This is a genomic window from Pantoea leporis (genome assembly GCF_028048155.1).
GTDB classification, from domain to species: Bacteria; Pseudomonadota; Gammaproteobacteria; order Enterobacterales; family Enterobacteriaceae; genus Pantoea; species Pantoea leporis.
Window position 1 is genome coordinate 57,672 of sequence record NZ_JALMEU010000002.1, and the last position, 461,373, is coordinate 519,044.

The 461,373-nt window shown below is 54.1% G+C and carries 411 protein-coding genes, 6 pseudogenes and 1 riboswitch (1 of these 418 cut by a window edge); of the genes and pseudogenes, 205 read left to right on the plus strand and 212 right to left on the minus strand.

What is annotated here, in order from left to right:
* Positions 1-325 precede the first annotated feature (325 nt).
* From MWH02_RS07540 to MWH02_RS07555, 4 genes are read left to right on the plus strand one after another with little or no spacing between them, the layout of a single operon-like run.
* Positions 326-1,273, plus strand: a complete 948-nt coding sequence (locus MWH02_RS07540; RefSeq protein ID WP_271460216.1) for a DMT family transporter — start codon at positions 326-328, stop codon at positions 1,271-1,273.
* Positions 1,230-2,480 carry an ATP-grasp domain-containing protein gene (locus MWH02_RS07545; protein ID WP_271460217.1) on the plus strand — a complete coding sequence of 417 codons (1,251 nt, stop codon included), beginning with the start codon at positions 1,230-1,232 and terminating at the stop codon, positions 2,478-2,480. The genes MWH02_RS07540 and MWH02_RS07545 overlap by 44 nt, the downstream gene beginning before the upstream one ends.
* A 23-nt stretch (positions 2,481-2,503) precedes the next feature.
* Positions 2,504-3,031: a type 2 periplasmic-binding domain-containing protein gene (locus MWH02_RS07550; RefSeq protein WP_271460218.1), complete on the plus strand. Its 528-nt coding sequence runs from the start codon at positions 2,504-2,506 to the stop codon at positions 3,029-3,031.
* 11 nt (positions 3,032-3,042) lie between these two features.
* On the plus strand, positions 3,043-4,251 hold the full coding sequence (locus MWH02_RS07555; protein ID WP_271460219.1) for a DUF6421 family protein: 1,209 nt from the start codon (positions 3,043-3,045) through the stop codon (positions 4,249-4,251).
* Positions 4,252-4,332: 81 nt separating this feature from the next.
* On the opposite strand, the gene MWH02_RS07560 is transcribed toward MWH02_RS07555, so the two are convergent.
* The gene (locus tag MWH02_RS07560; protein ID WP_271460220.1) at positions 4,333-5,220 is read right to left on the minus strand and encodes an SDR family oxidoreductase; all 888 of its coding nucleotides are present in this window, start codon (positions 5,218-5,220) and stop codon (positions 4,333-4,335) included.
* Positions 5,221-5,323: 103 nt separating this feature from the next.
* Between MWH02_RS07560 and MWH02_RS07565 the strand changes: the two genes are divergently transcribed.
* Positions 5,324-6,148 (plus strand): helix-turn-helix transcriptional regulator, encoded by an 825-nt coding sequence (locus MWH02_RS07565; protein WP_271460221.1) that lies wholly within the window; start codon positions 5,324-5,326, stop codon positions 6,146-6,148.
* Here MWH02_RS07565 and MWH02_RS07570 read toward each other — a convergent pair.
* A complete protein-coding gene (locus MWH02_RS07570; protein ID WP_271460222.1) occupies positions 6,090-6,521 on the minus strand; it encodes a winged helix-turn-helix transcriptional regulator in 432 nt (143 codons plus the stop codon). The genes MWH02_RS07565 and MWH02_RS07570 overlap by 59 nt on opposite strands.
* Before the next feature lie 111 nt (positions 6,522-6,632).
* Here MWH02_RS07570 and MWH02_RS07575 point away from each other — a divergent pair, with 111 nt between their 5' ends.
* From MWH02_RS07575 to MWH02_RS07585, 3 genes are all read left to right on the plus strand, one after another.
* A complete protein-coding gene (locus MWH02_RS07575) occupies positions 6,633-7,682 on the plus strand; it encodes an NAD(P)-dependent alcohol dehydrogenase (RefSeq protein ID WP_271460223.1) in 1,050 nt (349 codons plus the stop codon).
* A gap of 430 nt (positions 7,683-8,112) precedes the next feature.
* Complete coding sequence (locus MWH02_RS07580; RefSeq protein WP_271460224.1) at positions 8,113-9,948, plus strand: methyl-accepting chemotaxis protein; 1,836 nt, start codon at positions 8,113-8,115, stop codon at positions 9,946-9,948.
* A gap of 172 nt (positions 9,949-10,120) precedes the next feature.
* Entirely contained in the window at positions 10,121-11,197 is a 1,077-nt protein-coding gene (locus MWH02_RS07585) for a diguanylate cyclase (protein WP_271460225.1), read from the plus strand.
* A gap of 1 nt (position 11,198) precedes the next feature.
* On the opposite strand, the gene MWH02_RS07590 is transcribed toward MWH02_RS07585, so the two are convergent.
* Positions 11,199-11,660: an OsmC family protein gene (locus MWH02_RS07590; RefSeq protein WP_192235299.1), complete on the minus strand. Its 462-nt coding sequence runs from the start codon at positions 11,658-11,660 to the stop codon at positions 11,199-11,201.
* 177 nt (positions 11,661-11,837) lie between these two features.
* Here MWH02_RS07590 and MWH02_RS07595 point away from each other — a divergent pair, with 177 nt between their 5' ends.
* A complete protein-coding gene (locus MWH02_RS07595; RefSeq protein WP_271460226.1) occupies positions 11,838-12,386 on the plus strand; it encodes a GNAT family N-acetyltransferase in 549 nt (182 codons plus the stop codon).
* On the opposite strand, the gene MWH02_RS07600 is transcribed toward MWH02_RS07595, so the two are convergent.
* The 3 genes from MWH02_RS07600 to MWH02_RS07610 all read right to left on the minus strand — a co-directional run bounded on the left by MWH02_RS07600 (position 12,367) and on the right by MWH02_RS07610 (position 15,817).
* Positions 12,367-13,446: a mechanosensitive ion channel family protein gene (locus MWH02_RS07600; RefSeq protein ID WP_110867095.1), complete on the minus strand. Its 1,080-nt coding sequence runs from the start codon at positions 13,444-13,446 to the stop codon at positions 12,367-12,369. The two genes, MWH02_RS07595 and MWH02_RS07600, sit on opposite strands and share 20 nt — an antisense overlap.
* A gap of 260 nt (positions 13,447-13,706) precedes the next feature.
* Positions 13,707-14,576 (minus strand): ATP-grasp fold amidoligase family protein, encoded by an 870-nt coding sequence (locus tag MWH02_RS07605; RefSeq protein WP_271460227.1) that lies wholly within the window; start codon positions 14,574-14,576, stop codon positions 13,707-13,709.
* 5 nt (positions 14,577-14,581) lie between these two features.
* Positions 14,582-15,817: an oligosaccharide flippase family protein gene (locus tag MWH02_RS07610; RefSeq protein ID WP_369415262.1), complete on the minus strand. Its 1,236-nt coding sequence runs from the start codon at positions 15,815-15,817 to the stop codon at positions 14,582-14,584.
* Positions 15,818-16,427: 610 nt separating this feature from the next.
* Between MWH02_RS07610 and MWH02_RS07615 the strand changes: the two genes are divergently transcribed.
* Positions 16,428-16,616 (plus strand): YjfB family protein, encoded by a 189-nt coding sequence (locus tag MWH02_RS07615; RefSeq protein ID WP_110867097.1) that lies wholly within the window; start codon positions 16,428-16,430, stop codon positions 16,614-16,616.
* 110 nt (positions 16,617-16,726) lie between these two features.
* Here MWH02_RS07615 and MWH02_RS07620 read toward each other — a convergent pair whose 3' ends face one another.
* From MWH02_RS07620 to MWH02_RS07645, 6 genes are all read right to left on the minus strand, one after another.
* The gene (locus tag MWH02_RS07620) at positions 16,727-17,335 is read right to left on the minus strand and encodes a KpsF/GutQ family sugar-phosphate isomerase (protein ID WP_271460229.1); all 609 of its coding nucleotides are present in this window, start codon (positions 17,333-17,335) and stop codon (positions 16,727-16,729) included.
* Entirely contained in the window at positions 17,332-18,972 is a 1,641-nt protein-coding gene (locus MWH02_RS07625) for an FGGY-family carbohydrate kinase (protein WP_271460230.1), read from the minus strand. Before MWH02_RS07625 ends, MWH02_RS07620 begins: the two co-directional genes overlap by 4 nt.
* 28 nt (positions 18,973-19,000) lie before the next feature.
* The gene (locus MWH02_RS07630) at positions 19,001-19,954 is read right to left on the minus strand and encodes an ABC transporter permease (protein WP_271460231.1); all 954 of its coding nucleotides are present in this window, start codon (positions 19,952-19,954) and stop codon (positions 19,001-19,003) included.
* A gap of 1 nt (position 19,955) precedes the next feature.
* Positions 19,956-20,945, minus strand: a complete 990-nt coding sequence (locus MWH02_RS07635) for an ABC transporter permease (RefSeq protein ID WP_210080148.1) — start codon at positions 20,943-20,945, stop codon at positions 19,956-19,958.
* Positions 20,938-22,458: a sugar ABC transporter ATP-binding protein gene (locus MWH02_RS07640; protein ID WP_271460232.1), complete on the minus strand. Its 1,521-nt coding sequence runs from the start codon at positions 22,456-22,458 to the stop codon at positions 20,938-20,940. Before MWH02_RS07640 ends, MWH02_RS07635 begins: the two co-directional genes overlap by 8 nt.
* A 245-nt stretch (positions 22,459-22,703) precedes the next feature.
* Positions 22,704-23,690, minus strand: a complete 987-nt coding sequence (locus tag MWH02_RS07645) for an autoinducer 2 ABC transporter substrate-binding protein (RefSeq protein WP_192235288.1) — start codon at positions 23,688-23,690, stop codon at positions 22,704-22,706.
* Between the two features lie 640 nt (positions 23,691-24,330).
* Between MWH02_RS07645 and MWH02_RS07650 the strand changes: the two genes are divergently transcribed.
* Both MWH02_RS07650 and MWH02_RS07655 read left to right on the plus strand, forming a co-directional pair.
* Positions 24,331-25,626: an MFS transporter gene (locus MWH02_RS07650; RefSeq protein ID WP_110867103.1), complete on the plus strand. Its 1,296-nt coding sequence runs from the start codon at positions 24,331-24,333 to the stop codon at positions 25,624-25,626.
* Positions 25,627-25,641: 15 nt separating this feature from the next.
* A complete protein-coding gene (locus tag MWH02_RS07655; protein WP_271460233.1) occupies positions 25,642-26,448 on the plus strand; it encodes a substrate-binding domain-containing protein in 807 nt (268 codons plus the stop codon).
* On the opposite strand, the gene psrA is transcribed toward MWH02_RS07655, so the two are convergent.
* From psrA to MWH02_RS07670, 3 genes are all read right to left on the minus strand, one after another.
* Positions 26,423-27,322, minus strand: a complete 900-nt coding sequence (gene psrA, locus MWH02_RS07660; protein ID WP_110867105.1) for an L-proline-binding transcription factor PsrA — start codon at positions 27,320-27,322, stop codon at positions 26,423-26,425. The genes MWH02_RS07655 and psrA overlap by 26 nt on opposite strands.
* Before the next feature lie 134 nt (positions 27,323-27,456).
* A complete protein-coding gene (locus tag MWH02_RS07665; RefSeq protein WP_271460234.1) occupies positions 27,457-28,251 on the minus strand; it encodes a cytochrome c oxidase assembly protein in 795 nt (264 codons plus the stop codon).
* A 12-nt stretch (positions 28,252-28,263) separates the two neighbouring features.
* Positions 28,264-28,740, minus strand: a complete 477-nt coding sequence (locus MWH02_RS07670) for a DUF2243 domain-containing protein (protein ID WP_217547842.1) — start codon at positions 28,738-28,740, stop codon at positions 28,264-28,266.
* Between the two features lie 240 nt (positions 28,741-28,980).
* Here MWH02_RS07670 and MWH02_RS07675 point away from each other — a divergent pair, with 240 nt between their 5' ends.
* From MWH02_RS07675 to MWH02_RS07695, 5 genes are all read left to right on the plus strand, one after another.
* Positions 28,981-29,625, plus strand: a complete 645-nt coding sequence (locus tag MWH02_RS07675; RefSeq protein ID WP_271460235.1) for a TetR/AcrR family transcriptional regulator — start codon at positions 28,981-28,983, stop codon at positions 29,623-29,625.
* A 43-nt stretch (positions 29,626-29,668) separates the two neighbouring features.
* Positions 29,669-30,769 carry an efflux RND transporter periplasmic adaptor subunit gene (locus MWH02_RS07680; protein WP_271460236.1) on the plus strand — a complete coding sequence of 367 codons (1,101 nt, stop codon included), beginning with the start codon at positions 29,669-29,671 and terminating at the stop codon, positions 30,767-30,769.
* Entirely contained in the window at positions 30,766-33,816 is a 3,051-nt protein-coding gene (locus MWH02_RS07685; protein ID WP_271460237.1) for an efflux RND transporter permease subunit, read from the plus strand. The genes MWH02_RS07680 and MWH02_RS07685 overlap by 4 nt, the downstream gene beginning before the upstream one ends.
* Before the next feature lie 832 nt (positions 33,817-34,648).
* The gene (locus MWH02_RS07690) at positions 34,649-34,933 is read left to right on the plus strand and encodes a hypothetical protein (RefSeq protein WP_192235276.1); all 285 of its coding nucleotides are present in this window, start codon (positions 34,649-34,651) and stop codon (positions 34,931-34,933) included.
* Between the two features lie 64 nt (positions 34,934-34,997).
* Positions 34,998-35,249, plus strand: coding sequence for a biofilm development regulator YmgB/AriR family protein (locus tag MWH02_RS07695; RefSeq protein ID WP_192235274.1), 252 nt, complete (start codon positions 34,998-35,000; stop codon positions 35,247-35,249).
* Positions 35,250-35,363: 114 nt separating this feature from the next.
* Here the strand turns inward: MWH02_RS07695 and MWH02_RS07700 are convergent, their stop codons facing one another.
* The 6 genes from MWH02_RS07700 to cspE form a co-directional block, all read right to left on the minus strand.
* The gene (locus tag MWH02_RS07700; RefSeq protein ID WP_271460238.1) at positions 35,364-35,648 is read right to left on the minus strand and encodes a biofilm development regulator YmgB/AriR family protein; all 285 of its coding nucleotides are present in this window, start codon (positions 35,646-35,648) and stop codon (positions 35,364-35,366) included.
* 248 nt (positions 35,649-35,896) lie between these two features.
* On the minus strand, positions 35,897-36,139 hold the full coding sequence (ycgZ, locus tag MWH02_RS07705; RefSeq protein WP_101761241.1) for a regulatory protein YcgZ: 243 nt from the start codon (positions 36,137-36,139) through the stop codon (positions 35,897-35,899).
* Between the two features lie 341 nt (positions 36,140-36,480).
* Positions 36,481-36,750, minus strand: coding sequence for a hypothetical protein (locus MWH02_RS07710; RefSeq protein WP_101761242.1), 270 nt, complete (start codon positions 36,748-36,750; stop codon positions 36,481-36,483).
* A gap of 426 nt (positions 36,751-37,176) precedes the next feature.
* Positions 37,177-37,437: a hypothetical protein gene (locus MWH02_RS07715; protein WP_192235272.1), complete on the minus strand. Its 261-nt coding sequence runs from the start codon at positions 37,435-37,437 to the stop codon at positions 37,177-37,179.
* Positions 37,438-38,073: 636 nt separating this feature from the next.
* Positions 38,074-38,691 carry a dTMP kinase gene (locus MWH02_RS07720; RefSeq protein ID WP_271460239.1) on the minus strand — a complete coding sequence of 206 codons (618 nt, stop codon included), beginning with the start codon at positions 38,689-38,691 and terminating at the stop codon, positions 38,074-38,076.
* A 271-nt stretch (positions 38,692-38,962) separates the two neighbouring features.
* Positions 38,963-39,175 (minus strand): transcription antiterminator/RNA stability regulator CspE, encoded by a 213-nt coding sequence (cspE, locus tag MWH02_RS07725; protein ID WP_007885867.1) that lies wholly within the window; start codon positions 39,173-39,175, stop codon positions 38,963-38,965.
* Between the two features lie 450 nt (positions 39,176-39,625).
* Here cspE and pagP point away from each other — a divergent pair, with 450 nt between their 5' ends.
* Together pagP and MWH02_RS07735 are read left to right on the plus strand one after the other, a co-directional pair.
* On the plus strand, positions 39,626-40,183 hold the full coding sequence (pagP, locus tag MWH02_RS07730; RefSeq protein ID WP_439652366.1) for a lipid IV(A) palmitoyltransferase PagP: 558 nt from the start codon (positions 39,626-39,628) through the stop codon (positions 40,181-40,183).
* A complete protein-coding gene (locus tag MWH02_RS07735) occupies positions 40,173-41,690 on the plus strand; it encodes an alpha/beta hydrolase (RefSeq protein WP_271460241.1) in 1,518 nt (505 codons plus the stop codon). The genes pagP and MWH02_RS07735 overlap by 11 nt, the downstream gene beginning before the upstream one ends.
* Here MWH02_RS07735 and MWH02_RS07740 read toward each other — a convergent pair.
* From MWH02_RS07740 to MWH02_RS07750, 3 genes are read right to left on the minus strand one after another with little or no spacing between them, the layout of a single operon-like run.
* Positions 41,677-42,642, minus strand: coding sequence for an acyltransferase (locus tag MWH02_RS07740; protein WP_271460242.1), 966 nt, complete (start codon positions 42,640-42,642; stop codon positions 41,677-41,679). The genes MWH02_RS07735 and MWH02_RS07740 overlap by 14 nt on opposite strands.
* Entirely contained in the window at positions 42,639-45,701 is a 3,063-nt protein-coding gene (locus MWH02_RS07745) for an efflux RND transporter permease subunit (protein ID WP_271460243.1), read from the minus strand. The genes MWH02_RS07740 and MWH02_RS07745 overlap by 4 nt, the downstream gene beginning before the upstream one ends.
* Positions 45,701-46,696, minus strand: a complete 996-nt coding sequence (locus MWH02_RS07750) for an efflux RND transporter periplasmic adaptor subunit (protein ID WP_304623337.1) — start codon at positions 46,694-46,696, stop codon at positions 45,701-45,703. Before MWH02_RS07750 ends, MWH02_RS07745 begins: the two co-directional genes overlap by 1 nt.
* Before the next feature lie 851 nt (positions 46,697-47,547).
* Between MWH02_RS07750 and MWH02_RS07755 the strand changes: the two genes are divergently transcribed.
* Together MWH02_RS07755 and MWH02_RS07760 are read left to right on the plus strand one after the other, a co-directional pair.
* Positions 47,548-50,235 (plus strand): cation-transporting P-type ATPase, encoded by a 2,688-nt coding sequence (locus MWH02_RS07755; RefSeq protein WP_271460245.1) that lies wholly within the window; start codon positions 47,548-47,550, stop codon positions 50,233-50,235.
* Positions 50,236-50,360: 125 nt separating this feature from the next.
* Entirely contained in the window at positions 50,361-51,401 is a 1,041-nt protein-coding gene (locus MWH02_RS07760) for an AI-2E family transporter (RefSeq protein ID WP_271460246.1), read from the plus strand.
* Between the two features lie 329 nt (positions 51,402-51,730).
* On the opposite strand, the gene MWH02_RS07765 is transcribed toward MWH02_RS07760, so the two are convergent.
* Together MWH02_RS07765 and MWH02_RS07770 are read right to left on the minus strand one after the other, a co-directional pair.
* The gene (locus tag MWH02_RS07765) at positions 51,731-54,775 is read right to left on the minus strand and encodes an efflux RND transporter permease subunit (RefSeq protein ID WP_271460247.1); all 3,045 of its coding nucleotides are present in this window, start codon (positions 54,773-54,775) and stop codon (positions 51,731-51,733) included.
* Positions 54,775-55,863, minus strand: a pseudogene (locus MWH02_RS07770) (efflux RND transporter periplasmic adaptor subunit). Before MWH02_RS07770 ends, MWH02_RS07765 begins: the two are co-directional and overlap by 1 nt.
* Before the next feature lie 506 nt (positions 55,864-56,369).
* Between MWH02_RS07770 and MWH02_RS07775 the strand changes: the two are divergent.
* Entirely contained in the window at positions 56,370-59,069 is a 2,700-nt protein-coding gene (locus MWH02_RS07775; protein WP_271460248.1) for a cation-transporting P-type ATPase, read from the plus strand.
* Positions 59,070-59,105: 36 nt separating this feature from the next.
* On the opposite strand, the gene MWH02_RS07780 is transcribed toward MWH02_RS07775, so the two are convergent.
* From MWH02_RS07780 to MWH02_RS07795, 4 genes are all read right to left on the minus strand, one after another.
* Complete coding sequence (locus tag MWH02_RS07780) at positions 59,106-62,171, minus strand: efflux RND transporter permease subunit (protein WP_271460249.1); 3,066 nt, start codon at positions 62,169-62,171, stop codon at positions 59,106-59,108.
* Positions 62,168-63,313, minus strand: a complete 1,146-nt coding sequence (locus MWH02_RS07785; protein WP_271460250.1) for an efflux RND transporter periplasmic adaptor subunit — start codon at positions 63,311-63,313, stop codon at positions 62,168-62,170. The genes MWH02_RS07780 and MWH02_RS07785 overlap by 4 nt, the downstream gene beginning before the upstream one ends.
* An 89-nt stretch (positions 63,314-63,402) precedes the next feature.
* Complete coding sequence (locus MWH02_RS07790) at positions 63,403-64,587, minus strand: sensor histidine kinase (protein ID WP_222184168.1); 1,185 nt, start codon at positions 64,585-64,587, stop codon at positions 63,403-63,405.
* Positions 64,584-65,279, minus strand: coding sequence for a response regulator transcription factor (locus tag MWH02_RS07795; protein ID WP_101761262.1), 696 nt, complete (start codon positions 65,277-65,279; stop codon positions 64,584-64,586). The genes MWH02_RS07790 and MWH02_RS07795 overlap by 4 nt, the downstream gene beginning before the upstream one ends.
* Before the next feature lie 124 nt (positions 65,280-65,403).
* Between MWH02_RS07795 and MWH02_RS07800 the strand changes: the two genes are divergently transcribed.
* The gene (locus MWH02_RS07800) at positions 65,404-66,189 is read left to right on the plus strand and encodes a MipA/OmpV family protein (protein ID WP_110867129.1); all 786 of its coding nucleotides are present in this window, start codon (positions 65,404-65,406) and stop codon (positions 66,187-66,189) included.
* 71 nt (positions 66,190-66,260) lie between these two features.
* On the opposite strand, the gene MWH02_RS07805 is transcribed toward MWH02_RS07800, so the two are convergent.
* From MWH02_RS07805 to MWH02_RS07815, 3 genes are all read right to left on the minus strand, one after another.
* Positions 66,261-66,491, minus strand: a complete 231-nt coding sequence (locus MWH02_RS07805) for a YgdI/YgdR family lipoprotein (protein ID WP_222184172.1) — start codon at positions 66,489-66,491, stop codon at positions 66,261-66,263.
* Between the two features lie 27 nt (positions 66,492-66,518).
* Positions 66,519-66,752, minus strand: coding sequence for a YgdI/YgdR family lipoprotein (locus MWH02_RS07810; RefSeq protein WP_007885913.1), 234 nt, complete (start codon positions 66,750-66,752; stop codon positions 66,519-66,521).
* A 130-nt stretch (positions 66,753-66,882) separates the two neighbouring features.
* Positions 66,883-67,653: a GntR family transcriptional regulator gene (locus MWH02_RS07815; RefSeq protein ID WP_110867130.1), complete on the minus strand. Its 771-nt coding sequence runs from the start codon at positions 67,651-67,653 to the stop codon at positions 66,883-66,885.
* A gap of 79 nt (positions 67,654-67,732) precedes the next feature.
* Here MWH02_RS07815 and MWH02_RS07820 point away from each other — a divergent pair, with 79 nt between their 5' ends.
* From MWH02_RS07820 to MWH02_RS07845, 6 genes are read left to right on the plus strand one after another with little or no spacing between them, the layout of a single operon-like run.
* Positions 67,733-69,013 (plus strand): M20 family metallopeptidase, encoded by a 1,281-nt coding sequence (locus MWH02_RS07820; protein WP_439652364.1) that lies wholly within the window; start codon positions 67,733-67,735, stop codon positions 69,011-69,013.
* A gap of 20 nt (positions 69,014-69,033) precedes the next feature.
* Positions 69,034-70,632, plus strand: a complete 1,599-nt coding sequence (locus MWH02_RS07825) for an ABC transporter substrate-binding protein (protein WP_271460251.1) — start codon at positions 69,034-69,036, stop codon at positions 70,630-70,632.
* 9 nt (positions 70,633-70,641) lie between these two features.
* Positions 70,642-71,589, plus strand: coding sequence for an ABC transporter permease (locus MWH02_RS07830; RefSeq protein WP_271460252.1), 948 nt, complete (start codon positions 70,642-70,644; stop codon positions 71,587-71,589).
* Complete coding sequence (locus MWH02_RS07835) at positions 71,582-72,409, plus strand: ABC transporter permease (protein ID WP_137387073.1); 828 nt, start codon at positions 71,582-71,584, stop codon at positions 72,407-72,409. The genes MWH02_RS07830 and MWH02_RS07835 overlap by 8 nt, the downstream gene beginning before the upstream one ends.
* Entirely contained in the window at positions 72,409-74,046 is a 1,638-nt protein-coding gene (locus MWH02_RS07840) for a dipeptide ABC transporter ATP-binding protein (protein WP_271460253.1), read from the plus strand. The genes MWH02_RS07835 and MWH02_RS07840 overlap by 1 nt, the downstream gene beginning before the upstream one ends.
* 10 nt (positions 74,047-74,056) lie before the next feature.
* Positions 74,057-75,283, plus strand: coding sequence for a M20 family metallopeptidase (locus MWH02_RS07845; RefSeq protein WP_271460254.1), 1,227 nt, complete (start codon positions 74,057-74,059; stop codon positions 75,281-75,283).
* Positions 75,284-75,458: 175 nt separating this feature from the next.
* Here the strand turns inward: MWH02_RS07845 and MWH02_RS07850 are convergent, their stop codons facing one another.
* Both MWH02_RS07850 and MWH02_RS07855 read right to left on the minus strand, forming a co-directional pair.
* On the minus strand, positions 75,459-76,148 hold the full coding sequence (locus MWH02_RS07850) for an NYN domain-containing protein (protein ID WP_271460255.1): 690 nt from the start codon (positions 76,146-76,148) through the stop codon (positions 75,459-75,461).
* Between the two features lie 336 nt (positions 76,149-76,484).
* Positions 76,485-76,751, minus strand: coding sequence for a DksA/TraR family C4-type zinc finger protein (locus tag MWH02_RS07855; RefSeq protein ID WP_008110643.1), 267 nt, complete (start codon positions 76,749-76,751; stop codon positions 76,485-76,487).
* A 122-nt stretch (positions 76,752-76,873) separates the two neighbouring features.
* Positions 76,874-77,001: riboswitch (TPP riboswitch) on the plus strand.
* Positions 77,002-77,102: 101 nt separating this feature from the next.
* On the opposite strand from MWH02_RS07855, the gene MWH02_RS07860 reads away from it, so the two are divergent.
* The 3 genes from MWH02_RS07860 to MWH02_RS07870 all read left to right on the plus strand — a co-directional run bounded on the left by MWH02_RS07860 (position 77,103) and on the right by MWH02_RS07870 (position 80,511).
* Positions 77,103-78,185: a LuxE/PaaK family acyltransferase gene (locus MWH02_RS07860; RefSeq protein ID WP_271460256.1), complete on the plus strand. Its 1,083-nt coding sequence runs from the start codon at positions 77,103-77,105 to the stop codon at positions 78,183-78,185.
* Positions 78,182-79,630: an acyl-CoA reductase gene (locus MWH02_RS07865; RefSeq protein ID WP_271460257.1), complete on the plus strand. Its 1,449-nt coding sequence runs from the start codon at positions 78,182-78,184 to the stop codon at positions 79,628-79,630. Before MWH02_RS07860 ends, MWH02_RS07865 begins: the two co-directional genes overlap by 4 nt.
* Before the next feature lie 113 nt (positions 79,631-79,743).
* Complete coding sequence (locus MWH02_RS07870) at positions 79,744-80,511, plus strand: SDR family oxidoreductase (RefSeq protein WP_271460258.1); 768 nt, start codon at positions 79,744-79,746, stop codon at positions 80,509-80,511.
* Positions 80,512-80,541: 30 nt separating this feature from the next.
* On the opposite strand, the gene MWH02_RS07875 is transcribed toward MWH02_RS07870, so the two are convergent.
* Positions 80,542-82,017: a Sapep family Mn(2+)-dependent dipeptidase gene (locus MWH02_RS07875; RefSeq protein WP_271460259.1), complete on the minus strand. Its 1,476-nt coding sequence runs from the start codon at positions 82,015-82,017 to the stop codon at positions 80,542-80,544.
* Between the two features lie 210 nt (positions 82,018-82,227).
* On the opposite strand from MWH02_RS07875, the gene MWH02_RS07880 reads away from it, so the two are divergent.
* The 11 genes and pseudogenes from MWH02_RS07880 to MWH02_RS07935 all read left to right on the plus strand — a co-directional run bounded on the left by MWH02_RS07880 (position 82,228) and on the right by MWH02_RS07935 (position 95,167).
* Positions 82,228-84,285 (plus strand): hydantoinase/oxoprolinase family protein, encoded by a 2,058-nt coding sequence (locus tag MWH02_RS07880; RefSeq protein ID WP_271460260.1) that lies wholly within the window; start codon positions 82,228-82,230, stop codon positions 84,283-84,285.
* A pseudogene (locus MWH02_RS07885) lies at positions 84,282-86,309 on the plus strand (hydantoinase B/oxoprolinase family protein). The gene MWH02_RS07880 and the pseudogene MWH02_RS07885 overlap by 4 nt, the downstream one beginning before the upstream one ends.
* Complete coding sequence (locus MWH02_RS07895; protein ID WP_271460263.1) at positions 86,296-87,372, plus strand: ABC transporter substrate-binding protein; 1,077 nt, start codon at positions 86,296-86,298, stop codon at positions 87,370-87,372. Before MWH02_RS07885 ends, MWH02_RS07895 begins: the two are co-directional and overlap by 14 nt.
* The gene (locus MWH02_RS07900; protein ID WP_271460264.1) at positions 87,369-88,451 is read left to right on the plus strand and encodes an ABC transporter ATP-binding protein; all 1,083 of its coding nucleotides are present in this window, start codon (positions 87,369-87,371) and stop codon (positions 88,449-88,451) included. Before MWH02_RS07895 ends, MWH02_RS07900 begins: the two co-directional genes overlap by 4 nt.
* Entirely contained in the window at positions 88,451-89,317 is an 867-nt protein-coding gene (locus MWH02_RS07905) for an ABC transporter permease (RefSeq protein ID WP_137387061.1), read from the plus strand. Before MWH02_RS07900 ends, MWH02_RS07905 begins: the two co-directional genes overlap by 1 nt.
* Complete coding sequence (locus MWH02_RS07910; RefSeq protein ID WP_271460265.1) at positions 89,310-90,116, plus strand: ABC transporter permease; 807 nt, start codon at positions 89,310-89,312, stop codon at positions 90,114-90,116. The genes MWH02_RS07905 and MWH02_RS07910 overlap by 8 nt, the downstream gene beginning before the upstream one ends.
* Positions 90,117-90,352: 236 nt before the next feature.
* On the plus strand, positions 90,353-91,051 hold the full coding sequence (locus tag MWH02_RS07915) for a hypothetical protein (protein ID WP_271460266.1): 699 nt from the start codon (positions 90,353-90,355) through the stop codon (positions 91,049-91,051).
* A gap of 198 nt (positions 91,052-91,249) precedes the next feature.
* A complete protein-coding gene (locus MWH02_RS07920; RefSeq protein ID WP_271460267.1) occupies positions 91,250-91,729 on the plus strand; it encodes an Hcp family type VI secretion system effector in 480 nt (159 codons plus the stop codon).
* 1,039 nt (positions 91,730-92,768) lie between these two features.
* Positions 92,769-93,247, plus strand: a pseudogene (locus tag MWH02_RS07925) (Hcp family type VI secretion system effector).
* 39 nt (positions 93,248-93,286) lie between these two features.
* Positions 93,287-93,805, plus strand: coding sequence for an O-acetyl-ADP-ribose deacetylase (locus MWH02_RS07930; protein ID WP_101761282.1), 519 nt, complete (start codon positions 93,287-93,289; stop codon positions 93,803-93,805).
* A 150-nt stretch (positions 93,806-93,955) separates the two neighbouring features.
* Positions 93,956-95,167 (plus strand): DUF4236 domain-containing protein, encoded by a 1,212-nt coding sequence (locus tag MWH02_RS07935; RefSeq protein ID WP_271460268.1) that lies wholly within the window; start codon positions 93,956-93,958, stop codon positions 95,165-95,167.
* 182 nt (positions 95,168-95,349) lie between these two features.
* On the opposite strand, the gene malG is transcribed toward MWH02_RS07935, so the two are convergent.
* From malG to malE, 3 genes are read right to left on the minus strand one after another with little or no spacing between them, the layout of a single operon-like run.
* Complete coding sequence (gene malG / locus MWH02_RS07940) at positions 95,350-96,240, minus strand: maltose ABC transporter permease MalG (RefSeq protein WP_271460269.1); 891 nt, start codon at positions 96,238-96,240, stop codon at positions 95,350-95,352.
* A gap of 9 nt (positions 96,241-96,249) precedes the next feature.
* Entirely contained in the window at positions 96,250-97,770 is a 1,521-nt protein-coding gene (malF, locus tag MWH02_RS07945) for a maltose ABC transporter permease MalF (protein ID WP_271460270.1), read from the minus strand.
* Between the two features lie 60 nt (positions 97,771-97,830).
* On the minus strand, positions 97,831-99,021 hold the full coding sequence (malE, locus tag MWH02_RS07950) for a maltose/maltodextrin ABC transporter substrate-binding protein MalE (protein ID WP_192235192.1): 1,191 nt from the start codon (positions 99,019-99,021) through the stop codon (positions 97,831-97,833).
* A gap of 363 nt (positions 99,022-99,384) precedes the next feature.
* On the opposite strand from malE, the gene malK reads away from it, so the two are divergent.
* From malK to malM, 3 genes are all read left to right on the plus strand, one after another.
* Positions 99,385-100,494, plus strand: a complete 1,110-nt coding sequence (malK, locus tag MWH02_RS07955) for a maltose/maltodextrin ABC transporter ATP-binding protein MalK (protein WP_101761287.1) — start codon at positions 99,385-99,387, stop codon at positions 100,492-100,494.
* A 41-nt stretch (positions 100,495-100,535) separates the two neighbouring features.
* Positions 100,536-101,837 carry a maltoporin gene (locus tag MWH02_RS07960; protein ID WP_222184232.1) on the plus strand — a complete coding sequence of 434 codons (1,302 nt, stop codon included), beginning with the start codon at positions 100,536-100,538 and terminating at the stop codon, positions 101,835-101,837.
* A gap of 96 nt (positions 101,838-101,933) precedes the next feature.
* Entirely contained in the window at positions 101,934-102,857 is a 924-nt protein-coding gene (gene malM, locus MWH02_RS07965; protein ID WP_192235187.1) for a maltose operon protein MalM, read from the plus strand.
* Between the two features lie 541 nt (positions 102,858-103,398).
* On the opposite strand, the gene malQ is transcribed toward malM, so the two are convergent.
* Entirely contained in the window at positions 103,399-105,441 is a 2,043-nt protein-coding gene (malQ, locus tag MWH02_RS07970; RefSeq protein ID WP_271460271.1) for a 4-alpha-glucanotransferase, read from the minus strand.
* The gene (gene malP / locus MWH02_RS07975) at positions 105,438-107,831 is read right to left on the minus strand and encodes a maltodextrin phosphorylase (protein ID WP_271460272.1); all 2,394 of its coding nucleotides are present in this window, start codon (positions 107,829-107,831) and stop codon (positions 105,438-105,440) included. The genes malQ and malP overlap by 4 nt, the downstream gene beginning before the upstream one ends.
* A gap of 274 nt (positions 107,832-108,105) precedes the next feature.
* Here malP and malT point away from each other — a divergent pair, with 274 nt between their 5' ends.
* Entirely contained in the window at positions 108,106-110,808 is a 2,703-nt protein-coding gene (gene malT / locus MWH02_RS07980; RefSeq protein ID WP_271460273.1) for an HTH-type transcriptional regulator MalT, read from the plus strand.
* A 20-nt stretch (positions 110,809-110,828) separates the two neighbouring features.
* On the opposite strand, the gene MWH02_RS07985 is transcribed toward malT, so the two are convergent.
* Positions 110,829-111,662, minus strand: a complete 834-nt coding sequence (locus tag MWH02_RS07985) for an MBL fold metallo-hydrolase (RefSeq protein WP_304623334.1) — start codon at positions 111,660-111,662, stop codon at positions 110,829-110,831.
* Positions 111,663-111,801: 139 nt separating this feature from the next.
* Between MWH02_RS07985 and MWH02_RS07990 the strand changes: the two genes are divergently transcribed.
* Positions 111,802-112,680, plus strand: coding sequence for a LysR family transcriptional regulator (locus tag MWH02_RS07990; protein ID WP_271460274.1), 879 nt, complete (start codon positions 111,802-111,804; stop codon positions 112,678-112,680).
* Between the two features lie 2 nt (positions 112,681-112,682).
* Here the strand turns inward: MWH02_RS07990 and MWH02_RS07995 are convergent, their stop codons facing one another.
* Both MWH02_RS07995 and eptB read right to left on the minus strand, forming a co-directional pair.
* Positions 112,683-113,219, minus strand: a complete 537-nt coding sequence (locus MWH02_RS07995; protein ID WP_271460275.1) for a GNAT family N-acetyltransferase — start codon at positions 113,217-113,219, stop codon at positions 112,683-112,685.
* Positions 113,220-113,243: 24 nt separating this feature from the next.
* The gene (eptB, locus tag MWH02_RS08000) at positions 113,244-114,911 is read right to left on the minus strand and encodes a kdo(2)-lipid A phosphoethanolamine 7''-transferase (RefSeq protein WP_271460276.1); all 1,668 of its coding nucleotides are present in this window, start codon (positions 114,909-114,911) and stop codon (positions 113,244-113,246) included.
* 564 nt (positions 114,912-115,475) lie between these two features.
* On the opposite strand from eptB, the gene MWH02_RS08005 reads away from it, so the two are divergent.
* Positions 115,476-115,979 (plus strand): DUF2569 family protein, encoded by a 504-nt coding sequence (locus MWH02_RS08005; protein WP_271460277.1) that lies wholly within the window; start codon positions 115,476-115,478, stop codon positions 115,977-115,979.
* A gap of 124 nt (positions 115,980-116,103) precedes the next feature.
* Here the strand turns inward: MWH02_RS08005 and MWH02_RS08010 are convergent, their stop codons facing one another.
* Positions 116,104-117,024, minus strand: a complete 921-nt coding sequence (locus MWH02_RS08010) for a LysR family transcriptional regulator (RefSeq protein WP_271460278.1) — start codon at positions 117,022-117,024, stop codon at positions 116,104-116,106.
* 111 nt (positions 117,025-117,135) lie between these two features.
* On the opposite strand from MWH02_RS08010, the gene MWH02_RS08015 reads away from it, so the two are divergent.
* From MWH02_RS08015 to MWH02_RS08040, 6 genes are all read left to right on the plus strand, one after another.
* Positions 117,136-118,278, plus strand: coding sequence for a M20 family metallopeptidase (locus tag MWH02_RS08015; protein ID WP_271460279.1), 1,143 nt, complete (start codon positions 117,136-117,138; stop codon positions 118,276-118,278).
* The gene (locus tag MWH02_RS08020) at positions 118,265-119,665 is read left to right on the plus strand and encodes a YfcC family protein (RefSeq protein ID WP_271460280.1); all 1,401 of its coding nucleotides are present in this window, start codon (positions 118,265-118,267) and stop codon (positions 119,663-119,665) included. Before MWH02_RS08015 ends, MWH02_RS08020 begins: the two co-directional genes overlap by 14 nt.
* 302 nt (positions 119,666-119,967) lie before the next feature.
* Positions 119,968-124,533 carry an autotransporter outer membrane beta-barrel domain-containing protein gene (locus MWH02_RS08025; RefSeq protein ID WP_271460281.1) on the plus strand — a complete coding sequence of 1,522 codons (4,566 nt, stop codon included), beginning with the start codon at positions 119,968-119,970 and terminating at the stop codon, positions 124,531-124,533.
* A gap of 134 nt (positions 124,534-124,667) precedes the next feature.
* Positions 124,668-125,261, plus strand: a complete 594-nt coding sequence (locus tag MWH02_RS08030) for an NAD(P)H-dependent oxidoreductase (protein ID WP_217547949.1) — start codon at positions 124,668-124,670, stop codon at positions 125,259-125,261.
* Positions 125,258-125,833 (plus strand): TetR/AcrR family transcriptional regulator, encoded by a 576-nt coding sequence (locus MWH02_RS08035; protein WP_271460282.1) that lies wholly within the window; start codon positions 125,258-125,260, stop codon positions 125,831-125,833. The genes MWH02_RS08030 and MWH02_RS08035 overlap by 4 nt, the downstream gene beginning before the upstream one ends.
* A gap of 28 nt (positions 125,834-125,861) precedes the next feature.
* A complete protein-coding gene (locus MWH02_RS08040; RefSeq protein WP_271460283.1) occupies positions 125,862-126,410 on the plus strand; it encodes a pyridoxamine 5'-phosphate oxidase family protein in 549 nt (182 codons plus the stop codon).
* Here the strand turns inward: MWH02_RS08040 and MWH02_RS08045 are convergent, their stop codons facing one another.
* Positions 126,411-127,877 carry an MFS transporter gene (locus MWH02_RS08045; RefSeq protein WP_271460284.1) on the minus strand — a complete coding sequence of 489 codons (1,467 nt, stop codon included), beginning with the start codon at positions 127,875-127,877 and terminating at the stop codon, positions 126,411-126,413.
* Between the two features lie 116 nt (positions 127,878-127,993).
* Here MWH02_RS08045 and ftrA point away from each other — a divergent pair, with 116 nt between their 5' ends.
* The gene (gene ftrA / locus MWH02_RS08050) at positions 127,994-128,998 is read left to right on the plus strand and encodes a transcriptional regulator FtrA (RefSeq protein WP_271460285.1); all 1,005 of its coding nucleotides are present in this window, start codon (positions 127,994-127,996) and stop codon (positions 128,996-128,998) included.
* Between the two features lie 37 nt (positions 128,999-129,035).
* Here the strand turns inward: ftrA and uraH are convergent, their stop codons facing one another.
* Both uraH and MWH02_RS08060 read right to left on the minus strand, forming a co-directional pair.
* Complete coding sequence (gene uraH, locus MWH02_RS08055) at positions 129,036-129,458, minus strand: hydroxyisourate hydrolase (protein ID WP_271460286.1); 423 nt, start codon at positions 129,456-129,458, stop codon at positions 129,036-129,038.
* A 587-nt stretch (positions 129,459-130,045) separates the two neighbouring features.
* Positions 130,046-130,249, minus strand: a complete 204-nt coding sequence (locus tag MWH02_RS08060) for a con-10 family general stress protein (protein ID WP_064740224.1) — start codon at positions 130,247-130,249, stop codon at positions 130,046-130,048.
* Positions 130,250-130,674: 425 nt separating this feature from the next.
* On the opposite strand from MWH02_RS08060, the gene MWH02_RS08065 reads away from it, so the two are divergent.
* Together MWH02_RS08065 and MWH02_RS08070 are read left to right on the plus strand one after the other, a co-directional pair.
* The gene (locus tag MWH02_RS08065) at positions 130,675-131,169 is read left to right on the plus strand and encodes a DUF892 family protein (protein WP_271460287.1); all 495 of its coding nucleotides are present in this window, start codon (positions 130,675-130,677) and stop codon (positions 131,167-131,169) included.
* Positions 131,170-131,599: 430 nt separating this feature from the next.
* Positions 131,600-133,165 carry a methyl-accepting chemotaxis protein gene (locus tag MWH02_RS08070; RefSeq protein WP_271460288.1) on the plus strand — a complete coding sequence of 522 codons (1,566 nt, stop codon included), beginning with the start codon at positions 131,600-131,602 and terminating at the stop codon, positions 133,163-133,165.
* A 43-nt stretch (positions 133,166-133,208) separates the two neighbouring features.
* Here the strand turns inward: MWH02_RS08070 and map are convergent, their stop codons facing one another.
* From map to MWH02_RS08085, 3 genes are all read right to left on the minus strand, one after another.
* The gene (gene map, locus MWH02_RS08075) at positions 133,209-133,991 is read right to left on the minus strand and encodes a type I methionyl aminopeptidase (RefSeq protein ID WP_271460289.1); all 783 of its coding nucleotides are present in this window, start codon (positions 133,989-133,991) and stop codon (positions 133,209-133,211) included.
* The gene (locus tag MWH02_RS08080) at positions 133,991-134,233 is read right to left on the minus strand and encodes a ParD-like family protein (protein WP_008106304.1); all 243 of its coding nucleotides are present in this window, start codon (positions 134,231-134,233) and stop codon (positions 133,991-133,993) included. Before MWH02_RS08080 ends, map begins: the two co-directional genes overlap by 1 nt.
* 112 nt (positions 134,234-134,345) lie before the next feature.
* Positions 134,346-134,531, minus strand: a complete 186-nt coding sequence (locus MWH02_RS08085; RefSeq protein ID WP_101761305.1) for a con-10 family general stress protein — start codon at positions 134,529-134,531, stop codon at positions 134,346-134,348.
* A 242-nt stretch (positions 134,532-134,773) separates the two neighbouring features.
* On the opposite strand from MWH02_RS08085, the gene MWH02_RS08090 reads away from it, so the two are divergent.
* The 4 genes from MWH02_RS08090 to MWH02_RS08105 all read left to right on the plus strand — a co-directional run bounded on the left by MWH02_RS08090 (position 134,774) and on the right by MWH02_RS08105 (position 140,484).
* Positions 134,774-136,222 carry a sugar porter family MFS transporter gene (locus MWH02_RS08090; protein WP_101761306.1) on the plus strand — a complete coding sequence of 483 codons (1,449 nt, stop codon included), beginning with the start codon at positions 134,774-134,776 and terminating at the stop codon, positions 136,220-136,222.
* A 64-nt stretch (positions 136,223-136,286) separates the two neighbouring features.
* A complete protein-coding gene (locus MWH02_RS08095) occupies positions 136,287-136,991 on the plus strand; it encodes a YoaK family protein (RefSeq protein WP_192412774.1) in 705 nt (234 codons plus the stop codon).
* 214 nt (positions 136,992-137,205) lie between these two features.
* Entirely contained in the window at positions 137,206-139,074 is a 1,869-nt protein-coding gene (bglF, locus tag MWH02_RS08100) for a PTS beta-glucoside transporter subunit IIABC (RefSeq protein WP_271460290.1), read from the plus strand.
* A gap of 15 nt (positions 139,075-139,089) precedes the next feature.
* On the plus strand, positions 139,090-140,484 hold the full coding sequence (locus tag MWH02_RS08105) for a glycoside hydrolase family 1 protein (protein ID WP_271460291.1): 1,395 nt from the start codon (positions 139,090-139,092) through the stop codon (positions 140,482-140,484).
* 131 nt (positions 140,485-140,615) lie between these two features.
* Here MWH02_RS08105 and licT read toward each other — a convergent pair whose 3' ends face one another.
* On the minus strand, positions 140,616-141,479 hold the full coding sequence (gene licT, locus MWH02_RS08110; RefSeq protein WP_101761310.1) for a BglG family transcription antiterminator LicT: 864 nt from the start codon (positions 141,477-141,479) through the stop codon (positions 140,616-140,618).
* Positions 141,480-141,772: 293 nt separating this feature from the next.
* Between licT and fliD the strand changes: the two genes are divergently transcribed.
* Positions 141,773-143,185 carry a flagellar filament capping protein FliD gene (fliD, locus tag MWH02_RS08115; RefSeq protein WP_110867167.1) on the plus strand — a complete coding sequence of 471 codons (1,413 nt, stop codon included), beginning with the start codon at positions 141,773-141,775 and terminating at the stop codon, positions 143,183-143,185.
* 48 nt (positions 143,186-143,233) lie between these two features.
* On the opposite strand, the gene yajD is transcribed toward fliD, so the two are convergent.
* The gene (gene yajD, locus MWH02_RS08120; RefSeq protein WP_101761311.1) at positions 143,234-143,581 is read right to left on the minus strand and encodes an HNH nuclease YajD; all 348 of its coding nucleotides are present in this window, start codon (positions 143,579-143,581) and stop codon (positions 143,234-143,236) included.
* A 210-nt stretch (positions 143,582-143,791) separates the two neighbouring features.
* On the opposite strand from yajD, the gene MWH02_RS08125 reads away from it, so the two are divergent.
* Positions 143,792-145,261 carry a glucosyltransferase domain-containing protein gene (locus tag MWH02_RS08125; RefSeq protein ID WP_271460292.1) on the plus strand — a complete coding sequence of 490 codons (1,470 nt, stop codon included), beginning with the start codon at positions 143,792-143,794 and terminating at the stop codon, positions 145,259-145,261.
* Between the two features lie 60 nt (positions 145,262-145,321).
* On the opposite strand, the gene MWH02_RS08130 is transcribed toward MWH02_RS08125, so the two are convergent.
* On the minus strand, positions 145,322-146,353 hold the full coding sequence (locus MWH02_RS08130) for a methionine synthase (RefSeq protein WP_101761313.1): 1,032 nt from the start codon (positions 146,351-146,353) through the stop codon (positions 145,322-145,324).
* Between the two features lie 29 nt (positions 146,354-146,382).
* Positions 146,383-147,363, minus strand: a complete 981-nt coding sequence (locus MWH02_RS08135; protein WP_110867169.1) for a DUF1852 domain-containing protein — start codon at positions 147,361-147,363, stop codon at positions 146,383-146,385.
* Positions 147,364-147,669: 306 nt separating this feature from the next.
* Here MWH02_RS08135 and MWH02_RS08140 point away from each other — a divergent pair, with 306 nt between their 5' ends.
* Complete coding sequence (locus MWH02_RS08140) at positions 147,670-148,209, plus strand: DUF2058 domain-containing protein (protein ID WP_217547971.1); 540 nt, start codon at positions 147,670-147,672, stop codon at positions 148,207-148,209.
* Between the two features lie 20 nt (positions 148,210-148,229).
* Here the strand turns inward: MWH02_RS08140 and MWH02_RS08145 are convergent, their stop codons facing one another.
* Positions 148,230-148,928: an RluA family pseudouridine synthase gene (locus tag MWH02_RS08145; protein ID WP_271460293.1), complete on the minus strand. Its 699-nt coding sequence runs from the start codon at positions 148,926-148,928 to the stop codon at positions 148,230-148,232.
* A 190-nt stretch (positions 148,929-149,118) separates the two neighbouring features.
* Between MWH02_RS08145 and MWH02_RS08150 the strand changes: the two genes are divergently transcribed.
* Complete coding sequence (locus tag MWH02_RS08150) at positions 149,119-149,601, plus strand: cold-shock protein (RefSeq protein ID WP_101761317.1); 483 nt, start codon at positions 149,119-149,121, stop codon at positions 149,599-149,601.
* Positions 149,602-149,654: 53 nt separating this feature from the next.
* Here the strand turns inward: MWH02_RS08150 and MWH02_RS08155 are convergent, their stop codons facing one another.
* From MWH02_RS08155 to MWH02_RS08170, 4 genes are all read right to left on the minus strand, one after another.
* Entirely contained in the window at positions 149,655-150,140 is a 486-nt protein-coding gene (locus MWH02_RS08155) for an Hcp family type VI secretion system effector (RefSeq protein WP_271460294.1), read from the minus strand.
* A 16-nt stretch (positions 150,141-150,156) separates the two neighbouring features.
* Positions 150,157-150,483, minus strand: a complete 327-nt coding sequence (locus MWH02_RS08160) for a DUF1493 family protein (protein ID WP_210080203.1) — start codon at positions 150,481-150,483, stop codon at positions 150,157-150,159.
* Positions 150,477-150,944, minus strand: a complete 468-nt coding sequence (locus MWH02_RS08165; protein WP_271460295.1) for an STM2901 family protein — start codon at positions 150,942-150,944, stop codon at positions 150,477-150,479. The genes MWH02_RS08160 and MWH02_RS08165 overlap by 7 nt, the downstream gene beginning before the upstream one ends.
* Before the next feature lie 215 nt (positions 150,945-151,159).
* Positions 151,160-152,803, minus strand: coding sequence for a methyl-accepting chemotaxis protein (locus MWH02_RS08170; RefSeq protein ID WP_271460296.1), 1,644 nt, complete (start codon positions 152,801-152,803; stop codon positions 151,160-151,162).
* 289 nt (positions 152,804-153,092) lie between these two features.
* Between MWH02_RS08170 and MWH02_RS08175 the strand changes: the two genes are divergently transcribed.
* A complete protein-coding gene (locus MWH02_RS08175; RefSeq protein ID WP_271460297.1) occupies positions 153,093-153,479 on the plus strand; it encodes an ESPR domain-containing protein in 387 nt (128 codons plus the stop codon).
* Between the two features lie 105 nt (positions 153,480-153,584).
* Here the strand turns inward: MWH02_RS08175 and MWH02_RS08180 are convergent, their stop codons facing one another.
* On the minus strand, positions 153,585-153,740 hold the full coding sequence (locus tag MWH02_RS08180) for a hypothetical protein (protein WP_271460298.1): 156 nt from the start codon (positions 153,738-153,740) through the stop codon (positions 153,585-153,587).
* A 63-nt stretch (positions 153,741-153,803) separates the two neighbouring features.
* Here MWH02_RS08180 and MWH02_RS08185 point away from each other — a divergent pair, with 63 nt between their 5' ends.
* Together MWH02_RS08185 and MWH02_RS08190 are read left to right on the plus strand one after the other, a co-directional pair.
* Complete coding sequence (locus tag MWH02_RS08185; protein ID WP_271460299.1) at positions 153,804-154,583, plus strand: hypothetical protein; 780 nt, start codon at positions 153,804-153,806, stop codon at positions 154,581-154,583.
* 9 nt (positions 154,584-154,592) lie between these two features.
* On the plus strand, positions 154,593-156,359 hold the full coding sequence (locus MWH02_RS08190) for an autotransporter outer membrane beta-barrel domain-containing protein (RefSeq protein ID WP_271460300.1): 1,767 nt from the start codon (positions 154,593-154,595) through the stop codon (positions 156,357-156,359).
* Positions 156,360-156,444: 85 nt separating this feature from the next.
* On the opposite strand, the gene glgX is transcribed toward MWH02_RS08190, so the two are convergent.
* The 6 genes from glgX to MWH02_RS08220 all read right to left on the minus strand — a co-directional run bounded on the left by glgX (position 156,445) and on the right by MWH02_RS08220 (position 166,832).
* Positions 156,445-158,517 carry a glycogen debranching protein GlgX gene (gene glgX / locus MWH02_RS08195; protein WP_271460301.1) on the minus strand — a complete coding sequence of 691 codons (2,073 nt, stop codon included), beginning with the start codon at positions 158,515-158,517 and terminating at the stop codon, positions 156,445-156,447.
* Between the two features lie 35 nt (positions 158,518-158,552).
* Positions 158,553-161,039: a malto-oligosyltrehalose synthase gene (treY, locus tag MWH02_RS08200; RefSeq protein WP_110867173.1), complete on the minus strand. Its 2,487-nt coding sequence runs from the start codon at positions 161,037-161,039 to the stop codon at positions 158,553-158,555.
* Positions 161,036-162,820, minus strand: coding sequence for a malto-oligosyltrehalose trehalohydrolase (gene treZ, locus MWH02_RS08205; RefSeq protein ID WP_271460302.1), 1,785 nt, complete (start codon positions 162,818-162,820; stop codon positions 161,036-161,038). The genes treY and treZ overlap by 4 nt, the downstream gene beginning before the upstream one ends.
* Before the next feature lie 589 nt (positions 162,821-163,409).
* A complete protein-coding gene (gene proP / locus MWH02_RS08210; protein WP_101761326.1) occupies positions 163,410-164,849 on the minus strand; it encodes a glycine betaine/L-proline transporter ProP in 1,440 nt (479 codons plus the stop codon).
* Positions 164,850-165,049: 200 nt separating this feature from the next.
* Entirely contained in the window at positions 165,050-165,940 is an 891-nt protein-coding gene (locus tag MWH02_RS08215) for an oxidoreductase (RefSeq protein WP_271460303.1), read from the minus strand.
* 142 nt (positions 165,941-166,082) lie between these two features.
* On the minus strand, positions 166,083-166,832 hold the full coding sequence (locus tag MWH02_RS08220) for a DeoR/GlpR family DNA-binding transcription regulator (protein WP_271460615.1): 750 nt from the start codon (positions 166,830-166,832) through the stop codon (positions 166,083-166,085).
* A 129-nt stretch (positions 166,833-166,961) separates the two neighbouring features.
* Here MWH02_RS08220 and MWH02_RS08225 point away from each other — a divergent pair, with 129 nt between their 5' ends.
* On the plus strand, positions 166,962-167,321 hold the full coding sequence (locus MWH02_RS08225; protein ID WP_271460304.1) for an NUDIX hydrolase: 360 nt from the start codon (positions 166,962-166,964) through the stop codon (positions 167,319-167,321).
* 46 nt (positions 167,322-167,367) lie between these two features.
* Here the strand turns inward: MWH02_RS08225 and MWH02_RS08230 are convergent, their stop codons facing one another.
* From MWH02_RS08230 to MWH02_RS08245, 4 genes are read right to left on the minus strand one after another with little or no spacing between them, the layout of a single operon-like run.
* Positions 167,368-168,147 (minus strand): SDR family oxidoreductase, encoded by a 780-nt coding sequence (locus tag MWH02_RS08230; RefSeq protein WP_271460305.1) that lies wholly within the window; start codon positions 168,145-168,147, stop codon positions 167,368-167,370.
* A 10-nt stretch (positions 168,148-168,157) separates the two neighbouring features.
* On the minus strand, positions 168,158-169,237 hold the full coding sequence (locus tag MWH02_RS08235; protein WP_271460306.1) for a M24 family metallopeptidase: 1,080 nt from the start codon (positions 169,235-169,237) through the stop codon (positions 168,158-168,160).
* Entirely contained in the window at positions 169,230-170,873 is a 1,644-nt protein-coding gene (locus MWH02_RS08240; protein WP_271460307.1) for a GMC family oxidoreductase, read from the minus strand. Before MWH02_RS08240 ends, MWH02_RS08235 begins: the two co-directional genes overlap by 8 nt.
* Before the next feature lie 10 nt (positions 170,874-170,883).
* Entirely contained in the window at positions 170,884-172,203 is a 1,320-nt protein-coding gene (locus tag MWH02_RS08245) for an MFS transporter (protein ID WP_271460308.1), read from the minus strand.
* A gap of 152 nt (positions 172,204-172,355) precedes the next feature.
* Here MWH02_RS08245 and MWH02_RS08250 point away from each other — a divergent pair, with 152 nt between their 5' ends.
* Entirely contained in the window at positions 172,356-173,528 is a 1,173-nt protein-coding gene (locus MWH02_RS08250; protein WP_271460309.1) for an ROK family protein, read from the plus strand.
* Between the two features lie 39 nt (positions 173,529-173,567).
* On the opposite strand, the gene MWH02_RS08255 is transcribed toward MWH02_RS08250, so the two are convergent.
* A complete protein-coding gene (locus tag MWH02_RS08255) occupies positions 173,568-174,314 on the minus strand; it encodes an SDR family oxidoreductase (RefSeq protein WP_271460310.1) in 747 nt (248 codons plus the stop codon).
* A 147-nt stretch (positions 174,315-174,461) separates the two neighbouring features.
* Between MWH02_RS08255 and MWH02_RS08260 the strand changes: the two genes are divergently transcribed.
* Entirely contained in the window at positions 174,462-175,367 is a 906-nt protein-coding gene (locus MWH02_RS08260; RefSeq protein WP_210080217.1) for a LysR family transcriptional regulator, read from the plus strand.
* Positions 175,368-175,402: 35 nt separating this feature from the next.
* On the opposite strand, the gene MWH02_RS08265 is transcribed toward MWH02_RS08260, so the two are convergent.
* The 4 genes from MWH02_RS08265 to MWH02_RS08280 form a co-directional block, all read right to left on the minus strand.
* Positions 175,403-176,299 (minus strand): SDR family oxidoreductase, encoded by an 897-nt coding sequence (locus tag MWH02_RS08265; RefSeq protein WP_101761337.1) that lies wholly within the window; start codon positions 176,297-176,299, stop codon positions 175,403-175,405.
* A 248-nt stretch (positions 176,300-176,547) separates the two neighbouring features.
* A complete protein-coding gene (locus MWH02_RS08270; protein WP_101761338.1) occupies positions 176,548-176,700 on the minus strand; it encodes a con-10 family general stress protein in 153 nt (50 codons plus the stop codon).
* A gap of 116 nt (positions 176,701-176,816) precedes the next feature.
* The gene (locus MWH02_RS08275; RefSeq protein WP_271460616.1) at positions 176,817-177,926 is read right to left on the minus strand and encodes an ABC transporter substrate-binding protein; all 1,110 of its coding nucleotides are present in this window, start codon (positions 177,924-177,926) and stop codon (positions 176,817-176,819) included.
* A gap of 40 nt (positions 177,927-177,966) precedes the next feature.
* Positions 177,967-180,096, minus strand: coding sequence for a TonB-dependent siderophore receptor (locus MWH02_RS08280; protein WP_271460311.1), 2,130 nt, complete (start codon positions 180,094-180,096; stop codon positions 177,967-177,969).
* 196 nt (positions 180,097-180,292) lie between these two features.
* On the opposite strand from MWH02_RS08280, the gene MWH02_RS08285 reads away from it, so the two are divergent.
* Positions 180,293-181,180 carry a MurR/RpiR family transcriptional regulator gene (locus MWH02_RS08285; protein WP_217548007.1) on the plus strand — a complete coding sequence of 296 codons (888 nt, stop codon included), beginning with the start codon at positions 180,293-180,295 and terminating at the stop codon, positions 181,178-181,180.
* Between the two features lie 2 nt (positions 181,181-181,182).
* Here the strand turns inward: MWH02_RS08285 and MWH02_RS08290 are convergent, their stop codons facing one another.
* On the minus strand, positions 181,183-182,100 hold the full coding sequence (locus tag MWH02_RS08290) for a DMT family transporter (RefSeq protein ID WP_271460312.1): 918 nt from the start codon (positions 182,098-182,100) through the stop codon (positions 181,183-181,185).
* Between the two features lie 169 nt (positions 182,101-182,269).
* Between MWH02_RS08290 and MWH02_RS08295 the strand changes: the two genes are divergently transcribed.
* On the plus strand, positions 182,270-183,184 hold the full coding sequence (locus MWH02_RS08295) for an alpha/beta fold hydrolase (protein ID WP_271460313.1): 915 nt from the start codon (positions 182,270-182,272) through the stop codon (positions 183,182-183,184).
* Between the two features lie 39 nt (positions 183,185-183,223).
* Here the strand turns inward: MWH02_RS08295 and MWH02_RS08300 are convergent, their stop codons facing one another.
* Positions 183,224-185,395, minus strand: a complete 2,172-nt coding sequence (locus tag MWH02_RS08300; RefSeq protein ID WP_271460617.1) for a TonB-dependent siderophore receptor — start codon at positions 185,393-185,395, stop codon at positions 183,224-183,226.
* A 659-nt stretch (positions 185,396-186,054) separates the two neighbouring features.
* Between MWH02_RS08300 and MWH02_RS08305 the strand changes: the two genes are divergently transcribed.
* From MWH02_RS08305 to MWH02_RS08330, 6 genes are all read left to right on the plus strand, one after another.
* Positions 186,055-186,951, plus strand: a complete 897-nt coding sequence (locus tag MWH02_RS08305; protein WP_110867191.1) for an ABC transporter substrate-binding protein — start codon at positions 186,055-186,057, stop codon at positions 186,949-186,951.
* Entirely contained in the window at positions 186,948-187,871 is a 924-nt protein-coding gene (locus MWH02_RS08310; protein WP_110867192.1) for an amino acid ABC transporter permease, read from the plus strand. Before MWH02_RS08305 ends, MWH02_RS08310 begins: the two co-directional genes overlap by 4 nt.
* The gene (locus tag MWH02_RS08315) at positions 187,864-188,625 is read left to right on the plus strand and encodes an amino acid ABC transporter ATP-binding protein (protein ID WP_271460314.1); all 762 of its coding nucleotides are present in this window, start codon (positions 187,864-187,866) and stop codon (positions 188,623-188,625) included. Before MWH02_RS08310 ends, MWH02_RS08315 begins: the two co-directional genes overlap by 8 nt.
* Before the next feature lie 34 nt (positions 188,626-188,659).
* Positions 188,660-190,945, plus strand: coding sequence for a molybdopterin-dependent oxidoreductase (locus MWH02_RS08320; protein WP_271460315.1), 2,286 nt, complete (start codon positions 188,660-188,662; stop codon positions 190,943-190,945).
* Between the two features lie 87 nt (positions 190,946-191,032).
* Positions 191,033-191,305, plus strand: a complete 273-nt coding sequence (locus MWH02_RS08325; protein WP_110867195.1) for an AbrB/MazE/SpoVT family DNA-binding domain-containing protein — start codon at positions 191,033-191,035, stop codon at positions 191,303-191,305.
* On the plus strand, positions 191,305-191,670 hold the full coding sequence (locus tag MWH02_RS08330; RefSeq protein WP_222234047.1) for a type II toxin-antitoxin system PemK/MazF family toxin: 366 nt from the start codon (positions 191,305-191,307) through the stop codon (positions 191,668-191,670). Before MWH02_RS08325 ends, MWH02_RS08330 begins: the two co-directional genes overlap by 1 nt.
* A gap of 98 nt (positions 191,671-191,768) precedes the next feature.
* On the opposite strand, the gene MWH02_RS08335 is transcribed toward MWH02_RS08330, so the two are convergent.
* On the minus strand, positions 191,769-195,479 hold the full coding sequence (locus tag MWH02_RS08335) for an FAD-dependent oxidoreductase (protein WP_271460316.1): 3,711 nt from the start codon (positions 195,477-195,479) through the stop codon (positions 191,769-191,771).
* A gap of 329 nt (positions 195,480-195,808) precedes the next feature.
* Here MWH02_RS08335 and MWH02_RS08340 point away from each other — a divergent pair, with 329 nt between their 5' ends.
* Positions 195,809-195,931 carry a hypothetical protein gene (locus MWH02_RS08340; protein ID WP_255421536.1) on the plus strand — a complete coding sequence of 41 codons (123 nt, stop codon included), beginning with the start codon at positions 195,809-195,811 and terminating at the stop codon, positions 195,929-195,931.
* A gap of 114 nt (positions 195,932-196,045) precedes the next feature.
* Positions 196,046-196,270: a hypothetical protein gene (locus MWH02_RS08345; RefSeq protein ID WP_007890034.1), complete on the plus strand. Its 225-nt coding sequence runs from the start codon at positions 196,046-196,048 to the stop codon at positions 196,268-196,270.
* Here MWH02_RS08345 and MWH02_RS08350 read toward each other — a convergent pair.
* The 3 genes from MWH02_RS08350 to MWH02_RS08360 are packed head-to-tail and all read right to left on the minus strand — an operon-like array spanning position 196,267 to position 199,264.
* Complete coding sequence (locus MWH02_RS08350; protein WP_271460317.1) at positions 196,267-197,580, minus strand: MmgE/PrpD family protein; 1,314 nt, start codon at positions 197,578-197,580, stop codon at positions 196,267-196,269. The genes MWH02_RS08345 and MWH02_RS08350 overlap by 4 nt on opposite strands.
* Positions 197,580-198,722: an amidohydrolase gene (locus MWH02_RS08355; protein WP_210080228.1), complete on the minus strand. Its 1,143-nt coding sequence runs from the start codon at positions 198,720-198,722 to the stop codon at positions 197,580-197,582. The genes MWH02_RS08350 and MWH02_RS08355 overlap by 1 nt, the downstream gene beginning before the upstream one ends.
* Positions 198,719-199,264 carry a GNAT family N-acetyltransferase gene (locus MWH02_RS08360; protein ID WP_101761773.1) on the minus strand — a complete coding sequence of 182 codons (546 nt, stop codon included), beginning with the start codon at positions 199,262-199,264 and terminating at the stop codon, positions 198,719-198,721. Before MWH02_RS08360 ends, MWH02_RS08355 begins: the two co-directional genes overlap by 4 nt.
* Positions 199,265-199,598: 334 nt before the next feature.
* On the opposite strand from MWH02_RS08360, the gene MWH02_RS08365 reads away from it, so the two are divergent.
* Genes MWH02_RS08365 through MWH02_RS08375 form a run of 3 tightly spaced genes read left to right on the plus strand, consistent with a single transcriptional unit; the run spans position 199,599 to position 203,222 of the window.
* Positions 199,599-200,669: an iron-containing alcohol dehydrogenase family protein gene (locus MWH02_RS08365; RefSeq protein ID WP_101761352.1), complete on the plus strand. Its 1,071-nt coding sequence runs from the start codon at positions 199,599-199,601 to the stop codon at positions 200,667-200,669.
* 33 nt (positions 200,670-200,702) lie between these two features.
* Positions 200,703-202,004 carry an LLM class flavin-dependent oxidoreductase gene (locus tag MWH02_RS08370; protein ID WP_101761353.1) on the plus strand — a complete coding sequence of 434 codons (1,302 nt, stop codon included), beginning with the start codon at positions 200,703-200,705 and terminating at the stop codon, positions 202,002-202,004.
* An 18-nt stretch (positions 202,005-202,022) separates the two neighbouring features.
* Positions 202,023-203,222 carry an aminotransferase class I/II-fold pyridoxal phosphate-dependent enzyme gene (locus MWH02_RS08375; RefSeq protein ID WP_271460318.1) on the plus strand — a complete coding sequence of 400 codons (1,200 nt, stop codon included), beginning with the start codon at positions 202,023-202,025 and terminating at the stop codon, positions 203,220-203,222.
* A gap of 208 nt (positions 203,223-203,430) precedes the next feature.
* Here the strand turns inward: MWH02_RS08375 and MWH02_RS08380 are convergent, their stop codons facing one another.
* A complete protein-coding gene (locus MWH02_RS08380; protein ID WP_101761355.1) occupies positions 203,431-203,832 on the minus strand; it encodes an H-NS family histone-like protein in 402 nt (133 codons plus the stop codon).
* A gap of 528 nt (positions 203,833-204,360) precedes the next feature.
* Here MWH02_RS08380 and fhuE point away from each other — a divergent pair.
* Positions 204,361-206,556: a ferric-rhodotorulic acid/ferric-coprogen receptor FhuE gene (fhuE, locus tag MWH02_RS08385; protein ID WP_192412832.1), complete on the plus strand. Its 2,196-nt coding sequence runs from the start codon at positions 204,361-204,363 to the stop codon at positions 206,554-206,556.
* A 122-nt stretch (positions 206,557-206,678) separates the two neighbouring features.
* On the opposite strand, the gene MWH02_RS08390 is transcribed toward fhuE, so the two are convergent.
* A complete protein-coding gene (locus MWH02_RS08390; RefSeq protein ID WP_271460319.1) occupies positions 206,679-207,827 on the minus strand; it encodes an acyl-CoA dehydrogenase family protein in 1,149 nt (382 codons plus the stop codon).
* Between the two features lie 200 nt (positions 207,828-208,027).
* Between MWH02_RS08390 and MWH02_RS08395 the strand changes: the two genes are divergently transcribed.
* Positions 208,028-209,086: an ABC transporter substrate-binding protein gene (locus tag MWH02_RS08395; RefSeq protein WP_271460320.1), complete on the plus strand. Its 1,059-nt coding sequence runs from the start codon at positions 208,028-208,030 to the stop codon at positions 209,084-209,086.
* Between the two features lie 66 nt (positions 209,087-209,152).
* Here MWH02_RS08395 and MWH02_RS08400 read toward each other — a convergent pair whose 3' ends face one another.
* The 3 genes from MWH02_RS08400 to MWH02_RS08410 all read right to left on the minus strand — a co-directional run bounded on the left by MWH02_RS08400 (position 209,153) and on the right by MWH02_RS08410 (position 212,405).
* Entirely contained in the window at positions 209,153-210,202 is a 1,050-nt protein-coding gene (locus MWH02_RS08400; RefSeq protein WP_271460321.1) for a PLP-dependent cysteine synthase family protein, read from the minus strand.
* Positions 210,203-210,313: 111 nt separating this feature from the next.
* On the minus strand, positions 210,314-211,321 hold the full coding sequence (locus tag MWH02_RS08405) for an ABC transporter permease (RefSeq protein WP_271460322.1): 1,008 nt from the start codon (positions 211,319-211,321) through the stop codon (positions 210,314-210,316).
* A gap of 10 nt (positions 211,322-211,331) precedes the next feature.
* Positions 211,332-212,405, minus strand: coding sequence for an ABC transporter substrate-binding protein (locus MWH02_RS08410; protein WP_271460323.1), 1,074 nt, complete (start codon positions 212,403-212,405; stop codon positions 211,332-211,334).
* A gap of 194 nt (positions 212,406-212,599) precedes the next feature.
* Here MWH02_RS08410 and MWH02_RS08415 point away from each other — a divergent pair, with 194 nt between their 5' ends.
* The gene (locus MWH02_RS08415) at positions 212,600-213,376 is read left to right on the plus strand and encodes an ABC transporter ATP-binding protein (protein ID WP_137386993.1); all 777 of its coding nucleotides are present in this window, start codon (positions 212,600-212,602) and stop codon (positions 213,374-213,376) included.
* 33 nt (positions 213,377-213,409) lie between these two features.
* Here MWH02_RS08415 and eptA read toward each other — a convergent pair whose 3' ends face one another.
* Positions 213,410-215,053, minus strand: coding sequence for a phosphoethanolamine transferase EptA (eptA, locus tag MWH02_RS08420; protein ID WP_271460324.1), 1,644 nt, complete (start codon positions 215,051-215,053; stop codon positions 213,410-213,412).
* Positions 215,054-215,125: 72 nt separating this feature from the next.
* Here eptA and MWH02_RS08425 point away from each other — a divergent pair, with 72 nt between their 5' ends.
* From MWH02_RS08425 to MWH02_RS08445, 5 genes are all read left to right on the plus strand, one after another.
* On the plus strand, positions 215,126-215,602 hold the full coding sequence (locus tag MWH02_RS08425; RefSeq protein WP_271460325.1) for a hypothetical protein: 477 nt from the start codon (positions 215,126-215,128) through the stop codon (positions 215,600-215,602).
* Between the two features lie 225 nt (positions 215,603-215,827).
* Positions 215,828-217,300 (plus strand): OmpA family protein, encoded by a 1,473-nt coding sequence (locus tag MWH02_RS08430; RefSeq protein ID WP_271460326.1) that lies wholly within the window; start codon positions 215,828-215,830, stop codon positions 217,298-217,300.
* Between the two features lie 15 nt (positions 217,301-217,315).
* On the plus strand, positions 217,316-218,890 hold the full coding sequence (locus MWH02_RS08435) for a hypothetical protein (protein WP_271460327.1): 1,575 nt from the start codon (positions 217,316-217,318) through the stop codon (positions 218,888-218,890).
* 4 nt (positions 218,891-218,894) lie between these two features.
* On the plus strand, positions 218,895-219,731 hold the full coding sequence (locus MWH02_RS08440) for an SANT/Myb-like DNA-binding domain-containing protein (protein ID WP_271460328.1): 837 nt from the start codon (positions 218,895-218,897) through the stop codon (positions 219,729-219,731).
* A 304-nt stretch (positions 219,732-220,035) separates the two neighbouring features.
* On the plus strand, positions 220,036-220,383 hold the full coding sequence (locus MWH02_RS08445) for a CDI toxin immunity protein (RefSeq protein ID WP_271460329.1): 348 nt from the start codon (positions 220,036-220,038) through the stop codon (positions 220,381-220,383).
* A gap of 155 nt (positions 220,384-220,538) precedes the next feature.
* Here the strand turns inward: MWH02_RS08445 and MWH02_RS08450 are convergent, their stop codons facing one another.
* Positions 220,539-221,015, minus strand: coding sequence for a GNAT family N-acetyltransferase (locus MWH02_RS08450; protein ID WP_271460330.1), 477 nt, complete (start codon positions 221,013-221,015; stop codon positions 220,539-220,541).
* Between the two features lie 300 nt (positions 221,016-221,315).
* On the opposite strand from MWH02_RS08450, the gene MWH02_RS08455 reads away from it, so the two are divergent.
* Positions 221,316-221,918 (plus strand): LysE family translocator, encoded by a 603-nt coding sequence (locus tag MWH02_RS08455; RefSeq protein WP_271460331.1) that lies wholly within the window; start codon positions 221,316-221,318, stop codon positions 221,916-221,918.
* A gap of 157 nt (positions 221,919-222,075) precedes the next feature.
* Here MWH02_RS08455 and MWH02_RS08460 read toward each other — a convergent pair whose 3' ends face one another.
* Both MWH02_RS08460 and MWH02_RS08465 read right to left on the minus strand, forming a co-directional pair.
* Positions 222,076-222,252: a hypothetical protein gene (locus MWH02_RS08460; protein WP_271460332.1), complete on the minus strand. Its 177-nt coding sequence runs from the start codon at positions 222,250-222,252 to the stop codon at positions 222,076-222,078.
* Positions 222,249-222,635, minus strand: a complete 387-nt coding sequence (locus MWH02_RS08465; RefSeq protein ID WP_271460333.1) for a hypothetical protein — start codon at positions 222,633-222,635, stop codon at positions 222,249-222,251. Before MWH02_RS08465 ends, MWH02_RS08460 begins: the two co-directional genes overlap by 4 nt.
* A 587-nt stretch (positions 222,636-223,222) precedes the next feature.
* Here MWH02_RS08465 and MWH02_RS08470 point away from each other — a divergent pair.
* Positions 223,223-223,747 (plus strand): phenolic acid decarboxylase, encoded by a 525-nt coding sequence (locus MWH02_RS08470; protein ID WP_110868449.1) that lies wholly within the window; start codon positions 223,223-223,225, stop codon positions 223,745-223,747.
* Positions 223,748-223,933: 186 nt separating this feature from the next.
* Here the strand turns inward: MWH02_RS08470 and MWH02_RS08475 are convergent, their stop codons facing one another.
* Positions 223,934-225,136, minus strand: a complete 1,203-nt coding sequence (locus MWH02_RS08475; protein WP_271460334.1) for an MFS transporter — start codon at positions 225,134-225,136, stop codon at positions 223,934-223,936.
* 66 nt (positions 225,137-225,202) lie between these two features.
* Between MWH02_RS08475 and MWH02_RS08480 the strand changes: the two genes are divergently transcribed.
* Positions 225,203-226,225, plus strand: coding sequence for an AraC family transcriptional regulator (locus MWH02_RS08480; RefSeq protein WP_271460335.1), 1,023 nt, complete (start codon positions 225,203-225,205; stop codon positions 226,223-226,225).
* Positions 226,226-226,702: 477 nt separating this feature from the next.
* On the plus strand, positions 226,703-227,188 hold the full coding sequence (locus MWH02_RS08485; protein WP_271460336.1) for a hypothetical protein: 486 nt from the start codon (positions 226,703-226,705) through the stop codon (positions 227,186-227,188).
* 179 nt (positions 227,189-227,367) lie between these two features.
* Here MWH02_RS08485 and MWH02_RS08490 read toward each other — a convergent pair.
* The 14 genes and pseudogenes from MWH02_RS08490 to MWH02_RS08555 all read right to left on the minus strand — a co-directional run.
* A pseudogene (locus MWH02_RS08490) lies at positions 227,368-227,722 on the minus strand (IS30 family transposase); the annotation flags it as partial.
* A gap of 70 nt (positions 227,723-227,792) precedes the next feature.
* Positions 227,793-228,332 carry a GNAT family N-acetyltransferase gene (locus MWH02_RS08495; RefSeq protein ID WP_271460337.1) on the minus strand — a complete coding sequence of 180 codons (540 nt, stop codon included), beginning with the start codon at positions 228,330-228,332 and terminating at the stop codon, positions 227,793-227,795.
* 152 nt (positions 228,333-228,484) lie between these two features.
* Positions 228,485-229,333: a VOC family protein gene (locus MWH02_RS08500; RefSeq protein ID WP_137386981.1), complete on the minus strand. Its 849-nt coding sequence runs from the start codon at positions 229,331-229,333 to the stop codon at positions 228,485-228,487.
* 23 nt (positions 229,334-229,356) lie between these two features.
* Positions 229,357-230,508: an amidohydrolase gene (locus MWH02_RS08505; protein ID WP_271460338.1), complete on the minus strand. Its 1,152-nt coding sequence runs from the start codon at positions 230,506-230,508 to the stop codon at positions 229,357-229,359.
* 2 nt (positions 230,509-230,510) lie between these two features.
* Positions 230,511-231,608, minus strand: coding sequence for an alkylhydroperoxidase domain protein (locus MWH02_RS08510; protein WP_271460339.1), 1,098 nt, complete (start codon positions 231,606-231,608; stop codon positions 230,511-230,513).
* 12 nt (positions 231,609-231,620) lie between these two features.
* A complete protein-coding gene (locus MWH02_RS08515; protein ID WP_271460340.1) occupies positions 231,621-232,622 on the minus strand; it encodes a putative FMN-dependent luciferase-like monooxygenase in 1,002 nt (333 codons plus the stop codon).
* A complete protein-coding gene (locus MWH02_RS08520; RefSeq protein ID WP_271460341.1) occupies positions 232,619-234,229 on the minus strand; it encodes a dipeptide ABC transporter ATP-binding protein in 1,611 nt (536 codons plus the stop codon). Before MWH02_RS08520 ends, MWH02_RS08515 begins: the two co-directional genes overlap by 4 nt.
* Positions 234,226-235,083 carry an ABC transporter permease gene (locus MWH02_RS08525; protein WP_110868458.1) on the minus strand — a complete coding sequence of 286 codons (858 nt, stop codon included), beginning with the start codon at positions 235,081-235,083 and terminating at the stop codon, positions 234,226-234,228. The genes MWH02_RS08520 and MWH02_RS08525 overlap by 4 nt, the downstream gene beginning before the upstream one ends.
* On the minus strand, positions 235,080-236,024 hold the full coding sequence (locus MWH02_RS08530) for an ABC transporter permease (protein ID WP_271460618.1): 945 nt from the start codon (positions 236,022-236,024) through the stop codon (positions 235,080-235,082). The genes MWH02_RS08525 and MWH02_RS08530 overlap by 4 nt, the downstream gene beginning before the upstream one ends.
* Positions 236,025-236,036: 12 nt before the next feature.
* Complete coding sequence (locus tag MWH02_RS08535) at positions 236,037-237,659, minus strand: TIGR04028 family ABC transporter substrate-binding protein (protein WP_271460342.1); 1,623 nt, start codon at positions 237,657-237,659, stop codon at positions 236,037-236,039.
* Between the two features lie 13 nt (positions 237,660-237,672).
* Positions 237,673-237,852 carry a hypothetical protein gene (locus tag MWH02_RS08540; RefSeq protein WP_210080278.1) on the minus strand — a complete coding sequence of 60 codons (180 nt, stop codon included), beginning with the start codon at positions 237,850-237,852 and terminating at the stop codon, positions 237,673-237,675.
* A gap of 474 nt (positions 237,853-238,326) precedes the next feature.
* The gene (locus tag MWH02_RS08545; RefSeq protein WP_101761395.1) at positions 238,327-239,613 is read right to left on the minus strand and encodes a TRAP transporter large permease; all 1,287 of its coding nucleotides are present in this window, start codon (positions 239,611-239,613) and stop codon (positions 238,327-238,329) included.
* A 12-nt stretch (positions 239,614-239,625) separates the two neighbouring features.
* On the minus strand, positions 239,626-240,132 hold the full coding sequence (locus tag MWH02_RS08550) for a TRAP transporter small permease (protein ID WP_110868462.1): 507 nt from the start codon (positions 240,130-240,132) through the stop codon (positions 239,626-239,628).
* Between the two features lie 48 nt (positions 240,133-240,180).
* On the minus strand, positions 240,181-241,158 hold the full coding sequence (locus MWH02_RS08555) for a TRAP transporter substrate-binding protein (RefSeq protein ID WP_271460343.1): 978 nt from the start codon (positions 241,156-241,158) through the stop codon (positions 240,181-240,183).
* A gap of 368 nt (positions 241,159-241,526) precedes the next feature.
* On the opposite strand from MWH02_RS08555, the gene MWH02_RS08560 reads away from it, so the two are divergent.
* The 9 genes from MWH02_RS08560 (at position 241,527) to MWH02_RS08600 (ending at position 249,946) form a co-directional block, all read left to right on the plus strand.
* Positions 241,527-242,522 (plus strand): MsnO8 family LLM class oxidoreductase, encoded by a 996-nt coding sequence (locus MWH02_RS08560; RefSeq protein ID WP_137386971.1) that lies wholly within the window; start codon positions 241,527-241,529, stop codon positions 242,520-242,522.
* 22 nt (positions 242,523-242,544) lie between these two features.
* Positions 242,545-243,702 (plus strand): amidohydrolase, encoded by a 1,158-nt coding sequence (locus MWH02_RS08565; RefSeq protein WP_271460344.1) that lies wholly within the window; start codon positions 242,545-242,547, stop codon positions 243,700-243,702.
* An 83-nt stretch (positions 243,703-243,785) separates the two neighbouring features.
* Positions 243,786-245,099, plus strand: a complete 1,314-nt coding sequence (locus tag MWH02_RS08570; RefSeq protein WP_271460345.1) for an LLM class flavin-dependent oxidoreductase — start codon at positions 243,786-243,788, stop codon at positions 245,097-245,099.
* A gap of 18 nt (positions 245,100-245,117) precedes the next feature.
* On the plus strand, positions 245,118-246,050 hold the full coding sequence (locus MWH02_RS08575; protein ID WP_101761401.1) for an ABC transporter substrate-binding protein: 933 nt from the start codon (positions 245,118-245,120) through the stop codon (positions 246,048-246,050).
* Positions 246,051-246,059: 9 nt separating this feature from the next.
* Positions 246,060-246,572 (plus strand): GNAT family N-acetyltransferase, encoded by a 513-nt coding sequence (locus MWH02_RS08580; RefSeq protein WP_101761402.1) that lies wholly within the window; start codon positions 246,060-246,062, stop codon positions 246,570-246,572.
* A 9-nt stretch (positions 246,573-246,581) separates the two neighbouring features.
* A complete protein-coding gene (locus MWH02_RS08585; RefSeq protein ID WP_101761403.1) occupies positions 246,582-247,508 on the plus strand; it encodes an amino acid ABC transporter permease in 927 nt (308 codons plus the stop codon).
* Positions 247,492-248,286: an amino acid ABC transporter ATP-binding protein gene (locus MWH02_RS08590; protein ID WP_271460346.1), complete on the plus strand. Its 795-nt coding sequence runs from the start codon at positions 247,492-247,494 to the stop codon at positions 248,284-248,286. The genes MWH02_RS08585 and MWH02_RS08590 overlap by 17 nt, the downstream gene beginning before the upstream one ends.
* Positions 248,286-249,191 carry an ABC transporter substrate-binding protein gene (locus MWH02_RS08595; protein WP_271460347.1) on the plus strand — a complete coding sequence of 302 codons (906 nt, stop codon included), beginning with the start codon at positions 248,286-248,288 and terminating at the stop codon, positions 249,189-249,191. Before MWH02_RS08590 ends, MWH02_RS08595 begins: the two co-directional genes overlap by 1 nt.
* Positions 249,192-249,520: 329 nt before the next feature.
* Positions 249,521-249,946 (plus strand): hypothetical protein, encoded by a 426-nt coding sequence (locus tag MWH02_RS08600; RefSeq protein ID WP_271460348.1) that lies wholly within the window; start codon positions 249,521-249,523, stop codon positions 249,944-249,946.
* Positions 249,947-249,998: 52 nt separating this feature from the next.
* Here the strand turns inward: MWH02_RS08600 and MWH02_RS08605 are convergent, their stop codons facing one another.
* Positions 249,999-251,360 (minus strand): putative bifunctional diguanylate cyclase/phosphodiesterase, encoded by a 1,362-nt coding sequence (locus MWH02_RS08605; RefSeq protein ID WP_271460349.1) that lies wholly within the window; start codon positions 251,358-251,360, stop codon positions 249,999-250,001.
* A 198-nt stretch (positions 251,361-251,558) separates the two neighbouring features.
* Here MWH02_RS08605 and MWH02_RS08610 point away from each other — a divergent pair, with 198 nt between their 5' ends.
* The 3 genes from MWH02_RS08610 (at position 251,559) to MWH02_RS08620 (ending at position 253,331) form a co-directional block, all read left to right on the plus strand.
* Positions 251,559-252,119, plus strand: a complete 561-nt coding sequence (locus MWH02_RS08610; RefSeq protein WP_101761408.1) for a non-canonical purine NTP pyrophosphatase — start codon at positions 251,559-251,561, stop codon at positions 252,117-252,119.
* Complete coding sequence (locus MWH02_RS08615; RefSeq protein ID WP_110866976.1) at positions 252,116-252,910, plus strand: SIR2 family protein; 795 nt, start codon at positions 252,116-252,118, stop codon at positions 252,908-252,910. The genes MWH02_RS08610 and MWH02_RS08615 overlap by 4 nt, the downstream gene beginning before the upstream one ends.
* 73 nt (positions 252,911-252,983) lie before the next feature.
* The gene (locus MWH02_RS08620) at positions 252,984-253,331 is read left to right on the plus strand and encodes a YebG family protein (protein ID WP_110866975.1); all 348 of its coding nucleotides are present in this window, start codon (positions 252,984-252,986) and stop codon (positions 253,329-253,331) included.
* A 42-nt stretch (positions 253,332-253,373) separates the two neighbouring features.
* On the opposite strand, the gene MWH02_RS08625 is transcribed toward MWH02_RS08620, so the two are convergent.
* On the minus strand, positions 253,374-254,480 hold the full coding sequence (locus MWH02_RS08625) for a Fic family protein (RefSeq protein WP_439652367.1): 1,107 nt from the start codon (positions 254,478-254,480) through the stop codon (positions 253,374-253,376).
* Positions 254,481-254,753: 273 nt separating this feature from the next.
* Between MWH02_RS08625 and MWH02_RS08630 the strand changes: the two genes are divergently transcribed.
* Positions 254,754-256,694 (plus strand): methyl-accepting chemotaxis protein, encoded by a 1,941-nt coding sequence (locus MWH02_RS08630; RefSeq protein ID WP_217548093.1) that lies wholly within the window; start codon positions 254,754-254,756, stop codon positions 256,692-256,694.
* Between the two features lie 11 nt (positions 256,695-256,705).
* Here the strand turns inward: MWH02_RS08630 and MWH02_RS08635 are convergent, their stop codons facing one another.
* Positions 256,706-257,923, minus strand: a complete 1,218-nt coding sequence (locus tag MWH02_RS08635) for an MFS transporter (RefSeq protein ID WP_101761412.1) — start codon at positions 257,921-257,923, stop codon at positions 256,706-256,708.
* A gap of 79 nt (positions 257,924-258,002) precedes the next feature.
* Complete coding sequence (locus MWH02_RS08640) at positions 258,003-259,001, minus strand: GlxA family transcriptional regulator (RefSeq protein ID WP_271460350.1); 999 nt, start codon at positions 258,999-259,001, stop codon at positions 258,003-258,005.
* Between the two features lie 108 nt (positions 259,002-259,109).
* Here MWH02_RS08640 and MWH02_RS08645 point away from each other — a divergent pair, with 108 nt between their 5' ends.
* Positions 259,110-259,946: an alpha/beta fold hydrolase gene (locus tag MWH02_RS08645; protein ID WP_271460351.1), complete on the plus strand. Its 837-nt coding sequence runs from the start codon at positions 259,110-259,112 to the stop codon at positions 259,944-259,946.
* Between the two features lie 82 nt (positions 259,947-260,028).
* On the opposite strand, the gene MWH02_RS08650 is transcribed toward MWH02_RS08645, so the two are convergent.
* Complete coding sequence (locus MWH02_RS08650) at positions 260,029-261,237, minus strand: MFS transporter (RefSeq protein ID WP_192234991.1); 1,209 nt, start codon at positions 261,235-261,237, stop codon at positions 260,029-260,031.
* Between the two features lie 137 nt (positions 261,238-261,374).
* On the opposite strand from MWH02_RS08650, the gene MWH02_RS08655 reads away from it, so the two are divergent.
* The gene (locus MWH02_RS08655) at positions 261,375-261,998 is read left to right on the plus strand and encodes a TetR/AcrR family transcriptional regulator (RefSeq protein WP_271460619.1); all 624 of its coding nucleotides are present in this window, start codon (positions 261,375-261,377) and stop codon (positions 261,996-261,998) included.
* A gap of 5 nt (positions 261,999-262,003) precedes the next feature.
* Here MWH02_RS08655 and MWH02_RS08660 read toward each other — a convergent pair whose 3' ends face one another.
* Positions 262,004-263,119 (minus strand): metallophosphoesterase, encoded by a 1,116-nt coding sequence (locus MWH02_RS08660; protein WP_271460620.1) that lies wholly within the window; start codon positions 263,117-263,119, stop codon positions 262,004-262,006.
* A 124-nt stretch (positions 263,120-263,243) separates the two neighbouring features.
* Here MWH02_RS08660 and MWH02_RS08665 point away from each other — a divergent pair, with 124 nt between their 5' ends.
* The gene (locus MWH02_RS08665) at positions 263,244-263,597 is read left to right on the plus strand and encodes an MmcQ/YjbR family DNA-binding protein (protein ID WP_110866968.1); all 354 of its coding nucleotides are present in this window, start codon (positions 263,244-263,246) and stop codon (positions 263,595-263,597) included.
* On the opposite strand, the gene cybB is transcribed toward MWH02_RS08665, so the two are convergent.
* Both cybB and MWH02_RS08675 read right to left on the minus strand, forming a co-directional pair.
* Positions 263,581-264,135, minus strand: a complete 555-nt coding sequence (cybB, locus tag MWH02_RS08670; RefSeq protein WP_271460352.1) for a cytochrome b561 — start codon at positions 264,133-264,135, stop codon at positions 263,581-263,583. The genes MWH02_RS08665 and cybB overlap by 17 nt on opposite strands.
* A 91-nt stretch (positions 264,136-264,226) precedes the next feature.
* Positions 264,227-264,721, minus strand: a complete 495-nt coding sequence (locus MWH02_RS08675; protein WP_271460353.1) for a MarR family winged helix-turn-helix transcriptional regulator — start codon at positions 264,719-264,721, stop codon at positions 264,227-264,229.
* A 204-nt stretch (positions 264,722-264,925) separates the two neighbouring features.
* Here MWH02_RS08675 and MWH02_RS08680 point away from each other — a divergent pair, with 204 nt between their 5' ends.
* Positions 264,926-266,074 carry an MFS transporter gene (locus MWH02_RS08680; protein WP_271460354.1) on the plus strand — a complete coding sequence of 383 codons (1,149 nt, stop codon included), beginning with the start codon at positions 264,926-264,928 and terminating at the stop codon, positions 266,072-266,074.
* Between the two features lie 14 nt (positions 266,075-266,088).
* Here MWH02_RS08680 and MWH02_RS08685 read toward each other — a convergent pair whose 3' ends face one another.
* Positions 266,089-266,280, minus strand: a complete 192-nt coding sequence (locus tag MWH02_RS08685) for a hypothetical protein (RefSeq protein WP_271460355.1) — start codon at positions 266,278-266,280, stop codon at positions 266,089-266,091.
* Positions 266,281-266,310: 30 nt separating this feature from the next.
* Between MWH02_RS08685 and MWH02_RS08690 the strand changes: the two genes are divergently transcribed.
* Entirely contained in the window at positions 266,311-266,733 is a 423-nt protein-coding gene (locus MWH02_RS08690) for a nucleotide triphosphate diphosphatase NUDT15 (protein WP_271460356.1), read from the plus strand.
* On the opposite strand, the gene MWH02_RS08695 is transcribed toward MWH02_RS08690, so the two are convergent.
* The 3 genes from MWH02_RS08695 to MWH02_RS08705 form a co-directional block, all read right to left on the minus strand.
* A complete protein-coding gene (locus MWH02_RS08695) occupies positions 266,720-267,091 on the minus strand; it encodes a RidA family protein (protein ID WP_110866963.1) in 372 nt (123 codons plus the stop codon). The genes MWH02_RS08690 and MWH02_RS08695 overlap by 14 nt on opposite strands.
* A 10-nt stretch (positions 267,092-267,101) precedes the next feature.
* Positions 267,102-267,512, minus strand: coding sequence for a GNAT family N-acetyltransferase (locus tag MWH02_RS08700; RefSeq protein ID WP_271460357.1), 411 nt, complete (start codon positions 267,510-267,512; stop codon positions 267,102-267,104).
* Positions 267,513-267,593: 81 nt separating this feature from the next.
* Positions 267,594-268,289, minus strand: coding sequence for a B3/B4 domain-containing protein (locus MWH02_RS08705; RefSeq protein WP_110866961.1), 696 nt, complete (start codon positions 268,287-268,289; stop codon positions 267,594-267,596).
* 43 nt (positions 268,290-268,332) lie between these two features.
* Between MWH02_RS08705 and MWH02_RS08710 the strand changes: the two genes are divergently transcribed.
* Positions 268,333-268,935, plus strand: a complete 603-nt coding sequence (locus MWH02_RS08710) for a helix-turn-helix domain-containing protein (RefSeq protein WP_192234977.1) — start codon at positions 268,333-268,335, stop codon at positions 268,933-268,935.
* 33 nt (positions 268,936-268,968) lie between these two features.
* Here the strand turns inward: MWH02_RS08710 and MWH02_RS08715 are convergent, their stop codons facing one another.
* A complete protein-coding gene (locus MWH02_RS08715) occupies positions 268,969-269,109 on the minus strand; it encodes a hypothetical protein (protein WP_271460358.1) in 141 nt (46 codons plus the stop codon).
* On the opposite strand from MWH02_RS08715, the gene MWH02_RS08720 reads away from it, so the two are divergent.
* A complete protein-coding gene (locus tag MWH02_RS08720; RefSeq protein WP_225608252.1) occupies positions 269,108-269,278 on the plus strand; it encodes a cupin domain-containing protein in 171 nt (56 codons plus the stop codon). The two genes, MWH02_RS08715 and MWH02_RS08720, sit on opposite strands and share 2 nt — an antisense overlap.
* Positions 269,254-269,601: a helix-turn-helix domain-containing protein gene (locus MWH02_RS08725; protein ID WP_271460359.1), complete on the plus strand. Its 348-nt coding sequence runs from the start codon at positions 269,254-269,256 to the stop codon at positions 269,599-269,601. Before MWH02_RS08720 ends, MWH02_RS08725 begins: the two co-directional genes overlap by 25 nt.
* Here the strand turns inward: MWH02_RS08725 and MWH02_RS08730 are convergent.
* Positions 269,598-269,927: a DUF2000 domain-containing protein gene (locus MWH02_RS08730; protein ID WP_271460360.1), complete on the minus strand. Its 330-nt coding sequence runs from the start codon at positions 269,925-269,927 to the stop codon at positions 269,598-269,600. The genes MWH02_RS08725 and MWH02_RS08730 overlap by 4 nt on opposite strands.
* A gap of 269 nt (positions 269,928-270,196) precedes the next feature.
* Here MWH02_RS08730 and MWH02_RS08735 point away from each other — a divergent pair, with 269 nt between their 5' ends.
* The 16 genes from MWH02_RS08735 (at position 270,197) to MWH02_RS08810 (ending at position 290,378) form a co-directional block, all read left to right on the plus strand.
* Complete coding sequence (locus MWH02_RS08735) at positions 270,197-270,658, plus strand: Lrp/AsnC family transcriptional regulator (RefSeq protein WP_271460361.1); 462 nt, start codon at positions 270,197-270,199, stop codon at positions 270,656-270,658.
* Between the two features lie 176 nt (positions 270,659-270,834).
* The gene (locus MWH02_RS08740) at positions 270,835-271,368 is read left to right on the plus strand and encodes a dCTP deaminase domain-containing protein (protein WP_271460362.1); all 534 of its coding nucleotides are present in this window, start codon (positions 270,835-270,837) and stop codon (positions 271,366-271,368) included.
* A 15-nt stretch (positions 271,369-271,383) separates the two neighbouring features.
* Positions 271,384-272,103: a dCTP deaminase domain-containing protein gene (locus MWH02_RS08745; RefSeq protein WP_271460363.1), complete on the plus strand. Its 720-nt coding sequence runs from the start codon at positions 271,384-271,386 to the stop codon at positions 272,101-272,103.
* Positions 272,090-272,650: a dCTP deaminase gene (locus tag MWH02_RS08750; protein WP_271460364.1), complete on the plus strand. Its 561-nt coding sequence runs from the start codon at positions 272,090-272,092 to the stop codon at positions 272,648-272,650. Before MWH02_RS08745 ends, MWH02_RS08750 begins: the two co-directional genes overlap by 14 nt.
* Before the next feature lie 347 nt (positions 272,651-272,997).
* A complete protein-coding gene (locus tag MWH02_RS08755; RefSeq protein ID WP_271460365.1) occupies positions 272,998-278,973 on the plus strand; it encodes an autotransporter outer membrane beta-barrel domain-containing protein in 5,976 nt (1,991 codons plus the stop codon).
* Positions 278,974-279,165: 192 nt separating this feature from the next.
* A complete protein-coding gene (locus tag MWH02_RS08760) occupies positions 279,166-280,773 on the plus strand; it encodes a hypothetical protein (protein ID WP_271460366.1) in 1,608 nt (535 codons plus the stop codon).
* Positions 280,774-280,840: 67 nt separating this feature from the next.
* On the plus strand, positions 280,841-281,728 hold the full coding sequence (locus MWH02_RS08765) for a LysR family transcriptional regulator (protein ID WP_271460367.1): 888 nt from the start codon (positions 280,841-280,843) through the stop codon (positions 281,726-281,728).
* A gap of 183 nt (positions 281,729-281,911) precedes the next feature.
* A complete protein-coding gene (locus tag MWH02_RS08770; protein ID WP_271460368.1) occupies positions 281,912-282,706 on the plus strand; it encodes an alpha/beta fold hydrolase in 795 nt (264 codons plus the stop codon).
* 15 nt (positions 282,707-282,721) lie between these two features.
* Positions 282,722-283,828, plus strand: a complete 1,107-nt coding sequence (locus MWH02_RS08775; protein ID WP_271460369.1) for an LLM class flavin-dependent oxidoreductase — start codon at positions 282,722-282,724, stop codon at positions 283,826-283,828.
* Between the two features lie 73 nt (positions 283,829-283,901).
* Positions 283,902-284,867, plus strand: coding sequence for a BMP family protein (locus tag MWH02_RS08780; RefSeq protein ID WP_271460370.1), 966 nt, complete (start codon positions 283,902-283,904; stop codon positions 284,865-284,867).
* 4 nt (positions 284,868-284,871) lie between these two features.
* Entirely contained in the window at positions 284,872-286,374 is a 1,503-nt protein-coding gene (locus MWH02_RS08785; protein ID WP_271460371.1) for an ABC transporter ATP-binding protein, read from the plus strand.
* Positions 286,367-287,464, plus strand: coding sequence for an ABC transporter permease (locus tag MWH02_RS08790; RefSeq protein ID WP_271460372.1), 1,098 nt, complete (start codon positions 286,367-286,369; stop codon positions 287,462-287,464). Before MWH02_RS08785 ends, MWH02_RS08790 begins: the two co-directional genes overlap by 8 nt.
* On the plus strand, positions 287,446-288,387 hold the full coding sequence (locus MWH02_RS08795) for an ABC transporter permease (protein ID WP_271460373.1): 942 nt from the start codon (positions 287,446-287,448) through the stop codon (positions 288,385-288,387). Before MWH02_RS08790 ends, MWH02_RS08795 begins: the two co-directional genes overlap by 19 nt.
* A gap of 25 nt (positions 288,388-288,412) precedes the next feature.
* Positions 288,413-288,814, plus strand: coding sequence for a Rid family hydrolase (locus MWH02_RS08800; RefSeq protein WP_271460374.1), 402 nt, complete (start codon positions 288,413-288,415; stop codon positions 288,812-288,814).
* Between the two features lie 56 nt (positions 288,815-288,870).
* Complete coding sequence (locus MWH02_RS08805; protein WP_271460375.1) at positions 288,871-289,887, plus strand: aldo/keto reductase; 1,017 nt, start codon at positions 288,871-288,873, stop codon at positions 289,885-289,887.
* Positions 289,884-290,378: a flavin reductase family protein gene (locus tag MWH02_RS08810; protein ID WP_271460376.1), complete on the plus strand. Its 495-nt coding sequence runs from the start codon at positions 289,884-289,886 to the stop codon at positions 290,376-290,378. Before MWH02_RS08805 ends, MWH02_RS08810 begins: the two co-directional genes overlap by 4 nt.
* A 75-nt stretch (positions 290,379-290,453) precedes the next feature.
* Here MWH02_RS08810 and MWH02_RS08815 read toward each other — a convergent pair whose 3' ends face one another.
* Positions 290,454-290,843, minus strand: coding sequence for a RidA family protein (locus MWH02_RS08815; RefSeq protein ID WP_271460377.1), 390 nt, complete (start codon positions 290,841-290,843; stop codon positions 290,454-290,456).
* A gap of 281 nt (positions 290,844-291,124) precedes the next feature.
* Between MWH02_RS08815 and MWH02_RS08820 the strand changes: the two genes are divergently transcribed.
* Positions 291,125-292,036, plus strand: coding sequence for an ABC transporter substrate-binding protein (locus tag MWH02_RS08820; protein ID WP_271460378.1), 912 nt, complete (start codon positions 291,125-291,127; stop codon positions 292,034-292,036).
* Positions 292,037-292,050: 14 nt separating this feature from the next.
* Positions 292,051-292,725, plus strand: coding sequence for an RraA family protein (locus MWH02_RS08825; protein WP_271460379.1), 675 nt, complete (start codon positions 292,051-292,053; stop codon positions 292,723-292,725).
* Positions 292,726-292,751: 26 nt separating this feature from the next.
* Here MWH02_RS08825 and MWH02_RS08830 read toward each other — a convergent pair whose 3' ends face one another.
* The 7 genes from MWH02_RS08830 to MWH02_RS08860 all read right to left on the minus strand — a co-directional run bounded on the left by MWH02_RS08830 (position 292,752) and on the right by MWH02_RS08860 (position 297,749).
* Positions 292,752-293,156 (minus strand): nucleotidyl transferase AbiEii/AbiGii toxin family protein, encoded by a 405-nt coding sequence (locus MWH02_RS08830; RefSeq protein WP_271460380.1) that lies wholly within the window; start codon positions 293,154-293,156, stop codon positions 292,752-292,754.
* 14 nt (positions 293,157-293,170) lie between these two features.
* Complete coding sequence (locus tag MWH02_RS08835) at positions 293,171-293,671, minus strand: nucleotidyl transferase AbiEii/AbiGii toxin family protein (protein WP_271460381.1); 501 nt, start codon at positions 293,669-293,671, stop codon at positions 293,171-293,173.
* Positions 293,668-294,225, minus strand: a complete 558-nt coding sequence (gene abiEi, locus MWH02_RS08840) for a type IV toxin-antitoxin system AbiEi family antitoxin (RefSeq protein WP_271460382.1) — start codon at positions 294,223-294,225, stop codon at positions 293,668-293,670. Before abiEi ends, MWH02_RS08835 begins: the two co-directional genes overlap by 4 nt.
* A 142-nt stretch (positions 294,226-294,367) precedes the next feature.
* Positions 294,368-295,204: a metal ABC transporter permease gene (locus tag MWH02_RS08845; protein ID WP_271460383.1), complete on the minus strand. Its 837-nt coding sequence runs from the start codon at positions 295,202-295,204 to the stop codon at positions 294,368-294,370.
* Positions 295,197-296,060 (minus strand): iron/manganese ABC transporter permease subunit SitC, encoded by an 864-nt coding sequence (gene sitC / locus MWH02_RS08850; RefSeq protein ID WP_101761431.1) that lies wholly within the window; start codon positions 296,058-296,060, stop codon positions 295,197-295,199. Before sitC ends, MWH02_RS08845 begins: the two co-directional genes overlap by 8 nt.
* Positions 296,044-296,850 carry a manganese/iron ABC transporter ATP-binding protein gene (locus tag MWH02_RS08855; RefSeq protein WP_192234966.1) on the minus strand — a complete coding sequence of 269 codons (807 nt, stop codon included), beginning with the start codon at positions 296,848-296,850 and terminating at the stop codon, positions 296,044-296,046. The genes sitC and MWH02_RS08855 overlap by 17 nt, the downstream gene beginning before the upstream one ends.
* The gene (locus tag MWH02_RS08860; RefSeq protein ID WP_271460384.1) at positions 296,847-297,749 is read right to left on the minus strand and encodes a metal ABC transporter substrate-binding protein; all 903 of its coding nucleotides are present in this window, start codon (positions 297,747-297,749) and stop codon (positions 296,847-296,849) included. Before MWH02_RS08860 ends, MWH02_RS08855 begins: the two co-directional genes overlap by 4 nt.
* A gap of 197 nt (positions 297,750-297,946) precedes the next feature.
* On the opposite strand from MWH02_RS08860, the gene MWH02_RS08865 reads away from it, so the two are divergent.
* The gene (locus MWH02_RS08865; protein ID WP_271460385.1) at positions 297,947-299,275 is read left to right on the plus strand and encodes an NAD(P)/FAD-dependent oxidoreductase; all 1,329 of its coding nucleotides are present in this window, start codon (positions 297,947-297,949) and stop codon (positions 299,273-299,275) included.
* Between the two features lie 38 nt (positions 299,276-299,313).
* Here MWH02_RS08865 and MWH02_RS08870 read toward each other — a convergent pair whose 3' ends face one another.
* On the minus strand, positions 299,314-300,600 hold the full coding sequence (locus MWH02_RS08870; RefSeq protein WP_101761435.1) for a methyl-accepting chemotaxis protein: 1,287 nt from the start codon (positions 300,598-300,600) through the stop codon (positions 299,314-299,316).
* Between the two features lie 448 nt (positions 300,601-301,048).
* On the opposite strand from MWH02_RS08870, the gene MWH02_RS08875 reads away from it, so the two are divergent.
* The gene (locus tag MWH02_RS08875) at positions 301,049-303,028 is read left to right on the plus strand and encodes an autotransporter outer membrane beta-barrel domain-containing protein (protein ID WP_271460621.1); all 1,980 of its coding nucleotides are present in this window, start codon (positions 301,049-301,051) and stop codon (positions 303,026-303,028) included.
* 321 nt (positions 303,029-303,349) lie between these two features.
* Positions 303,350-305,206, plus strand: coding sequence for a putative phage tail protein (locus MWH02_RS08880; protein WP_271460386.1), 1,857 nt, complete (start codon positions 303,350-303,352; stop codon positions 305,204-305,206).
* Positions 305,207-305,261: 55 nt separating this feature from the next.
* Here the strand turns inward: MWH02_RS08880 and MWH02_RS08885 are convergent, their stop codons facing one another.
* Genes MWH02_RS08885 through MWH02_RS08920 form a run of 8 tightly spaced genes read right to left on the minus strand, consistent with a single transcriptional unit; the run spans position 305,262 to position 312,794 of the window.
* Positions 305,262-306,650: an FAD-binding oxidoreductase gene (locus tag MWH02_RS08885; RefSeq protein WP_271460387.1), complete on the minus strand. Its 1,389-nt coding sequence runs from the start codon at positions 306,648-306,650 to the stop codon at positions 305,262-305,264.
* A gap of 54 nt (positions 306,651-306,704) precedes the next feature.
* Positions 306,705-307,505 carry an ABC transporter permease gene (locus tag MWH02_RS08890; RefSeq protein ID WP_101761439.1) on the minus strand — a complete coding sequence of 267 codons (801 nt, stop codon included), beginning with the start codon at positions 307,503-307,505 and terminating at the stop codon, positions 306,705-306,707.
* Positions 307,502-308,335, minus strand: a complete 834-nt coding sequence (locus tag MWH02_RS08895) for an ABC transporter ATP-binding protein (protein ID WP_217548126.1) — start codon at positions 308,333-308,335, stop codon at positions 307,502-307,504. The genes MWH02_RS08890 and MWH02_RS08895 overlap by 4 nt, the downstream gene beginning before the upstream one ends.
* Positions 308,332-309,303 carry an ABC transporter substrate-binding protein gene (locus MWH02_RS08900; RefSeq protein ID WP_217548128.1) on the minus strand — a complete coding sequence of 324 codons (972 nt, stop codon included), beginning with the start codon at positions 309,301-309,303 and terminating at the stop codon, positions 308,332-308,334. Before MWH02_RS08900 ends, MWH02_RS08895 begins: the two co-directional genes overlap by 4 nt.
* A gap of 9 nt (positions 309,304-309,312) precedes the next feature.
* The gene (locus MWH02_RS08905) at positions 309,313-310,191 is read right to left on the minus strand and encodes a creatininase family protein (RefSeq protein WP_271460388.1); all 879 of its coding nucleotides are present in this window, start codon (positions 310,189-310,191) and stop codon (positions 309,313-309,315) included.
* 14 nt (positions 310,192-310,205) lie between these two features.
* Positions 310,206-310,661, minus strand: coding sequence for a RidA family protein (locus MWH02_RS08910; RefSeq protein ID WP_271460622.1), 456 nt, complete (start codon positions 310,659-310,661; stop codon positions 310,206-310,208).
* The gene (locus MWH02_RS08915; RefSeq protein WP_271460389.1) at positions 310,651-311,850 is read right to left on the minus strand and encodes an amidohydrolase family protein; all 1,200 of its coding nucleotides are present in this window, start codon (positions 311,848-311,850) and stop codon (positions 310,651-310,653) included. Before MWH02_RS08915 ends, MWH02_RS08910 begins: the two co-directional genes overlap by 11 nt.
* Entirely contained in the window at positions 311,847-312,794 is a 948-nt protein-coding gene (locus MWH02_RS08920) for a PDR/VanB family oxidoreductase (protein ID WP_271460390.1), read from the minus strand. The genes MWH02_RS08915 and MWH02_RS08920 overlap by 4 nt, the downstream gene beginning before the upstream one ends.
* Before the next feature lie 143 nt (positions 312,795-312,937).
* Between MWH02_RS08920 and MWH02_RS08925 the strand changes: the two genes are divergently transcribed.
* Positions 312,938-313,858: a LysR family transcriptional regulator gene (locus tag MWH02_RS08925; protein WP_101761445.1), complete on the plus strand. Its 921-nt coding sequence runs from the start codon at positions 312,938-312,940 to the stop codon at positions 313,856-313,858.
* Between the two features lie 33 nt (positions 313,859-313,891).
* Here the strand turns inward: MWH02_RS08925 and MWH02_RS08930 are convergent, their stop codons facing one another.
* On the minus strand, positions 313,892-315,229 hold the full coding sequence (locus MWH02_RS08930) for a glycoside hydrolase family 10-like protein (protein ID WP_439652368.1): 1,338 nt from the start codon (positions 315,227-315,229) through the stop codon (positions 313,892-313,894).
* Between the two features lie 176 nt (positions 315,230-315,405).
* Between MWH02_RS08930 and MWH02_RS08935 the strand changes: the two genes are divergently transcribed.
* The gene (locus tag MWH02_RS08935) at positions 315,406-315,732 is read left to right on the plus strand and encodes a hypothetical protein (protein WP_101761446.1); all 327 of its coding nucleotides are present in this window, start codon (positions 315,406-315,408) and stop codon (positions 315,730-315,732) included.
* Positions 315,733-315,764: 32 nt separating this feature from the next.
* Here the strand turns inward: MWH02_RS08935 and gabP are convergent, their stop codons facing one another.
* A complete protein-coding gene (gabP, locus tag MWH02_RS08940; RefSeq protein WP_101761447.1) occupies positions 315,765-317,159 on the minus strand; it encodes a GABA permease in 1,395 nt (464 codons plus the stop codon).
* 94 nt (positions 317,160-317,253) lie between these two features.
* Complete coding sequence (gene gabT, locus MWH02_RS08945; protein WP_271460391.1) at positions 317,254-318,516, minus strand: 4-aminobutyrate--2-oxoglutarate transaminase; 1,263 nt, start codon at positions 318,514-318,516, stop codon at positions 317,254-317,256.
* A gap of 109 nt (positions 318,517-318,625) precedes the next feature.
* Between gabT and pdxR the strand changes: the two genes are divergently transcribed.
* Positions 318,626-320,110 carry a MocR-like pyridoxine biosynthesis transcription factor PdxR gene (pdxR, locus tag MWH02_RS08950; RefSeq protein ID WP_271460392.1) on the plus strand — a complete coding sequence of 495 codons (1,485 nt, stop codon included), beginning with the start codon at positions 318,626-318,628 and terminating at the stop codon, positions 320,108-320,110.
* An 88-nt stretch (positions 320,111-320,198) separates the two neighbouring features.
* On the opposite strand, the gene MWH02_RS08955 is transcribed toward pdxR, so the two are convergent.
* Positions 320,199-321,062, minus strand: a complete 864-nt coding sequence (locus MWH02_RS08955) for an aldo/keto reductase family oxidoreductase (protein WP_271460393.1) — start codon at positions 321,060-321,062, stop codon at positions 320,199-320,201.
* Positions 321,063-321,159: 97 nt separating this feature from the next.
* On the opposite strand from MWH02_RS08955, the gene MWH02_RS08960 reads away from it, so the two are divergent.
* Positions 321,160-322,086 carry a LysR family transcriptional regulator gene (locus tag MWH02_RS08960; RefSeq protein WP_271460394.1) on the plus strand — a complete coding sequence of 309 codons (927 nt, stop codon included), beginning with the start codon at positions 321,160-321,162 and terminating at the stop codon, positions 322,084-322,086.
* Between the two features lie 37 nt (positions 322,087-322,123).
* Here the strand turns inward: MWH02_RS08960 and MWH02_RS08965 are convergent, their stop codons facing one another.
* From MWH02_RS08965 to MWH02_RS08980, 4 genes are all read right to left on the minus strand, one after another.
* Positions 322,124-323,590, minus strand: coding sequence for a pyridoxal phosphate-dependent decarboxylase family protein (locus MWH02_RS08965; RefSeq protein WP_271460395.1), 1,467 nt, complete (start codon positions 323,588-323,590; stop codon positions 322,124-322,126).
* A gap of 12 nt (positions 323,591-323,602) precedes the next feature.
* Complete coding sequence (locus tag MWH02_RS08970; protein ID WP_110866938.1) at positions 323,603-324,988, minus strand: diaminobutyrate--2-oxoglutarate transaminase; 1,386 nt, start codon at positions 324,986-324,988, stop codon at positions 323,603-323,605.
* Positions 324,989-325,194: 206 nt separating this feature from the next.
* Positions 325,195-325,962 carry a prepilin peptidase gene (locus tag MWH02_RS08975; protein WP_271460396.1) on the minus strand — a complete coding sequence of 256 codons (768 nt, stop codon included), beginning with the start codon at positions 325,960-325,962 and terminating at the stop codon, positions 325,195-325,197.
* Between the two features lie 138 nt (positions 325,963-326,100).
* The gene (locus MWH02_RS08980; RefSeq protein ID WP_101761453.1) at positions 326,101-326,310 is read right to left on the minus strand and encodes a hypothetical protein; all 210 of its coding nucleotides are present in this window, start codon (positions 326,308-326,310) and stop codon (positions 326,101-326,103) included.
* Between the two features lie 243 nt (positions 326,311-326,553).
* On the opposite strand from MWH02_RS08980, the gene arnB reads away from it, so the two are divergent.
* From arnB to MWH02_RS09035, 11 genes are all read left to right on the plus strand, one after another.
* Positions 326,554-327,690: a UDP-4-amino-4-deoxy-L-arabinose aminotransferase gene (gene arnB / locus MWH02_RS08985; RefSeq protein ID WP_271460397.1), complete on the plus strand. Its 1,137-nt coding sequence runs from the start codon at positions 326,554-326,556 to the stop codon at positions 327,688-327,690.
* Between the two features lies 1 nt (position 327,691).
* Positions 327,692-328,678 (plus strand): undecaprenyl-phosphate 4-deoxy-4-formamido-L-arabinose transferase, encoded by a 987-nt coding sequence (gene arnC / locus MWH02_RS08990; protein WP_271460398.1) that lies wholly within the window; start codon positions 327,692-327,694, stop codon positions 328,676-328,678.
* Positions 328,675-330,654, plus strand: coding sequence for a bifunctional UDP-4-amino-4-deoxy-L-arabinose formyltransferase/UDP-glucuronic acid oxidase ArnA (arnA, locus tag MWH02_RS08995; protein WP_271460399.1), 1,980 nt, complete (start codon positions 328,675-328,677; stop codon positions 330,652-330,654). The genes arnC and arnA overlap by 4 nt, the downstream gene beginning before the upstream one ends.
* A complete protein-coding gene (gene arnD, locus MWH02_RS09000) occupies positions 330,651-331,535 on the plus strand; it encodes a 4-deoxy-4-formamido-L-arabinose-phosphoundecaprenol deformylase (protein WP_271460400.1) in 885 nt (294 codons plus the stop codon). The genes arnA and arnD overlap by 4 nt, the downstream gene beginning before the upstream one ends.
* 17 nt (positions 331,536-331,552) lie before the next feature.
* Positions 331,553-333,214 carry a lipid IV(A) 4-amino-4-deoxy-L-arabinosyltransferase gene (arnT, locus tag MWH02_RS09005; protein WP_271460401.1) on the plus strand — a complete coding sequence of 554 codons (1,662 nt, stop codon included), beginning with the start codon at positions 331,553-331,555 and terminating at the stop codon, positions 333,212-333,214.
* On the plus strand, positions 333,211-333,531 hold the full coding sequence (arnE, locus tag MWH02_RS09010) for a 4-amino-4-deoxy-L-arabinose-phosphoundecaprenol flippase subunit ArnE (protein WP_101761459.1): 321 nt from the start codon (positions 333,211-333,213) through the stop codon (positions 333,529-333,531). The genes arnT and arnE overlap by 4 nt, the downstream gene beginning before the upstream one ends.
* Entirely contained in the window at positions 333,528-333,893 is a 366-nt protein-coding gene (gene arnF / locus MWH02_RS09015; RefSeq protein WP_271460402.1) for a 4-amino-4-deoxy-L-arabinose-phosphoundecaprenol flippase subunit ArnF, read from the plus strand. The genes arnE and arnF overlap by 4 nt, the downstream gene beginning before the upstream one ends.
* A gap of 329 nt (positions 333,894-334,222) precedes the next feature.
* Positions 334,223-335,659, plus strand: coding sequence for a sugar porter family MFS transporter (locus tag MWH02_RS09020; RefSeq protein WP_271460403.1), 1,437 nt, complete (start codon positions 334,223-334,225; stop codon positions 335,657-335,659).
* A 131-nt stretch (positions 335,660-335,790) separates the two neighbouring features.
* Positions 335,791-336,612, plus strand: coding sequence for a TIM barrel protein (locus MWH02_RS09025; protein WP_271460404.1), 822 nt, complete (start codon positions 335,791-335,793; stop codon positions 336,610-336,612).
* An 11-nt stretch (positions 336,613-336,623) separates the two neighbouring features.
* Entirely contained in the window at positions 336,624-337,634 is a 1,011-nt protein-coding gene (iolG, locus tag MWH02_RS09030; RefSeq protein ID WP_271460405.1) for a bifunctional inositol 2-dehydrogenase/D-chiro-inositol 1-dehydrogenase, read from the plus strand.
* Positions 337,635-337,761: 127 nt separating this feature from the next.
* Positions 337,762-338,982 (plus strand): aromatic amino acid transporter, encoded by a 1,221-nt coding sequence (locus MWH02_RS09035; protein ID WP_271460406.1) that lies wholly within the window; start codon positions 337,762-337,764, stop codon positions 338,980-338,982.
* A gap of 40 nt (positions 338,983-339,022) precedes the next feature.
* On the opposite strand, the gene otnK is transcribed toward MWH02_RS09035, so the two are convergent.
* Both otnK and MWH02_RS09045 read right to left on the minus strand, forming a co-directional pair.
* Positions 339,023-340,303 (minus strand): 3-oxo-tetronate kinase, encoded by a 1,281-nt coding sequence (gene otnK, locus MWH02_RS09040; protein WP_271460407.1) that lies wholly within the window; start codon positions 340,301-340,303, stop codon positions 339,023-339,025.
* Positions 340,297-340,962, minus strand: a complete 666-nt coding sequence (locus tag MWH02_RS09045; protein WP_217548544.1) for an aspartate/glutamate racemase family protein — start codon at positions 340,960-340,962, stop codon at positions 340,297-340,299. Before MWH02_RS09045 ends, otnK begins: the two co-directional genes overlap by 7 nt.
* Positions 340,963-341,167: 205 nt before the next feature.
* On the opposite strand from MWH02_RS09045, the gene MWH02_RS09050 reads away from it, so the two are divergent.
* Entirely contained in the window at positions 341,168-342,415 is a 1,248-nt protein-coding gene (locus MWH02_RS09050; protein ID WP_008106273.1) for an alpha-hydroxy acid oxidase, read from the plus strand.
* A gap of 2 nt (positions 342,416-342,417) precedes the next feature.
* Entirely contained in the window at positions 342,418-343,107 is a 690-nt protein-coding gene (locus tag MWH02_RS09055; protein ID WP_101761467.1) for a molybdate ABC transporter substrate-binding protein, read from the plus strand.
* Here the strand turns inward: MWH02_RS09055 and MWH02_RS09060 are convergent.
* Positions 343,104-344,138, minus strand: a complete 1,035-nt coding sequence (locus MWH02_RS09060; protein WP_271460409.1) for a LacI family DNA-binding transcriptional regulator — start codon at positions 344,136-344,138, stop codon at positions 343,104-343,106. The two genes, MWH02_RS09055 and MWH02_RS09060, sit on opposite strands and share 4 nt — an antisense overlap.
* Before the next feature lie 263 nt (positions 344,139-344,401).
* On the opposite strand from MWH02_RS09060, the gene MWH02_RS09065 reads away from it, so the two are divergent.
* The 7 genes from MWH02_RS09065 (at position 344,402) to MWH02_RS09095 (ending at position 351,977) form a co-directional block, all read left to right on the plus strand.
* The gene (locus MWH02_RS09065; RefSeq protein ID WP_061719470.1) at positions 344,402-345,709 is read left to right on the plus strand and encodes an MFS transporter; all 1,308 of its coding nucleotides are present in this window, start codon (positions 344,402-344,404) and stop codon (positions 345,707-345,709) included.
* Positions 345,710-345,722: 13 nt separating this feature from the next.
* The gene (otnC, locus tag MWH02_RS09070) at positions 345,723-346,361 is read left to right on the plus strand and encodes a 3-oxo-tetronate 4-phosphate decarboxylase (protein WP_101761469.1); all 639 of its coding nucleotides are present in this window, start codon (positions 345,723-345,725) and stop codon (positions 346,359-346,361) included.
* A gap of 35 nt (positions 346,362-346,396) precedes the next feature.
* Positions 346,397-347,545, plus strand: a complete 1,149-nt coding sequence (locus MWH02_RS09075; protein WP_110866921.1) for a lactonase family protein — start codon at positions 346,397-346,399, stop codon at positions 347,543-347,545.
* Positions 347,546-347,587: 42 nt separating this feature from the next.
* Positions 347,588-348,295 carry a hypothetical protein gene (locus MWH02_RS09080; RefSeq protein ID WP_271460410.1) on the plus strand — a complete coding sequence of 236 codons (708 nt, stop codon included), beginning with the start codon at positions 347,588-347,590 and terminating at the stop codon, positions 348,293-348,295.
* Positions 348,296-348,410: 115 nt separating this feature from the next.
* A complete protein-coding gene (locus tag MWH02_RS09085) occupies positions 348,411-349,820 on the plus strand; it encodes a c-type cytochrome (protein WP_101761472.1) in 1,410 nt (469 codons plus the stop codon).
* Positions 349,810-350,328 carry a sugar dehydrogenase complex small subunit gene (locus tag MWH02_RS09090; RefSeq protein ID WP_222183260.1) on the plus strand — a complete coding sequence of 173 codons (519 nt, stop codon included), beginning with the start codon at positions 349,810-349,812 and terminating at the stop codon, positions 350,326-350,328. The genes MWH02_RS09085 and MWH02_RS09090 overlap by 11 nt, the downstream gene beginning before the upstream one ends.
* On the plus strand, positions 350,325-351,977 hold the full coding sequence (locus MWH02_RS09095) for a GMC family oxidoreductase (protein ID WP_101761474.1): 1,653 nt from the start codon (positions 350,325-350,327) through the stop codon (positions 351,975-351,977). Before MWH02_RS09090 ends, MWH02_RS09095 begins: the two co-directional genes overlap by 4 nt.
* Before the next feature lie 71 nt (positions 351,978-352,048).
* Here MWH02_RS09095 and MWH02_RS09100 read toward each other — a convergent pair whose 3' ends face one another.
* The 10 genes from MWH02_RS09100 to MWH02_RS09145 all read right to left on the minus strand — a co-directional run bounded on the left by MWH02_RS09100 (position 352,049) and on the right by MWH02_RS09145 (position 362,329).
* Complete coding sequence (locus MWH02_RS09100; protein WP_101761475.1) at positions 352,049-353,152, minus strand: NADH:flavin oxidoreductase/NADH oxidase; 1,104 nt, start codon at positions 353,150-353,152, stop codon at positions 352,049-352,051.
* Positions 353,153-353,249: 97 nt separating this feature from the next.
* Entirely contained in the window at positions 353,250-354,530 is a 1,281-nt protein-coding gene (locus tag MWH02_RS09105; protein ID WP_217548198.1) for a type II toxin-antitoxin system HipA family toxin, read from the minus strand.
* 9 nt (positions 354,531-354,539) lie between these two features.
* On the minus strand, positions 354,540-354,989 hold the full coding sequence (locus tag MWH02_RS09110; protein ID WP_271460411.1) for a helix-turn-helix domain-containing protein: 450 nt from the start codon (positions 354,987-354,989) through the stop codon (positions 354,540-354,542).
* Positions 354,990-355,142: 153 nt separating this feature from the next.
* Positions 355,143-356,528, minus strand: coding sequence for an amidohydrolase family protein (locus MWH02_RS09115; RefSeq protein ID WP_271460412.1), 1,386 nt, complete (start codon positions 356,526-356,528; stop codon positions 355,143-355,145).
* Positions 356,525-357,298 (minus strand): cysteine hydrolase family protein, encoded by a 774-nt coding sequence (locus tag MWH02_RS09120; protein ID WP_110866915.1) that lies wholly within the window; start codon positions 357,296-357,298, stop codon positions 356,525-356,527. The genes MWH02_RS09115 and MWH02_RS09120 overlap by 4 nt, the downstream gene beginning before the upstream one ends.
* A 1-nt stretch (position 357,299) precedes the next feature.
* Complete coding sequence (locus tag MWH02_RS09125) at positions 357,300-357,722, minus strand: cupin domain-containing protein (RefSeq protein ID WP_271460413.1); 423 nt, start codon at positions 357,720-357,722, stop codon at positions 357,300-357,302.
* A 3-nt stretch (positions 357,723-357,725) separates the two neighbouring features.
* Positions 357,726-358,664 (minus strand): ABC transporter permease, encoded by a 939-nt coding sequence (locus tag MWH02_RS09130; RefSeq protein WP_210080321.1) that lies wholly within the window; start codon positions 358,662-358,664, stop codon positions 357,726-357,728.
* Entirely contained in the window at positions 358,661-359,776 is a 1,116-nt protein-coding gene (locus MWH02_RS09135; protein WP_271460414.1) for an ABC transporter permease, read from the minus strand. The genes MWH02_RS09130 and MWH02_RS09135 overlap by 4 nt, the downstream gene beginning before the upstream one ends.
* Positions 359,760-361,313 carry an ABC transporter ATP-binding protein gene (locus MWH02_RS09140; RefSeq protein WP_271460415.1) on the minus strand — a complete coding sequence of 518 codons (1,554 nt, stop codon included), beginning with the start codon at positions 361,311-361,313 and terminating at the stop codon, positions 359,760-359,762. The genes MWH02_RS09135 and MWH02_RS09140 overlap by 17 nt, the downstream gene beginning before the upstream one ends.
* A gap of 5 nt (positions 361,314-361,318) precedes the next feature.
* Positions 361,319-362,329, minus strand: a complete 1,011-nt coding sequence (locus tag MWH02_RS09145) for a BMP family protein (protein ID WP_271460416.1) — start codon at positions 362,327-362,329, stop codon at positions 361,319-361,321.
* 105 nt (positions 362,330-362,434) lie between these two features.
* Between MWH02_RS09145 and MWH02_RS09150 the strand changes: the two genes are divergently transcribed.
* Positions 362,435-363,334, plus strand: a complete 900-nt coding sequence (locus tag MWH02_RS09150; protein ID WP_101761485.1) for a LysR family transcriptional regulator — start codon at positions 362,435-362,437, stop codon at positions 363,332-363,334.
* Between the two features lie 47 nt (positions 363,335-363,381).
* Here the strand turns inward: MWH02_RS09150 and MWH02_RS09155 are convergent, their stop codons facing one another.
* Both MWH02_RS09155 and MWH02_RS09160 read right to left on the minus strand, forming a co-directional pair.
* Positions 363,382-364,197, minus strand: a complete 816-nt coding sequence (locus MWH02_RS09155; RefSeq protein ID WP_217548213.1) for a creatininase family protein — start codon at positions 364,195-364,197, stop codon at positions 363,382-363,384.
* Between the two features lie 137 nt (positions 364,198-364,334).
* Complete coding sequence (locus MWH02_RS09160; protein ID WP_101761487.1) at positions 364,335-365,258, minus strand: substrate-binding domain-containing protein; 924 nt, start codon at positions 365,256-365,258, stop codon at positions 364,335-364,337.
* A 310-nt stretch (positions 365,259-365,568) separates the two neighbouring features.
* On the opposite strand from MWH02_RS09160, the gene MWH02_RS09165 reads away from it, so the two are divergent.
* Complete coding sequence (locus MWH02_RS09165; protein WP_271460417.1) at positions 365,569-366,573, plus strand: LacI family DNA-binding transcriptional regulator; 1,005 nt, start codon at positions 365,569-365,571, stop codon at positions 366,571-366,573.
* 21 nt (positions 366,574-366,594) lie between these two features.
* On the opposite strand, the gene MWH02_RS09170 is transcribed toward MWH02_RS09165, so the two are convergent.
* Both MWH02_RS09170 and MWH02_RS09175 read right to left on the minus strand, forming a co-directional pair.
* The gene (locus MWH02_RS09170; RefSeq protein WP_271460418.1) at positions 366,595-367,587 is read right to left on the minus strand and encodes a sugar phosphate isomerase/epimerase family protein; all 993 of its coding nucleotides are present in this window, start codon (positions 367,585-367,587) and stop codon (positions 366,595-366,597) included.
* Between the two features lie 150 nt (positions 367,588-367,737).
* Positions 367,738-368,343, minus strand: a complete 606-nt coding sequence (locus MWH02_RS09175) for a helix-turn-helix transcriptional regulator (protein WP_271460419.1) — start codon at positions 368,341-368,343, stop codon at positions 367,738-367,740.
* Positions 368,344-368,739: 396 nt separating this feature from the next.
* Here MWH02_RS09175 and MWH02_RS09180 point away from each other — a divergent pair, with 396 nt between their 5' ends.
* Complete coding sequence (locus tag MWH02_RS09180; protein WP_217548546.1) at positions 368,740-369,243, plus strand: GNAT family N-acetyltransferase; 504 nt, start codon at positions 368,740-368,742, stop codon at positions 369,241-369,243.
* 70 nt (positions 369,244-369,313) lie between these two features.
* On the plus strand, positions 369,314-369,757 hold the full coding sequence (locus MWH02_RS09185; RefSeq protein WP_271460420.1) for a VOC family protein: 444 nt from the start codon (positions 369,314-369,316) through the stop codon (positions 369,755-369,757).
* 101 nt (positions 369,758-369,858) lie between these two features.
* On the opposite strand, the gene MWH02_RS09190 is transcribed toward MWH02_RS09185, so the two are convergent.
* Positions 369,859-370,308 carry an NUDIX hydrolase gene (locus tag MWH02_RS09190; protein ID WP_192234879.1) on the minus strand — a complete coding sequence of 150 codons (450 nt, stop codon included), beginning with the start codon at positions 370,306-370,308 and terminating at the stop codon, positions 369,859-369,861.
* A gap of 82 nt (positions 370,309-370,390) precedes the next feature.
* Between MWH02_RS09190 and MWH02_RS09195 the strand changes: the two are divergent.
* Positions 370,391-370,723, plus strand: a pseudogene (locus tag MWH02_RS09195) (LysR substrate-binding domain-containing protein); the annotation flags it as partial.
* 27 nt (positions 370,724-370,750) lie between these two features.
* Here the strand turns inward: MWH02_RS09195 and MWH02_RS09200 are convergent.
* Positions 370,751-371,014, minus strand: coding sequence for a DUF2798 domain-containing protein (locus MWH02_RS09200; protein ID WP_192412983.1), 264 nt, complete (start codon positions 371,012-371,014; stop codon positions 370,751-370,753).
* A gap of 128 nt (positions 371,015-371,142) precedes the next feature.
* Here MWH02_RS09200 and MWH02_RS09205 point away from each other — a divergent pair, with 128 nt between their 5' ends.
* The 6 genes from MWH02_RS09205 (at position 371,143) to MWH02_RS09230 (ending at position 377,212) form a co-directional block, all read left to right on the plus strand.
* A complete protein-coding gene (locus tag MWH02_RS09205; RefSeq protein WP_110866899.1) occupies positions 371,143-372,060 on the plus strand; it encodes a LysR family transcriptional regulator in 918 nt (305 codons plus the stop codon).
* A gap of 95 nt (positions 372,061-372,155) precedes the next feature.
* Entirely contained in the window at positions 372,156-372,377 is a 222-nt protein-coding gene (locus MWH02_RS09210) for a hypothetical protein (RefSeq protein ID WP_271460421.1), read from the plus strand.
* Positions 372,378-372,573: 196 nt separating this feature from the next.
* On the plus strand, positions 372,574-373,122 hold the full coding sequence (gene paoA / locus MWH02_RS09215; RefSeq protein ID WP_110866898.1) for an aldehyde dehydrogenase iron-sulfur subunit PaoA: 549 nt from the start codon (positions 372,574-372,576) through the stop codon (positions 373,120-373,122).
* A complete protein-coding gene (locus tag MWH02_RS09220) occupies positions 373,119-374,069 on the plus strand; it encodes an FAD binding domain-containing protein (protein ID WP_271460422.1) in 951 nt (316 codons plus the stop codon). The genes paoA and MWH02_RS09220 overlap by 4 nt, the downstream gene beginning before the upstream one ends.
* Before the next feature lie 3 nt (positions 374,070-374,072).
* Complete coding sequence (gene paoC, locus MWH02_RS09225) at positions 374,073-376,271, plus strand: aldehyde oxidoreductase molybdenum-binding subunit PaoC (protein ID WP_271460423.1); 2,199 nt, start codon at positions 374,073-374,075, stop codon at positions 376,269-376,271.
* 17 nt (positions 376,272-376,288) lie between these two features.
* The gene (locus tag MWH02_RS09230; protein WP_271460424.1) at positions 376,289-377,212 is read left to right on the plus strand and encodes an XdhC family protein; all 924 of its coding nucleotides are present in this window, start codon (positions 376,289-376,291) and stop codon (positions 377,210-377,212) included.
* Here MWH02_RS09230 and MWH02_RS09235 read toward each other — a convergent pair.
* Complete coding sequence (locus MWH02_RS09235; RefSeq protein ID WP_271460425.1) at positions 377,199-377,774, minus strand: nucleotidyltransferase family protein; 576 nt, start codon at positions 377,772-377,774, stop codon at positions 377,199-377,201. The two genes, MWH02_RS09230 and MWH02_RS09235, sit on opposite strands and share 14 nt — an antisense overlap.
* 184 nt (positions 377,775-377,958) lie before the next feature.
* On the opposite strand from MWH02_RS09235, the gene MWH02_RS09240 reads away from it, so the two are divergent.
* Entirely contained in the window at positions 377,959-378,441 is a 483-nt protein-coding gene (locus tag MWH02_RS09240; RefSeq protein ID WP_101761502.1) for a MarR family winged helix-turn-helix transcriptional regulator, read from the plus strand.
* Positions 378,442-378,522: 81 nt separating this feature from the next.
* Positions 378,523-378,729, plus strand: coding sequence for a hypothetical protein (locus tag MWH02_RS09245; protein ID WP_271460426.1), 207 nt, complete (start codon positions 378,523-378,525; stop codon positions 378,727-378,729).
* On the opposite strand, the gene MWH02_RS09250 is transcribed toward MWH02_RS09245, so the two are convergent.
* A complete protein-coding gene (locus MWH02_RS09250; RefSeq protein WP_110866893.1) occupies positions 378,730-379,002 on the minus strand; it encodes a hypothetical protein in 273 nt (90 codons plus the stop codon). It abuts the gene before it with no gap.
* Positions 379,003-379,400: 398 nt separating this feature from the next.
* Between MWH02_RS09250 and MWH02_RS09255 the strand changes: the two genes are divergently transcribed.
* Positions 379,401-379,577, plus strand: a complete 177-nt coding sequence (locus MWH02_RS09255; protein WP_158238597.1) for a hypothetical protein — start codon at positions 379,401-379,403, stop codon at positions 379,575-379,577.
* A gap of 254 nt (positions 379,578-379,831) precedes the next feature.
* Positions 379,832-380,053, plus strand: coding sequence for a hypothetical protein (locus tag MWH02_RS09260; RefSeq protein ID WP_101761506.1), 222 nt, complete (start codon positions 379,832-379,834; stop codon positions 380,051-380,053).
* A 41-nt stretch (positions 380,054-380,094) separates the two neighbouring features.
* On the opposite strand, the gene MWH02_RS09265 is transcribed toward MWH02_RS09260, so the two are convergent.
* The 13 genes from MWH02_RS09265 to MWH02_RS09325 form a co-directional block, all read right to left on the minus strand.
* Positions 380,095-381,162 carry an ABC transporter ATP-binding protein gene (locus tag MWH02_RS09265; RefSeq protein ID WP_110866891.1) on the minus strand — a complete coding sequence of 356 codons (1,068 nt, stop codon included), beginning with the start codon at positions 381,160-381,162 and terminating at the stop codon, positions 380,095-380,097.
* 3 nt (positions 381,163-381,165) lie between these two features.
* A complete protein-coding gene (locus tag MWH02_RS09270) occupies positions 381,166-381,990 on the minus strand; it encodes a carbohydrate ABC transporter permease (protein ID WP_271460427.1) in 825 nt (274 codons plus the stop codon).
* Positions 381,991-381,999: 9 nt separating this feature from the next.
* Positions 382,000-382,920, minus strand: coding sequence for a carbohydrate ABC transporter permease (locus MWH02_RS09275; RefSeq protein WP_192234862.1), 921 nt, complete (start codon positions 382,918-382,920; stop codon positions 382,000-382,002).
* Between the two features lie 24 nt (positions 382,921-382,944).
* Positions 382,945-384,216 (minus strand): ABC transporter substrate-binding protein, encoded by a 1,272-nt coding sequence (locus MWH02_RS09280; protein WP_271460428.1) that lies wholly within the window; start codon positions 384,214-384,216, stop codon positions 382,945-382,947.
* Between the two features lie 20 nt (positions 384,217-384,236).
* Positions 384,237-385,403 (minus strand): PLP-dependent transferase, encoded by a 1,167-nt coding sequence (locus MWH02_RS09285; RefSeq protein ID WP_271460429.1) that lies wholly within the window; start codon positions 385,401-385,403, stop codon positions 384,237-384,239.
* Positions 385,390-386,100 carry a FadR/GntR family transcriptional regulator gene (locus MWH02_RS09290; protein ID WP_271460430.1) on the minus strand — a complete coding sequence of 237 codons (711 nt, stop codon included), beginning with the start codon at positions 386,098-386,100 and terminating at the stop codon, positions 385,390-385,392. The genes MWH02_RS09285 and MWH02_RS09290 overlap by 14 nt, the downstream gene beginning before the upstream one ends.
* 214 nt (positions 386,101-386,314) lie before the next feature.
* Positions 386,315-386,779: a nucleoside deaminase gene (locus MWH02_RS09295; protein WP_271460431.1), complete on the minus strand. Its 465-nt coding sequence runs from the start codon at positions 386,777-386,779 to the stop codon at positions 386,315-386,317.
* A gap of 209 nt (positions 386,780-386,988) precedes the next feature.
* Entirely contained in the window at positions 386,989-387,330 is a 342-nt protein-coding gene (locus tag MWH02_RS09300; RefSeq protein WP_101761514.1) for a hypothetical protein, read from the minus strand.
* 158 nt (positions 387,331-387,488) lie between these two features.
* Positions 387,489-387,749, minus strand: coding sequence for a biofilm/acid-resistance regulator YmgB/AriR (locus MWH02_RS09305; RefSeq protein ID WP_101761515.1), 261 nt, complete (start codon positions 387,747-387,749; stop codon positions 387,489-387,491).
* A gap of 442 nt (positions 387,750-388,191) precedes the next feature.
* Positions 388,192-389,544 carry a PTS cellobiose transporter subunit IIC gene (gene celB / locus MWH02_RS09310; RefSeq protein WP_271460432.1) on the minus strand — a complete coding sequence of 451 codons (1,353 nt, stop codon included), beginning with the start codon at positions 389,542-389,544 and terminating at the stop codon, positions 388,192-388,194.
* 31 nt (positions 389,545-389,575) lie between these two features.
* Positions 389,576-390,889 carry a 6-phospho-beta-glucosidase gene (locus tag MWH02_RS09315; protein ID WP_271460433.1) on the minus strand — a complete coding sequence of 438 codons (1,314 nt, stop codon included), beginning with the start codon at positions 390,887-390,889 and terminating at the stop codon, positions 389,576-389,578.
* On the minus strand, positions 390,882-391,223 hold the full coding sequence (locus MWH02_RS09320; protein ID WP_101761518.1) for a PTS lactose/cellobiose transporter subunit IIA: 342 nt from the start codon (positions 391,221-391,223) through the stop codon (positions 390,882-390,884). The genes MWH02_RS09315 and MWH02_RS09320 overlap by 8 nt, the downstream gene beginning before the upstream one ends.
* A gap of 59 nt (positions 391,224-391,282) precedes the next feature.
* Entirely contained in the window at positions 391,283-391,591 is a 309-nt protein-coding gene (locus tag MWH02_RS09325) for a PTS sugar transporter subunit IIB (RefSeq protein WP_101761519.1), read from the minus strand.
* 288 nt (positions 391,592-391,879) lie between these two features.
* Between MWH02_RS09325 and MWH02_RS09330 the strand changes: the two genes are divergently transcribed.
* The 3 genes from MWH02_RS09330 to MWH02_RS09340 are packed head-to-tail and all read left to right on the plus strand — an operon-like array spanning position 391,880 to position 394,537.
* A complete protein-coding gene (locus tag MWH02_RS09330; protein ID WP_101761520.1) occupies positions 391,880-392,827 on the plus strand; it encodes a MurR/RpiR family transcriptional regulator in 948 nt (315 codons plus the stop codon).
* Between the two features lie 58 nt (positions 392,828-392,885).
* Positions 392,886-393,428 carry a TetR/AcrR family transcriptional regulator gene (locus MWH02_RS09335; protein ID WP_101761521.1) on the plus strand — a complete coding sequence of 181 codons (543 nt, stop codon included), beginning with the start codon at positions 392,886-392,888 and terminating at the stop codon, positions 393,426-393,428.
* Positions 393,425-394,537 (plus strand): MFS transporter, encoded by a 1,113-nt coding sequence (locus tag MWH02_RS09340; RefSeq protein ID WP_271460434.1) that lies wholly within the window; start codon positions 393,425-393,427, stop codon positions 394,535-394,537. The genes MWH02_RS09335 and MWH02_RS09340 overlap by 4 nt, the downstream gene beginning before the upstream one ends.
* Here MWH02_RS09340 and MWH02_RS09345 read toward each other — a convergent pair.
* Together MWH02_RS09345 and blaPSZ are read right to left on the minus strand one after the other, a co-directional pair.
* Positions 394,524-394,664, minus strand: coding sequence for a hypothetical protein (locus tag MWH02_RS09345; protein ID WP_167391175.1), 141 nt, complete (start codon positions 394,662-394,664; stop codon positions 394,524-394,526). The two genes, MWH02_RS09340 and MWH02_RS09345, sit on opposite strands and share 14 nt — an antisense overlap.
* A gap of 65 nt (positions 394,665-394,729) precedes the next feature.
* On the minus strand, positions 394,730-395,863 hold the full coding sequence (blaPSZ, locus tag MWH02_RS09350) for a PSZ family class C beta-lactamase (protein WP_271460624.1): 1,134 nt from the start codon (positions 395,861-395,863) through the stop codon (positions 394,730-394,732).
* Positions 395,864-395,979: 116 nt separating this feature from the next.
* Here blaPSZ and ampR point away from each other — a divergent pair, with 116 nt between their 5' ends.
* The gene (gene ampR, locus MWH02_RS09355) at positions 395,980-396,864 is read left to right on the plus strand and encodes a LysR family transcriptional regulator AmpR (RefSeq protein WP_271460435.1); all 885 of its coding nucleotides are present in this window, start codon (positions 395,980-395,982) and stop codon (positions 396,862-396,864) included.
* Between the two features lie 256 nt (positions 396,865-397,120).
* Here ampR and clcA read toward each other — a convergent pair whose 3' ends face one another.
* Positions 397,121-398,503: a H(+)/Cl(-) exchange transporter ClcA gene (gene clcA / locus MWH02_RS09360; RefSeq protein WP_271460436.1), complete on the minus strand. Its 1,383-nt coding sequence runs from the start codon at positions 398,501-398,503 to the stop codon at positions 397,121-397,123.
* Between the two features lie 165 nt (positions 398,504-398,668).
* Complete coding sequence (locus MWH02_RS09365) at positions 398,669-399,145, minus strand: YciE/YciF ferroxidase family protein (protein ID WP_137387363.1); 477 nt, start codon at positions 399,143-399,145, stop codon at positions 398,669-398,671.
* 196 nt (positions 399,146-399,341) lie between these two features.
* Here MWH02_RS09365 and MWH02_RS09370 point away from each other — a divergent pair, with 196 nt between their 5' ends.
* Positions 399,342-399,614 (plus strand): hypothetical protein, encoded by a 273-nt coding sequence (locus MWH02_RS09370; RefSeq protein ID WP_271460437.1) that lies wholly within the window; start codon positions 399,342-399,344, stop codon positions 399,612-399,614.
* A 17-nt stretch (positions 399,615-399,631) separates the two neighbouring features.
* On the opposite strand, the gene MWH02_RS09375 is transcribed toward MWH02_RS09370, so the two are convergent.
* The gene (locus tag MWH02_RS09375) at positions 399,632-399,877 is read right to left on the minus strand and encodes a hypothetical protein (protein ID WP_101761527.1); all 246 of its coding nucleotides are present in this window, start codon (positions 399,875-399,877) and stop codon (positions 399,632-399,634) included.
* Positions 399,878-399,881: 4 nt separating this feature from the next.
* Positions 399,882-400,043, minus strand: a complete 162-nt coding sequence (locus MWH02_RS09380; RefSeq protein ID WP_217548267.1) for a YnfU family zinc-binding protein — start codon at positions 400,041-400,043, stop codon at positions 399,882-399,884.
* Between the two features lie 271 nt (positions 400,044-400,314).
* Between MWH02_RS09380 and MWH02_RS09385 the strand changes: the two genes are divergently transcribed.
* The 4 genes from MWH02_RS09385 to MWH02_RS09400 all read left to right on the plus strand — a co-directional run bounded on the left by MWH02_RS09385 (position 400,315) and on the right by MWH02_RS09400 (position 411,818).
* Positions 400,315-408,912 carry a glycoside hydrolase family 94 protein gene (locus MWH02_RS09385; RefSeq protein WP_439652365.1) on the plus strand — a complete coding sequence of 2,866 codons (8,598 nt, stop codon included), beginning with the start codon at positions 400,315-400,317 and terminating at the stop codon, positions 408,910-408,912.
* Positions 408,913-409,019: 107 nt separating this feature from the next.
* A complete protein-coding gene (locus MWH02_RS09390) occupies positions 409,020-410,390 on the plus strand; it encodes an amidohydrolase (protein ID WP_271460439.1) in 1,371 nt (456 codons plus the stop codon).
* A 134-nt stretch (positions 410,391-410,524) separates the two neighbouring features.
* Positions 410,525-411,235, plus strand: coding sequence for an SDR family oxidoreductase (locus MWH02_RS09395; protein WP_271460440.1), 711 nt, complete (start codon positions 410,525-410,527; stop codon positions 411,233-411,235).
* Between the two features lie 139 nt (positions 411,236-411,374).
* Positions 411,375-411,818, plus strand: coding sequence for a hypothetical protein (locus MWH02_RS09400; RefSeq protein ID WP_271460441.1), 444 nt, complete (start codon positions 411,375-411,377; stop codon positions 411,816-411,818).
* Positions 411,819-411,946: 128 nt separating this feature from the next.
* Here the strand turns inward: MWH02_RS09400 and MWH02_RS09405 are convergent, their stop codons facing one another.
* The gene (locus MWH02_RS09405) at positions 411,947-412,966 is read right to left on the minus strand and encodes an MBL fold metallo-hydrolase (RefSeq protein ID WP_271460442.1); all 1,020 of its coding nucleotides are present in this window, start codon (positions 412,964-412,966) and stop codon (positions 411,947-411,949) included.
* A gap of 134 nt (positions 412,967-413,100) precedes the next feature.
* Here MWH02_RS09405 and MWH02_RS09410 point away from each other — a divergent pair, with 134 nt between their 5' ends.
* The 3 genes from MWH02_RS09410 to MWH02_RS09420 all read left to right on the plus strand — a co-directional run bounded on the left by MWH02_RS09410 (position 413,101) and on the right by MWH02_RS09420 (position 415,267).
* Complete coding sequence (locus tag MWH02_RS09410) at positions 413,101-413,430, plus strand: gamma-glutamylcyclotransferase family protein (protein ID WP_101761533.1); 330 nt, start codon at positions 413,101-413,103, stop codon at positions 413,428-413,430.
* Between the two features lie 141 nt (positions 413,431-413,571).
* Complete coding sequence (locus tag MWH02_RS09415) at positions 413,572-414,375, plus strand: MBL fold metallo-hydrolase (RefSeq protein WP_271460625.1); 804 nt, start codon at positions 413,572-413,574, stop codon at positions 414,373-414,375.
* Positions 414,376-414,466: 91 nt separating this feature from the next.
* Complete coding sequence (locus MWH02_RS09420; protein ID WP_101761535.1) at positions 414,467-415,267, plus strand: MetQ/NlpA family ABC transporter substrate-binding protein; 801 nt, start codon at positions 414,467-414,469, stop codon at positions 415,265-415,267.
* Positions 415,268-415,308: 41 nt separating this feature from the next.
* On the opposite strand, the gene MWH02_RS09425 is transcribed toward MWH02_RS09420, so the two are convergent.
* Entirely contained in the window at positions 415,309-416,418 is a 1,110-nt protein-coding gene (locus MWH02_RS09425; RefSeq protein ID WP_271460443.1) for an SDR family oxidoreductase, read from the minus strand.
* A gap of 348 nt (positions 416,419-416,766) precedes the next feature.
* Here MWH02_RS09425 and kup point away from each other — a divergent pair, with 348 nt between their 5' ends.
* Together kup and MWH02_RS09435 are read left to right on the plus strand one after the other, a co-directional pair.
* Positions 416,767-418,635, plus strand: a complete 1,869-nt coding sequence (gene kup, locus MWH02_RS09430) for a low affinity potassium transporter Kup (RefSeq protein ID WP_271460444.1) — start codon at positions 416,767-416,769, stop codon at positions 418,633-418,635.
* A gap of 350 nt (positions 418,636-418,985) precedes the next feature.
* Positions 418,986-419,291: a YdgH/BhsA/McbA family protein gene (locus tag MWH02_RS09435; protein WP_271460445.1), complete on the plus strand. Its 306-nt coding sequence runs from the start codon at positions 418,986-418,988 to the stop codon at positions 419,289-419,291.
* Positions 419,292-419,420: 129 nt separating this feature from the next.
* Here the strand turns inward: MWH02_RS09435 and MWH02_RS09440 are convergent, their stop codons facing one another.
* The 4 genes from MWH02_RS09440 to leuC are packed head-to-tail and all read right to left on the minus strand — an operon-like array spanning position 419,421 to position 423,384.
* On the minus strand, positions 419,421-420,383 hold the full coding sequence (locus MWH02_RS09440) for a LysR substrate-binding domain-containing protein (protein WP_271460446.1): 963 nt from the start codon (positions 420,381-420,383) through the stop codon (positions 419,421-419,423).
* Positions 420,384-420,414: 31 nt separating this feature from the next.
* Positions 420,415-421,329 carry an alpha/beta fold hydrolase gene (locus MWH02_RS09445; RefSeq protein WP_271460447.1) on the minus strand — a complete coding sequence of 305 codons (915 nt, stop codon included), beginning with the start codon at positions 421,327-421,329 and terminating at the stop codon, positions 420,415-420,417.
* Positions 421,326-421,961, minus strand: coding sequence for a 3-isopropylmalate dehydratase small subunit (gene leuD / locus MWH02_RS09450; RefSeq protein ID WP_271460448.1), 636 nt, complete (start codon positions 421,959-421,961; stop codon positions 421,326-421,328). Before leuD ends, MWH02_RS09445 begins: the two co-directional genes overlap by 4 nt.
* Before the next feature lies 1 nt (position 421,962).
* Positions 421,963-423,384 (minus strand): 3-isopropylmalate dehydratase large subunit, encoded by a 1,422-nt coding sequence (gene leuC, locus MWH02_RS09455; protein ID WP_271460449.1) that lies wholly within the window; start codon positions 423,382-423,384, stop codon positions 421,963-421,965.
* A gap of 456 nt (positions 423,385-423,840) precedes the next feature.
* Between leuC and mqo the strand changes: the two genes are divergently transcribed.
* Complete coding sequence (gene mqo, locus MWH02_RS09460) at positions 423,841-425,487, plus strand: malate dehydrogenase (quinone) (RefSeq protein ID WP_101761541.1); 1,647 nt, start codon at positions 423,841-423,843, stop codon at positions 425,485-425,487.
* Between the two features lie 90 nt (positions 425,488-425,577).
* On the opposite strand, the gene MWH02_RS09465 is transcribed toward mqo, so the two are convergent.
* From MWH02_RS09465 to MWH02_RS09485, 5 genes are all read right to left on the minus strand, one after another.
* Positions 425,578-426,828, minus strand: a complete 1,251-nt coding sequence (locus MWH02_RS09465) for a flavin-containing monooxygenase (RefSeq protein WP_271460450.1) — start codon at positions 426,826-426,828, stop codon at positions 425,578-425,580.
* Between the two features lie 126 nt (positions 426,829-426,954).
* Positions 426,955-427,773, minus strand: a complete 819-nt coding sequence (locus MWH02_RS09470; RefSeq protein WP_192234783.1) for an ABC transporter permease — start codon at positions 427,771-427,773, stop codon at positions 426,955-426,957.
* A 1-nt stretch (position 427,774) separates the two neighbouring features.
* Positions 427,775-428,629, minus strand: a complete 855-nt coding sequence (locus MWH02_RS09475) for an ABC transporter permease (RefSeq protein WP_101761544.1) — start codon at positions 428,627-428,629, stop codon at positions 427,775-427,777.
* 63 nt (positions 428,630-428,692) lie between these two features.
* Positions 428,693-429,724: a polyamine ABC transporter substrate-binding protein gene (locus tag MWH02_RS09480; protein WP_304623335.1), complete on the minus strand. Its 1,032-nt coding sequence runs from the start codon at positions 429,722-429,724 to the stop codon at positions 428,693-428,695.
* On the minus strand, positions 429,714-430,013 hold the full coding sequence (locus MWH02_RS09485; RefSeq protein ID WP_192234777.1) for a hypothetical protein: 300 nt from the start codon (positions 430,011-430,013) through the stop codon (positions 429,714-429,716). The genes MWH02_RS09480 and MWH02_RS09485 overlap by 11 nt, the downstream gene beginning before the upstream one ends.
* Positions 430,014-430,092: 79 nt before the next feature.
* Between MWH02_RS09485 and MWH02_RS09490 the strand changes: the two genes are divergently transcribed.
* Positions 430,093-431,055, plus strand: coding sequence for a LysR substrate-binding domain-containing protein (locus MWH02_RS09490; protein WP_101761546.1), 963 nt, complete (start codon positions 430,093-430,095; stop codon positions 431,053-431,055).
* Between the two features lie 32 nt (positions 431,056-431,087).
* Here MWH02_RS09490 and MWH02_RS09495 read toward each other — a convergent pair whose 3' ends face one another.
* Genes MWH02_RS09495 through MWH02_RS09530 form a run of 8 tightly spaced genes read right to left on the minus strand, consistent with a single transcriptional unit; the run spans position 431,088 to position 437,603 of the window.
* Positions 431,088-432,017 (minus strand): 2-hydroxyacid dehydrogenase, encoded by a 930-nt coding sequence (locus tag MWH02_RS09495; RefSeq protein ID WP_271460451.1) that lies wholly within the window; start codon positions 432,015-432,017, stop codon positions 431,088-431,090.
* Positions 432,014-432,463, minus strand: a complete 450-nt coding sequence (locus MWH02_RS09500) for a type II 3-dehydroquinate dehydratase (RefSeq protein ID WP_137387340.1) — start codon at positions 432,461-432,463, stop codon at positions 432,014-432,016. The genes MWH02_RS09495 and MWH02_RS09500 overlap by 4 nt, the downstream gene beginning before the upstream one ends.
* A 53-nt stretch (positions 432,464-432,516) precedes the next feature.
* Complete coding sequence (locus tag MWH02_RS09505; protein ID WP_271460452.1) at positions 432,517-433,128, minus strand: glutathione S-transferase family protein; 612 nt, start codon at positions 433,126-433,128, stop codon at positions 432,517-432,519.
* Entirely contained in the window at positions 433,125-434,123 is a 999-nt protein-coding gene (locus MWH02_RS09510) for an NAD(P)H-quinone oxidoreductase (protein WP_271460453.1), read from the minus strand. Before MWH02_RS09510 ends, MWH02_RS09505 begins: the two co-directional genes overlap by 4 nt.
* 18 nt (positions 434,124-434,141) lie before the next feature.
* The gene (locus tag MWH02_RS09515; protein ID WP_271460454.1) at positions 434,142-435,290 is read right to left on the minus strand and encodes an ABC transporter ATP-binding protein; all 1,149 of its coding nucleotides are present in this window, start codon (positions 435,288-435,290) and stop codon (positions 434,142-434,144) included.
* Between the two features lie 39 nt (positions 435,291-435,329).
* Positions 435,330-436,481 carry an acetylornithine deacetylase gene (gene argE / locus MWH02_RS09520; RefSeq protein ID WP_271460455.1) on the minus strand — a complete coding sequence of 384 codons (1,152 nt, stop codon included), beginning with the start codon at positions 436,479-436,481 and terminating at the stop codon, positions 435,330-435,332.
* Positions 436,482-436,489: 8 nt separating this feature from the next.
* Positions 436,490-437,164, minus strand: coding sequence for a DUF1028 domain-containing protein (locus MWH02_RS09525; protein ID WP_271460456.1), 675 nt, complete (start codon positions 437,162-437,164; stop codon positions 436,490-436,492).
* Positions 437,165-437,177: 13 nt separating this feature from the next.
* Positions 437,178-437,603 carry a RidA family protein gene (locus tag MWH02_RS09530; RefSeq protein WP_271460457.1) on the minus strand — a complete coding sequence of 142 codons (426 nt, stop codon included), beginning with the start codon at positions 437,601-437,603 and terminating at the stop codon, positions 437,178-437,180.
* Between the two features lie 232 nt (positions 437,604-437,835).
* Between MWH02_RS09530 and MWH02_RS09535 the strand changes: the two genes are divergently transcribed.
* Positions 437,836-438,225 (plus strand): acyl-CoA thioesterase, encoded by a 390-nt coding sequence (locus MWH02_RS09535; protein ID WP_271460458.1) that lies wholly within the window; start codon positions 437,836-437,838, stop codon positions 438,223-438,225.
* A gap of 176 nt (positions 438,226-438,401) precedes the next feature.
* Here the strand turns inward: MWH02_RS09535 and MWH02_RS09540 are convergent, their stop codons facing one another.
* Positions 438,402-439,421, minus strand: coding sequence for a LacI family DNA-binding transcriptional regulator (locus tag MWH02_RS09540; protein WP_271460459.1), 1,020 nt, complete (start codon positions 439,419-439,421; stop codon positions 438,402-438,404).
* A gap of 249 nt (positions 439,422-439,670) precedes the next feature.
* Here MWH02_RS09540 and ascF point away from each other — a divergent pair, with 249 nt between their 5' ends.
* Positions 439,671-441,122: a PTS cellobiose/arbutin/salicin transporter subunit IIBC gene (gene ascF / locus MWH02_RS09545; RefSeq protein WP_271460460.1), complete on the plus strand. Its 1,452-nt coding sequence runs from the start codon at positions 439,671-439,673 to the stop codon at positions 441,120-441,122.
* Between the two features lie 11 nt (positions 441,123-441,133).
* Positions 441,134-442,570 carry a 6-phospho-beta-glucosidase gene (locus MWH02_RS09550; RefSeq protein ID WP_271460461.1) on the plus strand — a complete coding sequence of 479 codons (1,437 nt, stop codon included), beginning with the start codon at positions 441,134-441,136 and terminating at the stop codon, positions 442,568-442,570.
* 174 nt (positions 442,571-442,744) lie between these two features.
* On the opposite strand, the gene MWH02_RS09555 is transcribed toward MWH02_RS09550, so the two are convergent.
* Complete coding sequence (locus MWH02_RS09555) at positions 442,745-444,793, minus strand: FUSC family protein (protein WP_271460462.1); 2,049 nt, start codon at positions 444,791-444,793, stop codon at positions 442,745-442,747.
* A 379-nt stretch (positions 444,794-445,172) separates the two neighbouring features.
* Here MWH02_RS09555 and yfiR point away from each other — a divergent pair, with 379 nt between their 5' ends.
* From yfiR to yfiB, 3 genes are read left to right on the plus strand one after another with little or no spacing between them, the layout of a single operon-like run.
* Positions 445,173-445,829: a regulatory sequestration protein YfiR gene (gene yfiR / locus MWH02_RS09560; protein ID WP_271460463.1), complete on the plus strand. Its 657-nt coding sequence runs from the start codon at positions 445,173-445,175 to the stop codon at positions 445,827-445,829.
* 1 nt (position 445,830) lies between these two features.
* A complete protein-coding gene (gene dgcN, locus MWH02_RS09565; RefSeq protein WP_271460464.1) occupies positions 445,831-447,045 on the plus strand; it encodes a diguanylate cyclase DgcN/YfiN in 1,215 nt (404 codons plus the stop codon).
* Positions 447,042-447,515 (plus strand): outer membrane lipoprotein YfiB, encoded by a 474-nt coding sequence (yfiB, locus tag MWH02_RS09570; RefSeq protein ID WP_271460465.1) that lies wholly within the window; start codon positions 447,042-447,044, stop codon positions 447,513-447,515. Before dgcN ends, yfiB begins: the two co-directional genes overlap by 4 nt.
* On the opposite strand, the gene uvsE is transcribed toward yfiB, so the two are convergent.
* Together uvsE and MWH02_RS09580 are read right to left on the minus strand one after the other, a co-directional pair.
* A complete protein-coding gene (uvsE, locus tag MWH02_RS09575) occupies positions 447,502-448,476 on the minus strand; it encodes a UV DNA damage repair endonuclease UvsE (protein ID WP_271460466.1) in 975 nt (324 codons plus the stop codon). The two genes, yfiB and uvsE, sit on opposite strands and share 14 nt — an antisense overlap.
* Before the next feature lie 83 nt (positions 448,477-448,559).
* Complete coding sequence (locus tag MWH02_RS09580) at positions 448,560-450,590, minus strand: choline transporter (RefSeq protein ID WP_271460467.1); 2,031 nt, start codon at positions 450,588-450,590, stop codon at positions 448,560-448,562.
* Between the two features lie 255 nt (positions 450,591-450,845).
* Between MWH02_RS09580 and betI the strand changes: the two genes are divergently transcribed.
* From betI to MWH02_RS09605, 4 genes are all read left to right on the plus strand, one after another.
* Positions 450,846-451,439, plus strand: coding sequence for a transcriptional regulator BetI (betI, locus tag MWH02_RS09585; RefSeq protein WP_101761563.1), 594 nt, complete (start codon positions 450,846-450,848; stop codon positions 451,437-451,439).
* Positions 451,440-451,452: 13 nt separating this feature from the next.
* Positions 451,453-452,925, plus strand: coding sequence for a betaine-aldehyde dehydrogenase (gene betB, locus MWH02_RS09590; protein WP_271460468.1), 1,473 nt, complete (start codon positions 451,453-451,455; stop codon positions 452,923-452,925).
* A 28-nt stretch (positions 452,926-452,953) separates the two neighbouring features.
* Positions 452,954-454,633, plus strand: coding sequence for a choline dehydrogenase (betA, locus tag MWH02_RS09595; RefSeq protein ID WP_101761565.1), 1,680 nt, complete (start codon positions 452,954-452,956; stop codon positions 454,631-454,633).
* A gap of 408 nt (positions 454,634-455,041) precedes the next feature.
* Positions 455,042-455,944: an alpha/beta hydrolase gene (locus MWH02_RS09605; protein ID WP_271460469.1), complete on the plus strand. Its 903-nt coding sequence runs from the start codon at positions 455,042-455,044 to the stop codon at positions 455,942-455,944.
* On the opposite strand, the gene biuH is transcribed toward MWH02_RS09605, so the two are convergent.
* The 4 genes from biuH to MWH02_RS09625 form a co-directional block, all read right to left on the minus strand.
* The gene (gene biuH, locus MWH02_RS09610; RefSeq protein WP_101761567.1) at positions 455,941-456,648 is read right to left on the minus strand and encodes a biuret amidohydrolase; all 708 of its coding nucleotides are present in this window, start codon (positions 456,646-456,648) and stop codon (positions 455,941-455,943) included. The two genes, MWH02_RS09605 and biuH, sit on opposite strands and share 4 nt — an antisense overlap.
* Entirely contained in the window at positions 456,641-457,951 is a 1,311-nt protein-coding gene (locus MWH02_RS09615) for a purine-cytosine permease family protein (protein ID WP_271460470.1), read from the minus strand. The genes biuH and MWH02_RS09615 overlap by 8 nt, the downstream gene beginning before the upstream one ends.
* Positions 457,944-459,392: an amidase gene (locus tag MWH02_RS09620; RefSeq protein WP_271460471.1), complete on the minus strand. Its 1,449-nt coding sequence runs from the start codon at positions 459,390-459,392 to the stop codon at positions 457,944-457,946. Before MWH02_RS09620 ends, MWH02_RS09615 begins: the two co-directional genes overlap by 8 nt.
* 199 nt (positions 459,393-459,591) lie before the next feature.
* Positions 459,592-460,491 carry a LysR family transcriptional regulator gene (locus MWH02_RS09625; protein ID WP_271460472.1) on the minus strand — a complete coding sequence of 300 codons (900 nt, stop codon included), beginning with the start codon at positions 460,489-460,491 and terminating at the stop codon, positions 459,592-459,594.
* Positions 460,492-460,582: 91 nt separating this feature from the next.
* Here MWH02_RS09625 and MWH02_RS09630 point away from each other — a divergent pair.
* A pseudogene (locus tag MWH02_RS09630) lies at positions 460,583-461,373 on the plus strand (NAD-dependent epimerase/dehydratase family protein) (it continues 60 nt past the right edge of the window).

Consider the following 461,373-nt stretch of genomic DNA (forward strand, 5'->3'; position numbering starts at 1 on the left):
TCAACACATCTTGCGATAACTTCACTTGTCTTATAATTAGGTAGGAAGATTCCCTCGAATTAATTTATTACTCTTTTTTTATAAGTTCATCCAGTTGAAAAAATAATGATTACAATTGAAAGGCAATTTAATGCTCGATGCTGACTCGATTAACTGAGTGTTTTTTTTCTTTTAATTTAAAAGTAATTAAATAATGGTTACAGCTTTAATTATGCTTTGATAAGCTGAGATTAACTTTTAGATCGCAGAGGATTGATTTTAATCTTAAGATGATATCTTTATTCAATCTTATGCATTAATATTCAACGCAGGGAGTGCTCGAGTTATGTCATCTCCATTTAACTTTCTAATAAGAATTCGTTTTTATTTGTTTTTCATCCTTCTTTGCTTTATTGGAGGCACAACATGGGCATTGCAAAAGCTTGGGCTAAATAATAGCCTTCCATTGTGGTCAGCAGGGATGCGGTTTTTGATTGCAAGTGTAATTGTTATTTTTTATTTAATTTTAAGTGAAAGAATTTATATTAATTACGCCGTTTTCAGTCTTGCTGCAGCTAACGGCCTGTTTTATTTTTCGATTCCATTTGGAACAGTTTATTGGGCATCAACATATATACCTAGTGGATTGGTAGCTGTTTTAGCTTCTGGAATTAGCGTATATGCACTGCTTCTAAACCATTTCTTACGCGGAAAGCCAGCAACTGGAAGGCAATTATCAGGTGTTTTCTTTGCCATCATAGGTGTATGTGTGGTTTTTGGTGAAGGAGCATCTTTACCGGGCAATGAAAAAAGTATAATTGCTATGTTAGCAGTGTTAGGAGCTATGGGGAGTTCAGCCGCTATAACGCTCAAAGTTCAAAAGCATATTAAAACTCTTCCACTTCTTAGTTTTGTTGCATTTTCCATGCTGAGTGGTGGTTTTTTACTCTTGATTACGAGCTTAATAATTGAAAGTGGTAACCGTTTCTTTTATGGGGAGAGCTTAGGAGCGCTCATTTATTTAGCAGTAATAGGATCAGTATTAGGATTTACGCTTAATATTACTTTGCTTAAACATTGGCATATTTCTAAAGCTACATCTCATTTATTCATCTCCCCAGTTATTGCATTGTATATGGGCTTCATACTTCTTGAAGAAAATATTACCACGACTGTGATTATAGGCACCGCGGTTGTTGTTCTCGGAGTAATGTTAATCGTTTTGCCAAAACGCGAAAAGGAAACTCTTAATGTCAACTCTACAAAAAAACCTGGCCATAATCTGTCAGAATAGAAAGCTACCATTTGTGTTTGAAGAAGCTAAGGCAATGGGTGTCGAAATTACATTTTTTTATAACGATAATGAGTCTCCACCGCCGGAAATTCCCGGTGTTGTGAGAAGCATTGCTTTGCCATTGTTTGAAGATGAAGATAAAGCACTAAATATAGTCATGTTAGAAAATAAAGTGCGCCGAATTGATGGTGTTTTAACACTATTTGAACCGGCGTTAGATTTCGCCGCTAAAATTGCTAACAGGTTGGGATTACCTTTTTTACCTGAATTCGTAGTAGAGCAATGTAGAAACAAAAATATGACTCGGCGCGTTCTGCATGATAACGGCCTAAATACACCCTCCTTTATTGAGATAAAAGAAGGAGAATACCCAGACATTGATCAAATAAAATTTCCGCTTGTAGTGAAGCCTACTAATGGATTTTCCAGTCAAGGTGTTACACGAGCTAACAACCCTGATGAATTGAGAAATGCTATTGATAAAGTATGGGAAATTAACCGCACGCAATTGAAAAATTTCATCTATGACAAGGGTGGTGTTTTACTTGAGTCATTTATCGATGGGCCGGAGTTCGCAATCGAAACATTTTCGCATCGTGGTGAGGTAACAGTGCTCTCAATCGGCGATAAAGGTAATGGCAAAGGTCCATACTTTGAAGAAGGTGTTTATATTGCACCTGCTGATATTGATGAGAAACTGCGAGATGAAATCGTAGATGAAGTTAGACGTGCAGTTAAGGCGTTAGGAATTAATGAGGGACCAGCACATGTGGAACTGCGTATTGACCAAAAGCAAATGCCTTTTGTTATAGAAGTCGCACCACGCGTGGGTGGATCCGGAATATCACATTATATTGTGAAAGCAAGCACGGATATAAACTTCCTGCAGTTGGTTATTTGCTACGCTTTAGGTATGGAATTTTCCCAAAAAATGGGGGCATTAGTAAAACCGATATCTACTGCCGGAAATTATATTATTCCTGTGCAGGGGGATGGAATCTTTGTCGAGATTGATGGATTAGCAAATGCCCGTGAGAAATCTGAGGTGGAATATGTTTTTGAATTTATGGAGCCTGGGCATAAAGTTCTTCCATACCCTCATTTTTCAGGTTACCCAGGATTTATTTTAACACGTCATACTGACCATGAAGCTTGTGAATCTTTTTATAACGATTTGCAAAAAGATCTAAAAATTAAATATTCATAGATTCCATAGTTAAGGAGAATGATATGGATCGTAAAATAATAATCCACACTTTAGGGCCAGAAGGAACTAATTGTGAGAAAGCAGGTTATCTTTGGCTGGAAAGTAAGAAGGTTTATGGTGATGTTAAGCTTTATTCAACTCTTGAGGATGCTCTCATTGAAGTCAGGAAGAATACACATGATCTATTATTAGGATGTGCCGTCTATCCAGACTTACATAAAATTGTATTTGAGAACTTAGACTTTTTAGAAATTCAGGATAGTTTTGTAATGCCAACATGGAACATGGTATTAGCAAAAAATTATAGTAGTTCGTCAAATATGGAAAAAATTATAATTGCTTGCCATCCTTCGCCATCCTATCTCGCTTATACATACAGCCAGAATGTTCGTTTTGTATCAAGTAATGTACAGGCAGCGCTGGAGTGTGTTAGTGGAAAGGCTTCCGCGTGTATAACAACATTAAAAGCTGCACAAGATAATAATTTAAAGGTCATTCAAGACTTTGGTGAAGTACCAATGTGTTTCACTCTTCATGGTCATAAACGCTAAGGAGTATTTTTATGGAATGGGTTAAGGATAAGGTTATTATTGAATTATGTCCTCGAATACATGAGTTCAATAAATTGCAAAGTGCTACAGGCGCGGTAGTATGTAACATAGATAAAGCTGAGTATTTGCTGGATGAAATTATAGGTTTGGCTGGTGAGATATTGTCTGCTCTGAAACAATCCGATTATGCCCTACAATTGAATACCGACCTTCGTGAATGGAAAAAAGCTGGATTAAATACCGTACCATGTTTTAAACGGTCATTAGATAGCTATGAACCACCTGTAGATGGCGGCAAAACTTTTTACCTGGCTACAATCATTACGCCTAATAGTCATAAAGAAAAAGGATATTGGCTGGAGTGCTTTTTGGCTCAACGAAAACAACCCGATGTCTTGCTGCCAATTATGTCTGATTTACCACACCCACAAAATGTCAGCCAAACAATGCACCTGATTGCTTCGTCTTCTGGTTTCAGTGTTGGACACTGCTTAGTCTTCTTTCCAGAAAACGTAAAAACAAAAAATAGGGTTGTTAAACAACATTTTGCGATGTTCTTTTTTAATAAATTTCATGCTATCTATCAAAAAGACACATTGCGTAGAGTAGAATCATTATTGGAGTTTGAAGGGAAATTATCTCATTTACTAAGCGCAGAGAATTGCTATGCAGCGCGCTCGGTATGGGGATACTTGCACGACTATTATCACCACTGCGGACCCCGTCCTTTTAATAAAAATATTCACGTTAAAATGAATTTTTGGGTAGGTGTTTTAGAAGAAATAAAAGTTGATTGCCAAACCATTATTAGAGTGCAACAGCAGCATTATCCTTGGTGGCGAGAAGTGACCGAGTTTATTTTATTTGAGAGGTTGGTCCGTTACCCTGCTCAACACGATGCGACGAGTAATTTTGATGCGGCAACTGGGGTTTTATTGTTCTCCTGGCTTAAACGCCGAGGGCATGGTATTAGCATTTGCGATTCTTCTGGCAAAGCTATAATGGATTTTGAAAAGTGTTTGACTGGCTTGCATGCCCTTATTAAGGAAATAGAAGGGCTTGAAGAGATCGAGGATGATGCAACTTATAAGCAAGAAGTTGAAAGTTTTGTAATGAAAGAACTTGAGCCAGGTAATCTGAATGATCGATATATTATCCCTGATGATTATCTTATTCATGATATGAATATGAAAGTTAACATACCAATTCTCTTTTTTTAACTGCGCCATATTTTTGAAATTTTTGATAATGAAAGTAGACATAAGCGCACCAATCAAGGTGCGCTATCATTCTTTTAAACCTTATGCAAAGTACCCGCCTTCACGCATATCCTGCAATAACCCCGGCCCGCTCGGCTGCCAGTTAAACGTCTGACGCGTCCACGCGCTGGATGACGGATTATCAGTAGACGCGAAAAATGCCATCCAGCCTAACCACGCTTTTGCTTCTTCCAGCGTCAGGCTTTTCACCGGCAGTGATAATCCGGTGCCGATGGTTTCGGCAATCTGCCGGAATGGCACCCCTTCTTCCTGTACTGCATGCAGAATCGCGCCCGGCTCAGCTTTTTCAGCTGCGAGGCAAAACAGTTCAGCGGCATCATCGCGATGCACCGCGGGCCAGCGATTCTCACCCTCGCCGACATACACCGCTGCGCCTTTTTCCTTCGCCATATTGATGATCATCGGAATAAATCCGTGATCGCCTGCGCCATGTACGGTTGGCGGTAAACGCACCAGCGCTACGCGCACACCGCTGTCGGCCAGCGCCAGCGCGGCGACGTTGGAGTTGGAACGTGGATGCGCGCCCGCTGCTGGTTGAATCTGTTCGGTGGCGAGACGTCCCGGCGACACCAGCGCGGTGCCGGTGGTGACAATCAGCGGGCGATCTGAACCTGCCAATACGTCACCCATCGCCATAATCGCGCGTTGGTCGACTTCGGCGGCATGATCCATGCGGCTGAAATCATGAATATATCCTGCGTGGATCACGCCATCGCTCTGTTCGACCGCCTTACGCAGGCCGTCGAGATCTTGCAGATCGCCGCGAATCACCTGCACACCTTGCTGCTGCAGTTTTTCTGCGGAAGCCTCGCTGCGCGCCAGACCTTGCACCTGATAACCGCGTGCCTGCAGTTTTTTCACAATGGCGGAACCGATAAAGCCGCTCGCCCCGGTCACAAAAATACGCATATTGGTGCTCCACTTTTTCAAAGTTGAAGCACTATCATAAAAGTCTGCAACGCGACGAAAAGTCGTGAGCTTATACAGGTATACGCACTAACAGGATAAAGGCATGACTCCCCAAGATGACAACCAGCTCGGCAACTATCTGCGTGAACGTCGCCAGCGGCTGGATGCGGCGAAACTTGGTTACACCCTACTTCGTCGCCGCACGCCGGGCCTGCGCCGGGAAGAAGTGGCGGTGCGCGCGTGTGTCAGCACTACCTGGTATACGTGGCTGGAGCAGGGCAGAGGCGGCGCGCCATCGGAAGAAGTATTGGAACGCTTAGCCCGCGCATTAGAGCTGAGCGCCGCCGAGCGCGATCATCTGTTTTTGCTGGCGCAAAATCGTCTGCCTGGCGTGACATGGCAGGCGGGCGTGGATGTTTCGCCATCGCTGCAGCGCGTGCTCGACAGCATGGAGAACACGCCAGCGCTGGTCAAAACCGCAGAGTGGCAAGTGGTGGCGTGGAACCGTGCGGCAACCAAAGTGTTTGTCGATTACGCTGAACTGCCGCCTGCCCAGCGCAATATCCTGCTGATGATGTTTCGCAACGAGGAGATGAAAAAGCGTCTGCCGGACTGGCATAAAGTGACACGCGGCATGGTGGCCAACTTCCGCGCAGATGTGGCGCGCACCGGCGCCAGCGAGCATGTGCGCGCGCTAGTGGAGGAGCTGTGCGAGATGAGCGACACCTTCCGCCAGCTTTGGCAATCACAGGAAGTGAGTCAGCATGGCGAAGGTATTAAACAGCTGTGGCTGCCGGACGAAGGCGTGCTCGAGCTGGAATACAGCACCTTTGCGGTTGAAGGTAAACCGGGTTTAAGCCTGGTGGTGTTTAATCCGCGTCAGCAGCACGATCGGGAATGTGTGGCGCGGCTGATGGCGCGTCCGTAGCAGCGCGAAAGTGGGCTTCCATCTCATCCAGCGCCGTCTGATTCTCCAGCCCCCATTGATACATCTGCTCGATCGGTGCCGCGAACGTCATGCCGAGCGGTGTTAGGCGATAATCGACTTTCGGCGGCACCACATCATAAACGTGACGCGCAATCAGCCCGCGCTGCTCCAGCTCTTTCAACGTCTGAAACAGCATCTTCTTCGAAATTCCCTGCAGGCTGCGCTGCAGCTCGCCGGTGCGCGCGCGATGGTTAGGCCAATGATAGAGCGCATGCAGAACCATGCTGCTCCATTTCACCGAAAACAGATCCATTAACCGTCGCGGCGGCGAATCCGCATAAAAAAACAGTTTACCGTCTACCATCGCGGGCATAGTTCTCGTCTCCTGAATGGTTACCAAAAGGTAACTACTATCAATTTTGCACCATGTTAACTATAGTCTGCCGCTTTCAGCTAGCCAAAGCCAACTCATTTCGGAGGCCCTATGAAAATCAATGCATTAGTCGCGCACGACGCGGCCCAACCGCTCTCTTCAGGCCAGATTGCATTGCGACCGCTGCAACAGCAGGATGTCAAAATTGAAATTCTGTATTGCGGTGTGTGCCATTCGGATCTGCACATGGCCCGTAACGAATGGGCGGTCAGCCGCTATCCGCTGGTGCCGGGACATGAAATTGTCGGACGCGTTGTTGAAACCGGCGCGGACGTAACGAATTTCAAAGCCGGTGATGTAGTTGGCGTCGGCGTAATGGTCGATTCCTGCCGCGAATGCCATTTTTGTCAGCAGCAAGAAGAGCAATATTGTGAAGCCGGCTTTGTGGCGACCTATAACGGCATCGACAAATACACCGGCGACAGCACGTGGGGCGGCTATGCGCAGAATGTGGTGGTCGATCAGCACTTTGTGGTGTCCGTACCGCAAACCTTGCCACTGGCTGGCGTTGCACCGCTGCTGTGTGCGGGCGTTACCGTATGGTCGCCGCTGCGTCACTTTAACGTAAAAGCCGGCGATAAAGTCGGCGTAGTCGGTTTGGGCGGATTAGGGCATATGGCAGTTAAGCTGGCGAGCGCAATGGGCGCGGAAGTCACGCTTTTCACCACTTCACCCGGCAAAGGTGAAGATGCGCTGCGCTTGGGTGCGACGCGCGTGGTGGTTTCACGTGACGCCGGGCAGATGGCCGACGCGCAAACTTCACTGGATTTCATCGTAGACTGCGTCTCGGCTCCGCACGATCTCGATCCTTACCTTGCCACGCTGAAAACCAACGGTCGCCTGGTGCTGGTGGGTATCCCGGAGCATCCGCACCAGTCTCCAAATGTGACGCCGATGGTAAATCGTCGTTTGAGCATTAGCGGCTCATCAATTGGCAGCATTCAGGAAACTCAGGAGATGCTGGATTTCTGCGGCAAGCACAATATCACTGCTGATATTGAAGTGATTGCCGGTCAAGAGATCGAAACAGCCTTCGCGCGCATGTTGAAGGGCGATGTTAAGTATCGTTTCGTTATCGATATGCAAGCGACACGCTGGTAAAACCATTAACGCCTGCGCTTTTCCGCAGGCGAGTTCATCCTGAAATCGCCATCTTCGCCGAGACACAAGCTGCTGATATCATTGAATTTTAAAGCAAGCCAGACCAATATTTTCGACAAACGTAGATTTTAGCTCATATAGTTACAACATACTTTAATGTGAAATGCTAACCAGTAGAGCAAACTTTTGCTAACGAGCTGGTTTGGGTTAGTCAGGAAAAAAAGTAAAGTCGTGGGTGATGGGGTTACCACCCCGTTTAGGTTTTAGCCAGTTAGCGCAACAGGTTTGCCCCTAAATTTTGCGCACTGCTCGCAATAGCACGTCACATCCTGCAATCACTTTTTGCCCCATCCTGAATAAACATTTCCCGCAACGCTCCGATAACTCCCTTACAAACCATACAAAAATAATTAACGCAGGAGCAGGGAAGATGGGGCTGGTATCCCGATTACGTAATGTGCGCATCACGCGTAAGCTGTCGGCAGGATTCGGCATCGTGCTGTTGTTAGTGGCGCTGGCAACCGGATTAAGCGTGCAGCGCTTTAACGCCATTCATGACATCTATCAGAAAACCAACCTGATTTATGACATCAACATTGAAGTGTTCCAGGCCAAAATTAACCGCCTCAAATATCTGTATGGCGATGACAAATCCGGCCAGGTGATGGCAAATTACGTCACGCATGCGCAGCAACTCACCAGCGATGCGAAGCAGCTTTCATGGTCGGAACGTGCCAGAGCGCGGGTGGATGAACTGGGAACGCACCTCGCCAGTTTCCAGAACAGCATTGGCGCGATGACGCAAGCCACGCAGCAACTGAATAGCCTGCGCTCGCAAATTGACGCTTTAAGCCAGCAAGACATGACTACGCGCTACACCCAACTGATTCGCACTCCTGTTACTAATCCTGAGCTTACCAATCAAATTTACCAGCAGCTGTTCGCTATCAGCAATGTGCGCGAAGAAGCCTGGGCGTTGCGTTTTAACGTCAGCGATGCGCTGCGTAAAACGCTGGAGAATCATTTCCAGCAGGCGGATCAAGGCATGAACGCGCTGCTGGCGCAGTTGCCGCCGGAACAGCAGGGCGAATTCACCGCACTGTGGCAGGACACCGAGAAATTCAAAAGCCTGAGTCTGCAAGCGGCGGATGCCTATGGCCAGCTGCGTGCGGCGGAAGACACCGTCAAAGTGGCGGGCGACAAGAGCAGTGCAGCGATCAAACAGATCATTACCATCGTCAAAGCGCGTAACGATGAACTGGCCAACGGCTCAGCGGCGATTTCGCTGCTGATTGGTGGTCTGGCGATTTTGTTCGGCGTGCTGGTGGCGTGGTACATCATTCGTCAGATCACGCGTCCGGTATTCCATAACCTGGAACTGGCGGAGCGCATCGCCAATGGAGATCTCAGCTCGCAGTTTGCCACCGATCGGCATGATGAACTCGGCAAGCTAACTTCGGCGATGGGACGCATGAACGAACGGCTGCGCAGCATGATCGGCGATGTGCTGAGCAGCGTTAGCAGTGTATCGCAGGCGGCCAGCGCCATTAATCAAGGCAACCTCGATTTGTCTTCACGCACCGAACAACAAGCGGCGGCGGTGGTGGAGACCGCTGCCAGCATGGAGCAACTCACCGCCACGGTGAAAAACAACGCCGCCAATGCGCGACAGGCGAGTCAGATTGCGGCGGAAGCTTCGTACAACGCCAACAAAGGCGGCATCGCGGTGCGTGATGTGGTGAACACCATGGGCGAAATCTCTGACAGCTCGAAGAAGATTGCCGATATCACCGCCGTGATTAACAGCATCGCGTTCCAGACCAACATCCTCGCGTTGAACGCGGCGGTAGAAGCCGCGCGTGCCGGCGAGCAGGGACGCGGTTTTGCCGTGGTCGCCAGCGAAGTGCGCAATCTGGCACAGCGCAGCGCCGGGGCGGCGAAAGACATCGAACAGTTGATCAATGAATCGGTCGGACGCATCAGCAATGGCCATCAGCAGGTGGCGCGCGCCGGTGAAACCATGGATCAGATTCTCGGCAGCATTGCGCGTGTGAATCAAATTATGGAAGAGATTTCCGCCGCGTCGGATGAACAGAGCCGCGGCATCGAGCAAATTGCCCGCGCGGTCGGCGAGCTGGATACCACCACGCAGCAGAACGCCACGCTGGTGAGCGCCTCTTCGCACTCGGCGAACTCCCTGGAAGAGCAGGCGCTGATGCTGGAGCGATTGGTGTCGCAGTTCCGCCTGCAAGGTGCTGCACGTTAGAAAAACAGCGTGGAAGTAGCTCCAGATTTACTTCCACGGTCTTTCTTTGGGTCAGCTTGCAATACTTTTTTTCGGCCGCAGAAATGCAAGGTAAATATTCTTAAAATAAAGCGACCTGCCGCCGATATTTCCCGTTAAACTGCAATTCTTGTCGTCCTGATACTTTCCCTGCATGAACTACTACTCACCTGACGATAGCCATTTGAAGCGGCGCTCCCAACGCTTCGTCCGCCGCATGTTTATCATGCGTCAACTCGGCACGATGTTATGTTTTTTCCCGATTCTCTCGGTACTGATGGAGCGGGATCGTGGCCTGGCGTTTAGCGCCCTGTTATTTGTGAATGCGTTTCTCTGGCCGTGGCTGGCTTATCAGCGCGCGCTGCGGGCCGAAGATTCCACCGCCACCGAGCGGCACAACTTAACCCTTGATGCCGCCTTTGGTGGCATTTGGGTAGCGCTGATGGCGCTGAGTCCGCTGCCTTCCTATGTCATCATGGCGGTGTTGGCCTCGGACCGCTATGCAGCGGGCGGTGCTGCCCAGTTGATTGCAGCGATGCAGGCATTTCTCTGCGCCTTTGTGCTGGTATGGCTGGTGGATGGCGCAGGCGTTGATTTGGCGTTCAGCACGCGAACCGTCTGGCTGAGCCTGCCGCTGGCAACCTGCTACATGCTGGTACTCAGCGTCACCTCGTACAATCTCACCTGGCAACTGCGCAAACGCAACCGCGAGCTGGAGCGCATTGCGCTGATGGATCCCGGTCTGGGGATTCCCAATCGTCGCTTGTTTGAACGTCGGCTGGAGAGCGAATTTCTCAGCACGCGTCGTGGCGACAGCGCTGGCTATTTACTGCTTATAGACCTCGATTATTTCAAATCGGTAAACGATAACTGGGGACACGAGGCGGGGGATTTCCTGCTGGCGGAAATTTCATCGCTGCTGCGGAATCATGTGGGATTGCAGGATATTCCGGCGCGTTTTGGCGGCGATGAGCTAGGCGTGATTGTGCATCATGCCAGCGACGAATCGGTGGTGGCGCTGGCCCAACGTTTGCAGGAAAAGATTGCGCAGGTGCGTTTACCGGCATCGGCGGAGTTTCGTTGTTCGGTGAGTATAGGTATTGCATCGGCAGCGCATGCAGAATCCATACGTCACTGGTTGCGGCATGCCGATGAAGCGCTGTATGAGGTGAAACGCGCCGGACGCAATGGCGTGCGCTTGTGGCAACCGTCGCTGGCCGGCGCGGCCTGAATTACACGAACTCGGGTTCGCAGTTCACTGGGAAGTTAAGCGAGTTAGCAATAAAGCAGGCTTCGTGGGCCTGATGATGCAGCTCACGCGCGCGGTCCGCATCCGCCGGATCGCGCAGCGCAATGCGCGGTTTCAACGTGATGTTGGTAAACCGACCGCGCGTGCCCTCAATCATTGTCCCTTCTGCTGCATCTTCATAAGCTTCCACCACAATTCCGGCGTCAGAACATAAATGTAGATACCACAATTTGTGGCATGCCGAGGCCGAAGCCAGCAATAACTCTTCCGGATTCCAGCGCGTCGCATCCCCGCGAAACGCTGGATCGGCGCTTAGCGCTATCGTCTCTTTGCCAGCGGCAATCAGCTCCGCGTTACGATCGTAAGCAGTATAAGATGCGGTGCCGTTGCCACGGTTGCCGGTCCAGCGCACCGTGACCTGATAATGGTGTTCTTTTGCTGCCATTACTGATGCTCCTTTTAAAATGAACATGACATCAGCAGACTATCAGGAATTGCTGCTACAACGCCTGCGATCGGTGATATCGATTTTCATGAAAGGAAAGGGGCTGTGTAATTTGTTTATAGCGAAGGCTGTTAGGTAAACTTAAGGAATCGAATAACGTTTAAGGGAAAATTTACCATGTTAGAGACAAACCGCCTGATCCTCCGACAATGGCAGCAAACAGACTTACAACCCTTTGCCGAACTCAATGCCGATCCCGAAGTGATGAAGTATTTCCCGAAAACGCTGAGTCGTCAGGAAAGCGACAACGTCGTTGCAAGATTTAAGGCGATGATTGGTGCAAACCAGGGTTGGGGTTTTTGGGCCGTTGAGATGAAAGCCACCGGCGAATTTGTCGGCAGCGTGGGTTTAGCACAGCAGCCAGATCGCTTCGATTTTTCTCCCTGCACGGAAATTGGCTGGCGTATCAATAAAAAGTTTTGGGGGCAGGGAATCGCCAAAGAAGCCGCCCGGGCATCGTTGGCTTACGCGTTTAATGTTTTGCATCTTCCCGAGGTCGTTTCGTTCACCAGTACTCATAACACGCCATCTGAGAAGCTGATGCAGCGATTGGGGATGCAGAAACAAACTATCTTTCTCCATCCCGCGTTACCTGCCGATCACGCGCTAGCTGAGCATGTGCTGTATAAGATTTTCCACAACAACTTTATTGACTCGCCTCTCTAAATCCGGCATCAGTCAATGTCGCCCGCACATGAGGAAGACTCTGCGGATAATTTTGCTGAATAAATTCAATCATCTTTTCCCGCACGTAACAGCGTAAATCAAAGGCGGTGGGGGAATTCTGCGCCGTCATCAATAATCTGATGGTCATGGTTTTGTCAGTGGTATCCGTAACCTGAAGCACCTGAGTTTGTTGATCCCAGAGTTTAGTTTCACTGAGGACTTTTTCAAAATGCTTACGCAGAGGATCTAATGGCATCGAATAATCGAGGTAAAGAAAAACAGAGCCTAATATTTGGGCGTTATTGCGCGTCCAGTTCTGAAAGGCATTTTCGGTAAAGTAGGTGATGGGCAAAACTAAACGACGCAGATCCCAAATACGCACCACAACATAAGTCAGGTTGATCTCTTCAATCCAGCCCCATTCATTTTCCACCACCACAGCATCATCAATTTTTATCGGTTGGGTAAAGGCGATCTGAATCCCGGCGAAGAGGTTAACCAGCGATTTCTGCAGAGCAAAGCCAATGATTATACCGGCAACGCCGGCACCGGCGAGAATGGTGGTGCCGAATTTTCGCACGCCAGGGAAACTGAGCAAAATTAGCGAAAGACACAGTGTCACCAGTACGACAATCGCGACTTTTTTCACATACATTATCTGCGTGCGAATTTTTCGCGCACGAAGGTTATTCGAAAGATTGATGTCATAGCGAATAAATAGCATATCCTGCGCCACATTAATCAATCGAATAAGTACCGAGCAGAAGGATAAGATAATGAATATATTAACGGTGGTGGTGATAAAACTCAGGGATCCTGGCTGGATATTAACGTAATTAAGTCCAGCACTAATTAACAATAATGGGATAAATAGAAACAGCGATCCGCGCAGATGCTTTTCCAGTGACTTGAACAGTTTTCTGTCACGTTTTTGCCAGTAGCGAATAAATCTAAGGAGGATAAATCGCGCCAGAAATCCTATTGCGAGTGAGAGAGTGACAAGCATAACAGCAGGCACCCATGTTGGAGCACCAGATAACTCATCAAATAATAATGGCATTACTTTCCCTTTTATTAAGCCAACAACCGTGGTTGTCAGATAAGTCAAAAAATTCAGTAACCATTCTGTTATCGGTTATCTGCAGATTATTTATTCATGCTTATCAGTATAGACGCTGTGGCAGGCTTGGTTGTCAGGGGATGGGTGGCGTATGCATCGGTCGCCACCAATGGCGACCCTTAGGCAGTTTGGCAAGGTTTTTGTAGGGTGCGCATTGATGCGCACCTGTTACGAAAGTTGGTAAATCAATCACTTTCAAACTACAACTTTAGCTGGCTGCCTAAAATAGCATCGGCTTCCTGCAGTGTCACATCGAGGCCCGCAGAGGGCGTAAATGTCAATTCGCCAAAAATAACCTTACCGTTGAGAAGGTAGAAGTCAGCACGAACAAATTTAAAATCAGCGGCCAGTTTAACCGCATACTCTTTCATGTTATTGAAACCTTCCGGCATTTTGGGATAGCTGTTGGTATTGATTAATTCAACAGTATCTTCAAAGGGAAGCGGATGCCAGTTCATATCAAAATAATAGAATTTAGGTGTGCCTTTCTCCCGCTCCATGCACACCATTACCGCATAAGGTTTTCCATTGAAACAGTAAAATTTATAATCCTCTGGAAACCCACCACGTTCATTCTCAATGTATTTTTCGCATAAGATTTTGCGGTCAATTTTCTTATACTGCGGCTCAATGAAATGGGAGGAGAAATCCTGCTTCAACCATTTACTGAGTTGCCTGTTGGTTTTTTCAATGTCCAGCGATGCTTTGCTATCACAGATTATGTTGTAACCTGCGCCATGGTTACACTTAAGTGCGAATTTATTGGGTAATGCGCGGTAGTCAATATCCATTGGGTCATCATACACGCCGTAGAGTTCATTCAGGATTTCACCACACCCTTTCGCTATCACATACTCCCGAACCTTATACTTGTCCGCGCACAAGGTATAAATATCGCCATTTAACTCATTGAATTTGAGCCACTGAATTTTTTCATTGAAATTGATTGGATTGGTTAAGTTCAGCTTTTTCTTGAACTTAATATAGTAATGTGTTTTAGCGCAAAATTCTGGGTACATATATGCGCTGATTTTTAACGCTGATTTGACTGTGTGTTTTATCATTTTCATTAAAATTATCTCAGTTTGAAAATGTTAAGATGCATTTTGATGATTGTTTTATTTCTGAAGAAGTAATTGAGTAAAGTGCAAGACATAATCTCAACGATCAAAAAACAGTATGCGGCCCCATTAATGCCGAAGGAATTAATCATTAGCCATGAAAGCGGTATGGTTAAGACACAACATAAAAACATCTTTTTAGCCAGGTAACTGTATCCGGACTCTTTGATCATATAGCGATAACAAATTGTACCTAATGCAGAGAACATAGTGCCGATGATAATGATGGGAATGATACTCACGGAATCCATATACTTATCGCCATACAATAAATGGATGAAGTATTCACCAAAAAAGTAGAATCCAGCTAACGCTATAAGCGAACACAAGATGACAATTCGGTTGATTTTAATGAGTAGCATTTCAACGGTGATTTGATCTTTTTCACTGTATATCTTTGAGAAGAAGCTTGTTATTAATGCCAATACGATAAATGACCAGGCACCTCCTATGGTTAACGCGACGCTATACACGCCCAGATTTGAGTAAGAAAGGATTTTTGCCAAAAAAATGCTCGATATCTGCGTATAGATGTCAGCCGATAGACTTGATAAAATCAGCGCACCGCCGGTGAATAACATATGACGGTTATACATTCCGGCGCCTTTACGATTCTCATTTACATTTGTGGTGTAGTTAAAATAGATAAGACGCAGGAAATAAGGTATGAGCGGGATGATAATAATAGGAATGGTGAAGTAGTACACGGGCATTTTGAAGTATGAAATAGAGAATCGAATCAACAAGGCAACAGATAAGCCGATCACATTGGTGATAGTGTTTATTTTTGATTTTAATTGCGTGTTGTTGTAGATGGAAAAGAAGTCCATCACAATGTAGTAAGTGGCAATACAGTTGGCCATACCAAATAGAAACACAATGATGTCAGTGAAGAAGTAGAGGTAGATCAACACCGCGCTTGATGACAGGAGAAAGAAAAATCGCCGTTGATTTTGTGTGTGTATCGCTAATGCGATCCCAGACTTACTCTTTTCACTCATGCGTTTAAAGATGATGTTCTGACCGCCAAACCACGATAGCGTTTGCACAAATATAAACAGAGAAGTTGAAATGTTTATTTTGCCATAGTCTTCAGGGCCAACGTATTTTGCCATCAGCGCATTAATATATAGTAGCCCGATGATATTGACTGACTTTTCTAACATGATCCATATTGAGTTAGAGTACATTGCATGTCTCTCATCTACATAGCTGTGTTGATAGCGTTAAGGACTGTTTACAAGCCATCCGCAAAAATTGAAGCTTTCTTGTATATGCATTAATGTTGTGTTTTATTGCGAAATATTCATATAAAAAACACCCAATATTACTGTTTATTCTGCAGGCTAAATTAATTGGTTGACAGTGTGGCTGCTGATATCCAATTAGTGAAGGGTTTTTTTATTAATCAGATTAATGACGTGCGTTTTCAAATATTGAGTCCATTATTTAATCGTGTTCGACTCTATATATTGTGATGATGATCATGATTTTCTTTAACGGGACTAATTACCGAGAGCACACAGTGTAGCGGCGCAATTCATTGCGCGATTATGCCCTATTTCATGGGGCTGATTTCTGACCACGTCAGTACCTCTGTGGCTTACAGACTCCTACAGCTGTGCTTTGTTGTGGTGCTGGCCTCGCAGACATTCATAATGCGGTGAGTGGTTTGAGGGGCGATTCTGCGAAATCGCCTTACGAGTGAACGTTAAAGTAATGCGTGCAAATGCCGATAAACGTTTCAGGCTTTTAAAAGCTGTTTTTGTACTCAATATTCGTATTAATCAGGAGAGCAAGATGGATGTATCACAAATTACATCACTGGCTACCGGCCTTGATAACATGGAACTGGCTAATAAAATAAGCACGTTAGTACTGAAGAAAACGTTAGATAATCAGCAATCGATGGCGAGCGGCATTCTGGATTCGATTCCTCAGTTGCCTGCAAACCCTGCAATTGGGCGCAACATTAATACCACTGCCTGAAGTCAGCATTAACGGTTTTATGGAGTGATGTCGATCGGGTATCACTCCTCAAATGATTAAGTAGTGTTGGCATGTTATTAGCGGAAGAAATTACAGGATGAAGGTGTCGATCACATATCCTGTTCGCGCAGTATTTTGCCGACATTTCCGCCCGGATGGACGTTGAGCAGTCGCTGCTGATCGAAGCCGTTACGCAGCATGATGTTACAGCACAGCGCATCGAACACCGCCAGCACCAGCATGATAGAAGTGGTAGCCAGCATATTAAGCGGGTCGATCTCCCGCTGGATATGCGTTTTCACCACCAGCGTAGCGGCGTCGGCAATCGCTGAGTCCAGGTTTTCTGTCACGCTGATGATAGCAACGCCTTTGGTTTTAAGCGTCGGCAGCAGGCGCGTCAGTTCTTCAGAATTACCGCCTCGTGAAATCAGGATTATCAGGTCGTTGTTGCGCATAAATCCCAGGTCACCGTGGGCTGCATCGGTAGCGTTGAGGTACACTGCCGGCTGCTCGACGCACGCCAGCATATGGGCGATTTTCCGCGCGGCAATTCCCGAGGTGCCAACACCGGTCACAACAATTTTACCGTGACATCCGGTAACCAGCATCAGGAGCTGGTGCCAGGTTTCGGCATCAAGATTACGCTGTAACGCCAGTAATTCCTCGCTATAGGTCTGCCAGGCCTGACATGCCTGAGTAAATTCTTCTTCCGCATTCATTCGGTTTTCCCCTGCATCAGGTCACGATATTTCATGCTGTCGTGATACATCTCGTGGAATACGCGGTATTTACGATCGTAATACTCTTTGATTTTGTTGGTCTGTGGTGTGATGGTTTTACCAATGCGGCTCATAGCAGCCATGGCTTCCGGCAGCGAATCATAGACACCCGCTGCAACGGTGCCCATCATGGCGCTGCCGAGCAACATCGCTTCACTCTCTTCCGGCAACAGCATTGCGCAACCTGTCGCGTTGGAATGCTCCTGCACAAAAATCGGGTTTTTAGTGCCGCCACCACTCGCCATCATGGTATCAATGCAATAACCACTCTGGTTCATGGTTTCAATAATATGACGAGTGCCGAGCGCCAGCGCCTGAATGGTGGCGAGATAATGCAGCGCCATGTCTTCCGGCGTGCGAGACAATTTCAGGCCAGTCAACGTGCCCGTGAGTGTTGGATTAGCACGCGGTGAGCGGTTGCCGTGGAAATAGGGCAACATATGAATGTCTTTGGTCAGGAAAGCGATATTTTCTGGCTCACCCGCCATGTTGCGCAAAATACCATTCAGAATTTCATAAATCGTTTTGCCGCTGTCTTTTCCCTGTTTGAGTAAATCCTGATAACACGGGTGTGACTGAATGACATGATCAATTAACGCGCCGGTAGTCGATTGTCCGCCTTCATTCAGCCAGTAATCCGGCAGAATCGCCGAATAATATGGCCCCCAGATCCCACCGATATAGCGCGCGCTACGCGACATCGCCATATGAGCGGTGGACGTCCCGCCAATCAGCGCGATGCGATTATCGAAATCTGCTGATTCGCCGGATGCGCCGCTGGCACCCAGAATGCCGAGGCTACCCGCGTGGGCATCAATAATGGAGACGCTGACCGCCGTACCGGCAATCAACCCCATTTCTGCAGCGGCGCGCTGAGTTAATCCATGCCCCAGCGGCTCACCCATGGTTTTTACTTCACTACCGATTTTTGACGCGTTGTTTTCCAGCAAATCTTCCAGACCGATCTGGCGGAAATAGCTCGAGTCCCAGCGGTCTTCGTGACCGATATAGGTCCATTTGCAGACGGTAGAGCACAACGAACGCGTGGTGTCCTGCGTGGCGCGCCAGGTAAGAAAATCAGGCAGGTCGAACAGATGCCCGACGTTGCTCCAGGTCGTCGGCATGTGTTGCTTCAGCCACAGCAGTTTTGGCGTCTGCATTTCTGGTGAGATGATTCCGCCGACAAATTCCAGCACGCGGTGGCCGGTGGCATTGATGCGTTCTGCCTGCGTGATAGCACGGTGATCCATCCATACAATAATGTTCTGCTCGCTTCGCCCGGACGGGCTGACGGTCAGCGGTTTACCTTCTTTATCCAGCACCACCAGCGAACAAGTGGCGTCAAAACCAATGCCTTTCACCTGAATAGGATTGATATCTGCCTGATTAACCGCGTCTTTTACGGCGTTACAGACGGATTGCCAAATCTCATCGGAAGACTGTTCGACGAAATCGGCTTTCGGGCGGTACAGCGTGATCTCACGGCTGGCCTGGCCGACCATGCGGCCGGTCATATCGAAGACGCCTGCGCGGGCGCTGCCGGTTCCTACGTCTATTCCAATAAAATATGTCGCCATGTTTTTTCCCTTCGTAAAAATCTTTCGCTTATGATTTTCTGTTTTGCAGAGCGATAAACAGGATCAGAACGCAACCCCACAGCGCCATGGTCAGATAACTGCTAACGCCCATCAGGTTAAGGCCGCTCTCGAGCATTTGCAGGACGATCAACGCCAGTACCAGGCCGATGACCCGGCCAAACCCGCCGTCGGGATTAATTCCGCCGAGTACAGAAGCCAGAATGGTCACCAGCAAATAGGAGTCGCCATAGCCTGCTTTGGCCGAGTTGAATTTGGACATCATCAGCAGTGCCGCGCCCCATCCGAGCAGCGCGGAAAGAACATACACCGCGAGGGTAACTTTGTGGGTGTTAACACCACTGAACCGAGTGGCCTGTTCGTTAGAACCCATCAGATAGAGGCTGCGTCCCAGCGTGGTATGTTCCAGTAACACCCACAACAGCAGCGCCACCAGCAGGAATAACAGCAGCGCAACCGGAATGCCGAGCAGGCTGCCGTTGCTGAGATATTGAATGGCTGCCGGGAAACCGGAAATCACAGCACCATTGGTTAGCAGAATATTCAGCCCGCCAATCAGCGTCATGGTTCCGAGGGTCGCCAGAATCGGCGAAACACCGATATAGGCGATCAGTGCGCCATTGAGCGCGCCAATGAGCACAGCGATGACCAGACCCGCGAGCATCGCCAGCGCGAAATATTCTGGCTGGTTCGGGTGCGCGACCAGAATGGCCGCCATCGCCAGCGAACAGGCATTGGCTCCGGCAATGACCGACAGATTGATACCGCCGGTGAGCATGGTGATACCCATACCCAGCGCCAGCATGCCCAGAATCGGTAACTGAGAGGAGATCGACTGGAAATTGCCGGCGCTGTAAAAACTGCCGCCCAGCGTGAACGAGAACAGCACGGCAACGGCGACGATGATCAATAACTGCAAGCGGATGATGCGATCGCCCGGAAAGAAGCGGTTTAAGGTTGTCATGTCACATTCCCTTTGCCAGTTTGCGTTTTTCATTCCACGCGGTGCTGCTGATGCTGACCAGAATGATCACGCCGCTGAAAACCTGATGCCAGTAAGATGAAATGCTCAGCAAGGTCATACCATTTTGCAGGAAGGCCAGCAGCATTACCCCCAGAATGGTGCCGGTCAGCGAGCCACGGCCACCGGTCATGCTGGTGCCGCCTAATACCACCGCCGCCAGCACCGTCAGCTCATAACCCAGCAGGGAATTAGGCGCGACAGACTGGGTGATTTGCGCCTGAACCACGGCCGCTATACCCGCCAGCAATCCCATAAATCCGTATACATAAAAATGCAGTCGCAGGATGTTCAGGCCGAGACGCGACGCAGCGTCACGGTTGCTGCCCATGGCATAAATCTGGCGTCCCACGCGTGTGCGGTTCATCAACACGCCGGTGGCGATGATCACGCCCAGCAAGCTAAGCAGCGGCAGAGTCAGGCCATAGTCGTAGCCGTCGGCGGCGGTAAAGGAGAACCAATTAATACCGTTCATAAACCAGTCGGGAAACCCGTATAACCAGGTGCCATTGGTGACATACACCAGCAGACCGTAAAACAGGTTTAACGTGGCAATGGTGATAATGATGGCCGGAACGCGTAGCCAGTACACCAGAAAACCGTTGACCAGCCCGAGCAGCAACCCGCTGCCCATCGACAGGGCAAATGCCAACGGAAAGCTACCGCCGTGATGGATGATGTAACTGGCCATCACGTACTGACCGATTGAGGTGATGGCCGGGAAGGAGATGTCGATGCCCCCGGCAATTAACACCACAAACAGTCCACAGGCCAGAATGGCAAGAATGGCGTAGCTGGTGGCGACGTCAGTCAGGTTACCCAGGGTCATAAATTCACTGGTGCCGACACTTAAGCCAATCACCAGCAGCAGAACCAGTAATCCCAGCCAGAATTCGTGCTGGGAAAACAGTTTAGACAGAGATTTATTATCCATTAATCACCTCCGCAATCTGCGCTTCGCTGCTTTGGTGCGGCGCGAATTCCGCTACCAGTTCGCCTTTGCGCATCACCAGCACGCGATGACTGTTGTAATACGCTTCCGGAATTTCATCGCAAATCATCAGCACCGCCATGCCAGATTCCGCCAAATCGCGTGCGATGCGATAAATTCCCTCTTTGTTGGCAATATCTACGCCGACGGTCGGCGAATCGAGGATCAGAATATGGGGTTGTGTTGCTACCCATTTGGCGATGGCGATACGTTGTGCGTTACCGCCGGAAAGGGTTTTAACGGGTAACTGGCTATCCGAAACTTTGATGTTCAAATCGCGGATCAGGTCTCTCACCACCGCTGCGGCTTTCTTATGGTCCATTAATCCTGCGCCGGTGTGCAGCTTGTCGAAAATGGACACCAGCGTGTTGTCATAAATGGATTGCTCCATGATCAGACCCTGCGTCAGACGGTCTTCTGAAACATAAGCAATGCCGTGACGGATGGCGTCGCGGTTACTGTGGAATTGCACCACATTGCCGTTAACGCGGATTTCTCCGCTATCTGGTTGGCTCATGCCGAACAGGCTCAGACAGAGTTCCGTCCGGCCCGAACCGAGCAGGCCAATAATCGAGGTGATTTCACCCTGGCGCAGCGCCACTGAAATATTCTGATACTGACCTTTGCGGCTTAGTTGGCTGACTTCAAGGAGTGGCGTTACGTTGGCTGGCGCACGATGCGGCAGATGACTGTAGGTAAAACGTTGTCCGGTCATCAGGAACGCCAGTTCATTACTGTCGAGTTCGCTGGCCGGATAGGTGCCAACCAGTTTGCCGTCGCGCATCACGCTGATGCGATCGGCCACTTCCATCACCTCATCAAGACGGTGGCTGACAAACACCACGCAGATACCGGCGGATTTGAGCTCATTCACCACGCGCAATAGACCATTCACTTCAGTACGAGTCAGCGATGCGGTCGGTTCATCCATAATCACCAAACTGGCGTCAGCGGCGATAGCGCGGCATATGGCGACTAATTGGCGATCGGCGATCGACAGCTTTTCGACTTTACGATCCGGATCCAGAGAGACGCCGACCCGTTGCATCGCTGCCACCGCTTTTTTGCGCATTGCCTCGCGATGTACCCAAAAATCTCCGCCGGGTAAATAACGGTGAATGGCAATATTTTCGGCTACCGACAGATTGGGAAATAAAGACAAATCCTGATAAATAACCTGAATGCCGTAATACGAAGAGAGCTGCGGCGTAAGAGTATGAAATAGTTTTCCGTCCAGCGTAATGGCCGCGCCTTTTTCCGGCTGATAAACACCAGAAATGACTTTAATGATGGTACTTTTGCCACAGCCATTTTGACCAGCAAGGCAATGCACTTCGCCTTTATTTAACGTCAGGCTGACACTGTCTAATGCTAGTACGCCGGGAAATTTTTTGCTGATTCTTTCAAGGCTGATAAAGGCCTCATAAGGGGCAGGGGACGTATTAAGCGTATTCATCACCGATCCTTAAGCATATCCTTTGTAATTCCAGTGGGCATTGGCTGCGCAATTTAGAGCTAATCAATGGGTTATGTTTGCGCATTGGCCGCTTTGCCCTGCTGGAATTATTTAGGGTATAAATTTTCATGTCTGAGTCGAGATCTAAATACGGCACAACATACAACGCCGTATTTATTTCTCTTAGCCTGGTGTGGCGCTGGAGATAATCTGTCTCCGGAATATACCTGAATTAAAAAGCCTGATCAGAATCCAAGTGATTTCGCATTCTCTGGTGTCACTTCCAGAATTTTATTAAAGCGAATGACTTTTTTATCCATATCTACGTCGGCTTTCCCCAGCCCTTCGATAGTCAGATCTTTGGTGACTTCTTTACCCTGCAATAGCTGATCAGCAACCGTTACTAAGGCATAGCCGGCATCTTTCGGATCCCACAGCAGCGCTTTCTTAATATCACCGCGCATTAAATACGGAGCAGCTTGAGCGGGCATAGCGATACCAACAACGGCGATTTTATTTTTAGCGCGTTTCTGTTGAACCGCCTGACCCGCACCAATCGGGCCGAGCGAACCGAAACCGATAATCCCTTTCAGGTCGGGATAGGTCTTCATTAAATCCAACGTGGTGGAGTATGACTTATCAATATTTTCCGCCACCGGCAGGCGAGACGTTACTTCATGCATATCCGGGTACTTTTCTTTCTGATATTTGATCGCAGCATCCGCCCACGCGTTATGCAGCGGCACAGTCAGGGACCCGACATAAATGGCGTACCCTCCTTTGCTACCCATATCTTTTGCCAGTTCGTCCATATTGGCTTCAGCATATTTCTGGCTGTCGATGGTTTCGATATCCCATTGACCAATTTGCTGGTCCGGCGATTCATGGGTTAATACCACGATGCCCTGGTCACGCGCTTTCTTTAATACCGGCTCCAATACTTTGGCATCGTTTGGCACCACGATGATGGCGTCGACTTTTTTAGCAATCAAATCTTCAATCACTTTGACTTGCTGGGCCGGGTCTGGAGTGGAGCCGCCGACTTGATAAGCGTTGACATCCAGTTTTTGCGCGGCCTCTTTCACGCCGACTTCCATGCGGGTAAACCATGGAATGCCGGTGACTTTGGCGACCACGGCAATATCGTAAGGCTTAGCGGCGAAAGAGGGTGTTGTGAATAACATGCATGCTGAAACCACACATGCACTGACTAATGCGAGGTTAAATTTCATTGCGATACCTTTCTTATGATGTTTTGCAGTAGGGAGCGGACGGTTGGTATTCAATTCACACTCAGAGATTAACTGAAGGAGACACCGGTTTTCGCATGGTTGTGGTCAAAATGTGAACAATGCCCATTTTTGTTAAATTTAAAGATTGATCGTGTTAATAAAAAGTAAATAAACACTCTTCCCTTTCCCGGCATCCCGAATTTCAGAGGTGATGAGCCATTTTTATTAACAATTTACCTCCAATAAAGTAACAAAAGAGAAATATTTTGACCGCGTCGTATCTTTCTTGCAGCGAAGAAGGCTATGCCAGAAATTTTATTTGCACGGAATGTGAACAGCAGCGCATTCCTGGCGATTTTAAGATTCCGAAAACGACGTTTCCCGACCGACGTCATTTTCATCCTCACCAGATATGAGCCTTGTCACAAAATAGGTATGACGTTTTTAGCCCTCAAAAAGTAACGCTAAGAAGTGAGGGGCTGTTAAAGGCCCGTTGCAGCTTGTTAATGAATTTGTTAACGCAGATTAATGCATCAAACGCATCAACCCATGAGTTTATTGCGCTTATATAGTTTGTTTTGCTCATCCAGTCTGCAGAAGCAGGCGCTGTAAAAGCGCTAATGACAAACTGGAGATAAACATGCATTCCTCTAACCTACCCATGACGGCCCGAACCCGATGCAGTGCGATACTGCGGGTGACTTCTGGCAACTTTCTGGAACAATTCGATTTTTTCCTTTTCGGGTTTTATGCCACTTATATCGCCCATACTTTCTTTCCGGCCAGCAGTGAATTTGCTTCGCTGATGATGACCTTTGCGGTCTTTGGCGCAGGGTTTTTAATGCGTCCGGTCGGCGCGATTGTGCTGGGCGCGTATATTGATAAAGTTGGCAGACGTAAAGGGCTCATTGTTACCTTGTCGATCATGGCGGCGGGGACCTTCCTGATTGTTCTCATTCCGTCTTATCAAACGATTGGGCTCTGGGCACCCTTTTTAGTGCTATGTGGTCGCTTATTGCAAGGCTTCTCAGCGGGCGCAGAGTTAGGCGGCGTATCCGTTTATCTGGCAGAAATTGCCACGCCCGGCCGTAAAGGTTTTTACACCAGTTGGCAATCTGGCAGCCAGCAAGTGGCCATTATGGTGGCAGCGGCCATGGGCTTTGCACTGAATGCGGCTATGGAAGAAAGCACTCTTCGCGAGTGGGGATGGCGTTTGCCTTTCCTGTTCGGCTGCCTGATTGTTCCGTTCATTTTTGTTCTGCGCCGTAAACTGGAAGAGACCGAAGCGTTCACTGCTCGCCGCAACCACCTGGCGATGCGTGACGTGTTTAAAACGCTGTTAGCAAACTGGCAGGTGGTTATCGCCGGAATGTTGATGGTCGCCATGACCACCACCGCGTTTTATCTGATCACCGTATATGCCCCTACCTTTGGTAAAAAAGTGCTGATGCTGAGCGCTTCTGACAGCCTGCTGGTGACTCTGCTGGTTGCGGTATCAAACTTCTTCTGGCTACCGGTTGGGGGAGCCCTGTCAGACCGCTATGGCCGTAAGCCTGTATTGGTGACCATGGCGATGTTAGCGCTGATGACTGCCTATCCGGCACTTAACCTGCTTGCTGAAGCGCCCAGCTTTTCCATGATGCTGTCAGTGTTGTTGTGGCTCTCCTTCCTTTACGGTCTGTATAACGGCGCCATGATCCCGGCATTAACAGAGATTATGCCGGTAGAAGTGCGAGTTGCAGGCTTCTCTCTGGCCTACAGTCTGGCTACGGCTATTTTTGGCGGATTTACGCCAGTCATTTCAACTGCACTGATTGAGTACACCGGCGATAAAGCTTCACCCGGCTACTGGATGAGCTTTGCTGCGATTTGTGCATTACTGGCCACCCTCTATTTATACCGTCGCAGCGCGTTATCACTTCAAACCGCTGGTTAGTTCAGGAATAACATCATGCAAAAAATACATCGTTCACTTCTCATTACGCTGTTAGTGAGTTCCGTTAGTTTTTCAGCGGCGGCCAAAGATGTCACCGTTATGATTTCGGGCGGATTTAAAGCGGCGCTGGAAAAACTGGCTCCACAATTTGAAGCAAAAAGCGGCGACAAGATCATTTTGATCTCTGGCCCCTCGATGGGGAGAACGCCTCAGGCGATTCCTGCGCGTCTGGCGCGCGGGGAGAAGGCGGATGTGGTGATTATGGTCGGTGATGCGCTAAAAAACCTGGAGAAGGATAACTGGCTTCAGCCGGGCTCGCGCGTTGAGCTAGCCGACTCTTCAATTGGTATGGTCGTTAAAGAAGGTGAGCCTAAACTAAATATTAAAACGGATGCAGATCTGCGTAATGCCCTTTTGCAGGCCAAATCTATTGCTTATTCTGACAGTGCCAGCGGCCGCTATGTCAGCAGCCAACTGTTTAAAAAACTGGGAATAGAAGACCAGGTAAAAACAAAAGCGCATAGGGTAGAGCGCATTCCGGTGGCATCCGAAGTGGCTAAAGGCAATTATGCCGTCGGTTTCCAGCAAGTGAGTGAATTGCTACCTGTGCCGGGCGTCACCTTTGTGGGTGAACTGCCTGAAGATGTGCAATACGTTACCCGTTTTGCCGGTGCGGTGACCGCCAAAGCAATAAACGGGCAGGAGGGCAAAGCGTTACTCAACTTCCTCTCTTCAGCTGAGGCGCAAGATACTGTGCGCGCTACCGGATTGCGATCGGTGACGGCTGAACTGCCAGTTAAACAACACGATACTGTTCAGTGATCAGCTTCTCTAACTCAGCTGCAATGTAGGATTGCATACGGCCACTGCGCCTGATCAGGCCAACCGTACGCTTTACCACCGGCTCAGTGAGTGAAAGGTGTGTGAGTACTGAATGCTCTGACATCGGCATCGACATAGCGGGTACGGCAGCCATGCCGATACCCGCTTCAACCATACCTAGCATGGTGGTCACATGACGGGTTTCGCAGATACTGGGGCGCTCAGGAACGATGTGATCCAGCATCTTATCAAGTAGATGGCGGTTACCGGAGGTCTTATCCAGCTCAATGTAATCCTGCTGATAAAACTCTCGCCAGGTCAGGTTTTTTTTATTGGCTAATGGATGATCCCGCCTGCAGGCCGCCACGTAGACATCGCTCGTCAAGGGTATAAATTCGATAGTGGTTTGCAGATCCCTGGCAAAACAGATGCCGAAGTCTGCCTGACCACTGGCCACTGCTTCAATGACGTTTCCAGCGCTACTATCAATGATTTTCACACGCACTCGTGGATAGCGTGTCTGGAAACGGCGGATAACATCGGGCATAAAATAGTAGGCTGCCGAGGGCACAGTGGCAACGGTGACCAGCCCTACACGATCCTGACTCACCTTATTAATATCCGCTAATACCAGTTCAACATTCGCCAGCAGCTGATCTGAGCGTTCAGCAAAGGTCCGTCCATATAGTGTCAACGTGACACGCCGGGTCGTTCTGTCGAACAACTTGATCCCTAACGCGGATTCCAGCTTTTCTATCCTACGACTCAATGCTGACTGAGAAAGGCAGATGGACTCAGCGGCAAGCCGAAAATTACTGTATTCAACCAGCGCACGGAAGGCATAAAGATCGTTAAGGTCAAAGTTTACAGGCATAGCAGCAGACAGTCCTTTGGAGCCAGCGGGTGTTCAAAGGGGCAATGATAGCCACATTATTGATTACGGTAACCACGTCTTACCTACAAATGTTATTACTTTTCATGTTGGCAAATAATTTTGTCATGAAATGGTCATGATTTCCCCGCCAGCATTTCTGGCAGCGTGCTGCGTTGCCGGAACCACGCGGCAAAAAAGCCGACGATAATGCAAAACTCGGCAATATCTCCGCCGTAATACATCCACTGCGCAGCCTGCTGAATTTCTTCAGCGCTGGCTAAGGTTCCACGTGGATATCCGAAGCCGTACATCAACTTCGCGAGAATAGCGTGAGCGGCAGTAGCAAAAAAAATTGCCGTCAGACGCACAGATCTCGATGGACGGTGAGGCGCGGGATCGGGTCCGGCAACAGACCAGGTAAACAGGTAGCCGGAGAGGACAAAATGCAGATGAAGGAAAATAAACAGGGCAGGAATGGCCATGCTCAACGCATATAACGGAGTGAGATAAAGAAGATACATCCCGCCAATATCCAGCGAAGCAGCGGTAAATGGATGGATTAAAAAGCGTATCGGGCGGGTGCGGAGAATAGTCATCATAGCGCGCGCCCACCGTGCGGATAGAGTGCGTAATATCAGTGAGCCGGGCGCCCCAAATACCAATCCGAGAGGTCCAAACATACCAAGTAACAGATGCTGCAACATATGGCCGCGTAAGTCATGATGCGCCCAGTTAGCCAAAGGCGGCAGCATGGATGCCACGATCATGACGATGCCGGCGGTGAAGCTGGCCATGCGCCAGGCGCTCCAGTGGGCAACCCGGCATAAACGGACAGCGGCGATCAAATAAAAAAAGAGGATGACAGCAGGAGCTATGACCAAAAGAATAAATAGCGCGACTGAATGGGGCATCGCCGCAGGATGCATCATGGGATCCACGGATCAAACTTCCGTTTTAGCGGATAGAGCAGACCGCGCGTGACGATAAATCAGCAAGCCTGCCACCAATAACAGCACAGCAGACAGATTCCAGATGAGGTCATAAAGCAGCACGTTATCAACATAGCGGATCTGATGCAGCCTGAGCAGCTTGTGATCAACAATTCCATCAAACAGTTGAAACGCACCCAACCCCACAATGAATCCTGCCCATGCTGCCGTGCGGTTGAGTTTTCCACGGCTTCGCAGGTCCGCAAACATGAAAAAACCAAGCACGAAAAGAATCAGCTCGCCTGCGTGCAATAATCCATCTGAAAGCAGGCTAAACGCGGGTGTGCCCCAGTCAAAGAAGTGATGCCAGGCCAGAATCTGATGAAATACCACTTCATCAATTGCCGCCATCATACCGATTCCCAGTGGAAGGGTGGCTATGAATGAACGTTTCAGATCGGATTGAGGACTGGAATTCAAAGTTGGCACTACGTTCTCCGGGTAAAAGTTAAATTTCACTTAAGAAGCGTAGATGATAATTCCCGCAGCCCGGCCAATTTACGCCAGCGTTATGTCGGGCAGGGCGCACGACATTACCGAAACCGGTTTTTCAGAGATTCCGCTGAGATTGTGATGATAGCAATCAGGCCTTGAAGCGATGAGAAATTGTGACCAAAATATCCACTGGTCACTCATCGTTTACATCAGCTCACCGAGCAAAGTTGAAATATGACAGAGAAAAAAACTACCGCCGCCACGCGTGGGCCTTCCGACCACACCATCCGCGATCAGATTGTGGCTGCCGCCATGGAATACTTTAGCCACTACGGCTTTGAGAAAACCACCGTATCCGATCTCGCGCGATCAATCGGCTTCTCAAAAGCCTACATTTACAAGTTTTTCGGTTCTAAGCAGGAAATCGGTGAAGTCATCTGCGCCAATTGCCTTACGGATATCACGGAAAGGCTGAACGCTGCGCTGGAGAAGTCACCTTCCGCCACGGAAAAAATAAAGCAGCTGTTTCAGACGCTTGCTGTGGCAGGCTGCGAGCTGTTCTTCCGCGAACGTCGGCTGTATGACATCGCCGCCGCTTCCTCGCGTGAGCACTGGCCTGCTGCTGTGCAATATGAGGATTCCCTGCGTGAAATCGTGCTCGCCATCCTGCGCGCAGGACGCACTGCCGGGGAATTTGAGCGTAAAACGCCGCTGGATGAAACGGCCGCTGCCGTCTATCTGGTACTCAGACCTCTTGCCGATCCACTCCAACTGCAATCCTCACTTGATACGGCCAGAGAAGATGCAAGCCAATTGGCTGCATTAGTACTTAGAAGTCTCACTCCGCAATTTGTGACCATTGACATAATTGGTCACTAGTCAGAGAATGGCGTCCTCATACTTTCCTTGAGTAAGGTAACCCATGCTCCGGCATCTCCCTTTGTTGTCCGTCATCTGCCTGCTGCCGGTCATTCTGACTGGTTGCGGCGAACCTTTATCAGCCGCTGACGATCCGCGCTCCCGGCCGCCACTCATCAGGACGGCGACCGTCGAGCCTGCGGCGGGTCAATCTCGCGTTTTTACCGGCATTGTGGCCGCACGTTTTCAGAGCGACCTGGGTTTTCGCGTGTCGGGCAAGGTGCTTGAGCGTCTGGTTGATAAGGGGCAAAGCGTCAAACGCGGCCAGCTGCTGATGAGGCTCGATCCCGCTGATCTCGCGCTGCAGGTCCGCGCTGCGGAGGGTGCGGTAAACGCCGCCCAGGCACGCGCGCGCCAGACCGGCGATGATGAGAAACGCTATCGTGGATTGGTGGGTTCTGGCGCGGTCTCTGCATCCTCTTACAGTCAAATTCGTGCAGCGGCAGATGCCGCGCGTGCCGATCTGAGCGCCGCGCAGGCGCAGGCACGCGTGGCGCTCAACGCCTCGCAATATGCCGTACTGAGTGCTGATGCCGATGGCGTGGTGGTGGATACGTTGGCCGACCCAGGCCAGGTGGTTAGCGCCGGTCAAACGGTTGTGCGCCTCGCCCGCGCCGGTCAGCGTGAGGCGATGGTCAGTCTGCCGGAGACTTTGCGCCCGCAGGTGGGATCGCCGGCCACAGCCATCCTGTATGGCAGTGGGATCGAGAACGATGCCAGGCTGCGCGAGTTGTCAGACTCGGCGGATGCAGCAACCCGCACCTACGAAGCACGCTATGTGCTGAGCGGTGCCGCAGCCGGTGCTCCGCTGGGTTCAACCGTAACCCTGCGTATCCCGGAATCTGTGGCGACGCAAGAATCCTGGTCAGTACCGCTCAGTGCGGTGTGGGATGCGGGACGCGGTGCTGGCGTCTGGCTGGTGGAAGGCAAACCCGCCAAAGTCACCTGGCGTGCCGTGACGCTGCTCGGCATCAGCGACGACAGTGCGCGCGTGTCGGGGCCGCTTCAGAGCGGGGAACAGGTGGCCGCGCTGGGCGCACACCTGCTGCATGAAGGTGAAGCCGTCCGCATCGGAACGCCTGGGTCGCAAGGAGCCACGCCATGAGCCGCAACCGCTTTAACCTCTCGGCGCTGGCGGTGCGTGAACGATCGGTCACGCTGTTCCTGATCATTCTCGTTACGGTCGCTGGCGTAGTGGCTTTTCTGGGTCTGGGAAGAGCGGAAGATCCCCCGTTTACCGTCAAGCAGCTGACGGTGATCACCGCCTGGCCTGGCGCCACCGCGCAGGAGATGCAGGATCAGGTGGCTGAGCCGCTGGAGAAGCGGCTGCAGGAGCTGAAGTGGTATGACCGCACCGAGACCTATACTCGTCCCGGAATGGCATACACCATGCTTTCCCTGCAGGACAGCACGCCACCTTCTGAAGTGCAGGAGCAGTTTTACCAGGCACGCAAAAAGCTCAGCGATGAGGCGCGCAACCTGCCGGCGGGTGTGATCGGGCCGATGGTTAACGATGAATTCTCGGATGTGGTTTTTGCCCTCTATGCACTGAAAGCGAAGGGTGAACCGCAGCGATTTCTGTCTCGTGATGCCGAAAAACTCCGTCAGCAGCTGCTACACGTTGCGGGCGTAAAAAAAGTCACCATTACCGGCGAGCAGGCAGAACGTATTTATGTCTCCTTTTCCAGCGATCGCCTCGCTACGCTGGGCATTACACCGGAACAGATATTTAACGCCCTGAACGGGCAAAATGCCCTGTCACCCGCCGGTTCGATACAAACTCGCGGGCCCGAGGTGTTTATCCGCCTCGACGGAGCGCTGGATACGCTCGAAAAAATCCGCAACACGCCGGTCGTCTCCGGTAATCACACGCTACGGCTTGTCGACGTGGCCAAGGTCGAACGTGGCTATGTCGATCCGCCCGATTTTCTCATCCGTAATGAGGGTGAACCTGCACTGATGTTGAGCGTGGTAATGAGGGAAGGCTGGAACGGTCTTGAGCTGGGTAAAGCGCTGGAACAAGAGGTCCGAAATATAAATAGCGACATGCCGCTGGGCATGACGCTCACCAACGTTTCCGACCAGGCGGTTAACATCAGTTCGGCTGTCGATGAGTTCATGGTGAAGTTCTTCGTAGCTCTGCTGGTGGTGATGGTGGTGTGCTTTGTCAGCATGGGCTGGCGCGTTGGCATCGTGGTTGCTGCCGCGGTTCCGCTGACGCTTGCCGTGGTATTTGTGGTGATGGCCGCCACGGGAAAAAACTTTGACCGCATCACGCTGGGTTCACTTATCCTCGCACTGGGTTTACTGGTTGATGACGCCATCATTGCGATAGAGATGATGGTGGTGAAAATGGAAGAGGGCTATGACCGCATCAAAGCATCGGCCTACGCCTGGAGCCATACGGCCGCGCCGATGCTGGCCGGCACGCTGGTAACCGCGATCGGCTTCATGCCCAACGGCTTTGCGCAGTCCACCGCCGGTGAATACACCAGCAATATGTTCTGGATCGTGGGGATTGCCCTGATTGCCTCGTGGGTGGTGGCAGTATTGTTTACCCCTTATCTGGGCGTGAAGATGCTGCCCGACATCAAGCCGGTAGTCGGTGGCCACGCGGCAATCTATAACACCCGCCATTACAATCGCTTCAGACGACTGCTAACCAGAGTCATCGCGCATAAGTGGTGGGTGGCAGGCGCGGTGATTAGCTGCTTTGTGCTGGCCATCATTGGCATGGGGCTGGTGAAAAAACAGTTCTTCCCAACCTCCGATCGTCCTGAGGTGCTGGTTGAAGTGCAAATGCCTTACGGCACCTCAATAGAGCAGACCAGCCAGACCACGGCGCGAATTGAGCACTGGCTGAAAAAGCAAAAAGAAACCCGCACGGTAACCGCGTATATCGGGCAGGGTGCGCCGCGTTTCTATCTGGCGATGGCCCCGGAATTGCCGGATCCCTCTTTTGCCAAAATCGTGGTGCTGACCAACGGCGAGCACGATCGCGATGCGCTGAAGCAGCGTCTGCGACAAGCGGCAGCAGATGGGCTCGCGCCTGAAGCGCAGGTGCGCGTAACACAGCTGGTTTTCGGTCCCTATTCGCCTTATCCGGTCGCTTACCGGGTGATGGGTCCCGATCCAGACGTACTGCGCCAGCTGGCCGCGAAGGTGAAAGTATTGATGCAGGCCAGCCCGATGATGCGCACCGTCAACACCGACTGGGGTTCACGTGTACCGGTAATGCATTTCAGGCTGGATCAGGATCGGCTGCAGGCGATGGGGCTAACGCCTGCCGGAGCGGCTCGTCAACTGCAGTTCCTGCTAAGCGGGGCATCTATCACGGCGATTCGTGAAGATATCCGATCTGTGGAAGTGGTTGGTCGTGCAGCCGGAGAGGTGCGCCTCGATCCCGCGCGCCTTGACGCTTTGACGCTAGCCGGAGCCGATGGGCAGCGCATTCCACTTTCGCAACTCGGTGAAATCGACATCCGCATGGAAGATCCGCTGCTGCGCCGCCGCGACAGAACGCCAACCATAACGGTGCGCGGCGATATTGCTGACGGATTGCAGCCACCGGATGTCTCAAGTGCGTTGAGCCGGGAACTTCAGCCATTAATCGCGTCACTGCCGCCGGGGTACCGTATTGAACAGGCGGGCTCGATTGAGGAGTCGGGTAAAGCGACCAAAGCGATGCTGCCGCTGTTCCCAATTATGATTGCCCTGACGCTGCTGATCATCATCCTGCAGGTGCGTTCCATGGCAGCGATGGTGATGGTTTTTCTGACCGCGCCGCTCGGGCTGGTTGGCGTTGTGCCCATGCTGCTGCTATTCCAGCAGCCCTTTGGCATCAATGCACTGGTTGGGCTGATCGCGCTGTCAGGGATTCTGATGCGTAATACGCTGATCCTGATCGGACAAATCCATCAAAATGAGCGGGAAGGCCACGATCCTTTCAAGGCTATCGTTGAGGCAACGGTGCAGCGCGCCCGGCCGGTTCTGCTGACAGCGCTAGCGGCGATTCTGGCATTTATTCCACTGACGCACTCCGTGTTCTGGGGCACGCTGGCTTACACGCTGATTGGCGGGACGCTGGGCGGCACCATTATGACGCTGGTGTTTTTACCGGCGATGTATGCCATCTGGTTCCGTGTCAGGTAGGCTAATGCTGAAAAAAATCCCCGCCTGGAGCGGGGAAGGAAGTATGAACAATATGCAAAGACTCTCGCACGCTGTGCGTGCTGTGTGTAACCTTCGTACCAAGTATGAAGCGATAAAAGAGTAGTAGCAGTAATTAACGCCTGCAACTCAGGTCCACAAATAAAAATGAAAAGGCTCGGGCACGAGGCCTTTATCACTTCAATCATCACAGCAATGGTCTGGTAGACAGTCCTGAAATCACTGCCTGGCTTCGTTTATCCTCGTCAGTAAAACCCGAGCGTTACTTATCAACGTGCTCTTTCAAAAATGAGAAATCGATTAATAAGTGGCATTTATTTGGAATGGCCAAATAAAAATTATCAATATTCTTGATGATTGAGTTCATAAATAACCGAAGCGGTTTCATTTTGATAAAGATGCAATTTAAATGACTGTAATAGGAGTTAAAATAAAAAAATATAACCCGTGCATTTTTTTTAATCTCCTATAAATTGACCCAGCGGTACTCTCCGCACGTAACGAATGATGCTTTGCATCGCCTCTGAAAGCGTTAGAGATTTCCACTTTCAGAGGTCATTTTTTACTGCCATAAAAGTCCAATCCTTTTTACTTGCCCTATCTCATATTAAATATTCATCAATTCACGCCAATAAAGCTGTACAACATTGCGATCATTGTATAAGTTTACTGCATGACGATCTGATTAAAATATGAACACGTGAGGTTTCCTTGCAACAGAACCTGGGAAAATGCCATTCAGTAAATGATATTGCAGCGTTTTTCAGCCGCATCTCTCTCTCTTCTCAACACTAAATGTTGAACAGAGAGTGATATGAAAAATCACCATGAACAAAAGTTGAGTGACCTTCTCATCGGCGAGGCGGTAATAGCATTGCTGCGCGAAAAAGCCGGCATCTCGCGACGTGCGCTCCTCTCGAAGCTTGAATGCATGCTGAAGGCTGAAAAGGATGAAGAACGTGCGCGCGTAATACTTCTCGCTACGCAGGATGTTAAGAAAGAAATTGCCGAGAGTGAATCCCCTAAAGTTGGAGACCGGGAGCACATGGCAAATTTTGATATAGACAAATTCGGTAATGACGACTCAACCCGACATTAACGCCGGCTAAGGGCTTAAGTGCGTGGAAGAGAGACAAAAATGCGCAACTCAGTAAGGATATTTTATGCAGCAGAATACTATCGAGTCAGACCTGCAGAGTTATTTACACAGCACCGGTGACCAGTATGCAGAGGAAAAAGAAGTCATTGGTATCATCGTAAAGTCATTGATCGCAGAGAGAGGAAGAGTGACGAACAAGGCCATCATTATGAGTCTGATAGCGGAGCTGGAGAGTGCGACAGATATTGAGCAACTCGATGTGCTGCGCAACTGCCTTGAAATCGTTGTAGGCCGTACGCCTAATGATGATGATTAATAAAACCAATCTATTCTATTTGCCTATTAGCGGGGAAAGTTGTGTCAATTCCCCGCTTTTCTGACCGCTACATCCATATTAAAAATACTGATCCTCATGCCCCTGAGACTTTACTCACCAATAAAAAAATGCCCAACGTTCTTCTTCACCCGGAGTAAAGCCCACCACCATCTTCAACGCGTTGAGTAACGCGTCAAGTTGCAACGGGTCCGTGGTATTTTCAATTTCCGAGATGAAGTACAAAATAATGGCGCTATTGGAGACACTCTTACCCTGACTCTCAAGCGTCTGGATGGCGGAGTCAATCAGTGTCTTCTCCGCAGAAAGGTTGTCACCTGCGTTTTGGAGATAGTCAGTAATGTCTATATCGCGGGACGTTTGCTGTGCGCTTTGTTGCATTTTCTCTCCTTGTGATCAGATATTTCTGCGGCAACGTTTGAAAGATGTTTATGCTATTGCGTTGGGTGTTGGCTAAACAAACCATGCTTTCTGGGCTATTTACCCAGTTAAAAGTCATTCAAAACTAAATTTAGCGCATATTTCTGTTATGGCACGCCTTTCATGGATAAAAATCCATTAATGAGCGGTTTAAAGCCTGAATCCCTTCGACGGGATCGTGACTGGCTTATCTCGCCAACAGATAAAACTTAGCGATCAAACAGCATGCCGATTAATGTCTGATAATGGCGTTCTTCTTCTTGAGTGGCTGCGACTTCGAGACGTCTTAACAGTTTAGTGCAGATAGCCTTACGATTAAGGTTCTTGCCTGCCCGCAGGATTTCGACAACAATTTGACCTAGCGTTTCTTGCTGAGTTGGCGCGCTTGCTTTGCTAAAATAATGTGCAATATCGCTGGCTGTATCGGGAAATTTAGAAACACTCTGACGCATGCGAACCTCGTAAAAGTTGGGATAGTCGATTCTGTCTGAACATAAAGTTAGACAATCTTTTAAAACTTGTACAGGATTAATTTATCTGTACAGATTTTCTTTTCAAGCAAAAGATGCTTATCCTTTTTATTCAGGTAGTTATGTTTGGTTGTGAGATCGGCTGTCGGGTTCTGGTTGTTGAAGATAAGGGGTAAATTTGTACAAAGAGAGAGGAGGCGATTAACTGGAGGAGGGGGTATTGAAAGGCTCAGGGAATGAAGTCTGTTTAACTCACTTACTTATCGACATAATGCGGAGCGCCCTGAGGCGCATCCTTAACCTGAATCAACGTTAGTCACCCATTAACGATCATTGTTGATAGCGCGTAAATGTCTGGATGCTGAAAGCCAACGTAGCTCTTCGCGGTTTCGTGGGGAGGTTTCGACAAAGGCTTTTAGCCAGCGTCTGGCGTCGGCTATCTGAGCAAGTCTATTGTCGCTGGCATCGCCTTCGGCCATGGTGCCCAACTCAATGATGAGGGAGTGAATGTTGATTTCCTTCTGACTCACAGCAAGATTAATCACTGCCTCGCCAATAATGATATGGCCTTGTTCTTCGTCATGAAATAACACTGCGTTTCCTCCAATATTTTCGATTACCGTAGGAATAGTGTAGTAACAAACTTCCTTAAGGTCTTTAAGATTGTTTAGAGATTACGGTTTATCAAATTTTGCATGTTAACGTTGCTGCTCAACTTGCTGATAATTATCTTAAATTATGCCAGATGTAAACGCATTGCTTGATGATAAAGAAAAGTCTCAAATTTCGAGGGAAAATAATGAAATCGTTTTCAAGACAAAACTTGCCTCAATTAATGAAGATTTTGATACGTAATTTGGGAATGGGAAATGAATATTGCCAAATGACAGGTGGGGATTAATTAAGGAAGGGGAGAGTGTCGTCCCTGACATTTTCTCCAGCCGGTACACGTTAAACGCGACCGTTGAGGTCATCTTCGTCGTCGTCTTCCGGCCAGAGCCGGACTACGTCCTTAGGCGTCAGTTCGTTTCGTCGTTCAAGCCTGCAAGCGTTTGCAGGTATGGCACGTTATGGACAGCGCGATCGGGCTCTTCGAAACTCTTCAGCCATTTTGTGGCTTCAGAAATATCAGACAACCTTGCCTTGCTGCCGCCTGCATTTGCCATATGTTCCAGTTCGTCAATCAGCGATTGTACGCTGACAACTCTCTGTCCCAAGGCAATACTCAGTGCCGCTTCGCCAATAATGACGTAGCCTTTCCCGTCGTGTTGAAAAGACATTAACCATCCTCCATTTTCACGTTTATGACAACCTCGACTTAAACTGTAGGCGCTATTACGGATTTAGCTAAAGGTTAATTCCTAAAAGTCATGAAATCTAGGATTTATATATTTTCTAAGTGACTATTCACTGCCGTTATTAGGTGCTAATGCAGGGTGAAATTATGTGCAATTTTGCATGAAAGAGGTTTAATGTTTAAGGCGTTAAGCGCTTCTCAATGATGGATATTAACTCGGTGAAATAATGGGAAGGCACTACAAAAAGGGGTGATATATTTAATTATAAAGTAATCCGTGAACAGCTGTATAAATATGAAAGCGCAAGGATGCAATAAAACCCTTTGCAGGTAAATATATTGGTTTCGTTACATTTACGGATAGCCAGCTTATTACGCGGAAGTTGGCGGACACCAGCTGCATATTATGCACCGCGCTGTTATATCTGGAGCCCCACCCAGCCATAGCGTAACCACAAGACGTGCGTCTGTAGAACTTTCAGGGATTACACCGATCTACAGTTAGCCCGAGTAGCAACTGATAACCATAGACGGATGTGTTCAGTGCTCAGTCAGAGTGATGAGTTTCCACTATTAGGTCTAACGGGATGCGGCAGAAAAAGTGTCTCAGAACTGATGCCTAAAGGTCATTCAGCAGTTTGTAGATCTCATTGACAACCTGCAGGGTTGCGTGTTCGATCATCCCTTCATTACGGCATAAAACCCAGCCGTGTTTAGCAACGGCTCGCTCGAACGACTGAGTACAAGCGACATGATCTTCCAGCTTATACATCACCGTACTACTTAACCCGCGCGTTCTGGCCGCGGCCCTTGCCCATGAAATTTCAGGCGCAGTAACAACCCCGACATGCAGGTCTGGCGCTTGCACGTTTCGATCAATGTTTAACTGTAAAATCTCAGCAAATGGAACCATCCGGCGAAACGCGGCATCCGACGGGTACCAGCGATCCATCAAAATGATGCTGTACGGTGGCTGTTTAGTCAGCACATGTTGGGAAATCCATGCACGGCTATCAGCAAAGCGCGCACAAACTTCCCACTCTAAATCCATGCAGGGATTTCTGGCCAGCCTGTTCACCAGAGCCATTGTTTCTCTCCTGAAAGGATCGCTTTTTTTCTCGCAAAGCCGGATTACCTTGATGTTATTAGCCCTGAGTACTTTCGTGATGGCTTCCAACAGCGTGGTTTTACCAACGCCTTTGGGTCCATCCAGAGAAACAAATAGCGGACGGCTCATAGTCGAAATGACGGGTGATGTAGCGTTTGTGTGAAATTCAAATCGGGCAAAAGCATCCTATTTCCTTCTTATTAACCGGTGTCCACTTTCTACGTACGGTGAAGCTACCGACTTCGCTGGCGAGCAGTTTATTCACTACGCAAACCTTAGTCACACCAAGTTTCAGGCAATAAAAAACCCGCACAAGGCGGGTATTTTTTATCAACGGTGCTTATCTGCTCAGACTATTGTCTTCATCGCTATTGTAAGCGTTGCTGATAATGAGCGCGGCTTACAGCGGAGTAACGTTGCCCGCTGCTGGGCCTTTGGCGCCATTTTCGATGGTGAAGGAAACTTGCTGACCTTCATCAAGAGTTTTGTAGTTGTCGCTCTGGATGGCAGAGAAATGGACGAAAACATCCTTGCTGCCATCGTTAGGAGTGATAAAGCCAAAACCTTTATCAGAGTTAAACCATTTTACTAAACCAGTCATTTTGTTAGACATAGATAATTCCTTAATTGATGAGCCACTTGTAGCGGCGAAAATTGGCCTGAAGTGAAAGATTTACTTATTGGGCACTTAGGAGGAGGCTCTCGAAGAAGGGTATCTAGGGATAACACTTGAACTGAGGACTGCTTTACTAAAACTGCTTTCATAAGGTCTGTGTTCCAAACCGATGACGCATTAAGACATAGAGATAATAATTTAGCAACGAATATGTTTATTTATTTTAACCATTTAAAGACCTGGATGGCTGAACGGCCGGTCACGCTTCATCCTTGGCTGCGCTTTGCCGCGCCGATTATCACAAGGTGGTTTGTTATCTGCGTGGTGATGCTACTTATAGCAATAACAAGCAACTATAATCTCACCGGTTAAGTGGCTTGATCTGCTTGGTGAGCACATCAGCTTTTCCACTCCTTTTCGCGGCGGTGAATTTCAGAGGCATACATGATGCGTACTCTTCAGGCGGCCTGGTTGCTTACTCTGGCCCTGTTTGTCTGTCCCGCCTCGGCGGCCAACACGATCAGCGATGGCTGGGAATGGCTCAAGCAGGACGTTTCACAAACCTGGCAGGAACCGCAGTATTACGATCTCTATCTGCCTTTCATCAGCTGGCATGCCCGTTTTGCTTACGATAAAGATAAAACCGATAACTACAATGAAACGCCTTGGGGGGGCGGGTTGGGCGTCTCGCGCATCAATGAAGACGGTAACTGGAGCGCGCTCTACGCGATGGCGTTTAAAGATTCCCATAACGAATGGCAGCCGATCATTGGTTATGGCTGGGAGAAAGGCTGGTATCTGGATCAATCGCACGATTTTCGTCTTGGTCTCGGGCTAACCGCCGGCATTACCGCGCGCGATGACTTCGCCAATTACGTGCCGCTGCCTATCGTGCTGCCGCTGTTCTCCGCTGGTTATAAACGCCTCAACGTGCAGTTCACCTATATTCCCGGCACTTACAATAACGGTAACGTGCTGTTTGCCTGGGTTCGCTATGCCTTCTGATTCCGTCAACGCGTTGCATAAAGATCGCATCAGCAAAGTGCTCAAGCGCGTAGCGTTAGGCTTGCTGGTTTTGCTGGTGATGTTCCTGGTGATCCGTGGTTATCAATCCGAACAGGGACCGCCGCTGCATCGCTGGCATACGTGGTCGGCGGATGAAATGTCGGTGGATGAGATTGATCGCGCCAGCTTCGCGGATTATCTGACGCGTGAAGCAGCGATTTTCCACGACATGAAGCTCAACGTGACCGACCAGCTCAGTGACGATGAGAAAACGGCGCTCAACCGCTTTAACGCGCAAAGCCCGGTTTATCCGGCGCGATTCGACACCGACTGGAATCGCTCTTATATCCTTGAGCCGGAAGGAAAAGCGAAAGGTGCGGTGGTGCTGCTGCATGGATTAACCGATTCGCCGTACAGCATGCGCTATCTGGCGCAGGCGTATCAGCAGAAGGGTTTTGTGGTGGTAGTGCCGCGGCTGCCGGGACACGGCACGGCGCCCGGTTCACTCACCAGGGTTGACTGGCAAATGTGGATGGCGGCAACCCGCTTAGCGGTGCGCGAAGCGACACGCCTGGCGGGCAGCAACGTACCTTTGCATCTGGTTGGATACTCGAACGGCGGCGCGCTGGCGGTGAAATACAGCCTCGATACGTTGCAAAATAACGCGCTGCGCAAGCCGCAACAGCTGGTATTGCTGTCGCCGATGATTGGCGTCACCGCCTATGCGCGGTTTGCTGGCTTAGCCGGCTGGCCCGCCATCATCCCCGGCTTCGCCAAAGCGGCGTGGCTGAGCATCATCCCCGAATACAATCCTTTCAAGTACAACTCGTTCCCGGTGCGCGCGGCGCGGCAATCGTGGCTGCTGACTCAGGCGATGCAGGATCAGCTGCTGCATGTGATTCGCGGCGGCAGCATGCCGGCGTTTCCGCCGGTGCTGACCTTCCAGTCAGTGCTGGATTCCACCGTCAGCACCCGCGCGGTGGTCAATGGGTTCTATCGCTATCTGCCGGATAACGGCAGTGAACTGGTGATGTTCGACGTCAACCAGGCGGCGAACTTGCGCGCGCTGTTCAGGCCCGCGCTCTATTCAGCGGTCAATAATTTGTTGCCGCCTGCGCCGCGCCGCTATGCCTCAACGGTCATCACCAACGCGTCATCGACCACCTATCAAACCGTGGCGCGCATTACAGCGGCGGATCAAACGCAAGAGATCGTGCGTTCGATGCATGAAGCGTGGCCGCAGGATACCTATTCGTTATCGCACATTGCCGTGCCGTTCCCGCTCAGCGACTCGCTGTATGGCCGCGAGCCAACGGAAAAGAATCGTTATGGCATTAGCTTTGGCACCATCTCGCTGCGCGGTGAAACCGCCAGCCTGATCGTTGGGCTGGATACGCTGATGCGCAACACCTCCAATCCGTTTTTCGATTACATGATGTTGCAAATCAAGGGGCGCATTGACTGCAGCAGTCAGAGCAATCTGCCGGCCTGCATCAAAGGGTTATGACTTTTTTCAGCCAGCCGCTGGCGAGGATCACTCTGGAGAGCAGCACCGAAGCGGCAAAGGTCACGGCAATCAGCGTCAGCTTAGTCGCCAGCGAGGTGATGGGAATCAGCGCGGTGAGCAGATGGAAAACCGAGTAGTGAAGAATATAGACGCCGGTCATAGTTTTGCTGATGGTCGCCAGAATGGTCTCTTTAACCGCCACATTGCGGCGAAAGCGCACCTGACTGGCGGCAATCACCAGCACCACCACCAGCAGATAAATCTGCGAGCCGGTGAGAATAAAGGCGTTGCGATCGGCTTCAAATAGCGCGAAGAAGAAGTGCTGCTCATAAAACCAGGTAAACAGATAGATAAAGGGCAGGGCGATCACCGCGCCGCGCGCCACGTTTTTGCGCTCCATCCAGTCATTAATCAGCGGATCGCACAACAGCTGGCCGGTTAAGTAAAACAGCAGCCAGGTCCAGAGCCGATACTGCGGTTCAAGCCGGAATAGCGGGTCGTCCGGATGCAGCACCGCCAGCAAATCGTAGCCATATGAGAACGCCAGCAACGCAAACACCAGCGCAACGAACGCGCGTCGATGCTGGCTAATCCAGATCATCAGCGGGTGAAAGCTGTAGATGATAATGAACGAGAAGATGAACCACGGCTGGATCAGATAGCCGCGCTGATACGGTTCCCACAGGTAATAGACCGTCATCCAGAATAGAAACACGATCACCAGATTGCGAATCTTGCCTATCTGCCAGTTAACATCCTGGTCGGAACGGGCATCCATAATCCCGGCGACGACAAAAAACAGCGGCGTGGCGATGGTGGAGATAAAGGTCAGAAACGCCAGAATCCAGTGATAATCGTAATCGTAGCGATCCCAGGTGTTGTACACGGTGAAAAACGTCACCGCCGTCATACATCCCAGCGTTTTAATCACGTTGAGGCCGGTAACATTCATGATGCGCTAGCCACCGATTGGCGATGGAAGCAGGCGTAAATCACCGGCAGCACCAGCAGCGTTAGCACCGTGGCAAAGCCCAAACCAAACATGATCACCACCGCCATGCTCTGGAAGAACACATCGCGCAATAGCGGCGCCAGCCCGAGCACGGTGGTAAAGGCGGTCAGCAGAATAGGGCGCAGACGCGAGGTGGCGGCGTAAATGATCGCGTCAGCCTGCGGCTTTACTAGCTTCTGCTGTTCAATCTCTTCGACCAGCACGATGCCATTTCGAATCAACATACCGCTCAGACTCAGCAGGCCGATTAACGCCATAAAGCCAAACGGAATTCCGGTGATCAAAAAGCCCGGCGTCACGCCAATCAGCGCCAGCGGCACCGTCAGCCAAATGGCGACGGCGTTTTTCAGCGAGCTAAACATCAGCACGGTGATCACGAACATCACCAGATAACCCAGCGGCAGCGAGGTAAACACGCCTTGCTGCGCTTCACTGGAGCTCTCCGCATCGCCGCCCCATTCAATGCTGTAGCCGTGCGGCAGCGAGATTTGCTCAATCTGCGGCTTCACGCGCGCCACAATATCGCCGGACGTATCGTTGCTGAGCGGATTCGGGTCGGCCTGCACGGTGAGTACGCGGCTGCGATCGCGGCGCAGAATCAGCGGGTCTTCCCATTGCAGCGTAAAACCGCTCACTACGTTGCTGAGCGGAATGTACTGCTGCTGGCTCTGGCTCCACACCAGCACGTTATTGAGATGATTGGCGTCCTGCCGCTCGCTGACCGGTGGCCGCACGATAACCGGCAGCAGGTCAGCGCCTTCACGATACAGCCCAACGCGGCTGCCGGTGAAATTCATCTCCAGCGCGTTATCCACCTCCTGCTTATCGACGCCAAGCTCGCGACCCAGCGCCAGATTAAACTGCGGGCGAATAACTTTGCTGCGGTTTTGCCAGTCGTTGCGCACGCTGTCGGTGGCGGGATCGGCGGTGAGGATGTCGCCGACCTGGCTGGCGATCAGGCGCATTGTGTCAGGATCGGGGCCTTTGATACGCACCTCAATTGCGCTACCGCCCGAAGGACCAAACATCACGCGTTTGGTGCTGGCATTAACCTGCGGATACTGGCGAGCAATATAGGCATCGATACGGTGTGACAGCGCGGCGATGTTACGCTGATCGTCCATGCGCACCATGATTTGCGCATAATTGCTGTACTGACGCTGCCCGTTGTAAGTGAGGATAAAGCGCATGCTGCCCTGGCCAATGGTGGTGACGGTAGACACCACGCCTTGCTGCCCGGTAATCGATTTTTCAACGTCGCTGGCCATCTGCTCGGTGGCGTTGATATCGGTGCCGTACGGCAGCCAGAGATCGACAAAGAAGATCGGCGTATTGGCTGAAGGGAAGAAGTTTTGTCGTACCGATCCAAAGCCCCAAATCGCCAGCGCCAGCAGCAGCGCCATCAGCGAAAGCGTGAGGGTTTTTTGCCTGAGCAACACCAGCAACATGCGCTGATAAAGGCGATAAAAACCGCCGTCATAAGGTGAAACTTCAGCCGCAGCTTTAGTAGGTTCCTGTGTTTTAAACAGCCACCATTTGATCAGCACCGGCGTGATGGTAAGCGCCGAGAACCAGCTCAGCAGCAGGGAAATCAGCAATACCTGAAACAGCGATTTGCAGTACTCGCCGGTGGAATCCTGCGAAAGACCAATCGGCGCAAACGCCAGAATGGCGATTATCGTCGCGCCCAGCAGCGGGAAGGCGGTGCGGCGAATCACAAAGTTGATGGTGTTCATCAGCGGCGAGTTTTGCTGACGCGCGATTAACACACCTTCGACAATCACAATCGCATTATCCACCAGCATGCTCAGCGCAATAATCAGCGCGCCCAGCGAAATGCGCTGCAACTCAATGCCGCACAGATACATGATCAGCAGCGTGCCCAGCACATTGAGCGCCAGCGACAACGCGATGATAATGCCGCTGCGCACCCCCATAAAGATCAGCAGCACGCCGACGACAATCGCCAGCGCCATCAGGAAGTTGGTAATAAAGCCATTCACCGAGTGCGCCACTTCGGCGGCCTGATCGTAAAACACGTTGATCTGAATGCCCGCCGGTTTTTCTGCCGACATCTGCTGCAGTTTGGCCTCCAGCGCGCGCCCGACATCAATGACATTCACGCCGGGAACAAACGAAATTCCCATGGTGACCGCCGGACGTCCGCTGGCGTGGTAAATGCTGGAGGGCGATTCACTCAGCCCGCGCGACAGCGAGGCGATATCGCGCAATCGGGTGGTGGCGTGATCGCCAGGCGGGCTGACCAGCAAGTCGCCCAACTCCTCGATGTTCTGAAACTCGCCGGTTGGATGCAGACGGATCGATTCCGTGCCGGCTTTGATGTCGCCCGCATTGGAGACCACGTTGAGTCGACTTAGCACGCTGGCGAGTTGCGGCAGCGTAATGCCGCGCGCGGCCATCATCGTTAAGGAGACATCGATATTAATCTGCTGCGGGATCACGCCGCCCAGCGCCACCTTGCCCACGCCCGGCACCAGCACCAGTTCACGCCGTAGCTGCTCCGCGTATTGCACCAGTTCCGGGTTGCTGAAGTTGTCGCCAGAAATGGCGAAGAAGAAACCAAACACATCGCCAAAATCATCGTTAACGAACGGCGCTGCTACGCCGGGAGGAAAGAAACGCGCCGCGTCGCCGACTCTGCGCCGCAGTTCGTCCCAGATTTGCGGCAACGCGTTGGAGTGATAACGCGAGTCAATGTTGACGGTAATCTGCGACAGGCCGTTGGAAGAGATGGAGCTGACATTGTCCAGATAGGGCAACTGCTGCAGCGCATTTTCCAGTGGCAAGGTGACTTCCTCTTCCACCTGCTGCGCGGACGCGCCGGGATAGTGGGTGACAACCACCGCGGTCTTAATGGTAAAAGCCGGATCTTCGAGACGGCCAATATTGAGCAGAGCAAAAATGCCGCCGACGCCCAGTAACAGAATCGCCAGCCAGACGCGGACCGGATTGTCGATAAACTGCCGGGAGATATCCATTACAGCCCCCGCTCACGCGTCCAGATGCGTACCGGTTGCTGAGCATGCAGCTCGTTGACGCCAGCAGCGACCACGCGTTCACCGGCATGCAGCCCGGCGGTGATCACCACGCCGCGATCGGTCACTTCGCCCACGCTGACTTTGCGATCTTCTAACGTCAACTGATCGCCGCTGCCTTGCACCACCCAGACATGCGGCTCGTTGCGCTGGCTGTTATCGGGATTGAATACCGCTTCCACCGGCACCACTAACGATTCGCGATTCACGTTGGCGGGTAGATTGGCGAGGTTAATGGTTACCGTGCCACTGACGCCGCCCACCGCCGGGAAATCGGCCGGGCGCGGCATAGTTAAAATGATCTGCCACGTCAGCGAGTTGCTGTTACTGCTGCCGGTGTGCTCTTTGTACTCGGCCTGGAATTCGCGATCCGGCAGCGAGTTGATGCGCACCACCGGGCGATAGGTCAGGTTGCGCATATCCAGCGCGGTAAACAGGTTTTCCGGTACGCTGAAAACCACGTCGAGCAGATCGTTGCGAGTCAAGGTGGCAATGGTTTGTCCGGCGGCAACTACCTGATGATTGCGCACGTTAACCACGGCGGCCACGCCGCTGAACGGCGCGGTTAGCGTCATCTGGCTTAACTCCTCACGGGCAATTTGCAGCGCGGCATTGGCCGCATCGCGGTTGGCGCGCTGCACGTCCATGTCTGCCTGCGAAATCGCCTGGCGGCCGGAGAGCGTCTGGAAGCGGGTAAATTGCCGCTGGGCGAGGGTGGCGGCGGTCTGGCGCTCATTAACGCGCTGCTGCGCTTCCCGCGCCGTAAGTCTGGCGATGAGCTGGCCCTGCTCGATGCGGTTGCCCTGGCGAATATCCAGCGATTCAATCTGTCCTGCACGTTTGAACGACAAATCGGTGGAGTCGCCGGATTCAATGCGCGCCGGGAAGATACGTTGCTGAGATTCGCCGGACGCCACAACTTTAACGACTTTCACCATGCGTGGCGGTGGCGTAACTTCCTGTGTTTTTTGATCGCAACCCGTTGTTAAAAATATAACAATGGCAGTCAGCGTAATATAACGAGTCACTGTTTTATCCTCAGCAACAACGAATCCATTGTTGGCAATAATGTGAGTGGATAATTTAATTACCAAGCATAGAGACAACCGCGTAGGTGAATAGTCCTACGGCGGAGCAGGTAACGATCGCAATGACAACATAAAGACTCAGACGGAGCAGGCTATAACCATACATCGTTGCCTCCATTAACCATGACCACAGAAAAACTGCGCCATCGTCTTGAAAGGTGAGAAGTATTAACAGGATGTTTTTGTTATCGATGAGCATAGACGCAGATGTCAAAAAAAGTAAAGCCTGATAGCTTGTAATATTTTTGGTGAAATTAACCAGATTTAAATCTAATAAAACTGATTTTCATGGATATTTAATCCGCAATATCGATATAAAATATCAGATTAAAGTAACCTGAATATTGGCTTTAAATTACCCAGCCTTATGAATTATCACACTATATTTTTATTATTATCCGCGATCGGATAAGTCTGGTGAGATAAATGGTTTCCGCCTCGCGACTTTTATTGAGAAATGAATGCGTTGAATATCCCTGTGCTACGTTTATAGCGTTCATTTTACAAAAAACTTTCAATTTCGTATAGAAAATAGGGCTGCTCCATTGCCGCTGAGCAGCCATTAACGACATATTTTTCAATCTGAAACGGACCGCTTCTTCCACCGGATAAGTCAGGTCTGATCTTTTCGTTCAATGGCGACTTGTTAAATACGGGATATCACCGCCTTGATTTCCGAAACAGGATTTGAGGAGAAAGCGATGAATACTGCTAAACCGGAAAGTACCTATTATCAACTTTCTGTCGATGAAACGCTGGCCAGTACGCAAAGTTCCACCGAGGGAATCAGTAGTGCTGAAGCGGCGGCGCGCCTAACACAGTACGGGGACAATGCCCTGCCACAGAAACCCGGCAAGCCGGTTTGGCTGCGTTTTCTCGCTCACTTCAACGATGTGCTGATCTACGTTTTGCTTGCCGCTGCGCTGCTAACTGCCGTCATGGGACACTGGGTTGATACGCTGGTGATTCTCGGCGTGGCGGTGGTGAATGCCCTGATTGGCCACATTCAGGAGAGCAATGCGGAAAAATCCCTGCAAAGTATCCGCAATATGCTCTCCAGCGAAACGGTGGTGATCCGTGCGGGTAATCACGAGACACTGCCCACCACCGCGTTGGTGCCAGGTGATGTGGTGGTGATCCGCGCTGGCGACCGGATCCCGGCGGATCTGCGCGTCATTGAGGCGCATAACCTGCGCGTTGAAGAAGCGATTCTGACGGGCGAATCCACCGTGGTCGAGAAGGGCACTGACGCGCTCATCGGCGAGCTGCCGCTGGGCGATCGTACCAATCTGCTGTTCTCCGGCACCACCGTCAGTTCGGGCGGCGGCAAAGGGCTGGTGGTCGCTACCGGTGGCGCCACGGAACTTGGGCACATCAACCAGATGATGTCCGATATCGAAAAGCACCGCACGCCGCTGCTGGTGCAGATGGATAAACTCGGTAAAGCCATTTTCCTGATCATCCTGGCGATGATGGCCGCGCTGTTTGTCTTTAGTTTGCTGTTCCGCGATATGCCGGTTTCAGAGCTGATGCTGTCTCTGATTAGCCTTGCGGTGGCATCGGTTCCCGAAGGATTACCGGCGATTATCTCGATCATTCTGTCGCTTGGCGTGCAAACCATGGCGAAGCAGCAGGCGATCATCCGCAAGCTGCCTACCGTGGAAACGCTGGGCGCGATGACAGTGATCTGCTCAGATAAAACCGGCACGCTGACCATGAATGAAATGACGGTGAAAGCGATTATCACCGCCGATCAGATTTACCGCGTTGATGGCGTGAGCTATGAACCGGTGGGCGCCATCCATAAAGCCGATGACGCTGTGCCGGTGAAAGTGGCGCAAGGCTCGATCCTCGAGCGCTATCTGCGCACCATCGATCTGTGTAACGACAGCCAGCTGATTAAAGACGAAAACGGACTGTGGAAAATCACCGGCGGCCCGACGGAAGGCGCACTTAAAGTGCTAGCCGCCAAAGGACATCTGCCTTCAGTCACCACCGAACTGCGCAATAAAATCCCCTTTGATTCGCAATACAAATACATGTCGACGCACTATCTGATTGGCGATGAAGAGTGCGTGCTGCTGACCGGCGCGCCGGACGTACTGTTCAGACATTGTCAGCAGCAGCAAACAGAAGTCGGATTGCAGCCGATCGATCTGCCGTGGTGGGAAGCCAAAATTGAGGAGTATGCGCGCGAAGGATTACGTATGGTGGCGGCGGCCTGGAAACCGGCCACACCAGGACAAACTGAGCTGACGCATCAGGATCTGCATCAGGGCATGATTTTGCTCGGCATCGCCGGGATGATGGATCCACCGCGACCGGAAGCCATAACCGCGATTAGCGACTGCCTGCAAGCCGGCATTCGCGTGAAAATGATCACCGGCGACCATCCGCAAACTGCGATGAGTATCGGGCAGATGCTGGGAATCGGTAACGCCAGCACCGCCATCACCGGACGCGAGCTGGAAGTGATGGATGACCAGCAATTGAGTGAGGCGGCGCAGGCGTACGACATCTTTGCCCGTACCAGCCCGGAAGATAAATTCCGTCTGGTGCAGGCGCTGCAAAGCAAAAAAGAGGTGGTCGGGATGACCGGCGATGGCGTTAACGATGCGCCCGCGCTGAAGCAGGCGGATGTCGGCATCGCCATGGGGATTAAAGGCACTGAAGTGACTAAAGAAGCCGCCGATATGGTACTGACGGACGATAACTTCGCCACTATCGCCAGCGCTGTGCGCGAAGGGCGCCGTGTCTATGACAACCTGAAAAAGACCATTTTGTTCATCATGCCGACCAACCTGGCGCAGGGCTTGCTGATCATCATTGCCTTGCTGGCCGGTAACCTCATTCCGCTGACCCCGGTGCTGATTCTGTGGATGAACATGGCGACTTCCGCCACGCTCTCCTTCGGCCTGGCGTTTGAAGCGGGTGAGCAAAATATCATGCGTCGTCCGCCGCGCGATCCCAAGCTGCATGTGATGGATGGTTTCGCCATCTGGCGCGTGATTTTTGTCGGTTCGATGATCGCCATCAGCGCTTTTGTACTGGAAGCCTGGCTGCAACCGCGCGGCTATTCACCGGAGTTTATTCGTACCGTGTTATTACAAACGCTGGTAACGGCGCAGTGGTTTTATATGCTGAACTGTCGTGTTTCCGACGGCTTCTCATTGAGCAAAGGTTTGCTGATGAATAAAGGCATCTGGATCGTCAGCGGCGTGCTGTTAGTTCTGCAATTGCTGATTATCTACGCGCCCTTTATGCAGCTGCTGTTTGGTACCACCGCGCTACCGTTACGTTACTGGATTATTACCTTGATCATTGGCTTCGTGATGTTTTTAATTGTCGAAATCGAAAAGCCATTAACGCGGAGATTCAGAATCAATTAATAGCGCGTGACATTCAGGCCGTTTCTCTTACGGCCTGAATGTTTTTCGTCACTTGACCTCAAACAAGGCCCAGCGCACAGGTTTTTCTCTATAATACATTTTGTATAGGATGAAGGATCTTAATAATGGGACTGAACGAGTTTCCTTTATGGTCAAGGCTTTTGCGCGTACTGATAATTCTCGCCACGTTGACCATAATTCTTACCGGTATCTATCTGGCATCGGCATTAATTAATCAGGTAATGCTGTCACTGTTTCTGGCGATTATGCTCGATCCGTTAATCAGTCGGCTCGAAAGAAAACGCGTGCCGCGTCTGCTGTCATCGCTGCTGGTGATTGTGCTGCTGTTATTGGTGATTGTGTTCACCATCATCAAACTCACCGTATTAACCCCCGATTTAATCCAGCTGAGCCGTCAGGCACCGCAGCTACTGGCCGAACGCTTCGAGCCGGTGACGCAGACGTTTAGTCATTTGGGCCTGGTTTTAACGCCCAACCACATGCTGGCGTTTGTTGATGCGGGTGCGGTGGTGCGCTTTGTCACGGGTTTTCTCACGCAAATACCCAGCATTCTTTCCTGGTGGCTGATGGTATTTCTGATGCTGTTTTTCATGCTGTATGAAATGAGAAATTTAAAAATCTTGCTACGCAAACAGGCCGAAGGGAAATATCAGCGCTATTATGTGGCGCTTGAAGAGGGTGTGCAAAGCGTTATTGTTTATGCTCAGGTTAAAACCCTGACCAGTATTGTCGGCGGCATTATTGTCTGGGCGGGTGCTCATCTTCTTGGCCTGAAGTTCGCCTTTTTCTGGGGTGTGTTGATGTTTGTCTTCAACTATATTCCAGTTCTGGGTTCATTTATGGCGGCCATTCCGCCAGTGCTGCAAAGTTATATGCTGTACGATATTCAAACTGCATTGGTGGTCGCACTGTTCTTCGTGGCGTTGAATTTAATTCTGAGTTCAGTCATTGAGCCGTTGTTATTGGGCAAAAGATTGAATATGGCACTTACCACACAGCTGCTGGCGTTTCTTATCTGGCAATCTCTGTTGGGCATCATCGGTGCAATTCTGGCAATTCCGCTGACGTTTATGTTGAAAAAGATATTACTGGCGAGCGCTGGGAACGAAAAGCAGGGAGAACATTTTCCAAAAAGGTCGCCATAAATGCCGTTATGCTTGTTTTTTTCAATGGCGAATACGCTGGCCGGGGCCGCCTTTGGTCCGGCGGTCCTCGCGCCGCTTACGCGGTACCTTCATTTCGCTCGTCAGCCTGACGGACCGGCGGAGACGGGACTTCCTTGTCCCGACTCCGCCTTTCGCCCGCGTCCTGCGGGCTCTCCTGGCTTCCTCGCTACATTCAGCGCTGCGGATTGCCTGCCCAAAAGCGGCCCCGGCCTGCTTCTTAGCTTCCATGCGTGGTTTTGAAAACGGCTCAATTTCCAGATGCGTCAGTGCCCACACGGATAATACGGACTCAAGGCAAAATTTCACGCTCAAGACTTTCTACCCCGATAAAAGGTTTGATACAGCACCGGCAACACCAGCAGCGTTAGCACCGTGGCGAATCCCAAACCGAAAATGATCACCACCGCCATGCTCTGGAAAAACACATCGCGCAGCAGCGGTAGCAGGCCGAGCACGGTGGTGAAGGCGGTGAGCAGAATCGGGCGCAGACGCGACGTTGCGGCGTCGAGAATCGCTTGCTGTAACGGCTGATGCCGCGCCAGTTGGTGCGTTTCCTCAACCAGCACGATACCGTTACGAATTAACATGCCTGACAAACTCAGCAAACCAATCAACGCCATAAAGCCAAACGGAATGCCGGTGAGCAGGAAGCCGCAGGTGACGCCAATCAGCGCCAGCGGCACGGTAATCCAGATCGCCAGCGCATCGCGCAGCGAGTTAAACATCAGCACGGTAATCACAAACATCGCGAGAAAACCTAACGGCAGCGAGCCAAGCAGGCCGCTTTGGGCATCGCGTGAACTCTCCAACTCGCCACCCCATTCCAGATGATAGCCGGCGGGCAACTTCAGCTGATCGATGGCCGGCTGCACGCGCGCCACAATCTCTGCGGCGGTGCGGCCGCTGGCGGGATCGGGATCGGTCTGCACCGTCAAGACGCGCATGCGGTCACGACGCATAATCAGCGGATCTTCCCATTCCAGCTGGAAATCGTTCACCAGATTGGCCAGCGGCACATAGCGCTGCTGCGCCTGACTCCACACCTGAATATTGCCAAGATGGTCGATATTCTGCCGCTCCAGCTCGGAGGTCTGCAGCATGATCGGCATCAACCGCGAGCCTTCGCGCAGCAAGCCGACGCTATCACCGCTGAAGTTGATACGCAGCGCGCGGTCGATCTCGCGCTTGTCCACGCCCAGCTCCTGACCGCGCAGCGGTGAATACTGCGGACGAATCACTTTACTGCGCGCCTGCCAGTCATGACGCGGCGGAAACGCGCTGCCCTCGGCGAGGAAAATGTCGTCAATCTGGCTGGCAATCTGCCGCAGCGTAATGGGATCGGGGCCGGTAATCCGCAGCGCAATGGCGCTGTCGCTGGCACTACCGAAATTGATGCGTTTGATGCGCTCCGTCACCTGTGGGAAGTGCTCGCCGATGTGCTGCTCGGTGTGCTGCGCCAGCATTTCCAGCTGCCTGGCGTCCTGCACGCGCACCATGATCTGCGCATAATTGCTGTACTGACGCGTCGCATCGTAGGTCAGTGTAAAGCGCATCGCGCCCTGACCAATGGTGGTCACGGTACTGCTGACGCCCGGCTGCTGGTTGATCCAGCCTTCAACCTCGCGCGCGGTTTGTGCGGTGTAATGGATGTCGGTGCTATACGGCAGCCACAGATCGGTGAAGAAAATCGGCGTATTGGAGGCGGGGAAGAAGTTCTGCTTCACGTAGCCGAAGCCATAGACCGAGGCGGCCAGGCACGCGGCCATCAGCACTAAAGTAGTGATGCGGAAGCGCAGCAGCGTGGTGAGCACGCGGCGATACAGGCGAAACACCACGCCCTGATACGGCTGCGCGGTCTCTTTGCTGATTGCCTGGCGACCATCCACCCACTGCACGAACACCGGCGTCAGCGTCAGCGCGGTAATCCAGCTGAGCAGCAGAGAAATCAGCAGCACCTGGAACAACGATTTACAGTATTCGCCGGTGGAATCCTGCGATAAACCAATTGGCGCGAACGCGATGATGGCGATCACCGTGGCGCCGAGCAGCGGCAGCGCGCTGCGTTTCACCATCTGCATCATCGCCTGTCGCAACGGCTTGCCGCGCTGGCGATCGACCTTGATGCCTTCCACCACCACGATGGCGTTATCCACCAGCATGCTGAGAGAGATAATCAGCGCACCCAGCGACACGCGCTGTAGCTCAAGCTTAAACAGATACATGATCAGCAGCGTGCCCAGCACATTAAGCGCCAGCGAGGCGGCGATCACCATACCGCTGCGGACGCCCATAAACAGCAGCAGCGTGCCCACCACAATCGCCAGCGCAATCAGGAAGTTATTGATGAAACCATCCACCGACTGCTTCACTTCCTGCGCCTGGTTATAAAACACGTTCAGATGGATGCCGAGCGGTTTGGCCTGCTGATGCTGCTGAATTTTGGCGCTTAACGCATCGCCGACATCAATCACGTTGACGCCAGGCGCAAAGGAGACGCCCATCGCCAGCGCGGCGTTGCCGTTGGCGTGATAGAGATTGCCCGGCCGTTCGGTAACGCCATGGCTGAGCGTGGCGATATCGCGCAGCAACACTTGCTGGCTGCTGCCGGGCGCAGAGATTGGCAGCGCACCGATCTCATCCAGTGACTGAAACTCGCCGGTCGGATGGAAACGAATCGCTTCATTGCCGAGGCGAATCTGGCCCGCATCGGAGACGGCATTGACGCTGTTGAGCAAAGCGGCCACGCGCTGTGGCGTCACGCCCAGCGCCGCCATCTTCTGGCTGGAGAGCGTGATATTCACCTGCTCCTGCTCAATACCGGCAATCGCCACTTTTGCCACGCCAGGTACCAAATTCAGCTCACGCCGCAATTGATCGGCGTAGGTGCGCAGCTCGCTGTTGGTGAAGTTCTCGCCGGAAAGGGTAAAGAAGTAGCCGTAGACATCGCCAAAGTCGTCATTTACCAGCGGCGCGCTGACGCCGGGTGGAAACTGGCGCGTGGCATCGTCAACGCGGCGACGCAATTCATCCCACACCTGCGGCAAGTCGTCGGCGCGATAGTGGCTGTGAATCGTAACGGTGATCTGCGACAAACCGTTGCTGGAGATCGAACTGACGTTGTCGAGCGACGGCAAGCGCTGCAAGGCGTTCTCCAGCGGCAGCGTGACTTCCTCTTCCACCTGCTGCGCCGACGCGCCGGGATAGTGCGTCACAATCACCGCCGATTTAATGGTGAAAAGCGGATCTTCCAGACGGCCAATGTTGAGCAGCGCAAAAATGCCGCCCACGCCCAGCAGCAGGATCACCAGCCAACTGCGAATCGGGTATTTGAGAAACGGTTCCAGCAGGCGCATCACAGACCTCGCTCGCGTGTCCACAGGCGCACCGCCTGACCATCACGCAGATTGCTGACGCCCGCGACCACAATGCGATCGCCCACTCGCAGGCCGGAGAGAATTTCGATGCCCTGCGCATTGAGTTTTCCCACCACCACCGGCTGCTGCTGAACGTTAAGCACATCACCTTCACCGCTGATCAGCCACACGTAAGGCTGATTCGGCAGGCTGTGATCCGGGTTAAACACCGCGTTGGCCGGCACGCGCAGCAGCGGCGTGCCGTCGGAAGTGGGCAGGTTATGCATCTGCACTTTCACCGTGCCGCTCAGTCCGCTGACCTGCGGTAAATCCGTTGGACGCGGCATCGTCAGCACCACTTGCCAGGTTAGCGTGGCGGCATCAGCTGCTGCACGATGCTCTTTATATGCCGCGCGAAACGTGCGGCCCGGCAGCGCATTCAGACTGATCTCTGGCTGATAACTCACGTTTTGCACGTCAAGACTGGTGAACAGGTTTTCCGGCACGCTAAAAATCACATCCAGCACATCGTTGCGGCTGATCACCGCCACCGTTTGTCCCGCGGTGACCACCTGATGATTTTGTGAGGCCACGCTGGTGACGATGCCGTCAAACGGTGCGCGCAAGGTGTGATAATCCAGCTCCTATTTGGCGATGTTGAGCGCCACGGCGGCGGAGTCGCGATTGGCCTTTTGCACATCCATATCTGCCTGCGAAACCGCACTGCGCGTGGCCAGCGCACTGAAGCGCTGATACTGACGATCCGCCAGCTGGAATCTGTTCTGCTGATCGTTGACGCGCAGCTGCGCATCGGTATCGATCAGTCGGCCAATCACCTCGCCAGCCTTCACATGGCTGCCTTCACGCACCTGCAACTGCGCCAGCCGCCCGGTACGCTTAAACGCCAATTCGGTGTAATCGCCCGCCGTAATACGCGCTGGAAATACCCTGACTTTCTCTGTGGTATTTTCCGTCAGCGTTAGCGCTTTAATTACGCGAGGTGCGCTGAGTTCATCACCGCTTTTATTGTCACAACCGATCAAAACCAAACAAATTACAAGTGCGCCCAGCACTGGCCAATTATTCATGCCCCTGCCTCAATAAGAAAGAAAGGGCGGAAATATGCCATTGCCTGAAAGAGGGAATAATGACCCTCCGCAAAATAAGGGTCATTAGGTGGAAACAATTATGTGCGTTTAAGGTTGGTTTAATTTAGCGATGTCTGGAGAAATCAATTATGCCACCATGCGCGAAACCACATGATAAGAGAGTAAGCCGATGGCGGTAGCTGATGATACCGCAATGATAATAAAGGAAATGATCATCGGTATTGTCAGGTTGTGTAATTTATTCATAATAATTCCCCCTATGATTAATACATTTCGAGATGAAACTAAAATTAATATGTGTCATGTGCCTTTCTATTTGCGTTTAAATAATAACATTACGCAATCAGTGCTATCACTATTAGCATCACACTTCTGAATCGGTAAAAACATGACCACGGTCAGTATGCTTCGGGAAAATATAATTAAAATGTGGTTTTTATTTTCGCACGCTTTTTTATTTTCAATTCACTGTCACGGGGTTAATTATGACCGTTATTCCTATTCAGCCAAAACGTCCGGAAGCATCCGCGCGTCCCTATTATCAGCAGGATAACGCCGCCGTATTTAAAGCCATCAACAGCTCACCCGCGGGGTTGAGCAGCACCGACGCACAGCAACGACTGGATGCCAACGGGCCGAACGTGCTGCCGCAAAAGGCGGAAAAATCACTGCTGATGCGTTTTCTGGCGCATTTCAAAGATGTACTGATCTACATCCTGCTGGCTGCGGCGGTAATCACCGCGGTGATGGGCCATTGGGTGGATACCTTTGTGATTCTCGGCGTGGCGGTGATCAACGCCCTGATCGGCTTCATTCAGGAAAGCAACGCCGAAAAGTCGCTGAAAAGCATCCAGAACATGATGTCGAGCGATGCCATGGTGCTGCGCGACGGCCAGCAGATCACCGTCGCTACGCAGCATCTGGTGGTCGGCGACGTGGTGATGCTGCGCCCAGGCGATAAGATCCCGGCGGATTTGCGGCTGTTCGAGGTACATAACTTGCGCGTCGAAGAGGCGATTCTGACCGGCGAATCCACGGTGGTATCAAAGAACACCGTGGCACTTGAGGGTGAAAAAGGGCTCGGCGATCGCCTGAATCTGGCCTATTCCGGCACCACCGTCAGTTCAGGTACCGCGCTGGGCGTGGTGATCGCCACCGGCGGCGACACCGAGCTGGGCCACATCAATGCGATGATCTCCGCGATTGAAGAGGCGAAAACCCCGCTGCTGGTGCAGATCGACAAACTCGGAAAAGCCATCTTCGGCATCATCATGTTGATGATGGCGGCGCTGTTTGTGTTTGGTTATCTGCTGCGCGACATCGCGGTGACGGAGCTGCTGCTGTCGGTGATCAGCCTCGCGGTAGCGGCGGTGCCGGAAGGTTTACCGGCGATTATTTCGATCATTCTGTCGCTTGGCGTGCAGTCGATGGCACGCAATCACGCCATCATTCGCAAGCTGCCGACGGTCGAAACGCTCGGTGCCATGACGGTGATCTGCTCGGATAAAACCGGCACGCTGACCATGAACGAGATGACGGTGAAAGCGGTGGTGCTGGCGAACAGCCAGTGGCGCATCAGCGGCAACAGCTATGAACCCAAAGGCGAATTCACCCTTGAAGCGGGCCAGCAGAGCGATGCGCTGATGCAGGGCTTCCTGCAGGTGGTGGATATCTGTAACGAAAGCCAGCTGCGTCAGGATGCCCACGGCAACTGGGGCATTGTGGGTGGCCCAACCGAAGGTGCGCTGAAAGTGCTGGCCGCCAAGGCGGGCATTCACAGTGACAAGGTGCAGATTCTGAGCAAGCTGCCGTTTGACTCGGCCTACAAATACATGGCGGTGAGCTGCCTGATTGATGGCAAACCGTGCCTGCTGATGACCGGTGCGCCCGATGTGTTGCTGTCGCTGTGTCAACAGCAGCAGGGTGCTACCGATGCGGAAGTGATTGATCGCGAGTATTGGGAAGCGGCGATCACCACCTACGCAAGCGAAGGGTTGCGCACGGTTGCCGCCGCGTGGCGCTGGCTGCCGGAAGCGCAGCACCACATCGATCATGAGGATTTACGCAACGGCATGAAGATGCTGGGCCTGGCGTGCATGATGGATCCGCCGCGTCCGGAAGCCATCACCGCGATTCGCGACTGCCAGCAGGCAGGGATTCGCGTGAAGATGATCACCGGCGATCACCCGGAAACCGCGATGGCGATTGGCCAGATGCTGGGCATTGGTAACAGCGATTCTGCCATCACCGGTTACCAGCTAGAGCATATGGACGATGCCGAGTTGGGCGTGGCGGCGCGTGAATACGACATTTTTGCCCGTACCAGCCCCGAGCATAAGCTGCGTCTGGTGAAAGCGCTGGAGAGCAGCGGTGAAATTGTCGGCATGACCGGTGATGGCGTCAATGATGCGCCCGCGCTGAAGCAGGCCAACGTTGGTATCGCGATGGGCATCAAAGGCACCGAAGTGACCAAAGAGGCGGCGGATATGATCCTCGCCGACGACAACTTCGCCACCATCGCAGCTGCAGTGAAAGAGGGCCGACGCGTCTACGATAACCTGAAGAAAACCATTCTGTTTATCATGCCGACCAACCTCGCGCAGGGATTGCTGATCATCATTGCGATTCTGATGGGCAACCTGCTGCCGCTGACGCCGGTACAGATTCTGTGGATGAACATGGCGACCTCGGCAACGCTGTCGTTTGCTCTGGCATTTGAACCGGCAGAGCGCAACATCATGCGCCGCCCGCCGCGTAACGCACGCAGCCCGGTGATGGACGCTTACGCCATCTGGCGCGTGATCTTCGTCGGCCTGCTGATTTCGATTAGCGCCTTTGTGCTGGAAGCCTGGCTCCAGCCGCGCGGCTACACGCCGGAGTTCATCCGCACCGTGCTGCTGCAGATGCTGGTCACCGCGCAGTGGGTTTACATGCTGAACTGCCGTAACAGCAACGGATTCTCGCTGGATGCCGGTTTGCTGAAAAACCGTGGCATCTGGCTGGTCACCGTGGTGCTTATCGCGCTGCAGGCGATGATTATCTATGTTCCCTTGATGAATACGCTGTTTGGCACCGCGCCATTGCCGTTCAAATACTGGCTAATTTCGCTGGCGGTGAGCGCCGGGATCTTTGTGCTGGTGGAGATAGAGAAGCGCCTGACACGCGGCTGGCGCCTGGCACGTTAACGTAACTTGGCTGGCGCCATGCCAGCCAAACCTTTTTCATTCAGCGGAAGACGCTGATTCACGCTGCATCACCAGACTGAGCGCAGCGGGCAATACCGTCAGCGTCATCAGCGTTCCCACCAGTAATCCACCAATGATGGCGTAGGCCATCGGCCCCCAAAACACCTGATGCGAGATGGGAATCATGCCTAAAATCGCGGCGCAGGCGGTGAGAAGAATCGGGCGGGCACGATGCTCAGCCGCTTGGCTTACTGCATCATTGCGCGACATGCCAGCACGCAGATTGCTATCGGCTTCCATGATCAGGATCACCGCGTTGCGGATGATCATGCCAGCCAGCGCAATCATACCGAGCAGGGCGACAAATCCCATCGGCGTGCCGCTGGGCAGCATTGCCAGAACAATGCCAGGCAGTCCAAAAGGCGCCATCGCCAATGCCAGCAACATGCGCGATACGCGTTGCAGCTGCACCATCAGCAGTATCAGCATGACAAACAACGTCACCGGCAAAACGGCAAACACTGAGCCGTTACCTTTATCCGATTCGGCAACCGTGCCCTCTTCATCAAGGGTGTAACCCGGCGCTAATCCGGCACGCAGCTGCTGGACATCTGCGCTGAGCTGCGCGGATGTGGTCTCCGCTTGCATGTCCGCCGCTACATCAGTTTGTACCACCACATAGGGAAAACCCTGGCGACGCCACATCACCGGATCTTGCAATCCCCACTGCAGTGTCGCAACCTGGCCGATGGCAATCTTCGCGCCTGACGCGGTGGTCAGTTTCAACGCAGCAAGGCTGGTTAAATCCAGCCGGTCAGCATCGTTGGCGCGCAACAGCACATCAACCAGCCGGTTATGATCTCTCACGGTAGTCACGCTTTGACCGGACCACACGCGGTTCAGCAGCTGCGCGATATCCTGTGAAGAGACGCCAGCCGCGCGGGCTGCGGTTTGGTTCACCGCAAAGGTGATGACGCGTTCCGGCTCGCCTGCGGTCAGGTTTACGCTGCGCGTCGCGTGGGATTGCCCGAGGATGCTGGCCAGCTTTTCCGCATACTGTTTCACCCGCTCGTAGTGCGGCCCGCTGATGCGATAGCGGATCGGCCAGCCAACCGGCGGACCCAGTTCCAGCGGCGATACGCGCGTCACCACATCGCTGAAATCGCGTGCCAGCAGGCGATCGAGTTCAGCTTTCAACCGATCCCTCGCCGCCAGATTTTTGGCTACCACGACCAGCTGGGCGATGTTTTCATCATCGTTCAGCACGTCCATCGGCAGATAAAAACGCACGGCGCCGCTGCCGCTATAGGAGGAGAAATGGTCGATATTGGTGTTGCCGCTGAGTTTCGCTTCGAGCTGTTCTACCACGCTTAAGGTGCGCGCCTGCGAAGCGTTCGCCGGCAGCGTGAGGCTGACCAGCAGCTCCGGGCGATCGGATGCCGGGAAAAACTCGCCCTGCAGGTGGCTCATGCCCCAGATGGCGAGCAGCAGCGATGCGCCCGCCAGGCCGAGCGTCAAGCCTCGATGGCGTAACACCTGTGAAACCAGACGGCGATAGAGGCGCAGCAACCAACCGGGCTCAGCGTGCGGTTTACCTGGCCTTGATGCCAGGATCCAGCTGCCGGTCAGCGGAGAGAACAGCACCGCAACGACCCAGGAACTGAGCAGCGAAATCAGCACCACCACAAACAGCGAGTAGCAATACTCCCCCGCGCCGGACGCGGCGAAGCCGACGGGAATGAAACCGGCAATCATCACCAGCGTGCCGGTGAGCATCGGAAATGCGGTGGTTTCAAAGGCTACGGTAGCGGCGCGCCAGCGGGAATCACCGGCTTCGAGTCGGGCGACCATGGTCTCCACGGCGATCATCGCGTCATCCACCAACAACCCCAGCGCGATGATCAGCGCGCCAAGTGAAATGCGTTGCAGCCCAATGCCCGCCAGCATCATGCCGGTAAAGGTCATCGCCAGCACCAGAGGAATCGCCGCCGCCACAACTAAACCGGCACGCAGCCCGAGCGAGACGAAAGAGACGGCCAGCACGATAAAGATGGCTTCACCGAGCACCCGCACAAATCCGCTGACCGCGTCGTTGACCACCCGCGACTGATCCGCCACTTTCGTTACCTCAATTCCGTGCGGCAGTTGGCTGGCAATCCGCGACATTTTGTCCGATAACGCGTGGCCAAAATCCAGCATATTGCCGGTCGGCGCCATGGAGATCGCCAGCCCAATCGCTGGCTTACCGTTGACGCGATAGAGCGGCGTTGGCGGTTCCGCCGCCACACGCGTCAGCGTGACGATATCGGTCAGGGGAATGTAGCGATCGTTGATGTGCAGCGTCACGGCGCGCAGGCTTTGTTCCGAGTTGAAGGCACCGCTGACGCGCAGCGCGATGTTATCGCTGTTGGTGCGAATGACGCCTGTGGGTGACAAGGCATTCTGCGCCTGCAAGGCAGCGGTGACCTGTTGCAGGCTCAGGCCCATTCCCGCGAGCTTGCGCGGAGAGAAGCTCGCCACAATCTGCTGCTCCTGCACGCCGAGCAACGTAATTTTGCCGACATCCGGTACGCTCATCAGCCGATCGCGAATCGACTCAACGCGATCGCGCAGTTCACGTGTGCTGAATCCTTCAGCAGTAAAACCGTAAATCGTGCCAAAAGTATCGTCAAAATCATCATTGACCGCCGGTGCCGCAACGCCCGCAGGCAGCGCGGAGCTGACATCCTGCATTTTCTTGCGTACCTGATACCAGATGTCCTGCACTTTGCCGGGCGGCGTGCTGTCGCGCAGATTGACAAAGATAACGGTTTTACCGGGATGCGTTTCGCTCTGCACGTAATCCAGATAGGGCACTTCCTGCAGCTTTTTCTCCAGCGGTTCAGTCAGCAGTTGCACCGTATCGTCGAGATCGGCACCGGGCCATTGCGCGGAGACCACGGCGGTTTTGATGGTAAAGGCGGGATCTTCGTTGCGCGGCAGCGCCTGATAGCTGAGCACGCCAGCGCTAAGGATCATCAGCATCAGAAAAGCCATCAGCTGTTGATGAGCCAGCGCCCAGGCGGAAAGGTTGAATTTATCGCGAGCGGAAGGTTCACTCATGGCTGCTCATCTCCCCGCGCAACCGCTTCGCCATCGCGCAGTGTGCTGACGCCTGCCGTGACCACGCTTTCGCCTGCCGTGAGACCACTGGCGATATAGACTTCGCTGGCGGTGAAGCGGGAAATCACCACCGTGCGGCGTGTGACCTTGCCGCGCTGCGTATCCAGCACAAACACCGCCGGTTTGTCCGCCAGGCGCGTCAGCACGGATGCAGGAAGGATAAAGGTGCGGGGATCGCTCTCCGGTAGTGCCACGCTGACGCTGGCGCCCAACAGCATCGCTGGCGGTGGATCGTCTAGAGTTAATCGAACCCGCCAGGTCCGCGTTTGCGGGTCGGCCTGCGGGCTGATATCGCGCAGATGCGCCTGCGCGGCGATCGCCGGTGAAGAGAGCAGAGTTACGCGAAAGGCATCGCTGGGGAGCGAGGAAAATGCTGCCGGGAAAGGCACATCCAGAACCACATCCCGCCCCGCACCGCTTGCCAGTGACATCACCGTTTGACCGGTGCTCACGGCCTGTCCGGCAGAGGCGCTGACGGCGGTGATCACGCCGCTATAAGGAGCCGTCAGCTGCGTCCAGCGTAGATTTTCCTGCGCGCTGTTGAGTGCGGCTTCGCTGCTTTGCAGGTGCGCCGCAGCGGATTGCCAATCGGATTGCGCGCTGTCGAGCTGCGCCCGTGCAATCGCACCGGAAGGCATCAACTGTTTCATACGATGTAGATTCAGCGCCGCAACGCGTTCAGCTGCCCGCGCGCTGTCGGTGTCCGCCATCGCGCTGCGTAACGCATTGGCGGTAGTGCTGCTCTCTAACGTTGCCAGCACCTGACCGGCGTCAACACGATCGCCCACTTCGGCAGGGCGCGTCAGAATCCGCCCATCCAGCCTGAAACCCAATGATGTTTCGTCGTGGGCATGAATATCGCCGGTCATCTGCACCTGTTGCCCTTGCAGGGCGGGCTTCACGGTGATGAATTTTACCGGTCGGGGAGGCGCGGGTGGTAAGGGATCGCGTGGCCCGCAGGCAGTCAGCGACAAGGCGATGACCACCATGCAGGGCAACAATGGCAGTAACGTTATCAGGCGTTGTGCATCGATAAGATGGTCGGCGGCCTGTTTGACCAGGCCGGTGAAAGAGTCAGTCATGGCGCCACTCCGTACAAGGATTTGGCGCCATTAAAACAGCGAACTGTCGAGATTCGTTGTACGGCGAGTCAAGATCCTGTCAAGAGCGCTTAAAACGGTGCCGGACTGACGTCCGGCAGGAAAATCGCCAGGCTGAGGCCGCCCTCTTTGGGCAGTTTGGCGCTGATCCTGCCGCCGTGCGCCGCGCAGATGGCGCGAGCGATCGACAGGCCCAGCCCGCTGCCGCCTGAGTGGCGCGCGCGCGAGGATTCACCGCGCGTGAAACGTTCAAACATCTCGGGCAGAAACTCAGGCGCCACGCCGGGGCCATCATCCCTGAATTCGATGCTGCAGCCTCCCGGCACCGCGCGGGCAGTAATCTGCAACTGGCCCGCAGGTTTGCCATAGCGCAAGGCGTTTTCAATCAACACGCTAAACACCTGACCCAGGCGGAAGGGATCGGCGCGGCAGGTGAGCGTGCTGTCTGCTGCCACGCTGATGATCATGCCGCTGGCTTCGGCTTGCGGTCGCACCCAGGCCACGCGCTCCCGCGCCAGTTCTCCGGGGTTGATCTCATGCAGATCCAACTTGAGTTGTCCGGCGTCGGCCAGCGACAGCAGGTGGAGCTCATCGATCAGTCGGCTCATGTGGCGCAGCTGTTTCATGATCATCTCCAGCTGCTGCGGTTCCGGCTGAAACACGCCATCCAGCAGACCTTGTAACCGGCCAATGGCGGCCGTCAGCGGCGAACGGAGTTCGTGTGCCAGCGCCACGTGCGAGGCGCGTAGTTCACGATCGTAGAGCGCCAGCTGTTGGCTCATGCGATTAAAGTCGTGTGCGAAGTGCAACAGCTCCGCCGGCGCGCTTTTTACCATGGTGGCGGCGGAACCAAACTGCCCTTCGGATACCCGATCAGCGGTTTTTTTCAGGTGGCTAAACTGCAACGCCAGCGGGCGGGCGTTGCGCAGAACAGTGAAGGCAACAAACGGCGTAATGATGAAAATCAGGATGATCACCATCAGCCAGTCAGCGGCACCCACCGAAGGATCGGAGTAGCGCACGCCCCAGCGTTCATCAACGATCTCGTGGAAGCGCGGCAGATTGGTTTGCGGATGCGCACGCAGCGTCAGAAATTCCTGGCGCATCGCCGGCGGCATATGGTGGATGATCCACAGGTTTTGCAGCGCAAAGCGCAGGAACATAATCCCGGCGACGGCAATCACCGTGACGATGGCCAGCGTCAAAATACGCACGCAGATCCAGCGCCACAGCGTTTGAGGAGGTGACTTTTTCATGGCTGTCTGAACCTGTAACCCACGCCGCGCACGTTGAGTAATATCTCGGATAAACCGGCGTTTTCGAGCTTCTTACGCAGGTTGTAGACGTGGGTGTCGATCACCCTTTCCAGCGCCTCGCTTTCAGGCATACAGGTTTCGATCAGATAGTGACGGCTGAGTGCGCGCACCGGCGCTCGCATCAGGGTCACCAGCAGGGAAAATTCGGTTGGCGTGAGTTCAACGCGTGTTGGCTGTTGCTCTGGCTGCGCGACCATTGCAGTCATCGCGGCGGTATTAACCTCAAGCGCCTGCCAGCGCAGCACTTCATCCTCCGCAACGGCCGCCCGGCTGCGGCGCAGCACCGCCTGCACGCGCGCCACCACTTCGCCCGGATGATAGGGTTTCACGACGTAGTCATCCGCCCCTAAGCGCAGCGCGCCGATTCTGTCGGGCGTGTCGGTCATCGCGGTAATCATAATCACCGGCGTGTCCGCGCGTCGTCGCACGGCAGCCAGCACCTCGGTGCCGTTCATGCCGGGCAACATGATGTCGAGCAGAATGAGATCGGGTTTCCACTTCTCAACGCGCTCAAGTCCGCTATGCCCATCGCCGGCAATCTCCACGGCGTATCCTTCACGTAGCAGATAGGCTTCCAGCACGTCTGCCGCGTCTGCATCATCCTCAATAACCAATACTCGTCTGTTGTTCATGGCTCACCTTGACAGTTTCTTCATAAATCCCTGGCACGTTATTGACAATGCTTCGGGATACTCCAATCCGTGACGCAACGCCCGGGCAAGGGGCTAAAAACAGATGGGTAACTGAGGTGACACGATGATAACGAGAAAAAAGGCGCTGTACAGTGGCTGTTTGTTACTGGTCAGTATCAGTACCAGCAGCCGCGCTGATGACAGCGCAGCGCAGGATGGCGTGATGATTGGCGTGGGCGCGCAGACCACGCCGACATACAGCGGCGCAGATAAGCAACGCTGGCAAGCGGTGCCGATGTTGCAGGCCAGAAAAGGTGCCTTTTTCGTCGATTCGCAAAAGGGGGTCGGCTACGATCTGCAAAGCGACAGCGGCCTGTATCTGGAGCATTCGCTGGGATATGGCCTGGGCAGGGCAGACAAGGATTCCGACTGGCGCGACGGTTCTGACAAGCTGCGTGGCATGGGCACGATCAATGCCACACTCAACACCGCTATTGCGGCCGGTTGGGCGGTCTCGCCGTGGCTGGTCCTCGAAGCGAAAGCCGTGCTGCCGCTGACAGACAGTCAGGGCGTGAATTATCGCACCTCGGTAACGTTAATTCCGCTGCAAAGCCAGCAGGATAGCCTTTCCTTGCAGACGTCCGCGCTATTTGGGGATGCGCGTTACATGCAAACCTGGTACGGCGTCAGTGCGCGTCAAAGCGTGAAAAGTGGCTATGCGACTTACTCACCGGCAGCGGGATTTTATGGGGTGGAAACCGACCTGACATGGAGTCATCAGTTTACCCAGCACTGGGGCGGGGCGCTAAGCGCGGGCTACACGTGGCTGGACGATCACGCGGCGGACAGTCCCATCGTGTTCAGGCAGAATCAACTGACCGCAACAGCGGCGGTGACCTATACGTTTTAAGATTTGAATGGCGTTTAAGCCCGCACCGCTGTAAGGAAATCCACTACAGCGGGCGGCTTGAGTGAGAAAGATTATTTATGCGGGACTTCAGAGATCTCTTTCACGTCACTTTTATTGATTTGCTGCTTCACGCCATTGGCATCGACGTAACCCAGCAGGCCGGTTTCAGCATCCTGTGGTTTGCCATCGGTGACGATGGTGCGTCCATCATTGGTGTGGATAGCGTACGAGGTACGCGTACATCCGGTTAACGCGGACAGGGCAATAAGCGCAGTAATAGAAAGCAAAATTGATTTTTTCATTAGTCTCTCCAGGCTGTTAAAAGGATATTAATTATCCAGTTCGCTCATGTTGGTAATCTTGTCGCGATTGATCTGCTCAGTTTTACCGGTTTGCGCATCCTTGTAAGAAACAAGGCCCGTGTCACTGTCGATTTGCGGCTTACCAGACGTCACAATCGTGCGTCCGTCGGTGGTCTTAATCGCCTGATTTGAAGAGCAAGCGGTCAATGTCATTGCCATAAAAGTGCCAAGAAATGCCGTTGCCAGTACTGTTTTTTTCATCGTGATGAGTTCCTTTCAGTGGAATAAGTTTTAACTACCTAAATAGCTTAGAACATTTTCCCGAAACAGCCAGAAACCCGGCGCATCTGCGCTGTTTAACCCGACTCAGATGGCGGTTCATGCCGCGCGCTTAGCGGATCTCATTCACATACATAAAGTGTTCAGTACTAAAACGGTGGTGCGCCAAAATTACCGGCAGGGCACTTTGATCAAATGAAACTTCATCAATCACCATCACGGCGTGCGGCAAACTCAGCTCCAGCAGCGCCGCATCCTCTTCATTCGCCAGCGTAGCGGTAATTTGTTCACGCACGGCGGCGACGCGCAGGTCGTAGCGCTCAAACAAATAGCGATAAAGCAGCGGCGGTAACTGATCGGCTGCTGGGAAATCGGCCAGTCGCGCCGAGGGCAGCACCAGCGTTTCATGCATCGCGGCGATGCCCTTCACGCGACGCAAACGCTTCAGCCGGATCACTTCATCGCCCTGACCAATTTGCAGTTTCTCTGCTTCGTCGGCGCTGGCAAGACTCAGTTGATAATCCAGTAATCGGGTATCGGATTGCAGCAATCCGCCGGTTTTATCGTGCAGGCGAAAATACTGGAAAAAGTGGCTGAGATTGTGCAGCGGCGCCCAGCCGGTTACCACGGTCCCGGTTTTGCGACGTCGCATCAGCATGCCTTCCGTGGTCAGCGCCGCCAGCGCTTTGCGCACGGTGCCCACCGACACACCAAACTTCGCCGCCAGGCTATTTTCACTCGGCAAAATCGTGCCCGCGGGCAGTTCACCTTGCAGGATCGATTCGCTGATATGGCGCTTGACCACTTCATACAGCGGCGCACCTTCACCTTCGCTGAGTCTGGCGAAAGGTTGAGCGTGGTTCGCGTCATAGTTTTTTTGCATGTTTCCGATTACCGATTGACCTCAGTCGTTGAATTGCATTATCTATAAACTATATAGAAATACAACAGACGATAATCCTATGATGCAAAATCCACGCTTTAACAACGCATTAGCGATGATTGCTCATGACGGCGCGCAAATGACGGATGACCTTAAACAGATGCTGGAGGTGGATACCTGCTTCCCGCCAGGCAACGGTTATGGCGCATTTGCTGACGTGATGACGCACTTGTTAACACCGCTGGATTTTCACTTTGCGCGCGTCTCCGTGCCGGAACATTTATGGCAGGCACCGGACGGCAGCGCGTACGGTGAACGTGTCAATTTGCTGGCATCACTTGATGCTGGTGCCGCTGAAAACTGCAATCTCTATTTCCACACCGATACCGTGCCCGCCGGCGATGGCTGGCGTTTTCCAGCGCTCACGCTGACCGCAGCAGAAGGCAAGCTGTTTGGGCGCGGCGCGGCAGACATGAAAGGCACCATCGTTGCCGCGATGGCTGCAGTGCGCGCGGCACAGGCGGCGGCCATCCCGCTGCGTTTTAATCCGGTTTTTCTGCTGTGTAGCGATGAAGAGGGTGGCTTGTATCCCGGCATTCGTTATCTGGCGGAACAACAGCTTTTCTCCGGTCACCTGCTCAGCTTCAACGGCGGCGCGGTGCCGCGCATCTGGGCCGGTTGCTTTGGCAGCATCGATCTCAAAGTGATTATCACCGGACGTTCGGCGCACTCCGGCGATCCGGTTAACGGCGTTAATGCTATTGAAGCGGCGCTGCCAATGATGAACGCGCTTTATCAGCTGAAGCTCGAAGTGGAACAACGCACCTCGGCGATGCCTTCTCCGCCGCACTATCACGGCAAACCGTTGACGTCGCTGCTAACGCTGGCCGCTGCGCAGGGCGGCAGCAAAGGATCAACCATTCCGGAACGGTTTGAGCTGCTGATTAACCGCCGCTACGCGCCGGAAGAGCGCTTTGACGCGGTGTGGCAGGAGCTGACGCACTGTGTGGAAAGTGCGATGCGCGACAGCACCGCGCTCGACGTCACGCTGCAAATGATTGGCCATCTGGCGCCGGTCGCTAATCCAGACGGTCCGCACTGGCCGCGCTGGCAGGCGGCGCTGAGTCAGGGTTTTGGCTTCCAACCCAGCGAGTTCAAACCCTGGGGATCGTCCACCAGTTCCGATATGGGCTGGGTCCAGCAAGCCGGGATTCAGGAGATTTTACTCGGCGGCCTCGCCCGTCCTGACAACCGCATTCATGCCGCCGATGAGTACACCACGCTGGCAGATGTGATCGCACTTTCGCAGTCCATTCTGGCGTATCTCGCCGATGATTTTCAGCCAACCCAGGGTAATTAACTAATCACGAGGAAGAGAAGATGTGCGCAATGAAAGGGTTAAACCGCAGACAGTTTATCGCCAGTTCTACCGCTCTGACGGGCGCAGCGATGCTGCCCTGGTCGTTCTCGGCCCATGCCGCGCAGGTGGCGAGCGCCACGCCGGGCGGCACGGCGCGTAAAGGCGGTGTGCTGCGCATCAGCGTTGATCAAGCCGTCGGCGTGTTAAATCCACATCAGGTGCGCGTCAACCCGGAATATCTGGTGGCGGAACTGCTGTACAGCGGCTTAACGCGTCTGACGCAGGAGATGGAAGCCGAAGCCGATTTGGCGCAATCCTGGCAGGCCAGCGCCGATCTTAAACAGTGGACGTTTACCCTGCGCCCGAACCTAAAGTTCAGCGACGGTTCCGCGCTGACTTCCGCCGATGTGGTCGCCAGCCTGCAGGCGCTGCTCGATCCGAAAAATGCCTCGCCAGCACTGCATAACATTGGGCCGATTAACGCCGTCAGCGCGCCAGATACCAACACGGTTTTGATTGAAACCGATGCGCCTTACGCCGATTTGCCGGTGATGCTGGCTTATCCGGATGCGAAAATCATCCCCGCCAGTATCGTGCAAGGTCAGTATGACAAGCTGAGCAAAGCCTCGTTCGGCGCCGGTCCTTTCCAGCTGGTCTCCTACGATCCAGAACGCAAAATTGTAGTGAAGCGCAATCCGCATTACTACGATCCGGCGCGTCCCTATCTGGATGGCGTGGAAGTGGTGGTCTATCCCGATGGCATCGCGGAGAGTTCCGCGCTGACCTCCGGTGACACCGATCTGATGCTGAGCGCGCAGTCGAGCGAGTTCGCGCGCCTGTCCAAATCTTCCGGCGTGCTGCCGCTGCGCGTGGCCTCCGGCCAGTTCCTCAATGTGAACATGGGCTGCGACCAAAAACCGTTTAATGATGTGCGGGTACGTCAGGCGCTGGCACTGTGCGTTGATCGTCAGGCGTCGGTGGATTTCGTGGCGGATGGCCTGGGTTCACCGGGCAACGACACGCCGATTAACGGCGCGTATCCGTTCTTCGCCAACCTGGCGAAAAAAGCGGTGGATTACAGCAAAGCCAAAGCGCTGCTGGCGGAGGCCGGTTATCCCAACGGTATCGATTTAACACTCATCGCTTCCGACAAACCGGCCACCCGCACGCAGCTGGGCATTGCCCTGCGCGAGATGGCGAAACAGGGCGGTTTCCGCATCAACGTGCAGACCATGGCGCACAGCACCTATCTCGATCAGGTGTGGAAGAAGGGCAACTTCTACGTTGGCTTCTACAACATGCAGCCGACGCCAGACGCGGTGTTCTCGCTGCTCTACACCTCAACCGCATCGTGGAATGAAACGCGCTGGAACAACGCGGAGTTCGATAAAGCGGTAAGTGCGGCGCGTGAAACCCGTGATGAAGCACAGCGCACCACGCTGTATGGCAAAGCGCAGCAGCTGATGCATGACGAAGTGCCATCGGTGATCCCGACCTTCTTCGATCTGCTCGCCGCCAGCCGCGATTATGTCGGTGGCTATCATCTGCATCCGCGCGGTGCGGTATTCCGTCTTGACCATATCTGGTTAACCGACAAAGCGCCGAAGCGCGCAGCGTAAGGAGCGAACGTGACAGCAAGTTATCTGCTCAAACGCCTTCTGCTGATGGTTTACACCTTGTTAGTGGTGTCGCTGCTGGTTTTTGGCATCACGCAACTGTTACCGGCCGATGCGGCTGTCACCTTGCTGGGACAAAACGCCACGCCGGAAGCGCTAGCGGCGGTGCGTGAACGTCTGGGGCTGGATGCCCCAGCATGGCAGCAATATTGGCATTGGCTGACGCAGGCGCTGCAGGGCAACTTTGGCGTATCGATGCGCAATGGCCTTGAAGTGGCGCCGACGCTGCTGACGGCATTATCACGCTCGCTGCTGCTGGCGGTGTGCGCCTTAATCCTGATGCTGATTATCGCCATACCCCTCGGCATCTGGGCGGCGGTGCGCCGTGGCAAAACCGCCGATGTGCTGGTAAGTGTCATCTCCTATATCGGCATCTCCTTCCCGGAGTTCGTCACCGCCACGCTGGTGCTGCTGCTGTTTGCCGATGTCTGGCAGATTTTGCCCGCCACCGGCTATGTGCCGCTCAGTGAGAACTTCGTCAGCGGGATCCAGCACCTGATTCTACCTTCGGTGACCGTGGCGCTGATTCTGGTGGCGCACGTCTCGCGCATGGTGCGCTCAGAAATGGTCGATGTGTTGCATACCGATTATATCCGCGCCGCGTGGCTGAAAGGCTTATCGCGTCGCCGCATTCTCTGGCGACATGCGCTGCGCAACGGCTTGTTGCCGACCATCACCATTGTGGCGCTGGATGTTGGTTACCTGCTGGGCGGCATTGTGGTGGTGGAGGAGATCTTCGCCATTCCCGGCATTGGCCGCGAACTGATTGTCGCCGTGCAGGCGCGCGATCTGCCCACCATTCAGGCTGGCGTGATGATTCTTGCCGCGACCTATTCAGTGGTGAACTTCCTGGCTGATTTGGCCTATGTCACTCTCGATAAGCGGATCTCCTATGCCTGATATGTTGAAACGTTTGCTGCGTTCACCGCAGGGTGCCGCTGGCGTGCTGATTATCTTGCTGGCGCTGCTGATGGTGGTGGGCGGTGCGCACGTCGCGCCTTTTGATCCCGAATCGATCTCCATTCTGACGCGCTATAAGCCGCCCAGCGCGGAACACTGGTTTGGTACCGATCAGATGGGCCGCGACATCTTCAGCCGCGTAATGGTGGGCGCACGCTCAACCATTCTACTGTCGCTGCTGGCGACCGCGCTGGCGATGGTAATCGGTTCGGTGCTCGGTACCGCCAGCGCCTATCTGGGCGGCAAATTTGATGAGTTCATGATGCGCACCATGGATGCGGTGATGGCGATTCCCAGCCTGCTGTTTGCGTTGCTGATTGTCAGCACGCTTGGGCAGAGCAGCATGAACGCGGTGCTGGCGATCACTATCGCCTTTGTGCCGGGCATGGTGCGCATCTCGCGCAGCGTGGCGTTGGCCGCCCGCCAGCAGGATTACATCAACGCCGCCATCGCGCGCGGCGAAGCCGGGCACTACATCATTCTGCGAGAAATGCTGCCGAATATTCTGGCGCCGATCATCGTGGAAGCCACCATTCGTGTCGCCTTCGCCATCATGCTGTTTGCCACCCTGAGTTTTCTGGGTTTGGGCGCGCAGCCGCCAGAGCCAGAATGGGGATTGATGGTCTCTGAAGCGCGCGCTTACTTCTTTAATGCGCCGTGGATGATGATGATTCCGGGCCTCGCCATCGCATTGGTCGCCATTGGGTTTAATTTACTGGGTGACGGGCTGCGTGATGTGCTCAACCCAAGGAGCCACTGATGAGTGACAAGCTTACACCGGTGCTGTCGGTGGAAAATTACAGCCTCGATTACGCGTTAGCCAAAGGACATGCGCTACCGGTACTGCGTGACATCAACCTGCAGGTGATGCCCGGCGAAGTGTTGGGGCTGGTGGGCGAATCGGGTTCCGGCAAAACCACGCTCGGCTGGGCGATCATGCGCTGGCTGGCGGGCAATGCGCGCGAGCTGCAGGGCGATATTCGTCTCAACGGCGAGAGCCTGCTGACTTTATCCGCGGCCAAACTGACAGCGCTGCGCGGTGCCAAACTCGGCATGATTTTTCAGGATCCCAGCGCCTCGCTCAATCCCACGCTGACATTGGGTGAGCAGGTCACCGAAGTGTTACGCCGCCATCGCGGTTTATCGGCGCGTGAAGCGCAGGAGATGGGCGAATCGCTGCTGCGTGACGTTGAACTTAAAAATCCGGCGCGCATGATGCGCCGCTATCCGCATCAGGTGTCGGGTGGCGAGAAGCAGCGCATCCTGATCGCCACCGCGTTTGCCTGCCAGCCGGACTGCATGATTTTTGATGAGCCAACCACCGCGCTGGATGTGATCAGCTCGGCGCAAATCCTCGATCTGTACGAGCGTTTGCGCGAAGAGACCGGCGTTGCGTCGCTCTACATCTCGCACGATCTGGCGTTGGTGGCCAAAGTGGCCAATCGCGTCTGTGTGCTGGAACAGGGACGCATTGTCGAACAGGCCGACACGCGCAGCCTGTTTAGCGCGCCGCAAAACGCCTATACGCGCAAGCTGATTGAGGCGGTACCCAATCCGCAGCACCGGCTAGTGCAGGACGCGCCCGGCAACCAACCGTTACTCGGCCTGAAGCAGCTGACCATCGATTACGGCAAACAAGGTTTTTTTGATCGTCTACTGAAGCGTGAAGCCAATACCACGCGCGCCGCCAATGCGGTTGCGCTCACCGTTCATCAGGGAGAAATTCTCGGCGTGGTTGGCGAATCGGGTTCCGGCAAATCCTCGCTCGGTAAAGCCATTACCGGCCTGGTACCGTTCAGCGGCGAGCTCGACTTTTGTGGCTACGCGCTGCATGGCCGGGCGCAAATGGATAAAGAGTATCGCCGCCGCGTGCAGATGATTTTCCAGCATCCAGATGCCTCGCTGAATCCGCGCATGACCATTGGCGAAATCATCGCACGGCCACTGCGGTTGTATGGTTTACCCGCAGGTGAAACCGAAGCGCAGGCGGTCGCGCGCCTATTGCAGGAAGTGCGTTTGCCGGCGGAGTTTGCGCAGCGTTATCCGCATGCATTGTCGGGCGGGCAGAAGCAGCGCGTTGCTATCGCCCGTGCGTTTGCCAATCCGCCGGATTTGGTGATTTGTGACGAGATCACCGCCGCGCTCGACGTCTCGGTGCAGGCCACCATTATCGAACTGCTGCTGGAACTGCGCCGCCGCTACGGCACCGCGTATCTGTTTATTACCCACGATCTCAACCTGATTCGCCAAATCGCCCATCGTGTCGCCGTGATGTATCGCGGTGACGTGGTGGAAGTGCTGCCCGGCGACAACATGACGGCGCTGGCGCAACATCCTTATACCCGTGCACTGCTTGATGCGGTGCATATTCCCGACTTATCCAAGTCCGTTGCATGACGAGAGAAACATGAAGCCTGAACAGTTGATTCATCATATCGATCGCGATTTTTGCCTCTCATTCCTGGCAAAAATGGTGCAGCACAAAAGCTACAGCGCCACCGATGGCGAGCGTGAATTGGCGAAATACATGGCCGCGCAGATGGCGCAGCTGGGCCTGGAAACCGAACTGCAGAATGTGCCCTGCGACAGGCTGAATGCCATCGGACGATTGGCAGGCAGCGGCGGCGGCAAAAGCCTGCTGTTCAACGGACATCTGGATACCAATCCAGTCACCGAAGGCTGGACCGTCGATCCCTGGGAAGGAAAAATCGACGAACAGTTTATCTACGGTATCGGCGTTTCGAACATGAAAGCGGGTGATGCCGCCTATTTTTGCGCGTTAAAAACGTTGATTGATGCCGGTATAAAGCTAAAAGGCGATGTGATTTTGACCTACGTGGTGGGCGAGTTGCAGGGCGGCATTGGTACGCTGGCGGCGATTGAGCAAGGTGTGCGCGCCGACTACTTCATCAATGCCGAACCCACCGATCTGCAAGCGCTGACCATGCACGCCGGTTCGCTGATGTTTACTATTGAGCTCACTGGCGATACGCGGCATCTGTCAAAACGGGAAGAAGCAGTGGATGCGATCAGCGCCGCCGTCGAGCTGATCCCGCAGATTAACGGCATAACCTTTAGCGGCGCGAAAACCGCTGAGCATCGCAAGATTAATCGTGGGCATATCGGTACCGTGCATGGCGCGTTAGGCCGCGATCTGGAAGAGTGGCGACCGCCGCAGGTGGCTGACTTTGTGCGCTTAAAAGGCTCGGCACGTTTCGCGCCAGGACAAACGGTGGAAGGTGTGCTCGCCGATCTGCAGGCGCTGCTGAATGCCTTATGCCAACGCTATCCGGGCCTGAAAGCCGAGCTTTATGATGATGGCATTCGTGATAAACCCACCATGTTACCGTTCGAAGTGTCACCGGAGTCCGCCATCGTCAAAGCGGTGAATCGCGGCTGGAAAACCGTGCGCGGCACCGAACAGCCCACCGGCGTGATCACGCCTCCGGCGTTCTTCGGCACCGATGCGGCACATCTCTATCAGCATGCGGGCATGGAAGGGATCGTCTGTGGGCCAGGCGGCAAATACAACACCATGCCGGATGAGCGCGTTGAAATCAGTGAATTCCTCGATATGGTGCGCATCTATCTGCTGGCCATTCTGGAGATTTGTCATCCGGTTGAGGTCGCGTAATGCAGGTTTAAGCGCTTTGAGAGCTGATAGGATTTAGCCTGACGCAGGACGTTGAACTGAATGATTTATCACTAACCGTTCCCGCATTACGTTTCGATATGAAATAGGCCACCACGGAGAGCATCGGGAGCTATGCCATTTACCGCGAGGCGCATCAAATGGCGTGGTTTGATGCTTACCAATATTCGGGTTTAACCGCAGGTTTTTTACGCGTCGCAACCCGAACAGGAAACTGGCATGCATCAAGCTCTTCATTGGTGATCGTTCTGCGTATCCAGTGACTATGATTCTGCAGTGAACCCGGAACACCACGTACGTTGCCCTGGCGGTGCGGCAAAATGATCCCGATGCGAACGTCGGGAAAATCTTCGCGAATAGCCTTGAGTGCTGGCGTCATGTCGGTGTCAGCTGAAACTAACACCAGCTGCGCGATTCTCTCTTCGGTTGCCAACTTCTGCTGTTTTGCAAATAAACGGTACATACTGATGGCAATATTCACATCGGTTTCTTTTTCTTCCAGCTCCCAGATATCCACCTTATCCAAGCGTGATGCTGGCACGCTTTTACTGATGAAACGCGGAGCCCGAGCGTGCTCAAGCCGATGACGTCCGGTAAATATATTAATTCCGGTCGTCTTCAGCGCGCGAATATAAGTATCCTGAGCGTGTCGGGATTCAATACCGCGTGTGGCGAGGTGGGGAATAACCGAGGAGGTATAATAATTTATTGTTTCAATTATGGCAGTCGGATCCTGTACCCGGCATATATGCGACAGCAGCAATGACAAGTTGAGCCATTTATAAGGCGTACCTGCAAGGAGTCCATAAAATACATTGTATCCATCAATGAATATTGCAGTACGCACTCTTATCCTTCCTTAAGATACGAAAAAACCGGCCTGAGCCGGTTTTTTCACCCTAACGGCCAGCGAACTGAATCGCTGCGTACAGGGTTGAGTTGTGTGGCTAACTTATCAGCATTACTGGCTAAACTCAAGTTGCTCAAGGTGAAATCTAAGCCATAAAGTTTGTAAAATTAGGCTCTTCTTTCGGCTTCAGCAATAGTGCTGCAGTATTTAACTTTGAAAAATCGGGAGATATGCGAATGGTCTTGCTTAAGATTAATGGTAATTCTAATTAAAAGTAACGAGTGCAAATGAAATTTTAAAATATCCATTAACCTGAATTGCTAATTTAAATAACTATCTCAACTGACTATCCTTACTTCCGCGGCGGTTATAACCGCTGATCGCCGCCTGTTTTTTATCGATCTTGCTCTGGCAATTCACGCAGTAACGCACGCCAGCCAATGCTGCGCGACGCGCTTCCGGGATCGGTTCGCCGCACTCGTCGCAAAATTCAGCACTTTCACCGTGCCCAAGATTTTCACGAGCGCGGGCCACCGCATCATCTACCGTGGCATCAATTTGTTTGTGCACCGCACCGTCTTCTGACCAACCGCCAGCCATACTTACCTCCGCAAATACCCATGCTCTGAGTATAAGACATGACGTGATTTGTGCCGGGCAGCTCAAATTTTCACGCGTATTTAACATGGTTGACACATCATCGCGCGCCATCCTAGACTGCGGCTTGTTCCAAGGGGTGCTCTGTTAAGGGGCTGAGATTCTACCGGCTGGCGTGTATGCGCGGGCAACGTAGTGACCCTCCGAACCTGATCCGGCTAATACCGGCGTAGGGATGCGGAACCGCAGGGCGATATCGCGCCCTGATTCCCTCTTTGTGCTTTGTAGCGGACAGTTCGCGCTCTTCAGGCGTTGCCTGAGAGTCTCTGCGCAATCGCAAAGGTGGCGACGCACATGAACGAAACACACATCATCCAGGCTCTGCTGACATTCCTGCAGCGCGAAGATAGCTCAGACGACGACTTCAACCAGCTGGCCCTCGAAATCTTCGCTTATCAGTTCACACACAATTCCCCTTATCGCCGCTTCGCGACTCAGCGCGGACGCACGCCGCTGACGGTGAAAAACTGGCGCAACATTCCCGCCATCCCGATTAATGCCTTCAAAGATCTGACGCTCAGCTGCCGTCCCACCGAGCAAATTACCGAGATCTTTATGACTAGCGGCACCAACGGCACGGTAAAAGGGCGCAGTTACCATTCGACGCTGGAGGTGTGGAAAAAATCGATGCTGCTCAATTTCCGCCGTCGCTTTATGGCGGGCCGCGATCGCATCCGCATGGGCATTTTGTTCCCGGATACCGTGGCGATGCCGAACTCCTCGCTGGCGACCTATCTTGATTTGGCGATGAAGGAGTGTGGCACGCCGGACAGTGAAGTGATGGTGGGCGAACATGGCCTCGAAACCAGTCGTCTGTTCAGTGCGCTGGAACAGGCCGAAGCAGGTGGCGAACCCTACGCGTTGCTGGGCGCCAGTTACAGCTTTGTGCCTCTGCTGGATGACATGCAGCGCCAAAAACGCCGCTTCGCGCTGCCGGCAGGCAGTCGCATTCTCGATACCGGCGGTTTCAAAGGCCAGTCGCGCGAGATGGGCGCGGAAGAATTCTACGCTTCGCTCTCTCATGCCTTCGGCATTCCGCGTTCCCACTGCATCAACATGTACGGCATGACGGAAATCAGCACGCAGTTTTACGACGCGGGCAATGAGCGCTGCCCGCCGGTGAAATCCGGGCCGCACTGGATCCGCACGCGCGTGGTCAATCCGCTTACCGGTGATGATGTGCCGGACGGCGAAGTTGGCGTGCTGGTGCATCACGATCTGGCGCATTTCAACTCGGTGTCCGCCTTGCTAACGGAAGATGCGGGCGTGAGGGTGCCCGGCGGTTTCCATCTGCTGGGACGCGCGACTGGCGCTGATGCCAAAGGCTGTTCGCTGACCATGGAAGCGTTTCTCGCCAGCGCGCAGGCACAGTCGTGAAAGAAATTGCCGGACATCTGCCGGGCCTCTCCGCTGACGAAGTGCATTGGCACACGCTGAGTTTCAATCATCGTGGCGAAAGCCTCGAGGTTTGCGTTCCGCAACTTGATGACGCGCAGATAAAGGCGCTCGCAGCGCGCATCCGCACCAACGCCCGCGCTTATCTCCAGCAGCTGAGCGTGGCGCAGATCATGGGCATCATTGATGCAGCGGTGGCGCGACTGCTCGATCGTCATCATCCACTGCGCATCAAGGCCGAAAAGCTGCTGCCCATCGTCACCGGTTACGATGCCGAGATGGTGCGGCTTGGCCTTACCGGCTATCTGAAAACCTTTCGTCAGCCGCAGCTGAAGCGCTTTCTGGCGGAGGATTTCGCCGATGCGCAGATGCTCGACGATTTCCAGCCGCGCCCCAAAGGCGGCTTTGCGCGCGCATTTGGCCCGCAATTGTTAATGCATATCTGGGCGGGCAACGTGCCGGGCTTGCCGCTGTGGAGTTTGATTTGCGGTCTGCTGGTTAAGGCGGGCACCATCGGTAAACTGCCGGGCAATGAGCCGCTGATGGCAAGCTGGTTCGCGCAGTTGCTGGCGGAGGTCGATCCGAAATTGGGCGAATGTATCGCGGTGGTGTGGTGGAAAGGCGGCGATGCGCAAACCGAACTAACGTGGCTGCGTCAGCCCGATGCGCTGGTGGCTTATGGCGGAAATTCAACGCTGGCGGCGATCCAACAGCGTTTGCCGGTTACCACGCGCTTTCTGCCGCACGGCCATAAAATCAGCTTCGGAATGGTGGCGCGTTCGGCGCTGAATGCACGTCAGGGCGCGGAGCTGGCGCGCCGCGTGGCGTATGACGTGATGCGTTACGACCAGGCCGGTTGCTACTCGCCGCAGATGTTGTTTGTCGAGCGCGGCGGCAAGGTGTCGCCGGATGAGTTCGCCAGCTATATCGCCCATGAACTTGCCGCGCTGGCGCACAAGCATCCGCGCCGTCCGCTGGCGAGCGAAGAGATCAACAGCATTGCGGCGTGGCGTAATGGCGAGGAGATTCGGGCGCTGGGCGGCGATCGTAGGCTTTACGGCGAGGCGGCAGACAATTGGGCGGTGGTGAGCGTTGATCATGCGGAGCCTTTATCGCCGGCGGCATTGGGCCGTACGTTGAAAGTGGTGTGCGTGGATGCGCTGGAGGAGGTGGTCGATTTAGTGGCGCAGCAGCGGCATTTTCTGCAAACCGCAGGCGTGGCGGCCGCGCCGCAGGCGTTGTTCGGCATTTCGGCTCTGCTCGGGCAAGTAGGCGTTACGCGCATCGCGGCGTTCGGCAATATGACCTCGCCGGAAGCGGGCTGGCATCACGATGGACGCTTTAGTTTGCTCGATCTGGTGACCATCACGGAGATCGAGCAGGGCGCAGAAGCGACCGCCGAGCGTTACGCACCGTATGCGGAGTGACGCGATAACAAATCGCACATACCGTAGCGGCTAATTTATAGCGCATCAATCAGCTGTGCGCGATAAATCGCGCCGCTACAGATTTTGCGTGACCATATCAACATGGAGCCAAAATGAAATTCTCCAACCAAACAGTTCTGGTAACCGGCGCAAGCCGCGGCATTGGTGCGGCGATCGCTAAAGCCTTCGCCGCTGAGGGCGCGTTTGTGGTGGTGAACTATCTGCGCAATGAAGCTGCTGCTGCGGGCGTGGTTGAGGAGTGCCGCGCATTGGGCGGCGATGCGCTAGCTATTGCCGCAGATGTCACCTGTGAGCATCAGGTCAACGCGATGATGGAGCAGATCGTCAACGCCACCGGTCGCCTCGATGCGGTGATCAACAACGCTTTCGCACCTTACGTTTTTGACACTGAAAATCGTTCACGTTTCTGGGAAACGTCGTGGTCGGGCTATCAGTCGCAGTTCGATGGCGCGGTAAAAGCCGCCTATAACGTCTGCCAGGCGGCGCTGCCCTTAATGCGCACGCGCGTGCGCGGCAGTATCGTTAATCTCACCAGCGATCTGGTGGCGCGTCCTTCAGTGCCTTACCACGATTACATCACCGCGAAAGCGGCATTGACCGGCTTTAGCCGCACGCTGGCGATGGAGCTGGGCCCGCTGGGGATCCGCGTAAACTGCGTGGCGCCCGGCCTGGTGTATCCCACCGATGCCAGCCAGGCAACGCGCGAAGCGGTGCGCGATTCTCTCACGGCGCAAACCCCGCTGCGGCGCATCGCGCGACCGGAAGATGTTACCGGCCCGGTGCTGTTTCTCGCCTCCGACTGGAGTGAATTTGTCACCGGACAAACGTTGTACGTCGATGGCGGATTAGTGATGAATTGATCCCTACGGTCGCCATTCGCGGCGATCGGTTTAATCCTGGGCAAGCAAATAGCTATCCAACCTGATCAACGCGATCACATATTTCGGCAACGCCTCCAGCAGCGATGGCAGATGGATTGTCTCGTCGGCACCGTGCGGCAATCCATGGCCTTCGGGTAAAAAATCGGGCGTGTTTGCTGCGGTTTTCCGGTAACCGGGCCCAAAGGTGATGGCGTTTGGCAGCTTCTTCGAATGGGTAACGCCGCCCATCGCGTAAGGGCGATCGTCATTGCCGGTGGTGTCAATCCACACTTGCTGCAGCAGCGAAATCACCGGATGTGAGGCCGGCAGGAAGAACGGAGCCACGTCGCGCCAGCCGGGATCGAGCGTAATGGTAGTAGCGGCTAACTGCTGCTGCAGCATCTCGACGATCTGCTCGCCGCGCCACGAAACCGGATAACGGATATCGCAGTCAATGCTCAGCGTGTCGGCGCGATGGCTGTACCACACGCCCGCGTTCAGCGTCAGTTTGCCGGACTCCGCATCTTCCAGCCCCAATCCAGCGCTCTCGCCATACGGCGACGCAAACAGCTGTACCAGCGTTTCCGCCAACTGACGTTCGTGGTCGCCCAGCAGCTCCAGCTCAATCAGCGCCGCGAGCAGCACCTGCGTGGCATTCAGCGTGCCGTCGGGGAAGGCGGCATGCCCGCCGTTGCCGCGCGCTTCCAGGGTGAAAGCGCCATCGTTTTCCGGCTTGATCGATACGTAGGTCGCGGCAATGCCCTGCAGCAGCGCCAGCTTTTCACTAACCGCATGCTGATCGGCCTGCGCAATTCGCACGCTGGCGAAATCCGGCACGCTATTGCTGGCCGATCCGGCAACAATATCCGCCAGCACGCCCGACTCGGCGACATTCAGGGTAAAACTGAGTTGCCCTTTCTGCGCATTGTTCACCGGGAACATGCCATCGGTGACAATCGAATAATCTGGCACTGGACCGTTCTCCGCGAACCACGCCATATCAGCCATGTTGGTCTCTTCCGCCAGACCATAAACGATGCGCAGATTATGATGCAGCGGAATATTCAGATCGCGCATCAGCTTCAACAGATAGAAATTGAGCACACCGGGCCCTTTGTTATCCGCCACGCCGCGACCAATCACAAAATCGCCGTGCTGCGTTAGCGCAAAGGGCGGAAAGGTCCAGTTGTCGCCCGCTGGCACCACATCCAGGTGGTTAATCAGCCCGATGTCGCGCGCGTGCTCGCCATAAATCACCGAACCGGCGTAGCCCTGATGCTGCTCGGTTTTGAAACCGGCCTGCTCGGCCTGATCTAACACCTGCTGCAAGATTTGCGCGCACTCGGGGCCAAACGGCGCGCCTCGCGCTGCGCGGTCGGCGCGACTGATGCTGGGAATAGCAATCCATTCGGCCAAATCATTGGTTAATGCGGCGCGGTGCTCCGCAATCCATTGCTGGATCTGTGGCAACAGCGCGCTTTCCTGAGGTGATAACGACGCGGACATAAGGCTTCTCCTTCAATTTATGCACAACATAAAACATTCCACCGCGTCGGCTTAGACGCATTTGCGCGAACCATTGCTACCACGCAGCTAAGCGCCACTTCATGCGCATTCCTGCAAAGCTTAGCTATTTTTGTTGCTCGTATTGCATGGCAAAGCAACGGAGATTAACGCCCTACGACGCTAAGTCACCAGTAATGCAGGAGAATTAAGGTGGATAACAGCCCCGCAGCCGGAGCGACAGTCGGCGTGGATGTCGGAGGAACCTTTACCGATTTTGTTTTATTTGATCCGCAACGCCAGCAACGCTTTTTCCATAAACAGCCCAGCACGCCCGCCGATCCCGCTCTGGCGGTAAGTGACGGGCTGCGCGCCGTGCTGCTGAAAAGCGGTTTGCCCGCCAGCGCGCTATCGCTGGTGTTGCACGGCACTACGCTGGGCCTCAACGCCATTATCCAGCGGCGCGGCGCGGATATCGCGCTAGTGATCAGCGCCGGTTTCCGCGATGTGCTGGAGATCGCGCGTGCGCGTATGCCGTCCTCCTTTGATTTTCATGCCGACCGCGAGCCGCCTTTTTTACCGCGTCAGCGCGTGCTGGAGATCCCGGCGCGTTTTAGTCCCGCCGGTGAAGTGACGCAGTGGCCAACTGAGGCCGAACTGGCGACGGTGGTATCCGAGGTTCTGCAACTCAAGGTGAGCGCGGTGGCACTGGTGACCATCAATGGTTATGCCAATCCCACGCGTGAAGCGGAACTGGCAAGCGCGCTGGCTGCAAAGTTAGGCACGGTGCCGGTGCTCTCTTCGGCGCAGCTGTGGCCGGAGATTCGTGAGTATGAACGCACATTGGTGGCCGGGCTGAACGCCTATATTCAGCCGCTGATGCAGCGCTACTTTAACCGCCTGAGCGATTTACTGGCGCAGCAGGCGATTGACGTTCCCTTATTGATCACCGCGTCCAACGGCGGCGTGCTGCCGCTGGACGCCGCACATCAGCGCCCGGTGGACACGCTACTCTCCGGACCGGCATCCGGCGTGATTGCTGCGGCGCATCTGGCGTCCGGTACAGGTTTTGTCTCCTTCGATATGGGCGGCACCAGCAGCGATATCTCGCTGTCGGAGCAGGGCGAAATCGAACGCGTTAACCGCACCGAGATTGGCGGCCTGCCGCTGATTTTGCCGGTGGTGGGCGTATCGGCGATTGGTGCCGGCGGCGGCTCCATCGTGCATGTCGATGATTTCGGCATTCTCAAGGTTGGCCCAGAAAGTGCGGGGGCGGATCCGGGTCCGGTTGCCTATCAGCGCGGCGGCACGCAACCCACGCTCACCGACTGCTATCTGGTGAGCGGCATCTTATCCGCCGACGCGGCGTTGGCGGGCACCATCACGCTGGATCACGCCGCCGCACTTCGCGCACTCAGCGAATTGGGCGAAACGTTAGGTTTGGCGGCCGAACAGGTGGCAAGCGGCGCTATCGCAGTAGCCACCGCGCAGATGGCGACCGAACTGAACAAAGCGCTGGCGCAGCGCGGATTGACCGCCGATGGCTTGACGCTGATTCCCTTTGGCGGCGCGGGCCCGACCCACGCCAACTTCTTTGCCGAAGAGGCGGGCATCAACCGCATTCTGGTGCCGCTGCGTCCCGGCACGTTCTGCGCCGAGGGCGCGATCAGCGCTGATATCCGCCGCGACTTTGTGCGCAGCCTGCGCATCAACGTTACAGCGGAGAGCTACGGCAAGATCGCCGCCACCGTTGTGGAGCTGCATCAGCTGGCGCAAAAGTGGTTTGCCGAACAGGCCAGCCGCCTCAGCGAGCGCGCCCATTATCGGGTGGAAGCGGATATGCGCTATGCCGGACAGGCCTACGAACTCAGCGTCACTCTCGGCAGCCCGGCAAGCATCACGCATCAGCAACTGCTGGAACGTTTTCAGCAGCTGCATCAACAGCGTTATGGCTTCAACACGCCTGACGCGGCCATTGAACTTACCACGCTGCGCCTGTCGCTAAACGCCGCGCTGCCGCGCCCTACCGACAAACCTTTTAACTCTGAGAATGAGATTGATGAGCCACATGCGCGCCCACTTTATCTGCACGGCGGCTGGGTGAATGCGCGCATCTGGCAACGTGTGAACATCGGCAAGCAGAGCCACATTCTCGGCCCGGCGGTGATCGAACAAGACGATACCACCACGCTGATCTTGCCTGGCTGGTCGGCGTGCACCGATAGCAGCGGCAATCTGCTGATCGCGCGCGTAACGGGAGACGCAGCATGAAACTGGATGCCATCACTCTCGAAATCCTCAACCAAAAACTCACCGCGCTCACCGAAGAGATGTGCCACATCCTGCAGCGCACCGGACGCACGCTGTACGTCAAGGAAACTGCCGATTTTTGCTGCGCGGTGGCCGATCTGCAAGGCCGCTTCTTTGCCTATCCGAAAGGTATTGGCGTTTCCGGTTTTGTCGGGCTGAACGCGCTAACCGCGATTCAGGCGGTCGGCGAGGTCGCGCCCGGCGATGTGATTCTGACCAACGATCCCTGGCGCTCGCGCGGGCTGGCGACGCATCTGCCAGATTTGCAGGTGCTGGCGCCGTGGTTCATCGAAGGCGAACTGGTGGCGTGGGGCTGGGCTTTTTTACACGCCTCCGACGTTGGCGGACGCGTGCCGAGCAGCATCTCACCGACCAACAGCGACATTTATCAGGAAGGCTTGCAAATTCCGCCGGTTAAGCTGGTGCGCGCCGGTGAGCTCAATCGTGATGTGATGAACATTCTCACCGCCAACAGCCGCACGCCGGATGCGATTGCTGGCGATATTCAGGCGATGCTGGCCGCGCTCAATGCCGGTCGCGATCGCCTGAATCGCATCGTGGCGCAGCATGGCGTTACGGACGTGGTGCAGGCGCAGCAGGATTTGCAGGCTTACTCGGCCATTCGCGCGCGCCAGGTGCTGCGCCGCATTCCCGACGGCGTGTATAAGTTTGAAGATTACCTCGATGACGCCGCAGGCAGCGGCTTGCCGGTGCGGCTCGCCATCACCGCCACCTTTAACGATGGCAAGGTGCATCTCGATTTCACCGGCAGCGATGCGCAGGTGGCGGCGGCGATCAACATTCCCAGCCACGGCGATCCACATGCTTGGCTGACGCTGCGCATTTTGGCGCTGGTGTGTACGCTGGACAAAGGCGTGCCGCTGAATGCCGGATTACTCGCGCCGGTGACGCTGTTTGCGCCCGCCGGATCGCTGGTCAATCCGCACTATCCGGCGGCAGTTGGCGTACGCCATGCGGCGGCGGTGCGCGTGAATGATCTGCTGAACGGTTTGCTGGGGCAGCCGTTGCCGGACGTAATGCCCGCCGCCAGCGGTGGCACCATCATTCCGCTGGTGATCGCCGAAGTGGCGCGCAATGGCCGCGAGCAAAATGTGCAGGTGATCGAACCGCTGGTCGGCGGGGGCGGGGCGCGTTGGGGGCATGACGGCATCGACGGCCGCGACAACAGCATCTCCAATCTGGCGAACAATCCGGTGGAGATGGTGGAAGCGGAAACCCATATCGAAATCCGCCAGTACGCGCTGCGCCCGGGTTCTGCCGGCGCAGGACAATGGCGCGGCGGCATGGGCCAGCAGATCCGCGTGCGCATTCTGCAAGATGACAGCACGCTGCTGGCGCGCGGCATGGAGCGCATGCTGTTCCAGCCGTGAGGCGTGCAGGGCGGTCAGCCGGGGCAATCGACCACGCTGACGCTTAATCCTGATGTCGCGGGCGGCCAGCCACTCGGCAAGATCGATCTGCTGAGCGTCAACGCCGGTGACGAAGTGCTGCTGCAAACGCCCGGCGGCGGCGGTTGGGGCGATCCCTTCAAGCGCGATGCGCTGGCGGTGCAAAACGATGTCGATAACCATTTGCTGAGCCACGCCGACGCGGCGCAGCACTATGGCGTGGTGTTTACCGATCACGGCATTGATGCCGCGGCCACCGCCGCCTTGCGCAACCAACCGCGTGCAGCGTCATCTTCTTTCGGCGCGGCGCGCGAGAACTGGCAAACGCTGTTTGATGGCGATCTGCTGACGCGGCTCAATCAGCTGCTTTATCCACTCAGTCCGGCCGAACGCCAGCGCCATCGCTCTGCGGTGTTTGCCGCCGCGTTAGCGCAGTTACCGGCAGATTTTCCCCGTTCAACTTCTCCAGCTATCGCGACGGCGCGCCAGGCGTTTGCCGCTGCGCTGCGCGCGCTGGAGAGTGAACTTTCAGCGTCAATTACCTCAATACCAGGAGATGGCCATGCGCCAGTTTAATAACAAAAAAATCCTGCTCACCGCGCTGGTGGGCATGTTGATCAGCTGTGCGGCGAGCGCGGCTGAAACCACAGACTCGGTGATCGTTGGCGTTTACGGCGGTGACTGGGAGAAAAATATCCGCGCGTCCGGTCTGGAGCAGTTTGCCAAAGATAATCACCTGAAGCTGACCGTGGTGCCGGGCGCGGATGCCGAATGGTTTGCCAAGCTGCGTGCCGCCAAAGGCCGTCGTTCGCCGTATGACGTGGTGGTGTTCCAGCCCGATACCGTGCAGCGCGCGCAGGCGGCAGGCTTGCTGCAGCCACTGGATGCCAAAGATATTCCCAACCTGAATAATCTGTACAAGAGCGTGCAGTCGCGCTTTGTGTATGACAATCAAACCTACGCCGCCGCCTTCAGCCTCGGCCAGCTTGGCCTCGCTTATCGCAGCGATCTGGTGAAAACCCCGCCGAAAAGCTGGCTCGACTTGTGGAATCCGGAATACAAAGGCCACGTAGCGATTTCATCGCCAACCTACGCCGCAGGTTTGCAGTTCTTCGCGGGCTTAGTGCACGCGTTGGGCGGCGAACTTAATCAGCCTGCCGCCGTGGACAAAGCCTTCACCAAACTGACGGAACTGAGCGGCAACGCGGTGGCGTTCCCGGACAGTCCGGGCGCGATTCAAACCCTGCTGGAGCGTGGCGATGCGTGGGTGGTGCCGTACTGGGATGGCCGTGTGTTTGCGCTCAAGCAGCAGGGCATGAAAGTCGATTTCGTCTATCCATCCGATGGTCCGGTTGTCGGTGCCGCGAACTGGGTGATTCCAAAGGGCGCGCCGAACCTCGTCAACGCCTACAAAGTGCTTAACGCCATGTCTGCGCCTGACGTGCAGAAAGCCTTCTCGGATAAATCACTGTATGGCATGACCAACAAAGACGTGCAGTACAGTGACAACCTGAAGAAGCAGGTGAAAGTGGGCGAAGAGGCCTACAGCAAACTGATTTGGATTGATTACAGCACCGCCACGCCGCAGCTGGCGGACTGGACGCGTCGCTGGAGCCAGGCGCTGGGTGGTGCGAAATGAGTTCAGTCGTCATTGACGGCGTAGCGCGGCAGTTTGATCACCACCGCGCGCTGAATGATGTCAGCATCACCATCGAGCAGGGTGAGTTTTTCTCCCTGCTCGGGCCGAGCGGCTGCGGCAAAACCACGCTGCTGAATATCATCGCCGGATTTTTGTCGCCGAATAACGGGCGCGTGTTGATTGGTGGCAAGGATGTCACCGCGCTGCCGCCGTATCAGCGCCACATCGGCATGGTGTTCCAGAACTACGCGCTGTTTCCGCATCTGAGCGTGGGCGATAACGTCGCGTTCGGGCTGAAGGTGCGCAAAGTATCGCGCAGCGAACAGCAGCGTCGTGTCACCGAAGCGCTAAAGCAGGTGCGACTGGAAGGGCTGGCGCAGCGCATGCCGCATCAGCTTTCCGGCGGACAGCAGCAGCGCGTAGCGATTGCGCGCGCGCTGGCGATTGAACCGCAGGTGCTGCTGCTGGATGAACCGCTGTCGAACCTTGATGCGCGCCTGCGCAAGGAGATGCAGGACGAACTGCGCGCGTTGCAGCAGCGCGTCGGCATCACCACGGTGCTGGTGACGCACGATCAGGAAGAGGCGCTGACGCTGTCGGATCGCATTGGCATTCTCGGCCAGGGCGAGCTGCAGCAGATTGGCGCACCCGCCGCGCTCTATCGCCAACCGGCGAATCGCTTTGTCGCGGAGTTTGTCGGACAGGCCAATCTGTTCCATGCCTCTGGGCACAACGGACTTTACCAGGCGCGCGATCACTTTGTTGCCGCCGGAGCCGCGCTGCAACTCAGCGCCGTGCAACCGGCAAGCGCCTCATCGATGCTGATTGTGCGCCCTGAGCGCGTGCAGTTCTCCACTGAGCCGCAGCAATTTACCAGCAACGGCAGCGTCGCCAGCGTGAAAGAAGTGAGTTTTGCCGGTGCGACCTTGCGGCTGGTGTGCCAGCTGCCGGGCGGCGGCGAGATCCGCGTGCAGCCAGCAGAAGCGCACTTTTCACAGCTGCCCGCGCCGGGCGATCGCTGCTATCTGCACTGGCAAGCGGCGGATGTCATCGTGCTGCCCGCGCAGGAGCGCGCCTGATGAAGATCGCTACGCGTAATCTGTTTCCCTGGCTGCTGCTGACGCCATCGCTACTTTTTCTGCTGCTGTTTTTGCTGGTGCCGCTGCTGCTGCTGTTCGACCAAAGCCTAACCAACGTTGATAGCCTGCTCAATCCGCTGCCCGGTTACAGCCTGACGCAATATGTGACGGTGTTTGCCGATCCGCAATATCTGCACGCGCTCTGGACCACGCTGTGGGTGTCGTTGCTCACCGCCGCGATTACCGTGCTGCTGGCGTGGCCAGCGGCGTGGTTGCTGGTAACGACGCAGCGGCGCGGCTGGCGCACGCTGCTGTATGTGATCCTGATTTCTCCGCTGCTCACCAGCGTGGTGATCCGCACCTTCGCGTGGATTGTGCTGCTGGCGCAGAACGGTTTGATCAACGGCTTCCTGTTGTTCACCGGCCTGATTCCACAGCCGCTGAGCCTGTTGTGGAACATGAATGCGGTGATCATCGCTTATGTGCAGGTGATGCTGCCGTTTGCCGTGCTGCCGCTGATTACCTCGCTGAATGAAATCGCGCCCTCGCTGCGGCTGGCGGCGATGAGTCTGGGTGCTACGCCCGCGATGACCTTCCGCCGCGTGGTGCTGCCTTTGACGCTGCCCGGCATGCTGACCGGTTTCATCATCGTCTTTTCCCTCGCGGCGGGCAGCTACATCACGCCGTTGCTGATTGGTGGGCGCTTACAGCCGCTGCTGCCGATTGCCATTTATCAGCAGGCGATGCAGATCGCTAACCTGCCGCTGGCGGCGGCGCTGTCGTTGACCTTGCTGGTGATGACCTTGATTGTCGCCGGGATTGCGGGCGCGTTCCTGAAACGCTGGGAGAAGAAAAATCATGGATAAGACGCAAAGCCTGGCGCAGCGGCTGACGCAGTTCGGCGTGACGCTGGCGGGCATCGTGATTTACGCCTTTTTAGCGCTGCCGGTGCTGGTGATTGTGCTCTCGGCGTTTAGCCCGGAACCCTATCCGCAGTTTCCGCCGCAGGGATTCTCGCTGCGCTGGTTTAGCGCGCTTTTACAGGATGACGGCTGGATCGCGTCGCTGTGGATCAGCGCCTTGCTGCTGGTGATCGTCACGCCAATCACCGTGGTGCTGGGTACGTTTGCCGCCTGGTCGCTGGCGCGGCTGGAGTTCCGCTATCGCGAGGCATTACAGGCGTTTATTCTGTCGCCGTTGATGATTCCGCAAGTGGTGCTGGGCATTGCGCTGCTTTATGTGCTGACGGCTGCGGGTATCGCCGGGATGATCAGCGGGCTGGTGATTGGCCATGTGGTGGTGGCGCTACCGTATGTGGTGCGCACCGTTAGCGTGAGTCTGGCGGCGATGGATAAGCGGCTCGAAGCGGTATCGATGAGTTTGGGCGGGGGGCGCTGGTATACGTTTCGCCACGTCACGCTGCCGCTCATTAAGCCCGGCATTCTGGCCGGAGCGGTATTTGCGGCGGTGACCTCGTTTGGTGAAGTCTCCGTGAGCCTGTTTCTCAGCGCGCCAGACACCATCACCGTGCCGGTTCGGGTGTTTAATTACGTCGATCAGACTTTCGATCCTACGGTGAATGCGATTTCGGTGATCTTTATTATCTTCGCGGTGCTGATTTTAATGGTAATTGAGAAAACAATTGGGCTGGTGAAGTTGAGTTAGATTGTTTGGTTATCGCCGCCGTAATGGGGAAATAATGGGATCGTTGTGTGATAAATAATGGATATTGCGTTTACGGGTCTTTCTCAGAAAATTCTTTAGTTAAACGAGTAAACCGCACTGGTAAGTGCGGTTTTTTTTTATGAATAGGGATCACAACTGGCTAAATTTTCGCTTCACTGAATTTTATTATTCCCCTATGGTTTGCATGGTTAACAGGATTAACAATAGGGATATATATGTACCACAGTGATGCGGTGATACGGCAGCTTCAGGCGCAAAGGATTCTGGCAGAAAAGCTCGACAATGCCGTTTCCGGCGTTATTGATGCAGTTTCCGATCAGGTCAGTAAGATCAATAAAGGGGCGACCCGGCTTTCATTTTATGCATCGTGTTTTACTGATGAATATTATGATGTCTGTAAAAAACAGGCCATCGAAGATAAGCGTTTCATGATGGGAATGGTGCAGTTAGTAAAGGACCGGCGCATTGTTTTCGAACTTCTAAAAACCTACATTGAATATCAGCTTGAGAACCGTTCTATGCGGCAGATTGCGGTAATTAAAAGCCAGCTGATGCGGTTGAATATTCACATTGCGGCAAGCACGCTGACATCAAACGCCTTTGCGGTCGGGGCGACAATGGCAGTGATTGTGGCAATGAATATCAGGTTTCCGGTTGCCAAAAGTATTGGTGGTTATTTTGGCGACGCGGTGGGGGTGCTGACAATATACGGTATCGTCCAGAATGCGGCAGAAAGCGCCAAAAGGTTGCAGGTCATGCATCCGGCTTATTATCAGGCGCTATACATACGCAGGCTTGAAATGATGTATTTTCTCATTGAGGATGAATTTATCCGGGCAGGTGCGCTCACGAATAAAAGGCTTTCCGAATATGAACTCGCTCAGGTGCTCGCGAAACTAATGGGAAGGGCATGAAACGTTTCCTAAAGCAATGGCTGAGGTCCCAATCCAAAATGCTGCTGCGTATCTACGTGCCGGTTATTATTACCGTGCTGTACGGTATGTTCAAATTTTACCTATACCCCGACAGCGGCATGCTGAGCGTGGGGATCGTTTACCTGTGTGCGTATATTTTTGTTGTTTATAAATGTCGAAAACTTTAAAGGATTAAATATGTCAACTCCAGCACATCTCTGGTTAGAAGATGAAAGCGGTTCGCCAATTGTGGGTTCGTGCATGATGCCGACCAGACTCGGTTCGATAGAGCTCAATTCGGTCATGCATAATATTACCATCCCGGTGGACCCGCACACCGGAAAGCTGACAGCCACACGCATTCATGCACCGATATCCGTTCAAAAAGAGTTTGATAGAACAACGCCGGTGCTGTTTCGTGCATTGTGTCAGGCCAGAACGCTGAAATCTGCAACCATCAAGATGTACCGAATTAACGAAGCGGGTATTGAGGTTGAGTATTTTAATATCCACCTGGATAACGTCAAAATCTCCAGCATTTCACCGGCTCTGCTGCCAAACGGCCAGACCAGCACGCATCTGGAAAATATTGAGCTGCGATATGAAACGATCACATGGAAATACGTGGACGGAAATATTGTGTTTAAGGATGGATGGAATGAGAGGATGATTGCTTAGCTTCTGGCTAAGATTGCTGATGCTGAGGATTACAAATACATGAACAAAATAGTAATGCTTAAAGACGATATAACCAAAGTCCCAGCAGACGTATTTTTTAACGCGACAAATACCTCCTGAGCCGTTTTTAACGGGTAGGCGAATAAGACACTGAATCGTTTTGTTTCCCTATATCAGCACAGGGGTACATAGATTTCCTAAAACGTTGAAGACTGAGATTTAGCTTCACGGTATAGTATCATTGCCCTATAGATTGCAAGGTTAATGGAATCAAAATAGGGATATATATGTACCACAGTGATGCGGTCATAAAACAGCTTCAGGCGCATAGGATTCTGGCAGAAAAATTCGACAACACAGTTTCTGGCGTTATTGATGCAGTTTCCGGTCAGGCCAGTAAGAACAATAAAGGGACTATCAGGCTCTCCTTATCACGCATAATATATTCGTGAGCTCTAAATAATGTATTTCCTTATCGAACCTTCATTCATGCGCGCTGATGCGCTAAAAAGCCAATGGCTTTCAGATCACGAAGTTGCTGAGGGATCGATGAAGTTAGTAGAGAAATAATGAGAGAGTTTTTAAAAAAATGGTTAATATCAGAATCGAAATTTCTGATCTGCACTTACGTTCCGATAGTATCAACAATGCTTTTTGCGCTGCTACAAATCTACTTTTTTCCAGAAAGCAGTACGCTAGGTGTAGGAATATTTTATCTCTGCGCCCTTTCATATGTTATCTACAAATGTCGTTAAATTTAAGAGTGTAATAGAGAATATTTAGCGTGCTGAAACATAATGCTCTTCAGGTTTGCATACGAGTAGATTGGAGTGAAATAGGATGGGGTATTTGAAGAGATGGTTAGTAGAACAATTAAAATTGTTGCTATGCATCTATGTTCCGGTTTTATGTACACTCGTGTTTGGTGTGCTTAAAGTTTATTTCTATCCAGAGAGTGGAATGATGAGCGTGGGCCTTGTATATCTCCTTACGCTAATAATTTTTATTAATAAACTTCGTTAAATTCAAAAGAATTAATATGTCTGTTCCAGCACATCTCTGGTTAGACGATGAAAGTGGTTATCCTTTTGTAGGTTCGTGCATGATGCCGACCAGACTCGGTTCGATAGAGCTCAACTCCGTCATGCACAACATTACCATCCCGGTGGATCCGCACACGGGAAGGCTTACGGCCACAAGAATTCATGCACCAATATCCGTTCAAAAGGAGTTCGATAGAACAACGCCGGTGCTGTTTCGTGCATTGTGTCAGGCCAGAACGCTGAAATCAGCGACCATCAAGATGTACCGAATTAACGAAGCGGGTATTGAGGTCGAGTATTTAATATCCGCCTGGATAACGTCAAAATCTCCAGCATCTCACCGGCTCTGCTGCCAAACGGCCAGACCAGCACGCATCTGGAAAATATTGAGCTACGATCTGAAACGATTACATGGAAATACGTGGACGGTAACATCGTGTTTAAGGATGGATGGAATGAGAGGATGATTGCTTAGCTTCTGGCTAAGATTGCTGACGCTGAGGATTAGAAATACATGAACAAAATAGTATTGCTCAAAGACGATATAACCAAAGTCCCAGTGGAAGCCATTGTGAACGCCGCCAATACCTCCTTGCTTGGCGGCGGCGGAGTTGATGGCGCCATCCATCGTGCGGGCGGGCCAGCGATTTTGGCTGAGTGTCAGAAAATCAGAAATCGACAAGGTGGCTGCAAAGTCGGAGATGCAGTGATCACCACGGCGGGTGATTTGCCAGCAAAATACGTCATTCACACCGTTGGACCACATTGGCATGACGGACGACATGACGAAGAAACGCTGTTAAAAAATGCTTATCTGAGCTGTTTTAAACTGGTAGAAGAATATGGCATCCAAACCGTTTCGTTTCCTAATATCAGCACTGGTATATACAGATTTCCGAAAGTGCTGGCGGCTGAAATCGCACTAGCCGTGATTGATCAGTGTTTGCGTGAGAACGCCAATATCGAGCAAGTCAATTTGGTCTGCTTTGATGAGGAAAATTACGACCTGTATTCAAAAATGCTTGGGCAATAAAGTTCTGTATAATTTCATTCAGCCGCACTCGAATAACGATATATTTACGGTTGGCTAGACAACATTGATGGCTATCTTATCGCCATCTTAAGCCGGGAAAAATGGCATTTTTTTACCCTTACTCAATAATCAAAAGGAATGGTTAATAACATGGGGTTTAGATTTCGAAAATCGATAAGCATTATTCCCGGTGTAAGGATGAACCTGAGCTCCTCGGGTGCGAGCATGAGTGTTGGGCCGCGAGGGGCATCCGTTTCGTTCGGCAAACGCGGTACTTATGCCAATCTGGGACTTCCAGGGACGGGATTGAGCTATCGAACTCGTTTAGATCGAGCAAGTGCAGCGAGCAGAAAACGCAATGCTTCTCGACAAGAGGATCCCTATTTACGGCAAGAGCTTGAGCAAGAGGTGGAAGCGCTTAATCAGGCTGTAGACGATATTGTGAATATCTATCTCCTTACACCTGATCCTCGTACGGGGCATTCCTACTCCGAGCTCGAAGCGCATTATCGGCAGTTGATGTTGCAGCCCTACAATGTGCCTGCACCTGTCCGTCCCGAAAAGCCCGTTCCTCTTATTGCACCTGAACAACCTGATGACAATCAAGGTCGTGGTCTTATTGGACGAATATTTGAATCAGCTTCTGCTCGCCAGGATCGGCAAACACGTAATATTGAGCAATGGCAACGAGAAGTAAAAGAGTGCGAACAGGAAAACGAACTTTCTCTGAAGCGATATCAGGCGATGCGTCAGCGCTGGGCGGAGCTATACGCTAACTGGAAATTCGATGCGGCTGAACATGAAAAGAAGATTGCAAGCAAGTTGGCAAATATTGAATCGCAATTCGCCACCGATAACAGCTATTTCGAATCACTTCTGTCCGAAGTCATTCAAGCTGCAGACTGGCCACGCGAGACGCTGGTGTCGTTTCAGGTGAATGCCTCCACATCTGAAATTCTCATTGAAGTAGATTTGCCAGAATATGAAATGCTGCCTACTTCATCAGTACGGGTGAATACCCGTGGAACAGAGATTATTGAAAAAGAGTTGTCACAAAAGGCGATGCGAGAACGTTATGCTTTGCATGTGCACGGTATCGTATTGCGGCTGGCTGGTATGGCTTTTTGCGCGCTGCCATTTAATACCGTTATCATTAGCGGCTTTACTCAGCGAATCAGTAAACAGACCGGGCACTTAAATGATGAATACATCCTATCCTCACGTATTGAACGTTATTTATTTGAACGGCTCAACTTTAGCAATCTGGAAAATGTCAGCCCGATTGACGCTTTTGATAAATTCCAAACACAGCGTCGCATGAGCGCAACATTCATTTTTCAACCCGTTACACCTATTGTTTGAGAAGATGATCGCGGCCCCTACTACTCGGAAACCCTAACCAAATTTGACGCGACCGCATTGATTCAGTCTATATCGGGTGACAAAAGGATCTGTAATAACCCCACACCCATAAAAAAAGCGGCCCTAAGGCCGCCAAAACCCTCAACTGCAGTGAACATTGAGGAAGGAGGATAACAAACGGGTTAGCCTTTCACGCCGCCGGCCGTCAGGCCGCTGACCAGCCAGCGCTGGGCCAGCAGGAACACCAGCGTAATCGGAATTGCAGAGAGCACCGCCGCCGCGGCAAAGTCGCCCCACAGATAGTTTTGCGGGTTGAGATATTGCTGCATGCCGACCGCCAGCGTGTAGCTATTCACATCGCGCAGCAGCAGCGACGCGACCGGCACTTCGGTGACGGCGGCGATGAACGCCAAAATAAACACCACCGCCAGAATCGGCACCGAGAGCGGCAACAGCACCAGCCGGAACGCCTGCCATGGCGTGGCGCCATCCAGCGCGGCGGCTTCTTCCAGCGAACCGTCGATGGTTTCGAAATAGCCTTTAATGGTCCAGACGTGCAGGGCGATGCCGCCGAGATAGGCAAAGATCACGCCCCCATGCGTATTCAGGCCGATAAACGGCAAATATTGTCCCAGGCGATCAAACAGCGCAAAGAGCGCCACCAGCGACAGCACGGCCGGGAACATCTGGAAAATCAGCATGCCTTTTAGCAGCGTGGCGCGCCCGGCAAAACGCATGCGCGCAAAGGCATACGCGCAGGTGGTAGAAAGCGCCACAATGCCAATCGCGCTGATGGCGGCGATTTTCACCGAGTTCCACAACCACAGCAGCACCGGGAAGGGCGGCGGCGTCACGCGGCCATCGGCGTGCTCCACGCTGAAACCTAACGCCAGCTGCCAGTGTTCCCAGGAAATCTGCTCCGGGATCAGCGAGCCGGTGGCGAAGTTACCGGCGCGCAGTGAGATAGCGAACACCATCAGCAGCGGAAACAGGATTCCCGCAATAAACATCAGCAGCAGCAGATGCGTCATCAACAGACGCAGCTTTTGCGATTTGGGTTGCACCATAGCCATAACGTCTCCTTAATCGAATTTCATCCGCACGGCTTTAAGATTGATCACCGCCAGCGCGCCCACCAGCAGGAAGATCAGCGTGGCAATCGCCGCCGCCAGACCAAAGTCCTGTCCGCCGCCACCTTCAAACGCAATGCGCCAGGTGTAATTGACCAGCAAATCGGTGTAACCCGCTGGCGTGGTAGTGCCGATACGATCCGGTCCGCCGTTGGTCAGCAGCTGCACCAGCACGAAGTTATTAAAGTTAAAGGCAAAGCTGGCGATCATTAGCGGCATCAGCGGCTTCAACAGCAGCGGCAGGGTAATCAGGAAGAAGTTCTGCAGCGGCCCGGCACCGTCCATCGCCGAGGCTTCGTAGAGATCGTCCGGAATCGCTTTCAGCAGCCCCATGCAGAGAATCATCATGTAGGGATAACCCAGCCAGGTATTCACGATGACCAGCATGGTGCGCGCCAGCGTCGGATCGCTAAACCACGCGGGCTGAAAGCCAAACAAGGCTTTCAGCATCACGTTGATTTCACCGAAGCTCTGGTTGAATAAGCCTTTGAAGATCAGTATCGAGATAAACGCAGGCACGGCGTAAGGCAAAATCAGCATCACGCGATATACCGCTTTGCCTTTCAGCGCTTCCCACTGCACTAAGCAAGCCAGCACCATGCCGACCGCCACGGTGAGAATTACCGTCACAAACGAAAACAGCAGCGTCCAGCCAAAAATCGCCAGAAACGGTTTTTGAATCCCTTCATCGGTAAACACGCGAATGAAATTCTTCCAGCCGGTATTCACCGTAAAGCCCGGACTCAGCGCTTCGCCGCTCGTGTTCTGATAAAAACCGCTTTCACGATTGGCCTGATATAGTGCGCCGCTTTGCTGATTTTTCAGATCGCCGTTGGCTTGCAGCACATACAATGGCCGCGTACCGGAGAACTGACGCAGCGAGCTCATCACCACCATACGACCATCCGGCAGTTCGGCCTGAATCTGGTTCAGCGCCTGGCGATTGGTGGTGACGATGCGCAGCGTGGCACGTTCGCCCGGCGGTGGCGGGGCGCTAGTGAGTTTCAGCTTTTGCGATCCGCCAAAAGCAAACGCCGGCGAGACGAAGGTTTGTCCGTTGGCGGCTTCGGTCAGCACCAGCTGCCAGCGATCGCCCGCCGGGATAAGCGAGAAGTTCAGCGCCGAACCATCCTGATATTGACGGCTTAGCAACACCTGTTGCGCACGTTCCAGCGTCAGCTGGTTGGTGCTGCTGTAGTTGGTAAAGGCAATCGCCACGGTACAGGCGAGCGGAAACAGTACGAATAGCGCCATACCGGCGAGTCCGGGATAGACATAGCGCCAGGCGTAAGCGCGACGGTTGGCATAAATCCAGATGCCGACGGCGCTGATAATCATCGTTACCAGCGCAAACAGATATTCACCTTTTGCATACATCAGCACGAGCAGATAGCCGACCAGCAGACAGCAGATACCGAGAAAAAGAGCCTTCAGCACGGCGCTGAACCGTGCTGTTTTCGGTTTTCCTGACATGATGCGGTTTTCCTTAACAGCCAGTAACGAGCCGGATTGCGCCGGCTCTGGTAGAGAGGATTACTTGTTGAGTCGTGCCTGCGCATCTTTCAGCGCCGCATCGACGCTTTGACGTCCGCTCAGCGCATTCAGCGTGGCGGTGCGCATCGCGTACCAGAAGGCGGCCATCTGCGGAATGTTCGGCATGATGTCGCCGTTGCGCGCGTTGGTCATGGTGGCGGCAATGCGCTCATCTTTTTCCAGCGTCTGCTGGAACGATTTCAGCGCCACCGCGCCGAGCGGTTTGTCTTTGTTAACCGCATCAAGACCGGCGTCGGTCAGCAGGTAATTTTCCAGGAACTCTTTGGCCAGCTCTTTGTTCGGGCTGGCGGCATTGATGCCGGCACTCAGCACCCCGACGAAGGTTTTGGAATTTTTGCCATGCAGCGTAGGCAGCAGCGTGACGCCGTAATTGATTTTGCTCTTGTCGATGTTGCTCCACGCCCACGGCCCGTTGATGGTCATGGCGGTTTGCCCCTTATTGAAGGCGGCTTCGGCGATGGAGTAATCGGTATCGGCATTCAGCGTTTTGGCCTTCACCTGATCGACCAGGAAGCTCATGCCGGCTTTGGCCCCCGCGTTATCCACGCCGGTATCTTTAACGTCGTAACGGCCATCGTTGAGCTTAAAGGCATAAGCGCCGCCCGCCGCCAGCAGCGGCCAGGTGAAATACGGCTCCTGCAGATTAAACATCATGGCGCTCTTGCCCTGCGCGCGCATTTTCTTATCAATGGCGGCGATCTCTTCCCAGCTTTTTGGCGGCTCAGGCAGCAGATCTTTGTTGTAGATGAGTGACAAGGACTCAACCGAAATTGGATAACCGATCAGCTTGCCGTTGAAGCGCACCGCGTCCCAGGTGAAGGGGAAGATTTTCTCCTGGAAGCGCGCGTCCGGCGAGATCTCCGCTAACAAGCCTGACTGCGCATAGCCGCCAAAGCGATCGTGCGCCCAGAAGATGATGTCCGGGCCGTCGCCGGTGGCGGCCACCTGCGGATACTTCTCTTCCATTTTGTCCGGATGCTCAACCGTCACTTTAATGCCGGTCTCCTGCTCAAACTTTTTACCCACTTCAGCCAGGCCGTTGTAGCCCTTGTCGCCGTTGATCCAGATGACCAGCTTTCCCTCTTCAATCTTTGCAACGGCAGAAGCTGAAAACAGCACGGCCGTCAGGGCGGAAAGGGCAAGAATGCGTGCACCGGTTTTCATTGTCATAACTCCATCCTGTTAGCGGAAACGGAAATCGTTTTACCTGCCACATTGTGAGTATCTGCCGCCGCTTCTCATCCTCCCCGGCTCTACGCCTGCTTATCACCTGATGTGATCTGCGTTGCAAAACCACCCGGTTATCACGGGCTGGCGCACACAATCGTCGCTCTGCTCTGCGTCATAGCTCACAAAAATGGTTGCCTGCGGCATTTTATCAGACGGGTCTGCGCAATCTCCTCCTCCCGTCTCCTCCCCCACGCTGACGCCGTGCGGTGGAGGATGTCGGCCTTGATGTCCTTGCCCATAGTGGTCGCCGGGGTCTGTCCGCCGACTTGCGGACAAGGAATAGCAAGCTGAGAGGAAAGCATCATGTCGAGCGTTACGTTGCGCAGTGTCTCCAAGGTGTGGGGCGAAACCGAGGTGTCGAAAAACATCAGCCTTGAGATCGCTGAAGGCGAGTTCGTGGTTTTTGTCGGACCTTCAGGCTGCGGCAAATCGACGCTGCTGCGCATGATTGCCGGACTGGAAACCATCACCAGCGGCGATCTGTTTATTGGCGACAAACGCATGAATGAGGTGCCGCCCGCCGAGCGCGGCATCGGCATGGTGTTTCAGTCCTACGCGTTGTATCCCCACCTTTCGGTGGCTGAGAACATGTCGTTCGGCCTGAAGCTGGCCGGCACGCGCAAAGCGGAGATCCAGCAGCGGGTCAATCAGGTGGCGGAAGTGCTGCAGCTGGCGCATCTGCTGGATCGCCGTCCGAAAGCGTTGTCGGGTGGTCAGCGTCAGCGCGTGGCGATTGGCCGTACGCTGGTGGCGGAACCGCGCGTGTTTTTACTTGATGAGCCGCTCTCCAACCTTGACGCGGCGCTGCGCGTGCAGATGCGCATCGAGATCTCACGCCTGCATAAGCGTTTGAAGCGCACCATGATTTACGTCACCCACGATCAGACCGAAGCGATGACGCTGGCCGATAAGATCGTGGTGCTGGATGGCGGCCACGTTGCCCAGGTCGGCAAGCCGCTCGAGCTGTATCACTATCCCGCCAATCGTTTTGTTGCCGGTTTTATCGGCTCACCGCGCATGAATTTCTTACCGGTGAAAGTCACCGCCACCGCCATCGATCAGGTTCAGGTGCGTTTACCCAATACCCAGCTGGTGTGGCTGCCGGTCGACAGCGCCGGTGTGCAGGTGGGTAGCAACATGTCGTTAGGCATTCGTCCCGAACATCTGCTCTCCAGCGATATCGCTGACGTCACCCTCGAAGGCGAGGTGACGGTGGTGGAGCAGCTGGGACACGAAACGCAAATTCACATCCAGATTCCCGCCATTCGTCAAAGCCTGGTTTATCGCCAGGAGGACGTCGTGCTGGTAGAAGAGGGCGCCCTGATGGGCATCGGCCTGCCGCCAGAGCGTTGCCATCTTTTCCGTGAAGATGGCAGCGCCTGTCGCCGGCTACATCAGGAACCCGGTGTTTAGCCCTGCAAAACAATAAAAGCAATGACCTCAGGAGATAGAAAATGTTAACTCTGCGCAAACTCCCTATCGCGGTTGCTATCGCGGCAGGCACGCTCGCTGCCCCGTCGATGGCAGTCGATTTTACCGGCTATGCCCGTTCCGGCATCGGCTGGACCGGCAGCGGCGGGGAACAGCAATGTTTTCAGGCCACCGGCGCTCAAAGTAAATACCGTCTGGGCAACGAATGTGAAACCTACGCTGAACTGAAGCTGGGCCAGGAAGTGTGGAAAGAGGGCGATAAGAGCTTCTATTTCGATACCAACGTCGCCTATTCAGTTTCTCAGCAGAATGACTGGGAAGCGACCTCGCCCGCGTTCCGCGAGGCCAACGTCAAGGGCAAAAACCTGATCGAATCGCTGCCGGGTTCCACCATCTGGGCCGGTAAGCGTTTCTACCAGCGTCATGACGTGCATATGATCGACTTCTACTACTGGGATATTTCCGGTCCCGGTGCCGGTCTGGAAGATGTCGATCTCGGCTTTGGCAAACTCTCTTTCGCCGCCACGCGCTCCTCCGAAGCGGGCGGTTCTTACACCTTCTCCAGCGATCAGATTCGTGATTACGCCACCAGCACCGCCAACGACGTGTTTGATGTGCGCCTCGCAGGTCTTGAAACCAACCCGAACGGCGTGCTGGAGCTGGGCGTCGATTATGGCCGCGCCAACGCGCGTGACGGTTATCGCCTCGAAGATAACGCCTCCAAAGATGGCTGGATGTTCACCGCCGAACACACGCAGAGCATGCTGAAGGGCTACAACAAATTCGTGCTGCAGTACGCCACCGATGCGTTGACTTCACAGGGTAAAGGGCTGCCGCAGGGCACCAACATCAACAACAGCGGCAGCATGTATCGCGTACTCGATCACGGTGCAATTAGCCTCGCCGATCGCTGGGATCTGATGTATGTCGCCATGTACCAGAACACCGATCTCGATAACAACCGTGGTACCGAGTGGTACACCGTGGGCGTGCGCCCCATGTACAAATGGACGCCAATCATGAGCACGCTGCTTGAAGTGGGCTACGACAACGTGAAATCGCAGCAGGTTAACGAGCGCAACGGCCAGTACAAAGTGACGCTGGCGCAACAGTGGCAGGCGGGCGATAGCATCTGGTCGCGTCCGGCGCTGCGTCTGTTCGCGACCTACGCCAAGTGGGATGAGAAATGGGGCTACAGCAAAGACAGCTCAGGTGATTTGACCTCCTTTGCTTCTAACGACAGCAGCGGCAACGGCATTCTGACCAACAGCCGTGGCAACGACGATGAGGTGACATTCGGGGCGCAGATGGAGATTTGGTGGTAATGCACCCGCATGTGGCTTAACTGAGACAATCTCTTTTCGGCGCGGCGCGCCATTGCCTGGTTCGCGCCGCCGCCTGACAGTTTTTGAGGTTATACAATGAGAATGAAAAAAACGGTTTTTGCGCTCTGCCTGAGCGCCGCGCTGCTGGCCGGCCAAAGTTTACCGGCGCTCGCGGATGTCAATCTGGTGCCACAGGATCTCTCTGCCGCGCCCACATTCCCCGCCGCCAGCCTGCAAACGCTGAGCTGGCTGCCGGTCGATACCTCCCGCACGCAGGTCACTACGCTGAGCGAGAGCCACAGCAACCTGAATGCAGCGGGCGTGACGGGTTCGGTGGCGGCCTACAGCTTGCCAGCCAATATCGGTGAACTCACCATTACGCTGAGCAGTGAAGTGAAACAAAATCAGGTGTTCGCACCGAATGTGCTGGTGCTGGATGAGAACATGCGTCCGGCGGCCTGGTTCCCGGCGCGCTTTTTCACCTATCAGCAGCCGGGCGTGATGGCGGCGGATCGGCTGGAAGGCGTGATGAAACTGACGCCTGCGCTGGGTCAGCAAAAGATCTATCTGCTGGTATTCACCACCGAGAAGGATTTGACCGAAACCACCACGTTATTGGATCCGGCGAAAGCCTACGCCCGCGGTACCGGCAATGCGGTGCCGGATATTCCCGATCCGATTGCGCAGCACAGCCGCGATGGCACCTTGAAACTGAAAGTGAAAACCAGTTCAGGTTCATCCATCTTGGTTGGACCGCTGTTTGGATCATCGAGTCCTGCGCCGGTAACGGTGGGCAATACGCAGCCGGTTGCGCCGGCGACTTATCGTGCTGCCCCGATTTCGGATGCAAAACCTAAACCGATCATGACGGATACCGAAGGTTACTTTAATCAGAACATCCGCGAAGCCGTTGAGAAGGGCAATATCGATAAGGCGTTGAAGCTGCTGGACGAGGCCGAGCGTTTAGGCTCCACGTCGGCCAGACAGGTGTTTATCAGCAGTGTTAAAGGCAAGGGGTAATCCGCCCCGGCAGTGCTGATTTGTCCCATCTGGTGCGCTTCGGCGCACCTTTTTTTCAGGAGTGGGCACTGGCGTATCTGCTTCGTCACGGGCCGTCCTCGCGCCGCTAGCGCGGTGCCTTCAGCTTTCACGTCGTGCCGACGGACCATTCGGGGATCGGCCTTCCTGGCCGGCCCCGAACTTCCTCACGCATCCATGCGTGAGTCTCCTGGCTCAACGTAAAAGCCTCAGCGCTGCGGATAGCCCTTATGCCGAAGCAGATACGCCAGTGCTGCTAGCAATGTGCCCATTTAACAGCAGGCACTCGAGCTCATTGGCAGGCCGGGGTCACTTTCGGGCAGGCGATCCGCAGCGCTGAACGAAGCGAGGAAGCCAGGAGAGCCCGCAGGACGCGGGCGAAAGGCGGAGCCGGGACAGGGAAGTCCCGTCTCCGCCGGTCCGTCAGGCAGACGAGTGAAGTGAAGGTACCGCGCATGCGGCGCGAAGGCTGCCGGACCGAAAGTGACCCCGGCCTGCAACCATGCAAGGCAACCAATAGCGACTAAACATTACGCCTCCGTTGATCGATATCCGCCAACAACGCATTGATCTGCGGGTCAGCAAACATCGCCTCCAGCGAAGCGCTGAGTTTGCGGCGCCAGTTGGGATATTGGCGGGTGGTGCCGGGAATATTCACCGGGGAAGCCATATCCAGCCACTCTTCGGGTTGCAGGCCCAGCAGCGCGCTATTGCTGTCGGCCAGATAACGCTGCATCGCCGCACTTAACGCGCGATCCATCACCTGCGGTTCGGCCTGTTCGGGCAAGCAATTACTGCGTTGCAGGCTCTTGAACAGCGCGCGGCGCGCGGCTAAGCGTGACTTATTCAGCCCGGTAAGAATTTGCTTATCAGGATAAAGCCCCAGTTCGCTGCCCAGCCGTAAATCGTCGCTTTGCCACCAGCCGCGCAGTGTCGGCATATCGTGGGTGGTGGCGACCGCCATCGCCTGACGCGGCCAGCGGGCGGGGGCGCGAAACGCCACTTTGGACGTCTGCTCAAAATAGAGCACTTTGTAGGAGTAAACGCCCGCCTGGTAAAGCTTGCCGATGATCTTCTCCGGCACCGTACCCAAATCCTCACCAATCACCATGCAGTGATGACGCTGGCTCTCCAGCGCCAGAATCGCCAGCAGATCGTCGATGGGATAATGCACATACGCGCCTTCAGCCGCGCTTTCGCCCTGCGGGATCCACCACAGTCGCAGCAGCGCCATCACGTGATCGATGCGCAGCGCGCCGCAGTCGTGCATGTTGGCGCGCAGCAGATCAATCCATGGCTGGTAGGCGCGGGCCTGCATAATCTGCGGATCCATCGGCGGCAATCCCCAGTTCTGGCCCAGCGGGCCGAGGATATCCGGCGGCGCGCCGACGCTGGCCTGCAAGCAGTAAAGCTCGCGATCGCTCCAGGTTTCCGCGCCGCCCTGCGCCACGCCCACGGCCAAATCGCGGTATAAGCCAATCGGCATCGCCTGCTGCTGGCACACCGCCCAGCAATCAGCGAACTGGCGCGCGGCCAGCCATTGCAGCCACAGATAAAAGCGCACGTCATAGGTGTGTTCGATGCGGAATGCCCGCACCGCTGCGCTCTCGGGCGACTGCAACGCCGCAGGCCAGGTTGTCCAGTCGTAACGCTGAGGGTCTTCGGCGATCTGTGCGGCGTGCAGCGCATCAAACACGCCCTGATGCAGCAGACTTTCACCGCCTTGCTGCATAAAACATTCAAAGGCGACAACCAGGCCATCATCCGCACCGCGCTGCCTGAACTGCTGCCAGGCGAGACGCAGCGCCTGCAGTTTGAGCGCAGTGACCGCTGAATAATCGACCCACTCAGCGTCCCGCGCCGCCTGTAGCGCCTGCTGCGTGCTGGTCGCCTGCCACCAACGCTGGGCCTCTTCACTCAGCGTAAAATCCTCAACGGCGGCGACATCGATATACAGCATGTTGAGCCAGCGCCGCGACGAAGGGCTATACGGACTAGCGCTCTCCGGCGTTGCCGGGAACAGCGCATGCAGCGGATTCAAGCCAATACAGGCCCCGCCGCGCTGCGCGACCTCAACCAGCATCTGCTTTAAGTCGCTGAAATCGCCGATTCCCCAGTTGGACGCCGACCGCAAGGTATACAGCTGAATGCAGGCGCCCCACAGCGATTGCCCTTGCTGGATGGCTGGCGGCTCGTAACAGCGCACGGGCGCGACAATAATCCGGCAGTGAAATGCCTGCTGTTGGGCGTTAAAGCTGAGCTGGTGATAACCCAAAGGCAGCGCAGGCAAAGCGATCGGCCGGTTGGCGATTGCGCGACCTTGCCAGCGTTCGCCCTGTTCCGCGATCAGCTGCCATTCGCCTGTTATGCCGGGCGCAGGCAGCACAATCTCCGCGTGTTCTTCCTGCACGATCAATACCGGCGGCAGCGGCGAAGCGTGCGGTTGCGCGGGATGCATCGCCGCCAGCAAACGCTGGCGGGTAACGGCAGAAACCGATTGCAGCTGGCCGTGCGCGTCGATGTATTCGCTGGCGATTTCGGCGGTTGGCGTCATGGTGCTGTTCATCGCGCGGCCTGCCAGATGCGTTGCTGATAGTCGCGGATGGCGCGATCGGCGCTGAACATGCCGCAGCGCGCGGTGTTGAGAATCGCGGCGCGCGTCCAGCCATGCTGATCGGCCCACAAGGTTTCTGCCTGTGCCTGCGCGTTGAGATAGTGACGAAAATCGGCCAGCACCAAATAAGGATCGCCGCCTTTGGCGCTCAGGCTGTGCAGCAGCGGCTCGAACGCGGTGACGTCGCCGTCGCTAAAGGTGCCGTCTTCTAACGCTTTCAATGCCCGATCCAGCTGCGCATCTTTTTTGCGCCACGCGTCAGGCGAGTAACCTTCTGCTTGCAACGCGCTGACCTGATCAACGGTATGACCAAAGATAAAGATATTGTCGCGCCCAACCTGCTCAGCGATCTCCACATTGGCGCCATCCAGCGTGCCGATGGTTAAGGCGCCGTTCAGCGCCAGCTTCATGTTGCCGGTGCCGGATGCCTCTTTGCCGGCGGTAGAAATCTGCTCGGAGAGATCCGCCGCCGGGATCAGCCGCTCGGCAACCGTAACGTTGTAATCAGGCACAAACACCACTTTCAGGCGATCGCCAATGCGCGGATCGTTGTTGATGGTGGCCGCCACTTTGTTAATCGCATAGATGATGTTTTTGGCCAGCACATAACCCGGCGCGGCCTTGGCACCAAACAGCACCACGCGCGGCGTCAGGTTGGCCTGCGGATCGCTCACCAGCGTTTGCCACAGCGCGATAATATGCAGTAGCGCCAGATGCTGACGCTTGTACTCGTGCAGGCGCTTGATCTGTACATCAAACATCGCCTCAGGATTCACCTGGATGCCGGTGCGTTCTGCAATCCAATGCGTCAGCGCAACCTTGTTCTGCTGCTTGATGGCGCGATACTGCGCCTGGAATGCGGCGTGATCGGCGTAGGTTTCTAACGCTTTCAGCTGATCGAGATCGGTGAGCCACGGCTGATCGAGGGTTTGGCTGATCAACGCCGCCAGCGCCGGATTGCACTGATTAATCCAGCGGCGCGGTGTGATGCCGTTGGTGACGTTATGGAATTTCTCCGGCCACAGCGCGTGATATTCCGGGAACAGATCTTTCACCACCAACTGCGAGTGCAGCGCCGCCACACCGTTCACCGCAAAGCCGCTGGTGACGCAGAGATTGGCCATGCGCAGCTGGTTATTGTGAACCAGCGCCAGTTTCGCCCAGGTCACTTCGTCGCCCGGCCAGCGCGCTTCCACCTGCTTCTTCAACTGAGCATTTAGTTGGGTAACGATCAGCATGTGGCGCGGCAGCAGGGCGCGCACCATGCGCACATCCCAGCACTCCAGCGCTTCAGGCATCAAGGTGTGATTGGTATAGGCAAAGGTGTGCTGGGTAATATGCCACGCCTCGTCCCAGCTCAGCGCGTGTTCATCCAACAGCAGGCGCATCAGCTCGGGGATCGCCAGCGTGGGATGGGTATCGTTGAGCTGAATCACTTCATGATCCGGCAAGCTGGCAATGCTACGGCCGGCGCGCTGATGACGGCGCAGAATATCCGCCAGCGAGCAAGCGCACTGGAAATACTGCTGCATCAGGCGCAGCTTTTTGCCGTTGTCGTGATTGTCGTTGGGGTAGAGCACTTTAGTGAGTTTTTCAGCTTCAATGCCCGGCTGCTCGGCGCGCAGAAAATCCCCGTTATTGAAGCGCTGCAGATTAAACGGCTGCGCATGTTTCGCCTGCCACAAGCGCAGCGGCTGAGTGACGCCATTCTGATAACCGACCACCGGCAGATCCCAGGCTTCGCCGAGAATTTGCACCGCCGGCTCCCAGCGCGCAACGCCATTATGGGTGCTGACTTTGCCGCCGAGATGCACCGGCACAGTTAACGCCGCGTTATGGTTAAACCACGGATAGCTGTCGCGCTGCCAGTCATCCGGCATCTCCTGTTGCGCACCATCAACAAAGTGCTGGCGGAACAGGCCGTACTGATAATTGAGTCCGTAGCCGGTGGCGGGTTGTCCCACGGTTGCCATCGAATCGAGAAAACAGGCGGCGAGCCGGCCCAAACCGCCGTTGCCCAGCGCCGGATCGGTTTCACACGCTTCCACGTCGCTCAGCGTGATATTCCACTCGGCCAGCGCCTCGTTCACCTCGTCATACCAGCCAAGGTTGAGCAGATTGTTGCCGGTCAGTCGGCCAATCAAAAACTCCATCGAGATGTAGTTAACGTGACGCTGCGGCGTGGCCGCTGGTGGCGCAGGCATCTCCGCCAGCATGTCGGCCAGTGCGCCACTCAGCGCCTGCCACCATTGGTTTGGCGTCATCTCTTGCGCATCGTGCAGACCAAAACGTTGCCATTGTCGGGTTAGCGCGTGTTTAAAACGGGTGCGATCAAATTTCATAATCAGTCCTGTCAGGGCGGAGGTGAATGTGCTTCATTCTGCGCGTCAGCCATGACGCGCTCCTCCTCCTGCACCAAATTCAGCGGGGAGGATGAGCGGGGAGGAGAGGCTGAGGGAAATCTTAAAGTGTGACAGGAATGTGATAACCGTCGCTTTTGTTAAGACTGCTTAATGGGTTAGCTTGCATTAGGTAAACGAATATCTGAACGTATGTGACTATTAATTACGAAGCGTAAAATAATGATGCGCCACGTTTAGGGAGAAGCGTTTACCGATGTTAATACCCTCCAAACTTAGCCGACCGGTCCGCCTTGAGAACACGGTTGCGCGCGAGCGCCTGATGCAAAAACTTGGCGCGGCGGGCAATTACCGTTTGGTATTGGTGACCAGTCCGGCGGGATATGGCAAAACCACGCTGATCTCGCAATGGGCGGCGGGGAAAGCCAATCTGGGCTGGTATTCACTGGATGAGGGCGACAATCAGCCTGAACGCTTCGTCGATTACCTCATCGCAGCGCTGCAGCAGGCAACGCAGGGCGGCTGCGCCTCGAGCGAAGCGCTGGCGCAGAAACGGCAGTACATCAATCTGAACGCGCTATTCGCCCAGTTGTTCAGTGAGCTGGCGGCGTGGCAGCAACCGATTTGGCTGATCATCGATGATTACCATCACATCACTAATCCCGCGATTCACGACGCGATGCGCTTCTTTCTCCGCAATCAGCCGGAAAATGTGACGCTGATTTTGCTGTCACGTAATTTGCCGCAGCTCGGCATTGCCAACCTGCGCGTGCGCGAACAGCTGATTGAGTTAGGCAGCCAGCAGCTGGCGTTTACCCACCACGAAGCCAAACAGTTTTTTGATTGCCGCCTGACAACGCCGCTGGAATCGGAAGAGAGCGGGCGTCTGTGCGATGACGTGGCGGGTTGGGCGACGGCGCTGCAGCTGATCGCGCTCTCGACGCGTCAGGGCGCGAGCTCCGCTCAGGATTCCGCGCGCCGTCTTTCCGGCATTAACGCCAGCCATCTGGCGGATTATCTGGTTGAGGAGGTGCTGAATAACGTGGATAGCGCCACACGACATTTCTTACTGAAAAGCGCGCTGCTGCGATCGATGAACGATACGCTGATCGCCTGCGTAACCGGCGAAGAACAAGGGCAGATGCGGCTGGAGGAGATTGAACGTCAGGGCCTGTTTTTGCAGCGCATGGATAACTCGGGCGAGTGGTTTAGCTATCATCCGCTGTTTGGCAGTTTTTTGCGTCAGCGCTGTCAGTGGGAACTGGCGGCGGAACTGCCTGCGCTGCATCGCGCGGCGGCTGAAAGCTGGATGCGGCTGGGTTTCCCTGGCGAAGCGATCCATCATGCGCTGGCGGCTGGTGATGCGTTGATGCTGCGCGACGTGCTGCTGCAATACGCCTGGACGCTGTTTAATCAGAGCGAACTCACGCTACTGGAAGATTCTCTCAAGGCGCTGCCGTGGGAAATTCTGCTGGAAAATCCAAAGTTAGTGCTGTTACAGGCGTGGCTGATGCAAAGCCAGCACCGGTTTTCCGAGGTGAGCAGTTTGCTCACGCGCTTTGAGCACTCCTGCAGCGAACAGATTGATGATGTGCTGCGCGGCGAATTCAACGCGCTGCTGGCGCAGGTTTCGATAAATGACGGTAACGCCGAAGAAGCCGAGCGGCTGGCGTTGCTGGCGCTTGACGCGCTGCCGGAAAGCCGTCAATACAGCTGCATCGTGGCGACGTCGGTATTGGGCGAAGTGATGCACTGCAAAGGCGAGCTGAGCAGTTCGCTGAAGCTGATGCGCCAGACCGAGCAGATGGCGCGCCGCGAGGAAGCGTGGAATTACGCGTTGTGGAGCCTGATTCAGCAGAGTGAGATTCTCTTTGCGCAGGGGTTTTTACAGTCCGCATATGAGATACAGGAGCGGGCATTTGTGCTGGTGAAAGAGCAGCATCTGACACAGTTCCCGATGCATGAATTCCTGCTGCGAATTCGCGCGCAACTGTTGTGGGCGTGGGGCCGGCTTGACGAAGCAGAACTGGCGGCGCGCGAAGGGATAAAAGTGCTGAAAGGCTATCAGCCGCAGCAGCAGATTCAGTGCCTCGGTTTGTTGGTGCAGTGTTCACTGGCGCGCGGCAATCTCGATAATGCGCGCAGCCACTTGAGTCGGTTGGAGAATCTGCTTAACAACGGATCGCTGCACAGCGACTGGATTGCCAATGCCGATAAGGTGAGGGTGATTTTTTGGCAGATGACCGGCGACAGCCAAAGCGCCAGTAGCTGGATGCGCCAGACGGTGAAACCGGAATTTGCCAACAATCACTTCCTGCAAGGGCAGTGGCGCAATGTCGCGCGTGCGCAGATTCTGCTGGGAAATATGAGCCAGGCCGAAGTGGTGCTCGATGAGCTGAATGACAATGCGCGCGCGCTGAATCTGATGAGCGATATGAATCGCAATCTGCTGCTGCTAAATCAGATTTACTGGCAAACTCAGCGCAAAGCAGAAGCGCAGCAGGCGCTGACCGAAGCGCTGAAACTGGCGCGCAGCACCGGTTTCGTCAGCCATTTTGTGATCGAAGGTGAAGCGATGGCGCAGCAGCTGCGTCAGCTGATTCAGCTCAACACGCTGGATGAACTCGATAATCATCGCGCCAGACGCATTCTCAGCGAGATTAATAAATATCATCGTCATAAGTTTGCCCATTTTGACGAAGGCTTCGTTAGCCGCCTGATTAATCATCCTGATGTGCCGGAACTGATTCGTACCAGCCCGCTAACCCAACGCGAATGGCAGGTTTTGGGGCTGATCTATTCGGGATACAGCAACGACCAGATTGCTGGCGAGCTGGATGTTGCTGCTACCACCATCAAAACGCATATTCGTAATCTGTACCAAAAACTCGGCGTGACGCACCGCGCGGAAGCGATGAATCAGGCGCAGTCGATGCTGCGGATGATGGGGTATGTTTAAGGCGGACACCGGCTCGCGGTTCAGACATATTCCAGAAAATAATGTCCCTCTGAATGGGAGCGGATATATGCAAACCCAGACACGCCCAAGTGCATACCTGCAATCAATAGGTTTTCTCGTGAAGCGCGCTCAAGAATTGCTCTTCGTGTTTGCTCTGCCTGGTCAGGATCGTAATCAAAGGCGATTGAAACTTGCGGATGGGCAATTTGAATATGCGGATAATGCGTAATATCACCCCAAATCAGTAATTTTTCATCGCGGGAATCTATCAGGTAGCCGCTGTGACCAGGCGTATGTCCCGGTAGGCTGACTGCGGTGATATCTTTAGCAATCGCTGTTTCTTCCGTAAATCGAACAGTTGAATAAGCTTCGAACGTGCGACGAAACAGCGAACCATTCATCAGTGCGCGTTCACTCAGGCTAGTTAATTTTTCATTATCCAGCCAGAAGTTTGCTTCTGCTTTGCTAATGTAGAGTGCTGCATTTCGGTAAGCGGGTCGCCCATTCTCACCCAGCAGACCGCCAATATGATCGGGATGTGCGTGGGTCAACAACACGGTATCAACCTCGTCAGGCATGATGCCGGATAAAAGGAGGTTTCGTCTTAATTCTCCACCGATATGATTGAGGTTTCCCATACCCGAATCGATCAATATTATTCGTCCCGCTCCACGGATGAGATAGCTATTAATTTGGATATCATCCGCTGCTTTTATTCCGGCATGTTGCTGTATATTTACCGCTGCTTCAGGTGCTATTCCAGATAACAGACTCAGGCTGGCTTTCATCACGCCATCACTAAGCGCAGTGACCTTATAATTGCCGATATCCCTTGCGCTGAATAAATTCGTCAAAATTACCTCGTCAAATGTAGATAATAAAAATAGAAGATGACTCTGTTTGCTTAATTAAACGTCGCATTACTTAAGATGTTGCGGCAATATTTATTGTGTGGCTATCATCATTCTCGACTGAGTTGTGACCGGAAAAGTTATGGACATTAAGTTATTGCGCTCTTTTGCTCTCGTCGCCGAACTCGAGCACATCGGTCAGGCAGCTGAGAAATTGCATATTTCAGCATCCCCCTTGAGCCGCCAAATTCAGCAACTGGAAGATGAGTTAGGTGTGGCACTTTTTCATCGGGAAAAGAAACGCCTCTATCTCAGTGCCGAGGGCAAGCAGTTCCTGACAGAAGTGAAGGCATTGCTTTTGCACCATGATCGTCTGAATGGACTGGGTAAAAGTTTGAAGAATGGTCAGTCGGGCAGGCTTGATATTGGCTATGTCGAAGCGGCCATTCACTCACTTCTACTTCCTGAAAGCCTTGCCCGGTTAAATTGCTCGTCAAAAGTTGATATACAGCTCCATGCCTTACGCTCACAGTCACAAATCGATGCGCTAGCGAATCATGCGCTGGATCTGGCACTGGTTTATAACGAGCCGGAAGAGGATGACTGTTTTGCCTTTCAAAGCGTGTTAGTTGAGCCGGTGGTGCTGGCTATGCCAATAGAACAGGCAATTAGGGATCCCAGACCTGAGCAGTTACACATGAAGCGCTGGATCGCCGATAAGCAAAGTCTAAATACGGCAGTGTCCAACCGCTTGCTTGAGGTGTGTGAAGTGAGTGGGTTTACGCCTGATATTCGGCTTGAGGTTAGCGGACCACTGGCGGCGCTCTCCTGTGTTGAAGCAGGGCTGGGATTTACCTTTATTCAGCGAAGTCTTGCGCGGCTTGCTTCGTCGTCTGTCATTGTTGTTGAAGTACCCTGGCTGGCGCTGTATGTGAATCTCTATGCGATATGGCGGAGAAATGAGGCCAAACCGCTGGTCAGCCGCTTACTGACGGCATTGAGGGAACACGTTCCCTCTTGATGTTAATTCGATAGCCACTCATCGCGGGTTAATTCCCACAATTCATAATCGAGAACACCCGCGACATACTCTTTTTTGCCAGTTTCAATCAGACGCATGCCGGATTTACGTGAGATCTTCACTGAGCCAGTATTTACCGCCGCTTTTGGCACACGTAATACTTCGCGACCCAGCGTTTTAAACCAGAAATCATTCACGGCGTTGCACGCTTCACTCATATAGCCACGTTGCTGCCACTCAGGTACCAGCCAAAATCCGCGGTTATCATTTTCTGCATCGCGCAGTTCGATCAGACCGATCAATTCCTCAGGCTTCTCCTGACGTCTGATACTCCAGCACCAACCTCGACCTTCCTTAACGGCGGGCAACACCACGTTATCAACGTAATTCTGTGCGGCACCTTCAGGATAAGGCCAGGGCACGGCAGCATTGAGATAACGCACGATCTCCCAGCGCGGAAAGGCGATTTGCATCGCCTGCCCATCACCGCTTTCCAGTGGCTTCAGGATTAATCGTTGCGTTTTGATTTCTGGCGTCATAGTTCCTCCCCAAGAAACGTCACTTTACTTCTGAAGAGTAGAATGATCGCACCAGTTTCGCATTGAATTAATTCCGCCATCTGGTGAGGTAAAGCCAGCGCAGCCTAATATCGAGTCGAATAACTTCTCATGGAATACCGGCGTTTTGTTGTTCTGCAGTTGCTGCAGTTTGGCAAATGACGCTTTGTTATTACTGTCACTTAAAAACTTATCGGATGCCCAAACCATAATTGGCACCGTGCGCTGCGCCATCGGCGCATGATCGCGTGGCGTGCCGTGGAAATGCAGATTGTCGGAAATCGATTCTCCGTGATCGGAGGCATAAAACACGATGGCATTTTTATCTTTCAGGCTATCGAACGTCTGCTTAAGAAAATAATCGGTATACAAAAGACTATTATCGTAGGAGTTGATCATCTCCTGCGTGCTACAGGCATCATCAATACCCTGACATTCCGGCTTATAACGTGCAAACGCGCGTGGATAGCGTTCGGTATACATATAATGTGAACCTTTGGTGTGAAGAATTACAATATGTTTACCCTGCGGATGGCGCTGAATGGAGTCCTGCAGTTCATTAATTAACGCCATATCATCCACCGGCTTACCGACATTACGCTTCTCCGCCTGAATAGATTCGCGCATTGAATAACTGTCGGCCATGACTTTGTTATAGAACCAGGCTTCGCTCTGCATGGAATAGAGATCTTCCGAGAAACCTTGCTTCTTCATCACAGTAAAGACATTCATCTCTTTCAGGGTGCGCTGCGGAGCTTCTGAGGCTCCGCCTTCTCTGACAAACATACAGCGCAGCGAGAGCTTGGTTGAGGTATCACAGGAATAACCCTGCAAGTGAACGAGGTCTTTTTCGTGATCGAGATAAGGTGTGTTGTCGCGATCGTAACCGTATAAACCCATATGATCGCGGCGGGCACTTTCACCAATCACAAATACGATATACAAGTTATCCGCATTTTTCGGTGGGACGTATTTAAAGTGTTCAGCGGGATCGTATAGATTACGGTTGTCTTCAGCCTGACTGAATGAACTGTATGCCAACAAGCCAACGCCTGATAACCAGTTAGACGGTGAATAAGTGCCGGCCACAATGCCGCCGTAGCTGGCCATCATGCGGTTATTTTTCTTGTCCTGTTCATCCTGCACCTTGCCCATTAAATTCAACGGTAACCAGCAACCTAATGCGGCAATCACAATGGCGATGGTTTTATAAGACCAGTAACGCTTTTTGCTGATATTTGAAACGGTATTACTGCGCATTCCGCGCCAGATTAGCCATAGCGGAATGACGTTGATAATTACCATCCACAGCACAAAGTGCCAGCCAACGGATTCCTTAGAAAGATCCACTGAATCGGTGGCTAAAACGGCGGCGATGATTCCATAACCAATATCAATATTAAAGAAAATCATGTAATAACTGGCCGCGCTGGAGAAAATCACCAGCATGGTCATCAATACGCGCGACAGATATTTTCCGGTTAATGAGGTTAACAACGTTAACAGCATCACCAAACAAAATGCAGCGATGACCTCAGTCACTAATGAAAGGGTATTATCAAACTGCAATTGCGTATAGCGGCGGATAAAAATCGGAATGTTAAGCAGTACGCCGATATAGAGCGAAATAAACGCCGGTAGATAAAACTGTTTAACCCAACCCTTTATAAACATGTGTTCCCCGTTCTTATAATAAACAACTCAATCACTTGCCTGAAAATTGACAACCTTAAGTGAGAGGGTGGATTTGGGGAACAGTTCAATCGTTGCTGGGCATAAAGTATGTTATAATGTAACAATCTTGCTGAAGTGTTCATATCTCTCCCAGAAAGCTGCTAATCAGTACAGCTAAAATCGTGATTCTTAATAACCATTTTTCTAATCACTAAACGTGTCAACCATGACCCTTTGTACAACTGATGCCGAGTCAACGATTATAATTACCGGATATTTGTGTTAGGGGGGTTTTTTCTGGTTTCTAAAAATAAATAATCAGGAAGATGGTATTTTATAAGTGTTTTAAGAAAATCCTGATATTAATTATGGTATTATGTGTATATGTCATAACTTAAAAATGACAACCGATTGTGCTTGGTGTTTTTATAAATACGCTAAAAAAGATACTTGTTGCAAAATGCAAGGTGGCAACAAAGTCTAATGAATTAGCTATAAAGATCAAGTCGATTAAAAATATTCATCAAATTTCACTGTCATTTAATAATATTTAAAGGTTTAATCATGAAATGGGGTTGCATTAAGTGTGGAGAAGAAATACCGCAGGACAGGGAGTTTTGCACAGGATGTGAAGAAATACAATTTAGAAAAATTGGCGGCCTCCTTTACATACCTTTTGTAGGATTGATAATTTCAGCTATCTCGTACCTGTTGAATATAAATGAGGCTTTTAAGGCAATTATAGAGAATTATCGATCTATAGATATAAATGCTAAGGTGTTTTTTATTTCTTCTCTTACAATTTATGTAGTGATGTTTTTATTTGCGGCGTTCACACTATCACAATTCTTAAAAAGAAAGAAGTTGCTCCCTAATTTATATATTTCATTTTTGATCGCTATAATTATAACATTGTCGATTAATACCTACACGCTCTATGTGCTAATTCCTGGCGTCAAAATTGGGTATGATGAATTGGTTCCTATCTTCCGCAGTTTAATATCAGCATTGATATGGATCCCGTACTTCACCGTGTCTGTTCGGGTAAAGAGGACCTTCATAAAGTAGTAAATCGCCACGGGTTTAACAGACACCTCAGAGTCATTTAAGATGGCTCTGAGGTGTTTATGAGCGGTAAGCGTTATCCTTAAGAGTTCAAAATTGATTAGATTTGTAATCAAATAAGCAGCGATTAAACCGCTCCCGCCGTACCTTCAAAAAACGTCACCAGCAATTGCCATAAATGCTGCGCGGCGGGCGTGAAGCGGTTATCGGCGCTGCGTAATAAGTGGCACTGGCTTTCACGGGCGATGCGATGGTGAATCGGCACGGCGACTAAGTTCTTAGCGATAAGGTCGTCTTCAACCACTTTGGCGGTCATAAACGCGATGCCCATGCCAGCCTGGCTCAAGGCGATGGCGCTGGAAAACAGATTACAACTGTAAGCCGGGCTGAATATAAATCCTTCCTGACTGAACATGGCATTCATATAACTTTGAATGCCAAAATTTTTGTCCATACCAATCAACGAATAATTGACCAGTGCGGCCACCTCGATTTGCGGATAATCCGCGATGGGGTGTTGGCTGTGCACCACCGCACAGATTGGTCCGCGGTGAAAACTCAAACACTTCAGGCCGGGTGGGCCAATCGGGCCAAAACCCACCGCCATATCAACGTCGCCTTTGGCGATCAGCGACACGGTGGTTTGCATATCGCCCGACAGGATATCGATAAACACGTCGGGATAAGTTTGCGAAAACGGCTGCAAAACATGCCTGACGACTTCATCCACCATGCCCTGACCGACGCGCAATTTGATTGAGCCGCCGCGTTTATGGCGCAGATCTTTTAACTGGCGATCTAACTGGCTGCGCCGTTGATGGGTGTGCGCGTAATCTTCAGCCAATAACTTGCCAGCTTCGGTCAGCACCACATTGCGGCCACGTCGCTCCAGCAGAGGCAATTGCATCTCCCGCGCCAGTTGCGATAACTGACGGCTGATGGCGGCGGGATCAACATCCAGGGCTTCCGCCGCGCGACGAATACCGCCGTAATTGCCCACTTCATACAGATACCTTATGGATTTTTCTGGATAGAGCAGCATCGCCATAGGTTTTTCCTATCTGTTGATCTGAGGTCAACAATAATAGCCTTTTATCTCCATTTTTTAAGCGCATTTTTATCTCCATACTCGAAGATTCACTATGCGAGGGCAGTACAAATGAAAACTATAAAAAATTACCTGCAACAACATGCCGATGAAATTCTTCTGGATATCAAGGAATTGGTCGCAGCGGAATCTCCATCAATGAACAAGGCCGCCGTGGATTGTTGTGGCGAAGTCTTACAAGCGCTGTTTGCCAAACGTTTGGGCGTGGTAGCAGAGATTGATGAGCAACCGCATTACGGCAATCACCTGAAATTCACGCTGGGAAGCGGTGACGAGCAAACCGTGTTACTCGGGCATTTCGATACCGTTTGGGATGAAGGCGAGTTGGTAATGCGTGAAGAAGACGGCAAGCTTTACGGCCCTGGCGTGCTGGATATGAAGGCCGGTCTGGTGCAAGCCATCTGGGCGGTGCGCGCGTTGCAACAACACGATTTACTGGCGGGTAAACGCATCGTGTTTCTATGCGGTAGCGATGAGGAGGTGGGTAGCCCAAGCTCCAGCGCCTGGTTATCGCAGCACGCTTTGGGATCGACGCAAGTGCTGGTGGTTGAGCCTGCGGTGGCGGGATCGGGCGCACTAAAAACAGCGCGCAAAGGTACCGGACAATATGAAATTACCCTCAACGGATTAGCGGCGCACGCCGGGAACAATCCCGAAGAGGGCATCAGCGCGGTACAAGAAATGGCGCATCAGATCATGTTCTTGCACAGTTTAAACGCGCCAGAGCGCGGCACCACCGTCAATGTGGGAATCGCGCGGGGTGGCAACCGCATCAATGTGGTGGCGGATAAAGCAGTATTAGGCATTGATACGCGCGTCACCAGCGAAGCAGAAGCCGAGCGCATCCACGCCGAAATCAGCCAGATCACGCCACATTTAGCCGGCATCACGCTGGATATTAGCGGCGCACAATCACGTCCGCCAATGCGTCAAACACCGGAATCGTTGCTGCTGATGGAACGTGCGCAGCAGGTTGCCTTACAGCTTGGTTTCGAGGTGGAAGGCAAAGCGGTTGGCGGCGGCAGCGACGGCAATTTCACTGCTGCGTTGGGCATTCCAACCTTGGATGGTTTGGGCGCAACCGGCGCAGGTATTCATGCACGTCATGAACATATCATTATTGCCGATATTGCTCCGCGCGCGGCGTTGGTGGCGGGCTTGATCCTCGGAGGTGATGCGCATGTCTCAGGTTAATGTTGAGAAAAATACGCTGCGCCAACCGCCAGCAGCGAAAACCGAGCAAAGTCCTTATCTGCTGCTGTTTATTATTTTGGTGCTGGCGGCGGTGGCAACCTGGATTATTCCGGCGGGCAAGTTTGACCATGAAACCCGCAATGGCATCACTTTTGCCATCAAGGGAAGTTTGCATGAAGTCGCGCGTTCGGGCGTTTATCCCGGCGAAATCTTCATGGCGATTGTGCAAGGTGTCATCAAAGCCGCGCCGATCATTTTCCTGATTCTGTTTACCGGCGGGTTATTAGCGGTGATCGAATCGACCGGTGCTATTGCCACGGCGCTTAATTCACTGTCGCGCAGTACCAAAATAAGCGATACGCGCATTATCATCATTTTTGGTGTGATATTCGCCATTCTCGGCACCACCGGCGTGGTGCAAAACTCGGTAGTGGCGTTTGTGCCGATTGGTTTATTAGTGGCGCGCTCTTTGGGTTTATCGCCAATGATTGGTATGGCGCTGGTGTATTTAACCTGCGCGGCGGGTTTTAACGTTGCGGTATTAGGTCCAGCCACCACCGGATTAACTCAACATCTGGCGCAGTTGCCGCTGTTCTCCGGCATGTTGTTGCGCGGCATTACCTGTTTATTGTTCGTAATAACGGTGATGACCTATTTGATTATCTCGGTGAAACGCGCACGAAATAATGGTGAAGTGCGAATAGAACAAACGGCGCAGAATGATGAATCACTGACGATTACGGGTCGGCATAAACTGATTCTGATCACCTGCGCCGCAACGCTGATTGTATTTATGATTGGCACGGTGCAATTACATTGGGCCACCAATGAAATGTCGGCGATGTTTATTATTCTGTCGATTATGGTCGGCACGATGGGTCGCATGTCGGGTTCTGCCATTGCCAACACCTTCCTTACAGGTTGCTCGCAATTGGTAAAAGGCGGCTTCATTGTGGGTATGGCTGGCGCGATTTCCGTGGTGTTGCAACAGGGCAATATTCTTGATCCGATTGTTGGCTTCCTGTCTGATTTACTGGCACCGGTTCATCCCGCCATTGCGGCGGTGGGCATGTTCATTAGCGCGGCGTTGATGCATTTCGGTATTTCATCCGGTTCCGGTGAATCCGCTTTGCTGATCCCGATCTTCTCGCCGCTCGGCGATAACCTCGGTTTAACCCGTCAGGTGACGGTGCAAACGGTGTTGCTGGGTGAAGGTATCGTCAACTCCATCAGCCCAACTTCTGGCGTGTTAATGGCAGCCTTGGCCACCGCCAATATCTCTTTCTGCAAATGGATTAAATTCGTTGCGCCGGTAGTGGCGATTTGGTTTGCCATTTGTGTTGTCACCTTATTAATTGGTGTGGCGATCAACTGGGGACCATTCTAATAAATCGTAAGAAGCCACTTAATGGTGGCTTCTTATTTTTATATTGTTGTTAACACGATCAACATCCTTTCCGCTATTTCAGTTCCACGAATAATTGCATTCAATCCCCGGCCTTTTCTTAAAGTTATCTCATCATCGCTATTTGGCTTAAGTCGCGCTGGAACTGTCTCGCGTAAAGTGATGTTATTGCCGCGTCGCAGAATTTCTTTACGTTCAATTACACAAATTAATATTAGCCAAACCCATTGCTGGCGATGTCTTTACGCATCGCGACAGCGTTGCACGCTTCTCTGGAGTGAACGATGATGTTTCGATTGCATCCGCTGTTTATTAGCCTTATTGCCGCTTACGGTGTGTTTAATACAGCCTCGCCAGTTTGGGCGGCGACGCTTCAGCCTTTTACGCCGGAATTAAATGACAACCGCGCCGGCGTGTTTTGTATTTGCAATGGCTCGACTCAAACTTTAAGTGGCAATCAGCTGTTTGCGCCCGGTCAGGACGGCGGTGGCACCATATCCATCGGACAGTTGCTCAGCAGCGGCAGAATTATTTCGTATTCCTGGCAAGATTCAGGTCGCGTTGATCTGGGCGCGCAGAATTATGTGATTAACGTGCCGGACGCCAATGGCAGCGGCAGTAATAGCGTACAGGTATATAATTCTGCCGCGATTAACGCCATCGAAACTAATACCTTGCCGAATTTTTATAACGTTAATAATGGGCAATATATCAACGCGCGCGTTGCGCAGGTCAGCAATGGCACTATCAATGTTGATATCGGGCAGAAGGGCGCTGCGACCACCGCCAGCACCAACGGCTGGTCGATGGCGGCGAAACAGAGCGAGTTGTTTACTGCCAGCGGCAGCGGCACCATGAACTGGAACTCCGCTAATCGCATCTCCTTTTTCGGTTCCTACACGCCCTATACCTATCAACTGGGGAAATGGTTCGACAATGTGGTCTCCTGGCGCGGCGCGTTTAGCGTCACCACGCTGGATAACGCCACCACTTCATTCAACGTTTCCAACGTCAGCAGCTTGCAGAGCTACAACAATTGGCTGATTGAGCAATTGCAAAACGGCAATCTGGCCGCCGATAGCTACAGCAGCGAGTTTAATAAAGCGCTCTCCTTGCGCAGCGATGTTATCGCCTATGTGATCGATGCCGATGAATACTACGACGAAGTGTCGCAGCCGATTGGCGAACGCATTGTGTTAAGCGCTGATGGCCCCAATGCCAGGGCAACCATTGGCAGCAGCGGCATACTGGAAGTGGTAAATGCCAGCAGCGCGGCGATGCGCGCCAGCAACGGCGCGACGGCGGTGATTGACGGCAAACTGGCCAGCGTTGGCAGCAACGCACTGGAACTGTTAAACGGTAGCACCGGCATTAACAACGGCGTCATAAACAGCGGCTTTTTCAATAATGCCAATGGCAGCGGCGTCGATGCCTCGACCGTTGGTGCGGGCGGCACCGGCGTGTATGCCAACGGTGGCAGCCGCTTCACCAATAATGGCGTGATCAATACCGCGATTAACAGCACCGGCATCCGTCTCGAGGATGCCAGCGGTGCGAATAACGGCACCCTCAATGTGAAGGGCAAGGGCTCGACGGGCGTTGCCGTTTCGGGCAGCCAGGCCAATTTTGCCCAGAACGGCAGAATCAATTTGTACGGCGAAAATACGGTTGGTGTTGATGTGCGCGATGACGCCAGATTAACCATCAGCGATGCCAGTTCACTGCATTTTTACGCGCCGAATCAAACCGGTTATCAAGCCACCAACTATGCGCACATCGATAGCCACGGCGGCAGTTATGATGTCTCCACGCCAGGTTCGGCGCTGTATCGCCTGAGTGATGGCGTGATCTTTAATCCGGTGGTGGCTGCCGACGTGACGTTGAGCGGTGCCAACACACGCGGCATTGTCGCTTCAGGTGCCGGTTCACGACTTTACGGCACCACCTTGTACGGCACCGACAGCTATCACGTTAACGGCGAAGGGGCGATTGCGGTTCAGAGCTCGGAGGGTGCAGACGTGACCATCACCAACCCGATTGAGCTGAACGGCAACAATACCATTGCGGGCACCGGGCAAGGTGGATTCTTCGCCAACGTGGCGCCGATTACCGGCAACGGAACCAATGCCACTGCCTTTGATATCAGCGATGGTGTGATCTATCAGTCCACGCCGCGTGGCACCATCAATCTTACCGGGCCAAACAGCATCGGTGTGCGTATTCGCGGCGGCGGAAATATCTTTGATGGATCCAGCACCAACATAGCCTTGGGTATCGCGCTGGATACCGCCGAAGGCAATACCGTTTATTGGACCGATCACAGCGGATTGAGTGCGGGCGGCATTGCTGCGGTGCGCGTTGGCAATAACGGCGGCCTAACGATTAATGGTGATACCGCCGGGCCGAATTTTTACTACAGCACCATCAACGCCAATGCGGGCGCAGACACCATCTTACTGGGTAAAGGCGCAGCATCGTTAACCGCCAGCAACATCGGACTCTACAATTCTGGCGGCGGCAGCGTGCTCAACAACCGCGCGGAAACCAGCAATATTTCGCTGCAAGATGTCGGGATGAACACCGATGGCGGCACGTTAATTCGCTCCGCGACCTCATTCGATCCCAACGGTTATATGCTGGGTACGGTGAGTGGTGCAGGCGCGACGGGTTATGTGTTTAGCAAAGAAGATGGTAATACCACCAGCAACGATTTGATCATCCCACAAGGTTACAGCTTCTTTGTCTATGGCCCGGCAACCGGCGTGCGCGCCAACACCACCGGGCGGGTGATCGCCAACGGTAACATCATCGTTAACAGTTCCGATGGCGGCTCGGCGATTGTCACCAGCACCGCCAGCGAGGTGATCAACCGCGGCACCATCGTTTCGCTCAGCCTAGTTTCGCCAATTATCGATCTGCGTGGCGGCAACTCGGTATTTATCAATGAAGGCAACGTCACCGCGCCTTACCCGGAAACCGTTGTGGTTGCTGGTGGCGCCACCAGTGACCTAATTGCTTTGGTCGATGGCAACGTGGTGGGCGATGTGAACACCGGCAACGGCACCGACGTGGTCGAACTCACCGGCGGAACCATTGACGGCAGCGTGACGATGGGAACCGGTGTTAACAATGTGGCTTCGATCGCCAACGTCAGTCTGGCAAACACGCGTCACATCACTACCGCAGGCGGCAGCGGTAGCACGCTGAACTTTAGCGAGATTAACGCGCGCGGGGGTTCGTTCAACAACGATGATCTGGCGCGCGGCGTCAACCTCGGCGCGGGCTGGAGCACCATCAACTTCTACAACACGCAATTTACCCTTACCGATAATCTCAAACTGGCACACAGCACCATCAACGTGGATAGCGGCTCAACGCTGTTTGTCGGCGATCAGGTCAATCCGGTTTTGTCGGGCGAGACTGACGATTCGTTGGTGGTGAATAACGCCGGTACGTTGAATCTCACCAACGGCAGCGGCGCGGCGGGCAACACGTTGACCATCAACGGTGATTTGGCGTCGGCGGGCGGCAAGCTGGCGTTGCGGACGCAGGGCGCGCAAAGCGACACTTTACGCGTTAACGGCAACGTGACCGGCACTACCTTTATCAATGATGTGCTGAGTGCTGCCACGCTGGCGGATAGCAATCGAGATGGCGTGATCTCCGCCAATGAAGGCGTTTCTCTGGTGCAGGTTGCTGGTAGCGCCAGCGCCAATAGCTTCGCGCTGCAACGGGGTTATGTCGCTGCAGGGGCGTGGCAATACGGGCTTTATAGCTTTGCCCCCGAGAATGGCAATACAACCTGGGATTATCGTCTGGCCAATAACTACGTTTGTAAAGATGGTTCCCTTTGTCAGCCGCAGACAGCAGGCAGCGGCGCGCTGCGCCCGGCGGTCATTCCACAGCTTCCTTCGTACATTTCGGCGCCGGTCGGATTGGCGTATTACACCCTGGCAACCATTGGTGATTTACATCAACGCCTGGGCGAATTGCGGCAGAATCCAGACGGATCAGCGGAAATGTTCATCCGTTATTCCGGCTCCAACCAGAAGTACAAAACTAACCTTGATACGGCGCATTACGGTTACGACTTTGACCTCGATTACAGCGCGGTGCAGTTTGGCGGCAACCTACTGCGGTTGGACGGCGAGCAAGATAGTCTACGCGGCGGCCTGGCTTACACGCGCGGCAATGCGCGCATCCGACCGAATGCAGCTGATGGTTACAGCTCAACAGATTTCGACAGCGACAGCCTGACGATTTACGGCACCTGGCAGCGCGCAAGTGGCTTCTATCTGGATGGCGCGCTTTCACTCGATTGGCATCGTGGCGACACCGATATCGCCCGACAAAAAGAGGTGGCGAAGTTGAAAGGCAAAGGCTGGACCGCATCGCTGGAGAGTGGTTATCCGTTCCAGTTGGCGAACGGCATTCGTCTTGAGCCGCAAGCGCAACTGCTGCATCTGCATTTGAAGTTGGATGACTTCACCGACGACGATCAAACCCAAGTCTCTTACGACGATTATGACCAAACCATTGGCCGCGTCGGCGCACGTCTGGCACGGACCTGGAACGATAGCGGCAGCGGGCAATATACGCCGTATCTGCGCACTAACTACTATCGCGGTTGGGGCGGCACGGCGAAAGTGGATGTTGGTGCCAGTAACAGCGAGGTTAGCGATAACTTCAACAGCGGCAAGTTCGGCCAGATGTGGGATGCCGGCATCGGCGGCAATGCGGCTTTCACCAACAATGTCTCGCTGTATGCCGAAGCCAATTACCGCAAAGAGATCGACGGCAACGGCGTGCAAGGCTGGAATTACAACGCGGGCGTACGCTGGGTGTTTTGATAAAACGGTTACCCTCACAAGCCCGCCGGTTTAGTTGACGGCGGGCTTTTTTACCTGTTACGAACGCAGTAAAATTGACAACCTACCAATGGTAAGTTACTACTAGTAGCTTACTCATAACGGAGGTTGTCGCTATGCATGCTCTGATCGTAACTGCTCACCCGGACCAACATTCACACACGCACCACATCGTCTCGCAGGTGGCACAAGGAATTGCTGCTGGTGGCCACAGCTATGAAATTGCCGATCTGGCGGCGGAGCAGTTCGATCCGCGCTTCAATCAGGCCGATTTCGATCAGTTCAAAAGTGGTGCGCCATCGCCGACAGATGTGTTGGCGGAACAGCAACGTCTGGATCGCGCCGATGCATTGATTCTGGTTTATCCCATCTATTGGTGGTCGTTTCCGGCGCAGCTGAAAGGCTGGATCGATCGCGTTTTCACTCAAGGTTGGGCGTACGATGATGATGGCCAAACTGTGGTGAAAAAGCTCGGCCATTTGCAGGTGCATTTGCTGGCGCTGGGCGCGGCGAGCCAGCGCACCTATGTGCGTCGGGGCTATTTCAGCAGCATGCGCACGCAGATCGATGAGGGGATTTTTGGCTATTGCGGCGCGCCGGTGGTGACCAGCGAATTGCTGCTGCCAACCGATGAACATTATCCCGACGCGCATTACACGCTGGCAAACCAACTCGGACAGCGACTTTTTGACGTGAAGGAAATGGCATGAATCAACCCACTCGCCAGCGCATGTCACATCAGGCACGTCGTCAGCAACTAATTGGCGTGGCGTGGAATCTGGTGCGCGAGCAGGGCAGCGATGCGCTGACGTTAGGACGCGTGGCGGAAGAAGCGGGCGTCAGTAAACCGGTGGTCTACGATCATTTTGGTACGCGCCACGGTCTGCTCGCGGCGCTGTATGAAGATTTTGATCTGCGCCAGAACGCGATTATCGAGGCGGCGATGCATGCTGCCGGTGCCAGCCTTGCCGAGCGAGCAAACGTGGTGGCGTCGAGTTACGTCGATTGCGTGTTAACGCAGGGACGTGAAATTCCCGATGTGCTGTCGGCGCTTGATAGCACGCCGGAACTGGCGGAAGTGAAACGCAAATATCAGCTCGATTTCATTGAAAAATTTCGCAGCTGGTTTGCGGAGGCAACGTTGCCGCAAGCCAGCATGTGGGGAATGTTAGGCGCCGCCGATGCGATTTCCAATGCGGTGGTGTGCGGTGACATCAGCCAGCAGCAAGGATTAGCCGAACTTCAGGCGCTGATTCTGGCGCTGGTGGAACGTCACAAGTAACCTTTTATCCAGCCAACAGGAACAACAGATGTCATTACGCGAGATTGATAGCGATTGCTGGCAACAACTGGAAACCGGCGCAAGCGATCCCGATGCCGGTTTTCACTTCTTAACGCTCGCGTCGGTTGATCAACAGGGCAAGCCGCAGGCAAGGACGCTGGTGCTGCGCGCGGTTGACCGCGTCGAACGCACGCTGGAGTTGCACACCGATATGCGCAGCCCGAAATGGCAGGCGCTGGCGGTTAATCCAGACGTTACGGTTCTGGGATACAGCGCAAAAACGCAGCTGCGGTTGCAGGGAACGGTCGAGCTGCACGCCGCACACAGCGCAGTAGCTGAAGCGGCGTGGCAACGATTATCGCGCCGGACGCAGCAAACCTATGCTGGTGCTACGCCGGGAAGCGAGATCGAAACCACATCCACCCATCCCGGCAACGCCGAGGATAATTTTGGCGTGTTGCTAATCCGAATTACCCAACTGGATTGGTACCTGCTGGCGCGGGAAGATAATCAAAGAGCGTTGCTGAATTACACCGACGACGGCGCGCTAGTCAGCAGTAAAAGGGTGCATCCGTAACTAAGGCGTGCATTGTTGCTGCGCCTTGCGACGAACGTTAAACAGCAGAAAACTTGCCAGCGCCAATCCCCAAACGCCCGCCGCGCCATACAACAGCACGTCGGAAAAACCGTCGGTGAGCACCTGCGCGGCAATATCGTGGTTCAATGAAACCTCGCCGCCGCCGGCGATGCGCTCGGCCAGCGTATGCACATCACTTTGTCCCGGCATAATGCGTTGCAAACTCGCCGCAATGCCCGCCACCAGCAAACTGCCCATCAGCGCGATATTGATGGCAAGCGTAATCAGGCGCGCGCTGATATCAATCCCCGACGCCATGCCAACGCGATTACCCGGCACCGATCCGGTTGTGGTGTTGGTCACTGGCGTGTTGGTCAATCCGAGCGCCATTCCAGCGAGCAGCGCGCCCGGCAGTAAACTCATCTGCTGCGCCACGGCGAACTTCATCAACATCAAGCCCGCACCGATGGTGCATAATCCCAGCGGAATCATGCGCGCCGCGCCAAAGCGCACCACCAGTTTCTCGCCCAGCGGCGGCATCAGCAAGGTCGGTAAAGTGTAAGCCAGCAGCGCCAAACCGGTTGCCATGCTGCTGTAGCCAAGGCCGCTTTGATAATAGACCGGCAGATAAATCATCAGCGGCCAGAAGCTGAAGTTCATGCCAATCGAGCCCATCAATGCCCCGGAAAAGGCGCGGATACGGAACACGGAGAAATCAAACATCGGATGTGGATGGCGCTTCTCATTCCATACAAACAGCAGCGCGCTCAGTAGTGTAACCAGCAAAATCAGTTGTGCCGCGACGCTGTTCCAGCCGAGGCTGCTGCCCTGCGTAATGAGATAGGTGGCGCCGACCACGCTGAGCGATAAGGTAATCAGGCCGCTGAGATCGAGCTTTTGGGCTTCAGCATCGCGCGATTCGACCACATTTTTCAGCGCGAGGATCAGCGTCAGCAACGCGATAAATCCGTGTACCAGAAACACCCATTGCCAGCTAAACCAGGCAACTAGCATGCCGCCGATGATGGGTCCGAATCCCAGCCCAAAGCCAAAGGTAATGCCCCACGCGGCGAACGCACGGCTACGCGCTTTGCCCTGCGGAAACTGGAACGACAGAATCGCAATCAGGCAGGTTAACATCGCGCCACCGCTTAATCCTTGCAGCAAACGTCCGACAATCAGCCACAGCGCATTGCCCGCCAGTCCGCACATCACCGATGTCACGCCGAAGGCGATAATGCTGATGATGAAGATGCGCTTGCGTCCAAAAGTGTCGGCCAGCGTGCCGGTTGCCATTAGCACTGCGGTGCAGGCCAGCGTATAGGCGTTCATGATCCACTGTAATTCGCGGAAGCTGGCGTGCATCTCCCTTTCCAGCACCGGTAAAATCACCGGTACGCTGGATATCTCCAGTCCCGACATCAATGCGGCCAGACAAACCGCCATCAGCGCCAACATGTTCTTCATACTCAATCCCTGCGATACGTTAAGAGCGTGCCAGCATGAAAGATTGGCGTGCGAGTGGAAATCTGCCTGCATGCCATATATCGTCAAGATCGTGCCAATTTCTCCGGTGACCTTTAATGCAAATGATTGCTCCGCTTCATGGCCATTCGCCTGCACCGTTCAACCGCCGACTGGTTTTGCTGGCGTATGAATGTCTGTGTACCTTTGAGTTCGGCATCGCCGTTGAGGCTTTCGGGCGTGCCGACGAAGTGTTCGGCCAGCCTTTATACGGTTTGAGCGTGGCGTCGGTGGAAGAGGGCGTATTCGGCGCGCAAGGTGGCGTGCGGCTGGTGGTCGACGGCGGACTTGAGCTGCTGGAAGAGGCGGGCACTATCGTGATTCCCGGCTGGCGCAGCGTACATGAACCGGCATCGGATCAACTTATCGCCGCGTTACAAAAAGCCCATCGCAACGGCACGCGTATTGTTTCGATCTGTGCAGGCAGTTTCGTGTTGGGCGCTGCCGGATTGCTAAATGGTAAGCGCGCGACCGCACACTGGAACAGCACCGAGATTCTGGCGCAACGCTTCCCGCAGGTGCAGGTTGAGCACGGTATGATTTATGTTGATGAGGGCAGCATCATTACGTCAGCGGGTGGCGCAGCGGGCGTGGATTTGTGCCTGCATCTGATCCGCCGTGATTATGGTATTGAAGTGGCAAACCGCACCGCGCGCCGCATGGTGACACCGCCGCTGCGCGAAGGCAATCAGGCGCAGTTGGTTCAGCAGCCGGTGCCGCAGCGTGCGGCAAAAAATCTCTCGCCCTTACTTGATGATTTGCGTAATCACCTCAATACGCCGCTGGTGATTGACCAACTCGCCAGGCAAGCTGGCATGAGCCGCCGCACCTTTTTACGCCGTTTCCATGACGCTACCGGCACCACGCCGGGAGAATGGATGTTGAGCATGCGGCTGGAAAAAGCTTGCGCACTGCTGGAGAGCGGCAAGCTGAGCATTGATCAGGTTGCTGAACAGGCGGGATTTGGATCGCCAGAAACCTTACGTCATCACTTCAGACAGCGGCTCAACACTACCCCGACCAACTGGCGCAAGTCATTTAGTGAAAGAGGGGTAACACAATAGATTCCGTGGGTCGCCATTGATGGCGACCCTTTTAAATTTAATTCCCGCGATAACTCGAATAACCAAACGGGCTCAACAGCAGCGGAATATGGTAGTGCTCGCCGGTGCTTTCCATATTGAACTCGACCGGAATTTCCGGGAAGAAGGTTTTCTGGTTGTTCATTTTGTAATAGTCACCGGTTTTAAACACCACGCGATAGCTGCCTGCGCTGGCGGTTTTATCTTCCGGGAACAGCGCGCTAATCCTGCCGTTGCTGTCGGTTTTGCCGCTGGCTAATTTCACCCAGTTATTGTTCTGTTTCTGATCGAGTTCAACCTCAATACCCGCTGTCGGCGAGCCTGTTTGCAGGTTCAAAACATGTACGCTGAGCGGATTTTTTGGTGCTGCCGGTTGTGCTGCTCCCGCTGACAGGCTGGTCGCAATCAGGATGGCGCTGGCTGAGGTAAAGAGAGTTTTCATTAAAATATCCTTTTTAAGCAGGTGAATGTGCTGCAATCCTGGATGCTTCGACAACAAAATCATAATTGATAAGACTAAATGTGAAATTTCTGAGATCTGACGAGCAATCTACCAAGTGCTGACATCTTAGCGGGCATTGATGCAAACCTGGTTGCCATGAAGGGCGAGCATACGTAATGCAGGTCATTGTTGTTGTCACTCCCTCAGTGCAAATGGCGGTTAATTTAATTACCAGCGAGCGACAACTACGCTAATCCACCTCCGATTATTCTGAGTCATCTGTCAGAATTCTTCTCTAAAAGTTGTACCAGTTTAAGTAACATGTACATATATAATTTTGAGTCAGGCATTTATTATTAGCTTGCAAATGTAATTTTGTGGTTAATAAGCGAAGGGTAAAGCCTGGATAAGCGAAGCGGTAAATAAATTGAAGTTGATCAAGAAATAATCGATTATACGGATTTTTAGCTGGAAATAACCCTCCTGACATGGATAAATCTGTATTTAAGCGAAGCGTAAATACAGTATCAGGAGAGTGTTGTGCAGAAGTAAAACGATGTTAGATGTTTATTCTTTTGGGAAGAATGTTATTTGCGTCGGCTGATTTTCCCTCCTTTTCTTCCTGCTTCAATGGCGCGCTCCGGGTCGTTTTTGAAGTTACCGCTGCTAGCCTGACCGCCTTTGCGCCCGGCTTCAGCCGCGCGTTCCTTGTTCTCTGCGAAGTTGCCTGCACCACCACGACGTTGCGGCTTTTTTTCTTCCTCATCGGGTAGCTTCTTAGCGTCCGTCATTGGTTCTCCTCTTTTATAAATACCAACATGATGCAAAATAAATGTAGTGCCATTTTTTCCAGTTTCAAGCCTGGGTTTCTCGTAAGTCTTAATTCTAAGAGGCTTGCTTATGTTACTTCCAGTTAAATTTTCACTTCTCTCTAAATGTAACTACCATTAGTTACTTGCTTAAGATTTTTAACATTAAAAAGAAAGCTTCTCTAGCCAGATAATAAGCGAAGCGGTAAGCACATTTACTTATAACCTCAATCGCAATTCTTGCGCACATTACTTGCAGCTTGACGCTTGCTTGCTACGTTTAATTAATCTTCTTGTTTAGCCTAAATTAACGCTTCGCTTATTTTGCTCAATTAGCCTAAATGAGCTGATGTCATACCCATCAGGCAGCTAACTGTCGATGTTCTTCTCACTACCGGAGCAAATTGATGACCAAGGAATTTGTATATCTGGATTGGTTGCGCGATGCGCATGCGATGGAAAAACATGCAGAGCCTTTGCTGCAGGCAGCTACGCTGCGGCTGGAGGAGTTCCCGCTGTTGCAGGCACGTATGAAGCAATATGCACAACAAACCGCTGAACAGCAGCGGTGGGTGAAAGACATTTTGAAACGCTACGACAGTAACTGGTCAGCGCTGAAAGACGCGTTAGGACGATTGTCGATCGTTGGGCAAGCCGCGAGTGATATGTTGCGCAATGAAGAGGGCGTGCGCATTGCGGTGAGCAGCTACGTGTTCTGTAACTATAAAGTGGCAACCTACACCGCATTACTGGCCGCAGCGCAACAGGCGGCGGACAGCAAAGGTATTAAGACTTTCCAGCTGATCCTGCAACATGAAATCCAGATGGCAGATTGGCTTCTTCATCAGCTGCCGGACGTGGCGAACGAGGCCATTTTGCATAGCGCGGTAGCCGCAGTCTGACGGATAACTATAAGTGGTCGGCAGCCTTGCTCTGCTGACCGCTCAATTTGGCTTGCAGGTTAAACGCTACAGAGAAACTAACTGTTTTCCCTTAGTCAAATTGCTGCAAATAATAAAATCAGGATCATTCTTTGCTATTTGTTAGCCTGGCGAGAACCTTTATTCTAAATTAAGTAAAAAAACCAGGCTTAGAATTTTATGTTATTCCCTATCAGTAAATGGAACTGATTAATGAAATCGATTTCAGCAAAATAACACTCCGCGTCTGATATTTGAAATGTGACCCTATCAATCATCGTCTCTAATGTTAATGAAATTGCTGACGATAACAGCAGAGATGCTGCCGATTAACGCCCGTAGCCTCTTCTGTTTTTTTAAAACAACATTATTGTCTTCACTACTTTTCAATCAAAATCATTGAGGTTTCTAAATGGACGTAGTTCAAAGATTTTCACGTAATGTAAAGTTGCGAACCAAACTTACAATATCCTCTATGCTCAATATCGCGATGCTACTTTTAGTGGCGTTACTCGGATTAAATTCGCTGTTCTTAGCTGAAACCGGCGTTAACGGCATGATGAAAGACGATTATCCCACTATTGCATTGGGCAACCGATTAATTGATGAGATCAACGTAACGGTGCAGCAGCAGGCGCTGCTGCTGAGCCCGATTGATGCGCAACGCCGGACAACGATTCAGAGCAATCTTCAGGATGCCTCAAAGAAAATTACCGAAACCTATAAGCAGTTAAATAAGCTGGCTACCGATGATGAATCAATCGCATTTCTCAAGCGCGTGGAAGTGAGGCGAGCAGAGTTCCTTAAAGAGCGAAATGTATTCTTCGATTTAGTGAATAGTGATGTGACAAAAGCAGTGAATTTCTATTTTTCTACGCTTGCCTTAGCGCAAAGAAATTATATCGATGAAGTTGAGGGGTTCATTACCCTGCAAGAGCAGCAAATGGATGGCTCCTATAATAATTTTATGGCGTCATACGGCAAAACTAAAATTTCCATGCTGATTATTTTTGTAGTGGCTATTTTACTTTCAGCATTTATTGGCTGGATTATTATTCGCTCGATTACAGTGCCATTGAAAAAAGTGATCACCTTTCTTGGTCGAGTGGCGGATGGCGATCTCAGTTCTGATTTTCATGAACAGCGAAAGGATGAAATGGGGCAGTTAATTAACGCCATCCAGCAGATGCAGGAAAAGATGTCGGATATTGTCAGCCATATTCGCATTAGCGCAGAACAGATTTCCGGCGGCGCCAGCGAAATCATGTCGGGCACCAACGATCTCGCGGCGCGTACGGAAGAGCAGGCCAGCTCGGTAGAGCAAACGGCGGCCTCGGTGGAGGAGTTCAGTGCCACCATTAGCAACACGCGTAATAATACCCACGTTGCCGCCGATCTCTCCGCTAAGGCGGAAACCACGGTAGGACGTAATGCCAGCATGATGGACAACGTCGCCAGCAAAATGGCCGAAATCAATGATTCTGCCAGCCGCATGGCGGAGATCATCAACCTGATCGATTCCATTGCTTTCCAGACCAATATTCTGGCGCTCAATGCTGCGGTAGAAGCCGCACGCGCGGGTGAACATGGTCGCGGTTTTGCCGTGGTGGCGCAGGAAGTCCGCGCGCTGGCGCAGAAAACCGCCACCTCATCGCATGAGATCCGTAATTTGATTGAGGAGTCGTCCACGCGTATTGCCGATGGGCGCGATATGGTGACGGATGCCAATAAATTGATGAACGGCATGATGTCGAACGTGGCTGAGATGAAAGAGTTGCTGGTGCAGATCAATCAGGCTAGCAGCGAGCAGGCAGACGGCATCAGCCAAATCAACACCGCGATTAGCCAGATTGATATCACTACGCAGCAGAATGCGTCGCTGGTGGAACAATCGCTGGCGGCGTCGGCGATGCTGAGCGAGCAGGCAGCGAATATGGTGAATAGCGTAAGCGTGTTTACGCTGCGTCAAACCGCTTAATGCGAGGGTGATCCAGAACGGCATATGCGTTCTGGATCTTTTTTTAAATTGCCGGATATTCGCCAGTACCTTCTGGCCACGGCGTCAACAAATCAAAGCCGGTTTCGGTCACGGCGATGGTGTGTTCCCACTGCGCTGACAGCGAGCGGTCTTTGGTGACCACCGTCCAGCCATCGGACAGTACACTGGTGCCGGCTTTACCCGCGTTGATCATCGGTTCGATAGTGAAAATCATGCCCGCCTGTAACGCCAATCCCGTGCCTGGCGTGCCGTAATGCAGAATCTGCGGATCGCCGTGATACACCTCGCCGACGCCGTGACCGCAATATTCGCGCACCACCGAGAAACCGGCTTTTTCCGCTACCTGCTGAATGGCCGCCCCGATATCGCCTAAGGTCGCGCCCGGTTTTACCACTTTGATACCTGCCACCATCGATTCGTAGGTGATATCCACCAAACGTTTGGCGCGCACCGACGGCTGGCCAACGTAATACATGCGGCTGGTGTCGCCGTACCAGCCATCTTTAATGATGCCGACGTCTATGTTGACGATGTCGCCATCCTTGAGCTTTTTCTCGCCCGGAATGCCGTGGCACACCACGTGATTCACTGACGTACAGGTCGTTTTGCTGTAACCGTGATAGCCAATATTTGCTGGCACCACTTTTAGCTCGTTTACCACGTAATCATGACAAATCGCGTCCAGTTCATTGGTGGTGACGCCCGGTTTAACGTACGGAGTGATGATCTCCAGCACTTTAGCGGCGGCGTGTCCGGCGGCACGCGCCAGTTCGATCTCTTCAGCGGTGTGCAGTTTGATGCTCATTACGCGATTCCCTGCGAGGTGAATAAAGGATGGTCGAGCAGTTGCGCTAAATCCGCGCCGCTGTCGCGTTCAACGCGCATCAGCAAGCGCGTCAATTCCTGATGATTGAGTGACGGATAAATCTCGGCCAGCATGCCGATCTTCATCCAGTGTTCCGCCTGCGCGTTGATGGAACGGCTCATCGCCGTGCTGGCGATGCGCAGATTCTCATGCATTAAGTCAGAGATTTTTACGATGCCCATGGTGCAACCTATATATGAATCGTATGTGATATGTATATAGGTTACCGTTTTAGGCTGGGATATGCAAAAAGGGGGTGAAGCCAATCCATGGCGGACAAAATCCTAAGGCGCCTTACTCAGACTTCGTTGGAGGACGACGACTTATTTTGCCTCCTTTCCGTCCCGCTTCAACGGCGCGTTCAGGATCGTTTCTGAAGTTGCCTCCACTGGCTTTGCCTCCCGCCTTGCCAGCTTCTTTCGCACGTTCTGGATCGTTAGCAAAATTCCCTGCGCCGCCTCTGTAGCTCTGTTTGTTCATAGGAAGACCCCTTATCAATGTTCCGTTAGATTTGAGGACTAGCTAGTCACGCTGCAATTTTAGTTCGCCGTTGCGTTAAAGCCAGGCCGTAAACGCCGATCATTGAAAATGATCATTAAGCGCGATGAAATTTGTCGAATTAATAGTGACCTTCGTCACATTTTACAATTCCTGACTATACTTCTGCCTTTTGGGTTTCAACCTTTGCGCTATAAGGCGCGTTCAATATGCAGGGAACAGGAATGGACACATCGCAGCAAAACAGTGACGACGATTCAGCGCTAAGTAATCTCACCGTTAAACAGCGCATCTTCTTTGTGGTACTCGTAGCGACAATGGGTGCTCTGGCTTTTGGTTATGACACCGGGATTATCTCGGGTGCCTTGCCGTTTATGACCTTGCCGCCTAATCAGGGCGGTCTTGATCTCACACCGTTCACCGAAGGTTTAGTCACTTCATCCCTGATCTTCGGTGCCGCGCTGGGTGCTTTCCTCAGTGGTTATTTCTCCGATCGCTTTGGCCGACGCATTACGCTGCGTTCTCTGGCGCTAATTTTTGTGCTGGGCGCGATTGGTACCGCGTTAGCGCCAAACCTGCACGTAATGGTGGCGATGCGTTTTCTGCTGGGGATTGCGGTGGGTGGCGGTTCCTCAACCGTACCGGTGTTTATTGCCGAAATTGCCGGGCCAAAACGGCGTGCGCCGCTGGTGAGCCGCAACGAGCTGATGATTGTTTCCGGTCAGCTGCTGGCTTATGTGGTCAGCGCGGTAATGAGTTTCACGCTCAACGATCCGCATCTGTGGCGTTATATGCTGGCGATGGCGATGATTCCTGGCGCGTTGCTGTTTATCGGCACCTTCTTTGTGCCAGCGTCGCCACACTGGATGGTGGCAGAAGGGCGCATCAAAGAAGCGAGCCGTATCCTGCACAAACTGCGTGAAACGCCGCGCGAAGTAAAAAAGGAGATGACGGAGATGCGCCAGCACGCTAAAGCGGCGCGTCAGGGGCCCTCAGCGCGTGAACTGCTGCAAGAGAAATGGATTCTTCGCTTGTTACTGGTGGGCGCGGGGCTCGGCATTGTTATCCAGTTCACCGGCGTGAATGCCTTTATGTACTACACACCCGTGATTCTGAAAACCACCGGCATGGGCACCAACGCCTCGATTGCGGCGACCATCGGTAACGGGATTGTTTCGGTGCTGGCGACCATGGTGGGCATCAAAGCAGTGGGACGTTTTGGTCGTCGTACCATGCTGATGACCGGTTTGTCGGTAGTGATCGCCATGCAGCTGGCACTGGGCTGCGTGCTGCTGTTGATGCCACAGGACATGACGCAAAGCATCTTCGCGCTGGCAGCGATCCTGGTGTTCCTGTTCTTTATGCAGATGTGTATTTCGCCGGTTTACTGGTTGCTGATGTCGGAGCTGTTCCCGATGAAAGTGCGTGGCGTGCTGACCGGCGCTGCCGTTTCGTTCCAGTGGATCTGTAACGCGGCGGTGGCGTTTGCCTTCCCGCCGCTGCTCTCCGCCACCGGCAATGGCGCGTTCTTTATCTTTGCAGCTATCAACGTCGGCTCGCTGATCTTCGTAATCACTATGCTGCCGGAGACCAAAGGCAAATCGCTCGAGCAGATCGAAAATGAGATGCGCGAGCGGTTCAGCGAGCAGGAGCAGGATCAGCAAACCGCGTAGCGGCGCTTGAGAATTCCTGGTCACGGGAGGAAGATACGCATCTTTCACCGGGCCAGGATTTCCCATGCTAATCACCGCCGAGAACACGCGCACCTTCAATACCGACATTCGCCTGGCCTGCACGCTGGCCGCCGTTGCGGGCGCACTTAACACCGCAGCGTTTGAAACGGTCGGCTTCTTCTCGGCGAACATGACCGGCAATGTCTCCTCACTTTCCGACCATCTGGCCAAAGCTAATCTGCACGTCGGCCTGTTTTTTCTGCTCATCGTGCTGCTGTTTATCGCCGGATCTTCTGTCTCAACGCTGATAATCAACTCCGGCAGACGGCGCCAGATTCGCGGCATCTACGCCATCAACATCCTGATTGAAGGCATCGCTTTGCTGCTGCTCGGCGTGATTGAAAGCTGGTTTCGCTTTAGCGGCTCTGGCGTGCTGCTGGTGCTCAGCCTGAGTTTTTTGATGGGATTGCAAAACGCCGTTGTGACGCGCATCTCCAACGCCCGCGTGCGCACCACGCACGTTTCTGGCACCGCGACCGATATCGGCATTGAGCTGGCGATGCTGTTTGATGTGCTGCGCCGCAAAGAATCCCCCAAAGATGCGCCGCTCTACATTGAGCGGCTTAAGCTCCATTTTTACACCGTGCTGGCGTTTTTGGCCGGCGGTGTGTTGGGGATTTGGCTGCTGCAGTGGATGAGTTATCTGCTGCTGATGGTGATCGGTGCGCTGCTCAGCGTGCTGGCTTTAGCGGCACTGAAACGGATCTGATCGGTGAGCAGCTTCACAGTTTTCCGCATCGTTCGCTAAAACTGCTTGCCACTTTTTCCGCGCTGTTAGCATGATAGCGCCCGTTAAGGATTGTTACTGTTCGGCAGGCAAAACCTGAGACGCGCCCTTTTTCAGTTGAAGAGGGCGCGTCTCAGGTTTTTTTTTGCGCGAAATTCAGGGCATGAGTTTAGGGCATTGTTCAGGAGAAAGAGTGATGCAATATCAGGAACTGGCGGATGACATCTTTGCCGGTGTTGGCGGCAAAGAGAACATCATCAGCGTGATGCACTGCGCCACGCGCTTACGCTTCAAATTAAAAAACAGTCAAAAAGCGCAAACTGCGGCGTTAAAAGACAATCCTGGCGTGATTATGGTGGTGGAGAGCGGTGGCCAATATCAGGTGGTGATTGGCAATCAGGTGGCGGAAGTGTATCGCGAACTCACGTCACGTCACGGGCTGGATAATCAGAGCGAGGCCGCAGATAACGCTGCACCGCAAGGCTTATTTGCACGCTTTATCGATCTGGTTTCCGGCATCTTCACCCCCTTTATCGGCGTGATGATCGCCACCGGCATCATCAAAGGGTTGCTGGCGTTGGCGTTGGTGCTCGGCGTGATGAGTGCCGACAGCGGCAGCTACAAAGTGCTGTTTGTTGCCAGCGACGGTTTGTTCTACTTCTTGCCGATATTGCTCGGCTACAGCGCCGGTAAAAAATTTGGCGGTAATCCGTTTGTCAGCATGGCGATTGCCGCTGCGCTGGTGCATCCAATGATTCTCGAAGTGCTGCAACAGCAGCAGCAGGGCAATGCGCTGACCTTCATCGGCATCCCGCTCGAAGTGCTGAACTACAGCTCGTCGGTGATTCCGATTATTTTCGCGGCCTGGGTTTCCAGCCTGATTGAACGCTGGGTGCATCCGCGTTCTCCCAGCGCGGTGCGTAACTTCACTACGCCGTTGTGCTGCCTGCTGATCACCGTGCCGCTGACGTTTCTGGCGATTGGTCCGGCGGCGACCTGGCTGAGCCGCATGTTGGCCGAAGGTTATTTGTGGATTTACAGCCTGAGCCCCATGATTGCGGGTGCGGTGATGGGCGCGATTTGGCAAGTGTGCGTGATTTTCGGTCTGCATTGGGGCTTAGTGCCGATCATGCTGAACAACCTCGCCAACTTTGGTCACGACACGCTGCTGCCCTTGCTGATGCCTGCGGTGCTGGGCCAGGCGGGCGCCACGCTCGGCATCTTCCTGCGCACCCGCGAAGCGAAACTGAAAGCGATGGCGGGGTCGGCTTTTACCGCCAGCATCTTCGGCATCACCGAGCCGGCGGTATATGGCGTGACGCTACCGCACCGTCGTCCGTTTATCTTCGGCTGCATCGGTGGCGCCTTGGGCGCGGCGATCCTTGGCTTCTGGCACACCACCATTTACTCCTTTGGTTTCCCGAGTGTCTTCACCTTTATTCAGGTGGTGCCAAACAGCGGCATTGATGCCAGCGTGCTGGCGGCATTTGTCGGTGCGGCGGTGGCGCTGATCTTCGCTTGCGTCAGTACCTATCTGTTCGGTCTGACCGAGCCCGCAACCGAAGCGGTTGCGCCGCCGGCAGAGGTTGCTCCGCCCACCAGCCTGACGCGCCGCGAAAGTGTGGTCAGTCCGATGGCGGGCGATGTGATTCCGCTCGATCAGGTTAAAGATGAAACTTTTGCCAGCGGATTGCTCGGTAAAGGCGCGGCGATTATCCCGCAGCGGGGCCGCGTGGTATCGCCGATCAATGGCGTGGTGTCGTCAATGTTCCGCACCGGCCATGCGATTGGCCTGACATCGGCGCAGGGCGCAGAAGTGTTGATCCACGTCGGCCTCGATACCGTGAAGCTCGATGGACACTATTTCTCACCCAAAGTAGCGAACGATCAGCCGGTCAAGGTGGGCGATTTGCTGCTGGAGTTCAATCTCGATGCGATTAAAGCCGCAGGCTTTGACCTCACTACGCCGGTGCTGGTGAGTAATAGCGATGACTTTGTGGATGTGTTAACCCTGAGCCGCACGGCCGTGAGCGAAGGCGCTCCGTTGTTGGCCGTGCTGAAATAATAGAGGAGCAAGCAGATGACTAAACGTTTCCCGGACGGATTTTTATGGGGCGGCGCCGTTGCCGCAAACCAGGTTGAAGGCGCGTATCAGGAAGGCGGCAAAGGTTTATCGACCTCCGACCTGCAACCCAAGGGCATATTTGGTGCACGCGTCGAGCGCAGCGATAATGATTTTGGCATCAAGGATACCGCCATCGATTTCTATAACCGCTTCCCGGAGGACATCAAACTGTTCGCCGAAATGGGCTTTACCGTGCTGCGTACCTCGATTGCCTGGACGCGCATCTTCCCGCAGGGCGATGAAGTGGAACCTAATGAAGCGGGATTAGCCTATTACGGTCGCCTGTTCGATGAGATGGCTAAATACAACATCACGCCGCTGGTGACACTGTCACATTACGAAATGCCGTATGGCTTGATCAAAAAGTATGGCGGCTGGGGTAATCGCATCACCATTGATTGCTTCGAACGCTATGCACGCGCGGTGTTCACCCGCTTCCAGCACAAAGTGAAGCTGTGGCTGACCTTTAATGAGATCAACATGTCGCTGCACGCGCCGTTCACCGGCGTAGGTCTGGCGGAAGAGAGCGATCAGCAGGCAATCTATCAGGCGATTCATCATCAGCTGGTGGCGAGCGGGCGCGCGGTGAAAGCCTGCCATGAAATCGTTAAGGACGGCAAAATCGGTAACATGCTGCTGGGCGCGCTGCTCTATCCGCTGAGCTGCCGTCCGGCGGACGTGCTGGAAACCTTGCAACAGAACCGCGAATGGCTGTTCTTTGGCGATATACAGGTGCGCGGCGCGTATCCGGCCTATATGAAGCGCTTCTTCGCCGATCGTAACATCAGCATCGAGATCACCGAGGCCGATAAGCGCGACCTGCAAAACACCGTCGATTACATCTCCTTCAGCTACTACATGACCGGCTGCGTCACCACTAACGAAGAGGAGAACCAGAAAGCGCGTGGCAACATTCTCTCGATGGTGCCGAACCCACATCTGCCGAGTTCCGATTGGGGTTGGCAGATCGATCCTGAAGGGCTGCGCATTCTGCTTAACATCCTCTATGACCGCTATCAAAAGCCACTGTTCATCGTGGAAAACGGGCTTGGTGCCAAAGATGTGGTGGAAGCGGACGGGCAAATTAACGACGATTACCGTATCCAGTATCTCAACGATCATCTGGTGCAGGTGCGTGAAGCGATTGAAGATGGCGTCGAGGTGTTGGGGTATACCTGCTGGGGACCGATTGATTTGGTCAGCGCGTCAAAGGCCGAGTTCTCCAAGCGTTACGGCTTTATCTACGTGGATCGCGATGATGCGGGCAACGGCACGCTGGCGCGTTCACGTAAGAAGAGTTTCTTCTGGTATCAGGACGTGATTCGTAGCCATGGTGCAGCGTTGAAATAGCCAGTGAATAATTAAGCGCCGCACATATCGTAGCGGCGCAATTTATTGCGCATTGTCGGGATGGGCACGGTGCTGCCATTGAAATGCGCGATAAATCGCGCTGCTACGCAACGTGCGCGATACAAATTTGGTTATGCCTCATTCGCATCATCCTGCAACGCCAGCGTCTCTTTGCGTACCCGCTCAATGTGAATAGTGAGGAACATGCGTTCCTCACTGGAGAGCTGATACAGGTATTTCTGCTGAATATGCTGGTCAATCTTCACTGCACATTGATAGGCGAGCGGATATTTGTCGCGCACCACATCATGCAGCGATTCATCCTCGCTCCACACGCCGCGTTTGCCTAACATGCGCTGTGCAAAGAACTTCAGATGGTTGACGAAACGGTTGTAGCTCAGGCTCTCTGTGCGGTAATCCAGCTGCAGGCGATACTTCACGATATGCAGGATTTCCTGCATAAATTGCGTGATGTGCGAAACATCGGCGAAATCACTACCAAGCTGCGCATTCACCAGATGCAGCGCGATAAATCCGGCCTCATCTTCCGGCAACGCTACGCCCAGCCGCTGGTTAATCAGTTCCAACGCTTCGATACCCAATGAAAACTCTTTCGGATAGAGCGTTTTGATCTCCCACTTCAACACGTTGCGAATCGGGATACCTTGCTGGTGGCGCTCAATCGCAAAATGGCAGTGATCGCACAGTGCGATGGAGAGGCTTTCATGCAGCGGCTGGCCCAGCTGCTGACGCGCATTGGCAATGATCAGTTCGCTGGTGGTGATTACCTCGAGCGGGATATCCGACAGCAGTTCGCTGAGCCGGCCCGTTAAGGTGTCGCTTTGCAGCGCAAACACTTTTTCGATCTGCTGTGCATCCAGTTCGTCGCCAACGCGCTTCTGAAACGCCAAACCGCGTCCCATCACCACCTGTTCTTTGCCGTTGTCGCCCAGCACCACCGCGACATTATTGTTGAGGATTTTCGCGATTTTCATTTTTATCTGCCCTGAAAATAAAAAACCTGACCCACCGGGAGGACGGCGTGTCAGGTTTTGCCTGCGCTGAACGCAGTAACAATCTCGCCAGATCATAATCGGCTCTGCTTTCCCGACAAGCAGAGCGACAGTTAAATGTGAAACGCATCATATTTCCAGCGCAATTAATCAGATGCGTTGATGGCGCAATTTAATGAATGTAAGGATAGCGTAAGGAAATGATCAGATTTCTATAAAGTTTGCGTTAAGGCTGCCGATAGTACCGTAACGTTAAATTAACAGGAGTTGCGTACATGACTGGGATTTCAACATTAGGCGTCGGTTCAGGACTGGGTTTAAGCACCATTCTCGACAAACTGACCGCGGCAGAAAAACAATCGCTGGCACCGATTTCCAAACAACAATCCGCTGCGACCGCGAAGTTGTCCGCCTACGGCACCCTTAAAACCGCGATTCAGACCTTCCAGACGGCAAACAATAAATTAAACGATGCCGCGCTTTATACTTCGACGACCACAGCATCCAGTTCCAGTGCGTTTAGCGCCGATTCCAACGGCAATGCGCTGGCGGGAAAATATACCATCAGCGTGCAGAAGCTGGCGCAATCCCAGACGCTAACCAGCGAGACGAAAACCGATATCAAAGCGGCGATAGGTAGCGATGCCGCGTCCAGAACCCTGAAATTTGTTAACGCGGAAGGTAAAGAGAAAAGCATTACGCTAACCAAAGATCAGACTTCGCTTTCGGCGATTCGTGACACCATCAACAAATCCGACGTTGGCGTTACTGCAAGCCTGATCAAGGTCTCCGCCACGGAATACCGTTTGTCGCTGACATCATCGGCATCCGGCACCGCCAATGCGGTGAAATCGCTGAGCGTGACCGGCGATGATACCTTGCAGGATTTTATCGGCTTTGATGCATCAGATGCGGCCAGCAGCGGGATGGCGCAAAGCGTCGAGGCGCAGAATGCCAAGCTGACCGTAAACAATGTGGCGATTGAGAGCAGCAGCAACGTTATCACCGACGCGGTGGAAGGCATCACGCTGAAGCTTAACGATGAAACCAGCGGCAACCAAACGCTGACGGTGAGCAGCGATACCAACAAGGCGAAAACCGCCATTACCGATTGGGTGAATGCCTATAACTCGCTGCAGGATACGATGGCGAGTTTGACTAAATACACGCCAGTGGATGCGGGTAAAGATCCGGACGGGAAGAATGGAGCGCTACTCGGTGATGGCACACTGCGTAATATTCAGGTGCAACTGAAAAGTATTCTGGCCAACAGCTCGGGTTCAGGTGTTTATAAAACGCTATCTCAGGCGGGCATTACTACCGATCCCACTAACGGCCAACTTAAGCTGGATGCCACCAAACTGACCACCAGCTTGCAAGTGAAACCAGAAGCGATTCGGGACATGTTTGTCGGTGATGGCAAAAAAACCGGTGTTTCGACGGTGCTGAACACCACATTCACCGCATTTCTCAGCAGTAAAGGTGTGTTGCAGGGCGCGACGGATTCCATCAGTAAAAAACTGAATACGCTAACCGATCAGTACAATACCGCCAGCAAACGTATTGATGACACGATTGCGCGGTATAAAAAGCAGTTCACCAATCTGGATAAGATGGTCAGCGTGCTGAATAACACCAGCAACTATCTCACCGAGCAGTTCAGCAATAGTACAAAGACCAATAAGTAAGCGTAACGCGGTCGCCATAAATGGCGATCGCTATTTCTGAAACTAGCCTTACTTTTTCTTATTCAGCATGGCCTTCAAATCGGCAAAAGGATTATAGGTGGCTTCACCAACATCCTTCTGCGCATCTTCACCCGCCACAACACGCGTGCCGTACTGATCCGCTTCGGTGTATTTCGAGTGCTCGTGATCGTGACAATAGAGGCACAACAACTCCCAGTTACTGCCATCTTCCGGGTTATTGGTATGGTCGTGATCGATATGGTGAACGGTTAATTCGCGCAGGTTGGAATAAACAAATTCACGCGAGCAGCGGCCGCATACCCACGGATAGATTTTCAATGCTTTCTCACGATAGCCGCTTTCCAGCCGCGAGTAGTTTTTAGGGATCAGAGCCATTGCCGACGTTGCCTATTTGAAAGAGATAAAGCGACATGTTATCTGCACATCCCGCAGCTGCCAATGATGTTTATCATTCCTGAGCATCCGTTCTAAAAAAACGCCTACACTAGTTTGTAACTACGCGGAAATAAAAGGCCGCCCGACCCCGTTCGATGGAAATTCACTAATAAAATGATGCCCGTTAATGATTCTCCGTCGGTAAGCCGGATGCAGCGTATCGCTTTGACTATGATGGTGGCATTGCTGGCCACCATCCCTCTATGGACCAACAAAATTTATTATCGGGATGATCTTTACCGGATATTAGATGGGGATAGATCAACATGGCTAAGTAACGGGAGGCCGGGCACCTGGTTATTACAATCCCTGATCTCTTTTGGTGATACGGTCAGCGATATTTCTCCGCTTAATTTACTGCTCGGATTGCTGGCGCTAAGTATTGCTGCGGTATTTTTCACGGAAAGATTGAGAATTCCGCTTGCGGGTTTCTGGTCATTTCTCCCGCCGCTATTTGTCATTCTTAATCCCTTTCTGACGCAGGGAATGCTCTATACCTATGACAGTCTCACCATACTTCTGTCATTTGCAGGCGCCATGCTGGCAAGCATGGTTAATCGCGCAAAGCCTTTTCAGGAGATCGTTTACACGGCGCTGATATTATTGCTGATTCAGACACTCTATCAGCCAGGGCTCAATGTCTATATTGCCTGCGTAGCCTTGCTGGTCGTCTCTCGACTGGTAAATGATCAATCCAGCTGGAAGTGGCTGTGCGGGAAAATAGTGGCGCTGGGCATTGCCATCCTGACTTATAAACTCGCGATGAATTATTTATTGCCGGTGAAGATCGACTGGTACAGCATGAAACACAGCAAGCTGTTCTCACTGAATTCCGATTCTCTGCAAGTACTTATCAACACTATTAAGGCGTTCAGTGACCTTTTTCTCAGCGCCTATCCGCGCGGCATGATGGTATTTATAGGGCTGCCTATGCTGATAATGTTTTCAGGCCTTGTTTTGATGGTTCGAAACTTAAAACAGCAGCAGAAGTTGACGCTAAGTGCGGTCTTAATGCTGTTCAGTGCGGGATTGATCGTCATCATCGCCATCCCCGGGCTTTCATTGGCCTTAGCCACGCCGTTATTTGCACCGCGTATGCTGGGCGCATGCAGCATTACTTTCCTGTTCAGTTTCTATGTAGCCGTTTATTCATTACCTGCAATAAGAAACTGGCTGGCGGGATTGAGTGCGATATTGCTGTTTTATCATCTGGTGGTGATGCTGGTCACTTTTAACACTGTAGTTAACGATCAACGTTATCAAATGGAGGTGATGAATCAGATTAAAATCTCGCTTTCTGCTCCCGCTGCCCAATCGATTGATTCACTCGCCTTTATTGGGCAGTTGAATGATGCTCCGGAAGTACAAACCAATATTCGTAACTTCCCCATCATCGATCATATTCGGATGAAAATGTTGGGTGAGTCTGAACCGTGGATATGGCTGGCGCTGATCAAACATGTAGGTTTGAGATTGAAAGCGGTGAAAGCAACGGATGAAATGAGAGTAATCAAACCGCGTCAGGTTCTGGCGCAGGGACCCGATTATGACGCCTTTCAGGATGGGCAAACGATGGTGATTGATTTTAGAAAATCGGGTGGGCAGATTAATAAACTTTAATTCAACGGCTCAGTCCGGTTGCGGGTGGGTAATAATCCCGGACTGAGCTTTTATCTGGTGTTATTTATTCAACAGTTCTTTGCGAACAATTTCTGCACCTGCACTCAATGCATCTAGCTTGCCTCTTGCCACACCGCGTGGCAGAGGAATCATGCCGCAGTTGGTGCAAGGGTAGAGTTTATCAGCATCAACAAACTGCAGGGCTTTACGCAGCGTTGCTGCAACTTCTTCTGGCGTTTCAATGGTATTGCTTGCCACGTCAATGGCACCAACCATCACTTTTTTGCCGCGAATCAGTTCCATCAACTCCATCGGCACATGCGAGTTTTGACACTCCAGTGAGATGATATCGATATTCGACTTTTGCAGTTTAGGGAATATCTCTTCATATTGACGCCATTCTGTGCCCAGCGTCTTTTTCCAGTCGGTATTCGCTTTGATGCCATAGCCGTAGCAAATATGCACTGCGGTTTCGCATTTCAGCCCTTCAATGGCTCTTTCTAAGGTTGCGATACCCCAATCATTCACTTCGTCGAAGAAGACGTTAAATGCCGGCTCATCAAACTGAATAATATCGACGCCCACCGCTTCTAACTCTTTCGCTTCTTCATTGAGAATTTTAGCGAATTCCCATGCCAGTTTTTCGCGGCTTTTATAGTGGTTGTCATAAAGCGTGTCGATCATGGTCATTGGACCCGGCAGCGCCCATTTAATGGGACGATCAGTTTGCTGACGTAAAAACTTTGCATCTTCAACAAACACTGATTTTTGACGACTCACCGGACCCACAACGGTCGGCACACTGGCATCATAACGATCGCGGATTTTAACGATCTCGCGCTTCTCAAAATCTACGCCGTTGAGATGTTCAATAAAGGTGGTGACGAAGTGTTGGCGGGTTTGCTCGCCGTCACTGACGATATCAATTCCTGCCTGCTGTTGATCGTCCAGGCACAAACGCAGCGCATCTTGTTTGCCGTCGGTTAATTCCTGATCTTGCAATTTCCACGGTGACCACAACGTTTCCGGCTGAGCCAGCCACGATGGTTTCGGTAAACTACCAGCAGTGGAAGTCGGTAATAATTTTTTCATAGCAGGTGACCTTATATTTTTATCGGTAATCAAAGAACGGGAGTAAACCATTGCTCAAGAAGAGTTTGATATGGCTTGATGAAGCGCTCTTCCGTGAACTTTCCTTGTTCAATAGCCAGATGGCTACGTTCTTCTCGATCATAAACAATTCGCGTTAAAGAATAATCCTGATGGCTCAGGCTTGGCTGATAGTGTCTACCAGCTGCAGAATTCGCATTGTAAATCTCAGGGCGGTAGATCTTCTGGAACGTCTCCATGGTGCTGATGGTGCTAATCAGCTCAAGATTGGTGTAATCACTGAGTAAATCGCCATGGAAATAGAAGGCCAGAGGCGCAGCACTGTTTGCCGGCATAAAATAGCGTGCCCGCAGGCCCATTTTGCCGAAGTATTCGTCAGTCAGAGAAAGTTCATCCTGCTGATATTCAATGCCCAATACCGGATGTTCATTACCGGTGCGGTAATAGGTATTTTTACTGGATACACTCAGGCAAATAACCGGGGCTTTATTGAAATTCGCTTTGTAAGCTTCTGAGTTAACGAAGTGCTTGAAGATATTGCCATGCAGATCGCCAAAATTATCTGGCGTGCGGAATTCAGTATGGTTCTTATTGTGCTCAGACAACAAAACGCTGAAATCATAATCACGCACGTAAGAAGAGAAGTTGTTACCAACAATCCCTTCAATGCGTTCGTTGGTTTTTTTATCAACGATATTGGTTTTCAATATTTCGATCACCGGGAAGGTGCTGTTGTTGCCCTCGGCACCCAGATTCAGCTCAGCAGAAATAATCTCTAGCTCAACCGCGTAACGATCGCTTTTAGGGTTGTCCCAATGCGCCAGTGAATTGAAACGGTTATCAATCATCACTAAGGCGTTGCGCAGGTTCTCCTGACGCTTTTCACCACGCGCCAAATTGGCAAAATTGGTGGTGATGCGTGTATTGCCAGAAGGATTGTAATTTTCGTCGAAACGAAGGCTCTTAACCGTAAAAGTAAAGGCGTTGTTCATTTTAGTCTGCTATCCCGGTTAACAATAAAAAGCCTTGCTGTCGCTGGATTTCAGGATTTCCCAATGCTTTTGCAGGGTACTTTCATTCAGCAGGCTTGATATTATTTTAAGTTATTAACAATGGTACTTTTATGCCTGAGTCACTGGTTGAAAAAAAGTGATTTAATTTCATCGAACATGAAGGAATTTCATGATGAGGAGAGGAGGATGAACGGCGCTCACTGTAGCCAGCCTGTTCAACCTGGCAGAGGCTCTACAATTAAAGGTATACTCTTCCACAAATTTTTAACCGGTTAAGACACGACAATGGCAAAACTCACCTTACAAGAGCAGCTGCTGAAAGCAGGCTTAGTCAGCAGCAAAAAAATGGACAAGGTCCAGAGAACCGCTAAGAAATCACGCGTTCAGGCTCGTGAGGCCAGAGAAGCGGTGGAAGAGAACAAAAAGGCTCAGCTTGAGCGTGATAAGCAATTGAGCGAACAGCAAAAGCAAGCGGTATTATCGAAAGAGTACAAAGCACAGGTCAAGCAGCTGATTGAAATGAACAAAATCGATATCTCCAAAGGCAATATTGGTTTTAATTTCACCGACAATAATCTGATCAAAAAAATCGACGTTGATAAGCAAACGCAGACGCAACTGATTAATGGTCGATTGGCGATTGCGCGCCTGGCCGTCGATAGCAAAGGCGAGAGCCAATACGCGATTATTCCTGCCAGCGTCGCCGATAAAATTGCGCAGCGTGATGCGAACAGCATCGTGTTGAATAGTGCATTGAGTCAGGAAGCGCAGGATGAAGACGATCCGTACGCTGATTTCAAAGTGCCTGATGATTTAATGTGGTAAGCACAATGCCGGTTGCGCTGTCAGAACGGGCAGGCACACCGGGCGTTTAGGCACTCGCCGCTGACCGGATGAACAAACTTCAACTCGCTGGCGTGTAACATCAGACGCGGGGCGTGTTCGGTCCCCGCCAGCATAAGACCGCCATACAGGTCGCAACCCAAAATCGGATGGCCCAACAGCTGGCAATGGATACGCAGCTGATGGGTGCGTCCAGTCTCTGGCGTAAGTTCCACCCGCGTTAATGGCATGAACGTCTTATCTTCCAATAGGTGATGAGTGCGCTCAATCACCTGATAGCGTGAGCGAGCTGGCTTACCATTGATTGGGCAAATTGACATCAATGGAAATAGCGTCGGATCTTTGGCAATCGGCGCGTCAATCACACCTTCGTCGTCATGCAGATGCCCGCACAACAGTGCACGATAAATCTTGGTCACGCTGCGCTGGCTAAACTGCTGGCAAAGTGCGGCATTGATCGCCTTATTGCGGGCAATCACCATTAACCCTGATGTGCCGAAATCCAGACGATGCACCAGCGTGCAGCCGGGGAAAAGCTTCACTAACCGATGATGCACAGAATCGAGGTTGAGCGGATTTTTCCCCGACAGGCTGAGCAGACCAGCAGGTTTATTGATCAGCAGCAGATGATCGTCCCGATAGAGAATCTCAATCTCTTCAAGACATTGCGGGGCAATAAAGGTATCGATAATCGTAGACATCAGGCTGCCCGGCTGGCGAAGGGATGCGGATAATAGCGAATTTTGCGGCAACTGGCGAATCCGGGCATGTGTCTATTCGCTCAGGCGAAATTTATCGTCCAGACTTAAAGCAAAGACGTGGTCTGCGCAGGCAATGTGCTTTACACTGCGCGCTGAAAAAACTGAGTAGATAACGATTAGGTAGGCGGCAATGGCGATGAACGGAACGATCACAACCTGGTTTCAGGATAAAGGTTTTGGATTTATCAAAGATGAAAATGGCGATAACCGCTATTTCCATGTGATTAAGGTCGCTAACCCTGAGCTGATCAAGAAAGACGCGGCGGTGACCTTTGAACCCACCACCAATAACAAAGGTTTGTCCGCGTATGCGGTGAAGGTCTCACCTGAGAGCAAATACATCTATATTGCCGGCGAGCGCCTGAAGCTCACCTCGATCAAATCTTATGTGGTTTACAGCGAAGACGTGCCGGTTGAAACGCGCATCGATAAAGAGAATACCGTGCTGTCGGTAGGTATTCTGATGAATAGCATCAAGCCGAAAACAGACGTTAAGCCGGATGAAACGCGCTCACTGAAAAAACTGGCGGTAACCACCTTTCAGGGAACGACTTTGATTTTCACGGCAGATGAAATTGATATTGATGCCACGGTGAAAATGCTTAAGGTGTGAAGATATTCTGATTAATTCTCAGCGGAAATCCCCACGCTGGATTTCCGCATTGATTATGCCGTTGGCCTTTCGTTCCATGCATCGTTGAATTGAATGTTTCCATCAACATATTTCCACGTGATCTTCGCATAACGCAGCGCAACGCTTTCCATATGCCCGGTTCCTGGACAATTACGCGTGTCATGCATGATCGGCGATATCGATATGACCTTTACGTCTTCCATTAATATGTTGAAGTACTCTTCTTCCTGACCGGCGTCGCTGATGCGGTACCATTTGATTTCAGCTTCTTTTAACGTCTGGCCTGTTGCCACAGCTTTGTATAAATAAGGTGACGCAGAATCAATTTCTTTCTCGAACTGAAACGGAGCATGTTGCCGGGTGCCAGTCAACTTGCCGGAGCTGTTATCCGTGGGAATGCTGAGATTATGGTGAATACCTCTCAGCTCGATACTCCTTTCTCGGTTCATCACATCAGAACCACCACGAATTACAGCACCGCCATCATCTTTAATCCACATATGAACTGGAACTGCCATGTCAATTCTCCTTGTATTATTTATATAACCAACAGCCTGCTTTAGCGGACTCTATTAACATTCCTATCGTAAAGTCGGGAACCTGAACTGGAATAGTTTTCTTAAAAGGATTCCAGGAAAATGGGATGTCCGGGTAATAAACTTTGATATCGAAACCAGCGGGGTCAACGTTAAATTTCGTAAAATACTCTTTCATTAACTCCTCAACCTCATACTCATCAATACTCAAATCGGTATCGAGATCAGTCTCATGGGTAAGAATCACTTTTCTAATGTTGAATAAATAGGTTCCGGCATACGGCCGAATGAAATCATATATTTGCTGTTCGATATTACTTACCATATTTTATCTGCTTCTGAGACAATAAAGTTGTAGTCCCTGATTGTACAGTAAACTATTTGGGATATATCGGCAGCGAGTATAATGACACCGAGTAGTGGAACGGTTCGCCCCACAAAAGTGCCAATATTCCTTACATAGATTTTCCTTGCAGTCCATGGGGTATAACCCCCTAACCATGTTGGAAGTTCAATCCCATAAGGGAATTTAGCTTTCTTGAATACGGCTCGTGAAGCCTTAGAGGCATAGGAAGTCCCTTTCGTGGTATTACCACCAATCTTCCCTCTCGTTGATAAGTTATTTCTACCTGAAACGATAGCCGCAACAGCTGAAAAATCAGCAACACCCAGTCCATATTGTTCGACAACCTTTTCACAAAAAATCATAAAAAGGAGTTCACTGCTCGCTAGATTCGAACGTCCAGCATAGAAGTACGTCCCATTAAGCTGCTCAACCGTATCCATAATCATCCTCCCTGAATTACAGGCGGCCAGATTACAATGTGATGAACGCTATTTTTTGTTCAAAAGAGAGGAGTGGAACCACTAATAGCGGGTTAACTATTGGAGAGTTTAGGGAGATTATGGCAGCGTTTGCCTGATAAAGGCAGCGTGGTCGCCATGATTGGCGACCCAGCGTTTTCGTAGGGTGCACATTTATGCGCACCGGCTAAATCAGCTTAAAAACTCTGCCAATCCGCATCATTCACCACCGCAACGCGCGAAGGTTTAACGAATGAAGCCGTACGCACCACAGCCTGCTTTTGCTGAACTTCGCCAGCCGCCGCGACATGGAATTTACCCACCAGCTGATTCAAATTCCCGGCCTGCTCCTGCAGCGATTGCGAAGCGGCAGAGGCTTCTTGCACCAGCGCGGCGTTCTGCTGCGTAACGTCGTCCATCTGATTCACCGCTTGCTGCACCTGCACGATGCCCTGACTCTGCTCGACTGCGGCAGCGGCGATTTCTTCCACCAACTGACTTACCTGATGAATGGCATCGTTCATCACGCTCATATTACGCCCTACGTCGCTGGCCTGCGCAGCACCGGCTTCGGTCAGACGATGTGACTCTTCGATCAGCGTTTTGATTTCGCGCGCGGCGGTGGTTGAACGTTGCGACAAGTTGCGCACTTCACCGGCGACTACGGCGAAGCCTTTGCCGTGTTCACCGGCACGTGCGGCTTCAACGGCGGCGTTCAGCGCCAGAATGTTGGTTTGGAAGGCGATGCCTTCAATGATCGAGACGATTTCCGTCACTTTGCGCGAGCTACCACGAATGTTATCCATGGTTGAAAGCATGGTAGTCAGTGACGTGCTGCTCTTCTCTGACAATCCGCTGGCGTTAGCGGCAAGCTGACTGGCCTGGCGCGTGTTATCCGCGGTTTGACGCACGGTTTCACTCAGCTCGGTCATGCTGGCCGCGGTTTGCTCCAGCGATGCCGCCTGTTGCTCGGTGCGTGATGAGAGATCTTCATTGCCCGCGGAAATCTGTACCGATGCGCTGCTCACTGATTGTGACGCCTGACGCACCGAAGAGAGCGCGCCTGCAACGCGTTCCATCAGGACGTTAAACGAGTGCGCCATGTTGCCCACTTCATCACGACGGCTCTCATCTGCTTTCAGCGTTAAATCGAGGTTCTCGCTGGCAGTCATCATTACTTTGCCCGCAGCAGACAAGCTGCGACGAATGCGCAATACGGTGAACAGCGACAGCACGCCAAAAATCAGCACGGTGGCGATAACGCCGGTGATGGTCGTCCATAACACCGAGTGGAACGTGCTGCGGTTGGTGGCGCGCAGTTCATCGCCAATGGCGATATTCAGCTGCAGCTGTTTTTGATAATCGCTAATCAGCTGGCGAATGGCGGCTCCGATACCGGTTTGTCCATCAATCAGATTGAGGCTGATATCATTTTGATGCGCACGCGAGGCGGTGATAAATGGCGCCAGTGCGGCGGTGACGTGCTGAATATTGGCATAAGCGACTTCGGTTAAGCGCTTATCTTCATCGCTGGAGATATCGTGCGCCATGTAGTAATCGGTCTGCGCCTTCAAATCCGCCAGCTGTTTCTGGATCTCGCCCTCAATAGCCGGCATTTTGCTGTCGTCGGTCTGGCTTTTGTGTTTGTAGAGCGTTAACGCCAACTGGTTACTGCCATCAATCAGTTTCCCCAGATCTTTGATCGAGGGAATCGCATTGGCCTGTACATATTCAAAGCGATCCTGAAAACCAGAGAGTAAGGAAATGGCGAGTATCGCTTGCAGGATGATGGCGCCAAACAGTATGGAAAAGGTGGCAAACAGACGTTGAGATATGTTCATTTTATTATCCTTAATCTTAAAGCGTCCCGGCAAAAGCCGCGTAGGGAAGAGGGCAGATTAATAACCATCGGCAGATTGAGGAAATTAGTTAATTTTTTTATTCAGGGTTTAAGTCTTCAACTGGTTATCACGCTAATTTTTAACATTTTTGCCGGCTACCAGCGCTGTATTGCATCGGATAAGTAAAGGACTACAAAACTCCGCGCTCCCTCCGATATTGCCTTACAGACCCGCTCTCTAACATTTCGGAAATCGTAAAAGTTTCTGAACTTAGAGAGAGTAAAATCCCATGAATAAAATATTCCGTGTGATTTGGCATGCTGCAACGCAGCGTTATGTGGTGGCCTCTGAGCTGGCTAAGGGCAAGGTTAAATCCCATTCCTCTTCGGTGTTAACGCCGTCCGCAAGCAAAGCCATGGCGTTAACCGGTGTGGCGCTGGCAATTACAGTGGCTCTGCATGCTACAACGGCAATCGCTGCCAGAACCATCATTGCTAATGACAATCCGGTCATTGTAAATAATCAGGATATTGTAGGTGCGGGAACCGGCCAATATGTGCGCGGCGTAAGCGCCACAAATAATGGGACAGTTGATTTCACCACTGGTACCATCACCACTTCAAATACCTATGGGCACGGTGCATTCGCAGATACTGGCGCTGGGGTGACCTTATAAGATATCGATATCAAAACCTCTGCAGCCACGTCGCATGGACTCTATGCGCGCGGTGCCGGCTCTATCACTGGTGACGGTATCAATATCATTACATCTGGCAAAGGTTCATACGGGGTCCAAACCAGCGATGGTGATATCACGCTGACTAACGGCACCATTAAAACCAGCGGAGCCAATTCCTTCGGTGCGTTTGCGGCAGCGGGTGCTGGGCATCTTTCCATCAATGATAGCAGCATCAGTACCACGGGCGATGGTGCTCATGCGGTCAACGCCACTGGTGGCGAGATAACAATTAACAATAGCGTCATCAAAGCAGAAGGCCACATGACTAATGGCGTTAAGGCCGCAGGAAACGCCAGCGTAGTTAATGTTAATAACAGCGAGATCAGCACGGCGGGCTCATCCTCCGAAGCGGTATATGCGCAAAACGGCGGTACGGTTAATCTGACTAACACCAATATCTTTACCGATCGCATTAATAACTACGGTCTGCGTGCCAACGGAGGCAATTCAGTGGTGAATTATGATGGCGGCACCATTACCACCACTGGAGGTACAATAACGGTTCAGGCATTCAATGGCGGGACATTAAATATCCGTAATGCCACCATTAACGGTGGAGCAACAACAGTTGATGCTTATGCAACTGGCGCAATTAATCTCGATAACGTCATTATCAATAATGATGGGTCAATGGCGACTAATGCGGCGGGTGTGTTTGTTCATGGTGTAGGCACAACGCTGAACGCCAAAAATGTCCAAATTAATACTACGGGAACCAATATCTTCGGTATTCAACTGGTTGGTAATAACTCAACGTTGGAAAATGTCGAAATTAACAGCGCTGTCAGAGGCTCCGGCCTGCAGGCATACGACGGCAGTCATATTGTTGCAAATAATTTGCGCATGAGTATTCAAAGCCAGGAAGGGTTGGACATCTCCTCTGGTCTTACCATGAGATCAAATGGTGGCGACAATAACGTGGCGATGGAAAATTCCCAGATCGTTATGCAAGGCACGAATAGCGCAGCGTTACTTTTCAAATCTACAGCTAACAATACTAATAACTTGTCACTGATTAACAGCGCCGTCACTGCCAGTTAAGGCATCGCCATGAAAGTCACTGATACGGCGAATGCACAGGTGACCGCCTCTGGTGCTTTATTATCCGGCGCGACGCTGTTATCCGCAGGCATTGGCAATAGCGGCACGGTTAGCAATGTGACATTGACCGGTGATAACGGCTCAGTATTTAACGGTGATGTCATCATCGATCGCGCCAACACCGCGACTAACATCATCAACCTCGATAACAACTCCGTCTGGAGTGGTGCGACCAGCTCACTGGAAAATCTGAACCTGGCGAATGGCAGCCAGTGGAATGTTACGTCGAGCTCTGCGGTGGATAATCTGACGCTGAATAACGCCACGCTGAATATGACCGCGGCCGGCACCGGCTTTAGCAAGGTGACCTTGAGCAGCCTGAACAGCACCAACGGTACTATCGACTTCAAAACCCATCTGATGGATGACCACTCAGAGACCGATCACCTGCACATCACCGGTGATTACGCCGGTAACAGCAACGTGGTGGTGCAGAACGCCGGCGGCACCGGCGCGCAAACCATCGATGGTATCGAGCTGATTCGCGTCGATGGCAACGTAAACGGTACGTTCACCCAGCAGGGCCGTATTGTGGCCGGTGCTTACGATTATCATCTGGTGCAGGATGCCAATAAATGGGTACTGGAGAGCAACAGCAACAACGTGGCACCGGGCAATCCAGGCAGCAATCCGGTTAATCCTGGCGATCCTGACAACGGCTCCGGCACGCCAGGCGATGATACCGGCACGCCGGGCAGTGGCTCAGGTAATGCGGGCGATGTGGGCAAGCCGGTTAAAGGCTTCCCGATTACGCGTCCGGAAGCGGGCAGTTATGCGGCTAACCTCGCTGCGGCGAATACCTTATTTACCACCTCGCTGGATGATCGTCTGGGTGAGACTCACTACATTGGCGCAGACGGTAAGAAACACGCCACCAGCTTGTGGTTGCGTAACGCAGGTGGACACACGCGCTTCAGCGATAGTTCCGGCCAGCTGAAATCCACCGGTAACCGTTATGTGATGCAGTTAGGCGGCGATATCGCCCAGTGGAGCAGTAATGGTGCGGACCGCTTCCATCTGGGTGTCATGGGCGGCTACGCTAATGCGCAAAGTAACACACACTCCAACGTGACGGGTTACACCGCAAAAGGTCAGGTGCACGGTTACAGCACGGGCGTTTACGCGACCTGGTTGCAGGACAACGCTGACAAGACCGGTGCCTATGTTGACAGCTGGATGCTCTACAACTGGTTTGATAACAGCGTGAAAGGTGATGGCATCGCGGAAGAGAGCTACAAATCGAAAGGCATCACCACGTCAGTGGAAGCCGGTTACAGCTTCAAAGTCGCGGAGATGAGCGAGCGTTCCAGCGTCTATCTGCAGCCGAAGGCGCATGCGACCTGGATGGGCGTGAAAGTGAAGGATCATCAAGAGCAAAACGGCACGCGCGTGGTGGGTCAAGGCGACAACAACCTGCAAACGCGTCTGGGTGTTCGCGCTTACATCAAAGGCCACAATGCCATTGATGATGGTAAAAACCGCACCTTCGAGCCGTTTATCGAAGCCAACTGGGTGCACAACACCGAAACCTTTGGCAGCAGCATGAATGGCATCAGCGTGCAGCAAGCCGGGGCGCGTAACCTCGGTGAAGTGAAGCTGGGCGTCGATGCGAAACTGAATAAAACCGTTAATCTGTGGGGCAATATGGGTCAGCAGATGGGAGATAAGGGTTACAGCGATACCAGCGCGATGGTGGGCGTGAAAGTTAATTTCTGATAACACAAATTGCGTGAAGAATCGCGCCGCTACGAATGCGTGCATGCTGCCGTAGCGGCGCAATTTATTGCGCAAATTTATATAATTACGGCCTGCGGAACAGCGCCATACTGCGGCCTTCCAGCTCGAAATCCTTCTCTTTGGTAATCACTAACCCTTTCTCAACGCTGTCAGACGTCGAAAGCTCCAGCACCCAGCCGCCTTCACCAAACTGTGGAATACTGAACGGCACATTGCCTTCATATGGATTAAACAGCATCAACACGTCATGCCAGATGCCTTCCTCCGGCACTAAATCCGGGCGACCGAGATACACCCCGAGCGTGGTGCCATCATCCCATTGATCATCCTGCTGGAAGCCGCCACCGGCGTTAAACCATTTGATTTCCATACCATCGCGCCAGCTTTCACGCCGCAGCAACGGTTGTTGAGCGCGTAACGCCAGAATATGCCGGGTAAAGTCGCGCAGCGCATCAGCAGAAGGCGGCAGGTTTTCCCAATGCAGCCAGGAAATTTCGCTGTCCTGGCAGTAGCCGTTATTGTTGCCGAGTTGACTGCGACCAAACTCATCACCCGCCAGCAACATCGGCGTGCCGTGCGAGAACAGCAGCGTGGCGAGGAAGTTGCGTTTCTGCCGCTCACGTACCGCGTTGATGCCTTCATCGTCCGTCGGGCCTTCCGCACCGTAATTGTACGAACGGTTCTCGTTATGGCCGTCATTATTATCTTCACCGTTGGCTTCGTTGTGTTTCTCGTTGTACGAAACCAAATCGTTGAGCGTGAAGCCATCATGCGCGGTAAGGAAGTTAATGCTGGACCAGGGACGGCGACCGCGCTGATCGTAGAGATCGCCAGAACCGAGCAGGCGCGCGGCAAAGTCATTAGTGACCATGTCACCTTTCCAATACTCACGCACCGTATCGCGATACTTATCGTTCCACTCCGCCCAGCCCGGCGGGAAGCCGCCAACCTGATAACCGCCCGGCCCGATATCCCACGGCTCACCAATCAGTTTCAGTTTGGACAACACTGGATCCTGCATGATGGCATCGAAGAAGCCACTACGCTGGTCAAAGCCTTCTGGTTCACGGCCCAGCACGGTGCCGAGATCGAAACGGAAGCCATCAACATGCATGGATTCGGCCCAATAACGCAGCGAATCGAGAATCATCTGCAGCACGCGCGGATGCGACGTATTCACGGTGTTACCGGTGCCGGTGTCATTGATGTAGTAGCGATGCTGATCCGGCAGCGTGCGGTAATAAGAGTAGTTATCAATGCCCTTAAACGACAACGTGGGGCCGAGTTCATTGCCTTCGGCGGTGTGGTTGTAAACCACGTCGAGGATCACTTCGAGGCCAGCATCGTGGAAGGCGCGCACCATATCGCGGAAGCCCTGAATCCCGCGCGGACCAAAGTAGCGCGTGGCCGGGGCGAAGAACGCCAATGTGTTGTAGCCCCAGAAGTTTTTCAGACCGCGATCCAGCAGATGCTGATCGTCCGGGAAACCGTGCACCGGCAGCAGCTCCACGGTGGTTACGCCCAGGCTTTTGATGTAATCGATCGAAGCCTGATTGCTTAAACCGTCGTAAGTGCCGCGCATCTCTTCGGGCACCGCCGGATTAAGCTGGCTAAAACCTTTAACGTGGGCTTCATAAATGACAGTTTTCGACCACGGAATATTCGGTCGATTAGCATCCTGCCAGTCAAATTCATTGGGATCGATGACCACACATTTGGGCGTAAACGGTGCGCTGTCGCGGGTATCGAAACTCAAATCCTTATCTTCATGCAGCAGGTCATACGCGAAGTGCGACTCGTCCCACTGCAATTCACCCGCCAGTTCACGCGCGTAAGGGTCGAGCAACAGTTTGTTAGGGTTAAAGCGATGGCCATTTTCCGGCTCGTACGGGCCGTGCACGCGATAGCCATAGAGCGCGCCGGGCTGCAAGCCGGGAATGTAGCCGTGCCACACTTCATGGGTGCATTCCGGCAAATCGAAGCGGGCGATTTCGTTTTCGCCGCTCTCATCGTACAAACACAGTTCGACTCGCTCAGCGCAGGCCGAAAACAGCGCAAAGTTCACGCCCTGGCCATCATAGTTAGCGCCAAGCACTTGTCCCGAACCTGCTGTAATTTCTAGAGGCTTACTTGTCATCCATTATTCTCCACACAGATTAATCGGGTAATGCATCAGCTGCTCAGCAGCACTAACGGCGCACTTGAGGCCGCCTCATCCAGCGCGATGTAATCGCCAATCGTCACGGTTTCGCCACTCCATAAGTTGCGATAGTGACGATGGGCGAGTGACTCGGGCAGTACCACTTCGGTTTGCGTCCACTGCGCGTTGTCAAAACTCAGGCGCGGCAGAATGACCAGCAGCGCGTGGTTACTGTCCTGACGCGCAAAGGCGATGACTTTCTCCTGATGTTCACCGCTGACGTCCAGCGGCTGATAATCGCCCACACGGAACAGCTGCGGATAATCGCGGCGCAGATGCAGAAGGCGTGCAATCACCTGTTGTTTCAGTTTGCCGCTCAGCCAGTTTTGCGCGTCGTTGAAGTCGGGCGAAGAAGACTCTTCCAGCTGCTGCTCCAGCAGCGCGAAGTCCGGCGTGCGGCGGTTGTCGGGATCGACCAGGCTGAAATCCAGCGCTTCGCTACCCTGATAGATATCCGGCACGCCCGGCGCGGTGAGTTTAATTACCGTTTGCGTCAGGCTATTGATTAATCCGGCCTGAATAAACGGTTGCAACGCGTGGCTGAAATCGCTGAGGAACAACTGATTGGCCGGTGAAAGCAGATGACGCGCGTAATCCAGCACCGCTTTTTCGTAGGCGTCGTTGCTCTCTGCCCAGTCGGTGCGCAGTTTGGCTTCGCGTAACGCTTTTTCGACAAAAGGAATAAAGCGCTCTTCGAGTTGGCTGGCATCCTGCGGTTGCAAGGTGGTCGGCCACACGCCAGCTAACGCCTGATACAGCATCCATTCCACTGCCGGTTCCGGTGCGGCGCCATCGTCCAGTTCCACTACCTGCGCCTGATTAATCTGCCGCCAGCGCGCTACGTGTTCCGCCCACAGCGCGGGTGCTTCGCTTAGCGTATACAGCCGCGCACGCGCATCTTCACCACGTTTGGTGTCGTGGGTTGAGGTGGAAGAGATGCCATCGGGCTGCTGTTGCAGCCGCGTTTGCATCTCGCTGTGGAAATGCGCCAGCGAGAAGGCGTGCGGCAGCGGTTCTGCGCCCACTTCATTGATGGCTAACGCGACGTGATTGCGGAAGAACAGCGTGTCTTCCACCGATTTCGCCATCAGCGGTCCGGTCAGCTGCTGGAAGCGCATGCGGAATTCGTGCGCGTCTTTTTCGCTCTCTTCGGAAACCGCGCCCAGCAGCATCGCCTGCAGCAAACTCAACACCGTTGGCGACGCGCTGTTTTTCACCGTTTCCAGCACCTGTTGCAGCAGCTCTTCGCCTTCGAGCGGCATGCCGTCCTGCTGGCCGTAGGTGCGATACACCGGGAAGGCGATGAGGATTTCGCGCAGTGCGACGTGCAGTTCCGCTTCGCCAAGGTTGCGATGTTCAGAACCGGCAATCTGCGTCGCCAGCTTAAGCAGACGCGCAAACTCACCGGCAAAATTGCGGTCAACCATCAATTCACGCGCCACGCGCAGTCCGCCTTCAACATCGTTGCGTTGTCCGGTGGTGGCTTCATAGGCCAGATGCAGCGTATCGATCTGCGAATCATCCACCAGCGCGTGCGACAGCGCGGCAATAAATTCGTAGCCGGTGGTGCCGGAAATGGGCCAATCGTCAGGGATCTTTTCTCCTTCGGCGAGGATCTTTTCCACCGTGATATAGCAATCCGGGCCGGTGGCCTGGCGCAGCTGGCGCAAATAGCCTTGTGGATCGGCAAGGCCATCAACGTGATCGACGCGCAGGCCGCTGACCGCGCCCGAGCGCACCAGTTCAAGAATCAGCCGGTGGGAATCGGCAAACACCGCTTCATCTTCAACGCGCACGCCGACCAGACCGGTGATCTCAAAGAAGCGGCGATAAGAGAGCTCGCTGCGTGCATCGCGCCAGCTCATCAAACGCCACGGCTGCTGCTCATGCAGTTCAGCAATCGCTTTGGCTTCAGTCATCGCCAGCACCTCGTCGGCGCGATCCTGCCAGCTGGCGGGCGTCAGCGGGTAAAAGCTGTCGTAATACGCCAACGCGGGATGGCCAGTTTGCGGATGCGCTTTAATGCTCAGCTCACCGTTTTCCAGCACGTTCTCGAAGCTGTCGCCGAGAAACGGCAGCGTCAGGCGGCGCGTCCAGTCGATATCAAAATGATTGGCATAGCGGCTGCTCTCGCCATACTCGATCACATCACGCCACCAGGCATTCTCCAGCGAGGCCGCCATGTGGTTCGGTACGATGTCGAGAATCAAGCCAATCTCCGCGTCCTGCAACGCCTCAACCAGACGATTAAAGCCGTCGCGGCCGCCAATCGCCGGTTCGATCTCATTGGCATCGATGACGTCGTAACCGTGGGTGGATTCGGCGGTGGCGCTAAATATCGGCGACGCGTAAAGATGGCTGATGCCAAGGCGTTGCAGATAGGGCACCAGCGCCGCGGCGCGATCAAACGTCATGCCGTTGCGAAACTGAATACGATACGTCGCGGTTGGAATACTCATTTTGTTGCTCCCTGATCCAAACGCACCACGATGGCGTTTTGTGATAATGCTTCAGTTTCTTGCGGCCAGGCGAAAATCGTGCGACCTGGCGTGGCGGGTAAAGGTTGCGTCTGCTTGCCGATATTCAGCGCCAGCGACAGTTCGCCTTGTGGGAAATGCCAGCTGACGGCCACAAAGCCTTCAGCGGTGGCGAGCACCTTGCCGCTGTTGCCGCCCGCATCGGCCAGCAGCGGCACGATATATTGCTGACGCAGCGCCAGCAGCTCGCGCGTGAGCGCCAGCCAGCTCTGGCCTTCAGGCGTTTGTAACTTATCCCAGTCAAGTTTTGAGCGGGCAAAGGTCTGCTCGGCGTTGGGATCCGGCACCTCTTCGTCATGCCCGGCGTGCCCGGTGAACTCCTTCGCGCGCCCTTCACGCACCGCTTTGGCCAGATCGCCGTGGAAATCGGTGAAGAACAGGAAAGGATTCGTTTCCCCATACTCTTCGCCCATAAATAGCAGCGGAATATGCGGCGACAGCAGCAGCGTCGCCAGCAGCACTTTGGTGCGATCGCTGCCCGCCAGGCTGAGCAAACGATCGCCCTGCGCGCGGTTACCCACCTGATCATGGTTCTGGATGAAATCAACAAACGCCACCGGCGGCTGGCTGGCGCTCGGCACGCCGCGCCGCTGCCCACTCTGCGGTGAAAGTTCGCCCTGATAAGCAAAGCCTTCAGTCAGCACTCGCGCCACCAGCTTCTCCGGCACGTCGGCGAAATCTTCGTAATAGGCATGAGTTTCACCGGTTGCAAACACGTGCACCGCGTTGTGGAAATCATCGTTCCACTCACCGGTAAACAGCGGCGCGTTGCCCTGTTTGTCACGCGGATGCAGGAAGATAACGTTGCGGCAATCTTCGGTGGTGAGATGAATAGGGCGCTCGGGTATTTCCTGACGGATGCGTTCGGCAATCTCAATCAGCGCATGCTTACTGGAGCTGTCTTCAATCTGGTCAATGGCATCAAAACGCAGGCCATCAAGATTAAATTCCTGCAGCCAGTAGAGCGGTGCTTCGACAATGTAGCGCCGCACAGCATCGACATCATATGCAATGCCTGCGCCCCACGGCGTCATGCGTTCCTGGTGGAAAAACGCCGGCGCCAGCAGCGGCAGGTAATTGCCTTCCGGGCCAAAGTGGTTGAGCACGATATCCAGCACCACCGACAAACCGTGCGCGTGCGCGGCATCGATAAAGGCTTTGAAATCATCCGGCGATCCGTAAGCCGCATGCGGAGCGTAGAGCAGCACGCCGTCGTAGCCCCAACCGCGATTGCCACCAAACTGCGACACCGGCAGCACTTCCAGCTGCGTGATGCCTAATTCGGCCAGCCACGGCAATTTAGCTATCGCCGCCTGGAAAGTGCCTTCGGGCGTGAAGGTACCGATGTGCATTTCATACACCACCGTTTCATGCCACGGACGACCTTGCCATTCGGTGTGCTGCCAGCGATAGCTTTGGGGATCGACTACCAGTGAAGGGCCGTTAACATCAGCCTTTTGCGCACGCGCGGCGGGATCCGGCACCACCGTGCCATCGTCCAGCACAAAGTTATACTCTGCACCGGGCGCCACGCCGCTGACTTGCAGCTCAAACCAACCGTCGCCTGCGTCGAGCATGGCGGTGTCGTTATCGGCAAGTCTTAAGGTGATGTGCTGCTGCCCTGGTGCCCAAACACGAAAACGGACGCTGTCATCAGCAAGAATCTCAGCGCCCCAGGATTTTTCAAATGATCTGAATTCCATTCAATTGCCTCGTTTAGCCCACGCAGGGGCAATGGACGACATCAAGCGATTCGCTACTGGCTGAAAACGATAAATAATTTGGGATGAAAGTTAGGTCGGACAACAAATCATAGTCGATATTTTGGCGTTTTCTGGCGCGCGCGAGAGGATTTCAGGTGGGTTTGAGAAATTATCGAATAAGCGGGGGATTTTTACGCTTCGGTTAGATGAAGTCGCCATGAATGGCGTAATGCTGCTCAGTTAAGCGCCGAGCGACTTTCGTTCGCCCTATGCTGAGGCAGTTGCAGTGTCTTCGTGCGGCGACCGAGCAGAGGACGCCTGGCCGCGCCCTCTGCACTCCCGGGCCTTGCGCCAGCCCAACCCGCCGCTGCGCGGTGCCTTCACTCATTCACAATTCCTGACGGACCGGCGGCGATTCGCTCCTGCTCAGCGCCGCCTCTCGCCGCATCCCTGCGGCTCGCCCTGGAATCCCTCATTCGTTCAGCGGATTGGGATGTCGCCTCAACATCCGCGCTGCCGCAGTCGTGCGTATTCTTAACTCAAAATCGCTTTAAATCCGACTGCGACCTTTGTTAATGCCGACTCGAACCTAAGCCGGTTTATGCTTAACCTTGCGTTTACGCAATTTATCGATCAAACGATGCGCTTCCGCTTCTGTTGCCACCGCAGGCGATGAACCTTTCAGCGGTTTGCGGGCCGTTTCACTCAAGGTTAAAACCGTCAGTAAACCAATAATACCGGCACCGATCATGTAATACGCCGGCATCAGATTATTGTGCGTGGTATCCACCAGCCAGGCGGTAATCAGCGGCGTGGTGCCACCAAATAGCGAAACCGATAAGTTAAAACCAATTGCCAGCGCGCTATAACGAATATCGGTGACAAATAGCGCCGGTAACGTTGCCGGCATGGTGCCGCTGAAACAAGTATGCAATAAGCCCAGAATCGCCAGTCCGGCAAACACCAGCAGCATATTGCCGGAACCAATCAACATATAGCTCGGAATTGCCAGCACGATTAAGCCCAACGCGCCTAAACCAATCACCGGACGGCGACCAATGCGGTCGGTGAGATATCCCCACATTAACGTCAGCGGCATCATGATAAACATAATCACCATCACCAACATCAGGCCGGATAATTCACTCATTCCCAGCACGCCAGTTAAATAGCTCGGCATATAGGCGGTCAGCATATAATTGGAGACGTTGAACAACAGCACCAGACCAATGCATTTCAGCAGCGGTTTACGTTGATCGCGCAGCATCTGCCACACGCTCAGGCGCGGTTTGTTGTGCTCCATCTCTTCGCGCTTATCCATGTGATCTTTAAACGCGGGCGTCTCTTCCAGCTTTAAGCGGATATACAAACCGAACAGACCCAACGGCGCGGCGAGGAAGAACGGCACACGCCAGCCCCAATCCATCATGGTTTGATGCGGTAAGAAAGCGATCATTGCTGTCACCAGGCTGGCGCCCAGCAGATAGCCACCCAGCGTACCGAACTCAAGGAAGCTACCCATAAAGCCGCGACGTTTGTCGGTGGAGTATTCCGCGATAAAGGTCGCGGCACCGCCATATTCACCACCGGTGGAGAACCCTTGCAGCAAGCGCGCCAGCAGCAGAAGAATCGGCGCAGCGATACCAATGCTGGCATAGCTCGGAATCAGACCGATACAGAACGTACCGATCGACATCATGATCATGGTTAACGCCAATACCTTCTGACGTCCAATGCGGTCGCCGAGTGGACCAAACACCATGCCGCCAATCGGGCGCACTAAAAACGCCGCGGCGAAAGTACCGAACGAAGCGATCAGCTGCGCGGCAGCGCTGGCATCGGCGAAGAAGACCTGGCCAATGATCACGGCGAGATAGCTGTAAACGCCGAAGTCAAACCACTCCATCGCATTACCCAATGCGGCGGCACCGACCGCGCGTTTCAGCAATTTGTTGTCGATAACGGTGATGTCATCAACGGTCAAGCCACTGGCTGTGGCTGAGTGTGTTGTATCCGTTCCTGTGCTCATAAATTCCCCAGTTGAGAAAATGGCGCGATCTTATAGCTTTCGCAGCCGTAATTTCATAAATGGAAAAGAAAGCTATAAGAGGCAGAAGAAGCGCAAACCCTAGTAAAGATTTTAACATCTCGCAAGTTGGCAGGATAAAACACGGGTAGATAGCATGCTTGAGGGAGGTCGCCATGGATGGCGACCGTGAATGTAGATGATCAGCCTGGCCCCTCACTACCGGCCGCCAGCAGCGGGACAATCACATCGCTGATTGGCGTGGAAATACCGCGCGCCCGACCATAACGCTGCACGACGCCGTTGCGGATATCCCACTCCAGCGGACGGTCGGCCTGGCGGTCGGCAAGGATCGAGGTGCCTAAATCAGTCGGTGCGCGGTGGAAGCGTTCTACAATCTCCTGCGGCACCTCATCGTTTAACGCGGCACCTTCAGCGCGCGCTACCGTCAGGCACTCCTGCAAATAGGCCAGCGCCAGCGCGCTGATGTCGTCGCGCTGGAACATACCCGCACGACGATTCGACAGCACCATTAAACCGGCAACCGCGTTTTGCAGCAGTTTGCGCCAGGCAATGGTCAGGAAATCGGCGGAGAGATCGACCGCGCAGCGTGTGTCGCGCAGTGCCGCAACCACCAACTCAGCGTGAGGTGTTTTCGGCAGCGTCAGGCGCGGCTTTTCGCGCAGCCACACCGAGGCGTCCGGTTCGCGCTGGGCCGGGAACCACACCACCGACGGCAGCACGGTCGCGCCATTGACATAGGGCGCGAGTTGGCTTTTCTGCTCCACGCCATTCTGCAGCGCGCACACCACGGTATTTTCATTACACAGCGCCGCCAGCCAGGGCGCGGTATCCTCAACCTGGGTGGTTTTCACCGCCACAAACACCAGATCGAACGGCTGGGCTATCTCGGCGGGATTGGTGAGCACCGGGCCGGGAACAATAATTTTGCCGCTGTCGTGACGCAACTCCAGCTGCGGATGTGCGGTACGCCCGCAAATCGTGGGCGTGCGTCCAGCTTCATGCAGCGCCGCTGCGATGGTGGTGCCAATCGCGCCCGGTCCAATAAGGGCGATGGTGGGATTCTCAGACATCTTATTAAGCTCCTGATTATCAAAATGCTTGCAGGGATCGTAGCGGCGCAATTCATTGCGCGATAAATCGCGCCGCTACGGGATAGGCTTTGATTGGAAAGCGTACGATGACCTTAATTGTTTAGCAGCGAAGAATAGCCGTTTACAGCACAGTTATGTGCTGTTTCCGCAGCAGTTGGCACATTTCGTCATCGGGTTGAGCATCAACGATCAAGGTGCTGGCCAGTGATAATTCGCCGATGGCAAACGCCGAAGCGGAATTCAGCTTCTCATTCGACACCATCACCACCGTTTCCGCCGCGCGTGCGGAAAGCGCACGTTTCACCCCGGCCTCTTCGTAGTTGCCAGTGGTTAATCCCGCCGTTTTGTGCACGCCGGTCACGCCCATGAAGAACAGATCGGCATTAATCCGCGCAATGCCTTCCAGCACCGCCGCACCCACCGCCACCACCGAATGGCGATAGAGCAGGCCGCCAATCATGATCACGTCAACCTGCGGATAATCCACCAGCGCCACGGCAATGCTTGGGCTGTGCGTCACCACGGTAAATGCCAGGTCCGGCGGCAGCAATTTCACCATCTCGGCGGTGGTAGTGCCGCCATCGATAATCACTACCTGGCCGGGCTGGATCAGCTGGACCGCTTTCTGCGCGATAAGGCGTTTAGAGCTAATCTGCACGCTTTTGCGTGTTTCAAACGGTGCAATAGCGGCAGAAACCGGCAGCGCACCGCCGTGTACACGTTGCAATAATCCTTCGGCGGCTAACTCACGCAGATCGCGGCGGATTGAGTCTTCCGACACCGCAAAGCGCTGGCTAAGCTCGCTCGACATCACCTGTTTTTCTTCGCTCAGAATGGCGAGGATGTGCTGTTTACGTTGGCTGGAAAGCATTATTTTCTCATTCATGTTTTTGCTTGTATCTGCACGATTATGCATGTTAGCGTAGATTTTGTCACCTATCGCCGGGCAAATCGTGCAAAAAAACGCTTGCCCACACCATCGAATTTTTGGAGAAACGCAATGTTGATTCTTATAGCAGGGCCCGTACGCAGCGGCACCAACGGCAATCAAGTGTTAATTCATGAAAACATTAAGAAATTAGACCAGATTGCCCTGCAGGTCTACCAGCGCGGACATACGCCGGTGATCGGTGAGTGGCTGGCGTTGCCGCTGGCGAGCGCCGCCGGTTCGCAGACAATTGGCGATGAAATCAGTGAATCTTTTCTCTATCCGGTGGCGCATCGTTTGATTCACTGTTGCGATGCTATTTTACGCATTCCGGGCGCGTCGCAGGGGGCTGATAACGATGTGCGGATTGGCAAGGAGCGGGGGATGGCGATCTTTACCCAACTGGATGAGATTCCGGTGATTGAGCGTTAGATTAAGCGTGGTCGCCATGAATGGCGACCCGATAAAATATCATTTATTACTCGTGATAAATCTGGCTGCGTCCGCCATCAACCAGGATATCGGTGGCATTGATGAAGCGCGCTTCGTCCGAGGCGAGAAACAGCGCGGTATATGCCACTTCCTGCGGTTCACCAATACGTTTGCACGGTAGCAAAGCGGCCTGCCGTTCACGCTCGGCTTGCGGATCGGGACAGCTTGCCAGCCAGGCTTCAGCGGCGGGCGTCATGATCAAACCCGGAGAAATGCTGTTAATGCGAATGCCCTGGCTGGCGTACTCCACGCCCAGCGAACGCGTGAGGCCAATCAAACCGTGCTTGGCAACCGGATAGGGAAACGCGCCGGGAATGATTTTGTGCCCGTGTACCGACGCGACGTTAACGATATTGCCGTACTGGCGCGCCAGCATGCCCGGCAGCACGCTGCGGATCAGGTTGAAGGGTCCTTTCAGATTGACCTCCATACAGCGCTGCCAGTCGTCATCTTCCAGCGCCAGCGGATCGCGAAACACATTCACGCCCGCGCAGTTGATCAGAATATCAATCGGGCCCAGCGCTTGCTGCGCTTCGCTCACCGCCCGCTGCACCTCCTCGGGTTGCGTGACATCTGCGCTATAGGCAAAACAGTGTTGGCCACTTTGCTGCTTCAACTCTGCCGCCAGCGCTTCGGTGGTTTCACCGTCAAGATCGAACAGCGCCACGCGAGCACCTTGTTGCGCAAAAAGTGTAGCGATTGCGCTGCCTATGCCGCTGCCAGCACCGGTGATAAGCGCGGTTTTATTAGGTAATCGTGATGACATAATCGCCTCCTTATGAAGATGCCGGTAATGCCAGCCAGTCTGGAAAGTACAACCTGCTCTCGCCGCGCTGCACGGTAATCATTGGCCATTCGCCACTGCGCGTTAAGGCTTCGCAGCCCTCAGCGGTAAGTAAAAAGGTATCTTCGCTTTTTACGCCGCTGAGCGTGGGATTCCACGCCACGGCAATATCAGAATGAATATCGCCGCGCGTATCTGGCGTTAGGATCACGTCGCGGCAACCATAACCCGCCGGGCCGCCCTGATGATGATCGCGCCACGCATCGCCATGTCCGTGCCGCTGATAGGCATCTTTAATTGCCTGAAATAGCGTTGACCAGCTTTGGCCCGGCTGCGTTGCACAGAGAATATCGGCGTGGATCTGGCACAACGTGTTGAGGCGCTGGCGTAATGCGGGTCCAGGTTGGCCGATATGCACTAACCGCGTCAGGCTCACGTGCAGCCCGTGGCGCTCGGCGCCGAGCGTGATCAGCATGTGTTGTTGCAGCTTTTTCTGCGTGGGCACCGGGTGTTTGAACGCGCTAATACGCTCATCAGCCGCCACTAAGGTGCACATCGGACGAATACCGCGTGCCAGACAGGCTGCCACAATCTCGGCCTCTACCTGCCATTCCGTCACGCCTGCTTGTAACTGACGCGCCACGCCTTCGACAATCTGCGCGGCTTCACGCCCCAACGCTTTAAATCGCTGCTGCTCGTTGCTGTTCAGGCCCTGTCGCAGTGCGACCATCGCTTGTTGAATATCAGACATGCCGTTTTGCGGCGTATCGCTGCCGAATTTGCCCTCAGGCAACAGGGTATTTAACGATTGAAACCACGGATAGCTCAGCGTTTCACAGGCAAACGGCAGCGATTCTTCGGCGAGGATACGCGGCATCTCATTTTCAGGGGCGAGCAGTAAAACCTTGTCCTGCGTGATGAGCAAGCTGGCCACGCCGACTTCGGCGCGTTCCACTACGTAAAAACTGGCACCGTCGGTCAGCCAGGCGATGTTATCGCGCCGGGTAAGCAGCACACCATCGAGTTGCCAGGAGGCAAGTACGCGCTGCAGGCGGGATAATTTTTCACTCATAAGCGTGCTCCTTTTTCTCGCTCTGCTGCCTCTGCAACATCAGTTCAGCGGCGCGATGGGCCACTGCCATCACAATAGCATTGGTGTTGCCGCTAATAATGTTGGGCATCATTGAGGCATCGACCACGCGCAGGCGGTTAACGCCGCGCACGCGCAGGTCATCGTGTAACACCGCCAGCGGATCGTTATCGTGGCCCATGCGGCAAGTGCCGACCGGGTGATAGCCGGTTTTCACCATGCGCTTGCAGTGTTCGGCAATCTTTTCATCTGACGTAATCTCTGCACCGGGGAAAATCTCTTGCTGCACCATCGCGCCGATGGGCGTCGCGGTGATGACCTTACGCGCAAAACGGAAACCGGCGATGGTGCGCGCCAAATCGTCGGGATGACCAAAGATTTGTGTATCGATAATCGGCAAGCTGCTGGCGCTGCTATCGCGCAGCGTGACCTCGCCGGTCGCTTTGGGGCGCAGCAGCAGCGAATTGACGGTAACGCCATGGCCGGGATCGGCGCCCATCACGTCGCGGTCGAGATACACCGTAGGCACGCAAAACATCTGAATCGTTGGCGTGGCGCCGAAATCGATTGGGTCAAAGAAGGCGCAGGTTTCCACGCCGGTGGTGGTGACCGGACCGGTTTTGAACAACATATATTGCAAGCCGGCTTTGACCATCGGCCAGCCACGATCCTGACCATAATAGCCAAACGCACCGTTGGTGCTGGCCACCACCGGCACTTCATAGTGATCCTGCAAATTCTTGCCGACACCCGGCAAATGCTGACGCAGCGTGATGCCATGCTGTTTTAGCTGGGCTTGTGGACCGATGCCGGAGAGCATCAGCAGCTTCGGCGTTTGATAGGCACCGGCAGCCAGAATCACCTCTTTACGCGCGCAGGCACGTTGCGGATGGCCATCCTGTGTGTAGCGTACGCCGCTGGCATTTGCGCCCTCAAACAGGATCTCTTCTACCTGCGCGCCGGTGACGAGGGTCAAGCGCGCGTCATGGCGCAGCGGCGTAATAAAGGCATCCACCACGCTGCAGCGCTGGCGCGTTTGACCGTTAATGGTGTGCTGCATAAAGCCTACGCCAAACGGATTGCCTGTATTGAAATCCGGCGTGTAAGGAATGCCCAATCCCTGCAGAGTTTTCACATAAGCGCGGCTAAGTGGGCTGAAGTGGCCGAGATGCGACACTTTCATTGGCCCGCCGATGCCGTGATGGGGCGCGCCGAGATGATCGTTATCCTCGATGGCGGTAAAGTGCGGCAGCAGCGCATCCCACGACCAGTCGATGCCCTGATTGCCGAGTGCGCTGTTCCAGTCGGCGTAATCCTGGCGATGGCCGCGCATATACACCATTGCATTGACCGTCGAACCGCCGCCCAACACTTTCGCCTGCGGCACAATCACGCCGCGTCCGTTGAGCTGTGGCTGCGGCTCGGTCTGGTGCATGGTGAGGAATTTGTCGCTGGCGAGAAACTTCATGTAACCTGCGGGCATCTTTAGCACCGGGTGATACTCATCGCGCCCGGCTTCCAGCAGCAGCACGCGCGCGTTGCCTTCCGTGACTAACCTGGCGGCGACGATACAACCGGCGCTGCCGCCGCCCACCACAATGTAATCAAACTCTTTCATGGTTCTCTCTTTACTCTGAAGCGACAGAATCTAAACGACGCAGGCGCTGCGCCTCGGGATTATGCTGCTCGCCGGGATCCAGTGGGCTGAGCAGGAAGCACCAGGAAACCAGGGCGCTGATCAAGTACAAAGCGGCGTAACCCCACACCACGCCCGAGGTGCCAAACAGTGCGTTAAAGGCGCCATAGAGCGCGGGGCCAAAGAAAGTGGAAAGCCCGGCAGCAAAGCAGTAAATCGCCATCGCGTTACCTTTATCTTTTGGCTGGCACAGGGAAGAGAACAGCGCGGCAGCGGGAACATAGCCGCACAAAGTGATGCCATATAAACACGCGCAGATGACGCTGAGGACAAAGCTGCCGTGGCTCCATTGCGGCACAAAATACATCAGCAACATTGAGATGCCGGAACCGAGTCCACCAAATACTGTCAGCACCTTGCGCCAGCCGATGCGATCGCTGAGCTTGCCGACAATGGGATTAAAACTCATGCCGACTAAACCCATGATGGTGATCAGGCTGAGGTATTCGGTTTGCGTAAATCCAATCTGCTCGGTGAAAAAGCCTGGCAGGAAAATAAAGAAGCCGAAGTAAGGCGTGGTGTTGATGATACGAACCACGGCAGCCGCGGCGATGCGCGGTTCACGCCACAAAATATCGATGCCGCCCATCAGCGTGCGCGCAACGCTCTGCTGACGGTGTTGCTCATCGAGCAACGACTGATAGCCGCTGCGTTCTTTCAGCGCGATCACCATGACCAGCAACCCCAACACAACCAGCCCAAGCGAAAGCCAGAACGTGGCATATTCACCAATCAACTGTATTGAGAAGATCGCCACCAGCGATCCCAGCGTGGGCAAGCCGCCGGTAAACGCCAGCCAGAACCAACCGGTTGCTGAACCGCGCATATCGGCGGGTGCGGCGGCCTGAATCCACACCAGAAACGCATAGGCAAACATGGGGTAGGCAACGCCGCGCAAACCGTAGGTTAACGCCAGCAAGGCCACGCTATGGGAAGGCAAGGCGATGGCGAGGAACAGCACTTCAAACACAATCCAGATCACACCGCCTGCCAGCATCACTTTGCGCGGGCCAATGAGTGTGGAGAGCGAACCGGCCAGCCACGAACCGAGCGTAACGGTGACGCCGTAGAAGGCGATCACCGCCGCCGCGATATTGAGTGAGAAACCATTTTCATGCAGGTAAGGCGCCAGATAGTTCGACTCCACGCCATCGCCAATCATAAACAGCAATACAGCGACGTAGCCCCAGGCCAGCGCGGGTGGAATGCCGAGGCGGATCAGCCACGGATGGTTTGCAGGTGATGTTGTCATGTTCAATGTCTCTTGAGAGGTGAGGATATTTTTTTGTTATTGGGATGAGCACGAACTTTAAGGCAACGGTAGTAAAGAGGATGGCGAAACCATCACAAAAGACAGTAAACTCTGTTTAGTAAACGGGGCGTATTGGGTGTGATGGAGACAAAATGAAGCCGGTGGGTTTGAACAATTTGCAGGTGCGAAAACATAATAAGGCGCTGTTTATGTCGCTGATGTGGCGGCATAAGCAACTCAGTAAATCTCAATTGGCACACCTCAGCGGCTTAACCATTCCAGCCACCAGCAAAATTTTGCAGGCGCTGCTGGATGAAGGAAAACTGCAACACTCTGAGGCGCTAATGAGCGCTCGCGGTAACAGCAATGGCAGTTTTGAACTGCCATCCAACGGAGCCTGGACGCTGTGTTTATGCGTCAAACCGAGCAGCATTGAACGGCAACTGGCCGATGCGCAGCTGGTAGCGCAGGGAGAATTTGAGCAAGTCGCCATCAAAGCGGAAACGCCGGAAGCATTACTCAGTGAGATTGAGGCGGTGTGGCGGAAAACCTGCAAACAGTGGCCGAAGCGACGCATTAATCTGGCGCTGGCAGTGCATGGTCAGGTCGATCCGGTCACCGGTGTGTCACAGCATATGCCGCAGGCCGCGTGGAAAACGCCGTTGCAGTTGAAATTTCTGCTGGAGGAGAAGCTCGGCGTGGAAGTGCGTGTGGATAACGACTGCGTGATGCTGGCGCTGGCTGAGAAGTGGTTAAATCGCAATGCGCTCAGCGAATTCTGCGTCATCAATGTGGATTACGGTATCGGCTCATCATTTGTGATCAACGGTGAGATTTTTCGCGGCAATTTGTACGGCAGCGGCCAAATCGGCCACACCATCATTGAGCCTAACGGCCAGCGCTGCAGTTGCGGACGTCAGGGTTGTCTGGAAACGGTGGCCTCACTCAGCACCTTAAAACAGGCGGCTCATCAGCGCGATCCCGAAGCGCCGCAGCCCAGTAGCACGCAGTTATTGCAAGCGTGGCAAACGGGCGAACCCTGGATTGTAGCGTGGGCACAGCGCGCCGCCGAAGCGATTGGTATGAGCTTATATAATTTTCTCAACACGCTGAATATTAATCAGATTTGGTTATATGGTCGCAGCTGTACCTTTGGTGACAGTTGGTTGCAAACCATTGTGCGACAGATCGATTTTAATCCGTTCGATCCGCGTGATGCGTTGAAAAGCAAAGGCACCAATGTGCATTTTGGTCAGTTGGATCGGGCGCGGCAGGTGCTGGGGATTGGTTATTTGTATGTGGAGGCGGAACCCAGTGCGGCTTGAGAGCGTGGTCGCCATAAATGGCGACCTAGAAAATAGCTTTCAGACCTGCGCCATACCGCCATCGACGAACAGCTCAGCGGCGTTAATAAAGCTGGACGCATCGGACGCTAAAAACGCCACCACTTTGCCAATTTCGCCAGGTTCGCCAAGACGACCTAACGGCACCTGCGCCGCCAGCGCATCAAACAATCCTTGCTGCTGATCTTCCGGCACCAAACCACCCAAACCTGGCGTGCGCACCGGGCCGGGACTCACAACGTTAACGCGAATACCGCGATCTTTCACATCCAGCGCCCATGAGCGGGCAAAGTTGCGCACCGCGGCTTTACTGGCGCTGTATACGCTGAATCCGGCAGTACCCTGAACCGATGTGGTGGACGAGGTGAGGATCACCGAGGCATTGTCACTCAGTAGCGGCAACGCCTTCTGCACGGTAAACAGCACGCCGCGCACGTTGGTGCCAAAGATACGGTCAAAATGCTCTTCGGTGATGGCGCCAAGCGGCAGCATGTCGCCGCCACCGGCGTTGGCGAACAGGATATCGAGACGGCCTGCTTGTTTGGCGATTTCTGCGTAAACGTTGTCGAGGTCGCTTAGCACCGCAGCATCAGCGCGAATACCGCTGGCGCTGGCACCGATGCTGGCGACTGCCGCATCAAGCTCCGCCTGACGACGACCGGTGATAAACACGCGTGCGCCTTGTGTCGCCAACTCCTGCGCGGCTGCCAGACCAATGCCAGTTGTGCCGCCGGTTACCAATGCGATTTTGCCGTTGAGTGCGTTCATGTTTGCTTCTCCAATGGGTGATGAGGTTTTGATGACTGCGTTGCAGTGCATGAGAAGCAATCTATCTTCACGGCGTTTGCTGATAAATGGTGTAAAATCGAAATGACTATTTCTATGTGTGGATAATTTAAGGCGGCGGAAAACAGCATGGATCAGTTATTGGCGATAAAGGCCTTTGCGCGCGTCGTCGAAGCGGGCAACTTTACGCGTGCGGCGGATTCGCTCGATATGCCGAATGCCACGCTGAGCAAACTGGTGCAGGAACTGGAAGCGCATCTCGGCATTCGCTTGCTGCAACGCACCACGCGGCGCGTCACGGTGACGCCAGAAGGGCGCGATTACTATGAAAAAGCGCTGCGCATCGTGCGCGATTTGGAAGATATCGATCACTCGTTTAATGCGGAAAGCGCCAAACCTGGCGGCTATCTGCGTATTGATATTGGCGGCTCAACCGCGCGCGATGTGTTGATTCCGGCGCTGCCCGATTTCATTGCCCGCTATCCGGACATTCGTATCGATCTTGGCGTTGCGGATCGCGCGGTGGATTTGATCAGCGGTAACGTCGATTGCGTGATTCGCGGCGGTCCGCTTAGCGATTCGTCGCTGGTGGCGCGTCATTTAGGGGATGCGGAGATGATTACCTGCGCCGCGCCGGGCTATCTGAAAACCTATGGCGTACCGGCTTATCCGCAGGAGCTGAAAAATGGTCATCGCATGGTGAGCTATTTGTCACCGCAGAGCGGCAGGGCGTTTCCGTTTCGTTTTACCCAGGGCGAAGAGCAGCTTGAGATTAAGAGTGAGCATCGGATTGGCGTCAATGAAAGTAACGCGCATTTGGCGGCAGCGGTTGCGGGTTTAGGGATTATTCAGACCTTCCGCTATGCAGCGGCAGCAGATTTACAGGCGGGAAAATTGGTTGAGATCCTGGCGGCGTGGCGTCCGGGGAATTATCCATTTCATGTGGTTTATCCGCAGAATCGTCATCTTACGCAGCGATTACGGGTATTTATCGGATGGCTGAGGGACGTGTTTCCTGAACGATTGAACGGGTAGAGCGGGATCGCCACGAATGGCGACCCCAAAGATGATTACAGCGTGCCGGTGCCGCCATCAGAGCACCACACCTGGCCGGAGGTGAAGCTGTTTTTCACATCGGCAAACGTGACGTACAGCGGGGCGATTTCAGCCGGTTGTCCCGGACGACCCAGCGGTGCGGATTCACCGAACTTCTCCACTTTCTCTTGCGGTTGTCCGCCGCTCACCTGCAGCGCGGTCCAGTACGGGCCAGGCGCAACCGCGTTGACGCGAATCTGCTTTTCACCCAGCTGTTTCGCAAGCGCTTTGGTAAACGCGACAATCGACGCTTTGGTCTGCGCATAATCCAGCAGGATCGCGCTTGGCTGATACGCCTGCACCGACGAGGTGTTGATGATGGACGATCCAGCTGGCAGATATTTCAGCGCCGCTTTGGTGATCCAGAACATCGCATAGACGTTGGTCTTAAAGGTGGCGTCAAAATCTTCAGTAGAGAGTGTCAGGATGGATTCATTAAACTGCTGACGTCCGGCGTTATTCACCAGAATATCCAATCCGCCTAGCTGCTCAGCCGCCTGATCCACCAGCTTCTGACAGAACTCTTCCGAACGAATATCACCCGGAATCGCCACCGCTTTGCGGCCTTCGGCTTCAATCAGTTTTACCACTTCTGCCGCATCAGCCTCTTCTTCCGGCAGGAAGTTGATGGCGACATCAGCACCTTCGCGGGCATAAGCAATTGCCACGGCGCGGCCAATACCGGAATCACCACCGGTGATCAGCGCTTTACGACCGGTCAATTTACCGGTACCACGATAGCTGGTTTCACCATGATCGGGGCGGGGATCCATTTTACTCGCCAAACCCGGCATCGGTTGCGTCTGCTTTTTAAATGGCGGAACCGGATACGTTTCAGTAATAAGGGTTTTATTTGTGGTTTGCGATGTCATATATATCTCCTTGTCGCATGAGGTGAATAAACTAAGCCTGGCATAAATGTGATGTTTGTCACGTTAGAAAGTGAGCAATCAGATTTATTAAGACGAAACGGTAAACGAAAGGGGGTTAAAAAGTGCAGCAGTAACGTGAGGTAATTAACAATATTTATCGAGGTGCGACTGCAGAAGGGGATAATGCTTAGGGCGTCCGTGCCCTGGCGGATTTCCAAGGTGCTATGTGCTATTTAAAACATGGTTGGCTACTTCTTGCCGCCTTTCTTACCTGCTTCTGATGCTTTAGCGGGGTCATCTTTGAAACTACCACCGCTTTTTTCTCCGCCTTTTTTACCGGCTTCTGATGCTTTCTTTTTATCGTCAGCAAAATTACCGGAACCGCCTCTATGCTCAGCCATAAAACATCCTCTCGTGAGTTGTTGTTGCATGGCGGAAATAAGGGCTTCAACGCCATGCCCGTGCTGCAATTTAAGATTAGCGAGGTTCGGATTAATCACAAGCGGAGCGGAAGTGATTATTTATTGCTCGCTGGCGGGATGTTAATAAAATAAGTGCCGCTATAAGGAATCGGTAAGAAATCACGAAAAATCTGCTGCAAGGTCTTTTCGGGTTCCAGGTCCGCAAACAGCTGGGGATAGAGTGTTTTAGCCATAAATTCTGTCGCCGCAATGTGCCACGGACTGAGGTAGAAATTCATCCAGATCACCGCCGAGTGACCATTTTTCAATGCCGATAATTCGCGTAAACCGTTTTGCTGCGCGGTGAGCTGTTTGAAACTAGTCAGCACGGTTTCGGGTGCCACGTCTGGCCCTAATTTCAGTAAGCCCTGCGAGGCGTTATCGCCAAAGCCGGTAGCAAAATAGTACTGCGGCTGAGCGGCAATCACGCTCTCTTCACTCAGGCGACCAAACACGCCGTGCTGGGTTTTGTTGGCGATATTGTCGCCGCCCGCCGCGTTCAGTAATTCGCCGAGGCTGCCGTTGATCGCTGTCACGCAACATTCGTTACGGCGTCCAAGATGCAGTTGCAGCAGCACCGACGGTTTCGCGCCCTGATAGCTGGCTAAGCGATCATGTATCACCTGCATATGCTGCTGGTAGAAACGATTAAACGCTTCTGCCCGCGCCTGCTGATTCAGCACTTCGCCAAATATCTCCACGCTGCGGCGGGTGTTTTTCAGCAGATGCACGCGCAGATCGATCTTCACCACCGGAATGTGCGCCGCTTTCAGCATGGTGACCAGGCGCAGGTCGGCATCATCGTAGCGTGCCAGACTCGGCAAAATCACCACGTCCGGTTTCAGCGCCAGAATCTGCTCGGGATTAATTGCGTTCGGCCCGCCGGCACCCAGCGACGGAATTTTCAGCATCTGGGGAAAGTGACGGGCAAAACTGTTCCAGGTTTGGCTGTCGTACTTCTTCAGATCCTGCGGCCACGCCACAATGTGCTGAAACGGATCGCCGGGCTCCAGTAACGCCAGCGTATACAGCATGCGGCTTTCACCCAGCACGATACGCTGCGGACGATCGGGGATTTCAACGCGATTACCGTCGATATCGGTGATGGTTTTTGCCCAGGCCACGCTGTTGAGCACCAGCAGAAAACAGGCCAGTACCACCAACATCGGGCCGGACAAGCCTGGCGCACGTCGTACAACTATCGAATCAGAATTCAACGCTGGCCTCGAGCATCAGGTTGCGGGTTTCTCCTTCACGCACGCGCAGATTGCCGCCGCTGGAGGTGTAATAATGTTTGTTGAACAGGTTATTCAGATTGAGCTTCAGCTGGGTTTTCTCGCCAAACAGCTGATTGTTCCAGGTGACAAAGCTGTCCGCCACCACATAATCGGGCAGGGTAAAGCTGTTTTCCGGATCGCCGGCGCGCGTTCCCACATAGCGCGCACCGCCGCCTACGCGGAAATCGCCCGGAATGCCGGAGATCGCCAGATTATGGCTCAGATAGAGCGCGCCTGCGTGGCGCGGCGCATTCTGCAGGCGATTGCCGTTATTAGCCGCGTTAACACCGTCATCCACGATCTCGGCTTTGTCGTAGCTGTAGTTGGCGCTGAGATCCCAGCCCGGCAGCACTTCGCCATTTAACTCAAATTCCGCGCCGCTGGAGCGCGCTTTATTAATGGCGCGCGTGGTGCCGTTAATGCTTAGCGACATATCGCGCTCGTTGATGCGATACAGCGCGACGCTGGCAAACAGCTTCGGCGAAATCTGCCACTTGCTGCCGACTTCCCATGTGGTGCCCTGTTCCGGTTTACCGACGTTGCCATCATCATCAACATCGGTCGATGGTGTGAAGGATTTACTCACGCTGGTGTAGAGCGAAACGTCCGGCGTCACTTTGTAGATCAAACCGGCCTGCGGCAGGAATTTGTTGCCTTCGCTGTCCAGCGTTTGCACCACCGGATCGAAACCTTTCGAGGCGCGTTGCTCGTAATGCTGATAGCGTCCGCCCAGCACTGCAATCCAGTTTTCCGTCAGGCTGATGCTGTCTTTGGCATAGATTGAACGGCTGTGCGTGCGGTTGAGGTTATTGGCGTTAGCGCTGTTTTCGGTGCTGCTGTTGGTAACAGGCGACAGAATATCGTACTGCGGATCGGTGAAGTTGAAACCGGTGTTGGCTTTGCCCTGATACTGATGCGCGCGATAGGTTTGGATCATCTCGTAATCGGTGCCCAGCACCAGATCGTGCGTCATCCCTAATACTTGCTGTGAGCCGATCACGTCCCACGAAACGTATTTGGTTTTATGGTTAAAACCGCGATTGGCATCGGCACGACGCGTCACCACGCCAGTGTTAGCATTGACCGCCGTGACGCGCACTTCATTATTATCGTATTGACGCTGGTTCCAGCCGAGCGTGACGCGCGTGCTCCAGTCATCATTAAACTGCCAGTCATAATGGGCGTTGAGGGTTTTGTTGTGGCCCCATGCATGGTTGGCTTTGTCATCCAGACGATCTTTGTAGCCCATATCCAGCGGCTTACCGTTGATGAATGCGGTGCCGCGATCGTAAGGAATGTCGTACTGATAATCTGAATAGCTAATCAGGAAGCTGGCTTGCTCACCAAACCACTGCAGCGAGGGCGCGATCAGCGTGTGCTTTTCGCTGCCGAAATTGCGCCAGTAATCCTGATTCTGTTTCTCCGCAATCAGGCGGAAGGCGAAGCCGTTGCCAAGCGGTCCGGTGACATCCACCGTGCCCGCGCCACCGCCTTCACTGGAGGTTCGGCCGCTGACTTTGCTGTGCCACTCATACTGCGGCTTTTTACTTATCACATTGATTACGCCACCCGGATTCTGGATGCCGTACAGCAGCGATGCGGAGCCTTTCAACACCTCAACGCGCTCAGTGGTGGCATCAAAGTTCAAACCCTGGCTGCTGCGCACGCCATCGCGATAGATCGAACCATCCGAATTGCTGCCAAAGCCGCGACGCACGAAGCCATCTTCGGTGCCGGCCAGCGTGTTGCCTTCCGTAACGCCGCTGACAAAACGCATCGCGTCGGCAAGACTCGACGCCTGATAATCCTCCAGCTGCTGCTGCGTAACCACGCTGACCGACTGCGCCTGGTTAATGCGCGGCGTAGAGGTTTTACCGCCGATCGCGCTATTAGTGACGTTGTAACCTTGTGCGTTATCTTCCTGCGCCGAAACGGTGAGCGTGTTGCTCTCCTCGGCGGCAAAACTGCTGGTGGAACCCCAAATGCTGACGCCGTAAATCGCAGCCAGAATGGCGGGATGGCGTTGAGATTTAAAAGCCGACGGCTTGTTGTTATTCATTCTTTATTAACCTGGTGCAATGCAATTGAGAATCATTCAACCATGTTGTAATGTAGTAGTAAATGGAAATGATTACGAAGCCGTTACATTTTTATTATCTTAAATTCATTGGCTTACATCTTAGATCTAAGTAGTAAGTGGGTAATTCACTACAAACCTTCAGTAAAACTCTGACACTTTAAAGAGCAATCAGCAGATGAGTCGAAATAGCATTAAAAGTCGTGTGGATTTGCTGGGTGAACGCTATCGGTTACGCGCACCGACATTATCATCCGGTCTGCAAGCGGTGGCGCGTTACATCCACGACCATCGCGAGGTGGTGTTGGATGCCACGGCGCTGGAAATTGCCAGGGCCACTAACACTTCGGATGCGACGGTGGTACGCGCGGTGCAGGCATTAGGTTTTGCCGGTTTGCGCGATTTAAAAACCACGTTGAACGCCTGGTTTGGACCGGCGATGAACTCTGAAGAGAAGATGAGCGCCACCGTCAGCGAACTGTCGTGCGATATCAATTCCGGCATCAATTTTGTGTTGAGCGGCCATAAACATGCCTGCGATACGCTGTCTGAACCGCACAATCGTGAAGCCGTCGCCAAAGCGGTAACGCACTTGATTGACGCGCGTCAGGTGGCGCTATTTGGCATTAATGCCTCCGGGATTTTGGCGGATTACAGTGCGCGTCTGTTCACGCGCATTGGTATTCCGGCGGTAACGCTCAATCGCTCTGGGATTGCGCTGGCGGAACAGTTGATTGGGCTGCAACGCGGCGATGTGCTGATTATGATGGCGCAGAAGTCGGCGCACCGTGAAGGCATGACCGCGCTGAAAGAGGCGAAGCGTCTCGGCATGCCGGTGATTTTGCTCACTAATGCGCTTGATTCGGCTTTCGCTAAACAGGCGGATGTCATTATTAACGTGCCGCGCGGCGGCGAGAATGGTCGCATGCCGCTGCACGGAACGGTGTTGGTGTGTCTGGAGATGTTGATATTGTCGGTGGCTTCCGCGACCTCATCGCGTACGGTAAAAACCATGAAGCGTATTCAGGATCTCAATCGATCGCTGAAGCCATCCGGCAAAAAGTAACGCTATTTGCTGGCGCTGCTGTTTACAGCGGCGCGTTTGCCAAAGCCGTTGCTGGTCACCAGCCACACCGCGCAAACAATCAGCAGCGAACCGCCGATAAAACCCTGATTGATCTGCTCGCCCAACACTAACCAGCCCCACAAAATCCCGAACGGCGGAATCATAAAAGTGACGGTCAGCGTGCGCAGCGGGCCAATATCGGCCAGCAGACGGAAATAAATAATGTAGGCCAGCGCGGTACAGATAAACCCAATCGCCAAAATAGAAGCCCACACTTCCGGGATTTGCCAGCTGCTGGCGGGCGTTTGCGGAGCACTAAAGGCAAAGACCGGCAGTAAAAACAGCGATGCACCCAATTGGCTGCCAAAAGCCACTTTGGTGGCATCCAGTCCGCCGCGTGCACCAATCCAGCGCTTGGTCAGGAAACCGGCAAATCCATAACAGGCGGTGGCGACCAGGCAAGCCAGAATCCCTCCAATTAAGGTAGTGCTCAGATGCGCTTCGCCGGTGGTGCTGATGACAATGATGCCGCTGAATCCGGCTATCATGCCGAGAACTTTGGTGATCGTCAGTTTTTCATCGAAAAACGCCGCACCAATGATTACGCCCATCAACGGTGTGGTGGCGTTAAGAATTGCGGAATAGCCCGCCGGTAGCACGCGCGCCGCCAGACAATACATCAGGAACGGAATCGCTGAGTTGATAACGCCCAGCAGCATCGCCCAACCTAATTTGCCCTCAAAGCGGCGTGGAATGCGCATCATCGCCATGATGATCAGTAAACCCAACATGCCGCAAAACACGCGTAAAAACGCGGTGTTCACCGCGCCCAGCGCCGGTACCGCAATGCGCATAAACAGAAAACTGGCACCCCAAATCCCCGCTAAAAGCAGCAGCCGCAACAAATCCGATGTTCGCATAAGTTTCACAATTGTTAAGAAAGAGTCGCGCACAGAATAGCAAATAACCCGCTCCGTCGGGCCGTTATTAACGGCGACTGATTACCGCTTTGCAGAAATATTCCCAGGCAGCGCAATCATCAGTTAGTATTTAGGAATTGATCATTTCCTAAAAGAGCGGAGAGCGAAAATGTCAGCATCAGTTATCAAATACGCACAGGGCTGGACGCAACCATTCAACGCGTTAGACGGATTTTCCCATCATTACGCCACGGTCGACGGCGTGCGTTTGCACTACGTCAGCGGCGGCAATGCAAATGGAGAAACGTTGCTGCTGCTGGCGGGATTTCCGCAAAGCTGGTTCGCCTGGCGCCAGGTGATGGCGCTGCTGGGCGATCGCTATTTCATTATCGCGCCGGATTTACCCGGTCAAGGCGACTCGGATAAACCGCTCAGCGGCTACGACACCACATCGCTGGCGCAGAATATACAGGGCTTGATGCAGCAATTGGGTCATGAAAGCTATTACCTCGCCGCGCACGACGTCGGCGCGTGGGTTGCCTGGCCGTATGCCACGCTGTTTAGCGATCAGGTGAAGAAACTGGCGCTGCTTGATGCCGGTATTCCTGGCGTGACGTTGCCAGAATCGCTGCCCGCGACGCCGGATAAAGCGTGGAAAACCTGGCACTTCGCATTCCATCTATTACCGGATTTGCCGGAGGCGCTGATAGAAGGGCGCGAAGCGATCTATCTCGAATGGTTCCTTAAACGCAAAGCGGCCAGTCCGATGGTGTTTGGCGATGAGGACATGGCGGAATATACCCGTTTGTTACAGCAGAAGGGCGCGATACGCGCCGGAATGGCGACTTATCGTGAAGTGACGGTTTCGGCGGCTCAAAACCGTGCTTTGCTGAAAGAGCGCGGCAAATTAGCGTTGCCGTTACTTGCGATCAGCGCCGATCAGGGTTCGATTCCGGATATGGCCTTACCATTGCGTGAATTCGCTGCGGATGTGACGGGAATTAAGATCGCGCACTGCGGTCACTTCATTCCGGATGAGCAACCGCAGGCGCTGGCAGAGGCGTTGGGTGAGTTTTTTAATTAAACGTCAGGTCGCCATGTCTGGCGACTAAAAACCGCTCAATCAAAACGACATCGTCACACCGGCATAATAGGCGCGGCCCGGTTCGTTATAGGTCGAAGCACCCGAATTTTCGCGGTAAAGGCGTTTATCAAACAGGTTATTGATACCGGCATTGGCGCGCAGGTTTTTGCTGATGTCGTAATTGACGTTCAAACCAAACACCGAATACGGGCTGATTTCCTGCGTCGTCATGCTCGAGGTATCGATATTGGTCTCAACATTTTGACGCGGTTTCTGGCGGCCATACTGCGTCCAGTTGATGTTGGCGCTGAGATCCTGCGTCGCCTGCCACTCCAGCTGCGAGTTGATGGTGAATTCCGGGATCACCGACAGCGGATTGCCGGTTTTCTTGCTCTCGGAGCGGAACATGTAGGTGGCGTTGGAGCGCCATTCCAGAGTATCGGCGATCAAAGGAATAGTCAGATTTCCTTCCAGTCCTTCCACAATCGCTTTGCCGCCATTTTCCCAGCGCAGCACGTTGTAAACCGGGCGAGTGCTGGAATAAACCGGCTCGGTGCCGGACACAATCTTGTTCTTGTAGTCATTGCGGAACCAGGTGATGCCCGCGACGTAGCCCTGGTTGCTGAACTCCAGTCCAATCTCTTTGTTGACGCTGGTTTCTGCATCGAGATCGTTATTCCCCAGCAGATAACATTGGCTGAGCCCAATCGGGCAGCCGTTGCCGCGCGTGGAGAGCAGATACCCCGGCGTTGACTGATACAGGTTTGGCGCTTTAAACACCCGTGCAATACCGGCCTTCAGGGTGAAAAAGTTGCCCAGACCTTGTGAGAGGTTAAGGCTTGGGCTCCAGTTGGCGCCAAACTGATCGTGATAATCAAAGCGAAGGCCAGGAATCACTTCGGTGCTATCGGTGGCGGCAATGTTGTCTTCGAAGAACAGTGAACTGATGGTGGCGCTGTTCTTACTGCTGCGCTGCGATGGATCGCCAGAACTGCCAGGCAAATTCACGCCGCTCGCGCTGGCCGCAAGCATTGATGCTGGATCGTTCAGCTCATCGCGGTTCCACTCCGCGCCCAGCGTCACGGTTTGGTCGACCAGCAGCTGCAGCGGGAAGTTGATCTCTCCGCCCGCGCGATAGCTTTCCAGGCGGCTGGTGGCGTACGTATCGCTATTAATCATCCCTTCAGTACGCCCGGCGGTGCCTTCCTGCAGGCGAGTGTTATTGGTTTTCTCGTAGTTGAAATTAAGCTTCGAGGTTCCCCAATCCCAGATACCGTTGTGCGCGATGCCGTAGCTTTGGCGATACATGCGGTTAGTTTCATCACCGTACAGCGACTCTACTAAACCGTCGGTGCTGGCGTTGCTGTTACTGTTCTGCGTGTCACCGGCATAAATATTGCCCTGACGGCTGTAGCCCCAGGAGAAGTCGATGATTTGCAGCGGCGTGATTTTCCACGACAGCACGGTATTGATGTCTTTGTTGCGCACGCCTTCACGGCCCGCCGCGTATGAACCGTTTTCTGCGGTGTTGATATCGAACGCATCGGCATCGGTGCGGTTGATGTTGCCGTACAGGCGCATGGTCAACGCATCACCGGCCAGCGGGCCGCTGAGATTGAAGTTAGCGCGTCGGGTATCGCCTTCTTTGCTATTTTCCGGCTGGCTGGTATAGAGCGACAGCGAGCCGTGCCAGTCGTTGGTGGGACGCTTGGTGATGATGTTCACCACGCCGCCCGCCGCGCCAGAACCGTATCGAGCAGCGGCCGGGCCTCGAATCACTTCAATGCGCTCAACCATTTCAGCTGGCACCCAGTTGGTATCGCCGCGTGAATCACGCTCGCCGCGCCAGCTGTAGCGCACCGAGTTACGAGAGGAAACCGGCACGCCATCGATCATCACCAGGGTGTTTTCCGGGCCCATGCCACGGATATCGATTTGCCGGTTATTGCCGCGGCTGCCGCTGGCGCCGTTACCGGTAAGGTTTACGCCGGGCATTTTGCGAATGATGTCGGAGAGATCGTTAACAGGGGGATTTTTTTTGATGTCTTCAGCGGTGATGGTGGACACGCCCGGTTGCTGTTTCAGCTCCTGCTCGGCGGTGACGATCATTGATTCATCGTCAGCCAGCTTTTCGGTGGTTTCAGCTGCAAAGGCAGGCGACGTTAGCATTCCCGCAAAAAAAAGCGCAATTGGACGCTTTTTGCCACGCATGGTTACATTCACTTAAGTTTTCTCCCTGTAACGTTAACAATTGTAAGTAAATGCGCATGATAATGATAACGTTTCTCATTGTCTATTCAGTGAGACGGCAACATGCCTGACAATACAAACCTTTACAAAGGTTGTTCGGTTGCGGGGTGTGAGTTGCGAGGAGGGGAATTTCTCATTTGCTTAGAAGAAACCGTTATGAGTAAGAAGAAATGTGTCGATGAATACTGGATAAGCAGGCTATTGATTCACTAGCATATTCTGAATTCTGCTGAGTCTTACGTGCCAAATCTAGGGCGGAAATCCCGCCTTGCAACCGTGCTTGCGGCTATTGCCATATTTCGGCAATAGATATGTTTTTTTCGCATTTGTGATTGTTATCTATCTTCCAGAGAATGCTAATCGGGACGTAAATACCCGTCATAATTTCAGCCGCAACTGCGTTGGCTCCGCGTGTTCACCCCAGTCACTTACTTAAGTAAGCTCCCGGGGATTCACACACTTGCCGCCTTGTTGCAGCTGGAATTATTTAGGGTATATGAGGATGACAATTCCACTCACCGCACGCCGTTCGCGCGAGGTGAGTCAGGAGACAAAACCATCGCTACCTCAACGCCTTTTCCCTGTGGGGAAACTTTTTATAAATCAGGAGAAAGGTTCCAGTGAAATTCGCCAAAGGCATGACTCTTCTTGCGCTCGCGCTGAGTGCACACACCGCGTTCGCCGCCGATGAAAACGTCCCAACTGACAGCTCAATCCACGTGCAGGCCGATCCTGCGCTGAAAAGCCTGCTGCCTGCGGATGTGGTGAAACGTGGCTACATTGTTGCCGGAACCAACCCCAACACGCCGCCAACCACCTTTTATAAAGAAGACAACAAAACGCTGGCCGGCCGTGAAATCGATATCATGAATGCCGTGGGCGAGCGTTTGGGAATCCAGGTTCAGTGGCGCGACACCGGTGGTTTCGACAACATCATTCCAGGCCTGAAAACCGGTCGTTACGATGTGGCGCTCTCCAATATCAACGCCACGCCAGCGCGTGCCAAAATCATCGACTTCGTGGGTTATTACGATGCCAGCCGCCTCGGCATTATCTCGCGCAAAGATGCCAACATCGCGCCATTCAAAGAACTGGCCGATGTCTGTGGTAAAGAAGTGGGCGCCGGTTCCGGCACCACCCAGGTTACGCGCCTTGAAGACGCCAGCAAAGCCTGTGAAGCGGCAGGTAAAAAGCCAATCAAAGTCTCCGTCTTCCCGGATCGTCCAGCTGGCGTGCAGGCGGTGGTAAGCGGTCGCGTGCCAATGTTCCTCGGCCCGTATGAAGGTTTGCTGTGGCAGGTGAAAGTGATTAAACCGCTTACCATGAGCGGCGAAATCACCGTACACGATGCGCCAGTCTCCGTCGCTTTCCCGAAAGATTCCGCGCTGGAGCCCGCCGTACAGGCCGCGCTTAACTCGCTGATCAAAGATGGCAGCTATAACAAGATCCTCGACAACTGGGGCATCGGCTTTGGTGCTGTTAAACAAGCCAAACGCAATCAGGAAATCTTTCAATGAGTGACATTCACGACCACACCGGCGACTTGAAAATCGTCGGCAAACGTTACTACGGACGCTGGCTGAGTGCGCTGGTCGTGTTGTTGTGCGTGGTGGCGATGGCGAACTCGATGATTAACAATCCACGCTTCGAATGGAGCGTGATTGCGGAGAACTTTACCGGCGAATCGATCCTGCAAGGCGTATTAATGACGCTGCAGCTCACTGCGATCTCTGTGGTGCTGGGTTTTGCCTTCGGTACGGTGCTGGCGCTGATGCGCCTCTCCTCCAATCCGGTGCTGGTGGGCGTGAGCTGGTTCTACACCTGGTTCTTCCGTGGTGTACCGATGTTGGTGCAACTGTTCCTGTGGTACAACATCGCGGCGCTTTATCCCACCATCGCTCTGTCGATTCCGGGCCTCGGCGAAATCTGGAGCACGCAATCGAACGCGCTGGTGAGCCCATTTAGTGCGGCAGTGATCGCGCTGGTGATGCACCAATCTGCCTATGCCGCCGAAATTGTGCGCGCGGGTATCCAAAGCGTTGGCAACGGCCAGCTGGAAGCCGCGCGTGCGCTCGGCTATCGCCCTTCGCAGATTTTCCGTCACACCGTGCTGCCGCAGGCGATGCGCGCCATCATGCCGCCCGCTGGTAACGAAATCATTGGTCAGCTGAAAACCACGGCGGTGGTCTCAGTGATCTCGCTGCAGGACGTGCTGTTCTCGGCGCAGATTATTTACCAGCGCACCTATGAAGTGATTCCGCTGCTGCTGGTGGCTACCTTGTGGTATCTGCTGATGACTTCGGTGCTGTCGGTGGGTCAGTTCTATGTGGAACGCTATTTTGGCCGTGGCGTTTCGCGCCGGGAAAAACGCAGCCTGTTGAAATCACTGCCGGGCTTCTCAGCGCCAAAAGCAGAAAGGAGCGTCAGCAATGGGTGAAGCGATCGCCTTACGTAAAGTCACTAAGCGCTTCTCTGGCGTCACCATTCTGGATGAAGTGGACCTGGATATTCCCGCCGGTTCAGTCACGGTGATCCTTGGGCCGTCGGGTTCGGGGAAATCCACGCTGCTGCGCTGCATCAACCACCTGGAAAAACTGGATGGCGGCACCATTCGCATCGGCGGCGAGATCATCGGCTACAAGCAGAAAGGCCAGGCGCTGCACGAGTTAAGCAGCGGTGAAGTTGCGCGTCAGCGTGCCGAAATCGGCATGGTGTTCCAGCAATTCAACCTGTTCCCGCACCGTACCGTGTTGCAAAACATCGTCGATGCGCCGATGCGCGTCAAGAAGCAGAGTCGTCAGCAGGCGACCAGCAAAGCGCTGTCGCTGCTGAAGCAAGTGGGTTTGTCTGGCCGCGAAGATGAGTGGCCGCAGAATCTCTCCGGAGGACAGCAGCAACGTGTGGCGATTGCCCGCGCGCTGGCGATGGATCCCGGCGTAATGCTGTTTGATGAACCCACTTCAGCGCTCGATCCCGAACTGGTTGGCGAAGTGCTGCAGGTGATCAAACAGCTGGCGCACTCCGGCATCACCATGGTGGTGGTGACGCATGAGATTGGTTTTGCGCGCGAGGTTGCTGACAACATTGTGTTTATGGAAAGCGGCAAAATCGTGGCGGCGGGGCCAACCCAGCAAGTGCTCGACGACCCGGAAAACGGGCGCGTAAGAAACTTTATTGCAACGGTGCTTTAGGCACCGTTTTTCTTTTTTGATGCCAGGAACAGTGATGACGCAAAAACCGGTAATGCACAGCGCCCATTGGGGCGCTTTTCATGCCCAGCAACAGGGCGATCGGCTCACCATCGAACCGTTCAAGGGCGATCCCGATCCCAGCCCGCTGCTGCAAAATTTCCACACTGCGTTAAACCATCCGGCGCGCGTATCCCGTCCGATGGTGCGCCGTGGCTGGCTGGAGAACGGCCCGGGCGCGGACGATCGTCGTGGCAACGATGAGTACGTCGCGGTGAGCTGGGATGAAGCCTACGCGCTGGTCACGCGCGAACTGCAACGCGTCGGCGATAAGTACGGCCCGGAAGGCATCTTCGGCGGCTCTTACGGCTGGTCAAGCGCCGGCCGCTTCCATCACGCACAAAGTCAGGTGCATCGCTTCCTCAACACTACGCTCGGCGGCTACGTGCGTTCAGTCAACAGCTACAGTTCCGGCTCCGCGTCGGTGTTGCTGCCGCATATCGTCGGCGACATGAATGAAATTGCCCGTCGCGGCGTCAGTTGGGAAGAGATCGCCCAGCACAGCGAAATCGTGGTGGCATTTGGCGGTTTAGCATTGAAAAACTCGCAGGTCGCCAGCGGCGGCTTGAGCGAACACACCGAACGCGGCTTTATGCAGCAGGCGGCGCAGCGCGGCACGCGTTTTGTCTCGGTCAGTCCGCTGCAAAGCGATCTCCCTGAAGAAGCGCAGGGCGAATGGCTGGCGCTGCGTCCGGGCACTGATGCGGCCTTCATCCTCGGCGTGTTATCGGTATTGATCGCTGAACAGCTGACCGATGAGGCTTTCCTCGCGCGCTACACCGTGGGCTGGCCAGAAATGGCGGCCTACATTCGTGGCGAAGAGGATGGCACGCCGCGCGATGCGGCGTGGGCAGCAGAAATTTGCGGCGTGAGTGCTGCGTTCATCAGCGATTTTGCTCGCCAGCTGCACGGCAAACGCGTGCTGGTGACGGTGGCGCATGCCTTGCAGCGCGCCGAAAACGGCGAACAGCCGGTGTGGCTGGGATTGGTGCTGGCGGCAGCGCTTGGTCAGCCAGGCTTGCCGGGCGGTGGCTACACCTATGCGCTGGGTGCGCTAGGCCATTACGGTAAGCATCACAATCTGGTGAGTTTTCCGGCGCTACCGCAGGGTAAAAACGGTATCGATCGTCTGATTCCGGTGGCGCGTATCTCCGATATGCTGCTCAATCCCGGCAAGCCGTTTGATTACAATGGCCGCCGTTTAACCTATCCGCACATCCGTCTGGCATATTGGGCCGGCGGCAATCCGTTCCATCATCATCAGGATCTCGCGCGCTTGCGTCAGGCTTTTTGTCAGCTGGATACGCTGATCGTGCATGAGATCGCCTGGACCGCCAGCGCGCGCCATGCCGATATCGTTTTGCCCGCTACCATGACGCTGGAGCGCGAAGACATTGGCGGCGCACCCACCGATCGCCACTTGTTTGCCATGCAACCGGTGGCGCAACCGTTCGGTGAAGCCAAAGATGATTACGCGATTTTCACCGAGCTGGCGCGCCGTTTAGGCCGCGAAGAGGCCTTCACCGAAGGGCGCGATACGCGCGGCTGGTTGCAGCATCATTACGCCCAGCTGCAGCAAAAGCTGGCGGCGCATCAGGTTGAGATCCCCGACTTCGAGAAGTTTTGGCAACAAGGCGTGCTGGAGTTGCCGCAGCTGAAAGACGGCGGCCGTATGATCAACGCGTTTCGCGCCGACCCGGAAGCGTCGCCGCTGCCGACGCCGAGCGGGAAAATTGAAATTTTCTCTGCCACCATCGCCAGCTTTAACTACGAAAACTGTCCGGGACATCCGGTGTGGCGTGAACCGCAGCAAAAACCGAATCCCGATCATCCGTTTTGGTTGATCGCCAATCAGCCGGCGACGCGTTTGCACAGCCAGCTCGATTTTGGTGATTACAGCCTGAGCGGCAAACGCCATGGCCGCGAAGTGTGCAGTTTGCATCCGGCGGATGCGGCGGGATCAGGCATTAATGATGGCGATATTATCGAGCTCTACAACGCGCGCGGCCACGTGCTCGCCAGTGCGCGTCTCACCGAAACCATAATGCGCGGCGTGGTGCAATTGCCGACCGGCGCCTGGTATGATCCGGTCGATCCTACCGCGCTGCGTCCGCTGTGCCGTCACGGTAATCCCAATGTGTTGACGCTGGATATCGGCACGTCTTCATTGGCACAAGGTTGCAGCGGACAAATCACCGTCGTGCAGGTGCGTAAATATCGCGGCGAAGTGACGCCTGTACAGGCGTTTATTCCGCCTGCCTAAAAGCAGACGCATCTCAATAAATCAAAGTGTGACTTTGTCTCACCGAGTGATAGACTCAGTGAGACAAAGTTACACTTTGGAGGATGTATGGCTTTAACCAAACTGCGTCAGCAAGGCGGAGCCGTTGTGCTAACGATTCCCAGTGACATCGCGACCAAAGCGGGTTGGCATGTGGGGATTGAGCTAGATGTCACTGCAACTGACGAGTCAATCAACATCAAACCTGTTAACCGGCTCGCACGCGGCAGGAAAACGATGGACCAACTGTTAGCTGGCATTGATCAGGAAGAGATTCGCCAGTTTAATGAAGCCGTCAGCGACGATTTGCAGGATAAACCGCAGGGCAAGGAGGCTATCTGATGATATCGCGCAGAGTTCCGCAGTTAGGTGAAATCTGGCACGTCAACGGTGATCCCGTTGAAGGCAGGGAGTTTAAAGGGCCGCATTATTATCTGGTGATTTCACGGCGGGAACTCGTCGCTGCTTTAGGGACAGCGGTTTGCATTCCGGTAACCAGCGGTGGCGGCGCATCACGCTCGAGGGCTGTTGCGGTGTATCTGGATGGCAGCAGCACGGATACCGGCAGCGTAACTGGCGTAGCGTTGTGCTACCAACTTCGTTCTCTTGACCTGACCGCGCGGAAGGCAAGTTTCGCCGCGAAAGTTGAATCGCACGTCATGGATGAAATCCTGTCGATGGTAGTGGATTTGATTGATCCGCGTTAAAAAGCTGAATGCGCACCCTACGAAAATCACGATGACAATCGTAGGGACGCCATTCATGAATGCCGCCCCGTTCACCCTAACTGACTAGCTTTTTCATCTCACGCCGTGGTTTTCCAGTTATGGGTCAAATCTTTCACCGTTTCCGCTGCACGTTTACCGGCAAGGAACGCGTGGTCCGAGTTGTAATATTCCCACTCGCTGTAGCGCCCGGAAAGATGGATGCCTTGCGTCGCCAGCCAGCTACGAATCAGCGTGACGTTGGCGGTGCGTTGATGGTCGTACACCACATAAGCGTACGGCATATCCACTTCGCTGGCGGTAACGATCTCATCATCGGCATTGATGATGCCGACCCGAATACAATCCGCAATGCAGCGTTCAATCAACGCATCGCCTTCGCAAGGAAGCGGCTGATCGTCGCGATAGGTCATTTCGCAGGTGAGGCCAAAACCGCCTTCTGGATTGCAGTGCGGGCTGGCGTTGCCCTGTAAAAAGATGCGGTGGAACAGCGTGTTGCCGGGATAGTAAATCCAGTGTTTGTCGCTGATATTGGCGCGGCCAATGCCCAGATTGACGCAGCGCACCGAGATATGACGCAGTTGCTTCGCCGCTTTCTGCACCACTTCTGGTGCAAAGCTGCCCATCAATCGCACCAGTTCTGGCAGCGGCAAGGTGCTGATCATCTGGTCATAATGAAACTGTCGGCCATCACTTAACAGCACGCGCCGTTGCAACGGCTGAATTTCGCTGACGCCTGCTTCCATCTCCAGCGTGCAGTTCAGATGTGGCAGAAATCCTTCCATCAGCGCCTGAAAACCGCCGCGCAGCGGATAGCCAAAGCGCGCATTAGGGCCGACCGGCTTATCCAGCGGCGCCAGCGCGCCAGAGATGATCTGCTCCAAATCCGGCAGCGGCACGCGTCCGCCGAGCCATGAGGTTTCCATATTCACCAGCGGGGTTTTCCACAGTTTTTGGTTATACGGCAGGGCGAAATGGCGGGCGATGCCTTTGCCCCAGGTACGGAAAATAAAGCTTTCGAAATCTTCGCTCTCCGGCTGACAAACCAGGCTTTCACCATCCGGGATGGCGCCATCGGCGCAGCAATCACGCCGCGCCTCGGTGGCCACCGCCAGTAAAGCGGGAGGCGACGCATAGCGCGCTTCAATCGCGCCTAACACACACTCGCCAATCACTTCGGCAGGCAAACCATGCAGCGCCGACTGGAACGGATAGCGGGTGTAAACATCATGGCTGTAAACCCAGGCTTCACGCGTTTGCCAGTGCTGATTGTCGCCCAGCAGGATATCGTACAGGCGCAACACGTAAGGATCGTTGGAGAACATAATGTGGCCGGCGTGATCGAAGGTGAATCCCTGATCCTCGACCGAACGGCACCAGCCGCCCACGGTGGCATTTTTCTCCAGCACCACTGCGCCCGCGCCGTAGTGATAACCGGCGCTCAACCCCGTTGGCCCGGCCCCCAAAATCAAGCACGCAACGGTATTGTGCGCCAGCGCGGGCGGAGGGGCGGCGGCTATTTCGGGATGGGAAATCTGACGTTGGGTCAGCGCCACGATATGCGCCTGCATCTCATCGACAGTGCGATCCCACGAGGTTTCCGCAACGCGTGTCGCCATGTTTTTCGCTAGCTGATAGCGGGTTTCCACCGGCATGCTGAGCGCCGCTTCACAGGCCTGAACAAAGCTCTGATGCGAGTCGGCGATGCTCACCACGTCGGCATAGTGTCGCGCCACATCGGCAATCGCGGTGCTGACAATCGGCAGCTGCGCTGCCATGTACTCCAGCACTTTGGTAGGACTGATAAAGCGCGTCGAAGCATTGAGCGCGAACGGCATCAGGCAAAGATCCCAGCCGGCGAGAAAGTGCGGCAAGGCGGCGTACGGTTGCTGGCCGAACCAGTGCAGATTGCTGCGCTGGGGCAGGCTGGCGGCATCAATTTTCACCACCGGACCGACCATCACGATCTGCCAGTCGGGATGCGCATCGGCCAGCGCGGCAATCAGCGTCAAATCGAGGCGTTCATCAATTACGCCATAATAGCCGAGGCGCGGTTTTGGCAGGTTTTCCTGCAGCGGATGACTGTTAGTGCGGTCCAGCGCCTGTTCGAAATGTCCCGCATCGACGCTGCTTGGGCAGCAGAAAACCTGCGGATGGCGATGTTTCTTCGCTTCATACAGGCTGGTGCCGCCGGTGAACACCAAATCGGCGCGGCTCAACAGCGCCGATTCACGCTGCTGAAGCTGGCGCGGCGCCTGGTTAAAGGCGGAGAGCTCATCCATGCAGTCATAGATAATCGCGCTCGGTGTAAAGCAGGCCAGCAGCGGCAGCGCCATCGGCGTATAAAACCACACCAGCGGCGTTTCATCGTCAGCAAGCAGTTCAGCCAGCAGCGGTTGCAGCACGGCGATTTGGCTATCGTGAAAGCCAGGCGCGGCCACATCGGTATGCGGTTCGATCACCGTCACATTGGGTGCGGGCTGATATTGGCGTAACGCGGCTTCACCGGGCTGATAAATCGGCTCTTCAATAAACACAATGCGGTGGAACTGGGCGAGGCGCGACAACAGATGCTGTGGACGTTGAAAGACAAATCCCCAACGTAAATGACTGAATACCACTAATACGGATTGTTTCATGACGCTTTCCTCTGGCCTGCTGGCCGCGGTGATAAGACCCTGAAAACGGGCTAATAATCGTTGTGATTGCTGTAATGACGCGGCATAAACCGGGTTCAGCAGACGCTTTTTGTTGGGATCGACATCCCACAATCCGCTGCGTGGCCAGTGTTCGGGATCTTCCCAAAGTGGGCGATCGATAATCGGATAAAGACAGATGCCGCGGATATCACAGCCGTTCAGCTGTGCCTGCGCGACATCTGCGGTTACTTGTGAAATCCAGGCGGCGCGTCCGCTGCCGACGTGGCTGGTTTCCGCCAGCAAAATGGGCCGTTGGTAACGCTCAGTTAACTGCGCCAGCAGCGGATGCAGCGGCACGCGGCGCGCATCGCCCAGATGCCATTCCAGCCGGCAGCCGGACCCGGTGAGCCACTGATTGCCGTGGTAATAATTGGCGCCAACCACATCGAGATAGTGCGGTTTGCCGCCGAGTTCCGGCTCGCGCAAACCGGCGATCATGTCCCACGCCTGATATTGCGAAGCGTTGATATCGCGGGTGCGCTGCCGACACGCATCGCTGTCTTCATCCGGCACCACGTGAATAATCGGGTCGCAGTGCAGGAAACGCGCACGCGGATCTGCAAGGCGAATGGCGGCGCAACCCGCCAGCGTGGCGCGAATCAATTGACGTTTAATCTCATCGGGATCGGTATGGGCATTATTACCAAACAGGCCGACAGAAATTCCCCACGCCAAAAACGAGATTTCATTCATCGGCGAATAAATGGGTGCGTCTTCATAATATTCCGCGAGGAAGCCCGCCATGCGTTGACAAAAAGCGGCGAAGCGCGGCACAAATTCGCTGGAAAATAAGGTTAAGTCATCCGGCCAGCCGTAATGGCAAAAGGTCCAGTTAATTTGCACGCCAAAGGAGCGCGCCGAATTCATGCGTTTTTTTAAACTTTCGAGCGTGGTTTGCGGTTCCATTTCCGCCAGTCGCCAGCCAATACTTTCGCGGGCGGAGGTAATGCCAAACTGCTGCAGCGCGGCGTAATCGTTATGGTATTGCGATAAATGGTCGGTCAACGCATTCATTGAAAGCCGCTCGCCGAAGGGATTGATATGATCCGCTCCCTCATAACCGGCTTGCCAAAAGCTGGAAAATGGCGACATGATGTTCCCCCGGAATAAGATTCAGGAAATAGCAATAAATAAAAGAAGTTAATCGTGTTATAGGGGCGCCATTTAAGGAAACCAGGGAAATCGACTGTTGAACCTAATTCAAATTATAACCACGCTTTGGCTTAGCGCAAATGGCTGAGCTGAAAAGAAAATAAGCCCAGCGTGAGTTTTGCTTATTTAAGTGAAGCGGTGCAAAGAAATGAAGATATTATTGTTGCGCAATTTCTTACGCTTAACTCACATAATGAAAAGAAGGGCGATGTTTAATTTATTTCATTACTACACTTTAATTAACCCAATTCGGGTTTACGGAGGTACGTATGTCAGAACGTCCAGATGATGATGTAATTCCACTGCCAGGTGATGATGAAACATTACCTGACGAAGATGATGATTTACCCCGCGATACTGAATTCCCTGAAGATCAGCAACCTAAAATCTGAAAATCAGTCGAGCCGCCGCTGGCGGCTCACTATTTAGAGTGCACTCTGCTGTAATTCCCCCATAATACCTCTCCAGGATTCATTTATTTTTTTAACACTTAAGGGAGAGATACGATGGTCAACGACTATTTCACACAGCCACCGATTGGCGTCACGGTTGAGCAGCATAAACGCACCGTTGCGGTTGCGGCGGCATTAGCGGTGGCAAAAGAGTCAGTTAGCGCCTCAACCTCTGCCAGCGGATCAAAGGCATCGTGGGATTTGCAGGCGGTTGCCAATGAGATCGCAAATCTGGCCGATGCCATTCAGGATGCGCTGGAGCCGGTCGAAACGCTTTAAGCGAGCAACTGGGTTAACTGCGCCAGATGCGCGCTGTTAGCCAACTCGCTGCTGTTCAGCAGTTGTTGCTGACGTAGCGGGGACTCCTGCTGCAGTGCCGCGCGCAGCTTGCCTGCGACATCAACCGCATCGGCCAGCGATTGCTGACGAGTGCGGTGATGCTGCATCTGCAAGCCGTCGCGTAGCGTAATCGTCACCAGATGAAAACGCAGCGCCGGGTTAATCGCATCCGGTGGCGCACCTTCATCTGGCGTACGACGCACCTTTGCTGCCAGCGGCATCACCTCTTGATTCAACTCGCCTTCGGCAAAATCCTGCAAACGCAAATCGCCATACATCAGCATCGCGGCGATCACATATTCCAGACTGAAACGCGCTTCGATGCCGTTGGTTGGCACGCGCACCGATGCCGCAATATCACCGCCCGGCGGAAACGCCACGCTAATTTCGCTAATGTTTTCCAGCAAACTTTCCAGTGATTTACCGCTCGCCAGCCATTGATTGCGCAAGATGCGCGTGGCTTCGGCGGCGCTGTGCGTACCGGCGCAGGTGGGGAAGGGTTTGAATTCCAACCCAGGTGCGACGATGCGCCACGGCTGCGCCCAATGCTCAATCAGTTTTTCCGGCTGCGCCTGGCCATTGCTGGTGGCGGAGATGAAAGCGTCAATTACGCCGTCCTGCTTGCCATCAAAGCCTGCCAGCGTCAGCTGTGCGGCGCTCACCGCGCGTTCAGCTGCAAACCCGGCATGCAGCGGCTTTACCGCCGAACCAAACTGCGCGCGTAAGCCGCTGGCCTGCGTGGTGGCGATGCCGAGCAGCATCGCGGTGGCAGCCACATCTAACGCCAGCAAACGCGCCAGCGCGGCGGCAGCGGCAACTGTGCCAAGCGTCGCGGTATTGTGATGACCTAAGGCGTAATGCTGCTGGCTGACGGCGAGGCCTAAACGTCCGGCAACCTCCACGCCGACCGCATAGGCATCAAGAAACTGATCCAGCTCAGAGGGCTGCAACTGCTGCCAGGCAAAGAGCGCAGGCAGAATCACCACGCTGGGATGCCCGCGAAAATCCGCATGGAAATCATCGTAATCCAGCGCGTGGCTGGCATACCCGAGCAGCAGCGCGTTGGATCGCGCGCTGCCGTCGCCATATACGCTGCGCAGCGCCGGTAATCCGCTGTCTGGCACCTGACCTTGCAGTACCGGCCAGCTGACGGCGAGGAAATCACGCACCCCTTCGCGCGCCGCATTACGTGCGGCGGCGTCCGGTTGGCTGTGAACAATGCGCTCAGCCAGCGCGGCAGTGAGGCTCATCAGCTCACGCTCTTCAGCGCTGCGACCGCCAGATTGGCGAGATAGCGCGACGTCGGCAACAGCACATCATCATTGATGCGAAACGCCGGATGGTGCAGCGCGTAAGGCTCGCCGGTGCCAATCATCATAAACGCGCCCGGCAGCTGTTGCTGATAGAACGCGAAGTCTTCGCCGATTGGGCTGGCTTCCACCACGCGCGCCTCAAAGCCGCTGGCGCTGGCCTGCTGCAAGGCAAAATCCGCCCAATGCGCATCATTTACCACCGATGGCGGACCCGCGTGCCAGTTGAATTTCACCTCGGCGGCGAAAGCGGCGCCGATACCTTGCACGATTTCACGGAAGCGCTGCTCCAGACGTTCGCGCGTTTCCTGCGAGAAGGAGCGCACCGTGCCTTCCAGCCAGGCGCTATCAGGAATCACGTTCCAAGTGCTGCCGCTGTGAATCTGGGTAATCGAGACCACCGCGTTATCGCCGGATGGGGCATTGCGGCTAATCAACGTTTGTGCGGCCGAGACAATTTGCGCGGCAATCACAATCGGATCGTTACCCTGATGCGGTTTGGCGGCGTGGCTACCCATGCCGGTGATGCTGATATCAAAGCGATCGACCGCTGCGGTGAGCGGACCGGCTTTGCTGCCAATCACGCCTGGCGGCAGAGACGGATCGTTGTGGATGCCGAAGATTGCCACCGCGTCATCCAGCGCGCCGGTCGCGATCACATCGGGCGCGCCCTGGCCGGTCTCTTCAGCAGCCTGAAACAGAATACGCACGCGACCTGGCAGGGTATCTTCCTGCTGTTTGAGCAGAATCGCTGCCCCCAGCGCCGCCGAACTGTGAAAGTCGTGGCCGCAGGCGTGCATCACGCCGGGACGTTCAGATCGGAAGCTCACATCTGACTGCTCTTCAATCGGCAGCGCGTCAATATCGGAGCGTAACACCATCAATGGGCCACTTTCCGCCCCAATTTCCGCCACTAAACCGGTTTTGAGCGGGAGATCCAGCACGCGAATCTGGTGTTGCTCTAATTGCTGACGAATTCGTGCGGTGGTTTCAAACTCTTGATTGGAGAGCTCGGGAAAACGGTGCAGTTCATGGCGGAAAGCGATCAGCTGTTCGCCTAAGGTGTCGAGAGATTGGCTCATGCTTTTACTCCTTGTTGTGCCGCCTGGCGTGTTAACCACGCATCGTGGGCGCTTTCATCCAGTACTTTCTTCATATATTGCGTGATATGCCCTTTGCCGAGATCGGTGGTGTGCATCAGCTGGAAACCGCGCTTTTTGTACATCTCGATCAGCCACGGATGGCTAGTGGCGGTGCCGAGCGACACCGCAGGCGCGCGTAACTGGCCCAGCAAGATCTCCTGCTCGAGACGATCCTGCACCTGACGACCAAATTGCTGGCCGGGATAATCGGGATGCGCGCCAAACCAGCCGATATGCGGCAGGCCAAACGGGCCGGGCAGCGGTCCCCACGGATAGCGTACGGTAACGGATGAGACCATCACATCATCGGCATACAGCGCATAAACACCGTGGCTCTGCAGATGACGCAGTGTCTTGGCAAGGTCGGCGGTGGCGGCATCAAATTTAATGCCGAGCGCCAGCGTGGGTGCATACGCGGCATGCATCAGCGCCTGATAGGTTTCCACCTCGTCTTCTCTAACCTGACGAAATTCAAGTGACATAGACATCCCCGGGAAAAAACCGCCATCAGGCGGAGAATCAAAAAACAGGCACCTTCCATAGCGGCGCGATTCATCGCGCAATAAATTGCGCCGCTACGCAAGGTGCTCGTCTGTTATAAGGGTTCAGATTACCAGCAAAGCCATTCCCCGCTATATGTGAAAAATAACTAAGCTAATGCGAATTTGTGAAAATGAAATCGCCCCTTTTGCATTGCTTAAATCGTTATTTACCGTAGTATGCAGAAAATACATAGCGCTATAACTATTCTGTATTAACCCTCTGAATTATCTTAATTTAATCCGTTATAGCCTTATTCTTAAACAGGGTGACGCCGTGTTAGCGATCAAATCTCCGCGTGCATATGCACATGAATCCGGTTTGCGTGCGCGCGCCGGTGAATTTATCAAACCTTACGCTTCCCATATTCGCGTCTTTACTTCCCCCCGCGCCTGGCAGGCCGTTAATCCGGAATTAACCCAGAGCCTTGAAGCCAATGATATTCGCTGGGAAATAGAGTATCTGACCGGTGAATGCACCGATGCCGCGATTGAAACCCTGAAGCACAATGTCGAGCGGCAGGGCGCTGAACTGCTGTTTGCGATCGGCGGCGGGCGCGTGCTGGATGCGGCAAAAGCGGTGGGTAGCCAGCTGCCCGATCTCAAGGTGATCAACTTCGCCACGGTTGCCGCGACTTGCGCTGCCTGGTCGCCGGTGGCGATTGTTTACAACGAGCAGGGCGGCCATGTGCGCAGCCAGCCGCTGGGCAAAATGCCGGATTTGGTACTGGTCGATAGCGAGATTATCGCGCGCAGCGACGTGCGTTACCTGAAGGCCGGCATCGTTGATGCGCTGGCAAAATATTATGAGTTCTATCCGTATCAGCGTAACAATCCCAACGATCTGGCGCTGGATCTCAAAGTGATGACCGCCAAACGCGCGCTGGATCTTTATCGCGAGCTGGGCCCGGCGGCGGTAGCCGCTAACCAGCAACAGCAGGTCACGCCGGAGCTGGTGAAAATCATCGATGCCAATATCGTGTTGGCCGGATTAGCCAACAGCGTGCGCGATGTGCTGCCGACGCCAGGTTTTGCTCACGCCATTCACAATCGTCTGACGCATCAGCCGGAACTGCATCAATGGCTGCACGGTGAAAAAGTGGGTTACAGCCTGCTGGTGCAATCGCTGATTGAGCATGACGGCGTGCCGGATGCCGATCTGCTGACGCTGCTGCGTGCGTACGACATGCCGCTGACCTTAGCGCCGTTAACCGGTGACCGCGCGGCGACGATTCGCACCATCGCAGAACAGATTAAATTTCCGGCGGCCAGCGCCGAACGTCTGCCATTCCGCATCTCTGCCGATGCGCTGGAACAGGCGCTGCTGGCGACCGAGAACACGTTTTAAATCGCACCACTTTTTATTGACCAGGACAAATTAATGGCTAACTCAAAACAACAACGCCGCATCCGTTTAGGCCTTTTCGTGCAGCCGGTAGGACAACACGTCAGCGGCTGGCGTCTGACGGAAAAGCTCGGCGATCCAACTGACATCGACTGGCTGATCACCATCGCCAAAAAAGCCGAAGCCGGTAAATTCGATCTCTTCTTCGTTGGCGATGCGCTGGCCACCAGCATGTATCGTCTGCCCTCGACCATGGCGCGCCTTGAGCCGCTGACCATGCTGTCGGCGCTGGCGGTGAATACCAAACGCATCGGTCTGGCGGCAACGGCGTCCACCACCTTTAGCGATCCGTTCACCATGGCGCGCAGCTTCTCTTCGCTGGATCACATCAGCCGTGGTCGCGCGGCATGGAACGTGGTGACCTCGTTCTCTACCGATGTAGCGCGTAACTTTAGCCGCAACGATATGCCAAACCATGCCGAGCGTTATGCGCGTGCGCGCGAATTCCTCGAAGTGGCTGACAAGCTGTGGGCCGGTTGGGAAGAGGGCGCGGTGCAGCCGAACAAAGAGACCGGTGCGTACTTTGTTGATGAAAAAATCCAGCCGATTAACCATGAAGGCGAGCACTTCCAGGTGCAGGGTCCGCTGAATATCACCCGTTCGCCGCAGGGTCGTCCAGTGATCATCGAAGCCGGTTCCTCCGCCGATGGTCAGAAACTGGCGGCGGAAACCGCGGAAGTGATCTTCACCGCGGCTGCCAGCCTCGAAGAAGCACAAACCTTCTACCGTTCGCAGAAAGATCAGGTCATTGCCGCTGGTCGTAATCCGGATCATGTGGTGATTATGCCGGGCGTGATGCCGATTGTGGGCCGCACGCGTGAAGAGGCCAAAGCACTGTGGAAAGAGCTCAACACGCTGGTGGACATCGAAAACGGTCTGCGTCAGCTGTCGCTGCGTTTCAGCATGGATCTCAGCCAGTTCCCGCTGGATGGTCCGGTGCCAGAAGTGCCGCTGGGCGAGGGCAACCAGAGCCGCGTTAAACTGATGACCGATATGGCGAAACGCGAAAATCTGACGCTGCGCGAGCTGGCGGCGGTGGCTGCTGGTTCACGCGGACATCGCGTGATTGTCGGTACCGCCGAAGATATCGCTGACGATTTCGAGCTGTGGATGAACGAGGGCGGCGCGGATGGTTTCAATATTATGCCGGCGATCATGTCCGAGCAGCTGGATCTGTTTGTTGAGCTGGTGATCCCTGAACTGCGCCGTCGCGGCCTGTTCCGTGACGATTACGAGTTCGCCACGCTGCGTGAAAACCTCGGCTTGCCGGTGGTCTAACCCATTCAGGAGCTCAACATGGTCACCTTATCAAAGCGTGTGCAGTCCGTGTCGCTCTCTGCCAATGCGGCGGCGCGTCAACTGACGCGCCAGCTGAAAGAGCAGGGCGTGGATATTCTCGATCTCACTACTGGTGAGCCAGATTTTGACACGCCCGCGCATATTCGCCAGGCGGCGGTGGCGGCAATGGAAGCCGGTGAAACGCGCTATACGCCGACTAACGGCACCACGCCGCTGCGCAAAGCGGTGCTGGCTAAGCTGAAAAATGAAAATCAGCTTGATTATGAGCTGGCGCAAATTTGCATCGCCAACGGTGCCAAGCAGATTATCTTCAACGCCTTTGCCGCCACGCTGAATGAAGGCGATGAGGTGATTGTGCCAGTGCCGTACTGGCCGACGTTCCCGGATAGCGTGCGTTTCAACGGCGGCGAAGCGGTGCTGCTGGCGTGTCCGCTGGAGCAGGAATACAAGTTGCAGCCGCAACAGCTGGCGCAGGCGATCACCGCCAAAACCCGCTGGCTGGTGCTGAACAATCCCGGCAATCCTTCTGGTATGGTGTACAGCGCAGATGAGCTGACCGCGCTGGCGACGGTGCTGCGCGATCATCCTGATGTGCTGATCATGCTGGATGAACTCTACGAACATATTCTGTTTGATGGCCGTGAACATATTAGCCTGCTGCACGTTGCGCCGGATTTAGCCGACCGTATTCTGCTGGTGGGCGGCGTGTCGAAAACCTACGCCATGACCGGCTGGCGCATCGGTTTCGGTGCCGGGCCTAAAGCGTTGATCGACGCGATGGTGGTGGTGCAGTCGCAAAACAGCTCCGGTGCCAGCGCGATCAGCCAGGCTGCGGCGGTGGCGGCGTATAACGGTGGACTCGACTTCCTGCCGCCGCAACGCACGGCTTATCAGGATCGCCGCGATGCGATTATGGCGCTGTTAAAGCCGGTGCAGGAAATTGACGTGCTTAATCCTGATGGCGCGTTCTTTATTTTCTGTCGCTGCGCCGGTTTATTAGGCAAAACGCGTCCCGATGGTCAGCAGATCGAAAGCGAGCAAGATGTGATGAATTATCTGCTGGAAAGCGGTGTCTCTGGCGTGGCGGGCAGCGCGTACGGATTATCACCTTATTTCCGTTTGTCGATTGCCACCGACATTGAAACGGTGCGTGAAGCGGGCCGCAGAATTGCGCAGGCCTGTGCGGTTCTGAAATAAGCTTATTAGTAAAAGACGTCAGATATTTCCGGGAAATTATCTGACTTAACGGCAAGTATGATGCGCAATCCGGTATCGCTTGCCAGGATTATGTTTACGACTTTTTAAAAGCGTATATCAAACAGATTAACGCGCAGAATTAATAACGAAAAAACGCAGCACTTACGCTGCGTTTTTACTGTTCATGCGCTGTACAGCAAGTCACCGATTAAATCAGGAAATCATCCATTGAACCGCCCGCTTCCAGTGCGGCTTTAATCGGTGATGGCGTACGGCCCTGGCCGGTCCACAATTTCTCGTTCCCCTGTTCGTCGATGAATTTATACTTCGCGGGGCGCGGAGCACGTTTCGACTTGGGTTTGCTTTCCTGGGTAGTTAATTGCGCCAGGTCACTAATATCAATGCCATCTTTCAACAACATCTCTTTATACAGCGCCAGCTTTTCTTCTTTTTCGCGCTGAGCTGCAGTTTCTGCTTCCGCTTCTTCACGGCGCTCTGCGACGACCACGGCGAATTTTTCCAGCATCTCTTCTAATGCTGCGACGTCAATATTACGCGCCTCGGCACGCAGCGTACGAAGATTGTTCAATGCTTTAAGTGCATCGCTCATGTATTAATCCTTATTACTTATTTGACTGGTGTAAAGGGAAGCATTCTACGAGATTTTTTGCCAAATTAAAATAATCAAACGTGGGCAGAATTGTCTGTAAAATATCCGGGTGATCAGAGATTCCTTTATATTCCGTGACGCTTTATCGAGCTATTTGGCTTATTCACGTGAGGCGGGAGAGTAAGGAGAATAATAGTGGGTGATTTAATATGCGTGTGTATGCGGTGCGTGTGAAGGTCGCCATAAATGGTTACCGTACACATAAGAATCTGTTCAATTTCACATAGTTGCCGAAAGCCCCGCCATGAACCTTCCTGAAAATAACGTAAGTCAACTATTACTCGTTGAAGAATAAGGCTTTTCACCAAGTGTAAAAGTGTCAGTAAACTGGTAACAATTTCTTGCATTGGAAATCTTAATGCGTATATTTCTCATTTGCTTTCTTAACGGCTTCCTTACTGTCGTTCCTCTTTCCGACGTCAGCAGCGGTGCCGCAAAAAAATAACGATAAGTTGATTGAGGAATCGTATGTCTTTCAGTGATTTGCGCGTCAGGAAACCCGGCAGTGCGCCTCAGCGTGCGTTACGTCTCTCTTTACTGGCTGTGATGGTTGCGTCGGGTATCGCGCAGGCAGCAGAGACCACCAACACCGAACAGACGCTGAACGTGGATGCCAGCGCCAACGCCGATCAGCAACAGCAGGCGGCACAGGATTACAGCGTACCAGTGACGCGTGCCGGTACCAAAATGGCGCTCACCGCGCGCGATATTCCGCAATCGGTTTCGATCGTCAGCAAGCAGCGTATGCAAGACCAACAGCTGCAATCGCTGAACGATGTGCTGAAGAACACCACCGGTATCCACGGTGTCTCTTCCGATATGGATCGCACCAACTACTATTCGCGCGGTTTCCTGATCGACAACTATATGGTCGACGGTATTCCAACTGCCTTCGCCTCACGCTGGAACCTTGGCGATGCGCAGAGCGACATGGCGCTGTATGAGCGCGTCGAAGTGGTGCGCGGTGCCACCGGCTTGCTGACTGGCCCGGGCAATCCCTCCGCCTCCATCAACATGGTACGCAAGCACGCCGATAGCAAAGAGTTCACCGGTGATGTTTCCGCCAGCTACGGCAGCTGGAACAAGCAGCGTTACGTTGCCGATCTCTCTGCACCGCTGTCGCCTGAAGGGAACGTGCGTGGTCGGCTAGTTGCGGGCTATGAAGACAAAAACAGCTTTATCGAACGCTACGGCGCAGACAAAAAGTTCGTTTATGGCGTGGTTGACGCTGATCTGACCGACTCCACCAAATTGTCGGTTGGTTACGAATTTACCCAGGTAAACACCGATTCGCCAATGTGGAGCGGTTCCCCGCGCTGGTATACCGACGGTTCTCAGATCAAAGCGCGTCGTGGTTACAACACCGCGCCAGACTGGGCTTACAACAACAAAGAAAACAAAAAGGTCTTTGTTAACCTGCAGCAAAACTTCGATAACGGCTGGAACATCACGCTTAACGGCACGCACAACGAAATGTTCCTCGACAGCAAACAGCTGTATATCGATGGCTTCTTTGATAAAACCACCGGCGCGGGCTCTTCCTCTTACGCCGGCTATCCGGTTATCGGCGGCACCGGCTATAACACCGGCAAACGTAAAGTGGATGCGGTGGATGCCTTCGCCAGCGGCCCATACGAATTGTTGGGACGTCAGCATGAGCTGATGATTGGCGTTAACTACAGTCGTCAGGACAACAAGTACTACAGCTCGTGGGAGAACATCTCATCAGCAGAGCTGGGTAACTTCAATAACTACAACGGCGATTTCCCGGAATCTAACTGGGATCCGCGCGAACCGGCTTCAGATACACAGCTGGTGCGTCAGAAATCTGCTTATCTGGCAACCCGCATCTCGCTGGCCGATCCGCTGCATGTGATTCTGGGCGCGCGTTATACCAACTGGAATCGTCAGACGCTGAGCGAAGAGATGGAGAAGAACAACATCACGCCGTACGGTGGTGTGATTTGGGACTTCTACGACAACTGGTCGGCATATGCCAGCTACACCTCGGTATTCCAGCCACAGGATTATCAGGATGCCTCGGGCGGATTCCTGGCGCCGGTGATTGGTAAGAACTACGAAGCGGGCGTGAAATCAGACTGGTTTAACAGCCGCCTGACTACCTCGATCTCCGTATTCCGCACTGAACTGGATAACGTTGGCGAAGCGACCGGACAAACCAACCCGGAAACGGGCAATGCCATTTATGTGGGTAAAAGTGGCGTAGTGAGCCGTGGCGTGGAGTTTGAAGTCAACGGTGCGGTAACCGATAACTGGCAGATGACCTTCGGCGGTACCAGTTATGTGGCGGAAGATCGCGAAGGCGAGAATTACAATTCTCAGCTGCCACGCACCTCATTCAACCTCTTCACCAGCTATCGCTTGCCGATGCTGGATCAGTTGACCCTGGGTGGTGGCGTGACATGGCAGTCGAAAACCTACGGCGACATTGGCGGTCCAGACGGCGAAGGCACCTGGCGCGCACGTCAGGGCAGCTACTCGGTGGTGGATCTGTTCGCACGCTACGACGTCACCAAAAACGTCTCACTGCAGGCAAACATCAACAACCTGTTCGACAAAGAGTACGACACCAATGTCAGCAACGGCGGTATCGTGTACGGCGATCCACGTAATTTCTCCGTCTCGGCGACGTATCGTTTTTAAATCAAAATTTAGGGTGCGTGTCAGGCGCACCCTATAATAACCCCGTCAAATCACCTTAAGCTGGCTTTTTTATGGCAGCCCGCATTTCTTCTGATTACCCTCCAGCCCAATAAATTCCAGCGTCATGATGTACTCCTCTCAGCAGAAAGGGCGGATTTGCCCACGGAAGTGAAAATGGCGTCGTCCTGCGGCGTATGTATGCGACCGCACAACACATTTCTCAAGTGACGTTGTAACGGATGGTGGCGCGTCAGCGCGTGGTTACCGATGCTTTCCACCATCAGCTGCACGCTGCGAATGGCGTTTTCGGTTACCACCTGTTTGATTTGTGCGGCATGTCCGCTGGCGACGTGGCCGTGGGCGGCGCTGCTTAGCATAGTTTGACTGGTAAACAGCAGCGTATCGATGCGGCCAACCAGCTCCTGGAAGCGCGGCAATGATGCCAGCGGTGCGCCAAGATTGGCCGGCACGCGCTGCTGCAAAAAGGCGATAAACCAGTCGCGTGCGCTATGCGCAATGGCGTCGTACAACGAACCGAGCAGCACCGCCATCCACAGCGATTCCTCTTCGTTGAGGCCGGGTCGCGGCGTGCTCCACGGCGCAACGTTGACCGCGTGATCGAGCGGGATCAGCACCTCGTCCAGCACCACACGATGGCTACAGGTGCCGCGCATGCCGAGGTGATCCCACTCATCAATAATGTGGATGCCGGGCGCGTTGGCCGGCACCAGATAGCCGCCGACCAGCGGATCGGCATCGTCGCTGCGGGCCCACACCAGAAACCAGCTCAGTCCATAACTGCCGGTGGAGTAAATCTTCTCACCGCTGATACGCCAGCCTTCAGCGGTGCGGCGTGCGCGGGTGGCGGGCAATCCGCCGCGCGCGGGCGTGCCTAATTCGGGTTCGACACGTAATGCGTTAATCAGCGCACCGTCGCGAATCACGCTCTCCGCCACCTTGCGGCGCACCGCGTCTGGCCAGTTTGAGCTGTCGTCGAGGCGACGCGTGTTGAGATACTGCATGATGAGAATCAGCGCTGCAGAAGGTTCGCCGCGCGCCACGGCCTGGATAATCGCCTGGCTTGCCAGCAGATCGCCGCCGCTGCCGCCCGACGCCGTCGGCAATACAAAGTGCAGCAAGCCATGCTGCCGCAACACGCTAAAAGCCGCTTTAGGAAATTCGCCGCTGCGATCAACTTCTTCAGCGTCTTTTTCTAAGGCCTGAATAATCACCGGCAATATTTCAGCCAGAAAGGGCGGGTTATTTGCCATGCGTTATTAATCCCCTTATTAAATCAGGCTTAATTGTTTCCTGTTCTGCCACCGCTGTAAAAGCAATAAACCGGCTATATACATGCGGAATCGGCATAATTCTGCCGCCGGTGGAAGTGTTAATTTGCAATGGCTGTTTCTGCGCGAGCCATTAATTAGGGTCAACACCTTCACCTGCATTTATTTTTGGGAGTCATTTAATGCCAAATAATTATTTAGTTTCCCGTCGGCATTTTCTGGGATATTCCGCCGCAGCGGCGATGGCGGCAACGTTACCGGGCCGCGTGTTTGCCGATGATCATATGGCGGGCATGCAGATGCCCGGCGATTTACTGCAAGATGGCCCCGGAAAATGGGCGCTGGCGAAGCCAACGCATGTGCGTCTGGCGGTCAATCTCAACGCCATCTGCCTTGCGCCGGTAGTGGTGGCCGATCAGCATAACTTCTTTAAAGCGCACAACCTGGAAGTGGAGTTCGTTAACTTCGGCAACTCCACCGAACTGCTGCTGGAATCCATCGCCACCGGAAAAGCCGAAGCTGCCATCGGCATGGCGCTGCGCTGGCTGAAAGCGCTGGAGCAGGGCTTTGACGTCAAACTCACCGCCGGCACGCACGGCGGCTGTATGCGCCTGCTGGCGCGCGATGGCGGGCCGACCACGCTGGAGCAACTGAAAGGCAAAACCATTGGTGTCACCGACATGGCGGGCGCGGATAAAAACTTCTTCTCGCTGATGCTGCAAAAGCACGGCGTCGATCCCAATACCGATGTCGACTGGCGCGTGTTCCCGCAGGATTTGCTGCCGATGGTGCTGGAGAAGGGCGAGATTCAGGCCGCCAGCGGTTCCGATCCGGTGATGTGGCGCTTAACCCAGAAGCCAGGCTACCGCGAGATTGGCACCAACTTAATGGACGAGTACGCCAGACTGAGCTGCTGTGTGGTGGGCACGCGCGGCAGTTTGATTCGCGAACAGCCGGAAGTGGCGGCAGCGATCACCCACGCGATTCTGCAGGCGCATTCTTATGCGGCCAAACACCCGGAAGCGATTGGCAGCGAGTTTAACGGCCAGGCACTCAACACCACGCCGCAAGAGATCGCCAGCGTGCTGAAAACCCATACGCACGGACACTATTCGGTGGGGAACGCGTTTGTGAATGAGATCGACGTGTATGCGCGCGATTTAAAGGCGATCAACGTGTTACGACCGGAAACCGATCCGCAGTTGTTTGCTAAGGGGATTACCAGCAACGTGCTGGTTTAAAATGAAATCGCGCCGCTACGAATACATGCAGGTCTCTGTAGCGGCGCGATTTATCGCGCATTATTTTCAGGCGATTTTCCTGGAGGTTTGCACGGCGCTCGCCAGCTTCAGCGATTCGGCTGGTACCTGATGCGCGAACAGCTGGGTGGTTAAATAACTGCTGCCGCCATCGGCCAGCAACACCACAATGCGCTTGCCACGGTTCTCCGGTCGCGCTGCAACCTGTTGGGCCGCCCACAACACCGCCCCGGACGAATCCCCCACCAGCACGCCCTCGCTCAGCGCCAGCTGCCGCGCCGCCGTATACGCCTGCCAGGTTTCCACCGCGATCACTTCATCGTAAACGCGGTGATCGAGATTGGCAGGAATACGCTCAGGCGTCTGGTTGCTAAACGCATGCACGCCGGTAATTTCCAGTGGATCCGGACGCAGTTCGCTCGGCTGTGAACCCACGCCCGGCTCCACGGCGATAACCTGTAATTCCGGATGCTGCTGTTTGAGATAGCGTCCGGTGCCGGAGAGCGTGCCGCCGGTGCCGACGGCGGCGATAAAGATATCCAGCTCGCCGCCGCTGTCGCGCCAGATCTCCGGCCCGGTGGTGCGCTCATGCACCGCCGGATTGGCCGGATTATCCAGCTGCAGCAGGAAGTGCACTTCCGGTTCCGCTGCGGTGACCTGCTCGGCCAGCCATTTGGTGGCGGCGACGAAATCGCCGTTGCTGGCATCGTAAAACGCTTTGAACCCTTCAATGGTGCTGAACGGCACCACTTCGGCACCGTACGCCTGAATAATCTGGCTGCGTTCGATGCTAACGAAATCATTGATATAGACGCGGAACTTATAGCCTTTCGCCGCCGCAATCGCCGCTAACCCAATGCCGGTGTTGCCGCTGGTGGTTTCAACCAGCGTATCGCCGGGCTGAATAATGCCGTTGCGTTCGGCGGCTTCAATCATGCTGAGGGCGATGCGATCTTTCACGCTGTGATTGGGATTAAACAGTTCGACTTTGGCGACCAAATCGGCCTGAATATCGTGTTGCTGTGCGTAGCGAGACAGGCGCAGCAGCGGCGTGTTGCCAATCAGTTCAGTGATAGAAGCAGAAATTTTTGCAGCCATAATCGACCTCATAAATAGATGAGATGAGCCTGAATGATTGCGCGATAAATCGCGCCGCTACGGATGGGTGCACATACCGGATCGGCGCAATTCATTACGCAATGTATGTCGTTACCATTTCACCGCGCTGCGCTGCCATGACAACAGGCGATCGCGCACGAGGAACAGCAGGGAGATCAGCGAAGAGAACAGCAGCGCCATCACAATCAGCGCGGCGTACATATTGGCGTAAGCCGCCCAGCCTTGCGCCCACTGCAGATACCAGCCGAGCCCGGACTTCACGCCCATCATCTCCGCCGCCACCAGCACCGAGAACGACGCGCCCAAACCCATAAACAGGCCGACAAACAAGTGCGGCAGCGCTGCCGGCACCGCCACGCGCAACACGAGGAACAGCGAATTGGCACCGAGCGTGCGCGCCACATCGTAATAACGCGCATCAACGCTGGAAACGCCCGACCAGGTTAGCACCGTCACCGGGAACCAGGTCGCCAGCGCAATCAGAAATACCGCCGCCGAGAAGCTTGACGGGAAGAAGTAGAGCGACAGCGGCAGCAGCGCGGTAGAAGGCACCGGGCCAAGGAAGCGCAGAATCGGATGCACCCAATAACCCAAGCCGCGCGACCAGCCAATCGCTACGCCGGTAATAAAGCCAACCACGCTGCCGTAGATAAAGCCGAAGGCCAGCAGACGCAGCGAATTGAGCACGCTATCCAGCAGGCGCGGCCAATCGGTGGCGTAGGCTTCGACCAGCGCACGCGGCGGGGCGAAAAACGGCGCGGGCAGCAGCGCCAGTTTGCCAGTAACGGTTTCCCACAGGCCAATCAGCAGCGCCAGTACCATCAGCCACGGACCGCTGCGTTTGAGCGGCGCAAGTAAGGTCAGTCGCGGGAACAGACCCGAGGCAATCGCCAGCCCGGTGAGAAGCAGCGCGATGGCGGCAAACAGCTCGTGCGTTTCATTGACAAAGCGCGGGGCGGCAAAACCCTGCGGCTTATCCGGCACCGCCACCATCAGCGCGACCAGCGCCCACCACAGCAGAAGCGCACCCCAAACCGCCGGTTGAAGGCGGCGCGGCACATCACGGTTGCGGGCAATCGTCAGGGTTTCACTGGCCATTCTCGTCTCCTTAACTCGACATGTTGCTCATGTGCGCCATGTTACTGGCGTGCTGATGGGCGGATTCCGCCGGCAACAGCTCCGGCACATAGTGTTCGGCGAAGCGCTGCGCATCGGTATCCGGGCGGATCACGTTGATTTTTTTCAGCTCATCGATATAAACCGCCACCTCTTTGCGCAGCTGCGTGCCGGTGGAGTGATGACTATGAGTGTGCTCTTTCAGCATCGCGGCGATATCCTCCACCGCGACGGAGCCGGGCACAAACGGCTGGAAGATTTTCGCCGTCTCGTCCGGATGTTCGGCGGTCCACTGCTGCGCATCGACAATCGCCTGAGTGATAGCACGCGCGGTGGCGGGATCGTCACGTACCAGCGAGCCGCGCAGGCCCAGCACGCAGCAGGTGAGGTTGGCGTATTCGCCTTTCAGGTTGTTATCGACTTCCACCAGGTTGTGCTGCTTCTTCAGCAGCCAGCCCTGTGGATCGTCGGTAGCCAGCGCCTGCACTTCGCCTTTGCGCAGCGCTTCGCCAAACAGGTCGGGCGGATATTGCAGCCAGTTGACCTGCTTATCGGGATCGATGCCCTGTTTCGCCAGCTGAATGGCGAAGAAGTTACGAATCGGGCTGGCCTGATCGCTGACCGCCACCGATTTGCCCACCAAATCTTTCACATCGCGGATGCCGCTATTTTGCGGCGCGAGTAAACGCATGCAGCCGCCGTGCGTGCCGACGGTGAGATCCACATCAAAACCCTGCTCCAGCGGCTTCAGCCAGCGCAGCGTCATGCCGATGCCGCCATCGGCCTGACCTGTGGCAATCGCCTGTAACAGCGCATCGGTGGGGCCGCTGAAGTTCACCGGCTCAACATTCAAGCCGTACTTTCTAAAGAAGCCTTGCTTCAGCGCCACCGAAATCGGTGACTGACACACTGCGGTTTGCCCCCAGGCCAGCTTGATGGTTTTGAGGGATTTTTCGTCGGCAAACACGTTGCTGCTCAGCAACGGATTCACCGCCATGCCGGCACTAAAGAGACCCAGCCCGCGTAATAACGCGCGGCGGCTCAGAGAGAATTGTTGCAATGCCATCCTGTCTTCCTTGTAGATAAAGTTCACAGGCACTATGGCAAAGGCAATTAGCGCGACCAAATAACAATCCCGCATGACATCATGCAGTTTTTCATTATGAATATTTGCGGATAGGTTTGCCGAAATGGCTATTTCGATGTGGGAAAGGCGAGGCTTATGCTTTATTTCTTAGCAAATCAAGCAGGAGCGAAAATATGGCTACCACTTCGGCGGGCGTTAATATTGCGATTGAGAAGGTGAATCATCACTTCACCTTAGAAGGCGAAGATTTACCGGTGCTGGAGAATATTAATTTGCAGGTAGAGGCCGGTGAATTTGTCGCGCTGCTGGGGCCGTCCGGCTGTGGCAAATCGACGCTGCTGCGTTTGCTGGCAGGCCTCGAACCGCCCGCCAGCGGGTTACTGGCGGAGGAGGGCAAAGCGATAACCGCGCCCGATCCGTCGCGCGTGGTGGTGTTTCAGGATCCCACGCTTTATCCATGGCGCACCGTCTATGACAACGTCGGTCTCGGTTTGCAGATTCGTGGGGAGAGCCGGCCGGTGCGCGAACAGCGCATTAACGCGATGCTGGATCGCGTCGGCCTCAGGCAGTTTGCTCGCGCGTGGCCACATCAGCTTTCGGGCGGTATGGCGCAGCGTGCAGCGCTGGCTCGCGCGCTGGTTAACGTGCCGCGTTTGCTGATCCTCGATGAACCGCTCGGCAAGCTCGATTCCCTGACGCGGTTGCGGATGCAGCAGGAGATTGTCGACCTGTGGCAGGAGCAGCAGTTCACCACGCTGATGGTGACGCACGATGTTGAAGAAGCGTTGGTGATGGCGAATCGCGTGGTGGTATTCAGCCCAAGACCGGCGAAAGTGGTGGATGTGATCGAGGTGGATCTGCCGTGGCCGCGCCGTCGCGATGATCCGCAGCTGGTGGCGCTGCGCAGCAGGATATTGGATTTGTTGGGGGCGGATCGGGTAGCTGCGTGATGTGGGTCGCCATTCATGGCGACCTTCTGGCATTTAACCCTGCACGATCCGGCAACCGACCAAAATATCATCCGCAGGTTGATACTCGCTGGTCTGAATCCCCGTCAATCCCAGCAGGGTGGAGAACAGATTATCCTGCGAATAACCCTGATGCGCCGCTTGTTTATCGACACAGCGTTTACTCACGCCATAACGCTGCTGGTAATCTGGTGACAGCCAAATCAGCATCGGCACATGTTTCTGCACATCTGGTGCAATCGCATACGGCATACCGTGCAAATAAGCGCCATTCTCCCCCAACGACTCACCGTGATCCGATAAATACACCAGGCTGGTGGTGTATTGATCCTGATGCGCCTTCAATACATTGATCGCCTTATCGACAATGTAATCGATATACAGAATGGTGTTGTCGTAGGTATTCACCAGCTGCTGTTGCGAACAATCCTGAATTTGATTGGTATCGCAGGTCGGCGTGAATTTTTTAAACTGCGGAGGATAACGGTTGTAATAGGTTGGGCCGTGACTGCCAATGGTATGCAGTACGATCACGCCGTTGCCTTTAAGGTTTTTAATAGAGTCCTCGATACCGTGAAATAATACCTCGTCATAACATTCCCCATCGTGACACATATTCGGCAGATTCAGGCTGGTCATATCCTGATGCGGGACACGATCGCAGGCACCTTTACAGCCGCCGTCATTGTCATTCCATAAAACCTGCACGCCGGCGCGCTGGATAATATCGAGCATACCTTCCTGATGTTCAGCGAGCTGATCGTCATAATGCGCGCGCGGCATATTCGAGAACATGCATGGCAACGAGACCGCGGTAGCAGTACCGCAGGATTGCGTATTAGGGAAATAAGAGACGTCATCTTTCGCCAGCAACGGCGTGGTTTCGCGACCATAACCATTAAGCTGGAAATTCACCGCGCGCGTGGTTTCACCCACCACCAAAATCGTCAGATTGCGCTTTGCACCCGCCAGCATCTGCGGCTTTTGTTTGGCATCTAAGCCAATTTTCACCAGCGGCAAATTGGCGGTGCGGCTGTGGTGATACCAGGAAAGTGTCGCCACAATGGAGTTCGACGGGCTGAGCGACTTGATCAGCTCTTTTTGGTTACGAAACAGCGAGGCGTAATCCTTATAGAAAAGTGTCGCCACCAGGGCGATGCAGATGACCGACACCACAATTGACGCGGCGCGTTTGGCGATGTTTTTCCACAGAGGTTCGTTATGTTTAATTCGAATCCAGAATACCAAAAGGGCAGCGAGCAGGCCGCTGCCACCCAGCGTGATAATTAACTTAGGCGACAATAAAGCAAAGGACTCGGACGGTGTGGTATCCAGAATATTCACGATCATCGAGCGATCAATAACAATGCCGAAGGTCCAGATGAAATATTGCGCAGCCGCCGCCACTAATACGAACAGCGCAAGAATAAGCCGGTCAAGCCAAAAAAAAGAGGCGAGGGTGGCGATAATACTGATCACGCTAAATGCCACCAGCGGCATTGAGACGAAGACGAATATCGTGTGCAGCGTATCAAGCGGCATCGCTGCAATCACCTGACGATAAAAGGCAATATTCAGGAACACCGCAATATAAATTGAAAATAGCGAAATAAACGTCAGCCGACTTAGCGTCGGTCTTTTGCGCAGCGAAAACGTCATTGGTCCATCCGTAACAGTGAAGATGGCGCCAGATTAAGAAATAAAGGTTAAGTCAACCTTAGGCTGAATCCTTTGAGGCAGATTTATCTTCAGACAGCATCATTGCGGCTGACCGTGGTGAACAATAATTCGCGCAACCAGCGATGCCCGGCATCGCGGTGCGTTCTTTCATGCTACGCCACGGTTTTGGTGAAGCCTGAATCTCCAGCGGCGGCGCGCGCGTCCCATCGCATTCAAAGCCGCATCGGTGACGCCGTGAAAATTCCCGCCGAGATAAGACACCTGCGCGTGATTCTGTGCGCAGAAGTGGTTAACGTAAGATTTCCAGGGTGGGGCAGCGATGATCGTCTGGACGTGCTGCATGCATGGTTGATCGAAGATCTTTCCGATAATCGCTTGCGCATCCTGAAGCAGAAAACGCAAAACGGCAAACCGGCGGTCGAGCCGGCAAAAGCGCAGGCGAACCCGATTATTAACGGCCATCAGGATTGGCGTTTGGTCAAACTTGCCACGCGTGTCCATATTCATCAAACACCTATTGCGCGATAAATCGCGCGGTGATTAGATAATATTACTAACGTAATTTCATCACTTCCTCCTGCGTCAATCCGTTTTAATCCTCTATCTCCTTGAATAGAAGAAGTTCTCCACTGAGGTCTAAAGTCATCGGCATTGCTGCCGATACAAACCTGTGAATTTTTTTTATCAATTAGCCTCAACCATTAATCATTGTTTCCTCCGCACGACAGAGGATTTTTCAATCAAGGATTTGATGTGAATTTACCCATTTCTAAAAAAGCTGCATCCGTGCTGATCGCCGCTTCTCTGACTTCCAGTTGTGCCTCAATGAATGACTTTGCTCGTGATTACGGTACCGCTGCCGGTTGTATCGGCGGTGCCGCACTGGGTGGCGGCATCACTTATCTGGTGACTCACGACGCCAGGAAAGCCCTGGTGGGTGGACTGGCAGGCGGCGTAGCGGGATGCGTGGTCGGGAACGTTTGGCAGAATCGTGAACAGGCGCTGGCTAAAGTCGCCGAGGAAGAAAAAATTCGCATCAGCACTCAGGCGCTTAAGGCGCAGGAGAACAGCAAGCAGGAGCCGGTTGGGATTGTTGCACAAGTTGAGGACGGTACCATGTTCGCCATCGACAGTGCAGAACTGACCAGCAGCGGCATGCGTCAGGTGCAAAAAATTGCCACAGCGATGAAAGGCGGCCAGCAATCCTCCAGCGATGTTTTGCTGGTGGTGGGACATACGGACGCCACGGGCAAAGCCGAACACAATCAGCAACTTTCTGAAGCGCGCGCCCGCAACGTTGGGCTGGTACTGGAGCAAAGTGGCATTAAAGCCAGCCAACTCTATTTCCAGGGCGTCGGTTCCTCACGTCCACTGGCGGATAACGATTCCCTCTCGGGTCGGGCACAAAACCGCCGGGTTGAAATCGTGGCGTTGGCGAATGAAGCACTGTTACGCCAGCGTCTGGCGCTGGAAAGCAATAACCCGCTGTATTTGCGCCACAGCTCTGCTGCTGAAAATACGCTGGCGCGTACTTCAACCACCAAGGCGGCACCACGTATAGCGAGTAAGAAGGCTGCGACAAAAAGCGCTGAAGTAAAAGCGCCGGAAGTGGTGACCCAACCTACTCAAGCCATTGCTGAGAGCAATCCCGTTAACTTTGTCGATTTTGGTGGCAAGCCCACCAGCGCACAGGTTACGGGTCTCGCCAGCAACTTAAAGCCGCTGTCGCAAGGTTTCAGCCTGATTAGTCAGGCGCAGGCCAGCAGTGTCAGCGGTAGCTGTCTCACCGATCTTCCCCGCGTCAGTGGGCTGGCTAAGAATTTAGCCAGCGGTAAGGCGATCGATCAGCATGATACGCGGGAATATCTGCCCAATATGAACGGGCGCGCGTGGGCTGGATTGGTGAATGGCAACCTGGTGACATTGACGCCAGTGTTTGTTCTCAAAGAGGGTGCCGTGGTAACGCAAAACCCACGAGTGCTCATCACGCCAAATTATGCGCAGGGCAACCGCAAGGCGCTACAAGGCATGGCAAGTGTCGCCAACAGTTGGGAAGGTGAAGACAGCATTCTTTACCGCGTCTACATCGCCGATGCCCAGCAACAACCGATCTCGTGCGTCGACCTCTTGCTGCCGAAATCGGGCAAGCCTGCGCAACAAGGACAGCTCTTTTATAGCAATCATCGTCAGCCGTGGCTGGCCAATTACGCTCCTCAGCGTTTATAAACGGATAACACTCTTATGGAAATTTTAGATACCTTAATGCAGGCGATCGCCACCTATCGCTACATCTTCTGGCCGCTTTTCGGGCTATTGGCGCTAACACTTGGCGTGATCAAATGGTGGGATCAAGTTCGTTACTTCTTTCTCAACCTGTTTTGTTCCCTACCGCTCTTTGGCCACATCACCCGTTTGTCGCGTAGCCATGAATCTCGCCGTGCGGGCACCGGCGGACGCATCTGGCATCCGGCAGAAGAAGCGTTGTGTGGCAAGTTTTATCAATTTCATAGCATTTCAAACCGCGATGCCGATTTTTATCTGCGCTGCGTTAACTATCTGAACAAAGTGGATGAGCGGGGCCGCAAACCGACCAGCGTGGTGTTGTGGTTATGCAGTATCGCCCTCGTCATTCTGGAGGCCTTTATCTTTGCGCTGGTACTTTCGCCATTCATTGCCAACAACATCTCTGCGAACCAGGCGGAGCTGTCGGCGATTGTGGTTTCGGTGCTGATTGGTGTGATTTTAGTGCCCGCAACGCATTTAATGGGCACGCAGTTACACAAAAATACGCTGCTGAGCAAAATCCGCTACTGGCATAAAGAAGCGCGTCTGGAAGGCCATGCGCAGGCGTTGGTCAAAGACAACCGCGTCTCGCTGGAAAACAGCCGCATTGACGATGACGCACCAAGCTATTTGCAAATGCTCAACCGTGTGAACCACGGTATTGGCGCAAAACCGCAATATGTACAAACGGTTGTGACGCTGCTGCTGATCGTCACCTTTGCGGTAGGCGCCTATTTCATTCGTGCGGCAACCATTAATGCCGCCGAAACCCAGGCCGTTAATGGCACGCCGTTCAGCCAAACCAGCGCGGCGAGCAACGCTTCACCTTTTGAGTTGCCACAGCAAGCGGTGGAAGATAATCAGCTGGCTGATAAACAAGCGGCGAAAGAGGTCAGTGACAACCGCGTGTTCGCCTCCAAATTGACCTTCATTATTTTGTCGGTGATTTTCATTGGCGTGCAGATTATCGGTATTTTGATTGGTTATTACCGTTCTCTGGTCGGCATCGAATCGCGCCTGGCGGCGAAATATATTGGTAATTTCAGTAGCTCTGAAGAGTTTGCCGCGTGGTACGCCATGCGCCGTGAGCGCGTAGAGCGTGATGCGCAGGATAAACTGGCAAGCTTGCAGAATCGTATGGCGATGCAACGCGCCAGTAGCGCCAGCATTGCACAAACTGATGTTCGGACCTTCGACGATTACGTGCGCGGTAAGCAGCGCGATAAAGCACTGGCTGACGATCAGCATCAGCAATTTAACGCCACGCGCGCAACCGTTGCTCAAGAGCGACCGGTACATCAGCCAGAACCGGCTTTAGTATTTGAACCTACAACGCCAACACCTGCACCGGTGGCACTGCAAACGGCACCTGTTGCTAACGCCGATGAAAAGGCGCGCATCGCGGAGTTGGGCGATTTGACAGCCTTAGATGATGAAGAACTGCGTTTGGTGGCTGAGGATTTGGGTCTGCCAATGGAAGCACTGCTCAGTCGTCGTAAAGTGCAGCGCGTGCTTAATAAGGCCAGAGGGTAATCAGGTGAAGATCAGCAAATGGTGTTTGCTGCTGTTAGCCGGGGTGAGTGCCCTGGCGCAGACTGCGGATCGCAACGATATTCCGAGCTGTTATGACTATGCCAAACTCAGTCAATATCGCCCTGCCAACAGCGGTCGTGAGCTGGTGGTGATTATTGACCAAACGGTTAAGGTGCCGCTACAGATCAAAAATGCCAGTTGGCAGCAGATCATGCGTTTTAGCCAGCCCGGCGATCATGTGGTGCTGTATCAGTTCTCGGCGTTGCTGCAGAACAATTTCATGCAGCGCTTATTTGACGGGCATCTGGAACCGTTACTCACGGACAAGAAAATCCGCGACAATCAAGGCATGGAGAGTTTGAAGAACCTCGACAAATGCCTGAGTGAGCAAAAGCAATATTTCGCGAGCGCAATGGGTGGGTTGATGGCAAAAAGTTTCGCTGAGAAGGGCGATAACATCGCTAAAAGCGAGATCCTCGATAGCCTGAAACGCATTAGTCACGATCTTGAGCAGGATGAAAACGCGTCACGCACTCTGTTTCTGATCTCCGATATGTTGGAAAACAGCGCTTTTGATAGCTTCTACCGCAATAACGCGCTGCGTTTGCTTTCGCCTGAGAAAGCGTTGCAGCAGGTTAAACAGCAGAATTTGTTAGCGGATTTTGCTGGCGCTAAGGTATTTGTCGCAGGTGCAGGATTGATTGATACCGACGCGAAAAATAATTATCGCTCAGGGAAAATCATTCAGCAACTGGAGATATTCTGGCGCGACTATTTTACTGCGTCGAATGCAGAGTTAGTTAGTTTTGGTGCACCGGCGTTGAATGTAGATTTGCAATAAGTTGCTCATAAACGATGTATTCACTGCCTCAACGTCAGGTTAGGGCAGTGAATATGAGTCGCGACTTCGTCACCATAATGGTTTTAGGGTGAATTACCCATGTTCATCTGCTCACCGTTGATCTGGGTAAAGCGCTTTAACATCTCCCGCATCTGGCATTGAAAGAATTTATGAATATGGCAAGGTCCGCTATGAATGAGGAGCGTAAATTCATAATTTTTTTTGACAATCTTTTAGGCGGTTATGCTAGAAATAAACAGCCACAAAGGGAGTGGACATGACATTGTTTGAAGAATGAAAGGAATTGCTCAAGGCAGATTTTGATGTTGTGGAAGGAGATGATTTGAGTAAGGTAATGCATATTTTTCATCAATATCCATGGCATAGCGGTAAAATTATGTGGCATGAAATGGAATTCAGCGATCATGAAATTACTGATGAGATGTTTAATGGGGGCGGCTTAGGTAATGAAACTGTATTTGTCATAGCGGATGATGCTAATGTTCCTGTGTTCAAAACGCATCTACAACTCATTGTCGATAATATCTACGATGTTATCTCCATATCATCTAATGTCTTTATATTTAATGATAATTTAATGATGCAACCATTATTTCCTCACGATTTTATACGGTTTAGTTTGCGAAAGTGATTCGCTGAAGTTCTGGCCAGAACCCCGCATATTAGTACATTCCGATGTTAGCAATGTCTGCTTTTAGCACGTAGCTGACCATCGGACTGAACTGAAGGTCCGCTGCGAACGAAAGCAGGCGTAGTTTTCAATTGCTGATTCTGTTATTTAATATCCTAACGCACGATTGACTTGCTCATATTGATACCCGTTACTCCAAAACCGCTGCTCTCGTATACATGGAAAGCACGAGCATTATCTCCAGCTACGCGTAGTCTAATCTCTTTAAAACCCTTATCCTGAAGATCCTCTTCAAAAGCGCGAAGAGCCTGTTTACCCAATCCCCCTCCCTGAAGTGAATTAAAAATATGAAAATCATAGATAAATACTGTGCGCATTGCCGCGTCTGGTTTGTACCAGAGATAGCCTACGTGCCTCTCAAATACATCTAATTTCGCGAAAATGGACAGTAAAATTTGCCCGTGCGTATTCACTCCTTCCGCAAGCAACTTTGATATTTCCTGCCTGGCCATCGTTAGAGAATCACTTTTAGACATTCTATAATTTGACGCTATCTCAATTGCATAATCAGGAATAAAATATTCCAGATAAGCAGAGTACTCTTCTTCTGTCATTGAGCGAAACGAGACCATCTTTTAATCCTTATTGAGGAAGTCATACAGACAGAAAGGACCATACTAATAGCGCCAATACCAGTGTAACGTCAAATTATTCGTTTATGGAATAACAACACTTCCGATCGATTACATGAAAGTGATACTCAATGTCCGCTACTGACACGAAGCGGACAAGCTAACTGAGTTGAGGTCGCTATGAGCGAAGAGCGGACTTTTAGTCAAAAAGATTCCCCGTTTTTGCTTAGCTGAACATTGCCTAGATGCGAAACGCTTGCACTGGCAATTTCAGAGAGTGCCAATTACTATCCAGAATCTATGGATATGAACATTTTGGGCTTTATGCCAGCCTTACTCCCTGTTGCCCTGTCTCCCGGAGCGAGCTTCAATCTCGTTATGAACAGTGCTCTGACAGGAGGTAACAAAGGTTTATTTAGAACCCTCGCCGGAACCGCTCTGGGCATATATACCCATGCAATTTTTATAGGGTTTGGTATCACGGCAGTGCTCATCTCGTCGTCAGCAGCGTTTGCTGTGCTTAAAGTAACCGGAACTGTCTATCTGCTTTGGTTAGGCGCGATGCTTATCCGGAGTGGGATAACGGTAAATTCAGGCGGGTTTACTGGTGCAAAGCATTCCGTGACTTTAAAAGAGGCTTGGCTGGCTAATGTTTTGAACCCTAAAGCCATCCTTTTTTATTTGACGGTCGTTTCACAGTTCGCAGGCGCGAAGGGTGGCGTTTACAACTACCTTATACTGGCATCAGTTCATATAGTGGTTATGAGTATCTGGCTTTTTGCAATCACTCAAACGCTCGTATTCTCAGCCAAAAAAACTAACCCGCGAATGCTGAAAAAGTACGTCAACATTGTCGGCGGGATAATGCTCATTGCTTTTTCTCTGCACAACCTTATCTATTAACTCCATAGAAATACCGTTGTTCCTGATGGTCTCTACGGCCCGCAGGCCACACTGTAAACCAACCACGGCAACGAATCCTGCCACGCCCAGATCGCGCAGCAGGCCAGAGGCCGGCAAAGGCAAATTTCCTGTCAGGGACTTCCGCGCTTGATACCATCTAAAAGACTTCAGATGTCTTCATGGGCATTTCCGGCCCATCCTCTGCATTCAGCTTTTTTCCCGGCGTGGAGGCGAGGGCAACGATGCCTTTGCGGCGGCCCACAAGTAACAGAATGTCGTTGTCATTAAGCGGCATGTCAGGCGTAACGGCGATCACTTTATCGCCGCGTTTCATGCGTTTAACGGTAACCGGGAAAGTGGGTTAGCTAACGCTTTAATCTGAGCAATGCTTCTGCTCGCGGCCGCTCCTGCCAGAAACACCCGACCTATCAGTTCAGGTAAAGCAGGCATCTGTCCTGGCGCCAGTATGATTGCGCCATGCATCAGTCCCTGTTCAGCTTTTATTGCGTCTTGACGAATAGAGCGCCCCATAATTTTGGCAAGAATGTTAACGCGGATAATGATGGTACTCAGGGAGCCGAAGATGTATGTCAACGCATATCGCACCGCGACATTCCCCTGCATCTGCTGGAGCTGTGCTGGATCAAGTTCAGTTTTGCGATGGCGACCGCAATTCTCTTGTCCAGCGCAAATATGCGCCCAGTTTGAATTTACCAATCCACGTGCCTACAGCGAGAGAAAGAAAAAGCGCCAGCTCCGGTGATAATCGAAAAACTTCATGAATCAAATCCATAGAAATATATCCTGCAGAGAAAATTCTTAGGACTCAGGCATATTTTTCTGCCTGAAGAGTGATTATTCAGTTAGAAGAAACGTCAGCGTTTGATGCTTATCTCAGGGTAGCTTTATAATTTACTTTCGCAAATTTAAATCCTAAGAGACAGGTTTAAGGTAGTGCAAAATACTGATAAGTAGTCTAATTTTAATCGTTACATTTTGAAGGCGAACCGGCAATTTATTACATACGGTTAACTTTTTTATTCATTTTTCGACTGAGTCAAACTATTAAGCATTATAAAATGGTTAATCATTATGGAAAACTCATGCAAAGTGGCTATATTATTCCTAAGCAAATGACTTGTATCTGTCATCTAAATGCTAATATTATGTAAATAATTGATATGCAAATGCTTGCGCATTGTTTCATAACATGCTCACTTAGTAATACTACAGTATTTAGATTACGCGGGTGCAGCAAGTAACATTCCACACTTTGCCACTATATCGGAAAATATGAGGTCGTTATGTCAAGTGAATCAGTTAATGATATATCAAAAGACTTATCCGCCTTTGTAGGGACGCATTTTGTCTATACCTATGATAACGGATGGAAATATGAATGGTATGCGCGTAATGACAATACGTGTGATTACAGGATTCATCAGGGGTTGGTAGGTGGTCGTTGGGTGACAAATCAAAAAATGAATGCCGTGCAGTTCGCACCTGGCATTTATAAAGTCGACTGGCACGAGCCGACAGGAACCTGTGTGAGCCTGTTATTTGATATTGAAAGAAAGATCATTCATGGCACCATCTTCTTTCCTCAGTGGATTGCAGGTGAAAATCAACATCCTGAAAAAACAATTTGTTATCAAAATGAGTTCATTGAGGATATGCATCGCTTTCGCGATGAAGGACCGGCATATCCCTATGTTGTGATACCCGAATTTGCCAGGGTCACGTATATGAAAAATGAAGGGCCTGATAATGATGCTGTTATTAATATGCCCCCAGGTCAACTTCCGGACAATTTCTTCGATGGGAAATAATTAATTCCGGACATTACTGCTTCATTACACTGACACCTCAAAGCCAATTCATTTGGACGCTGAGGTGCCGAACAGAGTAGTAGAGATTTTAAGTGAGCGGAAGAGCCAGGAAACCTCGCTACTTTTTTCAGGCCAGCCAAATGGTTCAGCTGGCCTTTATTTAAACGTCTTTAATAAGGGAAGTGGTCAGCTCAGCGCGACCCTCACTTTTAGTGCAATCACCAGCGCGGCAAAACACATTATGCAACCCGCGGTAATGAAAACACCGGTTACGCCGCTGAGACCAAAAAGTAATCCTCCCAACGCAGCACCCGCAGCAATTGAGGATTGAACTGCTGCGACTACCATGCCGCCAGCGGTTTCAGCCTGATCGGGAACGGAACGCGCTACCCAGTTTGACCACGCAACGGGTACGCCACCAAATGCCATCCCCCACAACGCGACGAATAATATCAATCCTGCTTCCTCAAGTGGCAGCAAAATCATGCTTAATGCCGCTAAACCAACAAGTGCTGGCATTAGTATCAGGGTAAGACGCAGGCTTTTCTCCATCAGCCACCCGGCCAGCAGCGTACCGATAAAATTAGCGACGCCAAATCCAAGCAGTATCAAAGACAAACGATCCACATCAAGTTGAACGATATTTTCAAGAGCCGGACGAATATAGGTAAACAGCGCATATTGGCCCGTATGGGCAATCAGACACCCCGTCATTCCCACCGCAATGCCTGGGCGGCGGAGTAAATCCATGACGGATGCCGTAATCATCATTTTACGCGGAGCCATCCCAGGAAGCGTAAACAGCTGGAAAAGCAGTGTCAGCAGGCCAACTGCGGTTGCAGCGATAAAAGCACTTCGCCAGCCATAAAGCCCACCTAAATAGCTCCCCAGCGGGATCGAAACCACGGTACCGACAGCAATACCGCTAAAAATAATGGAGAGAGCACGCGGGACGCTTTTTGCAGGGACCAGCCGCATAGCTACGGCAGCAGCCATACTCCAGAAGCCTCCCAGCGCGATGCCTAGCAAAATGCGCATGACCAGCAGAACAGCCAGACTGGAGGAGAGTGCGACAAGCAGGTTGGAGGCGATCATCAGCACGGTAAAACCAAGCAAAACAGCTCGGCGATCATAATTACGCGTCAGGCGGGGAACCATCAGACCCGCAAACAGGGCCACCACAGCTGTCACCGTCACAGCCTGACCAGCAAGCGCTTCGGTTACACCAAGATCCGCGGCCATGGGTGTTAACAGGCTGGCAGGAAGATATTCTGCAGTCAGCAAGCCAAACACGCCCATCGTCAGTGAAATAACGGCCATCCATGCGGATTCTTTGGGTTCCGCACTGTTCAAACTAACGGATGCAGCTTCAGTTGCTTCGTTTCTCATAAAACACTCTTTTTTTTGGAGAAAAAATGATAACTCCAAGTCTAGAGTTGAGCCGCTGGACGATCTATGATGCCACATCCTGATTTTTTACCCGAAACTCCGGTTATGCATGTGAATAAACACTTTGCCCTGTCATCCGAACTCATCAGTGAATTGCTGCTGGAAATGCGTCTGCGTGGCGTGCAGTACCGTCGTTTACAGACGGGCTCTGAGTTTGGCGTCGGTTTCAGCAGCAGACCCGGACATGCCTATTTTCATTACATCGCAGTGGGTACTGCTGTGCTGCGCACACACGATGGTACGTTGCACGAACTAAAAGCCGGGTGCATGGTATTCATGCCGCAGGGCGAGGAGCATCAGCTTTTATCGGATGTCAGCTGTTCATTTCAACATATCGACACGTTCGGCTCTGCTCCTTTAGGCGAGGCCGTCAGCGGAATTAATACCTGCCCGAGTTCGCATCCGACGCCCAGCACGGTTCTGTTTTATGGCTGTATGGAGTTCGATCTTGGTGGAATGCAGGGCCTGGGTAAACTGATGCCGCAAGCCATCGTGGTTGAGGCAAATGAACAGATTTATCCGGGGCTGGTTCCCGTTCTGGGCGCGATGAAATCTGAAATCTGTTCCGGACGCGCGGGCTTCGCGGGCATTCTGGCACGCCTCGCAGAAGTGGCGGCGGCCATGATTGTACGTGGATGGATCGAAAACGGCAGCGAGAACGCCGCTGGTCTAATCGCTGCGTTACGTGATCCACGACTTGCCCGTGCCATTCTGGCGATTCATCGTGATACAAGCCGGGAGTGGTCTGTTGCCGAGCTTGCTGCCCAGTCGCATGTATCACGTTCTGTTTTTGCTGAACGCTTCAAATCAATTATCGGCATACCTCCGCAGCGCTATGTAAGGGAAGTGCGAATGCGCATCGCGGGTCACTGGATTACTCACGATAAGATCTCAATTGACACCGTAGCGCTTCGCCTCGGCTATGCCTCGCAGGCAGCCTTTAGCAGAGCGTTCAAGCGCATTAATGGGTATCCGCCGGGCGCTATGCGTAAGCGAACAGCGAGAGGCGTTAATACAGTAAGTGAGTGAATGCTATTATTGTCATTTGCTGGATTGAATGTAGAAGACCTTAAAAACTGAGCGGAAACGACTTTTCATCATTCTACGGATCGCAAATTTTGCAATGTCTACTTCTGGCACAAAGTTGCTGGTTGTAAGAAGCGGCTGTCTGTAATGAGCAAAGAACTGACATAACGTTTACAGATGCTGGTGGTTTTGAAATTACGCAATCAAGCAAGATGATTAATTCTGATCTGACTGACTTTGTCACTAAACATTCTTTCCGAATATGCTTTTTCGTCCATGTAGGAAAGCACGATTTTTACGATGCGATAACGAATCTTAAAATCAGGAGCCTGGGATTCTAAATTGAAGTCAAACGAATCTACGTTTAACGGAATAATGAATATGTCATGCTTAAAAAAATATGTATAGTGGGTCTTCCCCAGTAATGGGGATATAATCGACAGTTCTACATTTTACGTTACTTTACTCATGCTTCTAGTCGTGTCAGGAACCTGGGCTTCTAAATTGAAGTTAAACGAATTTACGTTTAAAGGAATAACGAATATGTCATGCTTAAAAAAATATGCATATGCCCCATTTATATCACTACTTTATGGTGTTTCAGCAACGGCCTCACCAGATTTGATGTATGACATTGATAAGAAGGACTATTCGCTGTCAACAGAGGTGACGCCACAATTTTCCTGGGATAAAAGTGAGTCTCAAGTTGATAAAACCCAATATTGTCTTACTCCTCGCGATCCAGGATGCAGCAAAATGTGGCATGAGGAAAAAGCGAAGGATTATTCCTGGACCACAGAGGTAACGCCAAAACTATCTTGGGAGAAAAGTGAGTCTCAAGATGATAAAACTCACTATTGTCTTACCCCTAGCGATCCAGGATGCAGCAATATGTGGCATAAGGAAAAAGCGAAGGAGTATGACGAGCGGAGGCAGCGTTCCCAACAAAAAAGGCTTTATAATTAACATAAATGATCGTTCAAAAGCTCATATTCAGTTTTCCATAGTGGGATATTACGCCTGGCTTGTAACGTTCTTAATAGTTAGGCTGATAATATTTGACGATTCATTTCTTGAGAATTTTTTGCAGCTTATTTAGAATGCATCTAAAAATCGCACCAAACCGCCTCGACTTCATTTACTGATTCGCGAAATATTATGGATCGGACAGAATAACTTGAGCGTCCAAAGTCAGTTCCTTTTGGGAATATTGTCTGACCAGCTTGTTCGTATTTTCATTTGAGCCACGCTGTCAGGGAGATTGAGGACCACAGAAATAAATCCAAATGTCTGTCGCTACCGTAAATCGAGCGTGGCTGGTCGTTTGGCGCCTCGATCCCATGTTAGTGTTTTATAAAAGCTCAGCTGGTAATTCCGCGCTTGTTTGATGAGTGCAGATACAACAGTTATGGTTTTGTTGTCGCTGATTTTGGACAGCATAACAAAGCGGGAATGGCGTTCAACGTGGGTGACGATATAGGAGTTAGTAGACATCTCTATGTTTGGTCGGGTTAAATATGGCTAATTCGTTAAATAACCTTGATCCCGAGCTGAGTTGATCACACCTGCACTACAACCCATATTCCTCGCGCAACAACCCAAACAGCCAATCGTTATGCCACGCATTTCTCAGCCAGTAATTTTCCCGCAGTTCACCTTCTAATACAAAACCGACTTTTTCCAGCAGCCGCCGTGAGGGCGTATTGCCTGCGGTGACGGTAGCGCTTAGGCTTCGAATGCCGCCGTCGCTGAATGCATAGTCACAAATCGCGCGGAGCGACTCGTGCGCATAGCCTTTGCCTTGCGCTTCAGGTGCGAACAGAAAGCCGACTTCGGCGCAGTCCTTTTCCCGATGAATATAACCGCTAACGCCGAGGCGATTGCCTGACTGTTTTTCCCGCACCACCAGACACAGCCAATGCGCGCTGAATGGCGACCAGCGCGGCAATCTTGCTGTAAAATCGGCGTGAATTTTTTCATCGGATTTTGCATCGGCGACGTAATGCATGACGTGAGGCGAGAGCTGGAGCTGACGGAAGAAGTCCCAGTCGTCTTCCGCGATCTGCGAGCAAGTGAGTCTGGGCGTGTCGAGATGCAGGTTAGCGGTCACTTTTCACCTTTAGAATTCAGATTACTCCACAACGATATTTTACAACGCTCATAACGTAGCGGCGCAATTTATTGCGCAATATCAGGCTAGTTGCGCAATCGCCATCACAGTGCGCGATAAATCGCGCCGCTACGGATACATGCAAAACGTGATTATTGCTGGAACCGCAACGCCACACCAAACGCCTGCTCGGCACCAACAATAATCGCCGACTCTTCTTCGCGGAACGGCACATCACCGAGCAGCAGACTGGCTTTCACTTTGCGCAGATCCGAGGTGCGCAAACTCAATCCGGCCATGCGCGCGCTGCCGTCGTAATCAATCGGCAATCCGGCGAAGCGCTGCGTAACGTATTCCGCGGCGGCAAAGCGTACCGTTGCCACGCCCGCTTTGAGCACAAACGCGCCTTCCTGACAGGCGGTGAGTTTATCGGCACCGAATAAACGGCTGTAGGGCTGAGCAGCGGCGGCGGGATCCTGCGCCACCACCACGAACTCGACGATATCGCTCACGCCATTCGGATGGACGCGCCACGCGTCCTGCCACACCGAATCCGGTGTGTCGTGCTGACAAAAGAAGCTGCGGCCGTTCGCAACCAGCGACGGGCGCAATCGCACGGTGCGGAAGCGTGCTTCCTGCTCGGTGCCGTCCGGCAAAGTAACGGGACGGAAAAAGCTCGCCGGCAGATCGCCGTCGATGTCCTGGCTCTCCAGATAGCGCCACACCGCATCGGCATCCTCGGTTTTCCATACTAATCCGCTGAGGCCAATCGGCGACTGCCACAAATCCTGGCGCAGATTGCCGCGCCCAGGCTCAAACCCCAACAGCTCCAGATAGTTATCACCAAAAATCGCCAGATGATTACTGGAGCCGAGCGAATGATGGCCGCGCTCGGTCAGCTGAAATCCCAGGCGACGAAACAGCGCGCTGGCGTCATCCAACTGGCTGGCAACGTTGATCACCACATGGTCGAGACGTGGAACAGGTACAGAAATCGCCATCGCTTTTCTCCTTGCTCTCATGGTCACGATGCCAGCGCCTGTTGTTGGCGCAGCGTCATCAGCGCGCGCTGGGCCAGCTCGGTAAAGTAATGCACCGCCGGTTCCAGCATCGCTTCATCCGGATCGAATCCGGCGTGATGCAGGCCAAATTCACTGGCGCTGCCGATGCTGACGAACGCGCCCGGCAGCTGCTGCAGGTAGAAGGCGAAGTCTTCGCCACCCATCTGCGGCGTGCCGACCTGTGTTTGATAGCCTTGCTCTGCGGCCAGATCCAGCGCGAAATCGGCCCATTGCGGGGTGTTAACCAGCGAAGGCGGACCTTCCTGCCACACCAGCTCCGCCTGTGCGCCAAATCCGGCGGCGATCCCGTTTATCAGCGCTCTCATTTTCTGCGGGATCTGCGCGCGAATCGCCGCATTGTGGGTGCGCACCGTGCCTTCCAGTTCCACCGTTTGTGGCAGCACGTTCCAGCTGTTGCCTGCAGTAAAGCGCGTCACGCTGACCACCACCGATTCCAGCGAACTGAACACGCGGCTCGGCAGCATTTGCAGCGCGGTGACGATGTGGCTGCCAATCACGATGCTATCGATGCCTTCATGCGGACGCGCGGCGTGCGCGCCTTTACCGTTGATAGTAATCTGGAAACGATCGACGTTGGCATAATAGGCACCGCCGCGCGTCCGCAGCGTGCCGGTTGGCAGATCCGGCGCGTTATGCAGGCCGAAAATCGCCTGCACCTCTTTCAGCGCGCCCGCCGCCAGCAGCTGTTTCGCGCCGGTAAAAATCTCTTCGGCTGGCTGGAACAGAATGCGCACGCGGCCAGGCAGCTGCGATTCGATGCGTTGCAACTGCTGTGCGACGCCCAGCATCACGCTGCTGTGCAGATCATGGCCGCAGGCGTGCATCACGCCCGGCTGCTGGGAGCGCCATGCTTGATCGGTTTGCTCGTCGATGGGCAGGGCGTCGATGTCGGCACGCAGCGCAATCAGCGGTTCACCGTGACCGATTTCTGCCACGACACCGGTTTTCAAATCCAGCGGCAGCAGCTTGACGTTGAGTTCCTGCAACCAGCGGGTAAGGCGCTCGGTGGTGGCAAATTCCTGATCCGACAGTTCGGGATGCTGATGCAGCTCGCGTCGCCAGCGCACCAGCTGTTGATGGGAAAGATCCGTCATGGTCATCCTTGTGTGTGTTCAGGTAAGAAAGGTTCGCCGAGCGTCAGCATCAGGCGATTCGCCCAGGCAAAGAAGGCGGCGGATTGAATCAGGTCCAGCAGCTCCAGCGTGCTGAATCCCTGAGCGCGCAGAGCCTGCAGCTGTTTCAGACTGGTGGCGGCAGGCGTAATCGATAAGGTAGCAACCAAATCGATCTGCGCCGCCCAGCGCGCCGATTGTCCGTGCGACAGCTCAGCGCCCGGCGCGACATTCAGCAGCTTCTGCACCGCCGGTTCATCTTTCGACAGCTGGCTGGCTTTGCGCGCATGCACCGAGGCGCAGTAGATGCAGCCGTTGACCTTGCTCACCACCGTGGCGGCGAGTTCACGCTCGGCGCGTGAAAGTCCGCCTGCGGTGTAGAAGATGCCTTTATCGGTTAGCGTGCGCTGCTCGAGCAACGGCTGATTGCGGCCCAGCAGGCGGAAGTAATCAGAGTCGCTGTGGCCGAATTTCGCCAGCGTTGCCTGCTCTTCAGCGCTAAATTCCTGCAGCGGTTTTGCTGCCAGCCACGGTTCCCAGCCGAGTTCCTGCTGGGTAAAGGCGGTGAGGGCGGTTTTCCCGCTCACGGTGAGCGGCGCATCGTGCCATTTACCGGCCACCGCATGCGGCTGCGACGCCGTCTCTTCACCGTTGAGCAAACGCAAACCCGCAAGCAAGCGGCTCTGGAAGCTGACAAAGGCAATCAGCTGCGCCAGCGTGACGATGCCGCGTGGCGACCATCCGGCAGTTTGCAGCGTCTCGATGTGCTGCGGCGCAGCATCGACCGGATGCAAGCTCAGCAGTTCCGCAAACGCCAGACCCGCAGCGAAGCGTGCGTTGTTGGGCTGTTCCGGCTGGCGGTAATGCGCTTCGAGACTCGACGCGCCATGCCAGGCCGCGACCTGCGCGGCGAGGGCGAAACGTTCTGCTAACGGCAAATCTTCATCATCCTGCGAAAACAGCACGTCATAGCTGCCTTGCGTGTGCTGGGTGGCGGCGTGACGCTCGGCGCGGGCTTGCGCCAGTTCAGACGCGGGATCGATATCCGCCAGCGCGGCCAGTAAATCAAACGTTTGAGACATGAAATTCTCCTGTTAAGCGTGGCTTAGCGCACGCAGCGCGGGCGCAATATGCTCGGCAATCAATTCGATAGAACGCAGAATGTCGGCGTGTGGCGGATCGATGGAGTGCACCTGGAAGCTGATATCGGTGACGCGTTGCAGCGACGTATCGGCCAGCAGCGATTGCCGCACCGTGTCGGCATCGCCGAAGTGCGCATCCAGCTGACGCGCCTGTTCGTCCAGCGTGTTGCCAATCACGTGTCCCGATTCACGGAAATGCTGCGCCTGGCGCTGTAAGCCCGGCTCGGCAAGACGGCGCGCGTAGTCGTTGGAATCGGCCACAAAAGCGGTGCGCGATGCCAGAATGCGCGGCGCAATGCCTGCTGGTAAAGCCGCCACATAGGCATCAATCATCGGGTTTTGTATCTGGTGGAGTGGCAAATCAGGCTGGCCCGCCGGACGCGGCTGGGTGCGCGACAGCATCAAACCGTGCCCGGCAAGGCCTGCGCGCGCCGCACCTTCCACCGAGAAGGTGGCGATCCACACGCGCTGCGCCAGCGTCGGCGCTGCGGGATAGAGGTGATTATCCGGATGGCCCAGCGTATCGCCGCGCCAGGCGCTCAGCAGCTGATGCAGATGATCGGCAAACACGCTGGCGCGCTGGTCGATAGTGATACCGAACGGCAGAAACGAGGTCGCGGTGCCGCCCGAACCTAAACCGACTTCGAGCCGACCGTTGCTCAGCAAATCCAGCACCGCTGCATCTTCGGCGACGCGCAGCGCGTTCTCCATCGCCAGCGTGATGATGCCGGTGCCAAGCCGAATAGTGCGGGTGTGCGCCGCAACGTGGGCCAGAAACAGCAGCGGTGAAGGCAAGCCGCCTTCTTTCTCGTGAAAGTGGTGCTGAGCAATCCACGCGCTGTCAAAACCGGTGCGCTCGGCGTGCTGAATCTGTTCAGTTGCCAGGCGATAGCGCTGCTGTGCGGAAGTGTCATCCAGCAGGCGAGTGAAAAAACCAATGCGTTTGCGCGTCATGCAGACTCCTTAATCAGCGGACGGAAAGCGGGTATCGCGTCAATCAGCGATCGGGTATACGGATGCTGCGGCGCGCTAAATAGCGTGACAGTGTCACCTTGCTCCACCACTTCACCGGCGCGCAGCACGGTGACGCTGTGCGCAATGCGGCGCACGGTGGCGAGGTCGTGGGTGATAAACAGATAAGTAAGGCCGAGCTCGCGTTGCAGTTGTTGCAGCAGTTGCAGAATCTGCGCCTGCACCGTGACATCCAGCGCTGAGGTCGCTTCATCCAGCACCAGAATCGCCGGTTGCAGAATCAGGGCGCGGGCGATGGCTACGCGCTGACGCTGGCCGCCGGACAACTCGCGCGGTTTGCGCGTCAGCAGCTCCAGCGGTAACGCCACGCGCTGCGCCACGGCTGCGACGCGTTCACGGCGCTGCTCGCTGCTGAGTTTCTCAAAGTTACGCAGCGGCTCTTCAATGATGGCGAACAGCGTCTGGCGCGGATCCAGCGAGGCAAACGGGTTCTGATACACAAACTGAATCTTGCGGCGCAGCTGACGTTGCGCTTCGCCGCGCAGCGCGGTGGCATCGATGCCATCGATCACCACGCGGCCGCTATCGGCCTGCTCAAAGCCTAAAAGAATGCGCGCCAGCGTAGTTTTCCCCGAGCCGGATTCGCCGACCAGCGCGTGCGTGGTGCCGCGCGCCACCGTGACGCACACCTCTTTCGTCACCTGCAGCTGCTGCTGGCGACCGAGGGAAAACTGTTTATTGATGCCGGAGAGCTGAATCGCTGGCGACGAGAAGTTGGCATGTGTCGGCACGGACAGCGCGCTGTCACCCGGATTGGCGTCCTGCAACAGCTGCCGCGTGTAAGCATGCTTAGGCGCGTTGATCACCTGCGCCGCCGGGCCTTGTTCCTGAACTTCGCCATGACGAAATACCAGCAGGCGATCGGCGCGTTCTGCCGCCAGCGCCAAATCGTGCGTGACAAACAGCACCGCCGTACCGGATTCGCGGCGCAGCACATCCAGCAGATCGAGAATGCGTTTTTGCACCGTGACATCCAGCGCGCTGGTGGGTTCATCGGCAATGATAATCTGCGGACGCAAGGCGAGGGCGATAGCAATCAGCACGCGCTGTTTCATGCCGCCGGAAAGCTGATGCGGATACTGCGTCAGACGCTGTTCCGGATGGCTCAGCCCCACTTTTTGCAGCAGCTCCAGTACGCGCTGCTGACGTTCGGTTTTGCTGATTTTCAGGTGCAGCTGCAACATTTCACCGACCTGATCGCCAATGGTTTTCACCGGATTGAGCGAGTTGCCCGGATCCTGCGGCACTAAGCTGATGCTGACGCCGCGCAGGCTATCAAGACATTTAGAAGACCAACCGGCGATATCGGTGCCGTTCAGCACAATTTTGCCGCTGTCCCGGCGGCCGTTTTCTGCCATCAAACCCATAATGGCCTGCGCGGTGGTGGTTTTGCCGGATCCGGATTCACCGACCAGCGCCACCATTTCACCCGGCTGCAACTCAAAGCTGACGTTGTGAACCACCGCGCGCCACTCGCCGCGCTGGCGATAGCTGAGGGTCAAATTTTCAATGGCTAATAACGCGCTCATGCGTCACCTCCGGCCAGTTGACGACTGATGCGGTTGGCGGCCAGCACCACGGCGACCACCACAATGCCGGGGAAGGTGGTGAGCCACCACGCAGTCGCCAGATAGTTACGTCCTTCGGCGATCAATAAACCCCACTCGGGCGTCGGCGGCGGCGTGCCGTAGCCGAGGAAGCTGAGCGTGGATAACGCCAGAATCGCCTGGCCAAACTGCAAGGCGGCGAAGGCGATCACCGCCGTCAGCGAGTTGGGTAAAATGTGACGCCACAACACGCGCCCGAAACTGCCGCCGCTGCCGTAAGCCGCTTCGACGAACTCGCTGCGGCGTACGCGGACAACTTCGCCACGCGCCAGGCGGGCAAAGCTAGCAATCGAGGCGATGCCCACCGCCAGCGCGGCGTGCACGGTGCCAAAACCCAGCAGAATCAGAATGCTGAGCGACAGCAGCAGCGAAGGAATCGACAGCAGCACATCCACTAAGCGCATCAGCCAGTTCTCAGTGCGACCGCCCATCGCGCCCGCCAGCACGCCGAGCGTGGTGCCGCCAATCAGCCCCATCGCCACCGCTGCGACCGCCGCCGACAGCGACTGTGACGCACCATAAATAATGCGCGCGTAGAGATCGCGGCCCAGCTGATCGGTGCCGAGCCAGTAAGCGGCCTGCGGCGGCAGACGTTGTGCGCCAGGCACGCCTTCCGTTGGGCTGAAATGGGTAAACAGACCAGGCGCAAATGCCGCCAGCAGCGCCAACAGCATCACGCCCCACGCCAGCCACAAACCTGGCTGGATGTTGAGTACGCGGGACGCACGTGCGTTGCCGTTGCTTTGACGCGCAGTTGAGTAATCGACCAGACTCATCGGTTGCCTCCGGCAATGGATTGCAGACGCGGATCGAACAGCGGCATCAGCGCATCGACCAGCAGGTTAATCAGCACAAACGCCAGCGCCGAGATCATCACCACCGCCTGTAACACCGCGACGTCCTGATTATTCACCGCCTGCTGCGTCAGCTGACCGACGCCGCTTAGGCCAAACACGGTTTCGGTAATCAGCGCACCGGCGATCAGTTCCCCGAGCAGCAAACCGGCAACGTTCAGCACCGGCAGCAGCGCATTGCGCATCACGTGATGCCACAGCACATGGCTTTCGCTGGCGCCTTTAGCGCGCGCGACCGCCACGAACGGCTGGGTAGAAACCTGATCGATGCTGCGTAATAGAATCTGCGCCAGCGGCGCGGAGATCGGGATCGCCACGGTAATCACCGGCAGAATCAAACCCTGTAGCGCCGACGGATTGATCACCGGGATCCAGCGCAGCTGGAAGGAGAACAGCTGAATCAGCGCGATGCCGAGCCAGAAGGTTGGCAGCGAGATAAACAGCGCCGGAATTGATTGCAGCACCGAACGCAGGAAGCGCAGCGCTGGCAAGCGCGATAACGCCGCCAGCGCGAACGCGATAAGGGTTGCCAGCACAAAACCGAGCAGCGCCAGTTGCAGCGTGGCGGGCAGGTTGCTGATCAGCTGTTCGCTGACTGGCACGCCCGCCTGCACCGAGTAACCAAAATCGCCGCGCACCATCGCCAGCAGTGTGTGCACGTACTGCTGCCAGAGCGGATTATCCGCGCCGTAAGCCAGTCGTATTTCGGCGATTTGATCCGGGCTAAGGCCCAGATCCGGGTTCTGAAACTTGATCAGCACCGCATCGCCGGGCAGCACCTGCAGCAGAAAGAACGACAGGGTAAACGCGGCCCACAGCACCAAAACGCTTTGACCCACTCTTCGCAGCAGTGAACGTTGCATCATTAACCTGCCTTAGTGTTTTTCCAGCCACGCGCCGTAGAACGACGGACGACCCACGGCTTCAAAATTCACGCCTTTCAGCCACGGCGCACCGGCAAACACCTGCGGTTCTTCAAAGATCGGAATTACATAGGCCTGATCGAGCAGATAGCGCTGCGCCTCGCCGGTTACCGCCAGGCGTTTCGCCGGATCGACTTCCGAGGAGATCCCCAGCAACAGCGTGTTCAGTTTGTCGTCGCGGAAGTTCTGCACCTTGTCGCTGGAGCCGCCTTTTTGCAGCAGCGCATCACGGTTAGTCGGATAGAACTGGCTCTTCACCACGTCAGGATCGGCGCGTCCCACTTCGGACACCACCAGCGGGGTTTTCAGCGGATCGAGGTTATCCAGCACGCGGCTGCCTGCATCACCGGCTTTCACCGCCAGCGCGACGCCAACCTGACGCCACTGCTGTGCCACCAGCTGTAGCACCTCTTTGTTCTGCGGCTGCGGAAGCGATTCATAAATGGTCAGCGCCAGTTTCTTGCCATCCTTTTCGCGGATGCCGTCGCTGCCCGGTTTCCAGCCCGCTTCATCCAGCAGCTTTTTCGATAACGCCGGATCGAATTTCAGCTTGTCGGCCAGATTGACGTAACCGGCCGCCGAGGTGGCGATCACCGAGGTGGCCTGCGGATAGTTCGGTGAGAACAGGGTTTGCACCACTTGCTGAGCGTTGGTGGCGTGCAGCAGCGCCTGACGCACCTTCACATCGCTGACCAGCGGGTTATCCGGGCGGAAGCTGATGCTGTCGTTGACGCCACGCGTGGGTGCAGCGTAAATCGGGAAGTTTTGCTGCTGCGCCTGCTTCTCGTCGTAGGCTTGCACCTGACGAATAAAGTCGGCCTGACCGGCCAGCAGCGCGCCAATACGCACGCTGTCTTCCGGCGTGACGATGAATTTAATGCCGTCGAGATTGGCGGGACCTTGCTGGGCGAGGTTTTTCGGGCCCCATTGATAATCTTTGCGCGCGGTTAAATCGACCTCGCGGCCGAGTTTCTCATCGCTGACCACAAATGGACCGGAACCAATAATATGACGCGCATCGCCGAGTTGGTCGAAGCTACGCTGCAGCGTACTGAGGGAAACCAGGCCCGAACCGATGGTAGCGGTGCCCTGTAAAAAACCGGGTGACGGTTTTTTGAAATAGAATTTCACCGTCTGAGGATCAATAACTTCACTGCGGTCGTAATTATTGATCACTTCGGAAACCGGCAGGCGCTGGGCTTTATTTCCCAGACCGTAAGTATCAAAGTTTTTGGCTACCGCATTGGCATCTAAGGGCGTGCCATCAGAGAAGGTGACGCCGGGACGAATTTTAAAGGTATATTCGGTTTTATCGGCGTTACTGCTCCAGCTTTCGGCAATCCACGGTTCCACTTTTAAGGTTTCAGGATTCTGCCACGTCAGCTTATCGGTAATTTGATTCAGAATACCGCCATTGGGATAAAAGCCACCGGCGGGTGGATAAAGGTTGGTATGTGCCTGTTGTTCGAGGTAAACCAGCGTGCCGCCTTTAACGGGCGTGTCTGCCGCGTGGGCGCTAAAAATCCCTGATAGCAGGGCCAAACTCAACGCCTGCAAGTGAAAATGCTTAGTCATGGTGTTTCCCTTTTTAATCAATAGCCCGACGGGCGGTTTTCATCATTGAATGCCGCACACGGGAGTTGAACCAAGGAATTGCACTAAGCTTTGCTAAAAAAAATAAATAGGCGTTCTGTTCATACGATGGGGCGCCATAAATGGCGTAATGCTTATTAGCTAAGCCATTGGCGATGGCGCTGACCGGTGCCACTTTTGGTCCGGCGGTCCTCGCGCCGCTTACGCGGTACCTTCACTTCGCTCGTCTGCCTGACGGACCGGCGGAGACGGGACGTCCTGTCCCGGCTCCGCCTTTCGCCCGCGTCCTGCGGGCTCTCCTGGCTTCCTCGCTTCGTTCAGCGCTGCGGATTGCCGGCCCAAAAGCGGCCCCGGCCTGCTCCAAACCTTCAGTGCGTGTTGTTGAAAAGGGCACATTTGCCAGAGGCGCTGACGCGTCTGCTGCGGCAAAAGGGCTATCCGCAGCGCTGAGGCTTTTACGTTGGGCCAGGAGCCTCACGCAGGGATGCGTGAGGCAGTTCGGGGCCGGCCAGGACGGCCAATCCCCGAATGATCCGTCGGCACGACGTGAAAGCCGAAGGTACCGCGCTAGCGGTGCGAGGACGGCCCGTGACGCAGTAGATGTGTCAGAGCCCGCAGCAGATTTAAAGCACAATGATTTGACCGGTTGTTACATCACGCCCATTAAACGCGGTAGCCATAGCGATAACGCCGGAATATAGGTAATCAACATCAGCACAATAAACAACACGCCATAGAAAGGCAGCATGGCGGTGACCACTTGCTCAATCTTTTGCTTACTCACGGCGCTGGCGACAAATAATACCGTGCCGACCGGTGGCGTAATTAATCCGATGCCTAAGTTGGTTAGCATTATCATGCCGAAATGCACCGGATCGACGCCGAGTGCGGTGGCTACCGGTAATAGTACCGGCGTCAGAATCAGGATCAGCGGTGCCATATCCATTAGCGTCCCCACCACCAGTAGCAGCAGATTAATGCACATCAAAATCACATACTTGTTGCTGGAAAATTGGGTAAAGGCTTCGGTAATAATGGTGGGTAATTGCATAAAGGTCATTACCGCACCGAAACCGGCGGCGAAGGCGATCAACACCATCACAATGGTTACCGTTTTGATGGTACGAAACACCAGAATATGCAATTGCGTCCATTTGAAATCACGATAAATAAACATGGTGACAAAGAACGCCCAGATGCAGGCAATGGCTGCCGATTCCGAGGCGGTGAACACGCCGGAAAGAATTCCGCCGAGAATGATGAAAATGGTGAACAATCCCCAGAACGCATCGAAGAAGATTTTCAACGCCTGCTTGTAAGGGATGCGCTCACCTTTGGGATAGCCGCGTTTACGCGCAAATCCCAGGCACATTACCATTAAGCAAAAACCCAGTAACAGGCCAGGAATGATGCCGGCGACAAATAGCGATGAGATGGTGACAACACCGCCGGTGGCGAGCGAATAAATCACCGAGTTATGGCTGGGCGGGGTTAACACCGCTTGTACCGAGCCGCTGGCCGTTACCGCCGCAGCGAAATCACGCGGATAGCCTTTCTCCTCCATCTGCGGAATCATCACGGAACCAATCGAGGCGGTATCCGCCACCGAAGAGCCCGAAATTGCACCAAAAAAGGTTGAGGCGACAATATTCACCAGCGACAAACCGCCGCGAATAAAACCAACGAAAATATAGGCAAAGTTGACCAGCCGTCGGGCAATGCCGCCTTCCGCCATAATCGCACCAGCCAAAATGAAGAACGGAATGGTTAACAGTGAAAACTTATTAATGCCGTTGGTAATCTGAATCACCACCGCTTCCAGTGGTAAATCGATCCACCATGCCCCGATAAACGCGCTCAATCCAACGGCAAATGCCACCGGGAAACCCACCAGCAGTAATACCACCAAACTGCCTATCAAAATCAGTGCGTCCATTTTCTTCTCCGCTTAGTGGGTGCCGCCAAGAGTCACGATGGCGCGTTGGCTTTGATCGCCATTAACCAATCTTTCAATGACAAACAGCAGGGTGAAAATCGCGCCGATTGGGATCGGCAGATACATTTCGCCGTAGGTCACCACCGGTAGTGAGGCCAGCGTTTGCACCCACATCGCTTCGCACAGGTTGTAACTGGCGCGGAAAATCACCAGACAGGTGATGATCATCAGCGCGTCAGACAACTTGAGCAGCCAGCGCTGATTCACCGGCGAGAGCCGGTCGGTCATCATCGAGACGCAAATATGTGTACCGGCGCGAAACCCGACTGGCGCACCAATAAAGGTAAAGATGATCATGCAAATGATGGCGACCGGTTCTGGCCAGGATAACGCGTCGTTCAGCACATAGCGGGTGAAAATCCCGATGGGAATCACCGTCACCATAATCAACAAGGCAACGGCGGCGATCGCCATGCACAGCAAATAAAGCCCATCCATCAGACGAGAGTATGCAGTCATAATATTTACCTGATTAAAACGCCACGCAGGCACGTGGCGTGGGGAGGATTACTTCACATCAGCAATTTGTTTCATCAATTCCTGATATTTCCCGCCAAATTGATCGCGCACTGGCTGGGTGGCTTTCATGAAGGTTTCACGATCGGTTTCCTGGAAGGTCACGCCACCGGCTTTCATCTTATCGATGGATTGTTGGGTGTAAGTTGCCCAGAGCTGACGCTCTTCCTCCTGCGCCTCTTTGCCTAATTTCTTCAGCAACGCCTGGTCGTCAGCCGAGAGACGATTCCACAACGGTTTAGAGTAGAGAATCATTTCAGGCTGAATGAAGTGGCCGGTGAGGGTGTAGTATTTGGCGACGGGCATATAGTTGTGGGCAACAAAGGTTGGCGGGTTGTTTTCTGTGCCATCCACCACGCCGGTTTGCATGGCGCTAAACACTTCGCTCACGCCCATTGCCACCGGGTTTGCGCCCATGGCTTTTAAGGTCGCCAACGAAATCGCACTGTTTTGCACGCGGATTTTCATACCCTTAAGATCGTCGGGTTTGGCGATTGGCTTTTTAGTGATCATGTTGCGCACACCGGCGTCGGTCCAGCCGAGGAATATCATACGGGCGTTAGGATCGTTATCGAATTTCTCGACGATATTTTTTCCGATATCACCATCAAGCACCTTGTGCATATGATCCTCATCGCGAAAAACATACGGCAAGGTTAATACGCTGGTTTCTGGCGCGATGGTGGTGACTGGTGCCAGCGAAACACGGATCATGTCAATGGCGCCCAGTTGCACCTGCTGCAGCGTTTGGTCTTCATCGCCGAGTACGCCACCGGCGTAAACCTTCATTTCTAATCGGCCATCAGTGGCTTTTTTTAGCTTCTCGCCCATGTGTTCAAGCGCCACCACGGTGGGATAACCCGCCGGTTGAACTTCTGCCACTTTAATGACCTTGGCAGAAGCCACTGCCGGGCAAAACGCTGCCGCAGAGGATAACGAAACGACCAGAAGTAATTTTTTAAACGTCATGCTTTTTCTCCAGCTAAGGGGAGGCAGGAAGGTGCGGCGCATTAATTTGTCGAAGGATGCCGCGTGGTGTCAGCATAGAGAAAATAGTGGCTGGAAAAATAAGGGAATGGCGATTGGATGAATTACGTCACATTTTGAAACGATGTTTTAATAATTTTATATTGAGTGTCACATTTTCAAAACATCACCACAACAATCCATATCCTGCGGGGATAATTATGTGTTTTCAAAGGATTTTAAACCACATGGTCCAATCTATCTCCCTGATATGCATAAAGTAAATATAGATACGACAATATCATGTTTTACGAATCCGCCTTCTCCGCCACAAACTACTCGCCATATTCATGACGAAAAGGATAAGGCGCATGTCATACCGACTGAGTTTGCTGGATAAATCGCCGATTGCCGACGGAGAGACAGCCAGCCACGCGCTACACCGCACGTTACAGCTGGCGCAGCAGGCGGAAGCCTGGGGCTATCACCGTTTCTGGTTAGCGGAACACCACAATACCGATCGTCTGGCGAGTCCGTCGCCGGAACTGCTGATCGCCTGGATCATCGGCCAGACACAACATATTCGCGTCGGCTCCGGCGGCGTGATGCTGCAACACTACAGCCCGTACAAAGTGGCGGAAAACTTCAACTTGCTGGCGTCCTTAGCGCCGGGCCGCATTGACGTTGGGGTCGGCAAAGCGCCGGGCGGCTTGCCGCTCTCAACGCGTGCGTTGCAGCTCGGCGTGCATCTGCAAGAGAAAGGCAGCTTCGCCGAGCAATTGACGCTGCTGGATAGCTGGCTGCAAGTGCCGCCAGTGGGCGATGAAGAGATTCTGCGCGCCACGCCGCAGCCGCCGCGTCCGGCCAATCGCTTCCTGCTGGGTGCCAGCGAAGAGAGCGCCAAACTGGCGGCAGAACTCGGCTGGCAGCTGGTGTTTGCGGCGCATCACAACGGCGATCCGCAACTGATGGAAAAAGTCCTCAACAGCTATCGCCAACACAGCAACGGCCAGCGCGCGCTGGTGGCGGTGCAAGTGGTGGTGGCGGATTCGCCGGCGGAAGCCGATCTGCTGGTGGATAACCTGCGCGTTTACCACGTCAGCGTGAAAGATGGCCCCAGCGTTAACGTCGGCAGCGTCGAGCAGGCCGAACGTTATGTGCGTCAGGGCGGTTATACCGATTACGTGATTGAACCGCGCACGCCATCGCTGCTGAAAGGCACCGCCGCGCAGGTGCATGCCAAGCTGGATGCGCTGCATCAGAATTTCGGCATTGAAGAGTTCGTGATTGATACGCCGGTGGCTGAAGAGCAGGCGCGCGTGAAATCACTCGAACTGTTGGCCACTCACCGTTTAGTCACCGCATGATTCGCTGCTTCCGGAGGCAGGTATGACGCAATTTAGCGAACATCAGCTGATTGACTGGCGACGTGAGCTGCACAGCTGGCCGGAGTTATCCGGCCGCGAAGTCGAAACCACCGCGCGCCTGCGCCGCTGGTTACAGGACGCCGGTTTGCGTCTGCTGGATTATCCGCTGGAAACCGGCGTGATCGTGGAAGTGGGGCACGGCGACACGTTGATTGCGCTGCGCGCCGATATCGATGCGCTACCGATTCACGAAGCCACCGGACTCACTTACCGCTCGCGCAACAGCGGCGTAATGCATGCCTGCGGCCACGATGTTCACAGCGCGGTGATGCTGGGCGCGGCCTTGCAGCTGAAAGCCGTTGAAGATCAATTGCCGGGGCGCATCCGTATTCTGTTCCAACCGGCAGAAGAGAACGCCACCGGCGCACGCCAGTTGATCAATGCGGGCGTGCTGGACGGTGTGCAGGCGATTTTCGGCATGCACAATGAACCCGGTTTGCCGACCGGCACCTTCGCCACCCGTGGCGGCGCGTTTTACGCCAATGCGGATAAATTTATCGTGCGGGTTTCCGGCAAAGGTGCGCATGCCGCGCATCCGGAAGAGGGCGTGGACAGCATTGTGGTCGCCAGCCAGATTATTCAGGCGCTGCAATCGCTCACCAGCCGCAGCTTCAATACGCTGGACAGCTTAGTGCTCAGCGTGACGCGTATCGACGCTGGCAAAACCTGGAACGTACTGCCCGGCGAGGCCGAATTTGGCGGCACGGTGCGCACCCACGACAAACAGGTGCGCGCGGAGCTGGAGCAGCGCGCCCGCACGCTGGTGGAGAATATCGCCGCCGCCAACGGTGCCAGCGCCACCTTCAGCTGGCATCCGGGTCCGCCGGTGCTGGAGAACGATGCGCGCTGGGCGCAGTTTGCCAGCAACGTGGCGCAGCAGGCGGGCTACCGCGTGCAGACCGCTGAGTTACATCTCGGCGGCGAAGATTTTGCCTACTACTTACAGCAGATCCCCGGGGCGTTTGTCAGCATTGGCAGCGCGAGCGAATTTGGCCTGCATCATGGCGGCTTCAATCCTGATGAAGCGCTGATTGCCCCCGCTGCAGACTACTTTACGCAACTGGCTCAGCAAGCGTTGCAGCACCTCAACGCGCGATGTCGTGACGCCATTCTGAACTAACGCGATTCACCCTTTTAAATCCGGTTCTGCACGGCGACAGGCATGTCGCCGTCAGGCTGCGCCTTGGCAAAAGAGAGAACATTATGACTGCAAGACAACTGCGATTGGGCACCATTCTGCATGGCGCGTCCGGCAATATGTCCGCGTGGCGTCATCCGGCGGCGCTGGCCGATGCCAGCATCAATTTTGATTACGCCAAACACATTGCGCGCAAGGCGGAAGCGGGCAAGCTGGATTTCCTGTTTGTTGCCGATGGCCTGTTTATTAACGAAAAATCGATTCCCCACTTCCTCAATCGCTTCGAGCCGCTGACCTTGCTGTCGGCGCTGGCGGGCGTTACCGAGCATCTTGGTTTGGTCGGCACGGTTTCCACCTCATACAGCGAGCCGTTCACCGTGGCGCGGCAGTTTGCCAGCCTCGATCATCTGAGCGGCGGTCGCGCGGGCTGGAACGTGGTGACCTCGCCGCTGGAAGGTTCGGCGAAGAACTTCTCGCGCCAGCAGCATCCGGAACACGCGCTGCGCTACCGCATCGCTGATGAGTATCTGCAAGTGGTGAAAGGGCTTTGGGATTCGTGGGAAGGCGACGCTTTCGTGCGTAATAAAGAGAGCGGCCAGTTCTTTGATCCTGAGAAGCTGCACACGCTGAATCACCACGGCGATTTCTTCCAGGTGCAAGGGCCGCTGAATATCGAACGCACGCCGCAAGGACGTCCGGTGGTGTTCCAGGCAGGCGCATCGGAAGATGGCCGCAAGCTGGCCGCTAAACACGCCGACGCAATCTTCACCCATCAGCCAACGCGCGAAGAGGCGCAGGCGTTCTACCGCGATGTGAAAAAACAGCTGGTGGCGAATGGCCGCGAGCCGGGCGATCTGCACATTTTCCAGGGCGTCGGTGTGATTGTTGGCGACAGTGCGGAAGATGTGGAGCAGCAGTATCAAACCACCGCCGCGCTGGTTTCCATCAAAGATGCGCTCAACTATCTCGGTCGCTTCTTCGATCATCACGACTTCTCACAATATTCGCTGGATGAGCCGTTCCCGGAACTCGGCGATATCGGGCAAAACAGCTTCCGCAGCACCACCGACGAAATCAAACGCAAGGCGCGCGAGCATGGCCACACGCTGCGCCAGGCGGCGCTGGAAGCCGCGACGCCGCGTCCGCTGTTCCACGGCACGCCAGAGCAGGTAGCCGACGGTTTGCAGCTGTGGTTTGAGAGCGAAGCGACCGATGGCTTCATCATTCAGGGCGGCACACCAGATACATTCGAACGCTTTGTCGATCGCGTGGTACCGATTCTGCAAGCGCGCGGTTTGACCCGCAGCGAATACCCCGGAACCACGCTGCGCGCCAGCTTTGGTCTGAAAGTTCCGGTTAACCAATACACACAAAAATAAAACTCGAGAATAAACGCTATGCAGAAAAAATCCCTTATTGCGCTGTTGTTGCTGGGCATGAGCAGCGCCGTATTCGCCGAAGATGTGGCGGTTAACGGTCAAAACATCAGTGTTGAAGCCAACAAAACGCCGATCAATACCGCGAAAAATGACGCCGCAGTGGCGCAGATCCCGGCTGGACATCGCTTTGCCGTGCCGGGTTCGTTCACCGTAGCGGTCGCCGCGCTGAATTCGCCGCCATTAACTGTATTCAGTGATGACAACAAAACCCTGCTCGGTAGCGAAGTGGATATCGCCCGCTTAGTCGCCGACAGCCTGGGTCTGAAACTCAACGTGGTGCCAACGTCATGGGAAGACTGGCCGCTGGGCGTGGCATCGGGCAAATACGATGCGGCGATCAGTAACGTAACCGTCACCAAAGAGCGCAAAGAGCGCTTTGATTTCGCCACCTATCGCAAAGATTCACTCGGTTTTTACGTCAAATCCAGCAGTCCAATTAAGTCGCTGACCAAAGCCGAAGATATTGCCGGACTGCGTATTATCGTCGGCTCTGGCACCAATCAGGAATCGATCCTGCTGGCCTGGGATAAAGAGAATCAGGCCAAAGGGTTGAAGCCGTTTACGCCGGTGTATACCAAAGACGATGCGGCCCAAACGCTGGCGCTGCAGTCAGGCCGCGCCGATGCCTACTTTGGTCCGAACGTAATTGGCGCCTGGAAAGCGGCGCTGACCAAGCAGACGCGTTTGGTTGGCAGCGTCGATGGCGGCTGGCCGAAAGCGGCGCACATCGCGGTGACAGTGAAGAAAGATGGCGGTTTAGTGCAGCCGATCAACACCGCGCTGAATGGCGTGATCAAGAACGGCGATTACGACAAGGTGCTGAAGCGCTGGGGTGAAGGCGTGGAGCGTATCGACAGTTCAGAGATCAATCCGGCCGGATTGGGCGATTAAGGAGGCCGCATGAGCGAGCAACTGTTCCGCGAAGTATCACCGGAAGCGCCTGAGCTGCAACCGATTTTGACCGGACTGTTTGGTGAATATACCGCGCGCTACGGCGCGTTCTTCACCAGCCAAAAAGAGGTGGAGCTGACCGAATGGTATTTACCGCCGCGCGGGCTGTTTATCGTGCTGGAGCGTGACGGCGAGATCATCGCGATGGGCGCGTATAAACCCTACGACGAGGTGACCGCTGAGTTTAAACGCATCTGGACGCGCAGCGATCTGCGTCGTCAGGGATTGGCACTGCTAATCCTGCAGGAACTGGAGCGCCGTGCGCTGCGTGCGGGCTATCAGCGCGTGTTTCTCACCACCGGTTTCCGCCAGCCGGAAGCGGTGAAGTTGTATATCGGCCACGGTTATCAGCCGCAGTTTGAGCTGCTGGAGGATATGGAGGTCTACAGCCAGCCGCCACACGATGGACGCTTGCGCTTCCTGAAAGTGATTGATGTACATAGCGTGGCGCAGGCCAGCTAAGGAGTTGTAATGCGTAATGAACCACAACGTTTAACCGTGGTGCCGGCGCGATATCCGGCACGTACCGTCGGCGCGATTGTCGCGTTGTTTATTCTGGCCAGCGTGATTGATTCGGTTGCGTTCAATCCGCGCTGGGAATGGGGCGTGTTCGCCAAATGGTTTTTTGATCCGGTGATCCTCAGCGGTTTGGGGCAAACGCTGCTGCTGACGCTGTTTGGCACCATACTCAGCCTGATTTTTGGCGGTTTGCTGGCGCTGGCGCGTCTCTCGTCATCCTGGCTGCTGAGTACGCTGGCGTTTGGCTATATCTGGCTGTTCCGCTCGCTGCCGCTGATCGTGGTGCTGATCATCCTCTACAACTTCTCCTATCTGTACGACACGTTGTCGCTCGGCATTCCGTTTACCGCGCTGTCGTGGGGCCATTTCCAGACCATCAACGTGCTCGGCCAGTTCCCGGCGGCGGTGATTGGTTTGACGCTGGTGCAGAGCGCTTATAGTGCTGAGATCATTCGCGGCGGCTTTTTGGGTGTCGATCACGGCCAGTTTGAAGCGGCTTCGGCGCTGGGATTATCCTCCACGCGCCGTACCTTCCGCATCATTCTGCCGCAGGCGCTGCGCGCGATTATTCCTACCACTTTTAATGAAATCATCAGCCTCGCCAAAGGCACCTCAATGGTTTACGTGCTGGCGATGCCGGAACTGTTTTACACCATTCAGATGATCTACAACCGCACACAGCAGGTGATTCCGCTGCTGATGGTCGGCGCGGCCTGGTATCTGATCATCACCACCATTCTGTCACTGCTGCAGCACAGCGTTGAGCGCTGGCTGGCGCGCAGTGTCACCCGTGAACCGCAGCCGTCGCGCTGGCGTCAATGGCGTAACCGCAGCGCCAAACCTGCAACCGAGGAGCTTTCCCATGTCCGAAGCCATTGATTACCGCAATCTGCATACCGCTGGCGCCATTAGCATTACCGGCGTGAGCAAGTCGTTCGGCAAACTGAAAGCGCTGGATGATGTTTCACTGGAGCTGGAACCAGGATCGGTGACGGTGATTCTCGGGCCGTCTGGCTCGGGCAAATCGACGCTGCTGCGCACCATTAACCATCTGGAGCGCGTTGATGAAGGCTATATCCAGATCGATGGCGATTACATCGGTTATCAGCGTCGCGGCGACAAGCTGTATGAGCTGAAAGAGCAGGCAATTCTGCGTCAGCGCATCAACGTTGGCTACGTGTTCCAGAACTTCAATCTGTTTCCGCATCTGACGGTGCTGGAGAATCTGATTGAAGCGCCGATTGCGCATCGTCAACTGTCACGCCATGAAGCGATTGATCGTGCCGGTGAGCTGCTGAATGTGGTCGGTTTGCGCCACAAAGCCGATGCCTGGCCGCGCCATTTGTCGGGCGGCCAGCAGCAGCGTATCGCGATTGCGCGTGCCTTGATGCTCAATCCGCGCGTGATGCTATTTGATGAACCGACGTCAGCGCTCGATCCCGAGCTGGTGGGTGAAGTGCTGGATGTGATCAAAAAGCTGGCGCGTTCCGGCACCACGCTGGTGATTGTCACGCACGAAGTCGGTTTTGCGCGTGAAGTGGCGGACAACGTGGTGTTTATGGTCGATGGACGCATTGTTGAGCAGGGCAGCAGTAATCAGGTACTGAATCAGCCGCGCCACGAGCGCACCAAACGTTTTCTGGCGCGGGTACTTTAATGGAACGAGTGATTATTGCGGCGTTGCTGATAGTGATGTCAGGCGCGCCAGCCATCGCAGCAGAAACGCTGGATGCCAAAAACAACGAAACGCCGATCAATATAGCCGCGAATCCCCAGGCTATCGCGAAAATTCCGGCGGGTTTTCACTTTGTGAATCCGGGTTATTTGACCGTCGCCACCACGGCGATGAATTCGCCGCCGATCGGTTTATGGGCGTCGGATAATAAAACGCTGATCGGCAGCGATCCGGATATTGCGCGTCTGCTGGCGGACAGTTTGGGCTTAAAGCTGAAGCTGGTGCCAGCCGCGTGGGAAGATTGGCCGCTGGGTATTACCGCTGGACGGTATGATGTGGCGATGTTCAATATCGCCGTCACCGAAGAGCGCAAAAAGAAGTTCGATTTCGCCACTTATCGCGCGGATAACCACGCCTTTGCGGTGAAAACCAACAGCGCGATAACCGCGATTAAGGGCCGCGAAGATGTGGCGGGTAAGCGCATCATTGTGGGTTCGGGCACCAATCAGGAGCGGATTTTACTCAGCTGGGATGAGAAGAACCGCGCGCAGGGCTTAGCGCCGGTGCGGCCCATCTATCTCAACGATGATGCGGCGGCCACGCTAGCGCTGCTTTCGGGACGTGCGGATGCAACGTTTGGCCCTCAATCATTGGCAGCATGGAAAGTCGCTTCGCGCGGGCAGACCAAAATCGTCGGTCACGGCCCGTTCCGCGCTTGGGTGGCGGTGACCACTAAAAAAGGTAATGGATTGGATGTGGCACTGCAGCAGGCGATCAATGGCGCGATTGCCAGCGGCGAGTACAAACAAGTATTGGCACGCTGGGGCGAACAGGAAGAGGCGGTGGAAACCTCGCAGGTGAATCCGCCGGGGATTGTTTACCAGTAATTTTCTGTTCTGCTTAATTTTGCGAGAAAGCTCACGATGTGAAAGTTGTGGGCTTTTTTTATTTCATTGGGTTTTAGGTCGGCTCACATTAAATTGTCGGTAGATTGTTACTTGCTCAGTTAATTGATTATCTTCTTTGTTTTTTTGACAGTTATTTTTATTTTCTTATTCAAACCACTAATGTTTGTGAAAAAAACCGGTGTTAAGATGTTCAGGGTTTTGGGCGAGTGCGGTGTTTAACGTTTACCCTTGCAAAAGGGAGTTTGATTATATGGCCTACCGTCAACCTGCATTACCCAATCAAAAATGGAAACGATTGGGGTGAAATAATGTTAGCTGAACCGTTAAATAAAAGTGTTATCAATTATGCGTGCCGTCAACGTAAATGCAAACAAGGCGGACAACCACCGAGCGGAGGTAAAGGAATGCAAGAGCGTGTTAAAAGTCTGGAAGACAATGTTACCGTATTGGTTTCTGACGTAGCGGTGATTAAGTCAAACTATGCCACGAAACAGGATGTCGAAGCGGTCAAAGCGGATGTGGCGGTAATCAAGTCAAATTATGCGACTAAAGAGGATATGGCTGCCGTGAAAGCGGATGTAGCGGTGATCAAGTCTAATTACGCTACCAGGGAAGATGTTGCGGCGATAAAGGTCGATTTATATAAAGCAATGATTACACAAACCAAATGGATGGTGACTACCCAATTTGTAACCTTAGGAGCGGGTCTTTCACTTGCGAAACTGCTGTTTTAGTTAAGATGCCGTGTGCCGGTCGCCATAAATGGCGACCCGGCAAAACAGCAGATTATATTTTGGCTTTTTTGATCCATACCTGCGCATCTGCGGGCGGCAGCGGGCGGGCGAAATGGTAGCCCTGAAACAGATGACAGCCTTTATCGCGCAGGTAGGTGAAATACTCCTCACTCTCGATGCCTTCAGCCAGCACATTCAGACCCATTTCACGCGATAACTCGATGGTTTTCTGCACCACAATCGCCGATGACTCATTTTTAAAAATCTGCATGATTAATGATTTATCAATCTTAATATCATCAATGGCAAAATCACTGATCGATTTAAGCGATGAATAGCCGACGCCAAAGTCATCAATCGCCCATTTAACACCTAATTGGCTAAAATGGCTGATTACGTCGCCAATACGCTTCTGGTCGTAGACAAAGGTGGTTTCAGTAATTTCAAACTTGAGGCGTTCGGGGCGGATTTTATAATGTGACAGCGATAACAAGGTATCCTGGGTGAAATCGCGGTGTATTAACTGCAGCGGACTGATGTTAACAGAAAACACCAAATCACTAAGGTGCTGACCGCGATCCCATTCGGCGATTTGCTGTAAGGTGTGTTCCATCACCCACTTGCCAATGTCGATAATCAAGCCACTTTTTTCGGCCACTGGAATAAACACTTCGGGTGAGATAAAGCCTTTAACAGGATGCTTCCAGCGCAGCAGGGCTTCAAATCCAATCAGCTTTTTATTGCTGTCGACTTGTGGCTGGTAATAGAGCTCCAGCTGATTCTTTTCGATGGCTTGTGAAAGTTCGCGTTTGATCAAATCGGTTTCGGAGTAGTTGCCGCGCAGCGTGAATGCCGTCAACAACAGCGCGATCATTGGCACTGCACAGTTGACGATATAAAAGCCGGATTCATGCGGAATATTGAACTGAAACGCGCTATGTTGCCAGGTTAATCCGGTCGAGATAAAAAACAGATAAACCACCAGGCAGATTAACGGGAATATTTTACTTAAGTAAGGTGTTTGCTGGCGTAATACCAATGCTGAGCCGACGGTTAACGCCACCAGATAATTGTACTCTGAGTGTTTTTCTACTCTGTGGTCATTATCCAGCAGAAACAACAGCATTATGATCAGTAACAAAGCATGCACGATGATGTAGAGATGTTTGTTCAGCTTGTCACGGAATGCCGCAATGACAATATAAAATCCCATCGCGGTGCTCAGGCAATATAAGGCGGAAACACCATTTTCTCCCTTAATGAAATTCGTCGCTACCATATAAAAACCCGCCAGGATGCTGGAAAATCCAGCAATGAGCAGAGTTAAGCGCAATTTTTTTTCTGGGTTATCACCCTGTAAAATGAAGGGTAAATCTTTTAGCATGGAATATCTGGAGCTAAAATAAGAAATCATCTGAGGTTCTCATTTTTACTGTCATATTTATTAAATTGAATCGCATAATTATTCTAGATTCTTGCATCGATAAAGTCATAATTTTGTTTTCTCCTATCAGAGATTGTTCCTACCCAGTGCCCGATAGGCGCGCTAGAATCAACGACCAACGGAAAGGCTTTTACAGAGCTTAAACTCACCTTCAACATACTGATTGCAATGAAAATACGATTCCTGTCTGCCAATGAACTAAAGCTGGCCGAGGTGCGTACCATCCTTGAGCCGGTCGGTGTCGAAGTGCTGCCCATCGCACGCCGTATTGAAGAGATTCAGACTGAAAATGAGGTTGAACTGGTGCGCGACAAGCTCACCAAAGCGTTCTCTATTATTGGTCGTCCGCTGTTTGTCGAACACACCGGGCTCTATCTGGATGGCCTGAACGGCTTACCGGCCGGATTAACGCGCATCTTCTGGAGCCGCCTGAATGCCGAGCGCTTCACCAAACTGGTGAACGGTTTAGATAGCGCCTGCGTCACGGCAAAAACCGTGCTTGGCTATTGCGATGGGCAAAAAATGTATCAGTTCGAAGGCGAACTGCGCGGCACCATCGCCACCGAGCCTGCTGGTCCACGCGAATTTCAATGGGACTGCGTGTTTATCCCGGAAGGGCACACGCAAACTTTCGCCGAAATGGGCGAGCTGAAAAATGAGATTTCGATGCGTCGCCTGGCGCTGGATCGCTTCGCAACCTTTTTGAAAACATCGCGGGGATTGGCATGAAACCCGAGCTAAAACGCGCCTATGACACCGGTAAACTGATCCTGTTCGCCGGTGCAGGCATTTCACGCAATCTTGGCCTGCCGGAATGGCATGAGCTGATTGCGCACCTGGCTAAAGAGCTGGGCTACGACCCAAAAATCTTCAATACCTACGGCACGCATCTGTCGCTGGCGGAGTATTACAAGCAGCGTAAAGGCTCGCTGGGACCGCTGCGCAGCTGGATGGATCGCGAATGGCATCGCCCGGATATTGACGTGCGCAGTTCTGAAATCCATACCATGATCACGCAAGGCAATTTCTCACGCATCTACACCACCAATTACGATCGCTGGCTTGAAATGGCGCATGAGGCGCACAACGTGCCTTACAGTAAAGTAGCGAACGCGGCAGATTTGGTGTCGTTGACTGAAGATAAGCGCCACATCATCAAACTGCATGGTGATTTCGACGACGATACGTCAATTGTGCTGGATGAAAGCAGCTACTTTGAACGCCTCTATTTTGATTCGCCGCTGGATATCAAACTCACGCACGACGTCATGGGCAACTCGGTATTGTTTGTGGGCTACAGCATCAGCGATTTCAATATTCGTCTGTTATTCTACCGCCTGACAAAAATGTGGGGCCGAACCGGCTTGGCCACCGCGCGTCCTAAATCGTACCTGTTCACCAACCGCAATAACCCGGTGGCAAAAGAGGTATTAGGGCAGTGGGGCATTGAGATGATCGTCTCGGAAGAGGACGATCCGCGCAAAGCGTTGGCGCTGTTCCTGGAAGAATTACTGGCTTAACAGCAGAAAGTGATTGCCTGGAAAAGTTTGATCAGAATATACTGTATATAAATACAGTTAATCGAGGTGCATCATGGCAGTCGAAACCAAATATGTTGTAGTCAGAAAGGGTGAAGAAAAGATGACGTTTGCCAATAAAAAAGACGCGGATGCCTGGGACAAAATGCTCGATATGGCAGACGCCTTTACCGATTGGCTACAGCAACATCAGCCAGATTTGGGTGAAGCGCAGGCCGAAGCATTGGGTCTGCTGTTGGCTGAACAGAAAGACGCGGTGCAGCATATCCTGCGCACCAGCAAGCTGCCGGATATTGTAAAGGCAGAAGAGGTTGCGCAAGCGCCTGAAGCCGCTGCGGAAACCGAGAGCGAAGCGGAAGCGGTAGCGCCGGAAAAGAAAGTCCGCGCGGTTAAAGCGGCGTAAGCCGTTTTGTCAGGTGCGCATTGATGCGCACCTGGTTACCCATCAATGCTTAATCTGGTAGCGCGTGCTGCGCCCGCCGCCGGGTAATTTCTCCAGACAACCTTTCGCCAGCAGTTCTGTCAGATGTCGCGTCGCCGTGGCTTTACTCACTTTCGCCACCTTCTGATACTGGCCGGCGCTTATGCCTGCGTTAAATCCCTGTTCACCGCCATCCAGTAAGCGATTCAGCACGCGGGTTTGCTCCGCACTCAGCTCAGCAGCATTGTGCATTAACCAGAAGCGCGCTTTGTTTTGCGTGCGCGTGACGGTTTCCAGCGCGCGCTCAAGGCTGTCATTCAGCACATCACAAAACCACAGCAGCCAATCGGTGACGTCCAGCGCACCGCGCTGCGTCTGCTGCAGGATGCGGTAATAATCGGCACGTTGCGCCAGAATCGATGCGGACATGGCATACAAACGAATGCTTTGGCTATCCGCCTGCGCCAGCGCCAAATCGGTCAGGGCGCGGGTGATGCGTCCATTACCGTCATCAAACGGGTGCAGCGTAACGAACCACAGATGGCACAGCGCGGCGCGCAACAGCGGGTCGAGCAGCGGATCCGCGCGGCTGTGATTAAACCACGCGATAAATTCTTCAAGCTGTACCTCCAGCCCGGCGCGCGGCGGCGCTTCGAAATGTACCGTTGGCCGATCGATACGCCCCGAAACGACCTGCATCGGTTCATCGCCGCGCAACGTGCCAACATTTAGTCGCTTAATGGTCCATTCGCTTGCGGGGAATAACCAGCGATGCCACTGACATAAACGCGCCAACGTGAGTTCCTGATCGCGTTGCGTGATGGCATCCATCATCATGGTTGCCAAACCTTCGGAACGTTCGGAAACCGGGTAAGGCTGATCGAGCGAAACGCCTAAACGGCGGGCAAGGGACGATCGTACCGACTGCGCGTTGACGCGCTCATCTTCAATCGCTGAGGAAGAGAGGATATTGCTGAGCAACGTATCCAGCGTTTGTTGATCGCTGTTATCTTGCACGCTAGCGCGGCCCAGCAAGACGCCGCGCTGCTGCTGCAGCTGGCGCAGGCGCGGCAGTAATTTCTCATCCTGCCAGCGAAACTGCGGCCAATCGGGCTGCTGCCAAATCCACATCATAGAGTCACTCCTGAATCGCATGAGCTGAATAGATGGGTTATTCGGCTCATATGGTGAGCTGAATAATAGTCTGTAATCGGCTCATTGACCAGTAGAGCAGGCAGGCATCTGGCGCTGACCTGATGTCGGTGACCATCAATGGCAATCCACCGGAGTTTGGCACCTTGCCATCAAGTTCTACCGACGCGCGCCGATAGAGTGTTCAAAGGGATGCACGCGCACAGGGAGTGGTTCTGAATACCGAAAAGTGTCAACTCCAGGAGCGCCATAATGGCCAAACACGCATCACCTAAGAAAACAATGAGCACCCGCACGCAGATGCTGCTGACGGGCGCCTTAACCATCACACTCGGCTTTGCCGTAACCATCGGCGTGCTGAGCTGGCAATCCAGTAACGAACAAAAGTCGCTGGCCGAAAGCTATCTGCAGCAGATTGCACAAAGCCAGGCGCTGCAAATTCAGCATGAACTTAGCTACGCGCGCGATGTGGCGCATAACCTCGGCCACAGCTTGATCGCACTGCCAGCGGCGGGCATTCAGGACCGTAAAGTTGCTGATAAGCTGATGGAATCGGCGCTGCGCGATAATCCCGATTACCTGTCGATCTCGGTGATCTTCGAAGAGAATGCCTTCGACGGACGTGACGCGGAGTTCGCCACCCAAGCCAATGCGGCACCGAAAGGTCGCTACGCCTTCTTCGTCGATCGCGATCAAACCGGCAATTTTAACCTGCATCCGCTGACCTCGATCTTCACGCCAGGGCAGGGCGATTACTATCTGCTGCCGCAAAAAAGTCAGAAAGATATGCTGATTGAACCTTACAGCTACGCCTACAACGGCGTGCCGACGCTGCTGACTTCGGTAGCGGCGCCGATTGTGAGTCAGGGCAAACTGTGGGGCGTGGTGACGTCCGATATTTCGCTGGCGTCGCTGCAGGAAAAGGTCAACAAAATCAAACCGTGGGAAGGCAGCGGCTATGCGATGTTGCTCTCCAGCGCGGGTAATGTGGTTTCCTATCCGGATAAAAGCCAGACCAGCAAGCCGTGGAAAGGTGATACCCATAACTTCAGCAGCAGCGTGATGGAACATCATGATGCGTTGCTGGGTGAAGATGCGCTGGTAACCTGGCAGCCGGTGGTGATTGGTAACAGCGATCAGAAATGGTATCTCGGCGTGGTTGCGCCGGTCAGCCAGGTGATGGCGGCGGCGCATCGTCAACTGATTAACGCGGTGATCCTGATGATCATCAGCATTCTGGTGGTGTGTACGCTGCTTGGCATGCTGTTCAGCCGCAAAGTGCTGAAGCCGATTGGTGGCGAACCGCTGGAAGCCGCGACCATCGCGCTGGCCGTCGCCGATGGCAAACTCGATAACGTCATCACGTTGAAAGGTCGCGATAACAGCAGCTTGTTCTATGCGCTGCATACCATGCAAAACCAGCTGCGCGATATCGTGGGACAGATTCAGGATGCCAGTTCGTCGGTGCGTCAGGGCGCGGGTGAAATCGCCAGCGGCAACCTCAATCTCGCCTCGCGTACCGAGCAGCAAGCTGCCGCGCTAGAGCAAACCGCCGCCAGCATGGAGCAGATTACTGCCACGGTGAAACACAACGCCACCAATGCGCATCAGGCGACAACGCTCACCGACAACGCCACGCACATTGCCAGTCGTGGTGAAACGCTGGTGGGCGAAGTGGTGCAAACCATGGCGCAAATTGACGACAGCGCGAAGAAAATTGGCGACATCACCGCCATCATCAATAGCATCGCCTTCCAAACCAATATTCTGGCGCTGAACGCCGCAGTAGAAGCGGCGCGTGCCGGAGAACAAGGACGCGGCTTTGCCGTGGTGGCGTCGGAAGTCCGTAATCTGGCCCAACGCAGCGCCAATGCGGTGAAAGATATCGGCGCGCTGATTGAAGAATCCACGCAGCGCGTCGGCAGCGGCGTGCAGCTGGTGCAGGATGCGGGCAAGACCATGCAGGAGATGACGCAGGCGGTGAATTCGGTGCGCACCATTATCGGTGAAATCGTGATTGCTTCCGATGAGCAGGCGCGCGGCATCAGCCAGGTGACCATCGCGGTGAACGAGATGGACAGCACCACGCAGCAGAACGCCGCGCTGGTGCAGGAGATGTCTGCCGCCGCCAGTTCGCTGGAAGATCAGGCCTCGCAGCTGGCGAACACCGTTGGGCGTTTCCAGCTGAGTTAATCGAGCCTCAGCTAAGAACGCGCTGAGCGTGGCACGCCGTTTTTCTCTGAATAACGGCTGCCTATCCACCAGGTGATCAGCGCCGCCAGGGCGATTGCGCCTAGCACGGCAAACGCACTGCGATAGGAATAGGCTGCGGCAATGTTTCCCGCCAACGCGGGACTCATTGCCGCGCCGACGCCCTGCATGAGCATGATAAAACCCTGACCGGCATTGGTATGTCCGCTGCCCTCAAGCACCTTTACGATATAACCCGGCACCGCCACGCCCAGCAGACCCGCCGCTACGCCATCCAGAATCTGTACCGGAATCATGAAATAAGCGCCGTCAAAAGCGGAGGCAATCAACGCACGTAATGGCAGCACCAGCAGCGCCGCCGTGATCAGCACGGGATAGCCAAAACGCGGTGCGTGACGTGCAGCATACAGCGCCATGGGAATCATCACACATTGTGAAATAACCACCGTGGCGGCAGCATAAAGTCCGGGGCTGATGGCTGCATTGTGCGCTGCCGCCACCCGCAGGCTCAGCATAGGTAACAGCGCGGCATTGCCAAGATGGAAGAGTAACAGCGTGACTCCCGTGATAATGACGGCAGGATTACGGGCAATCTGATAAAGACGTGGGACGTTGCTGGCCGATTCGCTGCCAGAAAGCCCGCGCGCGGCAAGGTTATCGATGTCGTTATGACGAATAGCCAGCACGGCTGCACCTGCGCACAGCGCCATCGTCGTCATGAGTACAAACACCGCACCCGTGCCCCACAACCACACTGAAGCACCCGCAATAATGGCGGCTGTCATATTTCCGCCGTGGTTGAAGGCTTCATTTCTCCCCATTTGATGGCTGAATCCTTGCGGACCGGCTAGGCCAAGGGTAATACCCGTCAACATCGGCGCGATGAGCGCGGCGGAAAGGCCAGTCACAATCTGCGATAAAACCACGATCCATCCCTGATGGAAATACCACAGCAGCAAGGTGGATAGGGTGATCAGGAGTGAACCGATGAGCAACAACGATCGTTTATGGCGAGTAGCGTCTGTGGCTAAACCTGCCGGCAGGGTGGCAACCAGCCCTGCAAGGCCACCGGCGGTCATCACCCAGCCAATATCTCCTGCATTCCAGTGGCGTTCTGTCAGAAATATGCCGAGAAAAGGCCCAAGACCATCTCGTACGTCAGCCATAAAAAAGTTAACCAGACACAGAGCCTGAAGCGAACGCAGTGGCATAGAAATCCTTAGCAAGTAATCGGAACGGGACGAACGTAATCATGGCAGGAAAACGGCAATTTTCCTGCTGTGATGGGCGTTAATTATGTTGCCGGGTACCAAACCGCTGCCGATACTGGCCGGGCGTGACGCCGGTGAGTTTGCGGAAAATTTTGCGGAAAGCGGAAGGGTCGCTGTAGCCGATCTCCCAGGCGATCTGATCGACCGAACGATTACTCAGCTCCAGCGCGTCGCGCGCTTTCATAATGCGTACCTGCTGCAAATAATCCGTTGGCCGCAGGCCGATCGCTTTCTGGAAATGGCGCAGAAAAGTACGTGGCGTCATGCTTGCCAGCGCCGACATGCTCTCAATGCTGTGCTGCTCGGCAACATGGGCATGAAGATGATGCTGCGCGCGCAGAATCTGGCTATCACCGTGATCGAAATTGGGGATAAATGCCGAATAGGTGCTTTGCTCGCGTCGCGGCGGGTCGATCAGTAAAAAGCGTGAGGTCGCCAGCATGGTGCCGGTGCCGAGCACTTTTTCGATCAGCGTTAAACCCAAATCGGTCCACGCCAAAATCCCACCGGCGGTAATAATGTCGCCATCGTCAATCACCATATTTTCCGCCGCGACCTCTACCGCAGGAAAACGCTCCGACAGCGTCTGCGCAAAGGCCCAGTGCGTGGTGGCGCGACGATGATCGATCAGTCCGGTTTCGGCCAGCACAAAGGCACCGGCGCACACCGAACAGAGCGTTACGCCTGCGTCATAAAGCTCACTCATCCAGTCGGCGGGCACCTTCATGGGCACCATTTTCGCTGGCACCACCAGACTTGGCGGCGCAATCACGTGGCTCAGGCGATGTGCTGTATCGGGATGGCTATCCCAGACGCAAACCATATGATCGCTGTGCGCATCGATCTGCCAATGTGAAACACGAATCGTCCGCTTGCGCTCTTCACCCGATATATTCTCGGCCCATTCCGCAGCAATCCTGAACATATCGGTTAAGCCATATATCGCCGCGAGTTGGCAATCGGGATAGATCACCAAGCCAATCTCCGCGACAACGCTGTTTTCATCAGTTTTTATCATTTGTCAGTTACGGCCCTTAATGTGTCATATTTGACAATATTAGCCGCTGCCGCTTTCCATAACAATAAGCCCATCGAACGCAGACAATCACATACAGAGGGCTTACTCATGAGCAACGGCATCATCACCACCCAAGACGGCACCAAAATCTTTTACAAAGACTGGGGCCCAAAAAACGCCCAACCGGTAGTGTTTCATCACGGCTGGCCGTTAAGCGCCGATGACTGGGATAACCAAATGTTGTTCTTCCTGGCACAAGGTTATCGCGTTATCGCCCACGACCGTCGCGGCCACGGACGTTCCGACCAAACCGATAGCGGCAATGATATGACCACATACGCCGCTGACGTGGCAGAACTGGCCAAAGCGCTGGACCTGCGCAACGCCATCCATATCGGTCACTCTACCGGTGGCGGCGAAGTGGCGCGTTATGTGGCGCATGCCGAAAAAGGTCGCGTGGCGAAAGCAGTGTTGATGGGCGCCGTGCCACCAATCATGTTGCAAACCGCCGCCAATCCTGAAGGTTTGCCAAAAGAGGTGTTTGACGGTTTCCGCTCGGCGCTAACCGCTAACCGCGCGCAGTTCTTTATCGATGTGCCAGCGGGGCCGTTCTACGGCTTTAACCGTCCGGGTGCGAAAGTGAGCCAGGGTTTGATCGATAACTGGTGGCGTCAGGGCATGGCGGGCGGCGCTAAGGCGCAGTACGACTGTATCGCTGCGTTCTCGGAAACCGATTTTACCGAAGATTTAAAAGCGATCACGGTGCCGGTATTGGTGCTGCACGGGGAAGACGATCAGGTGGTGCCGATTAATGATTCGGCGCATAAGGCGATTAAGCTGCTAAAACAGGGCACGCTGAAAACCTACCCAGGCTTGTCGCACGGTATGTTCGCGACGCATCCTGAGCAGATTAATCCTGATTTGTTGGCGTTTGCGAAAGCGTAAATTACCGAGTTCACGAATCGTAGCGGCGCAATTATTTGCGCGATAAATCGCGCCGCTACAGCATGTGCAATGTATGTTTACGCTAAGCCACCGGTGTAATGCCGGTTTCCCGGCTGTTCTCAGCCGGGAAACCCTGCTTAGCACGCAGCGCAATTCCCAACGCGACCAACAGCAATAGCAGAATCGCCCACGGAAAAGATTGGGAGCCGACATGTTCCAGCAACATTCCGCCGGTCAAACCGCCGAGGGCGATAGCGCTGTTCCAGGTGACGACATTCATGGAGAGCGCGACATCGGCATATTCGCCGGCGGCATCTGCCAGAGCCGTTTGCAGCAGCGTCGCGGCACCGCCGAAGGTGAGTCCCCAAACGGCTATACCCGCATAGATCACGGCGGGTGTTGGCGTACTCAGACCAAAAATCACCGACACCGCAGCAAAGATGGAGAGTGACAGCAGCACCGCTTTGCGCAGATGCGTATCAATGATCTTACCGGTAATGAATATTCCCCCCAATGCCGCAATACCAAAGATCAGCAGCACCACATCCACGCGATGCGCCAGACCGGCTGAAGCAAGGAACGGTGCAATGTAGGTATAGAGAATGTTATGCGCCAGCATCCAGGTCAGCACCACACCCAGCACGGCACCTACGCCGGGGAGGCGTAACACTGCGCCGAGCGGCATTTTTTGCGTAGCAGATTGGCCGGGATAGTTCGGCACGGCCAGCAAAATCCAGCCGATAAGAATGAGAGAGAGACCCGACATGGCGGCAAATGTCAGACGCCATCCCAGCAACGAACCCATCCATGTGCCTGCCGGAACACCGAGTGAAAGAGCGATTGGCGTGCCCACCATGGCGAGCGCCAATGCGCGTCCCTGCAGCGATGGAACAACCATTCTTCGCGCATAGCCCGCAATCAGACTCCACGCCAAACCGGCTGACGCACCAGCAAAAAATCGCGCTATTAAGATGATGACAACGTCAGAAGAGACGGCGGTAAGAGTGTTAAATAGCAGAAATCCACACACGGTGCTCAGCAGCACAACCCTGCGCGACCAGCTTCGGGTCAGCAATGTGAGCGGAATCGCGGCCAGTAGCGAACCGGCTGCATAGGCGGTAACCCATTGACCGGCCAGCGAGGGGGAAATATTAAGCCCCTGACTGATTTGTGGCAGCAATCCGGCGGGTATGGTTTCAGTCAGGATGCAGATAAAACCTGCCATTGCGAGCGCCAAAAGCGCCAGGATTGGCAGCCGTTGGGCTTCTTCGTGCTTAAACGTTGAATTCATTATTTAGCCTGCTCTTGATTTGCAACAGCGCCGCGAAGCGCCATGGATATATGTATCGATCGGTATTTATATTGCGGAGGCGAGCTGTGCGTTGTCAATGAATTCTGTATCGATTAGTATAAATGGCGGAGGATGTGATGATGAGAACAGGCAGACCAAGACAATTTGACCGGGATGAAGCGGTGATCAAAGCGATGCACCTTTTCTGGGAAAACGGCTATGAATCAACCTCGCTGGCGCAGCTCAAAGCCTCGATAGGCAAAGGCATCACCGCGCCAAGCTTCTACGCCGCGTTTGGATCGAAAGAGGCACTCTTTGCTGAAGCCGTGAACTGTTATTTGCAAACCCATGCTCAGGTCACGGAAGCTTTGTGGGATACCCGCGTGCCCGCTCGCCAGGCGCTGGAAACCGCGCTGCTCAACTCCGCCAGAATGCAGTACGATCCTGCGCATCCGCGTGGATGCATGGTTGCGCTAAGCGTGATGTCTTCCTGTTCTGAGGAAAATCGCCACGTGCTTAAACCGCTTGAAGCATCGCGCATGCGCACCCGTGAAGGGATCAGGCATTGCGTTGAAAGAGGGATCGGCAGCGGTGAGTTGCGGGATGAGGAGGAGACGCTTTCGCTGGCGGTCAGCTTCAACAGTTTTATGCTGGGGATCTCAACCCTGGCGCGCGATGACGTTCCTCTCCACGAGGTTGAGCGCGGAATCGCACAGATGATGAGATTGTGGGATGCCTCGCGGGCAATCCCACAATCTTAAGTGCGTTACGGTTTGCGCTGCAGCGTAATGCGGGTCAACTCTGAGGGGCGGCCCAAACGCACCGCCATGCCAGGCCAGAGCGCGGTGCCGTTGTTGACGTAGAGCTGCATGCCGTCGACCTGATACAAACCCGACACGAAGCCCGCGTTGGGTTTGGCAAACAGGCGATCAAAGCCAATAATTAGCCCGCCGTGCGTGTGGCCGGACAGCTGCAAATCGATTTTTTTCAGCGCATTTTGCCGGGCGTTGCGCGGCTGGTGGTCGAGCAAGATCACCGGAGCGTCTTCCGGCGCACCGGCCAGCGCCAGTTCCAAATTGGGGCCAACTGCGCCACGTCGTGCTGCTGACGTATCCGGCATGCCGGCGATCACCAGCTCGGCGTTATCGCGCTTAATCACCGTATGGCGATTGAGTAACGGCTCCAGACCTAGCGACGCCAGATGTGCGGTCCAGCGCTCCTGCTCAAAGAAATATTCGTGATTGCCGGTGATGGCGAAAACGCCATCGCGCGCGTGTAATCCGCGCAGCGGTTCGACGTCCGCACGACGGTTCTGCAGCGTGCCGTCAATCACATCGCCGGTGACCAGAATCAGATCGACGTCCAGCATCATGGCTTTTTGCACCAGGGCGCGCGTCCATTTCTCATTAAAAAGTTTGGTGATGTGCATGTCCGTTAACTGCAACAGTTGATAGCCTTCGAATTCGCGCGGAAGGTTGTCGATCTCAATGGTCACATCTTTGATCGGCGGAACGCGGATAGCCTGATAAACGCCAACCGTGGCCAAAATCAAGGCAAACGCCGCCGCCACATAACGCACCGCGGGTACGATTTCGAACGGATGGCGGAACAACAGTGAAACCAGCGCCACCCCATCAATCACAAACTGCGTCAGCGCGAGGAATAAAACGGCGCTGAAACCCCAGTTGAACAGGATGACGATGGTGCGCGGCATTTCCGGCGAGAACATGCTGCCAGAGGTAAAACGGCTCACCAGCAGATATTGCGAAGCCAGTAACACCAGCAGAGAAAGGATGATTTTTAACAGCAAGGGCATGGCTAACGGGAACAAAAATCGGGCGATCACATACCAGCTCGGTATGCTGAAAATCAGATGGAACATCATTCACTTCCCTGGTTTAAGGGCGCTGATTTAGCGCAAGAAATCTATACGCAGTGTAGACGTAACTGATTACTATCATGGCTTCGCACGTACTTTTTTAGGCGCAATACACCACGGAGGATGCATGCAACGCCAGCAGCTGTTCGACTACATCAATCAGCACTATCAGGTAGAACCCGATTATCCGTGGAAAAAGCACAGTGAGTATGCAGTGCTGCGTCATCCGCGGCACCGCAAATGGTTTGCGCTGGTGTTCCCGCTGGAGAGTCACAAACTCGGTTTACCGGATGGGCCGGTAATTGATGTGATGAACATCAAAGCGCGACCTGAACTGATTGGGTCGCTGCGCCAGTTGCCCGGCGTTTATCCGGCTTACCACATGAACAAAGAGCATTGGCTGAGCATCACGCTGGAGAACGGCTTGCCGGATAGCGAGATTCTGGCGCTGCTGGATGACAGCTTCAGTCTGACGTTTTAGCGCCCGAGCGGCGCGCAGGCATCATGCGCATTAACGTATTGTCTTTGAACAGATAATGGTGCGCCAGCGCGGCCACGGCATGAATGCCGATCAGCCAGTATCCGTAAGGCGCGAGGGTTTCATGCCAGTCCGCAATCATGTCGGCGAAATCCGGATCCGGATCGCCACTCACCGGCATCGGAATGCCAAAAATCCACCAGGTGCGGCCCATGTAGAAGCGCGACAAAATGCCCAGCGTGGGTAAGACAATGAAAAACACGTAGATCGCCAGATGCATCAGATGCGCCAGGCCGGTTTGCCAGTGCGGCGGCTTGGGCAAAATCGCCGGGCTGCGATGGCGGAAACGCAGCAGGATGCGTGACAGCATAATCACCAGCACACAACTTCCTGCGCTGAAGTGACCAATAATCATGGCAAAGCCTTGCCACGAACCGCGCGTCGCCAGTCCACGAAATTCCATGGTGCAATACGCAGTGACGACCAACAGGAAGGTCAACCAGTGAAGAAAAATCTGCGATGGGGCGTATTTATTGCTCATTTTTAATCCGTAAAAAGGCCTAGCGGGACGGTTACTTTAATGGAAAATGCGCTGAATTAATTCATTATTTGACACATCAGCAACAGCGTTTTTACCTTTCCGCTTCTGTTGCCACCAACAATTGACTCAGCAAGGTTTTCAGCTGCGCTTGCTGCGCTGCATCCAGCGTTTCCAGCAGGCTATTTTGCGTTTGCGAGTGTACCAGCAGGGCTTGCTCGATCTTCGCTAATCCTTCTTCAGTCAGCGCCACCAGCATGCTGCGCTTATCGTCGGGATCGGCAACGCGCACAATCGACCCCACTTCTTCCAGCCGATTGAGGCGATTGGTCATCGCGCCCGATGTCACCAGCAATGATTTATACAGCTGGGTCGGCGATAAGCGATAGGGCGCACCCGCGCGCCGCAGCGTCGCCAGCACATCAAATTCGCCATCGCGAAATCTAAACGGTGCCAGCGCTTCAGCGCGCGTTTTCGCCAGATGTTTCATGATACGCAGCATGCGACCAAATACCGCCATCGACGATGCATCCAGCTCCGGCATCGCGCTGGCCCATTGTTCAACTACAAAATCGACGTGATCGGTCAAATTGATTTCTCCAGATGCTGTTGTTGCCTGTTTGCACAATCCGTAGCGGCGCGATTCATCGCGAAATAAATTGCGCCGCTACGGATTGTGCGGTGATTAATATTCGCCATCTCATCCCCATTTGTTGCTTTGTGCGCATGGGCTGTTGCTGCTGCGAAAAGTATCTTAGCGTTAAGATACTTTTGATGAGCATGGAGATGCAAAGTGAATCGTACTTTACCTGCGGTTGGGATGTTTGCCTTACTGGTTTTTGTTATCGCACTGAATTTGCGGCCGATTATGGCGGCGATGGGACCGCTCTTTCCACTCCTGCAGCGCGACGCGCAGCTCAGCGCCACGCAGCTTAGCCTGCTGACCACGTTGCCGGTCATCATGATGGGATTGGCGGCGCTGGCCGGGCCGCTGCTGTTGCGCCGGCTCGGCGAAGTACGCGGTATCGCTGCCGGATTGCTGTTGCTGGCGCTGGCGAGCGTCGCGCGTGGGTTCGAGCAATCTGCCACAGCGTTGATTACCAGCGCGCTGGTGGCGGGTTGCGGTATCGGATTGATTCAGGCCTTAATGCCAGCGCAGATCAAACGTCACTTTGGTGCGAAAGCAGGCACGCTGATGGCGCTGTTCACCACCGGGATTATGGCGGGCGCAGCGATTGCTGCCGCCAGCGCCGCACCATTGGCGAAATCGCAAGGTTTAGCGTTAACGCTGGCAATTCCTGTTGTTCCCGCAGTCATCGCGCTGTTGCTGTGGTTGACGTTTTCACGCGGCGTAACGCCAATGCAAAGCAGCCAGGCTCCACGCACTGCTCGCTCACCGCGTGCCTGGCTGTTGATGATTTTCTTTGGAATTGGCACCGGCGCGTACACGTTGGTGCTGGCGTGGCTGCCGCCATTTTACATGCAGCACGGCTGGCAACCTGAACAAAGCGGCTATGTGCTGGGTGCGCTCACGCTGACGGAAGTTGCCGCGGGTTTTGTGCTGTCGGCGTTGATTCATCGCTTCCGCGATCGTCGCCGTCCGTTGCTGGTGGTGTTAACTTTGATTCTGCTGGGCTTGATCAGTCTGCTGTGGCTTGGCGGGGCGCAGGCGTGGTTGCCTACATTGCTGCTCGGATTAGGCATTGGCGCGCTGTTCCCGCTCTCGCTGATCGTCACGCTCGATCACGCGCACACGCCGGAAGAAGCGGGCGCATTGCTATCCTTCGTGCAGGGCGGCGGTTATTTGCTGGCGGCGTTGATGCCGCTGATCGCTGGCATCGTGCGTGACCGCGCCGCCTCGCTCGATAGCGCGTGGATAATCATGAGCGTAGGCATTATGTTGCTGATGGTGATGGCGCTGCGGTTTAAAACGCAGCGATAATCGCGTAATGCTCGTCAGTTAAGACATGAAAACCCCTCATTACCGAGAGCACACATTGTAGCGGCGCAATTCATTGCGCGATAAATCGCGCCGCTACGGAAGGTGCGGTGATTCGATACGGCGCTTAACTGATCGGCATTAAGCGATAATCGTTCGGCAATCAATGTGATAAAACGTGGGACAATTTTTTCACGCAGGTTCGTCATTTATGACGGCCTGCAAACCAAGGAGCAACGATGTCGCCACAAGTGGGAATCGGCGTTTTAGTTTTCCGCGATGGAAAACTGTTATTAGGGCAACGCAAAGGCAGCCACGGCGCGGGCGACTGGTCTGCGCCGGGCGGGCATCTGGAGTTTGACGAATCGCCGGAAGCCTGCGCGCGTCGCGAAGTGCTGGAAGAAACCGGCTTACAGCTTGGTAAACTGCAAAACGGCGCGTTCGTTAGCGATGTGTTTCCCGAGGTCAACAAGCACTACATTACGCTACTGATGGTGGCGCAGGACGCAATCGGTGAACCACAACTGATGGAGCCTGAAAAGTGCCACGGCTGGCAATGGTTCGCACCAGAAAATCTGCCGCAACCGCTGTTTGCGCCGCTGCGCACATGGATGGCACGCGATGGATTGGCGGCGCTGCAGGCGTTGGCTACAGGGCGATAATCGCCTCGATCTCAATCTTTAAATCCGGCGAGAAAAGTTGACTAATTTGTACCAGCGAACTCGCCGGCAGATGTTCGCCATAATGTTTAAACAGCACGCCGCGTAAGACGTTGATCTCATCAAATGAGGTGATAAAAATCGTCACCTTGATTAGCTTTTCCAGCGAACTCTTTTCTTCAGCCGCGATGGTATGCAACTGCTGGAATATAGTTTCTGCTTGTGTAGCGATATCAGCTTGCTGCGCTGGCGTACCGAAAGCGGTCAAGCCAGAGACATATAAAGTTTCATTGTGCCTTACCGCGTGCACATAAGGCGCTTTGACTTCACCCAATTGCGGATAGTTTTTACGCATCAGCATCTGCTTCTCCTTAAACAATGTTTAGAACCATCACCGTAACATCTTCATCAGCAATCACGCGCTGCTCTACATCCTGCCAGCCGAAGCGGCGATAGAGGGCTTGTTGATCCGGTGTATACAGCCACAACGCGGTGATCCCACGCTGACGCGCTTCGGTAATTAAGCGCGTCACCAGGCCACTCGCCAACCCTTTTCCACGGTGTGTTGCGGCAGTAATGACTTCGCCGAGCCAAAACTCGCGCTCGGCGATATCGTGCAGTTCGTAATGGATAATGCTGGCGGTCGCCATCAATTCGCCATCGCTTGTGGTTGCCACCAGCGTCAGCGTTTTGGCCTTGGCGGCATTGCGCGCCTGTAAACGCTGCTCAATCACTGCCGCATCGCGCCAGTTGGGGAAATCCGACCATTCGCGATGCAGCATTTGCGTCACCGCATCCAAAAACTGTGGCTGTTGTGCATTCCGATTCCTAAAAGGTGGCAGGCGAGAGTGACAACATAGCGATTAGTGATTGATATTGCCAAGTATACTGCGTTCGATAATAGCGCCGGGCATCATCTGCTGAATACCTTGCTCCAGCATATCGCCCGCATGTTGCAATGCTTCGAGTGGCATCGCCGGTAATCGCTCCAGCACAAACCACATCTGCGTTTGCTCAATACTGAGACGCGTGCGCACACCTTGTCGCCAGTTCCAGCGACGACAAGTTACGCCTGCGTCATCCCGCCACACCACTTCGCCAGGTTCGGGAGATTCATGGCTCAGGACGCCTTCTTTATAGACATCGAAGGGTTCGCTGCCATCGGCGCGCGTCAGCCGCGGGTTCCCCACGTAAGCGGCCACATTCTCACCACCAACCGGAATGGCGAAACGAATGCTCACCGCATTGTAGAGATCCACGATTGGATCGATGGCTGCCATTGATCCGTCGCGCTGCACGCGCTTGCGCAAGGCATCTGCCGAACAGGGCGTACGTTTCGGTTTGGCACCAAAATGTTTGAACATTTCCGTCCATTGCGTCAGATGTGCTTCAGCCCACGGAAAATCATCCTGCAGCATATCGCGACAAGCTTGTACGAGGGCTTCTTTACCAACTTGCGGACGCAACACTGGCGCAGCCTGAACTAAAATGCTGAGCGCGGTAAAGTCAGGCGCTAAAGCAGAAACGGAAGGATCGATTGACGGGCTTAAGGCGAACATAACATAATCCTGTAATGACTAATTTATTCCATGATAGTGACCGATGAAGACAAAAGTCAATAAATTGACCGAAGCAGGTTCTGATATCGACTATGTCAGCGCCGCCGTTTCAGCCAGCGTCAAAAGTTTCCGCCAACAGCAAAAACTGTCGCTGGATGAGCTCTCGCGCCGCGCGGGCGTCAGTAAAGGCATGTTAGTTGAGATTGAAAAAGGCAGCGCGAATCCCAGCATCGCCATTTTGTGCAAAGTGGCGGCAGCGCTAGGAATATCGGTGGCCGATATTGTGAATGTCACCGCCGATCCGCTGGCGCATCTGGTTGCTGAAGAGGACATTCCAATACTTTGGCAAGGGGACAAGGGCGGTACGGCGCGTTTGCTGGCGGGCACGCAAGGCCCGGATATGATCGAGCTATGGCGTTGGGAGATGTTCCCCGGCGAACAGTTCGCCTCGCCGGGCCATCCGCAGCGCACTTACGAACTGCTGCATGTCGAGCAAGGTGAACTTACGTTGACGGTTGATGAACAGCGGTTGCAGGTGCCGCGCGGCAGTTCAGCGGTGGCGAAAACCGCCGCACCGCACAGTTATGCGAACCTCGGCGAACTGCCGCTGGTTTTCACCATGGCAGTCGCCGAAATTCACGGTTAACCCACTTCGTTCGCCAGCGCCACCGCATCTTCGTCAGCTGGAATGCGCATCGGTCGCCGCACGCCACACCGCTTCCGCCACATCCAGCGCCTTGGTGGTCGGTTGTGGCTGCTGCATCGCGCTGAACACGCCATCTAACAGCGGCTGATGCGGCTCAAGCTGCGTGTTTTCCATGCGCGGCGAATCGCGCCTGACCACGCTTGTGCAGTTGGTGATGGATGAGTGCCGCGCACAGCGTCCGGCGCGTCATGTGGTACTGGAACGCTTGCTAGAGCTGCTGTTAATCGAAGCGCTGCGATCAATGCCGATCTGCAATGCGTGTCCGGGCGTGATGAGCGGTTAGCTGACGAACGGCTGGCGGCGGCAATCCGCGCCATTCATGCCAATCCTGCGCACAGCTGGACGATGGCCGAACTGGCGAAAGCCGCCGCGCTGTTACGCTCCTCTTTCTTTGTGCGTTTCCGCGAAGCGGTTGGCGTGGTGCCGATGGTCTACCTGCTGACGTGGCGTATGGCGCTGGCGAAAAATCTGCTGGGCGGTAAAAGCATGGCGGTAGCCAAAGTGCCAGAGTGCGTCGGCTATCTATCCGCCAGCGCCTTCAGCGTGGCATTCAGTCGCTATGTCGGCCAGCCGCCTGCGTGGTTCGCCGCCGAAGAGGATGTTTAGCGATACAGCTTCAAATTGCCGGTTAAAAGGGTAATTTTTTTCTTTGGACCTATCAAACCGATCGCCACCAACTCAATCTGATCGCTGTGCGCGTCAGCAATACGCTCGCCATACTCTTCGTACGTTTTGCAGGATTGCGCCAGCGGCGCGTAGATGACGCCGGGATAATCAACGCCATCCTGGCTTTGCTGATTCGGCCCCACCAAATTTCCTGGTAATTTGCCAAAACTAATGCCGATAATGCTGGCAGCGTTCATTGCCAATCCGGCGGGCAGTTGCTGATCAATCACGATGGTGCAGCGGTGGGTGTTTGCGTCGAAATTCATGATTCAGGCTTCACTTTGAGTGGGGTTACAGGTGCACGGTTCAGCGAATAACGCTGGTTTTCCCGGTGCGCATAAATGCGCACCCTAAGCCGTAGGGGCGCCATTCATGGCGACTTGGCTACATCCGCGCAGTGACTCTGATAACAATCATTAGAGAAAAAAGTATGCCGCAACCCCAAAGGAAAGTGCTTTCTGATTACGTTGCAAAAGGAACAGATTAGGGATAAAAAATCCTTTAATCGCTAAACAAAGGAAAGGATTATCCACTTATGAGCTTAAGCAAGACAGATATTAAAATCCTCCAGCTGTTGCAGCAGGACGCGCGCATCACCAACCAACATCTCGCCGACGAAATTGGCCTCTCCGCATCCCCTACCTGGCGCAAAGTGCGCAAGCTGGAAGAGGATGAAGTGATTCAGGGTTATCGCGCAGTACTTAATCGAAAAAAGATTGGCCTCTATGTGATGGTGTTTGTACGCGTCATCATTGATAGCCATAGCGAAGCCGAAGCGCGTAGATTCGAACAAGAAGTGATGGCGCTGGATAATGTGGTTTCATGTTACAGCATCGGCGGCGATGCAGATTTCTTATTACAGGTGGTGGCAGCGGATATGGATGCTTACGCGGAATTCGCCATGTCGGTTATTCGAAGATTGCCGGGGATAAAGGAGATGCAGAGTATGTTTGTGCTAAAGGAAATAAAGGGATTAGCGGCTTGGCCTTTGAATTAAAATAAATAATGCGTGTTTTATAAGCTTGTAGGCAAGGCAATAGAATGTAATAAAATAATCACTATATTTTAATGTGTATTTTAATGCGATCAACATAACATTAATAATGTTGTTAACATTTACTATTAGATTATGTTATAATAGCGCCTTAATTTTTATGTTGCAGAATTTTAATTATGATTTTATCGATTAAGTCTCATTTATCTGAATTCATTGCTAAGGGAATCATTAGCAATGTTAATAAGCGTGAAGTTGAGAACTCTGAAGGAGTGGGTATTGATCTGTCCGCTCGGGCAGTTTATTTGATCGGTGATGAAATTGCTTTCTTAGGCAAAGAGTTTAGAAAAACACCATCTTCAAAAGAATTGCGTCCCAGTAAAGATGGTGTTTTTGAATTGCAATCAGGAATGTCATATCTAGTTGAAACTGTTGAGGTCTTTAACTTACCAGAAGAGATTAGCTGCCAGTTTTTCCCAAGAAGCACTCTCTTTCGAAGTGGGGTCATATTTCAATCCAGCATTCTTTCTCATGGATATGTGGGGCCAATGCTTTTTAATTTGACTAATTTTGGAAAAAAACCTTTCTTTCTTGAAAAGCATGCACGCTTTTCAACAGCTGTATTTTATTCTGTAAAGGGTAGTTCAAATCCTTATGCTGGCCAATGGAATGGTGGTCGAGTGTCGCAAAATAAGAGCGAGAGACAAATATAAATGAGCGTTATCCACTTGAAAGATAGAGTTACTAGTAATAATGGGATTTTTGAGAAAAATAAAAAGTCTTATAATAGCAAGTTATATCTTTGCTATGATGATGAGAAAAATAAAAAAGACAAAACTGAAATTCCAATTGATGAGTTTTCATTGGATTTAACTTTGGGTAATTCATGGAATGAGAATTACTCATATAATGATAAGGGACTATTTTTAATAGAAAATGAACATATAACGATAGCACCTAGAACATCTGTTGTAGTTACCGTTAAAGAGTCAATGAAAATACCCAACAACTGGTTTGGGATGGTTATGTCTACTGGAAGCATTTTCCTACAGGATGGTATTCAATCACCGAGCGCCAAAATTGAACCTGGTTATTCTGGAGTTCTAAAGTTGAGGTTGGTAAATTACTCTACAAAAAAAGTAGAGTTAAAGAAAGGACAGAAAATTGCTTCAGCTATTTTTTTTCAAACCGCTCATACACCAGATTTTATAGAAGCCACAAACTCAGAAAGTACAAACATGCCTAAAAAAGGCCGTATTAAAAGGATGTGGAACATATGTAAACAACAATGGGTGTCATATGGCCCAAGTTTTGTTATGATGCTCATTGCATTATTATCACTCGTTTTTACTGGTTATGGCGTATTTCATAAAGAAAAACCTATAGAAAATTCTGCAATGCAGTTGAAAAGTGGCATCAAGGGAGATAATGATAATGTTGATAATTGATGATAATCTTAAGTCACTTGTTACCGAGGAGTCTATTTGTGCCAATAAAAATTTAGTTGAGACTTTTTGCTTGCAAGTCAGACTTTCAAACAATATTTATAAATTAAGAGATCTGGCTGAAGGGCAAGATAAAATAATACGTTATGGATACTCTAATGACGATATCGACGACTTATATTGTTTGGATGATGATTCCTCTAAAAAAAGCAGTATTACTCTTAAACCTGGTGAGCAGATACTTGCATGTAGCCATGACCGTTACAAATTGCCGAATGACGTATTTGGATTAATACAAACTAAAGGAAGTTTAGCTAGACTTTTTGTACAGATAACATGCAACGATGGACAAATTGAACCAGGTTTTGAAGGACATATAACCTTAGAAATAGTTAATCTGTCTAAATACTGTATTGAAATACCTTTTTTTAGCAAGGTTGGCCAGTTATATTTGTTTGGTTGCTCAATGAAGACTAGTTCCCCATATTCTGGAAGGTATGCTAATTCTGACTTTCCTACAATTCCAAACTTTGATGGATATGAGAACTAAATAGATTAAATGAGTCTTTTCTTCAAGCAGAGACTCATTTTAGGTCTTATGATAATCACTGAAAATTTCAGTCTTAAAAAAATTTCTAACTACGTCTAAGTAATGTTAGGACTGTTTTAGCACCATCGTAAAAATTGCACTTTTTAGCTAAATTCCCAAATCTTCTATCCCACCTCACAAATCCTTAACTCAAACTGGACGTTTCCCAGCCAAAGCGTAGATACTCATTTCACCCGATTTCAAACATTAAAAACCTGAAACAAACTAATTCAATTACTTAAACAAACCTAAAGCGCAACGGTAATAATCCGTGCGCGTATTGTCTTTTCTCTGTTGAGGAAAACATTGTGTTTAAATTAAATCCGGTGTTACTGAGCCTTGTGGCTGCGCAAGGCGTGATGTTCCCTGTGTTGCCGACAACGGCGGCGATATTAAAGCCTTATACGCCTGAAATTAATGACAATAAGGTTGGTGCTTACTGTTTATGTAATGGCAGCACGCAAACGCTGAGCGGATTGCCGCAGTTCGCGCCGGGTGAAAACGGTACGGGCAGCGTAACGATTGGTGAGTTGCGCAATATTGGGCGAATTATCAATGACAACGTGATTGGCGCGGCGCGGCTGCAAATCGGTGCGCAGAATTACGCTATTGGCATCCCCAATTACGAAGAAAATACCTACACCACCTATCAGGTATTTAATACTGCAGAACTGGTCGATTTACCTGCAGTAGGTCTGGATACCGTGGTGCCAGATTATTTTGATGTAAACGACAAACAATATATCAACGCGCGTGTCGCTTCCGTCAGTAATGGCACGCTGAATATCGATATTGGCAAGCATAACGCGGCGTCGACTTCCTCCAGTAATAGCTGGTCGATGGCGGCGAAGCAAAGCCAGTTATTTACCGCCAGCAAAAAAGGCAATTTGAACTGGAATTCCAATAACCGTATCGCCTTCATCGCCGGCACCACGCCGTACGGTGGCGATCGCCTGGCTTACGATGTCGGCAACGTGGTGGAATACGCGGGTGTATTCACCGTCAATACACTGGATGGCGGCACTAACATGTTCAACGTCACTAATCTCAATGAACTGCGCAATTACAACGACTGGCTGATCGATCAGCTCTCCAACGCCAACCTCAGCACCGAAAGTTACAACACAGAATTCAATAAGGCCTACGCGCTGCGCGAAGGGCGCGTAGTGTATCGCATGAGCACCAACAACTTCGATGATGAAGTGGCGCTACCGATATTCGATCAGGTGGTGCTTAGCGCCGATGGTCCGAAGGCAACAGTGAAAATGAATCGCGGCAAAACGCTGGAAGTGGTGAACAGCAACAGCGCGGTGATGCGTGCCAGCAACGGGGCGAAGGCGATAGTCGATGGCAAACTCGCCAGCACCGGTTCTGGCCTGGAGTTGCTTAGCGGCGCGCGCGGCTTCAACAACGGCGTTATTAACGCCGGTTTTCTTAATAACGCCAATGGCAAAGGCGTCGATAGCAGCACGGTTGGCGCGGGCGGCAGCGCGGTCAACGTCAGTTATGAAAGTCGCTTTATCAATCGTGGCGTGATCAACCTGCAACCCGGCTCGGGCTTCAGTACCGGCATCAATGCCTACAACAGCAAAGTGGTTAACCACGGCAACATCAACGTTGGCGTCAGCGATGTCAGCAGCGGCGGCACGGCAGCGGGCGTATTGCTGAGCAGCGACGGCAAAGGCGGTTTCGTTAACGCCAAAGACGGCCTCATCTACATCGGGCGCACGCCGCAAAATCGCAAAAATGATCCCACCGAAGATGTCGCCGTCAATCTAAGTGGCGGCGCCAGCGGCATCTATCAATTCCTTGATTCAAAAGCCGTGAATAATGGCCACATCGTGATTGGATCCAAAGTGCAAAACGCCGCAGGGATGAAGGTGGAGCTCGCGCCTCACGCGGTTACGCTGAACAATGGCGTCATCGACGTTAACGGCAAGGCGCAAGTTCAACCCGCCGAGAACGTTGGCATGTTGGCGCTGGATTCCGGCAGCCTTGGCAAGGTTGGCAATATCGGCACCATCAATGTCAACGGCTACAACAGCACTGGCCTAAAAGTCATCGCGCGCGATGGCAATGACTCCGTGGCATTTTCCAGCGGCGCGATCAATGTGCCAGGCGATGGCGATCGTTTTGTTAACTCCTTTAACACGGCGGTATGGGTGAAGGGCGATCCCGGCGGCACAGCTTACGCGAAACTGACCGGGCCGATCAGACTCGGCGGAAACTCGAATATTGGTATTCGTGCCGAAGGGCTTGCGGTGGTTGATGTCAGCGCTAATGCGGTGCCGCTATCCGTGCCTGATCCCAACGTGTATACCGCACGGCATATCAGTTTTTATACCCTTGGCCCCAACGCCAGAATCAACTTGCCCGCCAACGGCAGCTACAGCGCAACCGTGCCGTACGGCAATATTTTCCGTGTTGCAGATGGGGCAGATTTTGACGGCACCGGCCGCACGCTTTCCATGACCAACTCGTTCGCCACGGGCGTGTACGGCAGCGGTGAGTTCACCGACGTCAACACCAATGGCGCGACCTTTAACGTTGCCGGCAATTACGCGCGTGCTATTGAGATCAGTGATGGCGCGCACGCCACCATTGATGCGGCGACCCGCATCAGGCTGCTCAGCAACGGCGCGACCGGCGCGGTGGCGGATGGCAATAAATTCACCCTGACAGGCGACCCGATCAATCCGCAAACCCAGTTCAATGCGGATACGCTGCTGGTCAACCATGCGGCGCTCAGCGGCGTTGCCGACAATCAGCAGGCGCTGGTTGTCACCAATCACGCCCAGTTGATCAATACCGGCGACATTACCTTAGGCGGTCAGAGCACCAACGGTATTTATGCGCAGAATGGTGCCTTTGCCTTCAACCGTGGCGATGTCACCGTGACGCGCAGCAGCACCGGTCTGTATGCGTACGGCAATCCCGAGTACACCGATGGCGTAACGCCGACTGAAGTTATCAATATCGGTTTGCTCAATGTGTATAACCTGGATGCCGAGAGTTTCTCACCCAGCAGAGGATTGATCTCCTATCATGAGCTGGCGCGCTTCTATCAAAACGGCACCATCAATTTGTTTGGCTCAAACGCGCTGGCGGGCGCGGTGTTTGCCGGTGGACTACTTGATTTAGGTGATGGCAATCGCGTGGTGTTCCACGACAGGAACCAATACGGTTTTCGCGCAGCGGATCCCGGCACGCGTTTGATCAGCCACGGCGGCAGCGTTGATGTCAGCACTGAAAACTCCAGGCTATACGAGATTGTCAACGGCGCGTGGCTGTATGCCGAAACGCCAGGCAATGTAACGCTCAGCGGGGAAAACAGCACTGGGATGGAGGTGAGCGGATACGACGCGATGGTTTCCCGCACCGACAATTACACCGTGACCGGCAAAAATGCCACCGTGATGCGCGTCAGCGGCAGCGCCGAGGGCGTGATCACCAGCGGCATTGCCCTGAATGGCGAAAACGGCACCGCGGCGGTGGTCGGCGGCGATGAGTCGGAAATCTACGCCGCCTCGCAAATCATCGGTAACGGCAGCAATAGCACCGCTTTTGATGTGAGCGGTGGCGCACGGTTGTTTAATCAGTATCAAGGCGTCGTCGATCTCACCGGACCAAACAGCACCGGCGCGCGCGTGCATGACGGCGGTAACTTCATTAACCGTGGCAGCATGCGTATCGCGTCGGGCATCGGTGTGGATGTCAGCAGCGGCTACGGCCAATACGTACCGGTGGACAGTTCCCTGCGCGTTGATGACGGCACCGCAGCGTTACGCGTTGGCAACGGCGGCTGGCTGAGAATCTACGGCGACGGGCAGGGCGCGAGCAATATTTATGCGATGGGCAAAGCCGATGGCTTGTTGCTGGATAATGGCGCGCAGGGCTTTGAAGCCAACGACATCATTCTCGGCGCTTATGGCAGCGGCAGCGTAATCAACAACCGCGCGGAAACCAGCAATATCTCGCTGGATAACGTGATGCTCGATGTGAGCGGCGGCAACGGCGTGCGTTCGGCGACCTCGTTTGATCCTAATGGTCGCGCGTTAATCAACGTCAGCGGTGGTGCTACCGGTTATCGCTTCGAAAATGCCGATGGCTCAACCACCAGCAACGATCTGGTGATCGGCAAGGATTACGCCATTCTGGTTTCCGGCCAGGGTACCGGCGTTCGCGCTAACACCAGCGGAAAAGTGATTTCGCAGGGCTCAATTGGCATTCGCGATTTCAACGGCGGTTCGGCGATTGTCACCAGCACCGCCAGCCAGGTGATCAATCAGGGTTCGATTGCCTCACTCAGCCGCGTCTCTCCGCTGATCGATTTGCGCGGTGGCGATACGGTATTTATCAACCAGGGCACCATCTCCGCGCCGTTCCCGGATCAGGTCGTCGTAGCCGGAGGCGCAGGCAATGATGTGATCGCGCTGCTCGATGGTGCGGTGGTCGGCGATGTGAATACCGGCAGCGGCAACGATGAACTGGTGGTGACCGGCGGCACGCTGAACGGCAGCCTGACGATGGGCAATGGTGCGGCGAATCAGGCGACGGTGCAGAGAGTCAGCCTGGCCGATACCCGTCACATCACCACCGAAAACGGCGCTGGCAGCACGCTCAATCTCAGCGAACTGACGGCGCGCGGCGGCTCGTTTACCCGCGATGATGTCAGCAAAGGCACCAACCTCGGCGCGGGCTGGAGCACGCTCAACTTCTTCGCCACCCAATGGACGCTAACCGACAACATCAAGCTAGCGCACAGCACCATCAATATCGACGCCGGCAGTACGCTGTTTGCCGGTGATAACGTCAATCCGCTGCTGCAAGGCGCGACCGATGATTCGCTGGTGGTAAATAACGCCGGTACGCTGGATCTCACTAACGGCGGCAACGCGGCGGCGAATGTTTTAACCATTGATGGCCAACTGGCATCGGCGGGCGGCAGCCTGAAACTCAACTCTACCGCCACGCAGAGCGACAACCTGCGCGTAAACGGCAATGTGTCGGGCACCACCTTGATCGACGATACGCTGATCGGCGGCCCGCAGCTGGATAGCAATCGCGATGGCGTGATTGCCGCCAGCGAAGGTGTGTCGCTGGCGCAGGTAACCGGCAGCGCCAGCGCAACCAGTTTTGCGCTCAAGAGCGGCTATGTGGCGTCCGGGCCGTGGCAATATGGTTTGGCCAGCTTCGCGCCGGGCAGTTCAACATCCGGTGCGTGGGATTATCGACTCGCTAACACCTTTGTCTGTGAAGACGGTTCGCTGTGCCAGCCACAAGCGGGCAGCAATCAGCGTGCCGCGCGGCTGGCCGTGACGCCGCAGGTGCCGTCCTACATCTCCGCGCCGGTGGGTTTGGCGTATTACTCGCTGGCGGTGACCGACGATCTGCATAAACGTCTTGGCGAACTGCGTCAGCAGCAAACCGCGTCCGATGCCGTGGGCGGCGAGATGTTTATCCGCTATCTCGGCTCCAACCTGAAGTATCAAAGCAATCGCGGTTTGGCCGATTACGGCTATGACTTCGATCTGGATTACAGCGCGGTACAGCTGGGCGGCAACGTACTGCGCGCCGACGGCCCACAAGACAGCTTGCGCGGCGGCGTGGCCTACACGCGTGGCAACACGCGCATTCGTCCTCATGCAGCCGACGGTTACAGCTCCACCAGTTTCGACAGCGACAGCATTTCGCTGTACGGCACCTGGCTGCGCGACAGCGGATTCTACCTCGATGGCTCGCTGAGTTGGGGTTGGTATCGCGGTGAAACCGACATCGCCCGGCAGAAAGAGGTGGCAACACCGAAAGGCAAAGGCTGGACGGCGTCGGTGGAATCGGGCTATCCGTTCACCTTCGCCAACGGCGTGCGCCTTGAACCGCAGGCGCAAATCACCTGGCTGCAGATGAAGATGGACAGCTTCACCGATCAGGATCGCACGCGCGTGTCGTACAACGATTACGATCAAACCATCGGCCGACTCGGCGCACGCCTCGATCGCACCTGGCTGGATACCAGCCAGAACGCCTACACGCCGTACGTTCGCGCCAATTACTACAAAGGCTGGGGCGGCACCGCGAAAACCAAAATCGGTGCGGCGGATACTGAAGGCAGTCAAATCTTCGAAAGTGGCAAGTTTGGTCAGATGTGGGACGTTGGTTTAGGCGGCAGCGCCACGCTGAATAAGGACGTTGCGCTGTATGCCGAAGCCGATTACCGCAAAGAGATCGACGGCAACGGCGCCAAAGGCTGGCGCTATAATGCGGGGGTACGTTGGTCGTTTTGAAACATCGGTCACCATAAATGGCGACCCTACAAATTGCACGCTTCGTAGGGTCGCTGATAAAATAAATTCTGCTTGGATTTAATATACGCTTTCGCTACATTCAACTCTTACCTGAATTAACGCGTCTATTGCCATAAAACTCACACATAGTTAACCCATTATTTAACTTAATATGATAAGGAACTTCATTCGATGATCACTTCGGCGGCTGACCTACATCGTTTTCTGCTAGAAAAACAAAATTTTGATTTCCATCCTGCACATTCTCGCGATCTTGATCTGTATCGAAAAATGAAACAGCGGTTGGGTTTACCTGATGGGGAATTCATTTTAGCATTGGAATCCCGGCATGTTTCTGCCGAAGCCTACTTGCGCGCCTTAATTGCCGTAGCAGAACCGCTGTCTAAAATGTATGCTGATATCATTAATTATTGTAAAAACTCTAAATTTCTTACGGCAAGCGACGAAGGTTTAATTAAATGGCAAGTTGAAACAGACAGTGGAAACGTGGATTTTTCCATGGAAGCATTTCGTCATTTTGAACAACTCAAAACCTTGATACCCGGTGATTACGAGCAGATGCGGCGCGTCAAGAATGATGTGATGGATTGGATGGGACATGAAGTTGCCAATCAACTTTCCATTGATATTCGCAATAATGACATCGACTGGAGCGCATTAGAGATTTTTTCAATTCTTAAGCGCGCAAAAAAAAGCTATGGTGATGAGCATGATATTATCTTTAAGGGATTGAATAATTGTTACATTGGCGATAAACATCATAGAAAAGATGTCCATGTTGAAGCAATTGTCAAAAATCATCCTAAGTATGCAGAGTTATTAACTGAAGTGAAAACCCATTTCAGTAATGAAAATATTGAACAAATTGCCAGCGAAGTTGTTGAATTGCCTTTTTGGAAATTTAGATGGCAAGTGTATGAAATTTGGGTTATTTCTATTTGCTTTCAGCAACTATCCCGCTGCGGATTCCAACTCAAAACCGCGCAAGATGGCCGCTCGCCGCTAGCGTTAGGAAAAACAGCAACGCTTGCGACGCATCCGCATTCTGATTACAAGTTGATTTATCAACCCCGCTATGTGAATCGAGATAATGACGCTATTCATCCCGACTTAGTGCTTACCACTGATGAAAATGTTACTGCTCAAAACTCAACGTTAATTATTGAATGTAAACAACGTATCGAATTGACCGATGCGCATATTGATATCGTGTTCAATAAATATTCTGCCGGTGTTTGTCCGCAATATGGCCAGGTTGTGGTAGTTAATTATGATGATATTGACAACCACCGTCATGTGAATAATAGTCGCCAGATGCTTTTTACCCAAGTCTCACCAGATACATCAGAAACCCAGGCGTTTAAAGAATTTTTACAACAAACTCACCTCTTTAAACGCCATCTCAATGAAGTCTGGTATATCGATATATCGCATAGCATGAGCCATTATATTTATGGGGAATTCCTGGATTTCGTTGCCGAGAAGGCGGATATATCCGCTGAAGGAGGGCAGGTTAAAATTTGGACCTTTGCCCATGAAGTTATGCGTTATGAAGGGAGAACCTATCCCGAGTTAATCGATATGTCGGGCGAAACTGACGGGGTAAATAATGAAGTTAGAGGGATGGAAAAATTATGCCAACATATAATTAGCCAGCAAATACATGATCCTGGAAGCCGCATTTATATCATTACCGATTTAGTGGATGATTTAGATTACATGTTTAGACAACAGGGTATTGGTTCAGACGCAGTAAATGTAATTAATCCCGGTAGGTAATGGTTCACAATATGGAATAACTCTTGCATCTACCTGTGCGATAAATCCTATGTACAGGGCGATGTGAGTGAACCTCAATACCTATAAATACTTCAACGAAGTCGCCGCCACGGGATCGATCAGGCGGGCGGCAGATCGACTGCACGTTGCGCCTTCGGCTATTAGTCGACAGATCGCGCTACTGGAACATACGCTCGGCGTAATGTTGCTAGAACGCACCAATACCGGCATCCGCTTAACCCCTGCAGGCATGACGCTCGAGCGCTTCACGCGCAAGATGTGCCGCGACCTCGACCGCATTCATGAGTCGATCAAAAACTTAAAAGGGCTGCGCGAAGGTGAGGTGAAAATATGGGTAATTGAAGCGGTGGTGCAGGCGATTTTGCCGCGCATCATGACCAGCTTTAATGAAAACTATCCGGCCATTCAGTTCTCGATTAACAGCGAATCGTCTGACCGCACCATCGAAGCGATTATCCGTGACGAAATCGATATTGGCATCGTGTTTAACATGGGCGACCGCCCCGGAATAGAAGTCATAAAGCGCTGTCCTGCACCAATTCAGTGCCTGGTTTCTCCCCAGCATCCGCTGGCTCAACATCAATCCCTCAGTCTTGAAGATATTTGCGGCTATCCGGTGGCGCTGCCAGTGTCCAGCTTCGGCATGCGGCAAACCTTCGACAAAGTCACACGCAGCCTACATCTCAACCCGCAATCGATTGTGAACACCAATAATCTTGAACTCACCAAAGCAATGGCGATAGCCGGGCGCACCTTAACCATTGGGCCGAAACAAATCGCTGCACGTGAAATAGATCAGCACATGTTGATTGCCATACCGATTGATAACGAGGCGATGGAATCGGCCAATATTGAGATCTGCGTGCATCGCGACCGCACGCTCTCCTTTGCCGCGCACCAGTTTCTCAAACATGTGTGCCGGGAATTTAATTGATGTGCTTCGTAGGGTCGCCATTCATGGCGACCTGATGAATACGCCACCCTTTATCGCGTGCTAAAACCGGCAACGCGGTGTGCTGCATTCGATATTACAGCTAGCGGAAACGCGCGTGGTACTTATTAGTCATCGCTGCATACAGGCAAAAATCCATTTAGGGGGAAAACGATGCCGAGCATCATGACTAACGGAATTCGCACCCATTACGACATCGCGGGACGTGGTCCGGCCATCATTTTCGTCTCCGGTCTCGGCGGTACTGCCGCCTACTGGCAGCCGCAGGTCAATGCCTTCGCGGAAGATTTTACCGTGGTGACCTACGATCAACGCGGCGCGGGGCAATCCGACCATCCTGCTGGCCCGTACAGCATAGAAACATTGGTGGATGATCTGCAGGCACTGATTGCCGGGCTGGCGTTGGACCGCCCGATTTTAGTAGGGCACTCCACCGGCGGTGCCATCGGCCAGATTCTGGCGGCGCGCCATCCGCAACTGCTGGCGGGCATGGTGCAGTACGCCAGCTGGGCCAAATCCGATATGCATTTTAACTGGTGCTTCCGCATGCGCCGTGCGCTGCTGATTGGCAGCACGCTGGAGGAGTATGTACACGGCAGCGCGCTGTTTCTCTATCCGCCAGAACATATCAAAGCCAACGCCGACACTTTATCGCCCGCGCTGCTCGCCTCCGCCACGCGCTTTCCGGCACGCGATGTGGTGCTGAGCCGCATCGACGCGATTATGGCGCATGATGCCAGCGCTGCACTGCCAAAAATCCAGACGCCAACGCTGGTGATGTGCGCGCAAGACGACATCCTCACGCCGCCGTATCAATCGCGGCTGCTGGCCGAAAACATCCCCGGCGCACAGCTGAAAATCGTGCCGCAGGGCGGCCACAGTTTTTCGGAAACCGAAACGCCGCTGTTTAACCAAATTACCCGCGACTTTATGACGAGCCTGCACTCGCCAGCGAACTGAATCGAGGAATCTGACATGACTGACAAGAAGAATGTTGAGTTCGGCGTATTTTTGCCGGTCGGCAACGGCGGCTGGATCACCTCGACCACCAGCCCGCAGCTGCCCGCAACCTACGACTACAACAAACAGGTGGCGATCCTCGCGGAGCAACTTGGATTTGACTTCGCTCTGTCGATGGCGAAGTGGCGCGGCTACGGCGGCCCATCGCAGCATTGGGACGTGACGCTGGAAAGCCTGACCACCATGGCCGGTATCGCCGAAGCCACTAGCCGCATCGGCGTGTGGGGCACGGTTCACACCATGGTGTTTCATCCAGCGGTAGTGGCAAAAATGAGTGCGGTGCTGGACCAAATCTCTAAAGGCCGTTTTGGCCTGAATATCGTGTCAGGCTCCAATCCCAGCGATCAGGGGCAAATGGGCTTGTGGATGGATCTCGATCACGCCGAGCGTTACGAACTGGCCGCCGAGTGGCTGACGGTGCTGAAACGTTTGTGGACCGAAGATCGCGTTGACCACAAAGGCAAGCACTACGAGCTGATCGACTGTATGTCGAACCCGAAACCGGCCGCGCCGCCGCCGATTATCTGTGCGGGCGCGTCGGATCGTGGCTTCTTATTCACCATGGATCACTGCTCCGGCAGCTTTATGCTCGGTTCGGACCATGACGACTTCATTAAAACCGGGCTGCGTGCCAAAGAGCTGGCCGCGCAGCAGGGCAAACCGGATTTCAAAACCTACGGCTTGTTCACCATCGTACCGGGCGCGACCGATGCCGAAGCACATGAGCGCGTGGCGGTGTATGACGCGGGCGTTGACACCATCGCGCTGGATAACCAGACGCGCGAATACTCCGGCGACAAGAGCTTTAAGCAGAACACCATGGCGCAGCGCTTTGTTTCGCAGGGCGAGCAGCGTAACTCAATGACGCGCGCCGCATTGGTGGGATCGCCAGAAACCATCGGCACCAAGCTGGCTGCCATTATCAAAGGCGCGCAGCTGGATGGCGTAACGGTGATTGTGCCGGACTTTATTGACGATCTGCGCATCGTCGGTACCGAGGTGCTCGAAGTGCTGGAGCAGCACGGCGTCAACACCAACGCGCGTGCCTACCAAAACACGTAGGGTCGCCATTTATGGCGACCACCATAACGATAAATCCACCTTTTCCGCGATGCGGATTGCCAGGAGTCGAATGATGAAAATGAAGATAATGTTGGCTGTTGCGGTAGCGGCTGCGATCGGTTGCAGCGCGGTGGTTCAGGCAGATGACAGCAAACCGCGCGTCGCGGCGCTGTTCACCCAAACCGTCACTCAAGGTTCCTGGGATATGGCGGGATATGCCGCCTTCAAATCGATGGCCAGTAAAGAGGGTTTTACGCCGAGCTATCTCGAACACACCACCTACGAAGCTGCGCCTTCGGTATTGCGCCAGCTGGCGGCAGACGGCGTGAAGCTGATCATCGCGCACTCATCCGGTTACTCAGCAGCGATCAAAGAAGTCGCGCCATCATTCCCTAACACCCAGTTTGTGCTCTACTCCTACGAAGGTTCCACCAACAATTTGCCGAACTATTCGGCGTGGTCGGTGGATTGGGATGAGTACGGCTTTGTGCTCGGCGCATTGGCGGCATCGGCAAGTAAAAGCGGCCATATTGCGGTGATCAGCGGCGAACCGATTCCCTCGGCGGAGCGCACCGTGCAGTTCATCAAAAAAGGGGCCGCCTACGTCAACCCAAAAGTGGTGGTGGATTCTGCCTATGTCGGCTCGTTCACCGACGTGGCGCGCGCCAAAGAGATTGCGACCGGAGCGATTGCGCGCGGTGCGGATTTCGTCATTCCATCAGCCGATACCGCTGACGCCGGTATTCAGCAGGCCGCCGATGAAGAGGGCGTGCTGACCATCGGTTCCTACACCGATCAAGCCAAATCCTTCCCCAATTCGATCATGACCTCAACGGTGATGAACTTTGATAAATCCTACGCCGATATCGGCAAGCATTACGCCGAACATCGGTTAGGCAATCGCATCATCACCGAAAACCTGAAAACCAACGGCTGGACGCTATCAACGCCGTTTGCTCACGTCGATAAAGCCGTGCAGGACAAGGTGTTTAAGGTGATGGACGACATCAAGTCCGGCAAGGTCAGGATTGAGGACTAACGTCATGTCCAGTCCGCTCATCGAACTCGATCACGTCTCGAAGTGCTATCCCAATGGCTTCCAGGCGCTGGAAAAAGTGTGTCTGTCGCTGTTCCCCGGAGAGATTCACGCGCTGCTGGGTGAGAACGGAGCGGGCAAATCTACATTAATGAACATTCTGTATGGCGTGCATGAGCCGAGTGAAGGCGGCGTGTTGATGAATGGTCGGCAGGTGATTCACCGGCGACCGGCCGATGCCATCGCTAACGGCATTGGCATGGTGCATCAGCATTTCAAACTGGTGACGCCATTTAGCGTGGCAGAGAATCTGGCGCTGGTGGCACGCGGCGAGCGGCGCAAAGCCTTTCGTCGCCACGCCGATATCCGCGCCTTTATGCAGCATTATGGCGTTGATCTGGATCCGGCGGCGATGGTCGGTCACTTGCCGCTGGCGTTGCAGCAGCGGGTGGAGATCCTTAAAGCGCTGGTTAATGACACGCGCGTGCTGCTGCTGGATGAGCCGTCCACTATTTTGACGCCCGCTGAAATCACCGCGCTCTACGCCACGCTGCGCCGCATCTGTGCCAGCGGCACGGCGGTGGCGGTGGTAACGCATAACGTCGATGAAGTGCTGGCGAATGCCGATCGTTACACCATTCTGCGCCGCGGCAAAACCAACGGCAGCGGATTAACGCACAGCTGCACGCCGGATGAGCTGGTGGAGCGCATTGTTGGTCGCACCGTCAGCAGCGGCACGCGGCTCGGCCAGCACCGCAGCGGCGGCGAAGAGCAGATGCGCCTAAGCAACATTCAGCTGCGGCCTGGCAGCGGTTCACCCGGTTTGCACGACATTAACCTCACGCTGGCGGCGCGCGAAGTGGTTGGCGTGGCGGGCGTGGAAGGCAACGGACAGAGCGAACTGTTCGCCATTCTGGCGGGTGAACTGCAACCGGAAGGCGGCGAAGTGGTGCGTGCCAGTGACAACGTCACGTTAGCGCTGGTGCCGCAGGATCGCCATCACGAAGGTTTGTCACTTGATCTGCCGGTATCACACAACTTGCTCTATCCCGAGATTATGCGAGGCGCGTATCGCCGCGCTGGATTACTCGATCACAAAGCGATTGCCACGCGCGCCGTGGAGATGATCGCGCAGTCGGAGATTCGCACTCATTCTCACGCCAGCCCGGCGCGTTCGCTGTCTGGCGGCAATCAGCAAAAGATCGTGGTGGCACGCGCGCTGGCGCAGGACGCGTCGATTATCGTGGTGTATCAACCGACGCGCGGCCTGGATATGGCGGCGGCAGAAGCGGTGCTGATGCGCCTTGCCGAGGCGGCAGATGCCGGCACCACGGTGATTATCATCTCTTCGAACATTGAAGAGTTAATTCGCGTTTCGGATCGCATCGTGGTGATGAACGGCGGCAGGATTACCGGTGCCGTAGCGGGAGATGAGATGAATATTGAACGAATTGGCACCCTGATGACGTCGGGGCGCGGTGCGCTGCTCGCAGGAGGTTTGCATGTCTGATTCCGTTACTACGCTGGCGCAAACCAGCGCCTCGTTGCGCCGCGTGCTGGCACAGCTCAGCGCGTCGCGATCGTTGTGGATCACGCTCAGCGCTTTTGTCGGTTCGCTGATCATTGGCTTAGCGCTGATTGCGGCCATGGGCGTGCCGATGCGAGCGGCAATGTCCACTGCGTTTGACGGCGCATTCGGCACACTGCGCGCGCTGTCCGATACGCTGGTGTTTATGACGCCGCGCCTGCTGGTGGCGCTGGGCGCGCTGATCGCTATTCGTGGCGGCATGTTTAATCTCGGCGGCGAAGGGCAACTGCAGATGGGCGCGATTGGCGCGATGCTGCCGTTTCTCGCCTTTGGTAATGTCGGCGCGGCGCTGCTGCCGCTGTCGATCCTCAGCGGGGCGCTGTGCGGTGCGTGCTGGGGAGCGATTCCGGCGCTGCTGAAAGTGTGGCGCGGCATCGATGAAATTATTGTCACGCTGATGATGAATTTTATCGCCATCTACCTGCTGAAATATCTGGTGCAAGGTCCAATGCGACCGGCCAACTCCAACTTCAATATGTCGGCGCAGTTGCCCGCCGATGGTGTGTTCCAGCAGGTAATTGAAGGCACACGTTTGCATGCCGGCGTGTTCCTCGCGCTGCTGATCGCGCTGGCGGTGTGGGTGATGCTCAACCACAGCGCTTTCGGCCTGAAACTGCGCGCCAGCGGGCAAAGTCCGCGCTTTGTGCGCTTACAGGGACAATCCGCCGCCAAAACCGTGCTCTCCAGCATGGCGATCTCCGGTGCGGTTAGCGGTCTTGCCGGCACCTTTGAAGTGCTTGGCGTGCAATATCGCTTGATTGATGGTTTTTCGTCGGGCCTTGGCTTTGAAGGACTAGCGGTGTCATTTCTGGCCGGATTGCAGCCGTTTGGCGCAGTGATCGTCTCGCTCTACTTCGGTGCCATCAATAGCGCCGCGCTGGCGCTGCAAACCACCTTTTCGATTCCTGCTGCGCTCGCTGATGTGCTCGGCGGCATGCCGATTCTGATTCTGGCGGTGCTAAGCGGCGTGATGCTGGTGAAAGGGAGGCCGGTATGGAATTCAACACTGTAACCCTGGCGCTCTTCCTGGCGGGCGGATTGCGGCTGTGCGTGCCGGTGCTATTGGCGGCGTTGGGTGAAACCGTTTCCGAACGCGCGGGCGTGTTCACCATTGGGCTGGAAGGCTTGATGCTGTTTGGCGCATCGGCTTCGGCACTGGGACTGACGTTGACCGGCTCGCCGGTGCTGGCATTGGGTGCGGGCATGTTGGGCGGATTGCTGGCTGCGTTGCTGCTGGCATTAGGCACGGTACTGGCACGCGCCAACCAGATCGTGATGGGCATCGGCTTCAATCTTTTTGCGATTGGCGCGACCTCGCTGATTCGCCAGCTGTGTCTGAGCGGTGCGCCTGCCGCCGGATCGATGCGCTCGGTTTCGATGCTTAAGTTGCCGGGCTTATCCGATTTGCCAGTGGTGGGGCGTGCGCTGTTTTCCCAGAGCCCGGTGTTCTATCTGGCGGTGGTGATCGCCATTGCGCTGTGGTGTCTGCTGCGTTTTACCCGCGCCGGATTGATGCTGCGTGCGGTGGGTGAAAACGCCTTAGCGGCCGATGCCGCCGGGCATTCTGTGCTGCGCATTCGCTTTAGCGCCACGCTGTTCACCGGACTGATGGCGGGCTTGGGCGGCGCGTACCTGTGCATCGTGGCATCTGGCGGCACCTTCGTCGACAACATGACCGCCGGGCGCGGCTATCTGTCCATTGCCATCACCATTTTTGCCCGCTGGATGCCGCTGCGCGTACTGATCGTCGCCATCGTGTTGGGTCTGCTCGAGGCCTTACAGTTCCAGGGACAATATCTCGGCGTGGATATCGCGCCGTCGCTGCTAATGGCGATGCCGTTTGTGGTGGCGCTGATTGCCTGGATCATGATGGGCAAAGCCGGCGCGGCACCGGGAGATTTAGGCCGACCTTTCTTACGTAATTCAGGGCGTTAATCTTTTAATTTTTCAGGAGAAACAGATGAATCAGGCAATCAATCCCGCAGGTTGGATCATCGGTAAAACCGCAACCGGCCTCAATCACCTCAATTGGGGTGTTAAAGCGGGCAATCATGTGTATGTCGCGGGAATGTTATCGACCGATCCGGTGGATGGCAGCATCGTTGGCATCGGCGATATTGAAGTACAGACGCGCCGCGTGCTCGACAGCATCAAAGTGGTGCTGGAAGCGGCGGGCAGCAGCATGGATCACGCAGTGATGAACCAGATCTTCCTGCGCGATCTCGACGATTACCATAAATTCAACGAAATCTACGTCACCTATTTCCCCGCGCTGCTGCCCGCTCGTTTTTGCGTAAAGCTGGAGATGGTGCGCCCCGAGTTTCTGGTGGAAATCGCCACCACGGCAGTGATTCCAGCGTAACGCCGTAGGGTCGCCATTCATGCCGACCGCTACAAAGTAATAATGAGGAAATTAACATGCAATACCGATATCTCGGACGCAGCGGGCTAAAGGTGTCCGAAATCTGCCTCGGCACCATGATGTTTGGCGGTGCCACCGACGAAGAAACGTCGCGCCGCATTATTGCCGATGCGCGTGACAGCGGCGTCAACTTCATCGACACCGCCGATATGTACAACAAAGGCGAATCCGAGCGCGTGGTGGGGCGAGCGATTGCCACAGATCGTGATAACTGGGTGCTGGCAACCAAAGTCGGTAACCCGATGGGCGAAGGCCCGAATCAGCGCGGCATGTCGCGCAAATGGATTCGCGAAGCGGTGCACGGATCGCTGACGCGTCTCGGCACCGATTACATTGACGTGCTTTACATGCACAAAGCCGATTTCAACGCGCCGCTGGAAGAGATGGTACTGGCGTTTGCCGATCTGATTCGCGAAGGCAAAATCGGTTACTTCGCGGTCTCCAACTTCAAAGCGTGGCGTCTGGCGGAAACCGTACGCCTGGCGCGCGAAGCGGGCATTGCCGGACCGGTTGCCACGCAGCCGCTGTATAACCTCGCTAACCGTGAAGCCGAGGTGGAGATTCTGCCATCGGCAGCCTATTTCGGCGCAGGCGCGGTGTGTTACAGCCCGCTGGCGCGCGGCATCCTGACGGGAAAATATCGCGTGGGTGCCGCACCCGACAGCGACAGCCGCGCCGGGCGTGCCGATCCGCGCATGATTGAAGCGGAATGGCGTCCGGAATCACTTAAAGTAGCAAGTGAACTGGCGGCTTACGCAGAACGCAGCGGACGTCAGCCCGCGCACGTGGCGCAGATGTGGGTGATGCGCAATCAGTTGGTGACCAGCACGCTGGTGGGGCCGCGCACTTTTGAGCAGTGGCGCGACGGCATTGCCGCGCTCGATTGTCCGTGGTCAGCGGAAGACGAAGCGTTCTGCGATCGGCTGGTTTCGCCAGGTAAAGGTTCCAGCCTTGGGCCGGTTGATCCGCACCATCCTGTTGAAGGGCGAATTGTGCGAGAGCGTACGTTATGACTGAAAACCCCATTATCCTTGCCGATGCCTATCGTGGCGGCATGCGCCAACTGGCGGCGGGCGTGTGTCTGATTACTGCCAGCTATCAGGGACAACCCGGCGGAATGATCGCCACGGCGGTAACGTCAGTGAGCGCTGAACCGCCGACTTTGCTGGTGTGCGTGAATCGCAGCGCATCCCTGTTTGCCATGATTGCCGAAAGCGGACGCTTTTGCGTTAACCTGTTATCCGCTGATGCGCAGGCGTTAGTAGATGTGTTCAGCAATTCCGCCCGCCGCGATGAGCGGTTTCAATACGGTGAATGGCTGATGGCGGCCAACGGCGCGCCGCTGTGTGCGGAAGCGTTGGTGTCGTTTGAGTGCAGTCTGGCGAAAACCGTGGATTGGCATACGCACGCGATTTTTCTCGGCGAAGTGACTGCGGTGTTGCATCCACGGAGTGATGCGGCACCAATGGTATATCACGATCGGGGATTTTATCAGTTGGTGTAGCGTGGTCGCCATAAATGGCGACCCTACGAATGATTGGCGTATTTCGTAGGATGCGCATTCATGCACACCTGGAATTCACAGCGGCATCATAATCACTACATCAATCTCCAGCAGCAGCTCCGGCTCAGCCAGCGCGGCGATTTGAAACAGCGTGCTGGCGGGTAATTCCAGACCGGCGAAAAACTGCTGACGTACCGGGTGAATTTCCGCCACCAGTGCTAAATCCGTCACATAAGTGGTAGTGCGTACAATCCAGTCGCGCTGCGCGCCCAATCCTTCCAGTAAGCGGTCGATATTGGCATAAACCTGCTCGACCTGTTGCTTCATATCGCCAACACCTACCACATCACCATTTTCATCCCACGCCACCTGGCCAGTAGGAAACACCGGCGTGCCCGGACGAATTTTTACGTGATTGTAGTAGCTGCGCGCCTTCAAGCCAGCGGGATTTATAATGCTCATCATGCTCCTTAATTGTGGGTAATATCAGGCCAACAAGATTTAAAGCTAACATCGACGCGAGGAAGCGCGTAATCGTATTTCGGCTACACGGTGTTGCGGATATGGCAACGCGGTTTTACAAACGGCTTAATGATTTCATTGTGAAATAAACATTTATCGCTATCTATATGCTAATTATGAATTTCATCCTTTTAATCCGATCTTGTATGGTACTTGAAAGGGTTTCAACCCCTTGCATTATAAGAATTAATTATTGCTATTTACTTTTTCACCTCGGGTAAATCATGCTTAATATTAAATCTCTCTTATCGGTAGTTATTCTATCGTCTGCATTATTAACGGCATCCGTTTATGCGCAGGAAGAGGCGGGTATTGCGGCTAAATTTAATTTTCAGGTGAAACCTGATGCAAAATCACAGTCTTTATTACCGCAAGAGATCATTCAGAAAGGTTATGTGATTGCCGGAACCAATCCTAATACACCGCCCACCACTTTTTTCCTGGAAGATAATAAAACTTTATCCGGTCGCGACGTTGATATCATGAATGCGATTGGTCAGCGGCTGGGTTTGAAAGTCATCTGGAAGGATACCGGCGGCTTCGACAACATTATTCCAGGCTTAAAGACTGGTCGCTTTGATGCAGTACTTTCTAATATTCGACCGAGCCAAAAGCGTTTTGCACAAATCGACTTCGTTAGTTATTTCGACAGTTCACGTCAGGCGGTGATTTCGCGGAAAGATAAAAATGTGCCGCCGTTTACCCGCTTAACCGCACTTTGCGGTGAAACCATCGGCGCGGGCGTCGGCACGGCGCAGATTGAGTTTCTTAATGAAGCCAGCAAAACCTGCGTCAGTGAAAATAAACCGGCGATCAAAGTTGCAGTGTTCCCGAGCCGGCCTGATGGCGTAGTTGCGGTATTAAGCGGCAGAACATCGTTTTATTACGGCCCGTGGGAAGGTTTAGCGTATCAGGCCGCGCAGCTGAAAAATCTGGCAATTTCCGGTGAAATCAGCGTGCATGAACCACCAATGTCGATTGGATTACCGAAGGGATCGCCAATAGAGAAGGCGGTTCAGGCGGCGTTGAACTCGTTAATTCAGGATGGCACTTACCAAAAAATCCTCGATCACTGGTTCATCGGTTACGGTGCGGTGAAAGAAGCCAAACTTAATGAAGACGTGTTCGCTAAATAGTCATAGGAAAAGGTATGAGCGGATTTCGCATCGTTGACAGAACGCGCAAAGCCAGTGCGCAGCAGATTGCGGCCTATCAGGATTTGCCGGTGGCGAATATCAGCGATGCCATGCAGCGCTTGACGGCGGGTGGGTCCAATCTGCGGCCTTATCACGCCGGTGGCTACATGGCGGGTACCGCGCTCACGGTTAAGTGTCGGCCCGGCGATAATTTGCTGGTGCATTACGCGATAAATATCGCTGAACCCGGCGATGTGATTGTGGTGGATGCCGGTGGTGATGTGACCAACGCGATTGTCGGCGAGCTGATGCTGACCTATGCGGCTAAGAAGCGCATCGCTGGCGTGGTGATTAACGGCGCGGTGCGCGACAGCCTGAGTATTCGCAACCACGCTTTGCCGGTGTATGCGGCGGGCGTCACCCATCGCGGGCCTTATAAAGACGGCCCCGGCGAAGTGAATGTGCCGATTTCGTTAAATGGCATGGTGATTGAAGCAGGTGATCTTATCGTCGGTGATGATGATGGCGTGCTGTGCGTGCCTTTTGATCACATTGATGAGATTCACGAGTTGGCCAGCGCGCGCCACAGCGGTGAAATCGCCAAACTGCAGGCCATCGCCGAAGGGCGCAATAAACGCGATTGGGTCGAGAAGAAATTGCGCGAGTTGGGCTGCGAGTTTCCATCGTAGGGCGATATTAATAGTAATCTGTATCTTTAAAGGGCCGCTTTCATTTCCACAAATAAACCACGCACAGATGTATCCACATAATTGAGATAACTTTCAACTAAAAGGGTCCTTGCTAATGTGGCTGAGTCAATGAAACGACTCATTTGAGCATTAAATTCGCGGCTCCTGATAATATCCGGAAGCTGTCTGATCGCATGCTCAACTAAACCGGAGTAATTAATCACACCATAATCTTTGATTTTTGACGTGACGAGTTCAGGAACGAGCTTCGCTCCACGTGTGATCAACCAAGCCAGATCCCAAATATCACGATGACGAATTTTCACCGAGTCTGCAGTCACAGCTCTTCCTAGGTTATCGAGTAATGAAGTAGGGAAGGCCAATACTTTATCTGCCAGGATTTCATCAAGGGTTTCCGCCTTAACCAACACGACCGGCATTCCGACTAAAAATCATAGTTGATTCTAAGCGCGACTAATTCGCGGGTGTAGGCAGGAATATTGGCGATTTCTAATTTTATTTTCTGGCGTGGCATGGCGGGATTTTCTGGGGCGGTTTCAATCGAGATCCACCATTTTTCCACGCGAACGTGATTTATAGCGTCTTGTCCCACTATAGCGGGCTTATTGTTTACCACGACATTAAGCCCAAATCGCTCGCCGATTCGCTTCTCAACACAGGTTTTAATTTTTTGCATGCTATCTGCTGAGAAGTCGCTACCACCAGCAAAGTCGAGGTACTCGCTAAAACGATCTGATCCTCTACACAGTCTTAGTGATGTTCCTCCCTGAAATACAATGTCTTTTAGCAATCCTTCAGCATCAAGCGCTTGAAAAATTTCATAATGAAGCAATTCCTTTTCAACGACCGGACGCATCTTTGACAGTGAGGCATTAGCCATCGCTAAATCGACGAGTTGATTAAAATCGGTTTTATCAATGATCATGCAATTTCCCCTTCCTGGTATGCTTGCATAGCATCTTCTTCCACCATATTGGTGTTTCGTCCTACGCGTAACAGATCACGAATTGCTGCACTTTGGGTTGCGATGCGTAAAGGGCGACCTTTAGCGACCAGGGTATTTTTGACAATTTGCGCAACGTTACGTTTGGTATGGGTGAATTCAATGGTGCCAAAAGGCGTATCAATTAAACCACTCGCACCGGTGGTCATTAATGTCATGCGATTGATAGGAATTTGAGAAATTACCCCATATTCCGACAACGCAGATTCAAGGCTCACATAAGACATGCTTCCCGGACGAAGTGCTTTAGCAATTTCTTCCATCATCCAGCGGTTTCTGGATGAAGCGTTCGGATTCACATACAGGCCACGCGCGACTCGCTGCAGCAACTTATCATCGACCATCCGCTTCAATGATTGCTCCATCGATTTGTCGGATTCAAGTGGGAAGAGCTTCGCAAGATCCTTTTTTGGCAGCACATAAATGCCTTTACGGTCCATCTCGGCGAGCTTACTGATTAGCTCAAGTCTTTTCATAAGTTAAACCTAACCCCTCATTTTTAATGGGTTCGCATTAACATAAGAGTAGGGAGTGGAATAGAGTGAGTCAAGATAAGTTACTTTCAACCCCTCAAAAATGAGGGGTTAGAGGCGACTTAATGCCTGGCGACCAAAATCATTAGCCATGCACGTGCTGCGTGCGCCGATCCTTCACCGTGACATACAAAAACGCCAGCACGAACAGCGCCGCGTAGATCACCACAATGGTTGGACCCGGCGCGCTATCGAGGAAGAACGAGGCGTACACACCGCTGAAACCTGTCACCACCGCAATGCCAATCGCCAGTAACATTACCTGCACGAAACGTCGTGCCAGCAGCAAAGCGATAGCGCCAGGCGCAATCAGCATTGAAATCGATAGAATCACGCCCACCGATTTCAGCGCAGCGACGATGGTTAACGAGATTAAACACAGCAAGCCGTAATGCATCAGTTTGCCGTTGATGCCGCAGGCGCGCGCCTGATTGGGATCGAACGCGTGCAGCAGTAAATCTCGCCATTTGATGCCAATCAGCAGGCTAACAATCAGCGCGATAGATGATGTCTGGATAATATCCGCCAGGCTGATGCCCAACATATCGCCGAACAAGATGTGGTCGAGATGCACTTCGGGCTGCAATTTCAGATACAGCACCAAACCGGCGCCAAACATGCCGGAGAAGACGATGCCCATTACCGTATCGGGTTTGATGCGGCTGTTCTCACTGATGTAGCCGGTAGCGACGGCGCACACCATCCCAGCGACAAACGCGCCGATGGCGTACGGCAAACCAATCAGCCAGGCGATCACCACGCCAGGAAATACCGCGTGGCTCATCGCATCACCGAGCAATGACCAACCTTTCAGCACCAGAAACGCCGACAGCATCGCGCACGGCAGCGACAGTACCAAGGTGGTGATCAGCGCCATGTTCATAAATTCGAACTGGAACGGACTCAACAATAATTCAGCCATTTACGCCGTCCTCCATGGTCTGACGCGCACGGCGGCGCGAAGCCAGCACGCCATGTTTTGGCGCGAAAACAAAGGCCACTAAAAATACCAGCGTTTGCGCGACCACAATCACGCCGCCGGTCGCGCCATCGAGGAAGTAGCTGCTCCATGCGCCGAGGAAACTGGTGACGCTGCCGATGGTCACGGCGATCAGCAACAGGCGCGGAAAACGATCGGTCAACAGATAGGCGGTGGCGCCGGGCGTCACCACCAGACAAATCACCATAAACGCGCCGACGGTTTGCAGCGCAGCGACGGTGGACGCCGAGAGCAGGGCAAAGAACAGGATCTTCAGTCGCAGCGTATTCAAACCGAGCGAGCGCGCGTGGCTCTCGTCGAAGAAGGTCACCATCAGGTCTTTCCACTTCAGCAGCAGAATGGTCAGGGTGATAAAGCCAATCGCGCCGAGCTGCCAGATATCAGCAGGCGCGACCGACAAAATATTGCCCAGCACAATGGTTTGAATATTCACCGACGTGGGATTGAGTGAAACCAGAAACAGGCCGATGCCGAAAAACGACGAGAAGATCAGGCCGATAATGGCATCTTCTTTTAAGCGTGTGCGCTGATTGAGAAACAGCATGCTGCCCGCCGCCAGCCCGCCGGAGAGAAACGCGCCGAGGGAAAAGGGCAGTCCGAGCATGTACGCGCCCGCCACGCCGGGCACAATTGAGTGCGACAGCGCATCACCGATCAGTGACCAGCCTTTCAGCATCAGGAAGCATGAGAGAAAGGCGCAAATCGCGCCGACCAGCGCTGCGATCCACATCGCATTCAGCATGTATTGATAGCCAAACGGTTCAATAATCCACGACATGGTTCGCTCCCCGGTCAGGATTTTTGTCTTTCATCAGCTGCATTAACACCGCGTTACGCTCATGCAGCGCGCCATCAAAGGTCTGCGCCAGATTATCGGCGGTGAAGGTGTCATGCAGCAGGCCGCTCGCCAGCACGGTATTTTTTACCAGCACGCAGCGATCGCAGAAATCAGGGATGGCGTTGAGATCGTGAGTGGAAACCAGCATGGTGCGGCCTTCGTCGCGCAGCTCTTTTAGCAGGGCGATGATCGCGGCTTCGGTTTTGACGTCCACGCCGGTAAACGGCTCATCCAGCAGGATAATCTGACCACTTTGTGCCAGCGCGCGTGCCAGAAAAACGCGTTTTTTCTGCCCCCCCGACAGCTCGCCAATCTGCCGGTGGCGATAAGCGCTCATGCCCACGCGCTCCAGCGCTTGATCAACGCTAAGTTTATCGGCGGCACGCGGAATACGCAGCATGCCCATATAGCCGTAACGGCCCATCATCACCACATCTTCCACCAGCACCGGGAAGCTCCAGTCCACTTCCTCGGACTGCGGGACATAGGAAACGATGTTGTGTTTGAGGGCCTTATTGGCCGGTAAACCCGCTAGCGTTACCGCGCCCGAGGAGAGCGGCACAAATCCCATGATCGCTTTGAACAGTGTGGATTTACCGGAGCCGTTGACGCCAATCAACGCGGTGATGCTGCCAGCGGGCACGCTAAAAGAGGCTTTACGCAGCGCCGTGTGGCCGTTGCGGTAGGTAACACCCACATTCTCGACGATTAATCCTGCGGCTGGGTTCATTTCTGACTTCCTTCTGTGATGCCTTTCACCACGGTTTCGGTGGTGACGCGCAGCAGATCCAGATAGGTCGGCACCGGGCCATCGCTGTTGCTCAGCGAATCGACGTACAACACGCCACCGTAATGAATGCCGGCTTCACGCGCCACTTGCTGAGCGGGTTTGGCAGAGATGGTGCTTTCACTAAAGATGGCAGGAATTTGATGATCGCGCACCGCATCGATCACCTTGCGCACCTGCTGCGGGGTGCCTTGCTGATCGGCGTTAATCGGCCATAAATAGAGCTCTTTCAGACCGAAATCGCGCGCCAGATAAGAGAAGGCACCTTCACTGGTCACCAGCCAGCGTTTATCGGCGGGAAGCTTGTCGACAGCGGCACGCATCGGCGCGATGGTTTGCTGAATCTGTGCTTTGTAACGCTCAGCGTTGGCCTGATAAATTGCGGCATTGGCGGGATCGTATTTCTGCAGCGCGTTGCGGATGTTATCGACGTAGATCAGCGCGTTATCCGGCGACATCCACGCATGCGGATTCGGTTTACCGTTGTACGGACCTTCAGTAATGCCCATCGGCTCAATGCCTTGCGTTACGGTGACCTGCGGTACATCGTTAAGACGCTGGTAAAACCGGCTGAACCACAGTTCCAGATTAAAGCCGTTTACCAAAATCAGATTGGCGCCCTGCGCGCGACGAATATCGCCTGGCGTGGGTTGGTATTCGTGGATTTCTGCGCCGGTTTTGGTAATCGACGTCACGTCCGCCGCATCGCCCGCGACGTTTTTCGCCATATCGGCGATCACCGTAAAGGTAGTGACCACTTTGAGTTTTTCAGCCGCTGACGCGGTAAATGCGATGAGTGACAACAGAACGGCAATCGCAGGCAAAAGGCGTTGAGTGAACATGATCATCTCCAGAGTAATATAGCCAATGCTATAATATATAGCTGATGCTATCTATATGAGTCATTTTTGTTCACAACGCCAGTGTAAAGACAAAAATTTACGAAAGGGTCAAGTGTCATAAAGACGGAATTAAACGGCATTTCCCCTAAAACATTAAATATGGTTACATCAACAAAAAGCGGACAGGATTTAAGACGATGCGCATCAAAATCAATGCAGTAGCAGACAGTGAACGCTTTCCCGAATCCGTTGATGTGATTGTGATTGGCGGCGGCATCATTGGCACGTCAGTGAGTTACGAACTGGCAAAGCAGGGCGTTTCCGTGGCGCTGTTTGAGAAGGGCGTGATCGGCGGCGAGCAATCCGGCCGCAACTGGGGCTGGGTTCGCCAGCAAAACCGCGACCTGTACGAATTGCCGATGGCGATGCGCAGTTTGCAGCGCTGGGACGAGTTGAGCAGTGAAATTGGCCTCGATCTCGGCTTCTCGCGGCAGGGCATTACTTACGGCACGCAGAGCGAAAGCGATCTGGCGCGCTGGGAAGCGTGGGGCAAGCAGGCGCAGCAACTGGGTTTCGTCAGCCATTTGATGACCGCACAAGAGACGCGCGAGCGCATCGGCAATAATGCGCCGTGGATTGGCGGCGTGTGGTCGCCCAGCGATGGTCGCGCAGAGCCGTCGCTGGCAGCACCGGCGATGGCGACTGGCGCGAAAAATCTCGGCGCATCAATCCAGCAAAACTGCGCGGTGCGCGGCCTCGATGTATCTGGCGGACGCGTCACCGGCGTCTGGACCGAGCGCGGCCTGGTGAAAGCTAACCGTGTAATCTGCTGCGGCGGCGCGTGGAGTTCGCGCTTCTGCAAGCAATATGGCATTGAACTGCCGAGCGCCAATATCCTGGGCACCGCGTTCAAAACCACGGCGGCGCCTGAAGTGATCAAAGGCTGTCTCAGCACCGGCGGGTTGTGTATTCGCCGTCGTCAGGATGGCAGCTACACCGTGGCGCTCGCCGGACGCGGGCAGATTGATCTCGCGCCGCAAAATATCCGTTACGCCACCAGGTTCTATGCGATGTATCGCAGCAAGATCGCTAAGAAGCTCAAGGTGCGCATCAACGGCTCGTTCTTCAACGGCCCGGAAGCCGCCGGTTCGTGGTCCAATCAAAGCGAGTCGCCGTTCGAGAAGATCCGCACCCTCGATCCGGCAGCGGATAACGGCATTGTGCAGGAAGCGATGCAGGCGCTGGTGCAGCTCTATCCGGAGTTGAACGGCATTAAGGTGGATTACGCGTGGGGCGGGTGGATCGATACCACGCCGGATTTGGTGCCGGTGATTGATAAGATGACGAGCATACCGGGTTTGTTTATCGCCTCCGGCTTCAGCGGCCACGGTTTTGGTATTGGGCCAGGCGCAGGCTTGTTGTGCGCGCAGATGGTCAATAACAAACCGCTGTTCACTGATGTGAAGCCGTACAGCCTGGCGCGGTTCGCCAAAGGTCAGGCGATCCGTGAACCGCAGATGATGTGAGGGTGGGCCGGTGCGCGTTGTTGCACACCGGCCGAACATTACACATCCAACCGATGAATCACGTTCACAAACTCATGTACGCCGCTGTTAATTTCTCGCAGGCTGCGTGACAACACGCTGATTTTATCCTGCTCGGTCACCACAAACTGCTTGACCTCATTAAGCTGCTGCTCCATCTGCGCAATCAGGCTGGCGTTGTGTTCCACCACTTGCGTGATCTGCTTCGTCGCGCTGGAGGTGGACGCCGCCAAACGTCGCACTTCGCCCGCCACCACGCTGAATCCGCGTCCTGCTTCACCGGCGCGCGCAGACTCAATTGCCGCATTCAGCGCCAGAATATTGGTTTGCGAGGCAATCAGGTTGATGGTCTCGACCACTTCGCTAATGCTTTTCGCCGAGGCGTTGAGCTCGCCCCCGATCGCCGTTGCTGCATTAACCTGCAGCGCCACCAACCCTGAATTGCGGATGGTTTCGTCCAGCACCTCGTTGGCGTTGTCGGTAATTTGTGACGTTTCTTCTGAGGTCGTCAGCGCGATGTCGGCCACGCGCTTGGCGGCTTCCACGCGCGCGGTGATATCTGAGGCGATTTTGATCACCTTGTACACCTTGCCATCGGCGTCATAAACCGGGTTGTAGCTGGCCTCAAGCCAGATGCGTTCGCCGCCGGCGGTTTTGCGTTCGAAGCGGCCGACAAAGTGCTGGCCTTTGGCCATCTTGCGCCAGAAGTCGGGATTTTCACTATAGAAGTTATCGAAGCAGAACATGCGATGATGCTGCCCTACAACCGCAGCCAGCTCATATCCCATGTGCTTGAGGAAGTTATTGTTGGCCGTGAGGATTTGTCCGTCCGGCGTGAACTCAATCACCGCCATGGAGAGATCCAGCGCGGTGATCACCGCTTCTTTATGCTCCAGCTCCTGATGACGTTCTGTGATATCCGATGCCACCTTGATCACTTTGTAAACCTGGCCTTTGTCATCGCTCACCGGGAAGTAGGTGGCGCTGAGATAGAAACGCTGACCTAGCTTATTGAAGCGCTCAAAAATGCCGGTCACCGATTCGCCAGACGCCAGCGTTTGCCAGAAGGCGAGATAGCGCGAGGATTGGCTGTGTTGCGGGCTGCAGAAGAGGCGGTGATGCTTCCCCTGAATCTCATTTAACTGGTAGCCGGTGGTGGCAAGGAAGAGGTGATTGGCGGTGAGAATCTCGCCGTTAGGCGTAAATTCAATCCATGCCACATGCTGTTTGATCGCATTGATATCTTTAGCCACATCGCCACTTTTATAAAACGGCAAAGAAAGACTCGACTTTTTCACACCAAACATGGGAAGCCTCAGGTGATTATTGTGCTGTTGAACGTAATGCGTGCAGTGCAAAATTGGTCACGCTCAACATGCGTCACCTATGCTGCCCGCAGATTCCCCTTCGCCGTACACTTAAGTGTCTCTGTGCGCCGCAGCGCCGCACGGGGTATGTAATTAACCTACCTGATGTTTTCAAATGTAGCGCTCAGAGCGTACTCGCACTCCGCAACACTAGTTATCGGCGGCCTTATTTAAAGGTTTAATTTAAATGCATGTAAAAGGGCTGTTAATAAACTTGAGTTTATTTGCCGCTGCAAACTGGCATAACGCCCCCTTCCTGACTAAATAGTTAAACGTCCTTGATATTTTCTTAACGCATTCCTGATGCGATGTTGCGGGTTCGCTTGATGCGCGGACCTTACCTTTTGCCGGTCAGACGCTGCATCTCTGGCCCATCACGGAGTTGATGATGAACAACCACAAATCTGCGCTTTCTGCCGTCGCCATCGCCACACTCACTGCGTTGTTGACGCCCGCACCTGCGCTGGCATGGGACAGTCTGACCGTGTTTGGCGATAGCCTGAGTGATAGCGGCAACGTAGGCCGCTTTACCTTCGACGGTGCACAACATCCTTTATATGATGAGATTCTTGCCGCGCATTTGGGGGAGGATTTACAGCGCTCAACGTTAGGCGGCAGCAATTATGCGCAGGGTGGCGCAGTTTCGGTACCCAAGCTCGATCCTGATTTAAACACCCAGGACCAACTGGCGGGTTATCTCGCTTCAACCGGCGGTCGCGCGGATAGCAACGGTTTGTATATTCATTGGGTCGGTGCCAATGACATCGCCGTTGCCGTCACCAATCCCTTAACCGCCAGTGAAACCATCAGCAACAGCGCCAATCAATCGGTTGCGCAAATTAAAACCCTGCTGGATGCCGGCGCGGGCGCGGTGATTGTGCCCACCGTGCCGCAGCTCGGCTCAACGCCCTATATGATTCAAACCGTGCTGCGCGTGCTGGGAAGTGAAGCCACACCAGCGATGGTGGCGGCGTTTCAGTCACTGGATGGCGTGACCACACCAGATAAAGCCGCGCGACAGCAAGCGGTGCAGGATGCCTTCACGCAAGCGGCAGGCGAAGTTTCGTCGGTTCCAGCGGTGCGTGACGCGCTAGCGCAACAGCTTTATAACGCATGGCAGGAGCTGAGCGAGCAAGTCACGGCGCTCTCCGACGGTTATAACCAGCAGGAAGAAGCGGGGCTGGCGACCTTGAATGGCAATATTGTGCGCGTGGATATCGCCGGGCTGTTCGATGAAGTGATCGCCAATCCTACCCAATATGGCTTAACCAACACCATCGGCATCGCTTGTCCGATTGGCACCTCAGCGGATGAGTGTCAATCCAGCACGCCGGGCTTCTCCACGGCGCAGGATTATCTGTTTGCCGATCGTCTGCACCCGAGCCCAGCGGTGCACGCGATGATTGCCGATTACATCCAGTCGATTCTGGATGCGCCAGCGCAGGTGGCGGCGTTATCACAATCGCCACTGATGATGGCGCGTGATACGCAAAACACGCTGGATGGACATTTGCAGCAGCAGCGTCAACAGCCCGCCAGCGCCGGAAAGTTCACGGTATTTGGCGGCTATGCCGGGCAACATGTCGATTATCAGGGCGACAGCTGGAGCGACGGAAATGCCAACACCACCAACTTAACGCTGGGTATCGGCTATCAGATCACCGACAACTGGCAAACGGGTGTGCTGTTCTCCAACACCAATCAGCGCCAGGAACCTTCGTCGAACTACGACTACAAACTGCGCGGCAATCTGGTAGCGCTTTACAGCCAGCTGACGGTGTTCGATCAGGGCTGGATTAACGCCGATCTGCATTATGCCGATCTCGATTTCGACAGCATCGAGCGTGATATCCACATCGGCCCGGCCAAACGTACCGAGCAGGGTAGCACCAGCGGTAAATTGCTCGGCATGCGCGTGCAGACTGGCTGGACGCTGCCAATTACTGAAAATCTCAGCACCGGGCCGGTTGCCAGTTACGCGCTGGATTACGGTCGCGTCGGCGGCTATAGCGAGAACAGCGACAGCAGTACCGCAATGCGCTACTCCGATCAAACCACCCATTCACAGATTGGCTCAGTGGGTTGGCGCATCGACAGCAAACAGTGGGTGGTTAATCCCTGGGCACAGGTGAGCTACAACCATCAGTTTGGCGATACCGATTCCACGGTGCGTACCGGGTTGAAATCAACGCGTACTTCGTTTGAACGCAGCGTCGAGGCGCGCGATAAAAACTGGCTGGATCTGTCGCTGGGTGCCAACGTGCCGCTCGGCGAAACGGTGAATGCGTTTGCCGGGGTTTCAACCGTCGGTGGGAATAGCGATTACCATCAGGTGACCTGGAATGTCGGTGTGAACGCCACGTTCTAAGCATGCAGGCCAGTAACTGTTAGTTGCTGGCCTGTTAATTTATAACGATCAAAAATGCTTTCTCTGCTTAGCAATCAACCTTGTAATTCCGCGTAACCTCTCCTGTTTCGTGCCATGTAAATAAAGAAGTTGTCTGCGATTAATCTGTAAATCGCCTCGCTGCCGCTACGCTTTTTTCCATTAATCATATTGTTGTCTGGCCATGAAAAAAATCACATAAGTCAAATGCCCCAGTTAGCGTGGTACGCCTCAACACATTAATTTTCAGTTACTTATACTCGATGGTGCAGTTACTTTCTCTTAATAGTTAAGGGGTACACCATGGCGAATGCGTCCAGCAATACGAATACCACACCACAAAATACTGTCACGGCGGCGGCACCGGTTATTCAGGTCATAGATATCGAACAGCTCAAAGCCACCGAACCTACCACCGGCGGTGAACTCGCTACGGTGCTGGAATATAAGCGCGGAACGAAAGCTGGCGGCGGCGTATTTGTTTATGACGCAACAGATACCACATCGCCAGACGATGGTGGGTTGGTGATTGTGACAGCGGGAAAGAAACGCTGGAAAAGGGTGATACTGGATTATAACTCGGTCACCGTGCTGGATTTTGGCGCGGTGCCTGACGGGAAAACCGACTGCATCGAGGCGGTAAAACGTATGTTTAACTGGTCGCAGCGCGTGTTGCCATCAGCAGGGATACGTTTTACTGCGGGCGAATTTAGTATGTCGACGTTTGATATCTCAGATAAAGAAATTAACCGTTTTAAGGTGACCGGTGCGGCGGTCAATTTCGGTTATTTTCCAACAACGACGTTGTTTTTCGACTGGGATACCAAACCTCGTGGTCAACATTTCTTTAAAGTGCAGGCACGCTATGCCGAAATTTCTGGGCTGGTTGTGAAAGGCAAGAGTTCGGACAGCGGTGGTGATGGCGGCACGGCGTTCAATAATGTCGGTTTCTATGCCAACACCATTATCGGCGGCCAGTTCTTGCGCGTCAGCAGTATGGAATTCCGCTATTTGGGCGGACGCGCGCTTGATCTTATCGATACGCTGGATTGTAAAATCGACCAGTTCTATTCCCGTGGTTGTCAGGACAGCATTGTTTATGCTCGTTGGTCCGATCGCCAACAAGGCGCGTGGGATCACTCTACGGCAATTGAGCTGTCGAATTTTAACTTACAAGGCAGCACGAAGAAGCCAGTATTGGATTTACCGCGCTGTACGCAATCCTTTATTCGCAACGGCTGGATTGAACACTCCGAATTCGCCGGTGATCTTTCCAATGGCCAGTGGGTGATTGAGGGATTAGCGATTGAATCCACCGATAACCCATTAAAACTGGGTTATTGCCGCGCCACTATTATTCAAAAAAGTATCCATAATCAAAGTGCTGGATTCGATTACAGTACCGAAGGTATTGAGCCGTGGACGCTAATCGGTGAAGGCGATCGTGGCGTACTGGAGATGTCGGATTGGGGAATCGTTGCGCAAGGTTCATTGAGCTATGACTATATCTCCTCGCAGTATCACATGGATAATCAGGGGAAAGAGGCTGAACAGTGGTTTTATGTCGGGGAATTCGCCTTCTCTAATGCCAACTCGCAAATACATGTGCGCATTATTGGCACCGCACAATTCCTCTCACAAAGTGAAACCCAAACTGACTTTAGTAGCCGTACGCCGGAAGGCGTGGCAAATATCTATCTGCAGGCAAGAAATGGCGCTGAATCTATTGGCAGTTGGTACGGCGAGGGTTCCAGTCCGGTGACCAAAGTGCATATTTCGGGTAATGGTGCCCGAACCAAACTCTATGTGAAAATTGCGGGATTTACCGCCTATTCCATTGCGCTAGTCGATACCAATGGCAAAGACCGATACCAGGCTGGAAATTGCTTTATTTTCCGTAAAAGCTTCACGGCCTGTAGCGCCGAAGAGAGCACCAGACTGAATGCGGAGAAAGTTGTTGCCTTTGAACAGCACTGGATTGGTAATAAACAAGTTGGCTTTGGGTACAACGACAATAAAGAGTTGTTATTGCATGGTCCGGTGTTCGAAAAGAGCGTGCAAAATACCGATGGATCATGGAGAACGCGTCGTTTCTTAAAAGTTCGAGTCAATGGAACGGAGCGCAGTATTGAATTGCATAGTGCTACCGATCCCTATTAATTTTATCGAGCCAGCAATCGAGGTTGCTGGCTCGACAATAATAAAATCTACGTGGTTAATTGACGCCAGGGATATGCACATCCGGCAACGTATCGCGTACTTCCCAGCCGCGCAATTTGCCGGGATTTAATAAATTGTGGGGATCACAGGCGCGTTTCATCGCCACCACATCAGCACGCACCATGCCCTGTTTGCCATCTTCAATATGAATCACATGTGGATTATTAATATTCACGCCATTCGTGCGGTAAGTAGCCATAATCGCGTTGAGGCGATCTTCGTCCTGATAACGCACCAGCGGTAAACCGCTACAGGTAATGCTGCCGTTCATATCGCGTAAGAATTCAATGTGCGACATCACCTCATCGGATAATTGCGCTTCCAGCGTTAACGCCTGCTGCAAATAGTTATCCGTCGTGTAAGCAGTTTGCAGGTAAGTTAGCGTCTTATCGATTTTCAGCGCCTGCAGCGTGGTGTGATTCCAGCAATATTCGATCAGCGAATGGCCGCTGTTTTCCCCTGCGGCAAAATGCAGCGCATTGCGGCCCGCATGTTGGCTCAGCAGCGCAGGTAACAGCCCGTCGCTTTCGCTGCCCACCACTGAAATCACCCCATGTTTGCCCGCCACATCGGCATCGGCCAGATCGCTGAAGTAATCAAGCACCGGCGCCGCGAACACGGCGATTTGGCGCTTCACCATGCCTGGCGAACGGGCCAGCGCATCGGCAAAGGCCATCGCCGTAGGGAAGTCGTTGAAAGTGTCGAGACGTTCGATCCAGTCGTGGCGCGGTGCCAGCGCCAGTTCAATCTCCAGCACTATGCCATTGCTGCCGTACGCGTGATGCAATAGCAGCGCATCCGGCGCTTGCAGGGTGATAATGCGCGGCGTCTCTTCCATGGTCATCAGGCGCACCGACAACACATTGCCTGGCGCGGCCAGCGGACCGTAATTAATCGAACCTACGCCGCCAAATCCGCCGCCAAACAGGCCGCCGAGCGTCGCCAGTTTCCAGGTGGAGGGCATGCAGCGCAGCTCCCAGCCAAGTGGACGCGTATGCGCTTCGAGGTCGCCAAGGCGAATGCCTGCCTGCGCACGCACCGTGCCGTTTCCGACAGCCGTGACGGCGTTGAGGCGCGTCATATCGACCATCACGCCACCGTGTAGCGGAATCAGCTGACCGTAATTACCGGTGCCGCCGCCGCGCAAATTGAGTGGCACGCGCTGTTTGGCGCAGGCTGCCACGATCAGTGCCAGCTCATGCTCATCACGCGGACGTACCGCCAGTTCGGCAAACTTCGCTTCCAGCTGCGGTTTCAAGACCGGACTGAACCAGTGAAAATCGCGCGACAGACGTTTGACCTTCGGCGCTTCTTTAATCCAGTCGAGTTCAGGCAACGCCGCGACCAGCGCCGCCAGTGCAGACTGGCGATCGGAATCAGACATGTTTATTTCCTGTGTGAAAAGGGGTATTGCGCCGCTACGGCGCATGCGTGTTTCTTAACTGGGGCTCAATTCACTCTCATGCCATGCCGCCAGCACGCGGCGCGTTAGCCACGACATCAGCGCGAACAGCAGGAAGCCTGCCAGTGAAATCAGCAGCAGCGCGGCAAACATCAGCGGGATATTGAGCTGATAACCGGCCTGCAAAATCTGGTACGCCAGCCCGGTATCGGTGCCGCCGGTGCCAGCGACAAACTCTGCCACCACCGCACCAATCAGCGATAAGCCGCTGGAGATGCGCAGCGCGCCGAAGAAGTACGGCAGCGCCGAAGGAATACGCAGGCGCAGCAGAATCTGCATGCGTGACGCATGATTAAGGCGGAAATAGCTCAGCAATCCTGGCGACACGCTACGCAGACCTTGCGTGGTATTGGAAATTATTGGAAACACCGCCATTAAGGTGGCGCACACCACCAGCGACAGCGTGGTGTCTTTCACCCAGATGATGATCAGCGGCGCGATAGCGACAATCGGCGTCACCTGCAAGAACACGATATAGGGAAAAAGGGCGGTCTCAATGAAACGATTTTGCACCAGCAGAAACGCCACAATCGAACCAATCACAATCGCCACCGCAAAGGAGATGACGGTGATTTTCAGGGTGTAGAGCAATGACATAAACAGCGTCGGGAAGTTCTGCACCAGACTTTGCGCCACCACTAGCGGCGACGGCACCAGAAACACCGGCACCTTGAAGGTGGTGACCAGAAACTGCCACAGCAGCAGCATGGCGACCGCGACGATGGCGGGGAACAGCCACTGCTGAAATTGTCGATGGGACGCTAAGGGTTTCATCATTGACTCTCCTTGCTCGCCGCCAGCAGGCCGCGTTGCAACTGTTGCGCATAATGCGTGAAATCCTGGCTGACGCGGAACTCATCGTCGCGCGGCAACGTGGTTTCAATGCGGATGTCATCTACCACGCGTCCGGGGCGCGCCGCCATCATAATCACCCGCTGCGACAGAAACACCGCTTCCTGAATTGAGTGGGTGACAAACACCACCGTCAGCTTCTGCTCCTGCCACAAATCCAGCAGATCGCTGTCCAGCTTGTTACGGGTGATCTCGTCCAGCGCGCCAAACGGCTCATCCATCAGCAGCACCTTCGGGCGCGTGACCAGGCCGCGCGCTATCGACACGCGCATCTGCATGCCGCCGGAAAGTTCGCGCGGCAATACGTGACCAAACTGGCCGAGGCCGACCAGTTCGAGGATTTCGCGCACGCGGGTGTCCGCTTCGGCACGCGGCACGCCCGCCAAATCGAGCGGCAGACGCACGTTTTTGTGCACGTTGCTCCACGGCATTAGCGTCGCTTCCTGAAACACAAACGACAGCGGCAGATCGCGCTGATTTTCGCGCCGATCGCGACGAAACAGCATTAACTTGCCATCGGTGGGCTCAATCAGCCCGGCGATCATTTTCAGCAAGGTGCTTTTGCCGCAGCCGGACGGGCCGAGCAGCGAGACAAATTCGCCCTGACGAATAGTGAGATCGACCGGCAGCAGTGCGCGCGTACCGTTGGGATAAATTTTCTCCGCTGACAGCACCTCAATCGCCGGTGGCGCCGCAGAACGCGGCACCGCTTGCGTATCGGGATGCAGCAGCGTCAAATGGCTGGCGCTATTCATGGCAGAACCTTGACATCTTGGATGAATTTCAGCGTGTAGCTGCCGTCAAACGGCACTTTGGCCGCATCGATCAGCTTGGTATCGACCAGCAGCTGCCAGGTTTGCTTGAGGCGCGCTTCGGTCATGATGCCGATGCCACCGGTTTGCACATCGCCGCCGGTCAGCATCTGGTATTTCTTCATCTGCGCAATGCCGAAAGCGATCTGTTCATCGCTCATCTGCGGGTTCTCTTTCTTGATCAGCACGTTGCCAGCGGCAGGATCTTGCAGATAGTTTTTCCAGCCCTGCATCGACGCTTTCACAAACGCCGCCACCGCAGCCGGCCGTTTCTCAATGGTCGATTTCATGCACACGATGCTGTTGCCGTACGGCGGATAACCCCAATCGCTGATCGGGTAAACATTGGCCTGCGCATTGGCTTTTTGCACCGCAAACGGTTCGGAGGTGATATAGCCTTGCTGCACCAGATTTTTATCGGCGAGGAACGGCTGAATGCTGAAGGTGTAAGGACGCACGCGGGCATTTTTCAGCTTCAGCGCGCTCTGCGCCCACGGCCAATATGAGGTATAGGCTTCCGCCGCCAGCAGGAAGGTTTTGCCCTGCAAATCGGCCTGGTTTTTCACATCCGGATGGGTGAGAAAGGCAATCGCCGAGTGCTGGAAGGTGGTGGCAACCGGCATCGCCTGCACGCCTTGCTGCCAGATTTCCAGCGCCTGCATGTTATCGCTGATAATGCAGTCGGCCTGACCGGCCGCCATCAGCTGCATGGTATGCACCTGCGGACCGCCCATCTTGATGGTGACGTCGAGGCCGGCATCGCGATAGAGATTCTGCGCCTGCGCCTGATAGAAGCCGCCGTGTTCGGCCTGCGCATACCAGTTGGTCATAAAGGTGAATTTCTCCGCCGCCATGCTCGGGGCCGAGAGTGCCAGCGCAAGCGCGGCAACAGTGCTCAATGTTTTTTTCATCGTTATTCCCTAGCGAGGTGTTAAAAAGGCGGCTGCGTCATGGTGATCTAATACTTTGCCTTGCCACTGGCCGGTGCCCCACGCCGGTTCGGCGCGGGTTACCCATGTCATCTGGTGCACTTCGGTAATCACCTGCGCCCAGCTTTCTGCCAGCGAATCGAGGATGGCCGCGCCTTGCTCCGGCGTGGAGGGCAAAGGATCGCCAATCACGCCGCTCGGGCCGAAATCGTAGGAGGCCCACGCCGCCATCGGTTTGTTGGTCGAAAGCGTCGGGCAGGGGAATGCCGGCGGATAATTAGCCACTGCTTTATCCATCTGCACGGTATCGGGCGCCAGCGCCAGCATCAGCGCGGTTTCGGCATGTCCCGCGTGCATCGCCATCTGCCGCTCTTTGTCGTCCATAAAGCTTTCCGCGCAGTTCGGCACTTTAAAGGTGTCTTGCATGATGATGATCATGTCGCCGTGGCGCAGACGCAGCTCGCGCGCCGCCATCTGCAACGGCTGCGGCTGGCCGCCGTGACCGTTAACCATCAGGAACTTGCGGAAACCGGCGCGATAGAGTGATTCGCCAATCTCCAGAATGGTATGCAGCAGGGTTTCGCCGGTCAGCGTTAGCGTGCCGGGAAAATGCAGATGCTCATCCGATTTGCCGTAGGTGATCGGCGGAATGGCGTAGGCCGGGATTTCCGCCGGTAAACGCGCCAGCGCATGGCCGACCACGCCGGAGGCGATCACGCTATCCACCGCGCACGGCAGATGCGGGCCGTGCTGCTCAATCGCGCCGGTCGGCAAGACGATGACGGTGTTGGCTTTATTTTCCAGCGTGGCGATGTCGGTCCAGCTCAGGTACGGCAAAAAGCGGTTTGCCGGATTATAACCATGCAACATTTCAACTCCTCGTGTTATTGCGGCAACCACGCCGTGGCTTCAACTTCAATTAAGACGTCCGGACTCGGCAGCATCTCGCTCACCTGCACCACGGTAGAAACCGGCGGCGCATCGGGAAAAAATTGCTTACGTACCCGGCTGTAGTGGGGAAAATGGTCGAGATTGCGGAAGTACTGCACCAGTTTGAAGACATCGCTCATCTGGCCGCCGGCGCTTTCGATGGTGGCGCGGATGCTCTCCAGCACGTACCAGCTCTGCGCCAGAATCGGCCCCTCTTTAATATCGGTGGAGAACTCGCCGGTGCGGCCAAGCAGCTGTTGCGTCGCTGCGGGAATATCGTCGTAGCCGCGCACAATGGTGGCAGTTTGTGGGTTCACCGGAATAATGCCGGAGAGGAAAATGAAGTCACCCGCGCGTCGCCACGCGGCATATTTCGCCAGCGGTTTTCCCGCTCCTGCATCAAGCGCCATCTGTTGTTTCTCCATAACGCACACCCCTTTTCAGCCGATAGCGCTGACGTTGACGCAACGGCCAGCTCGCCACATCGACATACGGAAAAATCACCAAATCATTGGCCAGCAGCGCGCGGCGTTGGCAGATCAGCGCGGAAGCCTGATCAAACGCCGCGCCCAGTTGCAGGCTCAGCAAACCGCTAAACAGCGTATCGAGCGGATCGTAACTGCCAAACGGACAGAACGCGTCCTGCACGTTATCTGCGCCGAGCAGCAGCGGAATGCCCAGCGCCTGCGCCTCTTTCACCAGCGTTAAACCGCGCAGACGCGGCGTGCGGCCGGGCACCGCGTCCTGTAACAGCAGGTTGGTGAGCGGCAGCGCAATCAACGTCACATTGTGTTGCGCCAGTAAGGCAAGAATCTGTTGCGCATCGTCCTGCTGCGCCAGCGCGCAGCTGTGGCTGCAGGTGATCGCGCCGCTAAATGGATGCTGCTGCAAATAGTGCGCCAGCCAGCGCAATCCCTGCGCCTCAACGTTAAGTTCTTCATCAATATGCAGATCAATATCCAGCTGCCACAATTCGGCGGCTTCCATCAGATGCTGAAACGCCTGCGCATCCCAGTTGCTGCTGTGAATAAAGCCGCCCAATAGCGCGCCGGGACCGCTGGTTGCGACCTGCGCGGCAATATGCTGCGCATCGCAGGCGTCGGCAAAGAAGGTGAGTGGCGCGAGGGCCACGCGCTCAATGCTGCACAGCGGATGGTGCAGATCGCCAATCACTTGCCACGCTAATGGTGCATCAACTGAGAACCAGTCGATGTGGGTGCGCAGCAAACCGACGCCAGCTTCTACCGTCCAGCGCAGCGCCTGCGTAGCGCGCTGCTGCAGATCTGCTGTGTTCCAGTGCACGCGGTCCTGATGCATGGCAGCAATCGCGGCCAGCAAACCGGGCTGTTGCGCCGGGCTGCGTTGAATAGTGAAGGTTTTATCCAGATGCGCGTGCGGTTCGTTAAACGCGGGCAGCACCAGCGCGCCGTGAAGCGGCAGATAATCAGCGGGTGCTGCTGCATGGTCGGGTTCGAATTGCAGGCCCGTGGCGTGGAAATGTAAGGTCGCCAGCTGCGGTTGATTGTTGGCTTCAGGCCAGTTTTCTGGCAGCAGCCAGCGGGGTAAACGTGCGCCGGTCGCACCCGGATAGCCGCTCATAGATCCAGTACCAATAAAGGTGAACGCGCACGTGAACAGCACAGCACGATGCAATCGTTGGCCGCACGCTCTTGCTGGCTCAGCACATCATCACGGTGATCCGGCTCGCCCGCCAACACGCCGGTGATGCAGGCGCCGCACATGCCTTGTTCGCAGGAGAGTTCAATCTCAATCCCTGCTTCTTCAAGTGCTTCAGCGATGGTTTGTTGCTCGCCCACGGCAAAGCGTGCGCCGGAGGAGGCGAGCTGCACTTCGAAGGCAGCGCCAGCCATCAGCGAAGATGTGGATTGGAAGCGCTCGCTGTGCAGCTGTGCTTCGTTCCAGCCATGTTGCAACGCCAGCTGCTGCAGATGATGCATAAAACCCGCCGGGCCGCAGAACACCAGCGCAGCGTTGTCTGGCTGGGTGAGATCGTCGGGAACGTGCTGTCGCAGGCTGTCGCCTTCGCTGCTGTAGTGGATGACCACGCACGCGCCGAGATTGCGCAGACGTTGGCTGAAAGCCAGTTGGTCGGCATGTTTAAGGTAAAGGTGCAGGGTGAAATCCGCCTGACGCGCCGCCAGTGCTTCGGCCATCACCAACAGCGGCGTCAAGCCGATGCCGGCGGCAAATAGCAGCGTGCGCGACGCGTGCGGCAGCGGAAAGTGGTTACGTGGCGCGGATATCTCTAGCTTATCGCCGGTGGTTAACTGCTGATGCAGCCAGCGCGATCCGCCGGTTGAACACTCATCCAGACGTACGCAGATTTCATAATGCTCGGCTGGCGCAGAGCAGAGTGAATACTGGCGTTTACCGCCGTCAGGAATAATGACATCGATGTGCGCGCCGGGCGTGAAAGCAGGCAGCGGCTGCCCGCTGCGATTCGCCAGCGTCAGTAACACATTGCCTGCACCGTTGAACTGCTTTGCGATGACGGTGACGGCGAGAGGAGTGGATTTCATCATCTATATGCCTGAGCAGGGATGTCGTCGGTTGGGAGGCCGCGCAAACCCTTGTTTTAATCATGGCAGCGATTATTATTTTGCCCAAGTGTAAGCGTCCATCTGTTTAATTCGCATGATGCGTTGCAAAAAAGAGAGCACCCCTTATGTTCGCCTTCTCCCGATTTCTGCTCTATTTCACTGAGGTGGCCCGCCAGGGTTCGCTGCGCAAGGCTTCTGAGGTGCTGCACGTCTCGGCATCCTCAATTGATCGGCAGATCCTGCGCGTGGAGGAACAGCTGGATATGCCGCTATTTGAGCGCCATCCATCAGGATTACGTATGACCGCAGCGGGTGAGATCCTGCTGAATGCGGCGAAAAACTGGCAGCGGGATTTTGGTCGCGTCTGCACGCAGCTGGATGATTTGCGCGGATTACGTCACGGCCATGTGCATATCGCCACCATTGATGCGATTAATCGCGGCTTTTTTTCATCGATTTTGCAGCGCATTCGCAGCGACTATCCCGGCATCTCCTTCACGCTGACCACCATGAGCAACATCCACATCGCCAATGCGCTGACCTCGGGCGATGCGGATTTCGGCATCATGCTTAATCCGCAAAGTTCGCGCGAGTTGCTGGTGAAGTCGTTTGCCGATTTACGTCTGGGTATTGTGGTGAGCAGTCAACATCCGCTGGCCAATCTGGAGTCGATCCGTTTCAGCCACTGCGAATCCTGGCCATTTATCGTGCCCGCCGCGCCGCTGATGCTGGCCGATCCGCTGGAAGCGCTGATCAACAGTTCGGGCATTAAGATAAACGAAGTGGCGCGCACCAATAACATTCATATGCTGCGTTCACTGGTGCGTGATGATGTGGGGATAAGCCTGATGTGCTGGCTGGATATCGTTGATGAGTATCGGCGCGGTGAACTGAAGTTTATTCCGCTGATCGATACGGTACTGAAGCCATTTACCTTGTCGCTGTGTGTTGCACCGCAGCGCCAGCTTTCGATTGCCGCTTCGATGATGCTGCGCGAGCTGGAGTCGTTTTTTGCACTGATGCAGAGTGAGGAGTTGCTGGCGTAATCGGTCGCCTTGAATGGCGACCTTACGATAATGTTAATCGGCCCAACGGCTGCGCAAATAATTCACCGCATCCTGGGTTTGTGGCTGATTAAGGTAATTTTCGCGGAACAAAATCGTGCCGTTAATTTGCGGTAGCGACTCGTTGAGATCGAGTTGCTTTTTCAACTCCGGCACGCCGCCATTCACCGTCCAGTCAGGTTCGCTTTTCGACGCTTCGCCGATTTTGTACAGCGCCACACCGATATAGAGTCGCGTATGCGTTGGCTTCACCACGTCCGCCCACCAGTGGGCTAACACGTCGTAACGGGCGGCCTGGCGCGCAAACGGCCAGTAAAGCTGCGGCGCGATGTAATCCAGCAGTCCCATTTGCACCCAGCGACGCGTATCGGCGTAGGCTTCGTCGTAGGCGGCCGCGCCGCGCGTGTCGGAGCCCGCCGCATCATGCGACAGATTGCGCCACACGCCTGCCGGGCTGACGCCAAATTCTACGTTCGGGTTCAGTTGCTTGATGGAGCGCGACACCTGCTCAATTAACAGCAGCGTGTTGTTGCGCCGCCAGTCAGCTTTCGATGCAAAACCCTGACCATACTGGCGGAACGTGGCGCTGTCGTTGAGGGTTGAACCGGGCGTTTCGGTATAGAAATAGTCATCGAACTGCACGCCGTCGATCGGATAGTGCGACACCACTTCCGCAACGATGCTGGTGATCCAGTCGCGTGCGGCGGGAATGCCGGGATCGAGCACAAAGCGGTCGCTGGCGGTGCGGATCCAGTCGCGATGCAGCACAAATACGCTGGCCGGTTGCAGCGCAAGCGTATTATTCAGCGCGTTAACCGTGGAAGGTTTGACGTTGGTCGAGACGCGATATGGGTTGAACCACGCGTGCACCTTCATGCCGCGTTTGTGCGCCTCATCCAGCATAAATTTCAGCGGATCGTAGCCGGGATCTTCACCAATCCTGCCGGTGAGCATATCTGACCACGGCAAGATGCTGGAGCGCCACAGCGCGGTGCCATCCGGTTTTACCTGGAAAAATACCGTATTGATGCCGAGGCTTTTCAGTTTATCTAGCTTATCGGTCAACGCCTGTTGCTGCTGGTGGATGCGGTTGGCCGGGCTGGCATTCACTGAATTGATTGGCGGCCAGTCGAGGCGTGAAACGGTGGTTAGCCACACGCCGCGTACCGGTTCTTTGCTCAGCGCTGGTTTAGTCGGCATTGGCGGTTTGGTGACCGTCGGCAACGGCGTGACCAGTGATTTCGGTGGTGGCGAGGAGCAACTGGCCAGTGAGAGGGCGACAGCAATGGCGACCAGCGCAGCGGATTTTTTATAGGTGTTAACCCAGGGAAAACGATGTGAACAGGCTATGATAAACTCCCTTTTTTGCAACTTTCTGTTCGAAGAGCCTCATTCTCTTATCATGCGAACTAAAGTCAATAATGGTGTCATGGTTTGCACGATGAATCGCGCCGCTACTGATAAGTACGGGATTTTGTAGCGTCGCAATGAATTGCACGCAGTAAATTTATTTGAGGAACCCAAAACCTATGCAATACGAAGACCTTTATCGCCGTATCGGCCAGATCATCTTTAGCTGTGGCCCGCAAGGTGCGCGGGAATTGATCGTTCAGGCTGAACTGTTTGCGGACGATGATGGCGGGCAGTTTCAGTTCGATTACATCGATGAAAACGGTGAACCGGATTGGTTTGAACCCGATGCGCGCGCGATAGGCGATCTCTCGGAGGCGCTGAAAGATTTTCAGCAGTACTTCGTGGATAACAATATGACCAACGGTCTGCCGGTGTGGCGTAAATGCGCGATAAACCTGAACGTGCAGGAAGAAGCCATCAGCATCGACGTGCAGTACGACTAAGTTCCGCGGCATCCTTGCCTGGAAGTCATGCGTTACGAACGTAACGCCACCATCTCCTCGTTTTTCCGCGCCACGCGTTTGCGATGCACAATACGGCTGGCGGCGACGACACCCAGCGTCAACAGGCCGGTGGCGATAATCTCTGGACGGTGTTGTTGGTTGAAAAGCATGGCAACCAACACGCCAACGATGAACACCATCGTCGCCCACGTCAGGCCAGGGAACAGCCACATGCGATAGCTGAGGATTTCACCGCGCGCTTCGCGCTTTTTACGCAGCACCAGATGAGACGCGGCGATCACCAGATACACCAGCAACGCGATGGCGCCGGAACTGGCGAGCAGGAACTCAAATACTGCGCTCGGCGCCAGATAGTTAGCGATCACCGCGAGGAAGGCCGCCGCCGTGGAGAGCAACACCGCTACCCACGGCGTGCCGCTGCGGGTGGTGCGCGACGCGACGGCAGGCGCATCTTCACGACGTGAAAGCGAATAGATCATGCGCGATGCGGTATACAGCGCAGAGTTGAGACAGCTACACACCGCAATCAACACCACCACATCAACAATCTGCTTAGCGTAAGGCACGTTCATCATCTGCATCGCCGTCTGGTAAGAACCTGCTTTCATCAGCGACGGCGTATTCCACGGCACCAGCGCCACCACGATGAAGATCGACAGCAGATAGAACAGCGCGATGCGCCAGATCACCGAGTTGGTGGCCTGCGTAATTTGTTTCTTCGGCTCGCGCGATTCGGCGGCGGCAATGGTGACAATCTCGGTACCCATAAAAGAGAACATGGTCGTGAGGATTGCCGCCAGCACCGCGCCGATGCCGTTAGGCATAAAGCCTTGCGTGTCATACAGATGTGAGATCCCCTGCGTGCTGCTGCCCGGCATCAAACCAAACACCGCTAAGCTACCCGCGCAGAGAAATGCGACAATCGCCACCACTTTCAGCAGGGCGAACCAGAATTCAAACTCGCCATAGTTTTTGACGCTGAATAGGTTGCTGATGGTCAGGAACGTGGTGATCGCCAGCGTGTATTCCCATACCGGAACTTGTGGAAACCACGAATGCAGGATGGTGCCAGCGGCGTTGGCTTCCAGCGGGATCACTAACACCCAGAACCACCAGTACAGCCAGCCGATGGTGAAACCGGCCCAGCGGCCCAGCGATTTGTCGGCGTAGGTGGAGAAAGAGCCGGAATCCGGTGATGCCACCGCCATTTCGGCCAGCATGCGCATAATCAGCACCACCAACGCGCCCGCGGCGATGTAGGCTAGCAGTACCGCCGGGCCGGCTTCGGCGATCGCATGGCCAGAGCCAACAAATAATCCGGCACCAATCACGCCACCAATTGATAACATCCGCACATGACGCGGCTTCAGGCCTTGCGCCAGTACATCGGCATTCTGTGAACTCATCAATATTTCTCCAAAGCGTCTCTCGGGCCGCGCGACGCGCAGCCGGGTTACAACAGGTGAGAAGCCCAGCCCGCCGCGCGAGCTGGGTAGATTGTTACGAATCGGCGTGTTGACTCAGCACGCTGCTGAGGATCTCCAGCGCCTGGCCGAACTGCGCATCAGGAATGGTGAGCGGATAGAGGAAGCGGATGACATTGCCCTGCGGGCCACAAGTAAGCAGCAGCAGCCCACGCGCCATCGCTTGTTGCTGGATGGTTTGCGCGGTTTGCGCGCTGGCGAACTCCACCGCAATCATCGAGCCAAGGCCGCGAATGTCGGTGATGGAGGAATACTGGCTGCGTGCGCTGTGCAGGAAGTCGGTTAACTGCGCACCGAGTTGTTGAGCACGTTCGCACAGCTTCTCGTCGGCGATCACGTCCAGCACCGCATGCGCCGCGGCAATCGCCAGCGGATTGCCAGCGTAGGTGCCACCCAAGCCGCCTGGACCCGGCGCATCCATAATCTCGGCCCGGCCGCTGACCGCCGATAACGGCATGCCGCCCGCGAGGCTTTTCGCCATGGTGATGAGATCCGGTTTCACCGTATAGTGATCCATCGCGAACAATTTGCCGGTGCGGGCAAAGCCGGTTTGTACTTCATCGGCAATCAGCAGAATGCCGTGCTCATCGGCCAGCGACCGCAGGCGGTTGAAGAATTCAGGCGGCGCGACGTGGAAGCCGCCTTCGCCCTGAATTGGCTCCAGCACGATGGCCGCAACATCCTGTGGCGCGATGTCCTGCGCGAAAATATCCTGCAAGCTGGCCAGCGCATCATCAACGCTGATGCCGGTGACGCTGTTGGGGTAGCGCGCGTGCCACACCGACGCGGGCATCGGACCGAAGTCGCGTTTGTAAGGGGCCACTTTGCCGGTCATCGCCATGGTCATAAAAGTACGACCGTGGAAGGCGTTGCCGAAGGTGATGATGCCGTGACGACGCGTCGCCGCACGCGCCACTTTTACCGCGTTTTCTACCGCTTCAGCGCCGGTGGAGAAGAACGCGGTTTTGGCTTTACCGGCAATCGGCACCACGCGATTGAGGCGTTCCGCCAGCGCCACATAGCTCTCATACGGCGTTACCTGGAATGCGGTATGGGTAAATTTCTCTAACTGATCGGCAATCGCCTGCACGATGCGCGGATGGCGATGCCCGGTGTTCAGCACCGCGATGCCGCCAGCGAAGTCGATCCAGCTGTTGCCTTCACCATCGCGCAGCGTGGCGTTCTCCGCGTGCTCTACGTACCACTGACAAAGATTGCCGGTGCCGCGTGGCAGGGCATCATCTTTACGTTGCTGCAACTGGCTGTTTTTACCTTCCATAACCTTTCCTTAGCGATAAGCGTCTTTACAAATCACGACAAACACGCTTATTTATGCCTGCGCTGAGTAATCTTGCCAGAGCCACTTTCAGTGAAAAGAGGGGAGCCAATTGCGAAGTTTGTACGCCGATCATGTATTAGAGCGCATGCAGTTTATGCCGGAAGGGACGTTGCAGCAGCGTTTGCTGAGCTGTATGCAAGCCGCTATTGCAGAAGGCATTTTTCCGCGCGCCACGCGCTTGCCCGCCACGCGCGATTTGGCGCGCGAGCTGTCGGTGTCGCGCAACACGGTGTTGAACGTGTATGAGAATTTGATGGCACAAGGCTACGTCACGGCGCGTACCGGCAGCGGAACATGGATTGCAGAAAATTTGCCGGAGGGATCGCTGAACACGCCGCGCAACGTGGCGCCGATCGAAACGTTAACCGCGAAACCGGCGGCGATTTCCAAACGCGGCGCTTCGCTGCTCGGCCATGCCAATGCCTCGCCATATCAGTGGGGCGCTTTTGTGCCTGGCGCGCCGGATGTCACGCAGTTCCCGCATAAACTCTTCAGCCAGATTCAGGCGCGTCTGAACCGTGAACCGGATATCGAACGGCTGATCTACAGCAGCAACGGCGGCTGTGCACAGCTGCGTGCTGCTCTGGCGGAGTACCTGAGTGTGGCGCGTTCGGTACGCGCCGATGCCGACCAAATCATCATCACTGAAGGGATTCATCAGGCGGTGGATTTGGTTTCGCGCGTGTTGTGCGATCCCGGCGATCAGGTGTGGATCGAAGAGCCTGGTTATTGGGGGACGCGCAATCTGCTACGCATCAACGGACTGAAAATCAATGCCATTGCGGTGGATGAGCAGGGATTGATCCCCGATTTGCCGCCGCGCAGTCGCGCACCGAAGATGATTTTCGTGACACCGTCACATCAATATCCGCTGGGCGTGCATCTCAGCCTGGAGCGACGCAAGCAGCTGCTCGATCTGGCGCGCAAACACAAAACATGGCTGGTGGAAGATGATTACGACAGCGAGTTTCGCTTTTCCGGCCAGCCGTTCCCGTCGTTGCAAGGCTTTGAGCCGGATGCGCCGGTGATTTATATGGGCACTTTTAGCAAGACACTCTATCCGGCGCTGCGTCTCGGTTATTTGGTAGTGCCAAAAGCGCTGGCGCAGCCGCTGCGTGTGGCGGCGGCGGAACTCTATCGCGGCGGGCATTTGCTGGTGCAGCGCGCGCTGGCAGAGTTCATCCAAAAAGGGCATTACATGTCGCACATTCGCCGCATGCGTAAACTTTACAGCCAGCGGCGGCGCTTTATGGTGAGCCTGATTGAGCGTTATGTGGGCGCCGATTTTCTGCCGGTAGTGAATCATGAGGCGGGATTGCACCTGGTAATGAATCTGCCAACCGGCTGCGACGATGTGGCGGTCGCCGCACTGGCGCTACGGCGCGGCGTGAAGGTGCGGCCGTTGTCGCAATATTATATGCATCCGCAGGAGCGGCGCGGCTTGCTGTTGGGTTTTGCCTGCGTCGATGAGCGGCAGTGTCAGGATGCGTTTGGTATTCTCAAAGGTTGTCTGGCCGAGGCAAAAATCATTTAAACAGTGAATAATCCGTAGCGGCGCAATTTGTTGCGCAATGTATATGTGCAAAACACGCGCAATAAATGGCGCCGCTACGAAGGGTGCTCTATCGCTGGCCGATGGTGTTTAGCCGCTGCACAATTTCTGGCGTAAGTTTCACTTCGCTACTCGCCAGGTTCTGCTTCAGGTGCTCCGGCGATGACGTGCCCGGAATCAGCAGAATATTAGGCGAACGCTGCAGCAGCCACGCCAGCGCCACCTGCAGCGGCGTAGCATTGAGCTCAATCGCTACCTCGCTCAGCTGATCCGATTGCAGCGGTGAAAATCCGCCGAGTGGGAAAAACGGCACATAAGGAATGCCTTGCGCTGCCAGTTGGTCGAGCAGCGCCTCATCCTGACGATTGGCCAGATTATAGAGATTTTGCACGCAGGCGATCGGCGTCATCGCCTGGGCATCGGCCACCTGTTTAGCCGTCACGTTGCTCAGACCAATGTGTCGAACCAGCCCGCGCTCTTTTAGCTTGATCATCGCTTCAACCTGCGGCTCCAGCGAACCCTCTTTCGGTCCGTGCACGTCCAGCATCGAACGCAGATTCACCACTTCCATCACATCAAGCCCTAGATTGCGCAGGTTATCTTCCACCGCTTGCGTTAGCGCTTCTGGCGTGAATGCCGGTAACCAGCCGCCTTTATCGTTGCGGCGCGCGCCTACTTTGGTGACGATAACCAGATCGTCGGCGTAAGGGTGTAACGCTTTTTTGATCAGCTGATTGGTGATATGCGGACCGTAGAAGTCGCTGGTATCAATGTGATTCACGCCTGCTGCGACCGCATCGCGCAGCACCTGTAAAGCACGCGCTTCATCTTTCGGCGGACCAAACACGCCGGGACCGGCTAACTGCATGGCACCGTAACCGAGTCGTGCAACCTGGCGGTCGCCAAGGGTGTAAGTCAATGCTGGATGAGACATGGAAAGCTCCTTCGTCAGTGTGTGGTTAGATTGTAATCGCCAAAACGCTGTGCAACTATCCGTACAAATTGGGACACAGTGTACGAGGTAGCGAACAATGACATTGGATATCGCCTTGCTGCACGCGGTGGTGGCGGTGGCCAAAGCAGGCGGGTTTCGCGAGGCGGCGCGCATGACCGGCAGTAATCCGTCGCGCTTGAGTGATGCGGTGCGGCGTGCCGAAGAGCAGCTCGGCGTACGGCTGTTCAATCGCACCACGCGCAGCGTGGCATTAACTGAAGCTGGCAGGGCGCTGATGTCGCGCCTGCTTCCGGCGATGAACGAAGTGGATGCGGCGCTGGATGCGTTGAATACGTTCCGCGATACGCCGGGCGGCACCTTGCGCTTAAACGTGCCGGTGAGTGCCGCGCGCATCGTGTTACCGGCGATTGTACCGGGATTTCTCAAGCGCTATCCCGATATCCAGCTGGAAGTGGTGGCGGAAAGTAATGTGCAGGATGTGTTCCGCGATAGTTGTGATGCCGGCATTCGTTACGACAATCATCTGGAGCAAGACATGGTGGCACTGCCAATCGGTCCGCGCACCCAGCGCTTTGCCCTGGCGGCATCACCCGCGTATCTGGCGCAGTTCGGTAAACCACAGCATCCGCGCGACTTAGTGCAGCATCGCTGTTTACACGGACGCTATGCGACTGGCGTGATTGCCGAATGGGAATTTACCTGCGGCGAGGAAACCGTGCGCTTGCAGCCGAAAGGTCCGCTGATTTGCAGTATCGGCGCGGCGATGGACTTGACGGTAGAAGCGGCAATCGCTGGCTGCGGCATGGTCTACTTATTTGAGGATTGGATCAGACCGGCGCTGAATGATGGCAGCCTGCAGCCGATTCTGCCGGATTGGTGGCAAAGCTTCTCTGGCCTTTGGCTCTATTACAACGATCGCCGGTTGATTCCGGCGCCGCTACAGGCGTTTCTGGATTATGTGCGCGAACTGAATTCAGGTGCAGAAGCGAAAAAAAGCCGATAACCGTTGCCAGTTATCGGCTTATTCACATCACAGGTAATTATGCGTTCAGCAGCTGATTCGCGGTTTTCTCAACCAGCGCCAGCAGGACTTTAACATCTTCCAGCGTCACGGTTGGGTTCAGCAAGGTCAGCTTCAGGCAGGTTACGCCCTGATTCTCGGTCACACCTACGTTGGCGCGGCCTGAATCCAGCAGCGCATCGCCAATACGCTGGTTGAACAGCGCAATCTGAGCAGTATCGGTCAGTTGCTCTGGACGATAGCGGAACAGTACGCTCGCCAGCTGAGGCTGCATCACCAGCTCGAGGCGTGGTTCAGAGGTAACAAACTTCGCCACTTCCTGCGCCAGCGTCACACCGTGATCGATGATCGCCGCATACTGTTTCTGACCCAGCGCTTCCAGACCCATCCACAGCTTCAGCGCATCGAAACGACGCGTGGTCTGCAGGGATTTGGATACCAGATTCGGTACGCCGGCCTCTTCGTCAAACTCAGAGTTCAGGTAAGCCGCCTGATAGCGCATCAGCTCGTAATGACGCTCATCTTTCAGCAGGAACGCGCCGCAGCTGATGGTCTGGAAATACTGTTTATGGAAGTCCAAAGTGACGGAATCCACCCGCTCCAGGCCATCGAGGTAGTCGCGATACTTCTCGGACAGCAGCAGCGCGCCGCCCCATGCTGCATCAACGTGTACCCAAATGTTGCGCTCGGCAGCAATGCCGGCAATTTCACGCAGCGGATCGATAGCACCGGCATCGGTGGTACCGGCGGTCGCCACGATCGCCAGGATCTGTTCGCCGTTAGCGTCGGCCTGCGCCAGTTTGGCTTTAAGGTCTGACACGTCCATACGGGCGAACTCATCAGACTTCACCTGCACCACAGACTGATAGCCGTGTCCAAGCAGCGCCATGTTCTTCTGTACGGAGAAGTGCGCGTTTTCAGAACACAGCACTTTGATCTTACGCAGATCACCAATGATCCCGTGCTGCTGCACCGAGTGACCCTGACGCTGATAGAAGGCGTCGCGTGCCAGCATCAGACCCATCAGGTTGCTCTGGGTGCCGCCGCTGGTGAACACACCGGCGTCGCCAGCCGGGTAACCCACTTGCGCACGCAGCCATTCGATCAGTTTGATCTCAAAGATGGTGGCAGAAGGGCTCTGATCCCACGAATCCATACTCTGATTGGTGGCGTTGATCAGGACTTCTGCCGCCTGACTTACCACCAGACTCGGGCAGTGCAGATGCGCTACACATTGCGGGTGATGCACTGAAAGACTGTCTTTCAGGAAATATTCAATCGCGCGTTCAATCGCGGCCTGGTTACCCAGGCCGTTTGGATTGAAGTCGAGCGTGATACGCTCGCGCAGTTCGGCAACGCTTTTGCCTTGATACATCTCAGGCTGTTGCAGCCACTGCACAACCGCGGCGCTGCTCTGGGCAATCGCCTGCTGGTACGCCTCAATGCTCTGTGCAGAGGCGGCCAGAATCGGGTTTACTTCAGACATTTACTCTTCCAATCAAACAGGTTTGACGCCAGCGCCAATCAGCGCCTGCTCAAATTTATCCAGGAAAATCGCCAGCTCATCGTTGGTGATCAGCAGTGAAGGCAGCAGACGCAGAACTGCGCCATGGCGGCCACCGCGCTCCAGAATCAGACCTGCTTCGAAGCACTTCTTCTGCAGCAGCGCAGAGAGTTCGCCGTCAGCCGGGAAGCTGCCCATGTGATCGGCCGCTTCGTTCGGTTTAACGATCTCAATACCGATCATCATGCCGAGACCACGAACGTGACCAATTACCGGGAAGCGTTTCTGCATCGCGGCCAGCTGCTGTTTCAGCCATTCACCCTGCGCGGCCACTTTGCCTGCAATATCCTGTTCTTTGAGGATTTTCAGCGTGGTCAGGCCGGTAGCCATCGCCAGCTGGTTGCCACGGAAGGTGCCGGTGTGATGACCCGGTGACCAAACGTCGAACTGCTTTTTGATGCCCAGCACAGCCAGTGGCAGACCGCCGCCCACAGCTTTAGACATCACGATGATGTCTGGCTCGATGCCGGCGTGTTCGAAGGCGAAGAATTTGCCGGTACGGGCAAAGCCAGCCTGAACTTCGTCGAGGATCAACAGAATGCCGTGTTCCTGCGTCACTTTACGGATGCGCTGCAGCCACTCAGCGGGAGCTGGGTTCACGCCGCCTTCGCCCTGAACGGCTTCGAGGATTACTGCTGCAGGCTTACGCACGCCGCTTTCCACGTCGTTGATCAGGTTGTCGAAATAATAGGTCAGCGCTTTCACGCCAGCTTCACCACCGATACCCAGCGGGCAACGATACTGATGCGGATAAGGCATGAACTGCACTTCTGGCATCATGCCATCTACCGCTTCTTTCGGTGCCAGGTTACCGGTGACGGACAGCGCGCCGTGCGTCATACCGTGATAACCGCCAGAGAAGCTGATCACGCCGCTACGGCCAGTGGCTTTCTTCGCCAGTTTCAGTGCGGCTTCAACCGCATCGGCACCAGAAGGGCCGGTGAACTGCAGGCAATAATCTTTACCCTGGCCTGGCAGCAGCGAGAGCAGAGACTCAGAGAACTGATCTTTCAGTGGAGTAGTCAGATCAAGAGTATGTAACGGCAAGCCGCTGGTAATGACATTTTGAATGCTCTGGAGAACATCAGGATGATTGTGACCCAGTGCCAGCGTCCCTGCGCCAGCCAGACAGTCAAGATATTGTTTATTCTCAACATCTGTGATCCACACGCCATGGGCTTTAGCGATAGCTAAAGGCAGTTTGCGCGGGTAACTCCTAACGTTAGATTCAAACTCAGCCTGACGGGCTAAGAATGCGTCGTTATTTCCGTTGAATGCATTGGCACCAAAACTATCAATACGGACTTTATCCGTCATCATATCTCTCCTTCAACCGGGGCACGTAAGGCTCGCCAATTGACTAATTGAACAAAAAAGTAACAGCTGTGAAAAAACGCGGCCAATATAGAGCCTTTTGACCTACATCACAATGATTAATTTTGTTTAGATTTGTTTACTCTTTCCATATATGAATCAGAGCGTTGGCCAGAAATTGGCCACTTAATTTCGCACCGCAGTTGGGGTGGTTAAAAAATAATCGAATGAATAAAGAGACTTATAGCCGCTAAGGCGATCCACGGACCAAAGGCGATGACGTGATTGAGCTCGCGCTGCCCGCTAACTCTGGAAATCAAAACACATAAAATAGCGCCGCCCGAAGCCAATAAAAGCACCCAGGGTAAAAGCGACCAGCCCAACCAGGCGCCGATTGCCGCCAGCAGTTTTGCATCGCCCATCCCTAATCCCTCAATCCCTCTAATCCATTGATATAAAATTGATAGCGCCCACAACAAGCAATATCCCGCTATGGATCCCCATACCGCTTCTTGTAATGAGCCGGGTAGCCATCCCATCGCTTTAAACAGCAGCGCAATCCACAGCAAGGGCAGCGTAATCACATCCGGTAAAAGCAGATGTTCGAGGTCAATAAAGGCTAATACCGTTAACGCCCAGAACAATATGAGCGCGCCCAGCAATTGCATATTGACTGGCATCAGCCAGATAAGCAGCAGCGTCAGAAGCGCGGTAATTATCTCCACCTGTGGATAACGCCCGCTGATTTTACAATGGCAATAACGGCATTTACCGCGTAACAGTAACCAACTTATGAGCGGAATGTTGTCGCGCCAGCGCAGCGCGATGGTGCATTGGGGGCAGTGAGAGGGCGGACAACACACATTTAGCGGAGTGTTCGGGTGCACTATTTGCAATGGCAACCGCGAGATCACCACGTTAAGAAAGCTGCCTACGGCCAATCCTAATAGGCCACTAATTAAGCCATATACGTATTCCATTACTCATACCTCGCGCCATCCAGGCTTGTCGTTGCCAGGACTTTACGCCGAAGCGAGGATAGGTGCGAGAGGTAAAAGGGCGTTACAGCGGCATACATCGGGATTGCAGAGCGGGCTCCAGAAATGGAGAGGAGAAGATTAAGCTTGCTGCTTGAACAACTGAATCGCTTCCTGCACATTGCTGGTATTCAATGACATTACGCGGTCGTTATTAAGGAACACATCGTAGTGGCCGGCGTTATAGCGGAACACATATAGATCGCCGCGATAGCGCAATCCTTTGGTTTTCACCCCAATATGGTGGCGGCGCAGCGCTGCCTGAGAAAGTCTGTCAGTAGCCGTACTCATCGCATTATCCTCCAGACGTTATAAGACATATCCTGACTTAGTATAGGGTCAAAACCTTAATTTAACCTTAAGAAGTGTGCTGGTTCATGATGATAAACCGGCAAATTTGACCCTTCCTCTACCAATCCTCAACGTGTCAGAAAAAGCCGACTTAGTACCCTTCTCATTTAATGTTGCGTTAAGTTAACCCGCGTATTTTGGAATAAATGGCCGTTAAATAGTGCTTAATTCCAAGGTAACATAATGAATTTTCTACCATTCTCACGGCCCTCGTTGGGTGAAGAAGAGTTAGCCGCCGTTAAATCGGTGTTTGAGTCGGGTTGGATCACCACCGGCCCGAAAAATGCCGAACTGGAAGAGGCTTTTTGCCAGCTCACTGGCAATCAGCATGCGATTGCTGTCAGCTCCGCCACGGCGGGGATGCACGTCACGCTGCTGGCGCTGGGCATCCAGCCCGGCGATGAGGTGATCACGCCTTCGCTAACCTGGGTTTCCACCATCAACATCATCACGCTGCTGGGTGCGACGCCGGTGATGATCGATATCGATCGCGACACCTTGATGGTAACGCCGGAGCTGATTGAAGCGGCGATCACGCCGCGTACGCGCGCCATCATTCCGGTGCATTACGCTGGCGCGCCCGCCGATATAGATGCCATTCGCGCTATTGGTGAGCGCCATGGCATTCCGGTGATTGAAGATGCGGCGCACGCCGCAGGCTGTTATTACAAAGAAAAGCACGTTGGCCAGCAGGGCACGGCGATCTTCTCCTTCCACGCCATCAAAAACATGACCTGCGCCGAAGGTGGCTTGATTGTCACCGATGATGCGGCGTTGGCCGACCGCATGCGCAGTCTGAAATTCCACGGACTCGGCGTCGATGCGTACGATCGCCACACGCACGGCCGCAAGCCGCAGGCCGAAGTGATCATGCCGGGTTTCAAATACAACCTCCCAGATATCAGCGCCGCAATTGCTTTGGTGCAGCTGAAAAAGTTGCCCGCCATCAATCAGCGCCGCGCGGCGATTGCGCAGCGCTATCTCACTGAACTGGCGAATACGCCGTTTCTGCCGCTGGCGCAGCCAGAATGGCCACATCAACACGCGTGGCATCTGTTCATTATTCGCGTTGATGAGGCGCAGTGCGGCATCAGCCGTGATGCGCTTATGGAAACCTTGAAAGCGCAGGATATCGGCACCGGGCTGCATTTCCGTGCCGCGCACACCCACAAATATTACCGCGAACGCTATCCGCAACTCTCGTTGCCGCACACCGAATGGAATAGCGATCGCATCTGCTCAATCCCGTTGTTCCCTGATATGCGCGATGAAGATGTCACGCGCGTGATTAGCGCATTACGTCATATCGCTGGAGTTTGACATGCTGGAAGAAAAAACCATTCGCAAAGTTTCCGTGGTAATCCCGGTGTACAACGAAGAGGAGAGCCTGCCGGAGTTGGTGCGTCGCACCGATGCAGCCTGCGCAGGATTAAATCTGGCGTACGAGATTCTGCTGGTCGATGACGGCAGCAGCGATCGCTCGGGCGAAATGATTGCGGATGCTGCCGATATGCCGGGCAGCCATGTGGTTGGCGTGTTGCTGAACCGTAATTACGGTCAGCATTCGGCGATCATGGCGGGCTTTAGCCACGTCAGCGGCGACCTGATCATCACGCTGGATGCCGATCTGCAAAACCCGCCGGAAGAGATCCCGAACCTGGTGAAAGCGGCTAAGCAGGGTTATGACGTGGTGGGCACCGTGCGTCAAAACCGCCAGGACAGCTGGTTTCGCCGTCGCGCCTCTCGCACCATCAATCATCTGATTCAGCGCGTCACCGGCAAAGCGATGGGCGATTACGGCTGCATGCTGCGCGCTTATCGCCGCCATATCGTCGATGCGATGCTGAACTGCCACGAACGCAGCACCTTTATTCCCATCCTCGCCAACACCTTTGCGCGCCGCACCATTGAGCTGCCGGTGGCGCACGCCGAGCGCGAATTTGGCGATTCAAAGTACAGCTTTATGCGGCTGATTAACCTGATGTATGACCTGGTCACTTGCCTGACCACCACGCCGCTGCGCTTGCTGAGCATCGTCGGCAGTTTGATTGCGCTGGCCGGTTTTGCCTTCTCGCTGATTCTGATTGTGCTGCGCCTGTTCCTCGGCGCGGCATGGGCCGGTGATGGCGTGTTCCTGCTGTTCGCGGTGCTGTTTATTTTTATCGGCGCGCAGTTCATCGGTATGGGATTACTCGGCGAATACATCGGCCGCATTTACAACGACGTACGCGCCCGTCCGCGCTACTTCATCCAACGTGTGATTCACCCACAGCAAAACGCCTCATCTGTACAGGAAATTGAGCAATGAAAACTGTCGTCTTCGCCTACGCCGAAATGGGCTGTGCGGGTATTTCTGCACTTCTGAACGCTGGCTATGAAATCAGCGCTATTTTCACCCACTCAGACACAGGAACTGAAAGCCACTTTTTCGACTCCGTTGCGCGTTTAGCCGCTGAGCAGGGCATTCCGGTCTATGCGCCGGAGGATGTCAATCATCCGCTGTGGGTCGATCGCATTAAAACCATGGCGCCGGATTACATCTTCTCCTTCTATTACCGCGCTTTGTTAAACGACTGCATTCTCAGCTGTGCGCGTTTGGGTGCCTTTAATCTGCACGGTTCGCTGCTGCCTAAATACCGTGGCCGCGCGCCGCTGAATTGGGTGCTGGTCAATGGCGAAACCGAAACCGGCGTAACGCTGCACCGCATGGTGAAGCGCGCCGATGCCGGTGACATCGTGGCGCAACAGCGCGTGGCGATTGACGAGCAGGACAACGCGTTAACGCTGCATCGCAAGCTGGTTGCCTGTGCAACGCAGGTGCTGGAAGGCGCATTACCGGCGGTGAAACGCGGCGATATCGTTACCACACCACAAAATGAGCGCGAAGCCACGGTTGTGGGGCGCCGCACGCCAGAAGACGGCCGCATTAAATGGGAACAACCGGCGCACACGGTCAATAATCTGGTGCGCGCGGTGACCTATCCGTGGCCCGGCGCGTTCGCCTATGCCGGAACGGTGAAATTCGTGGTGTGGAAAAGTCGCGTACACAGCACTGAACATCAGGCCAAACCGGGTACCGTGCTTTCTGTTGAGCCATTCCTGATCGCCTGCGCTGAAGGCGCGCTGGAAGTGGTGACCGGTCAAAGCGATAACGGCGTGTTTATGAACGGCAGCCAGCTGGCGCAAAACCTCGGTATGGTGAAGGGCGCCTTGCTCTATTCTCAGCCAGTGGCGGCGGTGAAACGACGCACGCGCGTGCTGATTCTCGGCGTGAACGGTTTTATCGGTAACCACCTCACCGAGCGTCTGCTGCAGGATGATAACTTCGAAGTCTACGGTTTAGACATCGGTTCTGACGCCATCAGCCGTTTCCTCGATCAGCCACGCTTCCACTTTGTCGAAGGCGACATCAGCATTCACTCAGAATGGATCGAGTATCACATTAAGAAGTGCGACGTGGTGTTGCCATTGGTGGCCATCGCCACGCCGATTGAGTACACCCGCAATCCGCTGCGCGTGTTTGAACTCGACTTTGAAGAGAACCTCAAAATCATTCGTGACTGCGTGAAGTACAAAAAGCGCATCATTTTCCCATCGACTTCCGAAGTGTACGGCATGTGTACCGATCAGCATTTCGATGAGGATCACTCCAATCTGGTGGTTGGGCCGATCAATAAACAGCGCTGGATCTATTCGGTGTCTAAGCAACTGCTGGACCGTGTAATTTGGGCTTACGGTGAGAAAGAAGGGCTGCGCTTTACGTTGTTCCGTCCGTTTAACTGGATGGGACCGCGCCTCGATAATCTGAATGCCGCACGTATCGGCAGTTCTCGTGCTATCACGCAGCTGATCCTCAATCTGGTGGAAGGCTCACCAATTAAGCTGATTGATGGCGGCGCACAGAAGCGCTGCTTCACCGATATTCGCGACGGCATCGAAGCGCTGTTCCGTATCATCGAAAACAAACAGAACAACTGCGACGGCCAGATCGTCAACATCGGTAACCCTGATAACGAAGCCAGCATTAAAGAGTTGGCCGAGCGTCTGCTGGCGAGTTTCGAACGTCACCCGCTGCGCAGCAACTTCCCGCCGTTTGCCGGCTTCCGTGAAGTGGAGAGCAGCAGCTATTACGGCAAAGGTTATCAGGACGTGGAACACCGTAAGCCGTCGATCAAAAACGCGCGTCGTCTGCTGGACTGGACACCAACCGTAGAGATGGATACCACTATCGATAACACGCTGGACTTCTTCCTGCGCACCGTTGAGCTACAGGATAAACCATGAAGAAAGTCGGTTTGCGTGTCGATGTCGATACCTGGCGCGGCACCCAACTTGGCGTGCCGGCGTTACTGGAGCAATTCAGTTTGCATCAGCTGCAGGCCAGTTTTTTCTTCAGCGTTGGTCCGGACAATATGGGGCGCCACTTGTGGCGCCTGTTAAAACCGCGTTTCCTGTGGAAAATGCTGCGGTCGCGCGCCGCAACACTCTACGGCTGGGATATTTTGCTGGCCGGCACCGCCTGGCCGGGACGTCAGATTGGTCGCGGTCTGGAGGAGATCATCAGCGCCACCGCCGATCATCATGAAGTCGGTTTGCATGCGTGGGATCACTTTGCCTGGCAAACCTGGGCGGGCGTGTGGCCGCAAGAGAAACTGGTTGAGCAAATTGCGCGCGGTAAACAGGCGCTGGAAGCGATCATCGGTGACAATGTCACCTGTTCAGCGGTGGCGGGCTGGCGCGCTGATGGCCGCGTGGTGGCTGCCAAGCAGCAGTTTGGTTTCAGCTACAACAGTGATTGTCGCGGCAGCGGTCCATTTATACCGATTCTCAGTGATGGCAGCCCCGGCACGGTACAAATCCCGGTGACCTTGCCGACCTGGGATGAAGTGGTTGGGCAATCGGTGAGCGCGGAAGGTTTTAATGACTTCATCCTCAAGCAGATTCATACCGCAAGCGGTTCGCCGGTTTACACCATTCATGCCGAAGTGGAAGGGATTGTCGGGCTTGAGGCATTCGCCGATCTGCTGAGGCGTGCGGAGCAGCAAGACATTCAGTTCTGTCCGCTCAGCGCCTTGTTACCCGACGATCTCACTACGCTGCCACAGGGCAATATCGTACGCGGGCATATTCCCGGACGTGAAGGCTGGCTAGGCTGCCAGCGTTAATTTTACAGGAACCACGGATGCGTACAGGCACTAAAACCGCGTTACTTATCGCGCTCTTCGCGCTGTTTTACCTGATGCCAATTGAGTTCCGCGCCTTATGGCAGCCGGACGAAACCCGCTATGCCGAAATCAGCCGGGAAATGCTGTTTAGCGGCAATTGGGTGGTGCCGCATTTCTTCGATCTGCGCTACTTCGAGAAACCGATTGCCGGTTATTGGGTCAATAACCTCGGCCAGTTGCTGTTTGGTCACACCAACTTTGGCGTGCGCGCCGGATCGATTTTCAGCACCACGTTGAGCGCGGTATTGGTGTATTGGCTCGGCACGCAGATGTTCGCCAGCCGTAAAATCGCGCTGAGCGGCAGCATTATTTTTCTCACCTCGTTGCTGGTGTACGGCGTCGGAACCTACGCGGTGCTCGATCCGATCCTGATGCTGTGGCTGGTCGCGGCAATGTGCAGTTACTGGCTGGCGTCGCAGGCCAGTAGCACGCGGCAACGATTGATCGGATATGTGTTGCTGGGTGCGGCCTGCGCGATGGGATTTATGACCAAAGGTTTTCTCGCGCTGGCGGTACCGGTGCTGGCGATTCTGCCTTGGGCCATCTGGCAACGTCGCTTTGGCGAATTGCTGCGTTGGGGACCGCTGACGATGGTGGTCGCCGCCTTGCTTAGTTCGCCGTGGGCGCTGGCGATCAATCAGCAGGAAGGCGATTTCTGGCACTATTTCTTCTGGGTCGAGCATATACAGCGTTTCGCCGAGTCGGACGCGCAGCACAAAGCGCCATTCTGGTATTACATTCCGGTGCTGTTGGCAGGCTGTTTGCCGTGGCTGGCGCTGCTGCCGGGATCGCTGGTTGGTGCGTGGCGTCAGCGCAGCCAGCAAGCGGGTTCGATTTATCTGTTGAGCTGGGTGCTGTTACCGCTGCTGTTTTTCAGCATCGCTAAAGGCAAACTGCCGACCTACATTTTACCGTGCTTCGCGCCGCTGGCCTTGCTGATGGCGCATTACGCGCACAGCGCTTCGACAAAGGTGGTTACAGCGCTAAAGGTGAATGGTTGGATCAATCTGCTGTTCGGTTTGGTCATCACCATTGTGGTTTTAGTGGTGCTGGCACCCTGGGGCGTTGCGCATCGTCCGGTTTATAGCGGCGATGAAGGGATGGGCGTGCTCTGTGCGGCGCTCTCCTTTATAGGTTGGGCCGTTATGGGCTGGCTGAGCCGCAAGCCGGAGAAGGGTCGCTGGCAGTTAGCCGCGCTCTGTCCGCTGGCGCTGGCGTTACTGGTGGGATTTGCCATTCCTGACAAGGTGCGCGATGCCAAGCAGCCACAGAGTTTTGTTAGCGCGGTACACGATCAGCTGGCGGATAGCCGTTATCTGCTGGCAAACAATCCTGGCGTGGCATCGGCGGTGGCCTGGGAACTGCAGCGCAGCGACATCAATTTCTACGATGCCAAAGGCGAATTGCAATATGGCCTGAGTTATCCAGATGCAAAGTCACATTATATTAATGCAGATAACTTTGCCGACTGGCTGCGTGTCCATCGTCGGCTGGGCAAGGTTTCGCTGGTTTTGATGCTGAATGCCAGCGACAGCACGCCGGATAAAAACCTGCCGGAACCGGATGATGTCTATCGTCAGGGCCGGCTGGTTTACTACGGCTATGATGCTAAACCATGAATCTGCTGCTGATTTTACTGGTGAGCGTGCTGAGCTGTGCCGCCCAGCTGTGTCAAAAGCAGGCGGCCCATCTCGGTATCAAAAAGGGGATTTCCTGGCTGGCGCTCAGCATCCTGCTGCTCGGTATCGGCATGCTGCTGTGGCTGGCGGTGCTGCGCGTGGTGCCGGTAAGCGTGGCCTATCCGATGTTGAGTCTCAACTTTGTGTTGGTGGCGATCGCCGCGCGGCTGATCTGGCGTGAAACTTACAGCGTGCAGCAGTGGATCGGCACGCTGGCGATTGTTGCTGGCGTGGCGCTGATGGGAAGTCATCTATGAAAGGCGTGATGCTGGCGCTGTGCAGCGTGTTGCTGGTATCGCTGGCGCAACTGGTGCTGCGGTTGGCGATGCTGGATTTCCCGCCATTAAGGGAATTGCTGAGTGTGCAGCACTGGAAACCGCTGCTGCTGTTGGCGATGGGCCTCGGGGCGTATGCGCTGTCGATGCTGTGCTGGATGCTGGCGCTGCGCCATTTGCCGCTTAACCGGCTCTACCCGCTGCTCAGTTTGAGTTATGTATTGGTGTGGCTGGCCGCGATTTCCTTGCCGATTTTGGGCGAAACCTTCCGCTGGAGTAGCTTTGCCGGCGTGGTGCTGATTGTGTTTGGCTTGCTGCTGGTTTCGCTGCCGCGCCGCAGGTGAAGGGGTTTATTTATGCACATACCGTAGCGGCGCAATTCATTGCGCGATAAAGCGCGCCGCTTCGGAAGGTGCAGTGATGTGACACGGCGCTTAATTGAATGGCATTACGCCACTCATGGCGATCTTTTTTATTTCTCCCCTTAAAGCCCTCCCTAAATAAACACATCACCCTGATGTGAATCCATCAAAATAAAAATCCCAAAATGCTTGAACTCACACTTCGAAAAACAAATTTCAAATAAAAATTAACATGAAATAAAAACACCGCTAGCGTGAGTGCTCTGTTTTGTTCTGCCGTATTTACTTGATTTTTTTCACCAGGAGGTATTATGGAAAGAGAACTTTATATATCCACTAACACCGCTTCCGGCCCCAATAGCGCCACGCGCACCGAGCCATTTGTTAAAATTATTGCGCTGGTCGCCACGCTGGGTGGATTGCTGTTCGGCTACGATACCGGTGTAGTATCAGGCGCTTTACTCTTTATGCGTGACGATCTACAGCTCACGCCCTTTACCACCGGGTTAGTCACCAGTTCACTGCTGTTTGGCGCAGCTTTTGGCGCGCTGCTCGCCGGTCATTTCGCGGACGCGCTGGGACGCCGCAAGATCATCATTTCTCTGGCCTTTATTTTTGCCCTTGGCGCCATCGGTTCGGCCTTCGCGCCGGATGTCATCTCAATGATTGCTTCACGTCTGTTCCTCGGTATCGCCGTCGGTGGCGCAGCGGCCACGGTGCCGGTGTATATCGCGGAAATTGCCCCGGCGAACAAGCGCGGTCAACTGGTCACCTTGCAGGAGCTGATGATTGTTTCAGGTCAGCTGCTGGCGTACGTTTCCAACGCCACTTTCAACGAAATCTGGGGTGGAGAACACACGTGGCGCTGGATGATCGCTATCTCAACTGTGCCCGCAGTATTGCTGTGGTTAGGCATGATCTTTATGCCGGAAAGCCCGCGCTGGCATGTAATGCGCGGTAATAGCCAGCAAGCACGCAAAGTACTGGAAAAAACCCGCGCGGCCGATGACGTCGAATGGGAGCTGGAAGAGATAGAAGAAACCATCGAAGAGAACCGGCAGCAGGGCAAAGGCCGCCTGCGCGATTTGCGTACGCCGTGGCTGCGCAAAGTGTTTTTACTCGGTATCGGTATTGCGGCGATTCAGCAACTGACCGGCGTCAACACCATCATGTATTACGCGCCGACCATGCTGACGGCAACCGGCTTGAGCAACGATGCCGCGCTGTTCGCCACCATCGCCAACGGCGTGATTTCGGTGCTGATGACGCTGGTCGGTATCTGGATGATCGGCAAAATCGGCCGTCGTCCGCTGGTACTGGTTGGTCAGATGGGCTGCACCGCGTGCCTGTTTTTTATCGCCGCGGTGTGTTTCTTCATGCCGGAATATCACCCGGCAGGCGACGTCAATCTGCTGCGCGCCTATCTGGTGCTGGCGGGCATGCTGATGTTTCTGTGCTTCCAGCAAGGCGCGTTGTCGCCAGTTACCTGGCTATTACTTTCCGAGATCTTTCCAGCGCGGATGCGCGGTATTTGCATGGGCGGCGCGGTATTTGCGTTGTGGATGGCCAACTTCGCCATTTCCATGGCGTTCCCGTTGCTGTTGGCGGCATTTGGTCTGGCCGGTGCCTTCTTAACCTTTGCCGTGATTGGTATTGGGGGATCGATGTTCGTGTTGCGCACCATCCCGGAAACCAAAGGACGCAGCCTGGAACAGGTCGAGCACTATTTCCATGAGTTGTACAAATGATGTTGCATTGATGTAAATCAATCAAGGTTCTGGCAGAGCAGCAAAACAACATCGCTTACTATCGCAAGATATCGACGCGACATGACAAAACAGAAGCTAATAAATATTACTCTTTCAGGATAGAACACACCATGACCTACAAAATAAGCCATGAACGACTCTGCGTTAATCGTAAAATCGCGCCTAATCTTAGTCTCGAGCGTTTTTTCTCGCTGGTTGAAAAGCTGGGGTTAAATAAAGTCGAAATCCGCAATGATATGAAAAGTGGTAGCGTGACCGATAATTTAACAGGCGAAGAAGTTCGCCATCTCGCGACGCAGCATGCTTTTACCATTGAAACTATTAATGCGGTTTATCCGTTTAACCAATTAAGCGATGACGTGCTGGAGAAAACGCGCGCTTTATTAAAAGACGCGCGTGCCACCGGTGCGAAAGCGTTAGTCCTTTGCCCACTGAATGACGGCACCGTTATTTCCCAGCAGCAAACCGTCGATGCGTTAAAAACGCTGGCGCCACTGTTTGCCGAATATGGCATTGCCGGTCTGGTGGAGCCGCTCGGTTTCCCGCAAAGTTCGCTGCGTTCAGTGGCTCTGGCACAGCAGCTGATCAAACAAGCCGGCGCGCCGTTCAAAATCGTGTTGGATACCTTTCACCATCATTTGTACGAAGGGGCTGAACAAGACTTTGCTGGCGGCGTCGACGTCAACAATATCGGGCTGGTGCATTTGTCCGGCGTGACCGACGCGCGCCCAACGCATCAGTTAACCGACGAAGAGCGCATCATGTTAAGCGCCGACGATGTGCTGAAATCGAAACAACAAGTGCAGCGTCTGGAAGAGATGGGCTATCGCGGCATTTACGCTTTCGAACCGTTTTCGTCGGTGATGGGTAACTGGAGCGAAGAACAAATTGCTCGTGAAATCCACTCCAGCATTTCTTACCTGAATAACTAAGGAACACTTCCATGACGCTCAATATCGGTGTAATTGGCACGGGCGCGATCGGTCGCGAACACATTCGTCGTTGTAGCCAAGTACTGCAACATTCGCGTGTAGTGGCGCTGAATGACATCAATCGCAGCAACTGCGAGCAGATCATCCACGATCTCGGCATTCAGGCGGAGATTTACGACAACGCACATGATCTGATTAACGCGCCAGAGGTGCAGGCGATTCTGGTCACCTCGTGGGGCCCAACCCATGAAGAGTTTGTGCTGGCAGCGATCAAAGCCGGCAAGGCGGTTTTCTGCGAAAAGCCGCTGGCGGTCACCGCGCAGGGTTGTATGAACATCGTGGAAGCGGAAATCGCCGCCGGTAAGAAGCTAGTGCAGGTCGGCTTTATGCGTCCTTACGACGCGGGCTACCGCGCGCTGAAGGCGGTGATTGATAACGGTGACATCGGCGAACCGCTGATGCTGCACTGCGCGCATCGCAATCCCGAAGTCGGCGATTCCTACACTACTGATATGGCGATCACCGATACGTTGATTCATGAGCTCGATGTGCTGCGCTGGTTGCTGAAAGATGATTACGTCAGTGCGCAGGTGATCTACCCGCGCTCAACCAGTAAAGCCGCTTCGCATCTGAAAGATCCGCAAATCGTGCTGCTGGAAACCGCCAAAGGCGTGCGCATCGACGTCGAAATCTTCGTTAACTGCGCTTACGGCTACGATATTCAATGTGAAGTGGTCGGCGAAAGCGGCATTGCGCGCCTGCCTGAACCGATGTCGGTACAGACGCGCAGCGCGGCCAAACTCTCCACCAGCATTCTTACCGACTGGAAAAAGCGTTTCATCGATGCCTATGACGTGGAGTTGCAGGACTTCATCAATAACGTGTTGTCGGGTGAGATGACCGGCCCGTCTGCTTGGGATGGCTTCGCTGCGGCGGTTGCTGCCGATGCCTGTGTTGCGGCGCAAAAATCCGGAGACATCGTACCGGTCACTATGCCAGCGAAACCGGCGTTTTATAACTAAGTTGCTTTCCCTTCCTTAAACGCGCGTCAGGTTGAACTGGCGCGCGTATTATCGCGTATCACACTCTCTTCTTAGCGTTTTCCCGTGTATCATCGCCGCCTTTAAGATGTTTTGTAGGGAATAAGTGATGACGGAGATGACATTGTCCCGCCGCCAGCCTTCGGTATGGTGGGGCGCGATGATTATTTGCGGCACCGTGGTGGGCGCAGGGATGTTTACGCTGCCGGTGGTGATGGCGGGCGCGTGGTTTGGCTGGGCGATGGTGTTACTGCTGATCAGCTGGGGCGGCATGTTGCTGTCCGGCTTGTTGTTTATGCGCGTCAGCCTCACGTATCCGCCGGGCGCTGGATACGACACTTTAACCAAAGATTTGCTTGGACGCGGCTGGGCGGCGCTGAACGGCCTCAGCATCTTATTCGTCCTTGGCATCCTGACATACGCGTATATTTCAGCCAGCGGCCCGGTCTATCAGCACTCAATCAGTCAGCTGGGATTACCCATCTCAACCGCAGAAGCCAAGGTGTTGCTGACGCTGTGCGTCGCCGTCGTCGTTTGGCTCGGTACGACCGGCGTCAGTCGCCTCATGACCTTTTGTGTGCTGGCGAAAATTTTGCTGTTAATCGTGCTGTTTGGCGGCCTTTTGACACAGGTGAACATGCCGTCGTTACTAAGCGGACCCGCAGCCGGTGAACGTTACTGGCCTTATGCACTCGGCGTGCTGCCGTTTTGTCTCGCTTCGTTTGGTTACCACGGCAACATCACCGGTCTGGTGAGCTATTACGGCGGCAATAAGCAGAACATCACGCGGGCTTTGGTGTTGGGAACGCTGCTGTCGCTGGCGCTGTATCTGTTTTGGCTAACCAGCACCATGGGAAATCTACCGCGCGCCGCGTTTCCTGAGATTGTGAAGCAGGGCGGCGATATCGCTGCGCTGATGGCGGCGCTGCGTGCGCATCTGCACGTCAATGCGCTGGCGCTGATGATGTCGATCTTCTCGCATTTCGCCGTGATTGCCTCATTCCTTGGCGTCACCGCCGGTCTGTTTGATTTCATCGCCGATCGTCTGGGATTCGCGAATTCACCCGTCTCACGCCTGAAAACCGCCAGCCTGACTTTCCTGCCGCCGTTACTCGCCTCGATTTGGTGGCCAAATGGCTTTGTCGCCGCGATTGGTTTTGCCGGACTGTTTGCCACCTTGTGGGCGGTCATCATCCCCGCGCTGCTGGCATGGAAATCTCAGCAACGCTGTTCGCTGGCGGTGGTTTTACTGTTGGTGTTTGGCGCGATGAATATATTGGCCTGGCTGTTGAGCTGGTTTGGGGTGTTACCGGAATTTGGTGGCCGTTAGAGTGAGAAGAAGACAACGTCAGCGCGACGTTGTCTTCAATTTAATGCGTAGAACCGGCTAATACGTTAAGGGCATGCGAGAAGAAGTCGCGTCGACCAAAATTCCCCGATTTAAGCGCCAGCGCCAGCGGCCGCTCGCCCTGAGCAAACAGGGCGGGCACGCCAGGATCGATTTCACTTCCAACCTGCAGCGAACCCAAATTTAACGCGCTGACCACCGCGCCCGAAGTTTCTCCGCCGCCAACCACTAAACGCTGAATGCCCGCTTCAAGCACCAACTTGCGTGCCGTATCGCCAAATAAGCGATCAAGTCGCTGCGAGATGTTGTGTTGGCCAAACTGCTGCTGTGCTTGCTTCACCGTTGCCGGATCGCCTGAGGAATAGATCAGCGGGCAACGTTCCTGATGGGTGAGGATGAAATCCACGAGATCGTCAGCATCAATACGTTCCGCCATCACATCCTCAATCTCAATGGCCAGCACCGCATGCTGTTTTTGGTGTTCCTCTATTTGTCCGCGCGTCGCACCTGAACAACTGCCAACTAAAATGGCGCTGGAACCTTTAATGGCAGGAAACTTACTGTTATTACCTTGTGCTTTACCGGCGCTGATAAAGTTGTGCGGCAGGGCAAGCGCGATGCCCGATCCACCACTGATCAACTTCTCTCCTGCAGCGGCGATGCCGATCAGCGTTAAATCGTGATCGCTGAGGGCATCCACCACCACCAATTGCGTTTCCTCATCTGTTTGGTCTTGCAGTATCTCGCGCAGTGCTTCACTGCCTCGCACCACTTGCTGCCAGCCAATGTGGCTGACGCGCGTTTTCGCCTGGCGCGCCAGCAAACGGCGGATGTCCGCATCCTTCATTGGCGTCAGAGGATGATGCTCCATGCCTGATTCATTCAGCGGACGGTCATGCACAAACAAATTGCCCTGATAAAGCGTACGGCCCATCGCGGGAAATGCCGGGCAGACAATCACATTGCGCGCCGCTAATCGCTGAGCCAGCGCGTCGAGTACCGGACCAATGTTGCCGGCATCGGTCGAGTCGAAGGTCGAGCAATATTTAAACACGATCTGCGCACAGCCTTGCTGCAACAGCCATTCACAAGCAGCCAGCGATTGTTGAACGGCTTCCTGTGCTGGCAAAGAGCGTGATTTCAAAGCAATGACGCCTGCTTCCACCTGTTCCTCGGCAGGCTGTTGCGGTATGCCAAGATATTGCGTCGTGCGCAATCCGCCTTCGCCCAGCAATCCTTTCGACAGCGTAACGGCGATATCGCTGGCACCGGTAAAATCATCGGCGATGACCCCAATCAGCATGATGAGCCTCCAATCGCTAACTGCATTTTTTTTACCGCGGCATGCGGTGCCGTTAACACCGGAATCGAGACTTTTTCACGCACGGCGTCGGCGGCGCGCGAGGTGGAGAAGTGAGCCAGCATAATTACATCGCAGTGACTTAACTGCGGCGCGAACTCTGCGACCAGACGATTGTGGCTGGCGACGTCACCTTTACGCAGCAGGTCAATGGCATCCGGAACCAGCACGCTTTCCAGCGTTGCGGATGAACCAATCTGTTCGGCATAGTGATAAAACTCATCGCACATCGTCACTAATGACGGACCAAAGGTCGCCAGCATGCCGATACGTTCGCCTTGCTGCAGCGCAGCCTCGAACATCGCTTCATTCGGTTTCAGCACCGGCACCGGCAACGCCGCAGAGAGTTCATCAATCGCCGGGCCAAAAGCTGAACAGGTCACCAGAATTCCTTGCGCATTCATCGCATAGCCGTAGCGGCCAAAAGCAACAAAGCGCTCAATCAACTGGCGCGAAAGCTGTTCCTCTTTAGCGCGATCCAGCGTCAAACCATCATCCAGCAAATTCACCACTTCAGCCTCTGGCCAAAGATCGTTAAAGGCTTCCTGAATAGGGGGCATCGCCACCGGCGTGGCATGCAGTAAAACTATGCGTTGGCTCATCATTTTCTCCGACACTAGCGATACACAAGTGAATTACAGCACACCATACCTGAGGCAAAATGAAAATGTAAGGGCTTACATTTGTCTTCATAAGGTGATGCTCGTCACACAAAAAAACTGCGTATCTGTCAGGATAGAAATGAATGCATTCGTCTGAATGCCTATTTTGAAATCGCTTACTTTTAGCTAACCCTGAGAACGCACTATGACCATTCGTGGAGAAACCACCGCAATTAACGTTAACGTGACACCCGAAGCGCAGGTGCGCCCTGCGAATACGGTGCCACGCCATTTTCGTGATTTGCTGGCGCTGGAAGATTTTGAACGCCATGCGCGTAAGCGGTTACCTAATATGATTTATCAATATGTAAAAGGCGGTGTGGAAACCGGCAGAGGACTTGCTGCCGCGCATGAAGCTTATCAGCAATATGTCTTTGTACCGCGTATGTTCCGCGATGTTTCGGGCCGCGATCAGCGGGTGAATTTATTGGGCCATGACTGGGCGCATCCCTTCGGTGTGGCTCCGCTTGGTGGCGCGTCGTTTGTCAGCTATCGCGCGGACTTAATGCTGGCGAAAGCCGCACGGGCCATGAATGTGCCGATGATCCTGAGCGCCTCATCGCTGATTCCGCTGGAAGAGGTGATCGCCGCTAATCCGGACGCCTGGTTTCAGGCCTATCTGGCGGGCGATCAACCGCGCATCGATCGATTAGTTGATCGCGTTGAACACGCAGGCTATAAAACGCTGGTGGTGACCGGTGATACGCCGATGCTGGGTAATCGTGAACACAATACCCGCAGCGGCTTCAGCATGCCGATAAAAATCACGCCGAAAGTGATGTGGCAAAGCGCCATGAGTCCGCGCTGGCTGCTGGGCACGGTGGCGCAAACCTTCCTGCGTCATGGTGCGCCGCACTTCGAAAATACCGATGCTGAACGCGGCCCGCCAATGATGTCGAGCAAAGTGCGTAACACCAATGCACGCGACAAACTGAGCTGGAAGCACGTTGAAGCGATCCGTAAAAAATGGAAAGGCAATCTGGTAATTAAAGGGCTGATGTCGCCGGATGATGCCTTCATCGCGCGTGATCTTGGCGCCGATGCGGTGATTCTCTCCAACCACGGCGGCCGTCAGCTGGACCACACGGTGCCACCGCTGCATACGCTCGCTGAAATCGCGGCGGCGAAGGGCAATATGAAGGTAATTATTGATAGCGGCATCCGTCGCGGCACCGATGTGATGAAAGCGATGGCGCTGGGCGCGGACTTCGTGTTTCTTGGTCGTCCATTCCTGTATGGCGCGGTGATTGGCGCTCAGGCGGGCGTTGAACATGCCATGCATATCCTGCGGGATGAAATCGATCGTGATTTAGCGCTGATTGGCGTGACACGGCCTGAGCAACTTAATGCTGCGCTGCTGCGTCGCGCACCCTTTTTCGCACGCGAGGATTAATCATGGCGTTAACGATTTATAGTGCGCTCGCACTGAGCGCGCCGTTTAACACGCTGGTTGCGCAATGGCAGTCGCAACATCCAGATATACCGCTGGCGATACGCTGGCATCCCAGCACCATCATCGAAAAAGAGCTCAACGCCGGCGCCGAAGCGGATGTGGTGATCGCTACGGTTGAGACGCTAGACCGCCTGACACAATCGGGTTTGGCGGAAGCGGGCACGCGCATCGAACTGGTCGATTCTCCCATCGGAATTGCGGTGCGGGCGGGCGCTGCACAGCCTGATATCAGCAATCGCGAAACGTTGATTCAGACTTTGTTGGCTGCGCGTTCGGTGGCCTGGTCAGAAGCCGGAGCCAGCGGTGTCTGGTTCTCGCAGTTGTTGAAACAACTCAACATTGATACGGAACTGCGCGCGCGTGGCACGGTGATTCCTGCTGGTTTCACCGCCGAGCAACTGGTGCAGGGCAACGCTGACCTGGCAGTACAGCAGATCAGCGAATTGCTGATGGTGGAGGGCATTGATGTTGTTGGACCGCTGCCAGCGGGAACGCAGCAGGCGATTTCGCTCTCGGCTGCGGTGTTAAGCCACGCCCAACAACCGGAACGGGCGCAGGCATTTCTGGGCTGGCTGAAAACGCCGTCAGTCACGGACGTGTTCAACCGTTTTGGCATGGACAGGCGCGATTAGCGTTCCTGACGGGGCACCGAGCCGCTGCTGCCCCGGACAATCAACTCGGTACTTATCTGCGTCTGCGTTTGCGCAGGTAAGTTATTCAGCGTGTTCAATAAATAGTGCGCCGCGTGTTCACCAATCGAGGCTAAATCCACGCGCATGGTGGTCAGCGGATGCTCAAGATGCTCGGCGTATTCATAGTCGTTGAAGCCCACGATGGAGATATCATTCGGAATGCGCAGATAACGCTCGCTCGCCGCGCGCATGGCACCAAACGCCAGCAGATCGTTCCCGCAGATGATGGCGGTGGGCGGCTGCGGCGCATCGAGTAAACGAAACACCGCTCTGCGCGCATCATTCATGGTGAAGGCGTTATCAATTAAATGCGTATCCGGCAGCGTCAATCCATACTGCTGCAGGGCGCGGCGCGTACCGTTCAGACGTTCTGAAATACGATCGTTCGAAGGCGGCGTGCCGACAATAACCGCAAAGCGCTGATGCCCTAATCCCAGCAAATGCTGCGCCAGGGTTTCAGCCGCACCCTCGCTGTCATAACCGACACAAGGTCTTTCGCTGTCTTGCGAAAAGGTCTGCACGCAGGCGATATCCTGCTGAATGATGCGCTCCCACAGTTTTGGATGATGGGTATTGCCCACCAGCATCAAACCATCGATACCGTACTCAATCAGCTTATTGACTTCTTTCAGCTCGGTTTCCGGATCAAAGTTGGAGTTGGCCAATAGCAGCGTGTAGCCGGCTTCATGAATCAGTTGCTGAAACGCCGCCAGCGGACGCGAAAAGGTTTCTGTCGCCAGCGTGGGGACCACCGCGCCAATTGTCATGCTGCGTCGCGAGGCAAGGGTGCGCGCGGCGCGGTTAATCACATATCCCAACTCCTCGCAGGCCTTTTCCACCGCTTCACGGCGTGACGCTTTGACCGTGGTGCTGCCGTTCAATACGCGTGAAACCGTCGCCGTTGAAACGCCAGAGAGACGCGCAACATCATCCAGTGAAACGCGGCCAGATCCATTTTGCTTCTCAATCATCAAGTCACTCCTGCAGAAAGAGTGAGCTTGCCCACAAAAATTGCAGACAACTCACAATCAATTTTGAAAGCGCTTACTTTTGGCTTGACTGAATTTTGTAATCGCTTACTTTTGACATCATGTTATCAGTTTGGGTGTGCCCGCTCACGTTTTTTTAACAGGTTCGCGAACTGTCACCCCCAAATTTAACCCCAACGCGGGCTGCAGCCGCTCTACGGCCGCAGAACCTCGTTAACCCTATATAAATCATAAAGGAATTCACCATGCGCAGATATCCACGAATTCGCTGGCTGATGATCGTGTTCTGCTTTTTCGCCATCGCAATCAATTACATCGATCGTATCAACCTCGCGATCGCCGCACCGCACATCAAAGCAGATTTAGGCCTCGATGACACCAGCATGGGACTGATTCTGGGCGCCTTCTTCTGGACCTATGCGCTGATGCAAATTCCGGCCGGACGTCTACTCGATCGTCTTGGTGCGCGTGCCGGACTGGCCATCGCCGTCGGCTGGTGGTCGTTGTTTACGGTGTTTACCTCGTTTGGTAAAGGATTCACTTCTCTTTTTGCGGCGCGCTTAGCATTAGGCCTGGGCGAAGCAGGGGGAAATCCGGGCTGTGTCAAAGTGGTTTACAGCTGGTTCCCGAAAAAACAGCGTGCAACGGCCAGCGGGATCTTTGATGCCGGTCCGCGTGCTGGCAGTGCGCTGGCGCTGCCGCTGGTTGCCTGGCTGATCAGCGTGTGGGATTGGGAAACGTCGTTCATCGTGACTGGCGCATTGGGACTGATTTGGGTGGTGATCTGGTTAGTCTTCTATCGTGAGCCTGAAGAGATGAAAGGCCTTGATGAAACTGAGCGGCAAAATTTGCTGGAAGATCGTGCTCTGCCCACCACGCAGGCCGATGCCAAAGTAGAACTGTGGTCACTGTTCCGCCATCGCAACGTGTGGGGAATGATGATTGGTTTCTTCTGCATGAACTTCGCTACCTATTTCTTTGTGACCTGGTTCCCAACTTATCTGACTGTGGCACATGGTTTCTCGCTGAAAGAGTTAGGGACGCTGGGTGCGATCCCTGCGCTGATGGGGATTCCGGGAAGTCTGCTTGGCGGGATTGTGTCGGATACCCTGTACCGCAAAGGATTTAGCCTGACGGCGGCGCGTAAAACTTGTCTTATCAGCGGCATGTTGCTTTCCAGCGTGATTGCTTTCGCCGCATTCACCGACAGCATTACGGTGATCCTGACGTTGTTCTCCATCACTTACGCCGGTTTAGCCTTTACCGCCGCCAACATCTGGACGCTGCCAGCCGACGTTGCGCCCGCCAGTAATTATGTGGCCACGCTGGGCGGCATTCAGAACTTTGCCGGTAACCTGGCCGGGATTGTTACGGCTTCCTTCACCGGCTTAATGCTGAGCCTCAGCCACGGTTCATTTGTGGTGCCGTTGCTGGTCGCGGGCGGCATCTGTGTGCTGGGTGCGCTGACCTTTATGTTTGTGCTCGGCAAATTGGAGCCCTTACCGATCAGCCCCAAATCTGATGCCAACGTCATTGCCACCGCCAATCAATAACAGGAGAAACCACATGCAAAACGAACAGGTCTTGCGAGAAGAGATTTGCCAGGTAGGAGCCGATCTGTTTAACCGCGGCTATACCACCGGCACCGCGGGAAACATCAGCGCTCGGCTGGAAGATGGCTGGCTGATTACGCCAACCGATGCTTGTTTGGGACATCTGGAGCCCGGCCGGATTGCCAAGGTTAATCGCGCCGGTGAATGGGTTTCAGGCGATAAGCCATCAAAGACTTTGCTGTTACATCGTCAGATTTATGATCGCAACCCGGAGGCGCACGGCGTGGTGCACACCCATTCCACGCATCTGGTGCAACTGACATTAGCGGGTGTGTGGCAGCGCGACAGCATTTTACCGCCGCTGACGCCGTATCAGGTGATGAAAGTCGGGCGGATTCCGTTAATCGACTATCGCCGCCCTGGCCATGCCGATGTGGCTGCGCAGGTGGCTGAACTGGCCAATGACGTGCGTGGCGTGATGCTGGAGAGACTTGGCCCGGTAATGTGGGGTAAATCCGTTTCAGCGGTGAGCTTTGCCCTTGAAGAGCTGGAAGAAACCGCGCGCCTTTGGCTGAACTGCGTGGATAAGCCCGCCGCGCTGCCAGAACAAGCCGTATTGGAGCTGTGCGAACACTTTAATACGCGCTGGTAACACCCGCATTGTTCCCTACAAAAACGAGATCCAAGATGAAAAAGACGGTAATAGCCGCAGGCATGATGCTTTTTGCATCAACGGTATTGGCGCAGGAGAAATCCTTTGTCTACGTATCCAACGGCGACAGCGGCACGGTGACGGCCTACGAACTGCAAAAGGCGCAGCGCCAGCTGAAACCGATTGGTGAATACCCCAGCGGCCTGAAAAGTATGCCGATGGTGGTATCGCAGGATAACAAGACACTTTATGTCTCCGTTCGCAGTAAGCCTTACCATGTTTCGGCCTGGCATATTCAACCTGACGGCTCACTGCAGCATTTTGCGGATACGCCGCTGCCAGAGGCGATGGCGTATGTCGCGCTGGATAAGAGCGGGAAATTCCTGCTTTCATCTTCTTACGGCGGCGATCTGTTTAGCATCAATCGCATTGCCGCGGATGGTAAAGTTGAGAGTGCGCCGGTGCAGGTGGTGCATACCGGAAAACGTGCACATTCCATTCAGACCGATCCCAGCAACCAGTTTCTCTATGTACCGCTGCTGGGTGCCGATCAACTGCTGCAATACCGTTTCGATAGCCACAGCGGAACCGTTACGACGAACACGCCAGCGTTTGTGAATATCCAACGCGAGTCGGCAACCGGACCGCGTCATTTCACCTTTGCACCGCAGCGGGACCAGAAGGGTGAGCAGAATCTCTATTTGCTGACCGAAATGGCCGGCAACATCTCGCGCCTGACGCTGAATAAAGATGGCACCCTGACGGAACATGAAGCGACACCGTCACTCGATCCAGCCATTGCCGCCAACATGCAGCGTGGCGAAGCGCGACCACTGACTGGCGATGATGATTTGCCAAAATCCGCCAAACCGCGTTTATGGCAAGCCGATATTCATATCACGCCGAATGGACGTTTCCTTTATTCCACCGAACGCACCAGCAGTCATATTACTGCGTTTCATGTATCACCGATCGATGGTCGATTGACGTTGATTAATAGCACGCCAACAGAAACTCAGCCGCGTGGATTTGCTATTGATAATTCCGGGCGCTATTTAATTGAATCGGGTCAGAAGTCGACACAAATTTCGCTCTATTCCATAGATCAAACCACTGGCAAACTGACATTAATTGAGCGCGTCCCTACCGGCAAGGGCGCTAATTGGGTCACTATCGTTGAGTAAATTTCTGCTCTACTTAATTCAATCGTAAGAAAAGGAGTGTTTATGTCGACTATTCGCAAAACATTATTCAGCACATTATTGTGCTCGACGCTGTTAAGCGCAGGATTAACGACACAAGCGGCTGAAAAAGGGGTTGCCACCGATCTGGAACCGCTGCACCACGTCATTCTGGAAAATAAATACGTCACGGTAATGCGCGTATTAATTCAACCCGGACAATCGACGCTATTTCATGAGCAGCATCTGGATTATGTTAATACGCACATTGAGGGTAGCCCGGTCAAAATAGAGTATCCCGACAAGCCGGTAAACATGACCGAAATGAAAAGCGGCAATGTTAAATTCGGTGAGCATCAAGGGAAATCGGATACGGATAAGGTCACCAATACCGGAAATAACGTCAATCATCAGGTGGCGTTCGAAATTAACATCCCAGGCCCGCAACATTTTGGTAAGGCTTCCCGGCCTGCCAATGCCGGATTTAGTCAGGTGCTGGATAAGAAAACCGTGAGAGGCTGGAAGGTCACGCTCAAGCCTGGCGCCAGTACCGGCGAATATACGCAACACGGGCCTGGCGTGCGCGTGTTCTTCACCGAAGGGCGGGTACTGATTGCCGATCAAACTCATACCAATCGGGTAAAAGAAGTTTGGGTACATCCCGGCGATGCCTTTTTAACCGAGCCAGGTAAAGTCGATATAACGGCCGCAAGTGGCGAGAATATTATCTTCAATGATTATGAATTGTTATAGCACTGTTTGTATTTTGTGAATTGACGTTGTCTGATAATGTGCACTTCTGTGGGTTGCCACAGAAGTGCATTATTGTTTTTACCATACTAATAATTATTTACCGGAAGTAATTACAATGAAAGCAAGAAAGGTGAGACAGTGTTGTCTGCCTTTCGCGTTGAGCATTCTGATGTCTGCCACATTTTCAGCTCACGCTGAAGATGCAGCTGAGTCTGCAGCTCTTATTGCGAAAGGCAAGTATCTGGCTATTGCTGCGGACTGTGGAGCTTGCCACACCGCACCGAATCAGGGCAAGGAAATGTCGGGTGGCTATATTATCTCCTCGCCGTTGGGGAATATTGTTGCCAGTAATATCACGCCATCAAAAACCGCCGGCATTGGCGATTATAGCGAACAAGATTTTGTTAAAGCCGTGCGAAGTGGCATTAATAAACAGGGGCAACATCTTTATCCGGCGATGCCTTACACCTCATATGCGAAAATTTCTGATGCCGATATGCATGCGCTGTATGTTTATTTTATGCACGGTGTAAAAGCAGACGATAATGTACCGCCAGCAACGGATTTGCCTTTCCCGTTTAATATTCGTTCAAGTATGTTCTTCTGGAATATGCTGTTTGCCGATAATAAGCCGTTTATTCCGGCAAAAGATAAATCTGATGTGGTTAATCGCGGTGATTATCTGGTCAATGCATTGGCGCACTGCGATACCTGCCATACGCCACGTAACGCGCTGATGGGGCAAAACAATGCTCAGGCCCTCAGCGGTGGCAGCCTGGGCAGTTGGTATGCGCCGAATATCACTCCCGATCAACAAGCCGGCATTGGCAACTGGAGCAATGCGCAGATCGCGCAATATCTCAAAACGGGCCATGTTGCAGGCAAAGCGCAGGCAGCAGGTCCGATGGCGGAAGCTGTCGAGCACAGCTTACAGCATCTATCTGATGACGATATCAAGGCGATAGTGGCTTATCTGCGGCAGATCCCCGCAGTGACTCAGGCCACCCATTCGCCACGCGACGCGCTTGGCAAACCTGCAACAGATGAAGCGGCGCTGCGCGCGGTTAAAAATCCTGATGCGGGCTGGCAGGTTTACGCCAGCTCTTGCGCTAACTGCCATCAGGCGGATGGTGCGGGCAATCACTTCTATCCTTCGCTGTTTCATAACACCGCCACTGGCGCACCGCAGGCCGATAACCTGATTGCCACCATTGTCTACGGCGTACATCGCCAGATTGATGGCAAAGATGTGGTAATGCCCGCTTTCGGCCCGGATGGATTATTTACCGATCGACTGAGCGATCGGCAAATTGCCGACGTCAGTAACTACGTGCTGAAAAACTTTGGTAATTCTCAGCTGAACGTAACGCCTGAACAGGTGAAAACCGTGCGTGAAGGCGGCCAGCGCCCGCTGATTGCACGCCTGGCGCAGCCTACTGTGTGGGGCGGTGGCGCTGTAGTTGTCATTATTTTACTGGTGCTGCTGGTTTCAATTTCGCGTAAGGGGAAAAAGCATGGCGCATAACCTTTCCCGACGTCGTTTGCTGCAAGGCATGGGTATTTTGTCACTCGGCGCGATGTGTAATTCCCTGTTCCCGGCGCGCGCTCTGGCTGCCGATCAGCTGGCTGAAAATGGTTTTCTGACCGTTTCGCAGTTCCTGGTGAGTCGCCCGGTCGGCCCGATTTTGGGGCAGCGCTATTTCGATGCCTTAAATCGCCATAATGCCGACTTCACACACCGGCTTAGCAGCCTGCAGGCATTGTTGCAGCAGCATAATTTTGCTCATGTCGACGAATTTCTTGCCGCATTTGGGGCCGATAATTCTGATTGGCAAACGGCAAAACGCATCATTTCTGCGTGGTACACCGGCGTTGTCGGCGACGGCAGCGATCTGGAGTTGATCGCGTATGCCGATGCGATGATGTACCTGCCCACCAAAGATATTCTGGTGGTCCCAACCTATGGCGGCGGGCCGTTCTACTGGGCAGTAACGCAAGATGGCAAAGTGGCAACCACAGGAGAAGGCGCATGAGTGCACAAAAAGTCGATGCCGATGTGATCATCATTGGCTCGGGCGTGATGGGCGGGTTGATCGCCTGCCAGATGGCGAAAGCGGGTAAATCGGTGATCATCCTCGAGGCGGGCCCGCGAGTCTCTCGTCAGGAAATCGTCGAACGTTTCCGTAATTCCCCATTCAAGATGTCGTTAACCAACATCAAATTACAGGGCGTGGGTTCGCCTTACCCCAATCCGCCGCATATTCCGTCCACCTACGGTGACTATTTGCAGCAGGTTGGGCCGGTTAAATATCCCACCAAATACCTGCGCGTTGTCGGTGGCACAACCTGGCACTTTGGCTCCGCGCTGTGGCGCATGATCCCCAACGATTTCAAACTTAACACCCTTTACGGTCGTGGCCGCGACTGGCCTTTTGGTTACGACGAGCTGGAGTCGTGGTATGGCAAAGCCGAGCATGAGCTGGGCGTTTCAGGCGTCGATGGACAAGATGAAAGTGGGCAGGGCGGCAAAGCCTGGCCACCGCGATCTACGCCATTCCCGATGCCGGGTTTACCAACCAGTTATCTGTTTGATCGCCTAACCGAGATGTTGGGTAAAGGCGGTTATAACCCGGTACTGGAACCGAACGGTCGCGCGACTAAGCCGTGGGGTAAGCGCCCGATGTGTGGCGGCAACAATAACTGCAATCCGGTTTGCCCCATCGCCGCCAAATATGATGGCTCGATGCATATTGATGAAGCGGAACGTTTGGGAGCGAGGCTGCTGGATAACGCGGTGGTCTACCGTATTGAAGCGGCGGATGACGGCAAAATCACCGGCATTTGGTATAAAAAGCCGGATGGTTCCGAGCACCATTTAACCGCCGACTACTTTGTGCTGGCGGCCTACGGTATCGAATCGCCCAAGCTACTGTTGATGTCGACGTCGGAGAAATATCCCAACGGCATCGCAAACTCTTCCGATCAGGTGGGGCGCAATTTGATGGGCCACACCGGCATTAGTATGAACGTGATGATGTCGGAAGATGTGTGGCCAGGTCAGGGGCCGACTGAATTACTGGTGTATCTGAACAACCGCGATGGCGCCTTCCGCAAGGATTTCCCCAGCTACAAGATCAAAGTGCGTAACACGGTGCCAACTGCAGATTATGCTGCATCGCTCATTGAGAAAGGCGTGCTGGGCTCCAAACTGGATGCTGAAATCCGCCGCCAGTCGGCGCGCTCGCTGAACTTCGCTATTGATTTTGAAACCTTGCCGCTGGCGGAAAACCGCGTTACGCCGAGCAAGACGAAAAAAGATGCGATTGGTATTCCGTTGCCGGAGATTTATTACAGCGTGACGGATTACTGGCATGCCGGGAAAGAAGCGGGCATCAAAGATTTTCACAGGTTTGCAGAGCTGCTGAATGCGGAAATATTATCGATCGATACTAAGTTTCAGGATCGCCAGCACATCATGGGCACCACCATTATGGGCGATGATCCCCACAATTCAGTGGTAGATCGCGATTGCCGCACGCACGATCATCCCAATATGTGGATTGCCGGAACCAGTGTGATGCCGTCGGCGTCATGCATGAACCCAACCTTGACCGGCGCGGCGTTGAGCTTGCGTTTGGCTGAGCATATGTTGCAGACCATGAAGTCGGAAGTAGCAGGTTAGGTGTGAATCGGTCGCCATAATGACGACCCTACGTTGGAGCGGTGCGCATTGATGCGCACCGGCTCAAATAATCACTTTTTATTCGAAATTAGCGTGCCTTTCAGGCCGTGCGGCTCGGAGCGCAGATACTGCGGTGGCGCTTTGGCCTGCGCGCCCAATTCAGCGGCGGCATGCCACGGCCAGCGCGGGTCGTAAAGTACTGCGCGCGCCAGCGCGATCAAATCTGCGTCACCTACCTGCAATGCTTGTTCTGCCTGCTTTGGTTCCGTAATCAAGCCTACGCCAATCACCGGAATCTTTACCTGTTTGCGGATGTCGCGTGCAAAAGGCAATTGATAACCGGGACCGACCGTGATTTTCTGCTGCGGTGACAAGCCGCCACTGGAGACGTGCACATAATCGCTGCCCGCCGCTTCGAGTTGCTGGCTGAAGACAATCGACTGCTCAACATCCCAGCCACCGTCAACCCAATCCGTTGCAGAGAGGCGCACACCTACCGCCACCGAATCTGGCACGGCGCTGCGCACCGCATGGAACACTTCCAGAGGGAAACGCAGACGATTCTCCAGCGAGCCGCCGTACTCATCCTCACGCTGGTTACTCAGTGGCGACAGGAACTGATGCAGCAAATAGCCGTGCGCAGCATGCAGTTCAATCAACTGGATACCGAGTTTCGCCGCACGCTGCGCGCTGTCAACGAAGGCCAGTTTCAGGCGCTCAAGATCCTGTTTACTTAGCGCAACCGGTGCGCGATCTTCAGGATTAAAGGCTTGCGCGGATGGTGCAACGGTTTGCCAGCCACCTTGCTCCAGCGACAGCTGATTGCCGCCCAGCCACGGCGCGGCGCAGGACGCTTTGCGTCCGGCGTGACCGAGTTGAATACCAATGGGAGTGTCAGAATAGTGACGGATATCTTGCAGAACGCTGGCTAAAGCCGCTTCCGTTGCATCATCCCACAAGCCTAAATCGCCCGGAGAAATACGTCCGGCGGCTTCCACTGCTGTCGCCTCAATGATCAGCAAACCGGCGCCGGAAAGTGCCAGTTGCCCGAGATGAATGCGGTGCCAGGCGCTGGCTTTGCCATCCTCCGCAGAGTATTGGCACATCGGCGCGATGACGATGCGATTATCGAGCGTTAACTTACCCAGTTGCGTCGTACTAAACAGTAAACTCATTGAAACCTCATCTTCAGTGGCTGAATGGCTTTAAGCTTAGGGCGAAAAGCGCATTTTGCAGAGGGCTATGAGTTTGAATGTTGTAGCAAAAAGTAAGTTAAGCGGAATGTGCCGCCGCAAGTCGAAACGCATCAGACATTTTTTCCTGCTCACGTTGTGATAACCCTAAATGTCTGGCGACCACGCGCCATTGCGCAACAATGCTGCTGAAGTTTTCTATGATAGTTTCGGCTTCAGATGCCTTCAGCCGGAAATAGGGCGCAACTTCACGCGCCAAATCGAGATCAAGCGCATTATCAGCTGCCGTCACATTTAATTTCAGACCATCAGCATAGGGCACTGGATTGAGATCGAAGGCGGCAGATAACCGCCAGCCCTTGCCTGGAACCAGAATAAATCCATGATTGCGCAGATGATCATCGGTGTTAGAGACCAGCATATTAAAGACAATCCGCGACCACAGCTCGCGTAAATCAGCATTGGTTTGGGAACCATGACGAATCAATACTTCCGCCAGTTCGAGATAACTTACTCCGGTGGATGCATCTTCGCCATCAGTATGGCCAGTCATGGTCATCGCGGAGGCAAAGTGCAGACGCTTCCCTTCGGGCGTGCGATCGAAACGGCGCACCATGAAACAGTGATAATCGCTGGCAAATTTTTTCGCCATGGCTGCGGCAACGTTAAGTTCACAAGCCGTGGCGAGAGCATTGACGACCATTTCCCATCCACCCACATCATATTCATCGCGGATGCTGGGGAACTTGGCGATAAATAGCTGACCTTGCTCATCAACCACACTAGCTTTGGGCCGTGCGCCACCCAGAGAACCGCCTGGAGCGATCAACATCCTGAGCCATTCATGTCCCTGAACAGCACGGTTATCCGGATCGCTTTCCAGCGCGCGGCTTGCACGTTCAAGTGCTGCGATTTCAGTAAATGGGGGAGCCGCAGTTTCCAATCTGTTATCAAGAAATTCCCCCTGATCCTCCAGCCGGTAACGTAAAGCACCCACGCGATACAGGTCATGAACCCCCAGTAAATAATCGGATTCAAACATGCGCGTGCCGGAAGGCAATAATCCGCCACGGATATCGCGTTCCAGGCGACGCTCCATCAATAAGCGTCCCCATCTGTCGGGGCTGGAGTCGCCAAACACACCAAATCCAGCACGATTGTTGGCAGGATATTGTGGCCCTTCGAATAAGTGGATGCCGGGATCTAACTGGATCAACATCAAATCGGGATCGCTAAGCGCTTGCGGATCATACTGAAATTCAAAAGATTCACGCGCCCGGCTGCGGCGAATATGCAGATAACCGAGACGTTTTGGTTGCTTGAGTCCGTTCCAGTCGGCGTAGACGCTAATCATGGTCATTGTCGGATCCTATTTTTTCTTCCCTGAAATTAGCAGTGAGGCGAGGCCGGTAGAGGTGACTGTCTGAGCGTTTTTTTGCTCAACTCCGCGCTCATTCGCCTCAGCTACCTGCGTGCTGTTCTCACCCTCATCAACCTTATACGCTGATTTAGCAGCAAATAATTTAGTCGTTGAGGTAAGACGTGCATCTTGCAGTTGGCGACCCAAAGTATCCTCAGCAGCCAGCAGATTGAGATCCTGTTCGAGTCCTAACACCTGCATCACAGCCAGATAGGCTCCGATAGTCACACCCGCGCTACCCGCTTCAAGCGAACGCAACGTCATCGGGGTCATTCCCGCGCGTTCCGCCACCTGTTTAGCCGTAAGTTTTCTTCTTTTACGAGCGAGTTTTAATCTCTCTCCAAAAGCGGCAAGCATTTCGTTCGTTTGAGGAAGAAGCAGAGAAGTTCGCTGTGCCATTGTGTCACTATTTTATCTTTAAATGGGGTTAATGGATAAAATATTAGCACTTTGTCGATCTGCATTCCATTTTTAATGATTAAAATAAAAACGAAAAAGTGTTAATAAATTAGCATTAAATGGACCTAAAAGATAAAATATTAGCACTTCAATTTAAAACGTCGCCGATCGCCAGCCGCGCGCTTTATCATTGCCGGTGCGCACCGCCAGTGAATGCGCTGCACGTTGCGAACGCGCCATCACCTCTTTTTGATTGAGCTGGGTAAACTCACCATTCCGCAGCAGATAAGCGCCATCAACAAACACATCGCTGACCTCGTGGCCGAGCGCCGAGTAGACCAACGATGAAACCGGATGATGGATTGGCGTCATCGCCGGATGCGAAGTATCAACGATCACCACATCGGCGCGTTTGCCGACTTCCAGCGAACCCACCAGATGTTCGAGGCCAATTGCCCGCGCACCATCGATGGTCGCCATCTCCAGCACTTTTTCCGCCGTCATAATGGTGGGATCGCGGTGCACGCCTTTTTGCAGCAGCGCCGCCACTTTCATCGCCTGAAAAAGGTTGTGATTGTTGCTGCTGGCCGGGCCGTCTGAACCCAAACCAACGGTTAAGCCGGCAGCCAGCATATCCGGAATCGGCGGCACGCCGGAAGCGAGGTAGAGATTGCTGCAGGGATTGTGCGACACGCGCGTGTCATGATGTTTAAGTGCGCGGATGTCGCGCGAATTGCACTGCACGCAATGCACCGCCAGCACATCCGGGCCGAGGAAGCCGATATCGCTGAGGAATTCGGTATCGCTGGCCTGAAAACGCAGCTTTGCCTGCTCGATCTCAAAATCGGTTTCCGCCACATGCGTAGTGATCAGCACGCCGGTTTCATCCGCCAGCTGGCGCGTGCCGCGCAGCACTTTCTCATCCAGCGCCCAAATCATGCTTGGTGCCAGACCGACTTTTACCCGGCCATCGACTTGGTGATAACGATCGATCACCGCGCGCGCATCGGCCAGCGCCTGTTCAGGCGTTTCGATCAGTTCGGCAGGAATACCGTGCTCAGCGCCGCTGGTGAGAAAACCGCGACACACATGACCGCGAATGCCGCTGACTTCAAAGGCCTCGATCACTTTGGCGGTTAATCCTCGGCGCGGATGCGCGTACATAAAATCGACCAGCGACGTGACGCCCGAACGCAGTGATTCCATGCAGCCGTGCAGCGCGGCGGCGTAAACATCTTCTTCTGTCAACGCTACGGCGCTGGGTCCGGTCATGCAGGTGAACCACTTTTTCAGCACCATGTCATCGCCGAGACCTTTCAGCAGCGTCTGAAACAGATGCGTATGCGTGTTCACCATGCCCGGCATAATAATGCGTTCGCGGCAGTCGATAATTTCGGCTTCAGGATAGCACTGCTGCAAAGCGTCGCGCGTGCCGATGGCGCGAATGGTCTTATCTTCAATCAGCAAACTGGCCTGTTCCAGAATCTCGCGTTGCGGATTCATGGTGATCATCCAGCCGTCAGCCAGCAGATAACTCATGAGGCGTTCTCCAGTTGCTGCTGTAATTCAGCGGCATTGACCACAAAACCAAAGCATTGCTGCACGTTATACAGCGTGGCATCGCGGCAATAAGCCGGCGAGGTGGTGGCGCTGCAATCTTCCAGCAGCAGGCAGTCGTAACCGCGAAAGTTGGCATCCTGTAAGGTGCAAAGCACGCACTGATCGACGTTAACACCGGCAAACAGCAGCGTGGTGACGTTGAGATTGCGCAGAATGCTGTCGAGTTCGCTGTCCTGAAAACCGGACATGCGGTATTTGTTGACGCGAATGTCATTGGCATCCGGCGTCAGTTCGTCCACCACTTCCGCCGCCCAGCTGCCGGCCTGCAACACCGGCGCGCCGGAAACCGGCAGCGGATCGCCTAATCCCACGCCATCACCGTTCGGGTTATAGACGTGCAGCAGCGCGGGGCTGAGATTGAGTTTATCAGCGCGATTGCCCCAATTGAGCCAAATCACCGGTACCTGAGCGGCGCGCAGCGTTGGCAGCAAGGCTTGCAGCGGTGCAATCGGCGCGCGCGCGGGCGTGACATCGACGCCGATATGCCCGAGCCAGCCTTCGGCATGACAGAAATCGTTCTGCATATCAATCACCAGGATAGCCGTGCGCTGCAGATCAAAAATCACTGAACGTTCACGCGATGTAAGCTGCACGCTGCGCGACACCTGCGCTGGACGCCGCGTATCAACCACTTGCGCTGAAACGCGCCACTGATTGTGTCGACTGCTGCCTAAAACGTTCTCCGGCATATCAGGCTCCCGTTAACACGCGGATATCTTCAGCATCGAGCGTGACAGGGTCACCGCTACGAATCAGTTCGGAGAAGCCTTCATTCGGCGTCATCACCGTCAGCGTATAGAGCTTGCTGCTGCCGGTGTTACGAATGGCGTGATCGTTACCCGGATGCAGCAGCAGGGAATCGCCTTTGCTTATCTCAAGTTCATCATCGTTGCAGCGCGCCACGCCTTCGCCGTGCAGCACATAGAAGAACTCGTGCGCGGTGGCGTGTTCATTCGGTGGCGTCGCGCCGCCGACGTTGAAGATCTCTACCACAAAGATGTTCTCAATGCCGTCTGACGGCTTGTCGAACAAGATGGCGAAATAGTTGCTGCTGTCCGCACTGATACGGAACGCCTTAACATCCGCAAGATTGTTGAAACGAAACGATTTCATAAATTATTCCTTTCGATAAGGCTGCGTTAATGCGCCGGGTTGCAATGTGCGTCCCACCACGCCGGACATCGCCAGGATGGTGAGCAAGTAAGGCAGCGCCAGCAGCACCTGCGGCGGCAGCGTGTTCTCAAACAGCTGTAGCGAGAGTTGCAGGGCATCTGCAGCGCCAAAGATAAAAGCGGCGACCAGCGCTTTAAGCGGGCTCCAGCGTCCAAAGATGACAATCGCCAGCGCGATAAAACCTTGCCCGCTGACGATGTTGTCGCGGAACAGGCCGATCTGCGCCGTGACCAAATAGCTGCCGGCTAACCCAGCGCCCACGCAGGAGAACAGCACGCCCCACGTGCGAATCTTCAACACGTTGAGCCCGGCGGCATGTGCCGCGCGCGGGTTTTCGCCCACCGCACGCAGCGATAGGCCGAAGCGGGTGTGAAACAGACCAAAGTGCGCCAGCACCGCCAGCAGCAAAGTGAGATAGAGCGGCAGCGGCTGCTGGAACAGAATCGGGCCAATAAAAGGCAGCGAAGAGAGCAGCGGCACATGCCAGGGTTCGAGCATTGGGATGGTAGGTGAGGATGCATTGCCCATCACCAGCGCGTAAATCCAGGTGGCTAATCCCGCTGCCAATATATTGAAGACGATGCCCACCACAATCTGGCTGGCATGGGCGCGCAGGTAGAGCGCCGCCAGCACGCAGCCAACCAGCAGTCCGCCGACGCCACCGGCGATAAAGCCCAGCGCGGTCGATCCGCTCTCAACCGCCGTCATGTAGCTGGAAAGCGCGCCCAGCAGAATAGTGCCTTCAATACCGATATTCAGTACGCCGGAGCGTTCGGCATAGATCTCGCCGAGCGCTGCCAGTAACACCGGACCGGCAAGGCGCACTGCGGCGGCCAGCCAACTGACGAAAAAAGCGGTATCGAGATTCATCCACAGATTCATGAGTGTTCCTCCGCCAGATGGCTGCGCGATTTACGCCCGCCGGGCAGGTTGATGCGGTAATAGCGCATCAGATCGCCCGCCAGAATCAGTAGCACCACAAGACTTTGCAGAATCAGCACCACCGATGTGGGCAAGCCAGTTTGGCGCTGCATGGCGCTACCGCCCACTTCCAGCCCGCCGTAGAGAATGGCGGTCGGGATCACCAGCAGCGGATTGAGGCGTGCCAGCAAAGCCACCACCACGCCGATAAAGCCGACGCCGCCGGAAATGCCTTCCATCAGGCGATGTTGCACGCCTAATACCGCGCACAATCCCGCCAGCGCCGCCAATCCTCCGCCGAGCAGCACCGCGCCCATTTGGCGGCGATTGACATCCACGCCGCTGTAGCGCGCCGCGCGCGGATTCAGCCCGGCAATTTTGATTTCGAAACCGACGGGCGTGGCACGCATCAGCCAGAAGACAAACAGCGTGGCGACTAGCGCGATGGCGATGCCCCAATGTGCGCGCATGCCGTTCATCACAAACGGCAGCCAGCTCTCCACCGGCAAACGTGGCGTCTGCGGCAGATCGCCCGGCGCGCGCATTGGGCCGGAAACCAGATACTGCACCATGAACAGCGCCACATAGTTGGCCATCAGCGAAATCAGCACATCGTTGCCGCCAAATTTTACCCGTAACGCGCCAACCCAACCGGCCCAAAGCGCGCCCGCAAGGAAGGCGGCAATCAGCACCATCGGCCAGTAGAGCAGCGCGGGAATCGTCCACGGAAAGCCCTGCGGCGTACCCGACAGCGCGATCCAGCTGGCCGCCGCGGCACCCAGCAGAAAACAGCCTTCGAAGCCGATATAACCGAGCCCGGCGCGCCACACAACGATGGTTGCCAGCGCGATCAGCATCAGCGGCGTGGATTGCACCAGGCTGAGACCGAAGCTGCGCAGCGAGCCAAAAGCGGCATCAAACAGGAAGCCATAAGCCGAGAGCGGATTGCCGCCAAACGGGATAAACAGCAAGCCGGCAATGATGAAAGCGGCAAGGATGCCGCAAAAACTGGTTAACACTAGCGCGCCGCTGGATTCGGCGGGCGCCAGACGTCGCTCAAGCAGCTTCTTCATGGTTGCCTCTGGTTTTTTTCAGGTGCGCGCCCGCCATCAGTTCGCCGAGGCGTTCTGGCGTGGCGTCGGCGGCGTCCATTTCTCCGGCAATCTGGCCACTGTACATCACCGCGATGCGATCGGAGAGATTGATGATCTCCTCCAGCTCGGCGGAGATCATCAGAATGGCGCAGCCGCGATCGCGCGCCGCCATCAAACCCTGCCACACGCTCTCAATCGCGCCGACATCCAGCCCGCGCGTAGGCTGTTCAACCACTAATAAGCAGGGATTGCTGGCGACTTCGCGCCCGAGAATCAACTTTTGCAGGTTACCGCCGGAGAGTTTTCCGGCTTCGAAATCGGCATCCGGCGTGCGTACCGCAAAGCGGGCGATGATGTCGCGCGCATGCTGGCTAATGCGCTGGCGATCCAACAGCCAGCCGCCCGCGCGGGTGAAGGTGCGCTGGCGGCCAAGCATGGCGTTATCGGTAATCGATAAATCGGTCACCGAACCGACGCCACGCCGATCCGCCGGAATAAAACTGATGCCTTTATGGCGGCGCGTAGCGGGGGAATCGTCGCTGATGTCTTCGCCATTCAGCAGAATGCGGCCTGCTTCCAGTTCACGCAGGTTAAGGAGCGCTTCCGCCAGCTCCGATTGACCGTTGCCTTCCACACCAGCAATGCCGAGGATTTCGCCGGCAGCGACGTTGAGCGACACGCGCCAGATTTTCTGCTGGCCGCTGGCATCACGCACTGCAATGCTCTCCACCTGCAACACGGTTTTGCCCGGCTGGCACGGCGTTTTTTCGACGCGCAGCACCACATCGCGCCCAACCATGCGGCGTGCCAGATCGCGTTCCGAAGTGTCTTTAATATCCACTGAATCCACCATTTTGCCGCCGCGCATCACCGAAACGTGATGGGCAATCGCCATGATTTCATACAGTTTGTGAGTGACAATCACTACCGAACGGCCTTCTGCGCACAGTGATTTCAGGGTAGCGAACAGGCCGGCTTTCTCCTGCGGCGTCAGCACCGCCGTCGGTTCGTCGAGAATCAGCACCTGCGCATCACGGTACAACAGCTTGAGGATCTCCACACGTTGCTGCACGCCGATCGGCAAATGCTGCACTTTCGCCCAGGGATCGATCGCCAGCCCGTGTTTATCCGATAGCGCCTGCAAACGCGCCGCCGCCGCGCGCAGATCAAGTACGCCGCTAGCGCCTTCTTTTAATCCCAGCACCACGTTTTCCACCACGCTCATCGGCTGCACCAGCATAAATTCCTGATGCACCATGCCAATGCCGCAGGCGATGGCATCGCTGGGATCGCGAAAACGCTGCGCCTGGCCATCCACCTCAATGCTGCCTTCATCGGCCTGATACAGGCCGTAAAGGATTTGCATCAGCGTGCTTTTGCCCGCGCCGTTTTCACCCAGCAGCGCGTGGATTTCGCCGGCTTTAATGCTGAGCGACACGTCATCATTGGCCACCACGCGCGCAAAGCGTTTGGTGATGTTTTTCAGCGCGACGCGGATATTTGCTATTGCTGTCATGATGGTTAAACCACTGGCTTCAGCGCGCCGCTATCAAGCTGCTGCCAGATCTGCTGGAAGCTAGCCCATGCGCTGGCACTCACCAGTTTGGCGTTGTAATGTTCGCTGCCATTGACCACCGACCAGGCTTTGCCAACGGTGGGGTGCCATTCGTCGCCGCCTTTGAAGGTTTTATTCGCCACCGACTCGCCAACCTGTTCCACCATCCAGTCGAGGTTCTGGCGGAAGCTGCAGGCAACATAATCGGGCGCGACATCACGCTGATCGACATAGCAGCCGATAGCTTTGACTTTCGCCGCTGCCGCGCCTTGCATCGCGCCGAGGCCGGTGACGTCTGCGGCATGCCAAATCACATCCGCGCCGTTGCCAATCATGGTGGTGGCAGCTTCACGGCCTTTGGCGGCGTTGTCGTAATCGCCGGTCACCACGCCCATGCCTTTGATGCCCGGACGGGTTTTCTCAGCGGCCTGAATAAAGGCGCGCATCATTGCCTGCTGCGTGGGATTATCGCCGCCGCCCACAAAGCCGACCGCTTTGCCTTTTGCGGAGATCAGCGCCGCCAGCGCACCGGCGGCATAGGCGCCTTGCAGATAGGCGAGGTTGACGTATTCCACGTTGTCCGGTGATTTTTCGCCTGGCTTGAAGGTGGACGCGAAGAAATAGGTGTCAGGATATTCTGGCGCGATTTCGGCAAACGCCGAGCCGTATTCAAAGCTGTGGCCAATGATCAGCGTGTAACCGTCATCGGCGTAGCCACGTATGGTTTGATCCATCTGCGCCTGCGACACGCTTTCGCTGTGCGCCACGCTGAAACCGGCTTTTTGCAGGCTCTGCAATCCGGCATACGCCAGCGAACTCCAGCCGCCATCGGCAACCGAGCCGGGCAACAGCAGGGCGATTTTTATGGTGTTATTCGCCGCCATCGCTTTGCGCGACAACATCGGTGCCAGCGCGGGTAACAACAGTGCGCCAGCCACTAACTTCGCAAACTTTCTGCGGGATACGTCTGCCATCATGTGTTCTCCTGGTGTGGTTTTGATGTATTAATCACCGGAAGAGCATTATCTTAAAAGCATCATTTTTAGTACTTACCGATGCCTAAAAGGCAACGTAGGGGGAATATGCTGCAACATCGTTTGTTTGTGTATATCGATCAGGTGGCGCGCAGCGGTTCAATTCGCAAAGCGGCTGAACGGCTACACATCTCCGCGTCGGCGATTAACCGCCAGCTGATTGCGCTGGAAGAGGAGCTTGGCACGCCGCTGTTTCAGCGTTTGCCGCGCAAAATGATCCTTACCGCCGCCGGTGAAGCGCTGATTCATCATGTGCGTCAGAGCTTTAAAGAGATTGAAATCGCGCAGATGAAAATCGAAGAGCTGAAAGGACTGCGGCGCGGCGAAGTGACGGTAGCAATGATGAGCGGATTAGCAGCAAACCTGATTCCGCGCGTGGCAGCGGAGTTTCGCCGCGCCAATCCGCGGGTGAAATTGCTGCTGCAACAACTCACCACCGGCGAGAACATCACTAACGCGGTGGCAAGTGGCGAGGCCGATTTGGGGATTGGATTTGATTTCGACCTGCAGCCGGTGCATCGCAATATTGCCAGCGTGCCGGTGCGATTGGGCGCGGTGGTGGGCGCGGGGCACCCGCTGGCGGAGAAATCCAGTTTACGTTTGAGTGATTGCTTGCCGTATCCGGTGGTGATTGCCGACAAATCGATGGTGATTCGGCCTTACCTAAATGAAGTGTTCGCGCGTGCCTCGATCAATATGCAGCCAGTTATTGAAACCAATTCGATCGAGGTGATGCGCCAGTCGGCGATGATGGATCAAACCCTCACGTTTCTCACGCCGATTGATATTGAATCTGACCAGCGCAGCGGCCGGTTAATCTATATTCCGGTGCGTGAACTGGCCCAGCACACGCAAACGCTGATGTTGATCGGCCACGATCGTGGTACCAGCGCGATTGGTAGCGTGTTCGCCGAAACCATTAAAGGGATGATGTCGGAATTGCGTTAATCGTAGGGTGCGCATTAATGCGCACTTGGTCACCTTACATGGCGACCCTACGAGAATGCGGTGCAATCGGTCAGGAAATGAATATCGAAATCGTTCACTTCGCGTGCCAGCTTTAGCAGCGCATGTGCAGCACGATCGGTGGCAATCGCACCGCGCTCAGCATCCGCCGCTGCGGCGTTGCCGGTAGCACCAGACAGATGCAGATCCTGCGCCATCCAGCCAAAACCAATGCCGCCTTCCGGCGTTAAAATACCGCCGGTCGCTTCAAGCGCCACCGAAGTGGAAACGAAATGAGCGGCGTGCTGCATCTGCACCAGTTCAGGGTGCAAATGCAGCATCATGCTGGTTTCTGATTCACCGCCGTGAATGCCGTGATTAAGTTCATGCGCGCTGTAGAGATCCGATGCATCAATGGTACGGAACCAGCTGGCGCTGACGGCAAACATGCCCAGTTCGATGCGCAGCTGGCGACAGACGATCTCCACCAGCTGCGGCTGTCCGCCGTGTGAGTTCCAGAAAATCAGCTTGCGAATTCCGGCGCGCCAGGCGCTTTTCGCGACTTCGAACCACACTTTGCCTAACACGTCATACGGCAGCGAAAGGGTGCCGGGATAGGCAAGATGTTCATCCGATTTACCCATCGGCAGCGCGGGCAGCACCAGCAACGGAAGATCGTCGGGCAATAATTCCACCGCGCGTTGAATAATGCCGGCGTTGATCGCCGCATCCACACGCACCGGCAGATGCGGGCCATGTTGTTCAACTGCGCCAATCGGCAGCACGGCGACGATATTCGCCATATCAAGTTCACTGAATTCCCGGGTTGAGAGATCCCACCACCAGGGCGAAGACGGTTTGAGCATGTTGACCTCCATTTTTAACCCCAACATAGCGGGTTAATAGTGCAATGGAAGCAACAAAATTCGCACTTAGCGTTGCTTTAAAGGCAATGGTCATAAGCAGGTCGCCATGAATGATCGGCGACCCAACAAGAGCGGCGTTACTTCTGATTTTTACTGGTGAATTCCTGATAATTTTCTTTGGTCACCGTCTGGTATGGCACCCAGTTGTAGGCTTCGGTCTTTTTACCGCTCAGCATGTCGTAAGCCACATCGACTGCACCGGTCGCCTGGCCTTTCGCATCCTGGAAGATCGTCACCGCCATTTTGCCGTTCTTAATAAACTGCAAACCATCCGGCGTGCCGTCGATGCCGGCGACTAACACATTGTTTTTCTTCAACTGATCGAGCGCCATAATCGCCCCGATCGCCATTTCATCGTTGTTCGCGATGATGGCGTTGATATCATTCCCATCCTGCAACCATGACAGGGTTTTATCGACCGCTTCGTTGCGCTGCCAGTTGGCGCTCTGTTTCTGAATCACTTTCAGGCCGGGATGATCCTTCACATAATCTTCAACCGCTTTGGTGCGCTGACGTGCTTCTTCGGTGGAGAGGGCGCCCATCAGAATGGCGATATTTCCTTTGTTATCCAGACGTTTGGCTAAAGCTTCGATCTCCATTTTGCCGCTTAACGCTGAGTCGGAACCGACATAGGCCATTTTACCGGTCAGTTTCACTTCGGGTTTACGGTTCACGAAGATCAGCGGGATATTGGCTTTTTGCGCGGCGGCGATCACCGGCATTACGCCTTGCGTATCCACCGGGTTGATGATGATCGCGTCTGCGCCCTGATTGATGAAATCATCCACCTGCTGGATTTGCAGAGATACATCGCCTTTGGCATCGGCAAACTGGCTGTTAAGCCCTTTGTCTTTAAGCTGCTTTTCCATCTGGCTTCGTAAGATGGAAACAAAATTGAGATCGAGATTAGCCAGAGCGACGCCAACCATGTAGGTTTTCGCCTGGGTAGTGAACACACTGAGCAAACCGCAGATAAGCATTAGTACTTTGAATAATTTCATTTTTTTATCTCTGTAGGGGAGGTTTCAATTATTTTGCATCCGGGTGCAAAATCAACGGGATGAGTCCCGCTGATTGACATCATGTTCAGACGGACAACGCGATGTGCTGCATTCACTCTCTGGCACGGTTGAAAAATAGTCAACGCAGCAAAAAGCGATTTCATCACCACGATCACAAAAACATCACGATTTGCACCCGAGTGCATTAAAAAAATGCAACCGGGTTCAAAGTTTGCAAAAATCGCCTCTTGCTTACATGAGGAATCGCTCTATGCTCGCTTTTTGCCAGCTAATTTGCGGAAGGGAGCCGATGACGAGAACAGTAAAAAAAGCCACGGCCAGCGATGTGGCGCTTCTTGCCGGCGTATCGAAATGGACGGTATCGCGCGCGTTTATGCCCGGCGCTTCAATCTCTGAGAAGGCGCGCGAGAAGGTGATGCGCATCGCTAAAGAGCTGGGATATCGGCCCAATTTGCTGGCGCGTAGTCTGGTAAAGAAGAAAACGCATATTATTGGCGTGGTGATCGACGAGCTGAAAAATCCGCATACGCTGATGATTCTCAATGAAGCTACGCAGCAGCTACAACGTCGCGGCTATATGGCGTTGATCCTCAACATCACCGACGGCGAGCCGTATCGTTCGGTAATGACGCAGGCGGATCAATTGCAGATCGACGGCATTTTGTTTCTCGGTACGGTGTTATCGGCACAGCTGATTACGCTGGTGGAGGATATGTACAACATTCCGCTGGTGCAGCTGTGCCGCAATACGCATGCGCAGGGCATCGATGTGGTGGCGATTGATGGTTATGCCGCCGGCCAGCAGATCGCCGAGCTGTTGCTGGCGCAGGGCGCGCAACGGTTTGGTTTTATGCAAGGTCCGGATACACCAACGTCACATCTGCTGCGCAAAGAGGGATTTGAAGCGACGCTGCAACAAGCGGGCTGTCAAATTGATGTGTTGCTTAAAGCCGGCAGCTACGATCGTGCACGCAGCTGGCAAGCGATGAGCGATTATCTGCATCAACCGGATGCGCCCGCAATTGATGCGCTGTTCTGTGAAAACGATGTGCTGGCGCTCGGCGCGATGGAAGCGATGCGCGCCGCCCCGACCAGGCCAAGGATTGCGGTGGTGGGATTCGATGATATTGAAGAAGCCAGCGCGCCAGGCTGCCAACTCACCACCTTTAGCCAACGTATTGATCTGCTGATCGCCGAAGCGTTAAACCGATTGATTGATGGTCGCGAGAGTGCGGATGAGCATTGGCGGCGGGGTGAAATGCGAGTACGGCGTTCGCATTTGAGGTCGCCATAAATGACGACCCACGACGTAAAATTACTGTTCTATGCTGGTCAGCAACGCATTCTGAATAATCCTCTGCGCTTTTAGCGGGTTTTGCTCACGCTGCGCTTCTTGCAACGCGGCGATATCCAGCTTATCCAGCGCGCGATAGATATGTTTGAGGAAGCGAATCGACAGATTGGCGGCTTCAACATGATCTTCACGGAACGGGAATTGATCAAGCTGCCACACGCCGTCCCAGTTATTGATCTTCAGAACATAGAAGAACTCAAAAATCTCGGTCATGTGCACGGTACCGACCACCAGATCGTCATCCCAGCCGCGCAGGTTGTCGTTGACGTCCATACCAAACAGACGACCACGATCGATAATCAGCTGGGCGGAATCCGCTGGGGATTCACCGGCAAACAGTGCATGACCAAAATCGAGCAGCACGCCAACGTTATCCAGTCCAATATCCTCAATGCCGAGCAGCGTACGCGCAGCTGAATCCCAGGTCATTTTCACGCGTGGTTCACGCGGTTTGTACTCGATAGCAAATTTGACGTCTGGATTGGCGCTCGCCAGTCCGCGCATACCCTCTACGGCCATCTTCCACAGGTTTTTATGATCGACCTGGAACGGATAATCCCAGCCATCCTGACCCGGCCAGACTTTCACGTAGTTAGCCCCCAGCTCACGCACTACGGTGGCGGCTTCGTGCATTAAATCAAACGCCTGTTGGCGAATGGCGGCGTCGGGATTGGTGAAAGCACCGCGTGAAAAGCGGCGCAGATAGATTTCTGGCGTCACGCCAATGGCTTTCAATCCGGCATCGGCGAGCGCTTGTTTAACCTGCGCTACGGTTACGCCTTCGGTGAAGGGATAGGGCACATCAACATAGGATAGGTCCTCGACGCTGCCAGCGAGTTTAATCTGATCGAGGGTGCTAAGCGCTGGCCCGTAACCATCTACGGCGTAGCGATCAATATAGTTGGCGAAGTGCCACAATCCGGCACCGAATTTCGGATACGTGTAGGAACTCATTTGACCTTCTCCTCAGATGATTGCGTCATTGAATATATATTCATATATGGTTATATATTCCATTCTGCGCCTCGGCGTGCGCAGTTAACCAGCAATCATTGACGGAAATGCAACCGCAATCACACAATATTCGATGCCATGCCCCTTTGTTCAAACCGGTTTGCTGTGATATCCCATCCGGCTTAACCGGCTGAATAACTCTTTATTATTGGCGCAGTTGAGCTTGCGAATAATACTCTGCCGATGATGGCTGATGGTTTTACAACTGAGATGCAGTTTGTATCCAATATCGGTGAGATTGCTGGTTTGCCCCAGCATGCGCAATAAGCCGAACTCCCGCGCTGAAAGGGTTTGCTTGGTGCGGCGAACACCCGCCTCAAATTCTGTAGCCAACGGTAAACCTAATACAGCATCAGAAAGCGCTTTCAGACTGCACTTTTTCGAAAGAAAAGTAACACCTGGCAGCAAACTGACCACATAGCTAATGACCGCTTTCTCATGCAAATCGGTTAGCACGATAATTCGCGTGTCTGGAGAAGTTCGTTGGACTTTTAGCAACAATTCGGTAAAGAATTGCACATCGCGGCCATAAGCGGTTAATTCACTGATGAGCAAATCCGTTCCTGCGATCTTACTCAGCGCTGAGTCAATATCGTCACTATCTATATTTTTTACATGAATAAATTTCCCGGCAAAATAACGCGAAATCCCTTCAGTAATCCATTTGTTATTGTCTATCAGCGTTAATGACAACATAGTTATCCCCATCTTTATTATGCTGGCATTAAAGCGCGATCCCGGTGCTATGAATATCGGACTGGGGAAGGGAGGTTTGTACGAAATTTCCCAAATTCGCGATTACAGATTTAAAGGCATGTCAGTGTTGTTGAGATATAACCGCTGGGTGAACGTATGGCCGCGCTGGGCGTTAGCCTTGCATCGGGCTTGCCACTGGAAAAAATGTGCAACGAAAATAAGAACATAAAGCGATGCACAGCCAGGAAAGGCAGCGGGTGGTATATCAGCCTGGCGCGTTTCATTTGCTGTTGGGTAAAATAGCCGACATAGTTAACTGGCGCAGCAGCTGGATATTTCTGAAGCGTCACCGTATGCGATGACGCTGGTGTAGGCTCTTCATTAAGTGGAGGAATGATGGAATTAGAAACAACCCGACTGCGGCTGGAACCCTTTGAGCTGGCGCATTTTGACGGACTGCGAGCGATGGAAAGCGATCCGGAAATTATGCGTTACATCAGCAATGGCGTAGTTAAAACGCCAGAAGAGACCCTGACGAGTATCGAACGCGTTCAATCGCGCTGGCAGCAATATGGTTTTTCCTGGTGGGCGATGCGGGAAAAAGAGTCTGGCGAAATCGTCGGTGCTTGCTGTCTGCAGCATTTAGCCAATCAGGATGGTGCGCCTTTGGAAATTGGCTGGCGTCTCAATGCCAATTATCACGGTAAAGGTTTTGCCACCGAAGCCGCACAGGCGATAGTTAAGTTTGCGGTAGAAAAGGTTGGCGTTAAATATTTGGTTGCGGTGGCCGATCCTGAGAATGCCGCTTCGCAGAAGGTGATGCAGCGGCTTGGCATGACCTACAAAGCGATTGAGCAACACTACGATGTGCCTTGCGTGGTGTATGAGCTTCATCTTTAGGCATTCGTGAACAAGTGCCATCAACATTTTATGTCATATTCCAATTCTTCTTATTTTACAGGATTGGAATATGAAAGAGCACGATATTGGTTTTAGCCACATAGCGCTGCAAGTGAGAGATATAGAACGCAGCATCGATTTCTATCAACGTTACGCAGGGATGCAGGTGATCCATGAGCGGGCATCAGGCATTGCAGAAGCGCAAAAAGTCGCATGGCTTTCTGATTTAACGCGTCCATTTGCGTTGGTGTTGGTGCAATCTCAAACCACAGTGGATACGCCTCTGGGTCCGTTTGGTCATATAGGCGTTGCGTATGACAGTAAAGAAGAGATTGATGCCAGGGTTGCTCAGGCTGAATGCGAAGGTGTGTTACGCCGCCCAGCGCAACAATCAGCCGCTCCCGTCGGTTATTGGGCATTCTTCGCCGATCCCGACGGCAACACGCTTGAACTTTCATACGGCCAACAGATTGGGCTTGAGATTATTACCAGCCGCCTTAACGCGGGTGTTTAACCTAAAACGTCACTTGAAAGGGTGACGGTTGATATCGGGTTTAGACGTGGTATGAGTGCGCGATGAGATGCTTGATTTAACATAATCATGATTATGCGCACTTAGATTGATGAGGCAATTGAGCAGATATCAGGAATATTTGAGGGATAAACAACGTCGTCAGTATTTCGAAGTTCATTAAGATCCCACCAATGATAACTATTGATGACTGATTTTTCATTTTCAGTCCATCCGCTGGTACTGATATCTTCATCGCCTATTTTAATAAAATAAAATCGCTCATGTGCCAGAACCACCTCACCGCTGGGCAGAGTCATTTCAAAGGTTCTCTCCGTTAACGCCTGTCCTACATCATTAACATAAATGCCTGTTTCTTCTCTAAGTTCCCGAATGGCTGCCTGCTCAAAAGTCTCTTCTGATTCCACGCCTCCACCGGGAGTTGCCCAATATACTTTACCTGCCAGCGCATCCTTCTCATGCCTGAACTTGAATAATAAGACCTGATTGAGGGAGTTCATAATAAGCAAACGCGCAGAATCACGGGTACGCAATGGATAATTCCTTTTTCATTTTCAATGCAGGTCAGCATAACTGATTTTGAGGATAAAAATAAAATAGAGCCAAAGTTAAATCATATGTTATTACAGAATATTGGACATCTCAGGTTTGCAAGTTTCAACACCCGAAGGTGAGAGCGTAGTCTTCAACGTACATAGTCCTGCCATGATCATGGCTGACAACGCTGCTTCGCTCTTGGCTTTTGCTCTTGGAGGGGCTGGTGTTGCCCTCTTACCTGCCTGGCTTGTGCAGGAAGAGTTGCGCCTGGGGAATTTGATCCAACTACTGCCAGATCATCATTTTCCCCGTCAAGGAATTTATGCGCTTTACCCCAACACGCGCCATGTACCTGAAAAAGTACGAGCGTTCATCAATTTTTTACAGAGCAGAGTTGGAAGCCCCCAATAAAACTGATGTGAGGGAACATCAAACGACTCAATGACCATGCACCGTTAATCCCACCAACCGAACCACAATCGGGCGCACTACCAGTATGCAAACAAAAGCCGCGGGCATCGCAACTTGATATGCATTCATCACATTTTCCATATAATGCGGCCCGATGCCAAATTCGGCGAAGGTAATGACCAGGCTCATCAGAAACGCCATGATTGTCGCCATATACAGCGCGAAGATGTAAGGTGAAACGTGCTTTGGCAGGCGTAGACGAGCACTACTTTTCTCGGTTGCTATTGTCATAGCGTGATCCTTTTCAGTAAGTTTAAGCAAAACAGCCGCTAACCTATCAAGTGAATCAGGATGCGAGTAGAACGCTTCTGCTTTAATCATTATTAAGTAAAAGTAACGAATCACGCATTGAGGGATCTATGGATTTACTGGGGTTGATCAACACTTTTATTCGCGTAGTTGAGAACGGCAGCATTGCCGCCGCCGCGCGGGCGAAAGGAATGAGTCCAGCGGCGGTAAGCCAAAGTGTTGCGCGTCTGGAGACGCATTTGGGTGTGCGGCTGCTTTCCCGCACTACCCGCAGCATGACGTTAACCGAAAGCGGTAAACGCTATTTCGAAAAAGTCCGACACATTCCCCATGATATTGACCTTGCCTCGCAGGCCGCAGCGATTGAAACCAAACCGCAGGGTTCGCTTTGCATCGCCACCACGGCGGCATTTGGCAGACACGTTCTCGCCCCACTGATGCCTGCCTTTAAACAAACTTACCCCGATATTGATATCGAACTGATCAGTACCGATCGCAATGTTGACCACCGCCTGGAAGGCGTTGACGTCAGTATTCGTATTGAGGCGCAACTGAACGATCAATTGATCGCCCGCAAAATTGCCTCATTACCCTTTATCTTCTGCGCGGCACCCGCTTATCTGGCGCGTGCGGGCATCCCTAAAACGCCTGAAGATCTGAGCCAGCACGCCTGTTTGGTTTTCCGCTATCCAACCGACGGACGCTTTCTTCCGTGGACGTTTATGGTCAATGGCCAGCCGGTGAATGCAAAGCTCAACCCAGAATTCATCAGCGATGATATTGATATCATCGCGAAAATTGCCGAAAACGGCGGTGGAATTGCCCGGCTGGCGAGTTTTATTGCTCAGCCGTTGCTCGAGAGTGGTCAACTAATACCTTTATTCCACTCAGATCAAGGTGAGAAAAGCGACGTGGTGGCTTCACCGATGAATATTTATGCTTGCGTCAACGAGCGTTCGGCGCTGAATGCAAAGGTAAGAGCGTTTATTGCCTTTCTGGAACAACAACTCGCCGAAAGCGTTGATTAACTCCATAATATTGGGTGTTAAAGTCATTTTTGGACGTTAAGCCACAATATGCTGGATTTAACTCTTAGCAAACCCGAAGAAATCGTCAAGCTGTTATGGGTTGCGCAGAGATTAAACGCGCTCACCTGGTAGCGCTCGGGCAACAGGAAACTGAACTCACGCCAGCGCAGGCAGGCGATATCATCGATAATTACTGCTCGGTTGCATCTGGCTTTGCCCGCAAAGCGGCCGATATGTTCCCAGAGCAAATCACTGCGGAAACGCTGCGCTTTCTCCAGGCGCGCATTGACGAAAATATCAAAAACCTGGCGAAATAGTTAGCCGCTACGGCCCTGGAGAAGCGCCGTTTTCGCGGGCTATTCACCGCCCTAACCTGCTTTTATTACTTCCGCTCATAAACCCATTTAGTGATTACGGATAATGCTTTCGCAGATGCCGACTATGCTTACCCTTCTAAAACCATACAAAAATAAGTTGTACCCCAACATTTAACCCTTTTACTGGAGGTTTGGCATGAGCAGCCAACACTTAACAACACCTGTGCCGTCAATGGTGCCGATCAGCTTCAAAGTCAACGGTATACAGCAGCAATTAAACGTTGATACCCGCACTACGCTGCTGGACGCATTGCGTGAGCACCTGCATTTGACCGGCACCAAAAAAGGCTGCGATCACGGCCAATGTGGTGCCTGTACAGTGATGGTCAACGGACGTCGCATCAACGCGTGCCTGACCTTAGCGGTGATGCAGCAGGATGCAGAAATCACCACCATTGAAGGTTTGGGAAATCCGGATGAGCTGCATCCCTTGCAGGCGGCGTTCATCAAACATGATGGTTACCAGTGCGGCTACTGCACACCTGGGCAAATATGTTCATCGATGGCGGTGCTGGAAGAGATCAAAGCGGGCATTCCCAGCCACGTCACCCACGATCTGGTTTCCGCGCCCAACGTGACTGCGGATGAAATTCGTGAGCGCATGAGTGGCAATATCTGCCGCTGCGGTGCCTATTCCAACATTCTTGCGGCGATTGAAGAGTACGCGGAGGGTCTGGAATCATGAAAGCCTTCACTTACCAGCGGGTCAAAACCCCGGCTGAAGCCGCTACCAGCGCCCAGCAACATACCAATGCCAAATTCATCGCCGGCGGCACCAATCTGCTCGATCTGATGAAGCTGGAGATTGAGACGCCCGCGCATCTTATTGATGTGAATGGGCTTGAGCTGGACAAAATCGAGGCCACAGCCGATGGCGGATTACGCATCGGCGCATTGGTGCGTAACACCGATCTGGCGGCCGATGCGCGTATTCGCCGTGATTATGGCGTGCTGTCGCGCGCGTTAGTGGCTGGCGCTTCCGGCCAGTTACGTAATCAGGCGACAACCGCAGGTAATCTGCTGCAGCGCACGCGTTGCCCCTACTTCTATGACACCAACCAACCGTGCAACAAACGTTTACCCGGCAGCGGCTGCGCGGCGCTGGATGGCTTCAGTCGCCAGCATGCGGTGGTCGGAACCAGCCAGGCCTGTATCGCCACCCATCCGAGCGATATGGCGGTGGCGATGCGTTTGCTGGATGCGGTAGTGGAAACGGTCAGCCCGGATGGGCGAGAGCGCAAAATCCCGATTGCTGAATTCTATCGTGCGCCTGGCAATACGCCGCATCTGGAAACCGTGCTCACTCCTGGCGAGCTGATAGTGGCCGTTACACTGCCGGCTCCGCTGGGCGGCACGCACATTTACCGCAAGGTGCGCGACCGCGCGTCCTACGCTTTTGCGCTGGTCTCTGTTGCCGCCATCATTCAGCCGGATAAATCCGGTCGCTTGGCGCTCGGTGGCGTGGCACATCAGCCGTGGCGGTTGGAAGAGGCGGATAATGCGCTGATTCAGGGCGCGCAGGCAGTGAGCGATCGGCTGTTCGCCACGGCGCAACCTACCGCTGAAAACGAGTTTAAGATCATTCTGGCGCAGCGAACGCTCGCTTCCGTATTGGCAGAAGCGAGGGGATAACTGATGAAATTCGAAAAATCCGCAGGCAATAACCCAATTGATCAGCTCAAGGTAGTTGGTCAGCCACTCAATCGTATCGACGGACCGCTGAAAACCTCCGGCCTGGCGCATTATGCCTACGAATGGCATCACGAAGCGCCCGATGCGGCGTACGGCTATGTGGTCGGCGCGCCGATCGCCAAAGGAAAAATCACCGCCATTGATGTGCAGGCAGCGCAAAATGCGTCGGGCGTGTTAGCGGTGGTGACGGCTAACAACGCGGGAAAACTGGGCAAAGGCGATAAAAATACCGCTCGCCTGTTGGCCAGCGATACCATCGAACACTATCACCAGGCCGTCGCACTGGTCGTGGCGGAGACGTTTGAGCAGGCGCGTGCGGCGGCGAGTTTAGTGAAGGTGGATTGTCAGCGTGAGCGCGGCGCTTATGATCTCGCGCAGCAAAAGCCGGGCGTTACCTCCGCGCCCGAAGATACGCCAGATAAATCCGTCGGTGATTTCGCCGGTGCGTTTACTGCAGCTGACGTCAAGCTGGATGCGCACTACACCACGCCGGACCAAAGCCACACCGCGATGGAACCGCACGCCTCGATGGCGACGTGGCAAGGCGATAAACTCACCGTCTGGACCTCGAATCAGATGATTGACTGGTGCCGCACCGATCTGGCCGCCACGCTCAACATGCCGATGGAGAAGATCCGCATCGTGTCGCCTTATATTGGCGGCGGCTTTGGCGGCAAGCTGTTCCTGCGCAGCGATGCAGTGTTAGCTGCGCTGGGTGCGCGCGCGGTTAAGCGTCCGGTCAAAGTGATGCTGCCTCGGCCATTAATCGCCAATAACACCACACATCGACCGGCCACCATTCAGCACATCCGCATCGGCACCGATAAAGCCGGCAAGATTCAGGCCATCGCGCATGAAAGCTGGTCGGGGAACCTGCCGGGAGGCACACCTGAAACCGCCGTGCAGCAAACGGAACTGCTTTACGCCGGTGCTAACCGCTTTACCGGATTACGACTGGCGACGCTGGATCTGCCCGAAGGTAACGCCATGCGCGCACCGGGTGAAGCGCCTGGACTCATGGCGCTTGAAATTGCCATTGATGAAATAGCGGAAAAAGTGGGCATTGATCCGATCGCCTTCCGCATCCTCAATGACACGCAGGTCGATCCGGCCAAACCCGAGCGCCCTTTCTCACGCCGCCAGCTGGTTGAGTGCCTGAATACCGGCGCCGAGCGCTTTGGCTGGTCACGACGCAACGCCAAACCGGCAATGGTCAAAGAGGGACGCTGGCTGGTCGGCATGGGTGTTGCGGCCGGTTTTCGTAACAACATGGTGGCGCCTTCCGGTGCGCGTGTGCATCTGGACAATAACGGCATCATCACCGTTGAAACCGACATGACCGACATCGGCACCGGCAGCTACACCATCCTCGCGCAAACGGCGGCGGAGATGATGGGCGTACCGATTGAGCGTGTGGCGGTTCGTTTAGGCGATTCAGACTTCCCGGTTTCTGCCGGTTCCGGCGGACAATGGGGCGCGAACACCTCAACATCCGGCGTTTACGCCGCCTGCGTGAAATTACGTGAAGCGGTCGCCAGCAAACTGGGCTTTGATGCGCAACGCGCTACTTTCAGCGACGGTCAGGTGCATGACGGAAACCAGAGCGCGCCGCTCGCCCAGGCCGCCGCTGAAGCCACCATCACCGTGGAAGACACCATCGAGTTTGGCGATCTTGACGAGCAATATCAGCAATCCACTTTCGCCGGACACTTCGTTGAAGTCGGCGTGGACGTCGCTACCGGTGAAGTGCGCGTGCGGCGCATGCTGGCGGTTTGTGCCGCCGGGCGCATTCTCAATCCCAAAACGGCGCGCAGTCAGGTGATTGGTGCCATGACGATGGGACTTGGCGGCGCGTTGATGGAGGAGCTGTTCGTCGATGAACGCCTCGGTTATTTCGTCAACCACGATATGGCGGGCTACGAAGTGCCGGTTCACGCCGATATCCCGCAACAGGAGGTGATCTTCCTTGATGACACCGATCCCATCTCCTCACCGATGAAAGCAAAGGGCGTGGGTGAACTGGGCTTGTGCGGCGTCAGCGCGGCAATCGTCAATGCCATTTACAACGCCACCGGCGTACGCGTGCGCGACTATCCGGTGACGCTGGATAAGTTACTTAAAGGCTTGCCTGCCCTTGTCTAAAGCAGAGGAGAAGCGCATTGCAGCAGCTACTGATTGATGACGATCTGCATCCGCAGATCAAGCCGCAGCAGGCTTTACAGACCGATGACAGTGAAAGCATCCTGCGCTTCGCGCTTGAAGCAATGGAGGCAGATTCCGCTGCCGTGCTGGTCACGCTGGTTGAGATTCGCGGTGGCGCGGCGCGGGCATTGGGTGCGCAGATGGTGGTGCGGGAAGATGGCCGCTATTGCGGCTATGTTTCCGGCGGCTGCGTGGAAGCGGCGGCGGCTTATGAAGCGTTGCAAGTTATCGCCACTGGCAAAGATCGCTTTGTGAGATATGGCGAAGGATCGCCTTATCTGGATATTGTGCTGCCCTGTGGCGGCGGCATCACGCTGGCTTTCCATCAGCTACGTGACGCGCAACCGCTTAGAAACGTGCTGGATTTGCTGGCAACGCGTCAACCCGCAGCGCTGCGCTATCTGCCGACGTTTCAGCGGCTGGCGAGCTCTGCTTGCACTGAGATGACCGGCTGGCAGGAGGATGCCTTTATCACCGGCTATCTGCCAAAAACACGCGTGGCGGTATATGGACGTTCAGTCGAAGCGCTGGCGACGGCGTCGATTGCGCAGGCCGCTGGTTACGAGGTGCTTTCTGGTGAGGATGTGCAGGCGCAGGCCGTTGATCCCTTCACGGCGGTGATTTTGCTGTATCACGATCTCGATCGCGAACTCCCAGTGCTTCTGGCAGCGCTGCGTTCTGCACCCTTCTATATCGGAGCATTGGGAAGTCGGCGCACGCATGCAACGCGTATTAAGAAATTGCTGTCGTTAGGGTTCAGTGAGGAAGAGATTGCGCGCATCAAAGCGCCGATTGGCATCTTTGCCCAGGCGCGCGATGCGTGCACGCTAGCGCTATCAATTGTCGCGGATGTCGCGGCGGCTCGGCTCAACGTGGTTTAGCCACCACATCGAGATCGCGCTGTACAGCAGCATCCGCTTCAAAGGTGACCAGTAAGCGCGGGTCCAGCAGCGCTCTGGCACCTTCATCGCCCTGCAAATTGCGTAACGCCTCAGCGTAGCATCCAGCAAACCCGACCGGATGGCCGGGTTTGCCTTTATAGGTAAGACGCACCTGCGCCGCGCCCTTTTCTAACGCCTCTTTTACTTGCCGATAATGATCCACCGTTAGCCACGGCATATCTCCCAGCGTAATGATCCATCCGTTCCAGTGAGCGGTCATCGCCACACCCGCCGCAATGGATTCGCCGCTGCCGCCACTTTCACACAGCACAAGCTGCACGCCTGCCTTTACTGCATGCTGACGCACCGCCAGATAGTCGGGACGCGTCACCAGCGCCACCGGCAAGCCACTCAGCTTTGCCTGTTCAATCACCGTTTCAATTACCGTCGGCGCATCGTCGTTTATGCTGGCCAGCAACTTATTGCCGCTGCCGCCGCTGGCGATATAACGCGAGCCTTTACCTGCCGCGAGGATGAGAATGCCGGGCGTTGCTGAATCCATAGAAGTTTTAAACCTTGCGTTACCATCGATTGTTAATGAAATTATAGCTAATCCTATGATTTACAATAGATATTAACAAAAAAATAGCCAATCCAAATTAGATTGACTTCAATCTAATTTATGTCAATATATTCACGTTTTTCAGTCTCAATGACTGCAACTCTGCCTTAAAAATAGTGGTGATATGAAAGAGTTAAACGATGAAGTTTGCTGTGTAGGTCCTGAGAGTGAAGCGCCGGTGACTGTCGACCAGTTTCTCTGCTTCGCGCTCTATTCCGCGTCCCTTGCGATGACCAAACTTTATCAGTCGCGACTGAAACCACTGGGTTTGACCTATCCGCAGTATCTGGTGCTGCTGGCGCTGTGGGAAAAAGACCATGTCACCGTTTCAGAATTGGGCGCGCGCGTGCAGCTGGATTCAGGCACGCTCAGCCAGCTTTTAAAGCGACTGGAGCAGGCTGGCATTATCAGTAGAAAACGCGATGTTGGTGGCGATGAGCGCAGAGTGTTGATCTCCGTCACTGAGCAGGGACAAGAATTAAAGATCGCGGCGGCCGGCGTTCCGGCTGACATGGTGTCAGTGATGGATACGCCTTATGAAGAACTGGCCGATCTCACTGCACGTGTAACCACGCTGCGCCAGAAACTGATCAATGCCCTGCCCTGAGGGCGCGAAATAATACATTCCTATGAATGCTTTGGAGCAAGCTGAAAAATGTTAATTAGCAAAGGGATTAAGGAGAAGGTGATGTCAGACGAGAAAGCGGAAAATATGGATGACATTAATGCTGTCATTGGTCACGCCGTGTCATGCCTGCTTAAATCCGATCAACCTTTGCAACTTGATCACATTACTGCGCTATTGAAGCAGCAAGAAGAAGCAGCGCCCGTTCAGCTCAAGCAGGATTATGTCAACGCGATGAGTAAGATTGCGGAAAAGTGTTTAGCATCGTAATCAGTGCTTTTTCTGATTCGGGATATTAGCATGCTTCTCACTACTGAAATCTTGTCCGTCGCGTTGCGTGCTGGTCCTGACGCTATGATTTCTGACATCCGCCAGTGCGCGTTGGCAGGCAACTCGCCTGTAGCTTTCCTCTTCTGTTTCCGCCATCTCTTCAAGTTTGGCTATCAGCGCCGCAGAGGATACTGCAACCTGGTCTTCTAAAAGAGCAAGCAGCGCCTCACCAATCATTCGGTCCTTCATCTGTTCATCGTAACTGCTGGTCATTTAATTCTCTGTGTAGTCATATTTACTCAAGCTTAAGAGTTATTAACCAATGGCGTTGTTATCTTGAGAAAATCAACGTGCGTCAGTCAGGTTAAGAGAAAACAATTGTTTTGTAAAATCCAATCTAATTCAGCAGCGCTATCAGCAAGTCTTGCCGCATAAAAAATGATCGCCGCGGCGCGATGACATTCCCCGATAAAAACAAGCTCATCCAACTTGATTAAAGATAAGAAAAGTCTTAGTGGCCTCGCGTACGTTTTCATGGCGAATAATCACCACAGGAAATAAATAGTATGAAAGCCGCAACCCCTGCTTTTCTCACTTCACTTTGCCTTACTGTTATCGGTTAGGATGCAGCGAAATTGAAAATCTATCAGTTCAGAAAATTCACTTTTAATGTGAAGAATCATGAAGTCACCTGCGACGGCAAGATGATGGCGGAGATAGCCACCACCGACTCTGCGCGTGTTATGCAAGGCGATGGATTGACCGTCATTTTCTATCACTATTTTCCGGAAAAAGCGGCGGTGATGAAGGATGGCCAGTTTGTCGATTGGGCCAGACTGAAACGTTAACGATGATGCGGGCAGCAAGGAGGTTGCTTCTCTTCTACAAACCTGATAAACACTCGCCAGCGCATTCCATTAGTCTGTGACTTTTATCAATGATTAATAATGTTAAATAAGCCGATTAAAAAGCGTTCACTAAACCGAATTAGGGTATTTCGCTAAAATATCTTTGTTTACAGTTTATAACGGTAGGATTTATTCCACTTACTACACTGGAAGCGTGTATTTACACGCTATTAACTTTATAAGGAATAAATCCAGTGCGTAAATTTTCTCTGATTGTATTAACTGCGGGCGTGCTGCTGTCGGTCACTTCTCAGGTCGAAGCGAAGGGCTGCATCAAAGGAGCGGTTGTCGGCGGCGTGGCGGGCCACGTGGCGCATCACGGCGTTGCGGGTGCAGCAGCGGGTTGTGCGGTTGGTCACCATATGGCAAACAAAAAGCAGAAAGAAGCGGACAGCAAACAGCAGCAATCTAAGTAATTCCCTGAGCTGCCTGTGCAAACAGGCAGCTGTAACACGCGTTATAAACGTTTTTGCGAATCCGCATCAAACAGCATCGCGCGATCCGCATCAATGGTCACTGGCAGAATATCCCCCGCCTGTGCGCCAGAACGTTGCGTGGTGAACAGCATGATGTCATGCCCCAATAGCGATCCATGAATCAGCTCGGATAATCCCGTCGGCTCCACCAGCGACACTTCTAACGGCAGCGCATTCATCGCGCCCGCTTCGGCAATCGCCACATTCTCTGGTCGGATACCGTAAATTACCGCTCGCCCAGCCTGATGCTGCGACCAATGCTGATTCAACGGCAGCTGTGCGCTATCGCCAATACGCACGCCCTGCGCGGTCATCATGCCATTGATGAAGTTCATTGATGGCGAGCCAATAAAGCTGGCGACAAACTTGTTCGCCGGTGTGTCATACAGCTCGAGCGGCGTACCGACCTGCTGAATCACACCGTTGTTGAGCACCACAATGCGATCCGCCAGCGTCATGGCTTCAACCTGATCGTGCGTCACGTACACAATGGTGTTGTTCATCTGCTGGTGCAGCTTCTTTATCTCGACGCGCATCTGACCGCGCAGCTGTGCATCCAGGTTCGACAGCGGTTCATCAAACAGAAACACCTGCGGCTGACGCACGATGGCGCGTCCCATGGCCACACGCTGCCGCTGACCGCCGGATAACTCTTTGGGTCGGCGATCAAGCAGATGCGTCAGGCTGAGAATTTCCGCCGCACGCCTCACCTTCTCTTCAATTTCCGCGCGCGGACGCTTCTGGATTTCCAGGCTGAAGCCCATATTGCGCGCCACCGTTAGATGCGGATAGAGCGCGTAGCTTTGGAACACCATCGAGATATCGCGATCTTTGGGTGCCACATCGTTCATCAGCTGGTTGCCGATACGAATATCGCCGCCGGTCGCCAGCTCCAGTCCGGCGATGGTGCGCAGCAGCGTCGATTTGCCACAGCCGGAAGGTCCCACCAGTACCACGAATTCGCCGTCTTTGATGGTGAGGTTAATATCGCGCAGCACCTCAACGTTGCCATAGCGCTTGTCGATCTGTTTGAGCGTGATTTCAGCCATGATTTACCCCTTAACCGCACCGGCGGTGAGTCCCTGAACCAAATAGCGTTGAATAAAGGCGAAGAACAGACAGGCCGGGATCAGCGCCAGCACCACCGCCGCCATCATCTCGCCCCAGGAAACGGCAAACTTCGACACGAAGCTGAGCAGCCCAACTGGGAAGGTCATCACTTCGTTTTTGTTGATCAGCATCAGCGAGAACAGCAGCTCGCTCCACGCTGCGGTAAACACAAAACCCAATGTGGCCGCCATGCCCGGCAAGGTCAGGGGCATCAGCACGCGATACAGCGCCTGAAAACGCGTGCAGCCTTCCAGCATCGCCGACTCCTCCAGATCTTTGGGAATCGCATCAAAGAAGGATTGCATCAGGAAGGTGGCAAACGGCACGTTAAACGCGGTGTAGATCAGAATCAGCCCCAGCAAGCTGTTGGTCAGGCCCAGCGGCGCCATCACCTTGTAAATCGGCGCGATGATCATCACCAGCGGAAACATCTGCGTGAACAGCAGCAGTCCGGCGATTAGCACTTTGCCGCGGAACTGGAAGCGCGAAAAGGCATAACCGGCCGCAGCGGCAATCAGCGTGGTAAGAAACGCGGTGCTAAACGAGACAATCAGGCTGTTGGTAAAAAAGGTCGGGAAATCACTGTCGGTCAGCACTTTTTTGAAATGACCAAAGGTCACGCCGCTCGGCAATAACCTTACGCCCTGACTAAACAACAGTTGGTCCGGCGTCAGCGAGATTTTGATGATCCAATACAGCGGAAACAGCGCGAACAGCAGATACGCCGCAATACTCAGGCGATGGCCAATCAGCGGTAAGAGTCGCATTGTCGCCTCCTATTTCAGCAGCTGATGACGGATGCGCAGCAACACCAGCGCATAACAGGTCATCAGCAGTAACAGAAACACCGCCATCGCTGAGGCATAGCCAAAGTCGAGCTTGCGATAGGCGGTGGTGAAGATGTAGCTGGAGAGAATCGAGGTCGATCCCGCCGGACCGCCATCGGTCATCACCACAATGAGGTCGGCAAAATTGGCGATCCAGATGGTGCGCAGCATCACGGTGATAGCGATCATCGGTGCCAGAAACGGCAGCGTGACGCGACGAAACTGCTGCCAGCCGCTGGCACCGTCAATCGAGGCCGCTTCGTACAGGTCTTTGGGAATCGACTGCAGCGCCGCCAGCAGCGTGATGGCAAAGAACGGAATGCCAAACCAGACGTTGGCAATCACCGGTCCCCACATAGCCAACTGCGGATCGGACAGAATGTTGTACGGCTCACTCAGCACGCCCAAATCGCTCAGCCACTGCGGCAGCGGCCCGACGACCGGATTGAACAACCATGACCAGGTCAAGCCAGAGAGAAACGCCGGAACCGCCCACGGCAAGAACACCAGCGCCTGCACCCAACGGCGAAAACGGAATTCACGATTGAGCAGCAGCGCCAGCGCCAAACCGAAAAAGAACTGCAGCAGCAGCGAGCTGAGCGTCCAGTTCAGCGTGTGGCCCAGCGCTTTGAAAAAGCGCCGGTCATCAAACATCTCGCTGAAGTTATCCCAGCCGACCCAACCGGTCTCCAGCGGATTCAGCAGGTTAATGCTCTGAAACGCATAGGAGATGCCGATCGCCATCGGCACAAAGATGAACAAAGCGATCAGCAACAGGCCAGGCGAGAGATACCACCACGGCTCAGCCAGCCGACTCCAGCGGAGGCGGCGGCGCGCCGGACTGTTGGGCAGAGAAGCATCAAGCATCATAATCACACTCCGCGTGGTTAAAGGTTACTGCGTAGCAAGCCAGGCTTTCTGCTCTTTGCTGAGATAGTTCGCCCAATCTTTCACCATGCTTTCGGTATCGTTCTCACCCAGCAAGGTTTCCTGGCTGCTCTCTTTCACAATCACCGAGTTGAAATAGCCCCAGCCTTTGAGATGGGTTGGCATGGTGAGTGGCACATAGTTAGGATCGTTCAGCTCTTTGAACCAGCCGGCGAACTGCGGCGTTTGGTAAAACGGGTCTTGCTCGGCACCTTTGTAAATCGGCAGCGTGCCGACGAATTTTGACCATGCGAGGTTGTTGGTTTTGTCACTGAGGAAGGTAATCAGCGGCCAGGCGAGATCCTTCTGTTTACCCTGCTTGAACATCGACCAGCCGGTATAGCCAATGGTCGGGAAAGCTTTGCCTGACGGGCCAACCGGCATCGGAGCCACAGCGAAATCATCGGCCGCCATGCTGTTTTTAATGGCGATCAGCGCGTCGGGATCCTGATCGAGCATTGCGCATTTACCTGAATAGAAGCCCGAAACGATCTCATTGAAGCCCCAGTTAACGCTGTCTTTCGAGGCGCCGCCCTTTTGATACATATCCACCAGCAGCTGCGCGCCTTTCATCGCACCCGGCTCGGTCAGCGTGCTGTTACCTTGTTTATCGAAGAACTCCGGCGAACCGTTCATCGCCGCCATAAACATCATCCAGGCGTTGGTGCCGCCCACGCCACCGCGCATGCAGTAGCCGCTGATGCCATTCCCCAATTTGCTGATGCGCTGGGCATCACTGGCGAATTCCTCCATGGTTTTGGGCGGTTCGTTCAATCCTGCCTGCTGGAACAGCTTTTTATTCCAGAACAGCGCGCGCAGATAAAAGCCGTACGGCACCATGGTGGCTTTGCCGTTGGCGGCGCGCGCCATGGCCAGCGTTTTATCGGTGAGCTGCGGCGTGGCATCCCAGCTTTTCAGGCGCGGCTCGAGGTCTTCCAGCATATTGTTACTGGCATACAATCCTTGCCAGGTATCCGGCATTTCCACCACATCCGGCACCTGACCGCTCTGCAGCATGGTGCCGAGCTTTTCAAACGCCTGGCCCCACGGCAGTGAAATCAGTTCAATCTCCGTGCCGGGATGCTGGGTTTTATACTCATCGAGCATTTTTTGCAGCAGCGCGGTGCGCGGCGGGCTGGTAATCACTTCCACTACGGTAAGCTTGGCGGCGAGGCTGCTCATCGCTGCACTCAAACCCACGGCTAACACTAATGCTTTCACGGCAAAACGTTGCGTCATGACTTTTCTCCAGTGAGTGATTACGCGCGATTCGCGCTGGCAAGGGCTTGCTGCAAATCGGCCCACAAATCGTTGGTCTCTTCAAGGCCGACCGAGATGCGGATCAGCCGTGGCGAGACGCCGAAATCCACCGCCGAGTTAAATTCACTGGCCTGATTGATCACTGAAATCGCCGGCATCACCAGACTCTCAAATCCGCCCCAGCTCACGCCCATGTGGAACAGCTCCAGCGCGTTGCACAACTGCGGAATATCCACCTGCTCCGCCACTTCAAAGGCAAACAGACCGCTGTAGCCGCGCAAGGTGGACCACGACTGCGGTGTCAGCCCCGGATGGCAGACGCCGGTCACTAGCGGATGCTCCGCCAGTTTCTCAGCAATAGTCAGCGCGCTCTGGTGGTGGTGTTTCATGCGCAGCGGCAGCGTGCGCAGGCCGCGCATCAGCAGTGACGCTTCATGCGCCGAAAGTTTGCCGCCGAGGTAAGGACTGATGTGACGCGTAATGTTGTTGATGTGCTGCTGGCTGGCGATCACCAGACCAGCCACCACATCGCTGTGGCCGCTGATATATTTCGACGCCGAGTGCACCACGATATCGATGCCGCACAGCAGCGGCTGCTGGAAAATCGGTGAAGCCCAGCTGTTATCGATCATGCTGACCACGCCCGCTTCGCGCGCCATCGCGCCGAGCTGATTCAGATTCTGTTCACTCATCACCCAGCTTGAGGGACTTTCCAGATACAGCAGGCTGGCATCCGATAAGGCCGCACCAATTGCAGCTTCGTCATCGCCATCGACAAACTCGGTGACGATGCCAAAGCGCTGACAGAAGCCACGCAGAAAGCGATAGGTATCGGGATAAACGTGATTAACGCACACCACTTTTTTACCCGGCGCCACCACGCTGAGAATCGCATTGCTGATCGCCGCCATGCCGCTGCCAAAAGCCAGACAGGCTTCGCCGCCCTCCAGCGCCGCCATCTTGTCCTGCAGCGCTTTTACCGTCGGGTTATCGACGCGCGAATAGAGCGGCTGATCGCTCTCGCCGCGAAAGCGCGCGATCATGCTGTCGTAATCACTGAAGGTGAACAGCGAAGACTGGTAAATCGGCGTAGTGACCGCGCCCATTTCATGGCGTTGATCGTGAGTGAGCAGCGTTTGTTGCGAAATCAACTTATCGTTTGGCATTCATTACATCCTTCATGTCGCGTTCGGTGATATCGAGAATTTGATGGCAGATCGCGCGCGCCGCCGTGCAATCGCGCTGGCGGATAGCGTTGAAGAGTTCACGATGCAGCGGGAAAGAGTCTGAAAACAGCGCCTGTTCCGGCGGTGATTCAAAAAATGCATGAAATGAGTCGTAAATGCCGTTGAGCATTTGTAGCAGCAATGGATTTCCGGCAGCCCGATAGATACTGGCGTGAAATGCCCAGTCTTCCGCACCGGCAGAACCGATCGCCAGATGCACTTTTTCCATCTCATTAAGACGTTGTTCGATTTCGATCAGATCGGCAGCCGAGGCACGTTGAGCCGCCAACGCGCAGGATTCCGACTCGATAATGCGGCGCACTTCCAGCGCGTGCAGCATGTTGGCCGAGTCGTTTTTAAAGCGCAGCGATAAGAAGCTGTCGTTGACGCCCACTTCCGCCTGCAAAAAAGTCCCGCTGCCCTTTTTACGCAAAATAATGCCAAGCGCTTCCCAGCGTTTGAGTGCTTCACGCACCGTATTGCGGCTGACGCCAAGCTTCTCCGCAAGTACGCGTTCCGGCGGCAAGCGGCTGCCGGGCTGCGCACCCGACTGCGCCATATAGCGCGTTAGCGCATCGAGAATCAGCGTATCGCTGCTCGGCGTGGAAATAGGATGAAGCTCAGCCGGTATCTGCATGGCAATGCCCTAATTGGTCCAACATCTCTACCAATCGAATAGCAACGCGCGTGCCAGATTATTAATGCGCTGAATTAAATGAATTTTGTGCGGGGTTATAAGTGGACATTATGAGTTTTGCTGGTGCAAATCGAGGGGATTTGCACCAGTTGGGTACGTGGCAAGGGTGTTGATCATCTTGGGAGGGATTTAGCCGCGAGCAACTGACACGCTTTTATTTATTTAAAACCTGCCAGCGTTTATAGACGTCGAGCGCCTGCGGTCGAGGCTGATATTGCATCGGCAAGCGACGTTGTTCAATTGGCTTGCTGTATTCAGCGTAAAAGGTGTCCAGTTCAAAGTATTTACGATCGTCACGGTAATACGTCGAGTATTCTTCGCGTTTGGTGATGTATATCACCTGCTTTGGACTGCAATAATAGAGTGCACCCAGACACATTGGACAAGGGCTGGCAAGAATGTAAATGTCGCAGTCTGTGAGGTTTTCGCTGCTTGATTCACGGCAGGCTTCGCGGATGGCCAGTATTTCAGCATGAGCCGTGGGATCATTCGTCTGTGCGACCTGGTTTGCGCTCTCAGCGATTAACTTGCCGTCGCGAACAATGACTGTTGCAAATGGGCGACCGCCCTCTTCAACGTTTTTCATTGCTAAATCAATCGTGCGTTGTACAAAATCCATTCGTTCCTCGCTTGTATACATAATTAACCATGACATGTTGAGCCTGGTTCAGATTTGTATAATGCGAAAGCGATGAGCAGGCTAAACGTATACGATTTAACCGTTGAATGAGTAAAAGTTTATTTCTGATGGCGGTGATGGGCAGCACCGCCTTTAGAAGAGTAATAATCTTAATCGCAAGCTCGCATTTTAAGACTAATTACTGAGGACTACCATTGATGAGGGTTACGCAAAAATTCTGCCTGGCTCGGCAAAATTTCAAGATCCCGTTTTCTACAAAAAACCTGCGACGGCATATTTCCTGTTAACGGCGCAATGTCACGCAGTTTCATTTCACGATTAACTTTAGGTAACCACTCTTCGAACTGTTTCGCGTAGGAATCCGCCAGATTTTTATCATGTGTGCGCCCGACAAAAAGCTTACTTTTAGCGAGACGGGAAATGTCCGTCGCATATATTTCGTAGAGATCGCCGCACTGTACAATTTCAATTGCGGTGAAATGCATATTGGGCCAGAAACTCACTTTTGCTGAAAAATTGCTGTAATTCATAAAATATCACTTATTGTTGGATTTATCTGTGTGCCAGATTATTCTGGTCGGGCCAGTAATTATAACGCCATTCTCATGGCCTGATACTGTCAGATAAATCCTGAACTTTTAAAATTGAATCAGTTTAAAACCCACGTTCTTAATTATGGGAGATTATCTTAACTGAAAAAGCCGTCATCATCCGGCGTCTTTCCTACCACGATTTGCAGCGTATTCCGCAGACAATCCTGGAAAATCACATCATTGGTGCTCTCAAGCTCTGCCAGCAGATAGGCAATAATGCTCTTATTGGTAACGGTTTTTTTATCTTTTATGATAGCGGTGATAATTGAACCCAATATTTCGGCCTCAGATTTCAGTTTTACAGAACCACAATTGAAATAGGCGATAAAATCGGTACTGATATTCATTTTTTGCATGCGTTTCCCCTGGCGACGTTAGTGCCAGCACTTTATGGAGTAATAAAAAATTAATGGAATAGTCTGAAAAATGAGATCGCAAATGATCTCGTTAAGCTGATTGAATTTAATAAAAGGGGAATATTGTTAATTTTAGAGAAAATGTCTATCAAGAGAGCCTGCTGACGTTTACATTGAGTAGCGTGGGTTTCGGGGTGAAAGAAGTTATGTCACCACTTGATCACAAAAATATACAAACACGTAATAAGAGTACAGAAGTTTCTTTTAATAAAACCGCTGTTATTTTAAGCAATTGAAATAAAATCAGCGATAACAGTCAGTTGAGTGATAGTTAGAGTCCAAAGAGAATTGTAAATTAGTCCTGTTAGGTGATTAATGCGTATTGTTGTTTATCGGATTATAGATTGCAGAAGCGCACTTTGATGCGCTTCTGCCCCGGTGTCTAAGGCGTTACCGCTTCGCCGCTCACCACTTTTGCCTGCTGCAGGCTGGCCTCTTCCTCGCGGAACTTCAGACGATCCCAGACCCGGAAGAACGGATAGTAAATCACCAGTGAAATTGTCAGATTCACCACCTGCAAAACGGTGCCGGAAATATGCCCGCCGGTGGCCAGATAGCCGCTGACGAAAATCGGTGTGGTAAACGGCAGCGCAATCCCCGCCGGAGGCGCCACCAAACCGGTGCTCATCGCCGCCCACGACACAATCACCAGCACCACCGGCGTCAGGATAAAGGGCAGGAACAGATACGGGTTCATCACCAGCGGAATACCGAACACTAATGGCTCACTGATGTTAAATAGCGCCGCCGGTGCGGCAATTTTACCGAGCTGCTTCATCTGGCGACTGCGTGAACGAATCAGCATGAAAATCACCAATCCCAGCAGCGCGCCGGTGCCGCCGGGCGCAATCCACAAATCATAAAACTGCTGGGTAAAGATGTGCGGGATCGGTTGGTTGTGCTGAAACGCCTCGAGGTTTTCACTCATATTCGACAGCCAAACCGGCTGAATAAACACCAGCACAATCGCATCACCGTGCAGCCCGAGCGTCCAGAGAATCCCAATCAGCAGCACCGAAAAAATCATGCCGGGCAAGGTGCCGCCCACGTGATGCATCGGCAAACCAATTACAGTAGCAATCAGGTTATTGATATCGCCGAACGGCGATGCTTCCACCGCCAGACGAATCACCAACACCACCGCCAGCACACAAAAACCGGGTACCAGCGCGAGGAAGGATTTCGCCACCGCAGGCGGCACGCCCTCCGGCATCTTGATTACCAAATTACGGTTGTGCACAAAGCGGTAGATCTCGGTCGATAGCAGCGCAACCACGATAGCCACAAACAAACCCTGGCTGCCAATCAGTGAAATCGGCAACACGCCGGTGACCAACTGCGTCGGCGCGCCCCCCACCGGGGCAAACAGCGTCTGCTGCGGAATGGTCATCACAAATGCCACTAACGCCATCGCGCCGCTGGTGAGCGGATCAAGCGTGCGATACTTCTCCGCCAGGCGGTAAGCGATGCCGAAGCTGGAGATCAGCGCCATGATGTCGTAGGTCGCGCGCACCGGATAAAGCAGTTTGTTGCGCCACGTCTCGCCAAACAGATCCGCCATTAAATGGCCCCACGCCGGAATCGGCAGATAGGCAAAGATCAGGAAGAAGCTGCCAATCAGCATAAACGGCATGTTGAGAATGATGCCGTCGCGCACGGAGAGCACATGCTTCTGACCGGCGATTTTCAGTGCGACGGGCAAGACATAACGGTCTATAAAAGTACGGTTAGACATAGGTGTTCCTCTGGCTCAGTGGCGCAACGGATTATGGCGTGGCGAACTGCGGCAGCCACGGCTTGTTTAAGGTCAGCACTTCGTCAAGCAAGGCTTCGGCGGTCGCGACATCACCGACTAACGGATTGCCGAGCAGCGCCAGCAGCGCTTGCTCACGATCGCCATGCACTGCGGCTTCGATAGTCAGGCGTTCAAACGCTTTGATCTGCTGCGTCAGGCCATTCATCAGCGGCGGCAACTCACCAAACGCCAGCGGATGCGCGCCTTGCGCATCGACCAGACAGTTCACCTCCACCACCGCGTCATCCGGCAGGCCATGAATCGCACCATTGTTGCGACAGTTCACCACCAGATTTTTGCCGCTGTTATTGTGAATCGCACTGATCAGCTCAACCGCCACTTCGGAGTAATACGCGCCGCCACGGAAACTCAGCTGCTCGGGTTTGTGCGCCAGATGCGGGTCGGCATACAGCGCGAACAGTTCCGCTTCCACTTTCATCACCTGCTCCGCGCGCGTGCCTTCATGACCGTTTTGCGCTTTCTCCTGCTCTTCGGCCAGCATCTGCGGCGTTTGCCAGTAATAACGGTGATACGGGCACGGAATCGCCTTGAGCGCGCGCAGGAACTGCGGCGACCACGGCATATCTTTGATGTTGTTCATGGTGAGCGATTGGCCGTCGCACAGTTGCTCGATCGCCTGCGCGGTCACATCCTCGCCCCGGCACGTCACCTGATGCACCCAAACCAGATGATTGAGCCCGGCGAAGCGCAGCTGCACGTCATCCCAGGGCGCGTCGAGCATGCCGGCAATCATGTGATGCATATTCACCGGCACATTGCACAGCCCGATGATTTTCGCCTTGCTGTAGCGCGACACCGCCTCCGTCACAATCCCTGCAGGATTAGTGAAGTTGATGATGAAGGCGTCCGGTGCCAGTTCCTCGACTTTGCGCGCTACCTTGAGCATCACCGGAATGGTGCGCAACGCTTTGGCAAAGCCGCCAACGCCAGTGGTTTCCTGGCCGAGCCGACCATATTTCAGCCCGAGGCGCTCATCCGCCGCGCGCGCGGCCAACAATCCCACACGCAGCTGCGTCAGAACAAAACGAGCACTGCGAATCGCGTCATCCAGCTCAAAATGGACGCTCACTTTTACCTGCTCCAGCCCGTTTTGCTGCAGCATGCGGCGAGTAAGATCGGCGATGACATTAACCTTTTCACGCCCTTGCTCGATATCCACCAGCGCCAGTTCCGTCACCGGCAGCTGCACATAGCGATTGATGATCCCTTCCACCAGCTCCGGTGAATAGCTGCTGCCACCACCAATAATTGCGATCTTAAGCATCTGTGCCTCCTGCCGCTGTGCGGCGGTAGAGTTCAATGATTTCGCCAGCCAGATCCTGAATCAGCATGGCGTTCATCAGATGATCCTGGGCGTGCACCAGAATCAGCGTGACCGGCAACTTACCGCTGCCTTCATCCAGACCAATCAGCGCGGTCTGCTGCTGGTGCGCAGCGCTGATGCTTTCACCTGCTGCCGCCAGCTGTTGCTGCGCCTCGCTGAAGCGCCCTTCTCGCGCCAGTCGCAGCGCGCTGATGGCCGCGCTGCGGGCTGCGCCGGCCTGCACCAGCAACAGCATAATTTCCTCTTCAAACTCGATAGCCACGATTTCAGACATGCAGAATCCCCCACAGCACAACGCCGTGTAATGTCAGTTGGATGGGTTAAAAAGGACGTTTAAGAAGCGTGTAAGGCCAGCGCTTTATCGAGCACCTGTTCGCCACGCATCATGCCGTAATCCATCATGTCGATGACGGCGACAGATTTGCCTTGCGGCGCGGCAATGGCGCTAAGTCGGGCTGCTTCGAACTGCACCTGCGGGCCAAGCAGAACCACATCGGCATCTGGCAGAATGCGTTCGAATTCCGCCACCGGCACGGCTTTAATGTCAATCTCCAGACCGCGACCTGCAGCGGCGTGCTGCATTTTGCTCACCAGCATGCTGGTTGACATGCCAGCAGCACAGCAAAGTACGATGCGCATAATTTCTTCTCCTGTGATTTGTCCCGGCCATTTAAGACCTGTCTCACAGAAGCTGTAAAGTGGCTACGGGCAGAGGATTTTCTGATGGATAGATAATTTATTGATACAAGTCAGATGGATACGATTAAAACACTCATGAAAATATTTTTCACGAGTGTGATCTTAACCGTAATTTAACAGTGAAAAGCCCGCCAAACGGCGCTAAGACCCCGCAATAAGCTGAAAAAAAACTCAACATGAAAAATAATTTCATGCATGATGGACCTTCGCAACTGAGGATGTGATGAGCTGATGGATATTGTCTGGCAATTACGGCAGCAGTCGGAGCGCGCGGATGCGCAGGAATCGAGGCTGGCGCGTTTTATTCTGGCGAACCTGCACGCCAATGTACACGTCACCATGGAGAGTCTGGCTACACAGGCTGGCGTGAGTCCGGATGTGCTAAGACGCTTTGCCACCTCGGCGGGGTGTCAGGATCTTGATGATTTTCTCCATCAGGTGCGGAAAGCCGGTCAGCAGCAGGATGTTGAATTTATCGATGTCATCCGCCAGCGGCAATCGTCGCTGAGTCAGCAGGAGAAACGCGTTGCCGAAGCGATTCTCAGCGACACTGCTTTTGCCGCTTCCGCCACCATCGAGCAACTTGCCGGCCGCGCAGAAGTCAGCGCCGCCACCATCACCCGCTTTGCGCGTTCGCTGGGTTGCGAGGATATCCGTGATTTGCGTATGCGGCTGGCGCGCGCGCCACAGAGACAACCCCCTCACGCGATTGCGCCGATTGAGGCTATTACTCAAGCGTTAACCCAGCAATATGGTCAAGCGGAAGCGGCGACCTGGCAACGTGCCGCAGAGCTGTTGCGTAAAGCCCGAAGCGTACTGCTGATTGGCGCATCGGGGCTGCAAACTACGCTGGTGGCGGACGTCCATCAGCGCCTGCAAAACGCCGGACTGGCCAGCGCGTGGATTCAGGATGACAACCTGCTGAGCATGACGCTGAGCCGTTTGCAACCGGACGATCTGTTGTTGATTCTCGCGCCTGATACGGTTAACAGCCACGTGCTTAGCGCAGTACACCATGCGCACATTCAAAAAACGCCGGTGATTGCGCTTTGTGCGAAGACATTAGATCTCGCCAATCAGGCCGATATCTGGCTGCCGCTGCCGGAAGCGCAACACGCGCGCCGTTACGGCATTTTGTTTGCGCTGGATCGGCTGGAGTCAGCATTAACTGTTCTCTAAGTAAATCTCCAACATCCTTAGATTTGCAAAAGTAAAACGATCGGTTTACTTTTTAAGGATGAAAAAGAAACTCGATATCATCAATGCCGCCGAGCGGCTGTTCTATCTCAACGGCTTTCACGCCATCAGCACCGATCGCATTTGCAGCGAGGCGAATGTCTCGACGCGCACCTTGTATCGCTATTTCCCCTCGCGTGAAGCGCTAACGGCCGCGGTGCTGGAGGCGCGACAGGATCGTTTCTTCGCCGCGTTGCAATCGCCGGACCATCCGCAAGCGGTCAGCCACACGTTCGATGCGATGGCCGACTGGATGCAACAATACGGCAACAATGGCTGTTTGTTTCTCAAGGCATGGGGCGAATACGCCGGAGAAGATGCCGCGTTAGCTGAACAGGCGCTGGCTTACCGCCACAAGATGCGCGATTACATTGCACGCGCCATTCAGCAGGCGCTCGGCAAGCAGCATGTCGCGCTAGCGGATGCGGTTTGGCTGCTGTTTGAAGGTGTGCTGACTTCCGCGCTGATCATCGGCGCGGCGCAGGCGTGCGAAGCCGGTAAAAACGCCGCGCTGCAGCTTATCGCGTTCAGTGAACAGACATGAAGGGTACGGCGCTCGGCATCACCGGATTTGCACTTATCGCGGTGACCTACGGTATGGCGCGTTTCGCCTGGGGCTTGATGATGCCCGAGGTGATGCACGACATCCCCTTTACCCGGCGCGTTTCTGGCGTGCTTTCGGCCTGTAGCTTTGCCGCTTACTGTGTGGCGGTGTTGATCGCGCCGATGATGACCGCCCGCGCCGGGCCGCGATTTCCTGCTGCGGTTGCCGCGCTGTGTGCCGCGTTGGGTTTGTTGATCATCGCGAGCGCGGTATCGCCGTGGATGCTCGGCGTGGGATTGTTTATCGCCGGTATGAGCGCCGGTCTCGCCTCGCCTGCGTTAGCGAGCGCCGTCAGCCAGCGTATTGAGGCTGAGCAACAGCCGCAGATGAACACGGTTATCAATGCCGGAACTAGCATGGGCATTATGTTGTCAGTGCCAATTTTGTACTGGCTGCCCGGCGGCTGGCGCATCGCCTGTGCGGTTTTTGCCGCGCTGGCGATGATCTGCCTGGTGCCGATTTGGCGCCAGCTACCCAATCACAATGAAAACGCTCAACGTGAATCCTGGTTAAGCCACCTGCGGCAGCGTTCGCTGCAGCGCCTTATCTTCATTGCACTGTTCAGCGGCGTCGCCAGCGCGGCTTGGTGGAGCTTCGGCCCGGATCTGCTGCATCACATTCACGTCAGCGACCGCATGGTTAGCCTGTTGTGGCTCATCGCTGGCGCAGCAGGCATTATCGGCGCGCTCACCGGCCCGATGGCGAAATGGATGGGGATGAAGCGGGTTTATTGGCTGTCGCAATGCTGCCTTGCCGTGCCCTTATTGCTACTGGCGTTCAGCCATCACTATTCAGCCTGGCTGTTTCCCGCCGTGGCGCTGGGTGGCGCGGCGTATGTTACGCTCTCGGGCGTGTTGCTGGTGTGGGGCGCAGAAGCAACCAACAATGCCCCCGCCGTTGGCGTAGGCATCTTGTTCTTTGTGTTGGCGGCGGGTCAGGTGATGGGATCGCTGCTGTTTGGACAACTCTATATGCTGGCAGGCGCGTCAACCGCATTAACGCTGTTTGCCGCGCTGCCGTTGCTGATGATGTTTGTTATTCGTCGTTAAACGGATCTTTTTTGTCGTCTTCACTGTCATCGCGCGTTCTGGGGATCTCACCGTGTTCGCTGGGATTGTCCTTGGCGGGATGCTTTTCATCATTTACATCGCGTTTATCTTTAGGGTGATTGCTCATCTGAAGCTCCTTTATTGATCACCCATTAAGTGTAGTTGATGGGGCGAGGAGTTCGCCCCATACGCTTACTGCAACGCTTTCAGAATCTGCATCGCGGCTTTAACCCGCTCGGTATTGGGATAATTTTTGTTTGCCAATATCACAATGCCGACCTGCTTCTCCGGGATGAAGGCGACATAAGCACCGAACCCACCGGTTGCGCCGGTCTTATGCACCCACGACGCGCTGACACGCGGATGTGATTCGGCATCCCGCACCGGCTGCGGCCCAAGCGCCACCTTGTTATCCGCGCCCTTCACCGCCATCTCCGCCTGAGCGGGCCAATCCAGCATCTCCCAGCCCAAACCTTGATAGAGCGCATCGGTGCGATAGAAACGCGTTTGCGCGAAATCCAGCGCCTGCTGCAGCGGCTTATCGTTAACCTGCTGCGGATCCATATTGGCCTGCATCCAGCGCGCCATATCTTTAATCGACGACTTCACGCCATAGGCTTCAGCATCCAGCATGCCTGGCGACACGCGCACCGGTTTGCCTTCGCGGTAGCCCCATGCGTAAGCAATTTTCGCGGCGTCAGGCACGGTGATAAAGGTGTGCTTGAGCTGCAATGGCGTGAATACGCGCTGCTGCATTGCCTGTTCAAAAGTCAGCCCGCTGGGTTTCGTCGCCAGCCAGCCAAATAAGCCGATGCTGCTGTTGGCATATTGACGCGTGTTGCCCGGCGTCCATTGTGGTTGCCACTGTTGATAGAAGTTCGCCAGCGCCTTTTCTTCGGTCACGGCATCGGGCACCTGCAGCGGCAAGCCGCCAGCGGTGTAAGTCGCCAGCTGCAGCAGCGTGATGTCGCGCCACTGCGGCGTGTTCAGTGCTGGCCAATATTTGCTGGCAGCATCGCTCAGCGCGATCTCGCCTTTATTCACCGCAACGCCACTCAGCACGCCGGTGAAGGTTTTACTCACCGAACCCAGCTCAAACAGCGTGTCTAGGGTGACCGGGCGCTGCTGTTTTACATCCGCCATGCCCCAGGTGAAATAGTGAGGCTGGCCTTTAACCACCACCGCCACCGCCATGCCGGGAATCGATTGCTGCTGCATTAGCGGTTTGATCGCCCGATCAACGGTTGCCTGCACATCTGCCGTGGTGGCAAACGCCATGGAGCACGCCGAGGTCAGCGCTGTAGCTATCAATGTTTGAGAAATCAATTTCACTGTAGTTAACCTTCCGGGTTGTTGTTCCGCAGGCAGTTTGACCACTTTGACAGGGTGCAACAAACTGTTAATTTTAGCGTCAGACAATAGAAAATCTTACAGGTAGGCGCATGACACGACCCTATATTCCCCTAAACGCGCTCAGAGCCTTTGAAGCCGCTGCACGTCATCTAAGTTTTACTAAGGCGGCGATTGAGCTGCACGTAACCCATGCAGCCGTGAGCCAGCAGGTAAAATCGCTGGAGCAGCAGCTCGGTTGCCAGCTGTTTGTGCGGGTGTCGCGCGGATTGATGCTAACCACAGAAGGCGAAAGCCTGTTGCCCGTGCTGAACGACTCTTTCGATCGGATTGCCGATACGCTGGATCGTTTCTCATCCGGTCAAATGCGCGAAAAATTGAAAGTTGGTGTGGTGGGAAGCTTTGCCACCGGCTTGCTGTTGCCACGCTTAGAGGATTTTAACCGCCGTTATCCGCACATTGAGCTGCAACTCTCCACTCACAACAATCGCGTCGATCCGGCTGCCGAAGGCCACGATTACACCATTCGCTTTGGTAGCGGCGCCTGGCACGGCACCGAGGCGCAGTGTATTTGTCCTGCGCCGTTATCACCGCTGTGTAATCCGGCCATTGCCCGGCAGTTACAACAGCCTGCAGACGTGCACAAATTTACCCTGCTGCGCTCATTCCGCCGTGATGAGTGGAGCCAATGGCTGCAAAGCATGAACGAACATGCGCCATCGCCTGCGCATCCGGTGATGATTTTTGACTCGTCGCTGACGATGATTGAAGCGGCGTTGTTAGGTGCGGGGATTGCGCTGGCACCGGTGAGGATTTTCAATCACCTGCTGCAAAGTGAGAAGCTGGTGCGCCCTTTCGCCGCTGAAATCGATCTCGGCGGCTATTGGTTAACGCGTTTGCAATCGCGGCCCGAAAGCACCGCGATGACGGCGTTTTCTGGCTGGTTGATGAATACCTTTTTGCCCGGTGCGCACTAATTAAACGAACACGTGATTTATAGCGCAAATGCGCAGGCCGAAGTCACTATTGGTCCGGCGGTCCTCGCAGCGCTGAGGCTTTTACGTTGGGCCAGGAGCCGCACGCATGGATGCGTGTGGCAGTTCGGGGCCGGCCAGGACGGCCGATCCCCGAACGGTCCGTCGGCTCAACGTGAAAGCCGAAGGTACCGCGCTAGCGGCGCGAGGACAGCCCGTGACGCAGCAGATGTGTCAGCGCCCGCACGTAAGCCAGGCCTTACGCTATTTGTTTCGCCTTCGCCAGCGTGCGCGCAAGAAGCGCGGAGTACAGCGGTTTGCCGCCGAAGAATTGCGCGGCCAGCGTTGCGCCGAGACAGGTAATGATCATCGGCAAAATCAGCTGATAATTGTTGGTCATCTCCAGCACCAGCACAATGCCGGTCAGCGGCGCGCGCACCGACGCCGCAAACAGCGCGCCCATTCCGGCCACGGCAAAGGTTGCCGGCTCCAGATGTAAACCCGGCAGCCACTGCATGCAGAGCTGGCCGAAGCAGGTGCCGAGCAGCGTGCCTAGCGTCAGCATCGGGGCGAAAATACCGCCTGGCGCGCCGGAGGAGAAACAGCAGACAGTGATGAGCGTGCGCAGTGCGAAGAGCAGAAACAAGGCCAGCGCGCTATAGCTACCGCTGGAGAAATCGGGGATCAGGGCAATCCCGCCGTTGATGGCTTGTGGCAGCACCAGGCCAATCACGCCGCACGCGCCAGCCAGTAAACTTCCCCACATCACCCAAGCTGCCACGCGACCTTGGTGCAAGCGCTGAAACTGATCCTGCGCGAGGAAAATGAAGCGATTAAATGCCACGCCGCAGCCACCGAATAAAACGCCTAATACCAGATAAAGCCACAGCGTATTAGTTGGCGCATCCTGCAACTGACCAATATTGATGATCGCCTCATTACCATTACACACGCGGAAAACAATGCTGGAGACGATAACGCCGACAAACACCGCTTTGATGGAAATCAGGCTGTAACGAAACTGCGGACGCATCTCTTCAACAATAAACAGGATGCCCGCCAGCGGCGCATTGAAGGCGGCCGATAAACCGGCGGCTGCGCCGGTTGCTAGCAATGTGTGGCGAGATTCAGAAGATTTAACGCGGAACAGATCGACACACATGCCGCCGATATTGCCACCCAGTTGCACGGTTGGCCCTTCGCGACCCAACACCATGCCTGAACCTAACGCGCCCATGCCACCAATGAATTTCACCGGTAGTACGCGCCACCAGCGCACCGGTCGGAGCTCTTCAAGCGCGCCTTCGATTTCAGGAATACCCGATCCGCCCGCTTCTGGCGCGTAACGTCGCACCAGGAAATAGCCAATAGCGCCTAATAATGCCGAAAGGAAAAACGCACCGATTATTTTCGCCAGCAGATTGTCACCGGCATCCGCCAGCCAGCTCAATCGCGTCTGCACCACAAAATTCACGGCTTTATCAAAGGCCACGCCAACCAAACCGGTTAGCACACCGACCAGCGCAGCCAGCAGTAATAGTGCAACGGGCGTTTTGTCACGGCGTAATAGTTTCTGCATCAATAAGAAGCGCCCAGCACGTAAAATCGTTTTGGGCTCTGCGGAATGATGATGAGCAGACATGCAAATCCCTCTGTATTCAGAACAGTGTTCAAACGTTAGTTTGAAAAAAGAGGGATTAGCATACTGAGAATGAAGTGATTTTTAACCAGGAATTCGCAAGCGGATTTTTCAGGATGGAAGAGGTTGGGCATTTTTAGCCGATGCATCAACCTCTTCTACGGGGAATTAATCCTGCTCTTCAGCAATCAGCGTCAGTTTTTCATCAGTGGCTTTTTCTTCTTCCAGCGTTTCGCCCAGTAACCTGGCGGCATCCTGATAATCCAGCTTCAGGGCTAAAGCGCGCAAGGTGCCGTAGGTGGCGATCTCATAGTGCTCAACTTTCTGTGCGGCACCGATCAGTCCAGCATCGCAAACCGGCCCTTTTTCTACTTCATCGATAATTTCCTGCGCCTCTTCGGCCAGACCTTCCAGCGCATGGCATTTCATTCGTTTGATCTGCACGCCTTCCGTGAGCTCAACCAGTTGATCAATACGTTCAATTTGTCCGCGCGTTTCTTCGAGGTGCTGTTTAAAAGCCGCAACCAGATTAGGATCAGAGGCTGCGCGAATCATTTTTGGTAACGCTTTGGTGATCTGTTTTTCTGCGCTGTAAATATCAGAAAGATCATGCACAAACAGATCTTGCAGTGTTTTAATCGTCATAATATGGCCTTTTTTGTAGAATAGAATATCAGATAGGTAAAAACGTGGGCGAGAGTGAATAAGGAATTACGCCGGCACATAAGCCTGACTTAATCCTGGCGGACAATAGATAATTCACAAGCGAAGCCTGAAAATAAACTCATCGCATTGTTTAAATCATTGCCAGACTTAAACCAGGTCAATCGGAGAGAACATAATGAAAAAGCCAGGCCCGCCAGAGCTCAACGGCGAAATTATTCACAAACGCAGATTAATGCCGCTCGGATTAATTTCTCTGTATGAAGTTACCTTCAACAATGGCAAATATGCCGTTATGCGTTTGGATAAAACTCAACCCTTTCATCAGGGTGCCGTTTTTAAACGTGTTAATGACTGCTGGTATTGTGATGAACAATTGATACATCCTTACGCTTTTCAGTTTGTCGATCAGGCTGAAGCGCAACGGTCATTTATCGAATATGAGCGATAATATTATCTTGTGCTCTTTCATATCGGCGAATGAAACGCAGCGAGTTGGTCCGGTTGCGCTGGCGGCAATGACATCCAGAAATTCACCTCCATGCTGGTTTCATATTCCGCATGCGCTTCAAGGAAAATATGCTCGCCGCTGCGCGATTGCCCGCCATAAAGCCAGCCGCCCTGCACCTCACCATTTTCAAATTGCACGATACACTCCTGCTTGTAGCCGGGCGCTTGTTCATTTACATCAATCCATTCAAGAATATGGCGCATTCGCTTACTCCTCGGCAATAAACAGTGATTTACAGTGCGGGCACAACATAGCCTGTCCGCGCGCTTGCTTTAAGGAAGATTGTGGGCAAAACTTTTTGCAGACTGGACACTGAGTTTTGACTTCCCGGCGTGATAAGCTTTCTAAAAATTGATTTAACCAGCTCATAATTTATTTCCTTTTTCCGTTAACTGATTCTAACACACCTGATTTTTTTCATTGCCACTCACACTTGACAACAACGTTAAAGATCCTCAACCCCATCATTACGTTCAGTTAAATGTTTTAAATTAACTTTTATTTTATAAACCAACCGTAAGATCGATTTGGCACTATACTCAAAACAGACAAATATTTTCCCTCGCCCTCTCTTATACCGTCGACTTTCCTGTTGATAGTGCTGACTTTTATAATCCATTGGATTTTTTGCGACGCCATTATGAAAAATAAACTTCCCACCGGGTCATTCATTAGCAGTAGTGCGCTTCCGGCAACGGCACGCAGTGGTTTTGAGTTTTTACATCACAGCGGTGTTTACCAGGCGAACCGGCCAGATGTTTTTTCCGAGCGGCAAATGGAAATATATGGCGAGCGTCTGGCAAAAACGCATCATCTTTCCGACGCCAAAAAAAGCTATAAATTATTGCAGCGGTTGACGGAAAACGAACAGGCGCTGATAAAAAGCGCTGAAATATTAAGTACCGGTGAGAAGCGTAATTTGACACCGGCTGGCGAATGGTTGCTGGATAATTTTTATATTATCGAAGAGCAAATTCGGATGGTGCGCCATCTGTTGCCCACCAAATTTGGTCAGGGTTTACCTGCGCTGAAAGACCCCGCGCACTCTTTACGCATTCAGGCGATCGCGGATGAGATGATCAGCCACAGTGATGGCCGCTTAGAGTCAGCAGTATTAGCGACCTTTATTCATGCTTATCAACGCGTGACGCCGCTGCTAATGGGTGAACTCTGGGCGCTTCCCGCTATGCTGCGCTTTGCGCTGCTCGATAACCTCGCACGTATTGCGCAAGGCGTTGCCGAGATTCATCAGGAGCGCAGCCAGGCCGAAGCGTGGATTAATGAGATCGTTCATTACTCCGCCAGGGACGCCACTCGCGTGATTCAGGTGATCGCCGATATGGCGCACAAAAACGATCAGCTTTCCGGCGCGTTTGTCGCCGAACTGGCGCGTAAACTGAATGGGCAGAATCACTCGCTGGCGCTCACGTGGGTGGAGCAACATCTGCTGAACACCGGGCGTAATACTGCGGATGTGATTGAACAATTCAACCGCCAGCTGGCACTGAGTCAGCTCTCGGTCAGCAACAGCATTGCCGGATTGCGCCAGCTTGGCGAAATCAACTGGCAGGATTTGGTGGAGTCGCTGAGCCTGGTCGAGCAAGTGCTGGCGCAGGATCCCGCCGGGATTTATCCCCAGATGCATTTTGACAGCCGCGATCAATATCGGCATGTGGTTGAAGAGCTGGCTCGCCAGAGCGAATTCGACGAGCTAAACGTGGCCAATCAGGTTTTGGCGCTGAGTCGTCAGGCTGCATTGCCAGCGCGCCAACAGCATATTGGTTACTTCCTACTGGATAAAGGGCGTGCGCAGCTTGAGCAACAGCTAAAGCCGCGCCGTTCCTGGCTGAATCAGGCGCGCCATCATCTCAGTCAAACGCCGCTGCTCTCCTGGCTGGGCAGCCTGACGTTATTGACCACCGCTTTCAGCGCCGAAGCGCTGTTTTTCACTCATCAATCCGCGATGTCGGTGGTGCTGTGGCTGTTACTGGTGCCGGCGGTGATCTTAATCAGCAGCCAGCTCGCCCTGCAGCTGCTCAGCGAAGTGACAACCCGCACCCGCCATCCGGTACCGCTTCCGCGACTTGATTACGAGCTGGCGGTACCGGAGGGCGATCGCACGCTGGTGGTGATCCCCTGTTTAATCAGCAGCAAACATGGTACCGATGCGCTGTTGCGGTCGCTGGAAACCAGCTATCTCGGTAATGCGCTCGACAACATCAGCTTTATGCTGCTGGCCGATTTCACCGACAGCGCAGCCGAACACGATGACGATGATGCTGAAATCATCGGTTATGCGGTGTTGAAAATTCAGGCGCTCAACCGCCGTTACAGCAGCAAGTCGCACAATGATGTGCTGTTTTCTCTGCTGCATCGCAACCGCGTGCACAACCCTTCGCAGGGCGTGTGGATGGGTTATGAGCGTAAGCGCGGCAAACTGCATGCGCTCAATCGCTGGCTGCAGGGCGAAGCGGAGATGTTTAACGTCATCGTCGGTGCCAGCCAGGCGCAAATGCGCACGGTGAAATACGTCATTACCCTCGATAGCGACACCATTCTGCCGCGAGAAACCGCGCACAAGCTGATTGGCATTATGGCGCATCCGCTCAATGCGCCGGTGTTTGATGACAGCCTGAATCGCGTGGTGGAAGGTTATGCCATTCTGCAGCCCCGTCTGGCGGAGGAGATTCCGCCCTTTGGCCAGGGCCGCTACGCGCGTCTCTCCAGCAGCGTGCCGGGCAACGATGCGTATTCATCGATGTCTTCAGATATCTATCAGGATCTGTTTGGCGAAGGTTCGTTTGTCGGCAAAGGCATTTACGATGTGGCGGCCTTTACCCGCGCGACGCGTAATACCTGCCCGGAAAATCTGGTGCTCAGCCACGATCTGCTGGAAGGCTGTTATGCGCGTTCTGGCGTGGTCAGTAATGTGGTGCTTTACGAACACTACCCGGATAACTATCTCAGCGATGTCGCGCGGCGTTTCCGCTGGGTACGCGGTGACTGGCAGCTGCTGAACTGGCTGAAACTACGCGTGCGACTGGAGGATGGCGGCTATCAGGCCAATCCGCTCAGTGCATTGTCGCGCTGGAAATTGTTCGACAACCTGCGTCGCAGTCTGATTGCGCCCGCCTTGCTGCTGCTGATGTTTCTGGCATTTAGTTGGGTGGCGAATCCGCTGTTTTGGCTCGGCTGCATGGCGCTGTTCCTGCTGTTGCCCAGCGCCTTAGCGTTAAGCATGGAAGGCATGCGCAAAAGCAAGACGCGCGCCTGGCAGCATCATCTCTCTATCCTGTCTTCGGATGCGTTAATGCGCCTGAGCCGCGCGGGACTGACGCTGGCGACATTACCGCATGAAAGCTACTGGTCGCTGAAGGCGATTATCGTCACGCTGTGGCGACTCAACGTGAGCGGGCAGTTTCTCCATGAATGGAAAAGCGCCTCGGCGGGCAGTTCGTCGCCCACGCCGTCACTGCGCCATTTTTATCAGGCGATGTGGTTTAACCCAGCGGCGGGCGTTGCACTGTCACTTTTAACCGCGCTGGTTAATCCTGAATTGATTGCGCTGGCGCTGCCGATCTCGCTGCTATGGCTCATCACGCCGTGTCTGTTGTGGCAGTTGAGTAAACCGGCCCATTCGCGCCAGAAAAAGCTCTCCGCCGAGCAGCAACAGTTTTTGCGCCACACCGCGCGTCACACCTGGGCTTGGTTTGAAGATTTCGTCACCGCCGAACATAACCACTTGCCGCCGGATAACTTTCAGGAAGTGTTGCAGCCGGTGGTAGCGCATCGCACCTCGCCGACCAATATCGGGCTGTCGCTGCTGGCCAATTTAACCGCATGGGATTTTGGCTACATTACGCAGAAACCGGTGATAGCCCGTTCGCTCGCCACGCTGGATAGCCTCGATCGCATGGAGCATTTTCGTGGACATCTCTACAACTGGTATGACACTTACACGCTGAAACCGTTAAATCCGCGCTACGTTTCTACCGTCGATAGCGGCAATCTCGCCGCGCACCTCGCCACCCTGCAAGCCGGACTGGCGCAGTGGAAGCATCTACCGGTGCTGGCTTTACCGGTGATTATGGCGGGCTTGAATGACACCTTGTTGCTGGCGAAAGCGCAAATGGGCACAGAGCGTAACGATCGCTGGGATGAGTTAACCGCGCAGTTTGATGCGCTGCAACAGGCCGCGCCCGTTGCGATTGCCAGTCATCTCTCGTCGCTGATCGCGCAGAGTGAAATTCTGCTGGCGCAGATGCAGCTGCCGCCGTTGCAGGTGAAATGGTTCGAACGGTTTATCCACCAGCTCAGCGATTTGCAGCAGGAGTGGACGCTGTTTTTCAGCTGGCTCACGCCGGATGATGATCTGCCTGCCGCCTTACCTTCTCTGCTGTGGCTGAGTGAGTTAGAGCGTCATCGCCCCGGCCTCCATTCTCAGCTCGCGGCGTCTGTGATGTGGGCCGCACGTGAACGCATGGCGACTTTGCTGGAGCTGGAAGGACGGCTGGAAGATCATGCAAAAATGGATTTCCGCTTTCTCTATATTGATAAAACCGCGCTGCTCAGCGTGGGTTACAATCTCGACAGCGGCGCGCTCGATAAAGGCCATTACGATCTCTTCCCGTCCGAAGTGCGCCTGACGCACTACTACGCCATCTCTGCTAATCAGCTGCCGGTAAAAAGCTGGTTCGTGCTGGGCCGTTTGTTCACCCAACTGGATAACAAACCGGCGGTGATGTCGTGGAGCGGCTCGATGTTTGAATACCTGATGCCGCATCTGGTGATGCCGGTTTACCCGGATACGCTGCTGGAGAAAATGGCGCTGTCGGCGGTGAAGCAGCAGATCGCGTCCGGTGATGCCGCGCAGATTCCGTGGGGCGTCTCCGAGTCGGCTTACGCCGCGTTCGATGACAGCCAAAACTATCAATACAAAGCTTTTGGTACGCCAGAGTTAGGGCTGAAGCGTGGCCTCAACGATGATCATGTGGTTGCTCCCTACGCCTCGCTGTTGGCGCTGATGGTGCTGCCGCATCAGGCCACCGACAACCTGATGCGACTGAAGAAAATGGGTGCCTGCGGCAAATACGGTTTTTACGAGGCGCTCGATTTCACCGCGCAGCGCCTGGCGCGCGGCCAGCAATTTGTCGCGGTGAAAACCTACATGGCGCACCACCAGGGCATGGGTTTTCTGGCGATTTCGCACCTGCTGCATGAAGCGCCGATGGTGGCGCGGTTTATGTCGAGTGCGCGCTTCCAGTCTTCCTACTTGCTGCTGCAGGAGCGCGTGCCGGATGACATTGAGCTGTATACGCCGCGTCGGCAGTTCGTTGACACCAGCGAGATCAAGCCGCGTTCAGATACGCCCGAACTGCGCGAGTTCAGCGGCTCGGCGGCGCATCTGCCGCAAATCCAGCTGCTGTCGAATGCCAATTATCATGTGATGGTGACGCAATCCGGCACCGGGTATAGCCAGTGGAAAGGATTGGCGTTAACCCGCTGGCGCGCCGATGGCACCAGCAATCAGCACGGTATCTTCTGCTACATCCGCGATCGCCAATCCGGCGAGCTGATTAGCCCGACGTTCCAGCCCAGCGGTGATGCGCGCCCGCAGCACATTGCGCGCTTTACCGACGCCGGCGCGGAGTTTGAATCGCGCATGGAAACGCTCAGCACCCGCACTCAGGTGGTGGTGTCGCCAGAAGATGATGTGGAAATCCGCCGCATCGTCCTGACCAACCATTCACGCCAGCTGCGTGAAATAGACATCACCAGCTACGCGGAAGTGGTGCTGGCTTCTGCCGCCAGCGATATGGCGCATCCGGCGTTCAGCAACCTGTTTGTGCAAACCGAAATCGTCACTGAACTGGAAGCGATTCTGGCACATCGCCGCCCGCGCGATGAGAAAACCGAGCCGCTGTGGATGTTCCACGCCCTGCTGATTCACGGCACCAGCGAGCGCGATACGCATTATGAAACCGACCGCGCACAGTTTATTGGTCGCGGCAGAACCGCCGCCAATCCGCAGGCGATGGCAGCCGATGGCGTACTCAGCGGCAGCGCCGGTGCGGTGCTCGATCCATTGCTGTCGATTCGCCAGAAAATCGCCATCAAAGCGGGTAAATCCGTCACCCTCGATCTGGTGTATGGCGTCACCACGCAGCGTGATGTCTGCCTTGGCTTGATTGAGAAGTATCGCAACAATGTCTACGCCAATCGGGTATTTGAAATGGCGGCCTCGCACAGTCAGGTGGCGCTGCGTCAGCTGAATATCCTCGCTGAAGATGCCAGTTTGTATAACCAGCTCGCCAGCGCGGTGATTTTTGCCAGCCCTGAAATGCGCGGCGACAGCCAGCGTCTGCAGCAGAATCGCCTGGGACAATCGTCGCTGTGGCGACACTCGCTGTCTGGCGACTTACCGATCGTGCTGGTGCGCATCGAAAACGGTACCCAGCTCAGCCTGGTGAGCAATCTGATTAAAGCGCATCAATACTGGCGCCAGAAAGGATTGACGGCAGATTTGGTGATCCTCAACGGCGAGCAAATCGGCTATCAGCAGCTGTTGCAAAATCAGCTGCTCAAAATGATTTCATCAGGCGAGATGCAGATGCTGACCGATAAGCCTGGCGGCATCTTCCTGCGCCAAAGCGAGCATTTTGCGGCCGAAGATGTCACGCTGCTACTCAGCGTAGCTGCCGTGGTGCTGGAAGGCCGCAACGGCAGTTTGGCCGACCAGCTGACGGTGCTGTTAAAACCGCAGCCGGTGGCGCCGCCTTGCCGCTTCCTGGCGCATAAACAGGCCTTTCCTGCGCCCGCCCGCCTCGCTGTGCCGGAAAACATGCAGTTGTTCAATGGCACCGGCGGCTACAGCGCCGATGGCAGTGAATATCACATTTTGTTGTCCCCACATCAGCAGACGCCCGCGCCCTGGTGCAATGTGCTGGCAAATAAACAGTTTGGTAGCGTGATTTCAGAAAGTGGTCAGGCCTACACATGGTATGAAAATGCGCATGAATACCGCCTGACGCCGTGGCACAACGATCCGGTCAGCGATACGTCGGGCGAAGCCTTTTATTTGCGCGATGAGGAGAGCGGCGATGTCTGGTCACCTATGCCGCTGCCGATGCGCGGCGCCGGAGATTATTTGACGCAGCACGGCATGGGTTACAGCCGCTTTATGCATCAGGAGCAAGGCATTAGCAGCACGCTCACCACCTTCGTAGCTGGCGAGCAGGCGGCGAAAATCACCCTGATTCAGCTCAGTAATCTGTCTGGCAAAACCCGTCATTTGTCGATCACCGGCTACGTCGAATGGGTGCTGGGTGAGCTGGTGAGCCAATCTGCCCGCCATGTACAAACTTCTTCGGCGATAGTGGCAGATGGCAGCGCCATTCTGGCGGTAAATCCTTATACCAGCAGCGGATCGATGCGCACCGCCTTCTTCGCCGCATCCGGCAATCAGATTGCTTTCAGCGGTAATCGCCTTGAGTGTCTGGGCCGCAATGGCTCGACGCGTAAGCCCGCGATGATGCAAGTGCGAGGCTTGTCGGGTAACACCGGCGCGGGACTCGATCCCTGCGCCACTCTGCAAACGCTGACCACCTTGATTGACGGCGATACGCGCACGCTGGTGTTCGTGTTAGGCGCGGCGGAAGATACCGCAGCGGCGTTGACGCTGATGCAGCAATTTCTTCCCAGCGAACAGGCGGAAGCCGAACTGGCGAAAGTGCAGCAGCAATGGCGCAATCTGTTAAACAAAGTCGAGGTGCAGACGCCCGATACAGCGGTGAATCTGCTGGCGAATAACTGGCTGCTGTACCAAACGCTGGCCAGCCGTTTGCTGGCGCGCAGCGGTTATTATCAGTCCGGTGGCGCGTTTGGCTTCCGCGATCAGTTGCAGGATACGTTGTCGCTCACCCACGCCGCGCCAAACTTACTGCGCGATCAGCTGGTGCTGTGCGCTTCCCGACAGTTCCTCGAGGGCGATGTGCAGCATTGGTGGCATCCGCCTGCCGGACGCGGCGTGCGCACCCGCTGCTCAGATGATTATCTCTGGCTGCCCTTTGCACTCTGCCACTACATCACCGCCACGGAGGATCTTGCGCTGTTAGAACAGCCGATTAGCTATCTTGAAGCGCCACTGCTCACCGCCGAAGAAGAGTCAGTTTACAGCCTGCCGAACGTCAGTCAGCTGCAGGAAAACCTGTGGCAGCATGGCTTGCGTGCCATTCAGCATGGTCTGAGGTTTGGTGAGCATGGTTTGCCGCTGATGGGTTCCGGCGACTGGAATGACGGCATGAGCGAAGTGGGTATTGCCGGTAAAGGTGAAAGCGTCTGGCTCGGCTTTTTCCTTTACAGCGTGCTCACGCGCTTTGCCGCGCTCTCCACCCGTATCGATCAGCCGGAAGCCGCCAGCTTGTGCGAAAAACAGGCGGAGAAGCTGAAAACGGCGCTCAATCAGCTCGCCTGGGATGGTGAATGGTTCCTGCGTGGCTACTTCGATAACGGTGAAACCCTGGGTTCACAGCGCAACGCCGAATGTCGCATTGATGCCATCGCGCAGAGTTGGTCGGTGCTGTCTGCGGCTGGCGATCACGACAAATGCGCCTCGGCGATGCAGGCACTCGATCAGCAATTGGTGGATAGCGATAACGGCCTGATTAAACTGCTGACGCCGCCGTTCAATGGCACAGGCCCCAATCCGGGATACATTCGCGGTTATCTGCCTGGCATCCGTGAAAACGGTGGGCAATACACGCACGGCGCGCTGTGGGCAATTATGGCGTTCGCCGAGATGGGCCAGGTCGAGCGCGCATGGGCGTTGCTGGCGCTGATCAATCCGATCAATCACAGCCTGGATTCGAATGCTGTTGCAACTTACAAAGTCGAACCTTATGTGATGGCGGCGGATGTCTACAGCGCCGAGAACCATGAAGGTCGCGGCGGCTGGACGTGGTACACCGGATCGGCGGGCTGGACTTATCAGCTGATCATCGAAAGCCTGCTTGGCATTACGCGCCACGGCGATAAATTGCGGCTGCGTCCGCGTCTGCCCAAAGCATGGCCGGGCGCGAAGGTGATTTATCATGAAGGGTCCGCGCGCTATGAGATTGAGATGCGGCGCACGCCCGGCGCTTATCAGCTGTGGCTGGATGATGTGCTGAGTGCCGATGATGCCATCACACTCAGCTGCGACGTCGGAAATCATCAGGTACGAATTCATCTTGCTGAGTAGCAATCACTGCGGTCATTAGTTTTCACCATAGCCAGCAGTGGAAAATATCGCAGCGCCCTGCCAGCGGCTATTTTAGGGTTATTCTCCCCCTACAAGGAGAATAATTCATGAGCCTCTTATCACCCGGCAATCGCCGGGATTTTCTCTCCGCCGGCATGAAACTCAGCGCCGCAGGCACCTTACTCAGCGCGGGCATGAGCCGCAGCATTCAGGCGGCAGAAACCTGCCAACCAGCCCATGCCAGCCGCGTTGATGTCACGCACTTTCTGCTGCGCAATGTGCGCCTGGAAGAAGCCTTTATCCGCAAACAGGATGTCATCACCGCCACGCAAACCGGTTTGTATGATGTTGAGGTGAATGCTGGCGAGATTGCCGCCATTCATCCTGCGGGCGTCAGCCTTAATCTGCCAACGTGGGACGCCGCCGGCTATCTGCTGCTGCCCGCCACGCGCGACATGCATATTCATCTCGATAAAACCTTTTACGGCGAAAGCTGGCGCGCCCCGCTGCCGCGCCACAGCGTGATCGATATGATCCATCAGGAAGAGCAGATCCTGCCCGAACTGCTGCCGACTTCTGAAATCCGTGCCGGGAAACTGATTGGCCTGCTGCAATCCAAAGGCAGCAGTTCTGCACGCAGCCATTGCAACATCGATCCGGTCAGCAAATTACACGGTCTGGAACATCTGCAGCAGGCGATTGCCAGCCATCGCGATGATTTTCATGCCGACATTGTCGCCTTCCCACAGCACGGATTATTGCGTTCGCACGTTGAAAGCATGATGCGCGAAGCGATGAAGATGGGCGCGAACTACGTCGGCGGACTGGACCCAACCAACGTTGACGGCGCGATGGAGAAGTCACTGGATACCCTGTTCAGCATCGCGCTCGATTTTGCTGCACCGATCGATATTCATCTTCATGAAACCGAACCGCACGGTGTGGCGGCGATCCGCTACATGCTGAAAACGGTGCGCAACAATCCGCAGCTGAAAGGCAAAGTCACCCTCAGCCACGCCTTTGCCCTGGGGACGTTACAGGGTAACGAACTGACGGCGATGATTGAGGAACTAAAAGAGCAGCAGTTTAGTATCGCCACCACCGTACCGATTGGTCGCGTAATCATGCCGCTGCCGCAGTTGCGCGCCGCTGGCGTGCCAGTGTGGTCGGGCACCGACACCATCGCCGATCACTGGCAGCCGTTTGGCAGCGGCAGCATGCTGGAGAAAGCCAACGTCTATTCGCAACTCTATCGTGGGCCGGATGAGTATTCTCTGAGCCGCGCGTTAGGTATCGCCACCAACGAGGTGTTGCCGCTGAATAGCCACGGCGAACAGCAATGGCCGAAAGCACAGGACCACGCCACCATGATGCTGGTTAACGCCAGTTGCTCTGCGGAAGCTGTTGCGCACATCGCGCCGGTGATGGCGACGTTCTTTAATGGCAAACAGACGTTTGGCAGCCTGAAAAAGGTGTAAATATCGACCTGGTGCGCATCAATGCGCACCCTAAAAAAGCTGTATGGCGAAAGCCAGCAATTTATAGTCAATTTCGGCATTTGCCTGCGGCCGTCCTTTTCCATAGCTTGAAATCATCAACAGGAGAGGAATCTATGACAGCATCAGCATTACCGGTCGCGATTGTCACCGGCGGCAACAGCGGCATTGGCCTGGAAACCGTGATGTTATTGGCGGCCGATCATCAGGTTTACGCGATTGGGCGCAATCAGCAATCGTTGCAGGCTTTAGAACAGGTCACCAATGTGATTCCGCTTGCACTGGATATCACAGATTTTGCCGCCGTGGCCGCGTTCACCGCCACATTAAATCGGGTTGATGTGCTGGTGCATTCGGCGGCGATCTCGATTCTCAGCACTACCTTCTCCGCCACGCCAGAACTGTGGCAACAGCACCTGAACATTAATGTCATTGCGCCTGCAGAACTCACGCGCTTAACCTTGCCCGCCCTGCGCGCCTCACAGGGCAAAGTGGTGTTTATCAACTCCGGCTCCGGGACGCTGGCGTTAGCGGGACACGTCATTTACTCCGCCTCCAAATTTGCCCTTACCGCGCTGGCGCATGCGCTGCGTAGCGAAGAGAGCGAACATGGCGTGCGGGTTGCGACAGTCGCGCCCGGCCCAACCGATACGCCGATGAATCAAGCCTCGCGTGCCCGCGCGGGTAACCATGCACCGATCAATCCGCAGGAGTATCTCGATGCGAGTTCGGTGGCGCGCGCCGTGCGGTTTATTGTGGATAGCCCGGAAGATACGCAGATTGCAGATATTGTGATTCGTCCACGCCGCGATAAAGCCAGGCGCTGATTCAGCATTAAAAAATCCGTAATGCGAGGCTGCCATCCGGCGGCCTTTTTCTTTTTTACGTTTTTTTAGCAATATTCTCACTGCTCATTCGTCTACCTCATCACCAGCAGTTATCCGTTAATGTAATGAGGACAAAACAATGAGAGATTTTGATATGCACAGACGCGGTCATCGGGATCATTTTGGCGGTCATCGCCTGGCGAAACCGCTGCTGATGGGCGCGGTGATTATCGCCGCACTGGGCTTGTTGGTGATGTCGCTGTGGAATGCGTTGCTGCCGGGCATCATCGGCGTGAAAAGCATCGGTTTATGGCAGGCGCTGGGCTTGCTGGCGTTGTGCCGCATCTTGTTTGGCGGTTTGGGATTCCGTCCGGGCATGTTCGGCATGGCGCGTCGCCGCATGCACGAACGCTGGATGCAGATGACGCCAGAACAGCGCGAAGAGTTTATGCAGCATCGCCGCAATCGCTTTGGTCATCGTGGTCATCACGATCGCTGCGACTGGCATGGTCGTTATGATGAGCGAGGTGAAACGCGTCCGCAGCCAGAGAATAATCCGCCCAAATCCAGCGACGCCGGGTAAGCGTGATGGCGCAGGATTCACTGCTGATGTCGGCAATCACCGCCTGCCGCACTAAGCTGAATGCGTTCATTCGCGGGCGAACTGACGAAATAACCGGATAACCCGATTGCCTGGCAATCGGGCATCATTTACCACCACTTTTTCTCTTGCTGCGGCTGCAAAAATTGCACGCCTTGCCCGAGTTGTGGCATCGACACATTAATCTGCTGTTCCTGCGCCAGCGTCACTATTTGATTAAGCGGATCATTCCATGCATGAAACGCTAAATCGAAAGCGGCATTGTGAATCGGGAACAGCCATTTCGCGTTAAGGTCAATAAAGGCTTTGATGGTGTCTTGTGGCAGCATATGAATATCGGCCCAGCGACGGTCATAAGCGCCGTTTTCCAGAAAGGCCATATCGAACGGGCCGAATTTATTACCGATGTGTTTGAAACCATCGAAATAACCGGAATCCCCGCCATAGAACAGGCGGAAATCATCGCTGATAATGCTCCATGAGCACCACAGCCGCTTATTACTGTCGAACATGCCACGGCCAGAAAAATGCTGCGATGGCGTGGCGACAAAATGAATACCGCCGATATTCTTTGATTCCCACCAATCCAGCTGGGTGATTTTTTTCGGCGCAACGCCCCAGGATATCAGTAAATCACCGACACCCAGCGGCGTCAGGAAATAGCGCACGCGGTCTTTGAGCTGCAAAATGGTGTGATAATCCAGATGGTCATAATGATCATGCGAAAGAATGATCCCTTCGATGGGCGGCAAATCTTCAAGCGCAATCGGCGCAGGCTGGAAGCGTTTCGGGCCAAACCACGTAAAGGGCGAAGCACGCTGCGTAAATACCGGATCGGTCAGCCAGTATTTGCCCTGCATTTTAAATAGCAATGATGAGTGGCCAAGGCGAAATACGCTGTTATCCGCCGCAGCCGCAAGTTGCTGCGCGTCGAGTTTGATGAGCGGCAGCGCAGATTCAGGTGTGGTATTTTTCGGTTTGTTAAAGGCAAAATCCCAGAATAGTTTGGCGAACTCAGTTAATCCTAACTGCTGGCGTGGGATCTTATTGTTAAACCTTTTGCCATCAAACTGAGCGGATTGCGGATAGCGTTTTATATTGCAGCGACAAATGCTCGAACTATTCAACATTGATCTTTTACCTCTCATCGCGGGTCCTTCAGAATAGTCACTTTTACGGCAACGCACATCGCATAATGGGCGGTTGATGACATCGCTAACGCCGAGAGTTAAAGTAACCCTTTTGCTTGATTTTATGAGGGAAAATGAAACGTTTATTTGTTTACGGTACGCTCCAGCCCGGCCATTCAAATGCGCATATTCTGGAAAACATCGGTGGCGAATGGCTGGCGGGAACGGTTTCAGGCACCTTTTATGAACGCGGCTGGGGCGCAGCAGCAGATTTCCCCGGCATTGTGTTGCAGGAAAACGGCCCACGCGTGCCGGGTTATCTGTTTATCTCAGAGAAACTTGAACCGCATTGGCCGATGCTCGATGAGTTTGAAGATGGCTACGATCGCGTGGAAGTTGATGTCACCACCAGCAATGGCGAGCTGATCACGGCGTGGATTTATCAGTTGCAGCCGCAACTTTAACTTCACAATGCCAGTATTTACGCCCGATTTCCTCTTCCACCCCAAATGCGGTGCAACGTCCTCAATACAATCTGTAATGATCTGCGCACGTCCTGATTTCGGCTTCTAGAATGAATCTCAAATAGACGAGAGGAATTCATGATGATCAAAGTCTGCACCGCCTGCGGCACATCTTACGATGAGCAACAGAGTCAAATCGAACACTGTAAAATATGTGAAGATGAACGACAGTTTGTGCCGGCTAGCGGGCAAAAATGGACTTCACTGCACAGCCTGCAAGCCACACACTGCAATAAATGGCAGCAGCACGCTGCCAACGTGTTCAGTCTGCAAACCGTGCCCAGCTTTGCTATTAATCAACGCGCTTTTCTGCTGCAAACGCCGCACGGCAATATTCTGTGGGATTGCATCGCTAATTTCGATAATGCCACCAAAGCGATTGTTACCGCGCTCGGCGGTATTCACGCCATCGCTATTTCGCATCCGCACTATTACAGCACCATGCAGGATTGGGCAGCGGCATTCGACGCGCCGATCTATCTGCATGCTGACGATAGTGAATGGATTATGCGCGACAGCCCGCATATTCATCTTTGGCAAAATGACGCGCTGGAAATTGTGCCGGAAGTGAAACTGGTCCGCCTTGGCGGACATTTTGCCGGCGGATGCGTATTGCATTGGACGCACGATGACGGCGTGCTGTTGAGTGGCGATATCGTGCAAGTCGCGCCTGGCGCGGATGCGGTGTCATTTATGTGGAGCTATCCAAATATGCTGCCGTTACCGGCGGCGGCAGTCAGCGATATTATGCGTCGGCTGGCGGCGCTAAAATTTTCGCGCTTATACGGCGCATTCGAGCATCGCCAAATTCTCACTGACGCGCAGCGGATCGTGATGCAGTCGGGCGAGAAATATATTGCCTGCTTGCAGAAGTCTCTCTCCTGAACGAATTGTAAGCAAACGCGCTGCGGATGGATGTACAGACGTCTAAACATCCATTATAGTCCGTTCCCTACGTTTAAAGGGAATCCGCGCAATGAAGAAAATTTTACTCACGACGCTGCTGGCTGCATCCGTGGCGCTGCTTAGTGGCTGCAACAAAGACGATGAAAATCAAATCAAAGTGGCCATTAATACCGGACCAGACCAGGCGCTGTGGGATACCGTGAAGCAAGTGGCGCACGACAAATATCAGCTGGATGTCGATGTGGTGGCCTTCAATGATTATGTGCAGCCGAATGAAGCGCTGTTCAACAAAGATGTCGATGCCAACGCCTTCCAGAGCCTGCCTTATCTGGAGATGCAATCCAAAGAGCGCGGCTACCACTTCGCCGTGGTCACCAACACCTTCGTGTTCCCGATTGCAGGTTACTCGCGCAAGATAAAATCGCTGAAAGCGTTGCCTGACGGCGCCACCGTGACCCTCTCCAACGAAGCCACCACGCTCGGCCGCAGCCTGCTGCTGTTGCAGGCGCAGGGCTTGATCAAAGTGAAACCGGAAGCGGGCCTGCTGCCAACCACGCTGGATATCACCGACAATCCGAAGAAGCTGAAAATTGTTGAGGTGGATACACCGCAGCTGGCGCGTACGCTGGACGATCCGCAGGTTTATCTTTCGATCATCAACAACAACTTCGCCGCGCTGGTTAATCTCTCTGCCTCGCGTGACGGCATGTTTATGGAAGGCAAAGCCTCACCTTACGTGAATGCGATTGTGGCGCGTGAAGATAATAAAGACAGCGCCAACGTGCAGAAGCTGAAACAAGCCTTCCAGTCACAGGAAGTGCTGGATAAAGCCAACGAGATCTACAAAGGCGACATTATTAAAGGCTGGTAAATTGGCGGAAACTGCGCAGATATTAACTGCGCAGTTTCAGCTTATTTGAAATCGACCTCCATCAACTCCGCAATAGTTGCATTACGCGTTGAAGCGACACAATGATGCAAATAGTCAGTAAACTTTGACGATGGCGGCATACCCAGCTCCAGCAATTTTTCATTGCTGAACACCACATTCAGTTTTGAAAAATGTCCATACAGATTCATGGCGCGTAATAAGATGCGTTCATTACAGGGACCAAACAGCGAAGAAAATGAGCTCCTGCTCGCTGCCAGTTCACGGTAATTCACTTTCTGATACGTTTCGGCCACCGCAACGTGTCCCGAGGCTTGTGCCATCGCCTGATCAATCTCAGCAAACGTGACGCTGCTATTTTCACCCGCTGAAATATGAATAATCGTCTTCTCCACGTTGGGAGCCGTCAATAACAACTCCAGCGCATCGGCACAGTAATCGACCGGCACCACATCAATACGGTCATTCAGCTCACACATAAATTTGCCTAACGTGAGCACCATGCGAAATACCCAAAAAATGCTTGGGGACGGCGCACAGCCACAGTCCGAATGCCCCACCACAATGGATGGTCGCGCGATGACTAAGGGCAGATTAGGTAACATCTCGCTCATCATTCTTTCAACCGTCGCTTTACTCCACGTATATTCCACAACGTGTTGTTCGCGCAGCGTATTCAACTCACTTTCTACCACCAGCGAATTGGCTTCGGGTGCACACGACATCGCGGTACCGACATGCACAAAGCGCTTGAGCCCTTTCACCCGCGCCATACGACTGGCAAATGCGAAGGTGCCTTCTACATTGACTTTCCAGATCAGGGGATTCGCGCCAAACGAGGCGACAGCGGCGCAGTTAAGCACATGCGTAACCTTGGTCAAGCGCGCATCGTCAATAAACCGTTCCGGCTCAGCAAGATCGCCTATTAAGATGTTCTCGTGGGTGAGCCTGTTTAATTGACCGGCTTCAACGCCAAATTTAATCAGGTTTTCCTTAATTCGCTCTAATCCTGCAGCTTGACTATTAGCCCGCACTAATAAAAGTAGTCGGTAATGATCACTTTTCTTTAGCAGATTAACCGCGGCCGCACCGCCCAAAAATCCAGTTGCACCCGTTATGAGTACTGTATTCATATTTTTTAACCCACCGGTTCGTTACAGGAAAAACTGTGCATTTAGCTGGCTCGAATCTATGCTCGCGTGGGTAAATGATGAATAAATGCCCTGTGCTTTCCTGCGGGTAAAACCGCTCCAGTGAGCATTGGTTTATATATGTTTAAATGTGATATTTGGGCCTCAGTGCGCAGTCAAATATTCCATTACCCTCAGCGTGAAAAATGAGCGCGATATAAAAATGGTGTAAAAATATCGTCGTTACGCGTAAAAATGCTGTACGTAAATTCGCCTGCCACTGTTCGCTTCGGTCGCAAACAGGTATGTTCGCCCTCATTAGCCTCAACCCTGATAAAACACAGGAAATCTATGAGTCAAAGTGAAAAACAGTCTTTGCCTGCTGGCATGCTGGCGGCCGCAGGGATCGTGTTTGGGGATATCGGCACCAGCCCGCTTTATACCCTTAAAGAGTGCCTCTCCATTTTGCCTAATGGCGCCGTCTCCACCACCGCAGTGATGGGATTTTTGTCGCTGATTTTCTGGGCGCTGACGCTGATCGTGACGCTGAAATACGTCTGCTTTGTGATGCGCGCCGATCATGATGCCGAAGGCGGCGTATTAACGCTGATGTCGCTGGCACGCCAGCATGTTGGGCCGAGAGCCTCGCACATCATTGTGTTAGCAGGCTTGATTGGCGGCGCGTTCTTCTACGGCGATGGCGTGATCACGCCGGCGATTTCGGTACTGTCGGCGATCGAAGGTATCGAAGTGGTGTCACCTGAGCTGGATAAATATGTGGTGCCGCTGGCAGTGGCGATTCTCACGCTGCTGTTTATGATCCAAAAACACGGCACCGAGAAGGTCAGTAAAGTGTTCGGCCCGGTGATGTTTGTCTGGTTTGTGTCGATTGCCCTGTTAGGCATTCGCGGCATCCTGCTTAATCCCGAAGTGCTATACGCGCTGAATCCCTCCTATGCGCTGACGTTCCTGCTTAGCCACAAAGCGCTTTCGTTTGCCGCGCTGGGCATGGTGGTGCTGGCGGTGACCGGCGCGGAGGCGCTCTATGCTGATATGGGACATCTGGGCAAAGCGCCGATTCGCATGGCCTGGCTGGTGATCGCCATGCCCGCGCTGGTGCTCAACTACTTTGGGCAGGGCGCGCTGGTAATTGCCGATGCGCAGGCCCTCAATAACCCGTTCTTTAATCTCGCGCCGGGTTGGGGACAGATCCCGCTGATTGTGCTGTCAACGCTGGCCACGGTGATCGCCGCGCAGTCGGTGATTACCGGCGTGTATACACTGACGCATCAGGCGATCCGTCAGGGATTTCTACCGCCGATGCGCATCATCTTCACCTCGCACACGGAATCCGGTCAGATCTATATTCCGGTGGTGAACTGGCTGCTGTTTGTCGCGGTGACGGTGATTGTGCTGGCGTTCCGACAATCATCAGCGCTCTCTTCGGCGTACGGCATAGTGGTGACCGGCACCATGGTGATCACCGCGTGTCTGGCGGGCGTGGTAGCGCTGCGTAACTGGAAGTGGCCGCTGCCGGTGGCGCTGGTTTTCCTGCTGTGTATGTTAAGCATTGATGTGCCGCTGTTCAGCGCTAACCTGATGAAACTGCTGTCCGGCGGTTGGGTGCCGGTGCTGCTGGCGCTGAGCATGATGGGATTGATGCTCATTTGGAGCAGCGAGCGTAATCGCCTGATCCGCAAGTTGAATAACGATCCTGAGAGCCTTCAGGCGCTGGTGCGATCGCTGGAAACCCATCCGCCCAGTCGTGTGCCGGGCACCGCAATCTTCCTCTCACGTAAAGAGCATGAGATTCCGCAGGCGCTGCTACATAACCTTAAACACAACCGCGTGCTGCATAAACGTGTGGTGCTGCTGCATATTCGCACCACCGATATCCCGCGCGTCTACAACCAGAAGCGTCTGAGCATCACTCAATTGTCGCCAACCTTCTGGCAAGTGACCGCCGCTTACGGCTGGCGCGAGACGCCATCGATGGCCGAGATCCTGCATTTATGCGGACTGGAAGGATTAGGTTGTACCGTCAATGAAGCCTCGTTCTTTACCTCACACGACACGCTGGTGATGAAGAAGAGAAAAGGGTTGATGCGCATTAAAGGCGGTATTTTCCACTTCTGCCAGCGCAATGCGCAGCGCGCACATGAGCAATTTAATATCCCGCCGAATCGGGTCATTGAATTGGGCGGGCAGCGCGAGTTTTAATCTACCGATGACATAAAGCGCAGGTATCGTAGCGGCGCAGTTCATTGCGCGATAAATCGCGCCGCTACTGTTCAGGCGTTATATTCAACCTCCTGTCGACTGTTAGGGTTAACACACCAAATGTAACCAGATGCAAAAATAGTCGCGTAAGGTTGAATGAGTTGTGGCTGAATCTTTCTTAACATCTAATTAGCAATTAAAGCTAAAACGCTTAACCTGAAAAGGTGTTTATTAACTTCACCGGCAATCATCACTCGCCGTAAACATTTAGGGTGTCAGCACATTACCAACAATTGAAAGATTCGTAGCTGCGGCCATTGGCTCAGTTATTATTTGCGAGGAGTATCGCCATGAAACAATTAATTAATGACGTAATATCTATTTTCACACCGCAATCTGTTAAACCGGTTTTAATTCGCGGCGATTTAACCCATCGCGAGCTTTCATCGATTCATCCGGTAGGCTTTACTTCGGTGAGCTGGGCGACTTCAATGGAAGAGCTGAATGACGCCTTTTTGCAGAAAGCCGTTGCTGCCGGTGCGGTGGGTTATCACATCACCGAAGTGGAATCCCACGAACCGGCGCACGATGGTCAGCACGTCATGGCCGCTACCGCAACGTTGTATCATATCAATAGCAAAGTGGCTTATGGCTAATGCTAATACCCGTCATACTTCAAGTTGCAGGAGCGTTGGCCGCGCATGTTCACCCCAGTCACTTACTAATGTAAGCTCCTGGGATTCACATACTTGCCGCCTTCCTGCAACTCGAATTATTTAGGGTATTTATAATTTACCCTTCATCATCGGCAGGCTTTTTTCTGCAAAATAGTCGGCAAGAAAATCAATAAACACTTTAATGCGCGGCGATTCAGAAGCACGCTGCGTGTAAACCGCCCAGATATTCGCTTCCTGATACCATTGCGGTAATACGTGCAGCAATTGGTTTTCGCTTAAATACGGCGCCACATCCCAGGCAGAACGCAACGCAATACCGTGCGATTTCAGTGCCCAATTCAGAATCACTTTTCCGCTGTTCGATGAATAATGGCTATTCAGGCGACAAACGATTTTATTTTCGCCGTCCGTTAACGTCCAATGCCCAAAGGTATTATTATTCTCATTAATAATAAGACAGCTGTGATCGATTAAATCATCCAGCGTCTCCAGCGGACGTGACCGGGCTAAATAATCTGCCGTAGCACAAAGAATACGCCGATTGGCGGCTAATTTTCTGGCTATGTAGGAGTGATTCACATCATCACCCACCCGAATATCGACGTCAGTGCCTGACTGCAATAAATCAATATCGCGATCGCTGAGCATCAATTTGATGTTCAGTGACGGATGGCGCGTCATAAATTCGGCTATCGCATCGGACAAATAATCCTGGCCAAAGCCAAATGAGCAGGCAACGGTGAGATCGCCGGTCAATTCGCCGCGCCACTGCTGGAAGTTATTCAGGAAGGAGTCCATTTCGTGCACCACTTGCAACGCACCTTCCAACGCCTTTTCACCTTCTGGCGTCAGGCGCATCACGCGGTTGGTGCGGAAAAATAGGCGGGATTCTAACTGCTTTTCGAGGATGGCAATCCGCTTGCTAATGTAGGATGGCGACTGGCCGAGCTCAATCGCAGCGCGGCCAAAACCTTCATAGCGCGCTACGCTGATAAAGACATACAGATCTTCGACTGACGGCCAACCCTGAAGCGGCTTCTGATAACTTTTTCCGGCAAGCAGTATTTTCATCACCATCACGGCGTTAGCGAAATTTAGCCGGTTATAACACAGAATCCAGAAAGCGCTGAAGCTGACTTAAAAACAGTTCAGACACTTCCTCATGCGGTGAATGACCGCAAGGTAATGCGTTGCCCTGAATATTGCGCGCTTTATCCCGCCAGGTTTCCACCACGTTATATAACTGGCCAACCGTGCCCTTTTCTCCCCATAACAACAGGAGCGGCGCCTCAATGCGTTTATCGCTGTCCTGCGCATCATCGTCTAAATCAATCGTCGCCGCGGCGCGATAATCTTCGCACACCGCGTGAATCATCTCTTTATTTTGATAACAGCGCAGGTAATCGTTGAAGATGACCTCCTCGGTGGCGCCCGGCGTTTTTAATTGCCCATCAATGTGTTTACGCAGGAATAATGCCGGATCGTGGCCGATCAGGGTTTCAGGTAATGGATAAGGTTGAATCAGGAAGAACCACCAGAAATAGCGCGTGGCAAAGGCTTTGTTGGTTAAGGCGTACATGGTCGCGGTCGGCGCAATATCAACAAACACGCAGCAGGAAAGTTTTTCCGGATGATCAAGCGCCAGCCGATGGCCCACGCGCGCACCGCGATCGTGCCCGACAAATGCCACGCGCTCTAATCCCAACGCCTCGATTAACAGGCTGATATCCTGCGCCATCACCCGTTTCGAGTAAGCGCGATGCGCCTCATCACTCGGCGGCTTGTCGCTGTCGCCGTAACCGCGCAGATCCGGCAGGATTACGCGATACTGCTGCGCCAGCTGCGGTGCAATTTTGCGCCACGCCAGATGATTTTGCGGATGTCCGTGCAGCATCAGCAGTGGCGGACCTTCGCCGCCCATCGCGACGCGCAGCGTCACGCCGTTCGCCAGACGCACATCGCTCAGCGTAAAGCCGTCAATAAAGGGTGAATCACCGCGTGGCGTAATCTCACTCATGCTGGTGCATCCTGTTGGATTTGATCGCGTTTTAGCCACGGACGCTGGGCAAAATGCTGCGCTTCAAACTGGGTGATATCGGATTCGTACTGTAACGTCCAGTCCACCGCGCTGCCGCCGCCCAATAACATCTCGCGTTTCAACGCACTAACTGAAAAGGCAATGCGTTGATTATTGAAGAGGATTGCCTGTTGTTCCAGCGACACGGTAATGCGATTACTGGCGGCATCGTTCGCTAGCGCGCTCAGGCGCTGATAATCCTCTTCGCTTAACGTCAGCGTCAAAACGCCATTGCGCTGGCAGTTATCGTCGAAGATGCCGGCAAAGCTGGTGCCGATAATGGCGCGGATGCCGAGCTGATTGAGTCCCCACACCGCATGTTCGCGGCTGGAGCCGCAGCCGAAATTGGCGCCCACCAGTAAGAAGGCGGCGTTTTCCCAACCGGCTTGATTAAGAATGAAAGCGGGATTTGGGCGGCCGTCGGGCAGGAAGCGCAGGTCGAAGAACACACCGCGATCCAAATTCTTACGATCGATGCCTTTGAGAAACTGCTTTGGCATGATCACATCGGTATCAATATTGGCCGCCGGTAGTGGCGCCAGCGTGCCCGTCATGTTGTTAAATGCTTCCATCTCAAACCTCTGCAGTCATGAATTTGCGGACATCAACCAGATGGCCGGCAATCGCGGCGGCGGCGACCATCGCCGGGCTCATTAAGTGCGTGCGCGCACCCGCGCCCTGGCGGCCAGGGAAATTGCGGTTGGTGCCGGACGCACAGCGATCGCCGGGCGCTAACACATCTTCGTTCATCGCCAGGCACATTGAGCAGCCCGATTGACGCCATTCAAAACCGGCGTTGACGAAAATCGCGGCTAACCCTTCCGCTTCTGCTTGCTGACGCACCTGCGTCGATCCCGGCACGATAATGCCACGCACGTGCGGGGCGATTTTGTGTCCGTCGATAATCGCGGCGGCAGCGCGCAGATCTTCAATGCGCCCGTTGGTGCAGGAACCAATAAAGGCATGCGTGATGGCGATCTCCGCCAACGGCGTGCCGGGTTCCAGCCCCATATATTGCAGCGCGCTCCGCAGCGTCTGCTGTTTCACCGCATCTGTTTCCTGCGCCGGGTCGGGCACGTGGCCGGTAATGGCACTGGCTTGATCCGGGCTGATTCCCCATGTCACTTTGGGTTCAAGATCGCTGCAGTCGATAGCGATGCGGCTATCGAAACGCGCGTCCACATCGCTGCGTAAATCGCGCCACTCCGCAACGGCCTGCTGCCACAACTCGCCGGTCGGCATTTGCGGTTTGCCGGCGATATAGGCAAACACTTTTTCATCCGGTGCGATTATCGCACCGCGTGCACCGGCTTCCACTGCCATGTTGCACAGTGTCATGCGCCCTTCCATGCTCAGCGCTTCGATGGCAACACCGGCAAATTCAATGGCAAATCCGGTCGCGCCTGATGCGCCAATCTGCTCGATCAGCGCCATGATGATGTCCTTCGCCGAACACCCAAACGGCAGCTCACCGCTCACCGTCACCAGCATGGTTTTTAGGGTGCGATAAATCAGGGTTTGCGTCGCCAGCAGGTGCTCGATTTCCGAGGTGCCGATGCCAAAACCGAGCGCGCCAAACGCGCCGTAAGTGGTGGTATGGCTGTCGCCTGCGGCAATCACCATACCGGGCATTACCAGGCCTTGCTCGTGCGCCACAACGTGTTCGATGCCCTGACGCGGGTCAAGCACATCGAACAGTTCGATGCCAAAATGCGCGGCGTTCTGGCGGAAGTAATCGACTTGTAACTGTCCGCCCGCGTCGGTCATCGCCTCATCACGCTCGGGGCGCGTCGGGTTAACGTGATCGACATTCAGCAAAATGGTGCCCGGATTGCGCACAAGACGCTGGTGATCGCGCAGGCCGCTAAACGCCTGCGGGCTGGTGTACTCATTGAGAATCGAGCGATCGATGTAGAGCAGCACATGCCCTTCGTCATCTAACTTACGAACCACATGCTGATCGATCAGTTTTTCATACAGTGTTTTGTTAGCCATGCCGTTGCCCACGCGAAAAGTAAAACAAGTCATTAGAGACGTTAGGGTAAATCAGTTTGTGCGCGGGGAACGAACACGCTTCGTGAAGTGATGTTTTATGAAATGTGCAGTAGGTAAGTTGGTCGCCATGAATGGCAAAACATCGCGCACGCATTGTAGCGGCGCAATTGATTGCGCGATGAATCGCGCCGCTACGCAATGTGCGTAAAATAGCAGGAGTTTTATTTGACCTAAGTCGCGTCTACCGATATAAAGAATAACCGCGCAGCTAAAGCGGTTTATCTCCGATTAATTCCCCCTTCTGCTTATATTTCACACTATTTTCTTTTTTGTAAGTTAATTAATTAACACCAATACTTTATTAACTAAAAACAAGTTAATCATTCCGTAACAATCTCTTAATGTGCAAACCGAATTTTTAACGTTCACCTGCATTGCATAATAAGTAGGACTGGAATGACTCACACCAAAAAGATCGTGTCTGCCCTATCGCTGGCAGCGCTGCTTGTCTCTTCAGCGGTTCGCGCTGAAGACGCACCAGAAAAAACTGACGTTCTGCTGATTGGCGGCGGCATCATGAGCGCCTCGCTCGGCACCTGGCTGCAAGAGCTGCAACCGGGCTGGAAACAGCTGATGGTTGAGAAGCTGGACGGCGTCGCGCTGGAATCGTCCAACGGCTGGAACAACGCCGGTACGGGTCACTCTGCTAACATGGAGCTGAACTACACGCCTGAGCGTGCAGACGGTTCAATCGACGTTAGCAAAGCGCTGGAAATTAACGAATCCTTCATGATTTCGCGCCAGTTCTGGACGTCGCAGGTGCAGCGCGGTGTGTTGCACGATCCGCACTCCTTCATTAACTCTACGCCGCACATGAGCTTCGTCTGGGGCGACAAAAACGTCGAGTACCTGACGAAGCGTTACGATGCGCTACAGAAAACCACCCTGTTCCAGGGCATGAAATTCTCTACCGATCATCAGCAGATCCAGCAATGGGCACCGCTGGTGATGGAAGGTCGTGACCCGAACCAGAAAGTTGCGGCAACCTGGACGCCAGTCGGCACCGATGTTAACTACGGTGAAATCACCCGTCAGCTGATCGGTAGCCTGAAGAAAGATCAGAACTTCAAACTGGAAACCTTGTCAGAAGTCACTGATTTCAAGCGTAACAGTGATAACTCGTGGCACGTCACCATCAAAGATGTGAAGAGCGGCGATAAGCGTTCAGTTGATGCGAAATACGTGTTCATCGGTGCAGGCGGCGGCGCGATTAAGCTGCTGCAGAAAACCGGCATTCCGGAAGCAGACAACTACGGTGGCTTCCCGGTCGGCGGTTCGTTCCTGATGACCGAGAACCCAGAGATCGCTAATCGTCACCTGGAAAAAGTGTACGGTCAGGCTTCCGTAGGTGCGCCACCGATGTCGGTTCCACACATCGATTCACGTACCCTCGACGGTAAGAAAGTGGTGCTGTTTGGACCTTTCGCTACCTTCTCCACCAAGTACCTGAAAAACGGTTCGCTGTTCGATCTGCTGAGCGCGACCACCACCAGCAACATTATGCCGATGACGCATGTGGGCATCGACAACTTCGATCTGGTGAAATACCTGATTGGTCAGGTGATGCTGAATGACGACGACCGTTTTGCTGCGCTGAAAGAGTACTATCCAAACGCGCGTAAAGAGGACTGGAAACTGATTCAGGCAGGTCAACGTGTGCAGATCATCAAGAAAGATGCCGAAAAAGGTGGCTTGCTGAAACTGGGTACCGAAATCGTGACCGATCAGCAGAAAACCCTGGCGGCACTGTTGGGCGCGTCACCGGGCGCATCGACTGCTGCACCAATCACCCTCGACGTGATGAAAAAGCTGTTCCCAGAGCAGTTCGCTTCGCCAGAGTGGCAGCAGAAGATCCGCGCTATCGTGCCAAGCTTCGGTCAGAAGCTGAACGGCAACACCGCGCTGACGCAGCAAGTTTGGGACAACACCGCAGCGACGCTGCTGTTGACCAAGCCGCCGGTCATCAACATGGGTGATCAGACGGTTGCACCAACGCAGGCTAAGCCGCGTACTGAATCAGGCAAACAGGATATGGCGCTGTAATTCCCGCCAGAAGTGAATCAAGCCGGACACTGTCCGGCTTTTTTATTGTCTTTTCTAGGGGCGCCATTAACGGCGATCTCACGGAGATTTTTACGACTTTTTATAATCGGTGTAGGCGTTTTGTAAAACCACATGGTCGGCAATATATTTGGCATCGTGCCATACGCCATAAATAAACGATGATGCGCGATTCACCAGATTGGGCAAGCCAAGGAAGTAAATACCCCGTTCGGCGGAAATACCGCGTTTATGGAACGGCGCACCATTGGCATCAAAGGCATCCACTTTCAGCCAACTAAAATCAAATTTAAAACCGGTGGCCCAGATAATGCTGGTAATACCTGCGGCCTGTAGATCCAGTTCTGATAATGGATTAATTAAACATTCTGGATCTGGCAATAATTCCCATGCTTGCGGCTCGGGCGGTAAGTCCAGGCCATTACGTTCAATATAGGCATCGGCATCACGCAGTACGTCGAAATACGCTTTGTCACCTTCCGCAATATTGTCCATTATACCCTCAGCGAAGCTCAGCACGCCGTCATCCCAGGTTTTGGTGATCCCCACCAACGTAATGCCCATGTGCGCCAGTCGGCGAAAATCGACCGTTTTGCCACCTTCATAACCACTCACGGCAAAAGCAACGTGCTGTTTCTTCGGCTTGATTTTGACTTCATCCCATAAGCCCAGCGCGCCCAGCCACCAGCAATAATCGCGGTCACGATAGGAACGTGGCGGACGGTAATGTTCGCCGATGGAGAGCGTCACTTCACGGCCAGATTTACGCAACTCTTCCGCAATTTGTGAGCCTGAAGCACCTGCGCCCACCACCAGCACGCCGCCCTGCGGCAGCTGCTGCGGATTTTTATACGCCGATGAATGGATCTGATGCAGCGCAGCGCTTTCCGGCACGATCTGTGGAAAAGCGGGTTTCTGGAAAGGACCGGTAGCCGCCACCACATTGTCAGCTTCAAATTCACCGGCCGACGTCAGTATCTTAAAACCGCTACGTTCTGGTAGACGCTCAACCGAATGGACTTCCACGCCGGTGCGCACCGGCGCATCGAGCATTTTTACGTAGTCTTCGAAATATTGCGCCATCCGTTCTTTCGGTGGGAACGCTTCCTGGGAAATATTATCGAATTTCATTGAAGGAAAACGATCGTGCCAGGCTGGGCCATTGGCCACCAATGAATCCCAACGTTCTGAACGCCAGCGTTCAGCAATACGGCTACGCTCTAACACCACATGTGGCACGCCCATTAACGACAGATGTTCACTCATCGCAATACCTGCCTGACCCGCTCCGACCACCACGGTATTAATTTTTTCTACTGACATGTGAGATCCCTAAAGATGATCGACCCCGATCTTTTCATGGAAAAGAGTAATCAGGTGCCGGATGACTACTATTCAGATTAATAAATGCTGTGCTATTCAATAAGCACAGTATTCCGTGCGAATACATTAATGCCCTGCTTCGACGTTCAATATTCTCCCCAAGCCTAAAAACTTATTCGCGATAATTAACATCGTCGCCGTTACGGCAATATAAATAACCGACAGTGCAGCCAGCGTTGGGTCGGCAAATTCACGCACATAGTTGTACATTGCCACCGGTAAGGTCTGCGTCGCTTGCGTGGTAATAAACAGCGAAGCGGTAAATTCGTTGAAGGAGAGAATTGCGGCAAATAACCAACCGCCAAACAAGCCCGGCAAAATCAACGGCACGGTTATGGTCCATACCACGCGCAACGGCGAAGCGCCGAGGCTTGCAGCCGCCATTTCAATACGTTGCTCAAGGTTTTTCAGCGACACATACACGCTGCGCAGCACAAACGGCAGTACCAGCACGACATGGCAGAAGATCACCAGTGAATAACCGCGTCCAATGCCTAACTGCGAGACCAGCATCAGTAAGCCGAGGCCAATGGTGAAGTGCGGAATAAACAACGGTGACAACAGCACGCCTTCCAGCACCTGTTTACAGGGGAAAGTGTAACGTTCAATGGCAATCGCCAGCGTGGCGCCAATAATTACCGCCAGCGTTGAGGCCCATGCCGTCACAATCAAACCTGAATAGAAGCCGTGGCGGAAGTCATCGTAGTTCACAGCACGCTCAAACCAACGCAGCGACCAGCCTTTCGGTGGGAAGAACAGCACCGAGGTGCTGCTGAAGGAAGAGATCAACACCACAATGGTTGGCAGCAACACGAACAACAAAATCGCAATCACCAGCGAGCGTCCCGCCAGGGTAATCAATTTGTCGTTGAGGGATCGGGTCATTTCAGTGGTCTCCCATCGCATGGAGGAAGCGGCTCATACGTTTCAGCGCCATCAACAGCAGAATGGTCAAAATCAAACCGGCAATGCTGAGCGCAGCGGCAAACGGAAAATTCATTGAAGAGAAGCCCAGTTGATACACCATGGTAGCCACGGTGCTGACGCGTCCACCACCAATGAGCTGCGGCGTAGCGAAGGCGCTGAACGTCCAGGCAAACGCGGTGGTCAGGCTGGAAACGATACCGGGAATCGACAACGGAATGGTCACCGTCAGCAAGGTGCGAATCGGCCCTGCCCCCAGACTGGTGGCGGCTTTCTCATAATCAGGATTGATGTGCGACAGCGCAGTCGCCAGCATCATCACCATGATTGGCATGGTCACGTGCACCAGCGCGACTACCACGCCGGTTTGGGTAAACATAAACTGGATCGGCTTGTTTATCAGACCCATCGCCAGCAGCAAGCTATTGAGGAAGCCACTATTACCCAGCACGATGATCCAAGAATATGTCCGTACCACTTCGCCGAGAAACAGCGGCGTAATGGCGATAATCAAGATGGTGGATTTGATCCAGGTGGTGCGCGTTCTCACCAGCGCATACGCCAGCGGATAACTCATCAGCAGCCCAAAAATCGCCGTTTTCGCACTGAGCATCACCGTGTTGATAAACGCATCGGCATAGATTTTCTTGAATAGACCGTTAAAGTTCGCCAGCGTGAATCCGCCTACATCAAGCGATCCTGGAATATAGGCCCGCACGCTAAACTGCATCACGGCAAACATGGCCACCACCAGCCCAAGCGCCGTGAACGTGGCGGGGATAATGAACCAGGGTAAGAATGTCGGTTTTTTCGTCATAGACGTTGCTGCCTGAATAAAGTGTTGCGACTCACCGGGCGGCCAATCGGCCGCCGCTATTTGTTAATGTGACATGATGTTTTCAGAGAACCACTGACGCCACTCGGCGGTTTTCTCCGCGCGCAGTTGTGGATCGGTGTTGATGGTGGCATTCCACTGTTCAGGCGTGGTCAGCATGCCAGGCAGCTTCGCCAGTTCTGGATCGATATGCGCATTGGTCACCGTTGGGCTGCCGCGATAAATTTTCGCCACTTCCTGCTGGATTTCCGGTTTCAGCGCAATATTTATGAACTTGTAGGCCAGTTCCGCATGTTTGCTGCCTTTATTGATACCGACGGTATCGACGCCCAAAATCGCGCCCTCTTTTGGCACTGCCAGCTTAATGTTGACGCCTTCTGCAATCATGCTGTAGGCGTTCATCGACAGCATCACTTGTACCGGCGTTTCACCCGTGGAGATCAGCTGCTGGCTGTTGGCATCATCGGTATAGAAGGATTTGATGTTCGGGATCAGCGCTTTCAGCCTGGACTGGCCTTGTTCCCAATGCGCTGCATCCGAGCCAGAAAGTTTGGCGGACACCGCGATGATATGGCTCGGATCCCAATCTGGCAGCGCAATCGAGCTCTTCAGTTCCGGACGCCACAGATCGTTCCAGCTGGTAAATTCTTCGCCCTTCGGCACTAAATCTGGCCGGTAGCCGATGGTGTAAACGTAGCCCCACACGCCAAGGTGATACGGGCTGACTTTGGCCTGCTGTACCAGATTCACCGCGTTAGGGATTTTGCTCATGTCGAGCTTTTCAAACAAACCGCTGTTGGCATACAGATAACCGACATGCGCGGTGGTAAAGGTGACGTCAGTTTCCGGCGAACCGCCCGCCAGCTTCGCTTTGTTCAAACGATCGATGGTGCCACCGGTGACGAACTGCACTTCTACGCCGGTTTCTTTGGTGAACTCTTTGGCGATAGTTTGATCGATCAGATCCTTAAAGCTGCCGCCCCAGGTGCTGACAATCAGCTTATCTGCGGCCACTGCATTCCCTACGCTCAATACACACGTGGTCAATAACGTTAAGGCACCCATCTTACGCAACATATTCTTGTCCCCAATGAATGAAATGGCTGTTGTCGCTGCTTTGCACCACCGTCTGGTCCATCGCGTCGCAATGCTCTAAAACAGTGCGAAGGCGGCTCTCGGGTGTTGAAGCGATAATGCCGTTGCGGTGAGATTGGGTAAAACAGCATTTCCCTCGCTGTTGCATCAGGATTTCTGAGGCTAAAAAAGCGGCCTGCTTAACAAGGATTTTCTGAAGCAGGAGTGAGGCAGACGCGAATGGTCGCTGGCGCAAGGACAGGTGATTATGCTGTAAGTCGGAATTTGGCATGAGAAATGCTTGAGTTGAATCGACCATATTAGAATGACTGACGCGACATGAGCGTGTCAGCGATCTCAGGAGAACCTGCATGCTCAGTCGCATTACCCAGCGTCAGCTGGAATATTTTGTCGCTTCCGGTGAAGCGGGCAGCATTATTGGCGCCTCGGAGCGTATTCACGTCTCCTCTCCGTCGATTTCCGCCGCCATCACCCACATTGAGTCTGAGCTTGGCGTGCAGCTGTTTGTGCGTCACCATGCGCAGGGCGTTTCACTCACCGCAATCGGCCACCAGGTGTTAAAAGAGGCCAAACTGATCCTCGAACAGATGTCGAACCTTTACACCATTGCATCGGAATCAATGAACAACGTACGCGGCCCGCTGCGTGTTGGTTGCCTCGATACGTTAGCGCCAATGTTGACGCCGGAATTGGTGTTTGGCTTCGGCCGCGCCTTTCCCGGCGTGCGTATCTCGCTGGTGGAAGGTAATCATGAGTTGCTGTTAAAACAGCTGCGCTCGGCGGATATCGATATCGCCCTCACCTATGATTTGGTTCCCGCCAGCGATGTGACTTTCCAGTCGCTGGCGCAACTGCCGCCCTACGTGATGGTGGGCGAGCATCATCCGTTCGCCACACAGTCCGCGGTTTCGATGCAGGATCTGGCTGCTGCGCCGATGGTGCTGCTGGATATGCCGTGGAGTCGTGAATATTTTCTTGGCTTGTTCAGCGAAGCCGGGGTGACGCCGAATGTGGTGATGCGATCCAGCAGTATGGAAACGGTGCGCGCGATGGTGGCCAACGGAGTCGGCTTTGGTATCGCTAACGTACGACCTAAAGCGCATTTGTCGCAGGATGGTAAACGCTTGATTCGCGTGCGGTTGGCGGGGGTTAACAAGGCGATGCAGTTGGGTTATGCCACCATGGCGCAGGTACAGCAATCCAGGGTGGTAAGCGCTTTTGCCGAGCGTTGCCGCATGTTTATTTCCGACCAATATATTCCCGGCATGGCGGCACCGAGTTATTTCGATCCGCAAGTGGTGCGAGTGGCGTGAGATCCCTGGTCGCCATGAATGGCGACCAACGGTTAATACCCCTGCTGCGGGAAGACCTGATGCAATACCGCTTCGCCGCGTGCGGCGCGCTGGATATTCGCGGCGACCTGCGGTGCCGCGCTGGCCGGAATGGCAACCGAAGCCAAATGCGGCGTGATCAATACATTTTCCATACCCCACAGCGCATCTTCGGGCGGCAACGGTTCACGGTCAAACACATCCAGCGTCGCCTCGGCGATCTGTCCACGCTGCAACGCCTGCGTTAACGCCACCTGATCAACAATCGCTCCGCGCGACACATTGATAAACGCGCAGCCGTGCGGTAACCGTGCCAGTCGTTCAGCACTTAGCAAGCCCTGGGTTTGCGGCGTGAGCGGCAGCATCACTACCAAAATATCGCTGCTGGCGAGGAAAGCATCCAACGCGTCTATTCCGCTGCTACAGGTAATGCCATCGATGGTTTTCTGCGATCGTGACCAGCCGCGCACATCCAATCCCTGGCGCGCCAGCTCCTGCGCGGCGTGCGCGCCCAATTCACCCAATCCCAGCACGCCAACGCGCACGGTTTCCGGCGAACGCGGATGCAGGTAATGCCAGCGTCGTTCACGTTGTGCCCGCTCAAAAGCCGGAATGTCACGCACATAACGCAGCACGGCAAACAGCACGAAGCTGGCCATCATCCGCGCCATATGCGGATCAGACAAACGAACAATGGGGATATCCGGTAAATCATCGCGCCCGACCAGCGAATCAACGCCCGCGCCCAGATTTATAAGCAGTTTCAGGTTGCGGTAAGGGGCGAAAAAACCGTGCGGCGGCTTCCACACCAACGCGAAATGCACCTCATCATCGTTTTGCACCTCTTCCGCCCGACAAAGCGTTACGCCCGGCAGATGCGGTGCGAGCAACGCTGACCACTGTTCAAAACTGTCGAACTCGCTGTAAAAGACTAAAATACTCATGCCGCATTCGCCTTGATCAACTCAACTACCGCATCTATTGCCAGTTCGTAACCAATCACGCCCAAGCCTGCAATCACGCCAGTGGCGGCCTTTGATACCAGCGAATGATGGCGGAACGGCTCGCGTTTCCAAATGTTACTCATATGCGCTTCGATGATCGGGCCATCAAACATCAGCAATGCATCGAGAATCGGCACCGAACTGTAGGTTAAACCGGCGGCGTTAATGATCAATCCGGCAGCCTGCTGACGCGCTTCCTGAATCCAGTCAACCAGCACGCCTTCGTGATTGCTTTGGCGAAATTGCAGTGTGATGTTGTGTGATGCTGCCCGGCGCTGGCAGCGTTCATCAATGCTGGCAAAGCTTTCGCTGCCGTAAGTGCCGTTCTTGTCCATGCCGTACAGATTAGCGTTCGGGCCGTTAAGGAAAAAAATCTGCTGTGTCATCTGAGCTCCTGAGTCACTGTGCAGTTGTCGCCCCGAATGACGATTAATGGCGATCAATGCGGGCGCGTGGCGGCCATCGCGGGATGGGCATCGAACAGGGCGAACCACGCGGCAGTCCGCGGATGGTTTGCCCGCCAGTTAAGAACATCGAAGCGAAAATCGAGATAACCGAGCGCGCAGCCAATGGCAATCAAACCCACGTCATCAGGCTGCGTACTAAAACCCGCAACCTGACACTCAATTTCCCGTAGCGCCGCATGGACTTTTTTCAGCTGAGCATCGGCCCAGCCTTGCCACTGCTTTTCCAATGGGCGGGCACTGAACTCGTAACGCGCCAGCAAGGCGGCATCGATCAAACCGTCGCCTAACGCCTGGCGCGACAAACTCAACCAGCGCGCATCACCCTGTGACGGGATTAAACCGCCCTTAGCGCGGGCATTGAGGTATTCGCATATCACGCGGCTGTCGTACAGACATGCCCCTTGTTCGGTTCGCAGTGCGGGCACTTTGGCTAACGGATTAACGATGGCGATGCGCTCATCACGTTCAACCGGATGCGCCGCCGAATCCAGAAGCTCAATCTCATTCGTGAGCCCAAGACAATGCGCAGTCACCATCACTTTGCGCACATAGGCAGAGGTGGTGGCGTAAAACAGTTGCATCATGCCAACGCTCCTTGCTGATCCACGCTCAGCAACACTTTGCCAATGTTGGCGTTGGCCTCAAGGATTTGATGTGCATCCGCCGCCTGCGCCAGCGGCAAAATTTGATGCAGCGTGGGTTTGATTTTGCCTGCTACGATCAGCGGCAGCAGATGTTTACGGATGCACGTCGCCAGGCGCGCCTTTTCAGCAGCGCTTTTGGGGCGCAGCGTGGAAGAGGTCAAACTCAGTCCTTTACGCATCACCAATTGCAGATCGAGCTCGATCTTCGCGCCCTGCATAAATGACAAGCTCACATGACGTCCGCCTTGCGCTAATACGCTAAGATTGCGCGCCACGTAATCACCACCCACGTTATCCAGCACCACATCCACGCCTTGCCCTGCGGTTTCCGCTGCAATCACCGCGACAAAATCCTCTTTATGGCGATCGATGGCGCGCCAGACGCCAAGCTGTTGCAGCGCCGCAGTTTTGTTGGCACCGCCTGCGGTGGCCACCACACGTGCACCACAGGCGTGCGCACATTGGATGGCAAAGGTGCCAACGCCGCTGGCGGCACCGTGAATCAGCACGGTTTCACCGGGGGCTAAGCGGCCCAGCTCAAACAGGTTGTGCCACACAGTAAACGCCGCTTCGGGGATGCCCGCTGCATGTGCCAAAGGCAGATTATCGGGCACCGGCAAACACAACTCAGCGCGCGCCACGCAATAGTCGGCATAACCGCCACCGTTCAGCAGCGCCATTACCGCGTCGCCGATGGTGAAACCACTAACCCCTGCACCTAACGCCACCACGTTACCTGCTACTTCCAGACCGAACACATCTGAGCTGCCCGGTGGGATTGGCATGCCGTTACGCTGCATAATGTCAGGACGATTAACCCCCGCGCTGGCGACGCGAATCAATACTTCACCCGCCGCAGGTTGTGGCACGGTACGTTCTACCACCGTTAACACCTCTGCGCCGCCCGGCTGGCGGGCAATTACCGCGTTCATCATTTCAGGCACCATCGGATCTTATCCTTGCTTAGCGGCGGTAAAGGCGCACACGCCTTCATCATCAAAGGTGATGCCCACTACGCTACCCACTGGCCAGCGGGTTAGGGATTCCAGACCCGACTGGCGCGCAAACAGCGAGGCGCTGCCGAGGGCTGGCACATCAAGATGCACATCAACGTGATCGCCCTGAAACACATGGGTGATCACCGTGGCGCTCAGGAAACAATGCGAAGAGAGCGGCCCCAATTGAATGTTTTCCGGACGCACGTACACATCGAGTCGCTCGCCAACGCTCGCCTGCACGCGTTCTGCCGGCAGACGCAGCGCGTTGCCGCCCAGCTCAAGCACCGCAGCGTGATCGCGCCCGGCATAACGTCCAGGCAAGATGTTGACGTCACCGACAAAGCCCGCCACAAAAGGATCGCGCGGCTGGCGATAGATTTCATCCGGTGTACCGATTTGGCGCACATGCCCCGCTGACATCACCACCACGCGATCGCTCATGCTAAGCGCTTCGCCCTGATCGTGGGTGACAAACACCGTGGTGACGCCTAACTTGCGCTGGATGGCTTTCAGTTCGACCTGCATCGATAAACGCAGATTCTTGTCCAGCGCGGAAAATGGCTCATCCAGCAACAAGACTTTTGGACGGATCACCAGCGCACGCGCCAGTGCCACACGCTGCTGTTGTCCGCCGGAGAGTTCACGCGGTTTGCGATGGCCGTAACCCGCCAGTTTGACCAACGCTAATGCTTGCTCAACGCGCTCCGCCATTTCGGCCTTTGGCACCCCGCGCATACGCAGGCCATAACCCACATTTTTCTCCACCGTCATATGCGGAAACAGCGCGTAGTTCTGGAACACAATGCCGATTTCACGCTGGTAAGGGGGGATTTCCGTGACCAATTCGCCATCAATAAAAATCTCGCCGCCATCAGCTTCAGCAAAACCGGCCATCAAATTGAGCAACGTGGTTTTGCCGCAGCCCGAGGGGCCGAGCAGGGTAATAAATTCCCCTTCCTCAATAGTCAGGGAAATTTTGTGCAGTGCTATAGCGTCGCCAAACTTCTTCAGCACGCCATCTAACTGTACGGCGATGTTGCTGCTTTTCACTGCGGGGCGCGGCATATCCGGCTGTGGGAATCGGGTGATTTCTGCACTAACCATGAACTCTCCAAAGCAATTGGTGTGACGTTGTCACAGTAATTATTGACTCATCCATGCGGCTAAGCGCTGCAACATGGCGTCACAGGCATCCAACTGAGCGATGCTGATGAATTCGTCGGGTTTATGACCTTGCGCCATGCTGCCAGGCCCACAAATGACACTGGGAATACCGGCCTGGTGGAACAAGCCGCCTTCGGTGCCAAAGGCTACCGTGCTGAAGTCGCTGGATTGAGTGAGATAGGCGATCAATCGCGCAGCGTCACTTTGCGCATCGGTTAATAACCCGGGGTAGCCACTGATAGGATAAAAACGGATCGCGCTGTCCACTGCGACGGCCTGCATACGCGGCACCAGCTCTGATTGCGCGAAGGTCTCGATCTCAGCGGCAACGGCTTGCGCGTCATGCTGGGGCAAGGTGCGCACTTCAAAATCAAAGACGCATTCCGCGGGCACAATGTTCAATACAGTGCCGCCACGAATAATGCCGGTTTGCACCGTCGTAAAAGGGGGATCAAAACGTGTGTCATGCTGTTCAGTCTGCGCCAGGCGTTCGCCGATCGCCGTTAATTGGTGAACTAGCTGCGCAGCATATTCGATGGCATTGACACCCTGCGGCGCATAGGCAGAATGGCAAGCCGCGCCCTTCACTTCGCAGCGCACACCCAGTTTTCCCTTATGACCGAGCACCGGTTGCAATTCGGTGGGTTCACCAATCAGGCAGATTGACGGCTTTTCCGGGCGCTGCGACAGCGCCTCCAGCAAGGTGCGCACGCCCAGGCAGCCGACCTCTTCGTCATAGGAGATTGCCAGATGCAGCGGCTGCTTTAGCGGCTGTGCCAGAAAATGGGGCACTGCCGCCAGCATGCAGGCGATGTAACCTTTCATATCGGCGGTGCCGCGCCCGTATAACTTGCCGTCACGTTCGGTGAGCGCGAACGCCGGCACGCTCCAGTTTTGTCCCTCCACCGGCACCACATCGCTGTGGCCGGAGAGCATCACGCCGCCATCGCCAGCGGGTCCAAGACGTGCATACAAATTGGCTTTACTGCGTTCCGCGTTGTGAATTAGCTCACCGCTTACACCCAAATCATTCAGGTAACGCCAGACGAAATCGATCAATGCCAGGTTGGATTCACGGCTGGTGGTGTCAAACGCCACCAGCTTTTCAAGCAGTTGTCGGCTGGTAAACATGGAAACTCCTACTCGTCGCCCGGCACGCCATAACGGGGTGCCTGCGTTGGATCGATGGCGCGCGTCACGTAATCGTTCATTTGCGGTTGATAAGCCAGCCACAGCTGGTCGAGTTCGCTAATTGGATCGCCATCCGTCCAGTCAACACGCAGATCGACAATCGGCCACACCTGATCATCAACGATCGACAAGGCAGAAGAGTGCACCGGCCCCGCTTCCCCGCCCGCCTGCATGCCCGCTTGCAGCGCCGCCATTAAGCGCTCGGCTAAATGACCGGAATGCTGTTCGAAGGCGCTTACCATCGCCGGAATTACCTCAGGATTAGCCAGCAGATTGCCCGCCGCAACACAGTGATGACCGGTTTGCGCGTTATGAATGCCCAGCGTTTTGTCACCGCTAAAGCAGGCCGTTTGGCCATCGGCGGCTAACACCGTCACCTGGCGATAAAAGGAATAGTCGTCGCTGGCGAGTCCGGCTTTAAGCGCGGCTTCTGCGCTGTCGCCTTGTTGCAGGCGATCAAGAATGCGCGGGCCTAGCGCGGGTAAGGTAATGTTCTGGGTTGATACTGCGCCCACTGCCGCGCGTAGCCATGGGCAACGTGCGCCTACCGCAATGCTGGATGAGCTAATGGCAATGCCGATTTGACCGGTTGCGTCGCAGCGTCCCACAATGGATAACGTCATCGTTTCGCGCCTCTTATTCCACTTGCCAGTCGTCAGGAATAACCGCGATCACATCGATTTCCATCAACCATTGCGGCTGACCTAAACCGGAAATCACCAAACCGGTGGAGATCGGGAACACACCTTTCAGCCACTTGCCGACCACCTGATACACCGGCTCGCGATAGCGGGGATCAATGATGTAAGTGGTGGTTTTGACGATGTGCGATAAATCGCTGCCCGCTTCTTCCAGTAGCTGTTTAACGTTTTTCATCGCCTGTTCGGCTTGCGCGGCGGGATCGCCTAATCCTACCAGGTTGCCCGCAAAGTCGGTGCCAATCTGCCCACGGACATACACGGTATTGCCTGCGCGCACCGCCTGACAGAGATCGTTATCCAGTGCCTGATTGGGATAGGTTTCTTTGGTGTTGAATTTACGGATGCGAGTATGTGTGGTCATGCTGGCCTGCTCAGCGAAAAAAGGGTTTCGCAAGGTATACCCTCCTACGCCTGGCAGCGAAAACAGCATTAACCGAGGTGTTGCTTTAAAAAATCCGAAGGAGCTAACGGTGATGATTTTTAGCATTAAATTGTGAACACCATCACCTGCCGACTAACCGGCGTTTACCGGACGTGCGTTCTGAGGTATACCACCCTCCTTATTCCCCTAACTCTCAGATAAGGATATAAAAATGTTTGCAAAGCAGTATGAGGTGGATGAAAAGCATATCGATTTTCAGGGCGTGGTCGATGGCCTTTATTATCCGTTTTATATGGAGTGGACGCGCCACGCTTATATGCGTGAAGCTTTAGGTATCGATATTGAAGAAGAGTTTAAACAGGGCAAACTTTACATGGTGCTGGAGTATTCCCTGCGCTTTCGTAAGAGCCTGGTGAAAGGTGACAAGGTGGAAGTGACCTGCGTGCTGGCAAAGAATGAGAAGCGTAATCGCGTCAATTTTGTGCAACAGATTCTGGTGAATGGTGTGGTGTATGCCGATGCAACTTTTGTTGCCACCTGCCTGCAGAATGGACGCCCTTCCATGCCAGATGCGGTGATGAATGCGTTAGCGGAAGCATAAGGCGGTTTTGGTCATGGTCGCCATGATAGCGGGCGTTTGACCAGGAGAATGATTAGCTCCCGCACCGGATGGCGGTGCGGGGGGAACCCGTTTTACCCTCAGCCTGTTAATAGAGAAATAAATTTCCACATAACATCAGTGACTAAATGAGTGGAATCAGAAACCCCAATTTTTCATCACTGAGGGTGATGCGGTCCCGGCCCAACTGATTCACGCATAATTAATTCCCCGGCAAAGGTTTTGTCGTTGCGCATTTCGCCGCCATCCAGCATGGAAATCAGGCGTTCAATGGTTTCCTGAATCATCTCGGTTACCGGCATTTTCACGCTGGATAACGCCGGAATGGTAAACGGCGCCAGCGGGATATCATCGAAACCGATCACTGCCACTTGTGCAGGCACCGCAATCTGCGCGGCCGCCAGCGCTTTGAGCGCGCCCACCGCCATATCATCGTTACTGGCCACCAGCGCCGTGAAATTTCTGCCCTGCTTCAGTAACTGTTGCACCGCTGTCATGCCGTTTTGCGCCTGCCATTTTCCTTCGACCACCAGCGCATCGTCAACGGCAATGCCATGTTTGGTCAGCGCCGCGTGGTAGCCCGCCAGACGTTCGCGGCCGGTCGGCGAATCCAGTGAACCGGTGATAAAGGCGATGTCGCGATGGCCCAGCGCAATCAGCTGCTCCACCGCGACGCTGCTGCTGCGCTGTTGATCCGAGTAAATGCAGTAACTGTCGTGCTGACGCAGACGTCGGTTAATCACCAAAATCGGGTGTTTATGCTGCGCAATGATGCTATCCATTTCATCGGTGGTGAGAAAACGCGGATAGATGATCACGCCATCGCAGCGCAAATCGAGCAGGAACTGAATGGCCGCACGCTCCTCTTCGGCGCTGTGTTTACCATCCACCAGCAACAACTGACGTCCCTGCTGTTCCATCAGGCGCGCAGAGTGCTGCATCAACTCGCTGAAGTAGCTGCCGGTGTAGAGGGTATTGGTGATCACTAGCCCAATCGTCTGGCTGGATTTGGTCGCCAGATTGCGCGCCAGCAAGTTAGGACGGAAATCAGTAGCGGCAATCGCCTGATACACCTTCTCGCGTTTTTCCTGGCTGACATAGCCGTTGCCAGACAGCACACGCGATACAGTCGCTTTGGATACGCCTGCTACTTTTGCCACCTCGATTATCGTCGCCATGTTTCACTCTTTTTCCATACTCATTGCAGCAGTGTACCTAAGCCTCGAAACAGTCGGCAATTTTTCTGCCATTACCGCATAGCCGTCCAATTAGTCAAAGCGATCAACTTCACACTTTCCACTATCAAATTTTAAATTTCTTGCCTGGATTACATTGCATCTTCATGATTTTGTGAAACCGGTTTCTCATGATGAAAAATCACGCAGAAACCGTTGTACCCCTACCAAATAATCAGAGATTAAAAATCCATGGCTAAAAATTATGCGGATGTCTCGCGCGCCATCGTGGCTGCGCTCGGCGGCCTGAACAATATCGAAGCGGTGACGCACTGCATGACGCGCCTGCGTTTCGTGGTGAAAGACAGCGCAAACATTGATAACGCCACGCTGAAAGCCATTCCCGGCGTGATGGGCGTGGTGCACACCGACACGCAGTGTCAGGTGATCATTGGTAACAATGTGAACCTCGCTTATCAGGAAGTGTTGAAGCTCGGCACGCCGAACAGCGAAGGCGCCGCGCCAGTGAAACGCAAAATCACCCTGCGCAGCATCGGTGCCGGTATTCTTGATGCGCTGGTGGGCACTATGTCACCGTTAATCCCGGCGATTATTGGTGGCTCGATGGTAAAGCTGTTGGCGATGGTGTTGGAGATGAGCGGCGTGCTGGAGAAAGGCTCTTCCACACTGATCATCCTCAACGTGATAGGTGACGGCGCGTTCTTCTTCCTGCCGATTATGGTGGCCGCCTCCGCCGCGCTGAAATTCAAAACCAACATGTCGCTGGCGATTGCCATCGCGGGTGTGCTGGTGCATCCCAACTTTGTCGATTTAATGGCGAAAGCCGCACAAGGCCAGGCGGTGGAATTTGCTTACATTCCAGTGACGGCGGTGAAGTACACCTACACGGTTATTCCGGCGTTAGTGATGACGTGGATTCTGTCGCATATCGAATACTGGGTTGATCGCATCACGCCTGCGGTTACCAAGAACTTCCTCAAGCCGATGCTGATCGTGCTGGTGGCCGCACCGATTGCCATTGTGCTGATTGGACCGCTCGGCATTTGGATTGGTAGCGGCATTTCCGCGCTGGTCTACACCATTCACGGCTATCTTGGCTGGTTATCGGTGGCGATTATGGGCGCGCTGTGGCCGCTGCTGGTGATGACCGGGATGCATCGCGTATTTACCCCCACCATCATTCAAACCATCGCCGAAACCGGCAAAGAAGGCATGGTGATGCCGTCGGAGATCGGGGCCAACCTGTCGCTGGGCGGTTCTTCGCTGGCGGTGGCATTCAAAACCAAGAACCCTGAACTGCGTCAAACCGCGTTTGCAGCGGCGGCATCGGCGATTGTCGCGGGCATTTCTGAACCGGCGCTGTATGGCGTGGCGGTCAGGTTGAAACGTCCGCTGATCGCCAGCCTGATCAGCGGCTTTATCTGCGGCGCAGTGGCCGGGATTGGGGGACTTGCCAGCCATTCAATGGCCTCACCAGGCTTATTCACCAGCGTACAGTTTTTCGATCCTACCAATCCGATGAGCATCGTGTGGGTCGCTGGCGTGATGGTGCTGTCGGTGGTGCTCTCCTTCATTCTGACGTTGATTCTCGGCTTTGAAGATATCCCGGTCACCGAGCCCGCACAGCCAAAGCCGGTGACGGATGATGCCAACCCCGCCAACGTTAATTTATCCAAGGTGTAAATGAGGTTTTTATGTCTGAAGTGACATTTCCAGAGGGATTTTTGTGGGGCGGCGCATTAGCCGCTAATCAGTCAGAGGGGAGCTATCTGGCGGGTGGTAAAGGTTTAACCACGGTGGATATGATCCCCCACGGCGCGCATCGCATGCCGGTAAAGTTGGGCCAGGAAAAGCGTTTCGAACTGCGCAGCGATGAGTATTACCCAAGCCATGACGCCATCGATTTTTACCGTCGCTATAAAGACGATATCGCGCTGATGGCAGAAATGGGTTTTACCGTGTTTCGTACCTCGATTGCCTGGAGCCGTATTTATCCGCAAGGCGATGAATTGACGCCAAACGCGGAAGGCATCGCGTTCTATCGCAGCCTGTTTGAAGAGTGCCAGAAATATGGCATCACGCCGCTGGTGACGCTGTGCCACTTCGATGTGCCGATGCATTTGGTGACCGAATACGGTTCGTGGCGCAATCGCAAAATGATCGAATTTTTCAGCCGCTATGCGCGCACCTGCTTTGAAGAATTCAACGGTCTGGTGAAGTATTGGCTGACCTTTAACGAGATCAATATCCTGCTGCACAGCCCGTTTTCCGGCGCAGGTTTGGTGTTTGAACCGGGCGAAAACCCGGAGCAGGTGAAGTATCAGGCGGCGCATCACGAGCTGGTGGCAAGCGCGCTGGTGACCAAAATCGCCCATGAAATTAACCCGGAAAACCAAGTCGGCTGCATGCTGGCGGGTGGCAACTTCTATCCGTGGTCATGTAAGCCGGAGGATGTATGGGCCGCGCTGGAGAAGGATCGCGAAAACCTGTTCTTTATCGATGTGCAGGCGCGCGGCGCTTATCCTTCGTATGCCGCGCGGGTATTCCGCGAGAAAGGCGTGGAGATTGCGATGGAAGCGGAAGATGCCGCTACGCTGCGTCACACCGTTGATTTCGTCTCCTTCAGCTATTACGCCTCACGCTGCGCCTCGGCAGAGATGAACGAGCAAAACAGCAGCGCCGCCAACGTAGTGAAATCGCTGACCAATCCGCATGTGAAACGCAGCGATTGGGGCTGGGGCATCGATCCACTCGGTCTGCGTATCACCATGAACATGATGTATGACCGCTACCAGAAGCCGCTGTTTCTGGTGGAAAACGGCCTCGGCGCGCACGATGAAATCAATGCCGACGGCGAGATTAACGACGATTACCGCATCAGCTATCTGAAGGAGCATATTCAGGCGATGGGCGAAGCGATTGCCGATGGTATCCCGCTGATCGGTTATACCACGTGGGGCTGCATCGATTTGGTGGCGGCCTCGACCGGCGAAATGAGTAAGCGCTACGGGTTTGTTTATGTCGATCGTGATGACAAAGGCAACGGCAGCCTGGAACGCATCCGCAAAAAATCATTCTGGTGGTACAAGCAAGTGATCGCCAGCAACGGGCGGAATCTGGAGGCGCTGTAAATAAGTGGTCGCCATGAATGGCGTAATGCCGATCAGTTAAGCGCCGTTTCAAATCACCGCACCTTCCGTAGCGGCGCGATTTATCGCGCAATGAATTGCGCCGCTACAATGTGTGCTCTCGGTGATGAGGGTTTCATGTCTTAACTGACGAGCATTACTCCATGAATGGCGACCCTACTTAATGATTGGCCACGCTTGTTGCGGGAACAGATAGAGCCGAATACTGAACAGATGAAACAGCGGCGTCAGCACCCTTTCGTCGCGCTTCGCCAGTTGTTCCAGCTTCAGCAACAGTAAATCCAGCTCCTCCTGCAAACCCGCATGCGGTGGGGTTTGCAGTGACTTCAGGCGGCGTTTGAGAAACAGCGCCAGCTCATGAAACATCTGTCCACTATCCAGATGATATTGCTGCAGCAGCTCTTTGTGGCGCGCGTAATAATCAAAGCTATTCACGCCCAGCCACACTTCCTTGAGCAACATGCCGGCTGAACGCATATCGGGATGCGGATCGAGCCGTAAGCGCGGCAACACCACATTCACTTTATCCAGCATCAGGCTGATAAAACGTTGCCGTCCCAGCAGTGACGAACCGTTTCGTTCGGTCTCTTTAATAAAGCGCAATAGCTCGCGCAGACCTTGTCGCACGGCGCGGCGCGCGGTCCATGATGGGCGTTTGTTACGCATGATGGCGGTGATGATTACCGCAAACATCACGCCCGCCATGGTGGCAATCGCGTTATTGATTAGCAGCACCAAATCGGGTTTTAAATGGTGGCCGAGGCCGATAAAGCCGGGGATCTGAATCGCTACGCTCAGGCCTATCATGTTGGTCGAGGGCCGCGCGATCATCAGCGCCAGAATCATCAGTCCGGGCGCGAGACAAATCATCAGCGCCTCAAACGAAGTGGCTTGCGGCAGCAGCAGCGCCACGTAAATTACGCTGATAATGATCGCCACGATTACGCCACGCACAAACAGCTTCATTGAAGTCAGCGGCGTATCCTGGCTGGCGAGCAATGAGCAGAGAATCGCCGCCATCACCGGTGCCGATGCGCCATCACGCCAGCCCGTTCCCATCCATAACAAGCAGGAACCGAAGGTGGCACAGAACGCGGTTAACGCCGAAAGCCGAATTAACCCTTTATCAAAAAAGCGGTGCGTGCGTTTGCCGCGCGCCAGTGTAGTGTCGCCCGACAGGTCGCTTACCAATCCACCAACGCTTTGATAGGCCCCGGCAATACGGACAAAATCCGCCAGCCGTTCCATTAATCCGGTAAAAAGCAGCCAGTTTTCAGTAGGCAATTCGCCGTTTTGCCAGGCGAGGTTAAGTTCAGCCTGACAAGTGCTTAACGTCTGCTGGATGCCGCTGGTTTCCCCTACCGCTTCACCATCATTGAGCCACTGTAGAAACAGCTGAAAGGTTTGCGCCACGTTTTCCGGAAAGGCGATTTGCAGTATCGAGAGCCGCTGCAGGCGCATCTCGATAGCCGTGAGAGTCGGGATCAAATAGGAGAGATGTTGATACTGCACGCTGACCAGGCGAATCAGTCTCCGCGCGGCGTCACCTTCATAAACGCAGTGGGTGATCAGCACTTCCACCTGCTGCGGATGCGTTGCCATGCGGATCAGAATATCGTCACGCTCGGGCGAACTGTCGCTGGGAATGCCGGAAAGCAAATCGCTGCACAGTTTGCGCGCGTTGAGATACCAGTGGCTGACGCTCTGCTCCAGCAGACTGCGCATCGATACCGGAAACAACAGCGCATGCACAAGGCTGCTGCAGACGATGCCGAGCGTGATCTCTTCTATACGTGAAATCACCGTGCTGGTGATCGACAGCGGCGTGGTGACTTCCGGAAAACCCATGATCGCCGCGCTGTAACCAGCCAGCATAAACACGTAACTCTTTGGCGTGCGGTCGTGCAGTGACAGATAGAGGCAAACGCTGACCCATAACGAAATGCAGAAACAGAACAGCAGCGGATGCTGCACGGTCGGCGGAAAGATAAAGAAGACGAATACGCCGCCCAATAGTGTCCCCAGCAGACGGAACACCGATTTGGAAATGGTTGAGGCGGAATAGAGCTGTGACGCGAGCAACACCGTGGTCACCGCCCACGCCGGTTTATCCAGATTCAGTTCGAGTGCGAAATAGAGTGCCAGAAAGGCGGCCAGACAGGTTTTTACAGCAAAAAAAACGGCGTTTTTTGAAAACCACTGCATGACACGGTGACCAGGATGTACTGAATGTTGCGTATCCTGCCAGAATGTGAAAAAGCCTCACCTCGATAAATATGTCGAATTATTTCGTAATCGAAAACCATGTTCATCGCGCGGTTTGCATGTGGCGCAAATGCGTAAGCACGGCTAATGAAAATCCACGTTAAAGATGCGGTTTTGTCGCTAATTTATCCGGCATCAGCGATTTAAGCCGTTTTAACGCGTAGCAGTTATCAGGCCGATAAATGTGTGCTGGATCACACTTTGGTGAAGTGCGCCCTTTTTGGTCGTTTATCCATAAAATAATTTCGCGCAATGCCGTCTACAAATATCGCAGAAATTTGTGGAATGCTCGGGTGAGCATTTTGCGAGAAAAGTCGCCATGAATATCGGCCCTACGAACTGTAGGTACATTTTTAACCGCAGCGGTGCTACTATTTGCGCGCTGAATAATGCGAAGAACTCTCGGGAACGCAGTATGTTACGTAAACATCAACTTCATCGGGAAGCCGACGTACTGCTTTCCCTGCTCCATATCTGCAAAATCGTCGTAACTGCCCTATTTCTGCTGCTGTTTATTTCTCGCTCAGCAATTGCTGAAATAAAAGACGATAAAGCCAATCGCATTGTCAGCGGTATTATTAGTTTTACCCATTGGCCGGGTTTAACCGGCGCGCCGCAACTCTGCGTATTTTCCTCCGCGCGACATCTCTCATTGCCACAAAATAGTGTGCCTTCAGCCGTTCCGTTTAGCGTGGTTTATCTCTCCAGCGAAAGTGAACTGGCAACGCAGCATTGCGATGCGGTCTATTTTGGCGATCAGACGCCGCAACAACAGGTTGAACTTTTTAATCACCTCAAAGGTAAGGCGGTATTAACCCTCGCTGAAAACAATGCGGAATGTACCATTGGCGCCGCCTTCTGCCTGATTTTTAAACCCGACCACACGCTGTTCTCAGTCAACCTTGATTCGCTTGCCAGGAGCGGCGTCAAGGTGAGTCCGGACGTACTGTTGCTGTCCCGCAATGGAAGCAAATAAGATGAAAATAGAAAATTCACTAAATGACAAATCATCGATTCGTAACAAGCTGCGCAAGATTAGCACCATCAACTCTGCGGTGATTTTATTGCTGTGCTGGCTGCTACTCTCGTCGACTTCCCTGCTGTTTATTAAAAGCTACGAGAAAAGAAATCTGGAATTAATTGCCGCCACGCTCAGCACCACGCTGACGGCCGCCACGGTATTTGAAGACAGCTACGACGCGCATAATAAAATCGCGCGCCTCGGCAATGAAGGCATGTTCGATTCCGCAAAACTGGTGACTGACGATCACACTGTTTTAGTTGACTGGCATGATCGACAAGAACAGACCGGCTGGTATCCGCGATTATTGCGTGAGTGGATTTATCTTAAACCGCTCAGCGTTAATATTAACCACTCGGAAGCCAATGTCGGTACGCTGACGCTGGAAGGCACCGTTACCGGTGCGGCCGATTTCATCCGTTATTCGCTGATGATTCTGACCAGCGGCATGCTGTGCGTGTTAATCATCTCCTTCCTGCTGAGTGAATTTCTCCATCGCGGCATACTTGCCTCGTTGCGTAATATCACCAGCTCGATCCACTACGTGATCCATTCTGGTGATTTTTCCTTACGTATCCCGGAAAGCCCGACGCGCGAATTTCAGCTGTTTTCCAATGACCTCAACTCGTTGCTGACAGAGATGCAGACGCTGCAGGCTTCTCTGATCCGCGATAATCGCACGCTGGCCGCCAAAGCGCTGGAAGACCCGCTAACCGGCCTCGCCAATCGCGCCGCCTTTGTGGCGCGTTTAACCCAACTGCTCGATCAGCAACTGGCGAAAGAGCGCTTTGTTTTGCTGTTTCTCGATGGCGATCGCTTTAAAAGCATCAATGATAACTGGGGCCATGCCGCCGGTGATGAAGTACTGAAAGCGATTGGTTCGCGCCTTTCCGCATTGGCATATAAACAGGATTTAGTCGCGCGTTTAGGCGGCGATGAGTTCGCCATGCTGGTGAGCAGCCGCGCCAGCGAGGCGCAATTGCAGTTGCTGATGCAGGATATTAATAAAGCCATCAGCCAGAAAATTGTTATTGCTGAAGGCACTCCGATTTCCACCTCGGTGACCATTGGCTACGCCTGGTCGCAGCACGGCGATACGGTTGAGTCGATTCTGGAACGCGCAGATACGAACATGTACAAAAATAAGGGAAAGAGTAAGGTGCGGAGATGAAGATGAAAATTTTCCTGATGGTGTGTGTGCTGGCGCTGGTCGGTTGCCAGGCAAAGGGACGTTTCAGCGATGAACAGATCGCAGCGATGCGTAATGCCGGTTTCAGCCAAAATAGCGAAGGTTGGGGATTAGGTTTGTCGGACAAAATTCTGTTTGGCGTCAACGAATCTGAACTCACTCCCGCCAGTAAAAACACCATTCAGACAATGGCGAAAAATCTGGCGACGACCGGCATTAAACATGTGCGTATTGATGGTCATACCGATAATTACGGCAAAGCGGATTACAACCAGCAGCTGTCGTTGAAAAGAGCCAACGCCGTTGCGACACAATGGGCGCAAGGCGCGGGAATTCCGCGCGAAAATATCGTTACGCGCGGCTTAGGAATGAGCGCGGCGATTGCCAGCAACAATAACCCGCAGGGCCGGGCGCAAAACCGCCGCGTGGCGATTGTGATTACGGCGCCGTGATGATCTGGCGCTCGACTGCATAATCGTACAAACGGTCGCGCGCTAAATTCTTCATCTTCACTTCGCACATAATATCGAAGGCATCAAACGACAGCGCCCAATCATTTAAGCTTTGATTGAAGTAATAATCGGCATGGGCGCGAAGTTTGGTTTTCGACACCGCTAAATCCTGCTGATCCGGGAAACCGTGATCGGGAATCAAACCTTCCTGCGCAATCGAATAGTGCAAAACTGGCCGCACACCGCGCCACGACGCTTTTATCAGCGCGATGCGCGCATCATCAGCCTGAATATAGTGGTTCTCTTTCACCCAATGATGGTGAATATCCAGCACTACCGGACACAACTCACGCGCCTGCAACACATCGTCCAGCGAACAGGATATTTCATCATTCTCCACCGTCAGCATATTGCGCGCTTCAGGGGTGAGCCGCAGAAACGCGGCGCGGAATCCCTCAAAGCCTTTTTTGCCGTTCATATGGATGTTGATTTTGAAATCCTGAAACTGTCGGCCATAACCCATTAATACCGCACAGGTGGCGTGATACTCCACATCCTCAATCGCGCGATCGACCACGCCGTCATTATCGGAGGCCAGCACCGTATATTGGCCGGGGTGGAATGAAAGCCGAATATTATTAGCGCGCGCCAGCTCGCCGCAGCGGCGCAGTAACGGCGTAAGATCGGGCAATAATTCACCGTACAGCTGAGTCGCATGCGGCACCGTGTAAAGCGGCAATAGATCGCTGCCGATGCGCATCATGCGCAGCGCGTCGGGCTGCGTGGCCAGCTTTTCAAGCGTGAGAGTGAGATTTTGCAGATTGTTTTGCGCCAGCTGGTTCAGCAGCGTGATGCGTGATTCATCATCGAGGCCGAGAAAGCGCGTGCGGGTGGTGCTTTTGAAGGGATACGGCTGTTTAGCCTGTTGATCCAGATACTTACAAGCAAAGCCTAATTTCATTTCATCCCCCGTTTAATCAGCGTGAAAGTGTAGCTGCGATCGGAGAAAGTGCCAGGTGCGCATCGCGGCGCACCTGGCTGAGATCATACGTCTGGGAAGGTCATATTGCTGCCCGGCGCTTCACGATGCAGATGGATAAAGTTCAGGTGACGTTCGTACTGATCGAGAATATCGATGATCACCTGCTCTTTGTTGTAGTCCATCAAATCATTGCCTTGGCTGCCTTCCAGCAAGAAGGTTTCCAGGCGGTAATAGGTCGATTTACCGCTACGTGCGCGATAGGTAAAGCCCGGTACCGAATACTGCTGTGGCCAGATTTGATAAACGAAATCCTGCTCCTCGCCCAGCAACACGCGCAGATCAAGGTGGCCCAGCGGCTGCCCCTCTTCTGGCTCGGCACGCTCCAGCGATACACGTCCACCGCGCAGCTCCAGCTCTTTCGCCACATCCTGCATCGCCGGGAACAGCACCTCTTCCATCATCTTCTGCGTATAACGCGTGCCCGGATAGTTCATCAGACGCGACAGGCGCTTCTTCCAGCTCAGGCGATCGTTACTGGCCGAAATGTACGGCGCAGTGTCGCGGCTGGCGCTGGCGCGGCGGTGATCTTCCACCTTCAGCGATTTATACAGCCCGGCCATCACAAAGAAGATCACAAAGCTAAACGGTAAGCCCATGATCACCGTGGCGTTTTGCAAGGCAGAAATCCCGTTGGTCATTAGCATGCCCATCGTCAGCACACCAATCGCAATCGACCAGAAGATACGCAGCCAGTTCGGTGCATCGCTGTTGATGTCTTTCAGCTTCGAGGTGAAGTTACCCAGCACCAGCGAACCGGAATCCGCCGACGTCACGTAGAACAGCATGCCGGTGATGGTGGCCACCGAAGCACTGAATTTAAACGCCGGATACTGCGCCAGCAGGCTATAGAAGCCGCGTTCGGCATGCGCCATCACTTCCTGCGCAAAGCCGGCATCGCCGTGAATGATTTCATACAGCGCCGCGTTACCAAACACCGACAGCCACAGCAGCGTAAAGGTGAACGGAATAATCAGCGTACCCAACACGAACTCACGAATGGTACGACCGCGCGAGATACGTGCGAGGAACAGACCGACAAACGGCGACCAGGCAACCCACCACGCCCAGAAGAACAGCGTCCAGCTATTCATCCACTCGCGTGGCTGATCGAAGGCAAAGGTATTCAACGTCATGCCCATAAAGCGATTGACGTAATCACCAACGTTCAGCACCAGCGCGTTGAGCAGGAAATCGGATTTGCCCATAAACAGCACGAACAGAATTAAGCCCAGCGCCAGCGCGACGTTCAGCTCAGAAAGAATACGGATGCCTTTATCCACGCCGGATGTTACTGAGATGGTGGCGATGATCACCGACAGCACAATTAGCGCGGCCTGCGCCGTGAAACCTTCCGGAATATCGAATAGCACGTTGAGGCCGTAGTTCAGCTGCACCACACCAATTCCCAACGTGGTGGCGATCCCAAAGATGGTGCCGATCACCGCGGCGATATCCACCGTGTGACCAATCGGGCCATTAATGCGTTTGCCGAAAATCGGATAGAGCGCCGAACGGATGGTGAGCGGCAGATTGTAGCGATAGCTGAAGTAGCCGAGCGCGATGCCCATTAATGCGTACATCGACCAGCCGGTGACGCCGTAGTGGAACAGCGTCCATACCATCGCCTGACGCGCGGCTTCCATGGTCTGCCCTGCACCTTCTGGCGGCTGCATATATTGGGTTACCGGCTCGGCAACCGAGAAGAACATCAGGTCAATACCGATGCCGGCGGCAAACAGCATCGCCGACCAGCTCAGCAAGCTGAACTCGGGTTTGGATTGCTCCGGCCCCAGCTTGATGGCGCCGTAGCGCGAACACGCCATATAGATGACGAACACGATGTACAGCGTGGCAGCGAGCATGTAGTACCAGCCAAACGTGGAGGTGACCCAGTTAACGGCGGTCAGAAGCCAGCTGGCAGCGAGTTCGCTGTAAAAAATCGTGACAAGTGAAAATGTCAGAATCAGTCCGGCGGAGGTGTAAAACACCACAGGATTGATTCTGTCTTTTTCACTGGCAGGTGGATTAATCATCGATTACCTCTGGTTAATTTCCTGTAGTACGTGCCAAAGAAGCTCGCGAAGATCGCCATTAACGGCATCCCGACGAGGCAAAATGCGGTTTTCGTGGGATGCGCGTGCATACGCATCCGCTGAGTCCCTTCGCTTCCCCGCTTCGTTTTTGTAACAATCCAAGCACAGCATCCTAACAAATTTCTTTTTTATATTGAACGTGCAATCAAAAAAAGTTTTAATAGTGTTCTAAGATTGAAGTGGAGCTGGAGTGTTATGCCAAAGGTGGGAATGCAGCCGATACGTCGTCGGCAACTGATTGATGCGACCCTGAGCACCATCAACGAAGTCGGGATCAACGATGCCACCATTGCGCAGATTGCGCGACGTGCTGGCGTATCGACAGGCATCATTAGCCACTACTTCAAAGACAAGAACGGTCTGCTGGAAGCCACGATGCGTGACGTAACACGTCAGCTACGTGATGCGGTAGCAGCAAGGTTAAAACCGCTAGCAGACGCCACAACGGAAGCGCGCCTGCTGGCGATTGTGGAAGGCAACTTTGATGATTCGCAGGTGCACAGCGCCGCAATGAAAGCCTGGCTGGATTTCTGGGCCAGCAGCATGCATCAGCCACAGTTGGGCCGCTTAGAACGCGTGAGCAGCCGGCGCCTGTTTTCCACATTGGCAGCCGAGTTTCGTCGCGTTATCCCGCGTGAAAAGGCGCGTCTGGCGGCACATGGCCTCGCTTCATTGATTGATGGCCTGTGGCTGCGCGCGGCGCTCAGTGGCAAACCGTTCGATTTGGCTATCGCCAGACAGCTCACCACCCAATTCATTCGTCAGCAATTGGCTGACCAGAATCACTGAGGAAGGAGAAATCATGTCCCGATTCACCGAGCAACACCTTTATATTGATGGCGCATTGGTTCCCGCTGAGGCAGGTAACACATTCCAGACCATCAACCCGGCGAACGGCGAAGTGCTGGCCGACGTGCATGAAGCGGAACGCGCAGACGTTGATCGCGCTGTTGCCGCCGCGAAAAAAGGCCAGAAAATCTGGGCGGCGATGACCGCGATGGAACGTTCACGCATTCTGCGCCGTGCGGTCGATATTCTGCGTGAGCGCAATGACGAACTGGCCGCGCTGGAAACCCTCGACACCGGCAAACCGCTGAGCGAAACCCAATACGTGGACATCGTCACCGGTGCCGACGTGCTCGAGTACTACGCGGGCTTGATTCCTTCTCTGGAAGGCCAGCAGATCCCGCTGCGCGATACCTCGTTCGTTTACACCCGCCGCGAACCGCTGGGCGTGGTAGCCGGGATCGGCGCGTGGAACTATCCGATTCAGATCGCGCTGTGGAAATCCGCGCCAGCATTGGCCGCCGGTAACGCGATGATCTTCAAACCCAGCGAAGTCACGCCGCTGACCGCGCTGAAACTGGCGGAAATCTATACTGAAGCGGGCGTGCCGAACGGCGTGTTCAACGTGTTGAACGGTCGCGGCGCGGTCACCGGCCAGCTGCTTACCGATCATCCGGGCATCGATAAAGTCTCCTTCACCGGCGGCGTTGCCAGCGGTAAGAAAGTGATGGCCAATGCGGCCGGTTCGACGCTGAAAGATGTCACCATGGAGCTGGGCGGCAAATCTCCGCTGATCATTTTCGATGACGCTGACCTCGATCTCGCCGCGGATATCGCGATGATGGCGAACTTCTACAGCTCGGGCCAGGTTTGCACCAACGGCACGCGCGTGTTTATCCCAGCTAATTTGCAAGCGGCGTTTGAAGCCAAAATCGCTGAGCGCGTGGCGCGTATTAAGGCCGGCGATCTCAACCATCCAGATACCAACTTCGGTCCGCTGGTGAGCTTCGCGCATCGCGACAACGTGATGCGCTTTATTGAATCCGGCATCAGCGAAGGTGCGCGCCTGCTGTGCGGCGGTAAACGTCTGAGCGGTGCGGCTTTCGATAACGGCGCATGGGTGGAACCGACCGTGTTCACCGACTGCCGCGATGAGATGACTATTGTGCGTGAAGAGATCTTCGGGCCAGTGATGTCGATTCTGACTTATGAAAGCGAAGAAGAAGTGGTTCGCCGCGCCAACGCTACCGAATTTGGCCTGGCGGCCGGTGTGGTAACCCAGGATCTTAACCGCGCGCACCGCGTAATTCACCAGATTGAAGCGGGCATTTGCTGGATCAATACCTGGGGCGAATCTGACGCCGCAATGCCGGTGGGCGGTTACAAACATTCGGGTGTGGGCCGTGAAAATGGCCTGATGACGCTGCAAAACTACACGCAAGTGAAATCTGTGCAGCTCGAAATGACCCGTTTTCAGTCCGTATTTTAATTTTGGCTTTTAACCTGAGGAACGACTAATGGAATTTGATTACATCATTATCGGAGCCGGATCCGCAGGGAACGTTTTGGCAACAAGACTGACCGAAGATAGCAGCGTCAATGTGCTGCTTTTAGAAGCGGGCGGCCCAGATTACCGCTTCGACTTCCGCACGCAGATGCCTGCGGCGCTGGCGTTCCCGCTGCAGGGAAAACGCTACAACTGGGCGTATGAAACTGAACCTGAGCCGTACATGAACAACCGCCGCATGGAGTGCGGCCGCGGTAAAGGCTTGGGCGGATCGTCGCTGATCAACGGCATGTGCTACATCCGTGGTAACGCGATGGACCTCGATAACTGGGCCAGGGAGCCTGGTCTGGAAAACTGGAGCTACCTGAACTGCCTGCCCTACTATCGCAAATCAGAAACGCGCGATATCGGTGCCAATGATTATCACGGCGGCGAAGGTCCGGTGAGCATCACCACCTGTAAACCTGGCAATAATCCGCTGTTCGCGGCGATGATTGAAGCCGGCGTGCAGGCAGGTTATCCGCGCACTGATGACCTTAATGGCTATCAGCAGGAAGGTTTCGGGCCAATGGATCGCTTTGTGACGCCGAAAGGTCGCCGCTCCAGCACCGCGCGCGGTTATCTCGATACCGCGAAAACCCGTCCGAACCTGAAAATCGTTACCCATGCGACCACCGACCGCATTCTGTTTGAAGGTAAACGCGCGGTTGGCGTGCAGTATCTGCTGGGTTCTAGCAATACCTCGCACCAGGCGCATGCACGTCGTGAAGTGCTGCTGTGCGCCGGAGCCATCGCCTCGCCGCAGATTCTGCAGCGTTCCGGGGTCGGATCCGCTGAATTGTTGAAACAGTTCGATATCCCGCTGGTGCATGATTTGCCGGGCGTGGGTGAGAACTTGCAGGATCACCTCGAAATGTACCTGCAATATGAGTGCAAAGAGCCAGTTTCGCTCTACCCGGCCTTGAAGTGGTGGAACCAGCCGAAAATCGGTGCGGAGTGGCTGTTTAATGGCACCGGCGTCGGCGCCAGCAACCACTTTGAAGGCGGCGGCTTTATCCGCAGCCGTGAAGAGTTCAGCTGGCCGAATATTCAGTATCACTTCCTGCCGGTGGCGATTAACTACAACGGCTCAAACGCGGTGGAAGCGCACGGCTTCCAATGCCACGTTGGTTCGATGCGCTCACCGAGTCGCGGTCATGTACGCCTGAAATCACGCGATCCGCGTCGCCATCCAGCGATTCTGTTCAACTACATGTCACATGAGCAGGATTGGCAGGAGTTCCGCGATGCGATTCGTATTACGCGCCAGATCATCAACCAGCCGGCGCTGGATAAATATCGCGGTAAAGAGATCAGCCCTGGCCTGGATTGCCAGACCGATGAGCAGTTAGATGAGTTTGTGCGAAATCACGGCGAAACGGCTTATCATCCGTGTGGCACCTGTAAAATGGGTAACGACGAGATGTCTGTCGTCGATGGTGAAGGCCGCGTTCACGGCGTTGAAGCCCTGCGCGTGGTAGATGCTTCAATCATGCCGCTGATCATCACCGGTAACCTGAACGCGACGACCATCATGATCGGCGAGAAAATCGCAGATAACATTCGTGGTCGACAGCCGCTGCCGCGTAGCGAAGCGGATTACTTTGTTGCCGGTGATAAACCGGTCCGCGCTGAACCGATGCGTGGTTGAGGTTGATTTGGGGGCGACGTTGGTCGCCCTTTTCTTTGGTGGCTAGCTAGCCCAATCCTGAAGATCTAAATCAACTACCCGAGCGAATTCCCGAGTATTGTTAGGGACTAAAATTGTGCCTGCCGCAATGGCATGTCTGGCGATCGCCGCATCATTAGCACCAATCGAAGTACCAGACGCAGCCAAGGCCATTGTCACTTTCGTCGTAGCATCTATAGCCGCGCTTCACTGTCACAACGACAACCGCACTGCTGCCAGGTTCACGATTAAGAAAACAATTAAAAGTATGTTGTAACTACAAACCCTAATGCTTTTCCCGTCGCATTTGTTCATACATAGCAACGCCCTTTTCATCTTTTCTGCTGGTTTTTCTGCTTCAATAAATCTCCAATTTCATGAGGAGCTGCCATGGAGCGCCGCCATTTTTTGTCGTATCTCACTCTTTCCACGCTGACAGTGCGCAGCGGGCTAATCTGGGCTGCTTCTAAACACGTAACAACCCACATCTTGCCGCTATGGCCAGATTTACCGCCGGGCGGTGGCGGTCCTGCTGGCGCTCTGGTGATTTCAGCCAAAGGCGCGCAGCGTAATATCGTGCAGCCCACACTCACCTTATTAACGCCGCCCTCGCCTAATGGTCGCGCGGTATTGATTGCCGCAGGTGGCGGCTATTCGCGCATTGAAATGGGTAAAGAAGCCTGGCCTGCCGCAGCTTGGCTGACGGCGCGCGGATATACCGTTTATGTGCTGAGTTATCGTTTACCGCATGAAGGCTGGAAAGATGGTGCGATGGTTTCACTGCAGGATGCACAGCGCGCGCTGCGCCTGGTGCGGCAACGGGAAAAATATGTCAGCGTGTTGGGCTTTTCCGCTGGCGGTCATCTGCTCGGTATGGCGGTCACGCGAGCAGATTTTCGATCTTACAGGGCAACCGATGCCCTGGATAACCTGCCCGCCACGGCCGATCGCGCGGCGCTGATCTATCCCATCATTACGCTGGAAGCGCCTTACACCCACACTTCAACCCATAAAATGCTGGTTGGCAACCACGCGCCCGCCAGTGAAAACGCCGCATGGTCAGTGCAGGAGTTTGTCAATCCGCAATCGCCGCCCTTCTTTCTGGTGCAGGCAGAGGACGATCCGATCTCCGATCCGCATAACACGCTGATTATGGCTGACGCCTGTAAGCGTGAGCATGTGCCGGTTGAGATGCATCGCTACAGCAGCGGCGGACATGGATTTGGTATGGGCAGGCCCGGCACGCCGACCATGGCGTGGCCAGAGCACTACGAAAAGTGGTTAAAGAGCTAATCCACCTCAACCGTTTGCTTGCTAATTAATCCCGCCAGCAAGGTCTGCGAACTGGCTACGGCACCAAAAATTCCGCCCTGCATATGGATCATGCTAAGCGCCGCTTCGTGGTGTTTCAGCTCCGTCGCCGCGCAGCAATCTGACAACACCAAACACTCAAAACCGCGATCGTTAGCCTCGCGCAGCGTGGTGTGGACGCAGACATCAGTGGTGATGCCGCTGATGATCAGATTGCGAATGCCGCGGCTGCGCAGAATCAGTTCGAGATCGGTAGCGTAAAACGAGCCTTTGCCCGGTTTATCGATGATGACTTCTCCCGGCAATGGCGCCAGTTCCGGGATAATTTCCCAGCCCGGTTCACCGCGCACCAGAATGCGCCCGCACGGACCCGGCGCGCCGATCTCCGCCTGCATGCGTCTGGATCGCCAACGCTTATTCGCAGGCAGATCACTTAAATCCGGCCGATGCCCTTCGCGCGTATGGATGATCGGGAAGCCCAACTCGCGCATCGTTGCCAGCACCTGCTGCAGCGGCTTGATAGGCGCGCGCGTTAAGGCAATGTCGTAGCCCATGCTATCGACGTAACCGCCCTTACCGCAGAAATCGGTTTGCATATCGATAACGATCAATGCGGTATCCTGCGGGCTGCAGCGACCGTCATACGGCCACGAGTAAGGGGTTGAATCAATGGCGTAATCAGGCATTTTTTTCCTCCATCACCGTTACTGTGCTTTCACCTTTTAGTTTCACAATCAGCGTATAGCTGGCGGCAGCAGTCACCAGGCCAATCACCGCTTCACCGAACTGTGGGAAGGCGATGTGCGCAATCACCGCACACAAGCTACCAATCGCCCAGGCGGCAAAGGCGCTGCCGCGCATACGGCGCAATTGGCGCTGTTCGCTGATTTTGACCATGAAGATCAAATCAACAATCATCACTGCGCCAAACGGCGGCACCACGATGCCGAGCAAACTCAGCCATTCGAGGAAATAGGACCACACGCCAGCCAGCGCCAGCGCCCCGCCGATCACGCCGAGGATCACCGTCCACAGACGCATTTTGCTGCTGAACAGATGACTAAAGCCGACTGCGCCGTTATACAGGCAGTGCGTACACACCGAACCGAGATTGATAAACACAAACAGGAAGGCAATCACCGACAGCAGCATGCCGTGCCCCATTAGCATTGGCAGGAAGTTGCCGCCGTTACTCGCCGGATCAACCGCCGCGCCCACCGCCACAATCACGACGCCAAACAGATAAGAGATAACGTTCGCCACCGGGAACGCTGAGAACGCGGCAATCACCGCCGATTTACCGTCTTTTGACCAGCGGGTGAAATCTGCCGTCATGGTGCCTGAATCGGCGAAACCAGCTACCACCATGGTGACGGCGGTGCCCATGCTCATCGCGCCCACTGCGCTGCTGCTGCCGGTAAACTGCGTGATGGTGCTGAAATCGTGATCCTTACTGATCAGCCACAGCGCCACCAATCCCAACACCACGAATAGCGGCGCAGCGATCACGCCGAGCACGGACAATGCGCGCACGCCGAGGAAGGTGATGCCGGTATACAGCACCATGGCAAACGCCGTCACCGCCAGTGCATTCCAGCCAAAGGTTTGATTAATCACCGTGCCGGTTAACCCGGTCTGGAAGGCGTACCAACCGATCACTACAGTAGAAAGGAAGCCCGAAACCAAAATGTAGCCTTTGGTGCCAAAGGTCCGTTTCGCCTGCAGCGCGAAGTTCATGCCGGTATTACCGGCGAACCAGCTCAGCGCACCCACATAGGCAAACAGCACCAGATTTCCCAGCAGAATGGCAATCAGCGCCGGCCAGAAGCCGAGATGCCAGGTAATGATGCCGCCAAATAGCGCATTGGTGAGGATCATCGGGAAACCAAACCACACCGCCGATACCGAACCCGTCGAGTGGCGATGGCTGAGCGGAACCGGTTCATGCTCGAACTCCTGCTCTAAAGCCGGTGAATTTTTGTTAGTCATGGGCAACTCCGATTGAAACAGGTGTGATGTGATTCCAGGGTTGTATGCGCTCGAACGCGGCACTCGCCGCCAGCACCAGGCCATCGTCCAGATGACGACCCACGATTTGCATGCCAATCGGCAATCCACTGGCGGTAAAGCCCGCAGGAACAGACGCCGCCGGTTGGCCGGTGAAATTGAACGGGAAGCAGAATGAGAGCCAGTGATCGCTGCGCACCATGCGGCCATCGATGATCTCGGGTCCCTGCATATTGAGCGGGAACGGCGGCACCGCCAGCGTCGGCGACAGCAGCAGATCGTAATGCTGCATAAAGCGCCACATCTGGTTACACAGCTTTTTGCGTGTGGTATTGGCGTCGGTAAAGGTTTCAGCGCGCCAGTCGCGTTGCAGCATGGCACTGAGATGCGGTGACATGCGTGCACCCAGTTCAGCGTGCATGTGACGCATGCCGGTGAGATCGCTCTCAAAAGCCACCAGCGCGGCAAAGGTGGCACCTTCATCGGCGATACCGGGATCCACTTCATCCAGTTCAGCGCCGAGCTCACGGGCAAAACGACGCGCGGCGTGCGTGACAATGTCACGCACTTCGGGATCAACGGCGATGTAGCCGAAATCCGCGCTGAAAGCGATGCGCAGACCGCTCAGCGGTTTTTCCAGCGAGGCCAGCCAATCCACGTCGTTGCAGGGAATCGAGTGGCGATCGCGCATATCCGGCCCCGCCATCACCGACATCATCAGCGCGCTGTCGCGCACCGAACGCGTCATCGGGCCGATATGCTCCAGCGACTCCCAGCTGGAAACGCCGGGATAGCGCTCGTCGCGACAGCCCGGCCATAAGGGTACGCGCCCCATTGACGCCTTCAGACCAAACACGCCGCAGTGCGCGGCGGGAATTCTTACCGAACCGCCGCCGTCGCTGCCCAGCGCAATCGGACACAGGCGCGCCGCCAATGCCGCACCGGAACCGGCGCTCGATCCGCCCGGCGTTTTAGAGAGATCCCACGGATTACGCGGTGATGGAAACAGTGGATTGTGCCCAACGCCGCTATAGCCAAACTCCGGTGCGGTGGTTTTCCCCAGCAGCACCGCATCGGCCGCCAGCAGGCGCTCAACGGTGATGTCATCTTCTTCCGGGACAAAATCAGCGTAGGCATGCGATCCAGAAGTGGTTTTCACGCCTGCGGTACAAATCAGGTCTTTCACCGCCAGCGGAACGCCCGCCAGCGCCCCCAGCGTTTCGCCGCGCGCGCGTTTTGCATCAACAGCGGCCGCCTGTTGCAGCGCCAGCTTTGGCGTAGCGGTACAAAACGCCTGAATCTGCGGCTCGCGCTGCTCCATGCGATTGATGGCGGCTTGCGTCACTTCCTGCGCCGAAACGTCTCCGCCGCGGATTAACGCCGCCAGCGTAGTGGCATCTTCATCCAACAGTGCATCAAACATGCGAATACTCCCGATTTATCACTTATCGGAAACGTTGCAGTTTGCGTGCCAGAAAATTCCATAAATGAGGGCGCTAGCGGCCAGGCCAGATGGGATACGCTCTTGGATACAAGATCGAATACTTATGTTTCTTTACAATGCAGCGGTTGCGATAAGAAGCACAAAAATGGCGCAGCCATGCGCCACAATGGAGAGCGGCTTAATCAGCCGCAGGAATTAACGCATCCACAACCTGTTTGATCACTTCCACCACACGTTTGACGCGCCGCGAAATAAAGCGCGCATCGGGGAATACCGCGTAGAGAAAACGGTCTGGCAGACGATATTGTGGCAAGATGCGTACCAGCGAACCTGATTTTAATGCCTCCTGCACCAGCGGTAACTGCATGCCCCCGACGCCGATGTCCGCCTGCAGCGCCTGCAACAACCCTTCGCTGCTGTTGGCGCGAAACACGGTATTCACGGTTAGCGCGACGGTTTCCTGGTTGGATATCAGACGCAGCGGTGCCTGTTTGTCGATACCGCTAAAGCGAACATGCGGATGCGCGGCCAGCTCTGCCAGCGAGGTAATCGGTGTTGCGCGTACCCGCTCAGGCGCAGCAAACAGCGGCGTTTCAATACGCGCCAGTAATCTCGCCGGAAACATCTCCGGCGGCATTTCAATCAGGCGCAACGCGATATCCACGCCTTCACTCACCAGTTCGGCCACGCGATCGTCGAGCGCGATGGTCAGATGCAGTTCTGGGTTCGCGCGTTGCAGCCCCAGCAAAGGCGGCAGCAAGCGCTGGCCTAATCCGCTGGGTAATTGGATATGCACGCTGCCTTGCAGCGCTTGCTGCGCCGGGCGCAACTGACTTTCAACGTCCTGCATCGCGGCCAGCAGCGGCTGCATCTGCTGTAAGTATCGCTCGCCCTGCTCGGTCAATTTCATCGCACGCGTGGTGCGGTGCAACAACACGATGCCGAGTTCCTCCTCCAGCGCCGCGATTTGCTGGCTCACGGCGGATTGCTTCATCCCGCTCAGGCGCGCTGCTGCCGAAAATGATCCGGCTTCCGCCACGCGAAGGAAGGTATTGATGGCGTTGAGTTTATTATTCATTTAATGATTTTTCTGATAAGTGGCATCTGGATAGTGGGATATCAGCAATAAAAATAATAGATAACACTGTGCCTGTCTTGTTCACAGGAGAATCATCATGTCGCAAACACATCACGTCGCGCTGGTCGCGGGCGCAACCGGCATTGTCGGCAGTGAGTTGGTAAAAACGCTGCGTCAGCAGGATTGGCAGGTGATCGGCCTGACGCGCCAGCCTGCAATCTCAACGCAGAATATCCCTTTCATCCATGTCGATCTGCTGGATGCGCAGCACAGTGCACAGGCGCTGGCCCCGCTCAATCAGGTCACGCATATTTTCTACAGCGCGTGGCTGAATGCTGCCAACTGGCGTGAAATGGTCGAACCCAACGTGACGATGCTGCGCAATCTGGTGGTTAACATCGATAAAAGCGCGCAGTTGCGCAGCGTCAGTTTGATGCAGGGATACAAAGTTTATGGCGCGCATCTGGGACCGTTCAAAACGCCCGCGCGCGAAAGCGATCCCGGCGTCGCGGGAGCCGAATTCAATGCGCAACAGCTGCGTTGGCTAAGTGACTTTCAGCGCGGTAAAAGCTGGCACTGGCACGCCTTGCGTCCCGGTGTGGTCGGCAGCGCGCGATTGCCCGGTGGTTTGAACTGGAAAGCTCGCCGGCGGTGAATCTGTCGTTTTCTCAGCTGTTTCAGGATTACCGCGCGCTATGGCAAACCATCGCTATAGAACATCAGCTGATAGAGCCAGATATCTTGCAGCTGAATGATGGGCAGTTTGCCGATTTTGTCTTTGGCTGGAATTACGACATGTTTGGTGACGGCAGTAAAATACGGCGCGCGGGTTTTAACGGCTATCAGGCAACGGATGAGATGTTCTTTGCTCTGTTTGCGCAG

Coding starts and splice junctions, on each gene's coding strand:
- MWH02_RS08665 (WP_110866968.1), top strand. CDS start 263,244: ATGCAACGCCAGCAGCTGTTCGACTACATCAATCAGCACTATCAGGTA.
- MWH02_RS07930 (WP_101761282.1), top strand. CDS start 93,287: ATGAACAAAATAGTATTGCTCAAAGACGATATAACCAAAGTCCCAGTG.
- MWH02_RS09615 (WP_271460470.1), bottom strand. CDS start 457,951: ATGACTAACAAAAATTCACCGGCTTTAGAGCAGGAGTTCGAGCATGAA.
- MWH02_RS09140 (WP_271460415.1), bottom strand. CDS start 361,313: ATGACAGCAATAGCAAATATCCGCGTCGCGCTGAAAAACATCACCAAA.
- MWH02_RS08390 (WP_271460319.1), bottom strand. CDS start 207,827: ATGGCAAATAACCCGCCCTTTCTGGCTGAAATATTGCCGGTGATTATT.
- MWH02_RS08220 (WP_271460615.1), bottom strand. CDS start 166,832: ATGCTTTCCAGCCAACGTAAACAGCACATCCTCGCCATTCTGAGCGAA.
- ascF (WP_271460460.1), top strand. CDS start 439,671: ATGGCTAAAAATTATGCGGATGTCTCGCGCGCCATCGTGGCTGCGCTC.
- MWH02_RS09050 (WP_008106273.1), top strand. CDS start 341,168: ATGACCATTCGTGGAGAAACCACCGCAATTAACGTTAACGTGACACCC.
- MWH02_RS09170 (WP_271460418.1), bottom strand. CDS start 367,587: ATGAGTTCCTACACGTATCCGAAATTCGGTGCCGGATTGTGGCACTTC.
- otnK (WP_271460407.1), bottom strand. CDS start 340,303: ATGCTGATTGGGGTCATCGCCGATGATTTTACCGGTGCCAGCGATATC.
- MWH02_RS08340 (WP_255421536.1), top strand. CDS start 195,809: ATGTCAGAACGTCCAGATGATGATGTAATTCCACTGCCAGGTGATGAT.
- MWH02_RS09365 (WP_137387363.1), bottom strand. CDS start 399,145: ATGACGATTAAAACACTGCAAGATCTGTTTGTGCATGATCTTTCTGAT.
- MWH02_RS09605 (WP_271460469.1), top strand. CDS start 455,042: ATGGAGCGCCGCCATTTTTTGTCGTATCTCACTCTTTCCACGCTGACA.
- MWH02_RS09385 (WP_439652365.1), top strand. CDS start 400,315: ATGAAAAATAAACTTCCCACCGGGTCATTCATTAGCAGTAGTGCGCTT.
- MWH02_RS08625 (WP_439652367.1), bottom strand. CDS start 254,480: ATGTGGATTTGGCAGCAGCCCGATTGGCCGCAGTTTCGCTGGCAGGAT.
- gabT (WP_271460391.1), bottom strand. CDS start 318,516: ATGGAAGGTAAAAACAGCCAGTTGCAGCAACGTAAAGATGATGCCCTG.
- MWH02_RS08020 (WP_271460280.1), top strand. CDS start 118,265: ATGTCTCAGGTTAATGTTGAGAAAAATACGCTGCGCCAACCGCCAGCA.
- MWH02_RS08585 (WP_101761403.1), top strand. CDS start 246,582: ATGCGTAATGAACCACAACGTTTAACCGTGGTGCCGGCGCGATATCCG.
- fhuE (WP_192412832.1), top strand. CDS start 204,361: ATGTCTTTCAGTGATTTGCGCGTCAGGAAACCCGGCAGTGCGCCTCAG.
- MWH02_RS08070 (WP_271460288.1), top strand. CDS start 131,600: ATGGACGTAGTTCAAAGATTTTCACGTAATGTAAAGTTGCGAACCAAA.
- MWH02_RS08345 (WP_007890034.1), top strand. CDS start 196,046: ATGGTCAACGACTATTTCACACAGCCACCGATTGGCGTCACGGTTGAG.
- yajD (WP_101761311.1), bottom strand. CDS start 143,581: ATGGCTCTGATCCCTAAAAACTACTCGCGGCTGGAAAGCGGCTATCGT.
- MWH02_RS08045 (WP_271460284.1), bottom strand. CDS start 127,877: ATGAAGAACATGTTGGCGCTGATGGCGGTTTGTCTGGCCGCATTGATG.
- proP (WP_101761326.1), bottom strand. CDS start 164,849: ATGAGCACAGGAACGGATACAACACACTCAGCCACAGCCAGTGGCTTG.
- MWH02_RS08060 (WP_064740224.1), bottom strand. CDS start 130,249: ATGACGGACGCTAAGAAGCTACCCGATGAGGAAGAAAAAAAGCCGCAA.
- MWH02_RS08730 (WP_271460360.1), bottom strand. CDS start 269,927: ATGAATTTCGACGCAAACACCCACCGCTGCACCATCGTGATTGATCAG.
- MWH02_RS07690 (WP_192235276.1), top strand. CDS start 34,649: ATGAAAAATCACCATGAACAAAAGTTGAGTGACCTTCTCATCGGCGAG.
- MWH02_RS09270 (WP_271460427.1), bottom strand. CDS start 381,990: ATGCGACTCTTACCGCTGATTGGCCATCGCCTGAGTATTGCGGCGTAT.
- MWH02_RS08065 (WP_271460287.1), top strand. CDS start 130,675: ATGACCAAGGAATTTGTATATCTGGATTGGTTGCGCGATGCGCATGCG.
- MWH02_RS07910 (WP_271460265.1), top strand. CDS start 89,310: ATGGATAAGACGCAAAGCCTGGCGCAGCGGCTGACGCAGTTCGGCGTG.
- malT (WP_271460273.1), top strand. CDS start 108,106: ATGTTAATACCCTCCAAACTTAGCCGACCGGTCCGCCTTGAGAACACG.
- MWH02_RS08640 (WP_271460350.1), bottom strand. CDS start 259,001: ATGATAAAAACTGATGAAAACAGCGTTGTCGCGGAGATTGGCTTGGTG.
- MWH02_RS07550 (WP_271460218.1), top strand. CDS start 2,504: ATGGATCGTAAAATAATAATCCACACTTTAGGGCCAGAAGGAACTAAT.
- malF (WP_271460270.1), bottom strand. CDS start 97,770: ATGTCAGGAAAACCGAAAACAGCACGGTTCAGCGCCGTGCTGAAGGCT.
- MWH02_RS08815 (WP_271460377.1), bottom strand. CDS start 290,843: ATGATGAGCATTATAAATCCCGCTGGCTTGAAGGCGCGCAGCTACTAC.
- MWH02_RS07870 (WP_271460258.1), top strand. CDS start 79,744: ATGAAATTCTCCAACCAAACAGTTCTGGTAACCGGCGCAAGCCGCGGC.
- MWH02_RS07585 (WP_271460225.1), top strand. CDS start 10,121: ATGAACTACTACTCACCTGACGATAGCCATTTGAAGCGGCGCTCCCAA.
- glgX (WP_271460301.1), bottom strand. CDS start 158,517: ATGACAAGTAAGCCTCTAGAAATTACAGCAGGTTCGGGACAAGTGCTT.
- MWH02_RS08545 (WP_101761395.1), bottom strand. CDS start 239,613: ATGGACGCACTGATTTTGATAGGCAGTTTGGTGGTATTACTGCTGGTG.
- MWH02_RS09465 (WP_271460450.1), bottom strand. CDS start 426,828: ATGTCAGTAGAAAAAATTAATACCGTGGTGGTCGGAGCGGGTCAGGCA.
- MWH02_RS09555 (WP_271460462.1), bottom strand. CDS start 444,793: ATGCAGTGGTTTTCAAAAAACGCCGTTTTTTTTGCTGTAAAAACCTGT.
- MWH02_RS08145 (WP_271460293.1), bottom strand. CDS start 148,928: ATGTCTACGATTATCGATACCTTTATTGCCCCGCAATGTCTTGAAGAG.
- MWH02_RS09110 (WP_271460411.1), bottom strand. CDS start 354,989: ATGGCACAGCGAACTTCTCTGCTTCTTCCTCAAACGAACGAAATGCTT.
- MWH02_RS07800 (WP_110867129.1), top strand. CDS start 65,404: ATGATAACGAGAAAAAAGGCGCTGTACAGTGGCTGTTTGTTACTGGTC.
- MWH02_RS08975 (WP_271460396.1), bottom strand. CDS start 325,962: ATGGAATACGTATATGGCTTAATTAGTGGCCTATTAGGATTGGCCGTA.
- MWH02_RS08225 (WP_271460304.1), top strand. CDS start 166,962: ATGTTGATTCTTATAGCAGGGCCCGTACGCAGCGGCACCAACGGCAAT.
- MWH02_RS08460 (WP_271460332.1), bottom strand. CDS start 222,252: ATGAAACGCGGCGATAAAGTGATCGCCGTTACGCCTGACATGCCGCTT.
- MWH02_RS08630 (WP_217548093.1), top strand. CDS start 254,754: ATGGCCAAACACGCATCACCTAAGAAAACAATGAGCACCCGCACGCAG.
- MWH02_RS08520 (WP_271460341.1), bottom strand. CDS start 234,229: ATGAGCGCGTTATTAGCCATTGAAAATTTGACCCTCAGCTATCGCCAG.
- fliD (WP_110867167.1), top strand. CDS start 141,773: ATGACTGGGATTTCAACATTAGGCGTCGGTTCAGGACTGGGTTTAAGC.
- MWH02_RS09535 (WP_271460458.1), top strand. CDS start 437,836: ATGTTTGCAAAGCAGTATGAGGTGGATGAAAAGCATATCGATTTTCAG.
- sitC (WP_101761431.1), bottom strand. CDS start 296,060: ATGTCGTGGATTATTGAACCGTTTGGCTATCAATACATGCTGAATGCG.
- MWH02_RS09055 (WP_101761467.1), top strand. CDS start 342,418: ATGGCGTTAACGATTTATAGTGCGCTCGCACTGAGCGCGCCGTTTAAC.
- MWH02_RS09155 (WP_217548213.1), bottom strand. CDS start 364,197: ATGCTCAAACCGTCTTCGCCCTGGTGGTGGGATCTCTCAACCCGGGAA.
- MWH02_RS07785 (WP_271460250.1), bottom strand. CDS start 63,313: ATGACTGACTCTTTCACCGGCCTGGTCAAACAGGCCGCCGACCATCTT.
- MWH02_RS08925 (WP_101761445.1), top strand. CDS start 312,938: ATGTTCGCCTTCTCCCGATTTCTGCTCTATTTCACTGAGGTGGCCCGC.
- MWH02_RS09115 (WP_271460412.1), bottom strand. CDS start 356,528: ATGAGTTATCTGCTGGCTGACGGCTGGATGATCACCATGAATCCGCAA.
- MWH02_RS07935 (WP_271460268.1), top strand. CDS start 93,956: ATGGGGTTTAGATTTCGAAAATCGATAAGCATTATTCCCGGTGTAAGG.
- MWH02_RS09105 (WP_217548198.1), bottom strand. CDS start 354,530: ATGACCATGATTAGCGTCTACGCCGACTGGAACGGACTCAAGCAACCA.
- MWH02_RS08795 (WP_271460373.1), top strand. CDS start 287,446: ATGGAATTCAACACTGTAACCCTGGCGCTCTTCCTGGCGGGCGGATTG.
- MWH02_RS08780 (WP_271460370.1), top strand. CDS start 283,902: ATGAAAATGAAGATAATGTTGGCTGTTGCGGTAGCGGCTGCGATCGGT.
- malM (WP_192235187.1), top strand. CDS start 101,934: ATGAGAATGAAAAAAACGGTTTTTGCGCTCTGCCTGAGCGCCGCGCTG.
- MWH02_RS08820 (WP_271460378.1), top strand. CDS start 291,125: ATGCTTAATATTAAATCTCTCTTATCGGTAGTTATTCTATCGTCTGCA.
- MWH02_RS08150 (WP_101761317.1), top strand. CDS start 149,119: ATGGCGATGAACGGAACGATCACAACCTGGTTTCAGGATAAAGGTTTT.
- MWH02_RS08410 (WP_271460323.1), bottom strand. CDS start 212,405: ATGGCATTGCAACAATTCTCTCTGAGCCGCCGCGCGTTATTACGCGGG.
- MWH02_RS09315 (WP_271460433.1), bottom strand. CDS start 390,889: ATGCTTAAGATCGCAATTATTGGTGGTGGCAGCAGCTATTCACCGGAG.
- MWH02_RS09185 (WP_271460420.1), top strand. CDS start 369,314: ATGAAAGAGCACGATATTGGTTTTAGCCACATAGCGCTGCAAGTGAGA.
- MWH02_RS08715 (WP_271460358.1), bottom strand. CDS start 269,109: ATGGAAAACACGCAGCTTGAGCCGCATCAGCCGCTGTTAGATGGCGTG.
- MWH02_RS08135 (WP_110867169.1), bottom strand. CDS start 147,363: ATGAACAACGCCTTTACTTTTACGGTTAAGAGCCTTCGTTTCGACGAA.
- MWH02_RS09370 (WP_271460437.1), top strand. CDS start 399,342: ATGAAAAAGCCAGGCCCGCCAGAGCTCAACGGCGAAATTATTCACAAA.
- MWH02_RS09285 (WP_271460429.1), bottom strand. CDS start 385,403: ATGCCAAACGATAAGTTGATTTCGCAACAAACGCTGCTCACTCACGAT.
- paoA (WP_110866898.1), top strand. CDS start 372,574: ATGAGCAGCCAACACTTAACAACACCTGTGCCGTCAATGGTGCCGATC.
- MWH02_RS08595 (WP_271460347.1), top strand. CDS start 248,286: ATGGAACGAGTGATTATTGCGGCGTTGCTGATAGTGATGTCAGGCGCG.
- abiEi (WP_271460382.1), bottom strand. CDS start 294,225: ATGAAAAGACTTGAGCTAATCAGTAAGCTCGCCGAGATGGACCGTAAA.
- MWH02_RS08750 (WP_271460364.1), top strand. CDS start 272,090: ATGTTGATAATTGATGATAATCTTAAGTCACTTGTTACCGAGGAGTCT.
- paoC (WP_271460423.1), top strand. CDS start 374,073: ATGAAATTCGAAAAATCCGCAGGCAATAACCCAATTGATCAGCTCAAG.
- MWH02_RS08375 (WP_271460318.1), top strand. CDS start 202,023: ATGGTCACCTTATCAAAGCGTGTGCAGTCCGTGTCGCTCTCTGCCAAT.
- MWH02_RS08890 (WP_101761439.1), bottom strand. CDS start 307,505: ATGATGAAACCCTTAGCGTCCCATCGACAATTTCAGCAGTGGCTGTTC.
- MWH02_RS09490 (WP_101761546.1), top strand. CDS start 430,093: ATGCTCAGTCGCATTACCCAGCGTCAGCTGGAATATTTTGTCGCTTCC.
- MWH02_RS07740 (WP_271460242.1), bottom strand. CDS start 42,642: ATGAATGTTACCGGCCTCAACGTGATTAAAACGCTGGGATGTATGACG.
- MWH02_RS08535 (WP_271460342.1), bottom strand. CDS start 237,659: ATGACTAAGCATTTTCACTTGCAGGCGTTGAGTTTGGCCCTGCTATCA.
- MWH02_RS08125 (WP_271460292.1), top strand. CDS start 143,792: ATGCAGCGTATCGCTTTGACTATGATGGTGGCATTGCTGGCCACCATC.
- MWH02_RS07990 (WP_271460274.1), top strand. CDS start 111,802: ATGGACATTAAGTTATTGCGCTCTTTTGCTCTCGTCGCCGAACTCGAG.
- arnD (WP_271460400.1), top strand. CDS start 330,651: ATGAAGAAAGTCGGTTTGCGTGTCGATGTCGATACCTGGCGCGGCACC.
- MWH02_RS07615 (WP_110867097.1), top strand. CDS start 16,428: ATGGATGTATCACAAATTACATCACTGGCTACCGGCCTTGATAACATG.
- MWH02_RS09470 (WP_192234783.1), bottom strand. CDS start 427,773: ATGACCCGATCCCTCAACGACAAATTGATTACCCTGGCGGGACGCTCG.
- MWH02_RS09090 (WP_222183260.1), top strand. CDS start 349,810: ATGGCGCATAACCTTTCCCGACGTCGTTTGCTGCAAGGCATGGGTATT.
- MWH02_RS08350 (WP_271460317.1), bottom strand. CDS start 197,580: ATGAGCCTCACTGCCGCGCTGGCTGAGCGCATTGTTCACAGCCAACCG.
- malP (WP_271460272.1), bottom strand. CDS start 107,831: ATGAAATTTGATCGCACCCGTTTTAAACACGCGCTAACCCGACAATGG.
- MWH02_RS07570 (WP_271460222.1), bottom strand. CDS start 6,521: ATGCCCGCGATGGTAGACGGTAAACTGTTTTTTTATGCGGATTCGCCG.
- MWH02_RS08155 (WP_271460294.1), bottom strand. CDS start 150,140: ATGGCAGTTCCAGTTCATATGTGGATTAAAGATGATGGCGGTGCTGTA.
- MWH02_RS07835 (WP_137387073.1), top strand. CDS start 71,582: ATGCCTGATATGTTGAAACGTTTGCTGCGTTCACCGCAGGGTGCCGCT.
- arnC (WP_271460398.1), top strand. CDS start 327,692: ATGCTGGAAGAAAAAACCATTCGCAAAGTTTCCGTGGTAATCCCGGTG.
- MWH02_RS07580 (WP_271460224.1), top strand. CDS start 8,113: ATGGGGCTGGTATCCCGATTACGTAATGTGCGCATCACGCGTAAGCTG.
- MWH02_RS08935 (WP_101761446.1), top strand. CDS start 315,406: ATGCAATACGAAGACCTTTATCGCCGTATCGGCCAGATCATCTTTAGC.
- betI (WP_101761563.1), top strand. CDS start 450,846: ATGCCAAAGGTGGGAATGCAGCCGATACGTCGTCGGCAACTGATTGAT.
- leuC (WP_271460449.1), bottom strand. CDS start 423,384: ATGGCTAACAAAACACTGTATGAAAAACTGATCGATCAGCATGTGGTT.
- MWH02_RS07680 (WP_271460236.1), top strand. CDS start 29,669: ATGCTCCGGCATCTCCCTTTGTTGTCCGTCATCTGCCTGCTGCCGGTC.
- MWH02_RS07795 (WP_101761262.1), bottom strand. CDS start 65,279: ATGAACAACAGACGAGTATTGGTTATTGAGGATGATGCAGACGCGGCA.
- MWH02_RS07810 (WP_007885913.1), bottom strand. CDS start 66,752: ATGAAAAAAACAGTACTGGCAACGGCATTTCTTGGCACTTTTATGGCA.
- MWH02_RS08920 (WP_271460390.1), bottom strand. CDS start 312,794: ATGATGAAATCCACTCCTCTCGCCGTCACCGTCATCGCAAAGCAGTTC.
- MWH02_RS08910 (WP_271460622.1), bottom strand. CDS start 310,661: ATGGCGCTTGATGCAGGAGCGGGAAAACCGCTGGCGAAATATGCCGCG.
- MWH02_RS07675 (WP_271460235.1), top strand. CDS start 28,981: ATGACAGAGAAAAAAACTACCGCCGCCACGCGTGGGCCTTCCGACCAC.
- MWH02_RS08810 (WP_271460376.1), top strand. CDS start 289,884: ATGACTGAAAACCCCATTATCCTTGCCGATGCCTATCGTGGCGGCATG.
- MWH02_RS07565 (WP_271460221.1), top strand. CDS start 5,324: ATGACTCCCCAAGATGACAACCAGCTCGGCAACTATCTGCGTGAACGT.
- MWH02_RS09340 (WP_271460434.1), top strand. CDS start 393,425: ATGAAGGGTACGGCGCTCGGCATCACCGGATTTGCACTTATCGCGGTG.
- MWH02_RS09150 (WP_101761485.1), top strand. CDS start 362,435: ATGCTGCAACATCGTTTGTTTGTGTATATCGATCAGGTGGCGCGCAGC.
- MWH02_RS07860 (WP_271460256.1), top strand. CDS start 77,103: ATGAACGAAACACACATCATCCAGGCTCTGCTGACATTCCTGCAGCGC.
- MWH02_RS07735 (WP_271460241.1), top strand. CDS start 40,173: ATGCCTTCTGATTCCGTCAACGCGTTGCATAAAGATCGCATCAGCAAA.
- MWH02_RS09120 (WP_110866915.1), bottom strand. CDS start 357,298: ATGCCGGAGAACGTTTTAGGCAGCAGTCGACACAATCAGTGGCGCGTT.
- MWH02_RS08610 (WP_101761408.1), top strand. CDS start 251,559: ATGAAAATACGATTCCTGTCTGCCAATGAACTAAAGCTGGCCGAGGTG.
- biuH (WP_101761567.1), bottom strand. CDS start 456,648: ATGCCTGATTACGCCATTGATTCAACCCCTTACTCGTGGCCGTATGAC.
- MWH02_RS08845 (WP_271460383.1), bottom strand. CDS start 295,204: ATGGCTGAATTATTGTTGAGTCCGTTCCAGTTCGAATTTATGAACATG.
- malK (WP_101761287.1), top strand. CDS start 99,385: ATGTCGAGCGTTACGTTGCGCAGTGTCTCCAAGGTGTGGGGCGAAACC.
- MWH02_RS08635 (WP_101761412.1), bottom strand. CDS start 257,923: ATGCCACTGCGTTCGCTTCAGGCTCTGTGTCTGGTTAACTTTTTTATG.
- MWH02_RS07920 (WP_271460267.1), top strand. CDS start 91,250: ATGTCAACTCCAGCACATCTCTGGTTAGAAGATGAAAGCGGTTCGCCA.
- MWH02_RS08360 (WP_101761773.1), bottom strand. CDS start 199,264: ATGTCACTTGAATTTCGTCAGGTTAGAGAAGACGAGGTGGAAACCTAT.
- bglF (WP_271460290.1), top strand. CDS start 137,206: ATGCAATATCAGGAACTGGCGGATGACATCTTTGCCGGTGTTGGCGGC.
- MWH02_RS09100 (WP_101761475.1), bottom strand. CDS start 353,152: ATGAGTTTACTGTTTAGTACGACGCAACTGGGTAAGTTAACGCTCGAT.
- MWH02_RS07790 (WP_222184168.1), bottom strand. CDS start 64,587: ATGAAAAAGTCACCTCCTCAAACGCTGTGGCGCTGGATCTGCGTGCGT.
- MWH02_RS07620 (WP_271460229.1), bottom strand. CDS start 17,335: ATGAATGCGGAAGAAGAATTTACTCAGGCATGTCAGGCCTGGCAGACC.
- MWH02_RS08600 (WP_271460348.1), top strand. CDS start 249,521: ATGTTAGCTGAACCGTTAAATAAAAGTGTTATCAATTATGCGTGCCGT.
- MWH02_RS08660 (WP_271460620.1), bottom strand. CDS start 263,119: ATGTTCCATCTGATTTTCAGCATACCGAGCTGGTATGTGATCGCCCGA.
- MWH02_RS08770 (WP_271460368.1), top strand. CDS start 281,912: ATGACTAACGGAATTCGCACCCATTACGACATCGCGGGACGTGGTCCG.
- MWH02_RS09300 (WP_101761514.1), bottom strand. CDS start 387,330: ATGAATTACAGCAATTTTTCAGCAAAAGTGAGTTTCTGGCCCAATATG.
- MWH02_RS08455 (WP_271460331.1), top strand. CDS start 221,316: ATGGATATGAACATTTTGGGCTTTATGCCAGCCTTACTCCCTGTTGCC.
- MWH02_RS09395 (WP_271460440.1), top strand. CDS start 410,525: ATGACAGCATCAGCATTACCGGTCGCGATTGTCACCGGCGGCAACAGC.
- otnC (WP_101761469.1), top strand. CDS start 345,723: ATGCAAAACGAACAGGTCTTGCGAGAAGAGATTTGCCAGGTAGGAGCC.
- MWH02_RS08275 (WP_271460616.1), bottom strand. CDS start 177,926: ATGTTGGTGGTACTGGCCTGTTTTCTGCTGGTGCTCAACAGCGTGGCC.
- MWH02_RS09425 (WP_271460443.1), bottom strand. CDS start 416,418: ATGAATACAGTACTCATAACGGGTGCAACTGGATTTTTGGGCGGTGCG.
- MWH02_RS07590 (WP_192235299.1), bottom strand. CDS start 11,660: ATGGCAGCAAAAGAACACCATTATCAGGTCACGGTGCGCTGGACCGGC.
- MWH02_RS08955 (WP_271460393.1), bottom strand. CDS start 321,062: ATGTCTCATCCAGCATTGACTTACACCCTTGGCGACCGCCAGGTTGCA.
- MWH02_RS07645 (WP_192235288.1), bottom strand. CDS start 23,690: ATGAAATTTAACCTCGCATTAGTCAGTGCATGTGTGGTTTCAGCATGC.
- MWH02_RS08295 (WP_271460313.1), top strand. CDS start 182,270: ATGTCAGCATCAGTTATCAAATACGCACAGGGCTGGACGCAACCATTC.
- MWH02_RS09505 (WP_271460452.1), bottom strand. CDS start 433,128: ATGATGCAACTGTTTTACGCCACCACCTCTGCCTATGTGCGCAAAGTG.
- mqo (WP_101761541.1), top strand. CDS start 423,841: ATGACTCACACCAAAAAGATCGTGTCTGCCCTATCGCTGGCAGCGCTG.
- MWH02_RS08190 (WP_271460300.1), top strand. CDS start 154,593: ATGAAAGTCACTGATACGGCGAATGCACAGGTGACCGCCTCTGGTGCT.
- MWH02_RS07750 (WP_304623337.1), bottom strand. CDS start 46,696: ATGGTGAAAGTCGTTAAAGTTGTGGCGTCCGGCGAATCTCAGCAACGT.
- MWH02_RS07575 (WP_271460223.1), top strand. CDS start 6,633: ATGAAAATCAATGCATTAGTCGCGCACGACGCGGCCCAACCGCTCTCT.
- MWH02_RS07555 (WP_271460219.1), top strand. CDS start 3,043: ATGGAATGGGTTAAGGATAAGGTTATTATTGAATTATGTCCTCGAATA.
- MWH02_RS08775 (WP_271460369.1), top strand. CDS start 282,722: ATGACTGACAAGAAGAATGTTGAGTTCGGCGTATTTTTGCCGGTCGGC.
- psrA (WP_110867105.1), bottom strand. CDS start 27,322: ATGCCTGTAAACTTTGACCTTAACGATCTTTATGCCTTCCGTGCGCTG.
- MWH02_RS09280 (WP_271460428.1), bottom strand. CDS start 384,216: ATGACGCAACGTTTTGCCGTGAAAGCATTAGTGTTAGCCGTGGGTTTG.
- MWH02_RS09080 (WP_271460410.1), top strand. CDS start 347,588: ATGTCGACTATTCGCAAAACATTATTCAGCACATTATTGTGCTCGACG.
- MWH02_RS07875 (WP_271460259.1), bottom strand. CDS start 82,017: ATGTCCGCGTCGTTATCACCTCAGGAAAGCGCGCTGTTGCCACAGATC.
- cspE (WP_007885867.1), bottom strand. CDS start 39,175: ATGTCTAACAAAATGACTGGTTTAGTAAAATGGTTTAACTCTGATAAA.
- MWH02_RS09515 (WP_271460454.1), bottom strand. CDS start 435,290: ATGGTTAGTGCAGAAATCACCCGATTCCCACAGCCGGATATGCCGCGC.
- arnT (WP_271460401.1), top strand. CDS start 331,553: ATGCGTACAGGCACTAAAACCGCGTTACTTATCGCGCTCTTCGCGCTG.
- MWH02_RS07595 (WP_271460226.1), top strand. CDS start 11,838: ATGTTAGAGACAAACCGCCTGATCCTCCGACAATGGCAGCAAACAGAC.
- MWH02_RS08685 (WP_271460355.1), bottom strand. CDS start 266,280: ATGACGAACCTGCGTGAAAAAATTGTCCCACGTTTTATCACATTGATT.
- MWH02_RS08875 (WP_271460621.1), top strand. CDS start 301,049: ATGAACAACCACAAATCTGCGCTTTCTGCCGTCGCCATCGCCACACTC.
- MWH02_RS08970 (WP_110866938.1), bottom strand. CDS start 324,988: ATGATGACGGATAAAGTCCGTATTGATAGTTTTGGTGCCAATGCATTC.
- MWH02_RS08105 (WP_271460291.1), top strand. CDS start 139,090: ATGACTAAACGTTTCCCGGACGGATTTTTATGGGGCGGCGCCGTTGCC.
- MWH02_RS08015 (WP_271460279.1), top strand. CDS start 117,136: ATGAAAACTATAAAAAATTACCTGCAACAACATGCCGATGAAATTCTT.
- MWH02_RS07845 (WP_271460254.1), top strand. CDS start 74,057: ATGAAGCCTGAACAGTTGATTCATCATATCGATCGCGATTTTTGCCTC.
- MWH02_RS08330 (WP_222234047.1), top strand. CDS start 191,305: ATGATATCGCGCAGAGTTCCGCAGTTAGGTGAAATCTGGCACGTCAAC.
- uvsE (WP_271460466.1), bottom strand. CDS start 448,476: ATGAAATTAGGCTTTGCTTGTAAGTATCTGGATCAACAGGCTAAACAG.
- MWH02_RS08175 (WP_271460297.1), top strand. CDS start 153,093: ATGAATAAAATATTCCGTGTGATTTGGCATGCTGCAACGCAGCGTTAT.
- MWH02_RS09440 (WP_271460446.1), bottom strand. CDS start 420,383: ATGAAAATACTGCTTGCCGGAAAAAGTTATCAGAAGCCGCTTCAGGGT.
- MWH02_RS09480 (WP_304623335.1), bottom strand. CDS start 429,724: ATGTTGCGTAAGATGGGTGCCTTAACGTTATTGACCACGTGTGTATTG.
- MWH02_RS07665 (WP_271460234.1), bottom strand. CDS start 28,251: ATGATGCATCCTGCGGCGATGCCCCATTCAGTCGCGCTATTTATTCTT.
- MWH02_RS08370 (WP_101761353.1), top strand. CDS start 200,703: ATGGCTAACTCAAAACAACAACGCCGCATCCGTTTAGGCCTTTTCGTG.
- MWH02_RS09095 (WP_101761474.1), top strand. CDS start 350,325: ATGAGTGCACAAAAAGTCGATGCCGATGTGATCATCATTGGCTCGGGC.
- MWH02_RS08560 (WP_137386971.1), top strand. CDS start 241,527: ATGTCATACCGACTGAGTTTGCTGGATAAATCGCCGATTGCCGACGGA.
- MWH02_RS08690 (WP_271460356.1), top strand. CDS start 266,311: ATGTCGCCACAAGTGGGAATCGGCGTTTTAGTTTTCCGCGATGGAAAA.
- MWH02_RS09620 (WP_271460471.1), bottom strand. CDS start 459,392: ATGTTTGATGCACTGTTGGATGAAGATGCCACTACGCTGGCGGCGTTA.
- MWH02_RS09250 (WP_110866893.1), bottom strand. CDS start 379,002: ATGACCAGCAGTTACGATGAACAGATGAAGGACCGAATGATTGGTGAG.
- MWH02_RS09625 (WP_271460472.1), bottom strand. CDS start 460,491: ATGAATAATAAACTCAACGCCATCAATACCTTCCTTCGCGTGGCGGAA.
- MWH02_RS07905 (WP_137387061.1), top strand. CDS start 88,451: ATGAAGATCGCTACGCGTAATCTGTTTCCCTGGCTGCTGCTGACGCCA.
- MWH02_RS09135 (WP_271460414.1), bottom strand. CDS start 359,776: ATGAAGAAGCTGCTTGAGCGACGTCTGGCGCCCGCCGAATCCAGCGGC.
- MWH02_RS09580 (WP_271460467.1), bottom strand. CDS start 450,590: ATGATTAATCCACCTGCCAGTGAAAAAGACAGAATCAATCCTGTGGTG.
- MWH02_RS09540 (WP_271460459.1), bottom strand. CDS start 439,421: ATGGCGACGATAATCGAGGTGGCAAAAGTAGCAGGCGTATCCAAAGCG.
- MWH02_RS07605 (WP_271460227.1), bottom strand. CDS start 14,576: ATGAAAATGATAAAACACACAGTCAAATCAGCGTTAAAAATCAGCGCA.
- MWH02_RS09175 (WP_271460419.1), bottom strand. CDS start 368,343: ATGTTGTCATTAACGCTGATAGACAATAACAAATGGATTACTGAAGGG.
- MWH02_RS08500 (WP_137386981.1), bottom strand. CDS start 229,333: ATGGCGATTTCTGTACCTGTTCCACGTCTCGACCATGTGGTGATCAAC.
- MWH02_RS07610 (WP_369415262.1), bottom strand. CDS start 15,817: ATGTACTCTAACTCAATATGGATCATGTTAGAAAAGTCAGTCAATATC.
- MWH02_RS08285 (WP_217548007.1), top strand. CDS start 180,293: ATGAGTCGAAATAGCATTAAAAGTCGTGTGGATTTGCTGGGTGAACGC.
- MWH02_RS09025 (WP_271460404.1), top strand. CDS start 335,791: ATGACCTACAAAATAAGCCATGAACGACTCTGCGTTAATCGTAAAATC.
- arnF (WP_271460402.1), top strand. CDS start 333,528: ATGAAAGGCGTGATGCTGGCGCTGTGCAGCGTGTTGCTGGTATCGCTG.
- MWH02_RS09320 (WP_101761518.1), bottom strand. CDS start 391,223: ATGTCTGAAATCGTGGCTATCGAGTTTGAAGAGGAAATTATGCTGTTG.
- MWH02_RS07900 (WP_271460264.1), top strand. CDS start 87,369: ATGAGTTCAGTCGTCATTGACGGCGTAGCGCGGCAGTTTGATCACCAC.
- kup (WP_271460444.1), top strand. CDS start 416,767: ATGAGTCAAAGTGAAAAACAGTCTTTGCCTGCTGGCATGCTGGCGGCC.
- arnE (WP_101761459.1), top strand. CDS start 333,211: ATGAATCTGCTGCTGATTTTACTGGTGAGCGTGCTGAGCTGTGCCGCC.
- MWH02_RS08415 (WP_137386993.1), top strand. CDS start 212,600: ATGGCTACCACTTCGGCGGGCGTTAATATTGCGATTGAGAAGGTGAAT.
- MWH02_RS08870 (WP_101761435.1), bottom strand. CDS start 300,600: ATGTTTGGTGTGAAAAAGTCGAGTCTTTCTTTGCCGTTTTATAAAAGT.
- MWH02_RS08825 (WP_271460379.1), top strand. CDS start 292,051: ATGAGCGGATTTCGCATCGTTGACAGAACGCGCAAAGCCAGTGCGCAG.
- MWH02_RS09240 (WP_101761502.1), top strand. CDS start 377,959: ATGAAAGAGTTAAACGATGAAGTTTGCTGTGTAGGTCCTGAGAGTGAA.
- MWH02_RS09130 (WP_210080321.1), bottom strand. CDS start 358,664: ATGAATCTGTGGATGAATCTCGATACCGCTTTTTTCGTCAGTTGGCTG.
- MWH02_RS08255 (WP_271460310.1), bottom strand. CDS start 174,314: ATGAACGCACTCAACGGCAAAATCGCATTGGTAACCGGCGGCACAACT.
- MWH02_RS08740 (WP_271460362.1), top strand. CDS start 270,835: ATGATTTTATCGATTAAGTCTCATTTATCTGAATTCATTGCTAAGGGA.
- MWH02_RS09220 (WP_271460422.1), top strand. CDS start 373,119: ATGAAAGCCTTCACTTACCAGCGGGTCAAAACCCCGGCTGAAGCCGCT.
- MWH02_RS08575 (WP_101761401.1), top strand. CDS start 245,118: ATGCAGAAAAAATCCCTTATTGCGCTGTTGTTGCTGGGCATGAGCAGC.
- MWH02_RS08130 (WP_101761313.1), bottom strand. CDS start 146,353: ATGAAAAAATTATTACCGACTTCCACTGCTGGTAGTTTACCGAAACCA.
- MWH02_RS09475 (WP_101761544.1), bottom strand. CDS start 428,629: ATGACGAAAAAACCGACATTCTTACCCTGGTTCATTATCCCCGCCACG.
- MWH02_RS08480 (WP_271460335.1), top strand. CDS start 225,203: ATGATGCCACATCCTGATTTTTTACCCGAAACTCCGGTTATGCATGTG.
- MWH02_RS08170 (WP_271460296.1), bottom strand. CDS start 152,803: ATGAACATATCTCAACGTCTGTTTGCCACCTTTTCCATACTGTTTGGC.
- MWH02_RS07715 (WP_192235272.1), bottom strand. CDS start 37,437: ATGTCTTTTCAACACGACGGGAAAGGCTACGTCATTATTGGCGAAGCG.
- MWH02_RS08335 (WP_271460316.1), bottom strand. CDS start 195,479: ATGTCGCCATTTTCCAGCTTTTGGCAAGCCGGTTATGAGGGAGCGGAT.
- MWH02_RS08650 (WP_192234991.1), bottom strand. CDS start 261,237: ATGAATTCAACGTTTAAGCACGAAGAAGCCCAACGGCTGCCAATCCTG.
- MWH02_RS08835 (WP_271460381.1), bottom strand. CDS start 293,671: ATGATCATTGATAAAACCGATTTTAATCAACTCGTCGATTTAGCGATG.
- MWH02_RS08160 (WP_210080203.1), bottom strand. CDS start 150,483: ATGGTAAGTAATATCGAACAGCAAATATATGATTTCATTCGGCCGTAT.
- MWH02_RS08095 (WP_192412774.1), top strand. CDS start 136,287: ATGCTAATCACCGCCGAGAACACGCGCACCTTCAATACCGACATTCGC.
- MWH02_RS08860 (WP_271460384.1), bottom strand. CDS start 297,749: ATGTTCACTCAACGCCTTTTGCCTGCGATTGCCGTTCTGTTGTCACTC.
- MWH02_RS09410 (WP_101761533.1), top strand. CDS start 413,101: ATGAAACGTTTATTTGTTTACGGTACGCTCCAGCCCGGCCATTCAAAT.
- MWH02_RS08320 (WP_271460315.1), top strand. CDS start 188,660: ATGACGCAAAAACCGGTAATGCACAGCGCCCATTGGGGCGCTTTTCAT.
- MWH02_RS09525 (WP_271460456.1), bottom strand. CDS start 437,164: ATGACGTTATCCATTGTGGGACGCTGCGACGCAACCGGTCAAATCGGC.
- MWH02_RS09200 (WP_192412983.1), bottom strand. CDS start 371,014: ATGACAATAGCAACCGAGAAAAGTAGTGCTCGTCTACGCCTGCCAAAG.
- MWH02_RS09445 (WP_271460447.1), bottom strand. CDS start 421,329: ATGAGTGAGATTACGCCACGCGGTGATTCACCCTTTATTGACGGCTTT.
- MWH02_RS08310 (WP_110867192.1), top strand. CDS start 186,948: ATGAGTGACATTCACGACCACACCGGCGACTTGAAAATCGTCGGCAAA.
- MWH02_RS08655 (WP_271460619.1), top strand. CDS start 261,375: ATGATGAGAACAGGCAGACCAAGACAATTTGACCGGGATGAAGCGGTG.
- MWH02_RS08080 (WP_008106304.1), bottom strand. CDS start 134,233: ATGGGCATCGTAAAAATCTCTGACTTAATGCATGAGAATCTGCGCATC.
- MWH02_RS09400 (WP_271460441.1), top strand. CDS start 411,375: ATGAGAGATTTTGATATGCACAGACGCGGTCATCGGGATCATTTTGGC.
- MWH02_RS08885 (WP_271460387.1), bottom strand. CDS start 306,650: ATGTCTGATTCCGATCGCCAGTCTGCACTGGCGGCGCTGGTCGCGGCG.
- MWH02_RS07600 (WP_110867095.1), bottom strand. CDS start 13,446: ATGCCATTATTATTTGATGAGTTATCTGGTGCTCCAACATGGGTGCCT.
- MWH02_RS08085 (WP_101761305.1), bottom strand. CDS start 134,531: ATGAACAAACAGAGCTACAGAGGCGGCGCAGGGAATTTTGCTAACGAT.
- MWH02_RS09530 (WP_271460457.1), bottom strand. CDS start 437,603: ATGACCACACATACTCGCATCCGTAAATTCAACACCAAAGAAACCTAT.
- MWH02_RS08300 (WP_271460617.1), bottom strand. CDS start 185,395: ATGCGTGGCAAAAAGCGTCCAATTGCGCTTTTTTTTGCGGGAATGCTA.
- MWH02_RS08185 (WP_271460299.1), top strand. CDS start 153,804: ATGACTAATGGCGTTAAGGCCGCAGGAAACGCCAGCGTAGTTAATGTT.
- MWH02_RS09345 (WP_167391175.1), bottom strand. CDS start 394,664: ATGAGCAATCACCCTAAAGATAAACGCGATGTAAATGATGAAAAGCAT.
- MWH02_RS08040 (WP_271460283.1), top strand. CDS start 125,862: ATGTCATTACGCGAGATTGATAGCGATTGCTGGCAACAACTGGAAACC.
- MWH02_RS08695 (WP_110866963.1), bottom strand. CDS start 267,091: ATGCTGATGCGTAAAAACTATCCGCAATTGGGTGAAGTCAAAGCGCCT.
- gabP (WP_101761447.1), bottom strand. CDS start 317,159: ATGAGTTCACAGAATGCCGATGTACTGGCGCAAGGCCTGAAGCCGCGT.
- MWH02_RS09415 (WP_271460625.1), top strand. CDS start 413,572: ATGATCAAAGTCTGCACCGCCTGCGGCACATCTTACGATGAGCAACAG.
- yfiR (WP_271460463.1), top strand. CDS start 445,173: ATGAATATCGGCCCTACGAACTGTAGGTACATTTTTAACCGCAGCGGT.
- MWH02_RS08565 (WP_271460344.1), top strand. CDS start 242,545: ATGACGCAATTTAGCGAACATCAGCTGATTGACTGGCGACGTGAGCTG.
- MWH02_RS09180 (WP_217548546.1), top strand. CDS start 368,740: ATGGAATTAGAAACAACCCGACTGCGGCTGGAACCCTTTGAGCTGGCG.
- MWH02_RS08515 (WP_271460340.1), bottom strand. CDS start 232,622: ATGACGCGCAAACGCATTGGTTTTTTCACTCGCCTGCTGGATGACACT.
- MWH02_RS07540 (WP_271460216.1), top strand. CDS start 326: ATGTCATCTCCATTTAACTTTCTAATAAGAATTCGTTTTTATTTGTTT.
- MWH02_RS09485 (WP_192234777.1), bottom strand. CDS start 430,013: ATGCCAAATTCCGACTTACAGCATAATCACCTGTCCTTGCGCCAGCGA.
- MWH02_RS08760 (WP_271460366.1), top strand. CDS start 279,166: ATGATCACTTCGGCGGCTGACCTACATCGTTTTCTGCTAGAAAAACAA.
- malQ (WP_271460271.1), bottom strand. CDS start 105,441: ATGAACAGCACCATGACGCCAACCGCCGAAATCGCCAGCGAATACATC.
- MWH02_RS09060 (WP_271460409.1), bottom strand. CDS start 344,138: ATGATTGAGAAGCAAAATGGATCTGGCCGCGTTTCACTGGATGATGTT.
- MWH02_RS07560 (WP_271460220.1), bottom strand. CDS start 5,220: ATGCGTATTTTTGTGACCGGGGCGAGCGGCTTTATCGGTTCCGCCATT.
- MWH02_RS09165 (WP_271460417.1), top strand. CDS start 365,569: ATGACGAGAACAGTAAAAAAAGCCACGGCCAGCGATGTGGCGCTTCTT.
- MWH02_RS08900 (WP_217548128.1), bottom strand. CDS start 309,303: ATGAAAAAAACATTGAGCACTGTTGCCGCGCTTGCGCTGGCACTCTCG.
- MWH02_RS08525 (WP_110868458.1), bottom strand. CDS start 235,083: ATGAGTCTGGTCGATTACTCAACTGCGCGTCAAAGCAACGGCAACGCA.
- MWH02_RS07915 (WP_271460266.1), top strand. CDS start 90,353: ATGTACCACAGTGATGCGGTGATACGGCAGCTTCAGGCGCAAAGGATT.
- MWH02_RS08240 (WP_271460307.1), bottom strand. CDS start 170,873: ATGAAAGAGTTTGATTACATTGTGGTGGGCGGCGGCAGCGCCGGTTGT.
- MWH02_RS07995 (WP_271460275.1), bottom strand. CDS start 113,219: ATGACGCCAGAAATCAAAACGCAACGATTAATCCTGAAGCCACTGGAA.
- arnA (WP_271460399.1), top strand. CDS start 328,675: ATGAAAACTGTCGTCTTCGCCTACGCCGAAATGGGCTGTGCGGGTATT.
- MWH02_RS08710 (WP_192234977.1), top strand. CDS start 268,333: ATGAAGACAAAAGTCAATAAATTGACCGAAGCAGGTTCTGATATCGAC.
- MWH02_RS09295 (WP_271460431.1), bottom strand. CDS start 386,779: ATGGATTTTGTACAACGCACGATTGATTTAGCAATGAAAAACGTTGAA.
- MWH02_RS08905 (WP_271460388.1), bottom strand. CDS start 310,191: ATGTTGCATGGTTATAATCCGGCAAACCGCTTTTTGCCGTACCTGAGC.
- MWH02_RS09020 (WP_271460403.1), top strand. CDS start 334,223: ATGGAAAGAGAACTTTATATATCCACTAACACCGCTTCCGGCCCCAAT.
- MWH02_RS08180 (WP_271460298.1), bottom strand. CDS start 153,740: ATGAGCACCATCGCCCGTGGTACTGATGCTGCTATCATTGATGGAAAG.
- MWH02_RS09500 (WP_137387340.1), bottom strand. CDS start 432,463: ATGACACAGCAGATTTTTTTCCTTAACGGCCCGAACGCTAATCTGTAC.
- MWH02_RS08355 (WP_210080228.1), bottom strand. CDS start 198,722: ATGAGCCAATCTCTCGACACCTTAGGCGAACAGCTGATCGCTTTCCGC.
- malG (WP_271460269.1), bottom strand. CDS start 96,240: ATGGCTATGGTGCAACCCAAATCGCAAAAGCTGCGTCTGTTGATGACG.
- MWH02_RS09330 (WP_101761520.1), top strand. CDS start 391,880: ATGGATATTGTCTGGCAATTACGGCAGCAGTCGGAGCGCGCGGATGCG.
- MWH02_RS09045 (WP_217548544.1), bottom strand. CDS start 340,962: ATGAGCCAACGCATAGTTTTACTGCATGCCACGCCGGTGGCGATGCCC.
- MWH02_RS09390 (WP_271460439.1), top strand. CDS start 409,020: ATGAGCCTCTTATCACCCGGCAATCGCCGGGATTTTCTCTCCGCCGGC.
- MWH02_RS09305 (WP_101761515.1), bottom strand. CDS start 387,749: ATGCAAAAAATGAATATCAGTACCGATTTTATCGCCTATTTCAATTGT.
- MWH02_RS08035 (WP_271460282.1), top strand. CDS start 125,258: ATGAATCAACCCACTCGCCAGCGCATGTCACATCAGGCACGTCGTCAG.
- celB (WP_271460432.1), bottom strand. CDS start 389,544: ATGTCTAACCGTACTTTTATAGACCGTTATGTCTTGCCCGTCGCACTG.
- MWH02_RS07695 (WP_192235274.1), top strand. CDS start 34,998: ATGCAGCAGAATACTATCGAGTCAGACCTGCAGAGTTATTTACACAGC.
- MWH02_RS09125 (WP_271460413.1), bottom strand. CDS start 357,722: ATGAAATCGTTTCGTTTCAACAATCTTGCGGATGTTAAGGCGTTCCGT.
- MWH02_RS08895 (WP_217548126.1), bottom strand. CDS start 308,335: ATGAATAGCGCCAGCCATTTGACGCTGCTGCATCCCGATACGCAAGCG.
- arnB (WP_271460397.1), top strand. CDS start 326,554: ATGAATTTTCTACCATTCTCACGGCCCTCGTTGGGTGAAGAAGAGTTA.
- ampR (WP_271460435.1), top strand. CDS start 395,980: ATGACACGACCCTATATTCCCCTAAACGCGCTCAGAGCCTTTGAAGCC.
- MWH02_RS08700 (WP_271460357.1), bottom strand. CDS start 267,512: ATGCTGCATCGCGAATGGTCGGATTTCCCCAACTGGCGCGATGCGGCA.
- MWH02_RS07625 (WP_271460230.1), bottom strand. CDS start 18,972: ATGGCGACATATTTTATTGGAATAGACGTAGGAACCGGCAGCGCCCGC.
- MWH02_RS08400 (WP_271460321.1), bottom strand. CDS start 210,202: ATGGCTGCAAAAATTTCTGCTTCTATCACTGAACTGATTGGCAACACG.
- ftrA (WP_271460285.1), top strand. CDS start 127,994: ATGCAAATGATTGCTCCGCTTCATGGCCATTCGCCTGCACCGTTCAAC.
- MWH02_RS09495 (WP_271460451.1), bottom strand. CDS start 432,017: ATGAGTATTTTAGTCTTTTACAGCGAGTTCGACAGTTTTGAACAGTGG.
- MWH02_RS09335 (WP_101761521.1), top strand. CDS start 392,886: ATGAAAAAGAAACTCGATATCATCAATGCCGCCGAGCGGCTGTTCTAT.
- MWH02_RS08280 (WP_271460311.1), bottom strand. CDS start 180,096: ATGAATAACAACAAGCCGTCGGCTTTTAAATCTCAACGCCATCCCGCC.
- MWH02_RS08505 (WP_271460338.1), bottom strand. CDS start 230,508: ATGACGGATCTTTCCCATCAACAGCTGGTGCGCTGGCGACGCGAGCTG.
- MWH02_RS08315 (WP_271460314.1), top strand. CDS start 187,864: ATGGGTGAAGCGATCGCCTTACGTAAAGTCACTAAGCGCTTCTCTGGC.
- MWH02_RS07825 (WP_271460251.1), top strand. CDS start 69,034: ATGTGCGCAATGAAAGGGTTAAACCGCAGACAGTTTATCGCCAGTTCT.
- MWH02_RS09035 (WP_271460406.1), top strand. CDS start 337,762: ATGACGGAGATGACATTGTCCCGCCGCCAGCCTTCGGTATGGTGGGGC.
- eptB (WP_271460276.1), bottom strand. CDS start 114,911: ATGTTTATAAAGGGTTGGGTTAAACAGTTTTATCTACCGGCGTTTATT.
- MWH02_RS07640 (WP_271460232.1), bottom strand. CDS start 22,458: ATGAATACGCTTAATACGTCCCCTGCCCCTTATGAGGCCTTTATCAGC.
- leuD (WP_271460448.1), bottom strand. CDS start 421,961: ATGGAAGCATTTAACAACATGACGGGCACGCTGGCGCCACTACCGGCG.
- MWH02_RS08705 (WP_110866961.1), bottom strand. CDS start 268,289: ATGTTCGCCTTAAGCCCGTCAATCGATCCTTCCGTTTCTGCTTTAGCG.
- MWH02_RS08395 (WP_271460320.1), top strand. CDS start 208,028: ATGCCAAATAATTATTTAGTTTCCCGTCGGCATTTTCTGGGATATTCC.
- MWH02_RS07765 (WP_271460247.1), bottom strand. CDS start 54,775: ATGCGCCTGCTGGAACCGTTTCTCAAATACCCGATTCGCAGTTGGCTG.
- MWH02_RS08235 (WP_271460306.1), bottom strand. CDS start 169,237: ATGAGTGAAAAATTATCCCGCCTGCAGCGCGTACTTGCCTCCTGGCAA.
- MWH02_RS09145 (WP_271460416.1), bottom strand. CDS start 362,329: ATGATGGCAGACGTATCCCGCAGAAAGTTTGCGAAGTTAGTGGCTGGC.
- betB (WP_271460468.1), top strand. CDS start 451,453: ATGTCCCGATTCACCGAGCAACACCTTTATATTGATGGCGCATTGGTT.
- MWH02_RS07960 (WP_222184232.1), top strand. CDS start 100,536: ATGTTAACTCTGCGCAAACTCCCTATCGCGGTTGCTATCGCGGCAGGC.
- MWH02_RS08855 (WP_192234966.1), bottom strand. CDS start 296,850: ATGAACCCAGCCGCAGGATTAATCGTCGAGAATGTGGGTGTTACCTAC.
- MWH02_RS09075 (WP_110866921.1), top strand. CDS start 346,397: ATGAAAAAGACGGTAATAGCCGCAGGCATGATGCTTTTTGCATCAACG.
- MWH02_RS08605 (WP_271460349.1), bottom strand. CDS start 251,360: ATGATTTCTTATTTTAGCTCCAGATATTCCATGCTAAAAGATTTACCC.
- MWH02_RS08140 (WP_217547971.1), top strand. CDS start 147,670: ATGGCAAAACTCACCTTACAAGAGCAGCTGCTGAAAGCAGGCTTAGTC.
- MWH02_RS08215 (WP_271460303.1), bottom strand. CDS start 165,940: ATGTCTGAGAATCCCACCATCGCCCTTATTGGACCGGGCGCGATTGGC.
- MWH02_RS09405 (WP_271460442.1), bottom strand. CDS start 412,966: ATGTTGAATAGTTCGAGCATTTGTCGCTGCAATATAAAACGCTATCCG.
- MWH02_RS08250 (WP_271460309.1), top strand. CDS start 172,356: ATGAAGCCGGTGGGTTTGAACAATTTGCAGGTGCGAAAACATAATAAG.
- MWH02_RS08165 (WP_271460295.1), bottom strand. CDS start 150,944: ATGGATACGGTTGAGCAGCTTAATGGGACGTACTTCTATGCTGGACGT.
- MWH02_RS08720 (WP_225608252.1), top strand. CDS start 269,108: ATGCGCGGCGAATCGCGCCTGACCACGCTTGTGCAGTTGGTGATGGAT.
- MWH02_RS08405 (WP_271460322.1), bottom strand. CDS start 211,321: ATGGCCAGTGAAACCCTGACGATTGCCCGCAACCGTGATGTGCCGCGC.
- MWH02_RS09235 (WP_271460425.1), bottom strand. CDS start 377,774: ATGGATTCAGCAACGCCCGGCATTCTCATCCTCGCGGCAGGTAAAGGC.
- uraH (WP_271460286.1), bottom strand. CDS start 129,458: ATGAAAACTCTCTTTACCTCAGCCAGCGCCATCCTGATTGCGACCAGC.
- MWH02_RS09380 (WP_217548267.1), bottom strand. CDS start 400,043: ATGAGCTGGTTAAATCAATTTTTAGAAAGCTTATCACGCCGGGAAGTC.
- iolG (WP_271460405.1), top strand. CDS start 336,624: ATGACGCTCAATATCGGTGTAATTGGCACGGGCGCGATCGGTCGCGAA.
- pagP (WP_439652366.1), top strand. CDS start 39,626: ATGCGTACTCTTCAGGCGGCCTGGTTGCTTACTCTGGCCCTGTTTGTC.
- MWH02_RS08245 (WP_271460308.1), bottom strand. CDS start 172,203: ATGACAACATCACCTGCAAACCATCCGTGGCTGATCCGCCTCGGCATT.
- MWH02_RS08645 (WP_271460351.1), top strand. CDS start 259,110: ATGAGCAACGGCATCATCACCACCCAAGACGGCACCAAAATCTTTTAC.
- MWH02_RS08915 (WP_271460389.1), bottom strand. CDS start 311,850: ATGAGCGGCTATCCGGGTGCGACCGGCGCACGTTTACCCCGCTGGCTG.
- MWH02_RS08025 (WP_271460281.1), top strand. CDS start 119,968: ATGATGTTTCGATTGCATCCGCTGTTTATTAGCCTTATTGCCGCTTAC.
- MWH02_RS08010 (WP_271460278.1), bottom strand. CDS start 117,024: ATGGCGATGCTGCTCTATCCAGAAAAATCCATAAGGTATCTGTATGAA.
- treZ (WP_271460302.1), bottom strand. CDS start 162,820: ATGGAATTCAGATCATTTGAAAAATCCTGGGGCGCTGAGATTCTTGCT.
- clcA (WP_271460436.1), bottom strand. CDS start 398,503: ATGTCTGCTCATCATCATTCCGCAGAGCCCAAAACGATTTTACGTGCT.
- MWH02_RS08865 (WP_271460385.1), top strand. CDS start 297,947: ATGCGCATCAAAATCAATGCAGTAGCAGACAGTGAACGCTTTCCCGAA.
- MWH02_RS07700 (WP_271460238.1), bottom strand. CDS start 35,648: ATGCAACAAAGCGCACAGCAAACGTCCCGCGATATAGACATTACTGAC.
- MWH02_RS08880 (WP_271460386.1), top strand. CDS start 303,350: ATGGCGAATGCGTCCAGCAATACGAATACCACACCACAAAATACTGTC.
- MWH02_RS07840 (WP_271460253.1), top strand. CDS start 72,409: ATGAGTGACAAGCTTACACCGGTGCTGTCGGTGGAAAATTACAGCCTC.
- MWH02_RS07630 (WP_271460231.1), bottom strand. CDS start 19,954: ATGACAACCTTAAACCGCTTCTTTCCGGGCGATCGCATCATCCGCTTG.
- MWH02_RS08530 (WP_271460618.1), bottom strand. CDS start 236,024: ATGCAACGTTCACTGCTGCGAAGAGTGGGTCAAAGCGTTTTGGTGCTG.
- MWH02_RS08620 (WP_110866975.1), top strand. CDS start 252,984: ATGGCAGTCGAAACCAAATATGTTGTAGTCAGAAAGGGTGAAGAAAAG.
- MWH02_RS07775 (WP_271460248.1), top strand. CDS start 56,370: ATGACCGTTATTCCTATTCAGCCAAAACGTCCGGAAGCATCCGCGCGT.
- ycgZ (WP_101761241.1), bottom strand. CDS start 36,139: ATGCGTCAGAGTGTTTCTAAATTTCCCGATACAGCCAGCGATATTGCA.
- MWH02_RS07815 (WP_110867130.1), bottom strand. CDS start 67,653: ATGCAAAAAAACTATGACGCGAACCACGCTCAACCTTTCGCCAGACTC.
- cybB (WP_271460352.1), bottom strand. CDS start 264,135: ATGAGCAATAAATACGCCCCATCGCAGATTTTTCTTCACTGGTTGACC.
- MWH02_RS07545 (WP_271460217.1), top strand. CDS start 1,230: ATGTCAACTCTACAAAAAAACCTGGCCATAATCTGTCAGAATAGAAAG.
- betA (WP_101761565.1), top strand. CDS start 452,954: ATGGAATTTGATTACATCATTATCGGAGCCGGATCCGCAGGGAACGTT.
- dgcN (WP_271460464.1), top strand. CDS start 445,831: ATGAAAATAGAAAATTCACTAAATGACAAATCATCGATTCGTAACAAG.
- MWH02_RS08510 (WP_271460339.1), bottom strand. CDS start 231,608: ATGTCTCAAACGTTTGATTTACTGGCCGCGCTGGCGGATATCGATCCC.
- MWH02_RS09375 (WP_101761527.1), bottom strand. CDS start 399,877: ATGCGCCATATTCTTGAATGGATTGATGTAAATGAACAAGCGCCCGGC.
- MWH02_RS08980 (WP_101761453.1), bottom strand. CDS start 326,310: ATGAGTACGGCTACTGACAGACTTTCTCAGGCAGCGCTGCGCCGCCAC.
- treY (WP_110867173.1), bottom strand. CDS start 161,039: ATGAGTATTCCAACCGCGACGTATCGTATTCAGTTTCGCAACGGCATG.
- MWH02_RS09265 (WP_110866891.1), bottom strand. CDS start 381,162: ATGGCTGAAATCACGCTCAAACAGATCGACAAGCGCTATGGCAACGTT.
- MWH02_RS08965 (WP_271460395.1), bottom strand. CDS start 323,590: ATGTCTGAAGTAAACCCGATTCTGGCCGCCTCTGCACAGAGCATTGAG.
- MWH02_RS08805 (WP_271460375.1), top strand. CDS start 288,871: ATGCAATACCGATATCTCGGACGCAGCGGGCTAAAGGTGTCCGAAATC.
- MWH02_RS08590 (WP_271460346.1), top strand. CDS start 247,492: ATGTCCGAAGCCATTGATTACCGCAATCTGCATACCGCTGGCGCCATT.
- MWH02_RS09065 (WP_061719470.1), top strand. CDS start 344,402: ATGCGCAGATATCCACGAATTCGCTGGCTGATGATCGTGTTCTGCTTT.
- MWH02_RS08550 (WP_110868462.1), bottom strand. CDS start 240,132: ATGACTGCATACTCTCGTCTGATGGATGGGCTTTATTTGCTGTGCATG.
- MWH02_RS07895 (WP_271460263.1), top strand. CDS start 86,296: ATGCGCCAGTTTAATAACAAAAAAATCCTGCTCACCGCGCTGGTGGGC.
- argE (WP_271460455.1), bottom strand. CDS start 436,481: ATGTTTACCAGCCGACAACTGCTTGAAAAGCTGGTGGCGTTTGACACC.
- MWH02_RS09550 (WP_271460461.1), top strand. CDS start 441,134: ATGTCTGAAGTGACATTTCCAGAGGGATTTTTGTGGGGCGGCGCATTA.
- MWH02_RS08265 (WP_101761337.1), bottom strand. CDS start 176,299: ATGACATCGCAAACCACAAATAAAACCCTTATTACTGAAACGTATCCG.
- MWH02_RS09205 (WP_110866899.1), top strand. CDS start 371,143: ATGGATTTACTGGGGTTGATCAACACTTTTATTCGCGTAGTTGAGAAC.
- MWH02_RS08230 (WP_271460305.1), bottom strand. CDS start 168,147: ATGTCATCACGATTACCTAATAAAACCGCGCTTATCACCGGTGCTGGC.
- MWH02_RS08475 (WP_271460334.1), bottom strand. CDS start 225,136: ATGAGAAACGAAGCAACTGAAGCTGCATCCGTTAGTTTGAACAGTGCG.
- MWH02_RS07650 (WP_110867103.1), top strand. CDS start 24,331: ATGCATTCCTCTAACCTACCCATGACGGCCCGAACCCGATGCAGTGCG.
- MWH02_RS07855 (WP_008110643.1), bottom strand. CDS start 76,751: ATGGCTGGCGGTTGGTCAGAAGACGGTGCGGTGCACAAACAAATTGAT.
- eptA (WP_271460324.1), bottom strand. CDS start 215,053: ATGACGTTTTCGCTGCGCAAAAGACCGACGCTAAGTCGGCTGACGTTT.
- MWH02_RS07745 (WP_271460243.1), bottom strand. CDS start 45,701: ATGGATATCTCCCGGCAGTTTATCGACAATCCGGTCCGCGTCTGGCTG.
- MWH02_RS07655 (WP_271460233.1), top strand. CDS start 25,642: ATGCAAAAAATACATCGTTCACTTCTCATTACGCTGTTAGTGAGTTCC.
- MWH02_RS08435 (WP_271460327.1), top strand. CDS start 217,316: ATGGAAATTTTAGATACCTTAATGCAGGCGATCGCCACCTATCGCTAC.
- MWH02_RS08470 (WP_110868449.1), top strand. CDS start 223,223: ATGTCAAGTGAATCAGTTAATGATATATCAAAAGACTTATCCGCCTTT.
- MWH02_RS08735 (WP_271460361.1), top strand. CDS start 270,197: ATGAGCTTAAGCAAGACAGATATTAAAATCCTCCAGCTGTTGCAGCAG.
- MWH02_RS08260 (WP_210080217.1), top strand. CDS start 174,462: ATGGATCAGTTATTGGCGATAAAGGCCTTTGCGCGCGTCGTCGAAGCG.
- MWH02_RS07780 (WP_271460249.1), bottom strand. CDS start 62,171: ATGAGTGAACCTTCCGCTCGCGATAAATTCAACCTTTCCGCCTGGGCG.
- licT (WP_101761310.1), bottom strand. CDS start 141,479: ATGAAAATCGCGAAAATCCTCAACAATAATGTCGCGGTGGTGCTGGGC.
- MWH02_RS07685 (WP_271460237.1), top strand. CDS start 30,766: ATGAGCCGCAACCGCTTTAACCTCTCGGCGCTGGCGGTGCGTGAACGA.
- MWH02_RS08325 (WP_110867195.1), top strand. CDS start 191,033: ATGGCTTTAACCAAACTGCGTCAGCAAGGCGGAGCCGTTGTGCTAACG.
- MWH02_RS08090 (WP_101761306.1), top strand. CDS start 134,774: ATGGACACATCGCAGCAAAACAGTGACGACGATTCAGCGCTAAGTAAT.
- map (WP_271460289.1), bottom strand. CDS start 133,991: ATGAGCATCAAACTGCACACCGCTGAAGAGATCGAACTGGCGCGTGCC.
- MWH02_RS09420 (WP_101761535.1), top strand. CDS start 414,467: ATGAAGAAAATTTTACTCACGACGCTGCTGGCTGCATCCGTGGCGCTG.
- MWH02_RS08450 (WP_271460330.1), bottom strand. CDS start 221,015: ATGGTCTCGTTTCGCTCAATGACAGAAGAAGAGTACTCTGCTTATCTG.
- MWH02_RS08790 (WP_271460372.1), top strand. CDS start 286,367: ATGTCTGATTCCGTTACTACGCTGGCGCAAACCAGCGCCTCGTTGCGC.
- MWH02_RS09510 (WP_271460453.1), bottom strand. CDS start 434,123: ATGATGAACGCGGTAATTGCCCGCCAGCCGGGCGGCGCAGAGGTGTTA.
- yfiB (WP_271460465.1), top strand. CDS start 447,042: ATGAAGATGAAAATTTTCCTGATGGTGTGTGTGCTGGCGCTGGTCGGT.
- MWH02_RS07805 (WP_222184172.1), bottom strand. CDS start 66,491: ATGAAAAAATCAATTTTGCTTTCTATTACTGCGCTTATTGCCCTGTCC.
- MWH02_RS07720 (WP_271460239.1), bottom strand. CDS start 38,691: ATGAGCCGTCCGCTATTTGTTTCTCTGGATGGACCCAAAGGCGTTGGT.
- MWH02_RS09160 (WP_101761487.1), bottom strand. CDS start 365,258: ATGAAATTATTCAAAGTACTAATGCTTATCTGCGGTTTGCTCAGTGTG.
- MWH02_RS09435 (WP_271460445.1), top strand. CDS start 418,986: ATGAAACAATTAATTAATGACGTAATATCTATTTTCACACCGCAATCT.
- MWH02_RS08615 (WP_110866976.1), top strand. CDS start 252,116: ATGAAACCCGAGCTAAAACGCGCCTATGACACCGGTAAACTGATCCTG.
- MWH02_RS08555 (WP_271460343.1), bottom strand. CDS start 241,158: ATGACGTTTAAAAAATTACTTCTGGTCGTTTCGTTATCCTCTGCGGCA.
- MWH02_RS09275 (WP_192234862.1), bottom strand. CDS start 382,920: ATGATGCTTGATGCTTCTCTGCCCAACAGTCCGGCGCGCCGCCGCCTC.
- MWH02_RS08960 (WP_271460394.1), top strand. CDS start 321,160: ATGACATTGGATATCGCCTTGCTGCACGCGGTGGTGGCGGTGGCCAAA.
- MWH02_RS08570 (WP_271460345.1), top strand. CDS start 243,786: ATGACTGCAAGACAACTGCGATTGGGCACCATTCTGCATGGCGCGTCC.
- MWH02_RS07820 (WP_439652364.1), top strand. CDS start 67,733: ATGATGCAAAATCCACGCTTTAACAACGCATTAGCGATGATTGCTCAT.
- MWH02_RS08580 (WP_101761402.1), top strand. CDS start 246,060: ATGAGCGAGCAACTGTTCCGCGAAGTATCACCGGAAGCGCCTGAGCTG.
- MWH02_RS09290 (WP_271460430.1), bottom strand. CDS start 386,100: ATGCAGATACCGGCTGAGCTTCATCCTATTTCCACGCCGAGCAGCGAT.
- MWH02_RS08005 (WP_271460277.1), top strand. CDS start 115,476: ATGAAATGGGGTTGCATTAAGTGTGGAGAAGAAATACCGCAGGACAGG.
- MWH02_RS09085 (WP_101761472.1), top strand. CDS start 348,411: ATGAAAGCAAGAAAGGTGAGACAGTGTTGTCTGCCTTTCGCGTTGAGC.
- MWH02_RS07635 (WP_210080148.1), bottom strand. CDS start 20,945: ATGGATAATAAATCTCTGTCTAAACTGTTTTCCCAGCACGAATTCTGG.
- MWH02_RS08380 (WP_101761355.1), bottom strand. CDS start 203,832: ATGAGCGATGCACTTAAAGCATTGAACAATCTTCGTACGCTGCGTGCC.
- MWH02_RS09245 (WP_271460426.1), top strand. CDS start 378,523: ATGTCAGACGAGAAAGCGGAAAATATGGATGACATTAATGCTGTCATT.
- malE (WP_192235192.1), bottom strand. CDS start 99,021: ATGACAATGAAAACCGGTGCACGCATTCTTGCCCTTTCCGCCCTGACG.
- MWH02_RS08270 (WP_101761338.1), bottom strand. CDS start 176,700: ATGGCTGAGCATAGAGGCGGTTCCGGTAATTTTGCTGACGATAAAAAG.
- MWH02_RS07755 (WP_271460245.1), top strand. CDS start 47,548: ATGAATACTGCTAAACCGGAAAGTACCTATTATCAACTTTCTGTCGAT.
- MWH02_RS08800 (WP_271460374.1), top strand. CDS start 288,413: ATGAATCAGGCAATCAATCCCGCAGGTTGGATCATCGGTAAAACCGCA.
- MWH02_RS09210 (WP_271460421.1), top strand. CDS start 372,156: ATGGGTTGCGCAGAGATTAAACGCGCTCACCTGGTAGCGCTCGGGCAA.
- MWH02_RS07760 (WP_271460246.1), top strand. CDS start 50,361: ATGGGACTGAACGAGTTTCCTTTATGGTCAAGGCTTTTGCGCGTACTG.
- MWH02_RS08030 (WP_217547949.1), top strand. CDS start 124,668: ATGCATGCTCTGATCGTAACTGCTCACCCGGACCAACATTCACACACG.
- MWH02_RS08290 (WP_271460312.1), bottom strand. CDS start 182,100: ATGCGAACATCGGATTTGTTGCGGCTGCTGCTTTTAGCGGGGATTTGG.
- MWH02_RS08785 (WP_271460371.1), top strand. CDS start 284,872: ATGTCCAGTCCGCTCATCGAACTCGATCACGTCTCGAAGTGCTATCCC.